Below are 461373 nucleotides of genomic sequence, written 5' to 3' on the forward strand. Positions count from 1 at the left end.
GTGCTGGTCGCCGTGCCGGTGCGGGCCGCGTCGGTGCCGTAGTAGGAGCGGATCCAGTCGCCGAACTCGCCGAGCCGGGTCACGACATCGGCGGGGAGCCTGCCGGTGTTGTCCGGCGCGGTGTTGAGCAACAGGACACAGTTGCGGCCGATCGAGGTGTGGTAGAGATCCTTGAGCTGGTTGAGGGTCTTCGGCCCGTTGCCGGCCTTCCAGAACCAACCCGGCTGGATCCGCGCGTCACACTCCGCCGGCGCCCACTTCAGGAAGTCCGCGGCACCGAGCTTGGAGTCAGAACCCAGATCATCGGGGTACTCGCCCCCGACAGGGGATGTGGGCCGGTCTGCGGCGCCTGCGGCGCTCCCCTGGAACGGCAACGCGCTGTACTCGGACTCCCGGGCGACGCCGTCCTCGTTGCCGACCCAGCGCAGGTCGGTCCCGCCGAACATGACGGCCCCCGGTTGCAGGGTGCGCACGATGCGCACCCAGTCGGCGTAGTCATAAGTCTGCGTAGCGTTGGTCGGATTGGCCCCGTCGAACCACACCTCGTCGACCTGCCCGTACTGGGTCAACAGCTCATAGAGGGTATTCATGAAGAACCGGTTGTAGTCATCTGCCACGACGTCGAAGGTGGCCGGACCGCTCGGCCGGGTGCCGTCGAGGCCCACCTCCGGGATGGTCACAGCCGTGGACGCACTGGCGTTGCCGTACCGGCCGCCGGCGAGCGCCTCGTGCAGGTCGGCCGGGGACAGGTAGAACCCGATCTTCAGCCCATACTTGCGGGCGGAGTCGGCGAACTCGCGGACGATGTCGCCGGTGCCGTTGCGCCAACTGCTCTCGCGGATCGTGTGGTTGCTGTACTTCGACGGGTACATCAGGAACCCGTCGTGGTGCTTGGCCGTGAACGTGACCTGCTGGAAGCCGGCGGTCTTCAGCGTGGACGCCCACTGGTCGGTGTCCAGAGCCGTCGGGTTGACCACGTTCGGGTCCTCGTCACCGTCGCCCCATTCCACACCGTTGAACGTGTTCGGGCCGAAGTGGATGAAGGCGGTCTGCTCGCGCTTCTGCCAGGCGAGCTGTGCGGGTGAGGGGACGACGTTGGCGGCCTTCTCGATCCGCTGCGCGAGAGTGTCAGAGGAAGGAGTCGCGATCACCGCGGCTGGCGCCACCGCGGCGTTCGCGGGAACAGCCACGGCGACCGCCAGGGCACAGGCGGCCACGGCGAGGAATCTGCGTTTCACAGGTCCTACTCTCGGGTGTGAAGGCACGGTCACTTCAAGGGATCGTCCGAGCCGTCGGGCACGGTGGGCATGGCCGCGACGGTGTCAGCGCAGCCGATATGGAGGAACATCCCGCTGTGCGCGTCCTGCCACCACCGGGTGCGCGTGGACGTGAGGGGATCTTCAGCGGTGTCGTTGTCGCCGGGATCCTCAGGTGCAGGACATCGACCCTGAGCGGGGGGCCGCGACCGGGTGAGCATCCGCAACACTGCGAACGCTCGACGGTGTCCCATGCTCATCTCCAGAGTGATCTGATGAATATTCAGCTTGAGCGGCACAGATCGACGTGTCAACGGGGGAATTTAGCAGGTCATCCGATGTCTAGGTCCTCCCGCCTGCCGTCGCATGGACTTCGTTCGGTCACCGTTGTTACTCGCCGCAGACGGTATGACCTGACGCGCCAGCGCACAAGAGGGCGCGGGCATCGAAGATTGACCAACCCGCTATGGCTGCCAACTCGAGCACCGTTGCATCCGCAATAGTCGCTATCGAACCCGCGCCACGCACCTGGATCGCGCGTTCACACTTCCCTGGCGCCGCCGACCACTAGGTGCCCGAGGGTGTCGGCGCTTCACTCGAACCCTGACGAAGTCGCACGTCGCCCCTGGATCCGACCCCTAACGTCGAATATCGAACTAAGTGCCTGGACGCCGCGTTACGCGCCATTTCGGCTCACAAAGAGAGGTGGCCAACTCATCGAGGGGCAAAGACATCCGATGACATTGACCGTGACTGCCTGACCTTGAGCACTATGCACCCTTTACTGATGATTGACACTGTCCTAGTTTCTTGCGACTCTGGCCTAGTCATCGGATCTCTTGCTGGAGGTAGTCGTGCACCGCAGGTCGGTCTCGGAGGCCGCCAGCCAGCGGCTCACGGCCGGACGGCTCCGATGGGAGGCCTGAGCGGACCAGGAGGCGCAGGCGAGACCGCCCCGGCCCCAACATCCCGGCCTACATCCGCTGCCGCCGGCCCGCATTGGGAAGCCCGGGTGAAGCAGGACCACCAGGGAATCAGCTGGTCGCTCACGGCCGCCTTGTCATCCGAGCACTGGGCGCCCGTTCCGCAACCTGACCCGTGCCAGAGCGACTTCCCCAGCGAGGGCCTCCACGTCATCAGCCACCTCTCGCCGCACCCCACGGGTGATCGAAGTGTGGATTCACCTGCTCGATTGTGCAAAGTTTGCTCGCCTACAAAGCATCTATTGACAGATGTCGGTGACGTCGGGTGTACTTTCCCTCACTCGACGACGGAGGCTTGGCGGCTGCGACCTCCGATGAGTCCAACGCAGCACTCCGCGAGTGCCCTCTCCCAGGCAGTGGCGATCCCCCTGGTCGGCAGACCCGCCCGGCCCGCGCCCACCCAGCCTGACCTCTGCGCCGCACCGCGGCGGACCCTCACGAAAGCGTGATGACGATGCAAATTCGTCCCCTGGCTGGTGTGGCGCTGTTGGCGCTGGCGGCGACAGCTGTGCTCGCCGAGCCCGCGATGGCCTCCGGCACGGCCTACTACCTCGACTGCGCGAACGGCAGTGACAGCAGAGCCGGTACCTCGACCAGCACCGCTTGGAAGACCCTCAGCAAGGTCAACGGCAAAACGCTGGTGGCTGGCGATCAGGTACTGATCCGGCGTGGGACCACGTGCACGGGCGCCTTGGCCCCGACGGGCTCCGGCGCACCGGGCAGCGCGATCCTGGTGGACGCCTACGGCACCGGCGCCAAGCCCATGATCAAGGGGAACGGCGCGCAGAACGCGGTGCGGCTGTACAACCAGCAGTGGTGGGAGATCCGCAACCTCGAGATCACCAACAAGGGTGCGACAGTCGGCAAGCGCCGGGGCGTGTCGGTAGAACTCGCCGACTACGGCACCGCCAGCCACATCGTGCTGGAGAACCTCGACATCCACGACGTCAACGGCGAGGACAAGAAGGACCTCGGCGGCAGCGGCGGCATCTACTTCACCGTCAGCGGCGTCGCCACCCAGACCCGCTTCGACGGGATCACGATCCAGAACAACACGATCCGCACCGTCGACCGTGCGGGCATCTTCATGGTGTCCACCTGGAACCGGTCAGGATTCGAGACGCATTCAGCCGGCGTGTTCGTGCCCTGGCCCAACGTCGTGATCAGCGGCAACCAGCTCAGCGACCTGGGCGGAGACGGGATCGTCGCCGGAAACACGACCGGGGCGCTGATCGAACGCAACTATCTCGACGGGTTCCAGAAGCGCTCGAGCGAGTACAACGCCGGCATGTGGGCCTACGACGCCGACTACGCGGTGTTCCAGTACAACGAGGCCACAGGCGGCGAGTCGACCCGCGACGGCATGGCCTACGACGTCGACCAGGGCACCATCGGCGCGGTGTTCCAATACAACTACAGCCACGACAACGCCGGCGGGTTCATGCTGATCTGCAACGCCAGCGGGATCGTCCGCGACGCCGTCGTGCGCTACAACATCAGCCAGAACGATTCACACCGCGGAGTCGAGACGTGTACGGCCGGCGGGATCGAGTCCGCCGACGTGTACAACAACACGATCTACCTCGGCCCCGGCATCGACCAGACCGTCATCATGGACAACGACCGCCAGCAGCTCAAGAACGTGAAGTTCCGCAACAACATCGTGGTCAAGACCGGCAGCGGCTCCGCGGACTTCCCCGCCCTGGGCACCGGCTTCGCCCTCGACCACAACGTGCTGGTCAACGTCACCGGGGCCCCTGCCGGTGCCGGCGGCACGGCCGACCCGAGACTCTCCGGCGTGGGGACCGCCACCGACCTCGCCCACGCCGACGGGTACCGGCTCTGCTCGGACTCACCCGCCCTCGGCACCGGCACGCTGATCAGCACGAACGGCGGCAAGGACTTCTACGGCAACGCCATCTCCGCCACGGCCACACCCAGCATCGGCGCGCACGGCGGCGCGGCACTCACCTGCTCGGGACCCATCCCCTCCGGCGGAACCTACGAGCTCGGCCTCACCGGCACCACCCAGGTACTGGACGTGCCCGGCGGCTCCACGGACCTGGCGACCCAACTCATCGTGTGGACCCGCCACGGCGGCGACAACCAGCGATGGACGTTCACCGCCAACGGCGACGGCACCTACGCGATCCGCAATGTGAACTCCGGGCTCTGCGTCGACGTCAATGGCGGCTCCACCACCCCCGGCGCGGAGATCATCCAGTGGACCTGCACCGGTACCGCCAACCAGCGCTGGCAGATTTCCGCAGCCGCCGGCGGCGGATACACCGTCGCCGCCGAACACAGCGGCCTGGCACTAACCGCCTCAGGCAACAGCGACGGCGCGCTCCTCACCCAACAGACCGGTACGGCCGCCGCGACCCAGCGCTGGACCTTCACCAGCAGCTGACCTTGCCGGACCGGCGGCCCCCAGGGGCCGCTTGGGACGAGACTCCCGCCGGCGACCGGATCCCGGTCCGCCAGGGCCGGGACCCGGTCCGCGAGGACCTGGTCGACGTCGAGCTGGACGGGTGGGGCCGCGTCTGGCAGCCACGGCACCGGACTGCGGGCTCCACGATTCCCGGGAATCGGCTCGGCTGGGCCGGACATGTGGACAACCAACCCGTGTGTGGACAACCGGCCCCAGGTCAGACCGGCAGCCGAGTCGGCGAACTAGCCGGCGGCGGCGCTAATTGTACTGACCCGTGAGGTTCAGAACGCGGCTGGCGGGTGGTTGGCCGGCTAGCGCGGTGTGTCTGCGGTGGTGATTGTAGGTGTGAAGCCAGGGGCCGAACGCTTCGCGGCGTTCGGTTTCTGACTTGTATGGCGTGGCGTAGGTCCATTCGTCGAGGAGGGTGCGGTTGAAGCGTTCGACTTTCCCGTTGGTCTGGGGCCGGTAGGGGCGGGTGCGTTTGTGGGTGATGCCGGCGGCTGGGAGCGTGTCTTTCCAGAGGTGGGATCGGTAGCAGGCGCCGTTGTCGGTCAGCACGCGTTTGACCAGGATGCCGGCGTTGGCGAAGAACGCGTGGGCCCGGGTCCAGTACGCGGCGGCGGTTTCCTGTTTCTCGTCGGCCAGGATTTCTGAGTAGGCCAGGCGGGAGTGGTCATCGACCGCGTTGTGGATGAAGCTGTAGCCGATTCCCGACCGGTTCTTCTCATGGCGCTACTGAAACCGGTCACCAAAGGGAATACCTTGGGTGTCGGGGTGTGGACCGTGACCTCGTCGGATACGGCGTGAGGGGATGTGCCCCGGCGCACGAAGGGGGAACCGCAGCCGGTGGAGACCCGCCAGTGTAGTGGCGGAGCACCCCACCGGCCCCACCGGCCCCGTTGGCGCCGGGTCCTAGAGACGCCTGTGTGGGTGCCGGCTGCCGCGCGGTAGATGGACGACTACGGGGGCGTCAGGCCCGGCCCGGCCCGGCCCGCCCCGCCCACGCGAAGCCCCTATGAAGTTGATCCCTCATCGGGACCTGTTTGTCAGGGGCTTCACGTGAGGGGCCCTACTGTCCAGGCGTCAACGTCGGGCTGTTGTGGTACGCGGCGATCAGCCACTGGCCGTCGCGCTTCTCCAGAACCCAGGTCGCGTTGACCTTGCCCGCGTCGGCTACCTCCGTCTGGCCGGCAAACAGGATGCCGGATTCGCTGACGACGATCGCGGCGTCCCTGCCGACGAAACGCAGGCTGAGCTGTTTGTTGTACGTCGAGGTGCCCTTGAGTGGTCCCTCGAAGGCCAGGGCCATGCTCTCGCGGATCACGTCTCGGCTGTCGCGCAGCGAGCCGGTCATGATGGCGGTCGCGTCGGCGGCGTAGTGGGCGACCATGCCGTCGGCGTCGCCGGCCTCCCACGCCTTGTAGGAGTCGACCAGTACGGCCTGGATGGCGGCCTCGTCTGCCGCACGATTGTCTGACATCGGATTCTCCCTTGTGACCAGTTTGCGCGGGGTGTTCCGGCGAACTCGCCAATACATACCGGTGGTGGGGTCGAAACTCATCGCGACAGCCGTAAGAGATCCTGGGACGGCCGATGAGTGATGCCCTGTCAGGCTTCGAGGGTGGCCGGGAGCTTGAAGGAGGCGAACACCTCGGCGTCCCGGAACACCGAGTTGCGGCTGATGCCGTTGTTCGTGACCGTGAAGACCTGGAGCGTGTGCAGCTCGAACACGCCGCTCTCGCCGAGGTTAAAGGCGGCGAACGCCGGCTGCGCGTTGGCGCCGACCGGCAGGAAACGCCACTGGCTGCCGTTCTTGGCGAAGACCCAGTCCATGAACACGCCGTAGTTCTCCCGCCCGACGAACCAGTTGACCATCGGGGGCATCTCCATGAGCACGTCGTCGGTGAGCAGCCGTTTGAGCCCTTCCACGTCAGCGGCTTCGAACGCCGACATGTACCTGTCCACCCAGGCCCGCTTCTCGGCTTCGGACGGTTCGGCGACGTGCTCCTGCGCGATCCCCGCCTCCGTGAGCCTGGTCCTGGCCCGTTGCAGGGAACTGTTGACCGAGGCGGTGGTGGTGCTCAGGATGTCGGCCGCCTCGGCTGCGGAGAAGTCGAGCACCTCACGCAGGATCAGCGCCGCGCGTTGTCGGGCGGAAAGGTGCTGCGCGGCGGCGACGAAGGCGAGCCGCAGGCTGGCGCGGTCGATCGTGGCGGCCTCCGGCTGGCCCAGGTTCAGCACGGAGTCGGGAAGCGGCTGGAGCCAGCTGATCTCACCGCCGTGGACGAGTGGCCGGCGCGGGTCGCTCTCGGCGACCAGGCCGGAAGGCATTGGACGGCGACCGCGGCCCTCCAGCGCGGTGAGGCACGCGTTGGTCGCGATGCGGTACAGCCAGGTCCGCAAGGAGCTGCGGCCCTCGTCATAGCGGTCCTTCGCGCGCCACGCTCTCAGGTACGTCTCCTGGACGAGGTCTTCGGCGTCGTGGACGGAGCCGAGCATCCGGTAGCAGTGGGCCAGCAGCTCTGACCGGTACGGGTCGATCCTGCGATCGAACTCTTCGGCCACCGCCACGTCTGCCCCCATGACGGTCAAGAGTAGACGTCCGACGCCTCCGACACCGCCCAGCCGATCCCTTCACCCGACCACCGTTCGCGGCGACGGCTGCGTCGAGCGCGCCATGCGGCCCGGGCCCGCTGACCTCGTCGGCAGGCTCCGGTTCTCACGGGCAGCGTTGTCGCGACGGCGACGGCGACGCGCAACCGGGCCGGCCGCGGGGTCACTTCGGTGGCAGGCTGCGCGCGTACGCCACGCCTCGGGCGACCCATCGGCGCAGGTCCTCGTCCGTCGCGCAGCCGTCGGCGGTGACCGTGATCCAGCCGCGGGTCTCACGCCCTTGCATGATCATGAGGTCGGCGCCGGGCTCAGAAAGCAGCGCGTCGGATGTCGCCGGGTCGACCCGCACCAACAGTCCGCCGCCCTCGCGGCCGCGCACCCCGACCGCCATGTTGCCGTCGAGCAGCATCGCGAGCCCACCGAACATTCGTTTCTCGCTCAGACCACGCTCTGTGCCGACCAGTTCCCGGACCCGGTTGGCAAGATCCTCGTCGTACGCCATGGCGGCATCCTCGCACGTGGTACCGACAGTTCACGCCAGCTTGGCGTTGTCGCGGACCAACTGTCGCTTGTTGTCGGCGAGCCAGGCGAGTTCGGCGGTCATCTTCTCCAGGTCGCCCCGGCGGGCGAACGAGTTCCAGGGCTCCAAGCCCTGGGCGCCGAGGGTGGCGATCCGGTCGGCCTCCCGGCGCTGGAGGGCCTCGACCGCGTTGAGGACGGCGACGGGTTCGCATCCGTAGGCATCGCACAGGCTCTCCAGCCGGCCACGCGGGTCTGTGGGCTCGGCCAGGCCCGCCGCGCGCGCATGCTCATCGCCGCGTAGGGGAGCAAGATACAGGGCGAGCTGCGCGAGGTCGTCCCACGTCGAGCCCGGTTCGGCGAAATCCCAGTCGATGAATCCGACCAGGTCGGCGCCGCGCCAGACCGAGTTCCACGGGCCAAGGTCACCGTGGCGCACTATCTGGCCCGCGGTCCAGGTTTGGCCCGGTACACGCCAGACCGCGTCAGCCGGCGGAGTGAACCCGGCGACGGCCGCGTGATAGTCCCGCAGCCAGGTCGCGATCGAACGGATGCCGTCCTCACCGCGCAGGACCGCCGGCCATGGCCTCAGGGCGACCTCGCCTCGGAGGAGGGAGAGTATCTCCCGACCCTCGGAGTCGATGCCGAGGAACCGGGGGGCGGCGGTGAAGCCGACGTCGGCCAGGTGCTCCAGCAGGGACCGGACCACGGGCGTCCACGGTCCGCTCGGCCGGCGGATGGTCTCACCGATCCGGCGCACCACGTTGACGCTGCCCTGGGCTGTTCCGCCGTCGGTGATCATGGTGGGCAGCTTACGCACCGACCAGCGGGCCAGCGCTCAACAGGTCTTCGCACATGACTGTGTTGCCTGCTTGGCGGATCATCATCAACGCCGCATAACGCCAGATCGGCGGGCCCGCTGGCGCGTGTGGCCGCCTCTCAAGCTCGTTAGATCTCGGGCCTTTGCCCCGACTTGTCCGGTTCGATTGGCGGGGTCAGGCGGACCCACAAGCACTGGCTATACTCTGTGTAGCCGCTTGGATACTTAGTGCAGTGTTCGGCGGAGGGCCGTGTAAGCCCGTTTCGGTTTGAGGGGGCCGGGCGGGCGGAACGGCCCACGTGGTTGGCCGGTGGCGTCTGTCGCATGACGCCACCGCCCGCGCCATCGGGCACCTCAACCAGGGCCCCACGCAAGGCCACGGCCCATTCCTGGGCGATCGCGTGAAGCCGTTGCTCGTCGCCGCCGTTGGGGTCGGCGTCGAAGAACAGGTCCAGCTCCGTGACCCACTCGCGCAGATGCGGCAATGTGAGTTGTTGGCGTGAAGTGATTCCGATTGTTGGTGGGTTTGAGTGCCAGCTCCGGGCGGACTTCATGATCAATGTTTGTGAGCGTTGAACGCGGGTTTGCTGACGGGTCGCTGTTCGGGGATGCTGGGCCTCGATGAGTGATCATGGGGTTCCGGGGCCGGTTGTCGCGCCTGGTGGGGGTCGGCGGCTGCCCGGCTGGTTCTGGGATGCGGGGCGTGGTCTGGTCGTCGGGACGGTGAGCCTGGTAGCCGGTTGGGGTGTGGCCGAGTTGTTCATGGCGGCCATGGACAAGGGTCCGCCGCCGCCGTGCGACAGTGACCTGGCGTGCTTGCCTGATCTCGGCCCGTTGATCCGGGCGGCCTTTGTCGGGCTGGTTGTCGTGGCGCTCGTCGGTCCGCTGGTGGCGCGGGTGTTGCGGCTGCGTACGCCGTGGATGTTCGCCGCCCCTGTCGGGGTGATGGTGTGCGTGATGTTTAGCAATTCCGTTCTGCCGTTGTTGCTCATTTGGTCGTCTTATGCGCCGTTGGCGGTCTGGGTGATGCGGAGGCGGCCGGTAGGCGTGTGGTGGGACGATCGGGACTCAACGAGTTCGGCGCCGCGGCGGTCGCGTTCCATGTAGCCGAGCTCGTCGATGCAGACAGGTCGACGCGGTCATATCGGGCCACCTGTACCGGGCTTGTCGTCTACTGGGCTGGGACTATGCGGTCTGGGATCGCCTCTATGTGGTTCGGGCGGCGACCCATCGCTGGTTGGCCGGGTATCGACATCCTCGGTGTTGGGATACGGCGGTCGGGGCGGCGTTGATGGTGGCGTTCGAGCAGCCGAGGGCGTTGATAGACGGCGCCTGAGCGCAGGGCGGCAGCGAGCGCGGCGCGTTTGTGCAACGGCGGCAAGCTACTACCAGCCAGGACGCGGCCCGGCCGCGTAGTGGCCGAACACCGTCGGGTGTTCGGCCACTCGCTGCGGCGATCGATGTGATCTGAGGGCGCGTCCTGAGAAGCGCCGGGTGGTGTCGTCTAGCTGTATACCTGTACTTCGGTGAGTGAGAGGTTGTTGGTGCCGGCTAGTTGGATCATGACGTAGCGGCCGGTGGTGTTGGCGGGAGTGGTGATGGTGGTGGGTGAGCCTGCCTGTGTGGTTTGGTGGTTGGACCAGACGCCGGGCTGGCTTGCCTGTTGGGTGGGTGTCAGGGCCGTGTTGAACGGTGACGCGGATACGAACACCCAGTAGTCGCTGAGTCTGTTGGCGCAGCAGTCGGTCCTGTTCCAGACGGACACTTGGGATACGGGGCTGATGGTGGCGAGGTCGACCTGCCACCAGGCGTTGGCGTCGATGCCGGTGTGGGTGACGCTGCCGTTGTAGAAGGCGCCGTCGGTGTTGCCGTCGACGGCGCGGCTGGCGGCTCCGGAGTAGTCGGTGGAGGATTGCGATGCCAGGCTTCCCTGGGCGACGTTTGTGCTGGTGGTGGGGGCGTAGACCTCGAATTCCTGCACTGTGGGGCCTGAGGCGCTCGAGGTGATGTTGAGGCGGATCTGGGTCGTGTTGACTGTCGGGAACTGCAGGGCCTGTGAGGTGCGTGGGTAGAGCCCGGTGGCGGCGGCCGTCCAGGCGGTGCCGTTCCAGTAGTCGATGGTGTAGGTCGCGATGCGCGGTTCGTAGTACTGGGCCTCGCGCAGGACGACGCGGTTGATGTTCTTGGCCTGCGGGAATGTCAGGGTCAGTGTCGCGCTGGTGGTGCCGCCGGAGGTGGCCCAGCGGGTCTTGGAGGATCCGTCGGTCGCGTTGGCGGCGGAGTAGCCGCCGCTGTAGATGTTGCTGGCCGAGGCGGTGGCCGTCGGTGCGAGGTTGACGGTGGGGGTGCCTTTGAGTTCGGTGGCCCAGTTGTGGGTGACGCCGAAGCTGTCGGTGGCGTTGGTCTCCAGGCCGGCCGCGGCGATGACCGCCGCAGCGCCGGAGGGCCACGCGCTTCCGGAGACGGTGTCGGTGTTGTTGGTGTAGGTGTTGATGGCCGAGCAGCAGGACTTGTTGGTGGTGTTGGCCCAGTTGCCGGTGATGGTGTTGCCCTGTGCGGCCGGGTTGTCCAGGCTGCTCGCGCCGCCGCCCTCGTTCACCAGTACCCAGGAGTCGACGCGGTCGACGACGTTGCCGCTGACGGTGTAGCCCTTGGTGCCGTTGTCGAGGTAGATGCCGCGTGCGCCGGCCTCGTTGCCCGAGCTGGCGTAGTAGTTGTTGGTCTCGGTGGAGTTGGGTTGTGCGCCCAGGGTGTAGACGGCGCCGCCGTCGTGCCCGCCGGCCATGTATTCGTGGACATAGTTTCCGTCGATCACGTTGTTCTGCGCGATCGTCGCCGTCGTCATGTGCGGCTGCCAGTCAGGGGGGCTGGAGACCGTGCCGTCGCCAGTTCCACCGTTGTCGAGGTAGCCCCAGCCCCAGCCGACGGAGATGCCGGTGTATGAGACGTTGGCGACCTCGTTGTGCAGCAGCTTGAGGGTGTCGACGAACCCGCCGAAGATTCCCACGCCACCTCGGAACTCGACGGCAACATCGTGGACATAATTGTCCCGCACGATGACGTCATGCATCCGGTCGGCGAAGTTGGTGGGGCGTTGGTCCTGGGGCGTGATGTCGCCGACCTGGATGCCGTTGCCCGACACGTCGAACACCGTGTTGCCCAGCAGGGTGACGTTGTACGAGCTCTTCTCCACGTCGACGCCCGCTCCACCGAGTCGGGTGAACGTTCCGCCCTGGATCAGGATGTCGCGTGCGTAGGTGATGGCGACGGCGCCGGGAGTCTTGGTCGCTCCGTCGAAGATCCAGTGGGAGCCGTTGGGGCCGACCTGGGTGAAGTTGGACTGCTCCTCGGCGAAGCCCTCGCTGGTGTTGGGGCGCAGCCAGGTGGCGTCGGCGAAGGTCAGGCCGACGAACTGCAGGTCGTGGACGCGGCTGGCGGTCCCGGTGCCGGCCACGCTGAGCAGCCGCTCCACGTTGGGGTAGGTGACGGTCACGGCGCTGGTGCCGGTCATCGACTCGCCCGGCTTGGGCTTGTAGTACAAGACGCCCGTGCCGTTGCCGACCGCGCCGGTCTTGTCCAGGTACCACTCGCCGGGCGCGTCGAGGAGTTCGTAGGCGTTCTCGATCCACAGCGGGGCGTCGTTTTGCAGGTACGGCGAGGAGTGCGCGTGCGTCCAGCAGGGCTGGGCCATCGTGATCGTGGTGCCCGACACCGACCCGACGGGGCAGCGCGAGTAGGTCCACGCGACGCGGTAGCTGAATTCGATCGCGCTGGGGTTCATCCACATCGCCAGCGACGCGCCGGCGGTCGTCGTGTAGCCGGTCGACGTCTTGGTGAATCCGGCCGGCTGAATGTTGCCGCGAGCACGGACCGCCCTGTCGTTGTTGACGTAGACCTGCCGGAAGTCAACGCCCGAGCCGACCGTGGACTTCCAGATCCCGGTGCTACCGACCTGGGTCCAGCTGGTGGCGGTCGCCGCGCCGCTGAGGACGGGGCGCGCGCCGGGCGCGGCCTGCCAGCGGACCTTGAACGAGTTCTGCCCGGAGTCGGCGGGGCCGAGAGTCAACGGCGCGGTCAGGGGGTAGGTGCCGTCGTTGAGGTTCACGACGATGTCACCGGTCATCGACGCTGTCAGGGCGGCGACGTTGTTCTTGGCCTGGGTGATCGTGCACGGGGCGGCCTGGGCGCAGGTGGTTCCGCTGCCGTTGGGGGCCGCGTAGAGCTGGACCTGGGTGGCCGCGTGCGCGGCGGTGGCGAAGACGACTCCGGCCCCCAGCGCGGTCAGTAGCGTCGCGGCCGCGGCGACGCTCCGGCGGCCTGTGGCAGGGGATAACCGATTGAAGGTCATGCGTCACTTCCTCGTTCTGCAGGGTCAGGGCCCCGTTTTCCAGGAGTGTGCATGCGGCGCTGACGTGGTGCCTACGAGTTCCGGGTATTTAGCACGATCGACGGCCGCCCGCCCCGAGATCGTGTGCCGACAGCCATTGTCGCCGCAGGTCCAGGTCAGTCGAAGGCCGTACTCATCCGCTCGCGGCTGTTGGTGAGGTGGGTGCGCATGGCCGTGGCGGCGGCGTCCGGGTCGCCGGCGCGGATAGCGACCACGATGGCGGCGTGTTCCTCCCATGCCTGTTCACCTGCTTTGTGCCGGTTGTAGAGGGAGTAGTTGCGCATCCGGGCCAGGGCCGTGGTGATGTACTCGCAGACCACGGAGTTGCCGGCGTGCAGGGCGATGCTGCAGTGGAAATCGGTGTCGCGTTGTCCGATGGCGTCGATGTCGTCGGCGAGGCGCGCGATGTCGTCGGGGTCGCAGAGCGCTTCCAGGTGTGCGATGTCGGCTTCCTGGTGGCGGCGGGCGGCGCGGGCCGCCGACGTTGGTTCGATCATGAGCCGGAAGTCGTAGAGCTCGGCGATGACGCGCGAGTCGAGCAACGGTGAGGCGACGAAGCCGCGGTAGGGCAGCTTGGTGACCAGGCCGTCGAATTCCAGCCGGGCGAGCGCCTGGCGGACCGGGGTGTTGGACACGTGCAGTTCGCGGGCGAGCTGATCGAGGTTGAGCCGGGATCCCGGCCCGATCCGGTGGGACAACAGCCCCTCCTTGAGGATCTGGTACACCTCGTCGGCCAGCACGCTGCGCTGGGCCACCGGCAGCCGTGCCATGCCGCCGGAAGCATCGGAATCAGTCGCTTGGTTCGGGTTTGTCATCTGCTGAGCTCTCGTCTGGGTGCACGATTTCCCTGTTCGGCCGCGAGATCGTGTTTCGGACCAGGAATCGCTTGACTCTCGCTGCCGCCGGACTAAAGCTACGGCAATCCTATAGGAAGTTTCTAGTCTTGAATGTGAAGGCAGATTCCTACCCGCTGTTCCCCGAGGAGACCCGTGAAACCACGAACCGCGTCCGCCCGCGCATGGCGCATCGCCCGGCCCGCCGCCGTCGGGGCACTCGCCCTCGTGCTCGCAGGACTGATCGGGGGATGCGGTGCCGCCGACGCACCCACCAAGGACGACCCCAACGCTGAGCTGCTGGTCTGGACGGACGCCACCCGCCAGGCCGGGTTCGAGCAGTTCAAGAAGTCGCACCCCGACGTCAAGATGAAGGTCGAGACGTATGACTCGGCCGCGCTGCTGACCAAGATCCAGCTGTTCAACCGCACCGGCAAGGGCTGGCCGGACGTCATCTTCGACGCCACCCCGAACGAGGTCGCGGCGCTGTCCAGCAAGCTGTTCGACTACGCCCAGCCGCTCAATGACCTGATCCCGCAGGATGTGCAGGCAAATTTCGGCTCGGCGAACGCCGGCTGTCACGTCGACGGCAAGCTGTACTGCCTGAAAAACGACCTGGCCCAGTCGGTGCTGTGGTACGACAAGACGCTGATGGACCAGTTCGGCTACAAGGTGCCGAGCACCTGGACCGAGTACGCGAAGCTCGGTCAGCAGGTGGCCAAGGATCACCCCGGCTACATCATCGGCACCGCCGGGTTCAAGTTCGTCTACTACGACTACTTCTGGTCCAGCGGCTGCCCGCTGCAGACGGTGACCGCGCCGCAGACGGTCAAGATCGACACCAAGGACGTCAAGTGCACCCGGGTGACCGACCTGCTCGATCCGCTGATCAGCGCCGGGGTCGTGTCGCGCGGCGGTCCGTTCGATCCTGAGGTGACCAAGCTCGGTAAGGACAAGAAGATCCTGATGATGCCGGGCGCGTCCTGGTACGGCGACTTCGTGTTCAAACCCGAGGCGTCCTACGCCCTGCCCAACGGTCGCCTCGCCGCGGCCGCGTACCCGAAGTGGGACGGCGAGGACAAGGCGTGGTCCGGTGCGACCGGCGGTGGCATCTACCTGGTGTCCAAGCACTCCGCCAACAAGAAGGGCGCCGCCGCGATCGCGCAGTGGATGGCCACCGACACCGATCTGCAGGCCTCCGCGCCGACCTACCCGGCCTACGGGCCCGCCGCCGACGCGTGGGGTGCCAAGCACGGCACCGACCCGTTCTACGCCACCAACCCGCTCCCGGCGCTCAAGGCCCAGGCCGCCCTCATCAACCCGGCGGAGGCGAACACTTCCTACGGGGTCGAGGACGCGATCACCGGCACCGTGGTGGCCAAGGTACGCGGCGGGGGCAAGCTCGCCGACGGTCTCCCCGACCTGCAAAGCCAGCTCCAGCAGCTCGCCCAGTCCGTCGGATACGCGGTCAACTGACGCGCCGGTCACCGGTGGGCGGGCGATAGCCCGCCCACCCAGCCAGGAAGGATAGGTACCGGGCATGCGCCGACGATTCGACCGGACGGGCACCCTGTTCGTACTGCCGTACGTGGTGTTGCTGTTCGTCTTCGGGCTGGGACCCGCCGCGTACTCGATCTACCAGTCGTTCGTCGACGACCGCACCGGCACCGGCGACGTCGGGCTGTCCAACTACCAGTTCGTCCTCGGCGACTTCCGGTTCTGGCCGGCGGTGTCGCACGTCGCGATCTACCTCGGCATCTGGCTACCCGTCATGGTGGTCGGCGTGCTCGTGTTCGCCCTGCTGCTGCACGAGCGGGCGTCGAGATTCAGCGGCGCGATGCGGCTGCTGTTCTTCCTGCCCGGCGCGGTGACCGGGTCGGCGAGCATCCTGCTGTGGTACTGCATGCTCGAACCCAGCCTGAGCCCGTTCGCACCGGCGTTGAAAGCGATGGGGCTGGAGTCGGGAAACGAGATCTTCCAGAACACCCACCTGACGGTCATCTTCGCCCTGATCGCCTTCACCACGGGTGTCGGCCAGTGGATCGTCATCATGTACGGCGCCCTGCAGAACATCTCCGCGGACGTCCTCGAAGCCGCCGCACTCGACGGCGCCGGGGCGATCCGCACCGCCCTGCAGATCAAGCTGCCGCAGATCTCCAAGTACGTGCTGTACATGGTCATCCTCTGCCTGGCCAACGGGCTGCAGCTGTTCGTCGAACCACAGCTGATCTACGGCATCACCCACACCGCCGGCAGCCCCTGGTGGTCGTTGAACCAGTTCGGCTACGCCCTGGCGTTCCAGAACGGCGACTTCGGCTCCGCCGCCGTCATCTCCCTGCTGCTGCTCGTCTTGTCCACCGGCGCCGCACTGGTCCTGATCCTGCGCACCGACTTCTTCCAGACGGAGGTCGACCGATGAGCGTGAACACCCGCCAACGCGACCGGTGGACGGTCCTGCGCGCCGTGCGCGGCACGGTCCTGCTCGGGTTCGGCGCGTTCTGCCTGATCCCGCTCGTCTGGCTCCTGCTCGCCCCGACGAAGACCGACGCCCAACTCGTCAACGGCCACCCGCTCAGCTTCGGGTCGCTGGCGCAGTTCGGCCGCGCCTGGCAGCACCTCGTCGACTACAACGACTCGGTCCTCTACCAGTGGATCGCGAACTCGATCCTGTACTCGGTCGGCTCCCTGCTCATCAGCGTCGCCACCTCGCTCCTGGCCGGGTACGCCCTCGCGGTCAGCCGGATACCCGGCCGCAAGGCGCTGCTCGTCCTCACCCTGATCGCGATGATGGTCCCGCCCACCGCCCTGGTGCTGCCGCTGTTCCTCGAACTCAACACCGTGCACCTGACCAACACCGCCCTGTCGGTCATCCTGCCCGCCTCGTTCTACCCGTTCGGGGTGTACCTCGCCTTCATCTACTTCTCCACCAGCCTGCCCAAGGAACTCCTCGAAGCGGGCCGCCTTGACGGCTGCTCGGAAGCGGGGCTGTTCTGGCACCTGGCCCGGCCGCTAGCCAAACCCCTGATCGGCCTGCTGTCGTTCTTCAGCTTCGTCGCGAACTGGAACAACTACTTCCTGCCGTACGTGATGCTCAGCGAGGAATCGAAGTACAACCTGCCGGTCGGGCTCGGCGCGGTCGTCTCCGGAACCCCGGCCCTCAACCCGGCCAACGGCGGCAGCTTCCTGCCCATCACCCGGCCCGAGGTGGCACTCGCCGGTCTGCTGGTGGTCGTGCCGATCGCCGTCATCTTCGTTTTCTGCCAACGGTTCCTGGTCCGCGGAATCCTCGCCGGCTCCGTCAAGAACTAGCCCCCAACACCCCTGGGAGACACCCCGTGAAGATCGTCAGTGTCGACGTGCGACTCGTCGACGAGCCGGCGGTGACCCCGCCCTTCCGGTGGCGCGATGGCCTGCCGGGCTCCGACGGCCCCCGCACCGGCGGCTGGCTCGTCCTGACCACCGATGAGGGACCGCGCGGCTACGCCTACTGCCGACGCGGGCCGCTGCTCGTCGACATGGTCGACCGCCGCATCCGCGACGAGCTCGTCGGCGCCGACCCGCTGCGCCGCGAGTGGCTGTGGCACCGGATGTGGGAACTCGACCGCATCGAGGAGTTCCCCGTCTACATCCAGGGCGTCATCGACGACGCGTTGTGGGACCTCGCAGGCAAGACCGCCGGCCTGCCGGTCCACGAGGTGATCGGGTCGTTCCGTGACGCGATCCCCGCCTACGCCTCCACCGTCACCTTCGGCAGCGTCGAGGAGTACCTCGACGTCGCCGACCAGTGCCTCGAACTCGGCTACCCCGCCATCAAACTGCACGCCTGGGGCGACGTCCGCAAGGACGCGAAGCTGTGCGCGGCGTTGCGCGAACACGTCGGCGACGACGTACCCCTGATGTATGACGGCTCCGCCGGCTTCGACCTGATCGACGCCGTCTACCTCGGCCGGGTCCTCAGCGAGGCTGACTACGCCTGGTACGAGGAACCCATGCGCGAGTTCAGCGTGACCGCCTACCGCCGCCTCGCCGAACGCGTCGACGTGCCCCTTCTCGTAGCCGAGACCAGCGACGGGGCGCACATGAACACCGCCGACTACATCGCCTCCGGCTGCGCCTCGGCCGTACGGACCGGCAACGCCTACAAGGGCGGGCTCACCGGCGCGCTGCGCATCGCCCACCTCGCCGACTCCTACCTGCTGCGCGCCGAGGTGCACGGCGGCGGGCTGCCCAACACGCATCTGTGCATGGCCATCCCCAACACCACCTACTACGAGAGCCTCGTCGACTCCAACCCGGTCCGACGCGCGCCCGAGGTCGACGCCGCGGGGCTCGTGCGCGCGCCGACCGGCCCGGGCATGGGCTACGAGCAGGTCTGGAACGCCGAGGAACCCCCGACCAGCATTGCCGCCGACGTTCCCCGCGACCGCTGAACACCCGAACCTTGCTGGAGTTGCCGTGTTGTCGTTCGAGATGTCCGCGCAGGAACTGGCCGTCTACCAGGGCACCAACCCGAGGCCGGCCGATTTCGACCAGTTCTGGGACCGGGCGCTGGCCGAGCTCGACGCGACCGATCCCGGGACCGAGTTCGTCGACGCGACGGACTTCCCGCTGACCACGGCGACCGCCCAGCACCTGTATTTCACCGGTACCGGCGGCTACCGCGTGCACGCGAAAGTCCTCCGCCCGGCCGAGCCGACCGGACCCGCCGTGCTGATGTTCCACGGGTACGGCGGCGAGCAGCCCAAGTGGGTCGACCTGCTGCCGCACGCCGCGCGCGGGTTCACCGTGGCCGCGCTGGACGTGCGCGAACAGGTCGGCTTTCGGACCGGGTCGCAGGCGCCCAACAGCTTCTCCCCGCACCACCACCTCGTGCACGGCCTGGACGACGGGCCCGACGGGCTGCTGTACCGGCACGTGTTCCTGGACATCCGCCGGCTCACGGACATCATCGGCGCCCTGCCCGAGGTGAACTCCGACCGGATCGCGACCACGGGCTGGAGCCAGGGCGGCGGACTCGCGCTGGTGGCGGCCGCGCTGACCCCGACGATCAGGTACACGGCCAGCGCCCTGCCGTTCCTGACCGATTACCAGCGGGCGTGGGAACTCAACCTGGGCACGGCACCCTACGACCAGATCGTCACCTGGTTCAAGAAGCGCGACCCGCGACACCTCCGCCAGGACGAGGCGTTCACCACCCTCGGCTACATCGACGTACAGCACCTGGCCGCGCGCATCCGGGCCGAGGTGACGCTGTTCGTGGGTCTCGAGGATCAGATCTGTCCGCCGTCGACCCAGTACGCCACCTACAACAAGATCATCTCGACGAAGTCCGTGCGGGTGTATCCGGACTTCGGTCACGAGGACCTGCCGGGTGCAGCCGACGACATCTTCCAACTGATCGGCGTGCGGCTGGACGGCACGATCAACTAACGGCCAGATGCTCGGGGCCTCCAGATCACCCAGCCATGCCGCACCCTCCTGCAAGGATCGGTGCGGTCGTTCGACCCGCCGATCGCCGGACCATGGCCACGCACGAGCCCTACGACGCCGTGATCGCGCCGTCCGGCTCGTGCGTGGCCATGGTCCGCGACAACTACTACTGGAAGGCGGGCAGGTTGCGGTCGACCCAGTCGCGGAAGGGCCTGGCCGGGCGGCGCAGGACGGTCTGCACGTCTGCGCTGATCGCCTGCTCGGTTGGGAGCGGGACCCCGAGGATGTCCAGGGTGCCCGCGATGACCTCCTCGGGCATGAACTGGGCCATGTGTGCGTGGGCCTGTTCGCGTGACAGCTCCACGAAGGTCACCTCCTCGCCCAGGGCCGTGGAGATCGCCGCGGCCTGCTGGCGCGGGCTGATCGCCGCCGGTCCGGTCAGCTCGTAGGTGCGGCCCGCGTGGCCGTACTCGCGCAGTGCGGCGGCGGCGACCGCGGCGATGTCCGCCGGGTCGATCACGGGCAGCGCGACGTCGCCGAACGGCGCGAAGATTGTGCGCTGGGCGCGGACCGACTCGGCCCAGGCGAAGGCGTTGGAGGCGAACCCGCCTGGGCGCAGGATGGTGAAGTCCGGTCCGGCGGCGCGGACGGCCAACTCGAACTCTCGCAGTCGGTCGTGCGAGGCGGCGGCCGGTCGGGTGGCGCTGACCTGGGAGGAGACCAGGACGACCCGTTTGACCCCGGCCGCCACCGCCGTGTCCATCAAAGCCGCGGGGCTCTCGCCGTGGCCGTTGAGTTCGCCGCCCAGCAGGATGAAGAAGGCGTCGGCTCCCTGGAGAACCGGCCGCATGCTCGCGGCAGCTCCGACATCGGCGCGGACGTGTCGCGCGCCGGCCGAAAGGCCCGCGAGCTGTGGCTGGCGCGAGACGGCTACGACCTCCTCCCCCGCCGTTGTCAGCAGCGGCACCAGCGTCCGCCCGATGTTGCCGGTAGCACCTGTCACTACGATCATCGCCATCCCCTAGGTTAGTTAGTTCGCTGACTCACTGAGACGCTAGCACGACCCTCCCCCGGCTTGTCTATAGTTGGTTGGGTGACTAACTCAGTGCGGCGGCCGGCAGCGCGGGCCGCGGACAAGCGCCGCAGGCTCACGGCAGCCGCGGCCCAGGTCCTCCACGAGCAGGGCGTCGAACGAACCACCCTCGCCGACATCGCACGGGTCGCGGACGTCCCCGTCGGCAACGTCTACTACTATTTCAAAACCAAAGACGAACTGGTCCAGGCCGCACTGTCCGAGCACACCGCGAACCTGAAGCAGCTCACCATCCACCTCGACGAGTTGCCCGACCCGCTCGACCGGCTCAAAGCCCTGATCGAGGCGTGGGTCGGTCAACGCGACGTCGCCGCGCGCTACGGCTGCCCCACCGGCACCTTGGCCGTCGAACTCGACAAGCGAGCTGACGGCACCCTCGACGCCGAGGCGGGCGCCGTGATCCGACAACTGCTCGACTGGGCTGAACACCAGTTCCGCGCCCTCAATCTGCCCGACCCCGACGGCCTCGCCGTCACCCTCGTCGCCGGCTACCAGGGCATGTCCCTGCTCGCCAACGCCCTCCGCGACCCGGACATCATGACCGGCCAGGGCGCCCGGCTCCTCCACTGGCTCGACACCCTGAAAACGCCCGACGTCCAGCATCCATGAGGCTGCGCGGCCCGCGAGCTGGTCGACCTTGCCCGTATCGCCTAGATCAACGGTGGGGCTCTGCGAGCTGGCGGGCCAACTCGCAGAGCCCCACCCCGTTGGACGCCTTCACCAGCACCACGTCCCCGGCCCGCAGCACCCCACCCAGCAGCTCCAAGGCCGCCGGCACGTCGACGGCCGCCAGCACCCCGGGCCCGGTCCCTTCGGCCAGCGCAGCGGCCTCGGGCCCGTCCCCGACCGTGACCACCACAGTGGCCTGGCGGGCGGCGAGCTCACCGATGTCGCGGTGCGCGGCCGGGGAGTCCTCGCCGAGCTCGCGCATCGCACCCAGGACCACGACCTGCCGCCGGCCGCCGGCCAGCACTTCCACCGCTCGCAGGGCGGCGCGCACCGACTCCGGGTTGGCGTTGTAGGCGTCGTTGACGACCGTCACCCCATCCGGTCGGGTCGTGACCTCCATTCGCCCGCCCGACAACTGCCGCGCGGCCGACAGGGACGTGGCGATCTGCCGCACCCCGACCCCGAGCGCGTGCGCCGCGCCAGCGGCGGCGAGCGCGTTGGACACGTGGTGCGCGCCGTGCAGTCGCAGGCGCACCGGGGCCTGGCCGCCTGGGGCCACGAGCGTGAACGACGGCCGCGCGAGCTCGTCGAGCGCGACGTCCTCGGCCCGTACCACCGCGTCGGGGGCGGTCCCGTAGGTGATGACCTGGCCCCGGGTCCGCGACGCCATGGCGGCTACGAGGGGGTCGTCGGCGTTGAGGACCGCGATCCCATCCGGCCCGAGGGCTTCGACGAGTTCGGCTTTGGCCTCGGCGATCTTCTCCGGGCCGCCGAACTCGCCGGCGTGCGCGTGCCCCACGTTCGTCACCACCGCCACCTTGGGCGGGGCGATCGTCGTCAGGTAGGTGATGTGGCCCTTGCCGCGCGCGCCCATCTCCAGGACCAGGAATCGGGTGTGTTCGTCGGCGCGCAGCACCGTCAGCGGCAGGCCGAGTTCGTTGTTGAACGACCCGACCGGCGCGATCGTCGTTGCGACGTCGGCGAGGACTTGGCCGAGCAGGTCCTTCGTCGATGTCTTGCCCGCCGACCCTGTCACCGCGACCACCACCGCCGGCAACTCCCGCAGCACTCCGGCGGCCAGGGCCCCGAGCGCGGTCTGCACGTCGTCGACGACCACGGCCGGTACGCCGACCGGTCGGGAGGCGAGCACGACCGCCGCGCCGGCCGCCACCGCGGCGGCGGCGAACGCGTGCCCGTCGACGTGCGCGCCGTCGAACGCGCAGAACACCCCGCCGGGGGTGATCAGCCGCGAGTCCATTACCACCGGCCCGGTCACCATCACCTGGTCGTCGTCCACGTCGACGAGGCATCCGCCGGTGAGGCGGGCGATGGTTTCCACAGTCACAGGCAGCACAGGTCTCCCCTGGTCAACGTGCTGAATGGCCGTCCATACGGTAGCCCACCATCCGGGCCCGGAATCTGCCTTGCGGCCCTGTACGCCTCGGCGTCGTCCGTCCTGGCGCCCAAACGTGGGCCTCGATCCGCACGTCTGCGGCTGATCGGCGGTGCCGGCCGCCCAGACGTCCGCGTCGACTGCCCGCTTCAGTAGACCGCGAACGGTTCAGCCGTCGTCCTCTTCGGTCTTGAAGGTGTCAAACCCGCGGCGGTGGTAGTTGGGTAACGCGTTCGGGTTGTCCGCCGACGACGTGTGCAGCCATACCCGGCGCACGCCCGGCACCAGTTCCCAGCCCCGCCGGATCGCCAGGGTCAACGCATGACCGCCCAGGCCCCTGCCGGTGAACTCCGGCAGCAGCCCGAACGTCCTGATCTCGACGTCACCGCCCGCACGCAGGTCGTAGCAGACCACGCCCACCGGCTCATCCGCCACGGTCAGCAGGCAACAGGTCCGGTCCGGATGCTCGGCGAACCACTCCTCCCACTCCTGCGGGCTGCGACGCGCGCTGCGCCATTGGTACGGCGCGCCGATCCGGGCCATCAACTCCGCGATCAACGCCAGGTCCCGATCTGCGGTGACGAGTGCCATTCCCGGCACCGCAGCGCCGGGAACGAGTTGGCTCCGGTCGGTCATCTCGACATACGTCACGATCCTCGTCACCCGAGGAAGGCTACGACGCCGAGCCGAGCGGTCAGCAGCTGGGTAAAGGAGATTCATCTCGGCGGCGCCGCGAGGGCGATCTGCTGTGGGCTGACGCCGTGCCCGGCGGCAACGGGGCCACCGTCGGCGTACGCCCCGACGGCGCTGAACGGGCCAGCTTTGCCCCACCACACCAGCATGCCTGGCGCCTGACCACGCACGAACTCGTCAGCCAGGCCCGCGTTAGGAGATCCCCACCGCCACGATCGCCACGAGCATGGCCCCGGTCATCGTGCCGGTCAACAGCCCCGCCCCGGCGAGCCGGGTGCCCCGGGGCAGGCAGAGCACAAGGCCGGTCAGCGTCATCACCGCCACCAGGAAGAAATCGAGATAGCCCATCACGAGCACACGGGAAAGGCCATCCTCCTGTGAGGTACCGGAGCCGCTGCCCGCCCAGGCTGCGAACAGCACCACCAGCAGTTGCGATCCGAAACCTGCCCAGAAGCCAACGAACGACGCGGTCCTGCGCTGCGGCTCCGCCATCTGCGACGTCATGTTCTCCGCCATATCTCCCACGTTCGGTCACACGACGCTACAGGTGAAACATATCCCCGCCCCAGGAGTCGGAGCCGCCGCAGGGTGTCGACTGGGCGATGCGGAGGGGGAACTCGGCATCGCTGCCGGTCCTTCGGAGCCGGTCGAGCGGATCCGCCTACTCCCGCCCGGCGAGGTCCTCGAGGTGTCCGGCCGCGGCGAGCGCGCCGCCCGCGCCGTGGAAGGAGTCTTTGATGCGGTGCGCGGCCGTGCGGTACGCCGGTTCGGTGAGCACCTGGTCCACGGCGCGCGTGATGTCGTCGCTGCTGGCTCGGCCGAATCGTAGCCGTATCCCGGCGCCGGCGGTGGTCACCTGTTCGGCGATGATCGGCTGGTCGTCGCGGATCGGTGCAACGACTAACGGCAGTCCGTGCCACAGGGTTTCGCAGACGGTGTTGTGTCCGGCGTGGCAGATGACCGTGTCGACGTGGGCGAGTGCGGCCAGCTGTGGGAGGTGTCGGGCGACGGCGATGGTGTCCGGTTGGGGGCCGAGGTCACCTGCTGGGTCGACGATGATCGCGCGGAGGTCGTCGCGGCGGGCGAGCGCTGTCGCGCAGGCGGTCAGGAAGCGGGTGCCGGCGTGGGTGTTGACGGTGCCGAGGGTGACCAGGACCGTGGGTCTGGGGTCGTCGTCTGGCCATGGTGGCCGCCACGCGGCCGGGGGGCATCCGCCGATGGCGGGGCCGACGAACCGGACGGAAGTCTCGTCGACGGTTGCATGGCCGAACAGTGCGCGGGTGGTGAAGGCCAGTGTGAGGCGGTCGGAGAAGCGCGGATCGTGTACCCGGCTCCCGGACCGGGCGGACAAGGCGCGGAGTTGGTCGCGTACCCATTGGTGGATGGCGGGTGTGAAGGGGGTGGCGAGTTCCGCCGAGGTCGAGGCTGACGTGGCGCAGGTGATGGCGAGCCGGTCGGCGGCGAGTACTCCGGCGAACGCCTGCTGGTCGGCGATGACCACGTCGGGGCGGAACTGCCCGATGGCGGCCAGGGTTCCGGGCAGCATCGCCTCGGCCAGGGGCACCAGGTAGTCCTGGACGAGGAACTTCAGGGCCGCGGCGCCTTGCAGGGTCGGCGGGCGGGAGTCGGTACGGGCGAACGTGTCCACGGCGCAGTCGTATACCAGCTGGTCGGGTTCGACGAATGACCGCAGCCAGGTCTCCGCGCCCGCCCACCCGATCTGGTGGCCCCGGTCGGACAGTGTGGCCGCCACGGCGAGCAGTGGGGCCAGGTGGCCGGTGAGTGGGGGCACCACGAGCAGGTACCGGCTCATGGGCTGGCGGTCCGGCGCTCGTGGAGCCAGGGCACGACCAGGTCGGCCACCTCGCGGGGTGCCGAGGTGAGCAGCAGGTGGCCGTGGCCCGGAACGACGATTCGGGTGCAGTCGGCCAGCAGCGGCGTGAAGTCGCTGGTGCGGGTGCTGAGGTCTGATTCGCCGCCGACGATCAGGAGCACCGGATGGCGGATGGCGCGCACCTGCTCGGCGTCGAGCAACCCTTCCGGAGCTGTGATCTCGCGCATCAGGTGGGTGTCGGCGTCGAGTTTGTGAACGGTGGCGGCCATCTTGGCGATCACGTCGGGTTGTCGGGCGGCGAAGGTCTTATCGGCGGTCAGGACGCGGGCCAGGTCCGGCTGCCCGTTGAGGAATGCGTCGTCGAGCATCAGGTCCTCCACCTCGCGCATGCCGGCGGCGGTCCGCTGCGCCCACGCCGTGGTCGGGGGTTCGGATTCGATGACGATGAGGGTGGCGACCCGCTCGGGGTGCCGGTGGGCGAAGGCGAACGCTACGGTGCCGCCGAACGAGCAGCCCAGCAGGTGCACCGGCCCGCCGATGCCGAGCGCGTCGAGGAGGCCGGCGAGGTCGGCGACCGCGTCGTCGACGGTGTACCCGTGTGGCGGGCATTCGCTGCGGCCGTGGCCGCGCAGGTCGTAGGTGACCACGTCGAGCCCGAGGTCGGCGATGGGGCCGGCGAGGGTGAAGTAGTAGCTGGCGAGGGAATCGACGAGCCCGTGCAGGCACACCACGGGCAGGCCGCCGGTGGCGCCGGCGGCGGGCACGCGCTGCACGTGCAGCCGGACGCCGTTGGCGGTGACGTGGGCCATCGCGTCACGCCCCGACCAGGCGGGATTCGACGTGGTCGACCAGGTCGCCGACCCGCAGGGCGATGATGTCGTCGAGGTGCAGAGTGGACAGGAACTTCGGGATGTTGACGGCCGGGCCGTAGTGCGCGCCCAGCCGGCTGCCGAGGACGACGATGTCGATGCTCTCGAAGGCGAGGTCCTCCTGGAAGGAGCTGTCCCGGGTGATCGGGACGCCGCCGAGGTCGTAGCCGTCGAGTACCTCCAGGATGAGGTCGACGACCTCGTCGAGCACGGCTTTGTCGGAGTTCACTGGGCGTCCTTTCCGGTGGGCGCCCAGGTTCGTGTCCAGGCGACGATGTGTGCGGGTTGTGCGGTCAGCCCCACGGACCAGACCCTTTCGGGGGTACGGACGTCCGCGTGTTCCGCCCGCACCGATGTGACCCGGCACCAGTCGGCGGGGCAGCCTTCCGCGCGGGCCACGGCGTGGCGGGCGGCGTCGAGGCGGGCGGGCCAGCCGGGGTCGTCGTGTCCGTCCAGGAGCGCGCGGTCGGCGGGGTCGAGGTCGGCGGACCCCACCGCGGTCACGGCGATTCCGGTCCCGCCGGCCGCGGGCCGCACGAGGGCGACGCCCAGGCCGGGGCTGTGCGCCGCCGACACGTCCAGCTCCGGCAGGGCGAGGCCGTGTCGTCCGGTGACCGTCAGCTGGCCTGCGTGCTCGGTGGTCTCCAGTTCGGCGGGGAACACGGTGTCGTGCCCGGCGGCGAGCAGGTGGGCGCGGACGGCGTCCTTGAGCGCCAGCCTGCCCAGCAGCCAGTTCCTCTTGGTTCTCGGCGGCTGGCGTTCGTAGTCGGCCCACTCGGCGCGGGTCAGGTAGCTGCGGGCCATCAGTTCGCGGCTGGCCAGGTCCGGCCAGGACTCCCGCACCGCGTACCAGCCGGCGTCGTGGCGGTCGGCGAGCAGCGCCGTGCCGGCGGAGCGCTCCACGGCGCGGATCCGGTCGTCGCTGGCGAAGCGGTGCATCCGCCAGCCGTCGACCCGCGCCCATACGGTGCCGTCGGCGCGCACGAGGTGGGCCGCGCCGATGACTTCGGCGCCGGTGACGTCGGTGATGCGGGCCAGGCAGGTCACCTGCTCCCCCGGCGTGGGCGGCGCGGAGTGCAACGTGATCGCGCCGAAGCCGACGGGGAACAGGCGGCTGTCGCGTTCGAAGGACTCCAGGGTCCAGTAGGAGATGAGGTGTCCGGCGCTGTCCAGCAGGCCGCCGGGCGCGTCGGGGGTGGTGAGTACGCCGCGGATGTGCCGGTCACCGATCGCGTGGATCTGCGACACGCCCTGGTAGCCGGGGCCGTGGAACATCCACCGCAGGTCATACATCTGCCGGCCGGTGAGCCGGGGCGTGCGCTCGGCCTCGGGCGGGGGCGCCGAGGGTGCGGGCGGGTCGTGGGGGTAACGGTCGGCGAGTTCGACGATCGCCTGGGCGTACCCGACGACGGTGACCCGCAGCCGCGACGCGCCTTCGGCTCGGACCTGGAACGTGACGTCGACCGGCGGTTCGACGGCGAGCCACCGGTCGAACCGCGCGTCGTGCACGGCGACGGCCACCTGCCCGGGAGCCGTGTGCTCGGCGGCAGCCATCATCTGCCGGACGAGTTCGGTGGCGGGCACGACCGGGAACCCGTCGTACGGATCGGGCCAGTCGTCGGGCACTCCGAAGAACGCGTGGTCGCGTAGGTACGGCATCGTCTGCAGCGACATCTCGCGCACCGTGTCGGTGGGGCGCGACGGGTGGGCGGCGGCGAGCACGTCGAGTGCGGCCCGTTCGGTGTCGGCCAGCAGGGCACGAAGATCCGCGCGGACGCCGGGTTCGGCGACCCGGCCAGCAGAGGACCATGCGGCGGTGGCGGGGCCTGGCGACTCGTCGGCCGTGGCGAGGCTCGCAGGCCGCGCCGTGGTGGCGGGGCCGGGCGGCTGGCCGGCGGTGCGGGGCTGGGTCGGCTCGATCAGGCGGGGTGCGTGCGGTCCGAGGGAGACGACCTTGCCGCCCAGGTCCAGGCGCGCCATCCGGCGTGTGCCCGGTGTGTCGCGGGGGGTCAGCAGGTCTCCGGTGATGTGGCGGCCCTCCGCCCACAGCGCCGCGGCGACCCTGGCCAGTTGCCCGAGTCCGGTCCGTCGGGTCGAGCTGGCGGCGATCGCCAGGTGGTCGCGGCCGCGCAGCACGTCCTCGACGAGGGTGCTCAGTTGGCCGGGGCCGACCTGTACGAACGCGCGGATCCCGGCGGCGTACATCGACTCGATCAGTGGCCTAAACCGCACGGTCTGCACCAGGTGCCGGGAGAACAGGGCGCGCACCTCGTCGAGGTCGGCCGGGTAGGGGGCGGCGGTGGTCGCCGACCAGATCGGCGTTCCCGGTGCGCGCAGCGTCATCCGGTCGCCGTCGCGGCGGATCCGGTCGAGGTATGGCCGCAGGTACGGTGTGTGGAATCCCGACCGGAACGGCAGTACCTGCCCGAACACTCCCTCGTCGAGTAGCTCTGCGAGTAGGGCGCGGACCTGGTCGGCGGGGCCGCAGACGACGCACTGGTTCGGGGAGTTGTCGTGCGACATCACGACGTCCCCCGACGTCAGTCTGGGCGCGATCTGCTCGGCGGCTCGGCCGATCGTGGCGAACACGACGTCGGGCACTTCGAACGTGTCCGGGTCGAGCGTGCCGAGGACGTCGTCGAGTTCGGTGTCGGAGTACATGCCGGCGGTGACCATCGCCGTCCACTCGCCGATGGAGTGCCCGGCCAGCGCGTCGGGGTGGATGCCCTGGGCGCGCAGTGCGGTGTCCAGCAGCCGGCTGACGGCGACGACTGAGGTGCCGTGCAGGGCGAGGTTGTCGGTGGACAGTCGGGGCGCGGGCAGGCCGAGGCGGTCGGCGACGTCGTCGACTCGCGCCGTGAGGTCTGATTCGAGGCCGGGGTAGACGAAGGCGAGCTGACCTGAGCCGGCCAGGAGGGGGCGCGGGCTGAACCAGATGTCGTGGCGGCCGCGCCAGGGGCGGCCGGCGGCCAGTACCCGAAGAGCGGTGGTCTTCTTGTCCTCTGTCGGTTCGACGATCGCCAGCCGGCAGCCCGGGCCGGAGCCGGTCGTCTCGACGCCGGCCTTAAGGAGTTCGGCGAGGCGGTGCGGGGAGTCGGCGACGAGGCGCAGGACGTGGATGTGTTCGCGGACGCGCGCCGGGCCGGTGCCGTGTTGCTCGAGGATGACGTGGGCGCTGATGCCGCCGAAGCCGAACGCGTTGACAGCCGCCCGCCGCGGCCCGGCCGCCTGCCATGGCCGGGCGGCGTCGATGGGGTGGAACCGGGTGCCGGCGAGGTCCGGGTGAGGGTCGTCGCAGTGCAGGGTGGGCGGCAGTACCCCGTGGTGTACGGCGAGTGCGGCCTTGATCAGGCCGGCGATTCCGGCGGCGGGCATCGTGTGCCCGATCATGGATTTGACCGATCCGATGACGGCCGGGTCTCCTGGCCCGAACACCGCGCGCAGGGTGGCCAGCTCGGCGGCGTCCCCGGCGGGGGTGGCGGTGCCGTGCGCTTCCAGGAGGCCGATGGCGTCGGGGGCCGTGGGGTCCAGTCCCGCCGCCTGCCAGGCCCGGCGGACCGCGAGGACCTGTCCGGAGGTGGCCGGCTGCATCAGTCCGGCGGCGCCGGCGTCGCTGGCCACGCCGGTGCCGCGGATGACCGCGTACACCCGGTCGCCGTCGCGGCGGGCGTCGGTGAGGCGTTTGAGGACGACCACGCCGGTGCCCTCGCCGATCAGCAGGCCGTCGGCGTCGCGGTGCAACGGTCGGATGCGGCCGGTGGCGCTGAGCGCGCCGAGCCGGGAGAACACGCTCCACAGGGTGGCGTCATGGCCGTGGTGCACGCCGCCGGCCAGCACGAGGTCGCACCGGCCTGTGGTCAGTTCGGTGACGGCGTGGTCGACGGCGAGGAGTGAGGACGCGCAGGCGGCGTCGATCGTGTACGCGGGGCCGCCGAGCCCGAGGCGGTGCGCGATGCGCGACGCGGCGAGGTTGGGCACCACGCCGATCTCCGAGCCGCGCGATTCGGGGCCCAGTTCGGCGAGGAACGCCGCCCGCACCCGATCCAGGGCCTCCGGGGCCAGGTCGGGGAGCAGTTCGCCGAGTGACACGACGAGCTGGTGGGCGACACGGGTCCGTACGTCGATGCGGGCGATGCCGGCGGTGACGTACCCGCCCCGGCCGAGGATCACCGCGACGCGTTCCGGGTCGCCGATGCGGCCGCCCGCGTCGGCCAGCGCCGCCGTGGCGACGTGCAGGGCGATCAGTTGGTCGGGTTCGGTGCCGGGCAGCGCGGCGGGCATCACGCCCATCCCGATCGCGTCCACGGTGGCCAGCGCGCCGACGAACCCGCCGCGTCCGCCGGGGAACTGCTCGGCGGGCAGGTCGTAGTCGGGGTGGATGTCGGTGACGCTGTCGACGCCGGTGGTGAGGTTGCGCCAGTACGCGTCGAGGTCGCCGGCCCCCGGGAACAGGCAGGCCATCCCCACGACCGCGACCGGTGCCGCGGTCAGCACCCCGAGGCCGTGTACACCACGGCCGACAGCGTCGGATCGCCCCAGGCCAGCTCGCGCAGCAGCGCGGATGCGCCTTCGTGGGGTTCGATGAGGCCGATGGACCGTCGGCGGTAGTCGGCCGCGAGTTGCGCGGTGACCATGCCGCCGTGTTCGGGGTCCGGCGCCCAGGGGCCCCAGTGCACGGTCAGGGCACGGTGTCCGGTCCGGGCCGCCCACCCCCGGCCCAGGGATTCCAGGGCGTCGTTGGCGGCGGCGTAGTCGGTCTGGCCGCGGTTGCCCAGCACGGCGGCGATGCTGCCGAACAGGACGACGAAGCCGGGTCCGGCGGGCAGGTCACCGAGGGCGTCAAGGAGGTGTCGCGCCCCGTCGACCTTGGTGGTGAACACCCGGTGGAAGGAGTCGACGGTCTTGTCCGCGAGCAGTCGGTCCTCGATCACCCCGGCGGCGAAGACGACGCCGTCGAGGCGGCCGAACTCGGTGTGCGTCCATTTCACCAGGCCGCGTACCGCCTCCGAGTCCCGTGCATCCACTGTCATGTAGTGCGCCTGGCTGCCGAGCGCGCGGAGTTCGGCCAGGGTCGCGGCCACCTCGCGGCGGGCCAGGACCAGCCGGGCGTCGCGGTCCAGCTCGGCGGGTTCGCGCCGCCTGAGCCGGCCCAGCGCCGCCCGCACGGCCGGCAGGTCCGCAGCCTGGGCCAGCTCGTCAGGTTCCGGCGTGTCAGCGGGCGCGGTCCGGCCGGCCAGCACGATCCGGCACCCGCTGGCCCCGGCGACCGTCGCCGCGAACCGGGCGGTGATGCCCCGGGCGCCGCCGATCAGAAGGAGTACCGCCTCCCGCCCGAGCCCGAGCGCCGCCGCCTCGGCGGCGCCCTGCCCGTCGGGGCCGCCTCCGGTGGTGGCGAGCGCGCCCAGCGGTGCCGGTCGCGGCACCAGAGTCGACCGTTGCGGGTCGTCAGCCGGGCCGCACCGCACGACCGGCGGTCCGCCGTTCGTGCACAGTTCGTCGAGGACCAGCCGGGCGTTGTCGGCGGCGGGCCGGGCCGGGTCGACCTCGAGCAGGCGGACCGTCGCGTCCGGGCGCTCGTGGGCGACGGAGCGCACGAAGCCGCTCATTCCCGCCGCACGGTCCTCGCCTTCCGGGCGCGCCGCACCGGCCGGGCACGGTGTGACGGCGAGGAATCGGCGCACGGCCAGCGCGGCTGACCGCAGCTGCGGGAACTGGTCCGGTAGCAGGGGGCCGTCGCCGTCGGTCGCGGGGGCCAGGGCGTCGAGGTGGATGAACGCGTCGGCCGCGCCGAGGTCGTCGGGGCCGACGACGGCCGCCCCCAGGCCGGTGAGCAGCGCCGCGAGGGCCACGCCGACCGGGGTGCGCGCGCCGCATATCGCGTACACCCGGCCGGTCACGACATGGTCGGGTCGACGGTCGGCGGGCGCGGGCTCGGGTACCCGCAGGAGTCTGGCGGGCGCGACCCCGACGGGCCGTGGCGCCCGGGGGCCCTCGCCGGGGGCCTGTGCCGGCGCGGCGTGCCTCGGCCGGGACGCGTCCGGGGGTTCTGGCACGCTTCGCCCCTCGGGTGCTTGCGACCCGGGAGTGGGCGCGGCCGCCGCTGCGGCCTGCGCCTGCGGCATTGCCGCCGCGCCCACATCGGTGGGTGCTTGCACCACCGGCCGGGCCGTCGACGGTTCGCCCGGGCGACCCAGCTTCTCGTCGAGCCATGCGGCGATCGCGCCGGCCGTGCGCAGTTGGGTCAGCGCGTCGACGGCGTGGTCCCCGAGGCCGCCGTGCGCGAACCGGGTCGCGAGTTCACCGACGAGTTCGGTGCGCTTGATGGAGTCGATCGACAGGTCGGCCTCGAGGTCGAGATCCGGTTCGATCATGTCCACCGGGTAGCCGGTGCGTTCGCCGATCAGGTCGACCACCACCCGCAGGGTGCTGACGGACTCCGTGACCGGCCGCGCCGGCGCGGGCACCGGCTCCGGCAACCGGGATTCGGCCGGCGGGCGGGGGCCGGCGGGTTCGGTGCCGAAGTAGGCGAGCAGCACGTCGCGTTGGGCGGCGACGAACTCCCGGGTCGTCCGGAAGTAGTCGCTGACCAGCGCGTCCGGGTCGACGCTGGGACCGGGCGCGGCGACGGTGACCTGCCGGGCCGCGGTGACGCACCCGGGCAGCGGCCGGCCGGAGGCGTCGCGGACCAGCTGGCCGTCGACCGTCCACTGCGGGATGACAGCCGGGGAGGTGGCGGACAGCTCCACCGCGTCGCGGCCGTGGAACAGCCGCTCCAGGCGCAGCCGCGCGCCGCCGACGGCCAGTTCCGCGAGCCCCGACAGCGCCCCCGGCAGTCCGCCGCCCGCCCCGTCGAAGTGCACCGTGCGGTGCGGGCGACCGTCGAGGGTGGCGGCGACGAGACCACTGAGGACGGTGCCCGGGCCGCACTCGACGAAGATCCTGGCCCCGGCCGCGTACATCGCCTCGATCTGGTCTGCGAAGCGCACCGGGGCGCCGATCTGCGCGCCGAGCTCGGCGGCGACGGCGAGCGGCTCCGTGCCGTACGGCGCGGCGGTGCGGTTGGCCCAGACCTGCACCTCGGGCGCGCGCGGCGGCACGGCGGCCACCAGCTCCGCGAACCCGGCACCCGCGCCGGCCACGACCGGGCTGTGGAACGCGCAGGCGACCGGGAGTTCTCGGACCGAAAGGCCCGCGGCCCGCAGCCGTTTAACGGCCGCGGCCATCGGCCCGGTCGGCCCGGACACGACGACCTGGGTGGGCGCGTTGTGGTTGGCGAGGACGACGCCGGCCAGGCCGTCGAGCAGGTCCCGGACCTCCTCGGCGGGCGCGGAGACCGCGGCCATCGTTCCCGGGTCCTCCCCCGCCGCGGCGAGGATCAGCTCCGCGCGGGCGGCGCTGAGGTCCAGCAGTTCGGTGGCGCTGAGCACCCCGGCGGCGGCGAGCGCGACCAGTTCGCCGTAGCTGTGCCCGGCGACCATGTCCACGGCCAGGTCGACGGCGCCGAGGAACTGGTACGCGGCCAGGTCCGCGATGCCGAGCGCCGGTTGCGCGACTGTGGTGTCGCGCAGCGCGTCGCGTTGCCCGGAGGCCGTCGCCTCGTCGAAGGCCGCTCCCGGGTACAGCGCGTCGGCCCAGTGGCGCCCGGCCCGCAGCAGTTCCTGCAGCTCGGGGAACGCGACGAGCAATTCGGCTGCCATGCCGACGCGTTGGCTGCCCTGGCCGGGGAACAGCACGGCGACCCGCGGATCCGAGCACGGTGTACCCGTGAACGGTCCCGGGGTCGGCTCGCCGGTGACCGCCGCGGCCAGGAGCCGGGAAAGTTCCGGCACGTCCCTGGCGACCACGGCGATCTCGGCCCGCGTGCCGGCCTGGTCGAAGCGGCGCGCGGCCGTCAACGCGAGGTCACGCAGCCGCGCTGCCGGGTGCGCGTCAAGGACGCCGCGCAGCCAGTCGACGCAGGCGGCCCCGCCGAACAGGAACAGCTCGGCCGGCCACCGGTCGTGGCCGTGCCGGGGCGCCGGAGCGGGATGCCCGGTCAGGACGGCGTGGAAGTTCGTGCCACCGAAACCGAAGCCGCTGACCGCCGCGACCCGCTCGACCGGGGCCGCAGCCCACGGTAGGGCCCGGGTGTTGAACACGAACGGACTCGTCCCCGCGACCCACTGCGCGGCGGGGCTGGTCAGCTGCGAGGTCGGCGGCCGGACGCCGGTGTGCACGGCCAGGGCGGTCTTGATCAGCCCGGCCAGGCCGGCCGCGCACTTGGTGTGCCCGATCTGCGACTTCACCGACCCCAGCACCGTGCCGCCCGGACGCGCGCCGGCCGCGCCGAAGACCTCGGTGAGGGTGGCCAGTTCCGTCCGGTCCCCGACCGCGGTGCCGGTGCCGTGCGCCTCCACGAGGCCGACGTCGGCCGGCGAGAGCCCGGCCTGGGAGTAGGCCCGGGTCATGGCCCGGCGTTGCCCGTCGGCGCGGGGCGCGGTGAGCCCCAGGGACCGGCCGTCGCTGGAGCTGCCGATGCCCCGCACGACCGCGTACACCCGGTCGCCGTCGCGTTCGGCGTCGGCGAGGCGTTTGAGCACGACGCAGCCGACGCCCTCACCCAGCGCGATGCCGTCGGCTGCGGTGTCGAACGGGCGGGACCGCCCCGTGGGCGACAGCGCGCCGACCGAGGCGAACAGGTGGTAGTCATAGACGCCGTTGTGGGTGTCGGCTCCCCCGCACAGCGCGAGGTCGGCGGTGCCGGTGGCCAGTTCGCGGCAGGCGACGTCCAGCGCGGCCAGCGAGGAGGCGCAGGCGGCGTCGACGGTGTAGTTCGCCCCGCCGAGGTCGAGCCGGTTGGCGATCCGCCCGGAGATCACATTGGCGAGTACCCCGGGAAAGGTGTCCTCCGTGAACCGCGGCAACTGGGCGTCCAGCGCGGCCGGCATGTCGGCGAGATAGCCGGGCAGGGTCGCGCGCAAGGTGGCCGCCGTGGACAACTCCCCGCCCGACTCCGCCCCGAACACCACCGCCGTACGGCTACGGTCAAACGGCCGGGCCGGTCGGGCGGAGTCGGCGTAGCCGGCGTCGGCCAGCGCACGTCGGGCCACCTCCAGCGCGATCAACTGGACCGGCTCGATCGCCGCCAGCGAGGTGGGCGGGATGCCGAAGCGCAACGCGTCGAACGCGATCGGAGGCAGGAACCCGCCCCACTTCGACGGCAGCCGGCCGTCGGCGGGATCGGCGGAGTAGTGCACCCGGGCGTCCCATCGTTGCGCGGGCACCTCGGTCACGGAGTCGACCCCGTCGAGGACGTTCGCCCAGAAGTCCGCCGTGTCCTTCGCCCCGCCGAAGACGCCGGCCAGTCCGATGATCGCGATGTCGAGGGGTTCGGGGGCCTCGACGGGCTCGGCGACCGGCCCCTCGGCCCGGCCCGCCACCCATGCGGCGGCACCGTCCGTGACCGCGGCGTGCAGGTCGGCCACGGTGGTGACGTCGGCGCGCAGCACCGCGACCTGCCCGGCCATGAACAGGCCCTCGGCGAGCCGGGCGGTCTCGTCCACCGCGACGAGCGCGTCCCCGTCGCGACGCAGGCCCTTGCTGGCGATGCGCAGCCGGCCGACGTTGAGTTGTTCGAGCTGGTGCCACACCTCGCGCTCGGGCCCGCCGGCCGCACGCAGTCGGGCGCGGATCGCGTCGAACTCCGTGGTGAAGGGACTCTCGACGCACCGGGTGAGATGACCGGGCGCGGTCTCCAGCACGGACGTGCCCCGCGCGGCGCGGACCTGCTCCTGGAAGCCCCGCCCGATGGCTCCGCTGCGCACGGCCTCCGCGGTGAACAGGTAGCCGGTGCCCATCAGCACTCCGACGCCCACGCCCGTGGCGGTCAGGGGCGCGGCCATCGCCGCGATCATGGCCGCCGACCGCGCGTCGTGCACGCCCCCGGCGAACAGCACGTCGAGGTCGACGCCGGGGTTCGCCTCGCGGAAGTCCAGCAGGATGTCGATCTGGGCCTGCCACAGGCAGAAGCTGCTCCGGGGTCCGATGTGTCCCCCGCACTCGGCTCCCTCGAACACGAACCGGCGCGCGCCGGCGGCCAGGAACTGGCCGAGCAGCCGGGGTGACGGCACGTGCAGGAACGTGGCGATGCCCTCGTCCTCCAGCGCCAGGGCCTGCGCCGGCCGCCCGCCGGCGATGATGACGGCGGCGGGTCGCACCTCCCGGATCACGTCGAGCTGGGCCGCCCGGGTCTCCTCCGGCGCGAAGCCGAGGATGCCGGCGCCCCAGGGCCGCCCGTCGAGTTCCCGGGCGGTGGACTCCAGCAGGGTTCTGGTGGCGGCGGCGTCGGCGAGCGCGAGGGCCATGAACGGCAGGCCGCCGGCGTCGGCCACCGCGACGGCGAGTTCCGGGCGGTCACTGACCCTGGTCATCGGCCCCTGCACGACCCCGAGCCGGGTCCGCATCCGGCCGGCGAGTACCGATCCCTGGCCGAAGGCCTCGACGGCGTCCGTGCGCGACCCGGCGGCCACCGCGTCGCGGACCGCGCGGACGACGGTGGCCACGTCCCCGTACCGGCGGGCGAACTCGCCGGCCAGGAACCCGTCCTGCCCGACCGGCAGCGGACAACCCGCACCCGAGCGCGACCTGAGTATCCGATGTCCGTCCAGCACCTCGGTCTCGGTGCCGTCCATCGCCCCCAACCCGATGGCGGCCGCGGGTACCGCCGCGGCCTCGCGGAGCAACGCGAGTTGACTGTCGAGCACCACCCCGGCCGCGCCGCCGAGCACCGCGGCGGCCGCAGTGTGCGGACCGATGCCGCCCCAGGACCACACGGGCAGTTCGAGGTCGGACAAGAGCTGTTGCAGGAGAACGAACGAGCTGAGCTCCCCCACCCGACCACCGGCCTCGAAGCCCCGGGCGAGGATCCCGTGCGCTCCGGCCGCGGCGGCGGCCGCCGCCTCCGCCAGGCTGGTCACCTCGACGAGCACCCGCCGCCCACCCGCGCCCGCCGTGGCCACGTCGATGCGGTCCGTGCCGAGCACCACCACCTCGACCCGCGCCGGCAGATCCCCCGGTGTGCCGGCGAACCGGGGTCCCAGCCGCACTCCGAACGGGCCGGTCGTCCACCGTTGCGCCAGGTCCAGCTCACGCCGCGCCCGCCGGTCGCCGGAGCCCAGGTCGAGAACGCCCAGGGCTCCGGCCGAGCACAGTGCCGCGACGAGCCGCGCGTCGGGTTCTCCGAACGGGCTCACCCCGATGATCGACTCGGCCGCGATCGCCACGAAACCTCCAACGTCCGGGGGCCCCATGGCGCGGCGGCGCAGTCCACCGATCCGGGGCGGGATCTGAAAATCCGATGTGGACTCTAAGAGAAAAATCGACTATCGCACCTCAACGATGACAAATGTCACAAACCACCATCGAGTACCGCGTAGTGCGGGCTGCGACCAGCCCTACCTGTAGACAACGACCAGACACCGGTCAGGTCACGACACCGAGGAGCAGACGTCGATGGAGGCACCGCTCCTGTGACCGCGCCGGGTCGCCGTGGGGCCACTCCCCGCCGCATCTGCGGGGAGCACCTCCTCGCCCCGCACTGCCAGGGCTCGGATCCGGGACTACCCCGCGTCTGCGGGGCGGTCCGTTCGCGAGTCAGTGCGCGGACCGGGCCCCGGGACGGGTGAGGGGGTGGCGGGCCGTGAAAGCGGCCAGTCCTGTGGTGATCGGCACGGCGGCGATGAGGCCCAGGGTGCCGATGAGGCTGCGGACGACTTCCTGGGCGATGATCTGGTCAGTGAGTACCTGGCCGAGGGGTTGGTTTCCGGCGGCGATGAGGACAAGTAGCGGCAGTGACGCGCCGGCGTACGCCAGGATGATCGTGTTGATGACGGAGGCGATGTGTGCGCGCCCGACGCGGGTCGCGGCCCGGTAGAGTTGCCGGCTGCTGTAGCTGGGGTTGGCGTGCGCGAGTTCTTCGACGGTGGCGGCCTGGGTGACGGTGACGTCGTCGAGGACTCCGAGCGAGCCGATGAGGATGCCGGCGAGGAGCAGGCCGGGCATGTTGACGTGGTACACGGTCGCCAGATAGCTGTCGGAGTCGTCGGTGACCCCGGTCAGGTGCATCGCCGTGACGGCGATGGAGGACAACACCCCGGTGAGGATGAGGCTCGCCAGGGTGCCGGCCACCGCGACGGACGTCGAGGCGTGCAGGCCGTGGGTGATGTACAGGACGGTGAGCATGATCGCGGCCGAGCCGACGATGGCTACCGCCAGTGGGGGCTTTCCGGCGAGGATCGCCGGCACGACGAACAGCAGCAGTACCGCGAACGTGACCGCGAGGCCAGCGAGGGCTCCGACTCCGCTCCATCGTCCGAAGGCGATCACGGCCAGGGCGAACGCAATGCCGAGGGCCCATAGTTGCCCGCCGCGGCGGGCGTCTTGGATCTGGTACGCCGGCCCCGCGGACACGGTCAGCACCACCTCGTCGCCTGCGGCGAGCACGGGTGCGGTGGGGCCGTTGGGTAGGCGCACGGTCACGTCGGTGCCGGTCGCGGTGCCTGCGGTCAGGCGGACGGTCGCGGTGCCGCAGCCGTTCGGGCCGGCCTGTGCGCCCAGCGGCGGCTGCTGGTCGGCCGGGGCCTGGTCGCACGGCACGCGGTGCAGTGCGGTGACTGTGCCGTCGACGCGTGGCGGTCCTTGGGGGACGTCGGCGGCGTGTCCGTGAAACGGCCACAGCCAGAGCATGGCGACGGCGATGACCGCGCCGAGGGGGATGATGATCGCGAGGGTCACCGCCCGGATGTCGCGCTGGCCGGGCCGGGGCGGCCCGTGCTGGTGGTGGGCATGCATGGGTGACGTCCTCCGAGCGGCGATCGGCGACCTCACTGAGCGTATCGACCCGTTGGCGGTGAGTCTGCCGGTTGCCGGTTCGCCTTGTACTCCAACTCGCTGTGCCGCTGGTGGAGGCGAGCGGGCGGTTCCATGCCTGGGGCCCCGGAGGAGAAGAAACGGGCACCCGGGAGATGTCCCGGGTGCCCGTCCGTCGAGCTGTGTTGACTAGCTCAGGGTGAGCGCGGTGTCGTCGATGACGAACGAGGTCTGCAGGGACGAGTCCTCAACACCGTTGAACTTGATGGTGGCGGTCGTGCCGGCCAGCGACGAGACGTCGAAGGTCCGCAGGACGTAACCGGCGGCGGCGTTGACGTTGGAGTACGTCGCCAGGGTGGTGGAGCCGGCGGTCACGGTCAGCTTGTCGTAGACCGTGGAGCCCGTCTCGGCGGTGTCGATGTGCAGGTAGAAGCTCAGGGTCGCGTGGCATCCGGCGGGGATGGCCACAGACTGCGAGAGCGTGTCGGTGTGGCTGGAGCCGTAGCCGTTCATCCACGCCTTCCAGCTACCGCCGTGCGCGGGCTGGGTGGTGCCGCTGTCGAGGACGCCGGAGGTGGCGGTCCACGGGGTGGCGGTGCCGGTCTCGAAGCCGGGGTTGCCGAGCTTCTGGCCGGAGCAGGTGCCGGGGGTCGAGGTCGGGCTGGCCGTGGGGCTGGCCGACGGGCTCGGGCTGGTGGTCTTGGTCGGGGTCGGCGTCGGGGTGCCGCCGCCGGTGCAGGTCGGGTCGCCGGCCTGGGCCGGAACGCTGACCGCGTCCCACGCGGCCTTGACCGTGTTGAACTCGGTGCAGCCGGTCGCGCCGTAGAGGTTCTTGGCGGCCTGCAGCGTCCAGGTGCGGTACTTGAGGTACGAGGCCGACGAGGTCTTCATCAGCATCGCGTTGTACAGGACGGTGATCCACTTCTGGACGCCGATACCCGTGATCGTGGTGCTGTTGCAGGTCGGGCTGACCGGGCCACCGGCCGGGTTGGAGCCCATGGCGACGAGGTAGTCCCAGTGGTTACCGGGGCCGGCGACCGCGTGCACCTCACCGCTCGGGATCGAGCTGGAGTAGCAGTTCGGGTTGCCGTTGACCAGCGAGGGGTTGTACATGTTGCGGATCGGGCCGGTGCCGACGAGGTTGATCGACTCGCCGACGGTCCAGTCCGGGGTGTCGTACGGCGCCGGCTCGTTGGCGAAGTACTCGGTCGCCGCGCCGAAGGAGTCGGCGATCCACTCCTGGGTACCGTTGCCGGAGATGCCGCCGGGGGTGTGGTCGTCGATGCCGTGGCCGTTCTCGTGGGCGACGACGTCGATCGAGGAGATCCACTGGTTGGCGTTGTTGTGCCCGATCTGGACCTGCGTGCCGTCGTAGTAGGCGTTGACGTCAGCCAGGCCGACCCGGATCGGCCACGCGCCGCCGGAGCCGTCCAGGCCGTTGCGGCCCAGCCACTGCGAGAGCATCTTGACCTCGGTCTGCGTCGCGAACAGCGCGTCGACGCAGCCGGTCTCCTTGTTGGCCGCCGAGCCGTTGCCCCAGCTGTCGGAGGACTTGGTGAACGTGGTGTTGTTCGCCGCGTCCTGGCAGCTGAGGTTCGTCTGCGTCGGGTCCGTCATCGAGAAGGAGCTGCCCGAGCCGGAGGTGGCGATGGTGACCGGGCCGTTGTAGGCCGAGTTGCCCGTGCCGTTGGTGACGTGCTCCTTGCTGGCGAGCACCTTGCCGGTGACCGCGTCGACGTCCACCGTCTGGCGGGTCGCGCCGCCCTGCGCGGTGTGGCCGTGCACGGTGGACTCCCAGGCCAGGGTCGGGGTGCCGCCCAGCGCGAACACCACGAGCTGGGTGCCCTCGAGCGTCGGCGCCACGATCTTGGCCTTCGCGGTGGCCTCAGCGGCCGCCTGGGCGACCTGCGGGGTGACCGACAGGTTGCCGATCGCGTGGTCCTGGGCGACGGAGGCGAACTTCAGCTGGCCGAACCCGTCGGTGGCGAGCACGAAGTCGCCGCCGGTGACCTTGAGGCCCTTGTAGGTGCGGTCGTAGGCCACGTACTGCGTCCCGTGCGAGGCGACGGCCTCGTGCTGGACGAAGGTGTCGTCGGCGCTGGCCTTCAGGTACGACGGCCGGCTGGCGACGAGCGACGCGGTGGCCTGCATGGCCGAGGCGTGCGCGGCGAGCGCCGTGGGCGCCGCGGCCAGGGTGTCAGCGGGTGCCGTGACGGCCGCAGCGGTTCCGGCCGCGGCCACGGTGAGCGCGAGTGCGCCACCCACGGTCAGTATCCGTTGAGGGAGTTTCACGAATGCTCCTTCGCGCCAGGTCGGCGTCCGTCGTTCGTGGACGCCGCGCACTGGTCAAGGTGAGGGGTGGTGTGTGACGCACCGAGGCGTTGCTTGCGTGAGCTTGTAACACCCAGGTGGCGCAAAAGGTATCCGCGACCATCGCCTTGAGTCAATACCACTTAAGGCAACGTTACGAATGAAATGCGCCGGCCGCCCCGGCGATGCGCACCGCTTTCACAGAATTGCTCTCCGCAGTCAGCGGGGCTCCGTGTTCCGTCCCGCGTCAGAGTGAATCGGTGCCACGCACGCGCGCGAGAATTGCGTGAACGCGACGCCGCAAAGGCTCCCCTGCCTGGTGTGGGCTGCTGCGGGAGCGGGGTTTGGTCATCGCCGTTGCCACGTTTTTGGTCCGTCGAGGCGGCCGGATGGTCCGTTCACGTCCGGTTCAGGCGACCCTGTGGCCCCGCTGGACGGTGCCTGGGCGGCTGCAGGCACGCGGGCCGCCTCGGTGGGCGGGGCACCACGAAAGGTCCGCGTTTTCCCCGGATCGAGGGTTCACGGGGCGGCAAAAGTTTTGGACGCCGGCCGGTCGGCGGAATTGATTTCTCCCCAATGAGAAATGTAACGGCGATGACATCTGCCTGGCGGCTGGACAGTCAGATAACCTGCGCACCGCGGGGAGGCGATCTGGGTGGGAACGAATTGCCGCGAGTTCGGCCGAAATTAATAACAGATTTGTAACGTCGGCGACCGTCCAGCCTCTACGTTAGCGCATTCAGTTACGAGTATCGATCCTTGTGCACATTGATGGAACAGCCGAAAGCGAACCGCGAAGCCGTGTTCCGGCGCCGCGCGCTCGGGCACCGTTGCGACGTGGCCAGGCACCCACCCGGGTGCCTGGCCACGTCCGGTGCCGCTACGGCGCGAGGGACCGCAGGTCAAGGAAATGCCAGGCGAGTCCCTCATTGTCGCCGGTCGACCACAGCAGCCAGTTGTCGCGGACTCCGAACGCGCCGGCCGCCGACGCGACCTGCACGACGCGGTGACCGGGGATGTCGTACAGGAACAGAGGCCTGATGAGACCTGAGGCCGTGGAGGCCACCCCGGCGGTGAAGACGTCCAGGGTGTTCACCGCGCCGATCGGGTAGCTCGTCGGGCGTGCGCCCTGCTCGCCGAACCTGCGCGGGTCGCTGCCGTCGACGCGGCGCAGTTCCAGGACCCCGTCGTCACTTGACCTGCACCACGCGGGGCCGCAACTGAGCCGGCGGCCCTTGGCCGCTGGCACCTTCAGGACGGCCTTGGTGTCGGCGTTGAGGAGCTCCACCGGTGCCCCGGTCGTGCTGATGGCCGGGGACAGCCACGGCCACGCGGACAGGGTGTAGCGGCCCTTGACTCGGGTGGTGCTGACCGGTCCGCCGGTGGCCGGCACGGCGCGCAGTTCCGTGCCGCCGTCGGGTCCGTCGCCGGCCCAGTGCACGACGCCGTCGACGACCTGCAGATCCAACGCGCCCGCGCGTGCGCGGGGAGCGCCGGTGTCGGTGGCCAGCACCCGGGCCGGGCCGGCGGCGATGTCAGCGGTCCACAGGGTGGACCGCTGCCCTCCGTTGAGGTCCTTGACGCTGACGATCCAGAACAGTTGCCCGCCGGCGACGGTGTAGGCGTCCAACGTTCGGGCGAGGCCGGTGACGTTGGGGGCGAGTTCCCGGGTCTCGGTCGGGGTGCGCAGCACGAACGTCTTACCGTTGCGCATGCCCGCCAGGATGTCCGGCGAGACGACCAGGAGGGGCAGGAACGTGCTGCCGTCCGGCTGGACGCTGGGCAGAGTGCTCACCTTCGCCGCCGGCCATGCGGTCTCCAACGGCACGGGCGGGCCGGCGGCGGCCGGTTGCGCTGGTGGGGCCGCAGGGTGTGGGGCCGGCAGCGCGAACAGTGCGCCGACGGCGGCCACGGCTGCCAGGGTGCTGGCTCGCAGTCGAAGATCCATCACTCGTAGGCTTTCTTGGGAGCGGCGATCGGGGTCGCCTTCGTGACGGTGATGTAGGGAATCTTCTCGGCGCTGACCTCGTCGACGTCGGTGCGGGGGTCATACGTGCCGACGACCTCGATCCAGCTGTCCGGGGCCAGGCCGTCTGGCAGCGCGCCGGTGAGGCCGACTTTGATCGGCCGGGCGTCGGCGGCGCAGCAGGTGATGCGCAGCCGGGCCAGGTATACCCGGTTGTCGGGGCCTGCGACGACGAACCCGGAGAGTTTCACGGTCCGGTCGGTGAGGGTGCGGCCTCCGTCGAACACGGAGCGGCTGGCGTAGTCCAGGACGGATAGGCGGACCGGGTCGCCGGCGGGTAGTGGCGGGTAGTCGGCGTTGGCGGGGGCGGTGCCCAGGGCGGAGCCGGTCCGGTTGGCGGAGAATCCGCCGAGGGCGGGCGGGGCGAGCAGCAGCACGGCGAGCATCGGGACCATGAGCAGCCACGCGGCGTCAAACCGCCCGCCGTGCTCGTGCCCGTGCCCGTCGTGGTCATGGCCCTCGTGGTCATGGCCCTGGCGGGCGGTCTTGCGGAACAGGCCGGCGATCCCGAGGACGGCGATGGCGACCATCGCCCCGCCGGCCAGGTACAGCAGCGGCCACATGCCCTCCTTGACGTAGCGGACGTAATTCCCGCTGACCGTGGTCTTGAGGATCGCGCCGCCGACCAGCAGCAAGATCACCGACCGGGTGGCCTGTCTCACCACAGCAGCGCTCCTGTTCCGACGGCGACGAGTACGGCGATGACGAAGGTGGTGGGTGCGAACCGCAGCGCGAACCGCCGGCCGAACGCCCCGACCTGCATGGCGAACAGTTTCAGATCGACCATCGGGCCCACGACCAGGAACACCAACCGCGCCGTGAGCGAGAACTGGGTCAACGACGCCGCCACGAACGCGTCAGCCTCCGAACAGATCGACAACACCACAGCCAGGACGGCCAGCGCGAGCACAGCCAGCACCGGATTGTCCGCGACAGCCCGCAGCCACGACGGCGGCACGGTCACGTTCAGCGTCGCCGCGGCGAACGCGCCGATCGCCAGGTACCCGCCAGCCTGGGTCATGTCGTGCCGCGCCGCCGCCACGAACGCCATCACCTTGCCCTCGCCGGCGTGGTCGTGGTGTTTCGGCTGGCGCAGCCAGTCATCGCGGCCGACCCGCAGCCACAACCAGCCCATCAACACCGCCGCCCCCAGGCTCGCGCCGAACCGGGCGAACACCATGGACGGTTGACCAGGGAAGGCGACATACGTCGACACCATCACCACCGGATTGATCGCCGGCGCGGACAACAGGAACGCCAACGCCGCCCCCGGGGTGACGCCGCGGCGGACGAGCGCGCCAGCGACCGGCACCGAGGCGCACTCGCAGCCGGGCAGGATGCCCCCGGCGATACCAGCGGCCGGCACGGCCAACATCTTGTTCTTCGGCAAAGCCCTCGTGAAAAACGCCGGCGGCACGAACACCGCAATCGCCGCCGACAGCAGGGTGCCGAGGGCGACGAACGGCATCGCCTGAATCACGATCGAGATGAACACCGTCGACCAACTCTGCAACCGCGGCGTACCCATCGCATCAGAGAGAAGGCCCCTGCCCAGCGCCGCTAGCACGAGGAGAACGGCGAGGACCTCCACGGAACGCACCGACCAGCGTCGGGTTGACGCGGGTGGGGCGCCGGTGGCCCGCCCGACGGTTTGTGTCTGCACAGAGTGCAGGCTACGGCTCCAACGCCTCCAGATAAAGGAGTGAAAACCATATAACGGGCACGTTAGGTTGGGCGCAACGGTGCATCGCTCATCATGTCGACCCCTGAAGTGGGCCGTGAGCACCGGCGCGCCACGATCGCCGACCCGGCTCCTCGACGGCAGCCCGGCCGTGACAGCGCCCGGCCCGCCAGGACACGCGTCCCGGCGGGTCGGGGCCGGGTCAGGCCGGGGACTCCCGGATCGGAATCTCAAAGTGCACGACCGGTGACGCGTCCCGGTCGGCGTGTACCTGCTTGGCCTGGGAGCGCCAGAAGGCCTCCGCTCCGGGTACCCGGGTGTCGGTGTGCAGGTAGATGGCGCTGTAGCCGCCGGCCCGGGCGACGAAGGCGCACGCCTCGCCGACGAGGGCCCGGGCGAGGCCGTGGCGGCGGTGTTCGGGGCGGACGTACACCCGGAAGAGTTGGGCGGTGGATCCGGACGGGTAGCGCTCGACCAGCCACGCCGGGTGCGGCGGGCACCGGGGGCCCTCGGCGCGCACCCCGGTCGTGGCGACCACCTCCCCGTCGAGGATCGCGACGAACAACGCGTGGCGGGCCGGTGCCAGGTAGGCGGTGCGGGGATCCACGACGTCGGCATGCCAGCGGGGCACGTAGCCGTGGCCGAGGTCGCGGTAGAACGTGTCGAGCATGACGTGGCGCGCGCCGTCGAGGTCGCCCTCGCCCGCCGCCCTGATCGTGTAGGTCATCGCACCTCCTGGTCGGCGAGCGCGTCGAGTTGCGCCCGGGTGAGCGGGTGTCGCGGGTCGGTGAGCAGGGCCGCGGTGGGGCCGTGCTCGACGAGCTGTCCGTCGGCGAGGACGGCCAGATGGTCAGACATCTCTGCGACGAGCGGCAGGTCGTGGCTGATCAGCACGAGCGTGGTGGCCAAGCCGGCGAGCAGGTCCATCAGGGCGCGTTGGGTGAGCGGGTCCAGCGCGGAGGTGACCTCGTCGCAGACCAGCACATCGGGCTCGGCGAGGAGGGCCCGGGCGATGGCGGCGCGTTGCAGTTCGCCGCCGGACAGGCCACCCGGTCGCCTGCCGGCGGTTGCGGGGGCGACTCCCAGCCGGGTCAGGAGCGCGTCGGCCTCCGCGTGCGCCGGGCCGGTCGCGAGGCCGCGCAGCCGGATCGCGGTCCGTGCGACCTGGTCCAGGACGGGGCGGCGCTGGTCGAAGGAGGCGTGCGGGTCCTGGAACACGTACTGCACCCGGCGGCGCTGGGCCAGGTCGCGCCGGTCGAGTCGGGCGGGCAGTACCTCGCCGCGCACGCTCACCGTGCCGGTGGCCGGTTCGTGCAGGCCAGCCAGGCACCGGCCGAGGGTCGTCTTGCCGCTGCCGGACGCGCCGACGACGCCGAGGCGTCCGCCGGCCGGCACCGACAGGTCCAATGGGGCGAGGGCCGGGCGGCGGCCGTACCTGGCCGACAGGCCCGCGACCCGCAGGAGCGCCGCGGCGGGCGGCACCGGCGCGGGGATGCGCCATTGGGGCTCTGCGGCGAGAAGTTCCCGGGTGTAGGCGTGTACCGGTGCCGCCAACGTCGCGACCGGCCCCTGTTCGACGACCCGGCCCCGGCGCAGGACCACGATCTGTTCGGCGAGTACGCGGACCGCGCCGAGGTCGTGGGTGAGGAGCACGAGCGTGAGCCCGGCGGCGGCGAGTCCGGCGAGTTCGTCGAGGACGGCGCGGCGGGTGACCGGGTCCAGGCCGGTGGTGGGTTCGTCGAGGACGAGAACCCGGGGCCCGCCGACGAGTGCCCCGGCGAGGGCGAGCCGTTGCTGCTGGCCGCCGGAGAACTGGTGCGGGAATCGGCGCATCGTGTCACGGTCGGAGGGCAGTTGGGCCGCGGTGAGGGCGGCGGCCACGGCCTCGCGGGCACCGGCACGCCGGCCCCGCACCGCGGTGGACGGGCGCGCCCTCGCGAGTTCGGCGAGGACCCCGCCGACGCGACGGGCCGGGTTGAGCGCTGAGGCCGGGTGTTGGGGCACGTAGCCGACCAGGCCACGGGCCTTCTCGGCGAGCATGTCGTGGCCGTCGACGACGACCCGGCCCGCCAGGGTCACGCCGGGGCGGGTCTCGCCGAGGAGGGCGAGGCCGGTGGTCGTTTTGCCGCTGCCGGACTCTCCGATGAGGGCGAGCACCCCGCCGGCCCGGACCCGCACGGTCATACGGTCCACGATGGTTGTTCCATCGACGCGGGCCACCAGGTCGGTGAGTTCGATCATCGTCGTCTCCGGGTGAGGTCGTCGGCGAGCAGGTTCACGCCGACGGTGAGGGCCACGATCAGCAGCGCCGGGGCGAGGACCGCCCACGGCTGAAGGAGCAGGCCGGCGCGGTTGCGGTCGACGAGTACGGCCCAATCGGCCGAGCCGGGTGGCAGTCCGACGCCGAGGAAGTTAGCGGCGCCGACGAGGTACACGGCGGTGGTCAGCCGGGTGCCGGCGTCGGCGGCGAGGGGGCGGGCGATCTCGCGGGCGACGAAGACGGTGTACACCCGCCAGCGGGGCTCGCCCTGCAGCACCATCGCCTCGGCGGCCGGCCGGCGGATCGCGTCGAGGGCCGCGGCCCGCACGAGGCGGGCGATGGCCGGGGTGTTGACGACGGCGACGACGGCGACGACCATGCCGACGCCGCGGTCGGTGAGCGAGGCGACGAGCAACAGCACGAGCAGCGCGGGCACCGCCAGCAGCACGTCCAGGGGCCGCATCGCCAGCTCGTCGAGCCAGCGACGCCGGGTGCCGGCGGCGGCGAGTCCGAGAAGTGCCCCGGCGGCGTAGGCGACGAGGGTGGCGGCCGCGGCGAGCAGCAGGACGGAGGTGCCGCCGCGCAGAACCAGGCCGAGGACGTCGCGGCCGAGGAAATCGGTCCCCAGCAGGTGACCGGGGCCCGACCAGTAGGCGATGTCGCGCCTGGTGGTGGTCAACGGCGCGAACGCGGGGCCGGCGACGGCGACGGCGACCGGCACCGCGACGAGCGCCCCCGCGACCACGGTCCGGCCCCTCATCGTGCGCCTCCCGCCGCGGCCGGGCGGGCGGCGGGCGGCCATGGGCATCGGCTCGGTGTCACCTGGTCACCTGCGCCCGGGGCGTCAGGCGGTAGGCGGTCAGGTCGGCTGCCAGGTTCACGCAGATCACCACGGCCCCGACCAGTACGGTCGCGGCCTGCACGACCGGGATGTCGCGCCCGGACACCGCTTCGACGATCGCGGCGGCCAGCCCGGGCACGGCGAACACGGCCTCCACGACCACGATGCCGCCGAACAGCCAGTCGACGGTGCGGGCGAGTTGCTGCACGGCGGGGACGAGGGCGTTGGGCAGCGCGTGTCGCAACACCACCCGCCACGGGGACAGCCCGTGCCGTCGGACGTGTGCGACGTACTCCGACGCCAGGGCGTCGACCATCCCGGCCCGGATCAGCCGGACCAGGGAGGCCGCCGACCGGGCGAACAGGACCGTCACCGGCAGAACCAGCAGAACGGGCGTCTGTGCCAGGGAACCGCCGACGGCGGTGGCGGGCAGCACCCCGAGCCACAGGGCGAACACGGCGACGAGGAGCACGGCGAGGGCGTATTCGGGGACGGCGTGCAGGGCAACGGTCGCGGCGCTGATCGCCCGGTCGACCCTGCCTCCCTCGCGCAGCGCGGCGAGCACGCCGAGCAGCAGCGACAGCGGGAGCAGCACCGCGAGGGTGACCCCTGCCAGCAGAGCCGTGGGCCCGACAGCCGCGCCGAGCACGTCGCCGACCGGGCGGCCGGTGACCAGGGACGTACCCAGGTCACCGGTCACCAGATCCGTCAGCCAGTCGACGTAACGGTCCCACGCCGGCCGGTCCAGGCCCAGGGAGTGCCGGATCACGGCGATCCTGGCCGGGTCGGGCAGATCGCCCGCAGCGACCACGGCCGCGTCGCCGGGTAGGGCCGCGGTGAGGACGAAGACGCCGGTGGCGACGACGAACAGCTGGGCGAGGCCGACGCCCAGCCGGCCGATGGTGTAGCGCAGCACGTCGGTCAGGCCAGCCAGACCTTGTCGAAGCGGGCCCAGTCCAGGGTGTTCGGCGGGGCGTCGGCGACGCCGTTGAGCCCCGCGGACGTGCCGACGATCCAGTCCGCGAAACCCCAGACGAGCAGGCCGCACCTCTCGTGCAACTGGACCTGCATGTCCTTGTAGGCGGCGGTCCGCGCGGCGGGGTCGACTGTCGACTGCATCGTGCGGTACAGGGCGTCGAACTCTGGCGAACCCCACTTGGTCACGTTCTGCGGGGAGGTGGTGAGCAGTCGGGACGCCAGGTGGGTGTCGATCGGCATGGAACCCGACCGGTAGGAGGAGATCGCACCGCCGCTGAGGGTGTCCTTGAAGAAGGTGTCCTTGTTGCCCACGGCCACATCCAGGGTCACCCCGGCGGCCTTGGCCTGCTCGGCGAACAGGGTCGCGGCCTCCACGAGCCCGGCCCCGGCCGGCGCCGTCTGCAACGGCACCTTGAGCCCGTCGGCCCCTGCCTGCTTGAGGAGAGCTTTCGCCTTGTCGAGATCACGGGTGCGCTGGGGCAGGTCGGCGTAGTACTGGTAGCCCTTGCCGAACAGGTCGTTGCCTATCGAGCCCATGCCGCCCAGCACGGTGCGGACCAGCTCCTCGCGGTCAACCATGAGGCGGAACGCCGCGCGCACCTCCGGCTTGTCGAACGGTGCCCGGTCGAGTTTCATGGCGAACGCGTGCATGGCCGAGCCCGGCGCGCGGTGCACGGCGATGCGCTTGTCGGTGGCGTAGGTGCGGGCGCTGGCGGCGCTGAGGTCGTGCGCGTACTCCACCTGGCCGCCGACGAGCGCGTTGATCCGCGCGGTCTCCTCGTTGGCGGGCACGAACTCGACCCGGTCGAGGTGGGCGGGTGAGTCCCAGTACCCGTCGAAGCGGTCGACGACCAGCGTGCCGCCCGCCGCGAACGAGGCGAACCGGAAGGGTCCGGAACCTACGGGTCTGGTGAAGTCGGTCAGGTCCTTCGGCACGATCCACGACCCAAACGCGGTCGTCGCGAGGGGGAACTCCGACTGGGGCCGCTTGAGGACGAACTCGATGACCTGCGCGCTGACCGCGCTGCTGGCTTTGAGGTCGATCGCGTCGAGCTGCACGGCGGCACGCCTCGTGGCGGGCGCCGCCAGGATCCGGGCGTAGCTGGCCAGCACGTCGTCGGCGGTGACGGGCCTCCCGTCGTGGAAAGTGGCCTTGCGCAGCGTGACCCGCCACTTCGTGGCATCGGCGTTCGGCTCGAACTTCTCCGCCAGGCGCGGCACCGGCGACATGTCCGGTCCCAGGTCGGCGAGCTTGTCGAACAGGGCCTTGCTGCGCGCGCCGTCCACGAACAGGCTCGCAGCGTGCGGATCGAGGGTCTCCTTGGCCCCGGCGGTCTGAAACGCGGCGCGCACCCGGCCGCCCTTCTTCGGCGACGGGGCCCCCTTGGGGGTCCCGGCGGGGGTGGAGCAGCCGCCGAGGAGGACGCCGCCGGTCAGGGCGGCGCCACCGAGCAGGAGGCCGCGGCGAGTGGGAACGAACATCAGGAGACCTTTCCGTGGGAACGTGCGATGACGTGCAGCCGGTCCCCCGCGAGGGTGGTGCCGGGCGGCGTTGCGGGGTGCCATGCGATGTCGGTGCGCGGGCCGGGGGTGTCGAAGCAGGCCAGTACCTCAAAGCCTGCGACGGTGAGGAAGTGGCGCAGTTCCTGGGGGAACAGCAGCCGCCAGGCGGACCGGTCGACGCGGCCCTCGGGCTGCCAGATCCGTTCGCGGCGCAGGAGTTGCGCGGCGTGGTCGATCCACAGCCGGGTCGTGGCGGTGTGCCCGCCGACGGTGCGCTGCCGCGGCGCGCCGAGCAGTTCGTCGTTGCCGAGGAAGAACGCGCCGTTGCGCATCTCGGCGACGAACAGCCCACCGGGGGCCAGGTGCGCGCGGCAGGCGGCGAGGGCGCCGGCGAGGTCGTCGTTGGTGTGGCAGTACAGCAGGGCACTGTCCAGGCAGGTGATCGCGTCGAACGTCTCGCCCAGGTCGAAGGACTCGATCCGGCCTGGCACGAAGGTTCCCTGGTAGGTGGCCCGCGCGTAGTCCAGCATGGCCTGCGACGCGTCGAGCCCGACGACCGTGTAGCCGAGGGTGGCCAGGTGCCCGGCGTCGCGGCCGGTGCCACAGCCGAGGTCCAGCAACCTTCGGCCAGGTGCGCCGTAGTGCCGGATGACTCCGTCGACGAACATCGCCGCCGTGTGCTCCGGGTCCGGGAAGGCTGCCTCGTAGAGGGCGGGATTGTCGGTCAACAGATTCATCGGCTACTCCCTGAGACGGTCGCCGTGACCAGCGCGCCGGCCCGGTCGAGCCCGGCGACGGCGACCGCGCAGCCGACCCCGAGCAGGGCGAGGGGCCCCCAGGCCCAGCCGGTCTGCCACAAGGCGCCCGCCCCGGCCGAGGCCCCGGCGGCGATGAGGCCGGACACGAGGTAGAACACGCCGAACTGGGTGCCGGGCAGGTCCCGGTCCCCGAGGCCAGCGACGAGGTCCATGACGAACGGGTTGGCGACGGCGTACCCGAGGGACAGCAGCAGCACGGAGACCGTCACCGCGCCGACCCCGACCGGACCGCGCTGGGCCGCGAGCGGCGGCAGGAAAGCCGCCCCCATCAGCGCCAGTCCCACGGCCACGGCATGGCCCGGGCTCCAGTGCTCCCGGCACCACGCGGTGATCGGCACCTGTAGCGCCAGGCTGAGCACGGTCGCCAGCAGGAACACCCCTCCGACGGCCCGGGGCGTACCGGTGGCGCGCTCGGCTGCGAGCGGAATGACGAGATACAGCTGCGTGTACAGGGCGAACACCCCGCTGGCCGCGACCGTGAATCCGAGGAACTCCCGGTGGCCGAGCACTCCCCGCCAGTCCCGCCACACCGACTCCGGCCGGCGCGCGACGGACCGGGCGGGCAACGCGAACACCTGCGCGACGGTGAGCGCCGCGAAGATGCCAGCCGCGCCGCCGGCCACGACGGGGAACCCGACCCCGATCAGGGCCGCGCCGAGCAGCGGTCCGGCAAGGGCCCCGGCGTTGGCGAACACGGCGAAGCGGGCGAACGCCTCCGCGCGCCCGTCGCCGGCCTCCACCGCCACGTACGCCCGGACCGCCGGGTTGAACAGCGCACCCGACAGGCCACTGAGGACGGCTGCCGCCAGGAGGCCCGGCAGGTTGTCGAGGACCGCGAACAGGCCGAATCCGACGGTGCGCAGCGCGCAGCCCACGATGATGACGGGGCGCGGTCCCCACCGGTCGGCGAGGGTCCCGCCGAGCAGGAACAGGCCCTGCTGGCTCAGGGTCCGCACACCGAGGACCAGGCCGACGGCCGTGGCGGCCAGCCCGAGCCCGTCGAGGTACCCGGCGAGGAAGGGAACGAGCAGGTAGAAGCCGACGTTGACCCCGAACTGGTTGACCAGCAGCACCCGCAACGGCCAGGACATGGCCCTCATCGCCGCCGCACCCCCAGCCCGGGGCTGGTGGGCTGGGTCAGGGTGCCGTCGGTGCCGCCGATACCCGTCCACGGGTCCTCGGCGAGTAGCAGGTGCCCGTCGAGATCGAGCCATCGGGCGAGCCCGGCCAGGTGCACGGCCGGGGCGACGGACAGGGTGCTCGATGCCAGGCAGCCGAGCATCACCTGCATGCCGAGCGCCTTGGCCGTCCGGGCCATCTCGACCGCGCCGCCGAGGCCGCCGCACTCGACGAGTTTGACGTTGACGCCGTGCACGAGGCCTGCGAGGCGACCCACGTCGTCCGCGGTGCGGGCGTCCTCGTCGGCGATGACCGGGATCGGGGACCGGGCCGCGACCCGGGTCAGGAGGGCCAGGTGGCCGTGCCGGACGGGCTGTTCGACGGCCGCGATCCCGTAGCCGGCCAGCGCGTCGAGGCGGCGACTGGCGGTGTCGGCGTCCCAGCCGCCGTTGGGGTCCAGCAACAAGGTCACGTCGGGGGCGGCGGAACGCACGGCGGCGACCACCGCCACATCGTCGTCGCGGCCGAGCTTGAGCTTCAGCACGCCGAAACCCCGCCCCACCAGCCGGGCCGCCTCGATCGCGGCGTCGCGCGGGCCGCGCAGTCCGATGGTGTACGCCGTGCGGGGACCGGCCACCGGCGGTGTCCCGAGCACCCGGTGGGCAGCGAGCCCGTTGGCCCGGCCGATCAGGTCGTGGGCCGCGGCGTCCACGGCGGCGATGACCGCAAGCGTGTCAGGATGGGTGAGTCGCAGTCCCGGCAGCGTGGCCCGCAGCTCCGCCTCCGATCGGCACGCCGCCACGACCGGGGACAGTCTGGCGAGGACGGTTGCGATGGCGGCCACGTCCAGCTGGTAGTACCGGCTCGTGACGACCTCGCCGTGCCCGATCACACCGTCGTGCTCGACCGCGACCTCCACGGCCTCGCGTTCGCCGGTGACACCCCGCGACGTGTGGAACGGTTCGCGCAGGCGCAGCGTCGTCACCGACCACGTGAGCCTCATGCCGGGACCGCCCTGATCAGCGGGTCGCGGACGACCTGACATCGGGTCCAGCGATCCACCTCGGCCCCGTCCGGGCTGTCGACGTCGGCGGGCGCGGTGGCCGGCAGGCTGTCGAGGAGACCGTGCCGCGTGCAGTAGTCGTCGTCGAAGATGGTCTGCCAGTACCGGAGCGGGCCGTCGGGGAACACGGCCACCACCTGCTGGCCGGGGCCGGTGGCCGCGACCCAGGCGGCGACCCGGGCGACCGCGCCGGTGCTCCAGCCACCCGAGACGAACGCGTGCCGGGCCAGCCGCCGGCAGGTGTCCACGGCCTCGGCGGGCGCGATCCAGTGCACCTCGTCGAACGCGTCGTAGGCGACGTTGCGCGGGTAGATGCTGCTGCCCAGGCCACGCATCAGCCGCGGCCGGGCCGGCTGGCCGAAGATGGTCGAACCGACGGTGTCCACCCCGACCAGGCGCAACGCCGGGAACCGGTGCCGCAGCGCGCGGGCGATCCCGGCGCTGTGCCCGCCGGTGCCGACACTGCACACCAGGACGTCCACCGGCGACAGCTGAGCGGCCAGCTCGTCGGCCAGCGTCGCGTAGCCGGCCGGGTTGTCCGGGTTGCGGTACTGGTCGGGCCAGTACGCGCCCGGCAGTTCCCGGCACAGCTCGAGCAGCCGCTGCCTGCGGGCCTCCTGCCAGCCGCCGGTCGGGTGCGGCTCGGTGACGATCTCCAACCGCGCGCCGTGCGCCTGGAGCATGGCGCGCATCACCGGTTCCAACTCATGGTCGACCACCAGCACGACCGGATGCCCGAGGGCCGCCCCGGCCAGGGACAATCCGACACCGAGGGTGCCGCTGGTGGACTCCACGACCGGCGCGCCGGGCAACAGGTCGCCGCGCCGCCGGGCCTCGCGGAGCATGCTCAGGGCGGGCCGGGCCTTCATGCCGCCCGCGCCGAGGTACTCCAACTTGGCCCAGAAACCCGGGTGCGGTCGGGGCAACGGCGTCGTCACCCGCAGCACGGGGGTGTTGCCGACCAGATCGGCGAGACAGTCGGCGCGGTTCACGGGCGTCCTTTCGCGGTGTAGTGGTGCAGGGTGCTCGGCCCGCCGTCGAGCCAGAAGAACGGGTACGGCTCCGCCGACAGCGCGGTCACGCCCGAGCCGAGGAACTCCCGGGCGACGGCGCTGCCGGTCTGTGCGAACACGACGAACGGGATGCCGGCGTCGCGGGCGTGGGCGAGCAGCGGCTCGAAGGTGCCGTTGCCGAGCGTCATGCCGGACACCAGCAGCGCGCCGGCCCCGTCGAGCGCGGCCCGGGTGTGCACGGGCTCGCCCCATTCGGTGAACCCGCCCTTGAAGTCGCAGGCCAGGTAGCCCATGCCCCGAGCGCGCAGCGCGTGCAGCAGGGAATTGACGACGCCGACCACCGCGACCGGCCCGGAGACGTCGCCCGGCAGCAGGTCCACGACCGCGCGGGCCCGGGCCGTGGATTTCGCCAGGGAGTCACCGGCGGCAAGCACCCGGGCGACCGCATGCTGGTCGGAACCAAAGGGCCTGCGATCCATCAGGTACGCGTCCAGCGCCGCCACCCGCACCGCCCGCACGGGATGAGTCAGCAGATCCCGCACCGGCCGGCCGAGATGGGAAAACACGTCCTCCTCGGGCAACTCCCCCGGCTCGACGGAACACGCGCCGACCGCCGCGCCGACCCGGACGCACACCACCTCGTTGCGGTACCCGGTGTGCCGGCCCTGGTGGTGCGCGCCCTGCCGGGTGCTGAACGCGACCGTCACCGGGGTGTCGAGTCCGTCCCCTTGCAGGGTGTGGGCGATCAGCTCGTCGACGCTACGCATAGTCGATCCCGATGCCCGCGACGAGTTCGGCGGCGAGAGCGGCGGCCTCCCGCGGGGTGCCGGCGACGGTCATCACCCGGCCGGCGTAGCCGTTGTTGTCCCCGGTGGCGACCAGATCGCCGCCGGCGGTCGCGTCGATCTGCCACTCGACGACGTCGGCGTCGGCCGGCCGGTCCGCGCCCCGCACGGCCAGGACCCGGCCGGTCCGCTCGGGCACCACGAACCGGATCGCGGCCCCGCCGATCCCGGTGTCGCGGACGGCCAGGTCGGGGGCCACGCCGCGAACCACATCCAGGTACGCGCCCGGCAGGTCGATCCCGGTCACCCGCCGGACCAGTTCGGTGATGGAATTGCCGGCCGGCCGCAGGTTGACCTCCACCACGTACGGGCCGCGCGGGGTCAGCTTGATCTCGGTGTGCGCCACGGCCAGGTCCACGCCGAGCGCGACCAGCGCGTGAAGCGCCGTTCGGATCGCGGCGTCGCGGTGCTCGGCGGGCACCGGGGCGGGGAAGGCGTGGCCGGCCTCGACGAACGAGTCCTCCCCTGTGATCGTCTTGTCGGTGACCCCGACGACGGTGGTCTCCCCGTCCACGGTCACGGTCTCGACGCTCACCTCAGGCCCGTCCAGGTACTCCTCGAGCAGCACCGTGGCGTCTCTGGCCTGGCCGCGGGCGTTGACCGGGAAGCCCGCGAGGGCGTCGAACGCCGCGCGGAGCTGGGCCTCGTCATCGGCGCGTCGGACGTACATGCCCGCGCACAGGTCAACGGGTTTGACGACGACCGGGTAGCCGATGTCCTCGGCCCCTCGGACGGCTTCCTGCCAGCGCAGCGCCGTGGCGAAGTTGGGCGTGGGCATGCCGGCGTCGGCCATCGCGCCTCGGGCGAGGTGCTTGCGGTGCGTGCGGTGCACCGCCGCAGGGTCGCAGCCGGGCAGCCCGAGGTGCCGGGCGAGGGTGGCGGCGGTCTCCAGGTAGTAGTCACACGAGCTCAGTACCCCGTCGAAGGGGGTGTGGCGGTGTGCCGTCTCGACGGCCGCGAGCACGGTCGCCGGGTCGTTGGTCTCGGCGGTGAGCACGGCCTTCGCCCCGAGGAGAGGGTGCTGGCCGGGGCCGTGCCAGGAGCGCAGGTAGTGGTCGAGGTCGCGGGTGAGGAACGTGAACTCGTGGCCGGCTTCGGCGATCGAGCGGGGCAGGAGCCGGCTCATCGCGCCGACCCAGCTCTCCACGACCAACAGGTGGGCCATTTCTCGCTCCGTCTCGGCAGGTGACTCGGGGTTGCGTCAGACCCTAGACTGAAATGATAATCATTTGCAACTAGACTGAACGGGTGACCCCGGCGCGTCGATCGGAGAGGTTGATGTCCATACAGGACGAAGAGTTGAAGCGAGGCTAGGCCTCACACGAGATCAGCACAAGAGGGCGTCACCATTACATATTCGTTATTTGATGACATTCGACTTCGTGCGTCACCCTCACCGTCCTGTCCGGCGGCGCGTGGTGGTGGGCCAGTCCGGTGGCCGCCGCCTGCCCGCTACAGGCCGGCGGTGGCCAGCGCGTCGGCCCGGTCGGGGTAACCGACGGCGGCATCCAGTCCCGGGGCAACCGGCCAGCGGCGGCTGTGCTGATTGTCAGCCGGGCACGTTTGTGCGTGCGACACTGCCTGTGACCAGGATTTTCGTCCGCAAGGAGGCCGTGTGGCTGTGGAGTTCAGGGGAACGGTCCGCCAGTGGCGCGACGACAAGCCTGGCGGCCTGGCGGTGGTGGACGTGCCCGCGGACCTCGTGGGCCAGTTGGGCGGACGCCGTCAGATGCGGGTGTCGGGCACCCTGGAAGGTGCCCCGTTCGCCGGAAGTACGATGCTGGTCGCCGGGGGCGGTCTGTGCGTGGGGGTGAGTCGCGCGGCATTGCGGGCGGCCGGCGCGTCGGTCGGCGACGACGTCGACCTGTCGATATCGCCGGCCGCTGGTGAGTCGGGCACACGTTCCCACGCGTGACCGTCGACCGCCTGGCCTGCGGTCATCACCGGTGTCCAGCGCCGCGTATGGTTCGAGTGGAGAGGTTGACACCATGGCTGTCGACGTCGTGACCGACATCCTGATCTCCCGATCGCCGGCTGAGGTCTCCGCTTACGCCGGGGACCCGGGCAACGCGCCAGAGTGGTATGCCAACATCACCTCAGTCGCATGGCTGACGCCGCCGCCGCTCGCCGTCAGCTCCCGGCTGGCCTTCGTCGCCCACTTCCTCGGCCGCCGCCTCGCGTACACCTACGAGATCGTCGAACTCGTCCCCGGTGAGCGTCTCGTCATGCGCACCGCCGAGGGGCCGTTCCCCATGGAGACGACATATGCCTGGGAAGCTGCCGGCGAGCACGGTACGCGCATGACGTTGCGCAACCGGGGCGAGCCCAGCGGCTTCGCCGCGATCAGTGCCCCGCTGATGGCCGCCGCGATGCGCCGCGCCAACCGCAAGGATCTCGCGATGCTCAAAAGGATCCTGGAACGGTCGGGGCACTAAAGGGACATACCTGACGACTCATTCAAGCGGAGCGCCCCGGGGGCGGATTCTCGCAACCCTTCGCGGCGGCGTGTTTCCGGCGTAATACAGGGACACGTTGTTCACCCGTACCTCCGCCATGGCCCTCCTCCCCTGCGCATCGAGAAATCAGCGTCCGCGTCATCAGCGCGCCCGGCAGCCACCGCCAGCCTAGGTGCAGTCGGTGACAAACAATGTTGAAGTCGACATAATGGCGCAAGAGGTTCGTGGTCGCCTGCGAACATTGGTGCGATTTACGGCCGTGAACGGGCCGCCGGACGGGCGTTGAGGGGTCTCCACGGGGGGGTGCGGTTCTAGGCTGGAGATGACCGATGTCCTGGAATGTGGTGCCTGCCTGAGGGGGAGCCATGGTCAGGTCTGCGGAGAGTGTCATCGTCGCCCGCCCGGCGGACGAGGTCTTTCGATATATCGCTGATCTCCGCAATGAGCCGAACTGGCATGTTGACATAGATTCGGTACCGTCGGATACGGACCCAGTCCCTGTAGTCGGGAAGGCCTACCCTCTGAAGTTCAAACCGTTCATGGGCAAAACTGACGGCACCTTCACCGCCCTCGAGGTCGAACCCGGTGCTCGGGTGGTGTACCGCGCTGACTTCGCTGGTCTTCAGCCGCAGATCACCTACACGGTCGAGCCCGTAGGAGAGAGTGCGCGGTTCACCCGCGCCGTCGAGATGCGACCCACGGGCGTCAGGGTCCTCATGACACCGATGATGGCGGTCATGGTTCCGCGCCGGAACAAGGTATTTGTGCAAAACCTCAAACAGGTACTCGAGTCCTGAACCTGCTCGCACAGGAGTGGATCGACGACTTGTTGCCGTACCGGCGCGTCACGCCAAGGCTGCCGGCGATCCGGGTGCTAACCGGGCGATCCCTACCTGACGTGGCCTGACCACATCAGCATGCCGTGAGAACCGGGCCCGGGAGCCAGTGGGGCCTGAGATACTGACGATGTGCTGTATTCCGTGGGAATCTGGACAGTGAAAGCCGGCCACGAGGAAGCATTCGTGGCCAGGTGGCAAGCCCTCGCGGACGGCGGCCGCCGAAATCCACCCCTGACACCGGTCACCGGCCGCGCGGCTCGGTGTCCTGCGAGGGTCCGATCCGATGCCACTGGGGGCCTACAATGGCGCGTTTCGCAGTAGCGTTTCCGGTACCGGCAAGCGTGCGCGACGATGCTGACCGGTTCGTCAACGAGGTCGCCGAGCGCCGCGAGGAGTGGCTGGCGTCGCGGCGACGGCTCGATGTGACCAGGGAGCGCGGTTGGCTGCAGGCCACACCGCAGGGTGACCTGTTCGTCCTCATGCTCGAAGGAACCGATCCGGTCGCCGGGAACGTCGCGTTCGCAGCCTCCCGGGAGCCGTTCGACGTTTGGTTCAAGGAACGCGCCGGGGCCATGATGGCCGTCGACTTCGATCAACCGATCCCGGTCCATCCGGAGCTGATCTACACCTCCGTGCCGGATGACAGCGCGGCTGAGCAGGCCGTCGCGGTCGCGATTCCCCTGTTGCCGGGCAAGACCGACGCGCACCGCCGGATCGCCGCCGAGGTCAACGGCCCACGCCGTGCGGGGTTCGACGCCTTCCACGAACACGCCGGAGTGACCGAGGACTGGTGGATCCAACCCACCCCGATGGGAGACCTTGTTCTCCTGTACCTCGAAAGTGATGATCTCGCCGCCGCGATGGCGCACCTGGCCCGGTCACGGGATGACACCGAGGTCTGGTTCAAGGAGGCAACCCTCGACACGGAGGGTATCGACTGGTCCGGACCTCCGCCGGCACTGCCCGAGCAACTGTTCGACTGGCGAGTCTGAGCCTTCGACGACACCGTGGCGCAGCCGCGGCCGAACGACACGGGTGAGTACAGCTAGCAAGCACTGTCGGTGGTTGGTGTTATCGTCCCGCGTCATGGTGGAGTTCGTTGGTGAAGATCTCACGGGTTCTTTGTTCCGGCTCACCCGGCTGAACGGCGTCGAGTTCCGCGGTTGCGAGTTCGCGGACACCCGGTTTCGGATCGTGGAGATGTCCGGCGTCACGATGCGGGGTGTGGAGCTGCACAATGTCGAGATCTCCGGTGACGTCGGAAACCTGAAGGTCAACGGGGTCGAAGTTAAAGCGCTCGTGGAGGCCGAGCTCGACCGGCGCTATCCCGAGCGGGCCAGGATGCGTCCGACTGACGCCGCTGGGTTCGGCGAGGCGTGGCAGGTCATCGAGCGGCTGTGGGACGGCTCTGTCGAACGGGCCCGCGGCCTGGATCCTGATCTGTTGCACGCCTCCGTTGACGGAGAGTGGTCGTTCATCGAGACGCTGCGGCACCTGGTGTTGGTCACCGACGGGTGGATCCGACGGACCGTCCTTCTCGATCCGTCGCCGTGGCACCCGCTGGGCCTGCCCTGGGACGACCCGGACGAGACGCGGGCCCTGCCCGCCGGCATCACCCGCGACCGCGACGCGCGGCCGACGCTCGACACCCTGCTCGACCTCCGTCGGGACCGGATGGCGACGGTCCGCGACATCGTCGCCGGCGTCTCCGACGAGTCCCTCGATGCCGAGACCACGCCGGTCGGGACTCCGGGGTGGCCGGAGTCTCGTAACCGTCGCCTGCGTGACGTACTGCTGCACGTGTTTCACGAGGAGTGGGAGCATCGGCTCTACGCGGAGCGCGACCTCAACGCCCTGGAAGCGCATTAGGGCAAGGAGTCTCGCTCGTGGTTACGCGACCGGCGTCGCGGGGGTGAGCATCCCGATCATCGGCTCACTCGGCGACATCGTCATCGCGCTCGCCCTGCGTACGCCGGCGGCCAGGTACCCCGCGAGGGCCTCATGGTCGCCTGGCCCGGCGAGCGACGACTGATCGAACGACTCCTGGGTTGGTCGTTGGGCGGAGGCGGTCGTGGTGGCCGTCGATGCGGTGCGGATGTCGGTGCGAGCCGAGGACGGTTCCGTGCTGGCAGTCGATGGGCTTCCGTGGCCAGCGACTTGGCGGTCCCGCGCTGGCGCGCCCCGTTGGACACCCTGGCCGGCCTGTTGGTCGGGGCCAGGGCCGCCGACTACCTGGACGAGCCCGTCACCCAAGCCGCCCACATGCTCCGGGCCGCAGCTCTCGCCGAGTCCGCCGATGCCCCCGACACCCAGATCGCCGCCGCGCTGCTGCACGACGTCAGCGACTTCACCGGCGCGGACCTGATGGCCGGCACCGACTACCGGCACTGCCAGGTCGGCGCGGACTGGCTCTCCCGATGGTTCCCGCCGGCCGTGACGGAGCCCGCCCGGCTGCACGTGGCGGCTAAGCGGTACCTGTGCACGGTGGATCCGGAGTATCTGAGCCGACTGAAGGAGGCGTCGGTGTACGCGCGGCGGTGTAGAGCGAGCCGATGTCACCTGAGGTGGCCGCGTTCGAGGCGGAGCCGAATGCGGAGGCGGCGGTGGCGGCGCGGCGGTGGGATGACGGGGCGAAGGACCCGGGCGTCGTGACCGGGGACTTCGCGCATTTCCGGGCCGTGCTGGAGCGCGTGCTGCGCTACTAGCGTGGCCTTGCCGCGGGTCAGCGGTCCACAGTGTGGGCTGGTCCGATCCACGGGGTCGGAGTCGGTCCCTCGGAGAGCCCGCCCCGTACGCTATAACTCGGGGCGCGACGTAGGGGACGGCCCGAATCCCCGGGGACTCCTCATCACGACGGCAATCAAACTGAAGATCCCGAAGGCTATGCCGAACATGAAGTACCTCTGAGGGTCGAGCCCCTTCCTCTGCGCAACCGCCTTCGCCAGGAATGCCGAAGTGAATCCCATGGCAACTATTGCGACCAAAACGAAGTCCGCCATACTGGTTCCTTGTCGTAGCGACTGCGGGTGGGTCCGAATTGTCGCGCCCACCCGCAGGTTAGCCTACATGGATTCGAAATCCTGCCACACCGAGGTCACGGTAAATGCATCCCACGGCATGAAGAACATCCTCCGACGGTACTCCGTGATGTCCCTTTCGGTTCGGAACTCCAATTGCCCGTCGTTGAGTCGCGCGTACGTCTGTTCCCGGTAACGGAATTGATACTTCACGTCGTGGATAGCCACCATGACGGTGCCGACTGGAGGACTCAACGCCCCTGCGGCCCATTTCACGCCCTCGCTGTACTTGTGGTCTTTGGTATCCATGAGATCAAATCCGTTACCCTCCCAGTCCGATACGCGAACATCTGACGATGTCGCCACGAGGACCCATGGTGTCTTTTTGGCCTTTTTCTGCGGGGCGCGGTTTCCAGCAAGCTTCGGAGGTGGTGTCGGTTGCGGGCTATGGAGACCGGGGCAAAAGAATTCACACAAAGAGACTCCGGTACCGAAGCAGGCCTTCTGTAATGCGCAAGTGAGGGTATTGTCCTGACCCGTGCAGGGGCCGACAAAGCCTGGAGATCCGCATCCGTCCGAGGGCGTGTCGCGACATGATCCTCCGTTGCCGCAGCGCCATCCGTCTTCAGGTTCCCAAGGGTCACCGGCGTCGTCGTAGCCGCCGCACGGGCCATCATTGCAATCCTCGTGATGCGAGCCGCCCGATGACGAGTTCCCGACTGGGCTGCATCCGTTTCCATCGTCTTCGCATAGCCCGGTTGGATCACTGCTCGTGGCCGGTGCATTGCTGGCGTAAGCAAATCCGTGCCAGCTTTGCGGGTCTGTGGCGTCGAAGACTGGGTCGACGGAGACGAAGCGGCCGGTTTTCGGGTTGTAGTCGCGGGCCCCGACGTGCACGAGGGCAGTGTCCGGGTCGTTCACGCCGTCCACGAACCCGTGTTCGGTCGGCCATACCGCTGTCGTGCCCCGGACACCGCCGAACGGGTCAGTTCGCCGCCGCGTCACGGTCAGGTCGGTGGCTTTGACGCTGGCCTGGCCTGTGCCGTGGTGGTCGGTCACCATCCAGGCCAGTCCGCCTGAGGTGGTACGGACCGCGCCTGGGTACGTCCGGGTCGCTGTCGCGGCGGACGTCGGGGTGTTGGCGTGCAGTTCGGTCGTGCCGAGGTAGACCGTGGTGCCGGTGGTGTCCTTGCGCAGGATCCGGTTGCCGTCGGCGTCGTACACGTAGCTGGTGGTGGCCCCGCCGGATATCGCAATGGAGGCGAGTTTGCCCAGTTCGTTGAAGGTGTAGTTGGCGGAGTTGTGTGACTGGGTGTTGCCGGCCGCGTCGTAGCTGAGCGAGTCGGTGGTGACGGCCGTGCCGGTGCCGATCTTGGTGTCGACCTTGGTGAGGCTGTGCGGGCGGAGCGCCTTGGCTGCCGGGTTGGTGTAGGTGCGGGTGGTGTCGGAGGCGCCGCTGAGGCCGTGCTTGAGCTCGGTCTTGCGGTTGCCGACGTTGTCGAAGGTGTAGGTGGTCCAGTACGGGTCCGCGCCGCCGATCACCCCGGCCGTCGGGCTGGCCTGGCAGGTGCTGGCGGTCGTGGTCCAGGATTCGGTCATCCGGCGCAGGCCGTCGTAGCCGAAGCACTGGTTGGCGATGACCGCGCCGGTCTTGTTCTCGTTGACTCCGGTCACGTTGCCGACGGCGTCGTAGGCATAGATCTCGTTGTACTGCTCCTCGAACCCGCCGACGGCGCCGACCTTCTCGGTGTCGAGCTGCGACTTGGTGAGCCGGCCGGTGTACTCCTCCCGGAAGGTGGTCGCCTTGATCTGCTTGCCGGCGGCACCCCTCACGCTCTGGTACAGCGCGCCGTCGTAGAAGTAGATGGCGTTGGCCAGGTAGGTATCCAGGCCGGTCGCGGAGATCTGCTGTCCGATCGAGTTGTAGCCGGAGCTCACCGTCTCTGCCGCCAGTCCACCGGCGGCCGGGTATCCGACCGTGGCCAGGGAACCGTCCGGCTTATACGTGGCCGTCGAGGTGTAGGTGCCGGCCAGGGTGCCCGCCGACGCCGGAATGGTCACTGAGTTGCCCAGCGGCCGATAGCCATCGTCGTAGCCGGTCACCGCGGTGGTGTACGCGTCGGTGCCCTCGTACTTCGTTGACGAGGTGAGCTGCCCCTTGGCCACGGTGTCGTAGGTCCAGGACGCGTATCGGGTGCCGGCCAGGCTGTCTTTGAACACCCCGGTCTTGCGGCCCAGGTTGTCGTATCCGAACGCCAGCTTCACGTTGCGGGCATCGGTCGTGGTCAGGACCTGACCGGCGTCGTCGTAGGTCAGGTTGGTGGTGCCGGCGTCCGGGTCAGACTTCGTCTTCGCCCGGCCACGGATGTCGTAGCCGGTGGTCCACACGTTGCCGTCGGTGTCGGTGACTGTGGTCTGCCGGCCGAGGATGTCGTAGCCGAACGTCGAGTCCAGGAACGAGCCGGACACGACCGAGCCCTTGTACTGCCGAATCTTCGCCTTCCGGCCCCGCGCGTCGGCGTACACCGTGGTGGCGGTGCCACCTGCCGGCGGGGTGACGGTGACCGAATCACCGGTGTAGGACGTGCTGGTGACCAGCCCGGCGCCGACCTGGTTGTTGTTGCGGTCCAGCCCGGTGATGGTGTCGGTGACGGTGCGGCCCAGGTTGTCGTACCCGATGGCGTGTCTGGTCTTGACATCGGTGGCGAGGAAGGTCAGCAGGCCCCCGGATGGCGCGGCGGTCGCCTTGAACGTCGAGGTGGACGCGACCAGACCACGGGGATCGTAAGCCGTGTCGTTGACCGCGTTCTTCCCGTCCTGGGTCGCGGTCTGGGTCTGTCTCGGCCGGAACAGCGAGTCATAGATCTCGTAGGACGAGACGGTGGACCCGTTCGGGATCAGCCGGCTGGTCTTCACCGATGGGACGGCGGAGTTCGACAAGGTGTACTCGTAGGCGATGTTCGCGGTCTGCGCGGTGGTGCGCCCCGGTTGCCAGACCTTCAGCAGCCGGCCGAGCGCGTCGTAGCTGGCCTGGGTCGTCTTGTTGTTGGGGTCGACGACGGAGGTTGGCTGCGACCACGCGGTGTCGAACGTCGACGTGGTGGCGTGCCCGGCCGCGTTGGTGGTGACGACCTGCGTGACCGGTCCTGCACCCGCCGGGGTGTAGCTGGTCGTGGTGGCGCGGTTGAGCGCGTCGTAGGTCTTGATTGTCCGGCCGAGTGCGTCGAATTCCGTCTTCCCGACGGTGGTATACGTGACCGGGGAGCCGTTGGACAGGGCGTCGGTCCTGGTGGGAAGGCCCTTGGTCGGCGCGGCGGCCAGGTCGATGGAGGTGTCGTAGTAGGTGCGGCTGCCGCCCAGTGGCGCGCCTGTCGGGGTGCCGGCGGGGCATGCCTTCGTTTCGACCTGCGAGACAGTGGCGAGGATAAACGCCGTGTAGTTGCGGTTGTAGGTGGTGGTGGAGCACACGGTGTCGGCCGTGTCGACGTCGGTGATCGTGGTGCCGTTGCTGGTGACGGTCACTTCGCCCTTGTCGACGACCGAGACGGGGTAGCCGTCAGTGTCGAAGGCGGTGGTGCTCTCGGTGACCCGGTCGCCCGCGCTGACCTTGGTGTGGGTGCGGCTCAGCTTCTCCCGGATCCGGAAGGCCCAGCCGATCTCGCCGACGTAGGGCAGGGGCTGGCCGGCCAGCTGGCGGGCGTCCCAGTCGTGGACGGTGCGGGTGGCGGCGACCCCGCCATCGAGGACCTGTTCCTCCCAGACCTGGCCGCGCAGGACGGACCAGTCGTCGATCGTGGTGCCTTCGGAGTTGGTCATCTTGACGTGGCGGATGGTGGACTGGTCGTTGGCGATGCGGTCGCCGTCGAGACCGCGCATATAGAGCTTCTTGGTGACGGACTTGCGGCCGGCGCCGTCGTCGCGAGTGGTGGTGACGGTGGGGTAGCCGCGCCAGTCCGACCAGGTCCGATCTGCAAACGGGGTTTGGAACGCGTTCTGGTTATAGCCCCACAGGGTGACGGGGTGTCCGTCGGTGGTGGAGGCGCCGTCGGTGGAGTAGGCGTAGCTGGTCTTGACGTCGGGTGAGCCGCCGGTGGGGTCGTGTTCGGTGACGCTCTTGACGACGTACTTGTACCACCAGGTCCAGTCGACGGGGTCGGTGGCGTTGGGCTTGGCCAGGAGCAGGAAGCAGCGGCCGTTGTTGTCGACGTTGTTCGGGTACGACGTGCAGGATGCCGGTTCATACTCGACCTCGGTGACCGCGCCGGTCTCGGAGAAGATCTGCCACATCCGCCAGTGCTTCATCGGCGGAGTGCCGCCGTAGCGGTTGTCCAGCGCGGTGCCCTTGAACACGATGTTCGGCATCGTCACCGGCGTGGCGCCTGCGAGGCCGGTGTGACCGATGTTGTTCAGCCACAGGGACGGTGAGATGCCGTCATCCGTCGGCCAGAAGCCGGTGGGCGTGTCGTAGCGTTCGATGTCGCGGTACCCGGTGCCGGCCGCGTCGCGGACTCGCATGGTGACGGAGGACAGGGCGTTGATGGTGAAGAAGACGGGTGAGTAGATCCCGGGGCACGAGGTCGCGGTGTACACGCACACCTGGTCGAGCGGGGAGTCGGGCCACTGGTCGAACTGGGACTCGTCACACGACGGCTGGCCCGGCTGGTAGCAGCGGAACGTCAGTCCGAAGTCGATGACGTACGGGGCGTTGCTGCCGTTCTCAGAGCCCGCCCGGGTGCCGTACTCGATCCGAATCAGGGTGTTGGCTCGGTCGTAGGCGGCGGCGGTGGTGTTGAGGTTCTGGCCGTAGCGCTCCCACTCGCGTTCGTAGTAGTACGTCATCGAGTTGTCGCGGGTGTCCTGCACGTAGTCCAGGCCCCACCGCCAGCCCATCTTGCACGCCGAGGCGGCGAACCCTGCGGCGTTGTAGCACGGCTCGCCGGGATTGTTGGAGTACACGGGCACAGCGAGGGTCGATTCGGTCTCCACGCCCTGGGATGCGAGGCGGTGGTTGCTGCCGAAGTAGTAGCGGGTGCCGTCGGGGGTGGTGATGATCCAGTACTCGCCGTTGAAAGTCCCGTTGTCCGGCTGCGTCCCGCACAGGGTGCCCCAGCACTGGGTGACCTTCCAGCCCGGGTCGTTCTCGACATGCCAGCCAGTCTCGCCCGCGCCGTCATTGAACGCCCGCACCGTCTTGCCCGCAAGGGAGATAGTGACGTTGTCGTTCTTCCAGCACAGGTCACCGGTGTTGTTGCCGTCCTGCGAACACGACGCGTAGGTGCGCTCTACGAACCCGCCGGCCGACAGGTCCCAGCCCTCACCCAGGATGCCGGCCTGCCCGTTGGCCGCCGTGGTGCGCCCGTCGACCGCCGCCGAGGAGTACGACGCGGCCACAGCCGGGTTCAGCCCGCCCGATGACTGCGGCACCCGCATCTGGTAATTCCACGAGAACCCGCCACCGGACTCGCCAGCCGTCCAGGTCGCCGACGGCGACAATGGCGAGCGCGTGAAGTCCCCCGACGCGCCCGCCGGGGCCGCCGACAACGCGAACACCGCACCCGAAGACGACCCCGCCGCCCGCAGCGGGGCCGCCTTGCCCAGGGTGGCGCCCGCCGAGTCCGCTGGGGCCACCGTCATGTCGGCAGTCACGGTCTTGCGCGTTGGGTCGTTGGTCGACCGCACCGGCGTCTGCACCTGGCATTCCGGCTTGTCCGGGGTGGTCGCCGCACACGCCGGCAGCTGCACGATCCGCAGCCGGGAACCGTAGCCGCCACCGTAGGCGTCGGCGAAGCCGGAGTAGTCGAACTCCACCGCCGCCCGCCCGGCCGCAGACTGCATGTCGGCCCGGGACAGCCGCATCGCCACCCCACCCTTGACGGCCCTGCCCGCCACAGCCCGGTCCAGGATCTCCACCCGGACCCGGCCGGGCGCCGACGCCACCGCCGAACGCAACTGCTTCTCGTTGTCCGCCGGCGCCGCGTCCGCCGCGCTCGCAGGCACACCGACACGCACCGGCAGGACACCGGCCTTCACCAGGCCCGGCGCACCCGCCGACGGAGCAGCCGACAGGCTCCTCGCCGCCGCGGCCGGCGCACCCAGATCGACCTCCGCCGCGCCTGCCGCAGGCCACAGCGTCGCCTTCGGCCCCTTCAACCGGCCCGGCATCCCCGCCGGTACACCGGGACCGCCAGGGGCCCTCCCTGTCGCGGTCACCGGCTCATTCAGATCCGGAGCGCCATCACCCGGAGCCGCCAACGCCGGCACCGACGGAAGGAGACCGGCTGCGAGCCCCAGCGTCAGGGCAGCAAGCATCGAGGACAAACGAACTGAAGACACGACCAGACCCCCGGGCCGAAAAACATAACGGCCGAAAGGTAGGTGCCGACAAAACCCAAGGTCAAGGCAGCGTTCAAGCCGTTACATGCCCCTGTCCGATGCCTCCCGCGGTGAGAAGATGCCTCGATTGCAGAGCGTCACTCGGGGAACGCCGAATGTTATTTCGAACGCCTCATGGTCACCAAAGCTGGCTGTGAGCAGCGGTTCAAAACCGTGGCATTCATTCCAAATACCTCCGCCACGTCAGGCGAAAAGAGACCTTGGCCACCCGACTGCACCGACCGGCACCTCCCCCGCGACCGAGTTGTCCATCTCGACTGACGGGAAAGCCGTTCCATGGGTGGCCGACTGCGGCCTTACCCAGCCACGGGCGATCGGCTCGGCGCGGCACTGGCCCACTGCGTTCCCTGTGGCCGTTGAAACGGTCACCGACGTGGGACAAACGCTGTGGTCCGAGCAGGGCCAGCTTAGGAATGCCCAGCTTGCGCCGCATCAGAGTGGTCATCGAGATCGGAAAACTACAACGCCATCCCGCGACCCTAACCCGGCCAGGTCCCCCACGCGGCCCACCGTAACCGGCCGGATCATCGCTTCCAGGGGCGCGCCTGGTTTCATCAAGTACGGGACCGACCACGCCGGTCGAGCGCATGTCGGGTGCGGCAGCCATCGGTCATCGGCAGTGCGCAGCACTTCACCAGCGTCGGTAGGTCGACTGCCACACCCGGGTCGAGCGGACCTCGACACGCACAGCATGAACCCACGACCAAATGCGCGGCTTCCCATGAGCGCGACGACGCCGATCCCGTTATGCGATCGACGAGAGCGGCGGGCGCCCTCGGAAGGCGCCCGCCGCAGGTCCGGCAGGGGTCAGTCGACCGGGCTGGCCCGCCGGACCCGGATGTCGAAGTACGAGACCACCCAGTCGGAGGCCAGCTCCTCCCTGAGGCGGCGGGACAGCAGGACGCCGCGTTCGGCGAACTGGTCAGCCACCTGGGGGGTGGGGAACCCGGAGGAGGCCGGGTCGTCGCGGTTCAGGGTGGCGTCGAACTCATCCCCCCACTGCTCGAGGTCGGTGGCCAGACCGGATGACAGGCCGAGTACGGGGTCATGCGGGGACACGTTGACCTCGCCGCCGTGCCCGTGGCACCACAACGGGTGGCACTCGTAGTCGGGCATGAGTCGGATGGTGCGTTGACTGCCGGTCATTGCGGTGATCCTGTCAGATTCGCTCCGACGATGAAGCCGTTGCTGCCCACCGATACGGCGACTGTCCACGTCTTGCCATTGTAAAGAACCTGGAAGATCGGGCGCCCCGTGCCCTTGCCCTGGTACCCGATGATAGTTCCCTCGGTCGCGGCCTTGAGCACGAAGTCCGGGATCTGTTCGGCCGAGAGCCCCTTGGCGACGAAGTCGGTGCCGTGCTCCTCCATGATGTGCACCAGTCCGCCGTTGGAACTGCCCGTCTCCAGGAACACGATCTTGCCTTCCGCGTTGCGGGCGACCCCGATGACATCGGCGGCGCTGAAATTCACCCCGTTGGCCGCGAGCTCGTCGATCAGGCCCTGGTTGGCTGCCGCGCGCTCCAGAATGGCCATGGTCTCCGGCGCCATCTCCACCATGCGAGCGGCGGCGATGGCCCGGTCGATTCCGATCCCGGACTTCAGCGCCGTCCCGACCCCGCGGACCACCTCGACGACCTTGGCGAGCCGCCCCGGCGGGGTGATCATGACGGCGGCCCAGCCGCAGTCGGCACTGGCCTGTCCGTTCACGACCGAGTTGGCGCAGTGGGTGAACGTCCGATACGTCATGTCCTTGAGGTTCTCCACCACCTCCTCGAACTTGTCCTTGGCGGTGAACAGGACCACGGTGTCGGGCCGGTCGATGGTCGTGACCTTGGTGTCCAGGTAGGTGCGGGTGCAGTCCACCGTCATCGTCGCCAGGTCCGGCGTGCCGCAGTTGAGCAGCCGGTAGACGAATGTGCTCTTGAGGTGGTGGACAACCGGAATCCGGCAGGCCGCGTTGGGATCACCGACGGTGCCGGTGAAGTTGCAGGTCCACGCGTCGGCGGTGATCGTGTCCTCGAGCCGGTAGTCGGTGAGCACCCCGCCGATCCCGGTCGGCCCCGGCCTGGTCTGCTGGTCGACCGTGATCTGATCTCTGGCCTTCGCCTCGGCCAGTGCCGCCGCGTCCTGAGCCTGTTGGGCGCTGACCTGCGCACTGGCGGCGGCAGCCTCGGCGGCGGTTGCGTCACGTTCGGCGGAGGTCGCCGCCGTGCGCGCCGTGGCGGCGTCGGCGGCTGCGACACTCGCCGCGGTCCGCGCCGCAGCGGCATCCCTCTCCGCCGCCGTCGCGGCGTCCCGGGCAGCCGAGGCGTCCCCGCTCGCCGCTACCGCCGAGGCGGCGGCGGTGGCCGCGTCCTGCTTGGCCTGCGCCTCCAGAGCGGCGGTGTTCGCATCGGACTGCGCGGCCGCTGCCGCGTCCACTGCTGCCGCGACGGCCGAGACCCGGGCCGCGGACACCGACTGCACGGCACCGGTGGCCTCGCCGGCGGCGTACGCCGCGGACTGGGCCGCCGCCTTGGCGTCGCCCGTGGCCTTGTCCGCCAGGGCCTTGGCATCGACTGCCGCCTTGCCGGCCTGCGCGGCCTGAGCCTGGGCTACAGCGTCTTGTTGCTCGGCGATCGTCTTGGAGGACTGTCCGACAAGGACAGCGAGCCCCGCGGAGACGTCGGCCTGCCGGAACGGGCTTCCGAGCGCGATGGCGTCGTTCGCTGGGGCGATGACCGCCGAGGCCGAGTCCCTGGCGGCCATGGCGGAGCGCCCAGCCGCGTACGCGTACCCGGCCGTGCGCGCCGCGTCCCACTGCGCCTGCTCGGCCTGGAACTTCGCCGCACCCGAGTCGGTTTTCGCCTTCGCCGCATCGGCCTTCGCTGAATCGGCCAGGGCCTGCGCGGCCGTGACGTTCGCCGAGGCGAGCCCGGATGCGACGATCGCGTCAGCGGCCGCCGCGTGCGCGGTGAGCGCCTGCGCATGTGTGTCCGCCGCGTCCGCGGCCGCGCTGTTCGACGCCGCGTGGGCCCGTTCGGCGGCGCCGGTCGCCTGGGTGGCGGCGGTGCGGGCCGCAACAGCGGCGTTGCCGGCGGCCGTGGCGTCGGTGCGAGCCGCGTTCGCGGCGGTGTTTGCCGTGGTCGCCGCCGATCGGGCGGCCGTGGCTGCCTGCCGGGCGGCGTCGGCGGAGGCGGTCCCGGCGGCGGCCGCAGAGGCCGCCTCCATGGCCTCGGCCCGGCCTTCCACGGCGTCCCCGTTGTCCGCCGCCGTCATCGCCGCGCTCCGGGCCGTGGCCGCCCGGCTCTCGGCGGCCTCGGCGTCGACGCGGTTGCTTGCGGCCGTCGCCGCAGCCGCTTGAGCGGCAGCGGCCGCGGTGGCCGCCTTGGCCTGCTGGGCCTGGGCCGCGGCTTCGGCCGTCGCCGCCAGTGCCCGCTGGGTGTCGGCCGTGGCCCGCGCGGCGGCGGCCCTGGCCTGTTCCGTCTGGGCGACCTGCCTCTGCGCGGCGGCCTTGGCGGCCGAGACCTTCGCGGCGGCTTCGGCGTTCGCCGCCGCCGTCCGGTCGGCCTTCGCCCGGGTCGCGGCCTGTGCGGCCTGGTCGGCCTGGGCCTTGGCCGCGACGGCGGCGGCGTGGGCCTGGTCGGCTGCTTCCTTCGCCGCGGCGCGCTGGAACTCGGCCTGCAGGGCGTGGCCCTGGGTCTGGGCGAGAGCGAACAGCGCGCCGGAGTCGGCGACGGAGGCCTGGGTGGCGTTGGTGGCGGTGGAGGTGGCGTTCGCCGCGGCCTGGGCGGCTGCGGCGGAGGCCTTGGTGACCTGCGCGGACTGCTGCGCGTACGCCAACCCGCGACCGTAGGGGGTGCCGTTGAGCTGGGCGATCTGCCCCGCCAGGTCCTGCGCCCCGGCGACCTTCGCGGCCTGGACCTGCGCGGAGGAGGCTGCCTGGGTGGCGATGCCCAACTGCACTGCGGTCTCGGACTTGGCGTGCGCGATCGCGGTGGCCGCCGTGTCGAACGAGGCCTTTCTCGGGTAGCCGATCTCGTTCGTCGGGCGGGCGAGCCAGTAGGCCTGCCAGTTCGTCAGCTGCGAGGCGATCCACGACTGCCCGACCGCCTCGACCATCGCCTCAGCCGCGGCTTTCAAGTCGGTTGAGGCCTGGGCCTCGGCGGCTAGGATCGTCGCCCGGGGGCCGGCCTGGGCGGCGAGTTCGGCGGCCCATTCGGCACCGGCGGTGGATGCCTCCAGGTCCAGGGCGCCGTTCAACGCGATCGGGTTGCCGCTCTCGCACGAGGCGAAACGCAGTTTCAGCGCCTCGACGTCCTGGCGGAACTCCACCGTGCCCGGGGCCGGGGCCCTGGTAGGGAAGCCGCCCTGTTGCAGGAACAGCCGGACGTCGTCGGCGTTGCGGACCCCGGTGGTCCCGCCGAACACGTACCACATGCTGCGGGCGTAGTCAGTGCGGTCGGAGGCTGCCCGGTACTCCGCGTCGGTCGCGTAGTCGGCACGTTTCACGTCCGGGTACTGCGCCACGTACATCTGCTTGACCGTGTCCTGGGCCGCCTGGGAGGCCTGCGGTGCCAGCGGTACGAAGAAGTGGTCCCACTGTTCCCACCACTGCTTGGCGTAGAACCCGGCGATCGCGTCGCCGATCGCAGGGGCGTGTTGGAAGGCCGCGTCGGTCACGAACGGCACGGTCAGCCCCGCCAGGGGCACCTCCCACGCCGACGCCCGATCGTTCATCGCCTGGAACTTCGCCCACAGCGCGTCCTTGTCCTGCTGGTAGCCCGGCATCGTGTCGGGGCTGGCCAACCGGTGCAGCTCCGCCGGCGAGGTCGACGCCAGGCCCGCCTGGGCCGTGGCTTTCATCGCCGGTCCGCCGACGTGGGCGACGAACCCGAGCCGGCAGGTGTCCTCCCGGATCTGTGGCTGCCCGGCCAGCAGGAACGGACCCGCCCCGCCCATCAATGCCGCGATGTCGGCGTCGGGCAGGGCGCTCTGCCAGGCCCGGACCTCATCGACCTTGCCGTCGAGGTAGTCGGCCGTGTGCCCTGACCACCAGCCCCGGCCGATCTGCAGACCACCGGAGCCCTTCAGCGGAGCGGCCCGGCCGCTGGTGGCGACCCGGGTGCCGTTGACGTAGAGGCGGATCTGCTTGGCCGACGCGTCGTACACGCCGGTGAGGTGCGTCCAGGTGTTGAGGGTGACGGCCGGTCCGTAGACGACGTCCCAGGCCGTGGTCTCCGAGTCGGTGCGCGGCAGGATGAACTGCTGCCGGCCGTCCGGCAGAACCTTGAGGTAGAAGCTCGACACCCGGGCGCCGTCCTGGGACAGGATGGTCCGCACGTGCCCGAGCTGGTTGACCTTCACCCACGTCGAGACGGTGAACGACTGGTCCGCGGCCAACGCCACCGGCGCGGTGACCGAGGACCCGTTGCCGTTCAACGCCACCGAACGCGCACCCAACGACTGGGGTGAGTCAGCGCTCTTTTCGGTGTCCCAGGCGGCCCCACCCACCAGCGTGGCGTCCGCACCACCGGGAAGCGCGTTGCGGGCCGTGGTACCCGTCGTCTCGTCGAACGCGTAGTGCGCCACCTCGCCGGAAGCCGGGGCGGTCGCCTTCGGGCCGCCGTAGCCGAGCGCCCACACCTGGTCGCCGTATGCGGGGTCGCAGTCGTACTGCAAGCCGGCGGTGCCGTGGGTGGAACCCCGGCTGAGAAGACACTTCGAGCTGTTGACGTTGCGCAGGTCGACCAGGCCGGTCCCGCGCGACGTCAGCCGCCACTGCTGATCGGTACCCGTATGGCAGTCGCCCTGGTTGGCCGTGGCCTCGTTGTCGGTGCGCCAGCCGCCGATCTCCAGACACAGGTGGCTGTTCGCGTTCTGGATCCGGTACGTGCCGTATGACAGCGGGACCAGAGTCCACTTCTGCGCGGCCGTGCCGCCGCACTCCCACTGCTGGGCCGGCGCACCACTGTCGGTCCGCGACGCCGCGATATCCAGACACAGGTGACTGTTGTTGTTGACGATCTGGACAGCCGTGGAATCGGGTGGGTCGGCGGCCGCTGGGCCGATGCCCAGAGATAACGAGGCGGCGAGTACTGACAGCACGAGCAATACGCGGGCAACCACGCGCGACATGAGAGGTTCCTGACTATCGGACCGGGTTTGGTGGTTCGCGCTAACGCGGCAGTGGCCGCCGTCCGTACGGAGGCGGCATCACGACGTAGCGTGCCGGGGTCCGCTCACAGTCGACCAACAACCCACCAACCACCCCGGCGTCGGGCGGTATCGGCGAGCCTGGCATCGCTCAGGTGTGGTGAGAGCCGGCGCGCGCATCGCGGGGCCGGTGCGCACGACGACGTAGCGGTTCAGGACGCGGGTGTCGGCTCGGAGGCTGCGAGTGTGGCCAGGCTCCGCAGGCTGTCGTCCACGACGTTGTCCAGCCGCAGTGCGCGGCCGATGGCGAGCGCCTCTTCCCAGTGTTCCCGGGCACGTGCGACGTCGCCGATCCGCAGGTGGGTGTTCGCGATGGATATCAGGGTGTCGGCGGCGCTGGCTTCATCGTCCAGGCTCCTGCGGATGGCCAGTGCCTCGGCGAGGGCGGAAAAGGCCTCCGAGGGGCGGTCGAGTATGGCCAGGGTGTCGCCGAGGTTGTTGAGCACGACGGCGACGTAGGCGAGCATGCCCCGCTCACGCCATTGCGCGAGTGCCTGACGGTGGAGGGCTTCGGCCGCCACCGCGTCGCCTGTGTCGTGCAGCATGGTGCCCAGGTTGGTCATTTCGGACGCGGTCATGTCGGTCCGGCCGGTCTGCCGCCAGAGGTGCAGTGACTCCTGGAAGCAGGCGAGTGCCGGGTGCGCCTGACCACCGTGTCGGTAGGCCAGGGCCAGGTTGCCGAGGGCTGAGGCCTGGCCTTGGAGGTCGCCGGCCGCCTCGAAGAGGCTCTGGGCGGCGCGGAGGTGGTGCAGGCTCTCGTCGATGCGGTGCGCCATGCCCCGGACTGCGCCGAGATGCTTGTGGAGCCGTGCCTGCCCCTGCAGGTCCCCGTTCTCGCGGGCGCTGTCGAGTGCCCCGGCCCACGACTCCTCCAGGTCCGCGGCCCACCAGTAGGTCTGCGCGTAGCCGAACAGCGCGGTGGTGATCCGCCACGCGAGCTGCGGTTCGGAGCTGTGACGCGCCTGGTGGATGACTTCCTTGAGTGCCGGTAGCTCCCGCACGTACCAGGACAGAGCCTGTGTCTCGTCGGTGAGTTCGGGCACCGGCGCCGACACTTCGGCTGACAACGGCGGCGGCTCCAGGAAGTGGGGCACGACGGTGCGGTTCACCGCGGTCGCGGCGCGGTAGTACCAGTGCAATAAGCGGAGCACCGCCTCTTCGCGCACCCCGACCGGCACCTCCTTGGCGGCCTGCTCGGCGGCAAACTCCCCGAGCAGGTCGTGGAAGCGGTACGCGCCCGAATCCGTCGCCTCCAGCACGTGGGCGTCGACGAGCACATCGAGGAGGTCGCAGGCGTGATCCGTGGACTCGCCGAGCAGCGCGGCAGCCGCCTCCGGGGTGAGGGCGTGGGCGGGCCACAGGCCCAGGATCAGGAAGGCACGTGCCGCTGCGCGGTCCAGCGGACGGGGACTGTCGGACAGGGCGTCGTAACTCGCGGAGAACGCGTCGTGGACGGCCAGGTGGTCGATCGCGAGCGTGGTGAGCCGACCGCCGGCCTCCGACAGGCGGGCCGCCAAGGTGCTCAGCGGCCGGGTCCGGCGACTGGCCAGTTGCGCGCCTGCGATCCGGACCGCGAGGGGCAACCCGCCGCAGGCTGTGAGGATCCGGGTCGCCGAGTCCGGGTCGGCCGTCACGCGTTCGGCTCCGCACATCGAGGTCAGCAGGTCGCGTTGCTCACTGTCGCTGAGCGGGCCCAGAGAAATGTGGGACGCGCCTTCGAGGCTGGCCAGTCGGCGGCGGCTGGTGACGATCACCGCCGTGGCACCTGAGCCCGGGATCAGCGGGATCACCTGGGCCGCGTCACGGGCGTTGTCGAGGACGACCAGTATTCGGCGGTCGGCGACAGTGGCCCGGTACAGGGCCGCGCGGTCGTCGACATGCTCGGGCACGGCCGGACCGGGAACGCCGAGGTCGGTGAGGAAGCGGGCCAGCAGATCGTGAGCTGATCGGGGACGACCGACCCCGAAACCGCGCAGGTCGGCGAACAGCTGACCATCGGGGAACTGGGCGCGTAGGTGCAGCGCGGCGCGCAGTGCCATGGTCGTCTTGCCCATGCCACCCATGCCGGAGACCACGACCACCCGTGGCGCGAGAGCCGCGCCCGCCGGGCTCAGCCACCGGGACATGGCGGCCAGTTCGCCCCGACGTCCGATGAAGTCGGAGATCGCCGGGGGTGACTGGAAGGGAGCCGTCGCGGTCGTGGCCGCGGGCGGAGACCCTGACGATGCCGCCGGTTCGACCGGACCGGAGTCGAACGCGAGGATGTCGCGGTGCACCGCCTGGATGGTGGGCCCGGGTTCGCTGCCGAGTTCGTCGACGAGGGTTCGGCGTAGGGCCTGGTAGACCGTGAGCGCCTCAGAGCCGCGGTCGGTGCGGTGCAGCGTCAGCATCAGTTGCCGGTGGAACGCCTCACGCAGCGGATACCTCGCGACGAGAGCGACGAGTTCCGCGCTCAGCCCGTGATGACGCCCGGCGGCGAGTTCGGCGTCGAAGCGCCACTCGAGAACCTGGAGGTGAAGTTCCTCAAGACGTGCGATCTCGGGCCTGCCAGACAACACGGGCAGGTCGGAGAGGGGCTGCCCACGCCACAGAGCCAGGGCCGCCGCGGTTTCGACACCGACTTCTGCCCAGTCGCCCGCGGCATGTGCCGTGCGGGCACGCCGAAAATGGGCGGAGAAGTCGGCCGCGTCCAGCTCGCCGTCCTGGACGTGGAGTCTGTACCCCGGCGCGATGAACTCCAGCCGGGCCTCGCCGAGCGGGCCGAGCGCGCGCCGCAGCCGCGCGACATGATTCTGCAGCGAGTCACCTGCGGTGCGTGGCGGATCCTCACCCCACAGGACGTCCACGAGCGCGTCGACGGAGACCGTGCGGTTGGCCTGCAGGAGCAGTTCGGCCAGCAGAAGTCGGCCCATCGGGCTCGTGATGACCCGAGCCTCCGGAGGGTCGCGGACCACCAGCGGGCCCAGCAACTCGAACCGCACGGATGCCCCCCGCCCCGCGCCACCGGAGGGCCACATCCGCCGGCAGCCTGATGATCAACCGCCGAATCCTAACCTTGCTCATGTCCACTTCCTGACCGGGATCAACTCAGGCACCTTCCGGGCGTGGTGCGCCGGCGACGACCGCGTCGACCGGGCAACCTCACGCCACCGGCACGCCGTGACCCGCCCAGCGCCGGCCACTGCGGCTGACGCCGGGCAGCCTGGCCGCCCCCCGCCGATAGCGGCCCGGTTGGGTGAGGTCCTGCCTGCCCGAGAAAAGTCGTTGGACGGCGTGAGTAGGTTCGCGTTATGAGTGTGCGAATCCGACCAGTGGTGTCAGACATGGACTTCGAGGCGTGGCGTCAGGTGAGGATCGCCGTGCTGCCCTATGAGCGGTGCCCCTCGGTGGAGGAGTTGCGGGCTGTCATGGTGCCGGAGCGGCTGATGCTGCTGGCCGAGGTCGACGGTGAGCTGGCCGGTTCGGGGCTCGCGGACAAGTCCCACCTGGCCGGGGTGGCCGGTGTCGCGCCCCGGGTGCTGCCCGCTTTCCGTCGCCGGGGCGTGGGCGGTGCGGTGCTGCGGGAACTCGCCGAGCACTGCCTGACCATCGGCGTGCCGCACGTGGGTGCCAGCGCGGACGACCCGGGATCGGTGGCCTTCGCCGAGGCGTTCGGGTTCGTGGAGGTGGACCGGGAGGTCGAGCAGGTCCGGAAGATCGGCGTCGAGCCGGAGCCGGAGCTGCCGGTCGGGCTGACGGTCGTCAGCCTGGCTGAGCGGCCGGAGTTGTGGGCCGCCGCCTTCGACACCCTGGGCCGCCAGGCGGTCTCGGACTTCGCAGTCGACCGGCCGATCGAGGTGACGGCGGAGGAGTGGGAGCGGGATTGGAAGGGCGAGCCGGCCGGCACGTTCATGGCGCTGGCCGGCGACGAGATCGTCGGCACCGCCGGGCTGACCCTGGACCCGGACCAGCCGAACCGGGCCGAGCACGCCCTGACGGCGGTCGGCCGGCACTGGCGGGGCCGGGGCGTGGCCTCCGCGCTGAAGCGGCTCACGCTGCACTGGGCCAGCCAGAACGGCCTGACCGAGGTGTACACGTGGACCCAGCGTGGCAACGAGAACATGCGCCAGCTCAACGAGCACCTGGGGTATGAGTACCGCACGGTGAGCGTCCGGGTCCGCCGGGAGCTCCCACTGTAGAAGGGCGTCGGTCGTCCCGCCTGGTTGATCATCTCGGATCGTGGGCGGGGCGGCGCGGCTGTGCAGATGGCCGTGAGGGCTCTCGACGGTGTGGCGTGGGGAGATTCGACCGATAGGCGACTGCCCGATCAGGTGGACCTCGTGTCGCCCCTGCGACACATCCGACAACCGATCGACGGAACCGTCCACAGTGGCCGATACCTCCGGTCGGAAGGATACGCCGCTGTGAAGTCCCGCCTCCTCCTTGTCCTGCTCGTCTTCAGCGCCCTACTGGGTGCACCTACCGTGGCCCATGCCGCCGATCCGGGTGACCGGGTGGCTCTGCGTCAGCTCGTGATCGCCGTGGACAGCGCCGATTTCGGCCTGGCCACGTGGAAGAGCGCACTCGACCGGGTGGGCAGTCCCTACGACGTCCTCCTGGCCGGTGCTACCCCGCTGGGTTCCCTGGTGCGCGATGACGGGGTCGGCCGCTACGACGCGGTCCTACTGACCAGCGCGGCCCTGCTCACCGCGGACGGCGCGGGCGGCTACACCTCCGCGCTGGATGCCGGCGAGTGGACGGCGTTGTGGAACTACGAGGCCACCTTTCACGTGCGCCAGGTCGCGCTTTACGCCGGTTTCGGCACGTTTCCGGAAGACTATTGCCTGCGCTCAGGCAACGAGGAGGGCATTGGCGCGGCGCCACAGCAGGCGAGCCTGACCGCTGCCGGCGCGTCGATCTTTGACTATCTGCGGTCCGGCAGCCAGATCCCGATCCAGTTGTCCTACGTCTACCGCAGCCAACTCGCCCCGGGTTGTGCGGCCATCCCGGTCCTGACCATCGGCCCGGACGTCGTCGCGGTGAGCAGCACCGCCCCGGACGGGCGCGAGCGGATGGCGTTGACGTTCACCTCGAACCAGTACCTGCCTCAGGCGGACCTGCTCACCTACGGGCTTGTGCGCTGGGCCACGCACGGAGTGTTCGTCGGCGAGCAGCGCCACTGGCTCAACGTCGACGTGGACGACCTGTTCAACACCACCGACCACCTGCTCGCCGACGGCACCCGCGATCCGGCCGAGTTCCGCATCACCGGGGAGGACCTGGCCGGTACGGCGGCCCAGCAGACGGCACTGCGCCAGTCGTTCCCGCAGGCGTCGGCGTTCACCCTCAACCTGGCCTACAACGGCGAGGGCATCAATGCCGCAGCCCCCGCCCAATGCTCAACGGACAGCACGCCCGACCCGCTGACCAGCTACGCGCGCTGCCTGTCCGGGCAGTTCCGGTGGATCAACCACACGTTCAGCCATCCGAAGATGAACACGACCACCTACGCTGACAGCTCCACCGAGATCACCACGAACCTCACCGCCGGCAACGGCATCGGACTGAGCGTGCCCACCACCGTCCTCAAGACCCCCGAATACTCCGGCCTCGGGGTGTATCACCCCGATCCGAACAACGACATCGACCCGCCGACCGACTACGGCCTGGCCGCGTCCAACCAGCAGATGCTCAACGCCGCCAAGGCCGCCGGCGTCAAATACCTGCACGGCAACATGTCCTTCCCCAGCCACCGACCGGCCTGCGTCAACTGCTCCACCGCGCACCCCATGACACCGGCCCTGCTCCTGGTCCCGGACTGGCCGACGAACATCGCCTACCACGTCACCACCCCCGAGGAGGAAACCACCTTCTACAACTCCTACTACGGCCCCGCCGGCAGGTTCCCCGCCTTCGACCACGACCTCACCTACACCGAGATCGTCGACCAGGAGTCCAAGGTCGCCCTCGGTCACCTGACCGCCGGCTCGATCTACTCCCACACCCTGCACCAGGGCAACCTGCGACAGTACGAACCCGGCCACAGCCTCACCTTCGACTGGCTGACCGCGCTCCTGGGCAAGTACAACCAGCTGTACTCCGTGCCCCTGCGCACCTACGACTGGCCCACGCTGGCCAGCTACACCAGCTACCGCAACACCCACTTCGCCGTCCTTGCCGGTGGAAACGACGTCGTGTGGGCCCGCTCCACCAACAGCCTCACCTACACCTCCACCCAGGCTGGATCCCTGTTCATCACCGGCGTCAAAACGTCCGGCTACGACCAGTACGGCACCGACCTCATCTCCCGCATCACCTTCACCACTGGCGTCACCAAATACCTCGCCCTCCCCAAATAGGGCAACCCGCGACACCCAGCACACCGGCTGGCCGGGGCCGCGGCCCCGGCCAGCCCGGGGCCGGCTCTCGCACGCCGCATCTGACGGAACCCGGCGTCCGGGCATGGGCCGAGCGGTCAGACACTGCCGGACCTGGCCTTGGACGTTCAGACGGCGGAATGCCGGTCACGCCCATGCCAGGCGCGTGTCATCCCTCCCCGCCGGTGTCGTGGTCTTCGTCTTCGAGGTCGAGTGCCTCGTCGGCGAGAACGTCGGCCTGTTCCTCGTCGCGGGCCCCGCCACCAGCGGCCCGGGCGTTGGATTCCTGCTCGTCGTGGATGCGCTGCTCGGCGTCAGCCAGCAGATCGCGCTTGTTCGTCTGATCCTCGTGCATGACTCCCCCGCTTCGGTGGGTAACGCCGACCCGCTGCGTCACGGGGCCAGGCCGGCGATGAGGTTGATGGATGCCGCGATGATCACCGTTCCCAGCGGGAACGACAGCCAGGCGTGATGTAACGCGGTCCTGCGGATCTCCTTGGTCTTCAGGTTGGTGTCGGAGACCTGAAACGTCATGCCGATCGTGAACGCCAGATACGCGAAGTCCGTGTACTGCGGCTCGTCCTCCTCGTTGAATTCGATCCCACCGGCCTCACCCGAGTAGTACAGGCGGGCGTACTTGAGGGCGAAGACCGTGTGCACCAAAATCCACGACACGACAACGGAGGCGACGGCGAAGCCCGCCCGGAGATACCTCGCCGCGCCGTGGGCGTGCCCGGCGCTGACCAGCACCACGCCGACCGCGACCAGACTCGCCAGAGCCGCGACCACCAGGACCAGATCGGCCACCTCCCGGCCGGGATCCTCCCGCCGCGCGTGACCGGCCGTCGAGGTCGGATCCAGTCCCCACACCGTCCACCAGATCCACACGCTGAACACCGCCGCCAGCACGTCCCAGGCGATCAACACGGCCGACACGCCCGCACCCACGACAAGGCCCAGTCCCCCGCCGATCAGGCCCACGACCAGCGACACCAACAGCTTCACCCGGGCCTGCTGGTCCCACCAGGATCCTCGATCCGCGCGCGTCCTAGTCGCCATACCGCACCCTCCCGGTACCCGCGTCCAGAACCCCTACCCGAGAACGGAGAGTTTCTAACCAATCGCCCATGCTCGGCCATCGGATGCGCGTCGGATTGGTTTCTGCTCGAGGCGATCAAGGTGCCCAGGATCGGTCCGGGTCGCGCCCGCACCACACGATCGGGTACTAGCCGACAAAACCTAGTCGTCGCGAGCCAACCGGGCCTACCTGCGCGAGCGCGGCATCAAGGCCACCCTCCCCGTCAAGGTCGACCAGGCCGCCCACCGCAGGGCCAGGGGCCCGGCCGGTGGCTGGCCTCCACCACGCGACCACGATCGATCAGAGGCTTCGAGGAGCAATCCGTGACCCTTTGATCCGCTCGCCCTCGGCGATGAGGCGATCCACGGCGTTGAGGACCTCCTGCCAGGCGCTATCGGCCGCCACGACACCCCGCCCGGCCGCGCGGCGCTGATACTCGGTGATCGTTGCCCGAACCTCGGCCAGTTGCGGATCAAGAACCGACGGCCGGCTCCATCGCACCTGACGAGGCACAATAAGTAACCGGACATACCCCGCATCTCGCCACCGCGGGTTCCGCAATGACCGTTGGCGCAGGTACTTGAGCCGGCCGACCCCAAGAAGATCAGCCAGCGGCAGCGACGCTTCCTCGACCATCGCAACATTCTGCCCGCGACACCCAGGCCGCGACCAGCCAATTCAGCCCATGACAGGACCTAGGGAGCCAGGTCGCGTCGCCACAAAAACGCACCCTGGTTCCACTGGTTCTGGTTCCGGAAGGTCGCAGGGCAGGTCGAGCACGGATCACAGGCTGACGGCGGCTTGCGCGGCGACGCACAGGCCGACGACCACCACGAGACCAGAGGTTGCCAGTGGGGCGACCCGCCGCACGAGGGTGCCGGTGCGGCCGGTGAGCCGGGGCTCCAGGCGATGCCGCCAACGGGCGAGTAGGAATCCGATCCCGACGAGCGTCGCGGCCATGCCCGCGCCGTAGCCGAGGACGAGGACGACGCCGAACCAGGTGCGGCCCAGGGCTATCGCGCCCAGGAGCACGACGACGGCCGACGGGCTGGGCACGAGTCCACCGGCGAAGCCCATCGCGGTGACGGTGAACAGGCTCAAAGCGGAACGGGCACCGCCCGAACCCGCCGGCCCGGCCCCGGTCACGTGGTCGTGGTGCTCGTTGTGCCCGAGCGGCGTGTGGACATGAGCATGATCGTGGCTGTGGCTGTGGTTGTGGCCGTCGTCGTGTGCGGCCCCGTGGGTGTGGCCGGCATGCGCGAGTTCGCCGTGGTGGGAGTGGTCGTGCGGGTGATCGTGACCCGCGGTGACCTGTGCTGACGTGCCCGCGTGCGCTGCGACCAGTTCGGCCTGGTGACCGTCGGCGTTGAGCGGCCCGTGGTGGTGGTGGTGGTGCCCGCCCGGCCCGTGCGTGTGCCCATCGGGGCCGTGATGATGCCCTGCGGGCCCGTGGATGTGCCCGCCCGGGCCGTGGTGGTGGCCGTGGGAGAGTCCCTGGCCGCGCCAGGCCCGGTACAGCAGTACCGCGCCGACGGCGGCGAGGAGCGCGCCGCTGGTGAGGCCGAGCCAGCCGTACACCCGCTGGGGCGCGAACGCGAGAGTGGTCGACAGCAGCAGGCCCAGGATCATGACCCCGCCGGTGTGGGTGAGGGTGACGGTGGCGGCGATGACGCCGGCATGGCGCAGTGAGCCGCGTTCGGCCACGAGGTAGGCGGCCATCACAGTCTTGCCGTGGCCGGGGGCGAGTGCGTGCGCGGCGCCGAGGACCAGGGCGATGAGGACGGCGAGTACCCCGATGGACAGGGTGAGTTTCGGCCGTCCGATGAAGTCGGTGAAGGCCCGGGTCAACCGGTCCACGCCACGGGCCTGGGTGCCGGCGGCGGTGCTGGCAGCCCGTGGGGCGGCGACGCCACCGGGTGTCGCCGTCAGGTGCGCGGAGTGGGTGGCCGCGGGTGAGGTCAGAGCCTGGTCGGGGTAGGCGGTCAGCCGCCTGCTGGGACTGGCGGCGGGCACGTCGCTGGCGGTGAGGGTGGTGCCGTCCCCGACGGCGGTCACCTCCCGCCAACCCAATCTCTCCGGGTACGCGTCCGCGGAGTAGGCGATCCGCGAGGACCGGTCGAGGTGGGCGTCGCCCCGCAGCACGCACTCCAGTCGCAGGGTGTCGAGCCCGGCGGCCCCGACCGGGAAGCTGATCGCCCGTTGCGTCACGGTCAACGGCACCGGGCGTCCGTCGGCGGTGACGGCGGCGGTGCCGGCGATCCTGGCGCATTCGCTCGCCGCGTAGCCGGCGGACTGCGCACCGGTGGGGGCCGTGTCGGGCCACAGTTGCTGGCGGAGCTGGTAGGTGGGCAGTTCGGCCATGTCGACGACGTAGTCGACGGTCACGCCCGTAGCGTCAACGGTCAGGCCGGCGTACTGGTTGGTGGTGAAGTTGCCGAGCGGGTGCGCGGCGGCGGGGCTCGCGGTGAGCAGTACGCATCCGGCGAGCAGCGCGCCGAACACCCCGATCCGCCTCACCGGTCGCTGCCGAGGGTCGCCAGAGCCGCGCGGGCCCGAGGGGCGTGCAGGGCGGAGAAGTGCTCGTTGAGCTTCAGGGCGGTCTCCAAGTGGGTACGGGCGCCCTCGCGGTCGCCGGTGGCGGCCTCGATCACGCCGAGGTGGTAGGCGAGCAGGGCGCTGCGGGTACCGAGCCGCTGCGCCTCCCGCGCCAGGGGCAGGGCCTCGGCGGAGCGGCCGTTGACGTGCAGCGCCCAGGCGAGGGCGTCGGCGGCGAAGACGCTCCTGCGCGCGGCGTACGCCGCCCGCGCGGACTCCAGCGCAGCGGCGGGCGCGCCGTGGTCGGAGTCGAACAGGGCGAGCTCCAGGTCGGTGTTGACGCCCTGGCCGGCCAGGAGCCGCTGGCTGGCCCGCACCAGGTCGTACTGGGCGCGGGCCTTGTCGGGTTGGCCGTTGGCGGCGAGCAGGTCGCCGTACTCGGTGAGCCAGGTCGGGTTCGGCAGCCGGGTGACGGCCGCGGAGTAGTCGGCGAGGGACTGTTCGGTCCTGCCTCGCGCCGCGAGCACCCGTGCCCGGCCGACGCGTAGCGTGACGTCGCCCGGCGCCCGCGCGAGGCCCTCGTCGAACCGTTTGCCGGCCCCGTCGAGGTCGCCGGTGCCGAAGGCGAGCTCGCCGAGCTGGTACAGCGCGAAGGATGTCGAGGCGGAGTCGGGGGCCGCCCGCAGCGCCATCTCCAGGGCGGACCGGGCCCGGCCGGGGTCGCCGCGCAGTTCCCAGGTGTAGGAGGCGCGGGCGTAGGAGGAGGCGTCCGGGCGCAGGTCGACCATGCGCTGCACGGCGGCGAACCCCTCGTCGTAGCGGCCGAGTTCGATCAGGGCGTCGGCGCGGACTCCGTACGCGGCGGCCAGGTACCCGTCCGCGGCGAGGGCCCGGTCGGCCCGGCGCAGCGCCCCGTCGAAGTCGTGCCGGGCGGCGGCGAGTGCGGCGAACCCCAGCTCGGCGGGCGCGTTGTCGTCGGCCCGGACGGCCACGGACCGTTCGAGGGCGGACTGGGCCCGGGGGTAGTAGCCGGGGTCTGCGGTCGCCCGGGCCCGCTCCACATAGGTCAGACCCAGGTCGGCGAGGGTTTTCCAGTCGCCGGGCACGTCGGCGACCCGGCGCTCGGCGCGGGCTACCGGATCGACGGCGGGACCGGCGGGCCGCCCGGCCGGTGCCGGCGGGTCGACGCTCATCAGGGCCCCGGCGGCGGAGCCGACCACGACCAGGCCGACGAGGGACAGTGCGGCCACGCGGGCGATACGCCGGGCCATGCGACCTCCTGGTTCTCCCCGGGGCGCACGGTGCGGCCCCGACGGTGCTTCGTACCAGAAATGTGGGTGTATGGGTTTAATCTCAAAATTTCTTCCATAGGCTACCCAACTGGGGCGTATTCGGCTCCGAATCGCTCTGCGAGGCGAACATCCGCTGTCGTCTCGCCACGGGGAGTAGAAGGAGAACACAGTTGAGACATCGTCATGTCAGACGTCGTGCCGCAGCGGCCGTCGCCGTCGCGTCGGTCCTCGCCGCCGGGCTCGCGGCACTACCCCAGGGCGCGAGCGCGTCCAGCCACCGCGAGGCCCCACTGATCGCGGGCGAACCGCGCCTGGACAACACCGACCTGTACGCGTTCGTCAGCCCCGACGCGCCCGACAAGGTCACGATGGTGGCGAACTGGATCCCGTTCGAGGAGCCCAACGGCGGTCCGAACTTCTACCAGTTCGCCTCGGACGCCGCCTACGACGTCAACATCGACAACGACGGCGACGCACGAGCGGACATCGTCTACCGGTGGACGTTCACCGACCACTACCGCAACCCGAACACGTTTCTCTACAACACCGGCGTGGTCACCTCGTTGACCGACCCGGACCTGAACTTCTACCAGACCTACAAGCTGGAGCGGATCGCCGGGCACGAGCACACGACGCTGATCAGCAACGGCAAGGTCGCCCCCTCCAACACGGGGCCCGCGTCCATGCCGAACTACGCGGCGCTGCGCCAGCAGGCGGTCACCCAGATCCCCGGCGGCGGCAAGTCGTTCACCGGGCAGGCCGACGATCCGTTCTTCGCCGACCTGCGCGTGTTCGACCTGCTCTACGGGGGCAACCTGTCCGAGGTCGGCCAGGACACCCTGAAGGGCTACAACGTCAACGCCGTCGCCCTGCAGGTCCCATCGAAGGACCTCGCGCTGGGAGGCAGCGTATCGCGCAACCCCGTGGTGGGGATCTGGAGCACGACCTCGCGCAAGCGGATGGAGGTCACCGAGACGGTGCCGGATGAGTCCGACGCCGAGCACGGGCGGGCCCAGGTCTCGCGTCTGGGCATGCCGTTGGTCAACGAGGTCGTCATCCCCGTGGGGCGCAAGAACGAGTTCAACGCCACCCGCCCGGTCGACGACGCCAAGTTCCTGCCGTACGTGACCTCCCCGGAGGTGCCGAAGCTGGTCAACGCCATCTACCACATCCCCGCGCCCGCCACGCCGAGAAACGACCTGGTCGAGGTGTTCTTGACCGGGGTGTGCAAGGCGTGCGGGCCGGTGCAGGCCGACCTCAACTCGCAGTTGTTGAATAAGGACGTGGTGGCCTCGCGGTTCCGGCCCAGCGAGCAGCTGCGGCTGAACATGGCCGTGCCGCCGTCGGCCAGCCCGAGCCGGATGGGCGTCCTGGGCGGTGACCTCGCCGGGTTCCCGAACGGTCGCAGGCTCGCCGACGACACGATCGACATCACCCTGCAGGCGGCCGAAGGCATCCTGCTGCCCAACCCGGCGCCCGGCGTGTCCGGCCTCGGTGACGGGGTCGACGCCAACGAGCACGCGTTCGGCAACGCGTTCCCGTACCTGGCGCTGCCGAACGCGGTGTCGGTGAACCAGAGCTGAACCGAGGTGGGGGTCGCATCCAGCGGCCCCCACACCCCTTTAGTCAGTGGGCTCCTCGGCCGGCTGCGGCATCCACCGTTGTTCGATCCGGCCGAACCGCCACACGGCGGCGGCGAGCAGCCAGACTCCGGCGAACACTCCCACCACGACGAATCCGATCGTGTCGAAGGACAGGCCGTCGACCCAGTCCCAGGTTCGGCCGCGCAGCCCGAGAGCGTCGCGGAGCAACGCCAGGATCTGCACTGTGCCCACCAGCAGCGCGACCAGAACGGACAGGCCGGTGACGGTCATGTTGAAGTACACGCGCCGCACCGGCTGCGCGAGCGCCCAGGAGTAGGCGGCGTGCATGAAGGAGCCGTCGAGTGTGTCCAGCAGGGACATGCCTGCGGCGAACAGGACCGGCAGGCACATGATCGCGTACCACGGCAGGCCGGCGGCGACGCTCGTGCCGGCGATGATGAGCAGCGACACCTCGGTGACGGTGTCAAAGCCCAGGCCGAACAGCACGCCGATCGGGTAGATGTGCCACGGCCGGCGCACCGATCGCATCAACCGGCCGAGCAGCCGGTTGAGGAAGCCCCGGTTGTCCAGGTGCGTGCTCAACGCCGCTTCGTCGAATTCCCCGCGCCGCATCCGGCGGAAGATCCTCACCACGCCCAGCAGGACCAGGAGATTCATCGCCGCGATCAGGTAGAGGAACAGTCCTGAGACAGTGGTGCCGATCATGCCGCCGTAGACGCGCAGGGCGGAGGTGTCATCAGACAGGCCTGAGCCCACGGCGCGTACGCCGAACGCGATGAGCGTGGTGAGCGCGACGACCACGGTGGAGTGCCCGAGGGAGAACCAGAAGCCCACCGACAGTGGGCGCTGCCCGTCGGCGACGAGTTTGCGGGTGGTGTTGTCGATCGCGGCGATGTGATCCACGTCGAACGCGTGCCGAAGCCCCAGGGAGTAGGCGGTCAGGCCGGTGCCGACGCCGAACAGACCCGCGCCAAGCTGGTAGTGCCCGGGCACCACCAACCAGAGGAGAACTCCCCATCCGAGCGCGTGCAGGACGACGACGAACCCGAACATGCCCGCGAGCCGGTAACGGTCGGGGCGGGTCAGGAAGCGGTGGGATGGGCGGAGGGCGTGCTGCGCTGAAGACATCGTCGACCTCTCGTCCAGGAAGGAACCGGCGCGCGGTCGTGCACGAAAGCGAGGTAATGGGGCAACCCGCCCTGCAATCATTTACCGAAAGTGACGAAGAGGCAACACTGCGGGAGGCTGGCGTGCCACAGGAACAACGGCGGCCAACACAGGCCAACAACCGGGTCATGGTCGAACTCGTATGGCTCGGCGTCCACCGTGGCGCCTTGACCTACCGCGCACGCCGCGACGCCCTGGGCGCGGAGTCCCCGGACGCCGCCGCCGGCCGCCTCGCCGGGCTGGAACCGGCCTCACCACCGCCGACGGTGCTGCACTCCACGTCCTGGCGATATGAGCACGGGCAGGTCGTGTTGACCTACGCGGCGGCGTGCGATCCGGACCCCGGACGGGGCCGGGCCCTACGACCGGTGACGACAGCGCATTCCGGTGACCTGCTGGCCCCGAGCCCACCGGTGGTGACCCTGACTCAGGTGGCCGCCCACGCGTGCCGCCACCTGGCACTGCTGCACGCCACGGACACCCGCGTTGTGGCCGTCGCGGTCGGCGCTCCGCAGTTCTGGGATCTGATCACGGCCTATGGCGTCGCCCCGGCGGGCGCGTTGATCACGCGGCCTTGACGCGCCCACTGTCCATACAGGTAGTGACTTGCGCTGTGCGGATGGTTACCGTCGGGGGGATGGTGTTTCGGCGCGCCCGACGGGAGGCACCGTGTCCGGACTCAGCGGCTCCGGCGTACTGGCGATCATGGGCTCGGGTGAAACCAGTCCCACCATGGTGACCGTGCACCGCGCGATCGTCGCACGCCTGCGGGACCGCCCCGGCCGCGCGGTCCTTCTCGACACGCCGTACGCGTTCCAGGAGAACGTCGCCGACATCTCCGCCAAGGCCATCGCGTACTTCCGGCGCAGCGTCGGGCTGACCGTGCAGGTATGCCCGACCCCCAGCGAAGAGGACCCGGCCGTATCCGGGCGAGACACGGCCGCGATCCGCACCGCCGACTGGGTCTTCGCCGGCCCCGGCAGCCCCACCTACGCCCTGAGCCGGTGGACGAACGGTCCGACCGCCGCCGCACTGCGCGACCGGATCCGCCACGGACGGGGCCTGACGGTGTTCGCCTCCGCCGCAGCGGCCACCATGGGCCGCACCGCGCTCCCCGTCTACGAGATCTACAAGGCCGGCCTCGCCCCGCACTGGGTCGGCGGCCTGAACATGCTCGAACCCCTGGGCCTCGACGTCACCGTCATCCCGCACTACGACAACACCGAAGGCGGCACCCACGACACCCGGTACTGCTACCTGGGCGAGCGCCGCCTCGCCCACCTCGAACACCAACTCCCGCCCGGCACCGCCGTCCTCGGCGTCGACGAGCACACCGCCGTGATCTTCGACCAGGACCGCAGCGACGTCGAGGTCACCGGGCGCGGCGCGCTGACCGTCCGACGGGCCGGGAACAGCACGGTCCTGCCTGCCGGTACGAGGCTGGGCCTCGCGGAGCTGCGCGCTCTGACCCGGAACGGACCGCACAGCGTCCACCTGGCTCGAACCGAACGTGCCGTCGCCACGAAGCCCGCTCACCCACCGCTCACCCTCGTCGAGATCACCCGGTCCGGTGAGGCCGCCTTCGCCGCCGCGCACGCGGGCCGCGACGCCGCGGCCATGGTGGACGCCATCCTCACCCTGGAGACAGCCATCACGGACTGGGCCGGCGACACCGAGGAGGACGAAGGGACCGAGCAGTCACGCGCGATCCTGCGTGACCTCATCCTCCGCCTCGGGGACGCCGTCGCCCCCGACGCCCTGCATCACCTGCGCCCGGCCGTCGAGCCGCTGCTCACTGTGCGGCGGCAGCTGCGGGACCAGGGCTCCTACGCGCAGGCCGATGCCATCCGCGACGCCCTCATCGCCGCGGGCCTCACCCTGCACGACACCCCGCAGGCCACCCACTGGAGCGTTGAGAGCCCTACCCACTCCCACGACCCCGACCACGCGGCCGACACCTGAGCGATCCCACATCTTCACCGGGTTCAGTCGTGGTCCGGCAGGCCCTTGACGTGATGGGCGGCGGCGCCCAGCGCCTCGGCGAGGAGACGTCGGACATGCCCGCCGCGCGCGGCGTACACCGCGCGCCGGCCGTCCCGCCTCTGGCTGACCAGGCCGGCCAGACGCAGCTTCGCCAGGTGCTGGGACACGGCCGGCCGGGGGGCGCCGAGCTGGTCGGCGAGGGTGGTGACGTCGTATTCGCCGCCGCACAGCAGCCACAGCAGCCGCAGTCGGGTCGCGTCGCCCAGCATCCTGAACGCCTCGGTGGCGGCGTCGACCTGTTCGGCGGGCGGCAGGCGTTCCCAGTCGACCACTAGCTTAGTATTGTCGCGTGCGTACATGAGCACATGTTCTCTCGGGTCGGCGGGTGGACGTCGTTGGAGGGTAGCGGAATGGCCGTGTGGGAAAACCGGACGTACCGTCACCTGTTCACCGCCCAGGTTCTCGCCCTCGTCGGCACCGGCCTCGCGACGGTGGCCCTCGGCCTGACCGCGTACCGGCTCGCCGGCCCCGACGCCGGACTCGTCCTGAGCACGGCCCTCGCCATCAAGATGGTCGCCTACGTCCTTCTCGCCCCCGTCGTCACCGCCGTCGCCGACCGGCTGCCCCGGCGAGGGTTCCTCGTCGCGGCGGACGTGCTGCGGATGGCGGTCGCGGCCGCGCTACCGTTCGTCGGCCACGTCTGGCAGGTGTACGTCCTGATCGCCGTGCTCCAGTCCGCGTCGGCGGCGTTCACGCCCGCGTTCCAGGCCACCATCCCCACTGTGCTGCTCGACGAGGCCGACTACACCCGTGCGCTGTCGCTGTCCCGGCTGGCCTATGACCTCGAGTCCCTCGCCAGCCCGGTCCTCGCCGCCGCCCTGCTCGCGGTCGCCGACGCCCGCTGGCTGTTCGCGGGCACCGCCTTCGGATTCGCCGCCTCCGCCACCCTCGTCCTCACCACCGCCCTCCCCGCAGGACCCCGACCGGGCGAGCACCCCCCGGCCCGACGCGGCACACTGCTCGACCGCGTCACCCGGGGCCTTCGAATATTTGCCGCCACCCCTCGGCTGCGGGCGGTCGTCGGCGTCAACCTCGCCGTGGCCGCGGCCGGCGCGATGGTCCTGGTCAACACCGTGGTCATCGTGCGCGGCCACCTGGGCGGATCGGACCCGACGGTCGCCGTAGCCCTCGGCGTGTCCGGCGCGGGCTCGATCGCCGCGGCACTGGTCCTGCCGCACGTACTCACCCGGGTGCCCGACCGGGACGTGATGCTCGGCGCGTGCGCCGCGCTCGTGACCGTCCTGACCACAGCCGCGGCACTGACGGCGGCCCTGCCGGGCGCCTGGTGGCCCGTGATCCTCGTCGCGTGGGCGCTGATCGGGGCCGCCGACTGCCTCGCGCAGACCCCGGTCGGCCGCCTGATCCGCCGCTCCGGGCACCCCGATGACCTACCGGCGCTCTTCGCGGCCCAGTTCACCGTGTCGCATCTGGGCTGGCTGGCCACGTACCTCCTCGCCGGGGTGCTCGGCGCGGTCAGCATCCCCCTCGCGCTCGCCGTCCTCGCCGCCGTGGCGCTGGCCGGCCTCGCCCAGGCGTGGCGGGCCTGGCCGGCCGCCGACCCGGACATCGTCGAACACGTGCACACCGAATCCGATCCGCACCACCTCGCCGACGCCACCGGCGGCCCGGGGGCCTGGCGTCACACCCACCGACTCGTGATCGACGACCTCCATCCCCGCTGGCCGACAACCCGACCGACTCGTTCGTGGAGTACGACGTCGACGAGGTAGCGGCCGCCGCGCCACCCGCCCCGACCTGACGTCCGTTCTGGCCCCGGTCCTCACCGGCGAGCCGATCGAGCGCAGTTGGGCGTCGGCGTCTCGCGCCCTGGGTTCCTCGGTTGTCTCGACCAGGACGCCCCTGTGCGGTGGGCCGGTCACACCTCGGGCCTACCGCGCAAAGCGGCGACGGAGTCTTGCCGTCGCGAGTGAAGTCACCGTGCTGGAGGCCCCCAGCCCGAACAGGATCATCACCGTGCCCACGGCGAACAGGCCCGTGTCGTCAGTGGATGCCGCCTGAGCTGTCCAGGCCGACGTGAATGCGAGCGTGAGCGCGGCGGACGCGGTCAGTGGTGCCAGCCCAACCAGCACGGCGCCTACCAGCAGTACCAGCAGTGACAGGACGCACCCGATCACCTGCCACGTTTCGTATGGTCCGGACGTTTCGTTCGTGACGGCATTCACCTGATATTCGGTGTCCCACCCCAGCCAGGCGTACCACACCAGCACAGACGCAACAGCGACAAGGAGAAAGCCCGACGCCTGACGGAAAGAAAGAGCACGCCCGGAGGGAATCGACATCACCACACGAGCGTATTGCTGACACCACCCGCGCGGATGAGTACCAGTACTCAGATTTCCGCCGGCGCGCCCCTTGCGACGCTCCTCGGCTAGGGCCCGTCTGGAGTTGTGTAAGCGGCCTTACGGTGCCCGTCGGCACACAGCTGTACACGACCTCCAACTGACTCCGGCCCCGGGTGGCCGGTGACGCCACCGCGTCGCCGACCACACCCTCACTGCTCGGCGACTCCCAGAAACCGCAGAACCGCCAGCACCCGGCGGTGGTCGGCGTCGGCCCTGGGCAGATCGAGCTTCGCGAAGATGTTGTTGATGTGCTTGGAGACGGCGCCGTCACTGACCACCAGCTCGGCGGCAATGCCCGTGTTGGATCGGCCGCTGGCCATCAGCTCCAGCACCACGCGTTCGCGCGGCGTGAGGCGGTCCAGCGGATCGCTGTGCCGCCGCACCAGCAGCTGCGCGACGACCTGCGGGTCCAGAGCGGTACCGCCGGCGGCCACCCGGCGCGCCGCCTCCGCGAACTCCTCGACGTCGGCAACCCGCTGTTTGAGCAAATAGCCAACGCCGGCGGTGTAGGCGGAGAGAAGGTCAGCCGCGTAGCGCTCCTCAACATACTGCGACAACAGAAGTACCGCGGTCTCCGGATGCTGACTGCGGATCAGCAGGGCGGCGCGCACCCCCTCGTCGCTGAAGCCCGGCGGCATCCGCACGTCCGTAACGGCGATGTCCGGCCGGTGCTCGTCGACCGCCGCCAGCAGCCCGGCCGCGTCGCCGACCTCGGCGCAGACGTCGAAGCCGGCCGCTTCGAGCACCTTGACCACCCCGACCCGCAGCAGAACGGAATCCTCGGCGATCACGGCACGCACGGCAGCTCCACGGTGATGACTGTCGGGCCCCCGACGGGGCTGTGGCAGGACAGCGTGCCGTCGACTGAGGCGACCCGCTTGGCCAGTCCGGCCATGCCGGTTCCCCGGGACGCGGCACCGGCTTCGGCACCGTGTCCGGCACCGTGTCCGGCACCGAGTTCAGTACTGAGTTCGGCGCCGCCCACACCGTCGTCCGTGACGACCGCCAACAGTGTCCCACCGACCTGCTCGACGGTCACCTCCGCCCTGGTCGCCCGGGCGTGTTTGACCACGTTCGTCAACGCTTCGGAAACCACGAAGTAGGCGACCGCCTCGATAGTCGGCGGCGGGCGATGCGGCAGGTCCACCGCCACCCGCACCGGGACCGGCAGGCGGGCGGCGATGCCGGACAGCGCAGCGTCCAGGCCTCGGTCCTCCAGGACCGCCGGATGCAGACCGCGAACCAGGTTGCCCAGCTCGGTAATGGCTTCCTTCGCCTCACGGTGCGCGTCGTCGATCACCGCGCGCGCCTCGTCCGACAGGTCCCCGAGCGTGGCCTTCGCCAGCCCGAGGTTGACCGCGAGCGCCACCAGACGCTGCTGCGCGCCGTCGTGCAGATCGCGCTCGATCCGGCGGCGCTCGGCATCCGCGGCGTCGATCACGCTCGCCCGGCTGTCCGCCAGATCGGTGACCCGGCGGGCCAGCTGCTCCTCACGGCTCGGTCCCAGCAGCGTCCGCGCGGCGGCAGTGTCGACCCGGGCCAGTGCCTTCGCGAACCAGCCGGTGCCGTAGAGCAGTGCCACGCCCGCGACGGTGACGTAAGCGGCTTTGGTGGCGTAGCCGGGGCTGTCGATCCGCCAGTGCGTCGGCGTCACCCAGATCCAGAGGTAGACGGTCGCCGCCGCGGCACCGACCACCCAGCAGGCCAGCGTCAACGTCCCGCCGAGCACGATCAGCGGACCGGCCAGGAAGTGATAGCGCAGCTGTCGACGGCCCGCGGCCGACAGCAGCCACGGCACCATGCCACGGAGCCCCGGCCGTTCCGCCAGCCCGTCGGGCACCGCGATGTGGACACCGAACAGGAGGCGGAAACGCTGCCGCTGCGTCCAGCTCAGCAACGGAGCGGCGGCTACCGCGACGACCACGGCCACGACCCAGGCCCCTACCCATCCAGACACAATTGACCACAGCGAGAACGCCGCGAGCAGGGCCCACAGCAACCCCACCGCCAGTAGGCTGCCGAGAAGGACAGCCAGGCCCGCAGCGAGAAGCGCCGTGGCCCGACCTGCTCCTTGAAAAGGCCGTCGCACGTACCGCGCCCACCCCGTCCTGATGATCATGACGAGACAATAGAGCCACAAGCCATGCGGGCTCCATCAACTTGCCTGGCGTGCTCGGGGTGAGGTTTTCTCCACCCCCGATTCGGATACGCGTGTGAGTGACAGTGCAGCGGCCGCACAGCAGGCTTGAGTCCGTGACCAGGAAGAAGGCAGGGGCGGACTCAAGGATGACGCAGATGATGCTTTTCACGCGGGACGCGCCGACCGGGCAGCCGCGCAGGAGCGACGAACCGCTGGGGCCCGGGCCGCACGGCACCGACCCGAACCAGCCGCCCCACCCGGCGGCCACGTCCCGCGGCACACGCCGGATCGGGCGCCTACTCGTCGCCTCCGGCCTCGGACTGCTTCCCTGGATGTACGTCCTGGCCGCCGGTCTTTCCGCAGTCGCAACCGCCCCGCGTTGGCCAGCCGCCTGGATCGGCATGGACATCCTGGAAGCGGCGGGCCTGATCGCCACCGGCCTGCTCGCAGCGCGCGGCGACCGCCGGCACGCCCTCGCCGCGGCAGCCACAGCGGCGCTGCTGGTCGTGGACGCCTGGTTCGACACGATGACGGCCACGTCCAACAGCGATCTCGGGGCGGCGATCGCCATGGCACTGTGCGCCGAACTGCCGCTCGCGGCCGTGTGCGGCTGGTTGGCGATGCGTGGTTCGCGGCAGCGCAACTAACGAGAGGTCCTTCGACCGGGATTCAATGAAGCCCGGCTCGTAGGCGGCATTCGCAGCCTGCGTACGATCCCGCACCCCGAGCTTGCCCAGAACAGCACCAACGTGCGTCTTCACCGTCTCAGCGCCGAGGCCGAGCTCGGAGGCGATCTCAGCGAGCAGCCGCGCGCGATCAGGCGCAAGACCTCCTCCTCGCGGGCGGTCAGAGGCGCGGCGAACGGCTCGGCGGGCTTGGCTTGTCTGGGCGCGTAGCAGTCGACCAGCTACGCGGATCGATCACCTGGATCTGCAGCCTTCGCCCCACCACACGAACACAACGCCAGACGGACCCTAGCGCTCAAACACCACGACCGTCCGGACATGGACCGGCACCGACCGTGCGATGGCGTCGGAGACCTCATCTGCGAGGGAGTGCTCTGCGAGCGTGACGCGGATGGTTACCTGTGGCGGTCCGTCGTTGAGCTGCTCGGTGATCTGGGCGTCGGCTCCGTACAGGCGCAGCAGGTCGCGCAGGCCCGACACTGTTCCGCGCCGGCGGTGCAGGTCTACGGCGGCTGCGAGGATGCGGCGTTGGTGGGCCTTCGGCGGCGTGTCGAGTTCGTCGCCCATTCCGAGGAGGATGGCGAGCCAGGCGAGCACGTCGGGTGGGGCCGTTGCCGGGTCAAGGTACCGGCCCGGGTCCAGCGCAACCCGGCGGACCGGGTCGAGGAGGCCGTCGGCGACGTGGGCGAGCAGGTTCACGACCGGATGGTCGCGCATGTCGTCGGGTACCTCGTCGGGCACGGTTGCCGTCATCGGGCCGTCACCTTCACGAGGTGCTGGTAGGAGTAGGCGAGTGTGTTCGGGCCGAGGACCAGGGTGTGTGCGGCTTCGCCGCGCTCGCCGGTGACCGGGTCCGCGGGGTGCAGCCGGAGGTCGTCGATGTCGCCGACTCCGGGCACGGCGTGGATGACGGCGTGCAGTTCGCCGATCCGGACGGGGCGGCCGAAGGGCCATCCGGTGCCGGTCGGGCCGCCGGTGATCGGGTGCAGGTATTCGTACAGGGCGTCGAGCACCGCTTCCCGGACCGCGGCCAGACGTCTGCGGGGTTCGGCGACGACTGAGGCGACGACGGTCACGCCCTGGTAGTAGGGCGGTTCGACGGTGAATCTGGTTCCGATGATGCGCCGTTCGTCGAGGTAGCGGGCCACGCGGTCCAGCATGTTCGACGGCGGCCGCAGGGCGGGGAAGGTGAGGCTGCGGGCGTCGGTCGCGTCGATGGTCGGTACGACGAGCACCTGGATGGTGCCGTCATCGGTGCTGACGCAGCGGATTCGGGTGATGGTGGGGTCCGCCCGGCGGGCGAGATGTTCGTAGTCCTCTGCGGTGACGGCCCGGTCGCGTGACTGGAGCGCCGCCGGTGCGCGGTGCCACAGGTCGTCGGCGGACTCGCCGTCGCGGCCCCCGGTCGTGGCCCGGTGGCTCACCGTCAGGCCCGGCAGGTCGTCGAGGATGGTGTCGAGGGTGTCGGCCGGCAGATTGCCCACCCGGCCGCCGCCGGTCCAGTAGTCCCTGATCCTCAGGAGTGCCCCGACCGGGGGGACGGCCCCGTACTGCCGTGAGGAACCGTCTCCGTCCGCGACCGCAGGGCCGCACAGCACCTCGCCGGTGGCCGCGTCCAGGAGCACGTGCCGGTCGCCGGGATCGCTGCCGGTGAACCTGTCCACCAGGGTCCATGCTTGCCAGCCGCCGTCGACCCGGACCTCCACGATGGGCGGGGTGCCTGCCGTGGCGATCGGCGCGTGTCGCAGGACGAACCGCTGCCCGGGTTCGCCGGTGGACTCCCCCAGCGGCTCATCGGTCACCAGGCGGCCGTGCCACGCCTCGGTCGTGCCGCCGACCGTGGCGACGCTGACCTGCGAGATCACCGGCGGGGAGGAGTAGGTGGGCTGTTCCGGGAGCGCCTCCATGAGCCGGCACCGCACCCACGCAGCCTCCGTGCCGGCCATGGACGCCCGTCCGTGCTCAGGGGGCAGTTGGAGGCCGACGGTGCCCGGCGCGCACAGTCCGCCGGTGGTGTCCGTCAGCACGGGGCACGGCGTCCAGCCGCCCTCCACGGCGTTCCAGCACTCCCAGACGATGGGCGGATCACGCGGGTCGACTCCGACACCCAGCACCGTGAGTTCGAGGGTGAGTTCGACCGTGCAGCCCGGTGCCGGCGCGTCCAGGCCCAGCAGGAACGCGTCACCGGGTTCGCAGTCGGGCCCGAACGCCGCCATGGGGGTCTCCCGGGCCCAGTCGTCGGTGAAGTCGACCATCGTCTGCCGTCCCTCGGAGAGCACCGCGACGACGGTGACCGGTACCAGGCGCAGGTCCTGCGCCGTCGAGAAGACCACCGAGCCGTCAGCATCCCCGACCGCGGTGCCCTTCGGCACCACCCGCAGCGTGGCCACCGGCGTCTCCGTCCAGAACGACAGCATCGTCCTCGCCGCCCACGGCGGGTCCGGTCGCAGCCCGAGCAGCTCCAACATGGGTCCGCGCAACTGGTCGGGAAGCCGTTCGAGCCGGTCAGTCAGGTGATCGGCGATGAGCGCCGCGCCGGCCAGCACCGCCCCCGCCGGTGTGCCCGGCGCCAGGTCGGTCGCGGCCTGAGGCAATTGGCGGAGGGCCTCGCGGCGGGCCTCGTCGAGCAGCTCGTCGAACCGGCGCCGTCCGGTTGATCCACGTGGATGGCTCATGGGAGATAGCATCGCACTGGCCGCGGGGTCCGGCCTCCCCGAGGCCCTGTCCGATGTGGAGGTGGCTGTGTCCCTGGAAGTCGTGGTGACGGCGGTCGGTGAGGACGCCGATCAGCAGCACGAGGCGGGCTGGCAGGCCCAGGTCGAGGTTCTGCACCGCGCGCTGCTGGACACCGACGTCGACGGCGTGTCCCGCCGGGTTCGTGCGGTCGCCGACGCCAAGGGTGCCGCTTCCGACATCGTCGTGGCGTTGGGAACCTCCGGGGCGGTGACAGCGGTCGTGACAGTGTTTCGCACGTGGGTGTCCCGCGCGCGGCACCGGCGTATCGATGTGGAGATCAACGGCGTGACGTACTCGGTGCGGGGCACCGACGCCACCGACGAGACGCTCCGCGAGGTCATGCTGGCGGCTCTGGGCCGCGACAGTGGCGATGCCTGACCGCAGGTACCGGGCGCTGCTGGTCGTCAACGGCGACTACCCCGCTGATCCGGCGGGTCTGCCCGCCTTGCGCGGCCCGCGTCTTGATGGCGAACTTCTCCGCGCGGCGCTGACGGATCCGGTCACCGGCCTGCACCAGCAGCCCGACGTGCGGGTGCTCGTCGACGCCGATCGGCACACCGTGATGTCCGCGCTGGAGGAGTTCTTCACCGGGGCGGGCCGCGACGATCAGCTCCTGTTCTACTACAGCGGTCACGGCCAACTCGACCTGTTCGGCCGTCTGCACCTCTGCGCCAGCGACACCCGGCTGGCCGGGTTGCGGTACACGGCGGTGCCGGCCCGAGACATCCACGACCTGCTCGGAGAGTCCCGGGCCCGGGCGAAGGTCGTCATCCTCGACTGCTGTCACGCCGGCGGGTTCAAAGGCCCGCCCGACCTGCCCCGGGCGCTGGCGGGCCGGGGTAGGTTCGTCCTCGCCAGCTCGCTGAGCACCCAGCAGACGCAGGACGCGGCCGAGGGCGAGACGGCCAGCCCCTTCACCCGGTTCCTGGCGGAATCGCTCCTGGCTGGAGCACCTGACCTCGACGGCGACGGGTACGTCTCCGTCGAGGACCTGTACCGCCACGTCAGCGACCGGATGCACGAGCACGGCCTGTCCACGCCGCAACGCCACTTCGACGACTCCATCGACAGCGTGGCCCTCGCCCTCGCCCCCTCCCCCGCGACCATTCCGACCGCCGTTAGGGCGCCTCGCGACCGTGCCCTCAGCCCGCAGGTCGCGCTGACGAAGTTCCTCCGTGCCCACGATCACGAACTCGCCGGCCGCCCCTGGTTGGCCCGCACCGGCTTCCGGGAGGTCGCCGACGCGGGCTCCGGCGACTGGAGCCTGCTGGCGGCACTCCGCTTCGCCCGGATCGCCGCGGCGGACGGCGCCGTCCAGGAGGCGGTTGCCGCGTACGGTCGCGTCGCGGCGGCCGGACACCGGGGTTGGTCGCCGACCGCAGCCCGCGAGCAGGCCAGGCTGCTGGCAGCCCAGGGCGATGTGACCGGAGCCCGCGACGCCTACCTCGAGGGCCTGGCCACGGAGGATTCGCGGCTGTCACCGGCCATGGCGGTCGAACTGGCCATCCTCATCGCGGGTGAGAAATCGGACGCGACCGAGACCCTTCCCCGGGTGCGGGCATACCTCGAGCACGCCAGCGGCTCAACGGACCGCTCCGTGGCCGCCGGAGCGGGCAACGTCCTGGGCTCGCTGCTTGCCGCCGCGGGACATCCGACCGAGGCACGTGCCGTCTACCGGCGGGCGATGCTGGCCGACGACCCGTACAAGTCCCCGGTCGCGGCGATTGCCCTGGCCGACATCCACGAGCGATCGGGGTGCCGCGCCGCCGCGATCGCCGACTGCAGAGCCGCTCTGGCGTACTCCCGCGCCGACACCGCCGCCGACGCGCGGTCGCGCCTGGCGCGACTGGAGTCTCCACGGCGCTGAAGGCTGGCGCCTGACCGGCTGGCTGGCCGGCGCAGGCGCCGAGTCGGTCACGGTGACCGCGACACCGTACGTGCCCGGGGTCGCCGGGGTGCCCGACAGCACGCCGAAGGAGCTGGGATGCCGGCTCCGGGCGCGCCCGCGCTGGCCTAGGTGCTGGTTGCTGCTGCGGGTACGCCGTGGCGGCAGCTCCGTGGTGTACGTGTGAACGAACCCCGAGCCTGAGGTCAGGCTCGGGGTTCGCGGTGGTCCGGGCTGGCGAGCCGGGCGGGCCGGGGTCTACAGGACGTCGACGACGTGGAGGGAGCCGGCGAGGTCGGCAGCGGTGACACCAGCCTGGCAGGACGGCGTGAACGGGCCGATGGTCAGATCCGCGGCCAGCGCGGCCGGGGTCCCGCTGTTGAAGCGACCCGCTGTGCTGGTGCCTACGAGCTGCAGGACGGAAACGCCCGCGATCGCAGCGGCCCCGGTGACGGTCCAGGTAAAGGTGGTGGTGGCCGGGCCCGCCCCACCCGTCCAGGTCACGGTGAGCGTGCCGGAGAGGCCGACGAAGGTGACGGTGTCCACCGGGAACGTCTGGCAGGTGGCCAGGGAGGCAACGCCCGACAGGGTGACCTGCGCGGCGGTGACCCCAGAACCGGAACAGTCCCCGAAGTCCACTTCACCGTCGGTGGACACGTTGCCGACGGTGGCGGACGAGATCGCGGGCGAGAACTGCGTGGCACCCGAGCCCTGCGTACAGGAGAGCAATCCTGTGGCGTGAGCCGCCGGGGCGGCCACGACGATGCCCGCACTACCGACGACGGCGACAAGGAGCACCGCGCGCAGCCGACGGCTGGCACGCGCGAGGAGAGAGGCGTGCGGCATAAGTAAATATTCCTTCCAGAACGTTCCGGTTGACGGATATACAACTATCAGCCACCGACCTCAAAGGACAGTAGAAGTTCATCACGTCACAAACCATCGTTTATGAGCTCGACCCGCTCGACCTACCCGACGACGCACCCGCCCAGCCGTAAGCCGGCAGCACCAACAGCGCCCCGGACGCAGCGCCTGGGGTGCTCAGTGCTCACGAGCAAGTACGCTTCACGGCGCGCCACGCGGACGTGCAGGTGAACTGGATGCTGGTCGGCTGGGATGACGTCCTGATGTCCGCTCCACGCCCGCGGAGTGCGCTGGTCTGATGTCCCAGTGCCAGCCTATGGCAGGCGATGCGCAGTAAGGCACAGTCACTGCCCGGCCACTGGCAGTGGTCATCTAGTGATGACCGTGCGAGGTTCTCCGGCGACGAGGACGCTGGCGAGTTCTGGCACCAGGCCAACGCGGCGGCACCCGACTCGGCGCCTGTCGGGCGCTCTCGCCGCTGCCATTCTCGCCCGTCAAACAGACCAGCGGCGTGTCGGGCGACGGCTCGATGCAGACATCCCGCAGATGCCTCCAGGAGTCGATCTTGAGCTGAAGCTGACCCCCGACAGGCAAGCGCGCACGTCCGCCCGAGGCCGTGAGCGTGTGGTCAGGGCGCTGTCCCCACCAGCTCTGGCCGGGTGGCCGGACTCCGTGGCAGCCGGGACAGCAGGGGGCCGGTCATCGCGGTGGTCACCAGCGCCATGGCGACCAGGACGGCGAACAGACGTGGCGAGATGACGCCGAGGGACAGGCCCACGTTGAGGACGACGATCTCGGTCAGGCCGCGACAGTTCATCATGGTGGCCAGGCCGACGGACGTCCGCAGGTCCAGGCCTGCGGCGCGGGCCGGCGCGAGGGTGCCCACGACCTTGCCTCCCACGGCGGCGGCGAGGACGAACAGCAGGACCAGCCAGCCCTGACCGCCGAGCTCCTCGAGATGCAGCCGCAGTCCGACCGTGGCGAAGAACAGCGGGAGCATCAGCCACACGGTCAGGCCCTCGACCCGCTGGGCGAACCCGGCGACGACCGCCGAGCCGCGCGGCATCACCACCCCGGCCAGGAAAGCTCCGAAGATCGCGTGTACCCCGATGCGGTCCGTGGCCAGCGCGGACAGCAGTACGACGAACAGCAGTGCGACCCTGGAGGTGGCGTATCTGGCGAGCAACGGCCGGACCACCCACCACATCAGGGCCCCGAACGCGATCGTGAGCGCCACGGTGCGCAGGACGGTGACGGGTGAGCCGCCCCGCACGACCGTGACGACGAGGGCGAGGACGCACCAGGCGGTGACGTCTCCGACGCCGGCCGTGGCCATGCCGAGCGCGCCGACCGGGGTGTCCGCCAAGCCTCGGTCGGTGAGGATGCGGGCCAGTACCGGGAATGCCGTGACGCTCAGCGCGACTCCGCAGAACAGGGCGAAGACCAGTGCGGGTACGCCGGGCGGGCGGTATCCCTCGGGCAGGATCCGCGCGACGAGCACGCCGACCAGGAACGGCGTGGCGATGGTGGCGTGCCCGACCACGATCGCGGTGCCCCCGCTGCCCCGCAGCTCCGCCAGGGGCAGATCGCGGCCGACGACGAACATGAACAGGATCAGCCCGAGTTGGGCGAGGACGTCGAGGAACGGCAGGATGCCGGCCGGGAACAGCGCGGCCTCGACGCCGGGTGCGAGCAGTCCGAGGACGGACGGGCCGAGGAGGAAGCCGGCTGCGATCTCGCCCACCACGGGCGGTTGGCCGAGTCGGCGCAGGAAGGCCCCTGCGGCGTGCGCGACGGCGACGACGACCAGGGCCGCGAGCAGGAGCCGGTAGAACACCTGGTCGGCCGGCAGTGCCGCGGGTGTCGCGGCGGCTGGCGGCCTGGAGGTGAGTGTGGCGGTACCCGCCGGCCACGCCAGGTACAGGGCGACCGCGACGGGGGCGACCACGAACGCCGCGTAGACGAGCGGGAGCCGGCGGGACATCACTCGACGCCCACGGAGGTGTCGTCGAAGGTGACCATGCGGGCACGCAGCAGCAGCTTGAGGAACTGGGCCTGGGGTTCGGCGATCTGCTCCCGCAGGTCGGAGTACCGGACCGGGCCGGCCGCGAGCAGTTCCCACAGCGCGTACCCGCCGTCGAGGTCGGCGAAGCTGCGGATCTCGATGTCGCCGAGCGTGAACCGGTGGCAGCCGATCGCCTCGGCCAGCGGCGAGACGATGGCGTCGCCGTTTTCGATCGGGTCGCGCCAGTAGCTGGCGATCGCGGCGCGCTCCTCGGTGGGCAGTTCCCACGGGGGCACGAAGCCCTTGAATCCCGGGATGCCCAGGGCCATGCCCTCGCGGACGTTCACCGCGGGCGCGGTCCGCAGAACGTCGTCGGGCTTCGGCTCTCCGGGGTCGGCCTGCGCGTAGGCGCGCATGTAGGGCCCGTCGATGTCGAGGTCCTCCTGGGTGCCGTTGACGTCCGTCATCACCCGCAGCAGGTCGGGTTCCAGCGTGGTGCTCAGCAGCGACTCGAAGGTCTTGTCGCGGATGTCGAGGTCGGTGGCGCCGCCCCGGGTCCGCCAGTAGACGCTGTCGGGGTTGTCCTTGCCGATCGCGTGGTACCACTGGTCGATGGCCAGCGAGAACGACTGGGCGATGGCGTGCCACTCGCCGTCGTAGTCGCGCCACACGTCGCGCTTGTGCTCCGCGGACACGGCCGGGTCCGCGGTGACCCGTAGGACGAGGGCCGCCGACAGCGCGTGGTGCATGGCGAAGGCCACCCCGGAGGAGAACAGCGGGTCGACGAAGTACGCCGCGTCGCCGATGAGCATCCACCGCTCGTCGTAGTCGGCGAAGCTGCCGTTGATCATCGAGTAGTTGGTGGCCGTGAGCAGCTTCTCGGTGATCGGCTCGGCGCCGGTCACCAGGTCGCGGATCAGCGGGATCTCCTGCAGCACGGCGTCGAAGATCGCCGGGTCGGTGAAGTCCTTGCCGGGTTCCTGAAGGATGCCGGGGATCGTGACGATGCCGACCGAGTGCGTCATCCGCCTCTCGCCGTCGATGACCTTCATGACAGGGATGTACCAGCACCAGCCGTCGTTGAACGCCGCACACGTGATCGGCGACTGGTTGCGCTCGCGGAAGATGTTCCAGTCGGCCTCGATCGTGTAGCCGTGCCGGGCGCCCACATAGTGCCGCCAGATCGCGATGTTCTTGTACTTCGACAGCCACGCCCGCTTCTGCTTCGCTGCGATGCTGTTGCGCCGTCCCGAGGCGTCCACGAAGAAGCCGGCCCGGATCACGGTGCCGTCGCGGAGCGTGACCGTGGCGTCCCCACCGTCGACGCCGGGTTCGAACGCCGACACGGACACGCCCTGGTGCACCTCAGCACCGCACTCCTCGGCGTGCAGGAGCAGCATGTGGTCGAACTCCTCGCGGTTGACGTGCCCGGTCCACCGCTGCTCGCCGTCCTCCAGGAAGGAACGGTGGTCGAAGAAGCCGACCGAGGGGTCGCCGGTGCCCCACTGGAAGATCCCGCCGTACTTCTTCACCCAGAAGTCGCTGTCCACGAACTTGCGCAGTACCCCGATCTCCTCCATGGCCGGAAGCGTGGGATGCGCCAGGGATTCGCCGATGTGCTCCCGGGGCATGATCTCCTTTTCGAAGATCACGACTGACAGGTTCGTGGACCGGGCCAGCTGGGCCCCGAGGGTGGCGCCGGCCGGGCCGCCGCCCATGATGACTACGTCGTAGCGGGGTTGGATCATGGCGTCTCCCTCATCGGTGTGTGAACCACGTGCCCGAGCGGGACCGACATTGACACGCAGGCGCGATTTGGTCAATGACCATGACAGCTCCAGTCATGCCCCTGACACGCCCGACGGGAAACCGAGGTCAAGACTTCATCCGATGGTCAGTTGCATTGCCACAGACCTGACAATCGGAGCTTCTCCCCCAGCTCCCTGAATCGGAGTCATGCCGGGTTTCCGCTGGCATGAGGGTCCCCCTGAGGGCCAACGGGGGCGACCGAGGCAGCTCATCAGCAGCCCAGGACATGCCGGAGAATTCCGACCCGCCGACGCTTTCCATGCTCTACTTCCTGCGGCCGACACCGGCCGACACCGGCCGACGCGGCGTCTTCGACGGCGCTGGACCACCTCCCTTCTGTCGGCTTGGTGATATCGGCCGGAGGATTTCATGACAACAGTGTCGTGATTTGTGACATCACGGCTAGGCTCCTGACCGAGCGCGTGTTACACAAGTGATCCCGCACGACGGTGCGGCACGCCTGCGGAGGTCACGATGATCTATGCGATGTTGGTCGCCTGCGAGGTCGGCTTCTGGGTCGTGTTGCTGTCGGGCCTGCTCAGCAGATATGTACTGCGCCGTCGCACGCTGGGTGCGGTGCTGCTGGCCTGCGTGCCCCTGGTCGATCTGGCACTGTTGGCATTCGCGGTCGTGGATATGCAACGCGGCGCCCGGGCCACAATCGGGCACGGGCTCGCGGCGATGTACCTGGGCTTCACCGTCGCGTTCGGACCCAAGCTGGTCCAGTGGGCCGACGTCCGCGTCGCACACCGGTTCGCCGACGGGCCCGCGCCGGCGCGGCCGGCGCGGTTCGGCCCGGAGCACGCGCGCCGGATACGCGGCAACGGGCTGCGGCACGTGCTGGCCTTCGCGATCGGCATGTCTTTGCTGGCCACAGCGATCCTCGTGGTCGACGATCCGGACCGCACCGGCAACCTGGGTCAGGTGGCGGTCGGCTGGTCCTTCCTGCTCCTGGTGGATCTGGTGATCCTGGCGCGCTATACGCTGTGGCCTCGCCCGGAGCCCGCGGGGGCGGAGTGAACTGATTGTCATCGATCTTGTTACATGGTGAAAGATCACCTTCCGTCGGGACAATCGGGATGTCAGATCCTGTAATGTTCTTGTCAAGGGGCTCTGCCGCCCCGGAGTGAGGAGGAGAGAGGTGCTGGAGCAACCGGCCTTTGGCAGGCGCCTTCGCCACCTTCGCCTGCTGCGGGGCATGTCGCAGGCACAGCTCGCCGGTGGAGAGGTGTCGCCGAGCTACATCTCCCTGGTCGAGAGCGGCCGTCGCACGCCGGGTGACCAGATCGCCCAGGTCATCGCCGAGCGACTGGGCATTCCGATCACCGAGTTCGACCCGGCGGCGCCGACGGACCAGGGCCAGCGCTCCCACCTGGTCGGACTGCTGCTCGCCGCGCGCGGCGCCCGCCGCGAGGGCGACTCCCGGTTCGCCGCCGAGCAGCTGCGGATCGTCGCCGACGGCGCCGACGCCCTAGGCGAGGAGGACGTCGCGTGGGAGGCCCGCTGGGAGCTGGCCGAGACGCACGGCGACCTGTCCGCCTACGCGGACAAGGCGAGCGTCCTCACCGAACTCCTCGACCGCCCGCTGACCGCCGGATCCGCCCGGCTGCGCTCACGGCTGATCACCGCCCTGGCCGACCTGGCGTTGTGCCGGGGGCACCTGTCCGAGGCGGTCCGGCTCGCCGAGGAGGCGATGGCCGCCGCCGACACCTTGGAGCGGGGCACTCCGGAGCGCGTCCGGGCCCGGTTGATCCTGGTCGCGACCTACACCGACCGGGGCGACCTGGACCGGGCGTCGACAGCGCTCACCGAACTTCTGGACGGGTACGAGGACCTCCCCAACCAGCAGCTGCGTGGCCTGGCGAGCTGGGTCGCCGCGGACCTGTACGCCGCGCAGGAACGGCACCCCGAGGCGCTGGTCATGTACGACAGGGCCGCCGAGGTGCTCTCGCCCCGGGTGGACCTACGGTTGTCGGCCCGGCTGTCACTGGCCACCGCCGCCGCGGTTCTCACGGCCGGCAGCGACCTGGGCCGCGTACACGACCTGCTCCGCCGCGTCCGGCAGGCGTTCGAGCTGATCGGCACGGAGGCGGACCTGGTCCGGCTCGTCGCGGTCGAGGCCGGCGCGTTCCTGGCCGGCGGCGACGTGCCCGGCGCTCTCGCGCGGGTCGCCGAGATCGCCGACGCGCCGGACCTGCCCCCGCACGAACTCGCGTCCTGCCTGATGGCCGCCGGCCTGGTGCAACAGGTGGTCGGCGGCCATCAGGGCGCGGAGAAGTCCTACCGCCGCGCGGCGGAGTTGTTCGACGACGTCGGCGCGTTCCGCAAGTCGGCCGCGGCGTGGCGGACCCTCGCGGACCTGCTGTCCGCACGCGCCACGGCCTGAGGGATCCGACTCACGCCGCCCGGGCGGCCTGCCGGGCCCGCAGTGCCTCCCTGCGCTCCGTGAACTGCGAGGCCTTGGCGTCGAGGACGCTGAGGTATCCGGCCAGTTCCTCCCGGGCCCGCTCGCCCTCGGCGCCGAGATCCGCGCGGTCGAAGACCCGCCAGAACCGCAGCACCGGCTGCACGACGTCGTCGTGGTGCAGGCGCAGGTCGTAGATGCCGGCGGTGGCGATCTGCGCGGCGGCCCGGGCGAACTCCGGCGCGCTGGTCCCCGGCATCTCGAAGCCGACCACCTCGTCGGCGACCGCGCGCATCGTCTCGTCGGGTGCGAGCTCGAACGCGGCGTTGAGGAGGTTGCGGTAGAAGACCATGTGCAGGTTCTCGTCCGTGGCGATGCGGGCGAGCAGCTGGTCGGCGAGCGGGCAACCGGTGGCCTTGCCGGTGTTGCGGTGCGACACGCGGGTGGCGAGTTCCTGGAAGGACACATACGCCAGGTCGTGCAGCATCGACGGGGCGCGTCCGATGTACCCGGTGGACATGTGCGCCATCCGGCGCCGTTCCAGGTCGACCGGGTCCACGCCCCGGGTGACGACCAGGTAGTCGCGGATCGCGATGCCGTGCCGGGCCTCCTCGGCGGTCCACCGGTTGACCCATTCGCCCCACGCGCCGTCGCGGCCGAAGACGGTGGCGATCGCCCGGTGGTAGGAGGGCAGGTTGTCCTCGGTCAGCAGGTTGAGGATCATCGACGCCTTGGCGACCGGGTCGAGCCGGGAGTCGCCGGGCTCCCAGTCCTCGCCGCCGAGGAAGGCGAAGTCGCGGCCCTCACTCCACGGTACGTAGTCGTGGGGCATCCACTCCCTGGCCACGGACACATGGCGGTCGAGATTGTCCGCGACCACCGGGGCCAGGGCCTCGAGCAACTGTGTGGTGCGGGTCGAGTCGATTACAGCGGTCACCTGATCATCTCTTTCCCGGGAGTCGTTCACTCGGGCCGCACGCTACCCCCGAATGGAAGTGAATTCGGTGAATCCCAGGCGACATTCTTCCCCGATCTGTTAACCGTGGCACGGCCTTGTCCGCAGTGGAGTGCCATGCTACTTTCGCGGACGTAGATCGGCAGGTGGTCGGTTGACCACGTGCGGACGGCCGTCGCAGCTGACGGGTCCGGCACCCCCGACATCGGGAGTCGATCATTCCGAAAAGGAAATTCACAGAACTCTTTCGAGGCATTCGCCGTGTCAGGCGCATGGCTCTGTTAGTGCTTTCCGAAATTCGACTTCCCACTATTCGAGAATGCGGTGTGTGATGGGCAGATCAGCTCTCGTCACGGGAGGAAACAGAGGCATCGGACGCGCGATAGCTGACGCTCTCGCGGAGTCCGGCGACTCCGTCGCGGTCACCTACCGTAGTGGCGAGCCGCCGGCCGGATTCCTGGCGGTTCCCTGCGACGTGACCGACCCGGAGACCGTGGAGAGCGCCTTCGCGACCGTCGAGGCCACGCACGGCCCGGTCGAGGTGCTGGTGGCCAACGCCGGTATCACCCGGGACGGTCTGGTGGCCACGATGTCGGAGGAGTCCTTCGCCGCCGTGCTCGACACCAACCTGACCGGGGTGTACAGGGTGGTCCGTCGAGCCGTGCGTCCGATGGTCCGGGCCCGCCGCGGGCGGATCGTGTTGATCTCCTCGGTGGTGGCGATGCAGGGCGCGGCAGGCCAGAGCAACTACGCGGCGGCCAAGGCCGGATTGATCGGGTTCGCCCGGTCGCTCACCCGGGAGCTCGGCGGCAGGGGGATCACCGTCAACGTCGTGACCCCCGGGTTCGTTCTGACCGACATGACGGCGGGCCTGCCGGACAAGGTCCGCGACGCCGCGCTGGCCGGGATTCCGTTGGGTCGCTACGCCGACCCGGCCGAGGTCGCCCACGTGGTGCGGTTCCTGGCCAGCGAGCAGGCCGGGTATGTGACCGGGGCGGTCGTCCCGGTCGACGGTGGACTAGGAATGGGGTACTGAGGTGGGAATCCTCGAGGGCAAGCGGATCCTGGTCACAGGCGTGCTGACGGACGCCTCCATCGCCTTCCATGTGGCGCGACTCGCCCAGCAGGAGGGTGCGACGGTGGTGCTCACCGGGTACGGCCGGCTGAGCCTCGTGCGCAGGATCGCCCAGCGGCTGCCGCAGCCCGCGCCGGTGGTGGAGTTGGACGTGACGGACGCCGAGCAGGTCGACGGCCTCGCCGACCGGCTCGCCGAGCACGTCGACGGACTGGACGGGGTGCTGCACGCCATCGCCTACGCGCCGCCGGCGGCCCTGGGCGACAACTTCCTGCACACCCCGTGGGCGGACGTGGCCACGGCGGTGCACACGTCGACGTACTCCCTGAAGGCTCTGGCCATGGGTGTTCAACCGCTGTTGGCCAACCCTGCTTCGATTGTCGGACTCGACTTCGACGCGGCTGTGGCATGGTCCGGATATGACTGGATGGGCGTCGCCAAGGCCGGCCTGGAGTCGTGCTCGCGGTACCTGGCTCGGCACCTGGGCCCCCGGGGGGTGCGGGTGAACCTGGTCGCGGCCGGGCCGCTGCGGACCGTCGCGGCGAAGAACATCCCGGGCTTCTCCGACACCGAGGCCGTGTGGGACGCCCGCAGCCCGCTGGGTTGGAAGGCGGATGACATCGACGCCGCGGCCCGGGCGTGCGTGGGTTTGTTGTCGGACTGGTTCCCCGCGACCACGGGCGAGATCGTGCACGCCGACGGCGGGTACCACGCGATGGGTGACTGATCTCGGACGAAGGGCGTGGCCGGTGCTCGGATCAGGTACGACAGAAGCGGCACTGACAATAGACCCCACCCCACGGTGGCGGGAAGCGTGGCCGGAACCGGCCGGGGCGATCTGGCTGCCCCAGCCGGTGCTGTCCCCCACCCCGTTGCCGCGCCCGGCCGCGGGCTCGCCCGCGCATCAGATGCCGGAGCCGATGGGGCTCGCGGAGCTGGCCACCGTCCTGCACCTGACGTCGGGTGAGGCGTGCGGTCCGGCGGGCCACGCCCTGTACCTGATGGCCAACCACGTGCCCGGCCTGTGCGGCGGGGTCTTCCGGTACCGACCGACGTGGCACGCGCTCGTCCCGCTCAGTCCGCCCGTGCCCGAGTACCGGCTCGCGAGCTGTGTCGCCGCGCCCGGACCGCTGGCCCGGGCCGGTGCTCTCGTCGTGGTCACCTCCCTGTCCGGCCCCGCGGCGGCACGGACCGGGGTTCGCCCCGCCGAGCCGCACGCCCTCGGTCAGCACGTGCCGTGGATCGCCACCCGGTTGGGCCTGACGGCCTGGGTGCTCCCCGGGTTCTCCGACGAGGTCGACGGCCTCCTGGGGCTGTCGACACCGGGGGAGCACGTGACAGCGCTGATCGCGCTCGTTCGGTCGTAATTCCTCTTTTGTGGGGCCGGTTCCGCGGAGCCGGCCCTTCTGCATGTCCGCACCTCCGTGGCCGCGTTACCAATTCATAGTTGACAACTGGGTAAAGCTCTGGCCACCGAATCTTGACGGACGAATCAAGAGCCTGACCAATGTTGTCATGGGAATTGACAGCCATTCGGACGCGTGTCAAGGTCTGTCGGGATCGACGGAGACGAACTGGGGTGTGGCTGGTGCGTGACATCGCGATCGTGGGAATGGGCTGCCGGTTTCCCGGCGCTGACAACCTGACCGAGTACTGGCGGATGCTGCGCGCCGCCGAGCGCCAGTTCCGCGCCGTGCCCGACGAGAAGACACGTTGGCGGCACGCCGACTTCTACGACCCCGACGACCGGCGGGCCAGCCGCGGCGCGTACACCGACCAGCTGGCGCTCATCGAGGGCGTCGACCAGTTCGACGCGATGCACTTTCGGATGTCCCCCCGCCGGGTACAGGCGATGGACCCCCAGCACCGGCTGCTGCTGCAGGCCTCGCGGGAGGCGTTGCAGGACGCCGGGTGGGAACGCCGCGAGTTCGACCGGCCCGGCACCGGCGTGTTCTTCGCGATGAGCTCCTCGGAATACATGGAACTCGTCACGGACGTGCGCACCATGCAGCCGTTCTCGGTGCCCGGCGGTCTGCTGAACATGGCCGCCGCCACCGTCAGCCAGTACTACGACCTCGGCGGCCCGAGCTTCACCGTCGACGCCGCCTGCTCCTCCGGGCTGGTCGCCCTGTACGAGGCGGTCACCCACCTGCGCGCCGGGCAGTGCACGACCGCCCTCGTCGGCGGCTCGTACCTGGCCCTGGCGCCTGCCGGACTCGTCGGCTTCTCCAAGGTCGGCGCGCTGTCAGCCGCCGGGGTGTGCCGACCGTTCGACCGCCGGGCCGACGGATTCGTCCTCGGCGAGGGCGTCGGTGTGCTGGTGCTCCGCCCGCTCGACGTTGCACTGGCCGCCGGCGACCGGGTGTACGCCGTCGTCAAGGGCGTCGGCTGCTCCAACGACGGCATCACCGACGGACCCATGACCCCGCGCAAGGAGGGCCAGGTGCTGGCACTGTCCCGCGCGTTCGCCGACGCCGGCGTCGCCCCACGCTCCGTCGGGCTGATCGAGGCGCACGGCACCGCCACCGTGGTAGGTGACCGGGTCGAGTTGGAGTCGCTGAAGGAGGTGCGCGGCGACGGCGAGGGCCAGGCGTACCTGTCCTCGGTGAAGAGCCTGATCGGCCACGGCCTCAGCGCCTCGGGCCTGGCCAGCCTGATCAAGGTGTCCCTCGCCCTGCACCACGGGATCGTCCCGCCGCACCCGGACACCGAGACCGACCCCGAGGTGGGTCTGGCCGACGCGGGGCTCACGATCCCGGGCGCCGAGTGCCCGTTCCCCGCTTCCGACAAGCCGCGCCGGGGCTCCGTCAGCGGCTTCGGCTTCGGCGGCACCAACCTGCACGTGATCCTGGAGCAGGCCCCGGACAGGGAGACGCCGGCGACCGAGAGTCGACCGGAGCTGTTCGTGTTCTCCGCCGGCTCCGTGGACCTGCTCATGGCGCACCTCGACGCCGTACTCGGCTCACTGACGGCCCAGCCCGACACCCCGCTCCGCGACCTCGCGCACGCCCTGTCCAGCCGCGAACTGCTCGCCGCCCGGCTCGCCGTCGTCGCCGCCGACCGCGCGGAGCTCGTCGGCAAGCTCACCGAGGCCGGCACCCGACTCGCGGCCGGAGCGCTCGGCACGCTCGGCGACATCGGACACGCGGGCAAGGCACCGCTCGCCGAGGACGCCCGGCGGATCGCGTTCGTCTTCCCCGGCCAGGGCAGCCAAAGCCCCGGAATGTCCGGCGACCTGTTCGAGCGGTTCGCCACCTTCCGCGAGCGCGCCCGCGACCTCGACCAGACCGACCTGCTCGGGGCGGTCTACGGGCCCGACGCGGACACCGACGCCGGCCGCGAGCGCCTCACCGGCACCGACGTGTGTCAGCCCGTGCTCGGCATCATGGGTCTCGCCGCCCGAGGCGTGCTCGGCGACCTGGGACTCGCCGCCGACGTGACACTCGGACACAGCGCCGGGGAGTTTCCCGCCGCCGCCGTCGCCGGGGCGCTCACCGACGCCGAGGCCGTGGCGCTGCTTGCCACCCGCGGGCAGCGGATGCGCGCCGCCGAGGCCGGGGTGAGCGGCGGCATGCTCGCCCTCCGCGCCGACGGCGACACCACCGACGACCTCCTGTCGGGCGTGGAAGGCGCCTGGCCGGGTTGCTACAACCACCCGCTGCAGACCGTGGTCAGCGGCACCGAGGCCGGGCTCGTCGAAGTCGAACGCAGGTGCGTCGAGCGGGGAATCACCGCACAGCGCCTCGACGTGTCCAACGCCTTCCACTCCCCCCTGCTCGACTCCGCCCGCGACGGCATCGCCCACGACCTGGCCGACCAACCGATCCAGCCGCCGACGACGACGTTCGTGTCCTCCGTGGACGGCACCGTCACCACCGACCCGGACCGGCTGCGCGCGCTGTGGATCGAGCACGCGGTCGCCCCGATCCGGTTCTCCGCCGCCGCGCGCGCGGCCTACGACTCCGGCGCCCGGGTCTTCGTGCAGCTGTCCGGGGGCAGGGCACTGCTGTCCACGATCCGGCAGAACCTGCGCGAGCACTCCGACGCGGTGTACGTGCCGCTCACCGGCGACCGGCCCGACGACGCCCGGACGTTCCTGGCCGCCGTCGGGCAGCTCGCGGTGATCGGCGTACCCGTCGACCTCGCTGCGCTCTTCCCCGCCGGAACCGGGCTGGCGACCCTACCGCCGTCCCCACTGCGCACCCGCGCCTACTGGTTGCCGGTGCCCGCCGACCGGTCCGGTGCGAAGAACCCGGTCGACCGGTCCTCCGCCGAGCCGACCGCCACCGCCACCACCGCCCTCCGGGAGGAAAACCCCGTGTCCGACGTCGTCGCCCTTCTCCGCGAGCAGCTCGCGGTACTCCGCGCCCTCGACCCGACCGCCGCCGGCCTCGCGGATGCCCTCAACGGCGCGGTCGGCTCGCCGTCCGCCCTGGCGACCGTCACCGGCCGCGCCGCGGTCGGGCAGGTCGCGGTCGGCGCCGCCGCGCCGGGGCACCCCTCGACCGGTGGCGACACGCCCGCGGGCGGTATCGGACGCGACGAGATCCGGTCCGTCGTCCTCGGGCACATCTCCCGGATCAGCGCGTTCCCCGTCGACCACCTCGCCGACAGCAATCTGATCGTGCAGGAACTCGGCTTCGACTCCCTGATGACCACGGAGCTCGTCGGCTCCGTGGCCCGCACCTGGCCGCAACTGGCCGACAAGCTCGCCCCCGGGACGATCGCGACCCGCCCCACCGTCGCCGAGATCGTCGCCACCCTCGCCGGTCTCCTCGGTGCCCCCCAGTCGCCGACGACCGGTGACCCCGCCGGGCCAGGCGGGGTCGAAGGCACGCCGGCCGCCGCTCCCCCCGATGCCGCAGCGGCGGCCGGCGTCGCCCAGCCCCACAGTGCGATCCCGCGCGAGTACCGGATCGAGGACTTCCCCGAGGCGCGCGCGCTCGCGGAGCAGATCGAGGACGGCCAGGGCCGCAACCCGTACTTCCTGGTGCACGAGGGCACCGCCGCCGGCACCACCCGCATCGACGGCCGCGACCTGCTCAGCTTCTCCAGCTATAACTACCTGGGCCTGTCCGGGCACCCGGGGGTGCACGCGGCGGTCACCGACGCGATCGGCCGGTACGGCACCTCCGTGTCGGCCAGCCGCTTCCTGTCCGGCGAGCGGCCCCTGCACCACGAGCTGGAGTCCGAACTGGCAGGGCTGCTCGGCGTCGAGGACGCGATCGCCATGGTCAGCGGGCACGCCACCAACGTGACGGTCATCGGCCACCTGGTCGGCCCGGAGGACCTGATCGTGCACGACGCGTTGGCGCACGACAGCATCCTGCAGGGCTGCGCGCTGTCGGGTGCCCGCCGGCTGCCGTTCCCGCACAACGACGTCGCGGCGCTCGACGCGCTGCTGTCGCGGGCGCGGGACTCCTTCCGCCGGGTCCTCATCGTGGTCGAGGGCGTGTACAGCATGGACGGCGACCTGGTCGACCTGCCGGCCCTGATCGAGGTGGCCCGGCGGCACGAGGCGCTGCTCATGGTCGACGAGGCGCACAGCCTGGGGACGGTCGGACCCAACGGCGGCGGGGTGGGCGACCACTTCGGGGTGGACCGCTCGGGCGTGGACCTGTGGTCGGGCACCCTGTCGAAGTCCCTGGCCAGCTGCGGCGGGTACGTGGCCGGCAACGCCCAGGTGATCCGCTACCTCAAGTACAGCGTGCCCGGGTTCGTCTACAGCGTCGGCCTGACCCCGTCGAACACGGCCGCGGCCCTGGCGGCCATCCGGGCCATGGCCGCCGAGCCGGAGCGGCTGGAGCGGCTGCGGAACAACTCCAAGCTCTTCCTCACCCTGGCCCGGCAGGCCGGGATCAACACCGGGGACAGCGCCGACTCCCCGGTCGTGCCGTGCATCGTCGGCGACTCGGTCAAGGCCATGGCACTGGCCGACCGGCTCTACGAGCGCGGGATCAGCGCCAACCCGATCATGTACCCGGCCGTGCCCGAGGAGCACGCCCGGCTCCGGTTCTTCATCACCTCCGAGCACACCGCCGAGCAGATCGAGTGGGGCGTAGGGGTCCTCGCCGACGAGCTCAAGAACGTACTGGGGAGCACGTCATGACCGCACTCATGGAACGACAAGACAAGAAGGCGTCGCTGCCGCTGCGCCGGCCGTGGACCGTCATCGTCATCAGCCTGCTGTTCCTGCTGCTGACCGGGGCGGTGTCCGGCGACACCCTGAAAGTGCTGAAGAACGGCGGGTTCGACGACACCCGCTCGGACTCGGTGCGCGCCACGAAGCTGTTGGAGGAGAAGTTCTCCAGCAGCCAGCCGAACCTGCTGATCCTGGTCCGCGACACGACCGTCGAGGTCGCTGACCCCAAGGTCGCCCAGGCCGGCAGGGACCTGGTCACCACGCTGGAGGCGGAAAAGGGCGTCAAGCTCGTCGCCAGCTACTTCCAGATCGACGGCGACCCGGAGCTCAAGAGCGCCGACGGGCACGCCGGGCTGACCCTGGTCCGCGTCGAGGGCGACGAGGACACGGTCCTGAAGACGACGCGGCGGCTGCACGACGCCCTGTCGCGGGTCGACGGCACGCTGTCGGTGAAGTTCGGCGGCATCGCCCAGGTCAACGCCGACATCGAGAAGCAGACCAACGATGACCTGGTACTCAGCGAGGCCGTCGCCCTCCCCCTGACACTGATCCTGCTGTTCTTCGTCTTCCGGGGTCTGATCGCGGCGCTGCTGCCCCTGTTCGTCGGCCTGCTGTCCATCACCGGCGGCATGTCCGTGCTCTACGCGCTGGGCAAGGTCACCGACGTGTCCGTGTTCGCCGTCAACCTGATCACGGCGCTGGGCCTGGGGCTCGCGGTCGACTACAGCCTGCTGATCGTCTCCCGGTACCGCGAAGAACGCTCCCGGGGCCTGGTCGGCGCGGCGGCGGTCACCGCGACCCTGCGCACGGCGGGCCGGACCGTGGTGTTCAGCGCCGCCATCGTCGCCGCCGTGATGGCCACCCTCCTCGTCTTCGACCAGTACTTCCTGCGCTCATTCGCCTACGCCGGCCTCGCCGTCGTCGCCATCACCGTCCTCGGGGCCCTGCTGCCCCTGCCCGCCGCGCTGATGCTCCTCGGGCACCGGGTCGACAAGTGGTCGATCGGCAAACCCCGCACCGAGCCGGCAGTACCGGAGAACGGGCTGTGGGGCCGCATCGCCGGGCTCACCATGCGCGCGCCGTGGGTGTTCGGCATCCTCGTCATCGGGCTGCTCGTGCTGTTCGCGGCGCCGATCCGGCACATCCAGCTCGGCGTACCCGATGAGCGGGTTCTACCCAAGGGCTCCGAGAGCCGGGTCGTGCTGGAGGCCTCCCGCACCCAGTTCAGCACCAACGACTCCAGCGCGATCAGCGTGGTGAGCGACCAGTGGAGCGGCGACCTCGGCGACTACGCCGCCCGACTGTCGAGGATCCCGCACGTCACGGCCGTCAACAGCGCCGCCGGCCGCTACGAGAACGGCACCCAGGTCGCCCCGCCCGTGCCCGAACTCGCGGCCGCGTTCACCCACGGCGACGCCACCCGGATCCAGATCCTCAACGACGTGGTCAGCTACTCCGACGACGGCAAGAGACTGGTGAAAGCGGTCCGCGCGGAACCGGCCGGCACCCGGGTCCACGTCGGCGGCCTGTCCGCCCAGCTGGTCGACATCGTCGACTCCCTCGACAGGAAGCTACCGCTGGCCATCGGCCTGGCGGCACTGCTCACCCTGCTCCTGCTGTTCCTGGCGACCGGAAGCATCCTGCTGCCGATCAAGGCCGTGGCGTTCAACGCGCTGGGACTCGGCTCCATCCTCGGCGCCATGGTCTGGGTGTTCCAGGACGGTCACCTGGCCCGTCAACTCGACTTCACCGCCTCACCGGTCGCGGTGACGATCCCGGTCCTGCTGTGCTGCGTGGCCTACGCCCTGTCCATGGACTACGAGGTCTTCGTGCTGTCGCGGATCAAGGAGAGCTACGCGGCCACGAACGACCCTCGGCTGTCGGTGCGCCGGGGCCTGGGCGGCAGCGGACCGATCATCAGCGCGGCGGCGGCGATCCTGGCGGTGTCGTTCTTCTCGACCGCGATATCGGGGGTGTCGCTGGCCAAGCTGTTCGGCATCGGCACCGGCCTCGCCGTCATCATCGACGCGATCCTCATCCGCGGCGTCCTGGTACCAGCCTTCCTGCGGATCTTCGGTCACTCCGCATGGTGGGCACCGGGCTGGCTCAGGCGGCTCAGCAGCCGCGTCGAGCTCAACCACTGAACACCTGACCAACGATCACTCATCGACGGAGGGAAGCTGTGGAGACACCAAGTCCGACGCTCGTCACCGCCACGGCGGTGCGCACCGCCGCGGAGGTGGAGCGCGAGGCGCTCCGCCTGGCCGCTCGCCTGCGGGGTACCGGGGTCGCCGCCGGCGACCGCGTCCTGCTCAAGGCGGACAACTCCGTCGAGGTGGTCACCGCGCTGCTGGCGCTGGTCCACCTGGGCGCGTCCATCGTGTTGCTCGACGACCGCCAGACCGAGGAGGAGTGCCACCGGGCGGCCCGGGTCGCCCGGGTCCGGTGGTCGCTCGGCGCGACCGCGGCGAACGTTCCGGCGGGGGCCACCCCGCTGACGTTCGCCGACCTGGCCGGCGGGGAACCCGTCGACTGCGCGCTGAACTTCCACACCTGGCAGGACCAGCCCGACGCGCTGGTCACCTGGTCCTCAGGATCCACGGGCCTGCCGAAGGGCGTCGTGCGCTCCGGTGCGGCCTTCCTCGCCGACCTGGAGCGCACCCGGGAGCGGATGGGCTACCGGCCCGACGACGTGCTGCTGCCGCTCGTGCCGTTCTCGCACTTCTACGGCCTCACCCTGGTGCTGATCTGGTGGCGGGTCGGCGCGACGCTGGTGGTCGCGGCCACCGACCGGCTCGACCAGGCGCTGCGGGTCGGCGTCGACACCGGCGTGACCGTGGTGGACGCGACGCCGTCGACCTACCACAGCCTGCTCAACCTCACCGAGCGCCGGCCGCAGTTGCGCGATGACCTGTCGACCGTGCGGATGTGGTGCGTCGGCGGGGCGCCGCTGGGCGCGGCGTTCGCCGACCGCTACGCCGTCGCGTTCGGCCTGCCGCTCCTCGACGGGTACGGCAGCAACGAGGCCGGGAACGTGGCCCTGGCCTGCGCCGACAACGCGGTGGGTTGCGGGCGGCCGATGCCCGGCGTCGAGGTCACCATCGTCGGCGAGGACGGCAAGCCGGTGCACGTCGGGCACACTGGCGAGATCGTGGTGCGCACCCCGGCGCTGATGGCCGGCTACCTGGCCGACGACGGCTCGCTGGTGCCGCCGCCGGACCCCGACGCGTGGCGCACCCAGGACCTGGGCTACTGGGACTCCGAGGGCAACCTCTACGTCGTCGGGCGCAAGCTCGCCGTGCACCGCCTGGGCCACACGCTCTACCCAGAGGCCATCGAGCGCCGGGCCGAGGCGTGCGGCCGGCCGGTGAAGATCGTGTCCGTGGACGACGAGCGGCGCGGCTGCCAACTCGTCTTCGTCGTCGCCGACCCCGACGGTGGCAGTTCGCACTACTGGCGCCGCGAGATCGACGCGCTGCTGCCGGCCTACGAGCGGCCCAACCGGGTGATGGTCGTCGAACAGTTCCCGCTCAACGGCAACGGCAAGCCGGACATGGCCGCACTGAAGATGCGGGCGCTGGCCTACCGCACCGGGGTCGGCTCGGCCGCGGTGCCGTACGGCGACCGGGTGGCAGCGCTCGGCGAGGTGGTCGACTTCCTGCGCTCCCAGCCGGAGAAGGTGTACGACATCCTCACCGAGATCTCCGTCCGCAAGGCGGTGGAGTTGGAGATCGAGGGCTCGGTGGAGACCCTGGCCGGCGCGGTCGAGGAGGTCGTGCGCTACGGCCCGGACAAGGTCCCGCAGTTGGCCGTGTTCATGTCGTCCAACGTCCTGCTGTACTCCTACGTCCTCTACGCCCTGGTGCCGTCGCTGTTCGTCGAGAAGGTGGTGCTGCGGCCCTCCAGCCAGGTCGGCTCGCAGACCCGGCGGCTGCACGAGCTGCTGGCCGGCGTGCACGGCCTGCCGATCGAGCTGTCCGAGGAGAGCCAGCGCGACTTCGTCGAGGGCACGGCGGCCGAGTCGCGGGTGGTGGTGTTCACCGGCGCGTACGCCAACGCCGAAAACGTCCGGACCAAGCTGCGCAAGGACCAGCTGTTCCTGTTCTTCGGCCAGGGCATCAACCCGTTCGTGGTCGGCCCCGACGCCGAGCACGAACGCGCCGTGGAGGACGCGGTGCGCATCCGGATGCTCAACTCTGGTCAGGACTGCTTCGGGCCGGACATCTTCCTGGTTCATAAGTCCACTATGGAGAGTTTTGTCGAGGGACTCACGAAGCGCCTCGCCGAGCAGCGCTACGGCGAGTACGGCGACCCCGACGTCGACTACGGGCCGTTGTGCTACGACGGGGCGCTGAAGCTGGCCACGGAGTACCTGCCGAAGAACGCTGAGTACATCGTGCGCGGCGGCAGCATCGACTTCCGCACCGGGCACGTCGAGCCGACGGTGCTGGTCCGTGACCTCGAGGACGGAGCGGCGGTCAGCGAGTTCTTCTCGCCGATCTTCAACGTGGTCGCCTACGACGACGAGACCAAGCTGCGGGAGATCCTGGCCTCGCCGTACTTCGCCGAGCGGGCCATGGGCGCCATGCTCTACGGCCTCAACGCCGAGCTCGTCGAGCACATCGCCCGCCGGCACACGGTGGCCGTGAACAGCACCCTGCTCGAGGTCGACAACGGCAACAGCCCGTTCGGCGGCAAGGGCATCATGGCCAACTACGTCATGCACCGGGGCAAGCGGATCGCCGAACCGCTCCTGATCTCCAAGACCGTCGCACAGTACGGGAAGAAGTCATGACCGACGAGACCTACCCCGGCCCGTGGCAGGCGGTGGTGGACTTCCTCCGCCACCGGGGCGTCACCACGATCTTCGGCCTGCCCGCCGACGACCTCGACCTGTTGCGCGCCGTAGAAGACAACCCGCGACTGGTCTTATGCCGCGACCAGCGCAGTGCGATGTTCCTGTCCATCGGGTACGCCATGACCAGTGGCGGCACGGCGGTGTGCGCCATCGGCAAGGGCCCGGCCGTCACCAACGCGGTCACCGGGTTGCTGGAGGCGCACTCCTCCGGCGTCCCCCTGGTGCTGCTCGCCGCGGGCACCGCCGTCGAGCGCCGCGGCTCGGGGGCGTTCCAGGAACTCGACCAGATCCCGCTCGTCGCACCGCTGACGAAGTGGGCGTACCGCATCGACACGCCCGACCGGATCGGTCCGGCGCTGGAGCGGGCGTTCCTGGTGGCCGGCTCGGGCGCGCCCGGCCCGGTGTACCTGGAGTTCCCCGATCACCTGCTGACGCAGCCGGTGCCGAAGCGGTCCTGGTCGGCGGGGACCGTCACGGCCGAGGAGGCCGGCGAGGCGATCCTGGCCGCGAAGCGTCCCCTGGTGCTGGTCGGCGGCGGCCTGCGCGGCGCGGGACACGTCGCGGAGTCCCTCGCCACCAAGATCGGCGCGGGGCTGTTCGTCACCGCGTCCGGCCGGGGCTCCGTGGCCGAGGAACACCCCGCGTTCCTCGGCCTGGCCGGCCTGTACTCCCCTGCCGAAGCCGCCCCCCTGTGGGAGGACGCGGACCTGCTGATCGCCCTGGGCACCCGCCTGGAGGAGACCGCCACGTTCCGGCCGGGCTTCGTGGCCGAGGGGGTGCCGGTGCTCCAGGTCAACGTGGACCCGCACGGGATGTCCACCGAGTACCCCGGCCCCCGGGTGCTCGCCGACGCCGGCGACACCGTGCGCACCTGGCTGGCCACGGTGGACGCCACCCCGAACCGGCCCTGGGCGTTGGAGATCGCCGAGTGCCGGGCCGCGTCGCGCTCGGCCGTCCAGGACCGGCTCAAGGTGATGGCCGAATCCGACGCGATCCACGTCGCGGAGGTGCTGGCCGCCGTCGACCGGGTCGCGCCCTCAGACCGGATCCTGGTCCAGGAGAACGGCCTGCAGGACATGTGGTCGTACTTCTACCCGCACTGGGTCTGCGCGCCGGGCGGCTCGGTCGTGCCGTCCGAGCAGACCACGTTGGGCTTCGGCACCGCCGCCGCCGGCGGGGTGCGGCTGGCCGCCGGCGACCGGCCCGTGATCGCGTTCGTCGGCGACGGCGCGTTCGGCATGGTCGGCAACGAGATCCGCACCCTGGTCGAGGAGAAGATCGGGGTGCTGTACGTGGTGCTGCGCAACGGCGGCTACGGCTGGCTGCAGCACCAGTACGGCGACGAGCCCCGGTTCGTCGACCCGCACCGCGCCCTGGCCGTGCCGCCCGGGGTGCGGCACACCGTTCTCACCGACAAGTCCCAGTTGGACGAGGTACTCGCGACGGGTGTCACGGACTCCGCCGCCGGACACGTCGTCGTGGTCGAGGTGCCGGTGTCGCTCACCGACGCGCCCCCCGGCATCACAGCTCTCGACGGGGACTTCCCCGGCGGACACCCTTCAGGAGGAACCGATGACAACGCGTAGCGACCGCCGCCGGGTGGTGATCACCGGCACCGGCGTGATCTCCCCGATCGGGCACGGCACGCCCGGATTCTGGGCCGCGCTGCTGGCCGGGACGAGCGGGGTGCGGACCATCGCCGGGTTCGACGCCTCGGACCTGCCCGCCCAGATCGCCGGGGAGGTGCGCGGCTTCGAGCCCGACGTGTACATGGAACGGAAGGTGTGGCGGCGCATCGACCCGTTCGCCCAGTACGCCATCGCCGCCGCCTCCGAGGCCGTCGAGGCCGCGAAGATCGAGTTCGACGAGGAGCTGGCGGCGCGCTCCGGGGTGCTGATCGGCTCCGGGTACGGCGCCAGCCGGGTCAACGAGGAGGTGTTCGCCACCCTGCGCGACAAGGGCCCCCGCAAGATCGGCCCGTTCACGGCGGCGTCCTCCGCGATCGACAACGCTGCCGGGGAGGTGGGCATCCGGTTCGGCATCACGGGTCCTTCCGGGGCGATCAGCACCGCGTGCGCCAGCGGCACGTCCAGCATCGGCGAGAGCCTGCGGATGATCCAGCACGGCTACGCCGACGTCATGCTCTCCGGCGGCTCCGACGACTCGGTCACCCGGCAGGACATCGCCTCGGCGTGCTCGGCGCGGGCGTTGTCCACCCGCAACGACGAGCCGGAGCGCGCGTCGCGGCCTTTCGACACCGGCCGCAACGGGTTCGTCATGGCCGCCGGGTCCGGCATGGTCGTCCTCGAGGAGGCCGGCCACGCCCTCGCCCGGGGCGCGGAGATCCTCGCCGAGGTGGTCGGGTACGGCGCGACCAGCGACGCCTACCACCCGACCGCCCCGCACCCGGAGGGCATCGGAGCGCGCTCGGCCATCCGCCAGGCGCTCGCCGACGCGGGACTCAACGCCGAGGACGTCGACTACGTCAACGCGCACGGCACGAGCACCACCCTCAACGACCGCACCGAGTCCGCCGCCATCCGGGCGGTGCTCGGCGCGCACGCGGAGCGCATCCCGATCAGCTCGACGAAGTCGATGACGGGCCACATGATCGGCGCCGCCGGCACCGTGGAGCTGATCGCCTGCGTGCAGGCCATCCGTTCCGGCCTCGTCCCGCCCACGATCAACCTCGACGACCCGGAGGACACCGGGCTCAACTACGTACCCCACACGGCGCAGGAACGCGACGTGCGGGTGGCGATCAGTAACTCGTTCGGATTCGCCGGCCACAACGCCGTGGTCGCTGTACGCCGCTGGCAGCCCTAGTCAGCAACAACCAACGGAGGAGAACGCGATGAACGAAGAGCAGATCCGCGCGGGGCTGGCCGAGATCCTCGAAGAGGTGGCCGGGATCGACGCGGCGGAGGTCAGCGAGGACAGGAGCTTCGTCGAGGACCTCGACGTCGACTCGCTCCTGATGGTCGAGGTGGTCGTCGCCGCCGAGGAGAAGTTCGGCGTGACCATCAACGACGAGATGGCGGCAGAGCTGCGCACCGTCGGTGACGCGGTCCGGCTGATCCACGGCGCGATGGCGCTGGTCTAGCGGCCGGTGGCGGGTCGGTCCGACCCGCCACATCCCGGAAGGATGCACATGCGGCAGAACCCGTTCCAACGTGAGGACGTCGAGGTCCGGCGCTCCTATCACGGCGTACATGACGGCCGGTTCACCCGGCTGTGGCCCGAGCCGTCGGAGCCCGACGCGGCGGCGGTGATGGTGCACGAGTCGTTCCGGGCGATGGTGATGAGCGACACCTACCCGTGCGTGGCGTCGCGGGGCGCGGTGCGCCGGGGCGACTACAGGTTCGGGTGCTATCCGCCGATCGGCACCGGTGAGGGGGCTGTGGCGGCCGCGGCGGACCTGTGGGAGTTCATCCAGGACTTCCCGATCGACGGGGCGCACTTCGCCTCGTTCGTCGCGACGTTCGACGGGCCGATCGTGGCCAGCGAGACCGAGTTCGAGCGGCTGCTGTTCCTGCAGTTGGAGCTGATGAACGCCCTCGACGTCAAGCACCACGCGTGGGACCCGGCCGTGGGCGATGACCCCAACACCAAGGGCTTCTCGTTCAGCTTCGCCGGCCGGGCGTTCTTCATCGTGGGCCTGCACCCGGCGTCGTCGCGCTGGGCGCGGCGCACGGCGTGGCCGACGTTGGTGTTCAACGCCCACGCCCAGTTCGACATCCTGCGCGACACCGGGCAGATGCCGCGGATGACCGACACCGTCCGCCGACGCGACATCAAGGTCCAGGGCTCGCACAACCCCAGCCTGGGGTACTTCGACGGCGACTACCCGGAGACCGTCATGTACTCCGGCCGGCTCGTCGAGGCCGACTGGCACTGCCCGATGCACATCCAGCGGCAGCCGTGAAGGGCCGCGTCTACCCGGCCACGCCGCCCTACGCGGTGAGCCGGGAACGCATCCGGGCCTTCGCCGACGCCATCGGCGACCCGTCGCCGGTGTACCGCGACCCGGTCGTGGCGGCGGCGTTCGGATACCCCGACGTGCTCGCCCCGCCGACGTTCCCCGTCGTCTTCACCACCGAGGCGGGCCGGCCGGTGCTCGCCGACCTGGGGGCCGTCGAGTCCGACGTGCTGCACACGGGCCAGCGGCTCGAGTACCACCGTCCCGTCCGGGCCGGGGACAACCTGACATGCACCGTCGTGGTCACCGAGCTGCGTTCCGTCGGTGAGGCCAACATGGTCACGATCCGCACGGACGTGGCCACCGTCGAAGGGGAAGCAGTGTTGTCGGAGTACACGACCCTGTTGGTGAAGTCGTGACGGGCCCGGGGTACCGGATCGGCGGCCTGGCCGCGGTCCTCGGCGTGGCCGTGACCGTGGTGGCGTTCGTCGCGGTGGAGTTCGTACAGGACCCCTTCGCCGACGTGTCGACCGAGACCTACATGACCGCGATCGTCGGCGCCCGGTACCTGTGGCTGGCCGCGCACCTCGGCGTCGCGTTCGGGGCGCTGCTCAAGCTCGCCGGGCTCCTCACCGTCGGCGACAGCCTGTCGCGGTCGGGGCCGGTGGGCCGGATGGCCAACGGGTTCGCGGTCGCCGGGGTCACCATGCTGGTGGTGACGATGGCCCGCGACGGCTACGTCCACGAGTACCTGGCGCGCAGCTGGGGCGGCGACCCCGCCTGGGTGCCGGTGTTCGCGGGCAGTCTGCGCACCAGCTACGGCGTGGAGTTGATGGCCGTCCTCGCCCTCTACGGCTTCGCCCCGGCCTGTTACGGACTGGCGATGCTCCTTGACGGGGAGCGGTACCCGCGCTGGCTCGGTTGGTTGGGCGTCGGCGGCGGCGCCGGCGCGGCGGTCACCGCCGGGTATCTCTGGCTCGCAGGCCCGACTACGCTCGGTTATGGCATTCTCTACCCGCTGTTCGCCGCCCTGTTGCCGCTGGTTTGGCTCACGGTCGCCGGCCTGCGGTTGGGGAAGTTGAGTGTGGACAGTGCCGAGACCGCCTAGAAAGGGTGTGACGTGCCGACCGATCTGCTCGCGGTGGACCTGCTGCTCGTGATCGCGCTGGCGATCGTGTGGCCCCTGACCGGCTGGGCGGTCGGCACGCTCGGCGCCCGGGGCCTCGCCTGGACCCTGATCGCCTTGGGCCTGCTGCTCATCGCCCTACGGATTGTCGTCGTGGCGGTCCTCTACACCAGCGGCTGGTGGTTCGTACAGGAGACCGTGGTGCTCGGCCTGCCGCTGATCCTGGTGCCGGCCGCCGCGACGGTGCTGCTCACCCTGCCCCGGCTGCGCTCCGGGGCCGACCTCGCGCACCCACTGGTCGCGGGGCCGGTGCGGGTCACCGGATACGCGGCCTTCGCCTGCCTCGTGGTGGCGTTCGTGGTGTCCTACCCCGTCACCCCGGGCCGCGGGCTGGTCGTGGTCGCCCTGACCGCGCTGGCCGCGGGCTGGTCGCTCGTCCGGACCATCATCCGGTACCGCAGTCCCACGCGCCGATCCTCCCCCGTGTCCCACGTCGCCACCCTCGTCGTCGGAGTGCTCGCCCTGACCGGTGGTCTCGTCGTCGCCTACGACGCCAGTGTCCTGCCCGACCGGCTGCCAATGGGCACGCACGGCCCCGTCGACCTCGGCGGCGGCCGGCCGGCCGACCACGCCCAGGGCCAGGCAGCCAACGTGGCCGACATCCGCGGCCCGCGCGGCGACGGCCCCGTCCGCCGGTTCACCCTCACCGCCCGGCACGCGACGGTACGCGGCGTCGCCGCCCTCACCTACGACGGCACGGTCCCCGGCCCCGAACTTCGGGTCACCCAGGGCGACGTCGTCGAGGTGACCCTGCGCAACGCCGACGTCGCCGAGGGCGTGACCATCCACTGGCACGGCTACGACGTCCCGAACGGTGAGGACGGCGTCGCCGGCGTCACCCAGCAGGCAGTGCGGCCCGGCGCTGAGTTCACGTACCGGTTCCTGGCCAGCCGGGCCGGCACCTACTGGTACCACTCCCACCAGGACTCCGACGCCCAGGTCCGGGCAGGCCTCTACGGCATTCTGATCGTCGACCCGGCACCCCCTACCGGCCTGGACCTGGCGCTGGCATACCACAACTTCGGCCAGGAGGACGTGCTCGGAGCCCCCCAACTCCTCGGCGACCGCTCCGGCCCCGAGAGCCGCCCAGTGCCGGCGGGCACCCCGGTCCGTCTCCGGCTGGTCAACACCGACGCCGCGACACACGACTTCACCCTCACCGGGACCGCCGCGAGAGTCGCGGCGTTCGACGGGACGGAGGTCCACGGCCCCACCGACGTGCCCGACCCGGTGGTCACCGTCCCGGGCGGGGGCCGCGCGGATCTCACGTTCACCATGCCCGACCACCCGGTGCTCCTCGACGTCGGCAACGCGGCCGAGGACCTCGGGCTACTGCTCGGCACGGGGCCCACCCCGGCCCACACGGCAGGCACCCGTGTCGACCCCCTGAACTACGGCACCCCGGCCGCCACCCCGTTCGGCCGCGACTCGCACTTCGACCGGCACTTCACCCTGGTGCTCGACGAGCGGCTCGGCTTCTACGACGGCCGGTTCGACACCGTTTACACCGTCAACGGCCAGACGTTCCCCGACATCCCCGCTCAACAGGTCCGCTACGGCGAGCTGGTGAAGTTCACGATCGTCAACCGCAGCGTGGAAAGTCACCCGATCCACCCGCACGGGCACCACGTTCTGGTCCTGTCCCGCGACGGCCGCCCGGCGACCGGCAGCCCGGTGTGGCTGGACACCCTCGACATCCGCGAGGGCCAGATCTGGGAGGTCGCCCTCAAGGCCGACAACCCCGGAATCTGGATGGACCACTGTCACAACCTGCGCCACGCCGCCACCGGCATGATGTTCCACCTCGCCTACACCGGGGTCACCACCTCCTACGAGGTCGGCCGGACCACCGGCGACCATCCTGAATAGAGGCACCAATGCGCTGGGTACAGATCATCCTCGGTCTCCTGCTCGTCCTCCTCGGCGGCACATGGACCCTGCAAGGCCTCGGCTACCTGGAGGGCAGCGTGATGACCGGAGTCGCCCTCTGGGCCGTCATCGGACCCGTTGTCGCCGCCGGCGGGCTGTGGCTCGTCACCCGCGGCGTCAGAGGCCTGCTCCGGCACTAGCCACCCCGTCCCTTCGACCAGTGAGGTAGCCCGCGATGGTGAATCTGGAGGAGCTGCTCACCGAGCGGCTCGCGCGCGCGTTCGAGGCCGTGGCCGGCGACGCAGCCGATCCGGTGGTGCGCCGGTCGACGCACGCGGACTTCCAGGTCGACGGCGTGTTGCCGCTGGCCCGGCGGCTCGGCCGGCCACCCCGCGACGTCGCGGCCGACGTACTGCTGCACGCCGACCTCGACGGCCTGGCCACCGCCGCCATCTCCGGGCCGGGCTACATCAACCTCAGGGTGGCCGACACGGCGCTCGGCGCGCTCCTGGCGACCATCGCCGCCGACGAGCGGCTCGGGGTGCCGCGGGTCGCCGACCCGGACATCGTGCCGATCGACTACTCCGCGCCGAACGTGGCGAAGGAGATGCACGTCGGCCACCTGCGGTCCACCGTGATCGGCGACGCGGCCGCCCGGCTGCTGTCCTGGCTCGGACACGACGTCATCCGGGCCAACCACCTGGGCGACTGGGGCACCCCGTTCGGCATGCTCATCGAGCACCTGCTCGACCTGGGAGACGCCGGAGCGGCGCACGAGTTGTCGGTCGGCGACCTCAGCGGCCTCTACCAGGCGGCGCGGCTGAAGTTCGACGACGACGAGGATTTCGCCGAGCGCGCCCGGGAGCGGGTCGTGGTGCTGCAGAGCGGCGATGAGGCGACCCTGGCCCTGTGGCGCAGACTCGTCACCGAATCGGAGCGGTACTTCCTGTCCGTCTACGACAAGCTGGGCGTCACCCTGACCTCCGAGGACTTCCGGGGCGAGAGCTTCTACAACGACCGCCTCGAACCGCTCGTCGAGGAACTCGACCACCTCGGCCTGCTGCGGGTCTCCGGGCGGACGCGGTGCGTGTTCCCCGCCGGGTTCGTCAACCGGGACGAGGAACCGATGCCCATCATCGTCCGCAAACGCGACGGCGGATTCGGCTACGGCGCGACGGACCTGGCCACGATCCGGTACCGGACCCAGGAACTCAAGGCCACCCGGCTGCTGTACGTGGTGGGCCTGCCACAACGCCAGCACTTCGAGATGGTGTACCAGACCGCCCGCGAGGCCGGCTGGCTCGCCGACCCCGTGACCGCCACCCACGTCGGATTCGGTTCGGTGCTCGGCCCCGACGGCAAGATGCTGCGCACCCGGGCCGGCGGCACCGTCAAGCTGGTCGAACTGCTCGACGAGGCCGTGTCCCGGGCCGAGAACATGATCGGCCCCGACGTCGAACCTGACGCGAGAGCCGAACTCGCCCGGGCGGTCGGGATCGGCGCGGTGAAGTACGCCGACCTGTCCACCGACCGGGTCAAGGACTACGTGTTCGACTGGGACCGGATGCTGGCGTTCGAGGGCAACACCGCGCCCTACCTGCAGTACGCGCACACCCGGATCCGGTCGATCTTCCGCAAGGGCGGGATGTCCGCGCCCCGAGAGCCGCAGACCGTCATCGTCACCGAGGACGCCGAGCGGGCCCTGGCCCTGCAACTGCTCGCGTTCGGCGGCGTCGTACACGAGGTGGCCGAGTCGCTGCGGTTCCACAAACTGACCACCTACCTGTACGGCGTGGCCACCGCGTTCACCCGGTTCTACGAACACTGTCCGGTGCTGCGCTCGGCGGGCGAGGTACGCGACAGCAGGCTGGTGCTGTGCGATCTGACGGCCCGGACCCTGGCCCGAGGGCTGGACCTGCTGGGCATCGCCACACCGGACCGCATGTGACCCGCCGGCCGGAGGGTCCTGCCCGGGTTCGGACCTATCACCCCATCATCCATTGATCCTCGTGGAGCGCGCTGCCTCTACAGTGGTTTTATGACAGTTGGCCCAGCGCCGCTCGACCGGCTCCTCGTCCGCAATGTGGTGCGCGATGTCATCGCCGAGGCCGCGCCTGAGGAATTGCCGCTCGTCAACAGCCTGACCCAACTCGACGACGCCACGGTGGTGCGCCAGCTACTCCGTGGCCGCAGGCGGCGGGAACCGTTGGGGTTCGGCGTGGAAGAGGCGCTGGCACTGGCCACGCCGGCCGTGTGGCTGGTCCTCAACGAGATCGCCAAGAAGGCGACCGACGCCGCCGTGGACGGCTCAGCCAGGGGCATGCGAGCGTTGCTGCACAAGGCGCTGCGTCGACGCAAGGCCCTGCCAGCCGCGTTGCCGCCGCTGTCGCGCGAGCAGCTCGCCGAGGTACAACGACAGGTGCTGCGGGCCGCCATCGACGCGGGCGTGCGGCAGAAACGGGCCGTGACGGTCGCCGACGTCGTCGTCGCCAGGCTCGCGATGTCAGTGCCGGACACGACCACGCCCGACGACGGGCCCGACGATGCGAGCAGCGGTGTCCGCAAGCGGCAGTGACGGCACGGCCGCCGGACACGCCCAGGCCCAGATTGACGAACGGGCACTCACCGCGGGAACGAACGCGCGGTTCGCGCTGCTGGTGGTCTTGATCCTGGTGTCCAGCGGCGCGATGATGCTCGATGTCAGCGCGAGCCTCTCCAACCCGGTCGGATTCGGCTGCGCCCCCGCCACCCCCGACATCAGCGACCTCGGTGAACCGGGGAACCTGATCGGGGTCCTGTCCGGCATTCTCCACGACCACCTGGCCGACGCGTGCCTGGCCCGGTTTCGGTACGCTCCCCCGGTCTGGCTGGTCCTGGCCGGTCCGGCCGCCGTCGTGGCCCTGGCTCGGGGGCTGTTCCTCACTCTGCCATGGTGGAAAGCGCGCCACGGCCGGGTCATCCCGCTGAGTGCGATCGACACCGACGGTGAGATCGGCTCCGCCCTGGGGCGGCTGGCCACGGAAGCGGGGCTGGACCAGCTGCCACGCGTCGTCGTGGATCCTTCGGCGATCACGGCCGGCGCGGTGGTGTTCGGCAACAACACCCAGCCGGTCATGCGCCTGGACGCCGGGCTGCTCACCCGGCGCACCAGCGACCCGGTGGCGTTCCGCGCGGTGGTCCTGCACGAACTGGGCCACGTCAGCAACAGGGACATCACCATCACCTACGCCACGGTGGCCGTGTGGCGGGCGTTCCTGGCGATCGTGCTGGTCCCCTACGTGGCGTGGGGAGCGGCCCAGCTGGTCACGGTGGCACGGACGCCGTACTGGCCCGGTCACGCGCCGGTCCTGGTCCGCCATCTGGCTCTACCGGTGTTCCTGACCGTGCTGGTCTACCTGGCGCGCTCCGAAGTCCTGCGGCTGCGGGAGGTCTACGCCGACCGGACCGCCATCCGCCACGGAGCCGACCCCCTCGGATGGGTCGACGCCGTGCCGAGCGGCCCAAGGGCACTGAGGCGGGCCGGGTCCGCGTTCGCCGAGCTGTGGCGGACCCATCCTCGGTGGGACCTGCGACTGCGGTCGCTGACCGACCCGGCGGCCCTGTTCGGCGCTCGGGCGGTGCCGATGTTCGTCACCGGGGTGTCCTCGACGCTGATCACCGCCAGCGTGACCGCGTACCTGGGGGCCTACAACCTCGGGTATGACCCGTTCGCGTCGTGGCCGGCGTTCGCCACGCACGCGGTACAGCTGCTCGCGGGCCCGGCGCTGATCACCGCGTTGGCGGGGGTCGCCCTGTGGCGGGCGGTCGCCTACGACGCTCTCACCTCGCGCGCCACCCGGTCCGGCGTGTGGGCCGGGCTGTGGCTGGGCGCCGGGCTAGCCACGGGCGAGCTGGTCATCGGTCAGGTCACGGGCAACCACTGGCTGCCGCCCCGGGCCGGGGCGCTCGTTCTTCCGGTGCTCGCCGGTGTGGCGTTCGCGTGGTGGATCACCCGCTGCGCCGAGCTGTGGGTGAACAGCTGGCGTGGTCGGACCCTGCGTCTGCCGATGTTGCTGAGTCTGACCACCGCGTTCCTGCTGCTGTCGGCCTGGGTGCTGTGGTGGCAGTACGAAGGAATGTTGTTCGCCGCAGGGGTGCGTTTCAATCCGGACCTGGGCCTCCAGCTGTACGAGCAGGCCGATCCGGTGATCGCCACGAGCCATCCACACATGACCACGGTCGTCAACGTGACGTCGATGGTGCTGGCGGGCCTCCCCCTGTGGCCGCTACTGATCCCCACGGCCGTCATCCTGGCCGCGACCTCGCTGTTGGCCTGGGCCACGCGCCCAGCCGACGGGACACCACCATGGGCGCAGGGCACCATCGACGTGCGATGGTCGGCGCCACCGCGACCCCTGTTGCGTCAGGCGCTGCTGCCGGGCGTGCTCGGCGGCCTGGCCTGCTGGGCCACCGTCACATGGGTGCAAGCACAACTACACACCTGGCCCGGACACCGGTTCGGCCTGTACCTGCTGATCTACGAGAAGTGGCAGATCATCGCCCTGGTCGTCCCGGCGGCGGGGGCCGCCATCCTCGCGAGCGCGCTGGCGACCAGACACCGGCTGATCCTCGCTCTGATCGCCACACAGACCGCGACCCTGGTCGGATTTCTCGGACTGTTCGCGCTCGCGTCGACGGACGGGTGCCTGGAATCGCTGAGCATCCTCCAGACCTCTTGTGCCTGGCGACCCGCCTTCACCTGGGGAAACGTCGGCAGCGCCCTGGGCATCGCACTGGTGCTCGCTTCAGTTGCCGCCTTCCCCGCCACGGCGATCACGGCACCGCTGCGCCGGCGGCGGCATCGGCCTGCCCCGGAAGCGGGCGCCGCGACCCGGCCCGTCCCCCGCCTCGGCGTGTTCGCGTCCTGCGTCCTGCTGGTCGCCACCGCCGCGTTGGTGGTGACCACGAGAACGACCCTGGTCGGGGCGACGGGAAGAACCGAACCCCTCGGTGCCACCACCCCAAGCAACAGCCAGCTGCCATCGTCGCGGAGGGTCCGCCAGGACCTGTTGCCGCGCACCGACATCCCCGTTCCACCACAGGTGGCCACGGCCGTCGCCGCGTGGCGCGATCAAGGCGGGGACCGCCTGCTGCGTCGCTTCGCCGACCAATGGAATCTGGTGTACCGCACTATGCGGGACTCCGAACACGCCCTGGGGCCAGGATGGGTCGACTTCGCGAAACTCCGGCCGATCTGCGGGAACCTCCGCGCGATCGCCCACGACGCAGCCGGCTACCCTGCCATCCCCGACGCTCAGGCCCAGCAGCACTGGCAACAGGTGATCGAACTCGCCGAAACGGGCGGCAGCCTGTGCGAACAGGTCGGCGAGGACCCCCACGACACCCGGGCGCCGCAGTCGGTACAGGCGCTCGGTGCCGCACTCGGTCACACCACGGCGGTACTCAACCGTCTCAACACTATGTCCTGATCGTCACGGCCGCCACCGTCCGCGGCGTGGACTGGGCCGTCGCCACGAATGGCAAGCCTCACGCTCGCACGACGGGGCCCAGCCGGACCCAGGGACCCGGTCAGTTGCTTCCACGGCAAACGGCGCTCGCGTTCGCTGCTCGCTCCTCCGCCCAGACCCCGCCCCAGATACTCAGCGGCAGTATGCATCGCCGCCAGATCCCCGCCACCGGGGAAATTCAAACAGTCCACCACAACCGCAGCCCGACCATGATCTCCTAGGCCTCGGCAAGGCTCCGGCCAACAATCCCGGCCTGCCCCTCGGAACTGACATACAGCACAGGCCGAGTCGCACCACTCTCGCCTCACAGGAAGAAGGTTCCACCGGTGATATCCCCGGCTACGCCCTTCAGGGAAAGCCCGGACGACAACTGGACTCGCTCACCATGGTCCCCGCGCGTCAGATCAAACTCGCAGACACGCCACAGCAGTTCGGCCAGCCGCTGGTCCTGCCGGATCAAGCCCAAGAGGTTTCATCGTTTCGCGCGACCCGGACCTAGCAGCAAGTTCAGACTCGCCCGCACATCGAGATCGCCGACAGAAAATTCACTCCACTCTCTACGACGATTGCCCCGGATCGCCCATGACTTCGCGCAGCACGGCCGCGATGCCCTCATCCATACGGTAGACACGATACTTGTAGTCGGTCTCCAACGGAGCCGCCTTCGCGCCGGGCACGGCTTTCCAGTTGAAGCCGACGCTCGACATGCGTCCGCCCATCTCTTGCCCCGAGAATTTTTCGATGTTGAGGTACTTGCCCATGTACTCGATGACTTCGTCAATCGACACAGCAGGCGCGTGAGCCGCGATATAGCGGACCGCTTCCGAGGCATCGGGTGCGAGGTACTCGGCGAACTTCGCCAGCCGCTTACGAGTCCAACTCCCCGGATAGTAGTCGTCAGTGACGGTGTCCCCCGGCCCGTCGGGGTCGATGTCCCCGCCGGAGCCGATACCCGGCACCGGGATGCCATAGGCAGCTCGAAGCGTCGCGATCGCGCTATCGAAGGTGTCCTTGTCGGTGTCGAAGGAGATCTTCATGGAGTCCTCGCTCTCGCTGAGATCGAGGTCGCCCCGATCGGTACTGTGTGGAGTGTGACAGTACTGTCAAAGAGCGTCAAGGGGCGGTATCACTCTGCACCAGACTGCCACCACGCCCGTCAGCACGCACCGCCGAAGTCGAACGCGAAGGCTGGCTCGGCAAGGTCGAAGGACTCCAAGTCAGCCTCGCCGGCGCCGAGAACAAGCTCGCACACCTCAACCGTCGGCTCCACGAGGGCACTACCGTCGACCTCGGCCTGCCCGCCATCCGAAACGAGGAACGTTGAGCCCAGACCCACACGAATCTCCGATCCATGCCTGGCCGATCGAACGCCTCGAAGCGTATGCGACCACCCTGCTGTACTCGGAGCTTGAAGCTGTCCGATCGATCGCTGCGGACCACGCCTACCGGTCCGACGAACCACGACATGCCCGCCTCCGCTGGGCAAAACTGTCGTTGAGCACCAATGAGCGAGTCCACCCCGACGGGCCCGGGAGTCGGGTCCGCAGGCTCTCCACCAACTTCATGCTCCGCACCTGGATCATCGAGCACCTCGGTCCCGACACTGACCCAGACTGGAACCCCGCAACGCTTGCCGCCGACACCCTCGCGGCGTTCACCTTCGATCTCGACCAGGCTGGCGCGCTATCCCAGGGCTGGCATGAGCGTCCCATCGAGCAGATACGCGAACTCCGAGACCACAAGAACCTGACGGCGCACCTCGAATGCCTCATCGGCCATCTGCAACCAGGACCGAACACGGACCTACTCGCCGCCTGGATCGAGGTCAGGATTCACCTACCCTGATCGATCCCGGAAGAGCCCATCACAGAAACGGGAGCCCAATCGCCACGTTCAGAGAAGCGTGCGCCAGATGCCCACTCCTTCGGGTCGACCCCACCCAATTGCCGCGCAAGGAGGAGATCCGCGCCAACTTGCCGACGGCCTCCAGAAGGCAAGCAGCAAGGCCCCAAACTGATCAGCGAAGCTCGGGGTTACCAAGTTCGGGGTGGTCACGCCGAAACGCGGCCAGACTGGGAAACCGCCGACGGACGGCAGTCCAGTCGTCGAGGTCCAGGCGCTCACCGATCAGGTCGTCTGGCCCGTCAGGATCGTAGCCGGGCGGCCAGATGCCACTGACGACGATATGCGCCTCCGTTATGAACTCGCCGAACCACTGCGCGCGGGCATTGCCCGCATCCGAGGCAAGATCCGTGAGGGCATCTGGATCCCGTGCGATCCGCTCGACGACTGTGCGGCCGTAGGAGATGATCCAGTCCTGGATATGACACAGGTCTTCCTCCTCTACCGGACCGAGCAGCAGGCAGGCCGCGTCGGTCACTGGCCACGAGTACAAAAGAGACCGTGCTTGTTCCCAAAATCGGACGAACTCGACGACGTCAGTCGCATCGAGCGCGCGGAGCCGGCGGAAGAGGACGCGTGAGACGAGCTCGGTGTTGCTTCCGCCGTCGTGTCGGGACTCCGCGACAAGTGCCCAGAATGTGTCTTCGTCCACGAACGGACCGTAGCAGCCAAGCTCATTAGCGTTTCCACCGCTGGATCTTTCGACTTCTCACGTCGACACGCCTGGAAGATGTCGGTCAGGAAGCCTCCGCCGTCACTCTTGGAGAGGAGTAGAGGCATGGGTCGCCACACGGCCACCCAAGATCATTTTGATTGACAGACGTGTTGATGCTGGCAGGGTGTGCAGTAGGGCGGGCACAGGAGCCGGGTTCGACCGTGTCTCGGTCGAAGTGCTCGGTGAACTCGGCCCATTCGGGTCAGCGAGCGCCCGGTACTCCTAGACCTGTTGGACCGGATCAGCGAGGCCGCAGTCGGTGTCGAATCTTTCGAGGCCACCTTCAGCCAGGCGAACCGCTTCCCGACGGTCGTTGTGGCTGCGGCCTGAACCAGAAGCGGAGATTCGCACCCTCGCCCGCAGCCTTGCCCGGGCTTTCCCCGGGTTTCCCCGCACGACGAGCTATATCCCGATCCCAGCCCCACCTGACCGTGGCGACAACCATGGCACGCATGGCCGCGGGGTCGTGGCCCTCCAGCGTGTAGGGCAGGGAGAACCCCGCGTTCGCGATCACCGGCGTCGTCAGTTCCGTGAAGGTTCCAGACTCCGCGCAGGCCGTCGAAGGACGCCCCGGTCTACGACCCGATGCGGAGAACCCAATGACCCCAGCCGCGCGAACCGACCGGGTAGCGGCTTGTTTTGGGTCTTCACTGGAAACACCTCACCCATCGCGATCATCGATGGGTGAGGTGTCACTGACCGCGACGAGCGATGGCCGCATGATCCATTGTGGATGTTTGTTCTGGTGAAGTTGACTGAAAGTGCGGGGTGGTCAAGAGGGGATGACGGCAGTGAACCGCCAAGGTCTGGTACTCGTTGCCGCCCCCGTCAAGCCGCCCGATTACGACGACAACACGTCTTCATTGGAATAGTCGCCCACTATGAGGTCATCGACAAACGTCTCCCAGAAGCCGTCCTCGGACATGGATGATGAATCCACCTGCATCAACTGTGCCCGGAGGGCCTCGCCGATGGCTTCTCGTGTTTCCAACTCAGAGTCAGCCTCATAATAGGGAAATCGCTCTACAACGAGCTGAACCGAGGCATTGAACTGACCGATGCTCGAATTGACCAGTCTGACAGGTCCGCCACCGCCCGAACCGACCTCGACAACGTGGCCGGATTCAATGTCGAGGCACATGAGCGCTGACCCGGTGTTTCCAAAGTGCACGAGCGGTCTGCCGGAGACAACCTTCACTGCCGCCCTGTCGGTGACTTGGTAGACGGTGTCGAACATGTCGTGTGCGACCCCGGTAGTGAAGAGCGGAAGTGTCGCCGGCACGGTCGTCGGCACAGTGTCGAACACTGTGAGTCGAAACGTTGGCCAGTTTTCGTGTTCGAGCGACACTTCCACTCCTTCTTAACGCGATCCTAGCTGAAAAGTTCGTCGATCTTATTTCTGAGATATGCGTTGGTTGATGGTCGCACAGATGGAGGGTTCCATGGGCCCGACCAGGTCACGTTCATGTCTTGTGTGAGTCCGGCGCACTTGTTCGCACAGGGTTCACGTTCAGTGTATAGGTCGATGATCTTGCGGCCGTTCGCCTTCTTGATCAGGTCTTGTTCCGCGTGGACGCCTTTGGAGGAGCGGCCGACAATGATCGTACCGTCTTCGAGTCTGGCCGCGCCGTAGTTGTTGCCCTTGTTCGCGTCCGCGACCCGTGCCTTTTGAACGGCCTGACTGAGGTCGGTACTGCCGTACTCGACCTGGCCGGTGAGCGGGCAGGACTCGTTGTGCACGAGTACCGGGTGACCGGCGGCAATGACGTAGTAGGTGTGGACAGAGTCCACGGTGAGGTCGCGCATGGCCCGACGGCCGGCGTGATTGTCCACCCCGATGACGACGACTTCAGCTCCGTCGTAGGTACGCAGGTGGGTTCCGGGGTCTAGATCCGCGGCGTCAACCCATACGCCGTTTGCCGGGTCCCAGAAGGGGTGGTGTTGTGTGGTGTGGAGAACCTGCTGGTCGCCGGTCGTGCTGGCAACGGTGATGTCTGTGAGGTCCTCGTCCTGGTTGAGGTGTAATGCGGTGACGGATTGATCGGTGTTCTCACCGGTTTCCGGGTCACTCGCCTTGACCTTGTCGCCGACCTCGATGTCCTTGATGTCCTGCGTGCTGCCGTCGGCCATGAGGACCTGGGTGTCGGGGGCGAAACTGTGCTGGCATGGTGTCAGCCTCTTGGCGGCGTTTTGCGCCGTGCTCTCAGTGACGCCTTCGTCGATACCGAGGAGGCCCGCTTTCAGCGGCTGGGTGGCGGCGGCGCTGAGTCCGGCGAGCGGCGCGAACACCGCACCCGTGACTGCGCCTGTGACCATGCCGTCGCCGACTTCTTGGCTGAAGCCGTCCCAGCTCGCCTCCTTGCGGCCGGCGTCGACGTCGGAGACGTACCCGACCGCCGCTGACGCTCCTCCAGCGAGTGCTCCGCCGATGACGGCGGCAGCGACGGCACAGCCGACCCCTGGGGGTACCGCGCACATGCCGGCGACGGCCACGACCACGATCACCGCGATCAGTACCTGGTTGACGAACTTGAGCGGGTCCTGGGCGATGGTGTGCCCGAGATCCTTGACACCGTTGCTGATGGATTTGGCGGCGTTGGCGATGAACTTGGGCCACAGGCCGTCGGCGTCGATGAAGTTGGTCGGCGCGTTGTTGCCGTAGGCGTAGCCGTTGATCTGCTGGGGGTCGTTGGGATCCATCACCGGGTCGACGGAGATGAACCGGCCTATGGCTGGATCGTAGTCGCGGGCCCCGAGATGGGTCAGGCCTGTGGGGTCCTGAGTTCCTCCAACGAAGCCCTTGTCGTTGGCCCAGGTGACGAACGCACCGCGGGTCGCGCCGAACGGATGCATGTACCGGCGGGACACGGCGAGAGTGGTGGAGTCCAGGGTGAGACTGCCGGTGCCGTGGTTATCCCCGGACAGCCAGTAGATCTTGCCGTTGCCACGTTGGGCGATGGTGCGGTCGGAGTGGGCGTAGTAGCGGGTGCCGGAGACGACGCCGGTGTTGGTGGCCCGCGCCTCGGTCGTGCCGAGGTAGAGGGTGGCGGTGCCGTCAGGGTCCTTGCGGATGATGCGGGCGCCGTCGGCGTCGTAGATATTGGCAGTTGCCTTGCCGGCTTCGGTGACCGCCGTGAGGTGGTTCTCGTTGTCCCAGGTCAGGTTCTGGCTTCGCCCGGCCGAGGTGCGGCTGGTGGTGTTTCCCGCGTTGTCGTACCCGTAACTGCTGGTCGTGCTCGCACCCGCGGTGACGGAGGTGAGGCCATGGGGTTGGTTGGCGCCACCGGCGGGGTAGTTGTAGGTGCGGTTGCCTGTCGCGTCGTGGGGGTTGTCACCGGTGCGGTTGCCGGTGACGTCGAAGGTGTACGTGTTCCAGTACGGGGCCGGGCCGTCCACACCGCCGGCGGGGGTGTTCGCCGTGGGCACGGTGGCACAGGTGGTGTTCATGTCGGCCGCGGTCCATGCCTGGGTGGTACGGCGCAGGTAGTCGTACTTGAAGCACTGGGTGTCCGGCGGCGCGGCGTAGGTGCCGGTGGACGCGTTGAAAGCCGCGTCCTTGACCTTGGTGATGTTGCCCGCGTCGTCGTAGGTGTAGAACACGTCAGCCTGGTAGGGCGCGGCGATGCCGCGCTTGGTGATGGCCTCGTTGACCCGGCCGGTGCCGACCTCGTAGCCGTAATACAGCCAGACGCTCTTATTGAACGCTGACCCGTTGAGGGTGAGCTGGTTGAGCTCTCCGAAGCCAAGGTAGTCGGTCCCGGCCACGTATGTGCGTTTGGTGATCACGCTGCCGGCGGTGACGGTGCTCTTGAGGGTGGTGGGATTGCCGTAGTAGTCGTAGCCGTAGTCCAGCGTCTCGCTGTCCAGGCCCTTGACCGTGGGCATGGTCGTGCTCGCCTGGGTGCCATCGATGTTGAACGTCGCGGTGGTGACGTAATTTCCGGCGAGTGCCGCTTCCGCGGGGGTCGCGCCCGCCGGTGCCGGGATCTTGATCGTGGTGCTGGCCGGCTTGTAGTTGGGGCCGTAGGAGTCGATCGTGCTGACGTAGACACTGTTCCCGATGTATCGGGTCGCAGAGGCGAGCTGGCCCTTCGCGACTGTGTCATACGTCCACTTGGCCCGCAGTGGCCCGGTGGAGGTGGTGTCGTGGAGTTCGGACTTGCGCCCGAGTGCGTCGTAGACGGTGGCCAGGGTGAGGTTACGGGCGTTGGTGGTAGAGGTGACCCGGCCGGCGTCGTCGTAGGTGGACGTGGTGGTGCCCTGGTCGGGGTCGGTGGTGCTGATCTCACGGCCGGCGATGTCGTAGACGTGCTTCCACTTGTTGCCCGCGGCGTCGGTGACCGTGTCAAGCTTGCCTGACGGCGTGTACGTGTAGGAGGTGGCGTCGTACGCGCCGCTGGTGGTGCCGTTCTTGAACTGGCGCAGCTGAGTGGCCTGCCCGATCGCGTTGGTGTACCTCGACGTCGGTGTGCCGCCCGCAGGTGGGGTGACGTCGGTGTGGTCGCCGAAGTAGGCGGTGGTCGTCTGCCACTTGAAGGTGGCTTGGACGTAAAACGCCTCGTTGATCGGCCGTCCGGCGCCGTCGTATGTGGTGCGGGTCTGCTGCGCCACGTCGGAGTCGTGCGGCAGCAGCACGTCGGTACCCGGGATGCCGGCGGTGACGTACTTGTTGGTCCGAGCGACCATCCCCCGGGTGTCGTAGACGGTGTCGAGCACGATCCGTCCGCCCTGCGCGCCGGGCGAGTAACCCTGGGCCTGGCGTTCGCGCAGCATGCCGTCGTAGAGCTTTGTGCTGGTGAGGTAGGTGCCGTCGTTGCGGAGCGATTGGCTCGTCACGACGTTCGGAGCGTTGGTGCGGATGGTGTAGGCGTATTGGATGTTCGGGCTGTCGGTGCCCTTGGCCCTGCCTGGCAGCCAGCCCTTGATCAGGCGACCCAGGGGGTCGTATTCCATGTCATAGCGGCGGCCGTTCGCGTCGATCGTCGCGGTCGGCTGCCCCCACGCCGGGTCGCTGATGATCGTGTCAACGTGCAGAGCCGGGTTGGTGGTCACCGTCTGGGTGAGCGGACCGCCAGCAGCCGGGGTGTAGACGGTGCTGGTCAGCTTGTTGTCGACGTTGATCGACGTGAGAGTGCGTCCGTAGTCGTCGTGGGTGTTCTGAGCGGTCACCGCGTACGTCGGGCCACCGGCGACCCAGCCGTTGACCGCTTCTGTCCGCGTGACATCGCCCTTGCTCGGAATCGCGGTCAGGCTGGTCGCGCCGTCGTAGTAGGTGAGGGTGTCGGAGACGACATCGGTTGGACGGTTCGGCGTCGCCGTACAGGCCGCGGCGACGGTCTCCGTGCGGCTGGCGAGGGTGAGTAGCCATGCGCCCGTGTTCTGGGTGTAGGTGGTGCGGGTGCAGTGCTGGTCGTTGTCGACGCCCAAGTCGCCGAGATCGCTGACCTGGGTGGGTAGACCATTGACGTCGTAACTGGTGATGGTCTGGGTCTTGCGGAAGCCGCCACTGAACGCTTGGCGGTTGGTGACCGTTCCCGGGTGGGTGATGAGTGCTCGCGTGGTGCCCCAAGACCGCACCCGGGTCGCGGTGGCCGACGGTGAGACCCACGGGTCGGTGATAGTGCTGGCGATGACGTCAGCGCCGTTGTAAGTGGTCTTCTCCCGGGCAGCACCGGCAAGGTAGTCGGCGTCGTCGACCGCGACACCGTCGGAACCAGTGACGGTGATGTTCTTGGTGCCGCCGGCGGCGACCTTGTCGCCGGACATTCCTCGGTGGAACAGGGTCTCGGTCCGCGACAGGGTCTCGGGTGCCAGTCCGACCGTCGTGCGAACCTTCGAGTACCCGCGCCACTGTGACCAGGTCTTCTTGTCGGCCGGGCTCAGGCCGTCGGATTCGTCGAAGTGCCAGGCCGCCGGGCCATCGTAGTCGTAGTGTGTGGTGACACCGACATTGGCGGTGGCGTTGCTGTCGCTTTCGGTGATGTCCGTGACGACATACTTGTGGAAGTAGTCCTGTCGCTCCACGCCGGTGTCCGGAGGCGTCCACCGCACGGGCATGCAGCGCAGCCCGTTGGAGTCCGGGCTCGCCGGCAGGTTCGCTGACGAGCATTCAGGGCCCGTGTAGGCGATGGTGACCGTGCCGCCGGCCTCGGAGGTGATGCCGGTGATGCGCCGCCAGTACAGCGGCGCGTAGGAGCCGCCGGTGTTGACCCGGTTGCCCATCGACTGGCCGGTGAACGTGACATCCGGCAGGGTGGCCACGCTGCCGACGAGCCCACTGTGACTGATGGAGTCCAGCCACAGGGCGCTGCGGGTGTCGGTGTCTCCGGCGTTCGGGTAGGAGTGGTTCAGGGTCCAGGAGTCCACGTCGCCGTAGGCGCTGCCCCGCCACACCTGGGTCGTGATCTTGGCGAGCCGCTTGGTGGTCCAAAACGTCGGCGCGATGTAGGTGCAGGTGCCGCCGGTGCAGTTCTGATCCAGCGGGGTGTCGGGGTAGCTGAGCGGGTGCGCGAAGTCGCACGTCGAGCCGGCCGAGCACCGCTCGGCGCTGGCGAAGGTGACCTTCTGGGGTGCGGTGGCGTACAGGTTGTCGGAGCGCAGGCCGTAGTCGATGTGGTCGAGGGTGCCGCCGCGTGTGTACGTCGTCGCGGTTCCCGGCGCGGCGCCGCGGCCGTACATGTTGGTCTCAGGGGCGTAGTAGTAGGCCATGGCGTTGCTGTGCGGATCGACCACGTAGTCGAGGTTCCAGCGCCACGCCTGCTGGCACCAGGAGGTGTCATATCCGCCGTTGTTGCACTTCTCACCGCTGTGGTTGCCGTACACCGGAACAGTCCAGGCCGACCGGGTCTCAGCCTTGCCGACGCTCCAGCCCGGCAGACGGTTGTAGCCGAAGTAGTACTGCACACCGTCAGGCGTGGTGATCCGCCAGTACTCGTCGTCGTTGTCACCGTTGGCACGGGCCGCGTCGTACAGCCGCTCCACGCGGGATCCATCGTCGCTCTTGGGGTGCCACGCGCCGGACGCGTCGTCGCGGACCAGTTCGGAGGAGTGCCCGTTGAGGGACATGGTCGCGTTGTCGGTGCCCCAGCACTCGTCACCCGAGGTGATGCTGGTGTTGTTCGGCAGCGGGCCAGACTCGGACGCCTTGTCGTCCTGGCAGGGCTTGTATTTGCGCTCGATGAACCCGGGCCACAGGGCAAAGCCCTGTCCGGCCCACGACTGCTGGTTGTTGGTGGCCGCGGTCAGACCGTCCATGCTCCCCGAGGAGTACGACAAGGCCAGTGGGGGCGTCGGGCCGCCGAGGCTCGGCGGGGTCCTCAGCGGGTACGACCAGTCGAAATCTCCGGACGAGGTGCCACTGCTCCAGGTCGAAGACGGCGTCAGAGGTGTGGCGGTGAAGTCCCCGGCACTGCTGGAAGCGCCTGCCACCGCGGCGAACATCCGCGGCTGCGAGGCCGGCGCGGCCTGCACGGTCGCGGTGAGCAGCTGGGTGCGGGGGTCGTTGGTGGTGGCAACCGGCCGCACGGCGCATTCGGCCCGGCTCGGGGTGCTGACCGCGCAGTCGGGCACCTCGACCAGGCGCAACCGGGCAGACCAGTCCCCGCCATAGGCGCGGGCGAACGTGCTGTAGTCCACCGAAAGACCGATCGGGCCCTCGGTGGTCACCCCGTCGGCGCGGGACACCTTCATCAGCAGGCCGTGCAGGCCGGTCTTGGCCGTGACCGCGCCATCGAGCACCTCGAGGCGCACCTTGGTGGGAGCGGACTTCGCCGCGGCCCTCGCGCTCTCGCCGATCGACACCGGCGTAACGGACACAGGTAACCCGCCGACCTTCGTCGGGACCTCCCTGGCTCCGGCGGCCTGGGAGGTCCGCGCCCCACCGGCGAGATCCACGTCGACGGCGCCGGGGCTGGGCCACACCACCGTCGGGTTCGCAGGAGCGGCTGTCGATGGTGCCACCCGCCTGGGAGGAGGGTTGGTGGCCTTGGTGACCCGGGCCATCGTGTACTTCTGCACCGGCATAGGGCCGCGGTCTTCCGTCGATGCCAGCGCGGGCAGTTGCCCGACCAAGGTCACCGCCAGGCTCATCGCCATGGTCACCGCGAGCGACCGGGCGAGGCTGGCTGGACGAGGGGCAATCGATAAAGGACGCGCACCATTACGGACAGTTAGCCTGATACTCAACGAACTCCCCCGAACGTCGTCGTGCCCAAGTGGGCAGCGCTCGAGGACTGTACCGATCGGCCGCGCTCGCCCGTCGCCCTCCACCACGAAACCGTGACCCTACCGTGATACTCATTGACCTTCATCACGCTAGACGCAACGGACATTCACGCAGCGCTATCGACGGCGGGCCTTGTAGAGATGACAGCGGGTGCCGTAGCGTGACCGCCTGTTTGGCGCGTTGCTTACCTACCGTGATCGGGGGACACAACCATGGAGTATTCGCCTCCACGTTCCATCCGCCGCCGCACTCTGGCCGCCATCGCTTTGATGGCCGCCAGTCTGCTGCCCGTTGTCATACTCTCGACGCCCGCCTCAGCCGCACCGCAGTCCGAGGAATCGGCGGCTCTGGCCAAGGCGCGTCAGTCCAAGGTGCGAGTGGAGGTGATCTCCCAAGGGGATGAGACCAACCAGATCTTCGCCAACCCTGACGGCACCTTGACCGCTGAGATGCGTGCCGTGCCCAACCGGGTCCGCAGGGGCACCGGGTGGACACCACTGGACACGAAGTTGCGGTTCGCGGCCGATGGCACCGTGGTCCCCGGCGCGACGGTCACGCCGCTGGTCCTGTCGGGGGGTGGTGGCGCGCCGCTGGTGAGAGCTTCCAAGGGTACGCACAGTCTCAGCCTTGGCTGGAACGGATCGCTGCCGAAGCCGACCCTGTCGGGCTCAACGGCGACCTACTCCAACGTATTGCCCGATGTGGACTTGACGGTCACCGCCACCCCCACCGGGTACACCCACGCCCTGGTCGTCAAGACCCCCGCCGCAGCCAAGAATCCCGCCCTGGCCACGGTCAAGTACCCGATCAGCGCCAGCAGCGGGCTGAGCGTCGCCACCAACAACGACGGCGGATACACCGTCTCTGACAGCACCGGAAAGCCCGTGTTCTCAGCGGGCACACCGGCCATGTGGGACAGTCCCACACCGGCAGTCGCTCCCGCGCCCGGACCGGCCATGAAGGGCCTCGCCGCGGCCGGTGCCGCCGGCGCACCCAACGGCGTCGCGGCCGTCGACGTGCCCGACGAGGGTGAACACCGCGCGGTGATGCCGCTGTCCGTCGACGCGGGCCAGATGCAGCTCACCCCGGTGCAGGAGATCCTCACCGACCCGACGGCCCGCTTCCCGATCACCATCGACCCGGGCGTGGCCACACACTGGGCCTACCAGTGGAACCGGACCCAGAAGGAGAGCCCGAACTACAACTACTTCGGCCGCCAGGGGTCCTACGCCACCGTCGGCTACGACGGCTGGGGCTTCTCGGGGACCTACCGGTCGGTGTTCCAGATGAACATCCCCTCCGCCGCCCGCGGCGGCACCATCATCCGGGACTCGGCCAACTGGTCATACTTCAAGATCACGCTGTATCACTCCGGGGCGTGCACGGACGCCATGACCAGCCTCTTCCCGACCAGCAACAACGTGGCCGGCGCCGTGTGGAGCAACACCGACTGGCCCTACACCCTCGCCACGGCCGTCGGGCACGCCAACAAGGCGGGCGGATGCGGGAACGGATCTGATCAGCCCAACCAGGATCTGTACTTCCAGGCACAAGGCCTGGACAACTATTTCCAGCAGGCCGTCAACAGCCCCGACGGCACCTTTGGCCTCGGCCTCGCCGCGCCCAGCGAGGGCGACAAGTACCAGTGGATGAAGTATCTGCCCGACACCGCCCTGGTGTCCTTCCGCTACAACCACGCCCCAACCGTGTCGGGTCAGCAGATCGTCGCGTTCCCCGGCTGCGGGACCGTCGGCAGTCCCACGTACCTGGATACCGGGAAGCCACAAATGACCGCCACGCTCAACGATGTTGACAGTGGCGACGTGCTGCGGGCCAACCTGATCATCCAGAAGGCCGGCCAGACCGTGTACTCCGTCGACTCTCCCAACCGCACAGGCACGGGGGCGGTGACCTGGCCAGCGGTGAGCCCCGAGCTGACCGAGGGCACATACACCTACCGGATGACCGCGTTCGACGGCACCAACTGGGGACCTGTCAGCGGTGACTGCGTTTTCACGGTCGCCACCGCCGCACCCGTCAAGGCGCCCACGATCACGTTCGACAACAACGAGTTCCTCGACTTCGGCCCACCGGTGACCGCCGTCATGACGCTCACCTTCAGCCCCAACGGTGAGACCGGCGTCGCCAGCTACCGCTACGGCCTCGACGACCCGAACAACCTGCCGAACACGGTGAAGGCGAACGCTGCCGGCAACGCGACCGTCGCGGTGACGATCACCAACAGCAACATGCACAAGATCTACGTGCAGAGCCTCAACGCCGCGGGCAAGCCCAACACAGACGGTCCCAGCAACAAGGACCTGCAGTTCGTCTACCCCGCCCCCACACCCAACCCGGGCAACATCCTCGCCAACCCCGGTGCGGAACTTCAGACCAACGCCGGCTGGATAGTCGCCAACGGCTCCTCGGTCACCGTCGTCAATGACGACACCGCCGCCCACGGCGGCTCCTTCTTCCGCCTCAACGCCGGCACCGCCACCAGCGGCAGCATCTACCAGGACATCGTCAGCACCTGGAACGCGCAGACCGGCACCGGCATCAACGCGTCGGCCGGCCAGTGCTACGAGGGATCGGCCTGGGTCCGCTCCGCCACCGGCGGCCCCTACACCGGCAAGCTCGCGATCTCCGCCCTCGGCGGCGCCACCGCCAACCAGCGCGAGATGTTCACCTTCACCGCCCAACCCGACCAGTGGACCCGCGTCATCGCACCGCTCTGCGTGTACGCGACCGACCGGAACGCGCTGCGGCTCCAGGTGTACGAATCCAGCGTCGGCGACCTCGACGTCGATCTGCTCAGCATGGTCAACGTCGGGCTGACCTCGGCCAGCTTCGAGTACGGCCACGCCGAAGGCTGGAACACCTTCGGCACGACCACCAAGACCGTCAAGGCCGACGCGACGGCCCAGCAGGGCGGCTCCTACCTGCAGGCCAACTCCACCAGCAACAACTCCGTCTACCAGGACCTCGCTGGCAAGTACCCGGCAGGCACTCTCCTGCTCGCCAGCACCTGGGTGCGCTCGGCCAACGGCAGCACCTATCCCGGTGACCTGACCCTGTGGATGAACCCCGGCACCGGCCAAACCACCGTCACCACCCACTTCATCGCCCAACCCGGCGCATGGACCCAGGTGTTCTTGCCCTACTACGTCAACGAGACCGGCCGCACCGTCGCCCGGTTCGAGATCTACCTGCGCACAGCAGGCAACCTCGACATCGACGGCACCGAACTCCGCCCGATCACCGCCTACCCCGGCACCAGCGGACCGGCGGTCGCCCGAACCACCAACTACCAACTCGTCAACAAGAACAGCAACAAGTGCGCCACCGTCGAGGCCACCAGCACCAACAATGGCGCCAAGATCCTCCAAAGCGACTGCAACGCCACCGCACAGAACCAGATATTCCGGCTCGAGCAGGTCAGCGACAACTCCTACTACCGGATCAAGGCCCTCTACGACAGCAAGTGCGTCACCGCCCAGGCCCCTGGCGACAACTACCAGGTCCTCGTCCAATGGGATTGCGTCAACGGCTACGCCACCCAGCACTTCATGCCCACGGGCGGGGACGGAGTCACCAACCCCGTCGAACTACACCCGTTCTCCAACCCCGGCAGCTGCGCCGACGTGTTCAACTGGAGCACCGCCAACGACGCTGAGATCAAACAATGGGACTGTCGCAACGGCGAACTCCAGCCCCATGCCAACCAACAGTTCTTCCTTCGCGCCCTCCCCTAACAACTCCCATCACGGGCCGCCCAGCCAAACACGGTTGGGCGGCCCGTCGGGCGCTCGCGGGTTTCCCCTTGCGGGACGTTAGATCACCGCTGCGGACGCAATCTCCGCACACATCACACACGTGTGACTCCTGCTCTCCGGCAGAACATGCTGGGGGCGCGGCCGTCGGACCGGGCTTGTCGGTCCGACAGCGGCCGACGTCAGGCCAGTGCGGCTCCGCCGTCGAGGGTGAGCACCGTGCCGGTCGCGTAGCCGTTGCCCAGGAGGTAGAGGTAGGCGGCCGCGGCCTCCTCGGGGGTGCCGACGCGCCGCACGGGAAGGCCGCCGCCTAGTGCTTGGAGGAAGGCCTCCGGCTCGGGCACGGCGTCCCACAGCTCGGTGCGGATCGCGCCGAGGCGGACCGCGTTGACCCGCAGCGGGGCGAGTTCCAGGGCCAGTGCCCGCGTCAGACCCTCGACGGCCGCCGTGACGCTAGCGCCGAGCGACGCTCCGGGCGCGGGCCGGGTAGCGAAGGCACCGGAGGTGAAGGTGATCGAGCCGCCGGGACGGAGCTTGGGCGTCGCATACTTCGCGGCGAGCACCGCACCCCAGAAGCGGCGCTCGAAGAACACCCGGGACTCCTCGGCGGCCAGATCGGCGAGCGGCTTGAGCAGCAGGGACTCGCCCGCCGTGTAGACGAGATGGTCGAACTCGCCGATCCGGTCGAAGAAGGCGGCGAGCTCGGCGTCGTCGGCGACGTCCAGCACGATGCCTTCGGCCGGGTCACCGAGCTTCTTCACCGCCAGGTCGACCCGGTCCTGGCTGCTGGAGGCGACTACCACGTTCGAGCCCTGGGTCGCCGCGGCCCGCGCGACCGCGAATCCGATGCCGGAGGTACCACCGATGACGACGACACGCTGGGTGTCCGCTGTGTTGTTCATGGCGAGGACGCTACGTGTCACGACCGAGACGATGAATGGTGTGACGTCTCGATTCTTTGTCTGATCGTCTCGATCTTGGCGCGCTATGGTGAGCGGATGGACATACTCAGCGACACGCTCGCGGCCCTGCGCACCGGGCGCCCGTCCGTTGTCCGTACCGACGCGCACGCCCCGTGGGGTGTGCGCTTCCAGCCCATCGCGGGAGCCGGATTCCACGTCGTCGTCGAAGGACACTGCTTTCTCCTGCCGGTCGGCGGCGATCCGATCGCCCTGGGCCCCGGCGACGTCGTGTTCCTGCGGCGCGGCACCGACCACGCCATCAGCGACGCCGTCACCAGCGAACTCGTCGCCTTCGAACCCGACCGCGTCGACAAGTCCTCGCCGATCGGGCGTTTCGCCGTCGAGGGCGACGGCACTCGCAGCGTGCTGGTGTGCGGGGCCTACCACCTCGACGTCGACCGGCCGCATCCGCTGCTCGGCGACCTCCCGGAGGTCATCCACCTCCCGGCCAACGCCGGTCGCCATCCGGCGCTGCGCTCGGCGGTCGACCAGCTCTGCGCCGAGATCCACCGGCCCCAGCCGGGTTCGGACTCCGTGGTCACCGCGCTCGTCGACCTGCTGCTCCTCTACATTCTGCGGTCCTGGTACGCCGAGTTGCCCAGGGAACAGACGCAGAGCTGGGCCTCGGCCTTGAACGACCCGTTGATCGCCCCGGCGCTGAAAGCGATCCACGACGACCCGGCGCATCCGTGGACCGTCGCATCGCTGGGGAGCCGGGCCGGGCTGTCGCGCGCCGCGTTCGCCCGACGGTTCACCACGGTCGTCGGCGAGCCGCCGCTGAGCTACCTGACGACGTGGCGGATGGCCATCGCGGCGCGGATGCTGCGCGAGACGGTCGACCCGCTGAGCGCCGTGGCCGACAACGCTGGCTACACCTCGGAGTTCGCGTTCGCCAAGGCCTTCAAGCGGCACTTCGGCGCCCCGCCTGGGGCATATCGGCGGGAGCGGCGGACGGCGTCGGCTTCGCTGTAGCCCCCCAGGTCACGATAGAGTCCCCGGCATGGACGCCCCGGCTGGATCCGACAGCGAGATGCTGCTCGCCGTCCTGGACGAGTTCATCATCCTGATCCGCAGTGAGGGCGACACCTTCTGGGCAGGATGGCTCGAGAAGGACCGCAACCTCATCGCCGCGGGCGACCAGGAAGGCCATCGCCACCTCAAGCAAGCCTTCGGCGGTATGGGCAGTCTCAACGACCGGTACTACCACGGTATCCACGCACACATGCTCAGCGAGATCTACAACCTATCCGGCAAGCTGAACCCATAGCGACCAGCCGAAACCCCTAACGGACCCGGCCGGCCCCGCCTGCAGCCGCGCCCGTCCGCGGCACGCCACGCCGTCGCGCTCACCCAGGCAGGGTGCCTCACCCGGCCCGCGCCTCGCACTCCCAGCTGGACACGTCACCGCCGCGGATAGTACGGGAAAATGCGCTTTGATTTTTGGGCTTTTATGTAATTTGTCTATAAGGACTGTCATTCTCGTAATATCAGCCATATGGCGATCATGGAGCCGTCCTCCGACGAGCGTTCCCCGTCACGGCGTGGCGTGCTCCGGGGAGCCGCCGGTCTCCTGATCGGCGCGGCCGCGGTCTCAGGGGTGGCGGCCACGGCGGGGTGTTCGGCCTTCCGCAGCAAGGCTCGCAGCGACGAGGACGAGCTGTTCGGCGAGCTCGACGGCAAGATCGAGAAAGTGATGAAGGACCACGCCATTCCCGGTGTGGCGGTCGGGGTGTGGGCCAAGGGCCGCGAGCACGTCCGCGGGTACGGGGTGACCAGCCTGGCGAACCCGCAGCCCGTGGACGGCGACACCCTGTTCCGGATCGGCTCGACCACCAAGACCTACACGGGCACGGCGGTGATGCGCCTGGTGGAGGCCGGCAAGCTCAACCTCGACGCCACGGTGCGCACGTATCTGCCGGACTTCGCCGCCGCAGGTCCGGGCGTCGCCGAGGCGGTGACGCTCCGCCAGTTGCTCAACCACACCCCGGGCTGGCTGGGGGATTTCTACCAGGACTTCGGGCGGGGCGAGGACGCCCTGACCCGGTACGTCACCGGTATGGCGGCGTTGCCGCAACTGACCGCGCTGGGCAGCACCTTCGCGTACAACAACGCCGCCATCGACCTGGCGGGCCGGGTCATCGAGAAGGTCACCGGATCGACATATGAGAAGGCCGTTCAGGATCTGCTGCTGGATCCGTTGAAGTGCGAACGGACCCGGTTCTTCGCCGACGAACTCGTCGGTTACCGGACGAGCGCCTCGCACACGGTGGCCGACGGCAAGGCGAAGTTCGACGCGTCCGGCTGGTACATCCCCCGGTCGCTGGGCCCCACCGGCGGGTTGATGTCCACGGCCAAGGAGCAGCTGGCCTGGGCCCGGTTCCACATGGGCGACGGCACCGGGCCCGGCGGCGTCCGGGTGCTCAGCCGGGACTCGCTGGTGGCCATGCGGTCCAATCCCGGCCCCGGGGGCACCCTGGCGGTCGAGCTCGACGGCATGGGGGTGGCCTGGCACCTGCGGCCGAGTGCCGAGGGGGTGCGCATCGTCCAGCACGGCGGCACCTGGCGGGGTCAGCACTCCGGGTTCATCATGGTGCCCGACCGCGACTTCGCCCTCACCGTACTCACCAATTCCGAGAGCGGGTCCAAGCTGGTCTCCGACCTGACGGTGGACGACTGGGCGTTGAAGAAGTACGCGGGGATCAGCAACCTGCCGGCCACGCCCCAGACCCTGAGCGCCAGTCAACTGGCGCCCTACGAGGGCCGCTACGAGGGTCAGGTGATCTTCGGGGACGGCAAGCCCGTCGACCTGCGGGTCCAGTTGACCGCCGACCAGGGCCGGCTGAAGTACCGCGCGTTGTCCCCGGAGGGCGATCCGATGGACCCTGAGCCCGGCGTGCCGGAGACGCTGGCGTTCTACCGCGAGGACTACGTGCTCCCCATGGACGGCGCGGGCAAGCCCTTCGGCTCGCGGGCCAACTTCCTGCGCGGCCCGGACGGGCGGGTGCAGTGGTTCCGCGAGAACGGCAGGCTCAGCAGAAAGGCGGCCTGAGACATGCGCGGCATCGCCAGGTGCGTGCTCGCCGTCGCCCTGTGCCTGGCGGCCGGATCGTGCACGTCCGGGGACAAGAAGCCCGGCCCGGTCTCCTGGGGGCCGTGTCCCCAGGGGTACAACGCGCTGGTGCGGTGCGCCACGATCGACGTTCCACTGGACTGGGCCAAGCCGGACGGGAAGAAGATCCACATGGGGGTGGCCCGGCTTGCGGCCACCGATCCCGCGCACCGGGTGGGCAACCTCGTCTTCGACCCGGGTGGCCCGGGGGCCGCGGGCACCCAGTACCTGTCGTTGCAGGCGGAGAAGGGCAGGATCTTCACCCCGGAGGTGCTGCGGCGCTTCGACATCATCGGCATCGACCCGCGCGGGGTGGGCACGAGCACCCCGGTGCGGTGCGACCCCGCGATCTGGAACCGGCCGATGGACCTGTTCCCGGCCACCGCGGCCGAGTACGACGCCCTGGCCACGTGGAGCCAGGACTTCGGGACCAGCTGCCGGCAGCGGACCGGTGAACTCCTCGACCACGTGGACACGGTCAGCGTCGCCCGCGACGTGGACGTTCTGCGCCAGCGGCTGGGCGACGCCAAGCTCACCTTCCTCGGCCAGTCCTACGGCACGGCCATCGGCTTCGAGTACGCCCGCCTCTTTCCCAAAAGCAGCCGCGCGCTCGCCCTGGACGGGGCCCTGATGCACTCCCTCGACGCCAGCGTCATGAACGTCACCGAGGCCTCGGCGTACGAGCGGGCGCTGGTGCGGTTCGCCGAGTGGTGCCAGACCGACGAGTCCTGCGTCCTCAAGGGACAGGACGTGCTGCGGCTGTTCGACGACCTGGTCACCCAGGCCGCCGCCAGCCCGTTGCCGGCTCCGGGCTGCGCCGCCGCCGGCTGCCGGGGCGCGGTGACGGACTCCGAGCTGCTCACCAACGCCGAGTACAAGTTGCTGGCCAAGAACGCCGTCGCCGGGCTCAGCCCGGGCTGGCCGGGGTTCGCCCGGGTCCTCGACCAGGCCCGCAAGGGCGACGCCACAGGCCTGTCCTCCCGGCTCGTCGCCACGGAGGAGGACGACCAGTTCGCCGGGCTGGCCGTGGGGTGCCTGGACTACCGGGCGAACTTCTCCGGGTACCCCGCGCTGAAGGACCAGATCACCCTGGGCCGGTCGGCCACCCCGCACGTCCGCGGCGGTAGCCAGACCTACACGTACATCACCGAGTGCCTGCGGTGGCCGACCCCGTTCACCAACCCGCCCCGCCTGGACGTGGCCCGGCCGTCCACGCCGACGCTGATCGTGAACTCGACGTATGACCCGTCCACCGCCTACGCCTGGGCCCAGCTCATGACCGCCCGCACCGAGGGCTCGGTCCTGCTGTCCCGCGACGGCGACGGGCACACGTCCTACGGCAGCCCGGGGAGCACCAGCGACGCCATCGACCGCTATCTGATCAGCGGCGAGGTGCCCGCCCCCGGCACCGTGCTGCCCGACTGATCACGCGATCAGCTTCCTGTTCAGTCTCCCGCCGAGGCGGAACCACACCACCTGCCCGGTCGAGCCCCGGATGAAGTCGGCACGGCTGCCCCGAGGGGTGCCGTCGACGTCTAGGGTCAGGACGTAGTCGTCGCGGTAGAAGGCCAGGGCGTCCGTGTCACCCGGCCCGGGGTCGATGGGTTGGTCCTGCGGCGACAGCACCCGGTACCGCAACCGGCCCTTGTCGGCGGTGAGCCTGGTGTGGAAGTCCCGCAGCGTGCCGTCGCCCTCGATGACCTGGGCGACGTAGCGGCCCTCGTAGGGGGCCAACTGGCTGGCGCTCAGGGTCCGCGGCGTGGCCGGCAGGTTACTGATCCCGGCAAACCGCTTGAGCACCCAGTCGTCCACGCACAGGGCGGAGGTGAGTCTGGTGCCGCTCTCGGAGTTGGTCAGCACGGTGAAGGCGACATCGCGGTCGGGGACGACGAAGAAGCCCGAATGCTGGCCGGGTACGTCGCCGCCGTGTTGCACGACGGGCACGCGCTGATCGGTGGGCCGCAGCGCCCACGTCACCCCCATGCCGTTCAGTTCCACTGCCAGGGTGCCGCCGGGCCCTGACACGACGCGCATCTCCCGCAACATGCCCGGGGACAGGATTCTGGTGCCGTTGGGCGCACTGCCGTCGCCGAGGTGGAAACGGGCGAACGTCAGCTGGTCGCGGGCGCTGGAGATCAGCCCGCCGTCGGGGTCACCCGAGCGCGGCAGGTACCACATGGACGGATCGAACGCCGCTTGGCCGTTGACCATCTTGTGGGGGGCGGCGAAGCGGTAGCCGACGAGTTCGTCGGTGAAGAACCGGGTCCGGTGCAGTTCCAGCGGGTCGAGCAGCAGGTTCTCAATCGCCTGCTCGTACGTCGAACCGGTGACCTTCTCCAGCACGCGGCCGGCGACGTCGATCGCGGAATTGTTGTAGGCGAAGAGTCCGCCCCGCGAGGACAGCTGCGGCAGCCGGGCCATGCCAGCCACGAACCTGGTCAGCGCGTCCTCGCCGCGGCCGAAATCTTGAAAGTAGTCTCCCAGCCACCCCGAGGCGTGGTTGAGCAGCTCGCGCAGGGTCACCCCCGCTGACACCGTGGGATCGGCGACGGCGAAGTCCGGCAGATACGTGCGCACCGTGGCGTCGAGGTCGAGCTTGCCGGCATCCACCAGGCGCATCACCGCGGTACCGGTGAAGGGCTTGGTGGTCGAGGCGATCCGGAACAGGGTGTCGCCGTCGACCGGTTCCGGATTGTCGACGTTGGTGACGCCGAACCCGCGCACGTGCTCGCGGCCCTTGTACCAGACCCCCACCGCCGCGCCGGGGATGGCGTGGGCCTGCATCTCCTTCTCGATCTTGTCGTCGAGTTCGCCGAACAGCCGGTCGACGTCATCGCGAGGAGGGGTGGAGCGAAAGAGCGAACACCCTGCCGCCGCACCGGTCGCCGCAACCGCCACGCCGGCCGCGGCGCCGAGCACCGCCCGTCGCGGGAGCCCGGACGACGCCTGCGGATGCTCCTCGTGTCCGGATTCCATCTCTTCCCCCGCCGGCACTGCCGAGATGATGATTCCGTCAGTATTGTCTCCTACCGGTGCGGGGTGGGCTGCGGTTTCGGGGCAGATGCGCAAAGCCGCCGACCGTCCACTGCGGCAGTGCCGATCCGCCCGCCCGGCCGTGCGCCCGGGTCCGGCTCGTCGACTGAGGATCTTGCGAATCGAACGTTGGTGCCGTTACTGTCAAGATCAAGAACGACCCGCTCGTTCTCACCCCGGTCGGATCATCAACGCAGGTCAAGGCGCGACAAACGCATCCCGTCAGACCGGTGAACACGTGCCGGTGTGACATCTCGGGCCCAGATCTCCGGTCGGCACGCAGGCCACCCCCATGTACAAGGAGCAAGGCATGAAAGCGCACGTCAGCTCAATTCTTCTCGGCGTCCGGGACATGGACCGGGCCAAGCAGTTCTACACCGAGGGGCTCGGCTGGAAGGTCCAGAAGGACTACGGCATCTCGGTGTTCTTCGCATCCGACGGCGCCTCGCCGGTCGGCTTCTACAGCCGCGAGGGGCTGGCCGGCCAGGTGGGCACGAGCCCCGAAGGCAGCGGCTTCAGCGGGCTGGTTCTGACCTACGTCGTGCGCACCGAGGCGCGGGTGGACGAGATCATGGCGGAGGCGCAGAAGGCCGGTGCCACGATCCTCACGCCCGCCGGCGCGCTGCCGTGGGGCGGATACGGCGGCACCTTCGCCGACCCGGACGGCTACATCTGGAGCCTCGGCTACAGCGACCAGGGAACCGACCAGCCCTACGCGGAGTAGTTCCACGCTGTGTCCGGGACGACGTGGCGCGTGCCGCGGTCGCCCCGGACACGGGCTATGGAGCCCATGTCTGCCACCAGGCCGGCTACCGCAGATCGCGCCAGAGCCGGACCTCGGTCAGCCCACGCCACGGCCGGGTCGCGCTTGCGGGGACGAGGCCGGACCGCCCGTAGAACCGTCGCGCTGGCGCGTGCGGCTCCACAGCCCAGACCACGCACCCTGTGGTACCCGGCCGACGACCCACCAGGGCCCGCAACGGAGAACGAGAGTGCGACGGCGAAGGCACTCCGATCGCGCGGGGTCGGCGGGCCGGTCTACGCAGCCACCCGGTACCGCAGTCGGCGGACGGTCAGAGGGCCGTACCGGCCGACAGCCGCCAACTCCACCACGTGTTCCCCCGATTCCGAGCGCGGCAGAGGCCACGCCTCACCGGGTGCCAGGTCGTGGTCGTTGACCCGGAAGCCGGTCACGAACGGATGGTCGGAGTGCGGGCACACCGCGGGCTCGCCGTCGATGACCGCCACGCTGACCGCCAGTTCCGACAGATCCGGGTACGCCTCCGGTCCGGCCCGCAACAGGCGCGGCGTGGCGATGAAGGCGCCCCCCAGGATCGGTACCACCTGCTCACCCCAGGCACCGCCGGTGATGCGGATGTCACCGAAGAAGCCCCACCAGGTCTGCAGGTCATGCTCCTGGACCACCGCGCCGAGACAGACCGCGTGCGGCCGCGACCCGCCGGCCTGGAACCGTGCCTGCAACGCGAGGGTGCCGAGCGGGGTGCCGTCCTCATCGGTCCAGTACAAGCCGTTCTGTCCGTCCAACAGCACCCACGCGCCCAGGTCGTCGATCCACGCCTCGGAGACCAGATGTCCGCCGCCGAAGCCCGCGTGCGCGGTGCGCGTGAACACGTTGACCTGCCGGGCCGGGATGCCTGCGGCGTTCAACGTCTGGGTGAGCAGCAACGTGTACTCCCGACAAGCGAACCGCTCACCGCCTCGCACCCGGTCGAGGATCTCGAGCCCGTCGGTGCCGTCGACGTGCAGGTCGCTGTGCACCCACATCGTGCTCACCCACCGCAGCAGCTCCCGGGCGGTCTGCCACGAACTCGCCGCGACCGCCGGCATCCGGGCCGCGAGCTCCGGCTCCCGCCCATTTGGCAGGCGACACAGCTCCAGCGGCGCGGTGGGGGTGATCGTCGGCCAGTCCAGCAGCGTGACGGCCGGGGCCGGAAGGTTCGCCGCCATCACGGCCTTCAACAGCGCCCAGTCCGGATCGGCACCGAACGCCGCCGTGAAGAACGGCTCCATCAACTCCGGCTGATGGAATCCGGCGGCGATCACCTCGTCCAGCACCGCCCGCCCCTCAGCCAACCCCAGGAACCGCCCGGCCAGGGCCGACAACGGTCCCCAGTACCCCGGCCACAGCTCGGTGTCCTCCCGCAGCTGAGGCACCAGCTGCCACAGTTCGGCCCAGCGCTCGGCGCGACCCAGATCCTGCGCCCGCTGACGCAGCTCGTCCAGAGCACCCTCGACCACGACCAGACTCCCCTCAATGGATAGACATCGCCCGGAGCCTAGCTCGACTGAGCCGTTCTCTCAGCCCGCTCTGTGACTGCTCCGAACGCCCCGGTGGCCACCATGATCATGGTGGCCACCGCCGAACGGACTCGTGGCGATGGCGATGGCCAGCACGGACACCAGCGCCAGGCCCAGGATGAGCGCTCCTCTATGGGCCTTGCGGTGGGCGGGATGGGCAGACGGGCCGCGCGGAGGGTTCCGAGCGCGAGCCCGAGCTGGAAGCGGTTGTCGACCTTGAGCTGGCTGCCTGTCCCGCGCGGGCGGCGACCGTCACGGTCGAGGTGCTGGGGCGAGTCAGGGCGTGGACGGCGCGGCTGGGGCGACCGCGGTCTCCGCCGGTTGGTCACACCGGCTCGCGTTGATGCCCGACGGCACGGTCCGGGCCTGGGGCGCCAACTTCATCGGCCAGCTCACCCCGATCATCGTCCCTGGTCTGTCCGGGGTGACGTCTATCGCCACTGGCAGCAACCACGGCCTGGCCCGCCGTCGTCCCGGACATGGGCTACGGAGCCCATAGCATCCGGGCGACGAACATGTCTGTCACCAGGCCGGCTACCGCAGATCGCGCCAGTGCCGGACCTCAGTCAGCCCACGCCAGAACCGGGTCGCGCTTGCGGGGACGAAGCCGGACCGTTCGTAGAACCGTCGCGCTGGCGCGTACCGCTCCAGGGCCCAGACCACGCACCCCGTGTAGCCCTGCGCGCTGAGCCATGTCATGGAGTCGGCGAGCAGCAGGCTCCCGACACCGCGTCCCTGCGCCTCGGGCAGCACGTACAGCGCCAAGAGCTCACCGGTGCCCTCCGGCTCGGATTCCTCGGGCGGACCGCTCCACGCGAAGCCCTGGATCCCATCTGGCCCCTCGGCGACGGCGACCCGCTGTCCGTGGCGCGTCGCCGCAGCCGACCAGTTGTGTGCCGTCCGGCTCAGGTCCAGCCCCGCCACGACGTCCGGTATCCACTCCCCGTAGGTTGCCTGCCAGGTGGTTTTCTGAAGAGCCGCGATGGTCATGCCGTCTTCTGGATCGGCCACGCGTACCGCGATCTGGTTCATCATGCCTCCTCCGCCATGGCATGCAGTCAAACACCAACCCGCGCTCCGGCACCCGGCCGGCGACCGACCCGGGCCCGTAGCGGAGCATGAGAGTGCGACCGGCGAAGGCACACAACGCGAGGTGGATCGCGGTGCGCGAGCGGATGCCGGGTCCGGCCTGGACACGCGGAACCCCATGGACGACTGCCACCGCCCCGCCGAGGTCGACGCCAAGCGGCAGGCGGCCGCCCGGCTCTACCGGGCCATCGGAGACCCGCAGGCGGCCACCATGCTCACCATGCCGCAAGGCTGAAGGGGGCGTCACGGGTCAACGTCGCGCGTGGTGAGTGCCCCGTCGGACATCTGGGCGACGCGGGCGCAGTGCCGGTCGACCAGCGCCCGGTCGTGGCTGATGACGACCAGGGCGAGGCCCGTGTCGGCACGGAGGTCGTTGAGGAGTGCCATCACGGCCTCCGCGGTGGCGGGGTCGAGCGCGGAGGTGACCTCGTCGCAGACCAGGACGTCGGGCTGTGCGGCCAGCGCGCGGGCGATGGCCACCCGTTGGCGTTGCCCGCCGGACAGTTCCGACGGGTACCGCACGGCGAAGTCCGCCGGCAGGCCGACGAGGTCGAGCAGCACGGATACCGGGGGGCTGGCGGTCAGTCGGTGCAGGACCGCTGGCCGTCGCAGCGTCTGCGCGACGGTATGTGCGGGGTTGAGCGCGCCGAGGGGGTCTTGTGGCACGTACTGGACCTGACGCCGCTGAGCCCGACCGCGCCGGCGAGACACAGGCTGGCCGTGCCGGATGAGGCTGCCGCCGCTGGCCGGGTGCAGTCCCGTGAGAACCCGCCCGAGCGTGGACTTGCCGGCGCCCGACGGTCCGACGACGGCCAGGCAGTCACCGGAATGCACGTCGAGGTCGATGTCACGCAGGATCGTGCGCCCGCCGGCCATCGCGCCCAGCCCGCGAGCCGACAGGACGATCGGCCCGGCCGGCGCGGGTGGTCGGCCCCCGGTCGGGGGCGCGGAGGCGGCCCGACCGAGGTCGACCACGGTGTCGGCGAGTTGCGACACCAGGTCGGGGTCGTGGCAGGCGAGGATGACCGCGAAGCCGTGCCGGGCACGCAGGTCGCGAAGGAGTGCTGCGATCTCGTCGCGCAGCGCGATGTCGAGTCCGGCGGTCGGCTCGTCCAGCAGCAGCAACAGCGGCGCGCGGGCCAACGCGCGGGCCAGCGCGACCCGCCGGGCCTGCCCGCCCGACAACGCGGCCGGCCGGCGGCGGAGCAGTTCGTCTTCGAGCCGGACGTCGGCGAGTGCCGCCCGCGGGTCGGTGCCCGGGGCGAGTTCGGTGAGCAGCGTGCGGACCCTCATCCGGGGGTTGAGCCGGGAGGCGGGGTCCTGGCCGACGTACCCGACGGTGGTGGCGCGCAGGTGACGCAGGCGCGCGGCGGACAGGTCGAATACGTCGCGCCCGAGCACCTCGGCGGTGCCGGACCGTCGGGTGAGGCCTGGCGGCAGTGCGCCGAGCAGCGCACGCAGCAGGGTGGTCTTGCCGCACCCGGACCGTCCGGTGAGGGCGAGGATCTGGCCGGGTTCGACGGTGAGGCTCGCCGCGTCGACCACGACGGTGTCGCCGTGCACGATGGTCAGGTCCCGCACGGCGGCGACGGTACTCATGTGGCCCTTCCCGGGCGGGGCGCGAGGGCGTCGGCGGCGAACTGCACGGCGACGGTGAGTGCGCCGATCGCCAGGCTCGGGGCGATGACGGCCCAGGGGTTGAGGAGGATGCCGGCCCCGTTCTCCCGGATCATCAGGGCCCAGTTGGCCTCGGGGGGCTGGGGACCGATCTCGAGGAAGCCGGCGGTGGCGACGATGTAGACGGCGGCGACGAACCGCAAGCCGAACAGGTTCAGGCAGGTCGCGCGCAGGTTCGGCAGGAGTTCGCGCCAGATGAGGTGCCAGAGGTGTTCCCCGCCGGCGGCGGCGGCTTCGACGTACCCGGAGGCGGCGATCGGGGCGGCGGCGCCGGAGACCACCCGGACCGCGTACGGCACGCCGGTGACGACGGCCGCGGCGATCAGCGCGTACCGGCCTCCGCCGGGCCAGCTCAGGGCGACCAGCAGGAGCGCGAGGACGGTGGGCAGGAGCATCGCGGTGTCGGCGGCGCGGTCGATGATCCGGCCGACGGTGGGACGCAGCGCGGCCAGAGCGCCGAGGAACGCGGCGACAACGGTGACGACGAGCGCGATCACGACCGACGTGAGCAGAAGTTCCTGGCCACCGGCGAGGAGCCGGCTCAGGACATCGCGGCCGAGCTGGTCTCCGCCAAGCGGGGCGGTGCCGGGCGCGTCGTAGGGCATGGTGACCGGCGCGTCGATGGAGTGCGGGGCCAGGTACGGGCCCGTGAGGGCGAGGCCGACCAGGATGAGGGCCGGGGCGAACCGGGCCGCCCGCCTCACGCGCGACGCCCAGTCGCCCAGGCGCGGACCAGGTCCGACAGCAGCAGCACCCCGGCGATGGCCGCCCCGGTGACGGCGGTGGCGCCGGCGATGACGGGGGTGTCGCGGTCGTGCACGGCTCCGGCGATCACCGTGCCGATGCCCGGATAGTTGAAGATCGTCTCGATGACGACGGTGCCGCCGAGGAGCATGCCGACGGACGTTGCGGCCCCGGCGGCGAAACTGGGCAGGGCACCGGGCAGGACATGGCGGGTGAGGACCCGCCACGGCGACAGTCCGTCGCAGATCGCGGCGTCGACGTGCGGGGCGGCGTACTCGTCGGCCAGCGCCGCGCGCAGGATCCGGGTGTTCCAGCCGACCTGCGCGACGGCGAGGGCGAGCACCGGGAGCACGAGCATCGTGGGCGAGGCGGGCCAACCGTCGTCGTCGGTGGTGGTCACGGCGGGGAGCAGGTCCGCCCACAGGGCGAGGACGAGCACCAGGACGCTGGCCACCACGAACTCGGGCAACGCGAGGGCGACCGTCGCCGTGGTGGAGATGGTCCGGTCGCGCAGCCCGCCGGGGCGCAGCGCGGCGGCGCAGCCCAGGGCGAGCGACGCGCACACCGTGAGCGCGAAGGCGAGCCCGCCCAGGAGCAGCGTGTTGGGCAGGTGCGCGCCGATGATGTCGGCGACCGGTTCGCCGCGCGCTGACCGGCCGAGGTCCCCGGTGGGCACCCCGGTCATCCAGTGCGCGAAGCGGACCGCGACCGGCCGGTCGAGGCCGAGTTCGGCCTGGCGCTGGGCGACGGCCTCGGCGGACGAGCCCCGGTCCACGGTGGAGCGGGCCGCGTCGCCGGGCAGGAACTCCACGGCCGCGAACACGACCGCGAGGAGGACGACGAGCAGGGCCGCCCGACGCGCGAGCAGCCCTGCCAGCAGCGTCAGTTGGCGAGCCACGTCTTCTCGAGCTGCACCCGGCCGTAGCCGCCGAGCTTCGGCAGTTCGCGGACCTTCTTCGCGGCCAGGTCGACCCCGTCGGCCATGCCCCACAGCAGGTACCCGGACTTGTCGTGCTCGATCTTCTGCAGCTCGCGCAGGGTGTCCTTGCGCGCGGACTCATCGACGGTGCTGACGACCTTGCGGTACGCCTCGTCGAACGCCGGCTCCTTCCACGCCGTCTCGTTCATCGCGGCCTCGGAGTTCATCGTCTTGCCGGCGAAGAACACGACGGAGTCGTTGGTGCCCCAGTAGGTGGTGCACAGCGGGGCCTTCTGCCAGCTGGCGTCCCAGAACGTGGTGGAGTCCTGCTTGACGACCTCCATCTTCACGCCGAGGTCCTTGAGCTGGGTGGCGAACAGGGTCGCCGACTCCGCCAGGCCCGGGATGTCCTCGGAGGTGAACAGCTGGTACGTCCCACCCAGGTCGAAGCCGGCGTCGGCGAGGAGCTGCTTGGCCTTCGCCAGGTCGCGGCGGCGCTGCGGGAGGTCCTTGGCGTAGGCCGGGTCGGCGGTGCCGAGCACGTCGTTGGCCACGGTGCCGTAGCCGGACAGTGCCTGCTTGACCATGGCCTCGCGGTCGCAGGCGAGCTTGAACGCCTCGCGGACCCGGACGTCGGCGTACGGGCCGTCGGACGTGCGCATCAAAAACGGCATCGCCATGTCGTTGAGGCGGCGCACGATCTGCACGTCCGGCTTGCCCTCGGCGACCCGGGCGGCGACCGCGCCGACGTTGGAGGCCACGTCGATCTGGTTGGTGAGCAGCGCGTTGGCCATCGCCTGGGGGCTGTCGAACATGGTGACCTCGATCGCGTCGAGGAGCACCTGGCCGCCGTGCCACGTGTCGTTGCGGACCAGCTTGGCGTTGCCGCCGGAGTAGGACACCAGCTTGAACGGGCCCGTGCCGGGCGCGCCGGCGATCTCGGCGGTGTCCTTCTTCACGGTGAACGTCGTCAGCCGGGCCAGCAGCGGCAGCTCGCTGTTCGGGTAGTCCGAGGTCAGCACCACCTTGTTGCGGCCCTCGGCCTTGATGTTGTCCGGCGCGACCCCGGGCAGCCGGGACTTGCCCGACGGGGTGTTGCGCAGCCGGACGAGCGACCACGCCACGTCCTCGGCGGTGACCGGGGAGCCGTCGTGGAAGGTGGCGTTGTCGGGGATCGTGAACGTCCACCGCTTCAGGTCCGCGCTGGACTCCCACTTGGTGGCCAGCCGGGGTGCGACGTTGCTGGTCGCGCCGGGCACGGTCAGCGCGTCGTAGACCAGGCTGATGATCAGGTAGTCGCTCTCGTTGTTCTGCACGCCGTGCGGGTCGCGGGTGATCGCTGACGCCTTGCCCAGCGCGCCGATCCGCAGGGTGCCGCCCTTGCGCGGCGAGGTCGCCGGCCCGGGCGCGGCGGTGTCCTTGCCGTTGTCGCAGGCCGACAGCAGGACGGTCGCGCCGGCGGCGGCACCGACCCCGAGGAGGTGGCGTCTGGTCAGGTTCACGGCAGGGAATTCCTTCACGATGGCGAGGCGGAGCTAGGTATGCCTACCCTAAGTTGATCGTGTCGCGCAAGCCCACTCTGCCGACACATCCACGAAGATCCGTGCCGTACCGACCTCCGCGCAGGTCGTGGCCATGTCGTCCTCACACACCGCCGGAAGGTGCCAACTGTCACAGCCGCGCGGCACTTGCCCGATCGCGGACAGGCGGTTAGCGTTCGACCGCCGCACGCTGGCGGTTTCCCGGGGCCCCTCGCCGAGCGCGAACCGCATCCCCGGACATCGTGTCCGACGACGACTGGACGGCCGCACGTGATCCTCGACCCCGCCGCCCCGATCCCGTTCGCCAGCACATGAGCTTCGCCACCGACAGCCGCCGGCTCCTCGCGCTGGCCGTCCCCATCGCCCTCACCCAACTCGCCCAGGTCGCCCTCACCACCACCGACACGGTCATGATGGGGCTCCTCGGCACCCGGTCCCTGGCCGCCGGCGGACTGGCCATCGTGCTGTTCAACCAGCTGCGGACCATGGGCGTCGGCATGGTCACCGCCGTCGGCAACCAGGTCGCGGCGGCGACCGCCCGGGCCTCTGAAATGGACGGTGCGGCCGGCCGGCCGGGCCGGGACTCCCCCGGCCCCGCCGTGCGGGAGAAGGTCCGCGACCTCGTCCGCGCCGCCCTCGTGCTCGCCACCACCGCCGGGATCATCGGCGCGCTGCTCATGGTCGGGTGCGGCCGAGCCCTCGTGTGGCTCGGCCAGGACCCCGACGTCGTGCGCGCCGCCCGGCCGATACTGCTCGCCCTGGCCCCCGGGCTCGTGCCGTGCCTGTGGTTCCAGGTCATCCGCCAGTACACCGTGGGGATGCGCCGCCCCAGCGCCCTCGTGTGGATCACCGTCGTGTCGATCGCCGTCAACGCCGCCCTGAACTGGGGATTCATCCACGGCACCGCAGGGCTGCCCCGCCTCGGCCTGGCCGGGATCGGGCTGGCCACCAGCTCGGTGTACGTGGCGACCTTCGCGGCCCTGTACACCGTGACCCGTCGCGACGCTGTCCTCGCCCCAATGCTGTCCCTGCGCCTGTGGCGGGCCCGGCCGGCCACGATCCGCCGACTCGCCGGCCTCGGCGCGCCGATCGCCGCCACCTACGGCTCAGAAGCCGGGTTCTTCTCCGTCGTCGCCCTGCTCATCGGCAGCCTCGGCGCCTCGGCCCTGGCCGCGCACACCGTCGTCAACCAGCTCGTCTACATCGTCTTCCAGGTCACCGTCGGACTGTCGCACGCCGCGTCGATCAGCGTCAGCCAGGAGATCGCCCGGGGCCGGGTCGCCGACGCCGGCCGGGCCGCCCGCACCGCCCTGACCCACGGCGCGATCCTGTTGGGCGTCCTCGCGGTCGTCTACCTCGCGGTGCCCGACCTCGTCCTGCGCCCCTTCCTCGACCCCGCCGACCACGCCGCGACGACCATCGCCGTGCAACTCCTGGCCGTGGCGGCGGTACTGCAGTTCGCCGACAGCGCCCAGAACATCGCAGTCGGCCTCCTGCGCGGACTCGACGACACGAAAGCCGGATTCCGCATGACCCTCGTCGGCTACTGGGCCGTCGGCCTGCCCGTCGCATGGCTGATCGGGCGGGTGCTGCTCCCCGGCGCGGTCGGAGTGTGGATCGGTCTCGCCACCGGACTGACCGTCACAGCGGTCCTCCTGCTGCGCCGGTTCCACAGGGCGCTGGCCGCACGGGTGGAGTCCGTGGCCATCGCCGGGTAGCCGCGACGGGTGGCCCGACCCCCTGCGGCTGCCCGCCCCTCGGCAGGCAGCCGCAGGTGGTCACACGCCGGCGGCGGTGACGATGAAATCGGTGGCGAATCCGGCGATGAGGCCCGTGGCCAGGCCCCAGTACAGCAGCTGGGCGCGGCCGAGTTTGTCGGCGACGCGCAGAAGCTGGACGACGACGTACAGGATCGAGCCGGCGGCCAGGGCCAGGAACACCAGGTACAGGGTCTCGTTGACGAACGACTGGCCGATCAGCGTGCCGATGAACGTCGGGCCGCCGCCGATGAGCCCCATCAGCGCGAGGAACCCCCAGCCGGGCCGGTCACCGTCGGCGGCGAGCGGCGCGGTGATACCGAAGCCCTCGGTGGCGTTGTGCAGCCCGAAGCCGACGATGAGCAGCACCGCCAGGCTCAGCTCGCCCTTGGCCGCCGACTGGCCGATCGCCAGGCCCTCGGAGAAGTTGTGCAGGCCGATCCCGACGGCGATGAGCAGCGCCAGGCGGCGGGCCGGGGACGCCAGCCCCAGTGAGCGGGTCACCGGTCCGCCGAGCTCTCCGGCGGTCATCGCGCCCGGACCGCCCTTGGGACGTCGCCCCATCCACTGGTCGTAGTAGACGAGGCTGAGCAGGCCGATGACCAGGCCGACCGCCAGGACGGTCGACAGGTACGCGAAGTGGCCCCACCCCTCGTGCTTGTCGCCGGTCGCGGCCTTCAAGGCCTCCTCCACCGGCTCGACGGCATGGGTCAGCACGTCCCAGAGCAGGAACAACAAGATCCCGATCGCGCTCGCGTTGAGGAACGCGCGCAGGCCCACCGACGGAGTGCGCAACCGCGCGACCGGCAGGCCCAGGAAGATCGTGAAACCGGCGATGGCACCGAGGATGAGTATCTGCGTCGAGCTCATAGGTGACCTCTCCTGTGCACGGATGCCACGTCCCCACCGTGACAATGAAGGCAAGCCTTACCGAGGTGAGGCTTGCCTTCATTAGTGGTGTGCGGTGACCTGCTGTCAAGTCGCACTCACAGAGAGGTTTCATCACTGTTATGTGGCTCCGCTGACACTGGTCAGTCGCCCCCATGACGACGGAGAGCCTTCGCGAACCGGCGGTTCTCAGCGTCTTCTTACCTTCGCGGCTGGAGGATCATCCATATCGGCCGCGACCGAACAGCTGCCGGCGAAGGGACACGAAACGCATCCATGGCTACTCCGCCGTCACCCGCCAGAACGCTCCGCGCTCCCGTGGTGTGGACATCGGCGGGGTGCGCGGTCGGATTCGGCGCGTTGGCGATCGTGGCCGGGAGCCGGCACGGGGCGACCGCGCTGGACTCCACCGTGTGGCGCTTCCTCCTCGAACACCGCACCCACACCCTGAACTCCGTCATGAAGGCGGTCACCGCCGCCGGCAGTGGTGTCGTGCTCACGCCCCTGGCCGTCATCGGCGCGGGTGTGGCCGGATGGCGGGCCAGATCCTGGCTGCCGGCGGTGTTCGTCGCCGTCACCACGGTCGGAGTGTCGCTGCTGACCACCGCGTTCAAGATCCTCTTCGCCCGGCCCCGGCCACCGGCCGCGCTGGCCGAGGTCACCGCCGGTGGCTGGGCGTTCCCGTCAGGGCACGCCGCCAACACCACGGCGGTGGTGGGCGTACTCGCCGTGGTCGCCTGGACCCAGCTGACCTCCCGCCGAGCACGCTGGTTGACCACCGGGGTGGCGGCGCTGGTGGTGCTGGCCGTCGGAACAAGCCGCCTGTACCTCGGCGTGCACTGGCTCACCGACGTCGCGGCCGGATACCTGATGGCCGGCTGCTGGCTGGCTGCCGCCCTGGCGACCCTCGGCCCGTACTGCCTCGGCCGCGACCGCCATCCGGCCCACGCGGTGACCACCGCGGAGCCGACGGCGGCCCACGACGAGGCCGGGCACCGCGACGGGACGGGAACCGAGGAGTCAGGGCGCGGCTGCTGACCGTCGAGCACAACGGCGCCACCCTGGGTAGGCGACTTTTCGTTCAGGGTCTTCTTATGTGCCGTGCGGACACTGACGCATCGTGACGACTAACACGCAGCGGGGCCAGGCCACCGCAATCGGCTCCCGGTTGATCAACAAGGTCCCCGAGGTCACCGTCTACTTCTGGATCATCAAGGTGCTGGCCACCACCGTCGGTGAGACGGCCGCCGATTTCCTGAACACCGGCCTGCATCTGGGTCTGGGCGGCACCTCCGCGGCGATGGGCGTGCTGTTGGCCGTGGTGCTGGTCGTGCAGGTACGGGTCCGGCGGTACGTGCCGGCGCTGTACTGGGCGGCGGTGGTGGTGATCAGCGTGGTCGGCACACTGGTGACCGACAATCTGACCGACAGCCTCGGCGTGCCGCTGGAGGTGAGCAGCGTCGTATTCGCCGTCGCCCTGGCCGCGACGTTCGGCGCCTGGTACTTCAGCGAACGCACCCTGTCCATCCGCGCCGTGTACCGCGGCCGCCGGGAGGCCTTCTACTGGCTGGCGGTGCTGTTCACCTTCGCGCTGGGCACCGCAGCCGGCGACCTGGTCGCCGAAGGGCTCAACCTCGGGTACTGGAAATCCGCACTCGGCTTCGGCGTCGCGATCGGGCTCGTCGTGGCGGCGCGCTACGCCGTGAAACTCAACATCATCGTGGCGTTCTGGATCGCGTACGTGCTCACCCGCCCGCTCGGCGCGTCGCTCGGCGACTACCTGTCCCAGGACCGCGACGAGGGCGGCCTGCAGCTCGGCACGGTCACCACCAGCATCCTGTTCCTGGTCACCATCCTGGGAGTCGTCATCTACCTCACGGTGACCGGCAAGGACGCGCGCACCGGCCGGTCGACGTGACGGTCCTGCACGCCGCCGTGGCGGCGAACCCTCTCGACCCGAAATCCCTGCTCGGCGCGTTCGGGCTGATCGGTGTCCTGGTGATCGTGTTCGCCGAGACGGGGCTGCTGATCGGATTCTTCCTGCCCGGAGACTCGCTGCTGTTCCTGGCCGGTGTCGCGGCCTCACCGTTCGCCGAGCGCCTCGTCGGGCTGCACCTGCCGCTGTCAACGCTGCTGGTCGGAGCGCCGGTGTGCGCGATCGCCGGCGCCCAGCTCGGGCATCTGTTAGGCGCGCGGTGGGGTCGGCGACTGTTCGACCGACCCGACTCGCGACTGTTCAAACGCGCCTACGTCGAGCGCGCCGAGCACTCCTTCGCCCGGTTCGGGCCGGCGAAGGCGGTGATCCTGGCACGGTTCATCCCGGTGGTGCGCACGTTCCTCAACCCGGTCGCCGGGATCGTGGGCATGCCGGCCCGGCGGTTCGCCATCTACAACGTGCTCGGCGCGGTGCTGTGGGCCGACGGGGTCGTTCTCGCCGGCTACAAGCTCGCCGACGTGATCCCGGCGGCCGTGCTCGACCGGTACCTGCTGCCCGCCGTGGCCCTGGTCGTCGCGGTGTCGTTGGCCCCGGTGGTGGTGGAGTTCCTCCGCGAGCGGCGGCGCGTCAGCGCCCCGTGAGCCGCGGTCAGGCTTCCCTGGACGCGGCGGACCTGCGCCGGTGAACCTTGTCGACCAGCCACACCGCACCGGTGGCCACGGCGGCGATCACGGCGGCGGCGAGGATGTCGCCCGGGTAGTGCACCCCGACCCACACCCGGGCCAGCCCGATCGCCGCCGCCGCGACGGCCAGCACCGCGCCCCAACGCCGGTTCAGGAACACCGCCACGCCGAACGCGATGGCGAACGCGGCGGTCGCGTGGTCACTGGGCAGCGACACCCCGTTGTCGTGCGCGATCAGCTGGTGCACATGGTGGGTCTGGAACGGCCGCAACTGCCCGTTGAGCTGGGCCAGGACCTGCGAGGCCACGAACGCCACCGCCAGCGCGACCCCCAGCAGTGCGACCTGCCGGTACCGCCGGCGGCGGACGGCGAGCGCGACGAGTGCCGCGCCGACGGCGAACACGGCGAAGATCAGCCACTGGGCGGTCGCCTCCATCGCGTCGTCGAGCGCGTCGACGCGGCCGGCGAGGCCGTTGATCAGCTGGAAGATCTGATAGTTCACCCGAAATTCCCCTCATGGCACTTGTGTCGCCCAAGCCTGCCAGGCGGGACCTGAGCGCAGGATGAAAGGGTGTTTTCAGCGTGGGCTCAGGTCGGGCCCGCCATGATGGCGGCGGAGGTGGTGACGGTGCGGGTACTGCTGGTCGAGGACGAGGCGGCGCTGGCCGAGACGGTCCGCCAGGGCCTGGTCGCCCAGGGCTTCGCCGTCGACGTGGCGGGCACCGGCACCGACGGGCTGTGGGCGGCCCGGGAGACCGCCTACGACGTGGTGATCTGCGACATCATGCTCCCGGGCCTCAACGGGTATGAGGTGTGCCGTCAGCTCCGGGCCGCCGGAGTGTGGACCCCGGTGCTGATGCTCACCGCCAAGGACGGAGAGCACGACGAGGCCGACGCGTTCGACCTCGGAGCCGATGACTACCTGACCAAACCGTTCAGCTTCGTGGTCCTCGTCGCCCGGCTGCACGCGCTCGCGCGCCGGGGCCGCCCGGAACGACCCGTCGTCCTCGTCGTCGGCGACCTGACCCTCGACCCCACGCGGCGGGTGGCCACGTGGCGCGGCGAACAGGTGGCCTTGACGTCGCGGGAGTTCAGCGTGCTGCACTTCCTGATGCGTCACCGCGGAGACGTGGTGACGCGGACCCAGATCCTCGCCGGGGTGTGGGACTCCGCGTTCGACGGCGACTCCAACATCGTCGAGGTGTACATCGGCTACCTGCGCCGCAAACTCGACCCCGGCTCAGGACCGCCGGTCATCGAGACCATACGCGGCGCCGGCTACCGGCTCACCGACAACCGGTAGTGACATCACCACCGCCGTCCCGCCACCCTCCGCCTCTCCCACGGACACCGTGCCGCCGTGCCCGGCCACGATCTCCGCAACGATCGCCAGACCCAGCCCCGTGCCGCCGCTAACGCGTTGACGGCTGTCCTCCAACCGCACGAAACGCCCGAACACCCGGTCGCGGTCCGCCACCGCGATGCCCGGCCCGTCATCGGTGACCTCGATCCGCGCATCAGCCCCCACACGCCACAACCGCAACCCGACCGCGTGCCGGGCGTGCCGCGCGGCGTTGTCGGTGATGTTCCGGATCGCCCGGGCGATCTGGTCGCGGTCGCCACGAACCCGGACCGGGTCGATGCGGGCGTTCACCGTCAGTCCCGGCAGCGCCCTCAGACGGGTGCGTTCGGAGTCCATCAGGTCGTCGAGGTCGACGTCGGCCCACCGGGGGCTCAGGCCCCGCTCGTCAGCCCTGGCCAACAGCAGAAGGTCAGCGACCAGGCTCTCCAGGCGCGCCGCCTCACCGCGCAGCAGCGCAACCGTGCCCGGATCCACTCCCCCGGGCGGCGGGGTGTCCAGCAGCTCCAGGCCCAGGGTGATGGTCGACAGCGGGCTGCGCAGTTCGTGGCTGGCGTCGGCGACGAACCGCCGCTGGGCTCGCGATGCCACCTCGAGCCGGTCGAGCATCGCGTTCATGGTCTCGGCGAGGTGACGGATCTCGTCGCGCGGCCCGGGCACCGGCACCCGGGCGTGCAGGTGCCGGTCGGTGATCAACGCCACCTGCCGGCGCACCGCCTCCACCGGGCGCAGGGACCGGCCGACGAACACCGCGGTCGCCGCCCCCACCAGCAACAGCAGGATCGGGTACCCGGCCGCCAGCAGCGTCACCTCCGACTCGACCGCCTCATGGATCGGATACAGCGACTGGGCGACCAGCACGGTCTCCGCGCCGCCGGGAGTGTTCACACAGACCGCCACGATCCGAAACGTCGCCCCGTTGGCGACGGCCAACGTGCGGTCCTCGCGCATGATCGTGCCCACCGCGGGCCGCAGCGGCGACAACGCCGGCTGCCCCGCCACCTCCGCCGACGCAGCACGCACAGCCCCGTCCGTCCCGACGACCTGCACAAGCGTCTGCTCGCCCGCACGGGACCGCAGCGATCGGCCCAGACCGTCGGAGTCACCGGAGGCGAGTATGCCCGCGACCGCCTCCGCGCGGGTGACGGCGGAGGCGTCGGCGACGGAGATCAACGCGCGCCGGTGCAGGAACACGAACGCCCCGGCGGCCACGGCCAACACGACGGCCACCACGATCACCGCGGCCACCGCCGAACGGGCCCGCACGCCCCACCGGCGCACCAGCCACCTCGACGGCGACCGCCAGGTCACGTGCTCGGCTGCGGGTGTCATGCCCCCACCGTATCCGCGCCCCGATCTCACCTCAGGGGTTCGGGTACCCCTCAGCGCTCGGCCCGCCCTTGACCATCGTCGAGTTCCACACCCAGCTCATCCATCCAAGCGGCACCCGACCCAACCGCGGCCACGACAGCTGGTCTCCACCGCGCCCCGATGATAGATTGTCGTCGATTGATTGAGTGCTCTTCGATGGAGGCATCATGACGTTGAGGAAAGCCGCCCGCCGGGCGTCTGTCGCCGCACTGCTGGGCCTCGCCGCCGGTCTCGTGACGGTGCTGCCCGCCGCACCCGCCCAGGCAGGCCTCCCGCCGTGGGGCGTCTACGGTATCTACAACAGTCTTGAGGAGTGCACTACGAACGGCGATAACACGGGGGATCTCTACTACTGCGACTACGACGCGTCCACCACCAAGTGGATCCTCTGGAGGTTCAACCTCCTCTGACCCGCCACGCCAGCTGGTCCACACCGCTCCGCCCCCTGAATGCCGCCCGCCGATCGGCAGGTCGATCCGCCGCCAGGCAGCCAGCTGGAGCAATGCCAGCCCCGCCGCGAACGGCAGCAAGGTCTAGAGCGTGACAAAGTATCTGATCATTCGTTGGTATGTGCGATTCATGGCGATCTGACGAATGTGCAATGGTTGCGGTTGGCGGCGGTGTTGCCCGTTTCGAACGGAACGGGCAGGCCGCCGTCCAACCGGCGTCGTGCGGGAAACCGTGTATGGCCTGCCCAGTGCCTGGCAGTAACACTCCCTAGGCCCAACACCGTCAGGCGGCCCCCGATGGCCGCGACAGCCTGCGCCGCGCCACGAGTTCGGCGGTGACCAGGACCGCGACCGTCTCCACGGCCAGCAGCGCGACAAGCACCAGCAACTGGGTGGCCCCGGCCCGCACCGGACTCGCACCGCCCAGGAGCACACCGACGAACGCACCGGGAAGCGTCACGAGACCGACCGTTCTCGTCTGATCAAGAGCCGGAATCAGCGCCTCCTTCGCGGCCGTTCGACACAGGTAGATCGCCGCCCGACGCGGGACCATCCCCAGGGCCAGCCCGGCCTCGTACTCACCGACCCGGGCCTCCAACTCGTCGAGAGCACGCCGGCCGGTCAGCGACGTGGCCGTCATCGCCCCGCCGATCAGGATCCCCGCGATCGGCACCACCGCGATCGGCCGGGCCGGCACCAACGTCGAACCCAGCAGCAAAGCCAGAACGGGAACAACCGCGACACCGATGGGCAGCGCCGTCCAACCGCCCGAACGATGCGACGTGATCCGCCGCGCCGACGTGAAGATCGCCACGACCGCCATGCCCGACACGAACAACGCCGTCCACCATCCCGACCGCAGGACCGCCGCGATCAGCAGCGACACCGCTGCCAGCTGCACCGCCGCGCGCGCGGAGGCGGTGAGGATGTCGCGCGCCGAACCCAGCCGGCCCAGTGCCGCGAGCCCCGCAGCCGTCACCGCGAGGAGAACCAGCACGGCGAACAGGACCGGCCCCACACGAATCGTCGCATCACCCATATGCGAGATCCTCCCACCGGACGTGCCAGCGCGCGCAGCACAGCCAATATCCGGCGGATGGGACGCATGGCCTGTTCACAACGGCACGGTGGTACGTGGCCGCCCCGGAAAGGTGTATCACTGCAAGTTTCGTGGCTCCCTCCGCCATGAGGGATCGAGCCAGAAAAGCCCGGTAGAAAGCCGCGCTGCGCGCTGGCAGAGTCGTGCCTGCCAGGAAATGGCGGAACATGCTTGTGGCCCTCGACGCGTGGGCGAGATTCAATTGACCCATTGCTTCGTGGCCAAGGACCTCACTCGGCGTGACGAAGCTGGTCCAGTTGGGTTCGTCTGGGTGGTCTCGGCGATCGAGTTCATGTTGAGCGCGAGAGATGGCCCCCTTGAGGGTTCGCGCCGGCCAACTCCTCGGCACCGAGAGCACCGCCGTCCCCGCCGTCCGACATGCCCCGGACTCCCGAGCCCTGACCACAGGCCGCGTATGACCAAGCACCTAATTCATCCAACGATCAGGATGTTCCACCGCAGTGTGGGGTGCGAGCTCGGTCGATCGACGTCGCCCACAAGCGCAGGCCGAGGGCGAGGAATCCGAGCACCATCCCGTCGGCCACCTCCATCGTGATGATGTAGCCCAGGGTTCGACCCGGAACACGACTCTCGCCGGTAAGCGCAACCGCAAGCACCGATATGAGCAGTAGCGCCATGACCGCCAGGTCCAGATAGAACACCGCCCGCGCACGCCGCCCGGCCTGCGACCTGTCGCGCACCACGATGCCGAGGGCACCGACCGCGGCGGTCACGACGGGGACCAGCACTGCGGCGAGTATCGACACGACATCGGAAACCTGCATCAGGAAAGCACGTCAGCGACGAGTTCCCATGGCCTGACGACTTCCTGACACCACCAGGCGATCGGCGAGACCCTCAACCTGATCAGCCTCGACACCCACTGGTCACGGCGTACACCCGACCGCGTCCGCACCTTCAACTTCCCGCGGCTACTTGAGCTTCGGCCAAGTCAAGCCAGCGCTGATACCAGCGAGCGAAGGTCAGTGGGGTCCCGTCCTCGTCGAGCAACGGCCGGAAACCGCCGTCGTCGGCGGTGTCATCGGCCCACATCGTGCCTCTCGCCGGCCCGCTGATCACAAGCGCCTCGCGCAGTGCGCACCCCAGGTGGCTCAGGTACAGCAACCCCACACTGTGCTCGGGGGCATAAGCGACCCGGTCGTGCTGCTCCCAATAGACGTCCTCAGCAGCGTTGAACGCATCCTCTGAGTCGTAGGCTTCTTCGTCTGGCGGCTCGGGCAGACCATCGGCCGGATTAAACGCCTCGACGTGCTCGAACGGCGTCGAAAGCTGATCGAGATCAGTGAGGTCAGCGCCGTCGCCCTCCCACTCCCACCGGCGGCCCATCCGGCGCGCCGGGAACAGCCCATACGCAGGCCCAGCCCCGCCCCTCCCGCAGTACAGCAGGAACGACCGGTACTCGCCGGGCAATTCCACGCCCAGTTGAGCCTCCAACTCGGCCAGGTCCTCCGAACTCAACGGCGACTCGACCTTCCACTCATGGCTCGAAGCGCCGAAGACCCTGCCGCTGCTGGCCTGGGCCGCGATGCGGGCAATCCGCGAACGAGTTGCCGACCAGTCGAAGATCACCATGAGCGCCACCGTACCGGCACGCTCCGATCCCTGCGATGCCGCCTTTCGGCACCAGGATCAGGAACGCCTGCACAGGCGCGGGGCCTGGACGCACGATGTTCCACCCGGTTGGTGGGCGGGATTGCCGCAGGCGACACGGCCCGGCAGGCCCCGCACCGCCCGGCGCCTACATCCGCTGGCGCAACCGCGAAGCCCTGCCCAAACAGGGCTTCGCGATCAACTCCACAATCCGCGGCCCGGATTGTCGGGCCAACCAATCGGGCTGAACCAATTTGCGCCGGCGTGCCCATTGCGACGTTCGAAGGCTTCGCGGCCAGAACCTGTCGCCAGCACCAACGGCTGTCTGATCGTTGACAGGGCGTCGACTCGATCGCGCATAGGGTTGGCACTCCGAGCGCGAATGAGGAGTCCGGTGTGCAGGAACTGGTAGAGCTGAAGCTTCCTGACGGCCAACTGATCTGGGCCCGCGTAGAGCCCGACATGAGCCCGCGGGATGTGGGGCTCGGATCCAGGCTGCTCACACTGGACGGCCTTGAGGAGACGCTGCGTGCCATAGCGACGAATGTGCGTAGCGGCCTGCGTGCTGCCCGGCCGGATGAGACGAGCGTCGAGTTCGGCCTCGAGCTGGCGCTCGGCGGCCAGGGCGGCGTGGTCGCGGCGCTGGTGGGGGTCGGCGGCAAGGCGACGATCAAGGTGAACCTCAAGTGGACGGCCGAGACTGAGGAACCGTGATCGAAATCCCCTACCTGGTGGAGATTCGCGGCCACGCACACGGCAGCGGATTCCTCGCCGCGCCCGGGATGGTGGTCACATGCGCTCATGTCGCAGGTCAGGCCGGCTCGACGGTGTCTGTGCACTGGCAGGGCGTTGTGTACACCGCTGTCGTCGCTGCGGCCTCCCAGCCCCCTGCCGGCGGCCGGGGCCTGTGGCCGTTTCCTGACCTGGCCGTGCTGCGGGTCACGGGCCTCCCCGAGGATCATCCGTGCGGCAGCATCAACGGTCGGCTCCCGCAGCACGGATCGAAGCTGCGCTTTGCGGGCTACACCAGCGTGTACGACCGGGTCCCCCGCCAGATGACCGGCACGTGCGCACTCGCCGGAAGCTGGAACGACGGGAACGGAAGCTTCCTGCGCATCGGCGGCGACGAACTGAGCGCGGGCAACTCCGGAGGGCCCGTTCTTGACGCCGACACCGGCGTGTGCGCGGTCGCGAAGAGCGCCCGAACACTGGACACGGACCGCGGCGGACTCGCCGTGCCCATCCAGGCATTGCGCCACCTGGATCCGCTCGTCTACACGGAACTTCGACGGGGCCACGACCTCCTGCACCCCACGCGCAGGGACCCGCCGGGAAATCTCGAGAGTTCGGTAGGCATTCCCCTCGACAAGCAGTACGAACTCCGCGAGATATGTGCGTCGTTGCCGGAGACGGACGCGCACCGTGCCCACTACAACGCCGCGGGCGGCCAGCTGACTCCCCCCATCTACCCGCTGACCGACTACGGGGATGTCATCTCCGACCTGGTCGAGCTGCTTCCACCAGTCAGCGGCATGCCTTATCTGCTCTCCTACGCCGCCGACCTCGCCCGGATGCATCCCGACGTGCGGAAGCTGCAGTACTGGGTCCTGACCATCGCCGCGAGGCTCGGCCTCGAAGACGAGGCCGTGCGACGGCTCGAGCACGACCAACGACCACGGCCGGATGTCTCGGTGATGGCCCGACTCGCGCCCGTCGGGAACTCGGGCCGGTACCACCTGCGTCTCTGGCGGTACCGCGACGCCGACACCGTCGAAGAGGTCGGCCCCGAGTACGGCCCCGCCTCGTTGGCCGACGTCTTTCAGAAACTGCAGGCTGTGCTTCCTGAGCAGTTGACCCGCGCCGAACAGCATCGCGCGCCCGTGATGGTCGAGTTGATCGTGCCACCGGAACTGCTCGACGAGGAGTTCGACGACTGGCGCATCTGGCCCGATGAGGACTGGGTGAGCATCGGCACCCGGTACGCGGTGGTCCTGAGGGATCTGCGCCGGCTGGAGAATGACAGATTCCGCGTCTCGTGGGAGCGTCGTTGGGACGCCGCTCTCGCCAAGGACCTGGGGGCGATCCTCCAGTTCGTGGGCTGCGCCCCCATCACGAGCCGCAAATCCATGGCCGGCTGGCTGGAGGAGGACCTGTCCCGCTCCGCGCTGGTGCTGCCGGCGGGCTTGCGAAGTTCCACGTCGCTGGTGGCTCTCGACATCGCCCTGCGGGGCGGGGTCCCGGTGGTGTTGTGGAGCCGTGGCGGGTGCACGGGCTGCGCCGACGAGACGTTGTGTGTGGGGGCACGATTCTACTCCGGCCTGCGCGCCGCGCTGTCGGCGGAGACAATGGCGGACCTGCCCGAGCGGATCAAGACGCTGCGCAACGCCGCCGACGCCTCCCAGGACCCCGAACACTGCGGGCACGGTGTCGCACTGCTCTGGGACGATCCCCGCCGACGACCCCCTGGACAGCTACTCACGCGCGCCGAGGAGACGGTGAAATGAACAAGGACTGGTGGATATACACCGGCACGCGTCAGCCGCATGACGGCATCGCACGACTTCCCGAGCCGCCTCCTTGGCGCGCCTTCGCCAGCGAGGAGGACACGCCCTTCGACCGGGACGGGCCGACGGGGCCGCACAACCGCCTGAAACCCGCGGCAGCCTATGAAGCGGACAACCACACCATCGATATGGTCAACACCGCCCTGTACCTGCGCCGGCCCCTGCTGGTCACCGGGGACCCCGGAGTGGGCAAGTCCATGCTCGCCTACGCCGTGGCCCGCGAACTCCGCCTGGGCTCGGTCCTGCGCTGGCCCGTCACGAGCCAGTCCACCCTGCAACAGGGGCTGTACCGATACGACGCGATCGGCAGGGTCGGGGACAGTAACCTCAGCGGTCAGGCGGGGGAAATCTCACGGTACCTCCGACTCGGGCCGCTGGGCACAGCCCTGGCCCCCTTTCGCCTACCCCGTGTGCTCCTCGTGGACGAGATCGACAAGAGCGACATCGACCTGCCGAACGACCTCCTCGACGTGTTCGAAGAAGGCGAGTACGAGATTCCGGAGCTGTCCCGGCTGGCGGAGGACGAGGTGCGCATCCGACCTGCTGACGAGGGACAGCCCGTCCTCGTGAGGCACGGCCGTCTGCGCTGTCGGGCATTTCCTCTGGTCGTCCTCACCAGCAACGGGGAACGGGCGTTTCCGCCGGCGTTTCTGCGCAGATGCGTACAGCTGGATCTCCCCGCACCCGGCGCCGAACGCCTGTCCGCCATCGTCGCAGCCCATCTGGGCACCGCCGAGGTCGGCCGGTCCGCGGAACTGATCGACACTTTCCTCGCACGCAGGGAACTGGGCGACCTGGCCACCGATCAGCTACTCAACGCCGTCTACCTCGCGGGCGCCACCGGCGTCAGCCGGGCTCACCTCGCCGAGCTGGTCATGAAGAACCTGAATCCGACCATCTGAATGAACATCGAGCGACTCCATACGGTGCTGGCGAAGGCCGGTGTCCAGCTCGGCCCGCTCGAACTGGCCGAGCGGCTCTGGCTGGCCGCTCGGCTGGGGGACGTCCACGAAGGGGCGCACCGCGGCCCCGCGGCTCCTCCGGCACAAGACCGGCCTGCGGAGAACCGCACGGTGGAGAGCGCGCACCCCTCGGTCCCCGCGACCCCTCCCCCGAGGTCGGAAGCGGAGTCACCGACACCCCGATCCCTGCACGCGATGCCGGGCGACGCTACGAGTGGCAGTCAGGGAATCCCTGCAAGGTCGGTCCGGATCCGCTCCACACCCGCACTGGGTGACCAGCTCGGACTCCTGCGGGCGCTTCGACCCATGCGACGCCGGGTTTCCTCCCGTCGTCGATTTCATCTGGACGAGGAAGCCACGGCGCGCATCATCGCCGAACTCGGCCTGAGGATGCCGGTCCTGAAGCCCGCCCCGGACCGCTGGTTGGACGTCTCCCTCATCGTGGACGCGACCGGCGAGGTGGACCTGTGGGCCGGACTGACCCGGGAGCTGCACGTCCTGCTCCAACGATTGGGCGCATTCCGCGACGTCCGCGCCTGGTACCTCCACCGGACAGATCACGAGTCCTTCGGGTTGACGTCCGGCCGGCTCCTCACCCGGCCCCGGTCGCCCGCCGAACTCCTCGATCCCCAGGGGCGCAGGATCTACCTCGTGGTCAGCGACTGCGTCGGCAGCCAGTGGCAGTCGGAGCCGTTCAGACGACTGATCCGCAAGTGGGCCAGCTCCGGCCCCTTGGCCGTCTTGCAGCCGCTACCGGAACGACTGTGGTCACGGACCTCCCTGCCTCCGACGCAGGGACGCTTGCACGCCCCGGCGCCGGGCGCCCCGAACGTCGCCCTACGCTTCAACGACTCGCGATCCTGGAACATCCCCGATCATGAGGATGTCCCGGTCCCCGTCGTGGCACTCACAGCAGAGTGGTTGGCCCCGTGGGCGTCCCTCGTCTCAGGCCTGCACCCGGGCGGTATCGAATCAGCGTTTCACATTCTCGGCGGACCGCCCGTACCGCCGTTGACCTCCCCGACCTTCGACCACATCGACCCGAGACGGAGGGTGGAGGAGTTCTTCGCGGGGGCGAGCCCGGAAGCCTACACACTGGCCCGCTACCTCGGGGCGGCACCACTGAGCCTGCCCGTCATGCGGATCGTCCAGCGGGCCATGCTTCCCCGCTCGGGCCCGGAACACCTGGCGGAGGTGCTCTTCAGCGGACTGCTCGTCCCGTTGCGGGTGACCGGAACGGGAGAGCCGTTCTACGACTTCCACGACGGAGTACGAGATGTACTCCTGGGCACTCTCCGTCAGACCGAGGCCGTCCAGGTCCTCGCCGAAACCTCGGAGTACGTGGACAGCAACCTCGATCTGCCCGGCGACCGCTTCGCCGTCGCCGTCCCCGATCCGGAAGGTCAACTGGTACTTCCGGTCGAAGCACAAGTGTTCGCCCAGCTCAGAGCGCATGTTCTGAATCGGTTCACCGCTCGGACGCGATGGCTGGAAGCGGTGGAACCTCCCACTGTCACGCCGAGGCCCAAGAGTCGAAGCTGCACAAAGTGCGGGCGCCGGTGCGCGGAGGACGATCGGTTCTGCGGCGGCTGCGGTACGTCTCTGTCCCTGAGCTGCGCCAAATGTGGACGTGTCCTTCCCGCGGAGGCAACGTTCTGCACCGGCTGCGGCACGCCCACTTCAGATGACGACGTTCCACAGGCCGCCCACGAAGACCGTCGCAGGGTCAGCGTCCTATTCATGGACCTGATCGACTCGACGCGTTACGCGGAACGGGTCGATTCTGGGCAGGTCAGAGCGATGCAACATGGCTTCTTCGGGACGGCGCGCCGCGTGATCCGTCAGCACGGTGGCGTCGTGGAGAAGTACATCGGAGACGCGGTGATGGCAGTGTTCGGCGCACCGGTGGCTACCGAGACAGACCCGTTGCGGTGTGTGCGCGCCGGCCTGGAACTGCAGCGGGCACTGATGAAGGAGGCCCCTGATTCTGGGTTGCGATTCCGGGTCGGGATCGTCACCGGCGATGCCCTGGTGGACGTGGCTGCGGCCCGGGATGGCGGTCAGGCCATCGTGGCCGGTGAGGTCGTGAACACCGCCGCCCGGTTGCAGACGTCCGCGCCTCCGGGCGGCGTGCTGGTCGACAGGATGACGTATTTGGCGACCCGGGACGCGGTGCGCTACTCAGAGCAGCCGCCGTTGCACCTGCGCGGCCGGCCCATCGCCACCGAGGTCTGGCTAGCAGAGGCTCCCGTGCGCCGCCGACCGCCGGATGAAGTCGACCACACTCCACTTATCGGACGAGAGCGTGAGTTGAACCTCCTGACTGACGCGTTACACCAGTCGTTCTCGGGCCGAGTGCCACAGTTGGTCACTGTGCTCGGCAGGGCCGGGATCGGTAAAACCCGGCTTGTACGCGAGCTGTACACCAAGGCGGAACACATAACGGGCGGCCCGGTGGCGTGGCGGACGGGGTACTGCCCGCCGTTCGGCGAGGATGTCACGTTCATTGCGCTCGCCGACATAGTGCGTGCGCACACCGGGATCCTCGACACGGACGGAGCGGAGACGGCTCGGAAACGGTTGGCGACGACTCTGCATGAGGCGGGCGCCGAGAGTGACGGCCGATTGGCCGATGCGCTGGCGCCGCTGGTGGGTCTGTCGGGGTCGAAGTTGTCGGCAGAGGATGCCAGTTCGCTGTGGCGGCGCTACCTGCGCTCCATGGCCGCCCAGCGGCCCACGGTCCTGCTGTTCGAGGACATTCACCTCGCGGACCCGGCATTGCTCAGCTTCATCGAACTGCTCGTCGGCGGGGCTCGGGACCTGCCCCTGCTAGTCCTGTGCACCGGCCGACAGGAACTTCTCGAGCGCGAGCCGTCCTGGGCCGGAGCCGTCGCCGGCTCCCTGACCATCACGCTGCCTCCGATGCGCGACACCGACATCGCCGCCGTATACGCGCAGATGTTCGGCCAGACTTCACTCCCTGCGGAGACCCTCGCGCCCTTGGTGGAGTTCGCCGGCGGCAATCCGTTGTACGCGCACGAGTACGCCCGGATGCTGATCGAGCGGGGCACCCTGCGCCGGGGCGAGCGCAGCTGGTCGCTGCGGGGCGACGACGACCTGCCGATGCCCGACAGCGTGCACGCGGTGATCGCCAACCGGATCGACCTGCTCGACGCAGCCGACCGCACGGTGCTGCAGGCCGCGGCGGTGGTGGGCGCGACGTTCTGGCCGGGGGCGGTGGCCGCAGCCGTGGGTCGCTCGGTGGAGGCCATCGAAAGGGCTCTGCGTCGGCTGGAACAGCGGGACCTGGTCAGCGAGCAGCATGAGTCCACGATGGCCGGACAGGTCGAGTACCGGTTCCGGCACGTCCTGGTCCGCGAGGTCTGCTACCAGCGCCTCCCCCGCACGGAGCGGATCGCCCGCCACGAACGCACCGCCACCTGGCTCTCCGGGGTGTCGGACAGCCGTGCGGACGACCTCGCCGAAGTCACCGCCCGGCACCGCTCCGCAGCCTACGAGATCGCGTTGTCGTTGGGCCTGGAAACCGAACGCTACGCCCGCACCGCCCGCCAGGCCCTACACGCCGCCGCCCGCCGCGCCTACCGCCTCTACGCCCTCGACCGGGCCACGACCTACGCCGAGCGAGCCCTGCAGCTGTGCCCGGCGGACGAACCCGACCTGGCCACCGGCCGCCTGCAGCTCGAACTCCTCGTCACCGAACTGGCCTACTACCGGGACCGGGACTCGTTCCTGCGCAGCGGCGGCGTCGATCAGCTCGTGACGCTGGGTGAGCGCCTGCACGCCATCGGCGACCTCGCTGGGGCGGCCCAGGCGGCCACCCTCTCCGGCACCGTAGCGATCATGATCGCCGACCGCATTGCCGCCCTCGGTTGGCTCGAACGCGCGCTCGATCTGTTCGCACAGCTCCCCGACTCTATTGAGAAGGCGACCGCGCATACCGAACTCTCCCGGCTGCACATGCTCAACTACGAACACGACCCCGCCGCCACGTCCGCCGCACAGGCCCTCGATATCGCCGACCGGCTGAACCTGGTGGAGATCCGCGCGTCCGCGATGATCACGATGGGTACGGCCCGGGTGCTCGCCGGCGACCCGACCGGCCGCCAGGACCTCGACGACGCCTTCGCGTACTGCCGGGGCCGCGAGCTTCCCGCGACCCGGCGGGTGGCGATCAACATTTCCTGGGCCATGCAGGAGGACGGCGACATGGCCGGCTCCCGGCTCCTGATCGACCAGTACCTCAACTCCGACGTCACGAGCCGGCACGGTACCGTCGCAGACTTCTCCGAGGAGGCGATGTGGAGCTTCTTCGCCGGGGACTGGCTCCGCCTACTCTCCGCTGCCGACGCGTTCCTGGACACCCCCAGCGGCGAATGGGACCTACAGAATCGGATGATCCGGGCCTGGATCCGCGAACTGTGCCACGTCCGCGGCGAGGACGACCTCACTCGCACCGTCACCATGGCACGGCAGACGGGATTCCACCGACCCTTGTGGGTGAGCCTGGGCCACGGCGCGTTCTGCCGGGCGCTACAGGGCAGGTTCGGCGAGAGCGAGGAACTCCTCCGGGAACTCGTGGAGGACTGGGTACCCACCCGGACCATCGCCAGCCGCGAATGGGTGGCCGCCGCCGCGTTCGCCGCCGCCCTCACAGGGTCTGCTTCCGCCAACCGGCTGCACGCCGTCCTGGAGGATTCGCCCCGCCTCACTCCCTGGGTCACGGCAGCGCTCCACGTCACGTCCACCGGGTCAACCGCCGCCCGCCCGCAGCGGGCCGGTGACGTTCGCTTCAGGACGGCCGAAGGCCACCGCCAGGTCGGGAGCCTGTACGCCAAGGCCGCCGAACTCTACCGCCAGATCGGCGACATCACCGACTGGGCGATCGCCACGGCACTGGCCGCCCGAGCCTACGAAGCAGCGGGCGACCCCGCAGCCAGGCCCCTGATCGCCGAGACCCGGACGTTCGCCGACCGCAACTCCGCACCCGGGCTCACCACCATAGGATCGACCGTCGCACGGTCATCGACGAGCGGTCTTCGCATGCCCAGGAACGACGTCGGTTGAGTGGCACCGCCCTCCCCGACGCCTCCGCGAAATATTCGTGGAGTGAGGCACGCAAGTCGAACGACTGTTCCTCTCACAAGACCGCAGCCGCGCAGACGGCGGCCGGAGTGCGGGAGAACTTGGCCATCGCTGAGGCGATCTCCGGGGCCGAGCCAAGGGCATGGACACTCACAGCCGTGGCCAGGGCATTGCTGCTCGCCGGCGATCGCGCCAGAAGCGCCGAGTTCATCTCGGCCGACGAGGCGGGTGGCCCGCGCGATCACCCACTCCCACGAGCGAGTCGACGCGGCTGTCGGCCTGGCCGGGCGGTCGCCGGTACCTCCGACTGCGAATTTGCACTGCACATCGCGCGATCGATCGAGGACCTGGACCGACAGATCGAAGCGGTCGTTGCTGTCGTCGAGGCGACAGCAGGGCACGATCCCGCCGCGGCCGCGCGCCTGGCAGCGGCCCGAACGTCGAGCCCGGGGGCTGGCGACCGTGGCCATCGGGTGGGCGACGGTGGACCTGGACCGGGCGGAGAAGCTCGCCGACAAGATCGCCGGCGCGGATTGGCGGCGTCGAGGCATTCATCAGAATTACCGAAGCTGCGGCCTCGACCGGCGACGCGGCCGGCACGGTGCGGCTCACCGCCGTCGCCCAGACAGTCGCCGGGATCGACCAAGCCGGTCCGAGCAGGATCTGACACTGTCCAGACTGGCGCGAGCCGTCGTTGCCCCATGCGACCCCGAGCAGGCCGAGAGGTCGGCCAGGCAGGTCGGCCACCCAGGCCAGCAGGTCGCGGTGCTCGCGGCCGTTTCGCCCAGTCGATGGTTGCTAGCCAACCCGTTGTGCATGGGATGCCCGATGTGCACCAGGTCGCAGGACGCTCTGGCCCCCGGTCGAAACAGCATCCGACTTCGCCCGAAGACCGGTAGCGTTTGGAGCCGAGGCGTCAGGCTAGCTTCGCCGTATGTCCGAACGAAGGAGCTACCAATGGCTCGTCCGGCACTGTTCGTTGGATCCTCGTCCGAAGGACTGCGTATAGCGGAAGCTGTCCAGATCGTTCTCGACCCAGTGTGCGAAGTGGAGCTCTGGACCCAGGGCCTCTTCGGCCTGACGCAAGGGACTCTGGAGTCCCTTGTCATGGCCCTATCCCGCTTCGATTTCGCTTTGCTCGTGCTTACGGCCGACGACTTGACGGTGTCACGAGGTGCGGAGAAGGCCACGGCTCGGGACAACGTGCTCTTCGAACTGGGGCTGTTCATCGGATCACTGGGTCGTGATCGCACCTTCATGGTCTATGACCGCACGAATCCGCCGACACTTCCTTCCGACTTGGCTGGAGTCACCGCCGGCACCTTTGCACCTCATTCGAGCGGAAACCTTGAGGCGGCGTTGGGCGCACCCTGCGCGAAGATCCGAAGCGCAGTAGAACGCCTTGGAGTCAGGAAGGACAAGGGACTTCAGGATCTCGAAAGAGCCACTCTCAACGTCGAGGGCGTCGGTGCGACCATGCAGTCACTTGTCCGTCTCTTGGCCAGGTCACGCAAGGTCGAGCTTGATGTCATCGCGACGCAGTTCGGGCCGATGATCGGATCCGAACAGCTTCAGCAGATGAAGCGTGACTTGACCGACCTCGAGAGGACGCTTGGCGAGGACTAGGTCGAGGCGGTCTCCCCGTTTAACAGCTGACGGTCGGCGCCACAGTTTGGCTGATGGATCGCTCGTCAGGAACGGACGCCCAGATCAGTTCGGTCAGGCATGAGGCGCATGCCTGGCGCCCAGACCACCACAATCATCGCGGCGCAGGTCGAACCCCTGGATCCGTCGACGGCCCAGGCGCCGCGTACCTGTACCTGTACCTGTACCTGTACCTGTACCTGTACCTGGCGAGCGTCCCCATCGGTTCGCGCGTGTCTTGCGATTCGGAACCGCGCGGGTGAGGCACGAGGGGCTGCTGGCTGGCTAGGAACCGGCACCGTTTCGACACGCGTGTGGCATTGGGTGGCTTCAGCCGTCGCGCCCGACGCCACGGTCGGGTGCGCTCATGTCGCCCGTCTCGGGCGTGCCTTCGGCGAGGCCGTAGCGCAGGTACACGGTGCCCCTCGGGCCGGCTACCGGCGGCTCGAGGAGTGTGACGTTCGTGGGCACCGCGCCATCGTCGAACACCTTTTTGCCGACGCCGAGCACGATCGGATGCACCCACAGGTCGAGACGGTCGAAGAGCCTCTCTCTCAAGAGGGTCTGCACCAGATTCAGGCTTCCGACAACCTTCACATGCTCGTGCCGGTCGCGGATCTCGCGCACCGAAGCCGCCAGGTCCGGGCCGAGCTGCGTGGACCCGGCCCAAGAAAGGTCGGGCCTGCCGCGGGACGCCACATATTTCGGGACACGGTTGAACAGCGTGGCGATCTCGTTGTCCGCGCCACCCTCCTGGTGCGGCCAGTAGGCAGCGAAAATGTCATACGTCCGCCGACCGAGTAGGAGGGCGTCGGTGTCCTCGTACGCGGCCAGGACCGTCGCCCCGGCGACCTCGTCCATCAGGGGCGCCTGCCAGCCGCCGAACGGAAAGCCCCCAGGGTCCTCATCCGGGCCGCCGGGAGCCTGCCCGACGAGGTCGAGGGTCGCGAACATCTCGATGTGGATGAGTCCCATGCGTACTCCCGATGAGTGGGTTGTCGCGGCTACACCACCAGGCGCGGACACCGCACCAAAACTCCTCGCTCACGATAGATCACAGGCCTGACCTGTGGTTGCCAGTCATCGGATACTCCCCGCAACAGCGTGTTCGCAGACCCGGCAACCGCCACCCAGTTCCCGTTTGGCTACCGTGCAACCATGATCACAACTCTGCTGCTGGACGTGGACGGAGTGTTGCAGTTCCCCCGCCGACCGGAGTTCGTGGACGCGCTGGAGCGGGATCATGCCTGGCGGGACGGGTACCTGGCGTTCCAGGCCGAGCTGTTCGCCGATCCGGAGTACCTGGCGACCCTGTCCGGTAGGGCGGACGTTCTGGCGGTGACGGACCGGCTACTGGCCCGGCACGCGCCGAGCCTGACCGGCCGGGCGTTCATGGACCGTTGGCTGGCCGAGGACATCGTCCTCAACGGCGAGCTGATCGCGCAGGTCGGCGAACTGACCGTCGAACGGGTGTACCTGGCCACCAATCAGGAGCCCATCCGGGGTGCGCACGTCGAGCGCCTACACGCGCATCCCTGGCTGACCGGGGTGTTCGCGTCCTGGCAGCTGGGGCGGGCCAAACCCGACCCTGCCTACTTCGAGCGGCTGCTCGACGCTACGGGCCTGCCAGCCGCGGAATGCCTGTTCGTCGACGACAAGGAGCCACTGGTCGCCGCCGCGCGAGGCGTAGGATTGCACGCCGCGCACTACACCTCCAATGACCTGCTTCTCGCGGAGTTCCGCCGGTACGGGCTGGCCAGCGCAGGTGAAGCGCCCGATCAAAGGTGATGTGGCCCGCACTCGGGTGCGCAACGGCGGGCTGAACGTCAGCCGGTGACCGGTGCGAGTAGCAGATCGCGGATCTCCCGCGCGGCGGCCCGACCCGCACGGTTCGCGCCGATGGTGCTCGCCGAGGGGCCATAGCCGACCAGGTGGACGCGGGGGTCGCGGACGGCACGGGTGCCGTCGAGCCGGATGCCGCCGGAGTGCTCCCGCAGGTGCAGCGGCGCGAGGTGCGCGACGTCCGGACGGAAGCCGGTCGCCCACAGGATCGCGTCGGCCCGCACGGTCCGCCCGTCGGCCCACCGAACACCGTCCGGGGTGAGGGCGGCGAACATGGGCTCACGCTCGTACACGCCCCGGGCCGCCGCGGCGCGCTCCTGTTCGCGCAGGTGCAGCCCGGTGACGCTGACTACGCTCTGCGGCGGGAGGCCGGCTTTGACCCGCTCGGCGACCAGCGCGACGGCGGCCCGGCCCTGTTCGGGTCCGAACTCCTCGCCGGTGCGCCACAGCGGCGGGCGGCGGGTGACCCAGGTGGTGGTGGCGTACGTGGAGAGTTCCGCGAGGAGTTGCACGGCGGAGTGCCCGCCGCCGACCACGACGACGTGCTGGCCGGCGAACCCGGCCGGGCCCCGGTAGTCGGCGGTGTGCAGCTGGCGGCCCTGGAAGAGGTCCGCGCCCGGGTACCAGGGAATGAAGGGTCTGTCCCAGGTCCCGGTCGCGTTGACAACGGCGCTGGTCGACCAGGTGCCGGCGTCGGTGTCCACGGCGAGGCGTGTGCCGTCGAGGTCGCGGACCGCCGTGACCCCGACCGGGCGCAGCACCGGCAATGCCATCCTGGTCTCGTAGTCGGTGAAATACTCGGGGATCGCCAGGTTGGCCCGGGCGGTGTCGTCCGCCCCGGGGACGGCGACACCGGGAAGGTTAGCGATGCCGTGCACGTCGTGCATGGTCAGGGTGTCCCAGCGGTGCTGCCACGCGCCGCCCGGGCGGGCGTTACGGTCGAGGACGACCAGGTCCTCGAAGGGCCTGAGGCCGAACCGACCCAGGTGGTACGCGGCCGACAGGCCCGCCTGCCCCGCCCCGATCACGACCACCCGCACCTCGCACCTGCTCACATCCTGGTCAACGCGGGCGGCGAACGGGCCGTTCCCGTCCGCCGGGTGGCCCCGGTCACGCCGGGTGTGGGTGCTCACAGTCCCTCCCGTAGCTGGTCGTGCGACGAACACCGGTGATCCGGAGGACCCGCTGCTGGTCCCGCTGTGCCGCGGCCCGGGCCGGTTCACCTCCGCTGGGGCAACGCCGTCGGCAGCGCGAGAAAGGAAAGCGGTCGGGGCGAGTTCTTGCTTTACTGCCAGGAAACAGGCGGGCGCAAGCCCTACCCGCTGGGCGAGTGCTGTTACTGCGGAACCGAGATGGAGCCATACAAACGCTGCGCCGGACATGGCATGAGCGGCGACGAACCGACGAGAACCGGGAAAGGAACGCGGCGTGAGCGAGTTCAGGAGGCCGGCCCCCGGCCAGGAGACCGCACGGTGGGTGCTGGAGCACATCAGGCAGCACCCGCAGACCCACGACCAGGGCTCGTGGGAGGTGGAGGGCGCCCCTGAGTGCGGCACGACCCGGTGTGTGGCTGGATGGGCGGCCCACGCACACGGACTCGTCCACCACCATTCCGACTCGAGCGTCCGCGGGGAGGTCACGGGCGGACAGTGGGAGCAGATCGAGTACGTGGCGGCGCGACTTCTCGGCCTGCGGATGCAGAGCCCGGACGAGGACCTGATGTCTGCCTCGGACGGCGACCTGCTGTTTTTCCACACCACCAACGCCCAGGCCGTTCACGCTCTGGAGTACCTGGCCAAGGGTGACCCCATCGACTGGGAAGTGGTGAAGGCGCCGTGAGCGCAGAACTGGAGCGGGCTCACGCCCAGGGGATGGCGGACGGGCTGCGGCACGCGGCGGCACCACCGCCGGGTGCCGCATGCGCCGGAGGCTCGCCCCGACGGGGGTTCGGGTCCGCTGTCGCATCGGGTGGGACCATCAGGGGAACCTTGCGCCCAGCCTCCTTGGGTCGCGCAGTCCCTGGATCTCGGGGCGAACAATCTCCACAAGATCCACGCGGAGCAGCTTTCCATAGGCGCGACGAGCGCTCATTCCTTCGTCGTCAACCGTTCCCACCATCCGCAGTTGTCGTGCATAGGTCCTCTTGACCTCGTACTCCACGGGCCCATAGATCTCGACCAGCCATCGATACAAAGGGGGCGAGGCCAGAAGGAGCAACCGGCGGTGAGCTTCGTTTCTCTGGCGGACACGACGACTGAGCTCGTCCATCTTGCCGTCGACGTCGCTCCAGCCGAGCTCCTCGATATATATCAGCCAGTCGAGCCATGCATGGGTCGCCAACATAAAGCTCTCGATGCTGCCGAGACTGCGTTCCTCAGCCTTCTCGCGCAATGCCGCCATCGCTCGAAACCGCTCGGTTGATCGCGTTGCGAAGGCTGCGAGGAGTCCGCCCATCAAGCCAGAGCATGCCGCGATGACAGCCGCAAACGTCGTACTCGACACGTTGAGCCCTCCGATGTTGTAGACATCGTTCAGGATAGATGGGGAAGGCTATCCCGACTGGAGCTCGACACGTTCGGTGACGACGCCGGTTGTCGGGCGCACTCGGGGATCCGCCGGTCGGCCCGAAACGGAGGCCTGGTAGCTGCAAACTGCAAATGCTCAGCGCGAGCCGGGAAGGTTGAAGCCTGTTCTCCAGGGCCGCGGGGAGTTGGGACGGCGTCGAGGCGGGCGCGGTTCGGGATTCGCGACAGGGGTCATGCCCTGTTCAACGAGCGACCATCAGCCGCGGCTTCGACGCGGCGGCGACCGGGGGACAACCGGCGGTTGTCCCCCAGCTCGTCGGGTGCGCGATGTCGCTCAGGACGGCTGCCATCGTCGCGGTGCGCCGACAAGGTGCGGGTCGTCGTGTCCGTCGAAGATCGCGGCGGAGGCTGCCAGGAGCTCGGGCGTGACGAGGACCAGGCCCTCGGGCAGCACGCGTCGCGCGGCCCGCCGATGAGCAACTGGAGCCCCCGCCCGGGGAGCAGCGGGTCATCGGGATGGCGACCGACGTGGAACCTGCTGCGGAGCACGTTCACCTGGTCCGGCGGGTTGTTCGTGACCATGATCGGGTCAACGAACCGGATCCGTTCGCCGGGTACAGGCGGCCCGGTGCGCGTCGAGCTCCTCGCCCTGGTCCTCGGTGGCGTCCGCTACCGGAGCTCCTGCCCAGGTTGCCCCGGAACCCTGCTGTTGGCCGACGGAGCCTCGTTCCGGTCCGGCGAGCGGGGTGCGGCGGCGCGACCCCCAAGCCAGTCTGGCTGTGGTGGTCCGGCGTCGAGGCCACCGGCGACGACATCGACCGGCTGTGGCAGGCCTTCCTACGCCGCTTCGACATCGAGCACACCTTCCGCCTGTTCAAACAGACCCTGGGCTGGACCTGTCCGAAGATCCGCACCCCCGATCAGGCCGACCGCCGGACCTGGCTGATCCTCGTCGCCTACACCCAACTGCGCCCCGCCCCGCCCCACGCAGCCGACCTGCGTCGCCCCTGGGAACGTCCCTCGAACCAGGTCGACTGACCCCGGCCCGCGTCCGACGAGGATTCCGGCACCTCCGCGCCAAGACCGCCTGCCCCGCCAGCGCACCGAAACCCTGCCGGCCCCGCCCCGGCCGGCCACCTGAACGCAAGAACACCGAACCGACCCCACGCCACGACGTTCACATAGCCCGCAAAACAGGCAGCCAGAATGCGGCGCCGACGAAGCCCAACACCCCACGACCACGCCGCACAAGTTAAAGATCAAGCTAGCCCCGAAAGGCAGAAAAAACGCCCCACCCCGCCGACCTATGTGCAGGTCAGCGAGGCGGGGCCTCGCGTGTGGATGGTCCAGTGAATGAAGCAGTTCGCACGCGTGCAGCAGTGACGCGAGCAACACTCTGTGCCACGATGGACTGAAGGGGGCGAGTGTCAGGCGACCTGCGAGGGGCATCCGATGAGTGATGATCAGTGGCGTGAGGATCGGCGTCTTGAGGAGCAGCGCCTTGAGCGGCAACGCGAAGAGGATCGCCGCGAACAGCTCCGACTTGATCAGGCAGCGGACGAGCGTTATCGGACTGCCTACAACACGTTCCTCGACGAGAACCCGTCAGCGTCTAAGGACTTTGATCGCTGGGCCACGGCGAAGGGAAGCGACGACGTTGCCACCTTCGAAACGTGGTTCAGGCGGCGCTACCCGGGTACGAGTCTGCCCAAGCTTGGGATGTCTACAGGGCGCAAGGTTGCGGTAGCCGTAACAGCAGTAGCGGTTGGTAGGCTCATCTGGAACATGCTGAGCCCAAAGGACCCGAACCAAGGACGCCATCCGGAAGCTTGATCCTGAGCCTCCGATCGTGTGCAAGGAGGCGATTAGCTCGTGTGTTGACAGTCGGTGCTACTCGGAGCGGACGAGTAGGGTGCCGTCGCGGTCGCGCGGGTTGTCGACCGGGGTGACGCGCGGCCGGACGATGCCGAGGTACACGCCGAGGTCTGCGACGGCGGTGACAGCGAGGACGAGCGCGGCGACCTGCGACTCGTCGAGCGGCACCGCGCCGAGGGCGACCAGGGCGAGTAGTACGGCCTTGACGGTCACGGAGATTGCCGCGCCGAGCGCGGTCGGGGTCAGGGTCGGATTCACGGTGTCGGGCGCTAGCTGTAGCGCCCGGAACGCGATCACCGGGCACACGCCCGCGCCGTAAGCAGGGCGGTCGACTGCACCCCGCCGCCGTACGCGACGGCCCGGATTGGACATTGATTGGCGAGCACTGCATCCCCTTGCGCAGTGTCTTCAGCGGAACGACCTGCGAGCCGTCACACCTAGGCCATGGGCGCAGTGGAAGTGGTAACCCTCGTCGGAGCAGCGCTCGGCGTGACTGGTTCGGTCGTAGCTGCGTATCAGGCAGTTGACTTGGCCAGGACGGCGCAGCGTCGAGCCAAGGACATCGATGAGACTTACCGTAGGGCTGTCGATGATGCCTTTACGGCCGTCCGGATTGCCGTCCAAGATTCATTGGGCGAGGTTGCACCACGTGCGCTGGAGGAGGAGCTGGCCGACGTGGGGGCAACCCTGAAGCGCTCGACGGCGCAGTTGCAAGGCATAGTCAAACGCGCCCAAGATCTTGAGTCCGAGGTTCGTGACCTCCAGCAACAGGCAGAGGACGCGCGTGCCGCTGCGTCAGTCAACCAGGATGACGCCGCGAAGATCGGCCGCCTCATCGCTGCACAGACTGAGCAGCGCTTCAATGAGCAGTTGAACCAGTTGGTGAGCCGCCACACGCAGGAGGTCGAAGATCTCCAAAAGGAATCGGCAAAGTCTGGAAAGCGCTGGGGCATCGTCGGCCTGCTCGCAGGCGTACCGATAGGGCTACTCGTGAACTGGGTATCGTCGCTGATCCAGGGGTGACCCGGCTTCGTCCACTACTCACTGTTGCAGTTGACGGGGCCGAGCAGCCGGAACAGCCGTTGGTCGCCCTCGGAGAGCAGCCGATAGGAGCGGTCGAAGAGCTCACGGAGCGCGCCGTGCGGGTCGCCGTCGACCGCGAGCCGGCTGACCCGGCCGCCGGGTGCGAAGTCGCGCAGGTACGCACCGATCCGCGTTTCCGGTTGATCCACCAGATGTGCCGCCACGATCCGCAGGGCCAGCGGCATGGCCGCACAGCGCCGCGAGCTGTCCGGCCTCGGCTGGTTCGGCATCGACGCGGTCCGCGCCGATGATGCCGCGAAGCAGGTCGGAGGCCTCCGCTGGGGTGAGCCCTTCGAGGGTGAGTCGGCGGGCGCCGTCGGCGGCGATCAGCCCGGCGAGTTTTTCGCGGCTGGTGATGAGGACGAGGATGCCGCGGCCGGCGGGCAGCAACGGCCGGATCTGGTCGACGGAGGAGGCATTGTCCAGGAGGACGCTGACGCGCATGGCGGCCACCGTCGCGCGGAACGGCGCCGCAGACTGCTCCACCGTGTGTGGCACGTTCTCCGCGGGCACCCCCACCTCGCGCAGCAGCTGGCCGAGCGCCTCGGCAGGGCTGACCGGCTCCCCGCGGCCGTAGCCGCGCAGGTCCACATACAGCTGGCCGTCCGGATAGCGGGCGGTGGTGCGATGGGCCCAGCGGACCGCGAGCGCCGTCTTGCCCACGCCACCGATGCCGGCCACTGCGGTGATCAGCACCGTTCCGGTCGACTGCGGGTACTCCGCCGCCAGCGCGTCAAGGCGGTCCAGGTGCGCCGTGCGGCCGGTGAAGTCCGGGATGTCGCGCGGCAGGTAACCGCGCGCAGGCCTGGCCCGCTCGTCGACCGTCCCGACCGGCTCGGGGCCGATCGGCTCGCCGCGCAGCAGCAGGCCGTGCAGCCGGCGCAGCCCCGCGCCGGGCTCCACGCCCAGTTCGGCGACGCTGTACCGACGCACGACCCGGTAGATCTCCTGCGCCTCCGCCTGCCTCCCCAGCCGGGCCAGGGCGACCATGAGGTACTCCCGCAGCCGTTCCCGGTAGGAATCCCTCTCGATCAGCGCGGGAAGCTCGGCCGCCACGTGACCGTAGCGCCCCAGGTGCAGCTCGACGTCGAAGCTCTCCTCCAGGGTCGTCAGGCGCAGCTCGTCCAGCCGGGTGGCACTCGCCCTGACGGCCGCCAGATCGACATCGACGTTCCGGACCACGCTACAGCTCCAGCGCGGTGCCGAACCGGGACCGGGCCGCCCGAAGGTCGCCCACCGACCGGGCGGCAGATCCGGCCCGCGCCTCGCGGACGAACGTCCGCGCGTCGAGCGAGTCCGGTGGGATGGCGATCGCGTAGCCGGCCGGCGTGTGCGTGATGAGCCCCGGGTCTCCGAGAGCTCGGCGCAGGCGCATCACGTACACCTGTAGCGTCTTGCGGGCGGTCGGCGGGGGCTGTCCGTCCCAGATCGCGTCGATCATGACGTCCGCCGCGATCGGCCGCCCGTCCTGACACAGCAGCAGGCCGAGGACCTTGCGCAGCATCGGGGTGCCCAGGTCGACGTGCTCCCCGTCGCGAATCACCGCCACCGGACCCAACACCCCGTATTCGATCACCAAAGACTCTAGATCGCCGGAGCGCCGGTCGGCGCTGTCAGCCCTTTTCCCACCGCCGCACAGAACATGACCGGCGGGGCGGCCCAGCCCCGGGCCGAACACCCAGCACTCGGTCGGCAGACTCACAGGCGGCGGACGCCCGCCGCCGTCAGCCCGCCACCGCGGCGCGGGCCAGCGCGATCGCGGTCCGCAGCGCCTCGTCGGATTCGACGAGCACGTCCGGCTGCACTCCGACGCCCTCCCAGTTCGTCCCGGTCCGCGGGTCGATCGGGGCTTCGGTCGGGATGAACGCTTTGAACTCGTCGCCGATCGGGAAGAAGTCGCCCGGGTTCGCCGCTCCGGCCGTGCGCTGGCCGATGATCGTGGCCCGGCCGAGGCTCTGCGCGTTGTAGGCGAAGGCCTCCCCCGCCGAGGCGGTGCGGGCGTCGACGGCGATGAACACCGGCACGTCCGGGCGGTGGCCCAGCGGGTTGTCGGCCGGGCTCCAGTCCAGCTGGTCGGGTGCGGTGCGGCTCGTCATCGTCAGCAGGTGGGTCGGCTCCGCCGCAAGGAAGTGTCCGAGCAGCATGTTCACGCCCGATGGCCAGCCGCCGGGCACGTCGCGCAGATCGAGGACCACCGCGTCGGCGCTGGCGACCATGACCGTGGCGGCCCGGGCGGCCTCCCGCATCGCAGCCACGTCCCCATCTCCGATCATGGAGAAGTCGATCAGCCCGATCCCGTCCTCGACCAGGCCGGCCTGCCGCAGGCCATGGTTGATCCGGATCTGGTACGCCGGGTCCATCAGGTTCGGCCGGGCGCGACGGTCCGCCGTGGCACTGTCCGGCAGCCACACCAGACCCAGGTGCCCGTCCTGCGCGCGCAGGTACGGCTGGAGTTCGGCGACCAGCGCCTCGGGCGTGCGGGCGGTCAGCGGACGGCTGCGCAGCTCGTCCGCGATCCGCTTGGCCTCCTCGGGGAAGACGTAGAGCTTCTCGATTTTGTCGGCGAGTTCGGTGACCACCTCTTGTGGTGTCATGCGCGTGCTCCTTTCGGTTTCGGTGCGAAAGTGCGGACGGTCGAACGACTACGCACGCTGTGAGCTCCACACCCGGGCCTTGTAGAACCGTCCATTCGGTACGACCCGGGTCGGGCCGTCGATGCCGCCGAACTCCACGGTGTCGGTGTTCCAGTTGTCCGGGTCACCCGCCCAGGCGGGCTGGGGCCGGGTCCGGACCTGTTCGCCGTTGGGTAGCGGCATGCTGCTGATGCTCTTGAGGCCGGCGTCGATGACCAGCGTGAAGTGCCCGGAGTTCTTGTCGTAGAGGTACGCCGCCGTGTCCGTGCTGACCCACAGGTGGTCGGGGTCGCCGAGCTTCGGGGCCAGGTCGTGCCCCGAGGGGGTCACTAGCCGGGTGCGGCCCACCTCGACCAGGGCCGAGTGGGTCATCCGATCCAACTTCAGCTCGACCAGGTCGTGGTCGGCGGTGGCCCACAGCACCTGGCGGTCGGGGTCCCAGTACACCCCGTGCGCCCCGGGCAGCACGAACTTCGGTCCGGCCGGCGACGGCGGGCTGCCGGTGCGGAACAGTTGGACGAACCCGCCGGTGCTGGCCGCCACGGCCACGATGTTCCCGGGGAGCAGTTCCACACTGTGCGGATTGGCGTCGACCGTCCCGCCCAGGGTCGCGTCCGTGGCCCACCGGCGGAAACCGGAGGGATAGTCGATCAGTGCGGCCAGCCCCAACGAGTCGGAGACGACCGCAACGTAACCGCCGGAGTCGTCCTTGCGCAGTTTCACGTCCGTGGGAACCCCCCACCGTTGGATCTCCCGGGGAAGGAAGCCGTTGCTGGTGGTGGGCTTCCAGTCCCACCTCTCAGCGCCCGGGGCCGACCAGTCGGTCACCTTCGGGTCGAAGAGCCGGATCTGGTGGGTGGCCTGGTCGGTGACGGCGACCAGGCGGGTGCCGTCGTCGGTCGTGGCGGCCGAGGCCGGGGCAGGGGCGACCAGCAGGCTGGTCAGCACAGCGGTCGCCACCAAGAACTTTTTCATGCGGTCACACCCTTTCTCTGGAACGGATGTCGACGGAACTAGGACAGCGGCCAGGGGCGGGCTGTCGCGCCGAGCCGGTTCCATGCGTTGATCACGGTGATGGTCCAGAGCAGTTCCGCCAGTTCCGTCTCGGTGAACTCGGCGGCGGCCTGGGCGAAGACCTCGTCGCTGACGGGCGCCTCGGTGAGGCGGGTGGCTGCCTCGGTGAAGGCGAGTGCCGCGCGCTCGCGGGCGGTGAACAGTGGCGTGTCGCGCCAGACCGGGAGGGCGAAGACCCGGCGGGCCGTGCCCTCGGCGTCGGTGACGTCCTTGCTGTGCACGTCGACGCAGTACGCGCAGCCGTTGAGCTGCGAGGCGCGGGTGCGGACCAGGTCCAGCAGTACCGGGTCCAGGTCGGTCTTGCGGGATGCGGCGTCCAGGGCGTTCATGGCCTTGGTGATGTGCGGGGCGAGGGTGTCCACGGCGTTGCGGACGGTGACGGTCACGTTCTCAGACATGGCGATTCTCCAGTGGTGACGTGCGAGGTCAGCTCGGCGAGGCTAGATCTGGCCGATGGAACAAAAATGGATTCGGGCTGTCGGCGCGGCCCATGACTGACCGGTATCGATTAGACGGCCGTGAGCTGGGCGGATACATTGCGGTCGTGCGGGTGGGGCTGCTGGGACCAGTGACCGTCTGGCAGGACGGAGCGACCCTGCCGTTGGGCCCCGCCATGCAGCGGGCGGTGCTCGCGCTGCTGGCCCTCGATGCTGGCCGACCTGTGTCGACCCAAAGGCTCGTGGACGCGCTGTGGGGCGATGAGCCACCCGATCGGGCTGTCACCCTGGTTCAGGGTTACGTGTCCCGACTCCGGGCGCTGCTGCGCCCCGCTGACCTGCGCATCACCAGGCACGCCAGCGGCTACGTCATCGACGTCGCACCTGAGGACGTGGACGTCACCGCGTTCCGCGCGCGCGTCGCCTCCGCCGAGACGGGTACGGATCCGGCGCCCCTGCGCGCCGCGCTCGCCCTGTGGCGGGGCGAAGCTCTCGCCGACCTGCGCCACACGCCTGTCCTCGACCGCCTCCGGGCAGGCCTGGAGGCGGAGCGTCTGGACGTCTGGGAGGAGTGTCTCGATCGGGTGCTGCGGGCGGGCCGGCATCTGGAGGTGCTCGGCGAGCTGACGGACCTGTGCGCCGAGCATCCGTTCCGGCCCCGGCCGTTGCCGCTGCTGATGGTGGCGCTGTACCGGGCTGGCCGGCAGGCGGAGGCGCTGACCTGGTACGCCACGGCCCGCCGCCGCTACGCCGACGAGTTGGGCCTGGACCCCACGCCCGAGGCGACCGCCGTGCACGGCCGGATCCTGCGCGGCGACCCGGACCTGGACCTCCCGCCGGCGGCCGAGGCTCCCCCCGTCCGGCCGGCTCGGCTGTTGCCGTACGCGGTGCGCGACTTCACCGGCCGGGAGGCCGAACTCCGCCAACTGCTGGGCCTGGCCGGTGGCACGGCGAGCGCGGTGGTGATCTCGGCGATCGACGGGATGCCCGGCGTCGGCAAGACCACGATCGCCGTGCACGCCGCCCATGCGCTCGCCGACAGGTTCCCCGACGGGCAGTACTTCGTTGACCTGCACGGTTTCACTCCCGGCCTCGCGCCGATGGACACTTCGATGGCGTTGGGTCTGCTGCTGCGCGCCGCGGGTGTGCCAGCCGAGCGCATCCCGGTGGACCTCCAGGAGCGTTCGGCGTTGTGGCGCAGCGAACTGGCCGACCGGCGGGTGCTGATCCTGCTGGACAACGCCGCCAGCGCCCAGCAGGTCAGGCCACTACTGCCGGGCAGCCCGGGCTCGCTGGTCCTGGTGACCAGCAGGCGTCGGCTTCGCACACTGGACGGTGCCGAGGCGTTGTCCCTGGACGTGCTGCCGCAGGAGGAGGCTCACGACCTGTTCGTGGCCGCCGCCGGTCCCCGCGCGCTCGCCGAGCCGGACGCCGTCGCCGACGTCGTCGAGTTGTGCGGGCGGCTCCCGCTGGCGCTTCGGATCGCCGCGGCCCGCGTCGGCACCGGACCGGCGGCGGTGGCCCGGCTCGCGACCCACCTGCGGGCCGCCCTGCGACGGCTCGACGCCTTGGCTGTGGACGATCGGGACGTGAGTGCCACGTTCACGCTGTCCTATCGGGCGTTGGAGCCGGCGCAGCAGCGGATGTTCCGGCTCCTGGGTCTGCACCCGGGCCACCACTTCGGCGCCGACTCCGCCTCGGCGCTCGCCGACATCGACCAGGGCGAGGCCACCGCGCTCCTCGACGCCCTCGTCAGCGCGCATCTGCTGCAACGGCACGCTGACGACCGGTACACCTTCCACGATCTGCTGCGGGTCTTCGCCGGCACCCATGCCACTCCCGCGGCGGAGCACCGGGCCGCGTTGGACCGGCTCCTCGACCACTACGGGCGGACCGCGCTCGCGGCGGCACACGCCCTGGGTCTCGGGCCGTTCGGCGAGCCGCCACCCCCGACGCCGCCCCCGGCCGCCGGCTGGCTGGATGCCGAACGCGCCGGTCTGATCGCCGCGGCGGGCCTGCCCGGGGCCGGACCGTTCGCCCTGGGCCTCGCCCGGGCCCTGTCCTGTTACCTGGAAGCCGAGTGCCATCACGCCGACGCGCTCAGCCTCTACGACCACGCGCTGCGCGCCCTGCCCACCCCGGCGGAGGAAGCCGAACTCCACCGGCACCGGGCGCTGATCTTGCTGCGGACCGGCGCGTACCAAACATCGGAGGACGCCGCCCGACACTCACTGCGGATCTGCCGCGACACCGGCGATGAGGCGGGCGAGGGACGCTCCCTCACCGCGCTGGCCAGGGTCTTCACCCAGCGCGGCGAACCCGAACGCAGCCTCGAACACTCCACCCGCGCCCTGGACCTGCACCGGCGTACCGCGGACAGGGTCGCCGAAGGCGCCACCCTCAACAACCTCGGCTCCAACCACGCCCGGCTCGGCAACCACGCCATCGCCGAGGACTACCTCCGCCAGGCCGTCAGCGTGAACCGGCAGACCGGCAACCGGCGCTCGGAGGCGACCGCGTGGTGCCTGCTGGGCATCATCGACCAGCAACGCGGCCACCACGACACGGCGTCCGCCCACCTCCGCGAGGCGCTCAGCCTCTACCGCGCCACCGGCGACCGGGCCGGCGAAGGCACCACCCTGGCCAACCTCGGCCTCATCCACGGCCTGCGAGGCCGCTACAGCCACGCCCTCGACACCTACCGGCAGGCGCACGGGATCCACCACGAGATCGGCAACCGGGCCCCCGAGGGCTACGCGCTGGCCGGGATCGGCAACGCCCTCAGCGCTCTCGGCCACCACGATCAGGCCATCGAGCACCACCGGCGCGCCCTCGACCTCGGCCGCGCGCTCCACGAGCCCAACCTGCAGGCCCAGGCGCTCCAATCCCTGGGAGCCGCCCACCTCGCCAGCGGCGACGCCGACCAGGCGTTGCACCGCCACGGCGAGGCGCTCGGGCTGGCCACCGCCAGTGGCGACGTCTTCGTCCAGGCCCAGGCCAACGAGGGCATCGGGCGGGCGCTGGAGGCCCTCGGCCGGTTCGCTGAGGCACGCTCGTCCTGGCAGCGGGCGCTCGACACCTACACCAGCCTCGGCGCCCCGCAGGCGCGGGACCTGCTGGACAAGTTGGCCACCTGACCGGCGTTTTCGCCATCGCGGTGGTGACGGCCGTGGCCGGATGTGACAGAAGCTGGTCATTGCGGCCATGCCGGGGTTCCTGAAGCATCTAGGCGTGCCTGAAACACACAGAGTCGTCATAGCGGTGTTCCCTGGCGTCGAACTCCTCGACGTCACGGGGCCGGCGGAGGTCTTCTCCGTCGCGTCCCACGTCATCGGGGCCGGCCGGCGCGGATACCACGTGGAGATCGCCGCCACCAACGCCGGTGCCGTGCGCACGTCCAGCGGGGTCCGGCTCGTCGCCGACCTGACCCTGGCGGACGTCGACGGGCACGTGGACACCCTGCTCGTGTCGGGCGCGATGCGCCATGACGGCCCCGCCGTGGAGGCCGTGGTCGACGCGACGGTCGTCGACTGGCTGCGCACGGCCGCGCCACGGGCCCGGCGGGTCGCGTCGGTGTGCGCGGGGGCGCACCTGCTGGCCGAGGCGGGACTGCTCGACGGGCTGCCCGCGACCACGCACTGGCTGACGGCCGGGCGGCTGGCCGCGGAGTACCCGAAAATCGTCGTTGATCCTGATCCGATCTTCATCAAGGCCGGGCGGATCTGGACGTGCGCCGGCGTCACCTCGGGCATGGACCTGGCGCTGGCGATGGTCGCCGAGGACCACGGGCAGGCCGTGGCATTGGCCACCGCCCGGATGATGGTGATGTACGTGAAACGTCCCGGCGGGCAGAGCCAGTTCAGCGTGCCGCTGTCGGTGCAGGCACCCTCCGGGGACAGGATCGACGCGCTGCGGCTGTGGATCGCCGACCACCTGACCGGCGACCTATCCGCCGAGGTCCTCGCCGGGCGGCTGCACCTGAGCGTGCGGCACTTCGCCCGGCTGTTCCGGCAGCGGACCGGCGACACACCGGCGTCCTACGTGGAGGCCTCCCGGGTCGAGGCCGCCCGCCGGCTCCTGGAGGACACCGACCACGGCCTGCCCGAGATCGCGACCGCCAGCGGGCTGGGATCGGTGGAGACGCTGCACCGGGCCTTCCGCAGCCGGCTCGGCACCACCCCGGCGGAGTACCGGCGACGCTTCCGCTCGCCGGCCGCCTTCGACCACGACCAGAGAGGTGAATCCCGTGCAATTTCCTGACTCGCCCCTCGCCCGGGCCGCCGACGAGCTGCTGCGCGCCGCGTGCGCGCCGACGCTGGTGGCGCACTGCCACAGGACGTACCACTTCGGCATGGCCCTTCTCGAAAACCAGCGGCGTGCCGTCGACGCCGAAGCGGTGTTCATCGCCGCCGCGCTGCACGACCTGGCCCTGACCAGCGCCTACGACGACCCCACGGTCCCGTTCCAGGCGCACGGAGCACGGCTGGCCCAGCAGGGGCTGCTCGCCCGCGGAGCCGGCCCGGACCTGGCCGAACTGGTGCACGACGCGATCGCCCTGCACCTGGAGCTGACCTCGGCCACCGACCCCAGGCCGGAGGTGGTGGCCGTCCACCTCGGCGCCGTGGCCGACGTCGTCGGGGCGCGCCTCGACCAACTGACGCCGCGATTCGTCGCCGACGTCCTCGACGACCATCCCCGCCACGGCTTCACCGCATTCGTGACCGCGGCGTTCGGCCACGAGGCGGCGGCACGGCCCGACTCGCGGATCGCGGTCCTCGTCCGCGACCACGGGCTCCTCGACCTGGTCGCCGCCGCACCGTTTGAGGACTGACGACACCCTTCACCCCGCACGACATCCATCGGGAGAAACCATGTCCAGCACTGCTGTCATTCCCATGCCCGTACTCGGCAAACGAGGCATCAACACCTACCTCGTCCTGGGCCGGCGGCCGATCGTCGTGGACGCCGGGCTTCCCGGGAACGGACGCAAGATCTACGACCAGGTCGCCCAGCACGGGGTGGACCCCAAGGACATCGCCCTGATCGTCCTCACCCACGCGCACATCGACCACTTCGGCGCCGCCACCGAGCTACGCCGGCTCACCGGGGCGCCCGTCGCCGGGCACGTCGGGGACCTCGCCCAGTACCGCACCGGCCAGGTTCGCAAGCCCTACCTGCCGACCGGGCCGATGGGGCGGGCCATGGCGGCGAACAAGCGGCTGCACATCCCCGTCGAGGAGGTCGAGCCGGACGTGCTCCTCACCGGCGAGCTGAACCTGAGCGACTACGGCGTCGACGGCCGGATCATGCCCACCCCCGGACACACCGCCGGCTCGGTCTCCGTCCTCCTGGACTCCGGCGACCTCGTCGCCGGGGACCTGGTCGCCAACGCCTTCATGGGACTCATCCCCGGCCGGCCCGCCAACCCGCCCTTCCACGACGACGCGCGCGGGAACCTGGCCAGCCTGCAGAGGATGCTCGCGCTCCAGCCGACCACCCTGCACGTCGGGCACGGGCCGGCACTTGACCCCGAACGGGTGCGCCGGTGGGCCCGGGAGGAGGACTCGCGGCTGCGGGAACTCGACGCGACCGGCCGCCTCGCCCGGCGCACCGAGGAGCCCGACACCGCGGCCCGGAACTGACCACCGTCGGACACCTCAGGGTCGGGCCGGAGCGGGTGGAGACTTCCGAGTCTTCGATCCGACGCGCGCCGGTGTCGGCCGCGATGCCGAGCCCCGATCGGCCGTCCGACGCGTGAGCGACGCGGACGGCCGATCGGCGCGGTCAGCGGGGATGGTTACCGGTCGACCCAGGCGGGGGTCTCCAGCCACCACGAGGCGTCATACGCGAACAGGCTGGTGCCCTGGTACGGGTCGATCCAGACCTCGCCGTCACGGTGGCGGAGGTAGTAGCCCGGGTAGTTCACGGGCTCGAACGAGTAGCAGGTTCCCGCCAGCCCGGGCCGAAGCTTGAACGACGCGTCGTTCTTGAGCAGGGTCCCGCTCCAGTAATCCACGTGCGCGATGTAGCCGGGGGTCGTCACCCGGATGGAGACGCCCGCGTCCACGTAGCTTGCCAGCGCGGCCGGCTGGGCCGGGCTGGCCGCCGACGCCGGCGTGCCAAACAGCGCGGTGGAGCGCAGCCGCCACCAGCCTGTTCTGGCGGCGGTGGCAGCGAACCAAACGGGGTCCGTTCCAGACGGACCATTGCTCTGAGTCTGGGCGCGGCCCAGGGCGTCGGCTACGCCGCCTCGCCTACATCTTCAACCCCGCCGCGGGCAGCTCCACGCTGACCGGCCCCGCCGTCGACGTCGTCACCTACACGATGTTCACACTCGCCCTGCTGTTCAGCATGGCGGGCTTGGCGATCCCGCCGGTGCACCGGTAGTGCGGCCCGGTCCATCTGTCCGCCGATGGAATTCATCGTGGTTCCAACACCGGGGGTCAAGAGCGGACCTACTGGCTCGCTACTGGAACCGCGATGGTTGCTCAATCCCCTACTTGACCTGCACAAACGCATCGCTTCAAATGACCAGTCCACCGCCCAAGGCATGCGGGGGACGGACACGTGGGGCGGCCCGACGATCCCGCCCAGTCCGCAGAGGCTCAGCGACCGTCTGCCGCCCGACGCCATTCCGACCATGATCTCGATGCGTTTAGGCGGCGCGACCATCCAGGTCTTCGCCGACAAGTTCGGAATCTCGCGGTCGAGCGTGAAGAACATGCTGCAACGCCACATGCAGGGGTTCGACTTTGCGCAGCCGGCAAACACGAGTGCCAGGTCTTCCTTTTGAGACAGGCGCCTCACGAGGTCGGCTACGCAAACCATATTCAAATCATACGACCCAGCCGACGCGTACAGGAAGTAAGCTTGCTATATCACCCCGCCGGACGAGCCCGACAAGCGCGGTAAAGAATGTGGGCGCTATGTTTCCGATGACTCCCCAGATCCCCAAACCGCCGCCCCGGCGTTTCAAGCTGGGATTTGGCCTTTGGACCAAGATCATTGGTTTTTTGATCTTCTTGGCTCTCGTTGCTGGCATCTGGGTTTTTCCCTCGCGGCAAAACCACGGCGGCAATGCCAAGACTGTGACCCCACGCAATCCGCCAGTCGCAACGGCATCGGCCCGACCGGGCACCACTTCGCCGACCCAACATGATCCCAACGCTCTGCCACCCGCCGACCTTCAGGTCTGGTGCGGCATCGAGCCGATGGGGCTGGGAATCTGCGACCCGAGGGCGGGTGCAACGGCCCTGCCACCGGATCTGGCGGCGAACGCTAGTCCAGAGCAATACGTCCAACGTGCCTGGACCATACGCACACGGGCGATCGAGCAGGGCAACTTGTGGCTGCTAGCTCAGGCCGATACTCGCTTCCATGAAGCTTTCGAGGCTGACGCCGCCGTGATTCACGCGAACGGGCCAATCCCCGGGTTCGAAACCACCAATGCTATCGTCGATCTTAGCGTGGTGACCAATCCGGACACCACGCTCAACGCAACGCTCTATACGCGCACCGCACTTGGCAAGACGGCCGAAGGCACCATGTGGATTCTGATCCAGAGCCTGGGCGATGACAACTACTACCTCAACAATGTTCAGTAGTTTCATCACGCAATTCCTCACCCACTCAACTCACCGGCTCTCGTGAATTTGCCCTGACGAATGACCGCCCGAATCATTGCGAGCATTCTGCGGAGAGAATCGGACTGATGCAGTTCGCGACTCTAGCCTGACGCGCCACGCGGCTTGATCGACCTGTGGACCAACAAGGAACTCGGATTCGCGACTATCGACTGGCGCGAACTGGAGCCAGACCCAGCGGATTAGAAACAGCACACCTCGGTCGAACTCCCCCAGAGCCGTGCTGATCCACGCTTGTTCGGTGTGCTCCCTTGCACTAAGCCGCGAGCCGCTTGACCCGGAGTCTATGAACTGTTCGGCAAGTAGCAGGGAGACGTAATCATGAACCCAATATTCTCATCGTTGGGCTCGTCAGCATTGATATTGAATCCGTCAGCCGGGTTGCGCACGGTGATCGACCACGTGCCGTCCTTCACCTGATGAAGATCTTCAGTGATCTCGTAGTGCTTGTTGCGCCAGTCCTCGCGCAACTTGTCCAGCGCCGCCTTGTGCTGCTCTGAGGACAGACGAAGGCTGTAGGTCCCGAGGACATAGAACCGGTCGTCCTTGGCCGCCTCACCGTTGCGGCCCTCGCAAGGCGCCGGTCCGAGGCCGAACTTCTTGCTGGGTGCCTCGGGGTTACCGGTGACGAGTACCGCCAGGTCGCGGAAATACGTCTCGACCTGCTTGGCGGCGTCGTCCTTGCTCCGGGTCTGCAAGGGCTTCTCCTTGTCGGATGTGCCGCATCCCGCGAGGAGCAGCAATGCCGTGAGCGCGGTAGCAACGCCTCGGGTCAACTTGGTCGATCTCTTCGAGATCACGGCGCAGCCTCCACAGTGAGATTGGCCTTTCTCGGCTGGCCGCCGATGATCGCGCCCTGGTTGTGCAGGCTATCGCTGTCCGGGTCCCAGTAGCCGCTGTGGCCGCTGGTGTCGACGTTGTACCGGTTGGCGCCGAACATCTCGTCGGACGGGGCTGTGTTGTGCGCGAGTGGGCCGGCCATTGTGACGACGTCTTCGCTGGCCGCCCCGGCGTAGACGTGCCGTGGGTCGATGTGCAGGTCGCGGGCGGAGTTGACGTCCATGCCGGGGCTGCCTGCGGTCACGATGTCGTCGACGGCGAGGTGCCCGACTTGGGTCGCCTGGCCGATCACGGTAGAACCGTAGCTGTGCCCCACGGCGGTGAAGTGGGTCGGCGGCCCTTCGTGGCTGGCGCGGAGCCCTCCGACGAACTGGTCTAGCGCCGCACCGCCCTGTTTCGCACGGTCGGATGCTGCGGCGGAGCCATCCCACTCGGGTGCGTCGTAGCCGATCCACGTCACGACCGAGACCTGCCCGGTGCCTTCTGCGAACTTCGATGCCGAGCCCTGCAGTTGGGCGGCCCGGTCCATCTGTCCGCCGATGCTGTTCATCGTGGTTCCGACGCCAGGGACCAGTGTGGCTGTGTGCGCTGCGGTGTCCGGGTCGCCGATGGCGACGATCGCTCGGCCATCGTGGGTGACGGTGTCCAGGCCGAGAAGAAACGCAGGCGGGTCACCGGCTCCGTTGATCCTGCTGTCGATCTTCCCGAGGGCTGAGTCGCGGGCGTCGAGGTTGGCGATGGTCGTCATCAGCCGCGCTTCCTCCTGCCCGAGCTTGTCGGCCGCGTACGGGTCGGTCGTGGAGGTGTGGGTGCGGGCTTCGGCCAGCGCGAGCCGTACGGCTGCGAGTTGGGCTTCGGCGTCGGCGCGCTGGACGGGTATCGCGGCCCGGGCGTCGGCCAGGACGATGCGGTTGGCCTGGTCCCGGTCGCGGGCAGGCACCCCGTTAAGCCATCCGATCAGTTCCGGGTAGGCGGTGATGGCGTACCCGCGTTCCTCCGGGCTGAGGCCCTGCCACCAGGCGTACACCCCCTTGGGGTCCCGTCCACGTTGTGCTTCTACCGCCGCCCGGTCGACCAGGCCGCGGCCGGTGCGCTGTGGGATGACTCCGTCGGGGCTGGGGGTGTTGGCGGTGATCCTGGCTGCGGTGGTGGCGTCGAGGCTGCGGGCCTGGGTGGTGATGTCGGCGAGGTGCTGCAGCAGGGTGCGGGCCGACATGGTCGGGCGGCCCATGTTGCCGGGGCCGGACTCGGGTGGGGTGATCGTCCCGGTCTTCGGGTCGATCCCGTAGCCGGCGTCTTCTGCTTCGCTGATCACCTGCAACGCCCGGCGGCGGAGCGTGATCATGCCGTGGGCGTAGGCGTCCAGCGCCAAGCCGATCTGACGGGTGGCGTTCTCCGCCGCTTCGAGGTCATCTCCCAGCGCGAACAGCGCACCGCTGGCGGAAGCCGCGGCCTGGCCTTTGCTCCACACCTGCGGGAGCCGCCGGTTGGCTCGATCCGCGTCACCGGCGGCACTGGTCAGCGCACCAGCGATGGTCGACCAACCGGTCGGCAGGAGATGCAGCTCGTCGGGATTCAACGCCAGGAGCTGCGGGATCGTCAGGTCGCTCACCGCTGCGGCCTGCCGGTGTCAGGGTCCAGAAGCTGGTGCAGCTGGCGGTGGTGGTCGGCGGCCCGGGTGTCCGCCTGGTCGTAGGCGTTGGCCGCCGCGGTCAGGTTCGTTCCTGCGGTCGCCAGCCGCGAAGCGGTCGTGGCGAGGGTCGTGTACCAGCGGGTCGCGGCTGTGCGGGCGGCATCCAGGGCTTGTGACCCGGTGGCCTGCTCGGTTGCGGCGAGGCGGTGCTGGGCTTTGGAGTGGGCGTTGCCCACCGCTGCGGCGGCACCGGAGACCTCACCGCCCAGTTGCCGTAGTGCGCCGGGGTCAACGACGGTCTGACCGCCCGCTGTCTCACGGTCTCGCACGAATGCCTACCCCCCGGTCTCGGCTGCTTCGCTGACTCGTCGGCAAGCCTGCCGGAACGGACGAAGGACCGCAACCCGCTCGGTGCGGCCTATCGGGCCACCGGACTGTGTGTTGCCCGACTTGCACCATCCCCCTACAGTGGTCGCTGCCGCCGCCTACCCATCGACGGGTGCCCGGTCGGCACAAGGGGAGGGACACCGGATGACGGGGACCAGCGGTGGCACCAGCCTCGACCCAGTGGCAGTCGCAGCACTGCTCGGCCGGTTGGACGGCTTGGATGCGGTGCTCACGGGCGCACGCGTCGTCGACGAGCAGACAGGCAAGAAGCAGCATGATTTCGACGCCGACGCCCGGCAGTTCGCTGCCGGTTCGGGGCTGGCCTCGGCGTTGGAGCTGGCACGACGCTGCGGGAGCGGCATCAAGGACGCCCACGTGGTCGTGCGGTCGATGGACACCGACTTCGCCAGCCTTATCAGCAAAGCCACGACAGCTGTGCGGTCCACCGGCGGCGCGGACATGGCCTCGGCCGATGGGGTCGAGCGTTCCGGTGAGGTGTGGTGATGGCAGAAGACAACGGGCCCAGCCTCGACAGCCGCGGGCTGTTCGCCCAGCTGGCCAAGATGATCCGCGCCGACGACCCGCAGCAGCTGCGCAACAACGCCGACGCCTGGCTGACCCTGTCGCGCGGCCTGCACGAGCGCGCCTCGACTGTGCGCCGCGAGGCCGACGAGCTGGCCCGGATCTGGCCGGACGCGACCGGTTCGACGATCGCGTCGGCCCTGCACAACCACGCTGCCAACCTCGAACGCGAAGCAGGCACGTACCAGCACAACCACGGAATGGTCACCAACGCCGCCGCCGCGCTCACCGAGGCCCAGACCAAACTCGACGCGATCGAGAACGACCCCAGCACCACAGAAGCCAAAGCCGCCGCGGCCCAGGACATCATCACAGCGCTCGACGGCGACTACCAGACCAGCCACTCCCGGATGCAGAGCCCACAACTGGGCACGGCGATTTACGGGAATGAGCGACCGGTCGCCGGCGGCGAACCCCATCCCGACTGGACCAGCACCGATGCGGGCGAAACGCCTGGTCACGCAGCACCGGGCACTCCCGGAACACCACCAAGTCCGGGCGCGCCAGCGCCCTCGCCAGGTGAGCACGGAACGACGCCCCGAGACGAACCGCCCATCGAGATACCACCAGGGATCCCGGAGCGACCCCCAGCCGGTGGCGGAGGTGGGCTGGCCGGCGGCGGTGGACCGGGCGGTTTCGGCGGAGCGGTCACCAGCGGCGGGCCTTCGGGCCTTGGCGGCATCAACCTCGGTCCGAATGGCGGACCTGTGATGGGCGGCAGCTCGCCTGCGGACCCGCTGGGGCCCTCCGGGTTCGGAGCTGGTAGAGGGCCAGGTCCCGGGGTTCCGTTCGGCACGAGCGCAGGTGCCGGGCGATCTGGTGGCAGCGGTCCGGGGATGCCAGGCGTCCCCGGTGCCGGACAGGGCGCTGGAAACTCGCGGAGCCGTCGCCGTTCCAGCCGTGCGGTCGGCGACTGGTTGGCCGTCGACAACCACGCCGCACCGGCCGTGCTCGGTGGACGCCGCCGAGCCAGCGACGACAACTCCCCCGAGGCCCACCGCTGGGAGGAGGCCGACCAGCCCTTCGGTCAAGACGAGGAACAGCCGTTCGACCTGCTCGGCATCACCACCGACGCCGGCCCGGGACCCGCCGACGACGTCTGGGAGTACATCGACGTCGACACCGCCGACGACGAACCAGACGAGGCCGGCCGGGACTGGCGCGACGGGCTCACCGACACCGAGCTGGCGGTGTGGTCGACAATGTCAGGTGTGCAACTCGCCCCCAGGTCCTCTCCGTGACAGGTCGCCACCAGCGGCGGCTCGGGCGGGCGGTCGCGGGCAGCCTGGCCGCCTTGGTCATCCTGACCGCGACCCCGGCCTGGGCCGACGGCGTTCGTGACAAACAGTGGCACCTGCCCGTTCTCCACGCCGCCGAAGCGCAGGCAATCAGCCAGGGCGATGGCATCATCGTCGCGGTCATCGACTCGGGAGTTGAGGCCACCCACCCGGATCTCGTCGGCAACGTGCTTCCAGGTGTGGACCTCACTGGCGGGACAGGTGACGGGAGCACCGACACCCACGGGCACGGCACCGCCATGGCTTCCGATATCGCCGGCCACGGGCACGGCGATGCCAGTGGTGTACTGGGGCTGGCTCCGAAGGCCAAGATCCTGCCCGTCCGGATCGCCACCGGTGCAAGCGGCGGCGACCTCGGCACCGGCATGCACTGGGCCGTGGATCATGGTGCGAAGATCCTCAACGTATCCAGGACATCCGCTGACCTGTCCAGCGTGCGCGAGGCCACCGACTACGCGCTCGCCAAGGGGGCGATCGTCGTCGCGGGCACCGGCAATGAAGGTGCCACCGTCGGGGCCCCCGCGATGTATCCGGGCGTGATCGCCGTCAGCGGTCTGGACAAGGCCGGCGCACTGTGGGCCTCGTCGAACCGCGGGCGCGAAACCGTTCTGGCAGCACCAGCTGTCGACATCACCTCGGCCCGAAACGGTAACCGATACGCAATGGCCGACGGCACCTCCGACGCCACCGCGCTCGTATCCGCCACCGCAGCCCTCATCTGGTCGCAGTACCGCCAGCTCGACGCCAACAACGTCATCAACCGCCTCATCAGCACCGCTGACGACAAGGGCGTGCCCGGCAGGGACGACCAGTACGGGTTCGGCGCCGTCAATCCCTACCGTGCCCTGACCGAGAACGTCCCCTCGGTGTCGACCAACCCGCTCGTCGCGCAGACATCGTCGAGCACTCCGAGTGCTGTGCCCGATCTGGGAACTCCGACGGGCAACCCAGCCGATGATTATGGTCCTTCGCGTGGAACCTACCTGGCGATCATCGGTGTGCCGATTGCCGTTGTGCTGGGGGTCTTGGGCGTGGTTGTAGCGGTGTTCGTGCGCCGTCGCCGACGAGCCGCGAGAGCCCAATCCTGAGCCGCCACCGGCGAGATGGATTCATAAGGGCGAGGCCGTTCGAGCAAGAATCCAGCTGGGCTCTGGTCCTGGAACTGGCATGAGCTGGTAGCAGATTGCCGGATCAAGGTCTTCGTCGCAGAACAGCGTCGGGACCGTGATGGCGTAGTTGCCCGTCCGGGCGAGCCGGTGCACCATTGCCTCGCTCAAGAGCCCGCCGGTGACCACCCAGCCGGTCCCGTCGTGGCGCAGCTCGAAGGAGCCCTGGGCGGTCATCCAGTTCTGGGGTACCAGTGTCCCGTCGGCGGCAAGGAGTTCGAGCCCAAAAGGCTGGCAGCCGCCGGTGGTTGGGTCCGGGCGCGTGGTGTCGAGGATGCCGATCACCGGTCCGACGCTCGTCGTCTCGGATGTGTCGCTCATGTTCCTCTCTTCGTCGGCGGTAGGTCGAGGCAGCTAATTGCATGGTGCTGCGCAAAATTGCAGGGTTGAGAAGCCCGGCATGGCGGACAGCCCTCCGGCCATGGCGCGAAGGGTTGGTTGATTAAGAGGTCAACTGGTTGCGATGCCTCGCCACTGGGCCCAGTCGCGGACGACGGCAACCATGCACTGCTTCCAGTCCGCCGGATCATTGGCGGCGATCTCGTCCCACTGGCGGACGCTTGCGGCGGCGAACGCGTCCAGCGCCCGGTCCGGAGCCGCTTTCCACGCGGGAATCTGTGCAGCGATAGCCTCAGCCTGTTCGGGTGTATGCCCAGCTTCCAGGAGTCGGAGCACGAAGCAGGCGGGGTCGATCCAGGCCGCGCCTCGGGTGGGCCAGGCCCAGTCGATGATCCAGGCAGCGTCGTCAGTGCCTATCAGGATGTTGACCGGGTTGAAGTCGGTGTGCAGGAGCGTGTCGCCCTCGAACAGCGCGAGATCGTCGGGGTCGGCGGCGTAGCTGGCCCAGCGCTGGGGCGCGTGCTTGAGCTCGGGCAGCTCCGGGCACGGCAGCCCGCCTAGGGTGTTCATGACCTCGATGACGCCGGGTAGGTCCGCCGAGCCGGGCGTGTAGTCGGCGTGGCGGCCCTGGACGTACTCGAAGCCGAGGAGGTCCCAGCCGTCGACGTCGACCTGCCACAGCATCCGGGGAGACACCTGCAGCACGTACGGGTTGATGGCTGCTTCTCGTCGCTGGGTGATGACGCCGCGGTGGTCCAGGCGCAGGCCCTTGACGAAGATCGTGTCCCCGGATTCCAGGGTCAGGAATGCCGCGATCTGGGAGTTGAGACCTTCGGCTGCGGTGGTGCCACTGGTCACGGGCCCGGTGCGGGCGGTGATCGCGTCGCGGACGCTGCCGGGTAGGTCGGTCCAGTCGGTGCGCTGCATGGTTCCCTCGTGGGTCGTGGGCGGAGGGCCTTTGGGAAGGTTACCGATCGCCCCGTGGGTGGTGGTCGGGGCTGGTTGTGACACGCCAGCCCCGACTCGAGGTTTGGTTAGTAGGGTGCGTCGTCGCCGGCGTTGCAGGAGCACATCGTCGACTCGACGAGCTCGTCGAGGTCTCCGATGAACTGGACGGTGTCGGCGTCGGTGCCCTCGGTCAGGCGGGTCGGTCCGAGTTCGAGCAGTGCGGTGGGTGACATGAGCGTTCCTCCTCTTCAGTGTTGGCAGAACATGTTGAGCGGGGCCTTGGCCTGCCGGTAGAGCTTCACCAGGGGCGGGCAGGTCCCGCAGGTCCCCTGCAAGGTGCACCCGGTGCAGGCGCCCTGCCGGAGCATGAGGCCGTCGGCGATCCCGCCGAGGCGACGTAGTCCCTCCAGGCCCTCGTCCATGAGGTGGATCTGGGGGTCGCGGCCGACCTTGCAGATCGAGGCGCGGCCGTGGGGGTCGACGTGGAAGAAGGTGTGTCCGGCGTTGCAGCCGGTGAAGGGCCTTCGGGCGCGCAGGTACTTCTGCGACTGGGCGGGGATGGATTCCGGGCCGCCGTAGATCGTCGGGGACATGTTCGCGTACACCTGATGCGGGCTGTCATACCGCCCAGCCAGCGCTTCCATCGCCTCGACCTCGTGGGCGTTGGCGTCGCACACGATGACGTTCAACCGCAGCGGCAGCCCGGCCGCGTGCGCCGCGTCGAGTCCGGCGATGAACTTCCGGAACGTGCCCTTGCGACGCGTCACAGCGTCGTAGGTGGCCTCGGTCGCCCCGTACACCGACACCGTGATCCGGTACGGGCGCATCGTGGTCAGCAGTTCCAAGATCTTCGGGCTCGACAGCCGTGACCCGTTGGTGCTGATGCTGATCATCATCCCCAGCTGGTAGGCCAGGGTGTACACCTCGGGGAAGAACTGGTCGATCGTCGGCTCACCGCCGGTGAGCTGCACCCACAGCACCCCCGCGTCACGCAGGATGTGCAGGAGCCGCTGGCGGCCCTCCAGGTCCAGGCCCTCGAAGCGCTTCTCCCCGAGGTAGCAGAAGTCGCAGCCGAAGTTGCAGCCCAGGTTCAACTCGTAGGACGCCCGGCTGTAGCCGAAATCGGACGGCTCACGCACCAGCACGGCCTCGGCCGCCGGCTGGGTCGCGATGTCCAGCCTCCAGCCGGTCTGGGCAGCCTCCCCGAGCCAGCGCGGGACCAACTCACCCTCAGCGGTGGCACGTTGGATCTCCGCGAACCGTTGGCGGCCGATCTTGATTCCGTTGGAGTGGCCGGGGCGGACCAGGAGGAAGTCGTCCAGAAACTTCGCGGCGATGATCTGGTGCATGGGGCTCCTCACGTCAGGCTCCACAGCTCCCACCGGGGCGTCTTCTTCCCGGCGGTCGCGTCGGCGCGGATCTCGTAGGTGCAGTCGGAGTTGAGCCAGCACTCGCCGCGCTCGGTCGGCAGCGAGGCGATGGACCGGTCCTTGCGGGTGATCTTGTGCCGTCGGTCCTGCGGGTCGACGGCGAACCAGTCGCCGTCCTCGGCAGCCAGGTTGTAGGAGGTTCCGGGTACCAGCCAGAACCGGCGTGCGCCGTCCGGGCCGGCGGCTTCGAGGCTGATGACGCAGGCTGAGCCCCATTCGGGGTCGTACCAGGTGTCGAGTGCGGCGATGCGGATCGCCGTGTCGGCGGTGGTCATGCTGCGGTCCTTGTCGTGTTGAGGTTCAGCCGATGAGCCAGGCATCCCAGCCGGCGGCGCCGTGCTGGAGGAAGTACACAGAGCCGTAGTCCAGCGGCAGCTGTTCGCCGGTCGAGGTCGGCAGTGCCAGGGGCGATGGGCTGCGGGCGGTGAGGTAGTAGATCCGCTCGGCCATGAGCCAGTCAGAGGAGCGGACCTCCCAGCCCAGCCCGTTGAACACCAACCGGTAGGTCTCCCACGGGGCCAGCCAGAACGCAACGATCTCGCTGCTCGTAGCGCTTTCCACGCGCAGTCCCGGCAGCTGGTGTCGACACCGACCGGTGCTGCTAGGCGCCTCGGTGGCCAGGGTCGCGAGCAGGATGCAGCCCGCCATCGGCGGCGCGGTCACTTTCGGTTCCCGGTGGCCGGGGGCTTGAGGCCCGCGAAGTTGACGAACACCCGGCGCCTGGCCGTGGCGTCACCCCGGTCGTCCAGCACGTAACCCTCCAGGTAGCCCCAGCCACCGACCGAGGACTTGGCAATGACGGCGACGACGCGCACCAGGAGAGGCCGCCCGAACTGGGGGCTGGCGGCCTTGGTCAGCCGGACCACATCTCCGGCCTGGAGTGGCTGGCTGAGGATCGTTGAGCTCATCGCGGATCACATCCATCGCGTCGTCGGGCTGAACGGGAGCCCTCCTGGCTCGCGTCGGGCGGTACGCTGAGTCACCGACCGACCACCACGAGAGGTGCGTCTATAGGTAACTCCCCCGGCTGCCGACGAGGCCAGCATGACGTTGTTGTCTTCGTGTTGTCTCTGCACGTCAGACGGCGTTCGACAGTCGTTGTCATGGGCGGATGGCGATACAGTCGCTCTAGGACAGAGAGGTCCCCAAACAGATGACACGACGTCTTCTCAGCTCGCCGGACGCGCTCAGGCATCCCCTGAGCTACGTTCGTCATGAGCGGGGCTGGACGCTTCAGGATCTCGTCGATGTCATCGCCTGGCGGGTCGGGAACATGGCCGCCCGCCGCGAGAAGGCTTGGAAGTGGGAGAACTGGGGAGTCGTACCCGATGTCGAGACGCAACTCGCCCTCGCCCGCGAACTGGGGGTACAGCCCGAGCTGGTTCAGGCACTCGGGTGGCCGAGCTGGCTGCCCGTCGGCGACCAGATCACCCAGGACACGCCGTGGTCAGCCGACGGAGCCTTCGCCCAGCTCGACGCCACCGCTGGGTCGGCGATGGTAGACCGCCGCGGCTTCCTGATCATGGGAACCGGCATCGCCACCCGCCTGGCCGACGACTGGCTCAACATCGACAGCCAGCAGCTCGTCTCCGTGCTCCGCGGCGGCCGAGTCGACGCCGGCCTGGTCGCCTGCTTCGAGCAGCGCCTCCCCCAGCTCCGCAAGATCGAGGCCGCCATCGGCGGGGGCAACATCCGCAGCGTCGTCGACACCGAGCTGCGCCTCGTCACCGATCTGATCGCCCATGGCTCCTACACCGCTGACATCGCCCAACGGCTGTTCACCGTCGCCGGCGAGCTCGGCTGTGTCGCCGGCTGGACCAGTTTTGACGCTGGCTGGCACGCGGCGGCCGAGCGGTACTGGGTCGCAGCCCTGCACGCAGCCCACACCGCCGGCGACCGAGGACTCGGGGCGAACGTGCTTAAGTGCATGAGCTTGCAGCGCGTCGACGCCGAACGGCCCACCGAGGCTCTCGGCATCGCCCGAGCCGGCCTTGAGGGCGCTCGCAACGCGCAGGGCCCGGTCGTGGCGATGCTGGCCGTCCGCCAGGCCCGAACCCACGCCATGCTCGGGGACGCCAGCGAGTGCGAGCAGCTACTCCTCCTCGCATCACAAGCGATGGAGCGTCCGGAGAACCGGCCGACGCCGCACTGGGCGGCGTACTTTGACCGCTCCGAGTACTGCGCCCAGGTCGCCGCCTGCTACCAGCAACTCGGCCGCCACCAGACCACGAACGAATGGCTCACCCAGGCGCTCGCCCAGCAGCCCGAGGACCGCAACCGGGACCGCGCGACCTACCTCATCTGGCACGCTGATGCGGTGCTCAACCTCGGCGACGTCGAACACGCCTGCGCCCTCGTCAGCCAAGCCGTGCCCGACATCGCCGTCGCTCGCTCGGCGCGCAACCAGAAGCGGCTCAACGACATCCACGCAAAGATTAAAATCCACCGCAACGTACCGGCCGTCGACCTGCTCACCCAGCAGGTCCGCGAACTGGCCGCAGCCTAGGGAGCACGCATGGTTCAGCGCGTCGCACTGGTCACCGGCGCCAACCGCGGCCTCGGCCTCGCCATCGCCCGCAGGCTGGCCAAGGAGGGCCTGCACGTCATCGCCGCAGCCCGAAGCGAGCGAGCTGCCTTCGAGACCGCCGCGCTCCTGACCGCTGAGGGCCTGTCCGTGTCCGGCCACCAGCTCGACGTCACCGACCCGGCCAGCGTCGCACGGGCCATGGCCGACGCCGGATACGAACACGGACGCCTCGACGTCCTGATCAACAACGCCGCCGTCGCCATCGACCGCGGGCAGGCCGCCGCATCGGCCGACATGGAGAAGGTCCAGGCAACCCTCGACGCCAACCTTACCGGTGCCTGGCGGTGCTGCACCGCCGCGATCCCTGAGATGCGCCGCAACGGCTACGGCCGCATCGTCAACGTCACCACCCACATGGCCACCTTCGCGCGCATGGGGACCGGCAGTGTCGCCTACCGCGTGTCCAAGACCGCGCTCAACGCCCTGACGTGCATACTCGCCGCCGAACTTGCATCCGACAACATCCTCGTCAACGCGGCCTCACCCGGCAAGGTCGCCACCCGAATGGCCTACGGCAAAGCCGACCGAGCCCCCGAAGAGGCAGCCGACACCTTCGTCTGGCTCGCGACGCTCTCCGATGATGGGCCAACCGGCCAGCTGTTCCATGACCGCCAGCCGTTGGCCTGGTAGCTGTCCGGGCAGAGCGGCTGTGCCGGCCGGAGCCTTGTCCAATCATGCGTAGCCCGAACCTCCGGCCTTTTGCCGGAGGTCGTGTCGGGACGAGTGAATCGTACAGGCCCGCTGGGTCAGCAGAGTGCCGATAGCCTGACGGAGCGCCGGTTCGGCGAACTGGCCACTAAGAGGTCCGCCACCCGCTGCCGCTGATTCCCCAACTCACGAAACTAGTCAGCGCACTCGGGTGCGCCCAATAGGCCCAACCCGTTGCTTGCCGACATGGACATGTCCATGACCGCGAATAGGTGCTCCCTGTCCCCCTGGTCAACGAAGCCACCACGGTCTCGCAGATCTTGGGCCGCCTGTCGCAAAGAGCTGGAGGCCTGTTGAAGATGATTAACATGGCCCTGCACTTGAGTGAGTATGTCTTGAGGTGCCGCAATCTTGGCAATTTCCGTCGCCAATTCCGAGTCCAGGGTAGCCATGGATGTCAACATTTCGGCGAATGCTTTGACTTCGGCGGCAGTCATCGTGCCGTCCGAGAGCTGTGGAACGGGAATTTTCTTGAACTTCTCCTGAGACTTACTGCAGACGACGTTCACCGCCTTTGCCCACCGCTCATGGTCCTGCGCCGATGATCCGGAGCCTGCTGATACGATTGAGCTACCCGCCTGCGACTGACCGCCAGAATTGACCGTAGTCACAATCCCAACTATTGTTCCAATGGCTCCAAGAATGCCAAAAACTATGCCCACTATGAGTTGTATGAGGTTCAGCCGAAAGCCGAGAACCGTGTAGCGATGCGAGATACGGTCGACATTAGTCGAGCTATTACTGGAGGGGATCCTTGGCGAAACATCCATTTCGATCTCCTGCCTGGGCGGGCTCTCGGTCCACAACTAGCCCATCCAGCAAGATCGATCAATAGTTTTTGGGTAGTTTGTTTTGCGAGTGCCCGTGCGGTCGTCATCCGCTAACCAGGTCAGATACAGATCGTCGCGATCCGTTGTCTTGAAGCCGACAAAGGATCGTCTGCTATGGGCTAGTTGTTGGACTTGTCCCAGAAAAGTGCTCCAAGGCCATTAGGCTGCGCGGTCTAGGGCCACATGCTGGTGATCTTTCTTTCGCCCAGCCTGGGTTCATCCAATATCGCATCCAAGCTTATTGCTCAGCGAGCAAGTCCTTGAACCTGCAATCGTCCAGCAACTCCACCACCTCGGAGTACCATTCGGTTCGAAATTCGTTCCACAGCTCGCCCCAGGAATCATTATTTGAACATGAGGCTATAGCCTCGAAGGCTTCATTAAGCCTAAAATTGAGAGTTTCGCCGTCTAACGATGACCGGCCGCAGCGACCTGGACGCGGGCGGCGATGCTCGAAACGCCGCCTCAGCGCGTCCATGGCTACAGCCGGGTGAGGTTCCTGTTTGTGGCGGAGAAGGACCAGGGCGGCTGCTGGTGTGATCGCGTCGATGCGCGGGCGAGGTGTCAGTAGTCCGGGGGTCGTTGGCCCACCCCTGGCCGGCCGAAAGTCTTCCGGTTTTCGTGCTAGTTGGCTGCGATGTGCTCGGAGAGGAACCGGGCCGTTGCGTCGATGACGTTGTCGAAGTGTCCGCCGTGGCCGGGGTAGTGGAACGCGTGCTTGGCGTGTTCGTACTCGAGCAGTGTGCACTCATTGCCGGCCTGCGCCATCACGTCCCGGAACCGGCGCACGTGGTCGATCGGTTCTACCTCGTCGCTGGTGCCGTGCTGGATCAGCATCGGCGGATTTCCCGTACGCACGAACTCGATCAGCGAGTACTCGATCGCCCTGCCCTCAGCGATGCCGACCGCCTGTTCGACGGAGCGCCGCAGCTTTGGTGAGAAGGCGAGCAGGTCCATGCCCGCCGGGTTGAGGGCCACGACGGCGGCGACGCCGGGCTCGGGTGCCGGTACGGGCCCGCCAGGGGGGATCATCGCGGCGACGAGCGCGAGATGCGCACCGGCCGAACTGCCTCCCGAGGCCAGACATGACGCCTCGAGCCCGCGTAACGCGGCCAGTTTCCCGTAGTGCTCCATCGCCCGCCGGACGTCGGTGACGCAGTCGTCGATGCTCACAGCGCCCTGACCGAGAAGCCGATATCCGGCAGACACCGCGAAGATCCCGCGCGAGGCCAATGCACGGCAGTGCGGGGCCAGCCCGTCGGCTGATCCCCTGCGCAGAGCCCCACCGTGGAACAAGACGATCCCAGCTGCGGGCCGTGTGCCCTCGGCTGGCTCGAAGACCAGCAGGGGTAGTTCACTGCCGTCGACGGCTTCGTAGGTCGCCGAAGATTCACGGAGGGCCGCCATGGACAGCATTCGACCACCAACCACAGATGGCAGCAACCACATTGAAGCCTCGCGGAAACGTCGCGGGACGGCGTGCGGTGTCGGCGTGGCCTGTCGGGACACGCCGGATGTGTTGTCCTGCAACGGGAAGACGCGGGCGCCTGGCGGATCGGCGCGATCACCGCCGCCGCCCTCGTCCTCCTCCACCACGAATACGACCGCACCAAATGATCACCCACAGCCACGAACCGCTACAGAGAAAGTTTCAATTGCCCCGTTCGCCGCCACAAAAGACGTCGGGCCCCGCGAACCTGGTTCGCGGGGCCCGACGTCGACATGACGCTAGAAGCTGTCCTGTAACTGATCTTGGCAGGGGTTGAGCCACCCCGATCGGTCGATCAGGGTGGCTCAGCTCGTCAAGGCAAGGTTGTGCATGCGGGCGACGGCGAGGGCGGCGAGGTGCACGCCGTCGCCTCGGCGTCGGCAGTCGCGGAGGATCTTCCAGCACTTCATGCGGGCGAAGACGTGTTCGACGCGGGCCCGGACGCGGCGGTGGGACGCGTTGTGTTCTTCCCGCCACGGGTCCAGGTCGACCTGTCCGGCGCGACGGCGGTGTGGGATGAGCAGGCCGGTGCCCTGGTAGCCGCCGTCAGCGATCACGATCGCCGTGCCGGCACGCTTGTCGACGCCGGACTCGGCGTATGCCACGCAGTCGTTGCGGTTGCCCGGCAGCGGCCGCCCGATCGCGACGACCAGACGCGTGTCGGCGTTGATCAGGACCTGCAGATTCACGCTCGTGCGGTAGTTCTTCGACGATGCGCCGACAGCCCGGTCCCGGGTCGGGACAAGTGTGCCGTCGACGACCAAGACCTCGCCTCTACGACGGGGCGTTGGCTGTAGCGCCAGGAACGGGCCGAGGCGTTCGATGATCCGCCCCGCGGCCGAGTGCGTGATTCCGAACAGCGGCCCGACCTGGCGCATCGTCAGATTGGTCCGGTAGTAGCAGGCCACCAGCAACACCCGGTCCGCCAACGGCAACGACCACTGTCGACACGCCCGCCCATCGGCCACCGCCGCCCCGCCGAGCCGGGCGACCTGGCGCACCAGGACCCGAAACTGCCGCACCGACAGCCCACTGAACAGCTCCACCCACTGCCGCTCCGACGCGGTGATCACAGCCACGCCAAGATCGTCGATCAAGCTCAGCGAAGCGTTACAGGACAGCCTCTAATCTACGGCGTTTTGAAAATCAGCCGAAGTACCCCGGCGGCGCCACCAAGACTGACCCGAAATACCGAGCGAGTCCATCGTCGTCGCAGTCGTCGCCGCCCTCGCGATCGAATCCGAGAGTGACCCCGCCACATGTCGGATGCCACGGATCATCGAGGTCAATCTCGATACCCCGGTTCCGAAGTTGATCCATAACCGTATCGGCAAGTTGACCAAATATGTCGATCCCATCGAACATCGCGCGGACCTCACCATCGGCGACCTCGGGACGCCACAACTGGACCGCGCTGACTCGACCGTCATCGAAGTGAACGAACACATCTCGAGTCAAATCCTCATCGCGAACCCGAAGTCGCGGTGAGTCGCTACCGGGTGTGTCGCATCCTCCAGCACGCCCCAGCTCTCCATCGCGGCGCGGGCTTCCTCGACGGTCATCCCGAAGAGGATGGGAGGCACGCCAGTCTGTGGCTGTAGTTCAAATATCAATGTGTGGATGCCTGCTCCCGCTCAACAACCGCCGCCGCAGCGCCCGGTGCCTCTCGATCTGATCAGCGTATTTGCCTGGGAACCGGCGCTCCATATCCTCACACTCCACCCGCATCGCAGCATCCAGTCCCCCATGTCGATCAGTTCCTTCTGCCGCTGTCGCCAGGCTTGCGATTCGTAGCCCCTGTCGGTGGAGTTTCGGAGCCCCGGTAGGTGGAGTACAGCGCCAGGCGGTCGGCCGTGGGAACTGCCGGTCGGCGGGCCGCCGACCCCACCGAACGTGGCAAGAGAAGGATCTCTTGACCCTTACCGCTACTTGAGTAGAGTTAAGGGCATGCAGCGGAATCGTGGTCTGTCCGCGCAGGCGGTCACCGTCCTGCGGGCGCTGGCGGTTGACCCGTCGCGGTGGCGTTACGGCTATGACCTGGCCACGGAGGTCCACCTGAAGTCCGGCTCGCTGTACCCGATCCTGGTCCGCCTGGCCGACCGCGGCTTGCTGGAGGCGACCTGGGAGCCGGGCCCCGACGGCCGGCCGCCCCGGCACCTGTACCGGCTCACCGGCACCGGCCGGGAGTACGTGGCCGCACTGCCGGCCGCCCAGTCCGTCCGGGTCGCCCCGCACCCCAAACTCCGTCTAGGTGAGGCGTCATGATGCCGCTGTTGTTCGTTTTCCTCGTGGGTATCGGGGTGGCCGTGATCCGTCGCCGTCTCCTGGCGGCTCCGGGAGACCCGGTGGTCAGCCAGGACGCTCCGGCCCGACTGCTGGGCTGGGCTGTCGGCCTACTGGCCCCAGACCGGCAGGAGTGGGGCCAGGCGATGGTCGGCGAGTTGGACCGGCTCGACGACCGGGGCCGGCGGTGGCGGTTCGCCCTCGGCTGTGTCGGCGCCGCGGTGGTCATGCCGCCGTGGGGGCGGGCCGCCGCCGCGCTCAGCGCGCTGATGGCCGTGGCCGCCAGCGCCGGCGGGCTGGCCGTCTACACACACGTGCACTACCGGCTGAGTACCGACGGCTGGACCTGGGCGGGTGCGGCGTTCCTGGTTGTGCTCCTCGTCGGCTATGTCCTGGGCGGCAGCGCGCTACTGCGCCGCCCCGGCGTGGCCGCTCCCGGGCTGATCGGCGGGCTGCTCGTCACGGCAGTCTGGCTGACGGTCGGCGGGTTCACCTTCGATCAGTGGCTCAACACCCACGGGCAAGGCCGGTCGATGTTGATCATCGCGGTACCCGTCGTGGTGGGGGTGTTCGCCACGTTGTGGGGCGGCAGCGCCGCTATCGGCCGCCGCGCCGCCCGGCTGGCATCGGTGACCGCGGCCCTGGCCACCTACCTGTACGGGATTCTGGCGGTCGCCGTCCTCGGCGCCACAGGACACGATCCCAGCGACGGCTGGACGACCGCCCAGATCGTCTCCGACAACCTCGGCAACCAGGCCGTGTTCTACCTGATGGCGCTGCCCCTGATGACCGCGACCGTCGGTTGGGCGGCAGCCGCCGGCACCGCCCGGCTTCGCTACGGCCGGCTAGCCACCACATCGCCGGTCGCGCTCCCGACCGCAGCGGGCACGGACCCGGCGGCGGCGAGGGCTTCAGCAACCGCTCGCCCGCACCTTCACGACGACGCACCCAGCACGCCGTCCTCAACGGCGGGCCGCCAGCGCCGGACCTGGTACCTCCTGCTACTGGGCGCCGCCCTGGCAGCGACGGCGTTCCTCGTCTTCCTCACCTTCCTCGCCCCTCATCAGAGATAGGCACAGACCCGAGGCCAGGGGCCGCCACCCGATCCTCTATCGACCCGTTGAGCACCTCAGCGCCGCACAGTCCCAGGCGTCATGCCCGGTGGCGCACGCCTCCCCCGGCTTGCCCGCCGCGCACTGCGTGCTCGCCAGGCTCGCCGGGGTCAGGCGGGCATCCCGGCGTCGAGATCATCACCGACGACGTCGCGGTGCTCATCACCAGCTGGGTGTGTCGATGCGCAGGGAACTGGTCGGCGGCCTCGGGCCGGGGCCGGCAGACCGTGCGCCAGAAGCGATCCGAGCGAAGCTGACGGGTACTACAGCCGGCACGCTGGCCGACTAACGTCGTCAGGATGGCCACCCCGACCCGGCTCGGACCGGACTTTCGCCGACTCTGGGCCGCGACCGTCGTCTCCGAGCTCGGCACCGCGATCAGCGCCGGGGCACTGCCGTTGATCGCGATCCTGGTCTTGGACGTCTCCGACTTCCGGGTCTCGGTGCTCGCGGCACTGTCCGGGCTGGTCAGTGCGGCCCTGGCCGTGCCGCTCGGCGCGTCGATCGAATTCCGGCGGAAGCGGCCCGTGATGATCAGCGCGGACCTGGCCCGCTGCCTGGCCCTGCTCAGCGTGCCCGTGGCCGCCGCGTTCGGCGGGCTGAGCTTCGGGCAACTCTGCCTGGTCGCGGTCGTGGAGACTCTGGGCGCGATCGTGTTCACCGCCGCCGGCAGCGCGCACCTGAAGGCCCTGGTACCGGCCAGTTCCCTGCCGGCTGCCAACGCCCGGCTCGAGTCGACCTTCTGGGTGTCGGCCAGCGTCGGCCCGCCGCTCGGCGGACTGCTGATCGGCTGGCTGGTGCCGACCGTGACCGTGGTCGTCAACGCACTGAGCTTTCTGGTGTCGGCGATCGGGATCCGACGACTGCGCAGCCCCGAGCCGGCCCCACCCGAACGCGCCGCCGGCACAGCGTGGTTCGTCACGCTGACCGGCGGCTGGCGGTACCTGCTCGCCCGGCCCGACCTGCGGGCCCTGTTCTGGAACGCGATGCTGTTCGGCGGTCTGGTGATGCTCGCCTCGCCACTGCGCGCCGTTCTGATGCTCCGCGAACTGCGCCTGCCCGCCTGGCAGTACGGCCTGGCACTCGGAGTCTCGTGCCTGGGCGGCGTCCTCGGTGCGGCGGTGACCGGCCAGCTGGTCACGCGGCTCGGGCAACGCCGGGTGCTGTTGACCTTCGGCGTTTTGCGGACCGTCTGGCTCGGGGCGCTTGCCCTGGCGCCCGTTGGCCCGGCCGGCCTGATCGTGATCCTCGCGGCCGACTTCTGCCTGCTGTTCTGCGCGGGGGTGTTCAACCCGACGTTCGTCAGCTACCGGATGGCCGCCACCGCCGACGACCACATGTCCCGGGTGCAGACCGCGTGGTCGGTGAGTGCCCGGACGGTGCAGCCGGTCTTCATTCTCGCCGGCGGGGCGCTGGCGGCCCTCACCGACGTCCGCACGACGCTCGTGATCGCGGCCGTGCTGCTGCTGGCCAGCGGGGTACTGCTCCCGTGGCGCCCGGGGGTCGTGACGGGACACGGATCCGGCCCGGACCGTGGTTCGCCGGCCGAGGGCCGGGCGGGGACCGACAGTTGTGACGTCGACGATCCACCTCGAACGCTCCTCGCGGGCCGAGGCGGATCGACGCCTGGCCGTAGAAACGACCGCTGCTGAGCGTTCTCGGGGCCACCACTGGCTGGGGCGCCACGCCCGCGGCCGTGACCTGGCACCTGAATCCCCGGCGGGTGCGTTACGCGCGGGGCCAGGCTGTGAAGCGTGCCCGCAGTGCGGCGATGTCCGCCGCGGCGAGACCGAACTCTTCGACGAAGTCCTCGTCGTCGGTGGCGTCGAGGCGGTCGCCGATGTCGGCGAAGTCCTCGTCTCCGAGCCCGGGGTCGAGGTCGCGGGCCAGGGCGATGAGCTCGTCGACGCTGAAGCGCCCCAGGGCCGCGGCGACATCGAAGTAGTCGCGCAGTTCGGCGCGCCCGGCGAGGGCACACACTTTCGAGCCGAGCGCGTCCTCGAGGGCGAGGACCGGGCCGACGTCCATGGTGACGGTGTCGCGGCGGCGACCGATGTGTGCAATCTGTAGCTGCATGACCTGGCCATCGGAAGGGTCGGTGACAGCCCAGTCGGCCAGCTCCAGTTCGAAACCTTCGAACCAGTCGGAGAGGTTCGTCTCCCGCTCGAGTCGCTCGACGGTGAGGCCGGCATCGCGCAGGGCGGTCTCGACGGCTTCGACGGCGGCGGCGACCGCGCCCTCCTCGTCGACCATAAGGTCAACATCGTGGGTGGGGCGGTCGATCAGGCCGTGGATCATGAGGGCGTTGCCTCCGCCGAGGGCGAAGCCCAGCGGGCCGATCGCGGTCAGGGCGATGCTGGCCACCTGCCGGTGGAAAGGGTGCACCGGCATCAGGCCGCGGCGGTCAGTGCCGGGCGCAGCTCCGGGTGCGCCTGCTCCCACGCGGCGCGCACGCCCTTGGGGAGGACGAGCCGGGGCCACAGCTCCACCAGCACATCCCGGTTCAGGAACATGTTGAGGTCGACCTGACGGCCGGCCTCGCGGAGCACGTTCTGGTACAGGGAACGACGCCAGTAGTCACGGGACAGGTCGAACGACCGGTTGGACTGCCAGCAGATGCCGATCGGCAGCTCCACGAAGCCCTCGGTCGGTCCGGTCAAGGTCGCCAGGTCCGGCGCGACGAGCGCGCTGCGGCCCGGGCGGGCCTCAAAGGCGCGCCGACGGGGTGTCCTGGTCGTGTCCACGCGCTCAGAGTACCGTCGACAGCCCGCCCGGCACACCCTGAGCCCACGTTCATGCCCGATTGTCCGGTTCAATGGCTGTCCGTGCGGGTCTGCGGGTACCTCCCTGCGGTGGCGTACCCGACAGCCGGGCATCACCCACCGCCGTGTCGTCTTGACTTCCCCTACGCGGAGTTTCGACGATTCGGAGGTGGAGATGACCGAGATCGCACGGTTCTGGAACGGCCGACTCGACGACGCGGCGAGGGCGGAGGTGTTCATCCGCCGCCACCCGAACGGCACGTTCGAGGTGCAGGCCACCGTCGCGGGGAAGAATCGGCTCGTCGAACACCTCACCCGGCAGCGGGCCGAGGCACTGGCTGCCGCGCTGACCGCCGGGTCCGGCTGGAGGCGGGTCGCGCCGGCCAGGTTGTCAAGGTGAGCTAGTTTCGGGTTTCACCCACACGGGTCCCCCGTCCCGTCGTATGGTGAAGGGATCGAGGACCGCAGAAATGCGGCCCTCGATCTTCATTAATGGACCTGTACACACGTGCCGCGCGATCCCCGAAGCAGTGGCACTGGCCGTGGATCCGCCGTGGCGCGACATGGGGGGCCGCGACGGCGAAGTTCAGCGGGGCCCGGCTCGCCGGGGTGGCGTTCGTGCGCCTGACGCCACCCCCGTCGGTGAGGTCCGCGCGTTCCCGACCGGCCCCTCAACCGTGCCGGGTGCACTGATGACCTCCGGCCGCCGACCCCTCAACGGCCAAAACCGATCATATCCATCAACAGCGGGGCCCGGTCGGGAATCCGCGGTCCGGGGACGAGCAGGTGCCGGAGCCGGAGCCAGTGGGACGCACGGGGCCCTGACACACCTCGGGCTCCGCTCGCCGCGGGAAGTCCCCACGGGTCGGCCCCGTCGGGCGCGCGGTCCGCGTTACGCCAGGAGGGTGTCGAGCAGGTCTCCGAGCTGGTCGACCTGCTCGGCCGTCAGCGGCGTGAACGACTCCCGCGCCACGGCGTCCACCAGAGACTGACCAGCCGCCCGCACCTCCTCGCCCTGCGTGGTGAGCCGGTGCCGGACCGCGCGCCCGGCTCCGGGGACCCGCTCGATCAGCCCCCGCTCGACCATCCGGCCGGCCAAGGAGCCGAACGACTGGTCGGTCTGGAACGTCAGCTGGGCCAGGTCGTGCAGCGAGGCGTCCGGATTGCGCTCGAGGTGGCGCAGAGTGTCCCACTGCGCGAGTGACACGTCGAGGGCGGCGAGCGCGGCGGTCAGGGCTCGGTGGTGGCGGTGCTGCAGCCTCTTGACCAGCAGGCCGACCTCTTGCGGACTTCGGGACATGGCACCGATCCTACCTGAGCTTGCTTATATAAGCATGCTTAGTTAAGGTTCCTGATATGCGAATCCACTCCCCCACCGGTCCCGTCGACCTGCACCTCACCGACACCGACAACGGCCGACCCACCCTTCTCCTGCACGGCGGCGCCGGACCCCGCTCTGTCGCCGGCCTCGGCGGACTCCTCGCCCCCGACCGAGTCCTTGTCCCCACCCACCCCGGCTTCGCCGGCACCGACCGCCCGAAGTGGCTCAGCAGTATCCAGGCTCTGGCCGGCATCTACCAGGACCTGCTCGACGAGCTCGACCTCGCCGACGTGTTGGTGATCGGATCCTCGATCGGTGGCTGGATCGCCGCCGAACTCGCCCTGCGCCACAGCGACCGGGTCACAGGCCTCGTCCTCATCAACGCCACCGGCATCGAGGTACCCGGGCAGCCCGTCGCCGACATCTTCGGCCTCTCCCTGGCCGAGCTGGCCGACCTCAGCTACCACGAGCCCGACCGGTACCGCATCGACGAGTCGACGTTCACCGCCGAACAGCGCGAAGAACTGGCCGGCAACCGGGCGACACTCACAACCTACGCAGGCGACATGACCGACCCGACACTCCTCGACCGGCTCGCCGGGATCACGGTCCCGACCCTGGTGGCATGGGGCGCCAGCGACCAGATCTGCACACCCACCTACGGCCGGGCCTACGCCGCCGCCATCCCCGACGCCCACTTCGCACTCATCGACCGGGCCGGACACCTACCCCAGATCGAACAACCGCAGGCGCTGCTGGACCTGATCCACTCCTTCACCGGCACTCACGCTGACCTGCTCGTCGCAGGGCCAGCGCAGCGGCCGGCCAGGCGCTAGAGAGTTCGGGAGGCTTGACCACTCACGACGCGTCGACAGCAGCCAGTCCCGCGTCGATCGCCACCAGGAAGTCCAGCAATTCGCGCCGCGCGGCCTCGTCGTGCGTGCGGTGGTTGAGGAACGTCGACGTGACGAGATACGAGCGGTTCTCCACCACCTCGATGAGCGCCGCCAGCTGAAGACGAGCCTCATGCACCACGACCGACCCCGCCTGATGGCACCACTCCTGGACACGGGTGCGGTCGGCGGAGAGGGCGTCGATCCCGCAGCAGTCGAGGAAACATTCGGTCTCACAAAAGTCAATGCACTCGCTCAAAGGCGAAAGCACCTCGACCGATACGTCCTCCATTGTCGCCCTCCCGCTGCTGCGCCCGCCTCAACGGCGGCAGGAACCCGATCGTAACGGGGTCACAGAAAACGTTCCTGCGGAATATGACTCTCGTTCCAGCCGGCGCGGGTCAGCGCCAGAACCACTTCTGGTTGTCCTGACCGTTGCACGGCCACAGTTTCACCGGACTGCCTGGGGCGGTCGCCCGGTTGTAGACGTCCGCGCACTTGTCGGCCTGCACATTGACGAGGTCGTTGGACGGGTTGAGCCGGAACTGCTGCGCCCGGTTTCCGGTGCAGCTGGCGGCCTGCACGGTCGTCAGGTCGGCCGTGGAGCCCCAGGCGGCGTCCATGCACATCCCGACGGATCGGATCGTGCCGTCAGCGAGCGCCTCCCAGTGTTGGGCCGGCGAATTGTCGCAGGTGGCGAGCACAAGTGCCGTGCCGTCGGTGCCGACGGTCGCGCTCAGGCACAGCCGGGACTGCACGCCGACGATCGCCCGTCCGGGCACCGCCGGCGCCGGGGCCGGGGGTTGTTGCGGGGCGCTCGTTCGGGGGGCCGTGGGCGCGTCGGGCGGCGCGGGCTGCTGTCCGCCCGGCGCCGGGGAGGCGGGCTGCGCGGCGGCCGGGGTCGGGGTGGCCGTTGGCGGTCTCGTACGCGGAGAGGACTTCGCGGGGGTTCGCGGTGAGCCGGATATCGGCACCGGCTGGGCCGCCGCCCGTGGTCGGGACGGGGTGTCCTCTCCGCGCGGCAGGGGCGGCGCGAGGGCCACGACGGCGGCGAGCCCGGCCGCCGCGGCCAGGGTCACCCACACCCGGGTGCCGGGCAGCAGTCCCCGGCGGGGCGCGGCGGGGCGCCGGGCGAAGGCCGCCGCGAAGGTGGGCTGGCTCGGGATCGCGGGCATCGTCACTCCACTCTCGACGGAACGGGTGCGGCGGACGGCGGTAGGTCGCCGGCCTCCAACAGGACGAGCTCGGCGGGGCTGGCCTCGGCCATCTCGGCGACCCGCTGGGCCTGGCGTTCCGTCATCTCCTGGAACACCTGGCGGGCGAGGCGGCCATTGCCGAAGCCCTCGGCGCGCGGCAGGGTGTCGAAGTACGCGCCGAGGCCGGAACGGGCGGCGGCGGTCAGCTCGTAGCGGTGGCTGTCGGCCTGGTGCTCGACGATCGACAACAGCTCCTCGGAGTCGTAGTCGACGAAGTGCAGCGTGCGGCTGAACCGGGAGGCCAGCCCCGGATTGGCTGCCACGAACCGGCCCATCTCGTCCGGGTAGCCGGCCGCGATCACCACCACGTCGTCGCGGTGGTCCTCCATCAACTTGACCAGGGTCGCGATGGCCTCCTGTCCGAAGTCGTTGCCCCCGCCATGCGGCACGAGGGAGTACGCCTCGTCGATGAACAGGACGCCGCCCAGCGCGCTGGTCACAGCCGCCGTCGTCTTCGGGCCGGTGTGGCCCACGTACTCGCCTACCAGTGCGCTGCGGTCCACCTCGACCAGGTGGCCCCGGCGGAGCAGGCCCAAGGCGCGCAGCAGCCGGCCGTAGAGCCGGGCGACCGTGGTCTTGCCGGTGCCCGGGTTGCCGGCGAATACCAGGTGCCGGCTCAGCGGGGGCGCGGGCAGGCCGGCTTCCTCGCGGCGGCGCACGGTCTGCATCAGCTTCACGAGCGCACCGACGTCGTGCTTGACCCGGTCCAGGCCGACCAGGCCGGCGAGTTCGCCCAGCAGGTCGTCGAGGGACTCGTCCGGCTCGGGGTGGATGTCGGGGACCGCGGGCGCGGGCGTACCCGAGGGGGCCGAAGTGAGTGCCAACGGCGCGGGAGCGGGTGTCCCCGCGTCGAGGAACGTGGGTTTGGCCCCGTCGTCGGTGCTCAGCTCCTGCGGGGAGTCCAGCACCCGGCAGCCGTCGAAGACGGGGTCGGCGCCCCGGCCGACGTGCAGAGCCGGGTAGCCGGCGGCGCGGACCTCACACCGGGTGAACAAGCCCGAGGCACCCTCGGCGACGAACACCCCGTTCTTCGTGGTGTCCGCGATCGTTAGGTCGCTGACCTGGGGCCGCGAACCGGTCCAGGCGACCAGCCCCGAGCCGCCGCTGCCCTGGATCGCGCCGCCGGTGATCCGGACCTCCTCCGCCGTATCGACCACGATGCCGGCGGCCCCGGCGGCGACGATGCGGGTGTCGGCCATCGTCAGACCACCGCCGGTGGTGACGTCCACGCCGACCCGGGCGGGGCGGTCGACGACACAGCCGGCGACGTCGGTGGCCGCCGTCGAACCGGCCCGGATCCCGGTGTCGGCGGATGTGATCCGGCAGTCGTGGACCTCGACGCCGGCCTGCTCGGCCGCGTGCACGCCGGACATGGCCACATCCAGCAGGTCGCAGCCGACGAGGCGGACCATCGCGTCGCCCACGGCGTGCACGCCGTGCTCGGCGCTGTCGCGCAACTGGCAGCGTTCCAGGAGCACCCGCGCGCCGCCGGCCGCGTGCACGGCGCTGAACCGGGCTGTGACCAGGCGGCAGTCCGTCAGCTCGACGGAGGAGTCCCCGCCGGCCAAAAGGAGGTTCGCGCCGGCGCCCCGGATCAGGCAGCCGTCGGCGACCAGCGCCGCGTCGTCGCGGACCACGAGCCCGCTGGCGGCCGGGCCCTCGATCCGGCAGTCCGTGAGCCGCACCCGGGTCCCGCCGATGGCCTGGACCCCGGCGGCCCCGGCGAGGGCGAGCAGGGTATCGGTGGCGGCCAGCTCGGCGGAGTCCTCCAGCAGCAGGCCACTGCGCCCAGTGGCCTCGATCCGGCAGTCGGCCAGCACGGCCCGCGCCGAACCCCAGGCCCGCAGCCCCGAGCCGCTGGTGCCATGCACCCACAGCCGGCGCGCCGCCAGCTCCACCGCCCCGGACAGCAGCACGCCCGTGCCGTCCACGGCCGTGATCCGCACGTCGGTGAGTTCCGCGCGGACGCGGCCCGACAGGTGCAGGCCCACCTGGCCGGCGCCCTCGATCCGGCAGTCGTTGAGCACCAGGGCCGTGGTGGAGGATTGCTCGCCCAGCTCGGGATCGGCGGTGGTGGATTCGGCCGGGCCACCGCGTGCCTCGATCCGGCCGCCTCTGATCACCGTGTCGCGCAACACGAGCCCGCCTCTGGCGAGGATCTCCACCGTGGGGGTGGAGTCGTCCCCGCCGTAGACGAGGAGGTCACGGACCTCGCAGTGCGCCGCGCCGACCGTCAGCGCCGGGGCACCGGGCGCCGGGCGCAGCTCGACCGTGCCCGGGCCCGCGGCCGCGCACAGGGTCAGCGGGTGGTCGAGGCGGACGCTCTCCCGGTACGTGCCCGGGTCGACGAGGATCGTGTCGCCGGGCGTGGCGGCGCGCACCGCGTCTGCGATCGAGCGGTGCGCGCCCCTGCCCTTGGCCGCCACGTGCAGTGCCGGGCGGTTCATCGGGCGTAGTACCAGGGGTTGTCGTGCATGCGGTACTCCTTGAGCAGGACGGCGGTGAAGGTCTTCTCCAACATCCGCCAGGGCAGTTGCAGGACGTACTCGGTGACGCCTTGGCGGTGAAACAGCCGGCCCCCGCCACCGGCGAACAGGGCGGTCTTGAGGATCGAGCTGGACGCGGCGGCCGTGACCCCGGCGGCCATGCTCAGCAGGCCGTCGTAGACGGCGGCCCCGCCGGTCAGGTACACCGTTTTGCCGTTCTTGTCGACGACGCCGAACACGGCCGCGTTCATGCTGCCGTTGACGAAGCTGGTCAGGCCCGCGACCGGCACGTTGAACGCGAAGTCGTACGTACCGCCCCGCCACCGGGTGGCGGTCTCGTTGCCGGCCCACTCGTTGCTGTAGTGCTTGTCGTGGTTGAGGGGCTTGCGGAACCACGGCTTGCCGCTGTCGAGGTTGGCCAGGCCGTTCTTCCAGTCGGCGGAGCGTTGCAGCGCGCCGAACCGGTTGTCGTGCACCAGCGCCCCGACCCCGGTCTTCAGGCCCGCGCCGACGGCGGCGTTGGCGAACGCCTTCAGCACGTCCTTGCCCGTGAACGGGGTGCCGGCGATGGCGTCGACGATCGCGTTGACGCCCAGGTTGGCCATGAACTCCAGCAGGAACTCCTGGGTGAACTCCAACGCGATCTTCTGCATCGCCAGCTTCGCGTACGGCTGGTAGAGGGCCTCGGTCGCGTTGGTGCCCGGGTGGTGCAGCTCGCCGCCCCACTGCATCCGGTTGGCCTCGCGGACCCGGCGGTTCCAGCCCCGGATCTCGGTGACCGGGCCCCGGTAGTCCAGCTCCCGGCCGACCGGGGCGCGCTGGCCGCCGAGCACATCGAACACGTAGCCGCTGTCGGAGCGGCGGGCGACGACGTTGCCGTGGACGTCGTAGCGGTTCCACTGGCCGCGCCACGCGTCGCGTTCGAGGAAACCGCCGGTGGTGAGGGCGGAGCGTTCCCGTACCACGGTGCCGAAGTCGAACTCGCGCCACACGTGCGGCGACGGCACGTGCAGGGGCCCGCCCGGGTGGTATTCGCGGACCCGGGACACGAGCGCGCCGGCAGGGATCTCCCGGACCAGGGTCGGCGGGCCAGCGGCCGGCACCACGGTGTCCTGGAAGCGCACCGCCCCGTCGTGCCAGCCGGCGACCCAGGCGTTGGCGTCGTCCCGCCACCAGGTGCGTTCCAGTCTGCCGGCCGGGTAGTCGCGGACGTTGCCGAACTTGTCGACCTTGTGCCACTCCCAGCGGAACCCGCCGGCCGCGCCCGGGTCGGGCACCCGCCAGCTGTCCACGTGCCCGCCGCCGTCGAGCATCCGCCGGTCCCGCACGAGGCTGCGCACCCCGGCGGCGTCGACCGTGAAGTCCCGGAACGAGTCGTCGAACGCGGTCTCCGAGCCGTTGAATCCCTTGTCGAACTCGCGGATCCCGGTCCGGGGCGCGCCGGCCGGCGCGTCGAGGTCCGTCCAGGTCCAGGTGCGCGAGTCGGTGCGGGCGTTGTAGCCCGACCAGTGCCACCGGCCCGGGGTCGCGGGCGCGTGCGCCTCGATCCGGTGCCCTTGGCCGCCGCCCGGCACGGGCCAGCGGTCCTGGCGGCCCAGCACCGTGCCGTGCGGGTCGCGGAGCACCCAGTGGTCGGTGCCCTCGTGCGCGCCGAGCCGACCGGCGACCGAACCGTCGGTCGTGCCCGGGGCGATGGGGAGGCGAAACTCCTTGACGGTGCCGTCGGCGTACCCCGCCCGGGCCACTCGCCAGCCCTGCCCGCCCGGGGTGTACCAGTCCCCGCCCTGGCGCTGGGGGTGAAACACGTCCTCCCAGATCCGACCGTCTGGGTTGGCACCGGGCGCGACGTCCCTGCGGTGCCCGGACAGCTTGCCAGTCCCCTCCGACCAGGGGGTCGCGCCGTTGACCTGGGGCGTGTGGGCGGGCAGGTCGACCCGGCCGTGGCCGACGGTGAGGGTGTTGCCGTGGTCGAGTTTGCCGGTGAACCGCACGATGCGGCCGGTGGCGGCGACGTCGTAGACGTTGTCGCCCATCCCGACGAACCGGAATCCGGTGCTGCTGTTGGGGCCTACCATGTGCGTCCAGGTGAACAGCTGGAAGTTGGTGTCGGACCGCAGGAACCCGTTGGCTTCGAACACCTGTCGGTCGACCCCGGCGAGGGCACGGCGCACCCAGTGCGGCGGGCGCTGCTCCGACCAGCGGTGCGTCTCCAGGGTCGAGCCGTCGGGGAGGCGTTCGCGGCGGCCGGCGTCCTTGCCGTGCGGGGAGTGCTGCTGCCAGGTGTCGAGGCGGTTGCCGCCGGTCAGGTCGTGCTGGCGGTACATGCTGGCGTTGGCCGGGGTGTGCGCGGGGCCCCACTGGCGCTGGACGTACTCGCCGGGGTTGCCGTGGGCCAGGCGGTCCGTCCAGCCGCCGTCGGCGTCGCGGACCCGGGGGCCGTGGGCGAGGCGCTGGCCGGCGGAGTCGTAGCGGTGCCAGGTCCAGTGCCCGAGCGGCGAGCGCAGGCCCACCACGTCGCCGCCGCCGAGCGCCTGGCGGACTTCGTGCCGGTCGCCGCCGGTGTGGCTGACGTCGCGCCAGGCCACGGCGGAGGTGTCGGCGTGGCGGACCCCGTGGTCGACGACCCTGCCGTCCGCGCCGAATTCCGTCCAGTGTGGCCGTTGTGAGCCTCGTCCGAACGAGTCGTCGAACCGGCGGACCACGTCGAGGGTCGTGCCGTGTGCGAGGGGCCTGCTGTCGAAGACCTCGCCGCCGGTGTCGGTGAGTAGCCGCAACCGGCCGCCGCCCGCCCCGGACACGTCGACCGTGCCGCGCTGGAACGGACCCGGGTTGGCCACCGGCCCGGCGGCGTCATGCAGCAGCCAGGACCGGGGCGTGCCGTCCTGCGGCAGGGTGAGCACGAACTGCCGCCCCGTCGGCGCGCCGTCCCGGACGATGTTGATGCCCTGGCGCGTCATGGTCCCGTCGGCCGTGAAGGTGCGGAACTCGCCGAGCCTGCCGACGGACTGGTCGGTGACGTGGAAACCGGCGCCGTGCGGCTGGACGGCAAGGTGCGGCACGGTCTGCCCGGTGCGCACCTCGACCCGGCCCGCACCGCCCGCCGTGGTCGTGACGCCGAGATGCCCGGTGGTGCGGCCGTCGATGGTGCGCAGCGGCACCCCGGTCTCGGCGACGGCCCCGGCGTTGTCGAAGCGGTGGAACGCCCCGGCCCCCTGCAGGTCCGTGAACTGGAACCCGGTGCCGTGCGGCGTCAGCGCGTACCTGGCGCCCGTGACCTCCCCGCGCACCGCCCCGCCGCCGACCGGCGTCACCACGAACCGGTCCGGCAACGCTCCCCCGCCGACGGCGCGGGCCGGCGCGCCGGTCTCGGTGAGCGCGCCGTGCCCGTCGAACCGGCCGAAGGCGTGCTCGGCGTTCTGGTCGGCGATCCGGAACCCGTTGGCCTCGACCGTGACCTGGTAGTGCCCGGCGGTGACCTCGACCGTGTTCGCGCCGCCGTGCGGAGGCGTCAACAGGAACCGGTCGGGCAGCGCCGCCCCTCCGGCGTCCCGCAGCGGGGTGCCGGTCCCGGTCAGCGCCCCGTTGTGGTCGAAGCGGTGAAACGCGTGCTCGGCCGCCGGGTCGGCGACCCGGAAGCCGGTGCCGTCCGCCACGACCTGGAACCGGCCCACGGTGAGCTCCACCGACGTCGCCCCGCCGCCCGCCGGCCGCAACAGAAACCGGTCCGGCAGCGCGATCCCTCCGGCGTCCCGCAGCGGGGTGCCGGTCCCGGTCAGCGCCCCGTTGTGGTCGAAGCGGTGGAACGCGTGCTCGGCGGCCGGGTCAGCGATCCGGAAGCCGGTGCCGTCCGCCACGACCTGGAACCGGCCCACGGTGAGCTCCACCGACGTCGCCCCGCCGCCCGCCGGCCGCAACAGAAACCGGTCCGGCAGCGCGATCCCTCCGGCGTCCCGCAACGGGGTGCCGGTCCCGGTCAGCGCCCCGTTGTGGTCGAAGCGGTGGAACGCGTGCTCGGCGGCCGGGTCAGCGATCCGGAAGCCGGTGCCGTCCGCCACGACCTGGAACCGGCCCACGGTGAGCTCCACCGACGTCGCCCCGCCGCCCGCCGGCCGCAACAGAAACCGGTCCGGCAGCGCGATCCCTCCGGCGTCGCGCAACGGGGTACCCGTGGCCACCAGGTTGCCCTGCCGGTCGAAGCGGTGGAAGGCGTGCTCCGCGCCGGGGTCGGCGATCCGGAACCCGTTGGCCTCGACCGTGACGCGCAGGTGCGCGGCGGCCTCCACGATGGCCTGACCGCCGCCGGCCGGGGTGACCAGGAACGTGCCCGGCACCGGCGTGCCCGGCGCGGTGAACAGCGGCGTACCGGCGGCCGTCGGGTTGCCCTCGGCGTCGAACCGGTGGAACGCCCCGTGCGCCGCCGGATCCGCGACCTGGAACCCGGCGCCGTGCGCCGTGACCGGATGCAGCGCCCCGTTGGTCTCGATCCGGGTCGGCCCGGTGGTGGGCGTGACCGCGAACCGCCCCGGCAGCGGCTGGCCGTCCACCCCGTGCAGCACCCGACCGGACTCGGCGATGACGCCATCCGGCTGGAACCGGTAGAACCCGTCCCCCAGGTCGATCTCGAACCCGCCCTGGTGTGGGCGGACCGGCACGGTCAGGGGCGCGCCGGTCTCGTCGAGCAACCTCGGCGCGCCACCGGTGGTGTCGACCCGAAGGCCGATCGGCTGGCCGATGTCGTCGCGCAACGTGACCAGGCCCCGGACGGGGGCACCGTTCGGGTCGCCGATCGGCTTGGAGTGTACTGGGCCGCCGCCGACGAGCCGGGGCCGATCGCGAACGGAATCGAGGAGCAGTTCGCCGAGCTTGCGGTCCATCGCGCCCGGGTGCACGCCGAGCCGGTCGAGGGCTCCCTCGAGGCGGTCGACGCGGGCGACGGCCGCCGTATAGGTGCGTTCGGCGGCGATCTCGAAAGCGCTGGGGCCGCGGGAGGACTCGCCCTGCCGGTGGGCCAGGTCCGTCCAGGTCTGTTCGGCGCGGGCCAGGTCGTTGCGGGCCCGGGTGTAGGCGGCCCAGGTCTCGATCCGTTGGGCGCGGACCGGGTCGTCGAGGGCGCCGAACGCGCCGCCGATGCGTTCGCTGTCGTAGTGCCAGGCCCGGTCGAGTTCGGCGGCGGTGAGCCGGCCCCGGCCGGTGCTGGCGGGGGCCTGAACGTGGATGCGGGAAGGTGCCGGGGCGTTCGGTGGCGTGTGGCCGTTGAGGGCGCGCCCGGGGCCGCCCTGCCCGGGACCCGTGGGCAGGTCCGTGCGTCGGATCGGGACCGGCGCGTGGACTGTTCCGTTGGCCGGGAGCGGGTCGACGGCCCGGTCCCCGGCGCGCATCGGCGCCGGCCCGTGCAACAGGTTCAGCGCGGAGTCGACGGTGGACGGCTCCGGCAGGTGGGTGCCGGCCCCGGGCGGCGGGCCGGACGCGACCTGCGCGGGATGCACCGGCGGCACGGTCGGCCCCTCCTTGACCAGGGCGTGCGGGTCGGGGAGAACACCCGACCGGCCGGCCGTGACCGGGATGCCCGGCCCGTCGAGGCCACGGGCGGGTTCGCGCACCGGGGGCGGGCCGCTGAGGGCGTCGATCCTGGGCGGGGCCGCCAGCGGCGTACCCGGAAGATCCGCTCTGCCGCCCGACAGCCCGGCGGTCGGCGGCGGCCCGGCGGCGTCGATCCGGCCGCCCGTGCCCGCCAGGCCGCGCACCTCGACCGTGGCCGGGGTGCCGAAGGCGTGCGCCGGATCCAGGCCGGGCCGTACGGCCGACGGGGAGGGCTCGACGAGGCGGTGGATGTCCATCGTCCCCGGCTGGACGTGCGCCGGCTCGCGGCCGACGACGGGCGGCAGGTCGAGGGACACGTGCCGGGCCCCGACCGCCTGCCCGGTGTGGTCGGCGATCCGCCCACCGGCCCCGTGCAGCCCGCCGGGGGCGCCGGTCAGGGTGTGGGTGGCCGTGGAACCACCGGCCAGAAGATCGAAAGAGGCCAGCACGGCCGGGCTGGGCCCCGCCCCGTGCAGGCCGGGCGCCCCGGACAGCGGGGTGTGCGTCACGGCCACCGACGTCGGCGTGGAGTCGACCAGGGCGTGCACCGGCGTACTGGTCCGGCCCGCGCCGAACCCGGCCGCGATGTCCGCCCCCGGCAGGGTGCGCACCCCGGCCGCGCCGCCCACGTCGCCGAGCACCGCGCTGGCCGGCACGTGCAGCCCGGACGGCGTGCTGAGCAACGTCGACGGGCTGATCGTGGTGTGCGGGGTCAGGCCGGTCAGGGACACGCCGGGCGAGGACGCCAGGTGCGCGGCCGGCGACTCCCCCGGGTGAAGGTGCAGGGCGGAGCTGATCCCGGCGGCGTGGTCGGTGCCGACCAGGGTGTGGCCGGCCCCGATCTCCCCCATGCCGCCGATCCGGGCCCGCGACAAGGTGTCGACCGGGGACATCATGACCGAGTCGAGGGTACGGACCGCGTCCCCGCCGAGCTTGATCGTCTCCCCGAATGACGTGCCCAGGTGCAGGTTCTGCGGCGTGGGCAGGGCAAGGTGACCGACGCCGATCGCGCCGAGGTGCGGGGTCTGCACCGCCGGCGGGACGGACAGCTGCCCCGACCGGAGGGTGGACAGGTCGAAGTGTCCGGCGTCCACGTGCTGCTCGGGCAGCGGCACGTGCGGACGGGGCAGGCCGAACAGGCTGCGGCCGAACACCCCGCGGTCGACGACGGCCAGCCGGGTGGCGTTCCACACCCCCAGGTGCAGCTCGTCGGCCTCGGCGGGCAGGAACAGCCGCAGCCACCGGTTGCCGCCGAACTCCCGGTTGAGGAAAGTCAAGGTGCTCGACCCGAACCGCGAGAACGCGCCGGGCACGGCCGCCACGACCCCGGGAATCGCCCGGACCCCGTTGACGACGACGAGTCCGCCCCGGGTCAGGGTGGTCAGCGCGAACTTCGGCAGCGCCGTCAACCCGCCCCGCAGCCACAGCGCACCGCCCTTGAGCCAACTGCCGTGCACCATGGCCAGGTCGTGCAGGCCCGGGAACAGCAGGAACGGGTGGCTGACCAGGTTACGGAACCCGTCGCCGACGAACCGGAACAGCGTGATCGCGCCGGCCTTGAGACCGTTCCAGACGAACTTCGACCCCGAGGCGATCAGTTGGAAGATCGGCACCGCCCGGGTCGTGGGGGCGATGATGCCGAGGGCGGACAGGAAGAACTCCAGGGCGCTGGCCTTGCCGTTCGCGAAGTCCACGGCCGTCTTGATGAACAGGGTCAGGTTGACCCCGATCGCGACCAGGGCGATCGGGCCACCGAAGACCAGGGCCGGCAGGATCAGCGCGATGGCGATCCACTTGAAGATCTCCCAGAACTCGTCGCACCCGCTCACCGGCGACTTGATGTTGCGGTACGCCTCGACGATCTTCGTGCGGGCCGTGCGGGCCGCCGTGTCCTGGCTGGTGCCGGCCGTGCGGGCCGTGGTGGCCAGGGTGGTGAGCTGCGGGTCGCCCTTCGGCAGGCCCCGGCCCTGGCTGAGCGCGTTGTCGGCCCGCCACTGTTCGTCGCGCAGCGCCGCCACGTAGGTGGTCAGCGCGCCGGTGGTCCACTCGAACGCCTCGGCGATGCTCACCACGAACCCGCGCAGCCGGCCGCTGATCTTCTCCCGCAGCGCGTCGGCGGTCTTGCCCGCGAACGCCTCCGGCCCGGCCTTGTTCAGCACCGCCGCCAGCCCGGTGTCCACGTCGCGGGCCGCCTGGCCCAGGTCCCGGACCGAGGTGATCACCTCGTCGATGCGGGCCGGGTCGCCCGGGGTCGGGTCGGCGTGCAGGCCAAGGACGGTCCAGTCGCTGGGCCTCAGTGCCATGGCGGGCCCCCTTTCTGCGCCGACGGGTCCACTGTGACCACGCGCGGGAACCGAGATCTGTTCACGGTTCGGGGATGAATTTCCGGCCGGAGTGAACAGTCCGGCCCCGCCGCGCGTGGTCAGGGTGGAAGCCACGGGGCCAACACCGGGACGGAGGCGTCAGATGCCGGACTTCGCGATCGACTACGGCGTGCTACACGCGGCGCGCAAGGACCTGCACGACCTGGCCGACCGGATCGGACCGCACCTCAAGGACAGCGCGTTCGCGCAGGTCGGCGGCGACTACGGCTCTGACACGGTGTTCGGGGACACCGGGCTCGCCACGGCGTTTCGGGCCCTGTACCGCACTGCGCGGCACCCGATGGACAAGGCCGACGAGGATTTGCGCCAACTCGGAGACATCTTCGGCTCGGTGGCCGACGGCTACTTCGACGTGGACGCGCAGATCGCCAACGGGATGGGCATGATGGGCGCCAGCCTGGGCCTGGACGAGTGGAAGGACAAGAAGGCCGCCTGGGACTACCTGCAGGCACACCGCTCCGAGTGCGTCGCCGGCCCCGACGGCGCGATGCCCGCGTTCTGTTCGGCCACCGACCCGGGCCGGCCGCCCACGGACTTCACGGTCAACACGGCCAGCGGCTCGGTCACCACGCACCTGACCCTCGACGACCACAACAACGTGATCAAGGAGGAGACGACGGTCGTGGCCGGCGACCAGCACTACACGTCCACGACGACGTACACGCCGGACGGCAAGTCGCAGACCACGGACACGACGTTCGCCGACGGCAGCACCACGCACTCGGTGACCACGAACGGCGAGCACGGGTCGTCCGTGACGGACACGACCGACAACTCCGGCTCGCACACCCACACCGAGATCACGCTGTCGGACAACGGCGGCGGTTCCATGGTCACCACCGAGAACGACGGCACGAAGACCGAGTACACCCGGCCCGACCGGTACGCGCCCTGGACCAAGGTCGAGCCCCCGCCCGATTCGTCGTCCTACGACTACATCGGCTACTGAAACACCCCCATCCCTAAGGAGCGTCATGCCCAACATCTCCCTGGACTACGAGAAGATCGACGCAACGTCCGGCCGGCTCGACGCCGCCGTGCGCGACATCCTGCCCATGCTGGAGACGCTGCGCACCGACGTGTCCAACCTGCTGGAGGACGGCCTGGTGTTCCAGCAGTCCAGCCCGGCGATGAAAGAGTCCTACGACAAGTTCAACACCAGCCTGCTGGGCGCCATCAAGGGCATCAACGACTTCGCCAAGCAGTTCCGCGACATCCGCACCTCGATGGAGGAGATGGACGGGGACATGGCCGGCAAGATCCGCTCGGCCTGAGGTCATGCCGGGGCCCGCGACCCTTTCCGGGGTACGGGCCCCACTCACCCCCGCAGCGTGGTGCGAGGCACCTGGACCGCCATCGCCGCCCCGGCAGTCCCGCCCGTGTAGGCGCGCCCGGTCGGCACGGTCGCCCGCACCTGGCTGGTGGACAGCCGTACCCCGATCACATCCCCGTCGGTCGTGGCCCGTGGGCTCAGCAGCAGCCCCCGGCGGGCCCGCCGGGCGGAACTCACCCAGCTGCCGAGCGCGACGGACACCGCGTCCAGGGGCATCGCGAAGACGAGGGCCTCGCCCCGGTCGCGGCCGGACGCGGCGACGTCGCGCAGCACCTTGTCGGCGGCCGGCTGCCCGAGCAGGTCCGCGTCGTCGATCAGCACCACCCGCGGGCCGGGCAGCGCGTCGAGGGCGGCCCGCACGTCGTCGGCGGACGGGTCGGGCTCGGCGAGCAGCCGCACCCGGTCGTGCTGGCCGAGGCCGCGCAGCGGGGAGTCGCGGGGGGTGAGCACGACCAGGCCGGTGCCCCCCGCCAGCAGGGACACGGCCAGGCAGGCCAGGGTGTTGCTGCGCCCGGTGCCCGACGCCCCGCCGATCAGGAACGCCGAGGTGGTGGCCAGGTCCACGCCGAGCGGCGCCCCGTCGTCGTCGCCGACGCCGAGCAGGCCCCACAGTGGGCGGCGCAGGTCGACCGGCACCTGCTCGTACACGTCGGTGAACTCGACCATGTTGGGCAGGCCCGCCACCGGGAACGGCCCGCGCCGGCCCGCGGTGGCCCGTTTCCCGATCCGGCGCAGCGCCTCGGACTGGGCCCTGCCACTGTCATCGGCGTCGAGGAGGGCGACCTGCGTCTCGGTCCGCGACAGCACGTGCCAGCCGCGCCCGTTGGCGATGTTCGCCGGCACCTTGCTCGGCATCAGCCCGACGAGCTGGTAGTCGTTGCGGTCGGTCTGGCGCAGCAGCAGTTTGTGGTCGTTGTGCGCGGACAGGCGCCCGCCGAGCAGGGCCCGCTCCGAGGTGGCGATCAGGTGCAGGCCCACGGCGGCGCCCTCCCGGGCGAGCCGGGTCACGTCGGTGAGCAGCCGGCCGTGGTCGTACTCGTCGAGGACCGGGGCGAGCGCGTCCCAGCCGTCCACGAACAGCAAAAGGTGCGGGGGGCGTTCGGCCGGTGGGAGGAGTTGGCGGAGTTCGACCAGGTCGGCGCAGTGCGCAGCCGTGCACGCCTCCTGGCGGCGGGTCAGTTCGAGGCTGAGGCGGCGCAGGAGACGGTCCATGCGCTCCATGTCGTGGCGGGACACCACGGCTCCGCAGTGCGGCAGGCTCTCCAGGGCGGCCAGGCCGCCGCCGGCCGCGTCGATGGCGTACATGTGCACGTCGTCGACCTTCGCGCGCGCCGCCGCCGAGCCGGCGATGGTCCGCAGCACCTGGGTGCGCCCGGAGCGGGGCGCGCCGATGACGTAAAGGTGCCCGAAGGAGGCCAGGTCCACGGTGGCCACCCGGCGCTGCTGGAGCTCGGGCACATCCTCCAGGGCGTACGGGATCAGGGCCGGCAGGCTCGGGTGCGCGCCGTCCGGCCGGGCGACGTCGGGCAGTCCGGCGAGCAGCACCCGTTCCTCCAGGGCCGGCAGCCAGGGGCTCGGCTGGGGCGCGAGGTCGTCGAGCCGGCCGGCGGCCTCGGCGATGGCGGCGACCAGGGCCTGCAGATCGGTGGGCGCGACCGGCCCCGCAGGGCCCGGGTCGATCTCGACGGCCGGCAGGTCCACGGGCCGTCCGAGCCGGTTCCAGGACAGCTCCACGGACCGGGCTGCCAAACGGCGGACCGGCGCGTCGGCGTCCTCGGCGGGCCGCTCGGCGCCGACCCAGGCGGACTGGAACGGCACGGCGTTGCGGTGCCCGTACCGCACGAGTGCCCGCCCCGGGGTACCCGGCGAGATGTGCACCGCCTCAGACGTGTCGATGATGTCCTGGCTCTCCACCGCGTCGGTGACCCGCAGCGCGATCCGCAGGTTGGTGTTGGCCTTGATGTCGGGGGTGACGGACCCGGCCGGCCGCTGGGTGGCCAGGACCAGGTGCAGGCCCAGGGACCGGCCGCGCTGGGCGATGCTGATCAGGCCGGGGACGAAGTCGGGCACCTCGCGGACGAGGGTGGCGAACTCGTCGATGACGAGCAGCAGACGCGGCAGCCGGGGCAGGTCCGGCTCGGCACCGCGCTTGGCCCGGTAGGCGGCGAGATCTTTGACAGCGGCGTCGGCGAGGATGCGTTCGCGGCGGCGGAGTTCCGCGCCGAGGGAGTCCATGGCCCGGCCGACGAGGTGCGCGTCGAGGTCGGTGACCATGCCCAGGGTGTGCGGGAGAGCCTCGCACTCCCGGAAGGCGCTGCCGCCCTTGTAGTCGACGAGCACGAACGTCAGCTCGTCGGGCCTGTTCGTGGCCGCCAGCGAGGCGATGAACGCCTGGAGCAGCTCGGATTTGCCCGAGCCGGTGGTGCCGGCGACCAGGCCGTGCGGGCCGTCGCGGACCAGGTCCAGGGCGAGGGGGCCGTCGTAGCCGGTGCCGAGCAGGAACGTGGTCGACGCCGGCTGCCGCTGCCAGCGGGCCAGGAGCCGGACCGCGTCGGGCGGCTCCTGGTCGAGCAGGTCGAGGAGTCGCACCTCCGAGGGCAGGCCCACGTCGTGTTCGGGGCTGACGTCGCGCAGCGGGGCCAGGGCGCGGGCGACCTCCTCGCACCAGCCGGCGCCGACCAGATCGGCGCGGATGCCGGGGAGTTCCGGGGTGCCGCCCCGGCGCAGGGTCAGGGTGGTCTCGGCCACCGCGACGACGGCAGCGCACTCCTCGGGCAGGAGCCGTTCCTGCTGGTCGAGGCACACGCTGAAGATCCGGACCCGGGGCCCGTCGGCGAACACCTGCACCATGCCGGGCACGTCGCGCAGGTGCCGGGCACCGTCGGCGATGACGAGGATGTCGGGGTCGGTGAACATCGCCCGACCCATGGAGGAGCCCAGCACCCGGTCGCGGGCCTGGAGCTGGGCGACGAGCTCGTTGACCCTCTGGGCGATGCTCTCCGGGTCGTTGCCGACGCTGACCACCGGGCCGGTGGACCCGGCGGCGCGCAGGTGCGGCAACCAGCGGGCCCAGTCCCACTCCGCCGCCCGGGACGGGTCGGTCAGCAGGACCACACGAAGGTCGCGGGGACTGTGCAGTACCGCGGCCTGGGCGAGCAGCCAGCGGGCCAGGGCCAGGACCGGCTCGTCGGGGCCGGCGAGGCCGATCACGCCGTACTCGGGCAGTTCCAAGCCGACCGGCACGTCCGGCACCGTCCAGCGCACGGTGCGGTGGTTGTCGTCGCGGGCCGGGTCGTCGACCTCGGTCACGGACGGCAGATCCACGGTGCCCAACCGGAGCAGCAGATGGTCGGGGTCGCGGCGGCGGCGCTGCCAGAGTTTGCCGCCGGGACCTGTGGCGACGAGGCCCACGGTGGCCGGGTCGGGGCCGGTGAGGGAGCGGACCTCGCGTTCGTGCTCGACGTCGTCGCGGACCTGCCGGTGCAGGGTCTCCAGTTTCTCCTGGTAGCGGCGGGCCGCCTCCTCGTGCTGGCGGCGGTTGGTGCGCCGGCCGACGACCCAGTTGCTGACCGCCATGACCGGGGTGAACAGGATGAACACCAGATAGAAGTACGACCGGAACACCCCGACCATGACCAGGCCGAGGATGACCGGGGCGAACAGCATCAGCAGCGGGAACGGCGCCCTCGAGGTGCGGGTCGGCGGGGTGGGCAGCCGGATGCGCTCGGCCTCCAGGTGCGGGGCGATCCGGGGCGGCCGGTTGTAGTCACGGCTGAGCCCGTCGGCGGACTCGGTGACAGCCGCGTCGGCCTCCACCGGCGCGACGACCCGCAACAGCGCGGCCCCGACGGCGACGTCCGTGCCCTCCGGCCACGCGGTGCCTGGCCCGTCCGCGCCCTTCTCCGCAGTGCCGGCGTCCGCGTCGGGTGGCAGCACGACGGCCGCCCGCACGAGACCTTCCACGCCCGGGTCCAGCTGCCACGACACCGCCCCCGACACGGCCACGGTCACCCACAGGCCGCGCGCCGGGGTGTCCTCCCCGGTCAGCAGGATCGCACAGCCCGGGTCGGTGCCGACCTCGTGGCTGCCGGCGGTCAGTTGCCACGTGCGGCCGGCGTCAGGCCCGGACACGAGGTGCAGCTCGGTGAGCACGGGCGCGGGCACCGGCGGCCCCGTGCGCGCCGCCGCGGCAGGTTCAGCCGGGCCGCCGAGGCCGAGGACGCTGCCGGCCCGGATCCCGCTGCCGGCGACCGGCCGGCCCGGTTCCAGGGCGGCGCCACCGAGATAGAGGGGCCTTGCCTGGCCGGGACCGAGGTAGGCCCGCAGTTGGGTGGCCGGTTCCCGTTCCCGGCCGAGGGCGGCGCTGAGTTCGGCGACGGTGCAGCCGAGGGGCACGTCGATGAGGTGGTCGCGGCGGGAACCGTCGGTGTGGTCGACGGAGGTGACGGTCAGGTTCATGGGGCTCCCGCCTCCGCCGCTCCACTGTGGGGCACGGGTTCACGCGCCGCGGAGACCCCCGTGTCGCCGCCCCCCGGTTCGTCGTCGCCGTCGGCGTCGTCGAATGGCTGCGGTTGTATGCCGCCGTGCCCGGCAGGGCGCGGTCCGATGTCGCTGCCGCCTCCCGGCGCGGGATCCGGCTCCGGCAGCGCGACAGCGCCTCGTGCGGGGATCCCCACCGGCCCGCGCGCGGGAAAAGGCTTCCGTTCCGTCCTGGGGCGCGCGGCACGGGGCGGGCGCGCCGGGGATGTCTCATCCGGCGGCGCGAGAGCGGATACCGCCAGCTCGCTGTCCGGCTCGTCGAGGATCACCGGTGGCGCGGCGGAAACCGGGCCGCCGGGCGGGGCCGCCGGGGGCAGCGTTCCGATGAGGCCTGCGACCACGCGCGGCAGTGCCGACAGGTCGGCCGTGAGGTTCGTGTCCAGCACCCGGACCCGCCCGACGCGGTCGGCCTCCAGGATCCGGGCGTAGCCGCGAGGCTCCCCCAGCACGAGCAGGAGCGCGCCGCCGGGCCCGGCCGGCGGTACGGTCTCCAGCGCGCCGGGCAGTCCCGCACAGACCGCGACCGCAGGCGCGCCGGCCGCGGCCCTGACCCGGGCAGCACGCCAGGTGGCATCGACGGCCTCGCCGGGGAAGAACCGGTGCACCCCGTCGGACACGAGCACCGAGCCGGCTGGGAGCCGTCCGTCGAGCTGGGCGGCCACGGCCTGGACGAGGGCGCGGGCGGTGCGGGGGTCACCGACGGCCGCCGTGAGCGGGGGCCCGTCGGCGAGGTCGAGCAGGACGAGCAGCCCTTCCCGGTAGCGGTCATCGAGGCCGACGACCGCGAGGAGGGCCGTGCCGTCGCCTTCAGGCTCGACGGCCAAGGCCGGCCGGTCGGCCCACCACAGCCGAGGGTCATCCGAGTCGGCGGTCCACGGGCCGTCAGGCTCGGGCGGGGTGCGGCCGGCGAGGGCGACGCCGACGGTGCCGGAGCCGAGCAGGACCGCGTACGGCCGGCAGTCGGCCCCGGCCGTGCGCGTCGCCACGGACAGCAGCGCCCGCTCGGCGTCGGGCCAGGCGGTGCCGTCGGCGAGGAGCCTGCCGAGTTGGCGACGTCGGCGCAGGTACTGGACCTGCCGGGTGACCGGGGCGGCGAAGGCGCGCAGGGTCGCCCGGGTCTCGTGCCGGGCCCGGCGGCGCACGACTGGCCAACCCCCGGCCCGGCGGGCCAGCCGGTGGGCGAGGACCGCGACGAGCACGAGGAGCCCTGCCAGGCCGAGGAGGGTGCTGATGAGCTGCCGGTGGGCGGCCAGTACCCCCGTCACCGCTGGTCGCTCCGGAGGCGTGGCCGGCAGTGGGCGGGGTCCGCGGGTCGGCGAAGCCGGTAGCCGGTATCGCCGAGGTCAATGGCATGGCGCAGAGCGGCGAGCGCGTTGTGGGTTCGGGACCGGACCGTGCCTCGGGGGATGCCGAGGGTGGCGGCGACGTCGTCGCCGGCCCGGTCGAGCAGGTGGATGTGCGCGAGGATCTCGCGGTGCGCCGGCCCGATCCGGCGCAGGCCGCCGACGAGCAGGTGTCGGTCCGCCACGGCCTCGGCCGGGTCACCGTCAGCCGCTCGAAACGCTTCGGGGGCGATGCCGACCGGTATGGACCGGTCGCGGCGGCGCAAGTCGACCACGAGGTTGCGAGCGACGCGAAACAGCCACTGCCGGATGGGCCGGGCCTGCCAGTCGAGCTGGTCCGCGTGCAGCCAGGCCCGCAGCAGGGCCTCCTGGACGATGTCCTCGGCGACGTGACTGTCCGCGGCCAGCAGCGAGGTGACGTAGCGCAGGAGCGGGCCCCGGGCCGCGACGAGGTCGCCGGTGAGGTTCGCCGGGGTGCGTCCGGGCACGTCGTCCCCCCTCCACGTCCAGAGGAGGTCGCCACCGCTGTGCCTGGCGTCCTCCTTCGATACTCCGCGTGCTGCGCGCGCGGTCTCCGAGAACGTTACCGGCGGGTGCGGTAAGCGCCGGGTGGCGCGAGATGAACACAGAATGTCCACTAGGTATCTATTTTCAACCACAAAGGACATCAAGCCTGCGGTCCGATAGGGGATGGGCGGGTGAGCCGGCCGGGGTGCCTGCCCGGCCGGCTCCTAACGCCTACCGTCGTGGGAGCTGGCTGGGGGCGGCGTGGTGTCGTGCCGTCCTCGGCCCCGACCACCCCAACACCCTCACCACCCGCGGCAACCTCGCCGGCAAGCGAGGAGAGGCCGGAGACCCGGCCGGCGCGGTCACCGCGTTCGAGAACCTCCTTCCCGACCGCGTCCGCGTCCTCGGCCCCGACCACCCGCGCACCATCGCCACCCGCTACAGCCTCGCCCGATGGAAGGCGCGTGAGGTTCGCCGTTGAGTGGCCACCCAAGTGGACACGTCGGTGAGGGCAGGAAAGCGAATACCCATGATCCGACGCCCCGGATGGCCTCACAGACCCCGATCGTGAACCGGCGATGCCGGATTCCCGGTGGTAGCGATCGCTTCGATGGAGATGAGGATCCCGTCGGGCAGCAGCACGTTGGCCGGCGCGGACCGGGCGGGAGCGGGATCCGACATGTGCCCGGCGTAGATCGCGTTGATGGTCGCGAAATCCGCCGGATCCGTGTAGAAGATGGTCGTCTTGACCACCGTGGACAACGACGCGCCCGCCGCGGTGAGGATGGCGCCCAGGTTGCGCAGCGCCTGCTCCGTCTGGGCCTCGATCCCGTCGGCGAGCAGCCCGGTGACCGGGTCGGTGCCGATCGTGCCGGAGCAGAACACCAACCCGTTGGCCACGATCGCCTGGCTGTACGGGCCGATCGCCGGCGGCGCGGCCCCGGTGGACACTGCGGTCCGGTTCACGGTCGGGCCTCGTACACGAGGTTGAACGGCGTGGCGGCGACCCTGCGGAACCGGGTGAACCCGGCGTCGGCGGCCAGTCGGCGGATCGGTTCCTCGCCGGCCTGGGCGCCGAGTGAGTATCCGCCCTCCTGGGACAGGGCGTTGGGCACGCACAGGAACGTGGAGAAGGAGTAGTACACCCGGCCGACCGGGTTGAGGTTGTCTGCCACGGAGGCGCCCGCGGCCGGTTCGACGATCATCCAGGTACCGTCGTCGGCCAGCTGGGAACGGATGTTGACGGCCGCGCCGAGCGGGTCGCCCATGTCGTGCAACGCGTCGAACGTGGTCACCAGGTCATAGGGGCCGCCGGCGAAACTCTGCGCCGGCGCGACGGTGAAGCGCACCGATGTCGCGAGGCCCAGGTGCTCGGCGCGTTCGCGGGCCTGGTCGACCGAGGCGTCGTGGTAGTCCGATCCGACGAACATCGACGCCGGGAAGGCACGGGCCATCAGGGTGGTCGACGCGCCGTGACCGCAACCGACGTCGGCGACCCGGGCCCCGGTGCGCAGCTTGTCCTCCACGCCGTCGAGCGCGGGCAGCCACGAGCTGACCAGGTTGGCGCCGTAGCCGGGGCGGAAGAACCGCTCGCAGCCGGCGAAGACGTCCCCGTCGTGGCGGTGCCAGCCCACCCCTTCGCCGGTCCGAAACGCCTCGGTGATCTCCGGCTCCGCCTTCAGCGCGCCGAGCGCGAGCTGGAACGCGCCGGGGACGAAGACCGGGCCGTCCGGGTCGGTGAGCGCGAACGCCTGCTCCTCGGTCAGCCGGTAGGTGCCCGTCGGGGCGTCGTGCTGCACGTAGCCGCCGGCGGCCTGTCCGCGCAGCCACTCCTCGACGTAGCGCGGCGAGGTGCCGGTTGTCGCCGCCAGCTCGTGGGGTGACTGCGCCCCCGCCGCCAGGGCCTTGTACAGCCCCAGTTTGTCGCCGATCACGATGCTCCCGGCGGCCATCGTGGCGCCGAGATCTCCGACGAACGTGTTCAGGAAAGCCATCAGGCGGCCCTCATCCAGTGCCATTGAAATCCTCCTCGGATTCGGTCTGCCCCAGTTCTACGGGCGCACCGGCACCTGCCGCCTCGGTAGTCGCTACCGAGCTGCGGGCTGACGCTACCGAAGTTTGAGGAGTCCAAGATCGGCGGCGCGCTCGGCGGCGGCCTGGCGGGTACGGGCGCCGAGCTTGGTCAGCACCGCTGCGACGTGGCTCTCCACAGTGCGCACGGAGACGACGAGCAGGCGCGCGATCTCGACGTTGCTCGTCCCCTGGGCCAGTAGCCGCACGACCTCGAGCTGGCGCTCGGTCAGGCCGGCCGGGTTCCCCCGGGTCGAGGCGGCCGGGCCCCGGGGCACCCGGGTCCCCAGGTCCCGCAGCCGGGCCCGGACCAGTCGGGCGAGCGGCCGCGCACCCAGCGCGTCGAGCACGGCCAGCGCCGTGAGCTGGTCGTCGGGCTCGGGGCTGGTGGCCAGCGCCATCGCGTACTCGTACCGGCAGCCGGCCGTCCGCCACGCCTCGGCCGCCTCGGCCCACCGGCCGTCGGCCAGCAGCGCGTACGGGTGCTCCAGGCCCCCTCGTCCGACGGTCCGGCCCGCGCGGCCCAGCCAGTACGCCAGCTCGGCCCGCTCGGCCACGGTGCCGAACCGGCCCGCCAGTTCGTACGCCTCGGTCAGCTCTTCGAGGGCCGGATCGGCGCCGGGGTCGAGGGTGCCCGCCTCGGCCAGGGCAGCTGCGGCCGGGGTGACCCACTGGCTCTCGCCCAGCCCGATGCCCATCCGCCAGGCCTCCCGCAACGTTCCCACCGCCGCAGGGTCGCCCCGGCGCAGTTGGGCGCGGCCGAACACGGTCAGCGCGGCGCAGCGCACCGGCGGAGAGGCGTCGAAGGCGTGCTCGGCGGCTGGTGACACCTCGTCCCAGTCCCCGGTCATGAAGTGCAGCGACGCCGCGGCCACCTGCAGGTACTGGAAGTACATCAGGAACTCCGACCGCTCGGCGAACTCGACGCCCTCGGGCAACAGGCGGCGGGCGACATCGAGGCGCAGACGGGCCAGGCTCACCAGGGCCAGGTTCACGTACGCCCGGCACGCGTGCTCGGGCTCGTCGGCGTCGAGCGCGACCCGCAGGCTCTCCTCGAAGGTGGTCAGCGTTGTCGGGTCACCGAGCACGTCCTGCGCCATGGCCAGGTTGTTCAACGCGTGCGACCGGATCGCCGGGTTGTCCCGGCCGAGCACGATGGCCCGTTGCGCCAGGTCGGCGGCCTCGGCGGCCCGCCCCGCCAGCGCGTGCAGCTGGGCCTTGCCGCTCAGCGCCATGGCGAGCAGTTGGTCGTCGCCGGCGGCCTCGAGGACGACGACCGCCTCGTCGGCCGCCGCGTTCGCCTGATCCGGGCTTCCGGCCCACCAGCAGATCCGCGACAGCCAACGCAGGGCGGCGCCCAGGGCCAGCGGGTCCGTGCCGCGCCACAGCTCGACCGCGCGCCGCTGGGCCGCGACCGTCTCCTCGGAGGGGGCCCCGATGGTGTAGCTCTCGACGGCCAGGCGTTCCCACAGCTCCGCCTCGTCCGGCGGGTCGAGTACCGGCTGCTGGTCGAGGACCAGTCGCAGGTGCGCCACCGCCTGCCGGTGCGCCCCGGCGTCGGCCGCTTCCCGGGCCGCGGCGGGACCGTACTCCAGGATGACGTCGCGGGCACCGGCCTGTGCCGCGTGGTGCACCACCCGCGACACCTCGATGCCGGGCCGGGCCAGCAGGGCGGCGAGCACGCCGCGGTTGGCCGCCTCCCGACGGGCGGCCGGCATCGAGTCCACCACCGCGCGCCGGGTCAGCTCGTGGCGGAAGCCCACCCGGCGCGGTGTGACCCGCAGCAGGCCGCGCTGCTCGGCGGGGGCGAGCAGCGCCAGGCTGTCGGGTTCGAGTGCGTCGACGAGCCACCGTTCCACCGCCGAGGGCACCACGGCGAGACGTTCGAGGACGGCGGCACTCGCCGGGTCGAGCTGCGCCACCCGGGCCGAGACCGCGTCGGCGATCGTCAACGGCACCGCCGCGGCGTCCCCGCCGGCCAGCAGCTCGGTGACGAAGTAGGGATTGCCGGCGGTCACGGCGAAGACCTCGTCGGCGTCGACGGCGCTGGCCTCGCTCAGCTGGCGCACCGCGGCCAGGCTGAGCCTGGACAGTCGCAGCCGGCGGACCCGCTCGGCCCGGGAGGCGACGCCCAACAGCTGCCGCAGCGGATGGTCGTCGACGAGTTCGTCGTCGCGGTAGGTGAGGACCAGGACCAGCGGCAGCCGCGCGGCCCTGCGGATCAGGTAGCGCAGCACGTCGAGGGTGGCCTCGTCGGCCCAGTGCACGTCCTCGACCGCCAGGACGGTCGGCTGGCGCTCCCGGTCGAGCTCGGCGCGCAGCGTCTCCAGCACCTCGGCCCGGTCGCCGCGCTCCAGCGCGCGGGTCAGCGCGGTTCCGACGCTGCCGATGAGGTCACGCAGCGGGCCGAGCACCCTCGGCGTCGCGAGGTCGTCGCAGTACCCCACCAGGAGCCGGCCGGCCGCCGGCAGAACGGACCGGATGCCGTGGATCAGGCTCGACTTGCCGATCCCGGCCTCGCCGGACACGAGGAGTACCGAGCCGGATCCGGTGCCCGCCTCGCGCGCGGCGGTGGCCAGCGTGGCCAGTTCGGCCTCGCGTTCCAGGATGGTGGTGTTCACTGGAGGATTCTGCCAGAGGCCACCGTCCCCAGTGCACCGTGCGTGGTCGCCGGGGGAACGCCCCCGGCCGCCATTCGGATCGTCGGACCCTGCCCCGGGAGCCGCCCGTAGCCTGCGCGGCTATCCGTGGACCCGGCGGGTGTTGACCGTGGAGATTCTGGCCTCCCGCCCCGCCAGCCGGGCTGCCACCATGGACGCATGACAGTCTGGAAGCTCGTGCTCGGTATCGTGCTGGTCCTGCTGGGCGGCCTGTTGACCCTGGAGTTGCTGGGCTACGTCGGCGGCGGCTTCATGACCGGCTCGAGGACCTGGGAGGAGATCGGCCCGTACGTGGCCATGACCGGCCCGGTCATGGCCATCTCCGGCCTCGTCCTCGCGTTCACCGCCCGCCCGCGCGCCTGAGCCGCACACCACGGAGGCATCACTCTCCAGGGAGGAAGCCGATCTCCGCGAAGAACGCCAGGTAGCGGTCGATCACCCCGTCATCGATGACCGGGCAGGCCACCCCCGTCCCGGCCAGCCCGCGCCGGGCGTTGGCGTCGTCGAAGCGGTTGCCTAGGCTGCTCTCCTTGTCCTCCACGTTGCTGGTCAGCATCGCGACCGGCGGCAGGGAACTACCCTCGACGGCGTGCGGCACGGCGGCCACCAGCTCCGCCTCCCACTCCCCCGGCGAGGCCCGGCGCACGGCGTGGCCGAGCCGCTCGACCCGGCGCAGCACGGCCTCCGACCGGGTCCGGACCGCGTTGATCAGGTTGTACGCTGTGCCGTCCGGCTCCAGCTCCCGGCTCAGCCGGACGATGGCTGCGGTGACGTAGTCGACGGGCACCAGGTCCACCTCATAGAGCTGGCCGTCCGTCCACACCGGGGCGACGCCCAGCTCCACGCAGGCGCGGATGTAGTGCCAGAACGCGTCGGCGTCGCCGGCCGCTCCGGTGCCGCTGTGTCCGGTGACCCGGCCCGGGCGGTAGATCGCGACGGGCAGGCCCCGGGCCGCCGCGGCCTTGACGAGCTGCTCGGCGACCCACTTGCTCTGCATGTACCCGTTGTCGGGCACCGCGTCGACGGTGACCTGGCGGTCCTCGCCGATCACCTCCGGGTTCTCCAGCCCCGACAGCAGGGTGCTGCACGAGGAGACGTAGTGCACGGGTACGCCGCGGCCGAGGAGTGACATCCGGAGGATCTCGGTCGTGCCGCCGATGTTGGCGGCCCGCATCCGGGGGTACGGGTCGACGAGGTGCACCCGGGCGCCGTTGTGGTAGATCACGTCGACCCGCTCGGCCAGCTCGGCGAATTCCTCCTCGCCCAGCCCGAGCCGGGGCAGTTCGAGGTCGCCGGGCAGGGCGGTGATCCGGTCGCGCAGGGCCGGGTCCCACAGCCGGTACCGGCGCAGGCTCGCCTCGATCCGCTCGGCCGCGCGGTCGGCGTCGGCGGCCCGGACCAGGCAGGTCACCTGGGCTCGGGGCGCGGTGCGCAGGAGTTCGGCGAGCAGGAACGCGCCGAGGAACCCGTTGGCCCCGGTGAGCAGGACGTGTCGCGGGTCCGGCTGGACCCGGGGCTTGGCGTCGGCGGCCCGGTAGGGCGCGATCGTGGCGGGCAGCGCCGTGTCGGCGAGCATATCTCGGTGCACAGTGGACGCCGCGCCGCCGTCGCCGTCGACCGCCTGGGCCAGCCCGGCGACAGTGCGGGTGTCGAACACGGCCCGCAGCGGCAGGGCCACACCGGTCCGGGCCGTCAGGAGGCCCACCAGCCGGGTGGCCAGCAGGGAGTGCCCGCCGATCGCGAAGAAGTCGTCGTCGGCGACGACGGACGCGACGTCGAGCACCTCGGCGACCAGTTCGGCGACGAGCCGCTCGGTCGGGGTGGCCGGCGGCCGGGACGGGCCGGTGTCGGCGCGGTCCGGCGCAGGCAGCGCCCGGGCGTCGAGCTTGCCGTTCGGGGTCAGCGGCAGCTCGGCGAGGGTGTGGAACGCCGACGGGATCATGTGCTCGGGCAGCCGGCGGGCCAGGTACGCCCGCAGGTCGGCGGCACCGTCGGCCGTGGGCACGACGTAGGCGACGAGCTGGCGGTCGCCGGGCCGGTCCTCGCGGGCCACGACGGCCACCTGGGCGACGGCCGGGTGCCCGGCCAGCGCGCTCTCGATCTCGCCGAGCTCGATCCGGAAGCCCCGGATCTTGACCTGGAGGTCGGCCCGGCCCGCGAAGACCAGCTGGCCGTCGGGGCGCCAGCGGGCCAGGTCGCCGGTGCGGTACATCCGCCCGCCCGCCTCACCGTAGGGGCAGGCCACGAACCGTTCGGCGGTCAGCCCCGGCCGGTGCAGGTAGCCGCGGGCCAGGCCGTCGCCGGCCAGGTACAGCTCGCCGGTGACGCCGGGCGGCACGGGCCGCAGGTCGGCGTCGAGGACGTACGCCCGGGTGTTGGGCACCGGCCGGCCGATCGGCGGGGCGCCGTCGGCCGTCAGGGGGCCGCTCAGCACGGCGCAGACGGTGGACTCGGTCGGCCCGTACCCGTTGAGCAGTTCCCTCCCCGGCGACCAGCGGGCCGCGAGCTCCGGCGTGCACACATCGCCGCCGGTGACCAGGGTGCGGACCGTGCCGAGGGAGCCGGTGGGGGTGACCGCGAGCAGGGCAGGGGACAGCACGGCGTGCGTGACCGCGTGCCGGTCGACGACCTCGGGCAGCGAACCGCCGGCCGCGAGCCGGTCGGCGGGCGCGACCACCAGGTTCGCCCCGGACAACAGGGCCATCCACGTCTCCCACACCGCGGCGTCGAAGCTGGGCGAGGCGTACTGCAGCACCCGGCTGTCCCCCGTGATCCCCAACCGGCCGGCCGACAACCAGGCCAGGCTGGTCAACCCGACGTGGGTGACCACGACACCCTTGGGCCGGCCGGTGGACCCGGACGTGTAGATGACGTAGGCGGGGTTGTCCGGGGACGGCTGCCGGATCGGGTCGGCGTCCGACCGCCCGCCGATCCGGGCCGCCGGGTCCGGGGAGTCCAGGAGCAGGATCGGCAGGTCCAGGCCGGCGGGCAGGGTGGCGGCGGTGGCGGTGTCGGTGATCAGGAGCCGGGCGGCGGAGTCGTCCAGCAGGTAGCTGATCCGCTCGGCCGGGTACGACGGATCCACGGGCAGGTAGGCCGCGCCGGCCTTGACCACGCCGAGCTGCGCGGTCACCATCGCCGCCGAGCGGGGCAGCGCGAGCGCGACGACGTCCTCGGGGCCGACGCCGCTCGCCGCGAGGTGCGCGGCGAGCTGGTGGGCGCGGGCGTCGAGTTCGGCGTAGCTGAGCACCGCGTCGTCGGCGGTGACCGCGACGGCCGCAGGGGTCTCGGCGGCCCGGGCGGCGAACAGCTCCGGCAGGGTGTGCCGGCCGACGGGTGCGGCGGTGGCGTTCCAGTCGGTGAGCACGTCGCGGCGCTCGGCGGCCGACAGCAGGTCGTGCTCGGCGAGCGGCAGGGCCGGATCGGCGGCGACCTTGGTGAGCAGGGCCCCAAGCCGGGCGGCGACGGCGGCGACGGTCGCGCGGTCGAAGAGGTCCGTGGCGTACTCCAGCGCGCACGCCAGCCCCGCCGGGCTCCCGTCGGGGTGCTGGCGCTCCTCGACGACGAGGCTCAGGTCGAACTTCGCCATCTCCCAGTCCAGCGGCTCCGGGCGGGCCGCGAGACCAGGCAGGTCGAAGCCGGCGGGCGCGGTGTTCTGCAACGTCAGCATCACCTGGAACAGCGGGTGCCGGGACATGGACCTGGTCGGGTTCACGGCCTCGACGAGCTGCTCGAAGGGAATGTCCTGGTGGGCGTACGCGGCCAGGTCGGCCTCGCGGACCCGGTCGAGCAGGCCCGCGAAGCTGGGCCGGCCCGACAGGTCGGTGCGCAGCACGAGGGTGTTGACGAAGAAACCGACCAGGTGGTCGAGCGCGTCGTCGAGCCGGCCGGCGACGGCCGTTCCGATCGGGACGTCGTCGCCGGCCCCCAGCCGGGACAGCAGGCCCGCGAGCCCGGCCTGCAACACCATGAACAGCGTCGCGTCGCCCTGCCGGGCGGTACGCAGCAGGGCTGCGTGCAGATCCGCGTCGAGGTGGAACTCCTCGATCGCGCCCCGGTGCGAGGCGATGGCCGGCCGCGGCCGGTCATACGGCAGCGCCAGCTCCTCCGGCGCCCCCGCCAGGGTCTTGCGCCAGTAGTCGAGCTGCTCGCTGGCGAGGCTGCCCGGGTCGCGCTCGTCGCCGAGCAGCTCGCCCTGCCAGCGGGTGTAGTCGGCGTACTGCGCCGGCAGCGGGGGCAGCTGTGCGGCGACGCCGTCGAGCCGGGCCGCGTACGCGGCGGACAGGTCCGCGGCCAGCGGCCCCACCGACCAGCCGTCGGCGACAATGTGGTGCACGAGCAGCAGCAGGACGTGCCGCCCCGGCGAGACGGCGAACAGGGTGGCCCGCACGGGCAGGTCGTGGGCCAGGTCGAAACCGACCCGGCTCGCCTCGGCCAGCGCGGCCGGCAGCGCGGCCTCGTCGACGTCGCGCAGGTACAGCTCGCAGACGACGTCGGCGGGGTCGAGCACGTGCTGGCGGGGCTGCCCCTCGTGTTCGGGGAACACGGTGCGCAGGCTCTCGTGCCGGGCGACGAGGTCGACGATCGCGGCCCGCAGCGCGTCGACGTCGAGGTCGCCTTCGAGCCGGACGGCGAACGGCAGGTGGTAGGTCGCCGTCGGCCCCTCCAGCTTGTGCAGGAACCACAGCCGGCGCTGGGCCGCCGACAGCGGCACCACCTCCGGCCGGGGCGCCGGCCGCAGCGCGGGCCGGACCTGGCCGGTGGCCTCCGCGAGGGCGGCGGCGAGCCGGGCCGGGCTGGGCGCCTGGAACAGGGTCCGGACCGCGACCTCGACGCCGAGGGTGGACCGGATCCGGCTGACCAGGCGGGTGGCGAGCAGCGAGTGTCCGCCGAGGGCGAAGAAGTCCTCGTCCACCCCGACCCGGGGCAGGCCGAGCACCTCGGCGAACAGGTCGGTGAGGATCGCCTCCGCCGGCGTGCGCGGCGCGCGGGTGCCGGCATGCGCCCGGTCCGGGGCCGGCAGGGCGGCGCGGTCGAGCTTCCCGTTCGGGGTCAGCGGGAACGCGTCGAGGACCACGACCGCCGACGGCACCATGTACTCGGGCAGCCGGCCGGCCACGAAGTCCCGCAGCTCGGCGGGGCGGGCGGTGCCGACGACGTAGCCGACGAGCTGGGGGTTGCCGGGCCGGTCCTCGCGGGCCAGGACGACGGCGCTCGTGACGGCCTCGTGCGCGGTGAGCGCGGACTCGATCTCGCCGAGCTCGATCCGGAAGCCCCGGACCTTCACCTGGTGGTCGGCGCGGCCGGCGAACTCGAGCAGGCCGTCTGCGGTCCAGCGGGCCAGGTCACCGGTGCGGTACATCCGCTCACCGGGCGCTCCGAACGGGTCGGCCACGAACCGCTCCGCCGTGAGAGCGGGGCGGTGCACGTAGCCGAGGGCGACGCCGGCCCCGGCCAGGTACAGCTCGCCGGTCACGCCGGGGGCCACGGGCCGTAGCCGGGCGTCGAGGACGTGGCAGCGGGTGTTGGCGATCGGGGTGCCGATCGGGACACGCTCGGGCCAGTCGGCGACCCGGGCCGGCAGGGTCCAGGCCGTCGCGACATGCGTCTCAGCCGGCCCGTAGTGGTTGTGCAGCCGGCGGTCACCGGTACCGAAGAAGTGTCGGACCGGATCGGTGAGCCGCAGCGCCTCGCCGGCCTGGGCCACGTCGACGAGCGCCGGCAGGTCCTCGCCGATATCTGCGGCGGCCTCAGCGATCGCCTCGATCACCAGGTTCGGCGCGAACAGCTCGTCGACCTCGTGCTCGGCGAGCCAGGCCACCAGGGCGGTCGCGTCCCGGCGGGTCTCCTCGGCGGGCACGCACAGGGTGCGCCCGGAGACCAGAGTGGACAGGATCTCCTGCACCGACACGTCGAAGCTGAGCGCCGTGAACTGGGCGGTGCGCCGGCCCGGCCCGCCCGGCAGCGCGCGGGCGTGCCAAGTCAGCAGGTTCACGAGCCCGGCCCCGGGCATGGCGATGCCCTTGGGCCGTCCGGTCGAGCCGGACGTGTAGATCACGTAGGCGGGATGCCGCGGGTCGGTGGGCCGCAACCGGTCGTCGTCGGTCAGATCACTTTCCGGGTACCGGGCGGCAGCGTCCTCCAGCGCCGGATCGTCCAGCACGAGCACGGGATCGGCGTCGGCGAGCATGAACGCGATCCGCTCGGCCGGGTAGTCGGGGTCCACCGGCAGGTAGCCGGCCCCGGCCTTGAGGACGCCGAGCAGGGCGACGAGCTGGGTGCTCGAGCGGGGCAGCGCCAGGGCCACGGTGTCCCCCGGTCCGGCACCCAGGGCGACGAGCCGGCGGGCGACCCGGTTGGACCGGGCGTTGAGCCGCCCGTACGTGAGGCTCTCCGCGCCGAACAGCACCGCGACCGCGTCGGGGTGCAACGCCGCCCGGGCCTCGAACAACTCGGCGACGCTCGCCTCCGGATACGACTCGCCGGTCGAGTTCCAGGCTTCCGCGACCTGACGCCGTTCGTCGGCGGACAGCACGTCCAGGCCGCTCACGGGCCGGTCGGGGTTGGCGACGACCTGTTCGAGCACCCGGACGTAGCGGTCCACGATGGTGCGCACGGACTCCCGGTCGAACAGGTCGGTCGAGTACTCGGCGACCCCGGCGACGCCGGTGGGCTCCTCGCTCATCGCGAACCACAGATCGAACTTGGCCGTGCCCGAACCGACGAGCTCGGGCTCGGTGGCCAGACCCGGCAGGGCGAACTCGGGCCGGACCCCGTTCTGCAGCGTGAACATGACCTGGAACAGCGGATGCCGGCTCATGGACCGGGTCGGCTCCAGCGCGTCGACGAGCCGCTCGAACGGGATGTCCTGGTGGGCGTAGGCGCCCAGGTCGGTCTCGCGGACCCGGTCGACCAGCTCCGCGACCGTCGGATCCCCGGACAGGTCGGTACGCAGGACCAGAGTGTTGACGAAGAACCCGACCAGGTCGTCGAGCGCCTCGTCCAGCCGGCCTGCGATCGGACTGCCGAGCGGGATGTCCTGGCCCGCGCCCAGGTGCGACAGCAGTGCCGCCAGTCCGGCCTGCAACACCATGAACAGGGTCGCGTCGCGGTCCCGGGCGAGCCGGAGCAGGCCGTCGCGCAGGGCCGGCGACAGCTCGAACGCGACGAAGTCGCCCCGGTAGGACGGGGTCGCGGGCCGGGGCCGGTCGTACGGCAGCGCCAGCTCCTCGGGCGCACCGGCGAGCGCCGCGCGCCAGTAGTCGAGCTGCGGGGCCGACACCCCGTCGAGGAGGTCGCGCTGCCAGAGGGTGTAGTCGGCGTACCGCACCGGCAGCGGCGTCCAGGTCGGGGCCGCTCCGGCGAGCCGGGCGGCGTACGCGGCCGACAGGTCCCGCGACAGCGGCCCCACCGACCAGCCGTCGGCGGCGATGTGATGCGTCAGGAGCAGCAGCACGCTGTGCTCGTCGGCGAGCCGGAACAGCCAGCCGCGCACCGGCAGGTCGGCGACGATGTCGAACGTGTGCCGGGCGGCGGCGGACAGCTCCCGGGACAGTTCGGCCTCGTCGGCCACGGCGCGCACGTCGAGGCGGGGGGCGGCGTGCGGGAGTACCCGTTGGGTGGGTTCCCCGCCGGACTCCGGGAAGACCGTGCGCAGCGTCTCGTGCCGGCCCACGACGTCGGCCAGCGCGGACCGCAGGGCCTCGACGTCGACCGGGCCGCGCAGCCGCAGCGCGAGCGGCACGTTGTAGGTGGCGCTGGGCCCCTCCAGGCGGTGCAGGAACCACAGTCGTCGCTGGGCCGCGGACAGCGGCAGCGGGTCGGGCAGGTCGCGGGCCGCGAGCGCCGGCCGGGTGCGGCCCTCGGCGTCGGCGAGAGCCACGGCCAGCCGGGCCGGGGTCGGGGACCGGAACAGGGCCCGCACGGTCAGCTCGACGCCCAGGGCGGTGCGGATCCGGCTGGTCAGCCGGGTCGCGAGCAGGGAGTGGCCGCCGAGGGCGAAGAAGTCGTCGTCGACGCCGACCGTGGGCACCTGCAGGACCTCGGCGAACAGTCCGACGAGGATCTCCTCGACCGGGGTCCGCGCGGCCCGGGCGGAGCCTGCGGCCGCGTAGTCCGGAGCGGGCAGCGCGGCGCGGTCCACCTTGCGGTTCGGGGTCAGCGGCAGCGCGTCGAGCACGACGACGGCGGCGGGCACCATGAACTCGGGCAACCGGGCGGCCACGAGCCCGCGCAGGGCGGCTGGATCCGGTGCGGTGTCGGCGGCGGGCACGACGTAGCCGACGAGGCGCTTGTCGCCCGGCCGGTCCTCGCGCACGATCACGACGGCCTGCCCGACCGCCGGGTCGATGGACAGCACGGCCTCGACCTCGCCGAGTTCGATCCGGAAGCCGCGCAGCTTCACCTGGTTGTCGGCCCGACCCACGAACATCAGCTCGCCGTCGGCCGACCAACGGGCGAGGTCGCCGGTGCGGTACATCCGGGTGCCCGCCTCGCCGAAGGGGCAGGCCACGAAGCGGTCGGCGGTCAGGGCCGGCCGGTTCAGGTAGCCGCGGGCCACCCCGGCGCCGGCGATGTACAGCTCGCCGGTCACGCCGGGCGGCACGGGCCGCAGCCGGGCGTCGAGGACGTACACCCGGGCGTCGGCGATCGGGCCGCCGATCGGCACGGACCCGGCCGGGGCCAACGGCGCGCTCATCGTGGCGCAGACCGTGGTCTCGGTCGGGCCGTACGCGTTGAGCATCGTGCGCCCCGCCGCCCACCGTTCGACCAGCGCCGCCGAGGACGCGTCCCCGGCCACCAGCAGGGTCGTCACGGTCGGCATCGAGCCGGCGGGCATCACGGCGAGCGCCGCGGGCGGCAGCGTGAGGTGGGTGACCCGGTGCTCGGCGAGGACCTCGGCGAGCGGGTCGCCGGGCATGATCCGGTCGCGGGGCGCGAGGACGAGGGTGGCTCCGGACACCAGCGCCGGGCACCACTCGGACACGGCGGTGTCGAAGCTGGGTGAGGCGAACTGGAGCAGCCGGCTGTCCCCGTCCAGGCCCAGCCGCTGGCGGTGCGCCTCGGCCATGCTCGCAAGGCCGGTGTGGGTCACGGCGACGCCCTTGGGCCGGCCGGTGGATCCGGAGGTGTAGATCACGTACGCCGGGTTGGCGAGGGCCAGCGGCCGAACACGGTCCACATCGGACAGGTTCTCGGAGGAGTGTGCGGCGAACCCGGACCCGTCGAGGAGCAGGGCGTCCCCGGGCAGCGCTCCTGCGGTCTCCGCCGTGGCGAGCACGACGGCGGGGCCCGCGTCGGCGAGCATGAACGCGATCCGCTCCGCCGGGTAGTCCGGGTCCACGGGCAGGTACGCCGCGCCGGCCTTGAGCACGGCGAGGATCGCGACGATCAGGTCCGCCGACCGCGGCAGGGCCAACGCGACGAGATCCTCGGCCCCGATCCCGCGACCGGCCAACTCCCGGGCGAGCCGGTTGGCTCGCCCGTTGAGCTCGGCGTAGCTCACCGCGGTGCCGGCGAAGGCGAGCGCCTCGGCGTCCGGGGTGCGCGCGACCGCGGCCTCGAACAATGCAGGCAGGGTCGCGGCGGGCACGTCGGTGCCGGTGCGGTTCCAGTCCGCGAGGATCCGGCCCCGCTCGGCGACCGACAGCGCCTCCACCCGGCCGGCCGGGTCGGCGGCGGCCTGGGCCAGCACCGACAACAGCCGCGCGGCGACCGTGACTACGGTCCTGCGGTCGAAGAGGTCCGCCGCGTACTCCAGCGAGCACGCCAGCCCCGCGCCATCGGCCCTCTCGGTGAACGTGAGAGTCAGATCGAACTTCGCCGCGTCCCAGCCGATCGGCTCGGGCCGGGCAGCGAGCCCCGGCAGCGCGAAACCGGAACCGGTGTCCTGCTGCGGGGCGAGCATCACCTGGAACAACGGGTTCACCGCGGGGGTACGCGCCGGGGCCAGCGTCTCGACCAGCCGGTCGAAGGGCAGATCCTGATGCGCGTACGCCGACAGGGCCGTCTCGCGGACCCGGCCGAGCAGCTCCGCGAACGTCGGGTCGCCCGACACGTCGGTGCGCAGCACGACGGTGTTGACGAAGAAGCCGACCAGGTCGTCGAGCCGCTCATCGAGCCGGCCGGCGACCGGGGTGCCGATCGGGACGTCCGTGCCCGCGCCGAGCCGGGACAGCAGCAGCGCCAGGCCGGCCTGCATCACCATGAACAGCGTCGCGCCGTGGCCGTGGGCGAGCCGGACCAGGTCGCCGTGCAGCGCGCCGTCCACCTCGAACTCGACCAGACCGCCGCGGTGCGAGGCCACCGGCGGGCGGGGCCGGTCGTAGGGCAGCGCCAGCGTCTCGGGCAGGTCCGCGAGAGCGTCCCGCCAGTGCGCGAGCTGCCCACCGGCGAGGCTCGCGGGATCGTTCTCGTCGCCGAGCAGGTCACGGTGCCAGAGGGTGTAGTCCGCGTACTGGACCGGCAGCGCGGTCCACTGTGGGACCTCGCCGCGCGACCGGGCCGCGTAGGCGACGGACAGGTCGGCGGCCAGGGGCGCCGCGGACCAACCGTCGCACGCGATGTGGTGCAGCAGGAGCAGCAGGACATGCTCGCCCTCGGCGACCCGGAACAGGGTCACCCGCAGCGGCGGCTCCGCCGCGAGGTCGAACGTGCCCCGCACCGCCGAGGCCAGCGCCCCGGCCAGATCCCCGCCCGGGTCGACGACCGTCAGCGCGGGCCGTGCCCGGTCCGGGTCCAGCACCCTCTGGTACGGCTCCCCGCCGGCCTCCCCGAACACGGTGCGCAGGCTCTCGTGCCGGCCGGTCACGTCGGCCAGCGCCGCCGTGAGCGCGTCGGTGTCCAGTCCGCCGGTCAGCCGTACCGCGATCGGCAGGTTGTAGGCCGAACCCGGACCGTCGAACGTGTGCAGGAACCACAGGCGGCGCTGGGCTGCCGACAACGGCAGCCGCTCCGGCCGGCCGGTCGGGCACAGCGCCGGGCGGGCCGGACCGCTGGCGGCCGCGACGGCGGCGGCGAGCCGGGCCGGGGTCGGGTACTGGAACACCAGCCGCACACCCAGCTCGACGCCGAGCGCGGTCCGCGCCCGGCTCGCCAGGCGGGTGGCGAGCAGCGAGTGCCCGCCGAGCGCGAAGAAGTCGTCGTCGATCCCGACCGCCGGCACGCCGAGCACCTCGGCGAACAGGCCGACGAGGATCTCCTCCGCGGCGGTGCGGGGCGCACGGGAACCGGTCGCGGCGCGCGCATGCGGGGCGGGCAGCGCCCGAGTGTCGAGCTTGCCCTGGCTGGTCAGCGCGAACGCGTCCACGACGACCACCGCGGCCGGAACCATGAACCCGGGCAGCCGCGCGGCGGCGTGCGCCCGGACCGCCTCCGGATCAGGTGCCCCGGCGGGGCCGGGCACGACGTAACCGACGAGACGCCGGTCGCCGGGGGTGTCCTCCCGGACCAGGACCGTCGCGTGCGCCACGGCCGGATGGTCGGCGAGGGCCGCGGTGACCTCGCCCAGCTCGATCCGGTACCCGCGCAGCTTCACCTGCCCGTCGACCCGGCCGGCGAACACCAGCTCCCCCGCGCCCGTCCACCGGGCGAGGTCACCGGTGCGGTACATCCGGTCACTCTCACCGAACGGGCAGGCCACGAACCGCTCGGCCGTCAGCGCCGGCCGGCCGAGGTAGCCCCGGGCCAGGCCCGCACCGGCCAGATACAGCTCGCCGACGACGCCCGCCGGCACCGGGCGCAGCGCCGCGTCCAGGACGTAGGCGCGCGTGTTGTCCAGCGGCCGGCCGATCGGCACCAGGTCACCGCCCACCTCGTCGACGGAACGGAAGGCGCGGCTGGTGGCGAAGGTGGTGCTCTCGGTGGGCCCGTACCCGTCGCACACGACCAGCCCCGGGCACGCCGCGAGCGCGCGGCGCACCGACTCCGGGCGCACCACGTCGCCGCCGGTCCACACCTCGCGCAGTCCGGCGAGGCTTCCCGGCCGGTCCTCGACGACCACATCGAACAGTGCGGCGGTCAGCCACGCGGCCGTGACACCGTGCCCGGCGACAGCCTCTGCCACCGCGTCGGCGTCCACCCGGCGGTCGGCGGGCAGCACGACCACGGTCCCGCCGCGCAGCAGCGGCACCCACAGCTCGTAGGTGGACGCGTCGAAGGAGTGCGGCGAGTGCAGCAGGACCCGGTCGTGCGCACCGGAGTCCCAGCGCCGGTCGGTGGCCAGCGCGACGACGTCGGCGTGGGTGACGGCGACGCCCTTGGGCACGCCGGTGCTGCCGGACGTGTGCATCACGTACGCGAGGTTGTCACCCGTCAGTACCGCGCCCGGAGCGGCGGCGGGACGATCGCCGGCCCCGACCGTGAGCACCGTGGCAGGGTAGTCGCCGGCCTCCACCGTGAGCACCGCGGCGGCATGCTCGAAGGACACGTCCGCCCCGGGGTCGGCGAGCAGCACCGGCGCACCGGTCTCCGCGAGGATCAGGCTGAGCCGGGCCGCCGGGAAGTCCGGGTGCAGCGGCACGTAGACCCCGCCGGCCCTGACGACGGCGAGCAGCGCCGTCACGAGTTCCGCGGAGCGCGACATCAGCACGGCGACCGGGGTCTCGGGGCCCACGCCGAGGTCGGCCAGCCGGCCGGCGAGCCGGTTCGCGCGCGCGTCGAGGGCCGCGTACGTCAGGGACTCGGCACCGGCCACGAGCGCGACCGCGTCGGGGGTGCGCGCGACCTGGGCCGCGAACAGCGCCGGCAGGGTGCCCTGCGGCACCGGGGCGGCGGTGTCGTTCCAGTCGAGGAGGATCCGGTCCCGCTCGCCCGGAGCGAGCACGTCGAGCGCGCCGAGCCGGGTACCGGGATCGGCGACGGCCTGCTCCAGTACGCGGACCAGCCGGTCGGCGAGGGAACGGGCGGTGCCGTGGTCGAAGCGGTCGGCGGCGTACTCCAGCACGCACGCGAGCCCGCCCTCCTCCTCCGTGAACCACACGGTGAGGTCGAACTTCGACGTCTCCCACTCCAGCGGCTCGCGGGCCACGTCGACGCCGGGCAGGACGAGCCCGGCCGGGCCGGACGGCTGCGGGGCCAGCATCACCTGGAACAGCGGGGTGCCGCCGGCCGAGCGATCCGGATCCAGCGCCTCGACGACCCGCTCGAACGGCAGGTCCTGATGCGCGTACGCGGCCAGGTCCGTCCGCCGGATCCGGTCGAGCAGCTGGACGAAGGTGGGGTCCCCGGCCAGGTCGGCGCGCAGCACGACGGTGTTGACGAAGAAGCCGACCAGGTCGTCGAGGGCCTCGTCGAGCCGACCGGCGACCGGGGTGCCGATCGGGATGTCGTGACCTGCGCCGAGCCGCGACAGCAGGGCCGCGAGCCCGGCCTGCACGACCATGAACAGGGTCGCGCCGTTGGCCCGGGCCAGAGCGAGCAGACCCCGATGCGCGGCGGCCGGAAGGGTGAACTCGATCGTGCCGCCCCGGTGGCTCGGCACGGCGGGCGCCGGCCGGTCGAAGGGCAGGGCGAGACGGGCGGGCACACCGTCGAGGGCCGAGCGCCAGTACGCGAGCTGCTCGTGCGCGAGGCTCTCCGGGTCCACCTCGTCGCCGAGCAGGTCACGCTGCCAGAGGGTGTAGTCGGCGTACTGGGCCGCCAACGGGGCCGAGGACGGGGCGGAGCCGGCGGCGCGGGCCGCGTACGCCGCGGACAGGTCGGCGGCCAGCGGCCCGACCGACCAGCCGTCGCCGGCGATGTGGTGCACGAGCACGAGCAGCACGAGCTCGTCCGGACCGACCCGGAACGCCGTGGCCCGCACCGGCGGCTGCGCGGCCAGGTCGAACGGGGTCCGCACGGCTGAGGCCAACGCCCCGGCCAGGTCGTCGGCGCCGACGTCGACAGTGGCCAGAGCGGGCCGGAACGCGTCGAGGACCAGCTGCCGGGGCTCGCCGTCCACATCCGGGAACACGGTGCGCAGGCTCTCGTGCCGGGCCACGACGTCCCCCAGCGCCGCCTCCAGCGCCGCGAGGTCCACCGGGCCGCGCAGCCGCAGGGCGACCGGCATGTGGTACGTCGAGCTCGGCCCGTCCAGGGTGTCCAGGAACCACAGCCGGCGCTGGGCCGCCGACAGCGGCAGCGGCTCCGGCCGCACGGCGGTGGTCAGCACGGGGCGGGGCCGGCCGGCGGCGTCGGCGGCCCGGGCCAGCCCGGCCGGGGTCGGCGACCCGAACACGGCCCGCACCGGCAGCTCCACGCCGAGGGTGGTCCGGATCCGGCTCACCAGGCGGGTCGCGAGTAGCGAGTGGCCCCCGATGGCGAAGAAGTCGTCGTGCGCGCCGACGGCCGCCACGCCGAGCAGCTCCGCGAACAGGCCGGCGAGGATCTCCTCGCGCGCCGTGCGCGGGGCCTGCGCGGCGGTGGTCAGGTCCGGGGCCGGCAGGGCCCGCTGGTCGACCTTCCCGTTGGGGGTCAACGGCAGCGCGTCGAGGGCCACAACGGCGCTCGGCACGAGGTACGCGGGCAGCCGGTCGGCGAGCCAGTCCCGCAACTCGGCCGGCACGGTGCCGGTGACCGCGTACGCCACGAGCCGCCGGTCGCCCGGCACATCCTCCCGGACCACCACCGCGGTCTGGGTCACGTCCGGATGTCCACTCAGGACGGCCTCGACCTCGCCGGGTTCGACCCGGAAGCCGCGGATCTTCACCTGCGTGTCGGCCCGGCCGCCGAACAGCAGCTCGCCGCCGGCGGACCAGCGGGCGAGGTCACCCGTCCGGTACATCCGGCTCCCCGGCCCGCCGAACGGGCAGGCCACGAACCGCTCCGAGGTCAGCGCCGGCCGGCCGAGGTAGCCGCGGGCGACACCGGGGCCGGCCACGTACAGCTCGCCGATCACGCCAGCCGGCACGGGCCGCAGGGCGGCGTCCAGGACGTACACCCGGAAGTTCGTCACGGGGGTGCCGATCGGCGGCACGGAGCCGTCGGCGGCCAACGGCGCGCTCATGGTCGCGCAGACCGTGCTCTCGGTCGGCCCGTAGGCGTTGACGAGCCGCCGGCCCGGAGCCCAGCGGGCGGCGAGCTCCGCCGGCAGCGCCTCGCCCGCCGTGACCAGGGTCGTGACCGTGGGCAGATCCTCCGGGGACAGCACGGCCAACACGGCCGGCGGGAGGGTCGCATGCGTGACGCCGTACTCGGCGACCAGCGCCACCAGCGGCGCACCGGCCCGCAGCCGCTCGGACTCGGCGAGCACGAGGGTGCCGCCGGAACCCAACGCCATGCACAGCTCCCACACGGCGGCGTCGAAACTCGGCGAGGCGAACTGGAGCACCCGGCTGCCGGCGTCGGCACCCAGCCGTTCCCGGTGCGCGGCGACGAGGCTCGCGACGCCGGCGTGGGTCACGGCGACGCCCTTGGGCCGGCCGGTGGAACCGGAGGTGTAGATGACGTAGGCCGCGCCCGACGGGACGGAGCGGTCCGGCGCGGGCTCCGCGGCGGCGTGCGCGGCGACCCAGTCTGAGTCCACGACGAGCCGGGCACCCGAGTCCGCCAGCATGAAATCGATCCGCTCCGGCGGATAGGACGGGTCCACGGGCAGGTAGGCCGCGCCGGCCCGCATCACGGCCAGCAGCGCCGCGACCTGGTCCGCCGACCGGGGCATGGCCACCGCGACGACGTCCTCCGGCCCGATCCCGGCGGCGGCGAGGGCCCCGGCCAGCCGGCCGGCCCGCGCGTCCAGCTCCGCGTAGGAGACCTCGCCGCCGGCCTCGACCAGAGCGACAGCGTTCGGGGTACCGGCGACCCACTCCCCGAACAGCCCCGGCAACGTCGTGACCGGCACGGCGGCCGGCGCGGCACCCCACACGTCGCAGATCTCGGCCCGCTCTGCGGCGGACAGCAACTCGACCCGGCCGACGGGCAGGTCCGGGTCGGCGGCGAGCTGGTCGAGCACCCGGCCGAGCCGCTCGGCGACCGCGACGGCGGCCGGCAGGTCGTACGCGTCGGCGCGGTAGTGCACCCGCAGCTCGATCCGGTCCCCCGGCGTGACCGCCAGCGCCAACGGGTAGTGCACCGCCTCCCGGACGCTCGTGCGCACCGTGAGCCCGGGAGCCGAGGGCGCGGCGCCGAACGCCGGCAGGTTCTCGAAGACGACGCTCGTGTCGAACAGGGTGCCGTCCACACCGGCCGCCCGCCCGATCGCGGCGAGCCCCAGGTGATCGTGGTCGAGGAGGCCGACGCGCTGGTCCTGCACCGCAGCCAGCACCGACCGCAGCGACGCGTCGGCGGCGAGCCGGACCCGGACCGGGACCGTGTTGACGAGCAGCCCCACCAGGGCGTCCGCGCCGGGCAGATCCGCCGGACGGGTACTGGACACCGCCCCGAACACCACGTCAGCACGCCCGGTGAGCTGGCCGAGCAGCACCGCCCAGGCCGTCTGGCACGCCGTGTTGAGGGTGACCCCGCAGGACCGGGCACGCTCGCGCAACGCCGCACTGCGCTCCGTGGACAACGTCAGCACATACGAGTCGGAACTGGCCGCCGGCGCGCCGCCCGGGGCCACCAGCGTCGGGCCGTCCAGCCCGTCGAGGGCCGCCCGCCACGCAGCCTCTGCCGCCGGGCGGTCCTGCCGGTCCAGCCACGCGAGGTGGTCGCGGTACCGGGCGGCGGGCGGCGGGACGGCCACCCCCGCGTACCGGTCGAACAGCTCCCGGACCAGCAACTCCCCCGACCAAGCGTCGATCAGCAGGTGGTGCACGGTCAACAGCAGCCGGTGCTCGCCCGGCCCCGCCCCGATCAGGGTGAAGCGCAGCAGCGAACCGGCCCCGACGTCCAGGCCCAACTCCCAGTCCCGCTCGGTGGCCTCGGCGACCGGGACACCGTCCACCTCGGTCCAGTCCAGCCGCACGTCGCGGCGGACCACCTGGATCGGCTCCCCCGACTTGCGAAGCCGGAAACTGGTCCGCAGGCTGCCGTGCCGGTCGACCACGCCCTGCGCGGCGGCCCGCAACGCCGCCCGGTCGAGGGGACCGGACACGTCGACGCGGAACTGCACCACGTAGAGGTTGGTCGAGGACTGCTCGTACACCGCGTGGAAGTACAGGCCCTCCTGGAGCGGGGCGAGCGGCAGGACGTCCTCGATGGTGGCCTTGGTGGTCATGTGCGGTCCCCGTCGGGTCTAGAGGTCTGCCAGCTCGGCTTCGAGTTCGTCGAGCTCGGCCTGGCTGATCGAGGTGAGGGTGAGGTCGGACGGGGTGAGGCCGCCGGCGTCGGGTCGGGCGGCGTGCGCCGCCACGGCGGTGAGCATCGTGAACCAGGCCCCGGCCAGGTCGCGGACCTCAGCGGCGGTGAGCACCCCGTCGGCCCACGTCCAGGTCGCGGTCAGCACCGGGCCGTCCGGGTGGTCGTGGGTGGCCGCGTTGACGAGCACCGCGTGCGACATCGGCATCCCGGGACCGGCGTCGTCGAGGGCCACGTCGCGTTCGGGGGCCAGGGCGAAGTCGGCCGTCTGCCCGGCGCGGAACCGGCCGAGGTAGTTGAACCCCAGCTCCGGGTCGCGCACCGCGAGCACCGGCGCGGTGTCCGGATTCAGGTACCGCAGCAGGCCGTGGCCGATGCCCTTGCCCGGCACCGCCCGCAGCCGCTCCTTGACCGTCTTGAGCGCCGCCCCGACAGCGGGACCTCCGGCGGCGACCTCGTCCCAGTTCACCGGGCCGAGGTCCAGGTGCACGGGGAACTTGGTGGTAAACCAGCCGACGGTGCGCGACAGGTCCAGGCCGGCCACGATGTCCTCGCGGCCGTGGCCCTCGACGTCGATGAGCACGTCCCGGCCCGGCCGGCCCCGGGTGCCCTGCCAGCGGGCGACGGCCAGAGCCAGGGCGGCGAGCAGCACATCGTTGACCTCGGCGTGGAACACGGCCGGGGCGGTGCTCAGGACGGGCTCGGTGACCGCCGCCGGCAGGGTCAGGGTCAGCACCCGGTCGCGGTCCTCGACGTCGCGCGCCGGGTCGAGCGGCCGGCGGCCGATCGAAGCCGGCCGGACCTGGGCCACCCGCCGCCAGTCGGGCAGCTCCGCGACCCGGGCGGCGGAGCGCGCGTCGTCGACCAGGAGCCGCGACCAGCGGCGGAAGGATGTGCCGACCGGCTCGAGTTCGGGGACCCGGCCCTCGGCGACGGCCGCCCAGCCACGCGCGAGGTCCTCGGCGAGGATCCGCCAGGAGACGCCGTCCACGGCGAAGTGGTTGACGACCAGGGCGAGGCGGCCCTGCCGGTCGGAGCCGGCGTCGAACCAGACGACCCGCAGCACCGCGCCCCCGGCGAGGGACAGCTCGTCGCGGGCGGCGTCCATACCGTCCTGGACGAGGGCTGCCAGCTCCGGACCCGTCACGCCGGCGGCGTCGACCCGCGACACGCAGTCGGCGGCCCCGGTCCCGGTCGGCGCGACCAGCAGGTCGTCGGACCCGCCGGTCCACAGCATCCGCAGGACGTCGTGGCGGTCGAGGACGGCCCGCACCATCTCGACGAGACCGCCCAGGGTCAGGCCGGCCGGGGCGCGCAGCACCATCGACTGGTTGAAGGTGTCCAGGGGGCCGCCGCGGTCGCGCTGCCAGTGCATGATCGGGGTCAACGCCACCGGGCCCGTCCCGTCGTCCGGGGCGGACTCCGTCGCGGACCCGACCGGCGCGGCGGCCGCGGCGAGCGCCGCGACACTCGGCTCGCGCAGCACGTCGCGGACGGTCAGGACGAACCCGGCCCGGCGGGCCCGGCCGACGAGGTCGATCGCCGTGATGCTGTCGCCGCCGAGGTGCACGAAACTCGCGTCGACCCCCACGGCGTGCAGGCCCAGGACCCCGGCCACCAGGTCACAAAGGACACTTTCCATCGGGGTACGCGGCGCGGTCCCCGCCCCGTCCACCTCCGGCGCGGGCAACGCGGCCCGGTCGACCTTCCCGTTCGGGGTCGTCGGCAGGGCGTCGAGCACGACGATCGCCGACGGCAGCAGGTGCTCGGGCAGCGAGCGGGCGAGCCGGGCGCGCAACTCCTCGGGTCGCAGCCCGGAGCCGGGGGCGGCGACCACGTACCCGACGAGCCGCTTGCCCGCCGGGCCGTCCCCGCGCACCACGGCGGCGGCCTGCCCGACCGAGGGGTCCGCCAGCAGCGCGGACGCCACCTCGCCCAGCTCGATCCGGAAGCCGCGCACCTTCACCTGGTCGTCGGCCCGGCCGACGAAGTGCAGCTGCCCGTCGGGGAGGCGGCGGACGACGTCACCGGTCCGGTACATCCGGGCCCCGGGACGTGCCGGGCACGCCACGAACCGCTCGGCGGTGAGCGCGGCGCGGCCGAGGTAGCCGCGGGCGAGGCCGGCCCCGGACACGTACAGCTCGCCGTCGACGCCGTCGGGCACGGGTCGCAGGGCGGCGTCCAGCACGTACACCTCGGTGTCGCGCACGGCCCGGCCGATCGGCGGGTCGCCGGCGCCCGCGAGCGGGCCGCTCATCGTCGCGACGACGGTGGTCTCGGTCGGCCCATAGGCGTTGACCATGGTCCGGCCGGGCGCCCACCGGGCGACCAACTCTCCGGGGGTGGCCTCGCCGCCGACGACGAGGGTCCGCAGCCCGGTCAGTTCCGCGGGGTCCATCACGGTCAACGCGATCGGCGGCAGCAGGGTGTGGGTGATCCGCTGCTCGGCGAGCAGCTGCGCGAGCGGCTCGCCCGGCGCCAGCCGCTCGGGTGGTGCCAGAACGAGGGTCGCGCCGGTGAGCAGGGCCAGGGCCAGCTCGAAGAACGCGGCGTCGAAGCTCGGCGACGCGAACTGGAGCACCCGGCTGGACCGGTCGACGTCGAGCACGGCGGTTTGGGTGCGCACGAGGCTCCCGACGCCGACGTGGGACACCAGCACGCCCTTGGGGCGGCCGGTGGACCCGGACGTGTAGATGACGTAGGCGGGGTGCCCGGGCCGGGCCGGGACCCGCCGGTCGGCGTCGGTCGGCGGGTGCGCGGGCCGGCCGTCGAGGACGCCGGGCGCGTCGAGGACAACCGTCGCCAGCCCCCGGGCGGGCAGGTCCACGGCGGCGGTCGTCAGGACCAGCGCCGGCCGGGCGTCGTCGAGCAGGTAGGCGATCCGCTCCGCCGGATAGGCGGGGTCGACCGGCAGGTAGGCGGCGCCGGCCTTGAGGACGGCGAGCATCGCGACGACCAGGTCCGGCGAGCGGGGCAACGCGAGGGCCACCAGATCCTCGGCACCGAGGCCGAGTGCGATCAGGTGGTGCGCGAGGCGATTGGCATCGGCGTCCAGTTCGGCGTACGTCAATGAGAATCGCTCGTACACCAGGGCCGTGGAATCCGGTGTCCGCGCCACCTCGGCCTCGAAAAGGCGGGCAATGGTGCTCGAAGAAAGTAACGCGTAACCGTTATTCACGTGAACGACTCCCCCGCGTTGTGCAGCATGAACTCCGAGCTACTCCGACATGGACTCGATCAGGCTGCGGGGACGCAGGTCCTTCCAGTTCTCCTCGACATAGTCCAGGCAGCTCTGGCGGCTGTCAGGGCCGCTGACCACGGTCCATCCTGCGGGCATGTCGATGAACTCCGGCCACAGTGAGTGCTGCCCCTCGTCGTTGACCAGCACGAGAAAGGAGCCGTCCGGGTTCTCGAACGGATTCGTCATGTGTTTTCTCCAACGGTGCGCGGAGGCATTCACGGCCGACCGAATCGCGGACCCGCCCCTGAATCAACGTTAGTGGCGAAAGACACGCAGCTTCAACCGAACAACCGCCGATGTGAAGATCATCACCCGATGGACCACGATACCCTGTCCTTTTTGGAAAGAGATTTCATCCGCGTTAGACTCTCGCAACTCCGGCGTTAGTCAGGTTCCCATTCCGCTGCTGACTAGGGACAACACACACCGGGCCGCAGACCGCCCGGTCCGGTGCGGCGATACGCGGCCCGGAGGACACCCTGGCGACACCGTCCACAAGCGGCGGTCGCCGGCCTGGGTTCCTCCTGGGACAGGATTCACCAGACCGGCGTCCGGGGTCAGGACAGGTGCACGATCCGGCAGTCGGGACAGACCGCACCCGGACACCGGCGACGCCCGGGTCAGACGCGGGCGTGGCGGCGGGTCTGGACGGCCGCGGCGATGAGGAGTGCGGTCGCGGCGATCCCGTAGCCGGGCGTGTAGGTGTGCACCATCCAGATGTACGTGCGACCGTCGGTCTCGATCTCGGTGAGCACCTTGAGGCACGCCAGTGCGGCGAGCGCGGTGAGGATACGGGGGTCGGCGGAGCCCAACCACAGCACCGCGGACAACAGGAGGGCGGCCGCGGCGAGGATCAGGGGCAGCGGCAGTTCCCATCGCGGGACGAGCGTGGTGCCGGCGGTGGCGGCGACGAGTAGCCAACCGGTGCCGCGCCCGACCGCGGGCACGTCGGCGGGTCGACGCAGACTGGCGACGATCAGGATCACGGCCAGGGCCGGTCCCCACCACACGAACCACAGCATCGGGGACCTTTCGATGGTGTCGTTCGACTGCAGCACGGTGGGGACGACCCCGGCCGCCGCGGCCAGCACCGCGGCCACCCTGCCGTAGCCCGCGACCAGGGCGACCAGGGTCGCCACGAGGAGGACGGCGGGGGCCAACCCCAGCGGCAGCCACGTCTCGCGGATGTACGGCCCGTACAGCTTCCCCGCAAGGAGATCCACCACTCCGGGCGGGCCGCCGATCCACATGAGGGCCAGCCGGACGCTGGAGGCGCCGGCGTAGGTGAGGACCGCCAGCGCGGCCAGGTGGACGCCCTGCCACCAGACGGTGGCGGTCGGGCGGGGCGTGGTGGACCCGGCGCGCACCCTGAGACCGCCCCGGAGCAGGGCATGGGCCTGCCTGGGGCTCGGCCACCGCCGGTCGGGCTCGCCGGCCAGCAGGACGTCGAGCACCTCATCGCCCCGCTCGCGGCGGTAGTCGGCGGGGTAGACGCGCAGCAGCTTCCGGTACCGGCGTTCCAGGCTCTCGTTCACGCGGGCAGCCCTCCGGGTGCCAGCCAACCGGCCGACCGGGACGTGCCGGAGGTCGGATCGGGAGCGTGGTCGGTGACGATCCGGGCTGCCTCGGCCATCCGGGCGGCCTCGGCGGCCAGTGCCTCACGGCCGGTGTCCGTGAGGGCGTAGTAGCGGCGCGCCCGGCCGTTGACGATGTCCTCACCGACAGCCGTGATGAGCTGCTCACCGAGGAGGCGGTCGAGAACCGAGTACAGGGTTCCCGCGGCCAGCTTCACCCGCCCGTTGGACAGTTCGGTCACCCGCTGGATGATCACATAGCCGTGGCCGGACTCGCGCAGCAGCGCGGCCAGCACGAAATAGGAAGGTTCGCGCATGGCTGCGCGACGAGGTTGACTCATGAACCGAATATACAGGTAGCTTGTATATGCGGCCAGTCGTCAGAGCCTCGGCGTGCGAACGAAGATCAGCCGCGCCACCAGGTGTCGAGCGGAGTGACCGGCACGACGCGCTTGTGTCGGGTCGCGACGTACACCGACTCGATCCGCGCCGCGACCTCCACCGCGACGTCGACGCCTTCCAGATAGTCGTCGATCTGGGAGTACGTCAGCCCGAGTGCCACCTCGTCGGGCAGCGCGGGCCGGTCGTCCTCGAGATCGGCGGTCGGCACCTTCCGCCAGACGCTCGGCGGCGCGCCCAGGTCCTGCAACAACGCGGCGCCCTGACGCTTCGTCAGCCCGGTCAGCGGGGTGATGTCGACCCCGCCGTCGCCGTACTTGGTGAAGAAGCCCGTCACCGCCTCCGCCGCGTGGTCGGTGCCCACGACCAGCAGGTTCAACTGCCCGGCGATCGCGTACTGCACCACCATGCGCTCACGGGCCTTGATGTTGCCGCGCACGAAGTCCCGCAGCGCCGGCTCGTCGCCCAGCAGCTCACGCAGTCCCCGCGCGGCCTCGGCGGCGACGGCGTCGACACTCGGCTTGACGTTCACCGCGACGGACCGGTCGGGCCGGATGAAGTCCAGCGCGATCTGAGCGTCGTGCTCGTCGGCCTGCACCCCGTACGGCAGACGCACCGCCACGAAGGTGGCCTCGATTCCTTCCACCCGCAGTTCCTCGCTGGCCAGCTGGCACAGCCTGCCCGCCAGCGCGCTGTCCTGACCGCCGCTGATGCCGAGCACGAAGCCCGTGGCGGGGGTCGACCGCAGGTAGTCCTTGAGGAAGTCGATCCGTCGCCGGATCTCGACCTTGGGCACGATGGTGGAGGTGACGCCGAGTTCGGCGACGATCTGCTCCCGGAGGCTCGCCATCCCGGTACTGTACTGGCCCGCTCCCCCACTCGATCATCGACCGGGGCCGGTGATGAGCGGATTTTGAGCGTGGTCGGCGACCATCTCCCCCACACACATATCCGGGGGTACCCATGACCACACGTATGCGAATCGCCACGCTCGTCGTCGTCGCGACGCTGCCGCTCACCTTGCTGGGTTGCGCGGCCACCGGTGCCACCACCGCTTCGCCCGCGGCCGGCGGCGACCGGGCGTTCTGCGAGAAGTGGACCGACGGCAAGGGCGGGATCAAGCAGTACACCGGGACCGATGTCGGCGCGGACAAGGCCACGCTCGAGGCGGACCTGAGGACGATGGCCGAGCACGCGCCGGCAGGGGTGAAGGGCGACATCCAGGTTCTGGTCGACGCGAACATCGCCGTGCTCGACGGCCAGCCGGGCGCGATGGAGAAGCTCCTCGGCCCCGAGGTGAGCACGGCGGGACAGCGGGTCCGGTCCTGGATCAACGCCCACTGTCCCCACTGAGGCGTCCCGCATTCGGGGCCGGACACGTCGCAGTACTCTGGCCGCCCCGGAAGCCCGGGGCGGCCAGAGTCCGCTCAGGACACGTTCAACGCCGTGTCGTCCACCACGAACGACGTCTGCAGTGAGATGTCCTCCGTACCGGTGAACTTCAGTACGACAGTCTGCCCGGCGAACGCCGCCAGGTTGAACGACTTCAGGCTGTAGCCGGCGGCCTTGTTCAGGTTCGAGTAGGTCGCCACGGTCGTCGCGCCCACGGTCACGGTCAGCTTGTCGAACTGGGTCGTGGTCGTGGTCTCCGCCGAGTCGATGTGCAGCCAGAACGACAGGGTGTAGTTGGCGCAGCCGGCCGGCAGGGTCACCGTCTGCTGCAGGGTGTCGGTGTGCGTGGTGCCGTACCCGTCAAGCCAGGCGAACCTGGTCCCCGAGTGCGCGGTCTGGCCCGCGAAGGCGCCGATCACGCCGGCGGTCGAGGTCCACGGTGCCGTGCCGGTCTCGAAGCCGGGGTTGCCGAGCTTCTGGCCGGGGCTGGAGCAGGAGCCGACCGGGCTGACCACCCAGCTGAACGTCTGACTGGCCGACGCCGGCGGGCTGGCGCTGTCCGTCACCGTCGCGGTCACCGAGTAGGTGGCGGCCGTGGTCGGGGTGCCGGAGATGACGCCGCTGGAGGCGTTGATGGACAGGCCGGCGGGCAGGCCGGTCGCCGAGAACGAGTACGGCGTGGTGCCACCGGTCGCGGCCAGCGACAGGCTCGCCGCCGTGCCCACGGTGCCGTTCTGGGTGCCGGGGTTGGCCAGCGCCAGCGGGGTGGGACCACCTGAGCACGTCGGGTCGGCGGTCTGCGCGGGCACGCTCACGGCATCCCACGCGGCCTTGGTCGTGTTGAACATGGCGCACGAGGCGTCCAGGTTCTTCGCGGCCTGCAGCGTCCACGTGCGGTACTTGAGGTAGGAGCTGCTCGTGGTCTTCATCAGCATCGCGTTGTACAGGATCTTGATGGCGTTCTGCGGGCCGACCGGGTTGCCGACGGTCTGGCTGTTGCACGTCGGGCTCGTCGGCTGGCCGTTGGTCGGGTTCGAGCCCTGCGACAGCAGGTAGAACCAGTGGTTGCCGGGGCCGGCCGAGGCGTGCACCTCGCCGCCGGGGATCGACGACGAGTAGCAGTTCGGGTCGCCGTTGACCAGGGACGGGTTGTACATGTTGCGGATCGGACCGGTACCGACCAGGTTGATCTCCTCGCCGACCAGGTAGTCCGGCGGGTCGAACGCGGCCGGCTGGTTGGAGAACCACTCGGTGGACGCGCCGAACGTGTCCGCGATGAACTCCTGGGTGCCGCTGCCGGAGATGCCGCCGGGGGTATGGTCGTCGATGCCGTGGCCAAGCTCGTGCGCCACGACGTCCACCGAGCTGATCCACTGGTTGCCCTGGTTGTGGCCGATCTGGACCTGGGTGCCGTCGTAGAAGGCGTTCAGGTCGGCGAGGCCGACCCGGATCGGCCACGCGCCGCCGGCGCCGTCAAAGCCGTTGCGGCCCAGCCACTGGGTCAGCATCGCCCGCTCCTGCTGCGCGGCGAAGAAGCCGTCGACACAGCCGGTCTCGCGGCTGGTGGCGTTCCCGTTGCCCCACAGGTCGTCCGGCCCGCTGAACGTGGTGTTGTTCGCGGCGTCCTGGCACTGCAGAGTGGTCATGGTCGGGTCCTGCATCCGGAAGGTGCCGCCGGAGGAGGTCGTGTTCAGGGTGACCGGGTTCGGTCCGCTGTAGGCGGCCGTGCCGGTGCCGTGCATGACGTGCTCGCGGGTGGTGAGCACCGTGCCGGTGAGAGCGTCCACCACAACGCTCAGCCGGCTGTAGCCTTCGGCTCCGGTGCCCTGCTGGGTCGACTCCCACGCGAGTCTGGGGGTGTCGCCGAGCGCGTACACCACCAGTCGGGTGCCTTCGACCTTGGTCACCGAGCGCAGCTGCCCGCCCGCGACCTTCGCCGCCTCGGCACTGGTCACCGAGGGGCTGGTGGCCAGGTCACCGATCGGGTGGTCCTGGGCCACGGAGTGGAACAGCACCTGACCGGCGCTGTTGGTGCCGATCACGAAGTCGCCGCCGACCACGGGCAGGCCCCGGTACGTGCGCTCGTAGGGCACGTACTGGATTCCGGCGGAGGAGATCACCTTCTGCTGGGTGAACGCCTCGTTGGAGCCGGCCAGCAGGTAGTCGGGGTGGCCGGCGACCAGCGCGTCCACCGTCTGGGCGGCGAGGGCCGCCGGCTCGGCGGCGATGCCCGGCGGGGTGCTGGGCGCCGCGGTCGCCGATCCTGAGACCGCGATGGCCATGGCTGCGACGGTGAGCGTGGCGCCCACCGCCAGGAGCCGCGGGAATACCTTCACGTCTGTCCTCCCTTGTTGGGGTGACGGAGGTCAATGCAAGCTCCCTGTATATCCAAACTGGAGATCGACAGGAACTAATCGATCTCCATCCATACGTTTGGCATACCTGAGACGGCGCCGACGATGCCCGGGACAGCCCTGGCAGGCCATGCGACTCCTCGGGCGTGCGGCCCACCCGCCCCGCACGCGCGATGTCGGCCGATCCCGGTGATGAGTTGTCGCGCCCGCGCCCGTCATACCTACGAAGGGACACCACGAGGCGGAAGGATGACGTGATGAGTACGGACATGCGGCTGGAGGAGCTGGTCATGGGCGGTTTGGGCGACAGTGGGCTGGTCATGGGCGAGGTCGACGAGCCGACGTTCGCAGGGCTGACGGAGCGGCACCGTCGGGAGCTGCACGTGCACTGCTATCGGATCCTCGGGTCGTTCGAGGACGCCGAGGACACCGTCCAGGAGACGTTCCTGCGCGCCTGGCGGCGGCGGGAGACCTTCGAGGGCCGCTCGACGTTCCGGGCCTGGCTGTACCGGATCGCCACCAACGCCTGCCTGGACCTGCTCGCCAAACGCCGCCCGGCGCCCGCGACCGGCGGCGAGGTGCCGTGGCTGCAGCCCTACCCGGACCGCCTCCTCGACGAGCTGCCCGCCGGCGACGCGGACGAACCGGAGGCCGTCGCCGTCGCACGGGAGACGATCGAACTGGCGTACGTCGTCGCGGTCCAGCACCTCGCGCCGCGCCCCCGGGCAGCGCTGATCCTGCGCGACGTACTCGGCTGGCCAGCCAAGGACGTCGCGGAGCTGCTCGGGGACTCCGTCAACTCCGTCAACAGCGCCCTACAGCGGGCCCGCGCCGGCATGCGCGAGCACCTGCCCGCCGAGCGGCAGGACTGGACCGGCGGCGAGGAGGACCCCGCGACCCGCGAGCTGGTGCGCCGCTACCTCGACGCCGGCGTCGCCACCGACATCGCCGGACTCGCCGCCATGCTCCGCGACGACGTCCGCTGCTCGATGCCACCCACCCCGGGCCTGCACATCGGCCGCGACGCGGTGGTCAACGACTGGACCGCCAACGGCTTCGAGAGCCTCGGCGACCTGCGCGCCGTCCCCACCCACGTGAACCGGCAGCCCGCCGTCGCCTTCTACCTCTGGCGGAAGCAGGAGCGCGCGTACCTGCCACTGACGATCGACGTCCTGCGCGTCACAGGCGGGGCGATCACCGAGATCACCACGTTCCACGACGACCAGTTCCCGCGACTCGGACTGCCCGAGCGCCTGCCCGCGGACGGCACGGAGTAGTCCCGGCCCCGACACCCGCGCCGCACGGTGGCGCGCGTGTCGCGGCGGATTGGTGCGACGCGTTCGGCGTCGTCACCCACGGGCGGGTGCAGGTGGAGCGGCACGACGGCGAGACCGGGCCCGGCCTCGGACGCGACGCCGGCTCTGGCTCCGCGGCACGGCGTCCTCGCCGCGCGGAACGCCAGTGGTCACACGCCAGTGACATTCCCGTACGGCAGGTGAGCCTGCTGGCCGCCGAGAACGTCGCCTTCGCCGACCGCGAGGTCGATGACTGGTGACGTGTCGTGTCGTGTAACGGACAGCTTCGACAGCCAGTCGGCCTCTCGCGGACGATCACCGCACGTGCTCTATTGAGGGCGTACCGAATCTCCCGTATGGAGGCACCTGATGGGGCAATCCGAGAAGTCCACGAGCTCCAGGTCCGCAACCGAATGGAACTCCGAGGGAAAGCTCGTCTGCTCCGAGTGTCGCCACCTGCAGGGCTGAGCCGTCGTGGAACCGGGGAATTCGTACCTACGCAGATTGAAAGATCACGAGCTCACCTTGGAGCGAATGCGGATCGGAGATGGCCGGGCGAGGAGCTGCCTCTCGGATTCCGATGATCCCAAGGAACAGCGCGACATCGAGGGCATGCGTGCGTACTACGACGCCCGCCAACGGGACCTCGAACAGGAGCTAAAGCGGCGAGCCGCCGTCGAACGCGGGTTCGCCCGGACACTCGCGATCGGAGTGCCGTCGGCGATCGCGGCCGTCGCGATCACCAGCTGGTTCGACAGTAGGTCGCCCGCCGCTTCTGTTGTGTTCCTGATCGGGCTCGGATTCAACCTCGTAGTCTGGCTCTTGCTGCTCTACTACCCACGTCACGACTAGTGTCCTGAGCCGGAGACTCGTGTTAGTTGGGCATGACTCGTCCAGGTCCGAGGATTTCGCCGTGTCAGTGACGGATGCGCAGCAGGTGGTGCTTGAGGGGTGGTGCGGCGTCGGTCGACCGCCCAGGCTTTTCGCGCCATCACCACCACTCCAAGTCGCGGCCTACTGCACCAGAGTCTCCAGCTCCGGACACTAGGGCGCGATGGCCAGGGCCTTGGAGCGGTCGGCGGCGATGCGCACGGCCAGACCCGCGAGAACGGTGCCCATCAGGTACCGCTGGATCCGCAGCCAGCTGGGCCGGCGCCCGAGGAAGCCGGCGATCGTGCCCGCGGCCAGCATGACCGTGCCGTTGACCGTGATCCCGATCGTGACCTGCACGAGGCCCAGCAGGAAACTCTGCGCGGCCACGTGACCGCGGGCCGGGTCAATGAACTGGGGAAGCAGCGAGACGTACAGGATGGCGATCTTGGGGTTGAGCAGGTTGGTGACCAGCCCCATCGTGAACAGCTTGCGTGGCCGGTCGGCGGGCAGTTCCCTGGGCGCGAACGCCGAGGTGCCGCCCGGGCGGATCGCCTTCCAGGCGAGGTAGAGCAGGTAGGCGGCCCCGCCCAGTTTGAGTGCCGTGTACAGGGCCGGCACGACGGCGAAGATCGTGGCCAGGCCGGCGGTGGCGGCCGCGAGGTAGACCAGGAAGCCGACCGCGACCCCGGCCAGGGAGATCAGCCCGGCCCGGCGGCCCTGGGTGATCGACCGGGACGCCAGGTAGATCATGTTCGGGCCGGGGGTGAGCGCCAGGCCCAGTTCCACTGCCGCGACTCCGACGACCGCGCCGAATGTGACCACACGCACCTGCTTTCAAGGGGTGCCGCGACCCTATCAACGCAAGATCGATCCGGCCGTGAGCCAGACCACCCCGCCCCGGGGTTCAGACGCCGGCCGAACCCACCGTAGGACTAGGGCGATGGCGTTCGGAGTGTGGTCAGCGCCGCGAGGTTGGCCGCCCCGTCTGCGTTGCCCGCGTCCGCCGCGCGCTGGTACCACTCCCTCGCCTGGTCCGGCTCGTCGAGGTGATCGAAGAGGTGTCCGATCTCCACCATCGCGTCGGTGTGGCCCGTCGCGGCGGCCCGGCGCAGCCACGGCTCGGCCTCCTCCTCGTCGCCGTCGCAGCGGAGCACGACGCCGTAGGCGTACATGGCTTCGGGGCGACCGGAGGCGGCGGCGCGTTCGTACCAGTCGCGTGCTTCCGGGTCTTCCGGGTCCTCCTCGCCGATCAGGTCGGCGAGCGCCAGCATGGCGTCGAGGTCGCCGGCCTCCGCGGCTCGTCTGAGTTCCAGCGCATCCATGCGGCGAGGCTAGCGTTCCGCTGGCCCCGTGGCCAAGGACAGGAGTACTATAAACGTAGTACTCCGCCGCGTGAAAGGGGTCGTCATGCCTACGCCCGAGCCCCGCACCACCCGTTCCGTCGACGCCTCGGCCTGGTCGCCACCGCTGCCGGAGGCCTCCGGCTTCGACCACCTCGTCGTCGAGACGCCCGGCCTGCATACCCACATCGCCGCCATCGGCGAGGGCCAACCGGTCGTGCTGCTGCACGGATTCCCGCAGCACTGGTGGCAGTGGCACGCCATCGCTCCGGTCATCGCCGCGGCCGGCTACCGCGTCCTCTGCCCCGACCTGCGCGGGGCCGGCTGGTCCGCGGCCGACGATCCGCGCATCGAACGCGAGACCCGGCTCCGCGACCTGCTCGCCCTCCTCGACGCCCTGCGCATCGAGCGCGCCCACGTCGTCTCCCACGACATGGGCGCCATCACCGCGATGCAGCTGAGCTACGACCACCCCGAGCGTGTGCGAACGGCGGTGCAGCTGTCCGTGCCGCCGGGCTTCTTCACGTTCAGCCCGAAGCTCGCCCCCGGCTTTCGGCACCTGCCCCCGTTCATCTGGCACCGCCCGGGCGCCTCACTGCGCGGAATCCTCTCCGAGCCGTACGTCGCCCGCCCGATGTCGCAGGCAGCCGTCGAAGCCCACCTCGCCCCGATGCTCCGACCCGACATCGACGGCGCGGTGCGTCCGCTGACGCGCGGCATGATCCTGCCCGAAGCCATGCGCATCATGCGCGGCGTCTACCGCAGGAGGCGGCTCACCGTGCCGACCCTGGTGGTGTTCGGCCGCCTCGACCGGCCCTGGACCGAAGAGAACATGGGGCGCGTCTGCCGCGAACCGGAGCGGTACGCCGATCGCGTCGAGTTCTCCTACGTCGACGACGCGGCGCACTTCCTCACCGACGACGCCCCGGCAGCGGTCGCCGACCTCGCGCTCGACTGGTTCGAACGAGTCGCGTGACGTGGGGCTGGCTCACGGCGTCGGGGCTGATCCGGCGCGCCTGGGTCGCAGATCGAAGAAGTAGAAGACCAGCAGCAGGATGTAGAGCACCAGGCTCGCCGCCGCACTCCACAGCCCGAGCAGCGTGGCGACCAGGTACAGCACCGGGCCCATGCCCCACCGGATCCGCAGCGTGCGCGCCTCGTCGGGGGTGATCGTGTCGCCGAGCAGCCGGTGCCCGATCGACGCGTAGCACCAGACCGCGTTGTAGAACACGCCGCCGATCACGAGCACCACGCCGTAGAACGCCGCCGCGGTCTGGCTGTCATGCCGGTCGTGCAGCGTCTCCGCGAGCACGTGGGTGGGGAACGGCAGGAACGACACCGACATCAGCAGGAGGACGTTGAGGCCTAGCAGGGTGCCGTCCACCCGGCGGATGTGGTGGAACATCCGGTGATGGTTCATCCAGATCATGCCGATCAGCAGGAAGCTGATCACGTAGGCCAGATAGGACGGCCACAGGTGCGCCAGCTTGTCGAGCAGGTCGCCCTCGCCGGCCGGCAGCCGGATCTCCAGCACCAGCAGGGTGATCGCGATCGCGAAGACGCCGTCGCTGAACGCCTCCAGACGGCCGACGCTCATGGGTTCCCGGGTGTCACTCACCCGCGAATCCTAGATCATCTCGGGGGCTCGGCCAGGGGCCGCTCAGGTCAGCTCGTACCGGCCGGATTCGATGAGCCACTCCAGATGGGCGCGCGGCGCGCTGAGCAGCGTCATCGCGATCCGGCTCACGTCGTGGGTGGCGGCCCGGGTAAGTCCCTGGCCTTCGAACTGGGCGGGCAGGTCCATCGCCGCCCGCCGCATCTCCGCCATCCGGCCCGCGACCCGCCCGCACACCCACTCGACGGCCTCGGGCCGGGTCAAGCCCAACTCGTGCGCGGCGACCAGGACGTAGCTGGTGGTGTCGCCCGAGCTGGTGTCGCGGTCCACGGAGGCCAGGTCGTTGGTCCAGGCGATGACGTCGGCGGCGGCCTCGGTCAAGGTCCTCCACTGCGACGTGTACCCGATGGCCGGCGGCAGCTCGACGCCGAGCAACGGCTCGGGCAACAGGAGCAGGAAGGTCCCGACGGTCGCGCGGCGGAAGCCCTCGAAGTCGGCGAGGGCCGGTGCGCGACGCGATCGCCGGCTCGCCAGCTCGGCGGACTCCGAACGACGGTAGCGTTCGTACTCGGCCAGGAAGCGTCGAGCCCAGTACGCGCCGGCCCGGGGCGCCGTCGCGGCCCACAGTTCCTCGAACGCCCGGTCGAGGACGCCCAGGCCCAGCTCGGCGCCGTCGTCGCGCTCGTCGTCACTCGCGCAGAACCACGCGAGCCACTGCCCACTCAGGGCGGCCACGTCCGGGCTCGACTCGGGGAACGCCCGCGAGGCCAGCACGCCGAAGCGAGCCTGACCGGCGGTGGCACGGGACACCAGGCCCCGGGCCACCGCCCAGTTCTCCACGGTGACGACCACGCCCGCCTCGCCGGGATGGACACGGCACGGGGCGTCCAGCCCGCGCAGTGTCGTCAAACCGGCGGCGAGCGCGGAGGTCACAGCTGGCCGAAGAGCAGGTTGCCTGGAGCAGCCGGGTCCTCGCTGGTGAAGTACTCGCGGGCTGCCGCGACCATCTCGTCGACGGTGAGCTGTCCGGAACCGTCGGTGTCGAGCGCGGCGAACGCCGCGTCGATATCGGCGCCGTCCGTCCCGAACGCGCGCAGCAGCGTCTCGAACTCCTCGCGGTCGATCGTCCCGTCGCCGTCCGTGTCGGCGATGCGCATGACGGCCTCGGCGGCGGGCTGGAACACCGAGTCAAGCTTGTCGCCGTGCACGAACGCACCAGTCATGCCGTCCCGGTACTCCTGGGGGGAGATCACGCCGTCGCCGTCCGCGTCGGCGTGCGCGGTGAGCTGCTCCCACAGCGCGTCGTAGCTGTCGAGCACCTGGATGCCCTTCGCGGAGGTCGGCGACTCCCCGAAGCCCAGCAGGATGCGGGAGCCCAGCCCGAGCACGTCGTCGCGGTCGATCTGGCCGTTGCCGTTCACGTCGAGCTGGGCGAAGCCCCGGTTCAGCTTCTCGATCAGAAGTTCACTAGTCATGAGCGCGAACTTTATCACCACTACACATGATATGTCCCTTTAGTCTCAGGGAATCACCGTCTCCAGGCGGCGGCCGGCCATCGAGATGAGATATGCCAGCGACGACTCCGTCGCGACCGGGTTCTCGCCGCTGGCGTGCAGGATGATCACGACCGGGCCCCGTTGCAGCCACGCCTGGCACGTGTGGCGGGTGGCCACCTGTACACAGATGATGTCCGTGTCCTTAAAGCCCCTCACCACGCGTTGGATGCCGGTCACCGTGTCCACCTTGGCCAGCGGCGGACGCTGCGGGCACAGCGGTGCGCGGCGAATCTGGTCGAACACGCGGGGCGCCTCCCCGCCGGGAAACCCCAGAACCAGCTGGTCCACGAGGACTTCGGCGTTGCCAGGCCCCTGCGTCCACGACCACACCGCGCCCTTGGTGACCGAGGACGCGGCGGCTCGCGGATCGCCGAGGATCTCCGTGACCTGCGGCGCGCACAGCACCGGCGCGGTCAGCACCGACCCGGCGTCGGTCAGGGCGACGGCGCGGCTGGTCCCTCCTCCGCCAGGCCAGCTCCGCCGGCCAGGACACCACCGGGCCACCGGTTGATACCGGTTGTCGACCGGGCCGGGTACTGACACAGGCGTATCCTGTGGGTGGGCGCTCGTCACCGTCGGGGAGGCCGATATGCGTATCGACGAGGAGCTGTTCGCCGTACCGCACGTATCCGGGTTGAGCGTGTTGGAGGCGCATGAGGCGTTGCAGGCCGAGCACCTCAACGCCATGGATGAGGGGACGGCGTCCGACTCGTTCGTCGGCACCGTGGTCGCCAGTTCGCCGCCTGAAGGGGACCAGTTGGTGGCGAACAGTTTCGTGACCCTGTTCGTCTCCACCGGACACGGACCGACCGGGATGGTGCCGATCGTCGCCGGACTCGACCTCGCCGGCGCCACCGCGGCGCTGGATTTCGAGGGGTACGTCGCGATCCCCAAGGATCAGGAGTCGTTCACCGTGCCGTCCGGAGAGGTGATCGGCACTGTGCCCCGGGCCGGGACCTCGCTGTTCCCCGGTGCGCTGGTCACCGTGATCGTGGCCGTCACCCCGCTGCCACCGGACCCGCCGAGGAAGCCGCCGGTGTTCATCGGCCCGGACGGCTGACTGTCGGGGCGTTCCTGGTGGTCGGCGCTGGTGCGGGGCGCCCCTCAACGCCCCGCACCACCGATCAGGTGATCCAGATGCTGTTGATGGCGGTCGTCGCCTTCGACTGCCCGGGGTTCACCAGGTTGTCGCCGGCAGAGCAGTTCGCGCCCGAGTAGGTCCGAACGGGTCGGCTGCTGGCGTTGTCGATGGACCGGACGGTGAGCGTCAGGCACCGGTTCCTGGTGGAGCTGTTGACGGTGGTGACGGTCCTGGTGCCCGTGAAGTTGTAGGCACTGTAGGTGCAGACCGTGCCGGAGGCGCAGGTCGGCTTGGCCTGGGCGGCGGTGGGTGCGGCGATGATGGCCGCGGCGACGACGAGCGCCACGGCGAGAACGCGTGTTTTCATATCCACATCAGACACCCCGCGGTGAGCCGGCGGGAGCTGGTCAGCCGTCCGAGACTGTCCCGGACACGCGGTGCGCGGTGCCGTGGGGGTGCGGGCACGGGCGGCCCGGGCGACGGGAGAAGGAAGCCCGCACTTTTACCATATAACGCACAAGGGGGCTTGCGGCAAGGCCCGGGTCGTGCCGCAGAATCGGCGGCCGGACACAGCGCGCAGGGCAACGGAACACGGCTACCTCGGAGGATTCGCAGTGATCGAGCGGTACGTGGTGGGACTTCACGAGGTGGACGAGACGCGGGTCGCGGTCGCGGGAGGCAAGGGAGCGCACCTGGGCGGGCTGTCGCGGATCGACGGCGTCCGCGTGCCGGCGGGGTTCTGCGTGACGACAGCAGCCTTCCTGCGGATCATGGCGGAGGTACCGTCGATCGACGACCGCCTCGATCAGCTGTCGCGGCTGAACCCGGATGACCGGGAGTCGATCCGCACACTCAGCGCGCGGATCCGCCAGACCATCGAAGGGGTCGCCGTCCCGGGAGACCTGGCGACGGCGGTCACCGACGCGCTCGCACGGCTCGGCGATCAGGCCGCGTACGCCGTGCGGTCCAGCGCGACGGCGGAGGACCTGCCGACGGCATCCTTCGCCGGCCAGCAGGACACGTACCTGAATGTCGTGGGGTCGGCTGCGATCCTCCGGCACGTCAGCCGGTGCTGGGCGTCGCTGTTCACGGAGCGGGCCGTGACCTACCGCCTGCGCAACGGCTTCGACCACCGGAAGGTCCACATGGCCGTGGTCGTGCAGCGGATGGTCTTCCCGGACGCGGCCGGCATCCTGTTCACGGCCGACCCGGTCACGGGAAACCGGAAGACCGCCACCGTGGACGCCAGCTTCGGCCTCGGCGAGGCCCTGGTCTCCGGCCTGGTCAACCCGGACGTGTTCACCGTGCGCGACGGCGAGGTCGTCGCCAGGGCTGTAGCCACCAAGCAGCTCGCCATCCATGCCCTGCCGGAGGGCGGCACCCGGGAAGCGGTTATCGACCCGCGGCGGCAGCGGCAGCCCGCGCTGACGGATCCGCAGGTCGTGCGGCTCGTGGAACTCGGGCGGCGGATCGAAGCCCACTTCGACCGCCCACAGGACATCGAATGGTGCATGGTCGACGACGACTTCCAGATCGTGCAGAGCCGGCCGATCACCACCCTGTTCCCCGTCCCCGAGACCGGCGACCGGGACAACCGCGTCTACCTGTCCGTCGGCCACCAGCAGATGATGACCGACGCCATGAAACCGCTGAGCATCTCCGTGTGGCGGCTGACGGCCATGGCCCCGATGCTGGAGGCCGGCGGGCGGCTGTTCGTCGACGCCACAGCGCGCCTGACCTCGCGGGCGGGCCGCGCCGCTTTCCTGGACCTCGCGGGCAGGGGCGATCCGCTGATCAGGGACGCGCTGGAGACCGTCGTCGAACGCGGCGGCTTCCTCCCGACGCTGCCCGACCCGGGAACCGGCGGGCCACCGGTCCGCGGCGCGGCAGCCCCGATCGAGACTGATCCGGCCATCGTCGCCGAGCTGACCGAACGCAGCCGGACGTCCATCGCCGCTCTTCGGCGTGACATCGCGACGGTGACCGGTCCAGCGCTGTTCGATTTCCTGCTGGAGGCCTTCGCCGAGCACAAGCGGGTCCTCACCGACCCGCTCAGCATTCAGGTGATCATGGCGGGCATGGAGGCCACCTGGTGGCTCAACGACCAGCTGGGGGAATGGCTGGGAGAGAAGAACGCCGCCGACGCCCTCACGCTGTCCGCGCCCGGCAACGTCACGTCGGAGATGGGACTGGCGCTGCTCGACGTCGCCGACGTGATCCGGCGGCATCCGGAGGTGGTGGCGTTCCTCCGGGGCGTCGACGGCGACGGCTTCCTCGACGAACTGCCGAAGATCGTCGGCGGGACCGAGGCGCGCGACGCCATCGAGGCATACCTCGACCTGTACGGCATGCGGTGCGCCGGCGAGATCGACATCACCCGGCCACGGTGGAGCGAGCGCCCGACAATGCTCGTGTCCGTGATCCTCGACAACGTGAGGCTCTTCGAGCCCGGCGCCGCCCGACGGCGCTTCGAACAGGGACGGCAGGAGGCGGAGAAGAAGGCGCGGGAGGTGCTCAAACACCTACGGACCCTGCCGGACGGTGAGCACAAGGCCGCCGAGACCCAGCGGATGATCGACCGGGTCCGGACCTTCATCGGGTACCGGGAGTTCCCGAAGTACGACATCGTCAGCCGCTACCTCGTCTACAAGCAGGCCCTGCTCGAGGAGGCCGGGCGGCTTGAGCGGGCCGGCGTGCTTGCAGACAGGGAGGACGTCTTCTACCTCACGTTCGGCGAGTTCCAGGACGTCGCGCGCTCGAACAAGGCGGACTACCAGCTCATCCAGCAGCGCAAGGACGCGTTCCGGTCGTACCAGGCGCTCACGCCGCCCCGGGTGCTGACCTCCGACGGCGAGGCCCTCTCCGGGTCGTACCGGCGCGACGACGTGCCGACCGGTGCCCTGATCGGCCTACCGGTCTCGGCTGGGACCGTCGAAGGGCGCGCCCGCGTCATCCTGGACATGGCCCATGCGGATCTCGAACCGGGTGACATCCTCGTCACGGCGTACACGGACCCGAGCTGGACGCCCCTCTTCGTCGCGATCGCGGGGCTGGTGACGGAGGTGGGAGGACTGATGACACACGGCGCGGTCATCGCGCGGGAGTACGGCCTGCCGGCTGTCGTCGGCGTGGCGGACGCAACCCGGTTTATCCCCGACGGGCAGCGGATCCGCGTGCACGGAGGCGACGGGTACGTCGAGATCCTGCCCTGAGCCTTCGGGCTATCCGACGCGGCCTCACCTCGGACCTTGGTGCCAGAGCCAGAGCCGGACTGGGATGGTCCATCCTCGGCGGCACGTGTGGCTGAGCCACACATCGCAGCCGTCGATGACCGACGGCGGATGCCTCCCGCCGTACGACCACGGCGGGAACAGCCGGGCGGCGCGCCCGTTTGCCTTGATCGCTCACATGTTCGAGGATCGTCGGATGGAACTGCTCGCCGCCTGGCACAACGTACGTGACCCCGACGACCCGGAGCACATGGCGGTGTTCGTCCGCCGCGACCCCAGCGGTGGGCTGTGCGAAGTGGAGGTCCGCACCCCGGCCGGGCCGAAGCCGCAGGAGCCGATGAGCGAGGCCAACGCGTTCGCGCTCGCCGCGCAGATCCGCCGCGCCGCCCGCGGCACCTGGCAGCGGATCCCCGCGCCGGCCACGGCGTGAACGGCCCCACCACCGACGCCGGCCGGGGCGACCTGTCACGGACCATCGCGGCCATCACCCCGTGCGACCCGGCCGAGCGGGCCCACATCGACGACGTCCTCGCCTGGATCGGCAGCGGCGCGGACCTGTTCCGCCTGGCCAAACCGGCCACTCCCCCGAAGCACCTGGTCGCCTACTTCCAGGTCATCGACCCCGACACCGGCCAGCTGCTGCTCGGGGAACACCGCAAGGCCGGGCTGCTGCTACCCAACGGCGGACACGTCGAGCCCGGCGAGACACTGTGGGACACGGTGGCGCGCGAGTGCCGGGAGGAACTACGGATACGCGCAGAGCCATCACCGGAGTTCGGGACCGCACCGGTGTTCGTGTCGGTGACCAGCACCCGCGGCCCGGGTGAGCATGTCGACGTGTCCGTCTGGCACGTCGTCCACGCCCACCGCACGGACGTCAGCTACTTCGACGCCGACGAGTTCACCGCGATGCGGTGGCTGACACCGCAGGAGATCCTGGCGATGCCGACCGACGGCCTGGATCCCTGCCAGCACCGCTTCGTCCGCAAACTCGCGACAGCGGCCGCCCCGGGAGCAGCGCGATGAACGATCAGCAAGGCGTGCGCGTCGAAGGCCCACGGGTCATGCTCCGCGAGCTACATCCCGGCGATCTGGAGGCGATTCACGCCTACGCCCGGCTGCCGGCCGTCTCCCGCCACACCCACTGGGACACCCACCCGGACCTCACCGTCACCACCGCCATCCTCAACAGTTGGCTGGCCGAGACGTGGGCCTCGCCCCGCACAGTCTTCAACCTGGCCGTCGACCTCAACGACTCCTTGGTCGGAGTCGTGCGACTGGCGGTGATCAGCGCCGCGCACCGCCGGGGCGAATTCGGCTACGCCCTGCACCCCGACACCTGGGGCCAGGGCCTGGGCACCGAAACCGCCCGACTCCTGGTCGGATTCGGCTTCGGCACGCTCGGCCTGCACCGGATGGAGGCATGCTGCCACCCCTACAACCACGGATCACGACGGGTACTGGAGAAGACCGGGCTGAGGTACGAAGGCCGCATCCGCGACCACATGCTCGTCGGCGGGACCTGGCGCGACTCGCTCAGCTACGCCATCCTGTCCACCGACCAGCCGGCCGGGAACGTCCCCGCGCTTGTGTAGCCGTCGCCCAGGGGCAAACCTACTTGTACGGCAGGGGTCCGAGAACCGGCGATCGACGCGCGATCCTCACCACCGGTGCCGAGCTGCCGGCCAGAGCCATGAACAGGCGGCTTCCTGCTTCGACGAGTGGGTCTCGCCGGAGCGGGAAGCCGCCGGATGACTACCTCGGGTAGGTCTCAGACCTGAGGGTTGTTGCTGCACTGCTGGTTGTCGGAGTTCGAAACCAGGACGTTCACTCCGCAGATCGGAAGGTGCGCCGCGCGGGTCAGGTCCAGGTTGATCAAGCCGAACGGCTTGTTGCTCGCACCGGACTGCTGCGCGGAGCTGGCGCGGTCCCAATTGTCACAGGCCTGGTTGGCCGAATGGGTCGCCGCGTTCACCCCGCAGACCGGCACGTGCGCGGCGTCGGTCGCGTCGATGTTGATCAGGCTGCCGATGCCGGGGACCGCCGAGGGGGCAACCTTCGTCGGGTCCTGGCGAGCCTGGTCCGCTGTCGACGCCGACTGGGCCGAGGAAATCTTGGCAGGCATCAAGTCCGCGCTTGAGCCGGCCGCCTGTGCCGGGCCGCCCAACAGGGCTCCGACACCGACGATGAAAGCGAGAAGAGCAATCTTGCGCACGAGGTACTCCAGATAGCGTTGGACATTACGTGCTATTCCGCGCTAGCGGACAGAGTATAACGCCCATCTAGGGACATCATCGTGCGCCACGGGACGGGGTCGGGACTCCGCGCCACCGCTTGACCAGACGCAGGTTCGCCTTCTGCAGGGTGTCCTCACACCTGTCACGCAACCATCGCCGCAACTGCTCAACAGCGGTCGGCCGGCCCAGAACGGGGAGTGGCATTCGGCCGGTGCGAGTCCTCCACCGCACTCAGCGATACCGCCCAGGGTCGCGGCAACTGCTCGGTGCCTACCCGCGTGGGCCCCAACGCGCGTCGACCGGTTCCTCCCCTCGCCGTAGCGCGTCGATGTACGCACGATCCGCCGCGAGGCGGGCCGCGACCTCGGAACCCTGGGCAACGGTGCCGTGGCCGGGCACCACGACATCGACCTGCCCGGCGATGTCACCCAGCCGATCGAGCGCGGCCTCGTAGACGCCCACCTGATCGGGTCGGCGAGGGTCCAGCATCGGGACCAGGACATCGGAGAGCATGTCTCCGGCGAGCAGAACGCCACGGTCGGCGAGCCAGACCGCGGCGTGGCCGATCGCGTGCGCCTCATGTTCCACGATCTCCCCCGGCATCCCTCCGCCGTCCGCGGGCAACGCGGTGACGAGCCCGAGCAACTCCAGCGGGATACCTGACGCGCTCTCCGCCGCCATCCGCCGTCCCCGCTCCCGACCTTCACCGGCGGCGTGGGCGCAGGCGGCGGTGGCGTAGCGCGGCACGTCACCGAACCGGGGATGCCACAGCAGGTGGTCCCAGTGGGGATGCGTGGAGAACCCGGCGACCACCGGAACGCCGAGCCGGTCGACCTCATCGGCGAGCTCGTCGAGTTCGGAACCATGGATGCCGGGGTCGACCAGGATCAACCCGTCCGCCGCGCGCACCACGATGGCGTTGCTCCAGACCCACGCGCTCTGGCGCACCCACACGCCGTCGGCCACCTGATTCAGCATCCGTTCAGGCTGCCAGTCGACTCCGCCTGACGCCAGCGACACGGCCTATACCCACCGACGGTGGGACCGGCGGCAGGGTGGTGGCCGCCGCCCGGGCCCACGCGTCGTGGTGATCGCCTCCTCGACGTCGTTCACAGGAACGGACGCACCTCGATCTTCCGGTCGCAGACCTTTGACGCCTCGGTGGCCAGCTTGAGCGCCACGTCCAGATCGGGGGCCTCCCACACCCAGACGCCGGCGAGGTACTCCTTGGACTCCACGAAGGGCCCGTCGGTGAACACCGCCTCCTCGCCCCGGTTGTCGACGACCGTGGCCGCGTCGGTGTCCGCGAGTCCGCCCGCGAAGACCCAGTAGCCGCCGGCGATCAGTCGTTCGTTGAACGCGCTGATGGCAGGTTGCCTGTCCGTGCTGCCGGGACTGCTCTTGTCGTCGATCACGGAAACCAGGTACCGCATGATCATCTCCTCTGGTGTCAGACGCGGAATTCGGTGGTGCCTCAGGCCGTCGCGTACCGCGGGCGCCCTGCCGGCCGGTAGACCTGGGTCATCACGCCCTTCGAGTCGACCCGCGACTCGACCAGGTCGAGCGCGATGTCCGGACCGGTCTCCGGGAACAGTCTCGCGCCCTGGCCGAGGATCACCGGGACCACGATCAGAGTCATCTCGTCGACCAGCTCATTCTCCAGCAGCCACCGGGTCAGGACGCCACTTCCGTGTACCTGCAGTTCACCCCCTGGCTTGGCCTTCAGTTCGCCGATGGCCGCCGCGAGGTCACCGCGCAGCAGGGTCGTGTCCTTCCACCGGGGCGCGGTGAGCGTGGTCGAGGCGACGTACTTGGGGGCCTCGTTCAAGGCAACCCCGATGGGATGTGTACTCATCGGGTCTGTCGATCCCCAGGAGTCGGCGAACAACTCGTAGGTGCGCCGGCCGAACAGGAACGCCTCGGCGCGCTGGTAGGTCCGCGTGATGAACGTCCTGGTGTCGTCGTCCCCCGCTCCCCTGGCCCATCCGCCGCGCTCGAACCCGGTCCTGCGGTCCTCCTCCAACGTGCCGCCGTTTCCCTGCATCACTCCATCGATGGTGACCTGGGTCATGGTCGTCAGCTTCATGGTCGCGGTTCCTTCGCCTGTGCACCGCCCCGTGCGGGCGGTCTCACCCCTGCTACGAACACCGCCGCCGCGATCCGACACCTCCGCCCGGACTTCGTGGAAGAATTTTCAGGACGCCGGTCGCCTTCGATCCGAAAGCACCTCAGATGTGGCCCCGCAGTGCGAAGGTTCGGTCTTCGCGCCACCGGCTCCCGTCGCTCACCAGCAGGTGGATCTCGTGGACGTGAGCGGCCATGGGCAACGTGTCGGCCAGCTCGGCCTCGACGCGGTCGAGGAGCTGGGATTCCTGCTGGTGGGCGACGGTGAGGTGCGGGGTGATCTCGGTGAACTGGCCCTCGTAGGGTGGGGCCTCGGGCCATCGTTCTGCGACCGCATCGGTCAGTGCCCGGAACGGCTGATCAGGGGATGGCGCGAGGTAGAGCACGCCGGGGAACCTGCCGCACCGCTGGAACCGGACGTGGAACGCGGGATGGGCGCCGATGAGTGTGCCGAGTTGGCCGATCACCGTGTCATCGAGGCGGTCGTGGTCGAGGAACGGGTAGAGGATCGTCACGTGTGCGGGAACTCCGTCGCTGGCGACGGAGTCCAGCTGGGAGCGCCAGTGGCCGACGAGCGGTTCGGCTTCGGGGATCTTCGCGATCAGCGCGGTCTGGCCCGGTGGATACTTGCTTGTCCCTGGGGTCGTCATGGCCCAGGCTCCCAGTTCATCAGCAGTCTCGGCCACCGAATTTGCCTCTTGACATGGTGGGTGCGGCGCGCCACCGACTCGCTCGAGCAGTGACAGGGTGCCGGCTGGCGCGCGTATGGTCGGCCTGACACGGCGACCTTCGCGAGACGAGGACGGGCAGGATATGGATCAGGGCACCCGCGCCGAGATGCTCGGCCGCCTGGCCGGGGCGGTCGGATCCGTCACGGTCGCGCACCCGACGCGGGTCGCCATCGACGGAGCGCCCGCCGCCGGCAAGACCACCCTCGCCGACGAACTGGCTGTCCTTGTGCGCGAACAGGGCCGCGATGTCATCCGCGCGACGATCGACGATTTCCTGTTCCCCCGGGCACAGCGCTATCCGCGCGGCGAGTACTCGGCCGAAGGCTGCTATTTCGACACCCACGACCATGAAGCGCTGAACCGGGTTCTGCTCGATCCGCTCGGTCCGGGCGGGAATCGCCGCGTCCAACACATGGTCTACGACCGAACCACGGATACCGCATCGTCCCCGCCGGTCACGACCGCCCCGGACAACGCCGTGCTGATCTTCGACGGCGTCTTCCTCATGCGCCCGGAACTGGTGGATCGGTGGGACCTGCGCATCTTCGTGTCGACGGCACTCGAGAAGACCGTGGATCGCGCCCTGGTCCGAGACAGCGCGGTGTCATCTCGGGCCGAGGTCGAGCGGCGCTGGCGCGAGCGCTACATCCCCTCCCAGCAGTTCTACTTCGCCACGGTCCACCCGACCCGGCACGCCGACATCATCGTGTACAACGACGAACCACAGCTGCCGACCTGGGAGACCCGATGACCGCGCCCAGGGCCCGCTGCCAGACGACGATGATCACCACCGTGAGGGCGAAGCCGACCGGGCAGCGGCCGAGCTTCGCCAACGCGCTCACGGTCCGGTCGAACTCCTGCACGAGTCTGCCCAGCGGGAGGCCGTAGAAGACATGCGCGCCATAGGCGATGGCGATGGCGGCCACCTGACCGGCGATGGCGTAGCAGACCGCGAACGGGCTGAATACCCGACACTCTCCAGCAGCAGAGGTGTTCCAGGCCCAGCCGACCCCGAAGGCGAGGGGTGCTCAGCACACGTGTCATGCGCCATTTCGCCAGCGTCCACTGTCTCCGCTGGGCGAAGACCTCGGATACCCACGCTGTGGCCTCGTTCACGATCACCTCCCTCGTTCGGCTTCCGGGAGAATTGACCGCGATGGTGGGCGATGGGTGCACGGAGGACGCTCCTCGCGCGACGGCGATCCGCCCAGGAGGAACTGCCTTGCCGGCGCTCACCTGGCGGCAGTGGTGCGTTCATTCATGTCAGCGCGTCAACACTGTCGGTAACATGTTCTCGTGACGGGTGACGGCACCGAGGAACTGGCCACGGCCGTGGTCGCCCGGACCGACGCGGCGGAGGAACTCATCGCCGCGATCGACGCCGCCTGGGCGACCGCCGATCGGGTTCGCGTCGACCGCCGAGCCCGCACCCTGCGTACTTCGCCACGCGATCGACAGTGACATGACGCTCGGCCACCGTCACCCACGCCTGGGTGCCAGAGCGGAGCCAAGGGGAGACCGGAGACGCTCGGTCAGCCCTTCACCCGGTGGGGCCGGCGGAAACTCGCCGCGTACCTGACCCATCGGCTCCCGATCGGGAGAGCATTCAGCAAAACACCTGAATGCCCAACAGAAGCCGGTCGTCACAACGCCACAGCACGCCCGCATAGGACAACCCCTTGCTATCTGGCGTTGCCGCGTGCTCACCGGGTACCTCGAAGTGCCGCTTGATGGTCTGCCAGAACAGCTTCGCCTCAGCTGCACTCAACCAGGACAAGGGCTGGTCGCCTCCGAAAACGACCACACGATCACCGCGACGGATCAACTGCCGGACTCGCGGCTCAGACGCCCACCTCGGACGCTCCCGCGACCACTCAACCCCCTGGTCATCCCACAGGCGATCATCCACCACCCGGTTCCCACTAACCCCCGACTCACCCACCCCACCATCATGCCCGACGCACACACCCAACCCGGCCAACGTTCGTGGTCAGAGCACCAGCAGGCATCCCAAACGCGCCGCACCGCGCTTGTGACAGGTGCCATACCGATGGTCATCGGAGCCCGTTCGTGTGGCGCCTTGACGGAGCGGCGAAGTCGAGGGTTCATCACTGTCGTGACATCCATCGAAGCGACCGCGCAACCGCCCATGGACCCGACCTTGCCCAGCCACGCAGGCGAGCGTCCCTCCCGGAGAACGACATGAGCGCCGTGCACCGCTGGTTCCTCGATCACTACCGCGACGCGGTCTGGGAATCAGAACATCTCACAGCCAGCCACAAAGCCGTCGCCGAGGCCTATGCCCGCCACGCCCGCGACCCCCACGGCAACAAGACGGCCACCGCCGACCTCGCCTGGATCACCTACGACCGATTGCAGACGGCCGCCGGCATCCGCCGACGCGCCACCGTCACGAAGATCCTCGCCGAACTCGAAACACTGGGGTGGCTGACCGCTGTGCGGCGCGTCCACCGCCGACCCACGATGTACCGCCTCACCATCCCCCACAACGGCTCAAACGACACTACCGATGCCCGCCAGGGAACCACCGTAGTTCCACCACCAGTTCCACACCGACACCACCGTAGTTCCCACCACCCCCACCACACCCCGCCCCGTAGTACCGACGCCGGAACTCCACCACTAGAAGATCCACCATCAAACACATCACCATCATCATCAGCCCGCCCCGCCGACCGCCGCCGCATCGCCGACGCCGCCGGTGCCACCGACGCTGAGGTCAACGCCATCATCGACAAGATCACCCGAGAGAACACCATCCGACGCCCCTTCAGCGTCTACCTCCGGGCCATCCCCGACACGGACCTCCGCGCGCACCTCGTCGCCCTGCGAACACCCACGCCCGACCAGCAGAACGCGGCATTCGAACACCTACGCCACGCCGCCCCCGACTGCATCCACGGCACGCCTGCCGGCGCTCTCACCCGCCCCACCACGAACACCAAACTGTGCCCACTCTGCCAACGCGGACTACCCGCGGTACCTCACAACACGGGACGACCAGACGCGGGCCGAGTGGGTTGAGGACACGGCTACGCGGCCGTCGCCGATCAACCGTGTCGGGTCGGCCGATAGGTCAGCACCTGCGTGTGGCCGTCGAACGTCCGGGCCTCGAGCAGTTCGAGGTCGAAGTCGTCGGCACCGTCGAAGATCCGGTCCACGCCGGTCTTCCCGGAGATCACGGGGAAGACCGTCACCTCGATGGTGTCGATCAGGCCGGCGTTCAGCAGCGCCCGGTTGAGTATCAGGCTTCCGTGGGAGCGCAGCTGCACGCCGGATTCGGCCTTCAGGCGCGCGACCACGTCGACAGGATCGCCGGACTCGATGGTCGTGCCCGGCCAGTCGAGCGGCTCGGTCGGCCCGTTGGACAGCACCGTGACCGGGGAGTCGAACATGCGCGTGATCCACTCGTCGAACTCGCCGCGGTCCGAGCCGGCGGCGAGGAACGGCGCGTTCGACGAGTAGGTCTTGGCCCCGAGCACCATGCGCAGCGGCTCGCGGTAGAGGGCGGCGCGATGCGCGAGGAATTCCGGGCCCTGCTTGCCCCAGTAGCCGCCCCAGTCGCCTTCGTGGTTGGCGAAGCCGTCGAGCGTGGAGAAGATGTCGAAAGTGTAGGTGGCAGTCATGGCCTCTCCTTGCGAGAAGTTGGTCGCGCCGCGCCTTGTGGCGGCCCCGCCCCTGCTACGAACCCCACCGCCCCGATTCGACACGCCACCCGGACTACTTTTCGGAACGGGCTCATCCGATCCTAGTGTGCGGTTGTGGCGGAACCGGCCCACCGCGAGTAGTGATCTTGCGATGTAGTCGCTCCGGTCGCATGAGCCCAGCGCGGAGCCGCGTAGGTGTCCGAGGCAGCCGAGACCTGGTCCGGGTTGCGGTATGCGGCGACGACGCGTTGGATCGAGCCGGCAGCGAACTCATCCGGGGCTGGACAACGTGCCCGTGGCGAATCGGTGAACAATCCAGCACCGCGCCATCAGCGTCGATCGGGTATTACACGAACTCGCCAAACCCTGCACGACATGTCATCGCCAATTGACACGCTCTCCAATATGCCCGAATACGAATGACGGCATGTTCCAAGCCATAGAGGCATCCGGAACAGGCTCGCACTACAGAGATCTCGCCGTGCACCCCGATCCAAGGACGGGGAACACGGCGAACCCACATCCGGGCACTATGCCCATTTTCTTCCAAGAGGCGTGGTCAGTGGCCGGCCTGCGCGTTGAAGAGCTCGACGATATCCTGGGAGATACGTCCACGGCTGGAGACCTTGTGGCCGTTGCGCACGGCCCAGTCGCGAATAGCCTTGTTCTGGTCACGGTCACTCGCGCCGCTGGGACGAGCGCTGGTGATGACCGTCCGAGAGGGAGTGCGACCAGTCGTGGAACGCTGTCGACGACCAGCCGTGATGTACCTCGCCAAGGACTCCCGGAGCGTCTTCGCGTTCTCGCTGGACAGGTCGATGATGTAGTTTGCCCCGTCGAGACCAAAGGTCACGGTCTCGTCGGCGGCACCCTGGTCGAGGTCATCGACCAGTACAACGTGCACTTTCTGCGCCACAGTTCTTCTTCCCTTCCACCCAACAAATTAGAGGGAAGATATCCCATTGAATGCCCGGTGGGAAGACAAGGCCTCAAAATGAGGGACACCGCAGCGCTCTGAGTCGGTGCCGACACGATGGATCGGGAACCAAGGCACGCGGATCATAGTCGGCTCCTTCAGGATGATCGGCTCCCCGGCCTTCCTTTTCGCCACTCGACACAACACTCCAGCTGAACATTGCGCGCATTCCGCGTCCCCGGCTCACCCGGAACGACTTCTGTCGCCGATACCACCGCCACCTGCGGATCCGCCACCATGCAGGTCACTCATGAATTCTTGAGGGACTTGGCGTAGACGGTGGTGCTGCGTGCGACGCTCATCCCGACGCGTTCGTACAACGTCAGAGCGCCGGTTCGGGAGTGAGTCCACAGCGCGCAGGAGCGCCGACCGTTTCGATGGAAGCCCCGAAAGGTGTCCTGGAGCAGCAGACGCGCAATGCCCCGACCGCGATAGTCGCGGCGGACGGCGAGTCGCTCGACGAAGCCTTCGGCCGAGCCCGGCACTTCCAGCGCAAGTACCGCGCCGACCATCTGGTCACCGGCGAACGCCACGGGCGAGGCATCCGGCGCGAAGGATGCCCTTTCGACCGTGAGCACCGCCCATTCCTCATACGACCTGCGCCGCTGGTTCCACTCGCCGAACGCGTCCTCCAGTAGACGGTGAGCGGCCGGCCCGTCACCGGATCGGAACGACCGGACCACGATCCCCACCGGAGGATCGGGCACCTCCGGCTCGGCCGTCCAGGCGATCTCGAGGCGCCAGTTCACGACGATGGGATCGAACCCGCGCGTCCGCAGCAGCGCCACTGCGGCCTCATCACCTTTCGCCACCGTCTGCGTGAGCTGCGCGGCGTCATCCGCACCAGCCTTTGCCTCGATCCAGCTCAGCAGCGCACTGCCGAGCCCACGGCCGCGGTGACCGGGATGCACCTCCACCCCGCAGCGCTGCTTCACCCAGGCCCAGGCGACCAGCGCGTCGGTCTCGTCGTACACCAACAGGGTGTGTGTGGCGGGATCGAACCCCGGCCGCGCGAAGACAGCGGCGACAGCGGCGGCGTCGGTTTCCGTCCACCCGAGCACGTCACGCTCGCAGGAGACGACCAACGCACTGATCGCGGGGACGTCGGTGAGGGCGGAGGGCCGGGTCCGGTAACCAGCCGGCATCGCGACGCGTTGAAGCACGCGCACATTCTGCCTGTGGGCGTGCTCGAACGCACTCCATTTCACAGACCTCCACTATTCCGCACCGAACCGCAAAGGGCATTCCTCCCATTCTTACCCTCTTGGTCTACCTTGATCAAGGCATTGAATTCCGTACCCAGGTACGGGCCTACTGTCGAGGCATGGACGGGAACCTTCCTCTGATCGAGGATTCGTGGGCGCCGGAGTCGTGCACGTTGCCGACGGCCGCGCGCCCGTTGCGGGTCGCGGAGTTCGACGCCTTGTTCGCCGCGTCGGTGCGCACGGTGGAGCGGACAGCTACGAACTCGCTGCGGCTGGCCCTGGTGGCTGATCCGCAGGTCGCGGCGACCGCCGCAGGGCTGGTGACGCGGGAGACGGCCTGCTGTTCGTTCTTCACGTTCACGCTGACGGCGACCGGCGGAGCCCTGGTCCTGGACGTGACGGTCGACGGCGTGCACGAAGCGGTGCTCGACGCCCTGGAGGCCAGCGCCCGGGCCGGGGCGGGTGCGCGGTGAACGGGCTACGGGCCGGGGAGTTGGCCGAGGCTGCCGGGGTGAACCGGGAGACGCTGCGCCACTACGCGCCCCGGGGCTTACGGCCCCGTCATCGCTGGCGTCCTGCCGGGCTCCAGCAGCCCCGACGGGCAGCCCCGCCCACACGTGAGGAGTCGCACCGTTCGGCCGGGACCCACAGCCTCAGGCCCCAGCGACGTGGGAGGCGATCGCCACGTCGGCCACACCCTGCCGACCAGGTCGATGTCTACCGGGTGGGCCTGGGTGCGCAGCCCCTGCCGGCCCACGGCTCGGCCAGGTGATGCCGAGCTCGGCGGCGATGGCCTCGGCGGCCTCCGCGTGCCTGCGGCCCTCCGCCGAGCCCGGCTCCCCGACCGCCAACGCCGCCGCGATCCCCCGGTGGGCCTGTGCCTCGATGTGCCGCGCCCCGTTCGCCCGGGCCAGCTCCAGGGCCCGGCGGTGCGACCGCTCGGCCTCGGCGACCAGGCCCGCCGCGAGGAGCGACTCGCCGTGCGGGTTGCGGGCGAGCAGCTCCCACGCGGGCTCGTCGACCTCGTCGAGGATGTCCATCGCCTCCCTGTGGTGGGCGAGGGCCAGGTCCATCTCGCCCGACTCGCGCTCGGCGACGGCCAGTTCGGTCAGGTAGCCGGCCTCCCGTAGTCGGTGGCCGGTCGCCCGGCTCAGAGCCAGACCGGCCCGGAAGTGTTCGACCGCCTGCCCGGTGTCGCCGAACATCAGCGCCGCCATGCCGAGCTGGCGGAGGCTGAGCGTCTCCAGGTGCGGATCGCCGGCGGCCCGGGCCACCGCGAGGGTCTCCCGGGCGATGCCGGCGACCTCCCCGGCCCTGCCCAGCCAGAGCAGCGCCTCACACATCTGGGCGCGGGCGAAAGCCTGAGACTGCGCGAACTGCGGCTCCGCCAGTCCGGCGACGGCCTCGCGGTAGACGTCGACCGCCCGGTGGAACTGTCCGCTGTCGGCCAGCACGTTGGCGAGCTGGCGCAGCGCCTGGTTCTCGCCCGCGACGTCGCCGGCCTCGGCCGTTAGCCTCCGCGACGTCTCGAAGTCGGCGACCGCCTCGGGCAGGTCCCCGGTCCACTGGGCGGCCACGCCGTGCAGGTGGCGTAGCGCGGCCTGGCTGTGCCGGTCGCCGAGCCGTTCGGCGGCCGGGATCGCCGCGGCGAGCATGTCCTTCCACCGGGCAATGCCGCCGCGCCGGCCGAAGTAGACCCGGAAGGTGATCGCCAGCCCGCAGACCGCCGCGTCCAGGCCGGCGGCGACCACGGCGTCGAACGTCGACAGGATGTTGTCGACCTCGGTGTCGAGCCAGGCCAGCGCCGCGTCGCTGTCGTCGAGCGCCGGCACCGCCGCCGGAGGGTGGGCGACCCGCACCGGATCCGACCGGCCGCCATGGGCCAGGGCGACCGCCGCGGTGTGCGTGCACACCAGGTAGTAGTCGACGAGGCGCGCCAGGGCCAGGTCACGGTCGGTGCCGCCGGTCAGGGCCATCCGGCGCAACAGATCATGCATCCGGTACCGGCCGGCCTTCGGCTCCTGGATCAGGTTCGTGTCGACCAGCTCGTCCAGCCGCGCCCACACCTCTGCCAGCGGCAGGTCGCCCAGCGCGGCGGCCACGTAGACGTCCAGGTCAGCGCCTGGTACCGCGCCGAGCAGGTGGAACATCCGCCGCTCGTCGGGGCTGAGCTGACGAAGCGACATCTCCAGCGCGCCCGGCACGCCCATGTCGCCGTCCCGCAGCCGCTCTGCGAGATTCGCGACCGTCCAGGTGGGGCGGTGCCGAAGTCGGGCCGCGGCGACCCGGACCGTCAACGGCAGGTTCCCGCACAGCCGCACGACGGCCGCCGTCGCCGCCGGTTCGCAACCGACCCGGTCGGCTCCGGCGACGGCGGCGAACAGGTCGGTCGCCTCGGCCGTGGACATCGCGTCCAGCGAGATCGGCGACACCTCGTCCAGGTCGACCAGCCGGCGACGGCTGGTGACAATCACCGCGCTCTCGCCGGCCCCGGGCAGCAGCGGCCGGACATGGTCGGCGTCGGCCGCGTTGTCCAGCAGCACGACCGCGCGCCGCGGGGCCAGTTCGGCCCGCCACAGCGCGGCTCGTTCCTCCCCCGAGTCGGGGATCCGCCCGGCCGGCACCTCCAGGGCGGTGAGCAGGATCCGCAGCGCCTCCTCCGACCGGACCGGCTCGCGTCCCGGAGTGAAGCCGTGCAGGTCGATGTAGAGCCGGGTGTCGCAGTCCACCTGGTGGGCCACGTGCACGGCGAGCGCCGTCTTGCCGACGCCGCCCATGCCGTCGACGGCCACCACCCGGGCCTGGGCGAGGGCGGCGAGCAGGGCAGCCTTCTCGGCGCCGCGGCCGGTGAAGCCGGTCGCGTCCGACGGCAGGAAGTTGCGCGGCTGAGCCTGCTGACCGGCCGGTTCGTGCGGGCCGCGCCGGCCGCGTTCCCACAGGTGACGCAGTGGCCGGGGGTCGTGCCCGGTCACCCGGCACAGTTCGACGACGACCGACCACGGCGGGATGGACTTGCCGGCGAAGTACCTCGACAGCGACGAGTTGCTCGTCCGGGTGGCCCTTTCGAGGTCGCGCAGGCTGCGCCCCGACAGGCGCCACAACTCCCGCAGCCGTTCGGCCAGATCCGCGCTCACCGGTGTCCTCACCCCCGCCGCCCCACGGTGGGACAACCTGGGGCACCCATGATCCTCACGCATCCGCGCTGGTCAGGCAATACGGGACGGTCCCACGGCCGCCCCAGTGCCGTCCTGGTCACTTCCGCACCGGGTGCCGGGGTGGTCACATTCACCCGTCCCACCCACCGGTTGAGAAACGGCACCGACATGCACCCGTTCCGCATCACCATCCCCACCGCCCAGCTCGACGACCTGTGGCGCCGGGTCGCCACCACGCGGTGGCCCGACGAACTCGCCGGCGCCGACTGGAGCCGGGGCGTACCCGTCAGCTACCTGCGCGAACTCGCCGAGTACTGGGTGAACGACTACGACTGGCGCGCCCAGGAGGAGCTGCTCAACTCCTACCCGCAGTTCACCACCGCGATCGACGGCGCGACCATCCACTTCCTGCACGTCCGCTCGGCCGACCCGGACGCGACCCCGCTGCTGCTCCTGCACGGCTGGCCCGGTTCGGTGGTGGAGTTCCTCGACGTGATCGACCGGCTCTCCGACCGGTTCCACCTGGTCATCCCCTCCCTGCCCGGATTCGGCTTCTCCAGCCCGCTGACCGAGGCCGGCTGGACCGACGGGCGGGCCGCGGCCGCGTTCGCCGAGCTGATGACCCGACTCGGCTACGCGCGCTTCGGCGTGCAGGGCGGCGACGTCGGGGCGTTCATCGCGCCGCTGATCGGGGCGGGGCAGCCCGACCGGGTGATCGGCGTACACCTGAATGCGATGTTCGCTTTTCCGACCGGTGACCCGGCCGACATGGCCGCGTTGTCCGACCGCGACCGGGAGCGGTTCGCGGCGATGAAGGAGTTCCAGGACGGCGGGTCGGCCTACATGCAGGTCCAGGGTTCCCGGCCGGACACCGTAGCGTTCGGGCTGACCGACTCGCCGGTGGGCCAGCTCGCCTGGATCGTGGAGAAGTTCCACGAGTGGACGGACCCGGCGGCGAAGCTGCCCGAGGACGCGGTGGACAAGGACCGGCTGCTCACGAACGTGATGCTGTACTGGCTGACCGGCACCGCCCGCTCCACCGCGAACTCCTACTACGAGCGGTTCCACGACCACGCGATGTGGGCGCCGAAGCCGCGCGGGACCGTGCCGACCGCGGTCGCGGTGTTCACCACCGACTACGCGATCCGGGTGTTCGCCGACAAGGCACACAACATCGTGCGCTGGACCGAGATGGAGCGCGGTGGGCACTTCGCCGCGATGGAGGCCCCCGACCTCCTCGCCGCCGACATCCGGGCATTCTTCGACGGGCCCGTCTGAGCGGTACGACCTGAGCGGCTACCTGGCAGTCAGCGGCTTTCGCTGCCCGGGTTCAGGCCGGCCGTCGCGATGGTGACGGCGGTGTCGGGATCGAAGTGGTGGCCGGCGAGGTGGGCGTAGGTCAGTTCCTGGTCGGGTCGCCAGAGCCTGCCCTGCTCGGGGTCGTGGGGGAACATGACGAACCGTTTGGCCGACAGCCTGGCCTTGATCCGCGAGTGGGGCAGGGTGAAGCCCAGCGTGTCGCCGCTGCTGTTGCCGGCCTGACCGGAGGGTACTCCGACGGTGTCGGCACCCATCCGGTGCAGGAAGAGCGCCAGCTGGAACCCTGAGCTGTAGGTCCAGGCGTCGATCAGCACGGTGACCTGCGGTGACCAGGCGGCGGACAGGTCACCTCGGGTCAGTTCGGCGGCGAAGGTCGGCGAGTAGTCCTGGAGCCTGAACGTCTCCACCAGCTCGCCGGCCCGCCACGCGTGCTCCTCCCGGAAGTCGTAGCCCCCGGCCGCCCACACCTCGGCCGGGACGTCCTTGACCATGGCGGGGTAGTGCTCGGCGAACAGTTCCGAGTAGCGGGTCAGACCGTGTCCGAGGTCGACGCGCAGCGTACGGTCCAGGCCGTAGAGGAAGTGGCCGAGGATGAAAGCGAAGGCCGCGCCCCCGCCGCCGTTGCCGCGCAGGTCCACGATCAGGCGGTCGGCCCGGGCCGTCCTGGCGGCCAGCACGAGTTCGCGGAGCAGCTCGGTGGCCGACGTGGCGTCACCGTGCTCGCCCACCGGCCGGTCGGCGAACGCTTCCATCATCTCCGCGTACTCCCGGTAGCCGACGAGGTTGGCCACCCGCAGGTAGACCGTGTCTGCGGACAGGAAGCCCCAACCCAGCCCGGACGCGTCCGCAGGCGGCAGCTCCTGGGTGCTCGGCGGGCCGATCCACTCCAGGTCCTCCTCCGTCGAGGGCACCTCGACGGTGACGTCGGCGCCGTCGGCGGTCCGCACCACCAGCTTCAGGCCGTCGGCCAGGCCCAACAGATCCTCGGCCAGGTGCGGGCCGCCCAGCGCCCGGGCGACGCCGGTCAGCTCGTGCGACAGGTTCTCACAACCCCTGATCCTGGTGTACGCCGCCCGCAGCTCGGCCACGGTGCGACCGTTGACGCTGACCAGGCGTGCGCCGAGCAGCTCCCGGTGTTCGGTCGAGCCGACCCTGGCCACGTACAACACGTCCTCGACGACGTCCCAGCCGACCGGATAGTGCCGCGACCCGGTGACCGACTCCTCCAGCTTCGTGTGACCATCACGCACGGCGGCGAGCACCGGGCGCAGCAGCTGGCGAAACCGCGCGTCCGACAGGCCGTTCGCCGGGATCGCGGACACGCACTCGGCGACCGCGGCGTAGAAGGCCTGCATCCCGTCGGGATACGGGTGCGGGTGGGCGTCCCGCAGATGCCGCACCAGCGTGTCCAGGTCTTCCAGCGCCGCAGACGCGTCCATGATCATGGTCCATACTGTATAGACGCCCGCGACTGCTCGCTGCCCGGACGCGACCACCGCCGGGCCAGAGTTCGCCGGTGAGCATCGGCTCCGAGGCAGGCCGCAGCCCTTTGCGCGCCTTGGGGTGCCTGCGTTCAGCGGTAGATCGGCTAGGCGAGGTGTACGGCTCAGTCGGCCGAGCCGGCCAGGTTCTCGGCGCGGCGCATCGTGTGGTCCTACTCGCAGTGCGGGGCCTCGGTCACCTCGCGTTCAACGGCTCGCTCCTGCGCGCCGCGTTCAGCCGCGCCGTCACCATGCGTGTCCTCCTACTCGACCCGGACAGCCCGTCCGCAGCCCAGCGTGCGGACGAGGTCGGGGAGTCCCACGAAGCGTTCACCAGCGGAATCCGGCACTCGCTGGAACGTCTCCGGGAGTTCGCCCGGCACCCTGGGTTGAGCCTGGCGGTGCACCTCTATGACGCGTTGCCCATCTGGCGCATGATCCGGCTGGACGACACGCTGTACTTGTCGAGTTTCGAAACCCGGTGGGAGGGGCACGAGTCCGTGTTGTACCGGGTCGGCGCCACGCCCAGTGGGGCGTCGCACGCCGCGTTCTCCCGCATGTTCACACCACCAGGAGGAACCAGTGTCATACCCGCATCTGCTCACCCCCGAGGAGAAACTCGCCGACGCGAAGAAGCTGTTGAGCCTCCCGCACATCGTCGTGATCTGCGGCTCCACCCGCTTCATGACCGAGATGAACGAGGCCGATCTGCGGGAGACCAAAGCCGGAAAGATTGTCGTCAAACCGGGCTGTGACTTGAAGTCGCCGCACGAACTCTGGTCCGATCCTGTGGAGGCCGAGGCGCTGAAGGCCCGACTCGACGATCTGCACCGGGCGAAGATCCGGCTCGCTGATGAGATGCTCGTAGTCGGCGACTACATCGGAGACAGCACCCGAGCCGAAATCGCCTACGCCCGGTCGCTGGGCAAGCCCGTACGGTTCACGCACCCCGAAGTCGACCCTGACGCCTGACCATCCGCTGCCACCTCGACATCCAGGGCCAGCAGCCCGCCACCTGACCGTCTCTCGGTGGCCAGTCGCAGGAGTGCGGTGGAGGCGGGCCGGTCGCGTTCCTCGACGTATTCGCGCCATTCGGTGCCGAGCACCTCCCCGTGGGTGACGGTGAGTCCGGCGACGGCGAAGGCTGTCGTGAGGACGCCCCCGGTCATGACGCGTCCTCGCGGTAGCGCCGGGACTGGTGCACGTCGTCGTCGAGCCCATAGACCCGGCGCAGATCGGCGATGGCCGCCAGCGCCCGGGTGCTGTGCGGACTGGCCGCCGCCTCGCCCTCCTGTCCGGCCACCGGCTCGAAGGAGTGCAGCACGATCTTCTCCAGGAGCTGGGCGAGGCTGGTGTCCTCAAACTCGGCCAGCCCCTTGAGCACCTTCACCATGCGCTTTTCCATCCGCACGCCCAACTGCACGCGCTCGATGCCCATGTCTTCCACACGAACCCCCAACGTCCAAAAGTTACCCTGGGACCAAGGTAACTGCATGGAAGTGGTTGGTCCACCGCATTTCGCGTCCGAGCAGGGAGGTCACGTCCCTGCCGGGATCATCGTCCGGAGCGCTCATCGGTCTCAAGGAAATCTGTGAGGCCTGGGGTGCCTGCTGGTCACATGCCGCGAGGGCCGGAAGGGAGACGTACTCCCTTCCGGCCCTCGGTGTTGTGGCTAGACGCCGCCGATGTTGAGTTCGGCGACGGAGGTCCACGGGTTGCCGTTGACCTCGGACAGGGCGCGGAGTCTGACGTAGCGTCCGGTCTTGGCCGCGAACGTCACCGTCTGTTCGGTGGTGTTATTGGCGAACGTGCCGGTGGCCACGGCGGTGCCCCAGGTGGTGCCGTCGGTGGAGACGTACACCTCGTAGTTGGCGATCCGACCGTTGGCCTGGTTCTGGCGGGGCAAGTAGTACAGGTTGGTGACCGAGTGGCTGGCGCCGAGGTCGATCTGGATCTCGTGCGGCATCTGTGCGACCGGGTTCGACCACTTCGTGTGCCAGAAGGTGGCCGAGTTGCCGTCGAGTACGTTGGTGCACGGCGCGTTCTCGTTGGTGGTTTCCTGGCTGTCGCACGATTTCACCGTCATCGACGACTGGGGGAACCGGCCACCGCCGGTCGGGTTGACCGTCCAGGTGAACGTGGTCTGGCCGCTGGCGGTGCCGGAGGACGCGGTGACGGTGACGGAAGAGGTGCCGGCCGTCGTCGGACTGCCGGTGATCAGCCCAGACGAGCTGATCGACAGCCCGGCCGGCAGACCGGTAGCCGTGAACGTCAGGGGCTTGCCCAGCGAGTCGGTGGCCGTGATCTGCTTCGAGACGGCCGTCCCAACGGTGCCGGTCTGCGTGCCGGGGTTGGTGACCCCGACGGTCTCGGTGCCGGTGGTGCCGGTCTGGGTCAGGGTCATCGTCTGCTCGGCCCCGGTGCGGCTACCGCCGACGGGGTTACCCGTGCTGTTGGTCCAGTCCCGGGCCGGCGTGGTCTCGGTGAGCCGGGTGGAGTCCGAGGACAGGGCGAGCACGAGTCCGCTGTGGCGGTTGACCAGGCGGTAGGTACCCCCCGAGGTGTTCTTGAGGATGAACCACTGCTGGCCGACGTTGGTTGCGTTGACGGCGGTGACCGTCGGTTTGGCGCCCCACGCCCGGGTCGTCGTGACAGCGCCGTCGACACCGAGGGCCTGGCCCGTGGAGGCGTTGGTGATGCGGTACGAACCATCGGACAGGCTGGTGAAGCTCCACGCCTCCAGGTTCGAGCCGGTGGCCGCCGGCACCGACGTGGTCGTGGTGTTGCCGGAGACCTGGGCGAGGACCCGGCCGGATCCGGTGCCGATCAGGTACGTCTTGGACGTGTCGACGGGCGCGGGGGCCGGCGAGTTCGAGTCGATGCTGATGTTGACGTACTGGCCGGAGGAACCGCTGGCGCAGCCGAACGAGCAGTAGGACCGGAACGACTTCCCGATGATCGTGGTGCTCGTCTTGTTCGCGCTGTCCAGGAGCCAGCGGTACCACGAAGCGGTGTGGTAGCTGCCCGAGTCACCGATGCGGGTCCACTTCTGGGTGGTCAGGTCATCGGTGGCGTAGTACTCCTGCGGCGCGTTGCCGGACTGGTCGACGGCCTGCGGGGTGCCGATGTACACCCCGAGGTAGGCGTTGTAGCTGACGTTCATGACGAACAGCGGCGATGTGTCGGGCATCTTGCCGGCGGCGATCTGCTGGCTGGCCGTGCCGGTGTTCATCGGGTTGTACTCGGCGCTCGCCGGGGTGTATCCGGTGCTGTTGGAGGCGTTGACCGGCACCATGTTGCTTTCCTTGCCGCCCACGCCGGGCTGCGACCAGGAGCCGTCGTACCACTTCTGCCACGAGCTGGGCGCCATCTTGCCCGACATGGGAGCACGCGCGACGTGGGAGTAGAACGCCCGCCAGCTGCCGCTCTTGTCGACGATCCGCGAGCCGTAGAACACGTAGAAGTAGCCGGAGGCCGCGTCGACGAGCAGCCGCTGGTCGCCGTCGCCGTAGTCGTACGTCTGGTTCGGGAAGGCCGTCGTGTCGTTTCGCGTGGTGCTGTACGGCGAGGTGATCACGTGGTTGTCGATGGCCCAGGTGCGGCCCTGGTCGGTCGAGACGGCGTGGTCGATGGCGTCGAAGTGCAGGCCGTCGCCGAACGGTTGCGGCGTGAACTCGTTGTGCACCAGGCCGTGCCAGTTGCCGGTGTCCGGATCGACCCACACCCCGGACAGGTCGCAGAAGTTGCGCTGCGAGTAGGAGGCGGTCGAGGGGGCGTAGGTGGACTGGAGGCCGGTGGGGCTGTTGTTGCACCGCCAGGTCGTGTCGTTGTTGCGGTCGCTGGAGTTGGCCGGGTTCACGTAGTTGCTGATCGTGCTCGACCTCGTCGCCGAGTCGAAGTTCGTCCCGGTGAAGAAGTCCCAGAACCGACCCTGCGACGCGCCGTACAGCGCGGCGGCCTGCTGGTAGTAGAACGTGCCGTCCTTGTCGACGTAGGTGCTCGCCGGCGTGTCGTTCGGATTCGCGTAGGAGGCGGTCGACCCGACCGAGATCGTGTACGTGGCGCCCGGCGGCAGCGCCGACGCCGTCGAGGACGCCACCGCACTGACGGTCACCAGGGCGACGGCGGCGACCGCGGCGGTCAGCACTCTTCGAGAACGTGACACAGCAAGTCCTTCCTTTCGGAACGGGAGATGCTGCAGCCCCCAAGCGCGTCGGCGCCCCGAGCACTCCGTGTTCACTCATGTTGTTTCATGCAAGAACACGGCCAGTTTCTCGCCAGTTTCATCAAATGTCAACGGGGTCACAGCGGATCACGCCCCGCGCCCGGGCGCTTCTACCCACATGGACACCGCGACACGAGGCAATGTTTGAAAATGTTGGCACACTGCGCGCATGTTGAATCCGCCCCGCCCGGCCCCACCGCCGAGGGCCGAGTGGACCTTGCGCAGGCCGGACGTGCCGTCGAATGCCCGCCCAGCTATCGGACCGTCGCCACCGGCCGTCCGACGGTCGCGCGGCGGAGTCGCCAGGCGCGGCGGACCCGGCGCAGGACATAGCTGGCGAGGTTGAGCGCCCACACCGTCGGCCAGTAGATGACGAGGAGGAGCATGCCGAAGACCGCCAGAGCGACGGCGTGGTAGGCCCCGGGCGCATCGGTGAGCTTGAACAGGGCGACCACGCCGGCGGCGATCCCCACGCACAGGGCGACCGGCAAGATCGCCGCAGTCACGGTCCACCCTCTGCCACCACGCAGGACGATCCGCTCCAGCCCCAGGGCGACGGGCATGACGGCCAGGGTCGCCAGGCACACCCAACCGGCCACCCACAGGGCGGCCCCGGCGTACTCGGAGACGGAGAAGGAGTCGTCGATGAGGAAGACCGCGACGAAGGGCGCGCTGACGACAGCCCACAAGGCCATCACGACCACGACCGTGACCGTGGCGGCGAGCAGATGGCGGACGAACAGCCAGAGCCCGCTCCGCGGCGCGAAGGCAGGGGGCTCCTCTGCGAGAACCTGGACGGACACGAAACCTCCCCTGTACGGCGACTGCGGGTCCCGGTCACCATAATGGGCACGCGCCAGCGGATCCGTGGCCGCGAGTGGCCCACCGTGACCCACGGCCGATGCGGGCACGACGATAAGCTGCAGCCACCGTTTGGACAGGAGAAACGCGGGTCTGACGGGCTCGTCGTCGCGGCGAGAAAATTTCTCCGGGGCCGTGTCGATCCGCGGGCCGCTCGTTCGACATGAGGGTGTGAGGGCCGAGAGGCGGCCCCGCCGGACGAGGAGAACGTGATGGCGCAGTACATGCTGATCATGCGGGGCACCGACGAGTCGAACGCGGCCATGATGGCCAACATCGACGAGATGATGGCCACGTCCCGCCAGTTCATCGACGACCTGTTCAAGGCTGGCGTCTTCGTCGCGGCCGAGGGCCTCGACGACGCGGCCCAGGGCGTCGTGGTCGACTTCAGCGGCGAGGCCCCGGTGGTCACCGACGGGCCGTACGGCGAGACCAAGGAACTGTTCGGGGGCTACTTCATGCTCGACGTCGCCTCGAAGGAGGAGGCGGTCGAGTGGGCCAGGCGGGTCCCGGCGGCTCCCGGGTCCAAGATCGAGGTCCGGCGGGTGCTCGGGGGCGACGAGACCCCGGAGAGCGACGCGTGACCGTCCTCTCCGTGCCCGAGAGCCAGATCTGATGGGTACGGCCGATGTCGAGGCCGTCTGGCGGATCGAGTCGGCGCGGATCGTCGCCGCGCTGACCCGGTTCACCGGCGACTTCGGGCTCGCCGAGGACGCGGCCCAGGAGGCGGTGGCCGAGGCGCTGGTGTCCTGGCCGCTGGACCCTCCGGCCAATCCGGCCGGCTGGCTGATGGCCACGGCCCGGCGGCGCGCGATCGACGCGATCCGCCGCCGGGCCGCCCTGCGGGACCGATACGCCCTGCTGGCGGCCGACCCGACCGTCGACTCCGCGGTGGACGGGGACGTCGACCCCGACCGGATCGACGACGACGTACTGGCCCTGATGTTCATCAGCTGCCACCCGGTGCTCTCCCCCGAGGCCCGGGTGGCGCTGACCCTGCGCGTGGTCGCCGGCCTGTCCAGCGAGGAGATCGCCCGGGCGTTCCTCGTACCCGTGCCGACCGTGCAGGCCCGCATCACCCGGGCCAAGAAGACGATCGCGGCGGCCGGGGTGCCGTTCGAACTGCCGCCGGCCGGCGAGCGCCGGGAGCGGCTCGGCGGCGTGCTCAGCGTCCTCTACGTGATCTTCACCGAGGGGTCGACGGCCACATCGGGTGACCGGCTCGTGCGCCCCGACGTGGCGTACGAGGCGATCCGGCTGACCCGCACGCTCGCCGCGCTGCAACCCGACGAACCAGAGGTGCACGGCCTGCTCGCGTTGTGCGAACTGACGGCCGCGCGCTTCCCCGCCCGGACCGGCCGGGACGGTTCACCGGTCATGCTCGAGGACCAGGACCGGCGCCGGTGGGACTTCTCGGCGATCCGCCGTGGGCTCGACGCGCTGGCCAGGGCATCGACCCGCGGCCTCGGCCCCTACGGCCTACAGGCCGCGATCGCCGCCACCCACGCGACGGCGCCGTCCGTCGAGGCGACCGACTGGGACCGGATCGTGGTGCTCTACGAGGCACTGGGCCGGGTCGCGCCCTCGCCGGTGGTCGAACTCAACCGGGCCGTCGCCGTCGCCATGACCTCGGGTCCGGCGCGGGCCCTGGCCATCGTGGACGAGCTGATCGCCTCCAACCGGCTCCCCGGTTCGCACCTGGTCCCGACCGTGCGCGGTGAGCTGCTGGCCCGTCTCGGGCGGCGATCGGAGGCACGCGCGGAGCTGGAGCTGGCCGCCAGGCTGTGCGCCAACGAGCGCGAACGCTCAGTGCTGCTGCGCAAGGCGGCCGCGCTGAGCTGAGCCAGCCGGATTCCGCAGGCTGCTTCCGCCGTTGCGCCTTCAACCTACGGTGTGGAATGTCCCTGGTCACTGGGCGAGATCCTGGACCGGGACCGGAACCGGCTGCTCACCGACGCGACGTCGCTGAGCGGCGTCTTTCACACCCTTGTCTGGTACGCCGTACTTCTCGATCGCGCCGAGCGTCCAGACGAAGCCCACCGGGCGCGGCGTGAGGCCCTCGGGCTGGCTCGCCGGCTGGCCGCCACGGGAGAGCCGAGGAACTGGTCGGGCGCCCAGTTCACCGAGGCGGCGATCCTCCTGGCCTCTCAGGCCCAGCACGAGGAACCGGTGGTCCCCGGCGAGCCCCGGGCCGTGGTCAGCGTCGACATGACGCACTGGTCGCGTGACCTGCGAACTCGCTACATCGAGGACTCCGGGATACAGCTGTGCGGCGAGGCTCCGCAGAACCGGGCCGGGACGTTACTGGACCGGGCTCGACGAGAAACTGACCTGGCAACACTCGCCACGCTCCGCCGCCGGCTGGCGCTCCGTTACCGCCGTGTACCGGCTCTGGCGCTGCAGCACCCATTTCGCCGATCCGACTCTGCCCGCGTTCGACGACAGCGTCACGGCTGCCCGCAGACTGCACGCCGACCTCGGAGCCGCCAGCCGGCTCGTGCTCGCCCGGGCACTGACGGATCGGGCAATGCTCCTGATCACCGCCCACCGGTATCCCGAGGCGCTCGTCGACTACGAGGAGGCGTTAGGGCATTTCGGTACCCCATGATTCTGAGATGCGGGGAGGCAGGCGAACATCGGCCGGTTCGACCGCCGCGTGTCCGTCGTCAGCAGCCAGAGCCAGCTGTCGGCCTTTGTACAGTCCACCGTGCTTGTTCGCCGACTTTCGCTGTGGAGATGATGACGCGTGAACTCTCGCGGCGTGTTCCACCTCCTCGTGTCCCTGGCACCCGACCCGGAGCTGGACCCCGAACTGGGCGAGCACCTGACCCGCCGGCTCCGCGCGGAACTCGCCGATCTCGACGTGGAATCCGTCACGCCAACGCGGGGCGAGGACGCGCCAGCCGGTGCGAAGGGCGCCGACCCGGTCACCCTCGGCGCCCTCGTGGTCGCGTTGAGCGCATCCGGCGGCGTGTTCCCAACGGTGCTGGACACGCTGCGCGACTGGCTCGGCCGCCAGGCCGGCCGGCACCGGATCTCCGTGACCATCGACGGCGACACCCTGGAACTGGATCGGGCCACGACGGCCCAACAGCAGGCGCTCGTCGAGGCCTACGTCCGCCGGCACGGCCAGTAGCCCCACGATGAACCAGCGCTCGGCGCTCCTGATCGCGACCTACCGGTACCAGGACCCGGAGCTGCGGGAACTGACCGCTCCCCCGAACGACGCCGAGGCGCTCGCCGCCGTCCTGCGCGACCCCGACATCGCCGGCTTCGACGTGACGATCCTGATCAACGAGCCGCTGCACGTGGTCGGCGAGGCGATCGGCGACTTCTACCGCGAGCGACGCCTCGACGACCTGGCGCTTCTGTATTTCACCGGGCACGGGCTCAAGGACGACGAGGGCCGGCTGTACCTCGCGATGGCCAACACCCGGCTCGACAGCCTGCTGTTCACCGGGTTGTCCGCCGACCTGATCGACCAGGCGATGGAACGCTGCCCGTCCCGGCGGAAGGTGCTGATCCTCGACTGCTGCTACAGCGGCGCGTTCCCCGCCGGCCGGCCGGCCAAGGCCGACCGGCAGGTGCACACGCTCGAACGGTTCCGGGGCCGGGGGCGCACCGTGCTGACCGCCTCCGACGAGACCCGGTACTCGTTCGAGGGCGACCGGCGGCACGGCACGGCTGTCCAGTCCGTGTTCACCCGGCACCTGGTCGCCGGCCTGCGAGACGGCACCGCCGATCTCGATGGCGACGGGGACATCACCCTGGACGAGTTGTACAACTACGTGCACGACCGGGTAGTCGAGGAGATGCCGCAGCAGCGGCCGAAGCGGCAGGACAATGTCGAGGGCCGCGTCGTGATCGCCCGCAACGTGCATTGGCGGCTACCGGACCATGTCGCGAACGCCGTCGGCAGTCCGATCGCCACCGACCGGCTAGCCGCGCTCGACAGTCTCGCCCGACTGCACCGGATCGGCAACGACGTGGTGCGCGGCCAAGTCGCGGCCGAGATCGGACGCCTCGTTGAGGACGACAGCCGGATGGTGGCCGCGGCGGCGGGTCACCTCTGGTCCCAGCTCGCGGAGCACGGCAGAGCGCCGGACCCTCGGCACACCGACACCGATGCGGCACCGCAGTCTCCGCGACCGGAGGCCGGGACGGCACCCGCCGGCAGCCCCAAGGACCCGCGACCTGACGGGCCGGAGTCCAGGCACCAACCCACGACCGGATCCGCCACCGCACCGATCACCCCGGACCGGGCCGCTGTGGAGCGGTCCGGCCCTGCCCGCTGGTTCCGGATCGAGGCGTCCCCGCACGCAGCCGGCCCCGGACGGCCCCTCTTGGCTGCGATCGGCGCGTCCGTGGCCGCCATCGGGTCCATCGGGTACACCGGTGCGGCGATCGCGGTCCACCGGTCGCCGGACGACATCGACACCGCCCGCTTTCTGATCGCGGCCTGGGCCCTGGTGATCGCCGGTCTCGCCGCAGCGCTGGACGGGTCCGTGCCGGGCCGTTCCGAGGCGTCGGCCAGGCAGCGCGCCTTGTTCCTCCCCGGCATTCTCGGCTGCGCGCTTCTCAGCTGCGAACTCTTCGTCGCGATTGGCGTGCTGCAGCTGCCGTGGTGGGCGGTCGCGGTGCCGGGGATCCTGGTCACAGTCGGACTGCCGCTGATCGCGGTCGTCGGTCGGCGCACCGGGCTCTGGCCGCCGGCCGTCGCGGTGTCCGTGGGCATTCTGCCCGTTCTGTGGCTGGTCGAGGGGCTGACGAACGCAGTTCTCGCCGGCCTGCCCGAGTGCGCCATCATGACAACGGTCGCCATCTCGGCCTGGCGGTCGAAGCGCGGCGACTGACCTTCGCCTGAGGCTACGACCTGTCGTCGGACAACCCGACTACCGCCGCGTTGTCCGGTGGTCGACTGACGCGGGCCGGCGCGCGCCCCGCGGACCGATACTCCTAAGTGGGTTGTGGCGACCACCGAGGGAGCTGTACATGCCGCGTGCCGGGAGGATGCTGGCGTGGGGTCTGGCGGCGCTGGGCGGGCCCGTCGTCGCCCTCACCGCCATCGGAGGGCTGCTCGCCCGCAACTGGTTGGCGACCGCGTTCCTCGCCGTGTGCTACGAGATCGTGGTGGGCGTTGCGGTCCTGGCCGGCGAGAGCGCGGCGAAACGGGTCAAGATCCGACTCGAGCAGCTGGCCGACTGGGTCGATCAGGCGGCGGGCCGGCGGATGTCGCCGTACGGGCGCAAGTATCGCACCTACATGCTCGCCGAGTCCCGGGTGATCGACCTCAAGGGCGTGGCGACCGCCGGTTCGTACACCCCTGAACTCGACGAGGTCTACGTGGACCCCGGCCTCGTCCCCCGGCCCGCGTACGAGGTGCCCGGGTCGCTCGTGGCCGCGCTGCCGGGCGATCTCACGCAGCGGTACCACGGGATCGACGAGCTGCTCAGCGACCGCAACCCGGTCGCGCTGGCCGTCCTCGGCGGGCCGGGCAGCGGCAAGACGACCCTGCTGCGGCACCTGGTGCGCGAGACGATCCGTCCCCGGCGCGGGCTGCGGGCCCGCAGGCTCGCCGAGGGTCACCGGCGGCGCGGCCAGATCCCGATCCTGCTGGTCCTGCGCGACCACGCCGGGCGGATCGCCGAGCGCCCGAGGGTGCCCCTGGCGGAGCTGGTCCGCGACACCGTCCCGGATCTCGGGGTCCGCGAACCGCCGGGCTGGTGGGACCAGCAGTTGCACGCCGGGGCCTGCCTGGTCCTCCTCGACGGGCTCGACGAGGTCGCCCGGCCGGAGGACCGCAAGGCCGTGACGGTGTGGATCGAGCAGCAGCTGTCGCAGTACCCCGGCAATGACTTCGTGATCACGTCGCGGCCGCACGCCTATCCCGCCCCGGCGATCGGCAGGGCCCAGGTCATGCAGGTGCGGCCTTTCGCCGACGAGCACGTGCGGCGGTTCCTGCACGCGTGGTACCTGGCCATCGAACGGCGCGACGCGCGCGGGGACTCCGGGCGCGACCGGGGTCGAGGGATCGAGATCCGGGCCCGGGAGCGGGCCGCCGACCTCATCGACCGGCTCGCCGCCGCGCCCGCGCTCCTCGATCTGACCGTCAACCCACTGCTGCTGACGATGATCGCCAGCGTGCACCGCAGCCAGGGCGGGCTGATCGCCGACCGGGCCACCCTGTATAAGGACATCTGCAACGGGATGCTGTGGAGCCGCCGCGCCGTCGACGGCCGCCCCGGCGAGGACGGCGGCGGCTGGCTCGACCGGCCCTCCGGCGAGTTCAAGGTGCCCGTCATGGCCGCGCTCGCGTTCCGGATGATGCGGGGCCGCGACAGCAGCCTGCCCAAGGTGGAGGTCCTCGACGCGGTCGGGTCGCAGCTGCGCTACATGTCGATCCGGGTCACCGCCGAGGAACTGCTCGCCGACGTCGTGGCCAGCGGATTCCTGCACCGCAGCGAACAGGACCGCTACAGCTTCGCCCACCAGACCTTCGGGGAGTACCTCGCGGCCGTGCACATCGTCAAGAACGGCCTGCATCAGGTACTCGCCGACGCCGTCGACGACATGTGGTGGCGCGAGACGACCCTGCTGTACGTCGTGCTCGCCGACGCCACCCCGATCGTGCGGGCCTGCCTCGCGTCGGGTTCGCTTCCCGCGCTCGCCCTCGCGTTCGACTGCGTGCCCACCGCCGGCGGGATCGGCCTCGCCCAGGAGCAGCGCGAGGCGCTCGCGGCCTACAAGGACAAGGCTTTCGATCCCACCGCCGACCCGGGGCTGCGCCGTCTTGTGGCCGCCGCGCTGGTCACGCGGCACCTGCACCGGTTCGTGCTGACCCCCGACGACTCGCGGGTGTGCCCGATCCCGATCAGCGGCGAGCTGCACCTGCTGTTCCGCCGCGACACCGGCACCCCGGCACCGGACGGCCCCCTTGTCGCGGAGCCGGGCGGGCCCGTCACCGGGGTGTGGGGCCACGACGCGGTGGCGCTGACGGCCTGGGTGAACTCCGTCATCGCCGGGGAGAACGGCAGCCAGCGGTACCGGCTGCCGACGCACCGGGAGGTGCAGTACCTCGCCAGCCAGCCCGGCATGCTCAGCCACCCCGGCACGATGAGCGTGTGGACCCAGCCCGAACAGGGCGCCGGACCCGGCCTGTGGATCGCCGCCGACCGGCCGGACCCCCGCCTCGTCACCGGCCTCGACCTCATCGTCGCCGCCACCCACGACGCCGCCACCTCGCCCGTGCTCCTCCAACTCGCCCTGGCCAGCGCCAGCGCCCTGGCACTCGACCTCGACGGGGCGCTCGTGCGGGCCGGCACGGCCGACGACGCGGTCGACCGGGCCGTGGGCCTCGCCGTCCCCCTCGCCCGCACCCTCGACCTGGCGCTGCGCCGCGACCCCGGACTGGCTCACGCCCTCGCCCTCGACCTGGACCTCAACGCCCGCGACGTCGTCCTCGGGGCCGCGCTCGCCCGCACCCTCGCCGCCGTCCAGGAGCAGCTCGTCGGCCGCCGACGCCTCCCTGACCTCTCCGGACCGGCCGGCACCTTCGCCAGAACCCTCACCGGGTACGCCGGCGTCACCGACGCCTACCGGGCCACGGTCACCCTGGACACCCTCGCGTACCTGGTCCGCGACGCGTGCACCACGTTCACGGGCAGCCAGGAGCCGCCCACGTCCCGGGCGGCGGTCATCGCGCGCCGGCTCGCCGAGACGGCCGAGCCACTGTTCGCCCGGCGTCGGCCGCTCGCCGCCGGTGATCCGATCGCCGTGCGGTTGCCCGCTCTGGTGCTCGCGGCGGAGGCGTCCGATCGGCGGTGGCACGCGGTCGGCGAGTCGTTCCGCAGCGTGGCGGCCGGGGTCACGCTGCTGCAGAGGCGGGCCACCCAGCAGCCACCCACGGAGAACATCCTGCTCACCCGGGCGTGAGGAGTCCCGCACCCGCCCAGGCCGCCGAGGCCCGACACAATCGGCCAGCGGCACCCTAGGCTCCGGCCGCGGCGACCAGGCCGCTACCTTGCGGCAGGCAACCCGATCACCCCCAGACGAGGATTCACGCGCGCATGGATCGACCGATCATCCCACCGCCAAACTCACCCGCCTCGAGCTAAACGCCTGGCCAGAATTCTTGTCCGTAACTGTCGGGTAGCCGGGAGCGGCGGATGTCAGGACGGTCATGAGTGTGGGGCGGAACTCGCACTGCGACGGCGCGATCTGGCCCAAACTGATGGTCCACCGGCGGGTGCGGGTGCGGGGACCTGGCGGTGGGTGGGGATGCCCGCTCCCACGAGAACAGCGGCGGCGGCCAGGGCCGCGCTGGCGACCAGCGCCGGGGCGAAGCCGTCGACGAACGCGCGCGGACTGCCGTAGTCGCCTCTGGCGGCGAAAACGGCGACCAGTGCGGCCACTCCGAAGGCCCCGCCGAGCTGGCGAAGCGCGCTGTACGCCCCGGAGGCCTTGCCGATGTCAGCGGGCGCGACCGAGGCAAGCACAGCGGCCTGGGTCGCGGGGATGGCCGCCGCGACCCCGATCCCGGACAGCACCAGCGGTGCGACGAGCTGCCAGTATGCGACGTTCGGGGTGGCGAGATCCGCGATCCACAGCATGGATGCGGCGTGAAGAGTCATGCCACCGGCCACGAGCGGGCGCGCGCCGTACCGCTGGACCAGACTGCCGGCGATCCTGGGCACGATGACCGTCATCGCGCCCCACGGCATCAGCCGCAGGCCGGCCTCCAGGGGCCTGGCGCCGAGGCTGGTCTGGAGGAACTGCGCCATGAAGTACACCGATCCGAATGTCGATGCCCAGACGAAGAAGATCGCGGCGTTGCCGGTCGCGAAGGCCCGGCCCCGAAACAACCGGAGCGGCAGCATCGGCTCGCCCGTGCGGGCCTCGAAGGCGACGAAACCGGCGGTCAGCGCCGCACCGGCCCCCAGCGCCGCCAGCACCTCGAGGCTGGCCCAGCCGGCGGCGTTGCCGCGCACCAGCCCCCAGACCAGGCCGAATGCGGCCCCGCCCGCCAGCAGCAGGCCGCCGATGTCCAGGCCCGACCCGGGGCCGCGGCTCGGTTCGATCCGGCGCAGCACGAACGCGACGAGTACCGCCACGACCGGCAGGTTCAGCCAGAAAATCCACCGCCAGGACGCGCCGTCGACGATCGCGCCGCCGACCAGCGGGCCGGCCGGCACTGACGCGCCGACTACGGCGGTGAAGGCACCCAGCACACGCGCCCGCCTCTCCGGCGGGATCGCCGCGCCCAGCAGCGTCAGCGCGAGCGGCATCACGGCTGCGGCGCCGGCGCCCTGCGCGGCGCGGGCGGCGATCAGCCAACCGGCGGTCGGGGCGAGCGCGCAGCCCGCCGACGCGACCGCGAACAGGGCCAGGCCGGAGACGAAAAGCCGCCGCCGGCCGAACCTGTCCCCGAGCGCCGCGGCGGTCAGCAGGAGCACGGCGAAGCTGAGGGTGTACGCGTTCACCGTCCACTCGAGCTGCTCGACGGACGCGTGCAAGTCGAGTCGGATCGTGGTCAGGGCCGTGGACACCACCGAGGCGTCCAGGCCGACGAGCAGGGCCGCCACGGCGGTCAGCCCCAGAATCCAACGTTGAGAAATGGTCACGTCGATCTGACACCGGCCTGCGGGGAAACGGACCGTTCCGATTCCGTACCCGCCGGTGTCACTCTGTTCGAGGAGGACGATCATGACCGAAGACACCCTGCGGCACGCCCGCACCGGAGACGCAGAGGCGTTCCGCGCGCTAACCGAGCCGTACCGGCGGGAACTGCGCCTGCACTGCTACCGGATCGTCGGTTCGGTGGCCGATGCAGAGGACCTGGTCCAGGACACGCTGCTGGCAGCCTGGCTCGGTCTCGAAGACTTCGAGGGTCGGTCATCGGTGCGCACCTGGCTGTACCGGATCGCGACGAACCGGAGCCTCAACGCGCTGCGCGCCTCCGGCCGCCGGCCGCGACGTGAGGTCCCGGAGCTGACCGAGCCGACCCGGCGCGGGGAGCCGGTGTGGCTCCAGCCGTACCCGGACTCGATGCTCGAACTGGCCGACCTCGCCCCCGGCCCCGAGGCCCGCTACGAAGCCAGGGAAGCGATCGGGCTGGCGCTCATCACCGCCGTGCAGCGGCTACCGCCTCGGCAGCGAGCCGTCGTCGTGCTGTGCGATGTGCTCGGCTTCCGGCTCGCCGACGCGGCCCATGTGCTCGAGACGTCCGCGACCGCCGTGAAGGGGGCGCTCCAGCGGGCCCGGGTGACGCTGTCCGCCGACAAGCCGGCCCTGGCCGAAGCCCTCGCCCCGGGATCTGCCCGGGAACGCGAACTCGTCGGACTGTTCGCTGACGCGCTCGAGTCCGGCGACACCGACGCCATGGTCGCCCTGCTCACGGACGACGCGTGGCTCACCATGCCGCCGGTGCCGAATGAGTACCAGGGCCGGGCCGCCATCAGGGCCTTCTTCGCCGACCGGGCGCGGACCTGGGGTGCGCCGCCGCGCGTGGTGCCCACCCGGGCCAACGGCCAGCCGGCCCTCGGCTACTACATGCCGGCTCTACCCGCCGCGATCGCCCGGCCGCGCGGGCTGATGGTATTGACGGTCGCGGAAAACGGGATCTCGGCGATCACCCGATTCGGGGACACGTCAGTGTTCCCGTTCTTCGGCCTACCCCGGTGGCTGTGAGGTGAGCCGTCCTCAGTTCGTAAGGCGCGGCGGGCGTCGGCACCAACGACAAGAGCCTGACAATCGCCGCGCCCTGGACCACCCCGTCTACCCGACAGTCGCGGACAAGCCTTCTGGCCAGGCGCTCAGTGCCGGGAATCGACGAGTCCCGCGGTGGGCTGGCCACGAAGGTCCGCCTTCTCGCCGAGACGCGGGGCCGGGAGATGGTTCAGGAGATCGGGGTGATGCGGTGGGCCTGGGTGCCCAGGCGGCCGCGGACGATGTCGAACTCGACGCGCTGATCGGCCAGGAGCACCACGTCGGGCACTGTCACCTCCATGGCGTGCGCCAGGACATGGCCGCCGCTGTCCGGGGTGATGAACCCGAACCGCCGGTCAGGATCGAACCATTTCACCGTGCCCTGCGCCATCAGGAACTCCCACACTCGCGGCTACATCCAACTGGTACGTCCATTGGTCCGGCCGGGGCTGGTGTCCGCGGCGGTGCCGATACCCACGGACGTCGCCCTGACAGCAGGTCGGGCCCGGGCCGGTTTCGCCAGCCTGACCACGCAGCCGGCTGACAAGGATCCTAGACGCAGTCGCGGGCCGAAACCGGCAAATCACGCCGATTGGAAGCGTCTTCCGCACGAGCCGTCCGCACCACTGGGGCGCCACCCAGGGTGTCCAGCCCGGGGTGCGTGGGCGCTGGGCGCCACCTGCTGGTGCCCGGCGCGGCGCGAACCAGGGCGCCGGATGCCACCCGTCCGGCGGATCATGGGCACCGTTGCCGACCGGCTGTCGGGCGCATAGCGTGGGACGGGCCACATCGGACCGACCTCCGACGGAGCGCCCATGACCCCGACAGAGCCGGACCCGCCCGCCGCCCGCCGCCGCGCGATGTGGCCGTTGACCGGCCTGGCCCTGTGCGCCGTGGCCGTTGTCGTCGGGGCCGTCCTGTGGAACCGGCCCTCGCTCGCGGTGGCGGGAGTGGCCGGCGCGGCGGCCCCGGTACTGGCGATCCTGATGCGTCGGCACTGGAAGGTGTGGCTGACCGCCCTCGGGGTCCTGGGGTTCGCCGGTTGTGCGCTCGGACTCCTGTACGCGCTCTTCTGGGGCCACGACGACAACGCGCCGGCCAAGGTCAGCGTCCCCTACCGCGCGCACGCGACCGTCGACGGCGACACGCTGCGGATCACCGAGGAGGTGACGGTCGACAACCAGGCCGTGACCTCGGTGACGCTGACCCCGGGCGGCACGGTGCGCCTCGACGGCTGGGTGCTGGACCACACCCTCGACACCACTCCGGTGTACGCCCGCAGCCGCACCCTGCCACTGCGCGGCACCTCGCCGGTCAGCTCCGCCGTGGAGGTCCCGATCGCCCTGGGCTGGCTCACGGTGAACGGCACGTCATCCGCCGGCATGGTGCCGCGGACGGGATCCACCTTCGAGGTCAGCGCGCCGAAAGGGGCCTTGTCGGCCGTCGTGCCGCATCCGCAGCAGGTCGCCGACGGACGGAACCGGACCGAGGTCGCGACCGTGGCACTTGACTCCGACAGCGACGCGGTCACGGCGACCGTCCTCGTGCCGGTGCTGCGCAACCCGGCCGGACACGCGCTCGACAGCCTGTTCGCATGGGGGCCACTGGCCTGGTGCGCCGGTGCCGCCTTCGCGCTGCTGTCGCTCGTGCTCGTCAAACGGCTGACGGATACGGGCGATGCCGCACTGGGCCGACTGTTCCGGCGCGGCCGACCGCAACAGCCGCCGTCCCCGGAGACGCCAGGCCCGACGGCACCGTCGGCGAGCCCCGACCCACATGGCTCGATCGCACGATCGCCGCTCGCCGACCCGCAGGGTCCGATCACACCGTCGCAGCGGTCAGCGCCGCCAGCCTCGACCCGATCGGCACGGTCAGAGCCGCCACCCGGCCCTGGTCGGCGGCGACGCAAGCCCAAGGGCGGACGGTGACTCCGAACCGCACGCGACCGCGCCAGCACGCACAGGGGCCGGGCCTCTGAACTCCCAGAGGCCCGGCCGCCGGCTGCGCCCCTCGCCCGGCGGCCACCTTTCTCAGGGGTCCGGCGTCCGTCTGGCGGGTGCCCGGCCCGCCGGTTGACCGGGAGACCGGAGCGACGGGCGAGCCTCGACAGGCAGGGTGCGGGGCGCGTCGGGGCTCAGGACGTACGCCTCGCCGTTGTGGCGGAACTCCATCGACTCCCCCGCACGCAGCGTGTACGTCGCCGCCTCGTGGCCCACCTCCACGTGCAGGCGGCGCTCGCCGAGGGAGAGGGTGAACGCCAGCCCGGTGAGGCCGGCCGGTAGCCGCGGCGTGAAGCAGGGCGTCGGGCCGTTCTGCCGCAGGCCGCCGAACCCGGCGACCAGGGCGATCCAGCTGCCGGCGAGGGAGGCCATGTGCAGGCCGTCGCGGGTGTTGTGTTCGAGGTCGTCGAGGTCCATCAGCGCCGCCTCGCCGAGGTAGTCGTAGGCGAGGTCGAGGTGGCCGGTCTCGGCGGCCATCACGGCCTGGGTGCAGGCGGACAGGGACGAGTCGCGCACCGTGAGGCGCTCGTAGTAGGCGAAGTTGCGGGCTTTCTGCTCGGGCGTGAAGTCGTCGGGGAACAGGTGCATGGCCAGGACCAGGTCGGCTTGTTTGACGACCTGTTTGCGGTACAGGTCGAAGTACGGCACGTGCAGCAGGAGCGGGTAGCGCTTGGCGGTGAACGCCGCGAAGTCGAAGATCTCGTGGTCGGTGAACCGTTCGGACTGGGGGTGGATCCCGAGCGCCTCGTCGTAGGGGATCGTCATCGCGTCGGCGGCGGCGCGCCAGTCGTCGGCCTCGGCCCCCTCGATGCCGAGTTCGGCGGCCCGGTCGGGATGGCCGGTCGCGCCGTCGGCGGCGGCGAGCAGGTTCTGGCGGGCCAGGAGATTGGTGTACACGTTGTTGTCGGCTACGGCGCTGTACTCGTCGGGACCGGTGACCCCGTCGATCCGGAACCGGCCCCGCTGGTCGAAACAGCCGAGCGAGCGCCACATCCGGGCGGTGGCCGCGAGCAGGTCCAACCCGGCGCCGCGGGCGAACTCCCGGTCGCCGGTGACGTCGCAGTACCGGATGACGGCTGCGGCGATGTCGCCGCCCAGGTGGAAGGCCGCCGTCCCGGCCGGCCAGTAGGCGGAGCACTCCCGGCCGCCGATAGTGCGCCACGGAAACACTGCCCCGTGCAGCCCCAGGACGGTGGCGCGTTCCTCGGCCAGGGGGAGGATCTCGCGTCGCCACTGCAGGGACTGCCGGGCGGCCTGGGGGACGGCGTAGTCGAGGACGGGCAGGACGAACATCTCGGTGTCCCAGAACGCGTGCCCGTCATAGCCGGGACCGGTCAGGCCCTTGGCGGCTATCGCCCGGCCCTCGCCGCGCGCGCCGGCCTGCAGCAGGTGGAACAGCGCGAATCGCACGGCCTGCTGGATCTCGTCGTCGCCGGTCACCTCGACGTCAGCGCGGTCCCAGAAGTCGTCCAGGTAGGCGCGCTGCTCGGCGAGCAGGCCCTCCCAGCCCGTCCCGACGGCGGCGACCAGGGCCGCCTCGACCTGGGCCAGCACGCCCGGCAGCGACCGGGCCCCGGACCAGCCGTAGGCGACGTACTTGGTGAGCACGAGGCGTTCACCCGGCCGCAGCAGCGTGGTGGCGGTGACCCGGCCCAGGTCGGGACGGCACTCGGTGGTCGTCGACAGGCCGGCCGGCTCCTCGATCCGGTGGTCCATCCCGGCGGCGACGAGCAGTCGGGAGTTGGCGGTCCGGTGGGCGAGCACGACGCGCGCGCCGTCCTGTTCGTGCTGCTCGGAGCGCAGCGGGGCCTTGAGTGCGGCGGCCGCGCGGGGATCGGCGTCGGCGGCGGGCATCTCCTCGTTGGTGACGAGTTCGGACTGCACGACAACGCGGGCCGGGCCGTCGAGCGCCTCGACCTCGTAGCGGATGGCGGCGACGGCGCGCTGGGTGAGGGACACGATCCGGGTGGAGCGGACCCGGACGGTCCGGCCCGCCGGCGAGGTCCATTCGGCGGTCCTGGACAGGGTGCCGGCCCGGAAGTCCAGAAGCCGCTCGTGGGCGCGCAGGTCGCCGTAGCGGATGTCGAAGGGTTCGTCGTCGACGAGCAGGCGGAGGAGTTTGCCGTTCGTGACGTTGATGACGGTGTCCCCGGCCTCCGGGTAGCCGTAGCCGGCCTCCGCGTACGGCAGCGGGCGCGACTCGTGGACCCCGTTGAGGTAGCAGCCCGGCAGGGCGTGCGGTTCGCCCTCATCCAGGTTCCCCCGCCAGCCGAGGTGCCCGTTGGCCAGGGCGAACACCGACTCCGACTGGGCCAGGACGCCGAGGTCCAGGCCGGTCTCCCGTAGGCACCACGGCTCGACCTGGAAACCCGGGTGCTCGATCATGACGGCAACAGGTCCGCGAGGTCGGTCACGACCACGTCGGCCCCGGCGGCGCGCAGGTCTGCGGCCTGGCCGACGCGGTCGACGCCGACCACGTATCCGAACGCGCCGGCCCGGCCGGCTCGGACCCCGGCGAGGGCGTCCTCGAACACCGCCGCCTCCCCCGCCGGCACCCCCAGTTCCCGGGCCGCCTCCAGGTACGTGTCCGGGGCCGGCTTGCCCGCCAGCCCCCGCCGGGTGGTCACGACGCCGTCGATCCGCGCATCGAACAGCTCGGCGATGCCGGCCGCCGCGAGCACTGCCCGGCAGTTGGTGGACGCCGACACGACGGCCGTGCGCAGGCCGGCCGCGCGGACGGCGTGCACGTAGCGGACGGAACCCTCGTAGGCGTCGACCCCGTCGTGGCGTAGCCGGCGCAGGACCAGGGCGTTCTTGCGGTCGCCCAGTTCGCGGACCTCGTTCTCGTCGAGGTGCACGCCCCGGGAGGCGAGGAATTCGCGGGTACCGTCGGCGCGGGGTCGCCCGTCCACGTAACGGTCGTAGTCCTCGACGGGGTCGAACGGCACGAACGGTTCGCCGGTCGCGCGGGCCCGCTCCGACAGGTACCCGTCGAACAGGTCCTTCCACGCCGCCGCGTGCACGGTCGCGGTGCGGGTCAGCACCCCGTCGAGGTCGAACAGGCACGCCCGGGTGCCCGCCGGCAGGCCCACCGGGGTCACGTGGGCTCCCCCGGCCGGCGACGGAGTCGGGGCATCGGCCGCCTCCCGTTCCGCTCAGGACCGTGTCATGTGCAGCCTATTTCCCGAAGGCATGCAATGTCCGACGTTCGCCGTGTCCGGGTCGCGGCCGGCCCGGTCGTGACGCGGGATAACTCGCGTCGTAACAATGGATACTCCGCCAGCAGGGGAGCAAATCCATGAATCAACTTCAATGGCAGCTTAAGGGCTGTTGACGCGACGGAAACGCGCTCCCTACGATCACGCCACTCCCTACGCCCTGTAGGGGACGGCGAAATCCGGAGGTACACGCTCCATCCGGCGGCGTCCGCCGACACTCCCATCACCACGCACCGGACCGGTGCGCGGGTGGCGTGCGCCCTGACGCCGGAATTCACACCCCTCGCATGGAAAGAGACACCGATGTCACTGTCCTATTCGGCCAGACGGCTGGGCTTCGCCGGAGTGGCGGCGCTCGCGGTCGCGGCCGGCTCGTTGACGCTGGCGCACGCCGCCAGCGCCGGGGAGACCAACCCCTACTGCGTCAAGCCGGCGCACGGCCACTCGATGCCGACGGTCCCCGCGGCCGTGTACCGCTCCACCGGCAAGTGCGCGACCGGCAGCGCCGCCCCGTCGCCGGGCAACATGACCTACCACGGCGGCACGAACGGCGTGGGCGTGTCCACCGGCGCGGAGAAGATCTACGTCGTGTTCTACGGCACTCAGTGGGGCACCACCGGCACCGACGCCAACGGGTACACCACCTTCACCGGTGACCCGAAGGGCATGGCCCCGCGCCTGCAGGCCTTGTACAAGGGCATCGGCACGAACGGCGAGCTGTGGTCGGGCGTCATGACCCAGTTCTGCGAGGGGGTCGCCACCGGCGCCACCACATGCCCGGCGACGTCCGCGCACGTTGCGTACCCGGCGTCCACCGGCACCCTCGCCGGCGTCTGGTACGACAACTCCGCCGCGTCGCCGACCACCGCCACCGGCCAGCAGCTGGCCACCGAGGCCAACAAGGCCGCCGGGCACTTCGGCAACACGACGAACGCCGCCAACCGCAACGCGCAGTACATCATCGTGTCGCCGACCGGGACGCACCCGGACGGCTTCAACTCGACCGGGCAGTTCTGTGCCTGGCACGACTGGTCCGGCGCCTACACCGGCACGACCAACGGGGACTTCGCGTTCACCAACGCCCCCTACGTCACCGACATGGGCGCCAGCTGCGGCGCGAACGTCGTCAACGCCGGCACCGCCGGCACGCTCGACGGCGTCACCGAGGTGATGGGGCACGAGTACGCCGAAACCATCACCGACCAGTTCCCGGTCGGCAGCGGTTCGACGCTGACCTCGGGCGGCTGGATCCGCGACAACGACTCCAGCGGCGGCGAGAACGGCGACAAGTGCTCGTGGGTCGGCGCGGGCGCCGGCGACGACAAGTACCACAACGTCGCGTTCAGCACCGGCTCGTTCGCCATGCAGCCCACCTGGGGCAACGACGGCAACAGCGGCTCCGGCTCCTGCCAGATGACGCACGCGATCGTCACCAACGGCACCGGCGGCAACACCGTCACCGTCACGAACCCCGGCAGCCAGTCCGGGACCGTGGGCACCGCGGTCAGCAAGCAGATCAGCGCGACCGACTCCGCGTCGGGCGCCACGCTGACCTACTCGGCCACCGGCCTGCCTACCGGGCTGTCGATCAGCGCCTCCGGCCTGATCTCCGGCACGCCGAGCGCCGCGGGCAGCTACAACGTCGTCGTCACGGTCACCGACCAGACCAACGCGTCGGGTACCGCGTCGTTCACCTGGACGATCAGCGGCACGGGCGGCGGCTGCACCGGCGCGGGCCAGAAGCTCGGCAACCCGGGCTTCGAATCGGGCAACACCGTGTGGACCGCGTCCTCGGGCGTGATCGACAACGGCACCACCCAGCCCGCGCACGGCGGCTCGTGGAAGGCGTGGCTCGACGGCTACGGCTCCGCGCACACCGACACGCTCTCCCAGTCGGTGACCGTGCCCAGCGGCTGCTCCAGCTACACCCTGTCGTTCTACCTGCACATCGACACCGCCGAGACGGGCAGCACCGTCTACGACAAGCTCACCGTGCAGATCGGCACGACCACCCTGGCGACCTACAGCAACGTCAACGCCGCCAACGGGTACGTGCTCCGCTCGTTCGACCTGTCGGCCTACGCCGGCCAGACCGTCACCCTCAAGTTCACCGGCACCGAGGACTCCTCGCTCAAGACGTCCTTCGTGATCGACGACGCGGCGGTGACCGTCTCCTAGTGAACCCGCCGGTGGGCCCGCTCGAAGGGCCCGCCGGCTCCTAGCTCGCGTCGACGACCACCGTCACCGTGAACGTCCGCTGCTCGGGCGCGCAGGCCATGGCCTCGCCGCAGGAGTCGCGGTCGGCGGTGACGGTGGCCGTTCCAGCCCGCAGGGCCTCGAACCCGGACTCGAAGGTGCCGCAGCCCGAGCCGATCACCCGGCAGGTGGGGGCGGGCAGCGGGGTGGTCGCGACCGTCTGGCGGAGCACGTCGGGGGCGGAGCTGGCCAGGTGCCGCCAGTACCCCGAATGCAGGTCGAGCACGACCGGCTGGCCGACCCGGGCACGCACCGTGGTGCCGGCGCTCGTCTCGTCGAGGCGCAGGGGCGTGGCGGTGCTCGGGGACGGCGGAGCTGCCGACCTCTCCGGACCGGACGCGCAGCCCGCGAGGGCGAACACGGCACAGATGGCGACAAGTCCGGCGGACGAAAGGGTTCTCATGGCGCTGCGCATCCTCTGCTCTCTGTCTTCATGGTCGGACGCGTCTCCGTCTTCATGGTCGGACGCGGCGGCACGTCGGATGGTTCCGCCGAGCGGTGGTGCGCGCGTAGTGTGCGCAGGCGGGAGGTGCCCAGCATGAGGTTCGTCGTCTACCTGCCGCTGCTGGCGACCGGGTTCGCTGCGGTCGGCGGGCCGTGGCTGGCCGCCCGGCTGCCGGCCCGCGCCGGGCTGTGGACGGTCACCGGGGGCGTGGTGGCGGCCGCCGCGGGTTCGACGTGGTCGCTGCTGCTGCTCGTCGCCACCCTCGTCGACGAGCTGCCCGGTTGGGAACGCGAGTCCGATCCCGAACCGGTCCCTGACGCCGTCGCCGTCGGGTGCGCCGCCGTGCTCGCCGTCCTGTGTTTGCGGGCCGCGACGGCCGTGCACCGGCGCCGACGCCTCTACCGGGAGGTGCGCGCCGCGTGCCCGGCCGGGCCCGGCGAACTGGTCGTCCTCGCCGACGACGAGCCCCGGGCGTTCGCGCTGCCGGGCGGGTCCGGCCGGATCGTGGTCAGTGCGGGGATGCTGCGCGCCCTCACGCCGCCGCAGCGCCGGGTCCTGCTGGCGCACGAACGCGCCCACCTGCACGGCCGGCACCACCTGCTCCTCGGCGCCGCCGACCTGTCCGTGGCGCTCAATCCCCTGCTGCTGGCGGCTCGGCACGCTGTGGCGTTCTGCTGTGAGCGGGCGGCGGACGAGTCCGCGGCCGCCGAGGTCGGCGATCGCGCACTGACCGCGCGGGCCCTGGCCGTCGCCGCGCTCGCCGGGGCCGGCCGGCCGCACGACCTCGGCTTCGGCGACCACGCGGTCCTGCGCCGGGTGACGGCCCTGCGGTCGGCCCCGCCGCCGGGGCGACCGGTCCTGGTGCTCGCCGCGGCGGCGGTGTGCCTGGCCGTCGCGGGGGTGGAGTTCGACGCGACAGTCGACTTCGCCCGCCTGCTGGCCACCCTGCTCTCCGGCTGACGACGTGGTGCGGCGCCCGGGTCGGGGGTCCCGGGCGCCGCGGTCTCGGTGACGGGTCAGGAGACGTTCAGCGCCGTGTCGTCGATGACGAACGACGTCTGCAGCGAGGAGTCCTCCACGCCGGTGAACTTCAACGTCACGGTCGTGCCGGCGTACGCGGCCAGGTTGAAGGACCTCAGGACGTAGCCGGTGCTCTTGTCGAGGTTGGAGTAGGTGGCCAGGGTGGTCGAGCCGACCTGCACGGTGAGCTTGTCGTACTGGACGGACGTCGTAGTCTCCGCCGTGGTGATGTGCACGTAGAAGGAGTAGGTGTAGCTGGCGCACCCGGCGGGCAGCGCCACCGACTGCGACAGGGTGTCGGTGTGGGCGCTGCCGTACCCGTTGAGCCAGGCGCTCTGGGTCCCGGTGCGCGGCGCGCCGTTACCGGTGTTGGCCCCGATGACGCCGGCCGTGGCGGTCCACGACGCGGAGCCGGACTCGAAGCCCGGGTTGAGGATCTTCTGACCGGGGCTGCCGCAACTGCCCGGGGTGGTGACGTTCCAGGTGAACGTGGCGCTGCCGCTGGCGTGCGGGGACGCGCTGTCCGTGGCCGTGGCCGTGACGGAGTAGCTGCCGACAGTACTCGGGGTGCCGCTGATCACGCCGCCCGAGGAGATGGACAGGCCGGCCGGCAGACCGGTGGCCGTCCACGTGTACGGCGCGGTGCCGCCCGACGCGCCCAGCGTCAGACTGGCCGCCGTGCCCTGCACCGTGGACTGGGTGCCCGGGTTGGTCACCGTGACCGGACTGGGTCCGCCCCCGCCGACGATCGGGTGGGTGAACTGGCAGCCGTTGGTGTCGTTGCCCCAGGAGCCCTGCTCGGCGTACGAGCCCGTCGCGGTCACCAGGTTGCCCGCGCCGCCGGTGGTGCCGGGCGCCTTCCACGCGCACTTGTCGGCGTTCTCCTGGCCGTCCGAGGAGGTCCAGCCGCCGGCCGGGAACTGGTCGGTGATGGTCTCGGAGTACTCGTGGCCCTCCACCATCGTGTAGCCGTCGAGGTTGCCGGCGGTGCCCGCGTTGACGAAGTTCTTGCCGCAGCTGGTACCGAGGTCCATCACGTACGGCATGTTCGTGAACGCCAGGTCGCCGTACGGCGAGGTCGCCGCGCCGCCGTTGAGGGTGGTGTCGCCGTTCCAGTCGTGCCACGCGCACCAGCCGGCCGAGGAGCTCCAGCCGCCCGGGTGGGTGCCGGTCGGCGACAGGATCACGTACTGGGAGTTGCGCTGCTGCGCGGCCGTCGTGTTGCCGAAGTGCCCGGCGGCGGCGATGGCCTCGACTGCGATCGCGTTGTCGTTGGTGGTGTTGGCGACGGTCTTGTTGTCATACCAGACCCCGGCGAACGCGCCGCCCGTCGGGTAGCCGACGTGCGGGACGCCGGTGGCCGGGCAGGTCTGCGCGCCGGTGGCCACGCCCTCGCAGTAGTAGGTCATGACGCCGGACCACAGCTCGTTGTTCGTGCCGAGGCCCTTGAACATCTCCTGGATCTTCGGCGCGCCGCCCTGCGCGTCGTTGCTGAACGTCAGGTCGCCGCTGGCGTTGGTGCTGGAGGTGCCCCAACCGGAGCCCCAGAAGACCAGGTAGACCTTCGGCGGGCCGGTGGTGACGCCGATGCCGCCGATGCCGCCGCCGTAGTTGAGGTCGTTGGCGGCGTTGATGCTCGGGTGCTGGGCCCGGTAGGCGTCCATCCGGGCCTTGGCCTCGATGGTCGGCATGACGCCGTGCCGGGGGGAGATCTGGAGGGGGTCGGCCGAGGCGACCGAGCCGGGGCCTGCGAGGCCGCCGATCACGAGAGCGAGGCCCGACAGCGCGGCCACGCCGACACGTCGCGTCCACCGCGACACTGGGGCAGAACGGTTCATGGTTGTACCTGCTCCGTCCAGAGAGGGGTTCCCGCCCCTACAGGCTGTAGGGGCGGTCTCCGGAAACGTAGTACAAGGCATTTGTTATCTTCTATGGGTTCCGTGTTTGGAAGGACCCGGTCGGCCGGCGACGTAGGCTGACGCGGTGGACGAGGAGTTGCGATGACCACGAGCGGACCCCACCGCCCCGAGCGCGGCCAGCCCCGGCGCGCGGCCGGCGAGCTGGAGAGCGAGGCCCTGGGTGCGCTGTGGGCCGCGGCCGGACCGCTCACCCCCGCCGAGGTGCAGGCGGCGCTCGGCGACGGGCTCGCCTACAACACCGTGCACACGATCCTGACCCGCCTCATGGACAAGGGCCTGGTCGAGCGGATCACCGGCGACGGCCGCAGCCGCTACTCCCCCGTGAAGGACGCGACCCAACTGGCCGCCGAACGGATGCGCGCCGCCCTGACCACCGGGGGCGACCGCGCCGGGGTGCTCCAGCACTTCGTCACGTCGCTCAGCCCGGAGGAGGAGACGGCGCTGCGCGCCGCCCTCGACCGGACCGACCCCACCAGCTAGAGCGTTCAGAGCCGCAGTCCGATGCGGACGAGATAATGGCGAGTATGGATCACAGTCAGGTGCCCGTCCGGCAACCCCTCATCCGAGCCTCGGTGAACGAGCCATCTGAGGGACCTATGACTGTGGACGTCACGGTCGCCAACACCACCGATGTCGTGGACGGATTCCTGATCACGATCACCGCGGCGTCCGGTGTCACGGTGACACCGGCCTCGCACCAGGTCAACCTGTACCCCGGGACGGAGGCCTCCGTGACGTTCTCCGTCCGCCCGGCCGTCAGGTCGGGGCCACTCCAACTGACGGTCGTCGTGGCGACGGACTTCGGCAAGGCGGTCGGCCGCCTGAGCGTCGCGACACTGGCCGACCGCCCGGAGCCGGGGGCAGGCTTCAACCTTCTCAGCGATCACCCGGTCGATGAGAATGCGGACGCTTTCGGCTATGCCGAGGTGGCGGCCCGGCTGGCCGGAATTCTGCTGAACAACCGCGCGGTCACGCCGTTCACGATCGGGATCCAAGGGGGCTGGGGCACCGGGAAGAGCAGCTTGATGCAGCTGCTCCGCGCGGAGGTGGAGCGTCGGATCGCCGGTGAGCGCAAACGGGTCCGGGTCGCGTGGTTCAACGCCTGGACCGCCGAGGGATCCAACGCGCTCACCGCACTGATCCGCTCCGTGCTCCACGAACTCGACCCGAACGTGTTGCGCAGAGTGCTCCGCCGGACCAGTTCCGCCTCCTGGCTCACCGCGCCGTTCGTCGTGCTGGCCAACTGGCTGGGCCTACGCCGGTTCGCCGACGACCTCTGGCAGAGATTCGCCGTAGACGCCACTCAGCGCAACGAGATCCGCAAGGAACTGCAGAAGGCCCTGCGGGAGTGGGCGAACCAGGATCGGATGCCGGCGAAGCGGCGCTCCATGGTGGTCTTCATCGATGACCTGGACCGGTGTTCGCCGGAGAACATTCTCCAGATTTTCGAGGCGGTCCGCCTGTACCTGGACGCACCGGGCCTGACCTTCGTGATCGGATACGACCCCGCGGTGGTCGCCGGCGTGCTTGCCCGCACTAAGGGCGCGACGTCCGGCCCGATCGGCAGGACATATCTGGAAAAGATCATCCAGGTCGACTTTCCGGTACCCATGCCCGACCAGGAACAGGCTCGGAGGCTGGCCGCCGACTGCGCCCGGCAGGCCGGGGTCAACAGCCTGCTCGACGACAACGAGCTGGCACTGATCATGGACCGCAGCGACTGGAATCCCCGCCGGTTCAAGCGATTCCTGAACACCTTCGTGCTCTCCCATCAACTCGACGGCAGCGCCGCGCTGCTCCAACCAGGCGAGCAGATGAAGATGCTGCTCCTGCGGATGTATTTCCCGGACTTCTTCCGGCTGATGATGACCGAACCCGAGCGTGACGTGCTCCGGCAGTTGATCACCTTGTACCGGTTCCGCAGCGCGGTGACCGCCGGCCGGGACGTCGACCCCCAGGAGGTGCCCTGGCTGTTCGAGGCCGCCGAGGTGGCACCCCGGGGCGAGGACGAGGCCTGGTTGACAGCGCTGGCCCGGCTGGAGGAGAACCTCCCCGAGGTCATCATCGAGCTGTCCCGCAACTCGGAGCTGTACGCGATGGCGTGGAGTCTGGGAACAGACGATCAGCGCGTCGACCTGCTCCGCCGGACCAGGGAACGACTGCCACTGCGCACGGCGTGGACCAGGGAGCCGCCGGCACCCGAGCCGACCTGGACGGCGCAGGCACCGGCGCTCGAACCGGTCCGGAGCGGTGTTCGGCCAGCGCTCGAGTCGGCCTGGACCGGAAAGCACCTGCCCTGTCCGCATTGCGGCAACAGCAACCCCGAGGACACCCTCTTCTGCGGAAGCTGCGGAGCATTTCTGGATCCGGGGCCCGAGAGCCACCGTTCGGCGGAGCGCTAGCAAGGCGTCAGAAAAGCCTCCGTGCCCGCACAACAGATCGCCTCCCGGTTGCGTGTGTAACGTGCAACGGCCAGAACGGGAGAAGGATCGGATGACGTTCGAGGAGTTCGCGGCGGCGCGGCTGTCGGTCCTATTGCGTTTCGCGACCGTGCTCGCGGGAGAGCGTGCGCTCGCGGAGGACGTGGTGCAGGAGGTCCTCGTGCGCGCGCACGCCCGCTGGCGGCGGATCGGGACGTTGGAGCAGCCCGAGATGTACGTCCGCCGCATGATCACGAACGAGTACCTGTCCTGGCGGAGACGCTGGGCCCGGATCATCCCGGTCGGCTCCGTCGGACTGCCGGTATCCGACGCGCCCGACCACGCGACCACGCACGCCGACCAGGACGCGCTGCGCACCGAGCTGGCCGGCCTGCCCAAGCGGCAACGGGCCGTGCTGGTGCTGCGCTACTACGAGGGCCTGTCCGACACCGAGATCGCCGGCGTTCTCGACTGCAGCCCCGGCACCGTGCGCGGCTACGCCTCCCGCGCCCTGGCAACCCTGCGTGTGGCGTCCTACAGCGACGCACTGAAGGAGACGCGATGACCCGCACCGAGAACGACCTCGTGTCGGCCCTCCGGTCGATCGATCCGGCGGAGCCGGAGACGGCCGCGCTGCTCGCGGGCGTGCGGCGTGGCATCGTCCGCCGCCGACACCGCAGGCGCCTGGCGGCGGCCGGCGGCCTCGCCCTGGTCGTCCTCGCCACGCTCACCGTTCCGGGGCTGCTCCAACGCTCGCCAGCCCCCGCGCCCGCGGATCCGCCCGCTCGCCCGACTCTGACCACGACGGTGCGGCTCGGGGTCGTCGACGATCTGTGGTTCGGTGTCGAGAGGCTGCTCGGGCCTCCGGAGCCAGGTCACGCCCGCGAACCAGCGCAGACCTACCGGGTCCTCGCCGCCGCGCAGCCCGGATTCGCGGGCTTCCTCGAGGTGTACGAGCCCGGAGCCGTCGACCCGGACACACTCGGCCCCACCGCCGGGGCGCCCCCCGTGACGGTGGCGGGCCGCCGAGCCTTCTACGGCTCCGTCGACAGGCGTGCGCCCATCGCGGGCTCCAGCCAGATCATCGGCGACGTCTACTCCACGGTGAACTGGGAGTACGCTCCCGGGGCCTGGGCGGTGCTCTACTCCGACCAGGGCACGCTCGGGCCCTCCCCCGGACGCGGCCCGATTCCCAGCCTCGACGAGCTGGGGCGCCTCGCCGCGAAGGTCACGTTCGGCCCGCCCGTCCCGGCCACGGCACCGATCCGCTTCACGGACCTGCCGCAGGGCATGGCTGTGCAGTCCGCGCGGTGGAGCTCACCGCCGCCAGGCTCCGACCCCACGACGTACCACCCGATCGTCGGGCTGACCGTCACCATGTCCGTGTTCCACAACCAGGGTGAGACCGCCGACATCGAGGTCCTCCCGCGCGGTGCGCACCAGTTCCATGCCGGGTGGGGCGAACTGAAGGTCGTCGCCGGCAAGCAGACGACCTGGTACACCCGCGAGGACACCCAGGACATGTGGTGGCAGGCCGGCGGCTGCGATGTCGTCTTCTACCGGGCCGACCGTTTTCGGTCCTACGAACTCGAACCGATACTCGCCCACACGACCGTGGCCGACTGCACGGACCGGAACACCTGGTCGCCGATCCCCCGCTGACCACCAACCGGCAGGGACCCGGCCACCGGGGCGCCCACCCGGGCCGGGCGTCACCTTGCGGCACGCCGGGCCGGGTGTCGGGGAGGAGGTTCTCGAATCCCCGGCACCCGGCTTGGTCGGCGCTGCCCTCGACTCAATCGGGCGTCAGTGCCGGCTCAGCTGTTGGTGACGCACTTGTTGGCGGTGTTGGACCAGATGCCCTGCATGTCGAACGTGCCGGTGCCGAGGTTCAGCCGGGCGTCGAGCTGCTGGCACTCGTCGCCGATCTCGCCGCCGCTGCCGTTCCAGCCGATGCTGGGCCAGAAGTCGGTGATGACCTCGGCGTACTCGTGGGTCTCCGTGGAGAAGTAGCCGTCGAGCAGGGTCGGGTTGGCGATCGTGGTGCAGCCGCCAGCGCCGAGGTCCGGCAGGTACGGCAGGTTGGTGTAGGCGAGGTTGCCCGAGGTGGAGGCGGTGAAGTCGTGCCACGCGCAGAAACCGGAGTTCGGGAAGCCGTCGGGGTGGGTGCCGGTCGCCGACGCGATCACGTACTGGGCGTCGAGGTTCGGGGTCTGGGTGGTGTTGCCGAAGTGGGTGGCGGCGCGGGCGGCCTCGGCGGCGATCTGCGCCTGGGTGGAGGTGGCGGGGGCGGGGGCGGTGTTGTCGAACCAGACTCCGGCGAGGATCGAGCTGGTCGGGTGGTTGATGTGGATGCCGGCGGTGCCGCAGTTGGCGGTACCCCTGGCGACGCCCTCGCAGTACTGGGTCATGACGGTGCCCCAGTTGTCCGCCGAGCCGTGCAGGCCGGTGAAGAAGTTCTGCAGGGCCGGGGCCGCGCCGGCCGGGTCGGCCGACCACTGGCTGCCCCAGAAGACGACGTACACCTTCGGGTTGGGCGACACCACGCCCTGGCTGGCGTTGGAACGCACCGTCAGCACGTTGCGGGCGACCTTCGACGCCGCCGCGTGCGGGGCAGGGTGGATGGGCTTGAGGCCGGCCCGCACGTGCGGCTGGACCTGGTAGGTGGCGCCGGCCAGGTCCACGGTCTGGTCGGCCGACGGCATGGCCTGGGCGGGGACGGACAGACCGATCAGTGCGACCGCGCAGGCCGCTGCGAACGAGAATCCACGTAGGACCATCGAATTTCCTCCTTGAGGGGTGTGTCCCAGCAAGATATCGAGGAATCGATGGTTATCTTCGTAATTTCTTCTTAAGGCGGGGGCCGACCCGCCGCGGAACCTAACACTCTTAGGAATCTTTATTAAGCACCATAAAGGACCCTTAACGGGCGGTCAGTGCGGCGTAAAACCTCACCCGACGCCATTGACCAATGATCATCGAGGTTCCTAGGGTTCGGCCACCACGTCCTACAGGATGTAGTGCCCCGGTTTCCGTCAACCCTGGGAGAAACCCCTCATGCGTCACCTACCCCTCGCACTGCGCGCGGCGTTCACCGCGCTGGCCGCCACCGCGCTGACCGCCGGAGTCCTCGCCTCCGGTGGCGCGGCCCAGGCCGAGAAGAACGAGCTCAACCACCACCCGGTCTCCTTCCCCGTCAAGGAGAAGGCCGCCAACCGGGCCAGGCCCACCCGGTCCAAGCCCCTCGTCTACGGCGGCGGCGTCAACGGCATCGGCGTCACCACCGGCCACGAGAAGGTGTACGTCATCTTCTGGGGCTCCCAGTGGGGCACGTCCGGCACCGACGCCGGCGGGTACACCACCCTCAGCGGCGACGCCAACGGCATGGGCCCGCGCCTGCAGGCCATGATCAAGGGGCTCGGCACCAACAACGAACTGTGGTCGGGCGTCATGACCCAGTACTGCGAGGGCGTCGCCAAGGGCGCCACGTCCTGCCCGGCCGGCTCCGCTCGGGTCGCCTACCCCACCGGCGGCGCGCTCGCCGGCGTCTGGGTCGACCCGTCGGCGGCGGCGCCGAGCAACGCCACCGCGCGCCAGATCGGCGACGAGGCCGTCAAGGCCGCCGCGCACTTCGGCAACACCACGGCTGCGGCCAACCGCAACGCGCAGTACTTCATCGTCTCGCCCAGCGGCACGCACCCGGACGGGTTCAACACCCCCAACGGCACGTTCTGCGCGTGGCACGACTACACCGGCGACCCGTATGTGGGCTCGCCGTCCGCCTACGGTGACATCGCGTTCACCAACGCCCCGTACGTGACCGACATGGGCAGCAGCTGTGGCCAGAACTACGTCAACCCCGGCACCGCCGGCACCCTCGACGGCGTGACCATGGTGATGGGCCACGAGTACTCCGAGGTCGTCACCGACCAGAACCCGGCCGGCGGCTGGACCGACTCCGCCGGTGCGGAGAACGCGGACAAGTGCTCCTGGATCGGGACCGGAGGGGCCGGCGGTTCGCAGAACGTCGCCTTCGCCACCGGCTCGTTCGCGATGCAGGGCACCTGGTCCAACGACACCAACGGCTGCCTGATCTCGCACGCAATCCAGCAGTAGCCACCCGCGCGGTGCGCCCCCTCTGGACGGGGCGCACCGCGCGGGCCCCGGTCACGTCGTGGCGAACACCGCCGCCCCGACGATCACGAACCCGGCCGACACCATGCCCAGCAGCCACATCACCGCGGCGGCCCGAACCGGCCGGTACGTCATCACCCGCCACACGGCCGTCGGCACGTACCACGGCTTGACCGGGACCTCCTCCCCCGCCGACAGGTCGTCGGACCAGTCCGGCAGCTCGAAGCCCCGCTCGACCAGCAGCCGGTAGCCCAGCACCGCGAGGAAGTCACGGGTACACCCGACCATCACGAGGTACTGCGTCAGGGCCGCCGCCGCCACCGGCCCCGTCTCCGACCGCAGCAGCAGTTCGCGCACCGTCCGCGCGACCCTCGGGTCCGCCAGGTCCGGGCCGAGCACGAAGCGGAACACGTCGCGCAGGGCCTGACCGGCGCCGCCGCGCGGGAGGCGACTCTCCAGGGTCCGCACGAAGAACTGTCTGCGGTACAGGGTGCGCAGCAGGCTGGGAACGTCCGCCGGAGACTCCTTCCGGCGGCGCATCTCGGCGAGGACCAGGCCCAGGTCGACACTCGATCCGACGCACAGCAGCAGATCGTCGTCGGACAGTTCGGTGAGTCTGCGTTCCGCCGCCGCCTCCACCACCTCCGGGGAGAGTCCCCGCTCGGCAGCCGGAAGCGAAGCCTGGTCGGCGACCGTCGGGACGGGAGGCTCGGCGGTCCGCGTGCCCGGCTCGTCCGGTCCGCCGCCGCCCGGCGGTCGGGGCGGCAGGTTGTTGGCCAGCACGGCCAGGCGGCCCAGGCGGTCGGGGGCCGTGATGCCGGCGAGCTTTTCGTTCAGCGCGGCCTGACCGCCGTCCAGGTAGACCTGGACGAGCCTGGCCGCCCCGTTGTCACGCGCCGGGGCCGTCCACGGCCTGACCGACGGCGGGGCCACGAAGCTGGAGCCCCGCGCCGACCGGGCCGCCACCACCACGAAACCCGGTCGGCCACCCCACCAGGGCTGGTACCTGTCCTCCGCCGTGGACAGCGACAGCTCGTCCCCGAGCCCCACGGTGGCCAGGATCTCCAACAAACCCCACAGGACGAGTACCGGATGCAGCCCGTCGGTGACGCCGGCCGAGTCCACCGGCACCGCACCCGCCGACCACGGTCTGCGCTGCAGGAGGTCATCGAGCAGGATGGCCAACGGTGCGCCGTGGGCGCGTACCTGAAGGGACAGGGCGTCGCCCGCGGCCCCGCAGGCGGCACGCAACGGGTTCCACCGCACCGGGGCCAGGCCCAGCTCCCGCCGGCCCGCCACCGTCCCCCACGCGTCGACCTGGTGCAGGGCCAGGGCGTGCCGCACCCCCAGCGTCTCCGGGGGCCCGACGAGCACCTCGCACACGTCGTCGCGGTTGTCGTCCTTGCCGCTGCGGGTCCGGCGCAGGCAGGCCACCCGGCCGTCGGTCAGCTGCAGGAAGCACAGGCTGCGGTCCGGGCGCTCGGGACTCTCCAGCCGGACGAAGGGCCGGACCTGCGCGTCGAGCACCTGCAGTTCGCCCCGGTCGGCGAGGGAGGTGGCGACGGGGCCGAAGCCCTTGTCCCGCAGCAGGTGCGGGTCGGCACTGGTGTACCTGATCCATTCGAGAACCGGCTCGCTCGGGTCCGTCATCTGCCGACCTCCTCCGCCAACGCCTCGCCGAACACGCCACGCATCGCCAACAGGGCGATCAGCGGCTCCAGCACCCGGCGCGGGGTCACCCCGCCGGGAAACCTCTCCTGCCGGTTCTCCGAGCCGGTCGCCGACGCGAAGTGCAGGGTGCACTGCCGGCACTCGCCGTACGGCCGGAGCCAGGCCCTCGCGCCCCGGCTGTGCAGGAACGCGTACGCGTCGCGGCTCTCCTCCAGGATCGCCGCCGGGTCGATCCACCCGTTCAGGCCGGGCCGCCGGATCCACCGGTCGACCGGCGGCTGGTAGCGCAGCCGGTCGGACTTCGTCACCACGATGGCCGCCGGGATGTCGAGGACCAGTTGCCCGGTGTTGAGCCGGTCCAGGATGTTGTTCAACGCCCGGTCGGAGGACTCGCGGCCGCCCTCCTCGTCCTCCTCGTCCGTCACGCCCAGCGCCGGGCCGGGGCTGACGCAGAACATCAGCGCGTTCGCCCCGAGCAGCAGCCGGGACGACTTGGAGCCCTCGGTGAGTTTCTCGCCGGCCAGGTCGAAGAAGGTCACCGGGAACACCACCCCGGCGGGCGAGCGGATCAGCAGGGAGTCGGTGAAGTCCGACGAGTCCGCCTCCGTGGTGCCGGGCAGTTTGTGGCCCTGTTTGAGCAGCGGGTCGGCCTTGTCGCGCAGGTAGTCGGCGTGCCGGGCGTAGTCCATCGGGACGACCGTGAGCCCGTACGGCTGGAGCTCGCCGTGTTCGATCGCGGAGATCAGCGCGGCGAGCAGGTGCGACTTGCCGGTGCGCCGCTCCCCGACCAGCCCGATGACGATCGAGTTGCGGTACAGGCCGAACCGGCTCGGCAGGCGGTGCACCGGAGTGTCCTGGGACGGGTTCGGGCACCGGCGGCGGGAGTCGTTGAGGATCCGGTTGCGCTTGTCGGGGTCCGCGATCGTCTCCGGGTCCAAGACCACGTACTCCGAGCCGTTCCACACCTCGTAGGCGTAGTCCTCGGTCCAGGTCACCTGGTCGCCGCAGATCGGGCACTTGAACGTGACCGAGTCCGACGTGTAGTCCTCGCCCGTCATCGCAGCACCGCCACGACCAGCAGCACGGCGACCAGTACCAGCAGCACGGCCGCGCCCGTCAGCCACACCACCATGCCGCCCGGCAGCGGGGACGCCTTCTGCGGCGGCTGCGGGACGGGCACGGCCAGCTTGCGGTGCCGGGCCTCGTCGAAGGCCCGCAACCCGATCTCGAACTCCGGTCCGGTGTCGGCGGTGCCCGCCGGCACGTCCGCGTCGGAACGCAACCGGACGAGGATCCGCTCCGGACCGGGGCGCAGGTCCGCGGCGTCGAACAGGCCGGCCAGGAGGTCGCGCAGGGCCGGTGCGCGCTGCGTCAGGTCCGGGCCCGCGGCCAGACCCGTGACGGACCTGCCGGTGACCACCTGGTATGTCAGCATCCCCGCCGCCCACATGTCATCCGTCGGCCCGGTGACGCCGGTCCCGGCCCGCTGCTCGGGGCTGCACCACGGCGCGACACCACCGGGCCGTCGGGGTTCGCCGTGGAACGCCGCCGCCGACAGGTCGCCGATCCACACGGCGCCGGCGTCCCAGCGCACCGTGGCCGCGGAGATCGAGCCGTGGGCGACCCCCGCCTCGGCGAGCAACAGCAGGCCCCGGAACAGGCCCACCTGGAACTGGCGCTGCTCGTCGAGCAGGAGCGCACGGCCGATCCTGGACACCGGCTCGCCCTGCTCCGGGGTGACGATCGCGAACGGCACCCGGGCGGCGAACTCGTAGCCGAGGAGGCGGACCAGATGCTCGGGATACTCGGCCGAGTACCGCCGGGCCAGGCGCACCCCGGCCCGCACCTCACGGTCCAGCGCGTCGTACAGCGCGGGGTGGGCGGCACCCACCCCGGACGGCACCGCGCGCATCACGCCCAGCTCGACCCCGGCACGGTTGTACACGACGCGGGTCGACAGGCCCGGGCCGGCCGGTTTGCGCCACGGCCCGAGGCGGACCATCAGCCGCCGCCGGGTGCCGTCGGGGGCCGTGAGCCGCAGCTCCTCCAGCGCGGCGTCGTCGACGGTCACGGCAGGTCCTCCTCGTCGTCTGCCAGCCGGGACGGCCAGCTGAACCGCACGATGTTCGAACGCAACGGCACCAGGCGCACGACGCCGGCGTGCTGGCCGCCGTCGGTCCAGACCACGTCGCCGACGCTGACGGACTCGCGGTGGATGTCGCGGGCGATCGCCTCGGCCCAGTCGGCCGTCGCGTTGTGCCGCGCCGCGAGCGGGCTGAACCGCACCGCCCGGACACCCTCCGAGCGCATGTCGAGAAGGGCGACGTCCCTGCGCGCGCAGCACTGGGCCAGCCAACCGGCCGGCGGGGTGGTGAGGACGTCGGCCAGCTCGCCGGGAGCACCCCAGGTGCCCTGCAGGCTCGGCCGGGGGCCGGTGGAGACGCGGGCGAAGGCGGGGCGCTCGTGGGGGCCGCGTCGGTACAGGTGCTCCCAGTACCCGTCGAAGAGTTGTCGGATCTGGTCGGGAAGCTCCTCGCCGGCGTGGTCCAGGGACCCGGTGCGGGCCCGCAGCCACAACGGTTGCAGCGTGTGCCGGAGGCCGTCGGCGAGGTCGCCGCGCACGACCCTGCCGAGCGCGTCGACCCGGTCCCAGGAGTCACGGGCCGGTCGCGGCCCGACGGGTTCGCTGCCTGCTTCCGCCGCCAACGTGTCCGCGATCCGGTCGAGGAGCGCGGCGAAGGCGATGGCGGACTCGGCGAAGAACTCGCGGCGGTCCGCCGCCGACCACTCGTTGGCCACGACCTCGCCGAGAGTGTCGCGCAGCCGGCGCAGTTCACCGTCGACGGCCGCCAGGGTCATCGCCCGGCAGGCGTGCACGGCCCCCGCCCACCGGGAACGCAGTGCCCCGGCGAACAACAGGACGACCGCCACGGCCAGGGGGGCCACGGCCGGCTCGGGCACCGCGACGACCGCCGACGCCGCGACGCCGGCGACCAGCCCCACGGCGGCGGCCGCGCTGTGCGCCACCGGGGCGGGCAGCACCGCCGCCGTGACCGGCAGGCCGGATTCCCTGGCCGCCCGCACCAGGGTCCATCCGATTGCCGCCGCCCAGCCGAGCCCGAGCGCCACGCCGACGACGAGACCCAGAGTGCCCGTGCCGGCCAGCAGGAACGTGCCCAGCAGGGGCACGACCAGCAACGGCCAGGTCAGGAGCTGCGGGCTTATCGGGTACCGGGCGAGCGGCGGGGAGTTGGTGACCCGCTCCGCGTACCGGGCGCTGCCCTGGGGGACGGCCCGGCTGGCGAGTTCGCGCAGCCACTCCGACAGGGCGCGCAACGAGTAGCCGTTGTCGAGGCCCGACTCGACGACCTGCTGCAGCTTGCGCAGCGAACCGGTCCGGTCCGGCGCCGGGGCCGGCAGATCGATGCCCTGTTGACTCAGCACGTCGCGGACCCGCTGGTCGATCCCCGCCGGCCGGTCGGCCTGCCAGAACACCGTGCCGAGGTCCTCGCGGTAGTCGACCATCAGCGCGGCGCACCGGTCGGCGACCTCGTGGAGCCGCTCGCCCCGCCGGTTGCCGGCCAGCACGCCGGACAGGCCGCTGAGCCTGTCGAACGCCGCCAGCAGCTCCGCCCGCCCCGCGACCGCCCGACCAGCGGACCTGGCCAGCGGCGAACCCTCCCGGGGGCTGACCGGGCCGGCGTCGTCCTGCGGCGCGCCGAACAGCACGCCCGGCTCGTCCACCTCCGGGCCGGCCACCGGCCCGTCCCCGGCCGACGGCTCCCCCGCGAGGCCCGCCAGCGACTCCTGGCGGACGTGACGGAGCGCGTCGGGATCCAGCCGGCCGGCGATCACCCGCAGCCCGGGGTTCGCGATCTTCTGCGGGAATTCCTCGATCGTGTCGTACACCCGGTGGAAGACCTCCGGCACCTGGAGGCAATCGATCAGCGCGCCGAGGGTCGACTGTTGGGGCGCTCCGACCTCCCCTTCGGCCTTGCGGACCGCCTCGATGCTGTCGAGGCGCAGGTCGACCCCGATCGGGTCGCTCACCCACAACGTGACAGCCGGCCCGTTCAGCAGGGTGGCGCTGCCCTCCAGGACCGGCGCGCCCGGCGTCAGCGCGTGCTGGCGGCCGACGGCGACGCAGATGAGCTTGTCGAGCCGGCGGGAGGCGAGCACGTAGGAGAAGTGCTCGTGGTAGGTCAGCAGCCGATCGGCGTTCACCACGACGATCACCTCCCGCTCGGCGGCCTGGCCCGCGCGCGAGGACTCCCAGGCCAGCTGGGTCTCGAACACCCCGCCGACGTCCCCGTCGGGCACGTCGAGCATCCACAGCACGAGGATCCTGCCGGTCATGCCCACCTCACCGCGCTCGGCAGGTCGCTCAGGTTCGCGCGCACCGGGTCGTTGACACTCTCGAAGGGCACGTCGAGGGCCTCGGGCAGGGTCAGCGCCCAGAAGTCGCGGAGGAGTTGGGCATGGCTGCTCTGCGGCATCCTGGCCACCAGCTGCGTCGTCCGCTCGGCCTGCGCCGCGGCCCCGTCCAGGAGCGCCTGGTACAACGGATGCGGCTCCACGGGCGTGGACTGCACCCCGTTGGGCAGCGTCTCCATGAGCCGCCGGCAGAAGTCCCGCCGGATCTGGGCCTCCACGCCCTCGGCGGCCCCGGCGATCGTCCACTCCTCATAGGCGCGCAGGATCCCGCCCCACGACGAGGCCCCGTCGAACGACTCCAGGAACAGGGTCATCGACACCGAGTCGCTGGTAGCCAGCCGGATCCTGATCCGTTCCGGGGACTGCGGGGTGCCCGACAGCAGCTCGATCTGCCCGTTCCACAGCACGCACAGCAGCCGGTGCAGGATCTTGACCCGGTGCGCCTCCGTGGTCATCAGGTAGCCGAAGTTGTGGCCGAGCCGCTGCCGCCACTTCAGGAAGTCCTCCGGGCGGGGTTCGCGGACGGCCCGCGACCAGTATCCGAGCACCTCGCGCAGCTCGCGGACGTCGGTGACGCTCATCGACGTCCGGAACAGCACCACGACGATCGACTCGGCGGTGATGGGCCGAAACTCCATCGTCATGTTGGGTTCGCGCGGCAGGTTCAGGTGCTGGCGCAGGTAGTTCTCGATCGCCGGGTCCCTGCCGGCGTCGTCGGTCGGCGAGGCGTAGGAGATCAGCACCTTCAGGTCGCCGTTGCCCTGCGGCGTGAAACCACCCGGCACCAGGCCGACGATGTTCTGCCGGAACATGGCGAGATCGTCGTCGCCGACGGGCCCGCTCTCCTTGCCCGCCGAGGCCGCCAGCAGGTCCGCCAACGCCGGCAGGAGCGGCTGTTCCCCCTGGTCCGTCCGGCGGAACTGCCGTTTCACCGCCTGTTTGAGGGCGTCACGGACGACGGTGACCGCGTGCTCGGGCCCGTGCTCGATGCCCAACTGGTACGCCCTGCGCCACGCCGCGCCCTCCAGGATCGCGTTGACGACCCGCGCGGCGGTGGCCGTGGGTTTGAGCTGACCGCGGGCGACGTAGTAGGCGACGAACCGGCGCAGGGTGGCCTGGTAGAACGGCTCCAGACCCTGGGGCGGCAGCAGGTAGGACACGCCGGTTCGGGGCCGGTAGAGCTCCTGCGCCCGCGCGTCGAAGTCGTTGACCTGGGCGTACTCGAGGAACTGGTCGGTGATCGCCGTGATCTGCCGGGACACGGTGCGCAGGACCCGTTCCCACCGCACGGTCTGCTCCGCCCAGGCCATGTGCCAGGCGCGCCGGGTCCGGTACCGGTACCAGGCGTCCTGAGCGGCGATGGAGTTCTGCACGGCCGGGTCGGTCCACCGGGCCTTGGCCAGCAACCGGTTGCGGATGTTCCCCGGCTGCGGCGGCTGCAGGTCGATGCCCTCCGGTGGGGTGGGTTCCTGCCGTCGGCCCTCCACCACCCCGACGAATCCGAGCTGGTCGGCCCGGTCGGCCAGCCCCGTGTGCCCCAGCACGACCCTGCGGAGCCGGAACAGGTCCACCTCGCCGAGCAGCAGTTCCGCGGCGCGGCGCGGGTCGAACCCGTCCACGAGGTTCGTGACCTGCTCGACGAGGGACCGGTCCAGGGCGTTGAGGCCCGCCTCCATCGACCGGACCCTGGCCCGCAGCGCCCGGGTGATGGCGTCGGCCCCCTGCGCGGCCGGCGGTTCGGTGAACTCCACCCGGGTCCGGGTCCGCAGCGGCTCCAGGTTCGCCCCGAGGAAGAACCGCTCGATCAGGGCACGGTTGCTCTCGGTGCGGCCGGGCGGCGGGGTCGACAACTCGGCCACCGCCTCGGCGAGCAACCGGGAGCTGATGATGTCGGCCAGGTCGTCGACCGGCACCGTCATCGACGCCACCAGACTCGTCGACACGCCCCGGTTGCCGACCCCGGTGACGGACACCGACTCCCGGTTCACCCCCCGGTTGATGAAGTCGTCGGCGAAGGACTGGAACAGCCGCTCGCCGGTCCGCACACCCGAACGCTCGTCGGCCTGCTGGGTGGCCACCAGTGACAGGACCAGGGAGACGATCGAACGGTGCAGGTCGTCGCGTTCCACGGCCTCCGGCCGGCTGAACAGGAACGCGGTCTGCACCGTCGACGGTTTGATCGTGATGACCCCGTCCTTCGGGTACGCCACGCTGAGCTCGCCGGACAGCCCGATGTCGTCGAGCTGCGTCCTGGCCCCCTGCCCGTTCTGGTCGTCCACCAGCCGGAACAGGTCCAGCAGCGCCCGGCCGGAGTTGAGCTGCGCGCTGCGGCCACCGCCGAGACCCTCGGAGAACGCCGACGGCATGATGACCAGCGGATAGATCTGGGCCTTGAGGTTGCTGCGCGCGATCGCGTTGGCGATCAGGTGCAGGTAGTCGTAGAAGATGCCGGCCCCGGTGCCGCCGGCCACCGAGAACGACACGAAGACGTCGATCCACTCGACCTTCCCGTTGCCGCCCAGCGCGGACAGGTGCCCGCCGGAGTTGGCGATGTTGCGCACCGCGTCGGCGATGGGGCGCTGGGCGGGTTCGATGCCGTGCCGGCACGTCTCGTACAGCGCGGCCCGCCCGATGGTCGGCAACTGGCCGGCGCCGCGCGACAGCGGGGCGACGTGCGGCTCACCGGCCCGGGGCGGCAGCCAGTCCCCGACGAGCTGCGGCTCGTTGGTGCGCAGGCTCCTGGCCACCTCCGGGTAGGTGTCCAGGCGCGGCACCAGCTCCCGCACCCGGTGCATGGTCAGCTCCGCGGCCTCGATGTGCTCGGGGCTGGGCACCGCGCGCCGCCGGACCTTGTCCAGTTCGGCGTCGTTGAGGTCGGCGTACACGAACTGCAGGCAACTGGGCAGCTGGTACGGCCGCATGCTGCTCGCCGACAACCGGTCGCGCAGCTCCGTGCCGTCCGGCCCGCACAGCTCCTCCCGGATCCGGCGTTCCAGCTGCGCCCCGATCAGGCACCCCGTGCCTCCGAGCCCCACGTAGAGCATCGGCTGGTAGATCCGCATCGTTTTCGCCTCTCGTACGCAACGGGGTCACAACAGGTCGTCGTCGGCCCGCGGGCCGAACTCGCCGGCCGGCCTCGGGGGCTGCGGTGCGGCGCCCCGCGCCCCGGACGGCACCGGGTCGGAGTGCCGCAGGTCGCGGAACGTGAGCCGGATACCGGGGAGAAGTTCCTCGGGCTGGCCGGCACGGAGCACCACCCTGCCGGTGGGGCCGTCGACGCCGATCGTGCCGTCGGGCAGACGGCGGGCGTCGAACGCGCGGTCGGTGCCCATCGGGATGTCCAGCCGGGCGCGGGGCCCCTCCGGGTCGCGCACCGTGAACCGGAAGACGGCGCCGCCGGTGGGCGAGACCAGCTCGTTGAGGGTCGCGCCGCCCCGGGACAACACGAGGACCAGGCCCTGCACGTCGCGGTCGGCCCGTGCCCGCCGCGCGCGTTGCACCGCCACGGCCGCCGCGGCCAGGGCCAGGGCGCTGAGCAGGTACCAGACCCACTGGTAGCGCTGCCACCACGGCGGCGGGTAGCCGATGGTGAACGCGAACGTCAGGTTGCCGTACACCTTCGTCGGATCGGCGTCGTCCACGACGGACAGCACCGCCTGTGCGGGGCCCTGCCGGCTGGAGGGGTCGACCTGGACCGTGAAGGGCACCGTCCGCGCGCCGGCATTGGCCAGATCCACGACCCCGGGCCGCACGGTCGCGACCGTCCCCGGGTCGAACTGCCCCAGGACCAGCCGCACCCGGGGCGTGCCGCCGGAGTTGTTCGTCAGCACCATCTGGCTCTTCAGGCCGCCGCCCGGCGGGACCAGCCCGGACGGCTGGCCGAACGCCACCTGCACCGGCGGGAGGCCCCGCTGCACGGCGCCCTTGGCCGGCAGCTGCACCGGGTCCAGGCCCGCGCCGGACACCAGGCCGACGAACTCCAGGTTGCCGGTGGCGGTGGACGGGATGGTGAACTGCGCGGCGTACTCCCCGTCGTGCGCCGTACGGTCCGGGGCCCGCCCGTCATCGTTGGCGTCGACATCGATCGGCGAGAACCCCGCACCGGTCAGCCGGGCGATGACCCGCACACCCTTGAGCGCCCCGGGATCGGTGAGTCGCTCGGTCCGGGTCACCAGATGGATGCGGACCACGTCCGGCGCGCCCGGCTCGGGGCTGGGCGTGTCGGCAATGATCGACGCCTGGATCCGGCCCTGCCAGAGCACGGTGGCCGACACGTTCTCCGACGGCACCCCGGAGGACGACTGGACGTGAACCCTCCAGTTCCCGGGCGCGGGGTTGCGGATCCGCAGCACCTCGACGGGGCCGCTCTCGCCGGTCACCGAGTACGTCGCCTCGCCCCGGTCCCCCGACTTGGGCACGGCGGCGCCGGACGGGTCGTAGTAGGTGACGACGAGCCTCGGATCGCGTTTGGTGACGGCGATCGCGCCGTCCGTGGCCAGGGACGGCACCGTGACGTGCAGGTCGAGGCCAGCCCCGGAGGCCACGCTCCCGGACTCCCCCGCTCCGAAGCTGGCGCAGCGCGCCGACGCGAAGGCCTCCAACAGGGACGCGGTCACGTCGGAGGCGTTGCCGACGGTGCGGGCCTTGGGCCTGTGCGCGCCGTTGTCGCAGGACCCCTGGTAGCCGCCGGCGGCCATCTCGTCGAGGTCGCCGGTGCTGATGTCGCGGCCGAAGCCCAGCGGCCACACCTGGACGCGCCCGGCGTTGGCCTCCTTGAGCTTCTCCCCCAGCAGACGATGCCCCTCGCGGGCGCGCTGGTCCTCACTGAGGGACTCGTATCCGCTGCTCTCGGACAGGTCGAGCTTCCCGTCCGTCAACATGAAAATGATCTTGGTTTCCTCGGTGCCCGGCTGGGCCATCAGCGACAGCGCCTGCCCGTAGGCGGAGACGAAGTCCGTGCCGTACCCCTGCTCCCTGGTCCGGATCCTCAGGGTCGACACGCACGTCGACAGGTTCGCGCGGGCCGTCTTCAACGGAGCCAACTCGCACGCCGGGTCCGTGGGCCGCTGGCCGTCGCCCTTCGCGCTCGCGAACCCGAGCACCGCCACCGTGGAGTCCTCGGAGAACTCGCTCTGCGCGAGAATCGACGCGGCCTCCCGCTCGGCGGCTACCCCCTCCTCCTCCAGCGACCCGGACTCGTCGACCAGGATCACCATCCGCACCGGGCGGGGATCCAGACTCGGCGTCCCCGGATCGGCGCGCCCGGCGCGGGGCGGCGGGGCGAGAGCCACCAGCGCCGCCAACACCGCGACGCCGGTCCCGGCGGCCAGCCGTCGGACAGTGATCATGATTGCCGCTCCGTTCCTGACGAGGCGGGCAGGTCCTGCACCGCCAACGGGACCAGCCGGTCGCCCCCACTGCGGGCCAGCCAGCGGCGCCCGACGTCCTCGGCGAACTCGCGCGCCCGACCCAGCCGGGTGCCGGGGCCCCAGTCCTCGGCCGGGGTGCCCCGGACGACCACCCACAGGGCGTCCTCGAAGTCCGGCGTGCTCCGCAGCCCCCACCCCCGCAACACCCCCAGCACGGCCTGGTACGCATGGTCGAACGGCCTGACGTTCCGCCACAGCCGCAACCGCAACTCGGTCGCGATCTGCCGGTCCAACCCAGGCCGGCCGTGGTAGACCGCCGACATCGCGTGCCGGTTCTCCGTGGTCAGCACCACCTGCGGCGACTCCCTGGACTCCAGGTGCCGGACGAGCACCCGGGCCACCCCGTCCAGCTCCGTGGACTGCAACAGCTCAGCCCCGGCGATCCGCAACACCCCGGCCCGGGCCGCCCGCAGCTCGGCGACGAACGACTCGGTCGTGGAGACCACGTCGCGCTCCAACAACCGGCCGAGGTGCACCGAGCGCACCGGCGCCTCCCCGAACCGGAGCCGGATCTCCAACCGGGCCTGCGGCTCCACCGTGGACTCGATGGAACACGCCGACTGCGGCAACCACGTGACCGGACCCCGGTCGCGGGCGATGGCGTACAGGCCCGGCGTGCCGCCGACCCTCGGCACGAGGGCGGCGAGACGCTCGGGGCTGCGACCGATCCGGCGGTCGAGCATCAGGCCCACCCGGCGGCGGATCCGGTCGCGCTCCCGGGGATGCACCTGCGCGGTCAGCTCGTCACGGACATCGTCGCGCAACAGACCCGACGCGTTGACCAGGTCGCTGTCGAGCACCTCGGCGAGCTCCAGGGGACCGGAGTTCGGCAGGGCGACCTGTTGCACGATCGCCATGAAACGGGCCGTCAGCGGGAAGTCGGCCAGATAGACGAGAAGGGAGTACGCCAGCGGGGAGTACGTCGCCCGGAACCGGCGCACCGCCTCGGCGGCGCTCAGGGCCGGTCGCTCGACCACGGGGTCGGGCCCGTCCGGCAACGCCGAAGGGTCCAGGAGCAGCTGCGGAGACCAGTCCGCCCCGCCCGCGAGCAGCTCGGCGAGCCAGCGCACCCGGCGGGGATGCAACTCGACGACGGGCACCGGATCCGGGTGCCGCACGCCGTCGGCGGTGCGACCACGCCACCGACCGTTCGGCGACAGTGGCCGATCCAGCTTGACCTTTCCGGGTACCACCCTCAACCCCCGCCTGGGCCACAGCCGCGGCGGGGTCAGGCTGAGCACCGCCACCGGGCTGTGCGCGCCCCAGCGGCGCAGCAAAGCGGGGTAGGTGACGTTCCAGTGCGGGTCCGCGCCATCGGTGACGACCAGGAACAGGGTCCGCCCGGTGGGGTCGGCCAACCCGGACGCGGCGATCGGCGGACGCGACCCGCTCCGCACGGTCGGCGGACCGTCCGCCGGCCGCTGCAGCTCCCACCGGCGCAGCAGCCGAAACGCGCCCAGCGTCTCCGTTAGCTCGTGCAACTGCCGGACGAAACCCGACCACTTCGCCATCGACGGGGCGTCATCGACCACCAGTGCGAGGTCCGGCCAGCGTTCGAGCCGGGGCCGCACCACCGGCTCCCACAGGCCCTCCTCGGCGATCCGGCGCGCGGTGGCCGCCTCGTCGAGTTCCCTGCGGTCCACCGACGGCCGACGGATCCGCAGCGGGCGCAGGGCACGGCTCAACGCGAGGGACCCGGGGGCGGCCGGGCCGGCGGGCAACCAGTAGGCGTCGCCCTCCATCTCCTGCTGGTCGAGGCCGTCGAACGGGGGCTCCGGCTGCACGTACACCGGGGCCTTCCCCAACGGGGACACCGACCCGGACCGCTCGGCATACTCCGGGTACAGCGGGCGCGGTGTCAGGCCGGCCCCGCCGCCGAGGGGCGCGGACGTGGTGTACCCGGCGAGGACCAGGGCGTCGGCGATCCGGCCGGCGGTGGGCTCGACGTCCAGGTCCCGCAACGTGGACGCCACCTGGTCGATCACCGCCGAACCGTCCCGGTGCCCGGTCACGTCGGGTCCAACCCCTGCATGATCTGCAACTCCACGCTCGCCGGGGCCGGACGGTCCTCAGGGCAGGACGCCGCCAGGTAGATCGCGTCGATCAGCTGATCGGTGGCCAGCGTCCGGGTCTCCCTGGCCTCGACGAACTCGCGGATCCGCGCGCCGTGCTCCCCGGGAACCCCGTCCAACAACCGGTGCACGATCGTCTCCAGCTGCTGCTCCGACGGTGGTTCGAGCTTCAGCCGCAGGCACCTGCGCAGGAACGGCGCGGGGAACGGACGTTCCCCGTTGCTGGTCATCACCACGAACGGGAACTGGTTGCAGCGCACCCAGCCCCTCGGCACCACCGTCGGCGTGTCGGAGTCCTCGGTCAGGACGCTGACCGGCGCGGACTCCCCGCCCGGTTCGCTCTCGGCGAGTCTGGCCAGCTCCCTGATCCGGAAGCCGCCCTCCTCGAACACGTGCAGCAGGTCGTTGGGCAGGTCGATGTCGCTCTTGTCGAGTTCGTCGATGAGGACGACCCGCGGCCGGTTCCACGGCAGCAGGGCGGTCCCGAGCGGCCCGAGGCGAATATAGCGGCCGATGTCACCGGGGCCGAACGGACCGTCCGCCGCCGGCGACCGGCCCTGCTGGAGGGACTGGGCCCGGACGTGGCCGATGGCGTCGTATTCATACAGGCCGTCCGACAGCCGGCTGGCGCTGGTGACGGGCCACCGCAGCACCGGGCCCAGCCGCAGCTCGGTGGCGACCAGTTGGGCCAGGGTCGACTTGCCCACCCCGGCGTCCCCGGTCACCAGCAGGGGTCTGCGCAGGGTGAGGGCGGCGTTGACCATGTCGACGGCATCGGTGTTGAGGAGTTCGGCCAGCCGGTACTCCCGCCGCTCGACGATCGTGTCGACGTCGCGGACCGGGCCGGATGGGGTGAACGACCGCCAGGTCGGCGGGGCGACCAGCTGATCCCACCGTTCCGGCTCCGCGGGCCGGCCCTCACCCTTGAAGATCTGCCAGTCGCTCATGGTTCTCTCGGCTCCTTCCAGGTCAACGTCGTGCCGTCGGGGAACCAGTGCGGGTTGTCCCAGATCAGAGCTACGTCGCGGCCTTTTCTGCGGCGGTGCTCGCGGAGCATGTCCGGCATCTTGATGGGCGACATCGAGGTGAGGATCCGAACGGCCTCGCCGCCGCGGTGCCACAGGATCAGCGGCGTGCCCCGGCCGATCATCCGGTGGATGAACCGTTCCCGGTCCGGCCCCATGTTGCCCACCACGACCCCGACGCAGTCGGGTTCGATCGTCGCCGCGGGGCTCGCCACGCGGGCGATGCGGTGCGTGTCGGCCTTGAGCCCGAGGAGGTCTCCCCAGCGGACCGTGTGATCGACCCGGACCGACTCCGGCGGCCGTTGCCGGTCCAGCCGCAGCACCACCGGCAGCAGCTCACCGAGCGGCAGGTCCGCGGTCGGCCAGCGTTCGACCGGCTCGCCGAACAGCAGCTCCTCCGGCAGCAGGAACTCCAGGATGGGCTGCTTGTCCCCCAGGTCGCCGCCCTCGGCCAGCTCCCGCTCCAGCGCCGTCCACAGCACGCCGGGCAGCTCCCGCAGCCCGATAGCGTCCCGGTCGGGGACCACGATGGTCTGCGCCTCGCGGACGACCGGCGCGGTGTCGGGCTCGCGGGTGTCGAGATACCACCACATCGTCAGCTCGTAGTCGTCAGGCGAGTGCCGGGCGATCCGGGTGGCGATGTGTTTGCGGCTGCCCCAGTTCTCCGAGGGCAGCTTGCTCTCCAGGTTCGGAACCCGGTCGCCCAACCCGCTTTCGATGTAACGCCGGCAGATGTCCCTGATCGACTCCGCAGTGTCGGTGAACCCGCTGCTGAGGTGTTCGCACCGGTAGGCGACCCGGCGCAGGAACGTCCACAGCACGAGGGGCGCGTGCGCCAGCAGAACGTCGATGCAGTCGTGGAAGTCCCGGATCGACGACAGCGGGTCGAGCTTGCCGAACTCCGACCGGGTGATCTGGTAGGCCGTCCGCCAGTCCTGCGGGATGGGCGAGAGCACCTTGAGTTCGTCGCGGAGCCGGTTGAGATGCCCCTTCTCCTCGGGGTGGGCGAGCTCGTCGAGGTAGTCGACCAGGGCCTTGACGGACTTCTTCTGCGGCGGGAACAGCCACGGCAGGCTGGTGCAGATGTCGTACAGCTTCAGTGCCGGCGACACCTCGTCGTACTCCTCGAACAGCTCCCGCACGACCTCCAGACAGTCCCGCGCCTCACTGCCCGGGACCCAGTCGGGCAGGAAGCCGTGGATCTCCGTCTGCAACTCCCGGACCAGCTCCCGCAACATTCCGCCCCGGTGGGCGGGCGACGGGTGCACATCCGCCAGCAGCGTGGCGACCTTGCGGTGCTCGGCGTGCGTGCCGGTCATGACACCCCCTCACCGTCGAGGTGGGCCAGCAGCGCCCGGACCGACCGGGCGTCGGGCGGGAAGAGGTGGGGCAGCGCACGGCAGATGCCGGCGAGGATCTGCTCCCCGTCCTCGATCTCCCACAGCGCGCGCGTGACGTCCAGACAGTCCCGGAAGGAGTGCTCGGGCGTCCAGCCGTCCAGAAAGCCGCCGAACTCCGACCGCAGCTCGTCGACCAGGGCGGTCAGGCCGTCGCGCCCCTGCCGGAACGCCGGCACGGCGCGCAGGAGGGTCGCCGCTTCCCGGTGTCCGGGCCGGTGGACCCGCGCGGGTCCGCCGGCCGCCGGTTCGGGTGTGGTCGGCGCGGGCGGCCGCGGGACGGTCAGGGTCTGGCCGTCGACGTCCCGGTAGGACAGGACTCCCAGCCCCGGATCGCCGCTCTCCGCGATCCGCGAGGACAGGGTCTGAAACAGCCACGGCGTCGGTAGCGGCCAGGCGGTGGCGGACTCCAGCAGCTCCAGCAGGCTCCGCGTGAGCTGTCCCCTGGCGTGCAGCACCGACTGCCGTCGACCGGGAGCGGGGCTGCCGGCCCCGAGTTCCACTCTGGTGGGTGCCGGACCGGGTTCCGCTGTCACGTCGCTGGTGTCGAGCAGGACCACCTGTTCCGGGTATCGGACGGTCGAGGTGCGCAGCCACGCCAGCAGACCGTCGCGGTCGAGCGCCTCCGGCCGCCCCGCGGCGGGGAGGCACAGTTGGGTGCCGTCCTGGAGGCTGGGGCCGGCCCAGTACACGAACAACGCGTCGCCTCCGGTCGCCGGCAGTTCCGCGGTGAGGAACTCGACCAGCCCGGTCGCCGGCCGGGACACGGCGGAGGCCACCTCCGGTGCGGTGAAACAGGCGATCCGGTCGGCCGGCACCCGCATCCGGGCCAGCCAGTCCAGGACCCGCGCCGCCTCCCGCACTGCACCGGGCACGCGCCGTCCGGCCCCGGTCTCCTCGACGGCCACGACCACGGCCCGGCTGAACTCCGGTCGGGCCGTCACGATCCCACCGGTACGACTACACCGGCCGCATCCCGTCGGGACCGGGCCCCTGTGCCGTATTCGTCGTCGCGAACACCGATGCCTGGGACAGTGCTAGAAGTCGACACCGCGCATGTCTCCTCGGGAATGGCCGTCAGCGGTGGGCCGCGTCCTGCTGGCGTGGAGCGTCTTCGCAGCTCGACGGCAGGAGAAAGTGGCGTGAATGGTCCTTACGGGAGGATCACGCTACCGACGGGCACAAGAGATTCGCAACGACCGAATGGCCAAGGTCGACCATCGGGAAACCACGGATTGAATTGTGCCTACAATTCTGGAACTCCTCGGGGGCATTTCCGGATCCGAGTGCGCCTGGCAGCGACGAGAAAGATCCAACGCCACGCGACCGGAACCATTCCCCGATCTCCCGTTGCGCAACTCTTACAATGGGCGACTACGCACAGTAAGTATGTCGGAAGATTGACAGGTTTTTCCGGTAACCAAAGGGCATCCGGCGAGGCCGCAGCTCGGGCCGTCCCATGTCGACTACCCGATTGCGGTCACCGGACCGTTCGCATAAGACGATCAGCTATGACCACTCCCCCGGTACCCGCCCCCGCCACCAGCGCCCTGCGGCGACGGCAGCTGATGGAGATCCGCCGGGCGGTCGCCGTCGCCGTCCTCGCCGGCGTCGCCCTGATCCTGGCGATGAGCGCCGTGGCGTGGTGGCTGGGCGGCACGCCCACCCTGCGGCGCGAACCACAGATCTCCGCCACCGGCGTCTACAACCTGCTCAAACTCATCTTCGCCGTGGTCGCCGGCATCGGCGGCATCGTGGCACTCGTGGTCTCATACCGCCGCCAGCAGTACGTGGAGGCCGCCGACGAACGGGCCGAGGCCGCGCACATCCTCGCCGAGGCGGCCGAACAGCGCTCCGCCGCCCGCCAACTCCTCGACCAGGTCGCCGACGAGCGGGCATCACTGGCGTCACGCCGCGACGACACCCGGCTGTTCAACGAACGCTACGCGCGGGCGTCAGAACAACTCGGCTCGCTCCGCCCGGCCGTCCGGATGGCCGGCGTGCACGCGATGGCCGGCCTCGCCGACGACTGGGAACACGGCCGCCAATCCTGCGTCGACGTGCTGTGCGCCTATCTGCGGATCCCTTATTCCCCACCGAGCGACCCGACCCTTTCCCCGACACCACCCACCCCGGAATGGCTGGCCCGACAGGACGAGATCCGGGCCGAACAACAGGTCCGCTACACCGCCATTCGCATCATCGCCCACCGGCTGCGTCCCGACGCCGAAACCTCGTGGCAGGGTCATTCCCTCGACTTCACGGGAGCGACATTCGACGGTGGCGATTTCCACGACGCCGTATTCTCCGCCGGCCGGGTCGATTTCACCGAGGCGACCTTTCCGGCGGGCCTCACGAGTTTCGAGGGAGCGCAATTCACCGGCGCGACGGTCTCCTTCTCCCGGGCACAATTCACCGGCGCCACCCTCCTATTCACCGGCGCGGCGTTCCTGGCCGCAGACACCACTTTCGACGGCGCCAGATTCTCCCGTGGCCGGGTCATGTTCGACCACGCCCGCGTCGAGGCCGGGCTGGTCTTCGACCGCGCCGACCTCGACGACTGCCTCCTGTCGTTCACGGCGCTGACGGTCGCGGCGGGCTCGGTGTCGTTCGCCGCCACCCGGGTCAACGGCGGCACGGTCCACTTCCAGGACGCCGAGATCGCCGGGCAGGGCAGAATGGCGTTTCACTCCACCGACTTCTCCGGCGGCACGGTGACGTTCGCCAACACCGGCTTCCTCGGCGGCGACACGTCCTTTCAGGGCTCCTCGTTCACCGGCTGCGTCGTCACCCTCGCGGGCGCCCGGTTCGCCGGCGGCAGGGTGACCTTCGACGGCATCCGGATCCACCCGGGGCCCGCCCCGCGACTCGACGCCTCGATCGTGGCCGCACCGCCGCCAGGCCTGGAACTCGGCCCGATGCTGACCGTGACACCGTCGACACCCGGGACCTCACCGGAGTAAGGCGTTGAGCCGGGCGGCCTGGCGGGTCAGGTGGTCGCGCTCGGCGAGGTTGGACGCCCGGTGGGCCGCCTCGGCGTACAGCCGTGCGGCCATGGCCAGGTCGCCGTCGCGCTCGTGCAGGTACGCGGCCACCGCCGTGTGCCGGGGCAGCGCGTCATCCAACGCCGCCAACGCCGCCAGTCCAGCGCGCGGCCCATCGGCCTCGCCGACGGCCACCGCGCGGTTGAGCCGGACGACCGGGCTGTCGGTGAGGCGCGCGAGTTCGTCGTACCACTCGACGATCTGAACCCAGTCGGTCTCCGCGGCGGCGGGCGCGTCGGCGTGCAGCGCGGCGATGGCCGCCTGGGCCTGGTACTCGCCCAGCCGGTCGCGCGCGAGGGCCGCCTGCAGGATCTCCACGCCCTCGGCGATCGACCGGGTGTCCCACCGGGCACGGTCCTGTTCGGCGAGCGGCACCAGACTGCCGTCGGGCGCGGTGCGGGCGGCGCGCCGGGCGTGGTGCAGCAGCATGAGGGCGAGCAGCCCCGCCACCTCGGGGTGGTCGATCGTGGCCGAGAGCTGCCGGGTGATCCGGATGGCCTCGGCCGCGAGGTCGACGTCGCCGGAGTAGCCCTCGTTGAAGATCAGGTAGCAGACGCGCAGCACCGTGGCGACATCGCCGGGCTGGTCGAACCGCACACCGGCCACGGTGCGCTTGGCCCGGCTGATCCGCTGCGCCATGGTCGCCTCGGGCACCAGATAGGCGCTCGCGATCTGGCGGGTGGTCAGCCCGCCGACGGCGCGCAGCGTGAGCGCGACCGCCGACGACGGCGTCAACGACGGGTGCGCGCACAGGAAGTAGAGCTGCAGCGTGTCGTCCACCGCCGGCGCGGGACCGGGCACCGGCTCCTCGTCGAGGAGGTCCTCGCGACGGCGGCGGGCGGCGTCCGCGCGGGTCGCGTCGAGGAACTTGCGCCAGGCCACGGTGACCAGCCAGCCCTTCGGGTCCCGCGGCGGGTCGGCCGGCCAGACCCGGACCGCCTCGACCAGCGCGTCCTGCACGGCGTCCTCGGCCGCCGCGAAGTCAGCTCCGCGGCGGACGAGGATCCCGAGCACACCCGGCGTGAGGCTGCGGAGCATGACCTCGTTCACCGGATCGTTCACTCCGTGATGGTGGGCGACACGCCGTAGAACGGGCGCACCTCGAGCCACTCGTGGATCGGCTTCCCACCCGCCCCGGGGGCCGCCGACAGCTCCCCGGCCAGCTCGACGGCACGCTCCTGGGTGTCGACGTCGATCACCATCCAGCCGGCGATGAGGTCCTTGGTCTCGGCGAACGGGCCGTCGGTGACCGGCGGGCGCCCCTCCCCGTCGTAGCGGACCCACAACCCCTCGGCGGCCAGCGCCTGACCGTCGACGAACTCGCCGGTCCCCTCGAGCCGGGCGGCGAAGTCACGCATGTACCCCACATGTGCCGTGATCTCCTCCGGCGTCCACTGGTCCATGGGGACGTCGTTGACCGCGGTCGGGGCGCCACGGTAGTGCTTGAGCAGCAGATACTTGGCCATTGTGTGTCTCCTCGATGCTGGTGCGACCCCCATTCTGGTCGCGTTCACCGCAGGGACGGAGCCGGCCACCCGATCTCGACATCGTCGGTCGAAAAACTTTTGGACCTCGCGGAGAACCTGGGCCGGGCGAGGTCAGCGTCCCGCACCCCACACCGTTGTACCGGAAACCAGTCTAAAATATGATCAAATGGGGCACCCTCTCAGTGATCTCAGCGCGTGCCCACGGCCGAGGGAGGCGACGGACATGTCGAAGATCTCCAAGGACACGGCGACCCAGGGTGGCGACTACGGCGAAGTGGTCGACCACGCCGACCAGCTCGACGAGTACACGGTCAACTTCGTGGAGTTCCACGCGGACGTCGACGGCACCCCGCTACTGAAGGGACTGCCGGACGACCGGTGCCAATGCCCGCACTGGGGCTACGTGCTCCACGGCAAGGCCACCTTCAAGTTCGCCGACCGCGAGGAGGTCTACGAGGCCGGCGACGCGTTCTACACGCCGCCGGGGCACATTCCGGTCAAGCACGAACCGGGCACGGAGTTCGTGATGTTCAGCCCCACCGAGGAGATGCAGAAGACCGAGGCCGCCATGGCGCGCAACATGGAGGCGATGCAGGCCCGCTGACGCACCCGCGTGATGTCCTTCGCCGCGTGCGACCACACCGCCCCCAAGGAGGACGTCCGATGCGCAGCGTCACGTACTCGATGGGCGTCTCACTGGACGGCTACATCGTCGGCCCGGACGGCGGCTTCGACTGGACGGCGCCCGACAAGGAGGTCTTCCGCTTCTGGATCGACGAGATACGAACGGTCGGCGTCCACCTGTTGGGCCGGCGCCTGTACGAGACGATGCTGTACTGGGAGACCGCCGAGCAGGATCACTCCCTCGACGACTCCGAACACGAGTGGGCCGCGCTCTGGAACCCGCTGCCCAAGGTGGTGTTCTCCACCACGCTCTCGACCGTGCTGGGCAATGCCCGGCTGCTCACCGGCGGCCTGGCCGAGGAGATCGAACGGTTGCGGGTCGAGCCCGCGCGGGGCGACATCGCGATCGGCGGTGCGACGCTGGCTGCCGAGGCGGCCGAGGCGGGCCTGATCGACGAGTACCGCACCATGGTCTATCCGGTACTGGTGGGCGGCGGCGTTCCGTTCTTCCCCCGGCGCGGACGCCGGGTGGATCTCGAACTCGTCGAGACCCGCACCTTCAGCTCAGGAGTCGTCCACCTCCGCCACCGGGTGACGCGCCCGTCGGCCTGAGGCGGTCACCGCGCGCTCCTCGGAGAACCGGCCCCGGGAGCCAGCACCGGCTGGGATACTCACGATGTGTTGTTCACCGTGGGAATCTGGACAGTGAAGCCCGGCCACGAGGACGCGTTCGTTGCCGAGTGGGAGGCCTTGGCCGACTGGACGGCGATGCGGTTCGAGGGACTCGGCGACGTCGCCCACCTGCTCCGGGACCGGGCGGATCCGCACCGCTACATCAGCTTCAGCGGGTGGCCCGACGCCGAGACCGTCGCCCTGTGTCGGGCCAGCCACGAATTCGGAAAACACTTCGACCGGCTCAACGAGCACCTGGACGGCTACGTGCCCGGCACTTTCGACATAGCCGCCGAGATCCACCCCTAGGTCCTCAGACCTGAGGAACTGCAGTGGGGTTCACGCTGGCCACCAGTGGCCGGCGAGGGTGTTGGGGACGGCTTCGATGACGCCTTCGGCGTGCGGGTCGCCGCCCTCGAGCCTGCGCGTGCGCATCACCTGGAAGCCGGCGGCGTCGAGCAGCGCCCGGTACTGCTCCTCGGTGCGGTCGTGCCCTTCGTGCTGCACGAGCATGACCAGGTCGACGAGGCTGACGTCGTCGGTGGTGAGATCCTCCAGGACCAGGAGGCGGGCGCATGGGCCCATGGCGTCGCGTACCCGGCGCAGGATCGTCAGGGCGTGCTCGTCGTTCCAGTTGTGCAGGCACCGGGCCAGGATGTAGGTGTCGCCACCTTCGGGCACGGTGTCGAAGAAGCTGCCGGCGACGAGGTCGACGCGGTCGGCCAGTCCGGCGTCGACGAACAGTTCGCGGGCCTGCTCGACGGCGGTGGGCAGCTCCTGCAGGACACCGCGCAGGTGCGGATGCGTCGCGAGGAGCTGGGCGAGGAGCCGGCCGGTACCGCCGCCGACATCGACGACGACCTTGGCCTCGGTGAGGTCGCAGCTGGCGAGGATCTCGGGGATCCGGTTGCGGCTCATCGACTCGTTCCAGGTGCGGGCGGCCTCGGCGTTGTCGTTGAGGTAGTCGTAGATCGGCTTGCCGGCCACCTTCTCGAAGCCGGGACGGCCGTGCAGCAGAGGATGCATGACCTCGGCGAAACAGCGGAACACGTCCTCGCCGTAGATGAGGGCCGTGCCGTGCATCGAGCCGGGTATGTCGCGCCGCATCAGGGCGGTCACCTCGGTGAGGGCGAACGTGTCGGGGGCGGGCTGCGCGAGAAGGCCCAGGTACACCAGGACCCGCAGCAGCCGGTGCAGCGCCTGCGGATCGGCCCCGCACTCCTCCGCGAGGTCCGCAGCCGGTCGCGGGCCGTCGGCGAGGAGGTCAGGGATCTCCAACTTCGCCAGGGCGTAACAGGCCTGGGCGATCCAGGTGCCCTGCAGGATGGTGAGAAGCTGTCCACGGGGGGCCGTCACGAGATTCTCCTTGACTCGTCAGGTACTTCCAGCCCTTGGACATCACCCCCAGCAGCGCCACCGTTACACACGAAAGTGAATTGAGCGGCGATAGACCGCATTCTCCGAAATAACAAACGCTTCGCCCGCCACGGTCTCCCGCTCGGGGCCACTAGCCCTGGGGCCGGAGTCCGTTGAGGCAGTAGTCGAGGAGGTCACCGACGTCCTGGGGGCGGAGGATGTCGGTGCCGAACAGGAGCCGGTAGTACAGCGGGGAGTAGAACATCTCGACCATGACCCGGGTCGGCACGTCGGCGCGGAGCTGGCCGTCGGCGACTGCTCTGGCCAGGCGCACCTCGCAGGCACGGGTGCGGGGTTCGATGATGGTGTCCAGGATCGCGGTGCCGATCGCCGGGGTGCTCTGCGCCTCGGCGATCGCACCCCGGAACACGACGCCGATGTCGCTGTTGAGCAGCCCGACGACCTCGGTGATCTGGGTACGCAGGTCGACGGTGATGTCGCCGGTGTCGGGGAAGTCGAGCACGTCGCCGATGTGGTCGTTGATCGCCTCGAGGGCCAGGGTGCCCTTGGACGGCCACCAGCGGTAGATGGTGGTCTTACCGACGCCGGCGGCTGAGGCGATGGCCTCGATGGTGACGTTGGCGTAGCCGTCGCGGGCGATCAGCTCGATGGTCGCGTCGAGGATGGCCCGGCGGGCCTGGGTATTGCGGCGTTCCGGGTTCGGGGCGGGAGTCACCGGGCGATCCTACCCCATTCGCGACACGCAACGTTTCGTGTTGACAAGATCAGCCGGCGGGGCCTAGGTTTCATCCACGCAACGACACGTAGCGTTTCGTCTAATCGGAGGTCGGAATTGTGGACGCCTATCTCAGCGCCCTGCCCGCGGGCCAGAGCGAGATCACCGACCAGCTCATCCCCCTGATCGAGACCGTGCTGCCCGGGCTTGGCGGGCTCTGGCACGGGCACCCGGTGTGGAGCCTCGGCCCGCGACCCGGCAAGACACCGGTCGCCTACCTGAAGGCCTACGGCACCTACGTGGCCTTCGGCCTCTGGCGCGGCCAGGAGATCACCGACGCCTCCGGCCGACTGGAGCCCGGCTCCCCGACCCGGGCCGCGGTGAAACTGCGCACCCCGGCCGACATCGACCCCACCCTGTTCATCAGCTGGCTGCGCGCGGCCCGCGACCTCGAGAAAGCCTGAAAGGCACCCTTCCCCAACCACCGCGCACGCGAACCCCTCCACCGGGTCGGCACGACCTTCACCTTCGTCACCGAAGGACTGAAAGCCGCACTCACCCTCGCGCGCGAAGCGGCCGGCGACAAGGACGTCTTCGTCTCCGGTGGCGCGAGTGTCGTCCAGCAGTGCATCAAGGCCGGACTCCTCGACGAACTACACCTGCACGAGACCCCGGTGCTCCTCGGCGACGGCATCCGACTGTGGGACGGCATCGGCGCCGACTGGAAAGACCTTCAGACGACCCGGGTCACCGCCGCCGATGGCGTCACCCACCTGTACTACCACTTCAACAGATAGGTACCTGCCATGAAACTGACCGTGACCACGTTCGTGTCCCTCGACGGCGTCCTGCAGGGCCCCGGCGGCCCCGAAGAGGACCGCACCGACGACTTCGACCTCGGCGGCTGGCTGATCCCCTACGCCGATGCGGGCTTCGGCGGCATCGTCGTTGACTGGATCTCAGACGCCGACGCCTTCCTCCTAGGCCGCCGCTCCTACCAGCTGCTGTCCTCGCACTGGCCGAACGTCACCGACCCGAACGATCCGATCGCCGCCAAACTCAACACCCTGCCCAAGTACGTGCCGTCGAGCACGCTGACCACACTGGACTGGGCCAACTCGCACCTGCTCACCGGCGACCTTGTCGAAGAGGTCACCAAACTCAAGGCCCAGCCCGGCCAGACACTCCAGGTACACGGCAGCGGACAGCTCATCCAGACCCTCCTCGCCGCCGGACTCGTCGACGAACTGCGGCTGCTCACCTTCCCGGTCGTCCTCGGCAAGGGCCAGCGGCTCTTCGAGGCCGGGGCCACCCCGGCCGCGTGGCGACTGACCGGGGTCAAGTCCACCGATGCCGGCATCATCGCCCACACCTATACCTACGCCGGCACACCCGCCCTCGGCAACATCGTCATCACCGACGGCCAGGAAGAACTGGTATCGACACAGGACGCCTGAACAGCCCATCTCATCGACCACGCAAGGAAACAACCATGAGCATGCAGACCGTCGTCTCCAGGGACGGCACCGAGATCGCCTACGACCGCTCCGGAAGCGGACCCGCGGTCATCATGATGGCCGCCGGACCGACCGACCACTGGGCACTGGCAGGCATCGCCGAACTTCTCGCCCAGAACTTCACCGTCTTCAACTACGACCGGCGCGGGCGCGGAGCCAGCGGCGACACCGCACCCTACGCGCCCGAGCGCGAGTACGAGGACCTCCAGGCCCTCATCACGGCCGCTGGCGGAAACGCCAGCGTGTTCGGCTCGTCAGGAGGGGGGATCCTCGCCCTTCAGGCCGCCGGGTGGGGCGTCGACATCGGCCGGCTCGCCATCTGGGAAGCCCCGTTCATCCTTGAGGGCAGCCGGCCCCCGGTCCGCGCGGACTACCGGCAGAACCTGGAGAAGCTCCTCGCCGCCGACCGCCGCGGCGACATGATCGAATCCTTCATGACCGACGCCGTCGGCATGCCCGCCGAGTTCGTCACCCCCATGCGCGACCTGCCCTTCTGGCCCAACATGGAGCGCATCGCGCACACCCTGGTCTATGACGCGATCATCATCGGCGACTGGTCACTGCCAGGCGGGCTGCCCGAAATCACGGTGCCCACACTCGTCATCGAGGGCGGCACGACCCCATGGCTGACCCAGTCCGCCGAAGCCCTCACCCGCGCACTTCCCCAAGCCCGCAAGACGGTCCTCCCCGGACAGACGCACGACGTCGAAGCAGCGGTCATCGCCCCGGTACTGGCCGAGTTCTTCGGCTAACAACGACTGACAGGGACGCCCTGAGAGGAGAAGGTCATGTCGTTCCAGGCGTATCTGGACGCGATAGAGAACACAACCGGCAAGACTCCGCGCGTGCTGGTCAAGGAGGCCAAGGAGCGTGGGTTCGACGCGGCCGAGGTGAAGGTCAGTGTGATCGTGGACTGGCTCAAGGACGAGTACGGCCTCGGCCGCGGGCATGCGATGGCCCTCGTCCACGTGATCAGGAAGGGGCCGACGATCGACGCGAAGCACGTCGGCTCCACCGGCTCACACCGTGACGCCTCCGACACCCTGTGGCTGGACGGCAAAGCCACCCGGCCCAGCTAGGAACTTCCACGTCACGACGACGATGCCCATGGTCTCCACCCGGGCATCGTCGTCGTGGGGTGTTGGGAGCCTGGGCGCCGGGGTCAGCTCCTGCCAGACGCCGCGCTGAAGTGTGGACTCGCGCTGACGGAGGTAGGCGATGACCCCGGCCCACCGCCGCGCGGGATCGGCACCCGACCGGTGCCCGAAAGGAGCGTCAGATCAGTGCGTCGACCGCGCGGATGAGGAGCACTGTGCCGAAGACCGCGAACAGGGCCGCCGCACCGAGGCGGATCGTGCGCTGCGGAAGGCGTCTGCCGAGGTGGTACCCGACGAGGATGGCCAACCCGTCGGCGGCGATCATGCCAGCCGTGGCACCTCCCCAGACCGCGACCGGGTTCCCGTTCGCCGCGAGGGTGAGGGACGCGAGCATCGTCTTGTCACCCAACTCGGACAGGAAGAACGTGGTGGCCACGCCCACGAGCACACTGCGTCCGACCCGCGCGCCCGGCACCGCCCCGTCGGCGTCGTCGCTCTCCGGGCGCACGGTCCAGGCGGCGAAGCCCAGGAACGCGCACCCTCCGGCGAGGGAGATCCAGGCGGTCGGCAGGGCCAGGCCCAGGCCGTAGCCAACCCCCACGGACACGGCGTGCACGCCGGCCGTCGCGACCGCGATGGCGGCGAGGACGGGCCAGGCCCGGTAGCGGGCGGCGAACGCCATCGCGGTCAGTTGGCTCTTGTCGCCCATCTCGGCGAGGAAGATCGCGCCGAACGACACGGCGAGGGTGGTGAACACGGGAGGTCCTTCCGGTCGGCCGGACCGGAGACACGCGAGACTCCGACCCGGCAGGTGACTGCCTGGGTCGAAGGTCTCGCCCACCCGACCGTGGCCGGGCCGTGCGACCGGGCGAGGATCCGCCAGTATGTCGACCGCACGTGTGGGGGCTACTCCCCTTCGCGCGGCCGACTGTACCGGCCGCGGCCACGGCCGGCCACCAGGTCGGCGAAGATCACAGCGCACTCACATGTCGACCGGGGTGGTCGTCGCCCCGCCACCGGTCAGCTGCACGCCGCAGTCGCTTTCGCGGTCGCTCAGTGGCCTGCCCCACGGTCAGCTCTCCGCCGCCGTGGCGAGTTCCGGCCTGGCGGCGCGTTTCGCGTTTCTGGTGCCCAGGTGGCGCGAGACGCGGGTTGCGGCCAGGAGCGTGAGGAGCACCAGGAGGAGTTCCGCGGCACCGAAACCCCAGGTGCTCCAGGTCGGGGTGACCGGCGGAGCCTTGGTCGCCTTCGCCGGCTTCGCGGCGACGCGTTCGGTGAACACCGCCGGCTCGTCCTGGCCGTTGACCGCGACCGCGACCCGCCAGTCGCCGACCATCGGGGTGTACAGGCCCGATACCCGGTAGTGCCCGTCGCCGAGCGCGACAGCCAGCACATCGGTTCTGGGCACCTTCAGCGTGTCCGAGCTGAAGGACACGGTGACCCGGTTGGCCGTGCTGTGCGCGACGGTGACGTCGTAGTCGGTGAGGCCGGGTTGCAGGCCCGAGGGCGTGAGGGAGACGGCCGCGGAACCGGCCGCCGCGGTTCGGGTGAGGTTGGCGGCGTTCTCCTGGTAGACCTGGTTGCGGGCCGAGCCGGACAGGAACGGCACGACGAACAGGACCGCCAGGCCCAGGACCACCTCGGCGAGGATGATCGCCCGGAAACGGCTGGTGACCAGGGTGAGTAACCGGTCGTCCCGGCCGAGTTCGCGGGCGGCGGCCATGCGGGGCAGAAGCCAGAACTGGTGGACGGCGCCCAGGAGCAGCAGCCCGCCGAACAGGATCAGCTTCACGGTCAGGGCCTGGCCGTAGACCGTGGTGAGGAGCTGGGACAGGTCACCGACGTGCTTCCAGTACAGCCACAGGCCGGACATGGTCAGCACGACCACGCTGATCATGGCCACGGTCGAGAACCGGCGGATCGCGGCGAACCAGAACGGTCGGCGGCTCCCGGCGGGCACCACGTTCGGGGCGGCGAGGACGACCAGGGCGACCATGCCGCCGATCCAGACGGCGGCACCCAACAGGTGCCCGAACGTGAACGTGTCGCCGATGGCCGTCAGGGTCAGGTCCGCCGGCTTCGAGGTCGGCAGCACCCGGGCGAGCAGCTCCACGAGACCCAGGGCCAGACCCGCCGCCAGCACCCACACCGGGGGCCTGCGACGCACCGCCATCGGCACCACGAGCAGGAACGCCAGCGCCGTCGCCGCCAGGCGCACGAACCACATCTGGCCCCCGTCGGCCGTGATCATGGTCCAGACCTTGCCGTAGGCGATGGTGCCCTTGCCCGCGCTGAAGGCCGCCTGGGTGACGGTCGCCGGAACGAACACCACGATCGACACGGCCGCCAGCCGCAGGAGCCGCCGGTCCACGGCCCCGCGCACGACCGCGGCGATCTCCGGGTCGGCGATCCGCCGCCCCGCCGACGAGGTGACCACGAAGCGGACCAGCAGGGCGCCGACGAAGACCATCACCGCCACCATGGGTACCCATGTGGTGAAGACCTTCTCCAACGGCGACGCCGCGAACACCGGTGCCGCGTGGGTCACCGCGACCGGGGAGGCGCCGCTGGGCTCGACCTGGAAGGCGAAGCTGCCCGTGCGCCGGTCCGCGAGGGACCACACGACGGTGTGGACGCCCTTGCCGAGCTTCGGGACCGCGAGCACGAGCGCGCCCGGGTCGGTGGCCGAGGCGGTCAGCGCCCCGCTGACGACCGGGACATGCTCGGCCGTGTACACCGTCGCGGTGCCGCCCTCGGGGTCGGCCGGCTCCGCGAACCGCACGACGACCTGCCCCGCCACGCCCGGCACGACGGCGTTGGCAGCCGGCTGGGTCGACACCGGCCCGGTACCGGGGTCGGCCACAGCGGTGCCGCCGAAGCCCGCTCCGAGGAACGCCACGACCATGGCGACGGTGACCGGCGCGAGTCGCCACGCTTGTCGCACCAGGGCACGCATGACTAAGGATAGGCTCATCATAGTTACGGGAGGCTAACCTAAGTCTTTGGCCGATGCACAGCGCCCAGCCCCATAACTCACCGTTGCCTTACGGCTACCCGGCCACCCGCGCCCCAGGTGGGGTGGCGCTCGATTGCACCTGGGGCCGGTTGCCGCACCAGCGGGCGCTCCAGGTCGTGGTTCCCGCCGGGACACGGCACCCGGTGGGAACCACGATGGTCAGCAGAACTTGATGATCGGGCTCTGCGCGGAGCCGTACGTCCCGCCGATGTGGTAGGTCATCTGCACGTTCCACTCACAGATCACCTTGGCGGTGTACGGGTCGAGCCACGTGTGGTACGTGGCCCAGCCGGCCCCGACCTGGTCGGGAGCAACGGTCGTGTACACGGAGCTGCCGGTGTGCTGCATCATGATCTGAATGGTCGGCACGCCGCCGTCGACGTTTCCAGCCCACCAGATCGTGCCGCTGATGTAGCCGTCACCGGAGGGGTAGGCGCAGGGGTTCATGCGAACACCGGTCCGAGAGTCGACGTAGTCCTTGGGCCTGCACCCGCCACCCGAACTGGCACTCGCGGGCTCGGCCGCCACGACAACGCCCATGGTGGCGACCGCGGCGGCGACGCCGAGCGCGGCGAAGCGACTGAATTTAGACATGATGCTCCTAAGGGGTGAGGGACGGTGCTGGTCACCGGGGGATTCGTTCGTGATTCCACCGTCTGGCCCATGTGCCCGTCGACTCGGTGAAACCGTCCCGGTCGGAATCTCCGTTGACGCTAACGCCCGCCCCTTACACCGCCCTTTCACTCGATCATGGAAGCCGGAACCATCCACTGACGACTCTTCATGGCCCAGGGGCGGGGACGGCCGTCCACCGGCGCACCCAAGGCAGCCGGGGCGGGGCGAGCAGGCACAGGACGCGACGGGGCTCCAGCCATCTCCGGAACCGGGGGTCGCGGACGTGGTTCTCGTCGCAGGAAGCTCACCTCTCGGAGTACGAGGCGGAGTCCCTGACGGTGGCAGTTTCGCGCGGGTTCCACTATGGGCAAGGCGCATGATTCCTCAGGAATCACCCCGGCCGTTTTACCACTTCTGTTAGCTTTGGGCCATGATTGCTGGCCTGGCTGTCCTGCCGCTGATCGCCGCTCTCCTCGTCGGACCGACAGCCCAGCCGCGCGCCGACCCCGGCATCCCGGCGACCTGGGGCGACAACCGGCACGGCCAGCTCGGCGACGGCACCACCGCCGGCCGCAACGTGCCCGGGCAGGTGTGCGCGGGCACGACCTGCCCCGGTCCGCTGGCCGGGGTGACTGCCGTGGAGGCCGGGCACACGCACACACTCGCCCTGCTCGATGACGGCACCGTACTCGCCTGGGGCGACAACGGCGGCGGCCGCCTCGGCGACGGCACCGCAACCGACCGACCGCACCCGACCCGGGTCTGCGCGGTCAGCGCGACCACGCCCTGCACCACCGCCCTGGCAAGGGTCCGCGCGATCTCCGCCGGCGGGAGCCACAGCCTCGCCGTGCTGGCCGACGGCACGGTCGCCGCCTGGGGCGACAACACCTACGGCCAGCTCGGCGACGGCACCACGACCAGCCGGAACACGCCCGTGCGGGTGTGCGCGGTGGTGACCAGCGGCCCGTGCGCCACGTTCCTGTCCGGGGTCGCGGCCGTCGCGGCCAGCGACACCCACAGCCTCGCCCTCCTCACCGACGGCACGGTCGTCAGCTGGGGCGACAACACCTACGGCCGGCTCGGCGACGGCACCGACACCATCCGGACCACCCCGGTGCCGGTGTGCGCGCTCAGCACCGGCACGCCGTGCGCGGCGTACCTGACCGGTGTGACCCGGGTCGACTCCGACGGCAACGACAGTCTCGCGCTGCTCGCCGACGGGACGATCGCCGCCTGGGGGGACAACTTCCAGGGCCAGCTCGGCGACGGTACCGTCACCGAACGGCGCACGCCCGTCCGGGTCTGCGCCGTCGGCACGGTCGCTCCCTGCGACCGGTACCTCACCGGGGTCACCGCGATCGCGGCCGGGGTGATCCACAATCTCGCCGTCGCCGACGGCGGGGTTGTCGGCTGGGGCGCGAACCCGGGCGGCCAACTCGGCGACGGCACGACCCACTACCCGGCCACCCCGGTGCGGACCTGCGCCGTCGGAGCCACCGCGCCCTGCGACCGGTTCCTCACCGGCGCCACGGCAGTGTCCGCGAGCGGCGGCAGCCTCGCGATCGCCGACGGAATGGCCCTGTCCTGGGGACAGAACAGCCTGGGCGAACTCGGCGACGGCACCAACACGGCGCACCTGAGCCCGACGCGGGTATGCGCGGTCGGCGAGTCAGCGCCCTGCGCCCGGTTCCTGACCGGGGTGCTGGCCATCTCCGCAGGGGACGGGCACGCCGTCGCCCTGACCGGCCGGCCCGCCGCCGACCTGTCGGTGTCCCTGACGGCCGATGTCGCGGCGGAACCGTCCACCGTCACCTACACGGTCGTCGTGACCAACGCTGGCCCCTCCCCCGCGACGAACGGCGAGGTCACGCTCCGGCTCTCGCACACGGCCCGCGCCACGACGGCTCCGGACTGCGCGCAGGAGGCCCGGTTGGTGCGTTGCCCGTTGCCGCCGCTGGATGTCGGGGCGTCGGTGACGCGCGCGGTGACGGTCACGCTGGATCCGTTGGCCGTGGCCGTGCCGTTGACGGCCACCGCGACGCTGGCAGGGGGTGAGCCTGCCGATCCGGAGCCGGCCAACGACAGTGCCACCGTGGACTGCCTCGCCGCGACATACCTCATCCTCGACTGCCCGGCCCCCGCGCCCGCACGGATGCCGTGAGCACCCGGTCGCGGCCGCATCGGTGACTGCCAGCGGCCGGTGTGCCGCTACCGGTTCGACCCACCGGTCATGATGATGGCGTGAGCGGCGGACACCGGTCGAGTCTGATCGCCCGGGGTGCCACAGGCGTGGCTGCCGGCCGGTCGGCCTCGAGCCGGAAACAGTCATGCTCCATCACCGAGCCGCCCAGCCCCGAACCCTTGGCCGAGAACTCGGCGACGACCACCAGCACAGTCGGCCGCAATTCGTAGGACCGAACGTCGCCGCCATGGTCGCCCACCAGCCGCACCGCGGCCGGCTCGGTCGCGTCGGGCTGACCGGCCAGGGCTGTGGCCGCCTCCTGCGCGTTGGCCCGGACGTGTTCGGACAGCTCCCGGTCGCGGTCCTCGAACCGGCCGGGCAGGATGAACTGGACAAAGACGAAGACGCCCACGATGGCGAACAGGGCCAGCCACAGCAGGCCGAGGACCACTCGACCGAGTCTGTTCACGCGCGCTCCCTGGGTCGGGCTCCGGGTGGGGCGAGGTGCGCCCCACCCGAAGCTACCTGGTCATGGTTGTGGGTAGGGGATGGTGAGGAGTCTGCCTCGGACCACGTTCGCGTACGCGGTGGTGCCGGCGGCGTTCGGGTGGAACGATTCACGGCTCGCGCAGATGTCGGTGTCGAACAGACACACCCGCGACGGCCTGTCACCACCGTGGAAGTCGCCCTCACCGTTCGGCCCGGGCGTGATGGCGTTGATCCACGGAGTCGGGTCGCACGCCGCGTGGTCGGCGAACGCGTTCTTGGGTGAGGCGTGGGCGATTCGGACCCCGGCCTGGTTGAGCCGGGACACGAGGGCGAGTTGCTGGGTCTCCATGTAGTCGGCGAGTTCCCCCATCGCGCTCGCCTCGCTCAGGTCGATATATCCGCCTCCGGCGCACTTCACCCACGGGCTGATCGGCGCTGGATACCCGACGAAGACGATCTGGGCGTGCGGCGCCTTCTCGGAGATCTTCCGCAGCTGCGCGGAGACATAGCTGTTATCCGCCAGGGTGGCGTCGATGTCAGCCTTGTGTCGGGACATGAAGGTGCTGTCCTTGGTGCAGTTCGAGGGGTAGGAGCACTCCTCGAACGCCTTGGTGAAGCCCGCGTCGTTCCCTCCGATGCTGATCGTCACCAGGGTGGTGTTCCCGTCGAGCACGCCGGAGTCGATCTGAGGCATCTCCCGGTACTGCCCGTCACCCAACTCGTAGTGCTCCGGACTCTGCGTCCAGTACGCCGGCAGGGGATTGTGGGTCGTCAGGTCGTAGGCCCACGCCCCGGAGCAGGCCACGAAGGCGAACTCCAGGCTCGGGTCGAAGGCGTCGGCCCGGGTCCCGACCGGTGTGGTGTTCGCGCCCGGCAGGACCATCTTCCGGCTCCACGCGTCCCGGCTGCGCCGGCAGGCGTTCCACTCCGGCGTGCCGTGGTTGGCGTCGGTCTCCCGGTAGTAGTTGCCGGCCCCCTCACCCGAGGAGTAGGAGTCGCCCATCGCCACCACGAAGTGCTCGGGCTTGCCGGCCAGCGGCTGCACCGCCACCGCGTCCCAGGCGATGTCCTCCACGCCCCGACCGTCCTGGGTCACGGTCGAGAGGCGGATCTTGGGGGTACCGGCGAACTGGTACACCCCGAGCGACATCCACCGGTTCTCCTGCGTGTTCTGCGACAGGTACCGGAACTTGCTGAACGTGTTGTCGCCCAGGTCGATCTCGTAGCGGGCCTGCTGGGTGTGCGCGCCGGTGTCGGGCAGGTGCACCAGCACCCTCGCCCACTGGGTCAGCGGCCGGTCCAGCGTCCAGGTGCCGGTCGTCTCCAGCTTGCCGGCCTCGTCGTTGATCGTGCGGGTGTGGCCGAACCAGAAGTGCCCGCCGTACCCGCCGCCGAGCTGGTGGAAGTCCACCTTCGAGGGGTACAGACCGGCCGAGTCGGAGCTGAACCGGAGTCCGAAGGTCCCATTGCTGCCCATCGGCCCGCAGTCCGGCCGCGTGGAGGGCGTCCCGGCCGGCACGTCGTCGATCACCAGCGCGCCCGCGGGCAGGCCGGAGTTGTCGCACCTCGGCGGGTAGCTGGTCGCGTCGGGCTGGTACTCCCAGCCCGGGTCGAACCGGAGGATCTCGTTGCCGACAGCGCTGTCGGCCTTCCACCGGGTCGACGCGTGGTACCAGCACTTCAGGTCGAAGTACCCGCTGGCGTCGCGGTGCGCGCAGGCGCCGGCGGGTTCGCCGTACACCTCCGAGTCGCCGTTACAGGTGCCGCTGCCGTCGCAGCCGGGCAGGTTGTGCGCCCCGGGCACACACTGGTCGGTGGCGTCACAGAACTGGGTGATCGCCGGCTTCACGGCCGTCCGGTCGTCCGAGGAACTCCACCACGCGGGGCGGAAACCGGAGACCGTGTGGTCCGGGCCGTCGAGCAACTCCGGCGGGTGGCCTGCGAAACCGAGGACCTTCTCCTGGTACGGCCAGTCCTGCGGATGCGCCGCGTCGGCGTAGGTCTGGTCGAGGAACGCCGTCCGGTCGGGCTTGAACCGCGGGTTGACCGGGTTGTTGCCCCAGCCGACGCCCCACGGCGAACCGTCGCCGTTGTCCATGTGGAAGCCCGAGTTGTAGGCCCACAGCGCGTAGTACCAGTTCTCGATGCCGCCCGGGTTCCCGTCGTTGACGGTCATGCCGTTGTTGCGGGTCTGGTTCCACTTGCCCTGCAGCACCCGGGCCCCGGCCGCGATGTTGGCGGCGAAGTCGAGCGCGACGGCCCGCTGCGTCTGGTACGGCAGCGCGGTCTCGTGCTCCTTCTCGTGCCCGGCGAGCCGCATGCCGTCGGTCATCTGGGTGACGCCGTAGCCGCAGTCGGCGTCGGCCCACTTGATGTCCCAGTCGTCGGCGGCCGTGCCGTTGTAGATGTCGCGGCCGTAGAAGTTGCCGATCAGCGGGGTGGCGGTCTGGCCGGGGATCGCGACCCGCGACGCCTGCCACATGTTCGACTCCTGGGCGATGACGCCCAGCATCACCTGCGACGGGACCCGCCCGCCACCGATCAGGTCGATCGGCGGGAACAGGGTCAGCGGCGAGTACGCCGGCATGCCGAGGTTCTTCCAGTTGGCCGGCCGGTCCGCGTACGGCGTACCCGTGATCGCCTGGTCCACGGCCCACTCCACCTGCCGGGGCTTGGGCTGCATCGCCATGTTACGCGGATCGTTGCGGGGCACGGCGCAGTACCGCTCCGCCTCCACCGGGTCGGTCGGCGATCCGAGGGCGGCCAGCCCGCGCGGCGCGGCGGCCGTGCCGAGCTTCGGGTGCGGCGCACCACCGCTGGCCCCCGGCGCGTCGGGGGTGACCTGGAAGGTGGTGGCCTTGCCCGTGCCGAGCGCCTTCGCGTCCAGCTCGACCCGCTGCGGCGCCGCCGGGTCACCGGTCGTCGTCCGTGGCGTGTTGCGCAGGCTCACGGCCAGCTGCCCGTGCGAGGAGACCACCGACCCGGTCGGCGCCGACACGGCGGTCACGCTCTTGGGCAGCGCGTACACCTTGTCGGCCTTGCCGGTCAGGAACAGCCTGCCGCCGGCCCCCTGCTGGGTGCCGAACGCTGCCAGCTTGCCCTCGGCGACTGTCCGGGCTCCCGCTCCCGGTTTCGCCTCGCTGCGCAGGACTCGGGCCCGATCGCCCTCGCGGTCCATGAACACCACACCGCCGTCGGCGTCGGCGTGCACGTTGAACGGGGTACTGTGCGCGGCGGCCAGCCCCGTGAGCTTCCCGTCCCGACCCACCTTGACCAGCCGGTTCGCGCCGGCGGCGACGATGCCGTCCCTGGTCGGCACCGCCGAGGTCACCTCGCCGGTCACCACGATCGGCGTGCCGAGCTGTCCGGTGACCGCGTCGATCTCGATCAGCCGGACCTGGGGCCGGTCCTCGGCGCCGCGGCCCGAGCCGAGCTGGGTGACGACGGCGGACTCACCGGCGCCGCACCCCGGGCTGAAGTAGGCCAGCGAGGACTGGACCGGCAGTTTGCGGACCTGACCGGTCGTCAGGTCGACGACGGCGGTGAAGCCACCCCGGTCGAACAGGTCCCGCCTGTTGGTGAACGTCCTGGGCGCGTACGTGACGACCAGCCGCTGGGCTGACCCGGTCAGGCAGGCGTTGCCGACCCAATGGTCGGCGTCGAAGCCGGGCTCGGCGAGGCTCGCGACGGTCCGCCACGCGTAGCCCTCCCTGGCCGGGGCCGTGAGGATGTGCAGCCCGCTCGCGTCCGAGGTCGTGGTCCAGGCCAGGTCCGCGGACTTCTTCCAGTCCTTCGGCAGCCAGTCCTTGTTCTGCGGCTTCGCCGAAGGGGTCGGGGTCGGCGCGGCCTGAGCCACCCCCGGCACCAGCACCCCCAGTGCAACGCTGACGGCCACCCAGCCGGGTAACCGCCGTCTTGCTCTTGACATATCTCTCCTTTCAGGACATGACGGGTCACCGGTCGGCCCCTGCGGGGCCGACCGGTGACGTCCGTTCTGGATCTAGTAGAGGGGGGTGCAGACGGTCCCGCCGCTGGCGGGCACACCGATGCAGGCCTTGGCCAGCTTCCTGTGGTCGTCGAACATGAGGCTGTAGTTCGCGCTGCCGACCTGGTATGTCGCGCCGTCCGACCGCTCGATCCGACCGTAGTAGGGGACCGAGCTGCGCGCCCACACCGTCTCGCAGTTCTTGCTGTAGCGCAGCTCCACGATGTACCCCTGGCCGGCGTTCGCCGTGTAGACGGTGCGCGCGTCAGCCGCGCACGCCGCGGCGTTCTGGCCCTCGAGCCAGATCGGGGTGGTCGGGTCCACTCCGTCACAGGAGGGACCGCAGTAGTCGCCGGCCGGGTTGGCCTGCGGCGTCACGACACCCGACGCCGAGGCCGGCGCGGCGAGGCCGGTCAGTGCGGTGGCGACCACGATGGACACGCTGAACCAGCGCCCGAAATTACGCACAGTCATCTTGTTGCTCCAATATTTACGCACCTGCCCCGTTAGCCAGTGCATTCATGGAGTATGTTGAGTGTTCATGATCAACTTTGCCCCGGACGCGGAGAGGAGTATCACCCCAAACGGGGCAGACTGGATTCGCTTGATGGGGTATTGAGATGCCGAGCATGCCGCGCGAAGAGGACTGGACCGCGCCACCGTTGAACGTCGACGAATTCGTCACCGTCGCGGGGCGCGTCGCCGACACCCTCACGGAGATGTCCGCACGAACGGTCATCGTCACCGGCGTATCCGCGGACCACTGGCCAGAACCGTCCGAGCAGACGATCGCCATCATGGGCGCACCCGTCGACACCGGTCCCGCGCCGATCGGCGTCACGTTCGAATGCGACAGTGCGGTGATCGCGATCCAGGTGGACCCCCGGACGTCACCATGGGAACTGGCGGCACGGCTGGCCGGGGAGATCGTCGACCACGCGGCAACCGAGTGGTGGGGAGAACCGTATCCCCCGTGCCCGCGTCACAACAGACATCCCCTCAGGCTCGTACCCGGCAGCGACGCGCTCTACTGGGCCTGTCCCCACCAGCTCGACCGCAACCTCGCCACAGTCCTCAACGGGCCCGCGTAGCAGGCCCGGCCCCGGGCTGCCGACCACCGCCCGGGACCGGGAGCCGCCGGTTACGCCTGGTGCCAGAGCTGGGCCGACTCGGCGCGGCAGTCATCCACCTTGATCGTGGCCCCGTTGCGGTAGGAGAACGGGACGAGGGCCAGGCAGGCGTTGGTCAGGCCGCCGTTGACGAGGTTGTAGTGACCGTTCCAGTCGGCCAGGTCCCACCGCCACCACCGGCGGGGATTGCCGCCGTCACAGGGCTGCTGGTCGATGACGTCGTCCCACCGCACGTTCATGCACAACCCGCTTCTCTGGTTCACGAGGATCATGAAGCCGTTGTTCAACTGGACCGAGGCCCACAGCTGGTTGTCGTCGTTCTCACAGCCCCACTGGTGCACGATCGCACCACTGGACCTGGATTTGTCGGCCACGTCGGCGCACTTGTTGGTCGCGTCGTTGACGATCTCGAAGTACTCGCCCGACGAGGCCTGGGCCGGCGCGGCCTGCGCCACCCCGCCGACGAGCATGCCGGTGACGGCGGTGAGCAGGGCAAGGGTCGCTCGTAAACGCATGTGTACCTCCTGTAGGGGGGTGCGACGCTGGGTCGCGGTCCCACCCTGACAGCGGGGACTCGAACGGGGCTGCAACGGCCCTGCAAAACCGGCTGCGGTGATCGGGCCGGGTGGTCGGCGAGGTCAGCTCCTGCCCGGATGGGCGGCGGACGGCCCGGCCCCGAACCGGCCGGGCCCGACATCACCCGGTCGGCCGGCGCGGCCAAGTGGTCCTCGCAGCTGGGCAGGTCTGACCGCGTCGGCGCGGCGCACCCGTCGCACGGCTCACCCGGCGACGATCCTGTCCAGGAACGCGGTCACCTTGGCCGTGGTCCTCGCGGCCTTCTCCTCCACCGTGAGCGACTCGTGGATGCGCCCGCCGCCGGGCCGGGTCTCCTTCTTCCCGCGCACGTAGAGCGAGCAAGCCAGGTCGGTGCAGATGTAGGTGCCCACGGAGTTGCCCAGTCGCCCTTCCGCCCCCGCCTTGCGCGCGGTCATCAGCGAGACGCCGTCGCCGGGGTGGGTGGTCAGGCACAGCGAGCACAGGCTGGCCTGCCCGGTCCGCGGCGCGGCCCGCCGCAGGGCCACGCCGACGAGGCCGTCGCCGACCTCGGCGACCAGGTAGGCCCGCTCCAGCGACGCCGGGTCCCGCCAGCCGAGGAAGTCCAGGTCGTCCCACGGCCGGGCGTCCAGATCCCTGGGCACGGCCAGTCGCTTCGCCTCGCCCTTGGTGCAGTTGACGAATGACGCGCGAATGTCGCGCTCGGTTACCGGTCTCATAGTCGGGTAAGCTAATCTTCCTAGGAGTATTAGGCAAATGATTAATGGCTCTAGGTGATGACGGTGACCATGGCACGTGCGGGGCTGACCACGGAACGCCTGACCCTCGCGGCGGCGGACCTGGCCGACGAGGTCGGTTTCGACAACGTGACCGTCTCGGCGCTCGCGCGCGGATTCGGCGTCAAGGACGCGAGCCTGTACTCCCACATCAGAAACGCCCACGACCTGCGGTCCAGAGTGGCGGTGCTGGCCCTGGCCGAACTCGCCGACCGGGTCGCCGCCGCGCTCGCCGGGCGCGCCGGCAAGGACGCGCTCGTCGCCTTCGCGAACGCCTACCGGGACTACGCGAGAGAACATCCCGGGAAGTACGCCGCGACGCAATTCCCGCTCGACCCGGAGACGGCGGCGGCGAGTGCGGCGGGGCGGCACGCGGAGATGACGCGGGCGATCCTGCGCGGCTACGCGTTGTCGGAACCGGACCAGACCGACGCGGTGCGGCTGCTGCACAGCACATTCCACGGGTACGTGAGCCTGGAGGCGGCGGGGGCGTTCCGCCCACCGAGGGAGGCGGCTGTCTCGTGGTCGCGGGCCCTCGACGCGCTGGACACGGTCCTCAGAAACTGGCCGCCCGCCTGAACAGGCCACGCCCACCGGTTCACCGGCCGCCGGTCACCAGTCTGACGTGCGCGGCGATCGGCACATGGTCGCTCGTGGTCGCCGGCAACGCCCACAGCTCCGTCACGGTCGCCGACCGGGCCATGACCTGGTCGATCCGCGCCACGGGAAATGCCGCCGGCCAACTGAACGCGAACCTCGTCCCCGGCACGCTCATCCCGGCCCGGACCGGAGCCAGGCCCCGGTCGTCCACCGTGCTGTTGAGGTCCCCCAGCAGGATCACCCGGTCGATCGGCTCTGCCGCGAGCGCCGCGGCCAGCAGAGCGGCGCTCTCGTCCCTGCGCGTCGTGCGCAGCCCGTCCGGGCCGAGGCGGACCGAGGGCAGGTGGGCCACGTACACGGCGATGTCGCCCTCCGGGGTCGTGGCCGTCGCCCGCAGTCCACGGCTCCAGCCCTCGCCGATGTCGTGGGGCCGGATGTCGACGGGGCGCACGTCGGTGAGGGGGAATCTCGACCAGAGCCCGACGGTGCCGATCACGGCGTGGTGGGGGTAGGCCGGCGCCAGGGCCGCGTCGTAGGCCGGCAGCGTCACCTCCTCGAGCGCGACGAGGTCGGCATGGGCGGCGAGGAGGGCTCTGGCGGTACCCGTCGGATCGGGGTTCTCGTCGTTGACGTTGTGCTGCACCACGGTGAGGTCGGGGGCCGGCGGGTGGTCGGGAAGCAGGGAACCGCCGAAGAGGGCGAGCCAGGCGGCGACGGGCAGCGCGAGGGCGACGAGCGCGGCCGTCGCGCGGCGCGGCAGCGCGAAGGCCAGGAGGATCGGGACGGCCAAGCCCAGCCACGGGAGGTAGGTCTCCAGCAGGCTGCCCAGGTGGCCGGGCGTGTTGGGGACGGCGGCGTGGAACACCAACAGGCAGCCGACCAGCACGGCCAGCGCGGGGATGGTCCACTTCATCCGTCGTCCCCTCACGTCGTCGTCACGGAGCCGCAACGGTACTCGATCTTGAAGCCGCTCTGTAACCTCCGGAACCATGACCCCGCGCCTCCTTGCCCGACTTCGGGCCGACCTCGTGCACGTCCACGACCTCACCGCCCCTCCCTTGCCCGGGACCCACCTCTCCGAGCCGGCAGCCACCTTCCCGGTCCCGTCGGGTGACCACCCGGAGGGCTGCGCGGCCTCCCCCGACCTCACCCGCGCGGTGTACTCGACCGCGGACGCCGTCGTGTGCCTCGCGAGCGACGGCCGGACCGTCTGGCGACACCCGGTGGAGCCCACCCCGGACAACAGCTACAGCATCCGGACGAGCTGCGCGTTCACCGCCGACGGCACCGTGGTGTGGGTCTGCCGCCCGCACCCGGCCGAGGACGTGTGGCTGGCCCTCGACGCCGCCTCCGGGACACCCCGTGGCCGGTTCGTCCTCGGGACGGCCGGGCACGGCGGCGAGCACCATGCGCACCCCGGCGGGACGGACATGCTGCTCGACGTCGGCGAAGGCCAGGACGGCACCGTCATCTTCCGCGGTCGCCTGACCGGATCCGCCGTCGAACTGCTCCCCTACCCCTGGGCGGACCGGGTGCTGATCGACCTGGCACCCGACGGTCGCTCCTTCCTGACCGTCGACCACGCCCAGGAGGACGTCGCACTGCACTCCTACCCGGACGGCGAGGTCCAATGGCGATGCGACGCGGCCGCCTTCGGGCCTGACCTGGAGGACGCCTACGTCGAATGGAACGGCGGCTACCTGGACACCGACACCGTCGTGGTCACGATCAGCCACGCGGACGGGTACCGCCACCACCGGGTGGCCGCCGGCACCGGGCTGGTGCTCGGCCCACTGGAGACGCCCTCACTCGACGAGTACGACCTCCGGCCGCTCGGGGACGGGTCCTGGCTGACCACCGACGGGGGCGGGCACCTGTGGCGACACTCCTGACGCCAGGTGCCGGGCGTGGCGGACCGCTGCCGCGCCCGGCGTAAGCCTCGTGCCGGGCGCCGCAGCCTCACGTCGCCCGCGTCAGGCGACCACGGACGGACTTCCCTGACGGACGGCGTCGAGCAGCAGTCTCGCCGCCACCATCGCCCCGTCGGTGCGGAACTCCGCGGCCACCGCGGTCGCCCGCGCGCGCGTCTCCGACGTCAGTGCCACGTCGAGCGCGGCCGACAGGGACTCGACCGTCGGGGTCGGACCGTCGTGTGCCGCGCCGACGCCCAGGTCGGCCACCCGGCCGGCGAAGTACGGCTGGTCGGCCCCCTGGGGCACAACCACCTGGGGCGCACCGGCCCACGTCGCCGTCGTCGTGGTGCCCGCGCCACCGTGGTGCACGACGGCGGCCACGTGCCGGAACAGCGCCTGGTGGTTGACCTCGCCGACGACGAAGCAGTCGTCCCCTCCGTCGGTCAGGGCCAGGTCGGCCCAACCGCGCGAGAGGAGCACGCGCCTGCCGTGCGCCCGGATCGCCTCGACGACCACGCGGGCGACCTCCTGGGGGTTCGGCATGGGAATGCTGCCGAAGCCGACGTACACCGGTGCTGTTCCGGCGTCCAGGAACGCGACCAACTCCGCCGGCAGGGGGCGCTCGTCCGGCAGCACCCACGCGCCGGTCTGCACCACGTCGAGGTCCGCCGGCCGCAGCCACGGGGCCAGGACCGGGTCCGCGGCCAGCCACGGCCGGTCGGTGAAGACGTGGTCGCGGACGTTGTCCACCGGCGGCAGGCCGACCTGTGCCCGGTGGGTGTTGATCGCCTCGCCGAACACCTCCTGCGCGTCCCGGGCGTCGCGGTCCCACAGCACCTGGTTGTCGGTCACGTCCGGCGGCAGCGGGCGGCCCGGTCGCGGCATCGGCGGGTGGTGCGGCGACGGCAGGCTGACCGGCTGGTAGCTGGCGTACACGTACGGGATGCCCAGCTTCTCGGCCGCCGCCCGCACGCCGGCCACGGCCGGCACGAGGCCCGTCGCCACCAGCACGTCGCAGTCGCCGGCCGCCGCGGTGACGTTGTCGTAGAACGCGGCCACCAGGTCGGCCGCGCGTCGGGGCAGGCCGCCCGGAGCCGGCGGCGTCTTCCCCGTCACCAGGTCGCGCACCGACTGGCCGGTCGGTACCATCGTCACGCCGACCCCGGCCAGCCGCTGGGCGAACTCCTCGTCCGGCGGGGCGCACACCCGCACCCGCGCGCCGAGTTCCCCCAGCCGCACCGCGAGTCCCACCAGCGGTTCGACGCCGCCGCGCGAATCGTAGGCCGCCAACAACACACGCATGTCGTACTTCCGTTTCCCTTGATGGTGAGATCCCAGGTCGCAGGCGCTGTGCCTGCCCGCGACCCGCGTGCGCCAGCCTGTGTTCAGGCGACCCACGGCGCCCATTCGACGAGCTGGACGACGATGCCGTTGGGGTCCGTGAGCTGGAACAGCACATCGCCCCACGGTTCCTGGCGCAGCGGCATCGTGATGGTGGCGCCCTCGGCGCGCAGCCGCTCGTGTTCGGCGGCGACGCCGGTGACGGTGAAGGCGAGGAGGAAGCCCGCCTGCTGGTGACGCGGCTCGGCGTCGCCACACCGCTGCAGCACGACATCGGCGGCCGCGTCATCCCGCTGCAGGGCGATGAACTCCTCGGTGACCAGCACCTCCCGGAAACCCAGGTGGGTGGTGAAGAACAGGCTCGAGGCGGCCGGGTCGTCCACCGTGACGGAGACCGCGGAGGCGGTGATGTTCACGCCTGGTCCTGGCCGGAGGTCGTCGTCCTCGGCGTTCCGGCAAGGTCGATCGCCGCCACCGCGGCCACCAGCACGTACCAGGCGAGGACCAGGTCCCCGAAGGGGGCGCCGGTCATGCCTGCTTCCTGCTGTAGGTCGCCACGGTGCCGGTGCTGAACGACCGGTTGTCGGTCAGTTCGAAGTGGTTCAGGTCGAACGGGCCGCTGAACATCGGGACGCCGGAGCCGATGACGATCGGGTACCGCTTGATGACCAGCTCGTCGATCTCCCCGGCCAGCTGGGCGGCCAGGTTCCCGCCGCCGCACAGGTAGATGCCCAGGCCGTCGCGGGCCTTGAGGTCGCGGACGAAGGCCACCGGGTCGCCGGAGACGATCTCCACCTCGGGGTCGGGCGAGGTCAGGGTGCGGGAGAACACGTACTGCCGCAGATGCGAGTACGGGCTGGTGACGCCCATCGACAGGGCCGGCTCGTAGCTGGCGCGACCCATCAGGATCGTGTCGAACCTCGCGTTGGGGGCGTCGGCCAGGCCCACGAGGCCACGGAACTGGGTCGGGACCGTCTCCGGGTACTCCGCCATCATCGCCGCGATGAGGTCACCCTCGAAGGGCAGGAAGTCGAATCCCCCGTCGGGTCCGGCGATGTACCCGTCGATGGTCGAGCCGACGTAGTAGGTGAGGGTGCGCATACGGGTCATCTCCTGTTCGTGATCTTGCCCGTCCAGCATCGGCGAGGCCGGGCGGAAGATCAACACCGGATCGGGTCGCGACCGATAACCCGGGAGTTATGAGAACTGGGGAGAGTCCCGGAATCGCGCGACATCGAGACCTTCGTCACCGTCGGCGGATGACCGGCTCCGGACGTGCCTGGCGACTTCAGCGGTTCACATTCAGGTACCCGATGAAGACCGCGCCCCACCAGGAGATCTGCGAAATCGCCGCGGTCAACCCGCCCCAGAGGAGCAGCCGCGTCGGTGGAGTCCCTTCGAGGGTCCTCATGTGCCCGTCCAGCGCCATCGCCTGCGCCCCGTTGAGGGTGAGCACGGCGACGAACGCGAGCTTCAGGATCGTGAGCCCCGACGTGAGGTCCGGCCCGAGCAGCGTGCCGCTGACGACCAGGCCGACCAGGCCGGACCAGACGAGCACGTGCAGCCGTGAGGTGTTGGCGAAGGCCTCGGCGAGGGTCGTGCGGCCCAGGGCCCACAGGGCGAAGAAGTAGTCCGCGACCAGGACCGCCCCGAAGCCCAGGACGAGGAAGCCAAGGTGGGCGAACAGGGCGATGTCGCGCAGTGCGGGGCTGGGGCGCACCAGGGTCGACAGCCAGATCCCGGTGCCGAGCAAGCCGGTCGCCGCAACGGCCGCGGCGATGTGGCGACGCGACACTCCTTGCCGTCCGATATTCGAATGGGCCGATCCGAGCCCGTCGCGCGGCGGGCCGCTGTCACCTGACATGATCTTGTCCTTCCCTGCACCGCTCGGCGCCGCGCTCTGGACAGCGACTATCCGGCGGATGACTCCCGCCGACAGCGCACTGGTGTTCCACTCAGTAGATTTCACGCCAGGTTTGATCGACACATTTCAATGCCAAGTCCCATCAAACTCGCCGTCACGCTCCGCAGGCCGGCACTGGCGGGCCTGCCGAAGCGATCGCCGAGGACGGTCGCCGAGCCGTCAACGCCCAGACGGAGTGCCTGCGCCACCCGGCAACCTGACGTTGTCACCGCACCGGTCTGCCGCGTAGGACAGGCACCGCACACGCACATCCACGGCACGTGTCGCCTCAGATCCCGCGAAGCCTAGGGCCGACAGTCGGCGGGCCGCGCACCGGCGGCGGCTGGCAGGTCACCCGTCACGAAACCAGCGATGTCGAGGGCGAACGCCCGCACGAGCCGCGAGAGGCCGAGTCCAGCCGGGCCATGATGCGCGTGGGTGAGCATGCCGGCGTCGATGAGTTCGTCGACCAACTCGTCCTCCTCGGACGGCAGCGGGCTCACATCGTCGGCGGCGGTCCGCGCCAACCAGTGCAGCAGTATCTGCGCCGGCCGGCTCAGCGTCAGGTAGGCCGACCGGAGAGACTCCCGCAACGACAGGTCGCCGATGCACAGCCAGCTCAGGACGCTCTTGTTGTTCTGGTGCCAGCCGTCGAGGATCTGCCTGAGGACCGCGTGCGGGCGCAGGGCGATCCTGCGCAGCGCGATGTCCAGGGCGAGGGGCAGGTCACCGCAGAACTCGGCGAGCCAGTCGAGGTCATCGGGCGCGGCCATGACTCCGGGCGGCAACGCCGTGATGATCATGGCGATTGAGTCGGCGCGCGACAGCTTCGTGAGTTGCAGCCGGCGGACGTCGCGCAGGCCCAGCAACCGCTTGCGGCTCACCAGGATTGTGGTACTGGTGTCTGAGTCCACCAGCAACGGTCGCGCCTGCCCTTCATCCCAGACGTTGTCCAGCAGCACCAACAGACGGCGTTCGGCCAACAGTGTGCGGTACAGGCCCACGCGGTGGTCGAGGGTGACCGACAGCTGGTCGGCCGGGATACCGAGTGCGCGCAGGAACCCGTCGAGGATGTCGTAGGGGCTGGGCGCGCCCCCGGCGTGGTGCGTGCCGAGGTCGGCATAGAGTTGCCCATCGGTCATCTCCGCCGCCCGGGTATAGGCGTGGTGCAGGGCCAGGCCAGTCTTGCCGACACCCGCCGCACCGCTGATGACGATCGGGGTGTCGCCTGAGTCCCGCAACCACGCCAGCTCCGCCGCCCGCCCGATGAACCCACGCGGCCGTTGCGGTAGTTGCATCGGATACGGCAGCCCATCGGCCCGTCGACCGGAAGGCCGCCCCCGCGCGGTGAACCGCACGTCTCCGCCGGTGGCGGCGAGCCAGCGTTGCCGCCAGACCTCCTCGTCGCCACCGCAGGCGGCGACGAAGGCGAGCGTCACCGACAGTGACGGCATCCGGTTGCCGCTCGCGGCGCTGGAGAGCACGGACGGCGAGAAATACGTGGATTGGGCCATCTCGCGGTATGTCGGATTGCCCCCCAGCGCGCGCAGCTGCCGCAGCTCGCCGGCGAACTGAGCGACTCGCCCCGCAGCCTTGTTGACAGGCTTTTCTGGTCTGCCCATGATGAATCCTTCCGCACAGTTATTCCACGTGGGCCGGAATCTCATGCCCCGTGTGGAAACGTCCGCCTTGATTACCATCGGCAGGGGCCCGCCAACATCACCGTCCTTTGTGGTCTGCAATCGAAGGATTGCGCCTGGGCGTACCGGGCTTCGCCTTCACGCGCGCCGTAGCACTCGACCCGAGGTCAAAGGGCCTCGCCCCAGTGTCCGGCCCCGGACACGTCGACGATCGCGGCATAGGGGTCCGCGATCGTGTGATAGCGGCCGTGCACGAACACCAGAGCCGGCGACCGGCCGTCGTGCCCGGCGGCCAGGACGTGCCCGATCACCAGCGTGTGGTCACCGAGGTCGAACCGGTCCCGCAGGCCGCACTCCAGCCAACTCGCCCCGGCGAGGACGAGCGCGCCGGACCGGTCGCCGGGGCGCGCCGGGAGTTCGGCGACATGCGCGGCGCGCGCGGCGCGTGGTCCGGCCAGCCGGCGGGCGGTCTCCCGCGCGCCGGCCGGCAGGATCGATACCGCCCAGTGTCCGCTCACCAGCAGATCGTCGAGGAACACCGAGTCCCGCCGGAAGGACAGGCACACCAACGGCGGGTCGAGGGAGATCGACCCCAACGAGTTGACGGTGACCGCGTCATGGCGGCGGCCGTCGGGGGTGTCGCGGTAGGTGCTGGCGACGCACACCCCGGTAGCGAAGGTACGCATGACGCCGCGCAGGTCAGGGGGCACTCCGGAAACTCCTCTGAACGGACCGCCGCAACGGTCACACGGCTTGCGGAAAGGTGAAGAACCGGTCGGGGTCATACCGGCGTTTGACCTCGGCGAGCCGGTCGGCGTTGGACCCGTAGTAGGCCCGCCGCCAGTCCTCGAGGTCGGGATCGGCGAAGTTGACGTAGGACGCGTCGGGCGCGAACTCGCCCGACGCCGCGTACAGGGCGTGGAGCCAGTCCAGGTTGGAGCGGACGACCTCTCTCGAGTCGGCCCGCGTCCAGGAGGTGTCCATGCTGAGCAGGAACCGGGTGTCGCGATGCGGAAACGCCGTGTCCGCGGCAGGAACCCGGCTGATCGCCCCGCCCCACGCGAACAGCGCGGCCCCTGCCCCGCCGGAGACCCCACCGCCGGGCCATCGGTCGACGCCCCGGACGAGCGCGGCCAGCCCGGCGTGGTCGATCTCGTACGGCGTGCACCGGGTCCGCGCCGCGAAGGCGCCATCGGCGTCGCGGTGGCGCAGCAATGTCGCGGCGTCCCAGAAGTTCCGGTCCTCGATGTCGACCCGGTAGGGCCGGGCGACGGCCTGGGCCGGCGCCATCAGCTCGCGCAGCTCCGCCGCCGGGCCGAGGTGGTAGCCGACCACGGACACGACGCCCTCGTCACCGGCCGACCGGGCGATGCCGATGCGGGCGGAGAACGCGTCCGGGGCCGTCCGCATGACCTCCTGCATCACGGCGAGTACCTCGACCGCGTGCGGCCACGACCACATCACCAGGCACGTCGACCCGGCCTGGGCGGGTCGGGTCTGGAACGTGAAGCTCACGTTCACGCCGAAGTTGCCCCCGCCTCCGCCCCTGCAAGCCCAGAAGAGGTCCGGATGTTCCCGCGCCGAGGCCGTGACCCTGGTCCCGTTGGCCAGGACGACGTCGGTCGAGACCAGCGCGTCGCAGGTGAGGCCGTGCGCGCGGGAGATCGTGGTGACGCCGCCGCCAAGGGTCAGGCCGCCGATGCCGACGGTGTCGGAGTTGCCCAGCGGGAGGGTGACGCCGTGGGGCCGCAGCGCCGCGTAGATGGCCTTCATCGGAGTACCGCCGCCCACGGTCACCTGCCCGGTGTCCGGATCGAACCGGATGCCCGCGAGGTCGCGCACGTCCAGTACCAGCCCGGTGGACACGGAGTAGCCGGCGTAGCTGTGGCCCCCGCCGCGGACAGCCAGCGGCACCGACTCCGCGCGGGCCCATTCGACGGCCCTGGCGACGTCCCCCGCGTAGGCGGCCGAGAGGACAGCCGACGGGCGGATGGTGGCGAACCTCCGGTTCACCGGCGAGCCGGCTTCGTCGAAACCGCAGTCACCGGGGAGCCGGAGTTCGCCGTCCACGAGGTCGCGGAGCATCTGCCAACGGGTCACCGTGCCCCTCCCGCAGGTTCCGTGGCGGGGATCTCCTCCAGGTAGGACACGCCCGTGGCCGCGTGCTCGCCATAGCGTTCCCACACCTCACGCAGCACCAGGGTGTCGCCGACCCGCCGCGGCGTGTTGACGCTGTGCCCGGCGATCACCTCGCCGGTCTCCAGCACCATCGTGTACGCCAGCCGCAGCACCCCGCCCTCGTCGCAGGTACCGGTGATCGTGCCGCGCCGGACGTGCCCGCCCTCGAACACCGCCCAGACCAGGTCCCCGCGCTGGCTGTACCGCGCGCAGGTGCCGTCGCCGCCGCCCAGGGCCCGGAACCGCCGGCCGTCGTAGTCGATGCTCATGCGTCCACGTCCAGCAGTCCGGCGGGCATGGTGAGGCGGGTGCCGGCCGCTGGCGGGTCGACCGGTTCGGCGTCCAGCGCGACCAGTGCCGCCGTGTCGTCCAGCCGCCGCGCACAGGTGTGCGGATCCGGCGCCGAGCAGACCACGAACGAGTGCCGGGCGATGTAGCCGCCGGGCGGCAGGCGCAGTGTGGTGCCCGGGTCGACCATGCGGGAGGCGATCACCAGCCCCGCCGCTTCCTCGGGCACCGTGACCGAGTGCACGAGGCAGTCGTGGTCGGGGTAGCCGAACCGGATGCCGACGACACCGGCGCGGGAGTGCGTGAGATCGGGCCGACGACCGGTGGCGACGTCGAAGAGCACCCGGCCCGGTTCGACGCCGGTGGCCAGCTGGCCGAGGAACGGGATCAGGTCGCCGCCGAGGCGGCCGTTGACCTCGATGATCACCGGGCCGCGCGTGGTCAGTCGGACCTCGGTGTGGGTGATGCCGTTCTCGATGCCGAGGACGCGGTGCGCCGTGCCCAGCGCGTCCAGCAGCGCGTCGTCGCGCAGCAGCGGATCGGCGGAGTCGACCACGTGCCCCAACTCCTCGAAGTACGGTGGCAGGCCGGTGGTCTTCCGGGCGAGGAACATCGGCAGGTACTCGCCCTGGTGGACGGCGCCGTCGACGCTGATCTCCGGGCCGTCGGCGAAGCCTTCGACGATCGCGCCACCACGGTAGGGCTCGTCGCCGACCAGGCTGGCCTCGTGCGCGACCCGGAACGCGGACACCAGTTCCCGCTCGTCCGACGCGAGCGAGACACCCATGCTCGCGCCGAGCGCCCGCGGTTTGACGATCACGGGGTAGCCGATCCGAGCCGCGGCCGTGCGGGCCTGATCGAGATCGGCGGCCAGCTCGAACCCGGGCTGCGCCATGCCCGCCCCGGTCAGCCGGGTGCGGCAGCTGTACTTGTCCCGGCAGCCGTGCACCCCCGGCACGCTCAAGCCGGGTACGCCGAACTCGGCGGCGAGCTCGGCCGCGGGCATGACCAGCGGCTCGTCCCAGCACAGCAGCCCGGTGAAGGTGTAGCGGCCGGCCAGCTCGCGGGCGGTCTCGGCGAGCAGGCGGTGGTCGAACACGTTGACCACGGTGATGTCGTCGAAATACTCGTGCTGCCAGGTCGGCCGGAGATTGTTGACCAGCACCAGCCGCAGATCGGCCGCGCGGGCCCGTTCGGCGACGGCACGGACCAGGTACTCGCGATAGAGCTTGAGGCCGCTGCCGATGACGAGCAGCGCGCCCGGGGCGTTGTCAGTCATGAGGGAAGTCCTCCGTGGTGTCGAATGGGAGCTCATGGGTGGCGGCCTGGTCGGCAAGTGCGCGGACGACCTCGTTGACGGCCTGGGGCGCGGTGCGGAACCCGTCGCCGCCGCTGGCCGGACGGGCCCAGGCGGCGGACCCGACCCGGACGAAGCCGGTGCCGCCGCCGACGGCCGTGGCATAGTGGCAGTGCCGCACCTTGACGATCTGATATCTATCTATTTCAGACACTATGCCGGCCGAGAGCACTCCAGCGCCCCAGCCTGCGGCGTCGGCGGGATCGGACAACGTGGTCACCTCGCGCCGCGCCGCGTCAGTGCTGATCTTGAGCAGGGTTCCGGCCACCGAGGGCAGCAACCACGCCCGCCCGTCGGCGCCGATTCCGCCAGCGATCGGCTGCGCCGCCCACCAGTGGACCAACTCGGCCGGCGGTCGCAGATACACCATGGTCTGGCAGTGCAGGATCACCGGCAGATCCGTCAGGGCCGCCGACCAGGGCCCGGCCGCGACGAGCACGACGTCACCGGACTCGGCCGTGCCGTCGGCGAGCAGTACCCGGCCACTGTCCGTCCGCACGCCGACGACCTCCTGGCCGGGCCGCAGGTCCGCCAGCGGGTGGCGCCGCAGCCAGCGGGCCGCCGCATGCAGGATGCGGTCGGCCAGCAGGACCCCGGCATGGGGTTCGAGCACGACCGCGGCGTCGGCCGGCAACCCGATGTGCGGATAGTCGGCCGGGTCAGCGATCCGGATCGGCAGGGCGGCGGCCTCGGCGGTGGCTCTGGCCGAAGCCACCTCGTCAGAGGGCAGCGCCGTCAACACCCCGATGCGACGGTACAGACGGGTGCCCGACAGGTGCCCGCCGAGCAGTTGGTCCAGCTCACACCAGCGCCGGTGCAGCGGGACCGCCCGCCTCGTGACGACCGGATCACCGGCGGCGAGGACCCGCAGGGCACGGTGCTGGTCGAACGACGTCGAACCGGGATGGGGAATGGGACCCCGCTCCAGCAGCACGACGCGGTGCCCGGCCAGCACGCACCGGACCGCGGCGAGCAGCCCGGTGATGCCGGCGCCCACCACCACGACCCGCAGCGGGTCCCGACCTGTCTCCCCCGGTCGGTCGCCGTCGATCATCGCCCGGCCTCCGCCGCCACCAGACGCGGCAGCCGCACCGGGGTGACGGAGGCGGCGTCGGCGTTCACGTCGGGGACCTCCGCCGCCAGATCGATGAGGACCGGCGCGGCGGCCCGCAGGAGCGAGCGGACCTCGAAGCAGAAGTCCCCGGCGTCGGCGTCGGTCACCGGCCAGCGGTCGAGCCTGGCCAGCTGGTCGGTGATCGTCTCCGCCGCGCGGTTCAGGCTGAAACCGGTCACCTCGTAGCACGCCGCGAACCGCTCGGACATGCGCGCCGCGGCGCGGTGCGACCGCGCCGACACCGGCAACGGGCCGCGCCCGACCCAGCGGTTGGCCTGGTCGGCGACCCGGTTCCACGGCCCCACCAGACGCGACCGCGTGACCCGGGCCAGCGCGGCCCGGGTGAAGCTGGTCCGCTGGTGCTCCGGACTCGTCGCGGCAAGGTAGAACCGGATCAGGTCGCGCGGCACCTCGGCGGCGAGCTCCCGGCCCCCCACCACGTGCCCCCGGCTGGTCGAGAACTTCTCGTCGTCGAGCTCGTAGAACTCGTTGGTGAGGTAGCGGGTCGGCAGCTCGTAACGGCCGTCGAGGGCCAACAGCATCGCCGGGCCGGCGATCGCGAACGGGTAGATGTTGTCGAACCCGAGGAAGTACACGATCTCCGAGCCGCCGCCGGCCAGCCACAGCTCGTCCTCGCCGGCCGCCGTGACGCCCCGGCTCTCCGCCGCCAGCGCCGAGCAGTGCATGCTCCACGCCATCGACTCGGCATTGGGGTTGACGACCTGGCCGGCGACCTCGGCGAACGGCACCTGGATGCCCCACGGGATCGGATAGGTCACCGGGAAGTCCGACAGCGGTCGAGACAGCATCCGCGCCAGCGCCTGGACCATGTGTGGTCGCATGCCGTCCGCGTGAGCGTCGAAGTGCGCGCGCAGCCGGTCGCGGTAGGGCTCGACCGGAAACACGAGCACGTCGGCCTCCCGCAGCGTCACCGGGTCGCCCGGATCCAGCGTCGACCGGACTCCGAGCAGCTCGCCCGCCGCCACCAGGTGCCCGCAGCTCTCGCACAACCCCGCGCACCCCTCGGCCAGGCACTCCGGGCAGCCGCCGGAGGCGAAGCCGTCGACGAGAAACCGGCCCGACCGCTCGGAGTACGGGAACTTCATGGTTGCCAACCGCAGCCGTCCCGCCGCGTACAGCCGACCGATGAAGTCGACGACCCACCGGGTGAACCGGTCGTCGTCGCGGGTGAAGCCGTCGATGGCGATCCCCATGGCCCGCAACGTCGACTCGATCTGCGCCGCCGAGCTGGCCACCAGTTCGGCCGGCTGGACGCCGCGCCTGTGCGCGGTGGTCGACACGAACGTCGAGGTGTCCTGGAACCCGGTACCCAGCAACACCTCCCGGCCCTGCGTCCGCGCGTAACGGGCGTGCACGTCGGCTGCCAGGAAGGGGCCGGCGATATGCCCGAGGTGCAGATCCCCGTTCGCCGTCGGCGCCGGTGACAGGATCACCGTCCGGGCGCTCATCGGGTACCCGCCCCGCGTCGGGCGACGGACCTCGCCGACAACTGGCCGGCCCACCGGACCCGGTCGCCCGCACCGTGACCGTGGCCTGCGCCCGGGTCGGCGGCGCGGCGATCGAGGATGTCGCCGGCGATATCAGCCGAGCGCTGCGCGAGCACGCTGATCAGCGAGTCGGAGATGCCGTGGGTGGCCTCGTTGACGCCCTGCAGGTACAGCGAGCCCTTCGCGTCCGCCCCCAGATCGACGCGGTAGTGCCGATTGACCGTGATGTTCTGCAGCTCGATGCTGTCGGCCAACTGGCGCACCATCGTCGGCATCCGCGGGTCGTAGCCGGTACCCAGGAACACCACGTCGCACCGCACCTGGTCGACGCTGTCGCTCCTGTGGTCGCGGACCTCGAGCACGACCTCCTCGCCACCGGGCACGGGCTCGACCCGGGCACCGACGACCTCGGTGAGTCCACGGATGGTCGAGACCGGCTGGCCGAGCAGCTTCTGCCGGTAGATCATCGTGTACAGCTCGTCGAGGAACGGCTCGGCGAGGCCGGCGTAGTTCGTCAGGTGCATCTCGTCGAGCACCTTCGCCCGAACCTTCTCCGGCATCGCGAAGAAGTCATCCACGAAGGAGGGGTAGAACACCTCGTTGACGAACTTGCTCGTCTGGTAGTTCTTCAGGGCGATCGAGCGCAGCAGCATCGTCGGGGACGAGCCGGGCGCGTCCTCGTGCAGCGCCATGAACATCTCGGCAGCGCTCTGGGCGCCGCCGATGACCACGGGCCGCAGGGGCCGCCCCGGGCGAGCCAGGCCCACGGTGCCGGCGACCCGGCCGCCGTACTCGGTGCTGTGCACGACACGGTCCGCCGGCAGGCCACGGAACACCTCGGGCACGAACGCGTCCCGGCCGGCGCCGAAGACCAGGTCGCGGCAGAGCACCGTGTCGCCGCCGGACAACGACACCACGAAGCCGAGTATCGTGCCGTCCTCGGCACGGACGGACAGGACGCGCTCGGCGCGGACGCCGTAGCGCACCTTGACGTTGTCCAGCGTGTCGGCCACCCACTGCTGGTACGTCGACAGCTGCCAGCGGAACGGGTGGAACGTGCCGAGGTTGACGAACTCGTCGAGTTCACCGCGCTCGTGCAGGAAGTTCAGGAACGAGAACCGGCTGCGCGGGTTGCGCAGGGTCACCAGGTCCTTCAGGTAGGACACCTGACTGCGGGTCCAGGACAGCAGGAGGTTCCGCTGCCACTTCACGTCCTCGTACTGCTCAATGATCATCGAATTGGCGGCGACTTCGGGCGAGCCGCACTCCTCCAGGGCCACGGCCAGCGCAAGGTTCGACGGACCTGCGCCGATCATCAGGACATCAACATCGTGAACGGACACGTGCGTACCTCTCTCTCGAAAGGTGTGGCGCGCCAGCGGTGACGCGCCACACGACGGCCGGGCTACGGGTCACTTGCTGACGGTCACGCTGTAGAAATCGAGCTCGCGGAACAGGGTCGGGTGGACGTCGTGCAGGCGCGAGGACCAGGCGGCGGTGGCGGACTGGTACCAGATCGGGATGGTCTGCATGTCCTGCAGCACCACCCGCTCCGCCTCCTGATAGAGCGAGTTGGCCTGCTCCCGCGACGGCGCCGCGTCCGCCCTGGTCAGCAGGTCGTCGACCCGCTGATTGGAGTACTGGCCGACATTGGACGCGCCGTTCGTGCGGAACAGGGGGTTGAGGAAGTTCTCGACGGACGGGAAGCCCGCGACCCAGGCGGTGCGGTAGGCCGCGGTGATGGACCTGTTGTTCAGGGCCGTGCGGAACTCGCCCAGGGTGGTCTGCGGCTGGAACACGCACGGGTGCGCCAGCGTCCGCTCGATGGACTGGCAGACCACCTCCACCCACTCCCGGTTGCCGGAGTCCACATTCGACGTCAGGGTGATCGGACCCGCGAAGCCCACGGCGTCGAACAGCTGCTTGGCCTTCTGCGGTTGGTAGGTGCACAGTTCGCCGCACTGGTTGGGGACGTAGCCCTGCACGTTGGGCGGCACCAGGCCGTCGGCGGGCACGCGCCCACCGTTGAAGATCTGCTGGATCAGGGCCGGCCGGTCGATGGCCATCGAGATCGCCTGGCGCAGCTGCCTGCTCGCGTACCGGCTGTCGAACATCGGAAACGCGATCGACTGGTACCCGAGGTACTTGTAGCTGGTGCGCCGCGACGGGGGCAGGTCCTTGTCGATCTGGTTGCCCTGGGTCGCGCGCCACGGGGTGAACGACAGGAAGTCGAGCTTGTCGGCCAGGACGTCGGCGTACGCCTGGTCCAGGTCGGCGTAGAAGCGGTAGTCGATGCCGCCGATCTGCGGCTTCCGCTCGCCGCTGAACCCGTCGAACCGTTTCACGAGGAGGTTCTTGCCCTTGGCGTAGGACACGAACTCGAACGGCCCGTTGCCCACCGGATGCGCCTCGAAAGCTTTGCGGTCGGCGAAGAAGCTCGGCGGCATCGGGTAGAACGCCGCGTAGCCGAGTCGGAGGTAGAACTGCGAGAACGGCGCGTCCAGCGTCACGGTGAACGTATGATCATCGACGATCTTCAGTCCAGACAGTTCCTTCGCCGGGGGCAGGGTACCCGGCTGCTTGCCGTCCGGGGTCGCGTTGTTGACCTGGTCGAAGCCTTGGATGTGCGCCATGTAACTGGCGCTCTTCATCAGGTTGGGCGAGTACGCGGTGTAGTTCCACGCGTCGACGAAACTCTTCGCGGTCACCGAGTCACCGCCCTGGAACTTCCAGTTCGGCTTGATCTTGATGGTCCAGACCTTGGAGTCCGAGGTCGTGATCGATTCGGCGACCGCGTTGCGCGGGGCGGCGGTCGTGGCGTCGAACTCGAGCAGCCCGCGGAACAGCGCGCCCAGAATGCTGATGCCGCCGACCTCGGTGGTGTTGCCCGGCACGAGAGCGTTGGCCGGTTCGGTCTCGCTGTAGGTGATGATCGCGCCGCTGTTGGCGACGGGCTTGGGTGGTGCGGTGGAAACGTCGCCACCGGTGCATGCGCCGAGCAGCAGACTCAGCACGGTGGCCGCGCACACGGCGACCGGGAACTTTCGCATGGCTCCTTCTTTCATTACGGGAGGCGGATCCTCGGTGGTGGATCAGCGTTGGAGCGGCGTGATGCCAAGCGCCAACGGGAACGAGGGCCGGGCGCCGAGCAGATAGGCGCCGGCGGTCTGCAGGATGCGGTCCTGCGCCACGACGTGCTGGCACATGGTCGTGGTGTCGCGCAGCCAGCGGTCGAGCGGCGACGGCCGGTAGATCGCGGAGGTCTGCGACAGGTCGTACAGGCGGCTCACGACCGAACGGGCGGTGCGGAACGCGTGCCGCCGCGATAGTGGCAGCCCGGCCCGCTCCAGCGGGGTCAGATCGTCGAGCGATCCGCCGGCCGCCAGGACCTCATGCTGCCGGCGCAGCGCGCCGTAGACCCCGTGCCGGGTGGCGGCGAAGTCGGACTCGCAGTCGGCCAGGGTGACCTGTGTGCGGTAGTCGTCCGATCGGCCGACCGCGACGGACGCCTCCCTCGCGTGGTCGAGTGCGGCGCGGGCGACCCCGAGCGCGACGCCCGGCATGTTCCGCATGTGCACCTCGGGGTGGGCCAGCACGCCCGTGCCGCGGAAGACGTCGGCGAAGGTGAACGTGTGCTCCGTCGGCACGAACACGTCGGTGATCGCGTAGTCGCAGCTGCCACTGCCGGCCAGACCGGTGGTGTGCCACGTGTCGAGCACCTCGACGTCCGACCTCGGCACCATGAGCAGGACCGAGCCGGGCGACACCCCGTCGGGGCCGGGCTCCGGCGTCGCGTCGCGGTAGCGGAACGCCCCGGAGACCACCCAGTCGGCATGCGTGACGCCGCTGCCGAACTGCCAACGGCCGGTGAGTCGGAAGCCGCCGGAAACCCGCTCCGCCCGGCCGCTGGGGAACAGCAGCCCGGCGGTCACCATGTCAAGGATCGGGAACATCCGCTCGGCGACGTCCTGGTCCAGGAAGGCCGCGTACAGGCCGGTGTCAGACCCGATCATCGCGCACCATCCCGCGGCAGGGTCGCCGTAGGAGAGGGCTTCGATCACCTCGGTCTGCTCGATCGAATTGAGTTCGGGGCCACCGCGATCGCGACTGAACCCCATCCGGAAGACGCCGGTGGAGCGCAGTGACTCCACCACGTCGGACGGCAGCCGCCGGGCCTGTTCGATCTCGACTGCGCGGTCCCGCAGCACTGGGGCGAGCTCCCGGGCACGGGCCAGGATCTCGGCAGCGTCCGCGGGCCCGGCCACCTTCTCACCACCATCCGCGCCGTCCAGGTCAACCGCTGTCATCAACCATCACTTCCTCACTGGCTTCGAACTGCCGGCAGCGGATCGGTTCCGGCCGCTGGGAAGTCACTCAAGCGGAGTGAGACATTGACAGACAGCATTGGATGCCGGAGACAATCAATGGGCCCAGAACACGGCCGAGGCGGGCGGCGGGCGCCGGCGGACAGGTGATTCCACGGACCGTCGACGTTGCGCGGCCTGATGCGGTCGCGCGCCCGATCACCCCACGACCTGCGCGCCGATCGAGGCCCGGAGCCCATACACATCGATGGTTATTGATTTGTGTGAGTGGTCAAACCTCCCGGTCAACTCCCCCAGCCGCTGCAATGGGACTTCTTCCGATGACGAACCCCATGGAGGCGCCGCCGTGACCGCGACCACCGACCAGCCCACGCACGTACTGGCCGTCCTGCGCCAGACCCCGACGCCGGTGCGCTATCTGCTCGGCGGGGTGCTGGTCAACCAGCTCGGAGCGTTCGTCCAGACGTTCATGGTGCTGTACCTGGTCTTCCGCGGCTTCTCCGCCGGACAGGCCGGTGTCGCGATCGCCGCCTACAGCACCGGATCCGTCCTGGGCATGCTCGCCGGCGGAGAGCTGGTCCACCGCATCGGGCCGCGCGCCACCATCATCGCCGCGATGCTCGGCTCCGCCGCGGTCCTCGCCGTCGTGCCACTGTTCAGCCGGCCCGACAGGTCCGGCCCGCTGATCGCCACGCTCTGGCTGGCCGGGCTCGCGACCCAGAGCCACCGGCCCGCGGCGGCAGTGCTGCTGAGCGACCTGATGCCGGACACCATCCGCGTCATGGGCTTCTCGATGATGCGTACCGCGCTGAACCTCGGCGCCGTGCTGAGCCCGCTGATCGCCGCCGGCCTGGTCCTCCTGGACTGGAACCTGCTGCTGTGGTTCGACGCCGCCACCGCGCTGAGCTACGCGGTCCTCGCGCGCTGGCTGCTGCCGGACGTGCGGGTCGAGCGCGCGACCCCCGACGCGACCGACCAGGCCAGGATCGGCACCCGCGCCGCGTACGCCGTCCTGTTGCGCGACGGGCGCTTCTGGCTCTTCCTCGCCTCGGTGCTGGCCGGCACGGTCATCTATGTCCAGTACACCATCACACTGCCGCTGAAGATCAGCTCCGAAGGCCAGTCGACCGGCCTCTACAGCGCGGTACTGGTCACCGCGTCAGCCCTCCTGATCCTGTGCGAACTCAAGATCACCACCTATGTCACCCGCTGGCCCGGCCACGTCGCGGCGACGGCGGGCACCGTGCTGATGGGGCTCGGCGTGGCGGGCTTCGGGGTCAGCGGCGGCTCGGCCGCGGCGCTCATCGCATACACGGTCGTGTTCGTGTTCGGCATCATGATCAACGGGCCGACCATGTTCGCGTACCCCACGACGTTCCCCGCACCCGTGCGGGCCCGCTACATCAGCGCGCATCAGGCCACGTTCGGCCTGGGCATGGCGGCGGGCCCGCTGTTCGGCGTCACCGCGTGGCTGGGCCTGGGCGACGGGGTCTGGTGGCTGTGCGGCGGACTCGGCCTGACGGCGGCGCTCTGCGCCCTGCTCGGCATGAGGCCCCCGCGCCAACCCGGCAGGCCCGGCACCCGGCGGGCGAGCGGACCTGACCGCCAGCTGGAGATGTGACCAGGCACGACGTCACCGTCCTGGCGATCCGACCGGGGTCGGCGAGGCCCGATCCGCTGATCAACGTTCCGGCCCACCGCTTCCAGAACCTGCGGAAGGCCACCGTAACCACCGTGGAGGTGTGAACGACATGTTCGAGATCCGCAACCTCGACCGAGACAACCTCACCAAGGCGCACGGCCTGGACTCCCAGCGCCTGCTGCCCTGGCCAGCGCTCAACGCCCCGTTCGAAGGTGCGTGGTGCGTCCTGCGCGCGGGCGACGAGTCCACGCCGCACTCCCACCACGACTACGAGATCTTCATCGCGATGACCGGCAGCGCGGCACTGGACGTCGACGGCGAGCGACGCGCGTTCGCCGCCGGCGACATCGTGCACCTGCCTCCGGGCTGCACGCACAAGGTCGTCAACGACACCCCGGGGGACTTCGAGTACTACGGAATCTGGTGGGACGCCGACATGTCCGCGACCTTCCTCGCCAGGCACGCGGAGCTGTCGACGTGAGCGGCATCCGCCAGGTCTTCGGCGACGAGCGGTTGCACACCGCCTTCACCCTCTATCCGTACGCCTTCAACGAGACACCGTCCGCCGGCTCGGCCCAAGAACTCCGCGACAGCCTGCCGTTCCATGAGGGCAACCACACCCTGATCGTCGAGGAAGGCGGCCGGACGGTCGCCACGGCGGCCGCGATCCCGGCGCACCAGAACCTGCGCGGGACCGTCATGCCCATGGCTGCCGTCGCCTGGGTCGCAACCCATCCCGCCGCCCGCAGGCAGGGCCACAGCCGCCGACTGATGCGTCAACTGCACAGCGACATGCTCGACAAGGGCCACTGGCTGGCGGCGCTCTACCCATTTCACCCGTCGTTCTACGAGAGGTTCGGCTACATCGGTCTGCCGCTCAACCGCACGGCGTCGTTCCCACCCGAGGGGTTGGCATCCCTGCTGGGAGTCACACTTCCCGGTGAGGTGGTCTGGCAGAACATCCACGACGGCTTCGACGTCTACCGGGCGTTTCACCGACGCCTGCTGTCGGAGCGGCACGGCTTCACCCTCACCCCCGACTACCGGGCCGTCCGGGCACGAGACTCCGCCGACCGCTGGATCGCCACCGCCACAGTCGACGGGGAGGTGATCGGCCTGCTCACATACCGCGTCGACGGGTACGGCGGGTGCCTGCGCGCCGACGAACTGCTGTACACCAACGCGCTCGGGCGGGCGCTGCTGCTCCAGTTCCTCGCCCAGCACGCGTACCAGGTCTCCCAGGTCGTGATCACCGTCGCGCCGGACGAGTTCCCCGAGACCTGGGCGACCTCCCTCACCGTCCGGACAGCCACCGAATCGGCCTTCCCCACGTCGCCGCCCCTGATGGGGCGACTCCTGTCGATCGACGCGCTCCGGGGCGCGCGCTGCGGCCCGGGACGGGTGGAGATCGAACTGGTCGAGGACGAACTGCTCGCCGGACGGTACCTGCTGGACGGCACCGGCGGGACGATAGCCGTCTCAACCACCCGAGGAGGCGCGGAGACAGCCACACTCACCGCCGCCGGGCTCTCCGGGCTGGCCTACGGCGTGCTGGACCCGATCGACGTGGTCGCCCGCGGCCTGGGGGAGATCTCCGCGGGTGCGGCGAGGGAGCTACGCGCACTCCTGCCTCCGCGCACGCCGCACGCGTTCGGCAAAGGCTAGCGGCGTCGAGCGGGCACGGGGGCGGTGCCGGTCAAGGGTGCCCGCCGACGAGCCGGAAGGTGGTGAGCATCCCGGCGGGTCCCCTCGATTGCGGCACCGGGACGGCAGGGCCCGGCGCCGGCATCAATAGGCGGCGTACGCGGGGCACCATCCGCACTGCGTTCCCGGGTGTGACCCCCGGTGTGGCGACCGGGGCGTGCCAGGCCCTGGTCGCCCGAGCTGTCCGGCTGGGCCCAGCCCATCGCGTCCCAGCTGGTCGGCCGACTCGCGCCGATCATCACCCCCGCGCCAACACCGGCCGCTAATGATCAAGGACCTTGTGCGCAGTTATGACCCGCCGATACTCGGGATGGGGCCTACTAAGTTCTTCGACGAATCCATATCGCCGCAGAAGTGCCAGGCTGCGGAGGTTGTCTTCGTGGACGATCGCGAAGACTCGCGCGTCCCGCGGTGGAACCCGCGCGGAGATGTCGGTCATGACTGCCGACATGAGCACGTCACTCGCCCGCTCTCCAGACTCAAACCGACGGCCCTGCCACGCTGCGGCAAGGGCGACCACCTCCAGCTTGGTGGCAGCGAAAGTCTCCCCACTGACGGCCTGCAAAATTGTGCGCTCGTGGGCGGCGACGCCGGCCAGCTCCCCGGACGGCGCATGCAGAGCGAGGAGCAGGCGAGGATCACCCTCAACCGCGTGGGGGTCGAAGGCCCAGTCGGCCAGGCCTAAGCGAATGAATTCCTGTACTTCGAGCTGCCATCCCACGGACGGCTCAGCACAGGTGAATTTGGAGAGAAGGACGTCGTCATCAGATTTGGCGGCTCGCAGGAGCCAGGACCGGTCAGTCATGCTTCGATGACCACCGGCACAACGACAGTCAAAGGCACCGGGCTGCCAGACAGCACCGCAGCATCGGCTTCAGTGATCACGCGCGCCCGCTGAGAGGCTCGACCAAACGGCGTGAACGGCTCAGGTGATGGGTCGGCCCCCAGCGAGATCCCCGGCACCGCGTTGACGAAAGCGCTAGCGTCGGCAAGGCGATCAGTGATCAGGATCAGCCAGGCACCCGGCTGATCACGATGAGCTGCCACAGCCATCCATCGAGGCACCGCCGTCGAAGGTCCGCCGAGCTGGCTGAGCACGACGTAGCCCTCGTGAACCTCAGTGACTTGGCCCGCGACAACGTCAGCTACCTTCACCAGCCCCGTCTCAGCCGCGCGCACATGCTCGGTGCGGCGGGCAACCGCCCTCAGAGCCAGGCCCAGCTCCTGCCCAGCTTCCCCTGACGGCAGCCGGCCTTCAAGCACGGCGTCAGCTGACTCAACCGGCACCGCCGCCAGTAACTCCTTGAGCCGGGCGAACTCCGGCCCAGCTTCCAGGGTCTCAGCGGCCTGGGCAACACGTCGAGCCGCATCCTCGCGACCATGCCGGGCGAGCAGTGCGGACTCGACGTTCAGCGAGCTGAAAAGACTCCGCTGCCCATCCAACCGCCCCCCAGCGCGAATCGACACCCGAACCCCAGCGCTCGCCCATCGATGCGATCGAAGGGTGCGGAACGGGGCCTCCGCCCCAGGCAACCCTCCAGGCTTGAACGCGCGCACGACCCGATCCCTACTCACCACGGGCCACGTCACGATCGTCATGCCTCAAGCCTAGCTCAGCAAAGACGTCGAATCAACGCCTCAGGCCATTAATGGTCGCCGCCACGCTTACTGAGCGTGACGATCCATCCGCCCAACAGTGGCGACAGGTGCCGGACAGGCAGCTTCGCCGGGCTGGCGAAGCCTCCCCGTCCAGCACCTCTCTCCGTCGCCCTATAGATCGATGCCGGGCAATTGAATTCAACGCAAACGCCGTTCCGTGTTTTCCTGCCACGGCCTGGAGACGGCCTAAAGGGGGTGAATCCTCAGTCGCTGACACCTGACAATTCGAGCGCCTTCACTGCCGAGCGGAGAGTCTGGACGCCATCTTCGATGTCGGAGTCGAAGACGATGATCGATAGAGTTGTGACTCCGGCCTGGGCATATGCCTTCATCCGCTCGGCGATCCGCTCCACAGGGCCCAGGAGCGAGGTGCGGTCGACGAACTCGTACGGGACGGCGGCCATCGCCTCGCAGTACCGCTTGATGGCGTTGCGGGCGAGAAACTGATCCCTCTTGATCGGCATGCCCGGCGGATACGTCGACAGGACCATCCCCGTCGCAACGATCTTGTCGCGCAACGCATGGTTCTCAGGTGGGTAGACGATGTCATGGCCACTGGCGATCACTGCCACCGTGCGATAACCGGCTTCAAGAGCCGCAGTGTGCGCGGCAGCGTCAATCTCGCGCCAGACCCGACACCACTGTCACGCCATTGTTGACCAAAGTCCGTGCGATGACTCCTGCCACATGAAGTCGGTCCGACTCAGCGTCGCGTGACCCGACAACAGCGATCGCCATAGCGTCCGGCTCTACCGCGCCCTGCGTAAACACGATCGGGGGCATCTGCTTGATGGACCGCAGGCGCGTGGGGTACTCCTCGTCGACCGGAAACGCGCCGACGTGTGCACGAACCTCCGACATCCTTACCGGGCAAAACGGTATGATTAGGTGTTGATCTTCGCGAGGAGGCTTCACTGGTGAACGCATCCGCAGAGGTCGCGATCCGGGTGTCGGGGCTGGCCAAGCGGTTCGGCCAGGTGGTGGCCCTCGACGGCGTCGACTTCGAAGTCGACGCCGGGACGATCTTCGCACTGCTCGGCCCGAACGGCGCCGGCAAGACCACCGCGATCCGGATCCTGGCGACGATCCTGCGCCCCGACGCCGGGCGCGCCGAGGTGCTCGGCCACGACGTGGTCGGCGATCCGCGGTCCGTGCGGTTCCAGATCGGCCTCGCCGGGCAGAACGCCGCCGTCGACCCCAACCTCACCGGCAGGGAGAATCTGCGGTTGATCGGCCGACTCGCCCAGCTCCCGGGCAGGGTGGCCTCGGCGCGCGCCGACGAGCTGCTCGACGTGTTCGACCTCGTGGGCGCCGCCGACCGCACCGTCAAAACGTACTCCGGCGGCATGCGGCGTCGGCTGGACGTCGCGGCGGCCCTCGTGCAACGGCCGCCCGTGCTGTTCCTCGACGAACCCACCACCGGGCTCGACATCCAGAGCCGCACCGACCTGTGGCAGGTGATCCGGGAACTCGTGGCCGACGGGGCGACGATCCTGCTCACCACCCAGTACCTCGAGGAGGCCGACCGGCTCGCCGACCGGATCGCGGTCGTGGACCTCGGTCGGGTGATCGCGAACGACACCCCGGCCGCCCTCAAGGCGCGGATGGGCGCCACCGTCGTGGAGTTCACCCTCTCCTCCGCCGAGGCCGCCACCCAGGCCAGGGCCCGGATCGCGGCGGCGGGCATCGACCACGTGGAACTCGAGGGTACGAGCCTGCGGGTCACCTCCGACGGCGCCCCCACCGTCATCATGGAGCTGCTCCGGGTCCTCGACGGCGACGGGATAAGGCCCACCGGTCTGACCGTCCGCGAACCCAGCCTCGATGACGTGTTCCTGTCCCTGACCGGCCGGCACGCCGTACCCGACGGAGGTGAGCCATGAACGCGCGGCGGCCCCACGGCGGGATCGTGCTCGGCGCGGTCCGCGACACACTCGCCATCACCGGGCGGAATCTGATCGCGTTCCGTCGGGTACCCCAGCTGATGGTGTTCACCTTCATCCAACCGGTGATCTTCGTACTGCTGTTCCGGTACGTGTTCGGCGGCGCGATCCGGGGCGCCGGCACGTCCTACGTGAACTACCTGATGCCCGGCATCTTCGTGCAGGTCGTCGTGTTCGGCTCGATGGCCACCGCCGTCGGCCTCGCCTCGGACATGCGCAGCGGACTCCTGGAACGGTTCCGCGCCCTGCCCATGGCGCGCTCCGCGGTGCTCGCCGGCCGGACCCTCGCCGACCTGACCCGCAACATGTTCGTCGTGGTACTCATCGCCGTCGTCGGGTTCCTGGTCGGCTTCCGGGTACACGGGACCGTCGGGCGATTCCTCGCCGGGATGGGGCTGGTGCTGCTGTTCGCGTACACCCTGTCGTGGGTCCTGGCCACGCTCGGCATGGCCGTGGGCGACCCCGAGAGCGCCCAGGCCGCGGCCTTCCCCATCATCGCGCCCCTCGTGTTCGCCTCCTCGATCTTCATCCCGGTGCACACCATGCCCGGCTGGCTGCAGCCGTTCGCCGAGCACCAGCCCGTGTCCGTGACCGCCTCGGCGGTGCGCGCGCTGATGGAGGGCGGCGCCGCGACCAGCTATGTCGTGCAGTCCGTCGCCTGGTGCCTGGGCATCCTGGCGATCTGCGCCCCGCTGGCCGTCTGGCGCTACCGCCGCACCGTGTGAGCCCGTCGCGGCGGTCGACACCCCGCTCGCCCTCAGTCCGACCAGTCACCACGCGCATCGGAACCGTCCAGCGAGGCAAGCCGAACGCCGGCCGCTCGGCATGGGACGGCACCGAACGGCTGCGGTCATCGGCGGTCCGACCCAAGGCGATGTGCCGGCCCGATCGCCGGTCACGGCGTAAATTGTGAGCGTGACCGCCCCCGAAACCCGACCTGCCTATCAGGCAATGTCCGTGTCCAGATTGAGCAAGTTCCTGAGTGATACGGATGAACCGACGCGGTGGCGACTCGTGGCGGAGTTCCTCAAGGAGTATCGCTGGGAGCCCCGGGAGACACGGCACGAACTTCTGGCCGACGAGCCGCCCGGTACAGGCGACGACCGCTGGGACGTGCTGCTCGCAGCCCTGGCCGAGCACCTGACGTCACGTGACGGTCGAAAGGCCCCGGCCTGGGCAGACCAAAGACACCTTCGGCGGTTCTGGTTTCCCTACAACACCCCTGCGGCCAGGGTAGACGCGTTCGTCCACGCCCCAGCGGCTTTCCGTAGCCGCGGAGTATTTCTCGCCGACCACGAGTTGGACGTCGCTTGAGCGGCGACACGCCATTGCTCGACCGCGCCGGAATCGAAGATGCTCCGCAGACTCGGCGATCGCCTCGCGCGCAGGGCCGCCGTCGCGGATCTTTGCGTGTTCGGTAGCGCTGATAACCAGACAGAGCCCCGAACGAGTTCGACCAAGTCGAAGGACCGGCCGGCGGGTGGCCGACCGCGACTCGCGCTACCACCCACCGCACCGTGTGAGCGGACCGGCGGCATGAGAGCCGCTGCGGGTGGCTCACCGGTGCGCCGAGGACAGCCACGGGTCGCGGACGCCGGGAACTACAGCGCCACGAACTCACCGGTGCGCTCGTACCCCTCCACCAGGCGCAACGACTTGTCCACCGAGGGCGAACGCGGCGTGGGCAGCCGCTCGGGGTCGAACCAGCCGGCGTCGGTGCTCTCGTCGGTTTGCGTCACCAGCTCGCCCGTCCACGCCGTGGCGAGGAAGACCGTGATGTGGAACTGGTACGTGTGGCCCCACTGGTTGGTCCCCGTGAAGTCGGCACCACTCAGGATCGCGATCGGCGTCAGCGCCGTCGGCGTCAGGCCGGTCTCCTCCCACACCTCGCGGACCGCGCACTCCCGCACCGAGTCGCCCAGCTCCATGCCCCCTGCCGGGACCGCCCACAGGCCGTTGTCGCTGCGCTTGATCAGCAGGATCCGCCCTCGGTCGTCGCGCAGCACACACCGCGCGCCGACCATGATCAGCACCTCCGCGTCGCCCGCCATCGCCCGCAGCCTGCCGTGATAGGACTCCGCCCAACTCATGTCGTCGAGCTTAGCCACGGTCGCGCCCGATCCGACCACAGTCGCGACGGGCGGTGACGCCACAATGGATCTTGACACCCTATGTAGAGTTCCGAGTATGACTCAAGGAGTGCGGATCACAACCGCCGTGGTGAAGGTGCTCGCCGCCTTCCTGGCGGACCCGACCGCCGACCGCTACGGCCTGGACCTGATCCACGTCACCGGACTGCCCAGCGGCACGCTGTACCCGATCCTGGTCCGCCTGCAGCGGGCCGGCTGGGTCGACGCCGCATGGGAGCAGGTCGACCCGTCGGAGGCCGGCAGGCCGCCGCGCCGCTACTACCAGCTCACCGCCCAGGGGGTCGCCGACGCCAGGCACGAGCTGGCCGCCCTGCACAGCCAGCTGTACCGGGCCACGGGCGCGCTCGGAAAGCCGAGGACGACATGATCGGGGCGCTGCTGCGGTTCGCGGCCGGCCGGTGGCCGGAGGAACTCAGGGAGATCCAGCTCGCCGAGTGGGAGGGCGAGCTGTACGTGCTGCGGTCCCGGTCGCGCGCGCGGGCGTTGTGGTTCGCGATGAGCCTGGCCCTCTCGCCGCCCGTCGAGGACGAGCACGGGGTGCCGCGCGGCTGGCGGGAGCTGCTGCCCGGCCTCGGCCGCGGGCTGCAGCCGGTGCTGGCGCTGCTGGCGGTGTCGCTGCTGTGCATGCTGGCCACCGGGGCGGTCCGGATCGGCGACCTGCTGCTGGGCCACGTCCAGGAACAGCAGTCGCTCTCTCCGATCCGGACGGACTTCAACTGGGTCGCCAACGGTGTGACCTTCTGCAGCCTGCTAGCGGTCGCGGTGCTCAGCGGCTGGCTGGGGGGCCTCCTCGGCGGCCGACTCGGCGTGTCCTGGGCGCACCGCACCCGGCTGGGGACGGCGGGCTCGGCGGTCGTCGCGCCACTGGTGCTGGCGACCGGGGTCGGCCTCGCGACCTCCGCCATCTACGCCCCGGACTACGAGAACGACTCCACCACGGTGTGGCAGGTCCAGCCGCTGTGGGTGGTCCTCGCCTGGGGCGTGCTGGCCAGCGGGCTCGGCTGGACCGTGGTCCGGGTCGCGCGCTCAGGTCGACCGGCGTGGGCCGCGGCCCTGGCGGTAATGGGCGGGCTGCTGGCCCTGGAGGTCACGGCCGCGGTCGCCGGCTGGCCACTCGCCGCCCAAGCCGGCCTGGGTCGCGACACCGCTGTGTCGTGGTTCCCCCTCACGCTCACCTCCGATCGGGGCAGCGGCGTCGTGTTCGGCCGCGTCGAGCAGGGCTTCGCCGGGTCGCAGTTCATGGCCGCCCTGATCGGGACCACGGTGCGCGCGCTTCTCGTGTGCACGCCGTTCGCGCTGCGCTACGGTCTGGCCGCCAGCCGGGTCGTGCCCCGCGAGACCCCGGTCAGGCTGCCCGCAGCGCGGACCGTCGACACCGGGCGCCCCATGGTCCGGGCGTTCGGGCTGGCCGCCACCGTGCTCGGCGTCGTGGGCTGGGCCGCCGGTGCCGCTTTCGCGACGGCGGACACCGTGCGGGCCACCCGGCTGAGGGACAGCCCGTACGCGAGCGGGGAGGTGATGGTCTGGGTGCACGAGCTGCGGCTCGGCTTCGTCGTGCTGATCGCCGCCGGACTGTTGGTCGCGATGGCCGGGAGGGGCGCGGTGCTGTTGCCGGTCATCGTCACGGCCCCCGCGCTGACCGTCGCCGACGCGCTGGTGTCCGCGGCCAACCTGCACGATCTGGCGCCCGCGAGCGGGCCGGTCGCGTTCGCCGTGCTCGCCGGGGCCGGGCTGCTGGGAGCCGGGCTGTGCCGGTGGGCTGGGCACGCGTTGGGCCGGGGCGGGGCTGATCCGGTCAGTACCCGTCGGGTGCTGGCCGGCGCGGCGACGCTGGCCGCCATGTGCGCGCCGGTGCTCATCGCGCAGGCGGCTTCGGTCACCCCGGCCCCGGTGCTCCCCGCCGCGCTGCCGACGGGCACGGCGGTGGTGTGCGGGGCGCTGGCCGCCCTCGCCATGGTCACCGCCTGCGCCGCCTCCTCCCGCCGGCTGCGGCCGTGGTTCGTGGTGGCATCGGCGTCGCTGATCGGGCTCGGGATGGCCGGGGCGGGGGCCTCGACCGGCGCGGCATCGCACTGGCGGATGCTCGGCGCGGCGCTCGGGCTGCCGCTGGTGCTGCTCGTCGTGCTCGTGATGCGGCCGGTGCGCGGCTGGATCGCCGCACTGCTCGCGGTGGGCGCGGTGCTGCTCGCCGGGCCGGTGACCTTCGTACAGATGTTGCCGTCGATCCTGTTCGAAACGCCGCTGATGCTGCTCGCCGGGTACAGCTTCCCCGCGGACGGCATGCCGTTCCTGCTGGGCGCCGTCCTGATCGGGACCGGGCTGGCCGTCGTGGTGGCCGTGATCGTCGCACCCCGGCCCGTGGTCAGACAGGTGGTGGATCCGTGGGTGCCCAGGGCCTGAGCCCGGGTCCGGACGGGACGCGCCGGGAGTCACCGGTCACCCGGGTCGCCACATCTGGCCTATCGTGGGCTTCGCGCGTGATTTAAGCGACTTTTATATAAGCCTTACGTTCCCCTTGAGTCATTGATCTCGATACTCCGGCTACCGCATTACCCCTCAACGACGTGGAGTACCCATGTACAGACGACTTGCCACGGGAATCGGGGCGGTGCTCCTCGGGGCGGCCCTGGTCAGCGTCGGCGCCGCTCCGGCGCAGGCCGCCACGATCCAGGCCACCGGGCTCAACGCCACGATCGCGCTGAACAACTGTTCGGCCTCGCTCGTGCGCTACCCGTCTTCGGTGGACACCGACCGGGCCCTGATGCTGACCAACGGGCACTGCTACGAGGGCGGCATGCCCGGTGCCGGGGTGGTCCTGCAGAACAAGCCCAGCACCCGCTCGGGCACGCTGCTCAACGACGCGGGCACCGCGCTGGGCACCCTCAAGGCCGACACGCTGCTGTACTCCACGATGACCGGCACCGACGTCTCCCTGTACCGGCTGACCACGACGTACGCGTCGATCAAGTCGAGCTACGGCGTGACGGCGATGACGATCACGGCCAGCCACCCGGCCGACGGGATCGCGACCACGATCCCGTCGTCGTACTGGAAGCAGACCTGGAACTGCTCGATCAACGGCTTCGTCGCGACCCTCCGCGAGGACGCGTGGACGATGCACGACTCGATCCGGTACAACACGGGCTGCAACACCACGCACGGCACGTCCGGCTCCCCGATCCTGGACAGCGCCCGCAACGTCGTCGGCATCAACAACACCGGCAACGACAACGGCGAGATGTGCACGCTGGACAACCCGTGCGAGGTGGACGCCGACGGCACCACCCACGCCTACAAGGGCCAGAGCTACGGCCAGCAGGTGTACTGGTTCACCACGTGCCTGAACTCCTCCCGCCAGATCGACCTGACCGTGAGCGGCTGCCTGCTGACGGGGGCCACCCCGCCCACCGGCAACACGGTCACGGTGACGAACCCGGGCAACCAGTCCGGCACCGTCGGCACCGCGGCCAGCCTGCAGATCCAGGCCTCGGACTCGGCCTCGGGCCAGACGCTGACCTACTCGGCCACCGGCCTGCCTGCCGGCCTGTCGATCAACGCCAGCACCGGTCTGATCTCGGGCACGCCGACCACGTCCGGCTCCTCGTCGGTCACGGTCACCGCCAAGGACACCACCAACGCCTCCGGGTCGACCACGTTCAGCTGGGCTGTGGCCACCTCCGGCGGCACCTGCACCGGCCAGAAGCTGCTCAACCCGGGCTTCGAGTCCGGCGCCGCCTCGTGGACCGCGTCCTCCGGCGTGATCGACAACGGCACCACCCAGCCGGCGCACGCCGGCTCCTACAAGGCATGGCTCAACGGGTACGGCAGCACGCACACCGACACCCTGTCCCAGTCGGTCGCCATCGCGGCCGGGTGCCACGCCACCCTGAGCTTCTACCTGCACATCGACACCGCCGAGACGGGCACCACCGTCTACGACAAGCTCACCGTGCAGGCGGGCTCGACCACCCTGGCGACGTACAGCAACGCCGACGCCGCCGCCGGGTACGTCCTGCGGACCGTCGACGTGTCGTCGTTCGCCGGGCAGACGGTGACCATCAAGTTCACCGGGGTGGAGGACGCCTCCCTCCAGACGTCCTTCGTCATCGACGACGCCGCGCTCACGCTCAGCTAGTCGAACCCCGGGCGGGGCGGACACCTTCGGGTGCCCGCCCCGCTCGCGTTTCCGCGGCCTGTTCACCGCGGCTCGCGGCCGCCCACCGCGCGCAGGGCGGCCGCGAAGGCCTCCGGGTCCTCGGCGAACCCGGTGTGACCGCCCGGGAACACCACCGGCTCGACGCCGAGCGCCCCGGCCAACGCCCGCGCCGTCCGGTCGCACAACTGCCCGGCCGAGTGCGCCCCGACGCCGACGACGATCCGGGTCCCCGACGACCGCAGCGCGGCGGGATCGGGCCGCCACCGGGTCGTCGCACGCAGTTCGTGGCGGAACCAGCGACGCTCGTCCGCGGCCTGCCGTGGCGGGCGCTCGCCCCCGAACAGCTGGTCGAACACCGCCCCGGGCAGGACGATGTCCGCCTGGGCGAGGAACTTCCGCCAGGCTCCGACGACGTCGCCGGACAGGTGGGTGGCGATGATGTCGTCCGTGGTGGCGTGCTGCCGCTCGCGGTCGTCGAGCAGCCCGATCAGCGGCGGCTCGTGGGCGACGACGGTGTGCGCGCGGCCAGGGTGGGCCTCGGCGAGGGCCAGCGCCGTGACCGCCCCGCCGCTGGAGCCGACGACGACGGCCGGACCCGCGTCGAGGTGGGCCAGCAGCCGGGCGAGGTCGTCGGCCCGCAGCCGCGGCGTCGAGTCCTGTCCGGGATCGTCGAGCTGGCTGCGGTGGATGCCCCGCGGGTCGGTGGTGAGCACGGTGTGGTCCGCGGCAAGGAGGTCGGCCAGCGGCGCGAAGGACGTGGCGTCCATCGGGGCTCCGACGAGGACGATGAGGGGGCCGGTGCCGCGTACCTCGTAGTACAGGCGCGCGCCGGGGACCTCGAGGGTCGCCGCGGTGACGGGACGGGTCATGGGGAGTGCTCCTGTCGTCGTTCGGTGCTGAGGTGCAGTACGCGACGACGACGAACGGGACCGGGCCGGATCGACCGTCCCGCCGAAAATCCAGCGCTCCGGTGATCTTGGCCGGTTAGGGTGCCTGGATGCCCGAACTGCAGCGCCTGCGCGCCGACCACGTCCCCGCCCTGCTCGGGTTCGAGCGGGAGAACAGGGCGTACTTCGCCGCCGCCGTGCCCGACCGCGGCGACGAGTATTTCGCCGAGTTCGACGCCCGGATCGCCGCGCTGCTGGCCGAACAGGCCACCGGCGGATGCCACTTCCACGTGCTGGTCGCCGCCGAGGGCACGATCGTCGGGCGGGTCAATCTGGTCGACGTGGCCGACGGCGCCGCGGAACTCGGCTACCGGATCGCCGAGCACGCCACGGGCCGGGGCCTGGCCCGCGCGGCCGTCGCCCAGATCTGCGCCCTGGCAGCCACCGGGTACGGCCTGGACACCCTGCGGGCCAAGACGACCGTGGACAATCACGCTTCGCGCGCCGTGCTGGCCCGAACCGGCTTCGTGCCCGCCGGGGAGACGGTCCTCAGCGGCCGGCCAGGATTGCTGTTCGTCCGCGACCTGCTCGGATATCCACCGCCCGAAGTGGTGCGCGGCGGGCATCTCGTACAGTGCAATGAATGATCAACAGTGCGAACGACCGATTCGAACGCGGCCTGGCCCTGCTGCGCACGATCAGCGGCACCCAGCACCCGGCGGTCCTCGACAGCCTCGCCGACATCGCCCCTGACCTGGCCCGCTACACCGTCGAGTTCGGCTACGGCGACATCCTCTCGCGCCCCGGCCTGAGCCTGCCGCTGCGGCAGCTCGCGACCGTCGCGGCCCTGGCGGCGCTCGGCAACGCCGCGCCCCAGCTGCGGTTCCACATCGACGGCGCGCTCAACGTGGGCTGGACCCGCGAGGAGATCGTCGAGACCCTCATCCACGTCTGCGTGTACGCCGGATTTCCCGCGAGCCTCAACGCCCTGACCGTCGCCCGGCAGGCTTTCGAGGCCCGCCCCGACGCCGCCGCCGCGCCGGCCACCACCCCGCGACCCGACGGCGACCGGTACGCCCGCGGCGAGGCCACCCTCGCCGCCGTCGACGGGCACGCCGGCGAACAGGTCCTCGCCTCGCTGCGCGACATCGCCCCGGACCTGGGCCGGTACATCATCGAGTTCTCGTTCGGCGACATCTACTCCCGCCCGGGCCTGGACCTCAAGTCCCGCGAGATCGCCACCGTGGCCATGTGCACCGCGCTGGGCACAGTGACGCCGCAGCTCAAGGTGCACATCCACGGCCTGCTCAACGTCGGCGGCACCGAGACGGAGGTCGTCGAGGTGATCACCCAGATGGCCGGGTACGCCGGCTTCCCCGCGGCCCTCAACGCCATCGCCGCGGCCCGCGAGGTGTTCGCCGACCGCCGGGCCGACCAGGAGGACGTATCGTGATCAGCCCCTACGCCCAGAGCGGCTTCCGCGCCCGGTTCGACTGGGGCCTGACCGGTGCCGGGGAGGTGGGCGCCGGGGCGGCGATCGTGGCCGTGGTCGATGTACTGTCGTTCACCACGTCACTCACCGTCGCCGCCGACCAGGGCATCGAGGTGTTCCCCTACCGGTGGCGGGACGACACCGCCGAGGCGCACGCCCGCCGGCACGACGCGGTCCTCGCCGTCGGCCGCGCGCAGGCCACCGAACCCGGGCAGGTGAGCCTGTCCCCCGCGACGATCCGCCGCGCGAAGGGCATCACCCGACTGGTACTGCCCTCCCCGAACGGCTCCACCATCGCCCAGTCCCTGGCGGCCTCGGGCTCGCGGGTGATCGGGGTGTCACTGCGCAACGCCGACGCCGCTGCGGACTGGACGGCCGCACGGCTGGGAGCCCGGCCCGAGGACGTGGTCGCGGTCGTCGCCGCTGGCGAACGCTGGGCCGACGGCTCGCTGCGGCCGGCGGTGGAGGACCTGTGGGGAGCCGGGGCGTTCCTCTCCGGCCTCGCAGGGCGCGGGGTCGGGCCGCTGTCCCCGGAGGCGGAGGCCGCGGCGGCCGCGTACCGGCAGGTCGTCGGGCGGATTCCGGAGCTGCTGGCCGAGTGCGCGGGCGGCAGGGAGCTGTTCGACTACGGGTATCCGCAGGATGTGGCGATCGCGGCCGAGGTGGACGCGAGCACGTCGGTGCCGGTGCTCACCGGGTACAGCTTCCGGGCCGAGCGCTGACCCCGCCCGCCGGCGACCATGATCCGTCCCTAGTAGACCGTAGGGTTGACACCATACTCAGATCATCTTTATGTTGAGGGCATGGCTGTGCTGCGCGAACCCACGTTCCTGATCCTCGCTGCCCTCGCCGTGCGCCCCCTGCACGGCTACGGGGTCATCCAGGAGGTCGCCACCCTCTCCGACGACCGGGTGGCGCTACAGGCCGGCACCCTCTACGCCGCCCTGGAACGCCTCGTGGCCGAGGGCCTGGTCGAGCCGGACCACGAGGAACTCGTCGACGGCCGCCAACGGCGCTACTACCGACTCACGGAGGACGGCGTGACCGCCCTGAACACCGACCTGGTCCGACAGCGGCGCAACGCCACCGCCGCCGCCGGACGACTGCGCCGCCGGGCGGCGACCGGCATGACCCTCGGAGCCACGGCATGACGAGCCTCATTCGGCGGTACCGGCTCCTGCTGCGCGCCTACCCCAGCGACTTCCGCCGCCAGCACGGCGAAGAACTCCTCGACACCCTGCTGGCCGCCGCTCCCCCGGATCGCCGCCGGCCCACCCCGCGCGAGACGGCCAACCTCCTCCGGCACGGACTGCGCCGGCACCTGGGCCGGCCGCGCAGCCGGGTCATCGTCCTCGTGGCGGTGCTGTTCGCACTGGTGACGGGCTTCCTCGGTACCGTCGGCGGAGTGTGGGCGAGCTGGTCCGCCGTCCGCGACCTGCCCGACGCCGCCGCCTCCGCGGCTCTGGCCGAAACCGTCTTCCCCGGCGGAACGCCCGTGCGCCAGATGCGCAACGACGCCCCGTTCTTCTACGACGACCCCACGAGCGCGCGGACCCTGCTCTACGGTGCCGACGACTACACCCCCGGCCGGGTCGAGTTCGACTACAAGGGCTCCGACCAGACCGCCGACGCGGACGCCTTCACCCGGGCGGCGGGTGACCGCCTGCGCGCCGCCGGCTGGCGGATCGCCGGCACGCGGGTCGGCGACGGCGAACACCACAGCCGGGGCGTGACCCTGTGGGCGGAGAAGGACGACCTGCTCATCGAGCTGTCCGACAGCACCGACAGCGGCGGGTACGTGGACCTCACCGTCGTGCGGAGCCCACAGTGGTGGATGTGGCCGGCCGGGATCGCCGGCGGGGTCGCCGGCGCGCTCGGCGGGTGGCTGCTGCTCGGCTGGGTCAGCCGGCGGATCCAGGGCCGGCTGATCCGGCAGCCCCTGGTCATCGTGCTCGGCCTCGTGGCGGGCAACGGGATCCTGCCGGCACTGAGTCTGTGCTGGTTCGCGGTCCGGCAGGTACTGACCCGCACCGATCCCGGGCAGCCGATTCCGTTGTGGTTCGGACTGGTCTATCTGGGACGCTTCCCCGCCCTCGTGGCTGCCGCCGCGGTGTTGTGCGCGGTCGGACTGGCGGCCCTCCCCCACCGCCGGGTCACGGACCGCGCCCCGGTCGCCTGACGTCAGGCGATCGCCGGCACCCCGACCCGCTCGACGGCGCGTTCCGACACCGCCAGGTAGGTGACCGCGAAGGCCGACGCGGCGAGGAGCAGTTGGGGCAGCAGTCCGCTGACCTGGATCACCAGGCCGGCCCCGATGCCGTCCCCGGCGAACGGGGTGGATGTCAGGATGGCCAGGGGGAACCGGGCCGCCGAGTACTCGGGACCGAGATTCAGGTCGGGGTGCAACGCCATGTTCGACGCCACGCCGAGGTAGTAGGCCGACAGCCCACCGACCAGGACCAGCGCCCCCGCCAGCCGCTCGGACAACCGCGCGGCCCCGAACGCGGCGGAAGCCAAAACGACCACCCACACGGCAGCCCCGACCAGGACCGGCCACGAGGGCTCGCCCCGGTAGGATCCGTCGGACACGAGCGGGACCAGCACTCCGGCGACCCCGACGCCCAGGAGCGGCACCGCCACCCACGGTGGCAGCGACGCGCGGCGCCACCGGCCGATCATGAGGCCGACCAGGGCCATCACCACGGCGAGGACCACGTTGCAGGTGACCTCCATGACGTCCCAGTTCCCGTCGTCGGCCACCACGTACGAGGCCCCATCCATCATCGTGAACACTGCCTCGTACATGGCGCCGTACACGGCCACGCCGAGGGCCGGTGTCAGGAGGAGAAAGGGAACCTTCCACAGTGCGCGCATGGTGGGCCACCCTACCTCCGGCCGCCGCCGACCAGGGACGCCGTCCGGGCTGGGTTCGCGGGCTAGCGGAGGCGCAGCCAGCCGTCGAGGACGGCGAAGTCCTCGTCGGTCAGGCCCCTGCGGGGATCGACGCGGTGCAGGAGAGCCGCTCCGGGATGGTGTGTGGACACCCACGCCCGATCCTTGTCCGTGATCTCGTCGTCGACCCAGACGAACAGCCGCCCGGCCGCGCGGGCGACGAGGGCGCGGGTCTTCCAGTGCAGCCCGGCCCGCTCGTCGCGCTCGTCGGCGTCGGACGGCTCCGGCCAGTCCACGACGGCCAGGTCCGGCAGGCCGAGCAACGGGGCGACGTGCTCGTTCGCGTCAGCCATCCAGGTGGTGGCCCAGACCAGCTCGCACCGGAGGGCCTCCAGCCGGGGCCCGTGCCCCGGATCGACCCTGGCCAGGAGCGGATTCCCGTGACTTCCCGCCACGTCCATCGGGTACCGCTCGGGCGCGCCCCCGAAGGGAATGAGCGGCCCGTCCACGTCGAGGAAGAGCAGCGGACGCTGCATGGAGCCGGTCACCGCCGCACGATAGCCGTTCTCCGACCTGTCAGACCGCTCACCCCGTCGGGACGTGCGGCCTCCCACACTGCTCCACTCTGGACTATCGGCGCGGTGGGCGGGACATGTACCTATGATCTTCCGCATGTCGACGTCCGCCACCCCTGAACACCTGTCCCACGACGACGCCGACGCCCGCCTCGCCGGCGCGCTGTCCGCCGCGTTCGAGGCCGACTGCGACGACGTGCTGCTCTTCGACGGCGACCTCACCCTGGACGGGGACTTCCTGGACGCCGTCGACGAGTTCCTCGCCGGGGACGCCGTCGACCTGATCGTGGTCACCGGCGACCTGACCGTCAGCGGTCGCATCGCGCTCTACGAGGACCGGCCCGGCCTCTACGTCGGCGGTCGCACCCGGGCAGAGACCCTGGAGGGCGGTGCGGCGGAGATCCACCTGCACGACGGCGCCTTCACCCACCTGGTCTACGGCGAGTACCGCGACGGCGCCCTGCGGACCGGGACCGTCGACACCCCCTGGGTGATCGACTTCGACCACGAGATGGTCGTCGACGCCCCCGGCGCGTGCTGGGTGGACGCCTACGGCGACGCCGAGCACGCGGACTTCGACCGGCAGGGCATCGTCGACGCGTTCGTGCCCGAGGTCGTCGACCCGGAGGACGGCGAGCTGCGGTTGGAGGAGCTCCTGGACCGGCTGCGCGACGGGCTGCCCGTGCTGCGGCCCGGGGCCCGGACGGCCACCGAGGCGGTGGGCGAGCACGTGTCACGCGCCCTGGCCGACCGGTCCGAGCACCTCGATCTGACCGGGCACAAGCTGCGGGAGTTCCCTGTCGAGGTGCTGCGGATGCCGTGGCTGCGGACCCTGATCCTGGACGGCAACCCGATCGGCGAGCTGCCGGCGGAACTCGGGACGCTCGCCCGGCTGGAGTACCTGTCGGTGTGTCATTGCGGGCTGACCGCCCTGCCCGAGTCGATAAGCGACCTGGCCGGGCTGCGGGTGCTGCGGCTCGCGGGCAACAAGATCGGGGACGGGGCCGTGCTCACGCTGCCGGAGGCCGTCGGCAGGCTCGCCGAGCTGCGGGAGCTGGACATCTCCGGGATGTCCGGCGGGCCCGTCCGGGCGACCCCGTGGCGGGGCGTGCCCGGGGTGGCGCCGTTGATCCTGCCGGACACCTTCGGTGGTCTGGTCGGGCTGCGGCGGCTGACCGCCGACCAGACCAACGTCGTGTTCCCGGAGTCCGCGCACGGCCTGACCGGGCTCGAGGAGGTTTCCATGGCCAGCACCATGGGCGGGTACCTCACGGTGCTCCCCGAGGCCGTCACCACCTTCCCGAACCTGCGCCGGCTGGACCTGAGCGGCAACTTCTTCACCGCCGTCCCCGACAGCCTGCTCCGCCTGACCCGACTCGAGGAACTCGACCTCAGCGGCAGCCTCAGCCTGGTGACCGTCCCGCTGCCGGACCTCGGGCGCCTGCCGGCCCTGCGCGTCCTCGGCTTCAGCGGGCACACCCACGACCGGGGCGTGCCCGAGCTGGCGTACACGTTCCTGCGGCAGCTGTTCGACATGGCGCTGGCCACGCTGGAGGAACTGCGCGTCGACCGGTGGGGCACGGACGACAGGCGTGGCCAGCTCACGCCCGGGCACCTCGCCGGGATCGGGACGTTCCGCCGGCTGCGGACCGTCGACCTGTCCTTCAACCGGCTCGAGGACCTGCCGGCGGAGTTCGACACGCTACCGGAGCTGGCGGATGTCGACCTCCGGTACAACCGGCTTCCCCCGGCGGTGCGCGAACGCGTCGCCGCCGCGCACCCGGCCGCCCGGATCGACGTCCAATCCTAGGAACAGCTGCTCAGTCCGGGTGGTGGACGCTGAGGTCGCCGTAGGCCCGTAAAACGCCGGCCAGGTCGCCGGGTTCGTCCCGCAGAACGGCGTCCAGGAAGGCCAGGGTGGCCGCGGCGACGACGCGCGGACTCCCGGTGCGGCCCAGGGAGCCGACGATCGACGGCACGGGCGGCAGGTACAGGGGGCCGTCCATGAAGGTCAGATGTGCGGCGCCGGGGATGGTGAGCCGGTAGCTCGTCGCGGTGCTGGACGTGAGCGCCTCGGTGAGGCGGGGCATGTAGCGCGGGTCGGTTCCCGGGGTGACGGCCTGGGTGAACGCGAGCGTCGGCTGGTCCAGGGCGGGCGATGTCGGGCCGTGCGGGAAGCCGTCCAGATCGACGACGGCGTCGAACCGGCGATCCTGCCGGGCCGCCTGCACGGCCGCGGCACCTCCCATGGAGTGGCCGGACACCGCGACCCGGCCGGTGTCCAGGCGTCCGCGCAGCGGGCCGGCGAGACTGTCCAGCTGGGTGAGGACGAAGCTGAGGTCGGCGGCCCGCACCGCTGTCCAACCGGCCGCCAACTGGTCGTCCCTGTCCCGGTCCCCGCTGGAGCGGGTCTCGGTGGTGATGGCTCGGCCATCGGCGAGGACGACGACCGCGGAGTCGTACGGGTGGTCGAGGGCCGCGACCACATAGCCGTGGCTGGCCAGTTCCTCCGCCCAGGCGGTGTTCTGGGTGCGCACTCCGCTCGACCCGGGCGAGAACAACACGACGGGGAACCGACCGCCCGCGCTGTCCACCGGGGCGTCGGAGACCGCGTGGGTGTGGGCGCGCGCAACACCGTCGACCAGGAAACCCGGCAGGCCGGCCTCGCGGGCGAGGGCCGCGGAGACGGTGCGCGCCTCGTGCTCCGTGCGTCCGAGGTACCGGGCCCGCGGCACCCCCGCGGGGCTCTTCCGCGCGGGGTACCAGAGCTGGACCACGACGGTGCGCCGGTCGTCCGGATCGGCGGTGAACGTCTCGGGGCGGCCGGGGTCGGTCCACTGCTCCACACGGGTGCCGACCGCGAAGTCGCCCGACGGTGCGGGGAACACGGGCACGGGAAAGGCCCAGGCGGCCACCGGGCCCGTGGCGATCAGGCCGACGCAGGCCACCGAACCCGGCACCGCCAGCCACCAGCGGGCCCGCCACGGCGGCCGGCCGGTGCGGCGTCGCACCACAGGAGCGAAGGCGAACGGCGACGCGAGGGCCGCGCCCGCCAGTACCGGCAGAGTCTGCCAGCGGATCCCCGCCACACTCAGCAGGATCGCGGACAGCGCGGCGACCGCGCCCGCCGCGATCGTGACGCGGGGGCGGGCCGCGGGGGGAAGCCAGCGCGCCACCACCAGTGCGACGGCGCCCAGCAGGGCGAGGATTTCCAGGGGGGACATGAAGATCTCGGTCACCCGTCCATACTCGGCGCCGGGTACGCGCCGCCACATCCGTCCGCGGTCGCCAACGGGTACGACCGGGGTGGCGATCCCCGGCGGGCCCCGGTGCGACCGGGGCGGCAATCGGGTACGCCGGATCAGTGTCCGCCCTGCGACCACGGGAGGTGACGGGGCTCATCCCCCGGTCGTATCCCGGCGCGGCGTCATCAGACCGTGGACCCATGGGCTTCGCGGGGCCCGCGGCCTACCGTGAACGTGCCGTCGGCTCAGATCCGGGTGTACGCGGCGGACAGGGACGGGGCATGACCGAGGCGGCCGGCAGGGTGCGGTGGACGGAGACAGTCCCACGGCTGACGACGCACGCGGACGTGGCCTCCGCACGAACGGCGCGACGGGCGACAGCCGTCGGGCGCTGGTGCTCCCGGGTGCCGCCCATGGTGTGGGACGCGCTGCTGCCGACGCTTCTCCTCGTCAACGTCGTGACCACCCGCGCGCCGCGGGACATGCCGGTGGCCATGGCCCTCACCGCCGCCCTCGCGCTGCCCCTGGTGTGGCGGCACCGGGCCCCGCTCACGGTGTTCTGCGCCGTGGCGGCAGCGGCTTTCGTCCAGTGGCTGCTGGACGTCCCACTGCCGGCGGACATCGCCCTGCTGGTGGCTCTCTACACGGCGGCGGCGCACTCGGGCCGGCGCGGCACGCTCCTCGCCGGCGCCGTCGTGGAGGCCGGGGTCCTGATGGCCTGTCTGCGCTGGGCGCCGGCGGGCGCGTTCCCGACCCCCTTCGTCGCGGTCACCGCGATGGTCGTCGCCGCCGCCGTCCTCGGGGTGAACGTGCGGACCACGCGCGCCTACCTCGCGGCCGTGCAGGAGCGGGCCGCACGCCGGGAACGGGAACAGGAACAGCGGGCGCGGCTGGCCGTCGCCGAGGAGAGGACCCGCATCACCCGGGAGATGCACGACATCGTCACCCACAACCTGTCCGTCATGGTCGCGCTCACCGACGCCGCCGTCTACACCCAGCACCGCTCGCCCGACCGGACCACCGCCGCGATGCTCCAGGTCTCCGAGACGGGCCGACAGGCCCTGACCGACATGCGGCGCGCGTTGGGCGTCCTGCGGACCGACGAACCGGACGCGGAGCGCCACCCGTTGCCCGGCATCGCACACCTGGAGGCCCTCGCCGACCAGATGTGCGCCGCCGGGCTGGCGACCCGCCTCGACGTCGAAGGCGGCCACGGACACATACCCGCCACCGCGCAACTCACCGTCTACCGCCTGGTGCAGGAAGCCTTGACCAACGCCCTCAAGCACACGCCCACCGGTACCCGCGCGCAGGTCCGGATCCTGTGCTCCGCCGGGACTGTCACCGTGGACGTCACCGACAACGGCCCCTGCCCGCCGACTCCCGCAGCCACCCGCTCCGGCCACGGCATCGCCGGCATGCGCGAGCGCGCGGCCACGTACGGGGGGACGTTGCGGGCGGGACTGCTTCCGGGCGGCGGGTGGGGAGTTCGTACCCGTCTCGTCCTCGGCGGCGGTGGGGCGGAGTCCGCATGACGATCCGCGTCCTGATCGTCGACGACGAGGCGCTGCTCCGGATGGCGTTCAGCATGCTCCTGGAGGCCCAGCCCGACATGGCACCGGTCGGCGAGGCCGCCGACGGCGTCGGGGCCGTCCGCCTCGCCCGGGAGGTGCGCCCCGATGTCGTCCTCATGGACGTCCGGATGCCCGGGACCGACGGGATCGAGGCGACCCGACAGATCATCGAGGCCTGCCCGCGCAGCAGGGTACTGATCCTGACCACCTTCGACCTGGACGAGTACGCCTTCGCCGGACTCCACGCCGGAGCCTCGGGCTTCCTGCTGAAGAACACCAGGCCCGAGGAGTTCCTCACCGCGATCCGCAGCGTCGCGGCGGGCGACGCGGTGGTCTCCCCGCGGATCACCCGGCGCCTGCTGGAGAACCTCCGCCCGCACCTCACCGGCGGCGAGGCCGACCACGACGAGCGGCTGGGTCGGCTCAGCGCCCGTGAACGCGAGGTGCTCGTCCAGGTGGGCCGCGGGCTGTCCAACACCGAGATCGCGGCCGCGCTGTACCTCGCGGAGGCGACCGTGAAGTCGCACCTGGGGCGGGTCCTGCACAAGCTCGAACTCCGCGACCGGATTCAGGCCGTGATCTTCGCCTACGAGAGCCGACTCATCCACCTGGCATGACGCGCACCCCGTCGGCCCCCGTTCTCAGCGCGGTGCGGGCCCTGACTGGTCCCAGCCGGGCGCGTTGACGTGCAGCGTCGTCTCGCCCCGGCCGACCTCCTGACCGCACGCGCGGCAGATCGTGACCGGGTCGAGCGGCTGCCCGCAGATGTGCTCAAGCGTCACCGGCGGGGTGTCGGCCAGCCACTTGTCGCCCCAGGACAGCAGCGCGAGCATCACGGGCCGCAGTTCGGTGCCGGCTTCGGTGAGGTGGTACTCGTGGCGTTCGGGCCGCTCGGAGTACTGGCGGCGTTCCAGGACGCCGGCCTCGACCAGGCCGCGGAGCCGGGCGGCCATCCGGTCGCGCGGGGCTCCGGTGTTGCGGACGATGTCGACGAACCGGTGGTTGCCGTAGGTGATCTCGCGGACCGCCAGCAGGGCCCACCGTTCGCCGAGGAGTTGGAGGGCCGCGGCGACGGAGCACGGCCGGCCGGGCAGTGCGGTCCAATCCACGTGTGGCGTCGTCATACGACTAGGTTGCCATATCAAACCGACTCGGCTAGCGTCGCCCCCATGTCAGTTCGAGAATCAAACCGTCCAGTCCAAGCGGTACCTCCGCGCACCGGCCGGGTCTTCGCGATCGTCGCCCTCGCCGTCGGCATGGCCAACCTGGACCTGTTCGTGGTCAACGTCGCCCTCCCGGTGATCGGCCGCGACTTCCACGGCGCCCCACTGTCGTCCCTGTCCTGGGTCCTCAACGGCTACGCCATCGTGTTCGCCGCCCTGCTCGTCCCGCTCGGCCGGATCGCCGACCGGATCGGCCACCGGACAGGGTTCCTGCTCGGCCTGGGCACCTTCACCCTCGCCTCCGCACTGTGCGCGCTGTGCCCGTCGGTCGGCTGGCTGATCGCCGCCCGGGTACTCCAGGCCGCCGGCGCCGCACTGTGCGTGCCGACCTCGCTGGCACTCCTGCTGGCCGCCGCCGCACCCGAGCGACGCGCACCGCTGGTCCGCGCCTGGGTCGCGGTGGGCGGCGTGGCCGCGGCGCTCGGCCCGGTGCTGGGCGGACTGCTCACCCAGATCGACTGGCGCTGGGTCTTCCTGATCAACGTGCCGATCGGCGTCGCCGGCCTGGTGCTCGGCCCCCGCGTGCTACCGCGCAACGACGCGCGGGCCGACAAGCCCTGGCCGGACATGCTCGGCAGCGCACTCATGATCTTCGCGGTCGGAGCACTGGCGCTGGCCCTGGTCAAGGCCGACGACTGGGGCTGGGGGTCCGTCCGGTTCGGCGGCACCGTCGCGGTCGCGGTCCTCGCCGCCGCGCTGTTCGTGTGGCGATCCGCCGTGCACCCAGCGCCGGTGCTGGACATGTCACTGCTGCGGGTGCGCGGCTTCGGCGTCGCGACCGTCGCCGCCACGCTGTTCACCGTCGCGTTCGCGATGATGCTGCTGTCCGTCGTGCTGTGGTGCCAGCAGGTCCTCGGCTACTCTGCGGTGCAGACCGGGCTTGCGGTCGCGCCCGGACCATTGATGGTGCCGCTGCTGTCCCTGATGGTCAGCGGACTGGCGCGCCGGATGGGCGGCGCGAACCGGGTCGCGGCGCTCGGCACCGCGCTGTTCGCCGGCGGCATCGCCTGGTGGGCGGCGAGCGTGGACCCGAGCGTGCCCGCCAGCTACCCGAGCCAGATCCTGCCCGGGATGGTGCTGACCGGGATCGGCGTCGGGCTCACCCTGCCGGCGTTGATCGGCTCGGCGGCCGCGGCCCTGCCCGCCACCCAGTTCGCCACCGGCTCCGCCGTGATCCAGATGGGCCGACAGGTCGGCTCGGTGCTCGGCATCTCGCTGCTGGTCACCGTCCTGGGCGGCCGGAGCGGCCAGGACCCGGTGGAGATGTTCCGCTCGGGCTGGCTGGTGCTGCTGGGCGTCTGCGCGGTCGCGCTGGTGGCCGCGGCCTGGCCGGCGAAGCGACCGACCGCCTGACCCGGCGACCCTTGGGCCGCCTCGCCCCGGACGTGGGGCGAGGCGGCGTCCAAGTACCCGATCCGTACAGGCAGGCACTGTACCTTTGTGCCCCACGCCCATTTGGTTCGCGTCACGAAGTACCGGGCGCCGGTGTTCACCGACACCCACCTGGCCTACCTGGAACAGATCATGCGCGACGTGCGCGCGGAGTTCGAACGCGAACCGGTCGAACAACAGCGAGGACAACCACGTGAGCACTGTGGTGGGAGCTGGCCGCAGAACTCCGCTAACCGGTCGGACCCGTGGCGGCGAGCGGCTAGGTGAGGGGAATCCACACGGCGGTGGCGACGACCGCTCCGAGTCCGATGCCGGCCAGTACCTGTGCGGTGGTGTGATCCCGGAGCCGCACCCGGGACCAGGCGACAGCCGCCACGACCGGCACGGCGACGAGCAGTGCGGCGCCGAAGAGGAGCACCAGCACCGCGACGGAGCCGGCCGCGACGGCGGTGTGGGCCGACAGCTTCCACCACAGCGCGTTGACGACTCCGGTGACGAGGAGGACGGCGAGCATCACGGCCCCGATCGCCACATCCTCCCGCGGCGCGCCGAGGAAGTGGAGCGCGAGCACGCCCAGCAGCACGGACAGCATGGCGAACAGCAGCGGGACCGTGCGCTGCCGGCGGTCGCCGATGTGGTGGTCGCCCTCGATCCGGCCGAGGCGCATGAATATCCGGATGACGGCGTACGGCACGACGGCGCTGAACACGACGGTGAGCAGGCCCCATCCGAGGCCCGCCAGCCACGTCGGGCCGGCGTGCAGGCCGACGACGACCGGCATCGCGGCGGCCAGGACGGCGGGCGCGAAGACCTCGGTGATGACGCGGGCCGGGCGGGCGAGCATGTTCTTCGACTCCTACTGCGGTGGGACGGATCCGCGGGGCGGGCCCGCACGAAACGGTGCGGGGCCGTAGGGAGGACCAGCCGTGCCGCGACCGGTTCGCGGATACTGGCGCGCTCGGCTGAACCGGCGGTCGTCCCGGTGGCCAACCGCCGGGACGACAGCGGTCACACCACCGGGCGGTGCAGCCGGAACACCACCGTGTGCCGCAGCGGGCCCTCGGGCTCGCCCGGGTCCTCGAAGTCCTCCGCCGGGTCGTGCGTCATGCCCAGCCGGCGCATCACCGCCTGCGAGCGGACGTTCGTCGCCGTGGTCAACGCGAGGATCTCCGGCAACGCCAGCGGCCCGAACCCGTGGTCGAGGACGGCCCGGGCGGCCTCGGTGGCGTACCCGTGGCCCCACGCCGAGCGGGCCAGCCGCCAGCCGATCTCGACCCCGGAGACCGGTAGTCCCTCGTCCACCGGGTCGAGGCCGGCGAAGCCGACGAACTCGCCGGTGGCCGCGACCTCGACCGCCCACCAGCCGTAGCCGCGCTCGACGAGGTCGTCCTGGAAGCGCGCCATCGAGGCGGCGCTCTGGGCCGTGGTCAACGGCTCCCCCAGGTGTTCGCGGACCTCGGGGTCGGCGTTCATCGCGGCCCAGGGTTCGAGGTCGGACTCGCGCCAGTGACGCAGCAGCAGACGGTCGGTGCGCAGTTCGGCCATCCCCGAACACTATCGTGATCTTGGTACGCGACCCCCGGCGGCCTGGGCGTGAACCCGTTCGGGCCGGATGACGGATAACCGGGTGACCATCCCCCACCCGAGAGGCCACCCATGACACGGACAGAGGACGACGACGTCGACGACGCCGCCGTCATCTCCGGTTCTCTGCGCGAACCCGAACGGTTCGCCGTCCTGTTCCACCGGCACGGGCCGCACATCCACCGGTACCTGGCCCGGCGGCTCGGCCGCGAGGTCGCCGAGGACCTGCTGGGCGAGACGTTCCTCGCGGCGTTCCACAGGCGCGACCGGTACGACACCAGCCGGCCCGACGCCCGCCCCTGGCTGTACGGCATCGCCACCCACGTCGTCGGCCAGCACCGCCGCGACGAGGTGCGCCGGTACCGGCTTCGCGACGCCGTCCCGGCCGAACTCGACGAGGCCTGCCACGCCGACCGGGTCGCCGCGGACGTCACCAGTCAGGCGTTGCGGCGGCACCTGCTCGCCGCGCTGGGCGACCTGTCGACGGGCGACCGCGACGTGCTGCTCCTGGTCGCCTGGGAGGAGCTCAGCTACGAGGAGGTGGCGGCGGCGCTGGCGATCCCCGTCGGCACCGTGCGGTCCCGGCTGAACCGGGCCCGACGCAAGGTCCGCGAGACGCTCGGCGCGACCGAGCCCATGACGACGATCGGAGAGGTGCTGAGCAGTGGTCGATGACATCCGACTGGTCCGCGAATTGGGCCAGGACACCCCGTTGGCCCGACTGGACGAGCTGGACGGGGCGTACGCCCGGCTGATGGCGGCGGCGACCGCCCGGCCGGAATCCGCGCCCGCCCCCCGCCGCCGTCGCCGTTTCGTACTGGCCTTCGGGCTGCCCGGGCTCGTGGCCGCCGCCGTGGCCGCGGTGCTCGTGTTCGGCCCGCTCGACGGGGGCCGGCCGGACGCGGCGCACGCGGAGGCGGCCGTGGTCCTGCACAGGGCGGCCGCCGCGGCGCTCACCGTCCCGGACGTGGAGCCCCGGCCCGACCAGTTCTACTATGTGCGGTCCCAGTTCGGGACAGTCGAGAACGAGGTGTGGCTGTCGATGGACGGTCGCCACGACGGGTACTCCAGCGAGGCCGGCCATCCGGGGGAACCCTGGCCGGCCTGTGTCGATGGCCGCCAGCAGGCCTACGACAAGTACGGCAAGCTCCTGGTCGGCGTCACCCAGGAGTGCCAGCCGCGTCCCGCCTACCGGCCGGAGCTGCCGGACACGGCCGACGGGATGTTCACCTACCTCAACGGGCTCGCCGAAACCTCCCCGCAGGACACCCGGGCCAACTACATCGCGAAGACGGCGATGGAGATGATGGAGTGGACGTACCTGCGGCCGAAGGTCCGGGCGGCGCTGTTCGAGGCGCTCGGCAGGGTGCCCGGCCTGACCGTCGTGCGGGACGTCACCGACGGTTCGGGGCGGGCAGGGGTGGGAATCGGCTGGGATCCCGGGTCGGGCGCGCAGTACGTGCTGGTCTTCCACCCGACGACGTTCGCGTACCTGGGGATGCGGACCTTCGGGGCGATCCTGCAGGTGGCCGTCGTGGACCGGGCGGGCCAGCAGCCCTAGACGCCGTGTCCCCGGGTGGCGTTCACTCGGGGACATGAAGGATCGCGAGGAAGCCGAACGGCTGCTGATCTCCCTGGGTGCCGGGGACGTCGACCACCCTGGCGGTGACCTGCTCGGCCACCTGCGCAGGGTGGCCGAGCGGCTCGACGAGTGGGGTGCCGGGCCGGCGGTGCGCGCCGCCGGCCTGTGCCACGCCGCGTACGGCACGGACGGTTTCGACCATCCGCTGCTGGACCTGGCCGAGCGCCCCCGACTGGCCGGGGTGATCGGCCCGGAGGCCGAGGCGCTGGTGTACCTGTACGGCGGCTGCGACCGGCGGGCCACGTACCCGCTGTTGTCGGGTTCCGGGCCGGTGCCGTTCCGGGACCGGTTCACCGGCGCCGTCCGGGAGCCGGCCGAGGGCGAAGTCCGGGCATTTCTGGAGATCACGGCGGCCAACGAGCTCGACGTCCTGGCCCACAACCCGGAGCTGGCCGCCCTGCACGGCCCGGCGTTGGCGGCGCTGTTCGGTGCCGTCCGGGACCGGCTGTCTGTGGCCTCGTGGCGCGCCTGCCGCGCGCAGCTCGGCGACATTAATAGTTGACTCTGACTAGTCAATGCCGGATAGTTGGAGTTGGCCATAGAGGCCGCCCCGCTCTCTGGAAGGACGCCGTCATGGACACCGTCACCACCCCGGTCCGGATCCCCGCGCACCACACCCTGACCCGCCGACTCGGCCACTGGACCACAGAACGCGAGTTCCAGGTCCGCGCGCACCGGGGCGCGGCGGTGCTCGACCTGCGCTCCCCGCAGATCCCGGCCGGCGACATCCACATCGACGTCGACCTCGACCGCGCCATGCTCAAGCTGCTCGTCGCCGAGGACGCCGTCATCGACGACTGGAACCTGCACCGGGTCGGCCGCGGCCGGATCAAGGACTGGGAGCGCCCCACCGCCACCGGTGGCCGCCGTATCGTGATCACCGGTCGGCTCGCCGGCGCCGAGATCCGGGTGCACCGGGGCGGCATCGCGATCCTGTCCGCGATGTTCACCAGGGAATACTGGGCGGACCTGCGTCGGGCACACCGGCAGGGCGGGTACCCGACCGTGGACGACCCGACCCGTACTTCCTGAAGGAGCTGCGCCTGATGGCGAAGAAGCGCAAGGTCGGCAACCTGCTGGCACTGGCCGTGCTGTCCTACCTGATCCAGCGGCCGATGCACCCCTACGAGCTGAGCCGCACGCTGCGCGACAACGGGGACGCCCGCAGCATCAAGTTCAACCACGGCTCGCTCTACATGGTGGTCCAGCAGCTCGCCAAGGCCGGCTTCATCGCCGAACAGGAGACCAACCGCGACGGCCAGCGCCCCGAGCGCACGGTGTACGCGCTCACGGACGCCGGCCGGGTCGAGCTGCGCGACTGGCTCCGCGAGCTGATCGGCGAACCGCAGCACGAGTACCCGCACTTCGTCGCCGGGCTGTCCCTGGTCGGGGCCCTGCCCCCGAGCGAGGTGGTCCCACTGCTGCGCCTCCGGGCCGAGCGGCTGGCCGCCCAGCGCACCGAGATCCGGACGCTCGTCGACGACGCGCTCGCCCAGGGCCTGCCGGGGCTGTTCCTCGTCGAGGAGGAGTACCGGCTGGCGTTGCTGGAGGCCGAGGCGGCGTTCGTCGAGCGGTTCCTCGGGCAGATCCTGGATCCGGAGACCGGCTGGGGCCCGATGTGGGCCCAGTTCCACGGCGAGCCGGCCCCGGAGGCCTGACCCGCCGCCGGCGCGGGGCGGCGCGAACGAACAGCGCGCCCCTGAAACCAACCGCCGGCTGGTCGGGCCCCGCGGGTGGCACGCCCGGCGGCCGGGGACTCGTCACTCCCAGCCGGCCGACCGGATCAGCCCGGGAAGAATCCCGGCACGGTGACCGCGCGCCCGGCCGCCAGCGCCTCGGCGAGAACGACGCTGCCCACCGCGATGTCGAGCACCCCGAGACCGAACGGCGAGAAGATCGTCGGCAGGCCCGGGTCGAGCGTGACGTCGCCGCGCAGGACCTGGCCGAGGGTGCCGTTGACGAACTCACGGGTACCCGTCAACTGCTCCGCGAGGTGCGGTGACGTCTGGGCCTTGAGGCAGTGGTCGACGTCGTCGACGACGTTGTTCGCCCGCAGCAGCAGCTCGGGGGCGAGGTCGCGCAGCGACACGTTGAGCACCAGTTGTCCCGGGCGCAGCGGGGTGTCGGCGGGCACGTAGGGCGTGCCGGCCGTGGTGGCGAAGACGACGAGGTCGCGGTCGAGCGCGTCGGCGAGGCTTCCGGTGCCGGCGCCGTCGAACTCGGCGGCGAGCCTCGCGGCCCGGGCCGGTTCCAGGTCGTGGCAGACCACGTCGTCGAGGGGCACGCCGACCTGGCGCAGGTACCGGCCGATGGTGCTGGCGATCACCCCGGTGCCGACGAAGCCGACGCTCCGCGGGGCCGGGGCCGTCCCGTCGGGGGGCCAGGTGCCGCCGAGGACCGCGGCGGCGATCGCCGCGGACGCCGCGGTACGGGCAGCGCTGATCCCCGCGGACTCCAGGCACGCGTAGGGCCGGCCGGTCGCGTAGTCGTTGAGGATCAGCACGGCCGAGGCGCGCGGGATCCCCCGGTCGTGGTTGCCGGGGAAGCTGCTGATCCACTTGATGCCGGCGGTGTCCACCGAGCCGCCCAGGTAGGCGGGCAGGGCGATGATCCGGCTGTCGGGCTTGTCGGGGAACCGGAGGAAATAGCTGTCCGGGTTGATGCTGTGGCCGGCGTCGTGCAGGAGGTAGGTCTCCGCCACGATGTCGACGACCCGGCCCTGCGCCGCGGCGAGGATGTCGTCGGCCACGACCCCCGGCACGACATGGAACTCAGACAATGGCCCACCTTTCACGAGGTTCGACGTGCGCGCCCGGGTAGCGTTCGGCCACCCAGGAGTCGGAGTAGACGGAGTCGAGGTAGCGTTCGCCCAGGTCGGGTGACACCGCGACGACGGTGGTCCCCTCCGCGAGGGTGGCGGCGATCCGCAGCACCCCGGCCAGCACCGTCCCGGTCGAGCCGCCGACCAGCAGGCCGTACCGCCGCGCGACGAGCCGGCACATCCCGATCGACTCAGGCTCGGGCACCACGACCTTCTCGAACTCTCCGGTGTCGACGAACAGTTCCGGGATCCGGCTCGCGCCGAGGCCGGGGATGTGCCGCTTGCCGCTCGGCCCGCCGAACAGCATGGAGCCCTCGGCGTCCACGGCGACGAGCCGGGTGGCCGGGCTGTGTTCGCGGTAGTAGGACAGGCAGCCCATCAGGGTGCCGGTGGTGCCGACGCCGATCACGAGGACGTCAGCGTCGGGGACCTCGTGGTGGATGGCCCGGGCGGTGCGCTCGTGGTGGGCGATCGGGTTGGCCGGGTTGGCGTACTGGTTGGGCCACAGCAGGTCCGGGTCCCGGGCGATCGACTCGACGATGAAGTTGATCCGGCTGGCCAGGTACCCGCCGTGGGTGTCGCGTTCGGAGATCACGACCACCCGGGCACCGAGGGCCCGCATGGTGCGCACGGCCGCCGTCGTCGCGTTCGGGTCGGTGACCACGGTCAGGTCGTAGCCCTTGGCGGCGCACACGGCGCTGAGCGCGATGCCCAGGTTGCCCGACGACGACTCGATGATGCGTTGCCCCGGACGCAGCCCCTGGGCCTCCAGGCTCTCCACCAGGGCGACCGCCGGCTTGAGTTTGATCGAGCCGGCGGGGTTGAGCCCCTCGAGCTTCAGCAGCAGTCGCACGTCCGGGACCAGTCCACCCATGTCGAGGAAGACGTCCTCGAAGACGATGTCATGCGCGCTCCGGTAGATCATCGCGAACTCAACCTCTCCGCGGCGAGGACATCGCCGCATCCCACGACCGACGGGGCGAACGCCCGACCGGCGGTTCGGTCAACCTTCCCGCGCGACCAGGAGAGAGGGTGTCCACTGTGATCATAGGACCGGTGACGGTGTTCGACGGAAGGGCCCGGGCCGGGCTGATTCCGCAGCTCGTGGCCGCGTCACCCCGAACGGGGCATTGAGGACGGTGCCGGCGATCGGTGGGCGCAGGGGTCGGAATCGACCGCACGCCGCCGCCGTTTTCACCGGGATCGATGCGGACCGTCCCGCCGCCGTGCGGGTCATTCGGTCACCGGGTGCGAAAAGCCGCCCGACTCGACGGGTACCCGAGATTGGCGCACCGGGACCCGCAGGTCAGACGGTCGTGTTTGACTCAGAGTATGCGTACAGGCGTGGTGCGTGACTGGGCGTGGCCGGCGGTGGTGGCGGTGCTCGCGGGGCTGGCTCTGTCGGCGGCCGGCTGCGAGGCCGACAAGCCGGCCCCCGCAGTGAATACCGTCCAGCCGTCCGGCTCGTGGACCCTCGTCCGGTGGCTGAAGAGCCGGTCGGACACAGAGGCCGGGCGCGGCCAGGCCGTGGAACGCCGGCTGGCCCTGACCCCCTCGTGCGCGGCGGGAAAGTGCGCGGTCGCGGTCCACCCGGACGGGGTGGGCGGCGGCTACCTGCCGGAGGGGTACACGGCGCCGGACGCGGACGCCGCCGACAAGGCCCCCTACACGCTGAGCTGGAAGGGGTCGACCGCCACCTACGAGTACGCGGCGGCCGCGGAGGTCGTGTCGTGCACGGCGGCCGGCGGCACCGTGGTCCCCGCGGCGTACGAGGTCACCTCCAGCACCACGCTGACGTTCACCCCGGCGAAGGACGGGCGGCCTGCGGCGTTGCGGGGCACGTACACCGACCGGGCCCGGGGGGTCGGGGCCGGCGTGGCGGCCGGGTGCACGGACTTCGACACGGTGTGGACCGTCGCGGCCGCCCCGAGCCTGACCAAACCGGACACCGGGGTCGACATCGCGGGAAAGTACCTGGTCACCGAGGTGGTGCAGCTGGTCGAGCCGGGTGGCCAGCGCCCGCCCGGGTACGCCGGGATCCTCATCGACACCGCGACCGTCGCCCGCAGCGGCACGGGCTACACCCTCTCCGGCACCGGACCGCCGCCGGCGACCCTGGCCGCCACGGCCACCGGATGGGGTGGGGAGACCTCCACCCCCGCCGTGTGCAACCTGGGGGCCGGAGACATCGCCGGCGGGTTCGCCCGGGTGGAGCACTGGGACCAGGTGCGGCCGGTCGCGACGACCGGGCAGGGCACGCCGGTCCTCACCGGTCGATGGAGCCTTCGGTTCGCCCCGACCCCGGTCGGCGCGGCGGCCGGGTGCGGCGGATCGAGCAACACCGGCTACGTCCTGTTCGTTCCGAAGGCCTCGATTTAGTGGGCGTTGATGTTCGGCGATGCCACTTCCCGCGCACTCATCAACAGCACAACGAAGGACGTGGTTGTTTCCAGGGAAAGGGTTCGGCGAAGCCATTCCGCGCACTCCGACATGAATCCGAAATGGACACCGCAAGGCGCGAGGTCAACACCGATCCGAAGCGATGCCGAAGATGACCAGCCGTCCACGCCGGACAGTCGCTGGACCGCTGACGTTTGCCGTGGCTCATATGTTGCCATGTTTGACTGTCATCTATGCGACAGTGTCCGTCACGGTCTGTAGCCATCGATCTTCATAACTAGCCCGGCTTCCGCCGCATAGGTCGAATACGTCACCCTACGGAAGCGTCGACTTTGACCGGAGCTATCCGTTATCCAGCCGTTATCACGCTGAGCCATTCAGCCGCCGACCCCCGCGAACGGCCCGTCCGCCCCCGTTCCACATTCGACCCAACTCAAATAGCCTTCCAGCCACCCGCCCATTCGACCGCCGCCGCGACCCGGCGATCGGATTCACCCCCGAGTGACTATTTGGACTGCATACCCATGCGCCCTAAAGCCTCCACCGGCAGATGTCGAGTTCTGTCGCCACCGTCCTGTCACACTCAGGTGAGCGAGCGATGACGGGGGCCCGGATGTTCGTCGCGGCCGTGCGGCCGGACGCCGACGTGCTGCTGTTCTGCCTGCCGTACGCCGGCGGCGGAGCCGGCGCGTTCCACCCGTGGCGCACCGCCTTCCCCGCCGGGGTCGACGTGCAGCCCGTCCAGTTGCCGGGCCGGGAGAACCGGATCGCCGAACCGGCGCACTTCACGCCGGAGGACGTCGCCGTGGCGATCGCCGACCGGGCCGACCGGCCGTACGCGATCTACGGGCACAGCATGGGCGCCCGGCTCGGCTTCGAGGTGATCCGGTGCCTGCGCCGCACCGGGGCCCGGCTGCCCAGCCGGTTCTACGTCGGCGGCTCCCGCCCGCCGGACCTCGAGGAGTCCCTCGTCCGCATCGTCGACCTGCCCGACGACGGGTTCGTCCGCGGCCTGGAGGCGCTCGGCGGCACCCCGCCCGGCGCCCTCGACGTGCCGGAGCTGCGCGAGCTGCTCCTCCCCCTGCTGCGGGCCGACTTCGGCTGGATCGACGGGTACCGCTACCACGACGAGGACCCGCTGCCGGTACCGATCGTCGGGTTCGCCGGCCAGGCCGACCCCTCGGTCACCCCGGACCTGATGGCCGGATGGGAGCGGCACACCGGGGCCGGCTTCCGACTGCACACCGTGCCCGGCGACCACTTCTTCCTGGTGGGCGACCTGGCACGGGTGACGGCGGCGATCAGCGAGGACCTGCTCGGCGCGGTGGCCCCGGCCGGGCCCCCGGTCACCAGTGACCCGGCCACGCCGGCACCGCCCGCCACGCACCGGATCCCCCTGCCCGGCACCGACTGGACCGTGTGGCGGCAGGCCCTGCTGCGCACCACGGGCTTCCCCGCCGACGGGCTCGACCGGCTCGGCTCGCCCGCACTCGCCGCCGCCGCCGACGCGCACCTCGACGGCGGGCTCGACGCCGACGGGTACGCGCACGCCTACGAGGCCGCCGCCGCCCAGGTCAGCGAACAGATCTGGGCGATCGCCACCGACCCGCTGTTCCGTGAGGCCGTGACCTGGCAGAACCGCAACGCGCTGTACGCACTCGACGGCATCGCCCACCAGGGCCCGGTCGCCCCGCGCAACTCCAAACGCCGCCAGCGCGAGGAGATGGTCGCCCAGTACTGGCAGCGCTACTGCGCCAAGAACGAGACGGTCGGCTTCTTCGGCCCCACCACCTGGATCGACCTCGACCCGCAGGGACCCGCCGCGTCCGCCGAGCCCGGGCCGGGGCTGGTCCGGGAGCGCCGGGTGTTCTTCGAGCACTGGGCGCTGTCCGCCTTCGCCGCGGCGGTCACCGCCGACCCGAGGGCCCGGCGGTGGCTGGTGCCGTCCGTGTCGCCGCAGCTCGTGCTCGACGGACGCCACCTGGTCCGGGTCGCCCAGGCCCCACTGCACCTGACCCCCGCCGAGGCGGCGCTGCTGGCCGAGTGCGACGGGCGGCGGCCGGCGATCGAGGTCGCTCGGGCGGCCTGCGGGGTCGCGGGCTCGCCGCTGCGTACCCCCGAAGACGCTCTGATCTTGTTGGGGCAGCTCGCCGAGCGTGCCCTGGTGCGGTGGGACGTCGACCTGCCGATGCGGATGAACGCCGAGGACGTGCTCGCCGAACGCCTCGCGCTGATCGGCGAGCCGGACCTGCGCGACCAGGCTCTGGCCGGCCTGGCCCGGCTGCGGGCGGCCCGCGACGCCGTCGAGGCGGCCGGCGGCGATCCCGCAGCGGTGCAGGCGGCCCTGACCGCGCTGAACGCGACCTTCGTCGAACTCACCGGCCAGGAGGCCGAACGCCGCGCCGGACAGATGTACGCCGGCCGCACCCTCGTCGTCGAGGAGTGCGTGCGCGACCTGGAAGCCGGCATCGGCGGCGCCGTGCTGGAGGCGATGGCCGGGCCGTTCGGGATCCTGCTACAGGCCGCGCGCTGGCTGACCGTCGCGACCGCCGAGGCGTACCTGGCCGTGCTGGGCGACTTCTACCAGGAGCTGGCCCGCGACCTGGGCACACGCGACGTCCCCTTCGGCCAGCTGTGGTACCTGGCCCAGGGCATCTTCTTCGGCCGGGGCGACCGGCCCGTCGACGAGGTGGCCGAGGAGTTCACCCGGCGCTGGTCGGACCTCTTCCGGCTCGACCGGTTCGGCGACGACACGAAGGCCGTGGCGCTGACCAGCGCGGAGCTGGCCGATCTGGTCCGAGAGGTGTTTCCCGCCGACCGGCCCGCCTGGGCCGCCGCCCGGGTGCACAGCCCCGACCTGCACGTCTGCGCCACCAGCGTCGAGGCCCTGGCCCGGGGCGAGTTCACGCTCGTGCTCGGCGAGATCCACGCCGCCTGGGCGACCCTGGACGCCGGATTGTTCCTGGTCGGTTGCACCCAGGTTGAGGAGCTGCGCGCGGCGACCCTCGCCGACGTCGGCCCCGGCCGGGTGCTGCCGCTGTACCCGCTGGACTGGCCGCGCTACACGTCCCGGCTGTCCGGCGCACTGGACAACGACACCGACTTCCAGCTGGGCATCCTGCCCGGACCGGGCGCGGACCCCGACCGGCTCATCCCGGTGACGGCGCTGACCGTGTCCGAACGCGACGGCGACCTCGTCGTGCACGGCCGGGGCCAGCGCTGGCCGCTGATCGAGATGTTCGCCGAGCTGATCGGCATCCACACCCAGGGCGCGTTCAAGCTGGTCGCGGCCACCGGGCACACGCCGCGGATCACCGTCGACCGGATGGTGCTGGCTCGCGAGACCTGGCGGACCACCATCGCCGGCACCGGACTGGCCGACGTGCGCGGCGAGCAGGCGCAGTACCTGGCCGCCCGGCGCTGGCGGGCCGCGACCGGACTGCCGGAGACCGTGTTCGTCTCGATCGCCACCGAGACCAAGCCCTGCTACGTGGACCTGGGCAGCCCGGTGTACGTCACCATCTTCTGCTCGATGCTGCGCGCCGCCCGGCTCAGCCACGGCGACGACGTGCGGGTGACCATCACCGAGATGCTGCCCACCCCCGACGAGGCGTGGGTGCCCGACGCCGCCGGTCAGCGGTACTTCTCCGAGATCCGGGTCCAGGTGTGCGACCCGGAGCCCGCCGACACCGGGCGGCGGCCGTGACCGGGCTGCTGTGCGACCTGGTCACCGAGCAGGCGGCCAGGACCCCCGACGCCGTGGCGGTACGGCAGTGGGACACCACCGTGACGTACCGGGAACTCGTCGGTCGGGCCGCCGGACTCGCCGTCGCGCTCCAGGCACACGGCGTCGGCCCGGAGGTGCGGGTCGGCGTGTGCGGCCGGCGGGTACCGGCCATGCTCAGCGCCGTCCTCGGCGTGCAGCTCGCCGGGGGCGCGTACGTGCCCCTCGATCCGTCGCACCCGGCCGGACGCCGCGCCCTGATGCTCGCCGATGCCGGGATCACCGTCGCCGTGGTCGACGACGCGGGGGCCGAGGCCCTGGCCGGCACCGGGCTGACTCTGCTGCGCGTGCCCGTAGACGCCGCCGACGAGCCGCCGGTCAACGCCGCGACCCCGGACAACGTCGCGTACGTCATGTACACGTCGGGATCCAGCGGGCAGCCGAAAGGCGTCGTCGTCGCGCACCGCACCGCCGCGCACTTCGCCCGGTCCACGGCGGAGATCTTCGCCCTGGGCGGCGACTGCCGCAGCATCGGGTTCGCGGCCCTGGGCTTCGACGTGTCGGTCCTCGACTTCTACCCGCCGCTGTCGCGCGGCGGGTCGATCGCGTTCATCCCCGACGCCGACCGGATCGACGCCACCCGGCTGCAACGGTTCCTCGAAGAGCACCGGGTGACGTGGGGCGTGCTGCCCCCGGCACTGCTGCCGCTGCTGCACCCCGACCGGCTGCCCGACCTGCGGCACGCCCTGACGGCCGGCGAGTCCCCCGGACCCGACCAGGTCGCCCGGTGGTCCGCGCCCCCGGACCGGCGCTTCTTCAACTGGTACGGGCCGACCGAGTGCTCCTGCATCGTCGTCGGCACCGAGGTCACCGGCACCTGGTCGACCACCCCGCCGATCGGGTTCCCGCTGCCGGACTGCGCGGCGTACGTCCTCGACGAGAACCTGCTGCCCTGCCCCGACGGCGTCCCCGGCGAACTCGTCATCGGCGGCCCGCACGTGGTGCGCGGCTACCTCGACCGCCCCGGGCTGACCGCCGACCGGTTCGTGCCGGACCCGTTCGGGGACGTGCCCGGGGCCCGGCTGTACCGGACCGGCGACCGGGTCGTCCGGGGACCCGAACACGGGATCGTCCACCTCGGACGGCTCGACCGGCAGGTCAAGGTGTCCGGGCAGCGGGTGGAACTCGGCGAGATCGAGGCCGTGCTGCGCGGGCTGCCGGGCGTGGCCCAGGCCGTCGCCGACGTGACCGACTCCGTACTCGTCGCCTACCTCACCCCCGACGACGCCCCGGACCTGACCGCGCTGCGCGCACTGTGCGGCGACCGGCTACCCGGGTACATGATCCCCACCCGGGTGGTCCGGCTGGCCGCCCTGCCCCTGAACACCTCGGGCAAGGTTGACCTCGCCGCGCTGCGCTCGCACGCGTCCGCGCCGGTCACCGGCGACCGCGCGCCCGGCACGCCCCTGGAACACGCGGTCGCCCGGGCCTGGTCGCGGGTCCTCGGCGTCGCCGCACCCGGCCTCGACGACGACTTCTTCGCCTCCGGCGGGCACTCGCTGCTGGCCATGCGACTCGTCGAGGCGGTCCGCGCCGACCCCGGCCGCGCCGTCACCGTCGAGGACGTCTTCGTCGGCCGCACCCTCGGCGGCCTGGCCGACCGGGCGGAGAAGGCCGCCGCGCACGTCGACCTGCCTGTCCGGCCCGGGCAGCCGCCGGCCATGTCGGGCGCGCAGCGCCGGGTGTGGTTCGTCGACCGCCTCGCCGGGGACACCCCCGCATACAACATCGCCTTCGCCGAACGGCTGCACGGCCCGGTCGACCCAGCCGCACTCGGCCGGGCGCTGCGCGCCGTGACCGCGCGGCACGAGGTGCTGCGCTGGCGGTTCCCCGACACGGCCGGCGCGCCGTACGTGGCCGTCGACCCCGTCGGGCCCGCCGTCCCCGTGCCCGTCGACGACGCGCCCGACCCCGAGCGGTGGCTGCGCGACCAGGCGTTGCGGCACTTCGACCTCGCGAACGACGCGCTGTGGCGGGTCCGGCTGCTCCGGATCGGCGACGACGGGTACCTGCTCGCCCTCACCGTGCACCACACCGTGTTCGACGGGTGGTCCCAGCAGCTGTTCTACCGGGATCTGGCTGCGGCGTACGCCGCCGAACTCGCCGGCGACGCACCGCAACTCGGCGCCCTGCCGGCCACGTTCGCCGACTACGTCGCCTGGCAGGCCGAACGCGAACGGTCCGACGCCGAACTGGACTGGTGGACGGCCCGGCTGGCCGGCGCGCCGACAGTGCTCGACCTGCCCCGAGACCTGCCCCGACCGGCCGTGCAGACATTCCGCGGCGCCGGAACGCGCGCCCCGCTGGACGCCACCGGCACCGTCCGGGCCCTCGCGGCGCGGCTCGGCACGACGCCGTACGTGGTGCTGCTGGCGGCGTTCGCCCAGCTGCTGCGCCGGCTCACCGGGGAGAAGGACCTGATCATCGGGGTACCGGTCGCCGACCGCGGCCACCCGGCCTTCGAGCCCATGATCGGCTTCTGTGTGGACACCGTGCCGCTCCGGCTCACGGTGGACGACACGGCAGACTTCGCCGGGCACGTGCGCGCCTGCGCCGAGACCCTGACCGCGGCCCTCGCCCGGGCCGCCACCCCGCTGGAACGGATCGTCACCGCCCTCGGGGTCGAGCGCGACCTGACCCGCAACCCGCTCGTGCAGGTTCTGTTCAACATGTACAACTTCGCCCAGCCGCGCCTGGAACTGCCCGGCGTCACGGCCGAACCGGTGCCGGCCGGGTTGCCCGGGTCGCTGTTCGACCTCACCTTGTACCTGTCCGAGAACGCCGACGGGTGGGACCTGCAGGCGGTGTACAACCCCGATCTGTACCACGCCGGGCGGATCGGGGCCCTGCTCGACAGCTACACCCGACTGGTCGGCGACCTGGTCGGGACGCCGGGGGCACCGGTGGGGACCGCCTCGACACGGGGCTCCGGAGCGCTCGTGCGGGACGCCTCGACCCAGGGCACCGGCGCGGTCGCGCTGCCCGATCCGGCCGATCCGTTGCCGCGCTGGGACGGGCCCGGAATCGTCGAGCGGATCGCCGCCGTGGCCGAGGCGCACCCCGACGCGGTCGCCGTCACGGGTGCAGGCGGCGGTCTCGACTACCGGCGGCTGGTGGACCTGCAACGGGCCACCACCGCGGCGGTCACGGCCGCCGGGATCGCGCCGGGGCAGGCCGTCGGCGTCCTCGCGACCCGCGACGTCCAGCTGCCGGGGCTGCTGCTCGGGGTACTGGCCAGCGGCGCGCGGTGGGCGGTGCTCGACGCGACCCTGCCGGCGGCCCGGCTGGCCGCGCAGGTCCGGGCCGCCGGATGCGTGGCACTGCTGGCCTGCCCCGGCGTCACGCCCCCGGCGGAACTCGCCGCGCTGCCGCTGCTGGCTGTCGACGCCGCAGCGGTCGGGTCCGGCGTGGAGGCCGACGGGCGCGGCTACCTGTCCTTCACCTCCGGCACGACCGGCGAGCCCAAGGCGGTGCTCACCGGGGAACGGCCCCTGGCGCACTTCCTGGACTGGTACCCGTCGCATTTCGGTCTGGGTCGTGACGACCGGTTCGCGCTGCTCGCCGGCCTCGGGCACGACCCGCTGCTGCGCGACGTGTTCACGCCCCTGGTCCTGGGCGCGACCCTGCACGTGCCGCCCGGCGACCTGCCCCGCGACCCCGTCCGCCTGGCCGCGTGGCTCGCCGCCGAGGGCGTCACCGTCGCACACCTCACCCCGCAGCTGGCCCGGGTCCTCGCGGCGGTGCCCGGCGCGTCCGCCCCGGCGCTGCGACTCATCGCGTGCGGCGGCGACCAGCTGACCTACGGCGACGTCGCCCGGCTGCGCGGGTACGCCCCCGCCGCCCGGGTCGTCAACCTGTATGGCACGACGGAGACCCCGCAGGCCCAGGCCCACCACCAGCCGACCGCCGGACACCCCGCCACCGGCCCGGTGCCGGTCGGCCGGGGCATCGACGGCGTCGCGCTGCTGGTCCTCGGGCCGGCCGGGCAGCCGGCCGGCATCGGGGAACTCGGCGAGGTCGTCATCCGCAGCCGCCACCTCGCGACCGGATACGTCACCGCCGGGGAACTCGACGACGACCGGAGCCGGTCGCGCTTCACCCCGACCCGGCCCAGCGACGCGGAGGACCGCATGTACCAGACGGGTGACCTGGGCCGCTACGGACCCGACGGCGAGGTGGTCCTCGCCGGCCGCGACGACGACCAGGTCAAGATCCGCGGCTACCGCCTCGAACTCGGCGAGGTCGAGGCGGCCCTGCTGGCGCACCCCAACGTCCGCACCGCCGCGGTGGTCGCGGAGACCGAGCAGGGCGAACTCGTGCTGCGCGGCTACGCCGTCCCCACCGCCGCCGGCCTGACCGTCGAGGCGCTCCGCGCGCACCTCGGCACCCTGCTGCCCGGGCACGCGGTCCCGGCGACGGTGACCCTGCTGCCGGCCCTGCCGCTCACCCCGAACGGCAAGGTCGACCGGTCGGCGCTGCCCCGGCCCACGTCCCGGCCGGCGGCCAGCGTGGCCGACGCGCCGGCCACGGCCACCGAACGCCTCATCGCCGGCACCTGGTGCGAGGTGCTGGGCCTGCCCCGGGTCGGCACGGCCGACAACTTCTTCGAGATCGGCGGCCACTCCCTCGCCATCGCCGCCGTCCAGGCCCGGCTCACCACGCTGCTAGAACGCGACGTCGACATCCTCGACCTGTTCCGGCACCCGAACATCCGGGCGCTCGGCGCCCACCTCGACGGCACCACCCGTACACCGGGCCTGGACCGCGCGGCGCAACGTGTCGCCGCGCGCCGGGACCGTACCCGTCGCACAACCACGGTCCGAGCGGCCGGGGACGAGAAAGGCCGTGACGCATGATCGACGAAGCCGCAGTGGAACCCATCGCCGTCATCGGCATGGCCTGCCGCCTGCCCGGTGCCGGCTCGCTGGCGCAGTTCTGGCGCAATCTCGTGGAGGGCGTCGACGCGGTCCGCGACTTCACCGTCGAGGAGCAGCGGGCCCTCGGCGTGTCCGAGGAGGACCTCGACGATCCCGGGTACGTGCGCACGTCGCTCGTCCTCGACGACATGGAGAACTTCGACGCGCAGCTGTTCGGGATCTCCCGGCGCGAGGCCGAGCTGCGCGACCCGCAGCACCGGCTGTTCCTGGAGCTGGCGCACACCACCCTGGAGGACGCCGGCTACGACCCGGCCCGCTACGACGGCGAGATCGGCGTGTACGGCGGGGTCGGCGCCGACGAGTACCAGTGGCGCAACATCCGCCGCAACCCGGCAGTCATGGACGCCGCCGGCAACCTGTCGATCCTGACCGGCACGCACCCGGACTACCTCGCCACCCACGCATCGCACAACCTCGGCCTGCGCGGCCCGAGCCTGACCATGCACTCGGCGTGCTCGACCACACTGGTCGCGTTCCACATCGCGTGCGAGGCGCTGCGCAACGGCGAGTGCGACATGGCACTGACCGGTGGCGCGTCGATCGAACTCCCGCACGGGCTGGGCTTCCACTACCACGAGGGCGGCATCCTCGCCGCCGACGGCCGGACCCGCACGTTCGACGCCTCGGCCACCGGCACCCTGTGGGGCAGCGGCGGCGGCGCGGTGCTCCTCAAGCGGCTGTCGGACGCCCTCGCCGACGGCGACCACATCCGGGCGGTCGTGCGGGGCAGCGCCGTCAACAACGACGGCGCGCACAAGGTGAGCTTCTCCGCCCCCAGCATGGAGGGCCAGGCGATCGTCGTCGCGCAGGCCCTGGGCGTCGCCGGGGTGGACCCGCGCACGATCACCTACGTCGAGGCGCACGGCACGGCCACGGCCCTGGGCGACCCGATCGAGGTCAGCGCCCTGTCGAGCGTGTTCGGCCAGGACACCGACGACCTCGGCTGGTGCGGCCTGGGCTCGGTGAAGACCAACATCGGGCACCTCGGCCCCGTCGCCGGGATCGCCGGCGTGATCAAGACCGTGCTGGCCATCGAACACGGGCTGATCCCCGCGAACCTGCACTTCGAGCGGCCCAACCCGAAGCTCGCCCTGGAGAACAGCCCGTTCTACGTGAACGCCGCGCTCGCCCGCTGGCAGCCCGAAGGCTTCCCGCGCCGCGCCGGGGTCAGCTCGTTCGGCATCGGCGGCACCAACGCGCACGCCGTGCTGGAGCAGGCCCCGGCCGCCGGGCCCCGCGCCGGCGACGCGCGCCCGACGCAACTGGTGCGGATCTCCGCCCGGACCCCGACGGCGTTGACGGCGCTGACCGAGCGGCTCGCCGAGCACCTCGGCGCCCACCCGGACCTGGACCTGGCCGATGTGGCGTACACGCTGCGGGTGGGCCGGCGCGATCTGCCGCACCGGCTGGCCGTGACCGCCGGTTCGACCGCCGAGGCCGCCGCGGCGCTCGGGGACCGCAAGCGCCGGCTGACCGCGACCGGGCCAGCCCAGGCGCACCGGGTGGCGTTCCTCTTCTCCGGCCAGGGCTCGCAGCACGTGGGGATGGGCGCGCAGCTCTACAGCACCGAGCCCGTGTTCCGCGCCTCCGTGGACGAATGCCTGCACATCCTCGGCGGGGACCTGGGCCGCGAGCTGCGCGACCTGCTGCTGTCCGGTGACGGGGACGCCGCGCGGCTCAACGAGACCGAGGTGACCCAGCCCGCGCTGTTCGTCGTCGAGTACTCGCTGGCGAAGCTGTGGGCGTCGTGGGGCGTCACCCCGGCCGGCATGATCGGCCACTCGATCGGCGAGTACGTGGCCGCGACCCTCGCCGGCGTGTTCCACCTCGCCGACGCGCTGCGCCTGGTCGCCGCGCGGGGCCGACTGATGCAGTCCATGCCGGCCGGTGCGATGCTGGCGGTCCGCCTGGACGAGGCCGAGCTGGCCGCGCGCCTGCCCGAGGGGCTGTCGATCGCCACGGTCAACGGGCCGGGGGCCTGCGTCGTGGCCGGCCCGACCCCGCTGGTCGAGGAATTCGCAGCGGCACTCGGCGCCGACGGGGTGGGCAGCAAGGCTCTGCGCACCTCGCACGCCTTCCACTCGCCCATGATGGCGCCGATCCTCGGCGAGTTCCACGAGCTGGTGGCCGGGGTGGAACGGCGCGTGCCGCAGGCGGCGTTCCTGTCCAACCTCACCGGGGACTGGATCAGCCCGGCGGACGCGACGGACCCGTCCTACTGGGCCCGGCACCTGCGCGAGGCCGTGCGGTTCGGCGACTGCGTGACCCGGCTGCTCGCCGACGGGGACTGGCTACTCGTGGAGTGCGGGCCGGGCCGGCAGCTGGCCGGACTCGCCCGGATGCACACGCCGAAGGGCGGGGTCGCACCGCTGGCGAGCCTGCCGGCCCCGGGCGAACCGAAGAGCGACCTGGACACGCTGTACGCGACGGCCGGTCAGCTGTGGGCGTGCGGGGTGGCCCTCGACGCGTTCGGGGACACCGGTTGCCGGGTGCCGCTGGTGCCGTACCCGTACGAGCGCAAGCGGTACTGGATCGAGCCGACCGTCGCCGACTTCACCGCCGCGGCCGCCGCGCCGTCGGGTCCGCGCCCGGTCGAGCAGTGGTTCACGGTCCCGGTGTGGCGGCAGCAGCCGCCCACGGCGCCGGGTGCCGCCCCCGACCGGGCCCTGGTGTTCGGCGACGACTCCGACCTCGCCGACGGACTGCGCGCCGCGGGGACCGAGGTCGTGCTGGTGCGCCCCGGGCCCGCGTTCGCCAGCACCACCGACGGGTACACCGTCCGGCCCGCCGAGGCCGGCGACTACGACCTCCTCGTCGCCGACCTCGCCGCCACCGGCGGGTGGCCGTCGCGGGTGGTGCACGCCTGGGCGCTGTCCGGTCAGACGGCCGCCGGGGACCCGCAGCTCGCCTGGCAGGCCCAGGACCTGGGCTTCTTCAGCCTGCTCCGCCTCGTGCAGGCCGTGGCCGGCGCGCAGCTGGCCGTGCACGTGGACGTGGTCACCCGCGGCACCCAGGACGTGACCGGCGGGGACGCCACCCGCCCGGAGCACGCGACCGTGGCCGGGATCGCCAAGGTGGTGCCGCTGGAGTACCCGGCAGTGACGGTTCGCCATCTCGACGTCGCCGACGCCGGCCGCACCGGCGACCTGGTGGCCGAGCTGTGCCGCGTACCCGCCGGCCCGGTCGCCCTGCGCGCCGGCCGCCGCTGGACGCAGGAGTACGAGCAGGTCACGGTGCCGGCCGCCGAGGGCGGACTGCGCGAGGCCGGCGTCTACCTGATCACCGGCGGCCTCGGCGGACTCGGCATCACCCTGGCCGAGGACCTGGCCCAGCGGGTCCGGGCCCGGCTCGTCCTGCTGGCCCGCTCGCCGCTGCCCGCGGAGGAGGAGTGGGACCGGCACCTGGCCATCCACGGCACCGCCGACCGGTCCGGCCGCGCGATCGCCGCGATCCGCCGGATGCGGCAGGCCGGCGCGGAGGTACTGGTCCTCGACGCGGACGTGACCGACCCGGCCGACCTGCGGCGGGTGCGCGATCAGACCCTGGCGGCGTACGGGCGGCTCGACGGGATCGTGCACGCGGCCGGCGTGCCCGGCGGCGGCATGGCAGAGGTGAAGGAACGGGCGGCGGCCGAGGCGGTCCTCGACCCCAAGGTGCGGGGCACGCTCGCCCTGCACCGGGCGTTCGGCGATCTGGCCCTGGACTTCGTGGCGCTGTTCTCCTCCGTGACCTCGGTGACCGGCGGCTTCGGCCAGGTCGACTACTGCGCGGCCAACAGCTTCCTGGACTCCTACGCCCGGGGCGCGCACGGCTGGAACGCCCCGGTCACCGCGCTGAACTGGGGCGGCTGGCTCGAGGTCGGCATGGCCGCTGAGGTGGCCGCGCCGGCCGGGTTCCGCGCGATGCAGCGCGGCGACCGGGTCACCCCGGTGGACCACCCGGTGATCACCACCCGGCACGCCCCCGAGGACGGGGAGGTGGCGTGGTGCAGCGGCGTGGTCGCGCCCGACACGCACTGGGTGCTCGACGAGCACCGGATCTCCGGCGTACCCGTCATGCCCGGCACGGGGCACCTGGAGAACGTCCGGGCGGCCTTCGCCGCCGTCAGCCCGGGTGGGCCCGGTCAGTCCGTGGAGTTGCGCGACGTCGTGTTCGTCCGGCCGATGGCGGTCGCCGACGGCAGCGGTGCCGAGGTGCACGTCGGCTTCGCCGACAGCGACGACGGCCTGGACTTCCAGGTCAGCAGCGTGAGCGCCGGCGCGACCGAGGCCCACGTGCGCGGCACCGCCGGCTGGGCCGACGCGGGTCCCGCCCCCACTGTGGACCTGGCGGCGATCCGGTCGCGGTGCCAGCTCGCCGCGCACGACATCGCACCCGGCGGCGACGCCTCCGGCTCCGGGCTGCTCACGTTCGGCGCGCACTGGCGCAGCCTGCGCCGGGTCGAGGTCGGCCAGGACGAGCAGTTCGCCGTGCTGGAGCTGTCCGGCGACGCCGCCGCCGACCTGGGCCGGTGGGTCCTGCAGCCGGCCCTGCTCGACGAGGCGACGGCGTTCGGTGTCACCGGCGAGGGCCAGTACCTGCCGATGGGCTACGGCCGGCTGCTGGTCCGCGCCGCGCTGCCGGCCCGGATCTACAGCCACCTGCGGCAACGGCCCGGCACCAGTGCCGAGATCATCTCCGCGGACCTGTCGCTGTACGACGAGACCGGCCGCGAACTCGTCGCGATCAGCGACTTCGTGCTCCGCCGGATCGACACGGCGGCGATGACCGACACCGTGCGGCAGGGCGCGCACACCGGCGGGGCCCGCCCCGAGGCCGCGGCGTCCACGGAGACCGGGATCAGCCGGGCCGACGGCGCGGAGGCGTTCCGCAGGCTGCTCGCGTGCGACCTCGGCCGCCAGGTCGTCGTCACCGCCCAGCCGTTGGCCCAGGTCTTCGCGGGCGTCGCCAGCGTCACCCAGCAGACCGTCGCCGGCGACCTGGACCCCGTCGTCGGCGAGGCCACCCACCGCGAGGGGTACGTCGCCCCGCGCACCGAACTGGAGACCACCCTGGCCGGGGTGTGGCGCGAGGTGCTCGGAACCGACGCGGTCGGCGCCGACGACGACTTCTTCGAGCTCGGGGGCAACTCCCTGGTCGCGGTGCAGCTGATCTCCCAGATCCGCAAGACGGTCGGGGTCAAGCTGCCGATGCGCAGCCTGTTCGAGACGGCGACCGTCGCCGGCATGGCCGTCCTCGTCCAGGGCCTGCGCGACGTGCCCCAGGCTGCGGCCCCCGAGGCGGAGACCACCATCCCCCGCCTGCCCAGGCCGCGCGCCGGCCAGAACACCACCACCACCACAACAACCGCGAGGGGGCAGTGATGCAGGTCGTCATGAACGACGAGGAGCAGTACTCCGTCTGGGCCGAAGGCCGCGAACTCCCGCCCGGCTGGCGCGCCACCGGATTCGCCGGCACCCGCGAGGAGTGCCTGGCCGAGATCGAGTCGGTGTGGACCGACATGCGGCCGCGCAGCGTGCGGCTGGCGATGGACGGTGCGCGATGACGCACACCCAGGACCTCGACGTGTTCGTCGTGCCGGCCTCCTACGCCCAGGAGCGGGTCTGGTTCGCCAGCCAGATGGCCCAGGACGTGCCGCTGTACCACGTGACGGACAAGATCCCACTGCCCTACGCCCTGTCGTTCGAGCAGATCCGCGACGCGATCGCCCTGGTCTGCGAGCGACACGAGACGATGCGCACCTCGTTCCGGGTGGACGAGGGGGTGCTGATGCAGGTCGTGCACCCGCACGTCGACCTGCCCGTCGCCGAGCTGGACCTGCGGTCGCACCCCAACCCGGCCGGCCGGATCGAGGAGCTGTACGCCGATCTGACCAACGTCGAACTGTCCCTCGTCGACCCGCCACTGTGGCGGGCGACGCTCATCCGGCGCGGCGAGACCGACTGGATGATGCTGTTCGTCGCGCACCACACGCTCATCGACTTCGTCGCCGAGGTGAACCTGCGCACCGAACTGTTCGAGGTGTGCGCCGCCATGGTGGCCGGTCGGGAGGCGGTGCTGCCGGACCTGCCGATCCAGTACGCCGACCACGCCGTGTGGCAGCGCGACCGGATGGAGGGCGGCCGGCTCGCCGAACTGACGGCCTTCTGGCGCGCGGAACTCGCGGACCTGCCGATGGTGCACGGGCTGCCCGCCAGCCGGGCCCGCCCGGCCGACCGGACCTTCGCCGGCGACGACATCGTGTTCCCGCTCGGAGAGAAGATCATCACGGGGGTACCGGCGCTGGCCCGCACGGCCGGGGCCACCCCGTTCATGGTGATGCTCGCCGGCTACGCGGCCCTCGTGCACCAGCTGTCCGGCGCGACGGACGTCGTCGTCGGGGTGCCGGTCGCCGGCCGCGACGCGCCCGAGGTGCGGCCCCTGATCGGGATGTTCGTCAACATGGTGGTGTCCCGGGTCGACGTGTCCGGCGACCCGACGTTCACCGAGCTGCTCGGCCGGGTCCGCGACCGGCTGCTGACCGCCTGGGACTACCAGGACATGCCGTTCCAGAAGCTGGTCGAGGTCCTCGGCGCCCACCGCGCTCCGGGCGTGCCGCCCGTGTACCAGCTCGGGTTCAACTACCTGGACCTGGGCTTCAGCGGCCGGGCCGCCGCGGCGGAGGACGACCTGCTGCTGGAGATCTCCGAGGGCCTGGGCCGGGTGGAGTACAGCACGGACGTGTTCACCGCCGCCGACGCCCAGGCGATCGCCGACGGGTACGTGACCCTGATGTCGGCCGTGATCGCCGACCCCACGGCCCGACTGTCCACACTGGCCACCGTCGCCCGGCCGGCCGACCCGGTCGCCGAGACGCCGGCCGACGAGCAGGCACATGAGTTCGTGGCCCCCCGCACCGCCGCCGAGGAGCTCGTCGCCGAAGTGTGGACCGAGGTCCTCGGCGTGGCCCGGATCGGCGCGCTGGACAACTTCTTCACCCTCGGCGGGCACTCGCTGCTGGCGCTGCGGGTGATCGCGCGGATCAGCGCCGCCATCGAGATCGACCTGCCGATCCAGGCATTCTTCGTCGACACCACGGTGGCCGGGGTCGCCGCGCAGGTGGAGGCCATCTTGTTGCAGGACATGGACGACAACGAAGCCGAAGGGACGCCATGACCGCCGTGGAGAGCGTCGCGGACCCGAAGCGGGCCGCGATGGAGGCCCGGCTGAGGCGCCGGGCAGCACCGACCGAGTCCGCGATCCCGCGCCGGCCGGAGGGCACCGCCCCGCCGCTGTCCTACGCGCAGGAGCGGGTCTGGTTCATGGAGCAGTTCGCGCCCGGCACGGCGGCGTACGGGTCGCCGCTGCTGGTGCGCTACGGCGCGGACCTGGACCTTGAGGCCCTGGCCGCGGCCCTCACCGAGGTGCGCGGCCGGCACGAGAGCCTGCGGATGCGGTTCCCGGCGACCGACGACGGCCGGCCGACGGTCGTCGTGGACCCGCCCGCCGACATGCCGCTGCCGGTGCACGACGCCGCCGACGTCGCCACCGCCGAGAGCGAGATGGCTGCCTCGGCGCTGCGCCCGTTCGACCTGGCCACCGGCCCGCTGATCCGGGCGGCGGTGTGGCGGATCGCCGGGGGCGAACGGTACCTGCTGCTGGTCGACCTGCACCACATCGTCACCGACGGCTGGTCCAACGACACCCTCCTCGCGGACCTGTCGGGCACCTACGAGGGCATCCGCTCTGGCGTCCCGACCACCCGTCCCACCCCGGTGGGCTACGGCGACTTCGCGGCCTGGCAACGCGACCTGATGTCCGGGCCGGGTGTCCGCCGGCACCTCGACTACTGGCTGAAGCACCTGGCTGCCGTGCCGGCGCTGGAACTGCCCACCGACGCGCCCCGCCCGCCGACCCAGTCCTACGACGGGGCCTCGCACCACTTCCGCCTCGACGCCGCCCTGGTCGCGGCGCTGACCGAGCTGGGCCAGGCGCACCGGGCGACCCTGTTCATGAGCCTGCTCGCCGGCTACCAGACCCTCCTCGGCCGCTACAGCGGACAGCACGACTTCGCCGTCGGCTCCCCGGTGGCCGGCCGCTCCCGCCCGGACCTCGACGACGTGGTCGGCATGTTCGTCAACATGCTGCCGCTGCGCGCGGACCTCAGCGGCGACCCGACGGTCGGCGAACTGCTCGACCGGACCCGCGACAGCGTGCTCGACGCGCTCGCCCACCAGGACCTGCCGTTCGAGCAGGTCATCAACGAGCTGCACCTGGTGCGCGACGTCAGCCGGTCGGCGCTGTTCCAGGCCATGCTGGTGCTGCAGAACTACTCCGCGCCCACCGAGCCTGACTCCCCCGACCTGTCCTGGCGGCCGGTCGAGCTGCCGGCGACCCGGTTCGACCTGGAACTGCACGCCTACCCCCTCGACGGCGGCGACCTGCAGTGCCGGTTCGTGTACAACACCGCACTGTTCGGGCCGGACACCGTCGCCCGGCTGGCCGGCGCGTTCGTCACCCTGCTCGCCGATCTCGTCGCCCGGCCCGAAGCGCCCGTCGCGGACCTGGAACTCCTCGACCCGGCCGAACGCGACCTGCTGCGCGGCTGGAACGCCACGGACGTCGCGGCCCGGCCGGACACCTCCCTGCCGGCGCTGTTCGCCGAGCAGGCCCGGCGCACCCCCGACGCGGTGGCCGTGTCCGACGCGGCCGGCTCCCTGACCTACGGCGAACTCGACCGGGCCGCCGACCGGCTCGCGCACCGGCTCGCCGCGCTCGGCGCCGGCCCCGAGACCCTCGTCGGCATCGGCGCGGACCGCGGCGCACGGCTCGTCGTCGGACTGCTGGGCATCCTGAAGACCGGGGCGGCGTACCTGCCGCTGGACCCGGAGTACCCGGACGACCGGCTGCGCTACATGCTCGCCGACTCCGGCTGCTCGCTGCTGCTGGCCGGTGACGCGCTCGCCGCCCGGCTGGCCGGCGGGGACGTCACGCACCTGCGCCTCGACGAGGATCCCGCGGCGCCCGACGGCCCCCTCGACGTGACGGTGCCGACCGACACGGCCGCGTACCTGATCTACACCTCCGGCTCGACCGGCCGGCCCAAGGGCGTCGTCAACGCCCACCGGGGCGTCATCAACCGGCTCGACTGGATGCAGTCCGCGTTCGGCCTCGGGGCCGACGACACCGTGCTGCAGAAGACCCCGGCCGGCTTCGACGTGTCGGTGTGGGAGTTCTTCTGGCCCCTGATCACCGGCGCGCGGCTCGTCATGGCCGCGCCCGGCGGGCACCGCGACCCGGCGTACCTGCGCGAGGCCATCGGGGAGCACGGGGTGTCCACCGTGCACTTCGTGCCGTCGATGCTCACCGCGTTCCTCGCCGACATCGACACCGCCGAGGACCCGGCCGCGGCCGCCGCCCGGTGCTCGACCCTGCGCCGGATCGTGTGCAGCGGCGAGGAACTGCCCGTCGAGATCGCCCGGCGGTGCACCGAGGTGCTGCCGTGGGTGAGCCTGCACAACCTGTACGGCCCCACCGAGGCCGCCATCGACGTCACCGCCTGGCACTGCGCCCCCGAGGCGCTCGCAGGCCGGTCCCGGGTACCGATCGGCGCCCCGATCGCCAACACCCGGGTGCACATCCTCGACGAGCACCTCGCCGAGGTCCCGGTCGGCGCGATCGGCCAGCTGCACATCGGCGGGGTCCAGGTCGCGCGCGGCTACCACCGCAGGCCGGCCCTGACCGCCGAGCGGTTCGTGCCCGACCCGTTCGGCGCGCCCGGCGCCCGGCTGTACGCGACCGGCGACCTCGCCCGGTGGCGTCCCGACGGCCAGGTCGAGTTCCTCGGCCGGGCCGACGGCCAGGTGAAGCTGCGCGGCCTGCGGATCGAACTCGGCGAGATCGAGATGGTGCTCCGCGAGCGCCCCGACACGCGGGACGTGACCGTCGCCGTCGTCGAGGTGAACCCCGGCGACAAGCGGATCGTCGCCTACCTGGTCACCGACGCCGAACCCGACACGGCGGCCCTGCGCGCCGACCTGCTGCTGCGGCTGCCGGACTACATGGTGCCGTCGGCGTTCGTGCGCCTCGAGGAGCTGCCGCTGTCCCCCAACGGCAAGCTCGACCGGGCCCGGCTGCCGCTGCCGGAGGTGTCGACCAGCTCCGACAAGGAGTTCGTCGCCCCGCGCACCGAGGTCGAGATCACCGTGGCCGGCATCTGGTGCGACGTGCTCAACCGCGAACAGGTCGGCATCGACGACGACTTCTTCGCCCTCGGCGGGCACTCGCTGCTGCTCACACAGGTGGCGGCCCGGCTGCGGCCGCTCACCCAGGACACCGGTGTGCGAGTCGGCGTGATGGACCTGTTCCAGAACCCGACGATCCGCGCCCTGGCCGCCCTGCTCAGCGGCGAGGTCGACTCCGGCCCGCGCCGGCTGCTCTACGAGCTGACCAAGCCCAACCCGAAGCCGGAACGCACCTACGTCTGCGTGCCCTACGGCGGCGGGTCGGCGGTGGTCTACCAGACCGTCGCCACCGCCCTGCCCGCCGGCCACGCCCTGCTGTCCGTCGCGATCCCCGGCCACGACGTGGGCCTCGACGAGGACTCGCTGCCCTTCGACGAACTGGCTCGCCGGTGCGCCGACGAGGTCCTCGAACGCGTGCACGGCCCGCTGGTGCTCTACGGCCACTGCGGCGTCGGCGGCGCGCTGATCGTGGAGATGGCCCGCCTGATCGAGGCCGCCGGCCGCGAGGTGGAGGCCGTCTACGTCGGCGGCGTGTTCCCGTTCGCCAAGCCCACCGGCCTGCTCACCCGGTTCAACACCTGGCTGGAGGACCTGGCGGGCAACCGCAACTACACCAACTGGCTCAAGTCCATGGGCGTCGACATGGACGAGCTGGACCCGGTGCAGGCAGACCGGATCATCAGCAACATGCGCAGCGACGGCAAGAACGCGGAGGCGCACTTCACGGCGCTCATGGCCACCGACCCGGTCAAGCTCAAGGCCCCGATCATCTCCGTCGTCGGCGAGCGCGACCCGATCACCGACTACTACCAGGAGCGCTACCGCGAGTGGCGGTTCCTCACCGACACCGTCGCCGTGGTGGTGCTGGACGAGGCCGGGCACTTCTTCCTCCGGTACCGGGCCGAGGACGTCGTGGAGATCATCACCAGGACGCACCTGGACCTGCCGGCGGAGTCCGCGCAGCTCGAGCCGCCGACAGCCGAGCCTGGGGCGCCGCAGCGGCGGTGGTGGCTGTCCGGGGTGGCCCGCGCCGGTCAGAGCGCCGACCTGGGCGCGCCGGCCGAGCCCACGATGCGCAAGTTCTCCCTGGTGTCCCTCGGCCAGCTGGTGTCGGTCACCGGTTCCCTGCTGACGGCGTGGGCGATCCCGGTGTGGCTGTACGCCACCACCGGTTCCCTGCTGACCATCGGCATCTCCGGCGTCACCGTGGTGCTGCCGATCCTGTTGGCCACCCCGATCGCCGGAGCACTCGCCGACCGGTACGACCGCCGCAAGCTGATGATGGCCGCCGGCTGCACGGCCGGCCTCGTCGAACTCCTCTTCGCGATCCTGCTGCTGCGCGGCGACCCACCGGTCGTCGCCGTGTACGCCGTCGTGCTCGTCGTGTCCTTCGCCGGCACGTTCCAGCGGATCGCGTTCTCCGCGTCGATCCCGCAGCTGGTGCCCAAGCGGTTCCTCGGGCACGCCAACGGGGTCGCCCAACTGATCAACGGCACGGCGATGCTGTTCGTGCCACTGATGGCCGCCGGACTGCTCGCAGCGATCGGCCTGCGCGGCATCCTCTACATCGACGTCGTCAGCTACGCGTTCGCACTCAGCGTGCTGGCCCTGGTGAAGTTCCCGAACCTGATGGGCCGGATCCGCAAGGAGACCTTCGGCGAACAGGTCCTCGGCGGCCTGCGCATCTACTGGGGCGCACCGGGCTTCCGGGCCTCCATCCTGGTGCACGGCTTCAGCAACCTGCTCTACGCCGCCCCGGTCCTGCTCGTGCCCCCGCTGGTACTGGCCGCGGGCAGCACCGCCGATGTCGGCAAGGCGGCGTTCGCCGAGGGCCTCGGTGCCGTCGTCGGCAGCCTCGCCATGACGATCTGGGGCGGCCCGAAGGCCCGGCGGATGGTCGGCAACCTGCTCGTCATCGCCGCGTCCGGCCTGTTCGTGGCCCTGACCGGCCTGAGCGGCAACCTGTTCGTGATCATGGCCGGCGCGTTCGGCACCGGACTGTTCCTCGCGATCGCCAACGGCATCTACGTGACGGTGATCCAGGTCAAGATGCCGCAGCGCTTCCACGGCAGGGTCCTGGCCCTCAACCAGACCCTGACCTGGTCGACGCTGCCCATCGGATTCCTGGTCCTGGTCCCGGCCGTGGGCCTCCTGGAGCCGATGATGGCTCCGGGCGGCTCGCTGGCGACCGTGTTCGGCGGCGTGCTGGGCACCGGCCCCGGACGCGGCATCGGGCTGTCGTTCGTGCTGTTCGGGATCCTGATGACCGTCAACGCGCTGCTGGGCCTCACGGTCCGACGGCTGGCCAGGCTCGACATCGAGATGCCCGACTCGCTGCCCGACGACCTGATCGGCGCGCAGGTGCTCGCCGCCCGCGCCGCCGCGCCGGCCGCCGTCCGAGAGAAGGAACTGGTATGACCGTGCTCCCGTCCTGGAGCGGCACCCCTGACGCGCCGCCCGGGACCGTGGCGGTGCCGCCGCCGGCCGGCCTGGCGGCGGCGACCGAGGGGTTCGGCGTGCCCGTCGCGGTGCTGGGGCTGGCCGCCCTGGCCCGGGTCACCGGGCTCATGGCCTCCGAAAACCAGATCGTCATCGGGTACCGGGACACCACCGTCACCGCCACCACCCGCGAGGTCACGTGGCGCGAGCTGGTCACCCAACTGCACGCCCAGACCGGCACCGCGCGGCCCGGTGCGACGGCCGTCGAGCCCGGCGCCGCCGACCCCAGTGCCGCGACCGGCACCGTGGCCTCCGGTGCCGGGACCCCCGTACCCGTCGATGTCGGTTTCGGGGTCGTGCCCGGCGCTGCGCTCACCGTCGACCTCGAAGGCGACCGGCTCCTCGTCCGACACGACAGGCGCGTCGCCGACGACGAGCACGCGGCCCGGATCGCCGGCTACCTGACGACGGCGCTCGCGGCCCTGATCGCGGCCCCGGACGCCCCGGTCGAGGACACCGATCTGCTGTCGGCGGCCGAGCGGCACCACCAGCTGCACGAACGCGGCGGCGAGGTCCGGAACCTGCCGGCCGACCGGTTCCACGAGATCTTCGCCCGCCGCGCCGCCGAACACCCCGACCGGGTCGCGGTCGTGCACTCCGGCGTCACCTACAGCTACGCCTGGCTGAACGCCGCCGCCAACCAGATCGCGCACGCGCTGCTCGCCCACGGCCTCCGGCCCGAGGAGGTGGTGATGACCGCGACCGAGCGCACCCCGCACTGGCTGGCGGCGATCATCGGCATCCTCAAGGCCGGCGGCGCGTACCTGCCGACCGAGCCCGGCTACCCGGCCCCCCGGGTGACCACGGTCCGCGAGCAGAGCGGCTGCCGGATCGTGCTCACCGAATCCGACGTCGACGGCACCCCGGACTACGCGGGGCTCGCCGAGGCACTGCGCGAGCCGGGCGTCGTGGCCCTGCCGATCGCGGACCTCCTCGCGGCCGGGCACCCGGTCACCGACCCGACGGTGGCCGTGGGCCTCGACCAGCTGGCGTACATCTACTTCACGTCCGGGTCGACCGGTCGGCCCAAGGGCGCCATGTGCACCCACCACGGCATGATCAACCACCTGGTCGCCAAGACCGTCGACTTCGAGATCGACGAACACAGCCGGGTGGTACAGAAGGCGCAGCAGACGTTCGACATCTCGCTGTGGCAGCTGATCGCGCCCCTGATGGCCGGCGGCAGCACCCTGATCGCCACCCGCGACGAGATCCTCGACGTGCGCCGGTTCCTCGCCACGGTGTCCGGCGGCGGCGCGACCGTCGTGCAGGTCGTGCCGTCCTACCTGGACGTCATGCTCCGGATCGCCGAGGACTCCGGCGATCCGGTCGACCTCGGCGACGTGCGTTACATCAGCGCGACCGGCGAGGCCCTCAACAAGACCCTCGTCACCCGCTGGTTCGCCCAGTTCCCCGACATCCGGCTCGTCAACGCCTACGGGGCCACCGAGGCGTCCGACGACACCAACCACGAGATCATGTCCGGGGTACCGTCCGAGGACCTCACCCCGGTCGGCCGCCCCGTCACCAACGTCGTCGTCTACATCCTCGACCCCGACGACCGCCTCGTGCCCCTGGGCACCCCGGGCGAGATCGTCGTCTCCGGGGTGTGCGTCGGGCGCGGGTACGTCAACGACCCGGCCCGCACCGCTGACGCGTTCGGCGACGACCCGTTCCGCCCCGGCCAGCGGATCTACCGCACCGGCGACTTCGGCCGCTGGCTGCCCACCGGCTCCGTCGAGTTCCACGGCCGGCGCGACGAGCAGGTCAAGGTCAACGGGATCCGGATCGAACTGGGCGAGGTCGAGGCCCGGATCCTCGAACACCCCCGGGTCCTCGCCGCGGCGGTGGTCATCACGCCCATGCCCGGTACCGGAAAGAGCCTGGTCGCGTTCTACGAGACCGGCGACGGCCTCACCGACGACGAGCTGCGCGTCCACCTGCGCGCGGCCCTGCCGGCGGCCTCGGTGCCCGCCCAACTCGTCGCGGTCGACCGGCTGCCGCTGAACTCCAACGGCAAGGTCGACAAGAAGACCCTGATCGCCCGCGCCCAGGCCCTGCCGACCGGGGCCGCCGTGCGCACCGCGCCGCGCACCCCCACCGAGCACCGGCTCGCGGCGGCCTGGGCTGCGGCACTGGGCATGCCGGCGGAGCGGATCGGCGGCGACGACCACTTCTTCGAACTCGGCGGCGCCTCGCTGTCGGCGCTGCGGATGGTGGCCGAACTCGACGGACTGATCACCCTCCCCCAACTCCTGAGCCACCCCGTGCTGCGCGAACTCGCCGCCGTCGTCGACAAGGAGGCCTCGGCATGACCGCACCCGGCACCATCCGGACGTACGACGCGGCCGACCTCTCCTGGATCCGGGAGAACGCGACCACCCTCACCGACGCCCTGACCAGCACCGGAGCGGTGCTCGTCCGCGGCCTGGCGGTGCGCACCGCGGGACAGTTGGCCGAGGTCCGCGACGCGCTCGGCCTCACCGAGGCCACCGGCCAGGAACGGTTCGCCCCGACCACCGACCTGGGCGGCGGCGTGACGTCCGCGCCCGAGTGGGGCGGCGACCGGGAGATGTGCCTGCACCACGAACAGTCCTTCGCCGTACTGACCCCCCGCGTCCTGCTGATGTCCTGCACCACCGCACCCGCCGACGGCGGCGAACAACTCCTCGGCGACACCCATGCGGTACTGCGCGAACTCCCGGCGGACCTGCTCGCCCGGTTCCGCGCCCACGGCTGGACACTGGAACGCAACTTCCGCCCGTACTTCGGCCTGCCCTGGGGCGTCGCCTTCGGCCTCACCGACCCGACCGGCCTCCCCGCGTACGGCGAAGCGCGGCGGATGGACACCGAATGGCGCGCCGACGGTTCGCTGCACACCACCCAGCACCGGCCGGCCGTGGTCCGCCACCCCGTGACGGGCGCGGAGTGCTGGTTCAACGACGCGGCGTTCTTCAGCCAGTGGAGCGTCGACGAGGCCGAACGCAAGGTACTGCTGTCGTCATTCGGGCCGGGCGGGATCCCGTTCACCACGACCCTCGGCGACGGCACGGAACTCACCGCCGACGAATGGCAGAGCATCCTCGACGCGTACGACGCCGTGACCGTGCGGCTTCGGTGGCAGGTCGGCGACGTGCTGCTCGTCGACAACGTCCGCACCGCGCACGGACGGGCACCGTTCACCGGTCCGCGCGAGATCCTGGTCGCGGCCGCCGACCCGGCACCCGTCGAAGGGGTTTAGCCGGATTCTGAGGAAGCGGCGTCGAGGGCTAACAGACCCGCCCGAGTCGGCTGGAAACCGCACCTGTCCAGGTAGAACTCCCCCAGGTCAGGCTCGAAGTCGACGTGCAGCCAACGACAGCCGGCCGCTGCGGCGTCGGCTGCCGCGGCCACGACGAGCCGCCGGCCGATTCCGTGGTGCTGCCACATCGGATCCACGGCGGTGTCCAGCAGAAACGCGTGGACACCGCCATCCCAACACACCTGGACGAAACCCACCAGCCGCCCAGCGTCGAAGGCGCCCACCCAACTCAGAGCGTGCCTGGTCAGGCGCTCCCGCCACGGGGTCGGCTGAGCGTCGCCGCCGAAAGCCCGCGCGTGCAGCGCGCTGAGGGCCTCATCGTCAACAGGAAAGCGTGACACCAGCTCGACCGACATGCCGCCACGATAGCTCCCATGATCCACAGGATGTGACCGTCTACGAGACTCGGGGGTGGGCGCGGCCGTTGTGGAGGAAACGGCCACCGTCGACGAACGTGATCGTCGGGTGGTCGCCGCCCATGGGCTCGGCCGTCAGGAACATGTCGCCGTCGTAGTGCACATAGCGGACCGTGCTCTCGACTTCGCCCTCCCGGATGCCTTCGCCCGACGGCACCTCCGTGACGGAGACGCCGTCGTCGGTGGCCTCCACCTGGTAGGTCTCCCTCTGGCCCTGGTAGGAGCCGACCAAGGGCGCGACATCCACATGCGACGGCGTCCGTGGCGGGACCGGCAGGGACGGCGGGCGCGCGCCCGTCAGCTCCGTGACCAGACCGTCCACGAGGTCGTCGGACAGCAGCAGGGCACCGCCGACGTTGCCGCTGGCCGCGATGACGAGATCGTGCTCCGGCACGATCCGCAGATAGCAGGACTGGCCGCGATGGTTGCCGCTGTGACCCCACACCGCCGGCCCGCCGAAGTCGTAGATCATGACTCCGAGGCCCCACTGGCGCACCAGAGTGCCGTTGACTGCGGGCACCGCCTGCGCGGTCATGGCCGAGATGATGGAGGTGCCGTCGAGGAACAGTTGACCGAACCTGGCCACATCGCGCGGCGCGGCGCTGACGACCGAGAAAGCCGGCCCGAGGGCGCGGTGCATGGCCCACCGCTCGCCCACCTTCAGCTCCTGGGTCTGTGGATCCTCGAAGTGCCCCGCCGCGACGCGGAACACGATCGCTTCCTCCGGGTACAGCGTGGTGTGGTCGAGGGACATCGGGTCGAGCAGCCGCTCGCGGACGACAGACTCCCACGTGCCGGTGCGCAGCCGCGCGACGAGCGCGCCCAGAACCACGAATCCGCTGTTGCAGTAGGAGAACAGCTCGCCAGGGGCGGCCCACTGGCGCGCGCCCGCGACAACGTCGAGGTACCGGTCGATGCTGTCGTCGCCGCGGCCGGTGTCCTCGAACAGGTCCCCGTCGAAGCCGCCGGTGTGCGTGAGCAGATGCCGCGTGGTGAGCGCGGCGGCCGCCCGCTCGTCGGCGAGACGGAAGTCCGGCAGGTAGCGCCGGACCGGCGCGTCGAGGTCGACCAGGCCTTCCTCGACGAGCTGCATCACCAGCAGCGCCGTGTACATCTTGGTCACGGAGCCGACGTGGAACAGACTGTCGGTGGTCGCTTCCACGCCGGTGGACACGTTGAGGATGCCGGTGGCGGCCTCGGCGAGCATGTCGCCCTGGCGCACGGCGATCGCCGCGCCGGGGATACGTCCCCGTCGCGCCACATCGGCCAGCCGCTCCGCAAGATCGGGTAGGAATGTCATTGCCCGCACGCTAGCCGGCCGCGGCTACCCGCCCCGACGCCTAGTCCGCAACCCGACGGGCACGTTGTGTGAGCTTCCACCGTGGTGGAACTGTGGCAGGATCCCCCGACGAAGGAGACCGCTGTGCAGCCGAAGAAGAAGGCCACGATCGCCGCCAGTCAGGCCGAAGCCGAGTACCTGCTGACCGACTATTGCGAGTCGATCGACTTCAACCCCCAGTGGACCACGCCCGAGAAGTGGGCGGCGTCCCTGCGGATCGCGTGCAACCCGAAGGAGGGCGTGGAGATCGCGCAGGGCACCCTGCTCACCGACATGATGGAGGTGCAGCAGGCCGCGGCCCGCACCGCGCGCCAGGTGGCCTCCCTCCCGGCGTTCACGAACCTGTGCACCTCACTCAACGCCGCAGCGGCGTTCAACGGGCAGCACGTGCAGCACATCCTCACCCACTGCCGCGACCGGTACATCTCGGGCGGTTCGGTCAACCTCGGTTACGGCGTGGTGTTCACCCGCGCCAACTACACCGCCCTCCAGGCCCTGTGGACTCAGGCGGCCACCCCGGCCCGGCAGGGGGTCCCCGTCGCGTTCTTCACGGCGTTCGACTCCGGCGTCCCGCAGAACAAGGCGGCCCTGGGCAAGGGCAGCGTCGGGGCCACGCTCGCCAAGCGCGAATGGCAGGGCAACCTCTTCGTCCGGATCGGCAACGTCCGGTTCAACATGCACATCGACATCGACAAGTAGCACAGCGCACGATCGCGGAGGCCGCGGTCGCGGTCGGTGGGATAGATTCCGGGGAGCGGCCGCAGTCGGGCGGCGCGCGCGACGAAGGGTGTCAGACGTGTCGGGAGCGACCTTCTCCGGGATCCACCACGTAGGGCTGAACGTGAACGACCTCGAAGGCTCCGCGAAGTGGTACGCCGAGGTGCTGGACTTCGCGCCCCTGTTCCCGTGGGACACCGACAGCTTCGACCGGCGGCTCGTCCGGCACCCGAGCGGCGTGATCCTCGGGCTGACCAAGCACAAGCACCCGGACGCCGACGAGGAGTTCAACGAGCGCCGCCCCGGCCTGGACCACCTGTCGTTCGCGGTCGCGACACTGGCGGAGCTGGAGGACTGGCTCGTGCGGTTGACCGACGCCGGGGTGGAGCACTCCGGGATCCAGGTCAGTCCGAAGACGGGGTTCACGGTGATCGCGTTCCGGGATCCGAACAATATTCAGCTGGAGCTCTTCGTGGTGCAGGCGGCTGGCGGACGCTGAGCGGCGGCACCACACACCGACTGTCAGCGCGGGCCGCCGTTCAAGGTTCGATTTCCCGGGCGGGTCGGACGGGATTCGCGGCTTCACTGTCCAGGCGCGCCCTCAGTTCGGGCAGGTGGGCGTATAGGGTCGCCCGACTGACGCCGAGCAGGCTTGCGATGGACGCGATCGAGTGCTCCGGCTCGGCGAGGAGGCGCAGGGCGTAGGCCACCTTCTCCGGGGTGAACGACGGCGGCCGGCCGCGGCCCACCGCTGGGCCGTCAGTGGCGATGATCGTGCGGATGAACTCCGCGAGGGCCGCGAACACGTGGAAGACGAACATCCCGCCGGGCGTGTTGGTGTCCAGGCGCTCGTGCAGGGAGCGGAATCCGACCTGCCGCGCCTGGAGTTGGCCGATGATCCGGATCAGATCCTCCAGGTTGAGACCGAGCCTGTCGAGGCTGACGACGACCAGGACATCGCCTGGCCGGACGTGCTCGAACGTCCGGGCCAGTTCCGGCCGGTCGGTGTCCGGGCTGGGGAACTCGTCGAAGAAGCACCTCGCGCACCCGGCCTCCGTGAGCCGGGCCCGCTGGCGGGCGAGGTTTCGCTCTCGGATGGAGACCCGCCCGTACCCGACCAGCACGCCGGACGGTGGGCGTTCGGCGGCGACTGGCGGGATGGGCGTGTTTCCTTCGGCCTCCAGACGGCCGGCGCCGCCCGACCCTGACGGTTCGACTCCCTGCGGGACGGGGCGGCGACCCACTGGCGGGTTCGCGTGGCGGGTTCGCCCGGTGGCGATCTGCTCGCCGTCGCTATACAGCGCGACCCGGGCATAGAGGGCTGTGCCGTTGGCGAGCAGGATAGGGCTCCAGTGGTAGTCGAAGAAGTACCCGTCCCTGCACCCTTGGGGGGCGACCTCGGACTCCCGCACGATCTGGATGTCGACCTCGACGGCGTGCTGGCGGGCGAGGTTCTCGAGAAACTGAAAACCCTCGAACCGAGCCCAGGCCGCAGCGAGAGTCGGGGAGTAGCGCAGTTCGAGCTGCCCGACGATGAGGCGACGGTCCGGGATTCCGATCCGTCGGGCGTGCAGGGTGACCGCGTCAGGGCCGCCGCCCGCCGCGTCGGGATCAGCGCCGTCGGCGGCGGGTTCGGGTTGCCAGGGCGTGTCGCCGAGGACGACGGCCGGAACGACGGTGGATGGCCGTCCGGCGGCCAACAGTTGGTTGCGTTGGCGGCGGTCGAGGACCAGGGCCGCCGCGATCGCCTCGAGGGAGCGTTGTTGCGGCCGGGCGACGCGTCCTGATTCCAGGTATCCGACGGTGCGCACACTCAACCCGGCCCGAGTCGCCAGTTCACCCCGGGTCAGACCGGCGTGCCCGCGCAACGCCCGCACGAGCTCCGCGAGAGTCGCGGACGGCGTGTCCTCGCCTCCGGTCGACAGTTCCGTGCCCATCGAAGTCACCCCCAGCTGAATCGCACCCGTGGCCAGGTCGGTCTTGCCCCTCCATTGCACGGCAAGAGGTCTGGCCCAGCGCGTGAACATGCTGTGTACTCATCATCAGGTATCTATTTCACGGCAACGAAGGCAAGCCTGACAACTAGAGCCTTGGGTGACCTTTCTGGACACCCGTCCACCAGCCGCTGAGTACCGCCCACCCGTGACACCTCCGACGAGGTGCGATGGCGTCGGGCCGCCAATGAGCTGGATCCTCTCGCCCGGTCGGGCGCCGGACCGACAGTGTCCGCCGCAGTGACGAGCGCGCCCGCCCTGATCTCCGCCACCCCACGTTCCGATCCAACAACAAGGAGTTTCGATGAACTACCGTCTGTCCCGCCGCTCTGCGCCCCACGGCCGGATCCCACGGATCCTCCTCGCACTGGTCCTCGCGGTCTTGACCGCGACCGTCGTCCACCCGGGCCCCGCCGCTGCGGGCGAGCCGCCTCCGGCGTTCGCCGCGTGCGTCGAGGAAGGCTGGAGCAACCACGCCACCAGTGGCGGATTCGCCTTCAACGGCATCAACATCCGCTCCGGCCCCTACCTGAGCTGCCCGATCCGGGGTGTCGGCGACACCTCGCACTCTGTCACGTTCTACTGCTTCCGCGAGGGTGAGGGCGACACCTGGACGTTCCTGCACGACGACACCACCGGGATCTACGGCTGGTCCCGTGACGACAAGCTGACCGGCCGCGGAAGCTGGTCACCCTGCTGAACCGGGCACTGGCTCCCGGCGCCGCCGGGAGCCACCCGGCATCCATCGCCCCATCCGTTCGCGCGTGTGCACATCGAAGGGGATGACATGAGCACCCGACGACCCCGCAAGTCAGCCGCGCCACGTTCGACCAGCGTTTCCGACCCCCCGGTCCCGAATGGCGACGGGTCCCCGCAGTGGTCGGTAGCCAGCGTGCGCACGTACGTCAAGCGCCATGGCTGGCGCCGGCTCATGGCGATCGTCCTGGTCCCGTTTCTCGGCAGCGCCCTGATCGCTGGCATCAAGACCGTCCTCACGGACCAGGTCTCGGGAGCCGGCAAGGCTGCGGTGGCCACACTGGTCGGAGGCGACGAGGCACGAAGCGTGCCACTGCGACTGGGGGACGCCCCACTCGTCGCCACCGTGACCACAGGGGGTATGTGCGAGCCTGGGACGGGCCGGCTCGTGAGAGATGAGGGCGCGGCGAGCCGGATTCCCGGCGAGAAGCTGAACTCCCCCTCGACTGGTCCATTCTTGAGCGCATCGGCAGAAGTGCTCCTTCAGGGAACTTCCGCCCAGGCCGTTCTGCTCAAGAATATGCGCGTCGTGGTTGACCTTCGCAGTCCTCCCACCGGGGTGATCGTGGCGCAGCGGAGCGAGTGCGGCGGAGGGGTGGACTCCCGCCCGTTCGAAGTCGACATAGAACCAGGCGGCGCGAAACTCACTCCAAAGGCGGGCAGGAAGCTCCTTCGCCCGGGTGTGGCGCCCCCGCCCAATGTCGTTGTCGAGGATGGCCTGTCGGGTAGGTCCTACGCGGTGGAACCTGTCGAGTTCCCCTTTGCCGTGACTATGTCCGACCCGGAGCTCTTCGACATCACCGCCAGTGTGACCACCTGCGACTGCCTGTGGCACCTGGAACTGGACTGGCAGTCGGCCGGCAGGACAGGTACCGCTGTGATCAACAACAGTGGCAAGCCATTCCGGACATCCAGTGCGCCATTCCTCAGGTGCGATATCCGCAGCAAGCCCATCAAGTGTGGGACCTGAGGAGCCGCGCAGATCCCCTCTCGGCGGTGAGCACACCGTCGTTGCCCACCCCATCAGCCCACCGTCCATGCGGCGCGACCGTCTGTCGATGCGCCGTTGGTGGGTGACACCGAGGAAGGACGTACCACCGTGATCACCAGACGCGCCATGCTGGCCGCCGCGACCGGAGCCGCCGCCAGCCTCGCCCTCCCCCTGACCGGGCGCGCCAACGCCAGCCCCGGTCAGCCCTATCTCGACCGTGCCAGCTGGGGTGCCGACGAGGCCCTGCGGTTCGGGTCGGACGGTGTCGAGACCTGGCCGCCGGCCCTCTTCGCGACACAGACGTTGACCGTGCACCACACTGTCACGGCCAACGACGATCCCGACCCCGCCGCCACCGTCCGGGCCATCTACCGCGACCACGCCGTCGTCCGCGGCTGGGGAGACATCGGGTACCACCTGGTTATCGACGGATCCGGCCAGGTATTCGAGGGCCGCTGGTCCGGCGGCGACCACCTGCCGGTATTCGGCGACGGGGCCGGTCCCGGCGGCCGTCCGCTGATGGTGAACGGCGGACATGTCGCCGGGTTCAACGCCGGCAACATCGGCGTGGCGCTCCTCGGTGACCTCAGCGACCGGATGCCTTCGCCCGCCGCCCGCCGTTCCCTCGTCGCGGTCCTCGCCGGGCTCGCCGTCGCCACCGGGCTCGACCCGCTCGGCACGACGCGGTACGTCAACCCGATCAGTGGCGCCACCGCGACCGTGGACACCATCAGCGGGCACCGAAACTGGCAGCCGACCGGATGCCCTGGCGACCGGTTCTACCCGGAACTGGCTGCGCTCCGCCGGGACGTCGCGCGACTGGTGCCCCGACCGGGGCCGTGATCGGCCGCTTGAGGCGCGGGCCGCGTGCCGTTGGG

Annotated in this window: 370 protein-coding genes and 2 pseudogenes (1 of these 372 cut by a window edge); 171 read left to right on the forward strand and 201 right to left on the reverse strand. The window is 70.8% G+C overall.

The features are described 5' to 3' along the window. A protein-coding gene (locus IW245_RS12490; protein ID WP_197003344.1) for an alpha-L-fucosidase crosses the window boundary here: on the reverse strand, window positions 1–1238 show its 5' portion. The gene continues 1204 nt to the left of window position 1, outside the view; the window shows 1238 of its 2442 coding nt (coding positions 1–1238); its start codon is at window positions 1236–1238; its stop codon lies beyond the left edge, outside the window. A gap of 29 nt (window positions 1239–1267) precedes the next feature. After that, a complete protein-coding gene (locus tag IW245_RS12495) occupies window positions 1268–1555 on the reverse strand; it encodes a hypothetical protein (RefSeq protein ID WP_197003345.1) in 288 nt (95 codons plus the stop codon). Between the two features lie 1138 nt (window positions 1556–2693). Between IW245_RS12495 and IW245_RS12500 the strand changes: the two genes are divergently transcribed. Next, window positions 2694–4649, forward strand: coding sequence for an RICIN domain-containing protein (locus IW245_RS12500; protein ID WP_197003346.1), 1956 nt, complete (start codon window positions 2694–2696; stop codon window positions 4647–4649). Between the two features lie 279 nt (window positions 4650–4928). Here IW245_RS12500 and IW245_RS12505 read toward each other — a convergent pair. The 5 genes and pseudogenes from IW245_RS12505 to IW245_RS12525 all read right to left on the reverse strand — a co-directional run. Next, window positions 4929–5393, reverse strand: a pseudogene (locus tag IW245_RS12505) (integrase core domain-containing protein); the annotation flags it as partial. 346 nt (window positions 5394–5739) lie between these two features. Further along, a complete protein-coding gene (locus IW245_RS12510) occupies window positions 5740–6150 on the reverse strand; it encodes an SgcJ/EcaC family oxidoreductase (protein WP_197003347.1) in 411 nt (136 codons plus the stop codon). 128 nt (window positions 6151–6278) lie between these two features. Next, window positions 6279–7262 (reverse strand): sigma-70 family RNA polymerase sigma factor, encoded by a 984-nt coding sequence (locus IW245_RS12515; protein ID WP_372445129.1) that lies wholly within the window; start codon window positions 7260–7262, stop codon window positions 6279–6281. A 184-nt stretch (window positions 7263–7446) separates the two neighbouring features. After that, window positions 7447–7785: a TfoX/Sxy family protein gene (locus tag IW245_RS12520; protein ID WP_197003349.1), complete on the reverse strand. Its 339-nt coding sequence runs from the start codon at window positions 7783–7785 to the stop codon at window positions 7447–7449. Window positions 7786–7815: 30 nt separating this feature from the next. Then, window positions 7816–8604 (reverse strand): phosphotransferase, encoded by a 789-nt coding sequence (locus IW245_RS12525; protein WP_197003350.1) that lies wholly within the window; start codon window positions 8602–8604, stop codon window positions 7816–7818. Window positions 8605–9369: 765 nt separating this feature from the next. Between IW245_RS12525 and IW245_RS12530 the strand changes: the two genes are divergently transcribed. Then, window positions 9370–9729 (forward strand): hypothetical protein, encoded by a 360-nt coding sequence (locus IW245_RS12530; RefSeq protein ID WP_197003351.1) that lies wholly within the window; start codon window positions 9370–9372, stop codon window positions 9727–9729. Between the two features lie 397 nt (window positions 9730–10126). On the opposite strand, the gene IW245_RS12535 is transcribed toward IW245_RS12530, so the two are convergent. Continuing rightward, window positions 10127–12970, reverse strand: a complete 2844-nt coding sequence (locus IW245_RS12535) for a galactose-binding domain-containing protein (protein WP_197003352.1) — start codon at window positions 12968–12970, stop codon at window positions 10127–10129. A gap of 155 nt (window positions 12971–13125) precedes the next feature. Next, window positions 13126–13779, reverse strand: coding sequence for a GntR family transcriptional regulator (locus IW245_RS12540; RefSeq protein ID WP_197003353.1), 654 nt, complete (start codon window positions 13777–13779; stop codon window positions 13126–13128). Between the two features lie 219 nt (window positions 13780–13998). On the opposite strand from IW245_RS12540, the gene IW245_RS12545 reads away from it, so the two are divergent. From IW245_RS12545 to IW245_RS12565, 5 genes are all read left to right on the forward strand, one after another. Further along, window positions 13999–15318 (forward strand): ABC transporter substrate-binding protein, encoded by a 1320-nt coding sequence (locus IW245_RS12545; protein WP_197003354.1) that lies wholly within the window; start codon window positions 13999–14001, stop codon window positions 15316–15318. 64 nt (window positions 15319–15382) lie between these two features. Continuing rightward, complete coding sequence (locus IW245_RS12550) at window positions 15383–16261, forward strand: carbohydrate ABC transporter permease (protein ID WP_197003355.1); 879 nt, start codon at window positions 15383–15385, stop codon at window positions 16259–16261. Then, a complete protein-coding gene (locus IW245_RS12555) occupies window positions 16258–17151 on the forward strand; it encodes a carbohydrate ABC transporter permease (RefSeq protein WP_197003356.1) in 894 nt (297 codons plus the stop codon). The genes IW245_RS12550 and IW245_RS12555 overlap by 4 nt, the downstream gene beginning before the upstream one ends. Before the next feature lie 26 nt (window positions 17152–17177). Next, window positions 17178–18272 (forward strand): enolase C-terminal domain-like protein, encoded by a 1095-nt coding sequence (locus IW245_RS12560; protein WP_197003357.1) that lies wholly within the window; start codon window positions 17178–17180, stop codon window positions 18270–18272. A gap of 25 nt (window positions 18273–18297) precedes the next feature. Next, window positions 18298–19272 carry an acetylxylan esterase gene (locus IW245_RS12565; RefSeq protein WP_197003358.1) on the forward strand — a complete coding sequence of 325 codons (975 nt, stop codon included), beginning with the start codon at window positions 18298–18300 and terminating at the stop codon, window positions 19270–19272. A gap of 166 nt (window positions 19273–19438) precedes the next feature. On the opposite strand, the gene IW245_RS12570 is transcribed toward IW245_RS12565, so the two are convergent. Next, on the reverse strand, window positions 19439–20284 hold the full coding sequence (locus IW245_RS12570; RefSeq protein WP_197003359.1) for an NAD(P)H-binding protein: 846 nt from the start codon (window positions 20282–20284) through the stop codon (window positions 19439–19441). A gap of 81 nt (window positions 20285–20365) precedes the next feature. Between IW245_RS12570 and IW245_RS12575 the strand changes: the two genes are divergently transcribed. Then, window positions 20366–20974 carry a TetR/AcrR family transcriptional regulator gene (locus tag IW245_RS12575; RefSeq protein WP_197003360.1) on the forward strand — a complete coding sequence of 203 codons (609 nt, stop codon included), beginning with the start codon at window positions 20366–20368 and terminating at the stop codon, window positions 20972–20974. Window positions 20975–21020: 46 nt separating this feature from the next. Here IW245_RS12575 and IW245_RS12580 read toward each other — a convergent pair whose 3' ends face one another. The 25 genes from IW245_RS12580 to IW245_RS12695 all read right to left on the reverse strand — a co-directional run bounded on the left by IW245_RS12580 (window position 21021) and on the right by IW245_RS12695 (window position 56291). Beyond that, window positions 21021–22373 carry a UDP-N-acetylmuramoyl-tripeptide--D-alanyl-D-alanine ligase gene (locus IW245_RS12580; RefSeq protein WP_233473212.1) on the reverse strand — a complete coding sequence of 451 codons (1353 nt, stop codon included), beginning with the start codon at window positions 22371–22373 and terminating at the stop codon, window positions 21021–21023. A 222-nt stretch (window positions 22374–22595) separates the two neighbouring features. Continuing rightward, the gene (locus tag IW245_RS12585) at window positions 22596–23090 is read right to left on the reverse strand and encodes a GNAT family N-acetyltransferase (protein WP_197003362.1); all 495 of its coding nucleotides are present in this window, start codon (window positions 23088–23090) and stop codon (window positions 22596–22598) included. A gap of 53 nt (window positions 23091–23143) precedes the next feature. After that, window positions 23144–23269, reverse strand: a complete 126-nt coding sequence (locus IW245_RS41580) for a hypothetical protein (RefSeq protein ID WP_269215938.1) — start codon at window positions 23267–23269, stop codon at window positions 23144–23146. A gap of 43 nt (window positions 23270–23312) precedes the next feature. Next, window positions 23313–23636 carry a hypothetical protein gene (locus IW245_RS12590; RefSeq protein ID WP_197003363.1) on the reverse strand — a complete coding sequence of 108 codons (324 nt, stop codon included), beginning with the start codon at window positions 23634–23636 and terminating at the stop codon, window positions 23313–23315. Between the two features lie 145 nt (window positions 23637–23781). Continuing rightward, entirely contained in the window at window positions 23782–24933 is a 1152-nt protein-coding gene (locus tag IW245_RS12595) for a glycosyltransferase (RefSeq protein WP_197003364.1), read from the reverse strand. Next, the gene (locus IW245_RS12600) at window positions 24930–25763 is read right to left on the reverse strand and encodes an alpha/beta fold hydrolase (protein ID WP_197003365.1); all 834 of its coding nucleotides are present in this window, start codon (window positions 25761–25763) and stop codon (window positions 24930–24932) included. The genes IW245_RS12595 and IW245_RS12600 overlap by 4 nt, the downstream gene beginning before the upstream one ends. Window positions 25764–25767: 4 nt before the next feature. Continuing rightward, window positions 25768–26052: an acyl carrier protein gene (locus IW245_RS12605; protein WP_197003366.1), complete on the reverse strand. Its 285-nt coding sequence runs from the start codon at window positions 26050–26052 to the stop codon at window positions 25768–25770. Continuing rightward, window positions 26049–30317 (reverse strand): beta-ketoacyl synthase N-terminal-like domain-containing protein, encoded by a 4269-nt coding sequence (locus IW245_RS12610; RefSeq protein WP_197003367.1) that lies wholly within the window; start codon window positions 30315–30317, stop codon window positions 26049–26051. Before IW245_RS12610 ends, IW245_RS12605 begins: the two co-directional genes overlap by 4 nt. After that, window positions 30311–37084, reverse strand: coding sequence for a type I polyketide synthase (locus IW245_RS12615; RefSeq protein WP_197003368.1), 6774 nt, complete (start codon window positions 37082–37084; stop codon window positions 30311–30313). Before IW245_RS12615 ends, IW245_RS12610 begins: the two co-directional genes overlap by 7 nt. 370 nt (window positions 37085–37454) lie before the next feature. Further along, the gene (locus tag IW245_RS12620; protein WP_231398780.1) at window positions 37455–38651 is read right to left on the reverse strand and encodes a YibE/F family protein; all 1197 of its coding nucleotides are present in this window, start codon (window positions 38649–38651) and stop codon (window positions 37455–37457) included. A gap of 207 nt (window positions 38652–38858) precedes the next feature. Continuing rightward, window positions 38859–40961: a M4 family metallopeptidase gene (locus IW245_RS12625; RefSeq protein ID WP_233473211.1), complete on the reverse strand. Its 2103-nt coding sequence runs from the start codon at window positions 40959–40961 to the stop codon at window positions 38859–38861. 898 nt (window positions 40962–41859) lie between these two features. After that, a complete protein-coding gene (locus IW245_RS12630; protein WP_197003369.1) occupies window positions 41860–42927 on the reverse strand; it encodes a hypothetical protein in 1068 nt (355 codons plus the stop codon). Next, the gene (locus IW245_RS12635; RefSeq protein WP_197003370.1) at window positions 42927–43670 is read right to left on the reverse strand and encodes a TIGR03943 family putative permease subunit; all 744 of its coding nucleotides are present in this window, start codon (window positions 43668–43670) and stop codon (window positions 42927–42929) included. The genes IW245_RS12630 and IW245_RS12635 overlap by 1 nt, the downstream gene beginning before the upstream one ends. Then, window positions 43664–44668, reverse strand: coding sequence for a permease (locus IW245_RS12640; RefSeq protein ID WP_372445130.1), 1005 nt, complete (start codon window positions 44666–44668; stop codon window positions 43664–43666). Before IW245_RS12640 ends, IW245_RS12635 begins: the two co-directional genes overlap by 7 nt. Before the next feature lie 220 nt (window positions 44669–44888). Then, window positions 44889–45413 carry a GNAT family N-acetyltransferase gene (locus IW245_RS12645; protein WP_197003371.1) on the reverse strand — a complete coding sequence of 175 codons (525 nt, stop codon included), beginning with the start codon at window positions 45411–45413 and terminating at the stop codon, window positions 44889–44891. Beyond that, window positions 45410–46927 (reverse strand): ABC transporter ATP-binding protein, encoded by a 1518-nt coding sequence (locus IW245_RS12650; protein ID WP_197003372.1) that lies wholly within the window; start codon window positions 46925–46927, stop codon window positions 45410–45412. The genes IW245_RS12645 and IW245_RS12650 overlap by 4 nt, the downstream gene beginning before the upstream one ends. Next, window positions 46924–47706, reverse strand: coding sequence for an ABC transporter permease subunit (locus tag IW245_RS12655; RefSeq protein ID WP_197003373.1), 783 nt, complete (start codon window positions 47704–47706; stop codon window positions 46924–46926). Before IW245_RS12655 ends, IW245_RS12650 begins: the two co-directional genes overlap by 4 nt. 58 nt (window positions 47707–47764) lie before the next feature. Beyond that, a complete protein-coding gene (locus tag IW245_RS12660; RefSeq protein ID WP_197003374.1) occupies window positions 47765–48703 on the reverse strand; it encodes an ABC transporter permease in 939 nt (312 codons plus the stop codon). Window positions 48704–48708: 5 nt separating this feature from the next. Beyond that, complete coding sequence (locus IW245_RS12665) at window positions 48709–50247, reverse strand: ABC transporter substrate-binding protein (RefSeq protein WP_197003375.1); 1539 nt, start codon at window positions 50245–50247, stop codon at window positions 48709–48711. After that, window positions 50247–51005, reverse strand: a complete 759-nt coding sequence (locus tag IW245_RS12670; protein ID WP_197003376.1) for a class I SAM-dependent methyltransferase — start codon at window positions 51003–51005, stop codon at window positions 50247–50249. The genes IW245_RS12665 and IW245_RS12670 overlap by 1 nt, the downstream gene beginning before the upstream one ends. Then, the gene (locus IW245_RS12675) at window positions 51002–52186 is read right to left on the reverse strand and encodes an MFS transporter (protein WP_231398781.1); all 1185 of its coding nucleotides are present in this window, start codon (window positions 52184–52186) and stop codon (window positions 51002–51004) included. Before IW245_RS12675 ends, IW245_RS12670 begins: the two co-directional genes overlap by 4 nt. Then, window positions 52183–53208 carry an enolase C-terminal domain-like protein gene (locus IW245_RS12680; RefSeq protein WP_197003377.1) on the reverse strand — a complete coding sequence of 342 codons (1026 nt, stop codon included), beginning with the start codon at window positions 53206–53208 and terminating at the stop codon, window positions 52183–52185. The genes IW245_RS12675 and IW245_RS12680 overlap by 4 nt, the downstream gene beginning before the upstream one ends. Continuing rightward, on the reverse strand, window positions 53205–54260 hold the full coding sequence (locus tag IW245_RS12685) for a PLP-dependent cysteine synthase family protein (protein WP_233472992.1): 1056 nt from the start codon (window positions 54258–54260) through the stop codon (window positions 53205–53207). The genes IW245_RS12680 and IW245_RS12685 overlap by 4 nt, the downstream gene beginning before the upstream one ends. Continuing rightward, window positions 54257–55048, reverse strand: coding sequence for a Rossmann-like domain-containing protein (locus IW245_RS12690; protein WP_197003378.1), 792 nt, complete (start codon window positions 55046–55048; stop codon window positions 54257–54259). The genes IW245_RS12685 and IW245_RS12690 overlap by 4 nt, the downstream gene beginning before the upstream one ends. After that, window positions 55041–56291 (reverse strand): ATP-grasp domain-containing protein, encoded by a 1251-nt coding sequence (locus IW245_RS12695; RefSeq protein WP_197003379.1) that lies wholly within the window; start codon window positions 56289–56291, stop codon window positions 55041–55043. Before IW245_RS12695 ends, IW245_RS12690 begins: the two co-directional genes overlap by 8 nt. 450 nt (window positions 56292–56741) lie before the next feature. On the opposite strand from IW245_RS12695, the gene IW245_RS12700 reads away from it, so the two are divergent. The 6 genes from IW245_RS12700 (at window position 56742) to IW245_RS12725 (ending at window position 61073) form a co-directional block, all read left to right on the forward strand. Then, the gene (locus tag IW245_RS12700; RefSeq protein ID WP_197003380.1) at window positions 56742–57041 is read left to right on the forward strand and encodes a DUF1905 domain-containing protein; all 300 of its coding nucleotides are present in this window, start codon (window positions 56742–56744) and stop codon (window positions 57039–57041) included. A gap of 73 nt (window positions 57042–57114) precedes the next feature. Continuing rightward, window positions 57115–57561: an SRPBCC family protein gene (locus IW245_RS12705; protein ID WP_197003381.1), complete on the forward strand. Its 447-nt coding sequence runs from the start codon at window positions 57115–57117 to the stop codon at window positions 57559–57561. Window positions 57562–57947: 386 nt separating this feature from the next. Further along, window positions 57948–58379, forward strand: coding sequence for an SRPBCC family protein (locus IW245_RS12710; RefSeq protein WP_197003382.1), 432 nt, complete (start codon window positions 57948–57950; stop codon window positions 58377–58379). A gap of 383 nt (window positions 58380–58762) precedes the next feature. Continuing rightward, on the forward strand, window positions 58763–59413 hold the full coding sequence (locus IW245_RS12715) for a hypothetical protein (protein ID WP_197003383.1): 651 nt from the start codon (window positions 58763–58765) through the stop codon (window positions 59411–59413). Between the two features lie 94 nt (window positions 59414–59507). Further along, window positions 59508–60290 (forward strand): DinB family protein, encoded by a 783-nt coding sequence (locus tag IW245_RS12720; protein WP_197003384.1) that lies wholly within the window; start codon window positions 59508–59510, stop codon window positions 60288–60290. A gap of 276 nt (window positions 60291–60566) precedes the next feature. Next, window positions 60567–61073, forward strand: a complete 507-nt coding sequence (locus IW245_RS12725) for an HD domain-containing protein (RefSeq protein ID WP_197003385.1) — start codon at window positions 60567–60569, stop codon at window positions 61071–61073. A gap of 410 nt (window positions 61074–61483) precedes the next feature. Here IW245_RS12725 and IW245_RS42165 read toward each other — a convergent pair whose 3' ends face one another. From IW245_RS42165 to IW245_RS12745, 4 genes are all read right to left on the reverse strand, one after another. After that, complete coding sequence (locus IW245_RS42165; protein WP_197003386.1) at window positions 61484–67435, reverse strand: RHS repeat domain-containing protein; 5952 nt, start codon at window positions 67433–67435, stop codon at window positions 61484–61486. Window positions 67436–68638: 1203 nt separating this feature from the next. Next, window positions 68639–68947, reverse strand: coding sequence for an immunity protein CdiI family protein (locus IW245_RS12735; RefSeq protein ID WP_197003387.1), 309 nt, complete (start codon window positions 68945–68947; stop codon window positions 68639–68641). 26 nt (window positions 68948–68973) lie between these two features. Further along, a complete protein-coding gene (locus IW245_RS12740) occupies window positions 68974–73950 on the reverse strand; it encodes an RICIN domain-containing protein (RefSeq protein WP_197003388.1) in 4977 nt (1658 codons plus the stop codon). A gap of 230 nt (window positions 73951–74180) precedes the next feature. Then, complete coding sequence (locus IW245_RS12745) at window positions 74181–77009, reverse strand: AfsR/SARP family transcriptional regulator (protein WP_197003389.1); 2829 nt, start codon at window positions 77007–77009, stop codon at window positions 74181–74183. A 342-nt stretch (window positions 77010–77351) separates the two neighbouring features. On the opposite strand from IW245_RS12745, the gene IW245_RS12750 reads away from it, so the two are divergent. After that, window positions 77352–78206, forward strand: coding sequence for a GNAT family N-acetyltransferase (locus IW245_RS12750; protein WP_231398783.1), 855 nt, complete (start codon window positions 77352–77354; stop codon window positions 78204–78206). Window positions 78207–78431: 225 nt separating this feature from the next. Continuing rightward, entirely contained in the window at window positions 78432–80366 is a 1935-nt protein-coding gene (locus IW245_RS12755) for an Agd3-related carbohydrate deacetylase (RefSeq protein ID WP_197003391.1), read from the forward strand. Between the two features lie 187 nt (window positions 80367–80553). Here IW245_RS12755 and IW245_RS12760 read toward each other — a convergent pair whose 3' ends face one another. The 5 genes from IW245_RS12760 to IW245_RS12780 form a co-directional block, all read right to left on the reverse strand. Beyond that, window positions 80554–80739: a hypothetical protein gene (locus tag IW245_RS12760; protein WP_197003392.1), complete on the reverse strand. Its 186-nt coding sequence runs from the start codon at window positions 80737–80739 to the stop codon at window positions 80554–80556. A gap of 38 nt (window positions 80740–80777) precedes the next feature. Further along, complete coding sequence (locus IW245_RS12765) at window positions 80778–81443, reverse strand: DUF1345 domain-containing protein (RefSeq protein WP_197003393.1); 666 nt, start codon at window positions 81441–81443, stop codon at window positions 80778–80780. 319 nt (window positions 81444–81762) lie between these two features. Beyond that, window positions 81763–82098, reverse strand: coding sequence for a hypothetical protein (locus IW245_RS12770; protein WP_197003394.1), 336 nt, complete (start codon window positions 82096–82098; stop codon window positions 81763–81765). A 147-nt stretch (window positions 82099–82245) separates the two neighbouring features. Continuing rightward, window positions 82246–83979, reverse strand: coding sequence for a sulfite exporter TauE/SafE family protein (locus IW245_RS12775; protein ID WP_197003395.1), 1734 nt, complete (start codon window positions 83977–83979; stop codon window positions 82246–82248). After that, a complete protein-coding gene (locus tag IW245_RS12780) occupies window positions 83976–85268 on the reverse strand; it encodes a tetratricopeptide repeat protein (RefSeq protein WP_197003396.1) in 1293 nt (430 codons plus the stop codon). The genes IW245_RS12775 and IW245_RS12780 overlap by 4 nt, the downstream gene beginning before the upstream one ends. A gap of 191 nt (window positions 85269–85459) precedes the next feature. Between IW245_RS12780 and IW245_RS12785 the strand changes: the two genes are divergently transcribed. After that, the gene (locus tag IW245_RS12785) at window positions 85460–86872 is read left to right on the forward strand and encodes a DUF4331 domain-containing protein (RefSeq protein WP_197003397.1); all 1413 of its coding nucleotides are present in this window, start codon (window positions 85460–85462) and stop codon (window positions 86870–86872) included. Window positions 86873–86911: 39 nt separating this feature from the next. Here the strand turns inward: IW245_RS12785 and nicT are convergent, their stop codons facing one another. Continuing rightward, window positions 86912–88021 carry a Nickel transporter NicT gene (gene nicT, locus IW245_RS12790; protein ID WP_197003398.1) on the reverse strand — a complete coding sequence of 370 codons (1110 nt, stop codon included), beginning with the start codon at window positions 88019–88021 and terminating at the stop codon, window positions 86912–86914. A gap of 206 nt (window positions 88022–88227) precedes the next feature. Here nicT and IW245_RS12795 point away from each other — a divergent pair, with 206 nt between their 5' ends. Beyond that, a complete protein-coding gene (locus tag IW245_RS12795; RefSeq protein WP_197003399.1) occupies window positions 88228–88638 on the forward strand; it encodes a hypothetical protein in 411 nt (136 codons plus the stop codon). A 91-nt stretch (window positions 88639–88729) separates the two neighbouring features. After that, a complete protein-coding gene (locus IW245_RS12800; RefSeq protein WP_197003400.1) occupies window positions 88730–90022 on the forward strand; it encodes a CysS/YqeB C-terminal domain-containing protein in 1293 nt (430 codons plus the stop codon). Between the two features lie 23 nt (window positions 90023–90045). Here IW245_RS12800 and IW245_RS12805 read toward each other — a convergent pair whose 3' ends face one another. Further along, entirely contained in the window at window positions 90046–90402 is a 357-nt protein-coding gene (locus tag IW245_RS12805) for an ArsR/SmtB family transcription factor (RefSeq protein WP_197003401.1), read from the reverse strand. A 51-nt stretch (window positions 90403–90453) separates the two neighbouring features. Between IW245_RS12805 and IW245_RS12810 the strand changes: the two genes are divergently transcribed. Then, entirely contained in the window at window positions 90454–91833 is a 1380-nt protein-coding gene (locus tag IW245_RS12810) for an MFS transporter (RefSeq protein ID WP_197003402.1), read from the forward strand. 159 nt (window positions 91834–91992) lie between these two features. On the opposite strand, the gene IW245_RS12815 is transcribed toward IW245_RS12810, so the two are convergent. The 3 genes from IW245_RS12815 to IW245_RS12825 form a co-directional block, all read right to left on the reverse strand. After that, a complete protein-coding gene (locus IW245_RS12815; protein WP_197008468.1) occupies window positions 91993–92403 on the reverse strand; it encodes a hypothetical protein in 411 nt (136 codons plus the stop codon). A 212-nt stretch (window positions 92404–92615) separates the two neighbouring features. After that, window positions 92616–93266, reverse strand: coding sequence for a response regulator transcription factor (locus IW245_RS12820; protein ID WP_197003403.1), 651 nt, complete (start codon window positions 93264–93266; stop codon window positions 92616–92618). After that, window positions 93254–94396: a sensor histidine kinase gene (locus tag IW245_RS12825; RefSeq protein ID WP_233472993.1), complete on the reverse strand. Its 1143-nt coding sequence runs from the start codon at window positions 94394–94396 to the stop codon at window positions 93254–93256. Before IW245_RS12825 ends, IW245_RS12820 begins: the two co-directional genes overlap by 13 nt. A 365-nt stretch (window positions 94397–94761) precedes the next feature. Here IW245_RS12825 and IW245_RS40610 point away from each other — a divergent pair, with 365 nt between their 5' ends. Continuing rightward, window positions 94762–95253 (forward strand): hypothetical protein, encoded by a 492-nt coding sequence (locus IW245_RS40610; RefSeq protein WP_231398784.1) that lies wholly within the window; start codon window positions 94762–94764, stop codon window positions 95251–95253. 327 nt (window positions 95254–95580) lie between these two features. On the opposite strand, the gene IW245_RS12835 is transcribed toward IW245_RS40610, so the two are convergent. Beyond that, the gene (locus IW245_RS12835) at window positions 95581–96045 is read right to left on the reverse strand and encodes a phage tail protein I (RefSeq protein ID WP_197003405.1); all 465 of its coding nucleotides are present in this window, start codon (window positions 96043–96045) and stop codon (window positions 95581–95583) included. Further along, window positions 96042–97967: a putative baseplate assembly protein gene (locus IW245_RS12840; protein ID WP_197003406.1), complete on the reverse strand. Its 1926-nt coding sequence runs from the start codon at window positions 97965–97967 to the stop codon at window positions 96042–96044. The genes IW245_RS12835 and IW245_RS12840 overlap by 4 nt, the downstream gene beginning before the upstream one ends. On the opposite strand from IW245_RS12840, the gene IW245_RS12845 reads away from it, so the two are divergent. Genes IW245_RS12845 through IW245_RS12855 form a run of 3 tightly spaced genes read left to right on the forward strand, consistent with a single transcriptional unit; the run spans window position 97966 to window position 100100 of the window. After that, a complete protein-coding gene (locus tag IW245_RS12845; protein WP_197003407.1) occupies window positions 97966–98406 on the forward strand; it encodes an effector-associated constant component EACC1 in 441 nt (146 codons plus the stop codon). The genes IW245_RS12840 and IW245_RS12845 overlap by 2 nt on opposite strands. Further along, complete coding sequence (locus tag IW245_RS12850; RefSeq protein ID WP_197003408.1) at window positions 98399–99895, forward strand: caspase, EACC1-associated type; 1497 nt, start codon at window positions 98399–98401, stop codon at window positions 99893–99895. The genes IW245_RS12845 and IW245_RS12850 overlap by 8 nt, the downstream gene beginning before the upstream one ends. Window positions 99896–99947: 52 nt before the next feature. Continuing rightward, window positions 99948–100100, forward strand: a complete 153-nt coding sequence (locus IW245_RS12855; RefSeq protein ID WP_197003409.1) for a hypothetical protein — start codon at window positions 99948–99950, stop codon at window positions 100098–100100. Between the two features lie 71 nt (window positions 100101–100171). Here IW245_RS12855 and IW245_RS12860 read toward each other — a convergent pair whose 3' ends face one another. From IW245_RS12860 to IW245_RS12870, 3 genes are all read right to left on the reverse strand, one after another. After that, entirely contained in the window at window positions 100172–100759 is a 588-nt protein-coding gene (locus IW245_RS12860; protein WP_197003410.1) for a hypothetical protein, read from the reverse strand. 646 nt (window positions 100760–101405) lie between these two features. Continuing rightward, complete coding sequence (locus tag IW245_RS12865) at window positions 101406–102761, reverse strand: cation:proton antiporter (RefSeq protein WP_197003411.1); 1356 nt, start codon at window positions 102759–102761, stop codon at window positions 101406–101408. Continuing rightward, complete coding sequence (locus IW245_RS12870) at window positions 102761–104530, reverse strand: NAD(P)/FAD-dependent oxidoreductase (RefSeq protein WP_231398785.1); 1770 nt, start codon at window positions 104528–104530, stop codon at window positions 102761–102763. The genes IW245_RS12865 and IW245_RS12870 overlap by 1 nt, the downstream gene beginning before the upstream one ends. A gap of 535 nt (window positions 104531–105065) precedes the next feature. Here IW245_RS12870 and IW245_RS12875 point away from each other — a divergent pair. After that, on the forward strand, window positions 105066–105611 hold the full coding sequence (locus tag IW245_RS12875) for a hypothetical protein (RefSeq protein ID WP_197003412.1): 546 nt from the start codon (window positions 105066–105068) through the stop codon (window positions 105609–105611). Window positions 105612–105732: 121 nt separating this feature from the next. Next, window positions 105733–106977, forward strand: a complete 1245-nt coding sequence (locus IW245_RS12880; protein ID WP_267920049.1) for a helix-turn-helix domain-containing protein — start codon at window positions 105733–105735, stop codon at window positions 106975–106977. A 10-nt stretch (window positions 106978–106987) separates the two neighbouring features. Here the strand turns inward: IW245_RS12880 and IW245_RS12885 are convergent, their stop codons facing one another. Beyond that, window positions 106988–107932 (reverse strand): acyl-ACP desaturase, encoded by a 945-nt coding sequence (locus IW245_RS12885; protein ID WP_372445131.1) that lies wholly within the window; start codon window positions 107930–107932, stop codon window positions 106988–106990. A gap of 349 nt (window positions 107933–108281) precedes the next feature. On the opposite strand from IW245_RS12885, the gene fabG reads away from it, so the two are divergent. The 17 genes from fabG to IW245_RS12970 all read left to right on the forward strand — a co-directional run bounded on the left by fabG (window position 108282) and on the right by IW245_RS12970 (window position 132467). Next, entirely contained in the window at window positions 108282–108986 is a 705-nt protein-coding gene (gene fabG, locus IW245_RS12890) for a 3-oxoacyl-ACP reductase FabG (protein WP_197008471.1), read from the forward strand. Between the two features lies 1 nt (window position 108987). Further along, entirely contained in the window at window positions 108988–109752 is a 765-nt protein-coding gene (gene fabI, locus IW245_RS12895; protein ID WP_197003414.1) for an enoyl-ACP reductase FabI, read from the forward strand. Beyond that, complete coding sequence (locus IW245_RS12900; RefSeq protein ID WP_197003415.1) at window positions 109745–110392, forward strand: nitroreductase family protein; 648 nt, start codon at window positions 109745–109747, stop codon at window positions 110390–110392. Before fabI ends, IW245_RS12900 begins: the two co-directional genes overlap by 8 nt. 221 nt (window positions 110393–110613) lie before the next feature. After that, a complete protein-coding gene (locus tag IW245_RS12905) occupies window positions 110614–115134 on the forward strand; it encodes a type I polyketide synthase (RefSeq protein WP_197003416.1) in 4521 nt (1506 codons plus the stop codon). Then, window positions 115131–117311 carry an MMPL family transporter gene (locus IW245_RS12910; protein ID WP_197003417.1) on the forward strand — a complete coding sequence of 727 codons (2181 nt, stop codon included), beginning with the start codon at window positions 115131–115133 and terminating at the stop codon, window positions 117309–117311. Before IW245_RS12905 ends, IW245_RS12910 begins: the two co-directional genes overlap by 4 nt. A 38-nt stretch (window positions 117312–117349) precedes the next feature. After that, window positions 117350–119962, forward strand: a complete 2613-nt coding sequence (locus tag IW245_RS42170; protein ID WP_197003418.1) for an aldehyde dehydrogenase family protein — start codon at window positions 117350–117352, stop codon at window positions 119960–119962. Next, complete coding sequence (locus IW245_RS12920; RefSeq protein ID WP_197003419.1) at window positions 119959–121611, forward strand: thiamine pyrophosphate-binding protein; 1653 nt, start codon at window positions 119959–119961, stop codon at window positions 121609–121611. The genes IW245_RS42170 and IW245_RS12920 overlap by 4 nt, the downstream gene beginning before the upstream one ends. Further along, complete coding sequence (gene fabF / locus IW245_RS12925) at window positions 121598–122851, forward strand: beta-ketoacyl-ACP synthase II (RefSeq protein ID WP_231398786.1); 1254 nt, start codon at window positions 121598–121600, stop codon at window positions 122849–122851. Before IW245_RS12920 ends, fabF begins: the two co-directional genes overlap by 14 nt. Window positions 122852–122879: 28 nt before the next feature. Next, a complete protein-coding gene (locus tag IW245_RS12930) occupies window positions 122880–123128 on the forward strand; it encodes an acyl carrier protein (RefSeq protein ID WP_197003420.1) in 249 nt (82 codons plus the stop codon). 48 nt (window positions 123129–123176) lie between these two features. Then, window positions 123177–123950 (forward strand): guanitoxin biosynthesis heme-dependent pre-guanitoxin N-hydroxylase GntA, encoded by a 774-nt coding sequence (gntA, locus tag IW245_RS12935; RefSeq protein WP_197003421.1) that lies wholly within the window; start codon window positions 123177–123179, stop codon window positions 123948–123950. Further along, window positions 123947–124363, forward strand: a complete 417-nt coding sequence (locus tag IW245_RS12940) for an FAS1-like dehydratase domain-containing protein (RefSeq protein ID WP_233472994.1) — start codon at window positions 123947–123949, stop codon at window positions 124361–124363. Before gntA ends, IW245_RS12940 begins: the two co-directional genes overlap by 4 nt. Beyond that, complete coding sequence (locus IW245_RS12945) at window positions 124360–125052, forward strand: hypothetical protein (protein ID WP_197003422.1); 693 nt, start codon at window positions 124360–124362, stop codon at window positions 125050–125052. The genes IW245_RS12940 and IW245_RS12945 overlap by 4 nt, the downstream gene beginning before the upstream one ends. Window positions 125053–125064: 12 nt before the next feature. After that, window positions 125065–126999, forward strand: coding sequence for a multicopper oxidase family protein (locus IW245_RS12950; RefSeq protein WP_197003423.1), 1935 nt, complete (start codon window positions 125065–125067; stop codon window positions 126997–126999). Window positions 127000–127007: 8 nt separating this feature from the next. Then, a complete protein-coding gene (locus IW245_RS12955) occupies window positions 127008–127199 on the forward strand; it encodes a hypothetical protein (protein ID WP_197003424.1) in 192 nt (63 codons plus the stop codon). Between the two features lie 38 nt (window positions 127200–127237). Beyond that, the gene (argS, locus tag IW245_RS12960; protein WP_197008474.1) at window positions 127238–128947 is read left to right on the forward strand and encodes an arginine--tRNA ligase; all 1710 of its coding nucleotides are present in this window, start codon (window positions 127238–127240) and stop codon (window positions 128945–128947) included. Between the two features lie 90 nt (window positions 128948–129037). After that, window positions 129038–129574, forward strand: coding sequence for a hypothetical protein (locus IW245_RS12965; protein ID WP_197003425.1), 537 nt, complete (start codon window positions 129038–129040; stop codon window positions 129572–129574). Then, the gene (locus tag IW245_RS12970; RefSeq protein ID WP_197003426.1) at window positions 129555–132467 is read left to right on the forward strand and encodes a M56 family metallopeptidase; all 2913 of its coding nucleotides are present in this window, start codon (window positions 129555–129557) and stop codon (window positions 132465–132467) included. Before IW245_RS12965 ends, IW245_RS12970 begins: the two co-directional genes overlap by 20 nt. A gap of 343 nt (window positions 132468–132810) precedes the next feature. Here IW245_RS12970 and IW245_RS12975 read toward each other — a convergent pair whose 3' ends face one another. Both IW245_RS12975 and IW245_RS12980 read right to left on the reverse strand, forming a co-directional pair. Further along, a complete protein-coding gene (locus IW245_RS12975; RefSeq protein WP_197003427.1) occupies window positions 132811–132966 on the reverse strand; it encodes a hypothetical protein in 156 nt (51 codons plus the stop codon). A 97-nt stretch (window positions 132967–133063) separates the two neighbouring features. After that, a complete protein-coding gene (locus tag IW245_RS12980) occupies window positions 133064–133543 on the reverse strand; it encodes a hypothetical protein (RefSeq protein ID WP_197003428.1) in 480 nt (159 codons plus the stop codon). Between the two features lie 526 nt (window positions 133544–134069). Between IW245_RS12980 and IW245_RS12985 the strand changes: the two genes are divergently transcribed. After that, window positions 134070–134351 carry a hypothetical protein gene (locus tag IW245_RS12985; protein ID WP_197003429.1) on the forward strand — a complete coding sequence of 94 codons (282 nt, stop codon included), beginning with the start codon at window positions 134070–134072 and terminating at the stop codon, window positions 134349–134351. Between the two features lie 172 nt (window positions 134352–134523). On the opposite strand, the gene IW245_RS12990 is transcribed toward IW245_RS12985, so the two are convergent. The 3 genes from IW245_RS12990 to IW245_RS13000 all read right to left on the reverse strand — a co-directional run bounded on the left by IW245_RS12990 (window position 134524) and on the right by IW245_RS13000 (window position 143139). Beyond that, window positions 134524–135060 (reverse strand): DUF4240 domain-containing protein, encoded by a 537-nt coding sequence (locus tag IW245_RS12990; protein WP_197003430.1) that lies wholly within the window; start codon window positions 135058–135060, stop codon window positions 134524–134526. Between the two features lie 904 nt (window positions 135061–135964). Continuing rightward, window positions 135965–136471 (reverse strand): SUKH-4 family immunity protein, encoded by a 507-nt coding sequence (locus IW245_RS40620; protein ID WP_197003431.1) that lies wholly within the window; start codon window positions 136469–136471, stop codon window positions 135965–135967. 23 nt (window positions 136472–136494) lie between these two features. Beyond that, window positions 136495–143139 (reverse strand): polymorphic toxin-type HINT domain-containing protein, encoded by a 6645-nt coding sequence (locus IW245_RS13000; RefSeq protein ID WP_197003432.1) that lies wholly within the window; start codon window positions 143137–143139, stop codon window positions 136495–136497. 591 nt (window positions 143140–143730) lie between these two features. On the opposite strand from IW245_RS13000, the gene IW245_RS42175 reads away from it, so the two are divergent. Beyond that, window positions 143731–147102, forward strand: coding sequence for an RICIN domain-containing protein (locus IW245_RS42175; protein ID WP_197003433.1), 3372 nt, complete (start codon window positions 143731–143733; stop codon window positions 147100–147102). 200 nt (window positions 147103–147302) lie between these two features. Here IW245_RS42175 and IW245_RS13010 read toward each other — a convergent pair whose 3' ends face one another. Next, complete coding sequence (locus tag IW245_RS13010) at window positions 147303–148022, reverse strand: SDR family oxidoreductase (protein WP_197003434.1); 720 nt, start codon at window positions 148020–148022, stop codon at window positions 147303–147305. A 96-nt stretch (window positions 148023–148118) separates the two neighbouring features. Between IW245_RS13010 and IW245_RS13015 the strand changes: the two genes are divergently transcribed. The 4 genes from IW245_RS13015 to IW245_RS13030 all read left to right on the forward strand — a co-directional run bounded on the left by IW245_RS13015 (window position 148119) and on the right by IW245_RS13030 (window position 152616). Next, entirely contained in the window at window positions 148119–149054 is a 936-nt protein-coding gene (locus tag IW245_RS13015) for an AraC family transcriptional regulator (protein ID WP_197003435.1), read from the forward strand. Window positions 149055–149082: 28 nt separating this feature from the next. After that, window positions 149083–149349: a DUF6966 domain-containing protein gene (locus tag IW245_RS13020; RefSeq protein WP_197003436.1), complete on the forward strand. Its 267-nt coding sequence runs from the start codon at window positions 149083–149085 to the stop codon at window positions 149347–149349. Between the two features lie 228 nt (window positions 149350–149577). Next, window positions 149578–151131 carry a serine hydrolase domain-containing protein gene (locus IW245_RS13025; RefSeq protein ID WP_197003437.1) on the forward strand — a complete coding sequence of 518 codons (1554 nt, stop codon included), beginning with the start codon at window positions 149578–149580 and terminating at the stop codon, window positions 151129–151131. 3 nt (window positions 151132–151134) lie between these two features. Next, window positions 151135–152616: an alpha/beta hydrolase gene (locus IW245_RS13030; protein WP_197003438.1), complete on the forward strand. Its 1482-nt coding sequence runs from the start codon at window positions 151135–151137 to the stop codon at window positions 152614–152616. On the opposite strand, the gene IW245_RS13035 is transcribed toward IW245_RS13030, so the two are convergent. Next, a complete protein-coding gene (locus IW245_RS13035) occupies window positions 152617–154167 on the reverse strand; it encodes a serine hydrolase domain-containing protein (RefSeq protein WP_197003439.1) in 1551 nt (516 codons plus the stop codon). Window positions 154168–154534: 367 nt separating this feature from the next. Between IW245_RS13035 and IW245_RS13040 the strand changes: the two genes are divergently transcribed. Continuing rightward, entirely contained in the window at window positions 154535–154948 is a 414-nt protein-coding gene (locus tag IW245_RS13040; RefSeq protein ID WP_197003440.1) for a VOC family protein, read from the forward strand. Between the two features lie 314 nt (window positions 154949–155262). Here IW245_RS13040 and IW245_RS13045 read toward each other — a convergent pair whose 3' ends face one another. Then, entirely contained in the window at window positions 155263–156483 is a 1221-nt protein-coding gene (locus tag IW245_RS13045; RefSeq protein ID WP_197003441.1) for a transglutaminase domain-containing protein, read from the reverse strand. Window positions 156484–156826: 343 nt separating this feature from the next. On the opposite strand from IW245_RS13045, the gene IW245_RS42680 reads away from it, so the two are divergent. Then, on the forward strand, window positions 156827–157042 hold the full coding sequence (locus IW245_RS42680) for a hypothetical protein (RefSeq protein ID WP_197003442.1): 216 nt from the start codon (window positions 156827–156829) through the stop codon (window positions 157040–157042). 35 nt (window positions 157043–157077) lie between these two features. Here the strand turns inward: IW245_RS42680 and IW245_RS13055 are convergent, their stop codons facing one another. From IW245_RS13055 to IW245_RS13075, 5 genes are all read right to left on the reverse strand, one after another. Continuing rightward, a complete protein-coding gene (locus IW245_RS13055; protein WP_197003443.1) occupies window positions 157078–157578 on the reverse strand; it encodes a GNAT family N-acetyltransferase in 501 nt (166 codons plus the stop codon). Window positions 157579–157875: 297 nt separating this feature from the next. Further along, on the reverse strand, window positions 157876–159231 hold the full coding sequence (locus tag IW245_RS13060; RefSeq protein WP_197003444.1) for an ABC transporter ATP-binding protein: 1356 nt from the start codon (window positions 159229–159231) through the stop codon (window positions 157876–157878). After that, window positions 159228–160013: an ABC transporter permease gene (locus tag IW245_RS13065; RefSeq protein WP_197003445.1), complete on the reverse strand. Its 786-nt coding sequence runs from the start codon at window positions 160011–160013 to the stop codon at window positions 159228–159230. Before IW245_RS13065 ends, IW245_RS13060 begins: the two co-directional genes overlap by 4 nt. Next, complete coding sequence (locus tag IW245_RS13070) at window positions 160010–160951, reverse strand: ABC transporter permease (RefSeq protein WP_197003446.1); 942 nt, start codon at window positions 160949–160951, stop codon at window positions 160010–160012. Before IW245_RS13070 ends, IW245_RS13065 begins: the two co-directional genes overlap by 4 nt. Further along, entirely contained in the window at window positions 160936–162474 is a 1539-nt protein-coding gene (locus IW245_RS13075) for an ABC transporter substrate-binding protein (RefSeq protein WP_197003447.1), read from the reverse strand. The genes IW245_RS13070 and IW245_RS13075 overlap by 16 nt, the downstream gene beginning before the upstream one ends. A gap of 350 nt (window positions 162475–162824) precedes the next feature. Here IW245_RS13075 and IW245_RS13080 point away from each other — a divergent pair, with 350 nt between their 5' ends. After that, complete coding sequence (locus IW245_RS13080) at window positions 162825–164231, forward strand: MATE family efflux transporter (RefSeq protein ID WP_197003448.1); 1407 nt, start codon at window positions 162825–162827, stop codon at window positions 164229–164231. A gap of 60 nt (window positions 164232–164291) precedes the next feature. On the opposite strand, the gene IW245_RS13085 is transcribed toward IW245_RS13080, so the two are convergent. Further along, window positions 164292–165140 (reverse strand): ZIP family metal transporter, encoded by an 849-nt coding sequence (locus IW245_RS13085; protein WP_197003449.1) that lies wholly within the window; start codon window positions 165138–165140, stop codon window positions 164292–164294. Window positions 165141–165476: 336 nt separating this feature from the next. Here IW245_RS13085 and IW245_RS13090 point away from each other — a divergent pair, with 336 nt between their 5' ends. The 3 genes from IW245_RS13090 to IW245_RS13100 all read left to right on the forward strand — a co-directional run bounded on the left by IW245_RS13090 (window position 165477) and on the right by IW245_RS13100 (window position 167735). After that, entirely contained in the window at window positions 165477–166196 is a 720-nt protein-coding gene (locus tag IW245_RS13090; RefSeq protein ID WP_197003450.1) for a phosphatase PAP2 family protein, read from the forward strand. An 82-nt stretch (window positions 166197–166278) separates the two neighbouring features. Continuing rightward, complete coding sequence (locus IW245_RS13095; RefSeq protein ID WP_197003451.1) at window positions 166279–167076, forward strand: COG4705 family protein; 798 nt, start codon at window positions 166279–166281, stop codon at window positions 167074–167076. After that, entirely contained in the window at window positions 167073–167735 is a 663-nt protein-coding gene (locus tag IW245_RS13100) for a DedA family protein (protein WP_233472995.1), read from the forward strand. The genes IW245_RS13095 and IW245_RS13100 overlap by 4 nt, the downstream gene beginning before the upstream one ends. Window positions 167736–167742: 7 nt before the next feature. Here the strand turns inward: IW245_RS13100 and IW245_RS13105 are convergent, their stop codons facing one another. Then, window positions 167743–168279, reverse strand: coding sequence for a phosphatase PAP2 family protein (locus IW245_RS13105; RefSeq protein ID WP_197003452.1), 537 nt, complete (start codon window positions 168277–168279; stop codon window positions 167743–167745). Window positions 168280–168405: 126 nt separating this feature from the next. Between IW245_RS13105 and IW245_RS13110 the strand changes: the two genes are divergently transcribed. After that, the gene (locus tag IW245_RS13110; RefSeq protein ID WP_197008476.1) at window positions 168406–169080 is read left to right on the forward strand and encodes a response regulator transcription factor; all 675 of its coding nucleotides are present in this window, start codon (window positions 168406–168408) and stop codon (window positions 169078–169080) included. Here IW245_RS13110 and IW245_RS13115 read toward each other — a convergent pair. After that, entirely contained in the window at window positions 169018–170469 is a 1452-nt protein-coding gene (locus IW245_RS13115) for a sensor histidine kinase (RefSeq protein WP_197003453.1), read from the reverse strand. The two genes, IW245_RS13110 and IW245_RS13115, sit on opposite strands and share 63 nt — an antisense overlap. Window positions 170470–170675: 206 nt before the next feature. On the opposite strand from IW245_RS13115, the gene IW245_RS13120 reads away from it, so the two are divergent. Continuing rightward, a complete protein-coding gene (locus tag IW245_RS13120; protein WP_197003454.1) occupies window positions 170676–170918 on the forward strand; it encodes a hypothetical protein in 243 nt (80 codons plus the stop codon). A gap of 322 nt (window positions 170919–171240) precedes the next feature. On the opposite strand, the gene IW245_RS13125 is transcribed toward IW245_RS13120, so the two are convergent. The 3 genes from IW245_RS13125 to IW245_RS13135 all read right to left on the reverse strand — a co-directional run bounded on the left by IW245_RS13125 (window position 171241) and on the right by IW245_RS13135 (window position 173649). Beyond that, window positions 171241–171996 (reverse strand): ABC transporter permease, encoded by a 756-nt coding sequence (locus IW245_RS13125; RefSeq protein ID WP_231398788.1) that lies wholly within the window; start codon window positions 171994–171996, stop codon window positions 171241–171243. Between the two features lie 503 nt (window positions 171997–172499). Next, window positions 172500–172841, reverse strand: a complete 342-nt coding sequence (locus tag IW245_RS13130; protein ID WP_197003455.1) for a hypothetical protein — start codon at window positions 172839–172841, stop codon at window positions 172500–172502. Between the two features lie 133 nt (window positions 172842–172974). Next, window positions 172975–173649: an SMI1/KNR4 family protein gene (locus IW245_RS13135; RefSeq protein ID WP_197003456.1), complete on the reverse strand. Its 675-nt coding sequence runs from the start codon at window positions 173647–173649 to the stop codon at window positions 172975–172977. Between the two features lie 414 nt (window positions 173650–174063). Between IW245_RS13135 and IW245_RS13140 the strand changes: the two genes are divergently transcribed. The 5 genes from IW245_RS13140 (at window position 174064) to IW245_RS13160 (ending at window position 183922) form a co-directional block, all read left to right on the forward strand. Continuing rightward, entirely contained in the window at window positions 174064–174381 is a 318-nt protein-coding gene (locus IW245_RS13140; RefSeq protein WP_197003457.1) for a CU044_2847 family protein, read from the forward strand. Next, window positions 174378–176171 carry a VMAP-C domain-containing protein gene (locus IW245_RS13145; protein ID WP_197003458.1) on the forward strand — a complete coding sequence of 598 codons (1794 nt, stop codon included), beginning with the start codon at window positions 174378–174380 and terminating at the stop codon, window positions 176169–176171. The genes IW245_RS13140 and IW245_RS13145 overlap by 4 nt, the downstream gene beginning before the upstream one ends. Further along, complete coding sequence (locus IW245_RS13150) at window positions 176168–177133, forward strand: AAA family ATPase (protein WP_197003459.1); 966 nt, start codon at window positions 176168–176170, stop codon at window positions 177131–177133. The genes IW245_RS13145 and IW245_RS13150 overlap by 4 nt, the downstream gene beginning before the upstream one ends. Next, the gene (locus IW245_RS41600) at window positions 177134–182278 is read left to right on the forward strand and encodes an adenylate/guanylate cyclase domain-containing protein (RefSeq protein ID WP_267920050.1); all 5145 of its coding nucleotides are present in this window, start codon (window positions 177134–177136) and stop codon (window positions 182276–182278) included. A 975-nt stretch (window positions 182279–183253) separates the two neighbouring features. Next, window positions 183254–183922, forward strand: coding sequence for a TIR domain-containing protein (locus IW245_RS13160; protein WP_197003460.1), 669 nt, complete (start codon window positions 183254–183256; stop codon window positions 183920–183922). A gap of 348 nt (window positions 183923–184270) precedes the next feature. On the opposite strand, the gene IW245_RS13165 is transcribed toward IW245_RS13160, so the two are convergent. Next, complete coding sequence (locus IW245_RS13165; protein WP_231398790.1) at window positions 184271–184894, reverse strand: dihydrofolate reductase family protein; 624 nt, start codon at window positions 184892–184894, stop codon at window positions 184271–184273. Window positions 184895–185098: 204 nt separating this feature from the next. Here IW245_RS13165 and IW245_RS13170 point away from each other — a divergent pair, with 204 nt between their 5' ends. Beyond that, window positions 185099–185728, forward strand: a complete 630-nt coding sequence (locus IW245_RS13170) for an HAD family hydrolase (protein WP_197003462.1) — start codon at window positions 185099–185101, stop codon at window positions 185726–185728. A 38-nt stretch (window positions 185729–185766) separates the two neighbouring features. Here the strand turns inward: IW245_RS13170 and IW245_RS13175 are convergent, their stop codons facing one another. Beyond that, window positions 185767–186915, reverse strand: coding sequence for an NAD(P)-binding domain-containing protein (locus IW245_RS13175; protein WP_233472996.1), 1149 nt, complete (start codon window positions 186913–186915; stop codon window positions 185767–185769). A 295-nt stretch (window positions 186916–187210) separates the two neighbouring features. Between IW245_RS13175 and IW245_RS13180 the strand changes: the two genes are divergently transcribed. Next, on the forward strand, window positions 187211–187621 hold the full coding sequence (locus IW245_RS13180) for a hypothetical protein (RefSeq protein WP_197003464.1): 411 nt from the start codon (window positions 187211–187213) through the stop codon (window positions 187619–187621). A 138-nt stretch (window positions 187622–187759) separates the two neighbouring features. On the opposite strand, the gene IW245_RS13185 is transcribed toward IW245_RS13180, so the two are convergent. Further along, complete coding sequence (locus tag IW245_RS13185) at window positions 187760–188236, reverse strand: hypothetical protein (protein ID WP_197003465.1); 477 nt, start codon at window positions 188234–188236, stop codon at window positions 187760–187762. 824 nt (window positions 188237–189060) lie between these two features. On the opposite strand from IW245_RS13185, the pseudogene IW245_RS42180 reads away from it, so the two are divergent. Next, window positions 189061–189563, forward strand: a pseudogene (locus IW245_RS42180) (NF041680 family putative transposase); the annotation flags it as partial. 196 nt (window positions 189564–189759) lie between these two features. Next, the gene (locus tag IW245_RS13195; RefSeq protein WP_197003466.1) at window positions 189760–190140 is read left to right on the forward strand and encodes a hypothetical protein; all 381 of its coding nucleotides are present in this window, start codon (window positions 189760–189762) and stop codon (window positions 190138–190140) included. 57 nt (window positions 190141–190197) lie between these two features. On the opposite strand, the gene IW245_RS13200 is transcribed toward IW245_RS13195, so the two are convergent. Beyond that, window positions 190198–190479: a hypothetical protein gene (locus IW245_RS13200; RefSeq protein WP_233472997.1), complete on the reverse strand. Its 282-nt coding sequence runs from the start codon at window positions 190477–190479 to the stop codon at window positions 190198–190200. A 147-nt stretch (window positions 190480–190626) separates the two neighbouring features. Between IW245_RS13200 and IW245_RS13205 the strand changes: the two genes are divergently transcribed. After that, window positions 190627–191205 (forward strand): hypothetical protein, encoded by a 579-nt coding sequence (locus IW245_RS13205; protein ID WP_197003467.1) that lies wholly within the window; start codon window positions 190627–190629, stop codon window positions 191203–191205. A 102-nt stretch (window positions 191206–191307) separates the two neighbouring features. Here IW245_RS13205 and IW245_RS13210 read toward each other — a convergent pair whose 3' ends face one another. The 5 genes from IW245_RS13210 to IW245_RS13230 all read right to left on the reverse strand — a co-directional run bounded on the left by IW245_RS13210 (window position 191308) and on the right by IW245_RS13230 (window position 195370). Then, a complete protein-coding gene (locus tag IW245_RS13210; protein ID WP_197003468.1) occupies window positions 191308–192447 on the reverse strand; it encodes a BTAD domain-containing putative transcriptional regulator in 1140 nt (379 codons plus the stop codon). Between the two features lies 1 nt (window position 192448). After that, a complete protein-coding gene (locus IW245_RS13215) occupies window positions 192449–192814 on the reverse strand; it encodes an AfsR/SARP family transcriptional regulator (protein ID WP_197003469.1) in 366 nt (121 codons plus the stop codon). A 175-nt stretch (window positions 192815–192989) separates the two neighbouring features. Further along, window positions 192990–193859, reverse strand: a complete 870-nt coding sequence (locus IW245_RS13220; protein ID WP_197003470.1) for a S41 family peptidase — start codon at window positions 193857–193859, stop codon at window positions 192990–192992. Window positions 193860–193907: 48 nt separating this feature from the next. Continuing rightward, the gene (locus IW245_RS13225) at window positions 193908–194873 is read right to left on the reverse strand and encodes a DUF6528 family protein (RefSeq protein ID WP_197003471.1); all 966 of its coding nucleotides are present in this window, start codon (window positions 194871–194873) and stop codon (window positions 193908–193910) included. 38 nt (window positions 194874–194911) lie between these two features. Next, window positions 194912–195370: a carboxymuconolactone decarboxylase family protein gene (locus tag IW245_RS13230; RefSeq protein ID WP_197003472.1), complete on the reverse strand. Its 459-nt coding sequence runs from the start codon at window positions 195368–195370 to the stop codon at window positions 194912–194914. A gap of 146 nt (window positions 195371–195516) precedes the next feature. Here IW245_RS13230 and IW245_RS13235 point away from each other — a divergent pair, with 146 nt between their 5' ends. From IW245_RS13235 to IW245_RS13250, 4 genes are all read left to right on the forward strand, one after another. After that, a complete protein-coding gene (locus IW245_RS13235) occupies window positions 195517–198546 on the forward strand; it encodes an AfsR/SARP family transcriptional regulator (protein ID WP_197003473.1) in 3030 nt (1009 codons plus the stop codon). A 94-nt stretch (window positions 198547–198640) separates the two neighbouring features. Next, complete coding sequence (locus tag IW245_RS13240) at window positions 198641–199669, forward strand: GlxA family transcriptional regulator (RefSeq protein WP_233472998.1); 1029 nt, start codon at window positions 198641–198643, stop codon at window positions 199667–199669. Continuing rightward, complete coding sequence (locus IW245_RS13245) at window positions 199656–200240, forward strand: HD domain-containing protein (protein ID WP_197003475.1); 585 nt, start codon at window positions 199656–199658, stop codon at window positions 200238–200240. Before IW245_RS13240 ends, IW245_RS13245 begins: the two co-directional genes overlap by 14 nt. Window positions 200241–200280: 40 nt before the next feature. Further along, a complete protein-coding gene (locus IW245_RS13250) occupies window positions 200281–201051 on the forward strand; it encodes an MBL fold metallo-hydrolase (protein WP_197003476.1) in 771 nt (256 codons plus the stop codon). Between the two features lie 155 nt (window positions 201052–201206). Here the strand turns inward: IW245_RS13250 and IW245_RS13255 are convergent, their stop codons facing one another. After that, entirely contained in the window at window positions 201207–201476 is a 270-nt protein-coding gene (locus tag IW245_RS13255) for an AbfB domain-containing protein (protein WP_197003477.1), read from the reverse strand. Window positions 201477–201821: 345 nt separating this feature from the next. On the opposite strand from IW245_RS13255, the gene IW245_RS13260 reads away from it, so the two are divergent. Together IW245_RS13260 and IW245_RS13265 are read left to right on the forward strand one after the other, a co-directional pair. Continuing rightward, a complete protein-coding gene (locus tag IW245_RS13260; RefSeq protein WP_197003478.1) occupies window positions 201822–202202 on the forward strand; it encodes a hypothetical protein in 381 nt (126 codons plus the stop codon). A 142-nt stretch (window positions 202203–202344) separates the two neighbouring features. Next, complete coding sequence (locus IW245_RS13265) at window positions 202345–203013, forward strand: hypothetical protein (protein ID WP_197003479.1); 669 nt, start codon at window positions 202345–202347, stop codon at window positions 203011–203013. 323 nt (window positions 203014–203336) lie between these two features. Here the strand turns inward: IW245_RS13265 and IW245_RS13270 are convergent, their stop codons facing one another. Genes IW245_RS13270 through IW245_RS13280 form a run of 3 tightly spaced genes read right to left on the reverse strand, consistent with a single transcriptional unit; the run spans window position 203337 to window position 205854 of the window. Then, window positions 203337–203852: a hypothetical protein gene (locus tag IW245_RS13270; protein WP_197003480.1), complete on the reverse strand. Its 516-nt coding sequence runs from the start codon at window positions 203850–203852 to the stop codon at window positions 203337–203339. Continuing rightward, window positions 203849–205504, reverse strand: a complete 1656-nt coding sequence (locus tag IW245_RS13275; RefSeq protein ID WP_197003481.1) for an alpha/beta hydrolase — start codon at window positions 205502–205504, stop codon at window positions 203849–203851. Before IW245_RS13275 ends, IW245_RS13270 begins: the two co-directional genes overlap by 4 nt. After that, window positions 205501–205854, reverse strand: coding sequence for a WXG100 family type VII secretion target (locus IW245_RS13280; protein ID WP_197003482.1), 354 nt, complete (start codon window positions 205852–205854; stop codon window positions 205501–205503). The genes IW245_RS13275 and IW245_RS13280 overlap by 4 nt, the downstream gene beginning before the upstream one ends. A gap of 202 nt (window positions 205855–206056) precedes the next feature. On the opposite strand from IW245_RS13280, the gene IW245_RS13285 reads away from it, so the two are divergent. Genes IW245_RS13285 through IW245_RS13295 form a run of 3 tightly spaced genes read left to right on the forward strand, consistent with a single transcriptional unit; the run spans window position 206057 to window position 208880 of the window. After that, window positions 206057–206416 carry a hypothetical protein gene (locus IW245_RS13285; protein ID WP_197003483.1) on the forward strand — a complete coding sequence of 120 codons (360 nt, stop codon included), beginning with the start codon at window positions 206057–206059 and terminating at the stop codon, window positions 206414–206416. After that, entirely contained in the window at window positions 206416–207735 is a 1320-nt protein-coding gene (locus tag IW245_RS13290; RefSeq protein WP_197003484.1) for a hypothetical protein, read from the forward strand. Before IW245_RS13285 ends, IW245_RS13290 begins: the two co-directional genes overlap by 1 nt. A 53-nt stretch (window positions 207736–207788) precedes the next feature. Continuing rightward, a complete protein-coding gene (locus IW245_RS13295) occupies window positions 207789–208880 on the forward strand; it encodes a S8 family serine peptidase (RefSeq protein WP_197003485.1) in 1092 nt (363 codons plus the stop codon). Window positions 208881–208901: 21 nt separating this feature from the next. Here the strand turns inward: IW245_RS13295 and IW245_RS13300 are convergent, their stop codons facing one another. The 7 genes from IW245_RS13300 to IW245_RS13330 all read right to left on the reverse strand — a co-directional run bounded on the left by IW245_RS13300 (window position 208902) and on the right by IW245_RS13330 (window position 212583). Beyond that, entirely contained in the window at window positions 208902–209279 is a 378-nt protein-coding gene (locus IW245_RS13300) for a hypothetical protein (protein ID WP_197003486.1), read from the reverse strand. A gap of 129 nt (window positions 209280–209408) precedes the next feature. Continuing rightward, the gene (locus IW245_RS13305) at window positions 209409–210224 is read right to left on the reverse strand and encodes a phosphotransferase family protein (protein WP_197003487.1); all 816 of its coding nucleotides are present in this window, start codon (window positions 210222–210224) and stop codon (window positions 209409–209411) included. Window positions 210225–210331: 107 nt separating this feature from the next. Further along, window positions 210332–210478, reverse strand: coding sequence for a hypothetical protein (locus IW245_RS13310; protein WP_197003488.1), 147 nt, complete (start codon window positions 210476–210478; stop codon window positions 210332–210334). A 15-nt stretch (window positions 210479–210493) separates the two neighbouring features. After that, window positions 210494–211606, reverse strand: a complete 1113-nt coding sequence (locus tag IW245_RS13315) for a radical SAM protein (RefSeq protein WP_197003489.1) — start codon at window positions 211604–211606, stop codon at window positions 210494–210496. Continuing rightward, window positions 211603–211950: a hypothetical protein gene (locus IW245_RS13320; RefSeq protein ID WP_197003490.1), complete on the reverse strand. Its 348-nt coding sequence runs from the start codon at window positions 211948–211950 to the stop codon at window positions 211603–211605. Before IW245_RS13320 ends, IW245_RS13315 begins: the two co-directional genes overlap by 4 nt. Window positions 211951–211975: 25 nt before the next feature. Beyond that, entirely contained in the window at window positions 211976–212236 is a 261-nt protein-coding gene (locus IW245_RS13325; protein ID WP_197003491.1) for a hypothetical protein, read from the reverse strand. A gap of 98 nt (window positions 212237–212334) precedes the next feature. Beyond that, on the reverse strand, window positions 212335–212583 hold the full coding sequence (locus IW245_RS13330; protein ID WP_197003492.1) for a hypothetical protein: 249 nt from the start codon (window positions 212581–212583) through the stop codon (window positions 212335–212337). 245 nt (window positions 212584–212828) lie between these two features. Between IW245_RS13330 and IW245_RS13335 the strand changes: the two genes are divergently transcribed. Further along, entirely contained in the window at window positions 212829–214181 is a 1353-nt protein-coding gene (locus IW245_RS13335) for an NsdA family TPR-like regulatory protein (RefSeq protein WP_197003493.1), read from the forward strand. Between the two features lie 9 nt (window positions 214182–214190). After that, a complete protein-coding gene (locus IW245_RS13340; protein ID WP_197003494.1) occupies window positions 214191–214892 on the forward strand; it encodes an SDR family NAD(P)-dependent oxidoreductase in 702 nt (233 codons plus the stop codon). 212 nt (window positions 214893–215104) lie between these two features. Here the strand turns inward: IW245_RS13340 and IW245_RS13345 are convergent, their stop codons facing one another. From IW245_RS13345 to IW245_RS13355, 3 genes are all read right to left on the reverse strand, one after another. After that, complete coding sequence (locus tag IW245_RS13345) at window positions 215105–215776, reverse strand: hypothetical protein (RefSeq protein WP_197003495.1); 672 nt, start codon at window positions 215774–215776, stop codon at window positions 215105–215107. Between the two features lie 648 nt (window positions 215777–216424). Further along, window positions 216425–217396 carry an alpha/beta hydrolase gene (locus tag IW245_RS13350; RefSeq protein ID WP_197003496.1) on the reverse strand — a complete coding sequence of 324 codons (972 nt, stop codon included), beginning with the start codon at window positions 217394–217396 and terminating at the stop codon, window positions 216425–216427. Window positions 217397–217594: 198 nt separating this feature from the next. After that, window positions 217595–218368: a transposase gene (locus IW245_RS13355; RefSeq protein WP_197003497.1), complete on the reverse strand. Its 774-nt coding sequence runs from the start codon at window positions 218366–218368 to the stop codon at window positions 217595–217597. 187 nt (window positions 218369–218555) lie between these two features. Here IW245_RS13355 and IW245_RS13360 point away from each other — a divergent pair, with 187 nt between their 5' ends. From IW245_RS13360 to IW245_RS13375, 4 genes are all read left to right on the forward strand, one after another. Next, on the forward strand, window positions 218556–218777 hold the full coding sequence (locus tag IW245_RS13360; protein WP_197003498.1) for a hypothetical protein: 222 nt from the start codon (window positions 218556–218558) through the stop codon (window positions 218775–218777). A gap of 459 nt (window positions 218778–219236) precedes the next feature. Continuing rightward, window positions 219237–219554, forward strand: coding sequence for a PadR family transcriptional regulator (locus tag IW245_RS13365; RefSeq protein WP_197003499.1), 318 nt, complete (start codon window positions 219237–219239; stop codon window positions 219552–219554). Beyond that, window positions 219551–220645, forward strand: a complete 1095-nt coding sequence (locus IW245_RS13370; protein WP_197003500.1) for a hypothetical protein — start codon at window positions 219551–219553, stop codon at window positions 220643–220645. The genes IW245_RS13365 and IW245_RS13370 overlap by 4 nt, the downstream gene beginning before the upstream one ends. Before the next feature lie 338 nt (window positions 220646–220983). Then, window positions 220984–222336: an MFS transporter gene (locus IW245_RS13375; RefSeq protein WP_197003501.1), complete on the forward strand. Its 1353-nt coding sequence runs from the start codon at window positions 220984–220986 to the stop codon at window positions 222334–222336. Window positions 222337–222412: 76 nt separating this feature from the next. Here IW245_RS13375 and IW245_RS13380 read toward each other — a convergent pair whose 3' ends face one another. Then, the gene (locus IW245_RS13380) at window positions 222413–223048 is read right to left on the reverse strand and encodes a nucleotidyl transferase AbiEii/AbiGii toxin family protein (RefSeq protein WP_197003502.1); all 636 of its coding nucleotides are present in this window, start codon (window positions 223046–223048) and stop codon (window positions 222413–222415) included. A gap of 26 nt (window positions 223049–223074) precedes the next feature. Further along, on the reverse strand, window positions 223075–223428 hold the full coding sequence (locus IW245_RS13385; protein WP_197003503.1) for a hypothetical protein: 354 nt from the start codon (window positions 223426–223428) through the stop codon (window positions 223075–223077). Between the two features lie 193 nt (window positions 223429–223621). Between IW245_RS13385 and IW245_RS13390 the strand changes: the two genes are divergently transcribed. Further along, window positions 223622–223846 (forward strand): hypothetical protein, encoded by a 225-nt coding sequence (locus tag IW245_RS13390; RefSeq protein ID WP_197003504.1) that lies wholly within the window; start codon window positions 223622–223624, stop codon window positions 223844–223846. A 492-nt stretch (window positions 223847–224338) separates the two neighbouring features. Here IW245_RS13390 and IW245_RS13395 read toward each other — a convergent pair whose 3' ends face one another. Then, window positions 224339–224746, reverse strand: a complete 408-nt coding sequence (locus IW245_RS13395) for a MarR family winged helix-turn-helix transcriptional regulator (RefSeq protein WP_197003505.1) — start codon at window positions 224744–224746, stop codon at window positions 224339–224341. 56 nt (window positions 224747–224802) lie between these two features. Between IW245_RS13395 and IW245_RS13400 the strand changes: the two genes are divergently transcribed. Beyond that, entirely contained in the window at window positions 224803–225603 is an 801-nt protein-coding gene (locus tag IW245_RS13400) for an alpha/beta fold hydrolase (RefSeq protein ID WP_197003506.1), read from the forward strand. Window positions 225604–225625: 22 nt separating this feature from the next. On the opposite strand, the gene IW245_RS13405 is transcribed toward IW245_RS13400, so the two are convergent. The 4 genes from IW245_RS13405 to IW245_RS13420 form a co-directional block, all read right to left on the reverse strand. After that, window positions 225626–225952, reverse strand: a complete 327-nt coding sequence (locus tag IW245_RS13405) for a DUF6331 family protein (protein WP_197003507.1) — start codon at window positions 225950–225952, stop codon at window positions 225626–225628. Between the two features lie 109 nt (window positions 225953–226061). Continuing rightward, the gene (locus IW245_RS13410; RefSeq protein ID WP_197003508.1) at window positions 226062–226835 is read right to left on the reverse strand and encodes a ricin-type beta-trefoil lectin domain protein; all 774 of its coding nucleotides are present in this window, start codon (window positions 226833–226835) and stop codon (window positions 226062–226064) included. Window positions 226836–226837: 2 nt separating this feature from the next. Beyond that, entirely contained in the window at window positions 226838–229363 is a 2526-nt protein-coding gene (locus IW245_RS13415) for a right-handed parallel beta-helix repeat-containing protein (RefSeq protein WP_197003509.1), read from the reverse strand. Then, window positions 229360–237285 carry a hypothetical protein gene (locus tag IW245_RS13420; RefSeq protein ID WP_197003510.1) on the reverse strand — a complete coding sequence of 2642 codons (7926 nt, stop codon included), beginning with the start codon at window positions 237283–237285 and terminating at the stop codon, window positions 229360–229362. The genes IW245_RS13415 and IW245_RS13420 overlap by 4 nt, the downstream gene beginning before the upstream one ends. A gap of 163 nt (window positions 237286–237448) precedes the next feature. On the opposite strand from IW245_RS13420, the gene IW245_RS13425 reads away from it, so the two are divergent. Continuing rightward, window positions 237449–238315 (forward strand): WXG100 family type VII secretion target, encoded by an 867-nt coding sequence (locus IW245_RS13425; RefSeq protein ID WP_197003511.1) that lies wholly within the window; start codon window positions 237449–237451, stop codon window positions 238313–238315. 25 nt (window positions 238316–238340) lie between these two features. Beyond that, window positions 238341–238640 (forward strand): hypothetical protein, encoded by a 300-nt coding sequence (locus tag IW245_RS13430; protein ID WP_197003512.1) that lies wholly within the window; start codon window positions 238341–238343, stop codon window positions 238638–238640. A gap of 44 nt (window positions 238641–238684) precedes the next feature. Here the strand turns inward: IW245_RS13430 and IW245_RS13435 are convergent, their stop codons facing one another. From IW245_RS13435 to IW245_RS13445, 3 genes are read right to left on the reverse strand one after another with little or no spacing between them, the layout of a single operon-like run. Next, window positions 238685–243157 carry an FtsK/SpoIIIE domain-containing protein gene (locus tag IW245_RS13435; RefSeq protein WP_197003513.1) on the reverse strand — a complete coding sequence of 1491 codons (4473 nt, stop codon included), beginning with the start codon at window positions 243155–243157 and terminating at the stop codon, window positions 238685–238687. Then, entirely contained in the window at window positions 243154–244503 is a 1350-nt protein-coding gene (locus IW245_RS13440) for a hypothetical protein (RefSeq protein WP_197003514.1), read from the reverse strand. Before IW245_RS13440 ends, IW245_RS13435 begins: the two co-directional genes overlap by 4 nt. Beyond that, window positions 244500–245069 (reverse strand): sigma-70 family RNA polymerase sigma factor, encoded by a 570-nt coding sequence (locus IW245_RS13445; protein ID WP_197003515.1) that lies wholly within the window; start codon window positions 245067–245069, stop codon window positions 244500–244502. Before IW245_RS13445 ends, IW245_RS13440 begins: the two co-directional genes overlap by 4 nt. A 224-nt stretch (window positions 245070–245293) precedes the next feature. On the opposite strand from IW245_RS13445, the gene IW245_RS13450 reads away from it, so the two are divergent. After that, window positions 245294–245569 (forward strand): tetratricopeptide repeat protein, encoded by a 276-nt coding sequence (locus IW245_RS13450; RefSeq protein ID WP_197003516.1) that lies wholly within the window; start codon window positions 245294–245296, stop codon window positions 245567–245569. Between the two features lie 71 nt (window positions 245570–245640). Here IW245_RS13450 and IW245_RS13455 read toward each other — a convergent pair whose 3' ends face one another. From IW245_RS13455 to IW245_RS13465, 3 genes are all read right to left on the reverse strand, one after another. Beyond that, window positions 245641–246054 carry a Rid family detoxifying hydrolase gene (locus IW245_RS13455; RefSeq protein WP_197003517.1) on the reverse strand — a complete coding sequence of 138 codons (414 nt, stop codon included), beginning with the start codon at window positions 246052–246054 and terminating at the stop codon, window positions 245641–245643. Then, window positions 246051–247106: a class I SAM-dependent methyltransferase gene (locus IW245_RS13460; RefSeq protein ID WP_197003518.1), complete on the reverse strand. Its 1056-nt coding sequence runs from the start codon at window positions 247104–247106 to the stop codon at window positions 246051–246053. Before IW245_RS13460 ends, IW245_RS13455 begins: the two co-directional genes overlap by 4 nt. Window positions 247107–247196: 90 nt before the next feature. Then, window positions 247197–249779 carry an ATP-binding protein gene (locus tag IW245_RS13465; RefSeq protein WP_233472999.1) on the reverse strand — a complete coding sequence of 861 codons (2583 nt, stop codon included), beginning with the start codon at window positions 249777–249779 and terminating at the stop codon, window positions 247197–247199. A 198-nt stretch (window positions 249780–249977) separates the two neighbouring features. On the opposite strand from IW245_RS13465, the gene IW245_RS13470 reads away from it, so the two are divergent. Continuing rightward, on the forward strand, window positions 249978–250181 hold the full coding sequence (locus IW245_RS13470; protein WP_197003519.1) for a hypothetical protein: 204 nt from the start codon (window positions 249978–249980) through the stop codon (window positions 250179–250181). Between the two features lie 19 nt (window positions 250182–250200). Here IW245_RS13470 and IW245_RS13475 read toward each other — a convergent pair whose 3' ends face one another. The 6 genes from IW245_RS13475 to nadE all read right to left on the reverse strand — a co-directional run bounded on the left by IW245_RS13475 (window position 250201) and on the right by nadE (window position 273096). Further along, window positions 250201–266952, reverse strand: a complete 16752-nt coding sequence (locus IW245_RS13475; protein WP_197003520.1) for a non-ribosomal peptide synthase/polyketide synthase — start codon at window positions 266950–266952, stop codon at window positions 250201–250203. An 18-nt stretch (window positions 266953–266970) separates the two neighbouring features. Continuing rightward, on the reverse strand, window positions 266971–270210 hold the full coding sequence (locus IW245_RS42185; RefSeq protein WP_307788884.1) for a non-ribosomal peptide synthetase: 3240 nt from the start codon (window positions 270208–270210) through the stop codon (window positions 266971–266973). 39 nt (window positions 270211–270249) lie between these two features. Further along, the gene (locus tag IW245_RS13485) at window positions 270250–270459 is read right to left on the reverse strand and encodes an MbtH family protein (protein WP_197003522.1); all 210 of its coding nucleotides are present in this window, start codon (window positions 270457–270459) and stop codon (window positions 270250–270252) included. A gap of 434 nt (window positions 270460–270893) precedes the next feature. Further along, the gene (locus tag IW245_RS13490; protein ID WP_197003523.1) at window positions 270894–271808 is read right to left on the reverse strand and encodes a serine/threonine-protein kinase; all 915 of its coding nucleotides are present in this window, start codon (window positions 271806–271808) and stop codon (window positions 270894–270896) included. Continuing rightward, window positions 271805–272188, reverse strand: a complete 384-nt coding sequence (locus IW245_RS13495; protein WP_231398795.1) for a PadR family transcriptional regulator — start codon at window positions 272186–272188, stop codon at window positions 271805–271807. Before IW245_RS13495 ends, IW245_RS13490 begins: the two co-directional genes overlap by 4 nt. Before the next feature lie 65 nt (window positions 272189–272253). Then, window positions 272254–273096, reverse strand: a complete 843-nt coding sequence (gene nadE, locus IW245_RS13500) for an NAD(+) synthase (protein WP_197003524.1) — start codon at window positions 273094–273096, stop codon at window positions 272254–272256. 113 nt (window positions 273097–273209) lie between these two features. Here nadE and IW245_RS13505 point away from each other — a divergent pair, with 113 nt between their 5' ends. Next, entirely contained in the window at window positions 273210–273599 is a 390-nt protein-coding gene (locus tag IW245_RS13505; RefSeq protein WP_197003525.1) for a hypothetical protein, read from the forward strand. Window positions 273600–273673: 74 nt separating this feature from the next. On the opposite strand, the gene IW245_RS13510 is transcribed toward IW245_RS13505, so the two are convergent. Beyond that, the gene (locus IW245_RS13510; RefSeq protein ID WP_443673910.1) at window positions 273674–275974 is read right to left on the reverse strand and encodes a M4 family metallopeptidase; all 2301 of its coding nucleotides are present in this window, start codon (window positions 275972–275974) and stop codon (window positions 273674–273676) included. Between the two features lie 275 nt (window positions 275975–276249). On the opposite strand from IW245_RS13510, the gene IW245_RS13515 reads away from it, so the two are divergent. The 3 genes from IW245_RS13515 to IW245_RS13525 all read left to right on the forward strand — a co-directional run bounded on the left by IW245_RS13515 (window position 276250) and on the right by IW245_RS13525 (window position 278139). Continuing rightward, a complete protein-coding gene (locus IW245_RS13515; protein ID WP_197003526.1) occupies window positions 276250–277269 on the forward strand; it encodes an RNA polymerase subunit sigma-70 in 1020 nt (339 codons plus the stop codon). Window positions 277270–277355: 86 nt separating this feature from the next. Further along, window positions 277356–277547, forward strand: coding sequence for a hypothetical protein (locus IW245_RS13520; RefSeq protein ID WP_197003527.1), 192 nt, complete (start codon window positions 277356–277358; stop codon window positions 277545–277547). Window positions 277548–277821: 274 nt separating this feature from the next. Continuing rightward, entirely contained in the window at window positions 277822–278139 is a 318-nt protein-coding gene (locus tag IW245_RS13525; RefSeq protein WP_197003528.1) for a hypothetical protein, read from the forward strand. Window positions 278140–278331: 192 nt separating this feature from the next. On the opposite strand, the gene IW245_RS13530 is transcribed toward IW245_RS13525, so the two are convergent. Next, window positions 278332–278982 (reverse strand): LysE family translocator, encoded by a 651-nt coding sequence (locus tag IW245_RS13530; RefSeq protein WP_197003529.1) that lies wholly within the window; start codon window positions 278980–278982, stop codon window positions 278332–278334. Between the two features lie 110 nt (window positions 278983–279092). Next, window positions 279093–279482, reverse strand: coding sequence for a tetratricopeptide repeat protein (locus IW245_RS13535; protein ID WP_197003530.1), 390 nt, complete (start codon window positions 279480–279482; stop codon window positions 279093–279095). Between the two features lie 85 nt (window positions 279483–279567). Here IW245_RS13535 and IW245_RS13540 point away from each other — a divergent pair, with 85 nt between their 5' ends. Further along, window positions 279568–280476 carry an alpha/beta fold hydrolase gene (locus IW245_RS13540; RefSeq protein WP_197003531.1) on the forward strand — a complete coding sequence of 303 codons (909 nt, stop codon included), beginning with the start codon at window positions 279568–279570 and terminating at the stop codon, window positions 280474–280476. 12 nt (window positions 280477–280488) lie between these two features. Here the strand turns inward: IW245_RS13540 and IW245_RS13545 are convergent, their stop codons facing one another. Genes IW245_RS13545 through IW245_RS13560 form a run of 4 tightly spaced genes read right to left on the reverse strand, consistent with a single transcriptional unit; the run spans window position 280489 to window position 283091 of the window. Further along, window positions 280489–281118: a TMEM175 family protein gene (locus tag IW245_RS13545; RefSeq protein ID WP_233473000.1), complete on the reverse strand. Its 630-nt coding sequence runs from the start codon at window positions 281116–281118 to the stop codon at window positions 280489–280491. Window positions 281119–281160: 42 nt separating this feature from the next. Then, a complete protein-coding gene (locus tag IW245_RS13550) occupies window positions 281161–282048 on the reverse strand; it encodes a terpene synthase family protein (RefSeq protein ID WP_197003532.1) in 888 nt (295 codons plus the stop codon). Further along, on the reverse strand, window positions 282045–282590 hold the full coding sequence (locus IW245_RS13555) for an EF-hand domain-containing protein (RefSeq protein ID WP_197003533.1): 546 nt from the start codon (window positions 282588–282590) through the stop codon (window positions 282045–282047). Before IW245_RS13555 ends, IW245_RS13550 begins: the two co-directional genes overlap by 4 nt. Before the next feature lie 45 nt (window positions 282591–282635). Further along, window positions 282636–283091 carry a hypothetical protein gene (locus tag IW245_RS13560; protein WP_197003534.1) on the reverse strand — a complete coding sequence of 152 codons (456 nt, stop codon included), beginning with the start codon at window positions 283089–283091 and terminating at the stop codon, window positions 282636–282638. Window positions 283092–283260: 169 nt separating this feature from the next. Here IW245_RS13560 and IW245_RS13565 point away from each other — a divergent pair, with 169 nt between their 5' ends. Beyond that, on the forward strand, window positions 283261–283731 hold the full coding sequence (locus IW245_RS13565) for a PASTA domain-containing protein (protein WP_197003535.1): 471 nt from the start codon (window positions 283261–283263) through the stop codon (window positions 283729–283731). A gap of 64 nt (window positions 283732–283795) precedes the next feature. Here IW245_RS13565 and IW245_RS13570 read toward each other — a convergent pair whose 3' ends face one another. Then, window positions 283796–284119 (reverse strand): peptidase inhibitor family I36 protein, encoded by a 324-nt coding sequence (locus IW245_RS13570; RefSeq protein ID WP_197003536.1) that lies wholly within the window; start codon window positions 284117–284119, stop codon window positions 283796–283798. A 247-nt stretch (window positions 284120–284366) separates the two neighbouring features. Between IW245_RS13570 and rph the strand changes: the two genes are divergently transcribed. The 4 genes from rph to IW245_RS13590 all read left to right on the forward strand — a co-directional run bounded on the left by rph (window position 284367) and on the right by IW245_RS13590 (window position 288577). Further along, window positions 284367–286964, forward strand: a complete 2598-nt coding sequence (rph, locus tag IW245_RS13575) for a rifamycin-inactivating phosphotransferase (protein ID WP_197003537.1) — start codon at window positions 284367–284369, stop codon at window positions 286962–286964. Between the two features lie 196 nt (window positions 286965–287160). After that, window positions 287161–287412, forward strand: coding sequence for a hypothetical protein (locus IW245_RS13580; protein WP_197003538.1), 252 nt, complete (start codon window positions 287161–287163; stop codon window positions 287410–287412). Further along, a complete protein-coding gene (locus tag IW245_RS13585) occupies window positions 287409–288008 on the forward strand; it encodes an NUDIX domain-containing protein (protein ID WP_197003539.1) in 600 nt (199 codons plus the stop codon). Before IW245_RS13580 ends, IW245_RS13585 begins: the two co-directional genes overlap by 4 nt. Then, the gene (locus IW245_RS13590) at window positions 288005–288577 is read left to right on the forward strand and encodes a GNAT family N-acetyltransferase (protein WP_197003540.1); all 573 of its coding nucleotides are present in this window, start codon (window positions 288005–288007) and stop codon (window positions 288575–288577) included. Before IW245_RS13585 ends, IW245_RS13590 begins: the two co-directional genes overlap by 4 nt. A 176-nt stretch (window positions 288578–288753) precedes the next feature. On the opposite strand, the gene IW245_RS13595 is transcribed toward IW245_RS13590, so the two are convergent. The 5 genes from IW245_RS13595 to IW245_RS13615 all read right to left on the reverse strand — a co-directional run bounded on the left by IW245_RS13595 (window position 288754) and on the right by IW245_RS13615 (window position 291993). After that, a complete protein-coding gene (locus tag IW245_RS13595) occupies window positions 288754–289197 on the reverse strand; it encodes a hypothetical protein (RefSeq protein ID WP_197003541.1) in 444 nt (147 codons plus the stop codon). Between the two features lie 292 nt (window positions 289198–289489). Further along, window positions 289490–290197 (reverse strand): MBL fold metallo-hydrolase, encoded by a 708-nt coding sequence (locus tag IW245_RS13600; RefSeq protein WP_197003542.1) that lies wholly within the window; start codon window positions 290195–290197, stop codon window positions 289490–289492. 131 nt (window positions 290198–290328) lie between these two features. After that, window positions 290329–290652, reverse strand: a complete 324-nt coding sequence (locus tag IW245_RS13605) for a YciI family protein (RefSeq protein ID WP_197003543.1) — start codon at window positions 290650–290652, stop codon at window positions 290329–290331. A gap of 41 nt (window positions 290653–290693) precedes the next feature. After that, complete coding sequence (locus IW245_RS13610; protein ID WP_197003544.1) at window positions 290694–291305, reverse strand: dihydrofolate reductase family protein; 612 nt, start codon at window positions 291303–291305, stop codon at window positions 290694–290696. A gap of 142 nt (window positions 291306–291447) precedes the next feature. Next, window positions 291448–291993 carry a 2'-5' RNA ligase family protein gene (locus tag IW245_RS13615; protein ID WP_197003545.1) on the reverse strand — a complete coding sequence of 182 codons (546 nt, stop codon included), beginning with the start codon at window positions 291991–291993 and terminating at the stop codon, window positions 291448–291450. 163 nt (window positions 291994–292156) lie between these two features. Here IW245_RS13615 and IW245_RS13620 point away from each other — a divergent pair, with 163 nt between their 5' ends. The 3 genes from IW245_RS13620 (at window position 292157) to IW245_RS13630 (ending at window position 293535) form a co-directional block, all read left to right on the forward strand. After that, a complete protein-coding gene (locus IW245_RS13620) occupies window positions 292157–292825 on the forward strand; it encodes a cytidylate kinase family protein (protein ID WP_197003546.1) in 669 nt (222 codons plus the stop codon). After that, window positions 292822–292962 (forward strand): hypothetical protein, encoded by a 141-nt coding sequence (locus tag IW245_RS13625; RefSeq protein WP_197003547.1) that lies wholly within the window; start codon window positions 292822–292824, stop codon window positions 292960–292962. The genes IW245_RS13620 and IW245_RS13625 overlap by 4 nt, the downstream gene beginning before the upstream one ends. A gap of 408 nt (window positions 292963–293370) precedes the next feature. After that, on the forward strand, window positions 293371–293535 hold the full coding sequence (locus IW245_RS13630; RefSeq protein ID WP_197003548.1) for a hypothetical protein: 165 nt from the start codon (window positions 293371–293373) through the stop codon (window positions 293533–293535). Between the two features lie 145 nt (window positions 293536–293680). Here IW245_RS13630 and IW245_RS13635 read toward each other — a convergent pair whose 3' ends face one another. After that, the gene (locus tag IW245_RS13635; protein WP_197003549.1) at window positions 293681–293878 is read right to left on the reverse strand and encodes a hypothetical protein; all 198 of its coding nucleotides are present in this window, start codon (window positions 293876–293878) and stop codon (window positions 293681–293683) included. A gap of 398 nt (window positions 293879–294276) precedes the next feature. Between IW245_RS13635 and IW245_RS13640 the strand changes: the two genes are divergently transcribed. Further along, window positions 294277–295119, forward strand: a complete 843-nt coding sequence (locus IW245_RS13640) for a hypothetical protein (protein WP_197003550.1) — start codon at window positions 294277–294279, stop codon at window positions 295117–295119. 26 nt (window positions 295120–295145) lie between these two features. Here the strand turns inward: IW245_RS13640 and IW245_RS13645 are convergent, their stop codons facing one another. The 3 genes from IW245_RS13645 to IW245_RS13655 form a co-directional block, all read right to left on the reverse strand. Beyond that, complete coding sequence (locus IW245_RS13645) at window positions 295146–295721, reverse strand: dihydrofolate reductase family protein (protein ID WP_197003551.1); 576 nt, start codon at window positions 295719–295721, stop codon at window positions 295146–295148. A gap of 580 nt (window positions 295722–296301) precedes the next feature. Next, window positions 296302–296658, reverse strand: coding sequence for a histone-like nucleoid-structuring protein Lsr2 (locus IW245_RS13650; RefSeq protein WP_197003552.1), 357 nt, complete (start codon window positions 296656–296658; stop codon window positions 296302–296304). 308 nt (window positions 296659–296966) lie between these two features. Beyond that, complete coding sequence (locus IW245_RS13655; protein WP_233473001.1) at window positions 296967–297881, reverse strand: GNAT family N-acetyltransferase; 915 nt, start codon at window positions 297879–297881, stop codon at window positions 296967–296969. Between the two features lie 161 nt (window positions 297882–298042). Between IW245_RS13655 and IW245_RS13660 the strand changes: the two genes are divergently transcribed. Further along, window positions 298043–298396 (forward strand): hypothetical protein, encoded by a 354-nt coding sequence (locus tag IW245_RS13660; RefSeq protein WP_197003553.1) that lies wholly within the window; start codon window positions 298043–298045, stop codon window positions 298394–298396. A gap of 180 nt (window positions 298397–298576) precedes the next feature. Here the strand turns inward: IW245_RS13660 and IW245_RS13665 are convergent, their stop codons facing one another. Further along, window positions 298577–301057, reverse strand: coding sequence for an ATP-binding protein (locus IW245_RS13665; RefSeq protein ID WP_197003554.1), 2481 nt, complete (start codon window positions 301055–301057; stop codon window positions 298577–298579). A 141-nt stretch (window positions 301058–301198) separates the two neighbouring features. On the opposite strand from IW245_RS13665, the gene IW245_RS13670 reads away from it, so the two are divergent. Continuing rightward, on the forward strand, window positions 301199–302356 hold the full coding sequence (locus tag IW245_RS13670; RefSeq protein ID WP_307788885.1) for an epoxide hydrolase family protein: 1158 nt from the start codon (window positions 301199–301201) through the stop codon (window positions 302354–302356). Window positions 302357–302385: 29 nt separating this feature from the next. Here the strand turns inward: IW245_RS13670 and IW245_RS13675 are convergent, their stop codons facing one another. Beyond that, window positions 302386–303843: a S41 family peptidase gene (locus IW245_RS13675; protein ID WP_197003555.1), complete on the reverse strand. Its 1458-nt coding sequence runs from the start codon at window positions 303841–303843 to the stop codon at window positions 302386–302388. 445 nt (window positions 303844–304288) lie between these two features. Next, window positions 304289–304438 (reverse strand): hypothetical protein, encoded by a 150-nt coding sequence (locus tag IW245_RS13680; protein ID WP_197003556.1) that lies wholly within the window; start codon window positions 304436–304438, stop codon window positions 304289–304291. Between the two features lie 23 nt (window positions 304439–304461). On the opposite strand from IW245_RS13680, the gene IW245_RS13685 reads away from it, so the two are divergent. After that, window positions 304462–304851, forward strand: coding sequence for a hypothetical protein (locus IW245_RS13685; RefSeq protein WP_233473002.1), 390 nt, complete (start codon window positions 304462–304464; stop codon window positions 304849–304851). A 193-nt stretch (window positions 304852–305044) separates the two neighbouring features. Here IW245_RS13685 and IW245_RS13690 read toward each other — a convergent pair whose 3' ends face one another. From IW245_RS13690 to IW245_RS13700, 3 genes are all read right to left on the reverse strand, one after another. Further along, window positions 305045–305317: a hypothetical protein gene (locus IW245_RS13690; RefSeq protein WP_197003557.1), complete on the reverse strand. Its 273-nt coding sequence runs from the start codon at window positions 305315–305317 to the stop codon at window positions 305045–305047. A gap of 234 nt (window positions 305318–305551) precedes the next feature. Beyond that, window positions 305552–308044 (reverse strand): discoidin domain-containing protein, encoded by a 2493-nt coding sequence (locus IW245_RS13695; protein ID WP_233473003.1) that lies wholly within the window; start codon window positions 308042–308044, stop codon window positions 305552–305554. Window positions 308045–308358: 314 nt separating this feature from the next. Beyond that, a complete protein-coding gene (locus IW245_RS13700; RefSeq protein ID WP_197003558.1) occupies window positions 308359–308907 on the reverse strand; it encodes a hypothetical protein in 549 nt (182 codons plus the stop codon). A gap of 270 nt (window positions 308908–309177) precedes the next feature. Here IW245_RS13700 and IW245_RS13705 point away from each other — a divergent pair, with 270 nt between their 5' ends. Both IW245_RS13705 and IW245_RS13710 read left to right on the forward strand, forming a co-directional pair. After that, on the forward strand, window positions 309178–309549 hold the full coding sequence (locus IW245_RS13705) for a YciI family protein (protein WP_197003559.1): 372 nt from the start codon (window positions 309178–309180) through the stop codon (window positions 309547–309549). 31 nt (window positions 309550–309580) lie between these two features. Next, window positions 309581–310807 (forward strand): RNA polymerase sigma factor, encoded by a 1227-nt coding sequence (locus tag IW245_RS13710; RefSeq protein WP_197003560.1) that lies wholly within the window; start codon window positions 309581–309583, stop codon window positions 310805–310807. A 66-nt stretch (window positions 310808–310873) separates the two neighbouring features. Here the strand turns inward: IW245_RS13710 and IW245_RS13715 are convergent, their stop codons facing one another. After that, window positions 310874–311182 carry a hypothetical protein gene (locus tag IW245_RS13715; protein ID WP_197003561.1) on the reverse strand — a complete coding sequence of 103 codons (309 nt, stop codon included), beginning with the start codon at window positions 311180–311182 and terminating at the stop codon, window positions 310874–310876. 163 nt (window positions 311183–311345) lie between these two features. Between IW245_RS13715 and IW245_RS13720 the strand changes: the two genes are divergently transcribed. From IW245_RS13720 to IW245_RS13735, 4 genes are all read left to right on the forward strand, one after another. Continuing rightward, window positions 311346–311573 carry a tetratricopeptide repeat protein gene (locus IW245_RS13720; RefSeq protein ID WP_197003562.1) on the forward strand — a complete coding sequence of 76 codons (228 nt, stop codon included), beginning with the start codon at window positions 311346–311348 and terminating at the stop codon, window positions 311571–311573. A 138-nt stretch (window positions 311574–311711) separates the two neighbouring features. Further along, a complete protein-coding gene (locus IW245_RS13725) occupies window positions 311712–312101 on the forward strand; it encodes an effector-associated constant component EACC1 (RefSeq protein WP_197003563.1) in 390 nt (129 codons plus the stop codon). Between the two features lie 7 nt (window positions 312102–312108). Continuing rightward, window positions 312109–313818, forward strand: a complete 1710-nt coding sequence (locus IW245_RS13730) for a caspase family protein (protein WP_197003564.1) — start codon at window positions 312109–312111, stop codon at window positions 313816–313818. Between the two features lie 139 nt (window positions 313819–313957). Next, window positions 313958–316897 carry an NACHT domain-containing protein gene (locus IW245_RS13735; RefSeq protein ID WP_197003565.1) on the forward strand — a complete coding sequence of 980 codons (2940 nt, stop codon included), beginning with the start codon at window positions 313958–313960 and terminating at the stop codon, window positions 316895–316897. Between the two features lie 245 nt (window positions 316898–317142). Here the strand turns inward: IW245_RS13735 and IW245_RS13740 are convergent, their stop codons facing one another. Then, on the reverse strand, window positions 317143–318669 hold the full coding sequence (locus IW245_RS13740; protein WP_197003566.1) for an MFS transporter: 1527 nt from the start codon (window positions 318667–318669) through the stop codon (window positions 317143–317145). Between IW245_RS13740 and IW245_RS13745 the strand changes: the two genes are divergently transcribed. Continuing rightward, window positions 318668–319651 (forward strand): RNA polymerase subunit sigma-70, encoded by a 984-nt coding sequence (locus IW245_RS13745; protein WP_197003567.1) that lies wholly within the window; start codon window positions 318668–318670, stop codon window positions 319649–319651. The two genes, IW245_RS13740 and IW245_RS13745, sit on opposite strands and share 2 nt — an antisense overlap. Before the next feature lie 208 nt (window positions 319652–319859). On the opposite strand, the gene IW245_RS13750 is transcribed toward IW245_RS13745, so the two are convergent. Further along, window positions 319860–320075: a cold-shock protein gene (locus IW245_RS13750; RefSeq protein ID WP_307788886.1), complete on the reverse strand. Its 216-nt coding sequence runs from the start codon at window positions 320073–320075 to the stop codon at window positions 319860–319862. Window positions 320076–320484: 409 nt separating this feature from the next. Here IW245_RS13750 and IW245_RS13755 point away from each other — a divergent pair, with 409 nt between their 5' ends. Beyond that, the gene (locus IW245_RS13755) at window positions 320485–321597 is read left to right on the forward strand and encodes a hypothetical protein (RefSeq protein ID WP_197003568.1); all 1113 of its coding nucleotides are present in this window, start codon (window positions 320485–320487) and stop codon (window positions 321595–321597) included. Window positions 321598–321699: 102 nt separating this feature from the next. On the opposite strand, the gene IW245_RS13760 is transcribed toward IW245_RS13755, so the two are convergent. Next, window positions 321700–324054, reverse strand: a complete 2355-nt coding sequence (locus tag IW245_RS13760; protein ID WP_197003569.1) for a glycoside hydrolase family 65 protein — start codon at window positions 324052–324054, stop codon at window positions 321700–321702. Then, the gene (locus IW245_RS13765) at window positions 324051–324770 is read right to left on the reverse strand and encodes an HAD family hydrolase (RefSeq protein ID WP_233473004.1); all 720 of its coding nucleotides are present in this window, start codon (window positions 324768–324770) and stop codon (window positions 324051–324053) included. Before IW245_RS13765 ends, IW245_RS13760 begins: the two co-directional genes overlap by 4 nt. A gap of 420 nt (window positions 324771–325190) precedes the next feature. On the opposite strand from IW245_RS13765, the gene IW245_RS13770 reads away from it, so the two are divergent. Further along, window positions 325191–327065, forward strand: coding sequence for an Ig domain-containing protein (locus IW245_RS13770; protein ID WP_197003570.1), 1875 nt, complete (start codon window positions 325191–325193; stop codon window positions 327063–327065). Between the two features lie 40 nt (window positions 327066–327105). Here the strand turns inward: IW245_RS13770 and IW245_RS13775 are convergent, their stop codons facing one another. Next, on the reverse strand, window positions 327106–327546 hold the full coding sequence (locus IW245_RS13775; RefSeq protein WP_197003571.1) for a protease inhibitor I42 family protein: 441 nt from the start codon (window positions 327544–327546) through the stop codon (window positions 327106–327108). A gap of 135 nt (window positions 327547–327681) precedes the next feature. Between IW245_RS13775 and IW245_RS13780 the strand changes: the two genes are divergently transcribed. Then, window positions 327682–328548 (forward strand): M48 family metalloprotease, encoded by an 867-nt coding sequence (locus IW245_RS13780; protein ID WP_197003572.1) that lies wholly within the window; start codon window positions 327682–327684, stop codon window positions 328546–328548. A 56-nt stretch (window positions 328549–328604) separates the two neighbouring features. Here IW245_RS13780 and IW245_RS13785 read toward each other — a convergent pair whose 3' ends face one another. Beyond that, window positions 328605–330446: an Ig domain-containing protein gene (locus IW245_RS13785; RefSeq protein ID WP_197003573.1), complete on the reverse strand. Its 1842-nt coding sequence runs from the start codon at window positions 330444–330446 to the stop codon at window positions 328605–328607. 162 nt (window positions 330447–330608) lie between these two features. Here IW245_RS13785 and IW245_RS13790 point away from each other — a divergent pair, with 162 nt between their 5' ends. From IW245_RS13790 to IW245_RS13805, 4 genes are all read left to right on the forward strand, one after another. Further along, complete coding sequence (locus tag IW245_RS13790) at window positions 330609–331007, forward strand: BlaI/MecI/CopY family transcriptional regulator (protein WP_197003574.1); 399 nt, start codon at window positions 330609–330611, stop codon at window positions 331005–331007. Between the two features lie 116 nt (window positions 331008–331123). After that, on the forward strand, window positions 331124–332929 hold the full coding sequence (locus IW245_RS13795; protein WP_197003575.1) for a P-loop NTPase fold protein: 1806 nt from the start codon (window positions 331124–331126) through the stop codon (window positions 332927–332929). Window positions 332930–333020: 91 nt separating this feature from the next. Beyond that, the gene (locus IW245_RS13800) at window positions 333021–333512 is read left to right on the forward strand and encodes a SigE family RNA polymerase sigma factor (RefSeq protein WP_197003576.1); all 492 of its coding nucleotides are present in this window, start codon (window positions 333021–333023) and stop codon (window positions 333510–333512) included. Beyond that, window positions 333509–334609: a hypothetical protein gene (locus IW245_RS13805; RefSeq protein WP_197003577.1), complete on the forward strand. Its 1101-nt coding sequence runs from the start codon at window positions 333509–333511 to the stop codon at window positions 334607–334609. Before IW245_RS13800 ends, IW245_RS13805 begins: the two co-directional genes overlap by 4 nt. Before the next feature lie 155 nt (window positions 334610–334764). Here the strand turns inward: IW245_RS13805 and IW245_RS13810 are convergent, their stop codons facing one another. Beyond that, window positions 334765–335727: a hypothetical protein gene (locus tag IW245_RS13810; RefSeq protein ID WP_197003578.1), complete on the reverse strand. Its 963-nt coding sequence runs from the start codon at window positions 335725–335727 to the stop codon at window positions 334765–334767. A gap of 277 nt (window positions 335728–336004) precedes the next feature. Between IW245_RS13810 and IW245_RS13815 the strand changes: the two genes are divergently transcribed. After that, the gene (locus IW245_RS13815; protein WP_197003579.1) at window positions 336005–337063 is read left to right on the forward strand and encodes a hypothetical protein; all 1059 of its coding nucleotides are present in this window, start codon (window positions 336005–336007) and stop codon (window positions 337061–337063) included. A gap of 51 nt (window positions 337064–337114) precedes the next feature. On the opposite strand, the gene IW245_RS13820 is transcribed toward IW245_RS13815, so the two are convergent. The 10 genes from IW245_RS13820 to IW245_RS13865 are packed head-to-tail and all read right to left on the reverse strand — an operon-like array spanning window position 337115 to window position 354053. Further along, the gene (locus IW245_RS13820; protein ID WP_197003580.1) at window positions 337115–338731 is read right to left on the reverse strand and encodes a hypothetical protein; all 1617 of its coding nucleotides are present in this window, start codon (window positions 338729–338731) and stop codon (window positions 337115–337117) included. Next, window positions 338728–339810 carry a hypothetical protein gene (locus tag IW245_RS13825; protein ID WP_197003581.1) on the reverse strand — a complete coding sequence of 361 codons (1083 nt, stop codon included), beginning with the start codon at window positions 339808–339810 and terminating at the stop codon, window positions 338728–338730. The genes IW245_RS13820 and IW245_RS13825 overlap by 4 nt, the downstream gene beginning before the upstream one ends. Further along, window positions 339807–340823: a protein kinase family protein gene (locus tag IW245_RS13830; RefSeq protein ID WP_197003582.1), complete on the reverse strand. Its 1017-nt coding sequence runs from the start codon at window positions 340821–340823 to the stop codon at window positions 339807–339809. The genes IW245_RS13825 and IW245_RS13830 overlap by 4 nt, the downstream gene beginning before the upstream one ends. Then, the gene (locus IW245_RS41615; RefSeq protein ID WP_197003583.1) at window positions 340820–343108 is read right to left on the reverse strand and encodes a hypothetical protein; all 2289 of its coding nucleotides are present in this window, start codon (window positions 343106–343108) and stop codon (window positions 340820–340822) included. Before IW245_RS41615 ends, IW245_RS13830 begins: the two co-directional genes overlap by 4 nt. Beyond that, window positions 343105–346248: a tubulin-like doman-containing protein gene (locus IW245_RS13840; RefSeq protein WP_197003584.1), complete on the reverse strand. Its 3144-nt coding sequence runs from the start codon at window positions 346246–346248 to the stop codon at window positions 343105–343107. The genes IW245_RS41615 and IW245_RS13840 overlap by 4 nt, the downstream gene beginning before the upstream one ends. A 27-nt stretch (window positions 346249–346275) precedes the next feature. Beyond that, complete coding sequence (locus IW245_RS13845) at window positions 346276–348534, reverse strand: vWA domain-containing protein (protein WP_197003585.1); 2259 nt, start codon at window positions 348532–348534, stop codon at window positions 346276–346278. After that, a complete protein-coding gene (locus tag IW245_RS13850; RefSeq protein WP_197003586.1) occupies window positions 348531–350600 on the reverse strand; it encodes an SAV_2336 N-terminal domain-related protein in 2070 nt (689 codons plus the stop codon). The genes IW245_RS13845 and IW245_RS13850 overlap by 4 nt, the downstream gene beginning before the upstream one ends. 23 nt (window positions 350601–350623) lie before the next feature. Next, the gene (locus IW245_RS13855) at window positions 350624–351634 is read right to left on the reverse strand and encodes an AAA family ATPase (RefSeq protein WP_197003587.1); all 1011 of its coding nucleotides are present in this window, start codon (window positions 351632–351634) and stop codon (window positions 350624–350626) included. Next, window positions 351631–353031, reverse strand: a complete 1401-nt coding sequence (locus IW245_RS13860; RefSeq protein ID WP_197003588.1) for a VMAP-C domain-containing protein — start codon at window positions 353029–353031, stop codon at window positions 351631–351633. Before IW245_RS13860 ends, IW245_RS13855 begins: the two co-directional genes overlap by 4 nt. Beyond that, window positions 353028–354053, reverse strand: coding sequence for a hypothetical protein (locus IW245_RS13865; RefSeq protein WP_197003589.1), 1026 nt, complete (start codon window positions 354051–354053; stop codon window positions 353028–353030). The genes IW245_RS13860 and IW245_RS13865 overlap by 4 nt, the downstream gene beginning before the upstream one ends. 567 nt (window positions 354054–354620) lie before the next feature. On the opposite strand from IW245_RS13865, the gene IW245_RS13870 reads away from it, so the two are divergent. Continuing rightward, the gene (locus tag IW245_RS13870) at window positions 354621–356072 is read left to right on the forward strand and encodes a pentapeptide repeat-containing protein (RefSeq protein WP_197003590.1); all 1452 of its coding nucleotides are present in this window, start codon (window positions 354621–354623) and stop codon (window positions 356070–356072) included. Here the strand turns inward: IW245_RS13870 and IW245_RS13875 are convergent. Together IW245_RS13875 and IW245_RS13880 are read right to left on the reverse strand one after the other, a co-directional pair. Further along, complete coding sequence (locus IW245_RS13875; protein WP_197008490.1) at window positions 356061–357203, reverse strand: RNA polymerase sigma factor; 1143 nt, start codon at window positions 357201–357203, stop codon at window positions 356061–356063. The two genes, IW245_RS13870 and IW245_RS13875, sit on opposite strands and share 12 nt — an antisense overlap. A gap of 8 nt (window positions 357204–357211) precedes the next feature. Further along, on the reverse strand, window positions 357212–357619 hold the full coding sequence (locus tag IW245_RS13880) for a YciI family protein (RefSeq protein WP_197003591.1): 408 nt from the start codon (window positions 357617–357619) through the stop codon (window positions 357212–357214). Between the two features lie 244 nt (window positions 357620–357863). On the opposite strand from IW245_RS13880, the gene IW245_RS13885 reads away from it, so the two are divergent. The 3 genes from IW245_RS13885 (at window position 357864) to IW245_RS13895 (ending at window position 359245) form a co-directional block, all read left to right on the forward strand. Then, window positions 357864–358244: a cupin domain-containing protein gene (locus tag IW245_RS13885; protein WP_197003592.1), complete on the forward strand. Its 381-nt coding sequence runs from the start codon at window positions 357864–357866 to the stop codon at window positions 358242–358244. Between the two features lie 59 nt (window positions 358245–358303). Next, complete coding sequence (locus tag IW245_RS13890; RefSeq protein ID WP_197003593.1) at window positions 358304–358876, forward strand: dihydrofolate reductase family protein; 573 nt, start codon at window positions 358304–358306, stop codon at window positions 358874–358876. Between the two features lie 66 nt (window positions 358877–358942). Then, window positions 358943–359245 (forward strand): putative quinol monooxygenase, encoded by a 303-nt coding sequence (locus IW245_RS13895; protein ID WP_197003594.1) that lies wholly within the window; start codon window positions 358943–358945, stop codon window positions 359243–359245. A gap of 30 nt (window positions 359246–359275) precedes the next feature. Here IW245_RS13895 and IW245_RS13900 read toward each other — a convergent pair whose 3' ends face one another. Then, window positions 359276–360292, reverse strand: coding sequence for a methyltransferase (locus tag IW245_RS13900; protein ID WP_197003595.1), 1017 nt, complete (start codon window positions 360290–360292; stop codon window positions 359276–359278). Between the two features lie 151 nt (window positions 360293–360443). Further along, entirely contained in the window at window positions 360444–361028 is a 585-nt protein-coding gene (locus IW245_RS13905) for a TetR/AcrR family transcriptional regulator (RefSeq protein WP_197003596.1), read from the reverse strand. A 119-nt stretch (window positions 361029–361147) separates the two neighbouring features. Here IW245_RS13905 and IW245_RS13910 point away from each other — a divergent pair, with 119 nt between their 5' ends. The 5 genes from IW245_RS13910 (at window position 361148) to IW245_RS13930 (ending at window position 363624) form a co-directional block, all read left to right on the forward strand. After that, entirely contained in the window at window positions 361148–361492 is a 345-nt protein-coding gene (locus IW245_RS13910) for a DUF1801 domain-containing protein (RefSeq protein ID WP_233473005.1), read from the forward strand. Window positions 361493–361570: 78 nt separating this feature from the next. After that, on the forward strand, window positions 361571–361825 hold the full coding sequence (locus IW245_RS13915; RefSeq protein ID WP_197008492.1) for a dihydrofolate reductase family protein: 255 nt from the start codon (window positions 361571–361573) through the stop codon (window positions 361823–361825). 9 nt (window positions 361826–361834) lie between these two features. Further along, on the forward strand, window positions 361835–362485 hold the full coding sequence (locus tag IW245_RS13920; RefSeq protein WP_197003597.1) for a dihydrofolate reductase family protein: 651 nt from the start codon (window positions 361835–361837) through the stop codon (window positions 362483–362485). Window positions 362486–362520: 35 nt separating this feature from the next. Beyond that, complete coding sequence (locus tag IW245_RS13925) at window positions 362521–363297, forward strand: alpha/beta fold hydrolase (RefSeq protein ID WP_197003598.1); 777 nt, start codon at window positions 362521–362523, stop codon at window positions 363295–363297. Between the two features lie 36 nt (window positions 363298–363333). Continuing rightward, the gene (locus IW245_RS13930; RefSeq protein WP_197003599.1) at window positions 363334–363624 is read left to right on the forward strand and encodes a DUF4287 domain-containing protein; all 291 of its coding nucleotides are present in this window, start codon (window positions 363334–363336) and stop codon (window positions 363622–363624) included. Window positions 363625–363820: 196 nt separating this feature from the next. Here the strand turns inward: IW245_RS13930 and IW245_RS13935 are convergent, their stop codons facing one another. The 3 genes from IW245_RS13935 to IW245_RS13945 all read right to left on the reverse strand — a co-directional run bounded on the left by IW245_RS13935 (window position 363821) and on the right by IW245_RS13945 (window position 367252). Then, a complete protein-coding gene (locus IW245_RS13935; RefSeq protein ID WP_267920058.1) occupies window positions 363821–364399 on the reverse strand; it encodes a TMEM165/GDT1 family protein in 579 nt (192 codons plus the stop codon). 315 nt (window positions 364400–364714) lie between these two features. After that, a complete protein-coding gene (locus IW245_RS13940) occupies window positions 364715–366598 on the reverse strand; it encodes a CopD family protein (protein ID WP_197003600.1) in 1884 nt (627 codons plus the stop codon). A 219-nt stretch (window positions 366599–366817) separates the two neighbouring features. Beyond that, complete coding sequence (locus IW245_RS13945) at window positions 366818–367252, reverse strand: hypothetical protein (RefSeq protein WP_197003601.1); 435 nt, start codon at window positions 367250–367252, stop codon at window positions 366818–366820. Between the two features lie 451 nt (window positions 367253–367703). Between IW245_RS13945 and IW245_RS13950 the strand changes: the two genes are divergently transcribed. Next, window positions 367704–369434, forward strand: a complete 1731-nt coding sequence (locus IW245_RS13950; RefSeq protein WP_197003602.1) for an RCC1-like domain-containing protein — start codon at window positions 367704–367706, stop codon at window positions 369432–369434. Window positions 369435–369501: 67 nt separating this feature from the next. On the opposite strand, the gene IW245_RS13955 is transcribed toward IW245_RS13950, so the two are convergent. The 3 genes from IW245_RS13955 to IW245_RS13965 form a co-directional block, all read right to left on the reverse strand. Further along, on the reverse strand, window positions 369502–369924 hold the full coding sequence (locus IW245_RS13955) for a hypothetical protein (protein ID WP_197003603.1): 423 nt from the start codon (window positions 369922–369924) through the stop codon (window positions 369502–369504). 60 nt (window positions 369925–369984) lie between these two features. Continuing rightward, window positions 369985–373872, reverse strand: a complete 3888-nt coding sequence (locus IW245_RS13960) for an SGNH/GDSL hydrolase family protein (RefSeq protein ID WP_197003604.1) — start codon at window positions 373870–373872, stop codon at window positions 369985–369987. A gap of 72 nt (window positions 373873–373944) precedes the next feature. Further along, on the reverse strand, window positions 373945–374403 hold the full coding sequence (locus tag IW245_RS13965) for a DUF2690 domain-containing protein (RefSeq protein WP_197003605.1): 459 nt from the start codon (window positions 374401–374403) through the stop codon (window positions 373945–373947). Between the two features lie 155 nt (window positions 374404–374558). On the opposite strand from IW245_RS13965, the gene IW245_RS13970 reads away from it, so the two are divergent. Beyond that, window positions 374559–375020 carry a hypothetical protein gene (locus IW245_RS13970; protein WP_197003606.1) on the forward strand — a complete coding sequence of 154 codons (462 nt, stop codon included), beginning with the start codon at window positions 374559–374561 and terminating at the stop codon, window positions 375018–375020. Window positions 375021–375070: 50 nt separating this feature from the next. Here the strand turns inward: IW245_RS13970 and IW245_RS13975 are convergent, their stop codons facing one another. Next, complete coding sequence (locus tag IW245_RS13975) at window positions 375071–375574, reverse strand: RICIN domain-containing protein (RefSeq protein WP_197003607.1); 504 nt, start codon at window positions 375572–375574, stop codon at window positions 375071–375073. Window positions 375575–375838: 264 nt separating this feature from the next. Further along, a complete protein-coding gene (locus tag IW245_RS13980; RefSeq protein ID WP_197003608.1) occupies window positions 375839–376333 on the reverse strand; it encodes an FBP domain-containing protein in 495 nt (164 codons plus the stop codon). Between the two features lie 69 nt (window positions 376334–376402). Here IW245_RS13980 and IW245_RS13985 point away from each other — a divergent pair, with 69 nt between their 5' ends. Beyond that, a complete protein-coding gene (locus tag IW245_RS13985; protein WP_197008494.1) occupies window positions 376403–376969 on the forward strand; it encodes a TetR/AcrR family transcriptional regulator in 567 nt (188 codons plus the stop codon). Window positions 376970–376988: 19 nt separating this feature from the next. Here the strand turns inward: IW245_RS13985 and IW245_RS13990 are convergent, their stop codons facing one another. Next, a complete protein-coding gene (locus tag IW245_RS13990; protein WP_197003609.1) occupies window positions 376989–377903 on the reverse strand; it encodes an endonuclease/exonuclease/phosphatase family protein in 915 nt (304 codons plus the stop codon). A 76-nt stretch (window positions 377904–377979) separates the two neighbouring features. On the opposite strand from IW245_RS13990, the gene IW245_RS13995 reads away from it, so the two are divergent. Continuing rightward, window positions 377980–378882: a hypothetical protein gene (locus IW245_RS13995; protein ID WP_197003610.1), complete on the forward strand. Its 903-nt coding sequence runs from the start codon at window positions 377980–377982 to the stop codon at window positions 378880–378882. A gap of 81 nt (window positions 378883–378963) precedes the next feature. Here IW245_RS13995 and IW245_RS14000 read toward each other — a convergent pair whose 3' ends face one another. The 14 genes from IW245_RS14000 to IW245_RS14065 all read right to left on the reverse strand — a co-directional run bounded on the left by IW245_RS14000 (window position 378964) and on the right by IW245_RS14065 (window position 394539). Further along, window positions 378964–380205, reverse strand: coding sequence for a glycosyltransferase (locus IW245_RS14000; protein WP_197003611.1), 1242 nt, complete (start codon window positions 380203–380205; stop codon window positions 378964–378966). 83 nt (window positions 380206–380288) lie between these two features. Further along, window positions 380289–380660 (reverse strand): VOC family protein, encoded by a 372-nt coding sequence (locus IW245_RS14005; protein WP_197003612.1) that lies wholly within the window; start codon window positions 380658–380660, stop codon window positions 380289–380291. A gap of 112 nt (window positions 380661–380772) precedes the next feature. Further along, entirely contained in the window at window positions 380773–381345 is a 573-nt protein-coding gene (locus IW245_RS14010; RefSeq protein ID WP_197003613.1) for a dihydrofolate reductase family protein, read from the reverse strand. Between the two features lie 187 nt (window positions 381346–381532). Further along, window positions 381533–382039 (reverse strand): hypothetical protein, encoded by a 507-nt coding sequence (locus tag IW245_RS14015; protein WP_197003614.1) that lies wholly within the window; start codon window positions 382037–382039, stop codon window positions 381533–381535. 413 nt (window positions 382040–382452) lie between these two features. Next, the gene (locus tag IW245_RS14020) at window positions 382453–383889 is read right to left on the reverse strand and encodes an NB-ARC domain-containing protein (protein WP_197003615.1); all 1437 of its coding nucleotides are present in this window, start codon (window positions 383887–383889) and stop codon (window positions 382453–382455) included. Window positions 383890–383954: 65 nt separating this feature from the next. After that, entirely contained in the window at window positions 383955–384473 is a 519-nt protein-coding gene (locus IW245_RS14025) for a flavin reductase family protein (RefSeq protein WP_197003616.1), read from the reverse strand. A gap of 58 nt (window positions 384474–384531) precedes the next feature. Further along, a complete protein-coding gene (locus tag IW245_RS14030; RefSeq protein ID WP_197003617.1) occupies window positions 384532–385887 on the reverse strand; it encodes an FAD-binding oxidoreductase in 1356 nt (451 codons plus the stop codon). Then, entirely contained in the window at window positions 385884–386234 is a 351-nt protein-coding gene (locus IW245_RS14035) for an avidin-fold protein (protein ID WP_197003618.1), read from the reverse strand. Before IW245_RS14035 ends, IW245_RS14030 begins: the two co-directional genes overlap by 4 nt. Further along, on the reverse strand, window positions 386231–387532 hold the full coding sequence (locus IW245_RS14040) for an ATP-grasp domain-containing protein (protein WP_197003619.1): 1302 nt from the start codon (window positions 387530–387532) through the stop codon (window positions 386231–386233). The genes IW245_RS14035 and IW245_RS14040 overlap by 4 nt, the downstream gene beginning before the upstream one ends. Beyond that, window positions 387525–388664: an NAD(P)/FAD-dependent oxidoreductase gene (locus tag IW245_RS14045; RefSeq protein WP_197003620.1), complete on the reverse strand. Its 1140-nt coding sequence runs from the start codon at window positions 388662–388664 to the stop codon at window positions 387525–387527. Before IW245_RS14045 ends, IW245_RS14040 begins: the two co-directional genes overlap by 8 nt. Next, window positions 388661–390193, reverse strand: coding sequence for a class I tRNA ligase family protein (locus tag IW245_RS14050; RefSeq protein ID WP_197003621.1), 1533 nt, complete (start codon window positions 390191–390193; stop codon window positions 388661–388663). Before IW245_RS14050 ends, IW245_RS14045 begins: the two co-directional genes overlap by 4 nt. Continuing rightward, window positions 390190–391548, reverse strand: a complete 1359-nt coding sequence (locus tag IW245_RS14055) for a SidA/IucD/PvdA family monooxygenase (RefSeq protein WP_231398798.1) — start codon at window positions 391546–391548, stop codon at window positions 390190–390192. The genes IW245_RS14050 and IW245_RS14055 overlap by 4 nt, the downstream gene beginning before the upstream one ends. A 96-nt stretch (window positions 391549–391644) precedes the next feature. Further along, complete coding sequence (locus IW245_RS14060; RefSeq protein ID WP_197003623.1) at window positions 391645–393282, reverse strand: peptide ABC transporter substrate-binding protein; 1638 nt, start codon at window positions 393280–393282, stop codon at window positions 391645–391647. A 42-nt stretch (window positions 393283–393324) separates the two neighbouring features. After that, a complete protein-coding gene (locus IW245_RS14065) occupies window positions 393325–394539 on the reverse strand; it encodes an acyl-CoA dehydrogenase family protein (RefSeq protein ID WP_197003624.1) in 1215 nt (404 codons plus the stop codon). 364 nt (window positions 394540–394903) lie between these two features. On the opposite strand from IW245_RS14065, the gene IW245_RS14070 reads away from it, so the two are divergent. From IW245_RS14070 to IW245_RS14080, 4 genes are read left to right on the forward strand one after another with little or no spacing between them, the layout of a single operon-like run. Further along, window positions 394904–396178, forward strand: a complete 1275-nt coding sequence (locus IW245_RS14070; RefSeq protein ID WP_197003625.1) for an MFS transporter — start codon at window positions 394904–394906, stop codon at window positions 396176–396178. Then, entirely contained in the window at window positions 396175–396303 is a 129-nt protein-coding gene (locus IW245_RS41625; protein WP_267920059.1) for a hypothetical protein, read from the forward strand. The genes IW245_RS14070 and IW245_RS41625 overlap by 4 nt, the downstream gene beginning before the upstream one ends. A gap of 5 nt (window positions 396304–396308) precedes the next feature. Continuing rightward, on the forward strand, window positions 396309–396680 hold the full coding sequence (locus tag IW245_RS14075) for a cupin domain-containing protein (RefSeq protein WP_197008495.1): 372 nt from the start codon (window positions 396309–396311) through the stop codon (window positions 396678–396680). Further along, entirely contained in the window at window positions 396677–397864 is a 1188-nt protein-coding gene (locus IW245_RS14080) for a GNAT family N-acetyltransferase (RefSeq protein WP_233473006.1), read from the forward strand. Before IW245_RS14075 ends, IW245_RS14080 begins: the two co-directional genes overlap by 4 nt. Window positions 397865–398165: 301 nt before the next feature. Here the strand turns inward: IW245_RS14080 and IW245_RS14085 are convergent, their stop codons facing one another. The 4 genes from IW245_RS14085 to IW245_RS42685 form a co-directional block, all read right to left on the reverse strand. Further along, complete coding sequence (locus IW245_RS14085; RefSeq protein ID WP_197003626.1) at window positions 398166–398708, reverse strand: GNAT family N-acetyltransferase; 543 nt, start codon at window positions 398706–398708, stop codon at window positions 398166–398168. After that, entirely contained in the window at window positions 398705–399502 is a 798-nt protein-coding gene (locus IW245_RS14090; protein ID WP_197003627.1) for a hypothetical protein, read from the reverse strand. The genes IW245_RS14085 and IW245_RS14090 overlap by 4 nt, the downstream gene beginning before the upstream one ends. A 263-nt stretch (window positions 399503–399765) precedes the next feature. Further along, complete coding sequence (locus IW245_RS14095) at window positions 399766–400182, reverse strand: DNA-processing protein DprA (RefSeq protein ID WP_197008497.1); 417 nt, start codon at window positions 400180–400182, stop codon at window positions 399766–399768. Continuing rightward, window positions 400178–400489: a DNA-processing protein DprA gene (locus tag IW245_RS42685; protein ID WP_372445146.1), complete on the reverse strand. Its 312-nt coding sequence runs from the start codon at window positions 400487–400489 to the stop codon at window positions 400178–400180. Before IW245_RS42685 ends, IW245_RS14095 begins: the two co-directional genes overlap by 5 nt. On the opposite strand from IW245_RS42685, the gene IW245_RS14105 reads away from it, so the two are divergent. From IW245_RS14105 to IW245_RS14115, 3 genes are all read left to right on the forward strand, one after another. Next, the gene (locus IW245_RS14105) at window positions 400480–401445 is read left to right on the forward strand and encodes an ATP-binding cassette domain-containing protein (protein WP_233473007.1); all 966 of its coding nucleotides are present in this window, start codon (window positions 400480–400482) and stop codon (window positions 401443–401445) included. The two genes, IW245_RS42685 and IW245_RS14105, sit on opposite strands and share 10 nt — an antisense overlap. Continuing rightward, window positions 401442–402230 carry an ABC transporter permease gene (locus IW245_RS14110; protein ID WP_197003629.1) on the forward strand — a complete coding sequence of 263 codons (789 nt, stop codon included), beginning with the start codon at window positions 401442–401444 and terminating at the stop codon, window positions 402228–402230. Before IW245_RS14105 ends, IW245_RS14110 begins: the two co-directional genes overlap by 4 nt. A 190-nt stretch (window positions 402231–402420) precedes the next feature. Then, complete coding sequence (locus IW245_RS14115) at window positions 402421–402819, forward strand: P-loop NTPase family protein (protein WP_197003630.1); 399 nt, start codon at window positions 402421–402423, stop codon at window positions 402817–402819. Between the two features lie 287 nt (window positions 402820–403106). Here the strand turns inward: IW245_RS14115 and IW245_RS14120 are convergent, their stop codons facing one another. Further along, complete coding sequence (locus IW245_RS14120; protein ID WP_197003631.1) at window positions 403107–403595, reverse strand: NUDIX domain-containing protein; 489 nt, start codon at window positions 403593–403595, stop codon at window positions 403107–403109. Between the two features lie 97 nt (window positions 403596–403692). On the opposite strand from IW245_RS14120, the gene IW245_RS14125 reads away from it, so the two are divergent. From IW245_RS14125 to IW245_RS14135, 3 genes are all read left to right on the forward strand, one after another. After that, on the forward strand, window positions 403693–404022 hold the full coding sequence (locus tag IW245_RS14125) for a PadR family transcriptional regulator (protein WP_197003632.1): 330 nt from the start codon (window positions 403693–403695) through the stop codon (window positions 404020–404022). Further along, on the forward strand, window positions 404019–406055 hold the full coding sequence (locus tag IW245_RS14130) for a hypothetical protein (protein WP_197003633.1): 2037 nt from the start codon (window positions 404019–404021) through the stop codon (window positions 406053–406055). The genes IW245_RS14125 and IW245_RS14130 overlap by 4 nt, the downstream gene beginning before the upstream one ends. Before the next feature lie 175 nt (window positions 406056–406230). Beyond that, window positions 406231–407790 carry a putative Ig domain-containing protein gene (locus IW245_RS14135; RefSeq protein ID WP_197003634.1) on the forward strand — a complete coding sequence of 520 codons (1560 nt, stop codon included), beginning with the start codon at window positions 406231–406233 and terminating at the stop codon, window positions 407788–407790. A gap of 62 nt (window positions 407791–407852) precedes the next feature. Here the strand turns inward: IW245_RS14135 and IW245_RS14140 are convergent, their stop codons facing one another. Then, the gene (locus IW245_RS14140) at window positions 407853–408680 is read right to left on the reverse strand and encodes an alpha/beta fold hydrolase (protein WP_197003635.1); all 828 of its coding nucleotides are present in this window, start codon (window positions 408678–408680) and stop codon (window positions 407853–407855) included. 128 nt (window positions 408681–408808) lie between these two features. On the opposite strand from IW245_RS14140, the gene IW245_RS14145 reads away from it, so the two are divergent. The 5 genes from IW245_RS14145 (at window position 408809) to IW245_RS14165 (ending at window position 412369) form a co-directional block, all read left to right on the forward strand. Then, on the forward strand, window positions 408809–409345 hold the full coding sequence (locus IW245_RS14145) for a GNAT family N-acetyltransferase (RefSeq protein ID WP_197003636.1): 537 nt from the start codon (window positions 408809–408811) through the stop codon (window positions 409343–409345). Next, window positions 409342–410151: a carboxymuconolactone decarboxylase family protein gene (locus IW245_RS14150; protein ID WP_197003637.1), complete on the forward strand. Its 810-nt coding sequence runs from the start codon at window positions 409342–409344 to the stop codon at window positions 410149–410151. The genes IW245_RS14145 and IW245_RS14150 overlap by 4 nt, the downstream gene beginning before the upstream one ends. After that, window positions 410148–410912, forward strand: coding sequence for a 2-phosphosulfolactate phosphatase (locus IW245_RS14155; RefSeq protein ID WP_233473008.1), 765 nt, complete (start codon window positions 410148–410150; stop codon window positions 410910–410912). Before IW245_RS14150 ends, IW245_RS14155 begins: the two co-directional genes overlap by 4 nt. An 81-nt stretch (window positions 410913–410993) precedes the next feature. After that, on the forward strand, window positions 410994–411341 hold the full coding sequence (locus IW245_RS14160; RefSeq protein ID WP_197003638.1) for a PadR family transcriptional regulator: 348 nt from the start codon (window positions 410994–410996) through the stop codon (window positions 411339–411341). After that, a complete protein-coding gene (locus IW245_RS14165; RefSeq protein ID WP_197003639.1) occupies window positions 411338–412369 on the forward strand; it encodes a hypothetical protein in 1032 nt (343 codons plus the stop codon). The genes IW245_RS14160 and IW245_RS14165 overlap by 4 nt, the downstream gene beginning before the upstream one ends. A gap of 2 nt (window positions 412370–412371) precedes the next feature. Here the strand turns inward: IW245_RS14165 and IW245_RS14170 are convergent, their stop codons facing one another. Both IW245_RS14170 and IW245_RS14175 read right to left on the reverse strand, forming a co-directional pair. Further along, window positions 412372–413064 carry a hypothetical protein gene (locus IW245_RS14170; RefSeq protein ID WP_197003640.1) on the reverse strand — a complete coding sequence of 231 codons (693 nt, stop codon included), beginning with the start codon at window positions 413062–413064 and terminating at the stop codon, window positions 412372–412374. Between the two features lie 62 nt (window positions 413065–413126). Next, window positions 413127–413618, reverse strand: coding sequence for an HAD domain-containing protein (locus tag IW245_RS14175; protein ID WP_197008500.1), 492 nt, complete (start codon window positions 413616–413618; stop codon window positions 413127–413129). A gap of 136 nt (window positions 413619–413754) precedes the next feature. Here IW245_RS14175 and IW245_RS14180 point away from each other — a divergent pair, with 136 nt between their 5' ends. Continuing rightward, window positions 413755–415467: a leucine-rich repeat domain-containing protein gene (locus tag IW245_RS14180; protein ID WP_197003641.1), complete on the forward strand. Its 1713-nt coding sequence runs from the start codon at window positions 413755–413757 to the stop codon at window positions 415465–415467. Window positions 415468–415477: 10 nt separating this feature from the next. On the opposite strand, the gene IW245_RS14185 is transcribed toward IW245_RS14180, so the two are convergent. Continuing rightward, window positions 415478–416896 (reverse strand): alpha/beta hydrolase family protein, encoded by a 1419-nt coding sequence (locus IW245_RS14185; RefSeq protein WP_233473009.1) that lies wholly within the window; start codon window positions 416894–416896, stop codon window positions 415478–415480. A gap of 287 nt (window positions 416897–417183) precedes the next feature. Here IW245_RS14185 and IW245_RS14190 point away from each other — a divergent pair, with 287 nt between their 5' ends. Next, complete coding sequence (locus tag IW245_RS14190) at window positions 417184–418437, forward strand: sensor histidine kinase (RefSeq protein WP_197003642.1); 1254 nt, start codon at window positions 417184–417186, stop codon at window positions 418435–418437. Beyond that, entirely contained in the window at window positions 418434–419093 is a 660-nt protein-coding gene (locus IW245_RS14195) for a response regulator (protein ID WP_197003643.1), read from the forward strand. The genes IW245_RS14190 and IW245_RS14195 overlap by 4 nt, the downstream gene beginning before the upstream one ends. Before the next feature lie 24 nt (window positions 419094–419117). Here IW245_RS14195 and IW245_RS14200 read toward each other — a convergent pair whose 3' ends face one another. Beyond that, a complete protein-coding gene (locus IW245_RS14200) occupies window positions 419118–419600 on the reverse strand; it encodes a winged helix-turn-helix transcriptional regulator (RefSeq protein WP_197003644.1) in 483 nt (160 codons plus the stop codon). A gap of 45 nt (window positions 419601–419645) precedes the next feature. Here IW245_RS14200 and IW245_RS14205 point away from each other — a divergent pair, with 45 nt between their 5' ends. Beyond that, entirely contained in the window at window positions 419646–421052 is a 1407-nt protein-coding gene (locus IW245_RS14205) for an MFS transporter (protein ID WP_197003645.1), read from the forward strand. 298 nt (window positions 421053–421350) lie between these two features. On the opposite strand, the gene IW245_RS14210 is transcribed toward IW245_RS14205, so the two are convergent. Both IW245_RS14210 and IW245_RS14215 read right to left on the reverse strand, forming a co-directional pair. After that, window positions 421351–421935 (reverse strand): phosphoesterase PA-phosphatase, encoded by a 585-nt coding sequence (locus IW245_RS14210; protein WP_197003646.1) that lies wholly within the window; start codon window positions 421933–421935, stop codon window positions 421351–421353. 164 nt (window positions 421936–422099) lie between these two features. Beyond that, window positions 422100–422636 carry a GNAT family N-acetyltransferase gene (locus IW245_RS14215; protein ID WP_197003647.1) on the reverse strand — a complete coding sequence of 179 codons (537 nt, stop codon included), beginning with the start codon at window positions 422634–422636 and terminating at the stop codon, window positions 422100–422102. A 111-nt stretch (window positions 422637–422747) separates the two neighbouring features. Here IW245_RS14215 and IW245_RS14220 point away from each other — a divergent pair, with 111 nt between their 5' ends. From IW245_RS14220 to IW245_RS14240, 5 genes are all read left to right on the forward strand, one after another. Continuing rightward, window positions 422748–423350 carry an RNA polymerase sigma factor gene (locus IW245_RS14220; RefSeq protein WP_197003648.1) on the forward strand — a complete coding sequence of 201 codons (603 nt, stop codon included), beginning with the start codon at window positions 422748–422750 and terminating at the stop codon, window positions 423348–423350. Then, window positions 423340–424236, forward strand: a complete 897-nt coding sequence (locus tag IW245_RS14225; RefSeq protein ID WP_197003649.1) for a CU044_5270 family protein — start codon at window positions 423340–423342, stop codon at window positions 424234–424236. The genes IW245_RS14220 and IW245_RS14225 overlap by 11 nt, the downstream gene beginning before the upstream one ends. A gap of 34 nt (window positions 424237–424270) precedes the next feature. Continuing rightward, window positions 424271–424819, forward strand: a complete 549-nt coding sequence (locus IW245_RS14230) for a DUF6817 domain-containing protein (RefSeq protein ID WP_197003650.1) — start codon at window positions 424271–424273, stop codon at window positions 424817–424819. Between the two features lie 71 nt (window positions 424820–424890). After that, a complete protein-coding gene (locus tag IW245_RS14235) occupies window positions 424891–425349 on the forward strand; it encodes a hypothetical protein (protein ID WP_197003651.1) in 459 nt (152 codons plus the stop codon). Between the two features lie 14 nt (window positions 425350–425363). Further along, window positions 425364–425975: a PadR family transcriptional regulator gene (locus IW245_RS14240; protein WP_197003652.1), complete on the forward strand. Its 612-nt coding sequence runs from the start codon at window positions 425364–425366 to the stop codon at window positions 425973–425975. A gap of 125 nt (window positions 425976–426100) precedes the next feature. On the opposite strand, the gene sbnB is transcribed toward IW245_RS14240, so the two are convergent. Further along, window positions 426101–427096, reverse strand: coding sequence for a 2,3-diaminopropionate biosynthesis protein SbnB (gene sbnB, locus IW245_RS14245; RefSeq protein WP_197003653.1), 996 nt, complete (start codon window positions 427094–427096; stop codon window positions 426101–426103). After that, complete coding sequence (gene sbnA / locus IW245_RS14250; protein WP_197003654.1) at window positions 427089–428063, reverse strand: 2,3-diaminopropionate biosynthesis protein SbnA; 975 nt, start codon at window positions 428061–428063, stop codon at window positions 427089–427091. Before sbnA ends, sbnB begins: the two co-directional genes overlap by 8 nt. A 407-nt stretch (window positions 428064–428470) precedes the next feature. Between sbnA and IW245_RS14255 the strand changes: the two genes are divergently transcribed. The 9 genes from IW245_RS14255 (at window position 428471) to IW245_RS14295 (ending at window position 454222) form a co-directional block, all read left to right on the forward strand. After that, window positions 428471–429517, forward strand: a complete 1047-nt coding sequence (locus IW245_RS14255) for a hypothetical protein (protein WP_197003655.1) — start codon at window positions 428471–428473, stop codon at window positions 429515–429517. A 619-nt stretch (window positions 429518–430136) separates the two neighbouring features. Next, window positions 430137–433244, forward strand: a complete 3108-nt coding sequence (locus IW245_RS14260; RefSeq protein ID WP_231398799.1) for a thioesterase domain-containing protein — start codon at window positions 430137–430139, stop codon at window positions 433242–433244. Continuing rightward, entirely contained in the window at window positions 433205–438178 is a 4974-nt protein-coding gene (locus tag IW245_RS14265) for a non-ribosomal peptide synthetase (protein ID WP_233473010.1), read from the forward strand. Before IW245_RS14260 ends, IW245_RS14265 begins: the two co-directional genes overlap by 40 nt. A 14-nt stretch (window positions 438179–438192) precedes the next feature. Next, window positions 438193–443622, forward strand: a complete 5430-nt coding sequence (locus IW245_RS14270) for a type I polyketide synthase (RefSeq protein ID WP_233473011.1) — start codon at window positions 438193–438195, stop codon at window positions 443620–443622. Then, the gene (locus IW245_RS14275; RefSeq protein ID WP_197003657.1) at window positions 443622–443804 is read left to right on the forward strand and encodes an MbtH family protein; all 183 of its coding nucleotides are present in this window, start codon (window positions 443622–443624) and stop codon (window positions 443802–443804) included. Before IW245_RS14270 ends, IW245_RS14275 begins: the two co-directional genes overlap by 1 nt. After that, window positions 443801–445414, forward strand: a complete 1614-nt coding sequence (locus IW245_RS14280) for a condensation domain-containing protein (protein ID WP_197003658.1) — start codon at window positions 443801–443803, stop codon at window positions 445412–445414. Before IW245_RS14275 ends, IW245_RS14280 begins: the two co-directional genes overlap by 4 nt. Further along, a complete protein-coding gene (locus IW245_RS14285; RefSeq protein ID WP_197003659.1) occupies window positions 445411–450900 on the forward strand; it encodes a non-ribosomal peptide synthetase/MFS transporter in 5490 nt (1829 codons plus the stop codon). Before IW245_RS14280 ends, IW245_RS14285 begins: the two co-directional genes overlap by 4 nt. Further along, entirely contained in the window at window positions 450897–453296 is a 2400-nt protein-coding gene (locus tag IW245_RS14290; protein ID WP_197003660.1) for a non-ribosomal peptide synthetase, read from the forward strand. Before IW245_RS14285 ends, IW245_RS14290 begins: the two co-directional genes overlap by 4 nt. Then, entirely contained in the window at window positions 453293–454222 is a 930-nt protein-coding gene (locus tag IW245_RS14295) for a TauD/TfdA family dioxygenase (RefSeq protein ID WP_197003661.1), read from the forward strand. The genes IW245_RS14290 and IW245_RS14295 overlap by 4 nt, the downstream gene beginning before the upstream one ends. On the opposite strand, the gene IW245_RS14300 is transcribed toward IW245_RS14295, so the two are convergent. Both IW245_RS14300 and IW245_RS14305 read right to left on the reverse strand, forming a co-directional pair. After that, window positions 454219–454638 carry a GNAT family N-acetyltransferase gene (locus IW245_RS14300; protein ID WP_197003662.1) on the reverse strand — a complete coding sequence of 140 codons (420 nt, stop codon included), beginning with the start codon at window positions 454636–454638 and terminating at the stop codon, window positions 454219–454221. The two genes, IW245_RS14295 and IW245_RS14300, sit on opposite strands and share 4 nt — an antisense overlap. Before the next feature lie 40 nt (window positions 454639–454678). Beyond that, window positions 454679–455998 (reverse strand): serine hydrolase domain-containing protein, encoded by a 1320-nt coding sequence (locus tag IW245_RS14305; RefSeq protein ID WP_197003663.1) that lies wholly within the window; start codon window positions 455996–455998, stop codon window positions 454679–454681. A 123-nt stretch (window positions 455999–456121) separates the two neighbouring features. Between IW245_RS14305 and IW245_RS14310 the strand changes: the two genes are divergently transcribed. Both IW245_RS14310 and IW245_RS14315 read left to right on the forward strand, forming a co-directional pair. Continuing rightward, the gene (locus tag IW245_RS14310; protein WP_197003664.1) at window positions 456122–456736 is read left to right on the forward strand and encodes a hypothetical protein; all 615 of its coding nucleotides are present in this window, start codon (window positions 456122–456124) and stop codon (window positions 456734–456736) included. A gap of 97 nt (window positions 456737–456833) precedes the next feature. Next, on the forward strand, window positions 456834–457253 hold the full coding sequence (locus IW245_RS14315) for a VOC family protein (protein ID WP_197003665.1): 420 nt from the start codon (window positions 456834–456836) through the stop codon (window positions 457251–457253). A gap of 40 nt (window positions 457254–457293) precedes the next feature. On the opposite strand, the gene IW245_RS14320 is transcribed toward IW245_RS14315, so the two are convergent. Further along, window positions 457294–458691 (reverse strand): recombinase family protein, encoded by a 1398-nt coding sequence (locus tag IW245_RS14320; RefSeq protein ID WP_197003666.1) that lies wholly within the window; start codon window positions 458689–458691, stop codon window positions 457294–457296. Between the two features lie 361 nt (window positions 458692–459052). Here IW245_RS14320 and IW245_RS14325 point away from each other — a divergent pair, with 361 nt between their 5' ends. The 3 genes from IW245_RS14325 to IW245_RS14335 all read left to right on the forward strand — a co-directional run bounded on the left by IW245_RS14325 (window position 459053) and on the right by IW245_RS14335 (window position 461338). Further along, window positions 459053–459448 (forward strand): hypothetical protein, encoded by a 396-nt coding sequence (locus tag IW245_RS14325; RefSeq protein ID WP_197003667.1) that lies wholly within the window; start codon window positions 459053–459055, stop codon window positions 459446–459448. A gap of 192 nt (window positions 459449–459640) precedes the next feature. Continuing rightward, on the forward strand, window positions 459641–460474 hold the full coding sequence (locus IW245_RS14330) for a hypothetical protein (RefSeq protein ID WP_197003668.1): 834 nt from the start codon (window positions 459641–459643) through the stop codon (window positions 460472–460474). Window positions 460475–460603: 129 nt separating this feature from the next. Then, the gene (locus tag IW245_RS14335) at window positions 460604–461338 is read left to right on the forward strand and encodes a peptidoglycan recognition protein family protein (RefSeq protein WP_197003669.1); all 735 of its coding nucleotides are present in this window, start codon (window positions 460604–460606) and stop codon (window positions 461336–461338) included. Window positions 461339–461373 lie beyond the last annotated feature (35 nt).

The organism is Longispora fulva (assembly GCF_015751905.1).
GTDB classification, from domain to species: Bacteria; Actinomycetota; Actinomycetes; order Mycobacteriales; family Micromonosporaceae; genus Longispora; species Longispora fulva.

Coding starts and splice junctions, on each gene's coding strand:
- IW245_RS12850 (WP_197003408.1), top strand. CDS start 98,399: ATGCCTGACCGCAGGTACCGGGCGCTGCTGGTCGTCAACGGCGACTAC.
- IW245_RS13055 (WP_197003443.1), bottom strand. CDS start 157,578: ATGATGAACCAGATCGCGGTACGCGTGGCCGATCCAGAAGACGGCATG.
- IW245_RS42685 (WP_372445146.1), bottom strand. CDS start 400,489: ATGCGTTCACCAGTGAAGCCTCCTCGCGAAGATCAACACCTAATCATA.
- IW245_RS13430 (WP_197003512.1), top strand. CDS start 238,341: ATGCCCAACATCTCCCTGGACTACGAGAAGATCGACGCAACGTCCGGC.
- IW245_RS41600 (WP_267920050.1), top strand. CDS start 177,134: ATGAACATCGAGCGACTCCATACGGTGCTGGCGAAGGCCGGTGTCCAG.
- IW245_RS13925 (WP_197003598.1), top strand. CDS start 362,521: ATGAGCATGCAGACCGTCGTCTCCAGGGACGGCACCGAGATCGCCTAC.
- IW245_RS13420 (WP_197003510.1), bottom strand. CDS start 237,285: ATGGCACTGAGGCCCAGCGACTGGACCGTCCTTGGCCTGCACGCCGAC.
- IW245_RS13590 (WP_197003540.1), top strand. CDS start 288,005: ATGAACGATCAGCAAGGCGTGCGCGTCGAAGGCCCACGGGTCATGCTC.
- IW245_RS14190 (WP_197003642.1), top strand. CDS start 417,184: ATGACCGAGGCGGCCGGCAGGGTGCGGTGGACGGAGACAGTCCCACGG.
- IW245_RS14110 (WP_197003629.1), top strand. CDS start 401,442: ATGAACGCGCGGCGGCCCCACGGCGGGATCGTGCTCGGCGCGGTCCGC.
- nadE (WP_197003524.1), bottom strand. CDS start 273,096: ATGGCGAGCCTCCGGGAGCAGATCGTCGCCGAACTCGGCGTCACCTCC.
- IW245_RS14120 (WP_197003631.1), bottom strand. CDS start 403,595: ATGAGTTGGGCGGAGTCCTATCACGGCAGGCTGCGGGCGATGGCGGGC.
- IW245_RS12550 (WP_197003355.1), top strand. CDS start 15,383: ATGCGCCGACGATTCGACCGGACGGGCACCCTGTTCGTACTGCCGTAC.
- IW245_RS13405 (WP_197003507.1), bottom strand. CDS start 225,952: ATGGAGGACGTATCGGTCGAGGTGCTTTCGCCTTTGAGCGAGTGCATT.
- IW245_RS14025 (WP_197003616.1), bottom strand. CDS start 384,473: ATGCGTACCTTCGCTACCGGGGTGTGCGTCGCCAGCACCTACCGCGAC.
- sbnA (WP_197003654.1), bottom strand. CDS start 428,063: ATGATCTACCGGAGCGCGCATGACATCGTCTTCGAGGACGTCTTCCTC.
- IW245_RS41615 (WP_197003583.1), bottom strand. CDS start 343,108: ATGACCGGCAGGATCCTCGTGCTGTGGATGCTCGACGTGCCCGACGGG.
- IW245_RS14300 (WP_197003662.1), bottom strand. CDS start 454,638: ATGTCGGTCGAGCTGGTGTCACGCTTTCCTGTTGACGATGAGGCCCTC.
- IW245_RS14175 (WP_197008500.1), bottom strand. CDS start 413,618: ATGCAGCGTCCGCTGCTCTTCCTCGACGTGGACGGGCCGCTCATTCCC.
- IW245_RS12680 (WP_197003377.1), bottom strand. CDS start 53,208: ATGAGGCTCACGTGGTCGGTGACGACGCTGCGCCTGCGCGAACCGTTC.
- IW245_RS14230 (WP_197003650.1), top strand. CDS start 424,271: ATGAAGGATCGCGAGGAAGCCGAACGGCTGCTGATCTCCCTGGGTGCC.
- IW245_RS13340 (WP_197003494.1), top strand. CDS start 214,191: ATGGTTCAGCGCGTCGCACTGGTCACCGGCGCCAACCGCGGCCTCGGC.
- IW245_RS12720 (WP_197003384.1), top strand. CDS start 59,508: ATGGTGGAGTTCGTTGGTGAAGATCTCACGGGTTCTTTGTTCCGGCTC.
- IW245_RS13810 (WP_197003578.1), bottom strand. CDS start 335,727: ATGGTCCTACGTGGATTCTCGTTCGCAGCGGCCTGCGCGGTCGCACTG.
- IW245_RS13620 (WP_197003546.1), top strand. CDS start 292,157: ATGGATCAGGGCACCCGCGCCGAGATGCTCGGCCGCCTGGCCGGGGCG.
- IW245_RS14260 (WP_231398799.1), top strand. CDS start 430,137: ATGACGGGGGCCCGGATGTTCGTCGCGGCCGTGCGGCCGGACGCCGAC.
- IW245_RS13370 (WP_197003500.1), top strand. CDS start 219,551: ATGATGCCGCTGTTGTTCGTTTTCCTCGTGGGTATCGGGGTGGCCGTG.
- fabF (WP_231398786.1), top strand. CDS start 121,598: ATGACAACGCGTAGCGACCGCCGCCGGGTGGTGATCACCGGCACCGGC.
- IW245_RS41580 (WP_269215938.1), bottom strand. CDS start 23,269: ATGCTGGTGTGGTGGGGCAAAGCTGGCCCGTTCAGCGCCGTCGGGGCG.
- IW245_RS12570 (WP_197003359.1), bottom strand. CDS start 20,284: ATGATCGTAGTGACAGGTGCTACCGGCAACATCGGGCGGACGCTGGTG.
- IW245_RS13555 (WP_197003533.1), bottom strand. CDS start 282,590: ATGACTAGTGAACTTCTGATCGAGAAGCTGAACCGGGGCTTCGCCCAG.
- IW245_RS13170 (WP_197003462.1), top strand. CDS start 185,099: ATGATCACAACTCTGCTGCTGGACGTGGACGGAGTGTTGCAGTTCCCC.
- IW245_RS14140 (WP_197003635.1), bottom strand. CDS start 408,680: ATGACCCGTCCCGTCACCGCGGCGACCCTCGAGGTCCCCGGCGCGCGC.
- IW245_RS13015 (WP_197003435.1), top strand. CDS start 148,119: ATGGACATACTCAGCGACACGCTCGCGGCCCTGCGCACCGGGCGCCCG.
- IW245_RS13250 (WP_197003476.1), top strand. CDS start 200,281: ATGTCCAGCACTGCTGTCATTCCCATGCCCGTACTCGGCAAACGAGGC.
- IW245_RS12695 (WP_197003379.1), bottom strand. CDS start 56,291: ATGGCCCACCTGTTGGTCGTGGAGAGCTGGGTCGGCGCGATGAGCCGG.
- IW245_RS12500 (WP_197003346.1), top strand. CDS start 2,694: ATGCAAATTCGTCCCCTGGCTGGTGTGGCGCTGTTGGCGCTGGCGGCG.
- IW245_RS13290 (WP_197003484.1), top strand. CDS start 206,416: ATGGCAGAAGACAACGGGCCCAGCCTCGACAGCCGCGGGCTGTTCGCC.
- IW245_RS13610 (WP_197003544.1), bottom strand. CDS start 291,305: ATGAAGCTGACGACCATGACCCAGGTCACCATCGATGGAGTGATGCAG.
- IW245_RS13165 (WP_231398790.1), bottom strand. CDS start 184,894: ATGTTCGCGACCCTCGACCTCGTCGGGCAGGCTCCCGGCGGCCCGGAT.
- IW245_RS13195 (WP_197003466.1), top strand. CDS start 189,760: ATGAGTGATGATCAGTGGCGTGAGGATCGGCGTCTTGAGGAGCAGCGC.
- IW245_RS13990 (WP_197003609.1), bottom strand. CDS start 377,903: ATGAAGTGGACCATCCCCGCGCTGGCCGTGCTGGTCGGCTGCCTGTTG.
- IW245_RS13010 (WP_197003434.1), bottom strand. CDS start 148,022: ATGAACAACACAGCGGACACCCAGCGTGTCGTCGTCATCGGTGGTACC.
- IW245_RS13305 (WP_197003487.1), bottom strand. CDS start 210,224: ATGCAGCGCACCGACTGGACCGACCTACCCGGCAGCGTCCGCGACGCG.
- IW245_RS14165 (WP_197003639.1), top strand. CDS start 411,338: ATGACGAGCCTCATTCGGCGGTACCGGCTCCTGCTGCGCGCCTACCCC.
- IW245_RS13770 (WP_197003570.1), top strand. CDS start 325,191: ATGTCACTGTCCTATTCGGCCAGACGGCTGGGCTTCGCCGGAGTGGCG.
- IW245_RS12835 (WP_197003405.1), bottom strand. CDS start 96,045: ATGACGGCAACCGTGCCCGACGAGGTACCCGACGACATGCGCGACCAT.
- IW245_RS13150 (WP_197003459.1), top strand. CDS start 176,168: ATGAACAAGGACTGGTGGATATACACCGGCACGCGTCAGCCGCATGAC.
- IW245_RS13780 (WP_197003572.1), top strand. CDS start 327,682: ATGAGGTTCGTCGTCTACCTGCCGCTGCTGGCGACCGGGTTCGCTGCG.
- IW245_RS13310 (WP_197003488.1), bottom strand. CDS start 210,478: ATGTCACCCACCGCACTGCTCGAACTCGGACCGACCCGCCTGACCGAG.
- IW245_RS12600 (WP_197003365.1), bottom strand. CDS start 25,763: ATGGCCCACGTCACCGCCAACGGCGTCCGGCTGCACGTGCAGCGCGTG.
- IW245_RS12555 (WP_197003356.1), top strand. CDS start 16,258: ATGAGCGTGAACACCCGCCAACGCGACCGGTGGACGGTCCTGCGCGCC.
- IW245_RS12765 (WP_197003393.1), bottom strand. CDS start 81,443: ATGGCGACTAGGACGCGCGCGGATCGAGGATCCTGGTGGGACCAGCAG.
- IW245_RS13580 (WP_197003538.1), top strand. CDS start 287,161: ATGTTCGAGGATCGTCGGATGGAACTGCTCGCCGCCTGGCACAACGTA.
- IW245_RS12780 (WP_197003396.1), bottom strand. CDS start 85,268: ATGGCCCGGCGTATCGCCCGCGTGGCCGCACTGTCCCTCGTCGGCCTG.
- IW245_RS13775 (WP_197003571.1), bottom strand. CDS start 327,546: ATGAGAACCCTTTCGTCCGCCGGACTTGTCGCCATCTGTGCCGTGTTC.
- IW245_RS13710 (WP_197003560.1), top strand. CDS start 309,581: ATGGGTACGGCCGATGTCGAGGCCGTCTGGCGGATCGAGTCGGCGCGG.
- IW245_RS14170 (WP_197003640.1), bottom strand. CDS start 413,064: ATGCGCGCACTGTGGAAGGTTCCCTTTCTCCTCCTGACACCGGCCCTC.
- IW245_RS14280 (WP_197003658.1), top strand. CDS start 443,801: ATGACGCACACCCAGGACCTCGACGTGTTCGTCGTGCCGGCCTCCTAC.
- IW245_RS12630 (WP_197003369.1), bottom strand. CDS start 42,927: ATGGATCTTCGACTGCGAGCCAGCACCCTGGCAGCCGTGGCCGCCGTC.
- IW245_RS14320 (WP_197003666.1), bottom strand. CDS start 458,691: ATGGGCACGGAACTGTCGACCGGAGGCGAGGACACGCCGTCCGCGACT.
- IW245_RS13785 (WP_197003573.1), bottom strand. CDS start 330,446: ATGAACCGTTCTGCCCCAGTGTCGCGGTGGACGCGACGTGTCGGCGTG.
- IW245_RS14285 (WP_197003659.1), top strand. CDS start 445,411: ATGACCGCCGTGGAGAGCGTCGCGGACCCGAAGCGGGCCGCGATGGAG.
- IW245_RS14045 (WP_197003620.1), bottom strand. CDS start 388,664: ATGATCGACGGCGACCGACCGGGGGAGACAGGTCGGGACCCGCTGCGG.
- IW245_RS13790 (WP_197003574.1), top strand. CDS start 330,609: ATGACCACGAGCGGACCCCACCGCCCCGAGCGCGGCCAGCCCCGGCGC.
- IW245_RS12650 (WP_197003372.1), bottom strand. CDS start 46,927: ATGATCGAACTCACCGACCTGGTGGCCCGCGTCGATGGAACAACCATC.
- IW245_RS13080 (WP_197003448.1), top strand. CDS start 162,825: ATGAGCTTCGCCACCGACAGCCGCCGGCTCCTCGCGCTGGCCGTCCCC.
- IW245_RS14200 (WP_197003644.1), bottom strand. CDS start 419,600: ATGACGACGCCACACGTGGATTGGACCGCACTGCCCGGCCGGCCGTGC.
- IW245_RS13705 (WP_197003559.1), top strand. CDS start 309,178: ATGGCGCAGTACATGCTGATCATGCGGGGCACCGACGAGTCGAACGCG.
- IW245_RS14150 (WP_197003637.1), top strand. CDS start 409,342: ATGATCAACAGTGCGAACGACCGATTCGAACGCGGCCTGGCCCTGCTG.
- IW245_RS13680 (WP_197003556.1), bottom strand. CDS start 304,438: ATGCGGGAGAACGCGGCGTGCGACGCCCCACTGGGCGTGGCGCCGACC.
- IW245_RS13960 (WP_197003604.1), bottom strand. CDS start 373,872: ATGTCAAGAGCAAGACGGCGGTTACCCGGCTGGGTGGCCGTCAGCGTT.
- IW245_RS14290 (WP_197003660.1), top strand. CDS start 450,897: ATGACCGTGCTCCCGTCCTGGAGCGGCACCCCTGACGCGCCGCCCGGG.
- IW245_RS13125 (WP_231398788.1), bottom strand. CDS start 171,996: ATGGGTGATGCGACGATTCGTGTGGGGCCGGTCCTGTTCGCCGTGCTG.
- IW245_RS13625 (WP_197003547.1), top strand. CDS start 292,822: ATGACCGCGCCCAGGGCCCGCTGCCAGACGACGATGATCACCACCGTG.
- IW245_RS13820 (WP_197003580.1), bottom strand. CDS start 338,731: ATGACGGACCCGAGCGAGCCGGTTCTCGAATGGATCAGGTACACCAGT.
- IW245_RS12965 (WP_197003425.1), top strand. CDS start 129,038: ATGACAGTTGGCCCAGCGCCGCTCGACCGGCTCCTCGTCCGCAATGTG.
- IW245_RS13160 (WP_197003460.1), top strand. CDS start 183,254: ATGGCTCGTCCGGCACTGTTCGTTGGATCCTCGTCCGAAGGACTGCGT.
- IW245_RS14010 (WP_197003613.1), bottom strand. CDS start 381,345: ATGCGCACCCTCACCTACTACGTCGGCTCGACCATCGACGGGTACATC.
- IW245_RS13950 (WP_197003602.1), top strand. CDS start 367,704: ATGATTGCTGGCCTGGCTGTCCTGCCGCTGATCGCCGCTCTCCTCGTC.
- IW245_RS14065 (WP_197003624.1), bottom strand. CDS start 394,539: ATGACAGCGGTTGACCTGGACGGCGCGGATGGTGGTGAGAAGGTGGCC.
- IW245_RS13675 (WP_197003555.1), bottom strand. CDS start 303,843: ATGATCATGGACGCGTCTGCGGCGCTGGAAGACCTGGACACGCTGGTG.
- IW245_RS13085 (WP_197003449.1), bottom strand. CDS start 165,140: ATGAGCTCGACGCAGATACTCATCCTCGGTGCCATCGCCGGTTTCACG.
- IW245_RS13855 (WP_197003587.1), bottom strand. CDS start 351,634: ATGAGCGACTGGCAGATCTTCAAGGGTGAGGGCCGGCCCGCGGAGCCG.
- IW245_RS13890 (WP_197003593.1), top strand. CDS start 358,304: ATGCGCAGCGTCACGTACTCGATGGGCGTCTCACTGGACGGCTACATC.
- IW245_RS13845 (WP_197003585.1), bottom strand. CDS start 348,534: ATGATCACTGTCCGACGGCTGGCCGCCGGGACCGGCGTCGCGGTGTTG.
- IW245_RS12620 (WP_231398780.1), bottom strand. CDS start 38,651: ATGCATGCCCACCACCAGCACGGGCCGCCCCGGCCCGGCCAGCGCGAC.
- IW245_RS14035 (WP_197003618.1), bottom strand. CDS start 386,234: ATGAGCATCGACTACGACGGCCGGCGGTTCCGGGCCCTGGGCGGCGGC.
- IW245_RS13995 (WP_197003610.1), top strand. CDS start 377,980: ATGACCCCGCGCCTCCTTGCCCGACTTCGGGCCGACCTCGTGCACGTC.
- IW245_RS14215 (WP_197003647.1), bottom strand. CDS start 422,636: ATGGCCGAACTGCGCACCGACCGTCTGCTGCTGCGTCACTGGCGCGAG.
- IW245_RS13640 (WP_197003550.1), top strand. CDS start 294,277: ATGAGCGCCGTGCACCGCTGGTTCCTCGATCACTACCGCGACGCGGTC.
- IW245_RS14210 (WP_197003646.1), bottom strand. CDS start 421,935: ATGCTCGCCCGCCCGGCCCGCGTCATCACCGAGGTCTTCGCGCCCGCC.
- IW245_RS14050 (WP_197003621.1), bottom strand. CDS start 390,193: ATGAGCGCCCGGACGGTGATCCTGTCACCGGCGCCGACGGCGAACGGG.
- IW245_RS13965 (WP_197003605.1), bottom strand. CDS start 374,403: ATGACTGTGCGTAATTTCGGGCGCTGGTTCAGCGTGTCCATCGTGGTC.
- IW245_RS12535 (WP_197003352.1), bottom strand. CDS start 12,970: ATGACCTTCAATCGGTTATCCCCTGCCACAGGCCGCCGGAGCGTCGCC.
- IW245_RS14075 (WP_197008495.1), top strand. CDS start 396,309: ATGTTCGAGATCCGCAACCTCGACCGAGACAACCTCACCAAGGCGCAC.
- IW245_RS14145 (WP_197003636.1), top strand. CDS start 408,809: ATGCCCGAACTGCAGCGCCTGCGCGCCGACCACGTCCCCGCCCTGCTC.
- IW245_RS13415 (WP_197003509.1), bottom strand. CDS start 229,363: ATGAACCGCCCGGCACTGCACGTGGCGGCCAAGGGCAGGGGCGCGCAC.
- IW245_RS12860 (WP_197003410.1), bottom strand. CDS start 100,759: ATGCCGCACGCCTCTCTCCTCGCGCGTGCCAGCCGTCGGCTGCGCGCG.
- IW245_RS13505 (WP_197003525.1), top strand. CDS start 273,210: ATGACCACACGTATGCGAATCGCCACGCTCGTCGTCGTCGCGACGCTG.
- IW245_RS13540 (WP_197003531.1), top strand. CDS start 279,568: ATGCCTACGCCCGAGCCCCGCACCACCCGTTCCGTCGACGCCTCGGCC.
- IW245_RS12690 (WP_197003378.1), bottom strand. CDS start 55,048: ATGCGTAGCGTCGACGAGCTGATCGCCCACACCCTGCAAGGGGACGGA.
- IW245_RS13220 (WP_197003470.1), bottom strand. CDS start 193,859: ATGACACCACAAGAGGTGGTCACCGAACTCGCCGACAAAATCGAGAAG.
- IW245_RS12645 (WP_197003371.1), bottom strand. CDS start 45,413: ATGACCTACACGATCAGGGCGGCGGGCGAGGGCGACCTCGACGGCGCG.
- IW245_RS13375 (WP_197003501.1), top strand. CDS start 220,984: ATGGCCACCCCGACCCGGCTCGGACCGGACTTTCGCCGACTCTGGGCC.
- IW245_RS13515 (WP_197003526.1), top strand. CDS start 276,250: ATGAGTACGGACATGCGGCTGGAGGAGCTGGTCATGGGCGGTTTGGGC.
- IW245_RS13615 (WP_197003545.1), bottom strand. CDS start 291,993: ATGACGACCCCAGGGACAAGCAAGTATCCACCGGGCCAGACCGCGCTG.
- IW245_RS13745 (WP_197003567.1), top strand. CDS start 318,668: ATGACCGAAGACACCCTGCGGCACGCCCGCACCGGAGACGCAGAGGCG.
- IW245_RS12815 (WP_197008468.1), bottom strand. CDS start 92,403: ATGTCGATTCCCTCCGGGCGTGCTCTTTCTTTCCGTCAGGCGTCGGGC.
- IW245_RS13605 (WP_197003543.1), bottom strand. CDS start 290,652: ATGCGGTACCTGGTTTCCGTGATCGACGACAAGAGCAGTCCCGGCAGC.
- IW245_RS14000 (WP_197003611.1), bottom strand. CDS start 380,205: ATGCGTGTGTTGTTGGCGGCCTACGATTCGCGCGGCGGCGTCGAACCG.
- IW245_RS13390 (WP_197003504.1), top strand. CDS start 223,622: ATGACCGAGATCGCACGGTTCTGGAACGGCCGACTCGACGACGCGGCG.
- IW245_RS13330 (WP_197003492.1), bottom strand. CDS start 212,583: ATGAGCTCAACGATCCTCAGCCAGCCACTCCAGGCCGGAGATGTGGTC.
- IW245_RS13135 (WP_197003456.1), bottom strand. CDS start 173,649: ATGGTGATCTTCGACTGGTCGGCAACTCGTTCGCGGATTGCCCGCATC.
- fabG (WP_197008471.1), top strand. CDS start 108,282: ATGGGCAGATCAGCTCTCGTCACGGGAGGAAACAGAGGCATCGGACGC.
- IW245_RS12655 (WP_197003373.1), bottom strand. CDS start 47,706: ATGAGGGGCCGGACCGTGGTCGCGGGGGCGCTCGTCGCGGTGCCGGTC.
- IW245_RS12750 (WP_231398783.1), top strand. CDS start 77,352: ATGGACTTCGAGGCGTGGCGTCAGGTGAGGATCGCCGTGCTGCCCTAT.
- IW245_RS14180 (WP_197003641.1), top strand. CDS start 413,755: ATGTCGACGTCCGCCACCCCTGAACACCTGTCCCACGACGACGCCGAC.
- IW245_RS12670 (WP_197003376.1), bottom strand. CDS start 51,005: ATGAATCTGTTGACCGACAATCCCGCCCTCTACGAGGCAGCCTTCCCG.
- IW245_RS14090 (WP_197003627.1), bottom strand. CDS start 399,502: ATGACGATCGTGACGTGGCCCGTGGTGAGTAGGGATCGGGTCGTGCGC.
- IW245_RS12760 (WP_197003392.1), bottom strand. CDS start 80,739: ATGCACGAGGATCAGACGAACAAGCGCGATCTGCTGGCTGACGCCGAG.
- IW245_RS13985 (WP_197008494.1), top strand. CDS start 376,403: ATGGCACGTGCGGGGCTGACCACGGAACGCCTGACCCTCGCGGCGGCG.
- IW245_RS13645 (WP_197003551.1), bottom strand. CDS start 295,721: ATGACTGCCACCTACACTTTCGACATCTTCTCCACGCTCGACGGCTTC.
- IW245_RS13300 (WP_197003486.1), bottom strand. CDS start 209,279: ATGAGCGACACATCCGAGACGACGAGCGTCGGACCGGTGATCGGCATC.
- IW245_RS14305 (WP_197003663.1), bottom strand. CDS start 455,998: ATGACATTCCTACCCGATCTTGCGGAGCGGCTGGCCGATGTGGCGCGA.
- IW245_RS12770 (WP_197003394.1), bottom strand. CDS start 82,098: ATGGTCGAGGAAGCGTCGCTGCCGCTGGCTGATCTTCTTGGGGTCGGC.
- IW245_RS13755 (WP_197003568.1), top strand. CDS start 320,485: ATGACCCCGACAGAGCCGGACCCGCCCGCCGCCCGCCGCCGCGCGATG.
- IW245_RS13740 (WP_197003566.1), bottom strand. CDS start 318,669: ATGATCGTCCTCCTCGAACAGAGTGACACCGGCGGGTACGGAATCGGA.
- IW245_RS14295 (WP_197003661.1), top strand. CDS start 453,293: ATGACCGCACCCGGCACCATCCGGACGTACGACGCGGCCGACCTCTCC.
- IW245_RS13940 (WP_197003600.1), bottom strand. CDS start 366,598: ATGCGTGCCCTGGTGCGACAAGCGTGGCGACTCGCGCCGGTCACCGTC.
- IW245_RS12525 (WP_197003350.1), bottom strand. CDS start 8,604: ATGATCACCGACGGCGGAACAGCCCAGGGCAGCGTCAACGTGGTGCGC.
- IW245_RS12845 (WP_197003407.1), top strand. CDS start 97,966: ATGGGAGATAGCATCGCACTGGCCGCGGGGTCCGGCCTCCCCGAGGCC.
- IW245_RS12980 (WP_197003428.1), bottom strand. CDS start 133,543: ATGAAGATCTCCTTCGACACCGACAAGGACACCTTCGATAGCGCGATC.
- IW245_RS13920 (WP_197003597.1), top strand. CDS start 361,835: ATGAAACTGACCGTGACCACGTTCGTGTCCCTCGACGGCGTCCTGCAG.
- IW245_RS14240 (WP_197003652.1), top strand. CDS start 425,364: ATGGCGAAGAAGCGCAAGGTCGGCAACCTGCTGGCACTGGCCGTGCTG.
- IW245_RS13870 (WP_197003590.1), top strand. CDS start 354,621: ATGACCACTCCCCCGGTACCCGCCCCCGCCACCAGCGCCCTGCGGCGA.
- IW245_RS13880 (WP_197003591.1), bottom strand. CDS start 357,619: ATGGCCAAGTATCTGCTGCTCAAGCACTACCGTGGCGCCCCGACCGCG.
- IW245_RS13395 (WP_197003505.1), bottom strand. CDS start 224,746: ATGTCCCGAAGTCCGCAAGAGGTCGGCCTGCTGGTCAAGAGGCTGCAG.
- IW245_RS13470 (WP_197003519.1), top strand. CDS start 249,978: ATGACAGTCTGGAAGCTCGTGCTCGGTATCGTGCTGGTCCTGCTGGGC.
- IW245_RS14085 (WP_197003626.1), bottom strand. CDS start 398,708: ATGACTGACCGGTCCTGGCTCCTGCGAGCCGCCAAATCTGATGACGAC.
- IW245_RS14125 (WP_197003632.1), top strand. CDS start 403,693: ATGACTCAAGGAGTGCGGATCACAACCGCCGTGGTGAAGGTGCTCGCC.
- IW245_RS12985 (WP_197003429.1), top strand. CDS start 134,070: ATGCTCCGCACCTGGATCATCGAGCACCTCGGTCCCGACACTGACCCA.
- IW245_RS13860 (WP_197003588.1), bottom strand. CDS start 353,031: ATGACCGGCACGCACGCCGAGCACCGCAAGGTCGCCACGCTGCTGGCG.
- gntA (WP_197003421.1), top strand. CDS start 123,177: ATGCGGCAGAACCCGTTCCAACGTGAGGACGTCGAGGTCCGGCGCTCC.
- IW245_RS13365 (WP_197003499.1), top strand. CDS start 219,237: ATGCAGCGGAATCGTGGTCTGTCCGCGCAGGCGGTCACCGTCCTGCGG.
- IW245_RS14060 (WP_197003623.1), bottom strand. CDS start 393,282: ATGCGAAAGTTCCCGGTCGCCGTGTGCGCGGCCACCGTGCTGAGTCTG.
- IW245_RS12810 (WP_197003402.1), top strand. CDS start 90,454: ATGGCCGTGTGGGAAAACCGGACGTACCGTCACCTGTTCACCGCCCAG.
- IW245_RS14160 (WP_197003638.1), top strand. CDS start 410,994: ATGGCTGTGCTGCGCGAACCCACGTTCCTGATCCTCGCTGCCCTCGCC.
- IW245_RS12510 (WP_197003347.1), bottom strand. CDS start 6,150: ATGTCAGACAATCGTGCGGCAGACGAGGCCGCCATCCAGGCCGTACTG.
- IW245_RS12875 (WP_197003412.1), top strand. CDS start 105,066: ATGATCTATGCGATGTTGGTCGCCTGCGAGGTCGGCTTCTGGGTCGTG.
- IW245_RS13760 (WP_197003569.1), bottom strand. CDS start 324,054: ATGATCGAGCACCCGGGTTTCCAGGTCGAGCCGTGGTGCCTACGGGAG.
- IW245_RS13600 (WP_197003542.1), bottom strand. CDS start 290,197: ATGCTGAATCAGGTGGCCGACGGCGTGTGGGTGCGCCAGAGCGCGTGG.
- IW245_RS12920 (WP_197003419.1), top strand. CDS start 119,959: ATGACCGACGAGACCTACCCCGGCCCGTGGCAGGCGGTGGTGGACTTC.
- IW245_RS13805 (WP_197003577.1), top strand. CDS start 333,509: ATGACCCGCACCGAGAACGACCTCGTGTCGGCCCTCCGGTCGATCGAT.
- IW245_RS13335 (WP_197003493.1), top strand. CDS start 212,829: ATGACACGACGTCTTCTCAGCTCGCCGGACGCGCTCAGGCATCCCCTG.
- IW245_RS13460 (WP_197003518.1), bottom strand. CDS start 247,106: ATGGCACTGGATGAGGGCCGCCTGATGGCTTTCCTGAACACGTTCGTC.
- IW245_RS13730 (WP_197003564.1), top strand. CDS start 312,109: ATGAACCAGCGCTCGGCGCTCCTGATCGCGACCTACCGGTACCAGGAC.
- IW245_RS12955 (WP_197003424.1), top strand. CDS start 127,008: ATGCGCTGGGTACAGATCATCCTCGGTCTCCTGCTCGTCCTCCTCGGC.
- IW245_RS13495 (WP_231398795.1), bottom strand. CDS start 272,188: ATGAGTCAACCTCGTCGCGCAGCCATGCGCGAACCTTCCTATTTCGTG.
- IW245_RS12710 (WP_197003382.1), top strand. CDS start 57,948: ATGGTCAGGTCTGCGGAGAGTGTCATCGTCGCCCGCCCGGCGGACGAG.
- IW245_RS13260 (WP_197003478.1), top strand. CDS start 201,822: ATGGAATTCATCGTGGTTCCAACACCGGGGGTCAAGAGCGGACCTACT.
- IW245_RS12520 (WP_197003349.1), bottom strand. CDS start 7,785: ATGGCGTACGACGAGGATCTTGCCAACCGGGTCCGGGAACTGGTCGGC.
- IW245_RS13185 (WP_197003465.1), bottom strand. CDS start 188,236: ATGGGCGGACTCCTCGCAGCCTTCGCAACGCGATCAACCGAGCGGTTT.
- IW245_RS13795 (WP_197003575.1), top strand. CDS start 331,124: ATGACTGTGGACGTCACGGTCGCCAACACCACCGATGTCGTGGACGGA.
- IW245_RS13265 (WP_197003479.1), top strand. CDS start 202,345: ATGACTCCCCAGATCCCCAAACCGCCGCCCCGGCGTTTCAAGCTGGGA.
- IW245_RS13885 (WP_197003592.1), top strand. CDS start 357,864: ATGTCGAAGATCTCCAAGGACACGGCGACCCAGGGTGGCGACTACGGC.
- IW245_RS12930 (WP_197003420.1), top strand. CDS start 122,880: ATGAACGAAGAGCAGATCCGCGCGGGGCTGGCCGAGATCCTCGAAGAG.
- IW245_RS13815 (WP_197003579.1), top strand. CDS start 336,005: ATGCGTCACCTACCCCTCGCACTGCGCGCGGCGTTCACCGCGCTGGCC.
- IW245_RS13035 (WP_197003439.1), bottom strand. CDS start 154,167: ATGGAATCCGGACACGAGGAGCATCCGCAGGCGTCGTCCGGGCTCCCG.
- IW245_RS13945 (WP_197003601.1), bottom strand. CDS start 367,252: ATGTCTAAATTCAGTCGCTTCGCCGCGCTCGGCGTCGCCGCCGCGGTC.
- IW245_RS12665 (WP_197003375.1), bottom strand. CDS start 50,247: ATGTTCGTTCCCACTCGCCGCGGCCTCCTGCTCGGTGGCGCCGCCCTG.
- IW245_RS13025 (WP_197003437.1), top strand. CDS start 149,578: ATGGCGATCATGGAGCCGTCCTCCGACGAGCGTTCCCCGTCACGGCGT.
- IW245_RS13115 (WP_197003453.1), bottom strand. CDS start 170,469: ATGACACCCGCAGCCGAGCACGTGACCTGGCGGTCGCCGTCGAGGTGG.
- IW245_RS12595 (WP_197003364.1), bottom strand. CDS start 24,933: ATGAGCCGGTACCTGCTCGTGGTGCCCCCACTCACCGGCCACCTGGCC.
- IW245_RS13020 (WP_197003436.1), top strand. CDS start 149,083: ATGGACGCCCCGGCTGGATCCGACAGCGAGATGCTGCTCGCCGTCCTG.
- IW245_RS13660 (WP_197003553.1), top strand. CDS start 298,043: ATGGACGGGAACCTTCCTCTGATCGAGGATTCGTGGGCGCCGGAGTCG.
- IW245_RS13060 (WP_197003444.1), bottom strand. CDS start 159,231: ATGAGTACCGTCGCCGCCGTGCGGGACCTGACCATCGTGCACGGCGAC.
- IW245_RS14205 (WP_197003645.1), top strand. CDS start 419,646: ATGTCAGTTCGAGAATCAAACCGTCCAGTCCAAGCGGTACCTCCGCGC.
- IW245_RS13120 (WP_197003454.1), top strand. CDS start 170,676: ATGACGTTGAGGAAAGCCGCCCGCCGGGCGTCTGTCGCCGCACTGCTG.
- IW245_RS14130 (WP_197003633.1), top strand. CDS start 404,019: ATGATCGGGGCGCTGCTGCGGTTCGCGGCCGGCCGGTGGCCGGAGGAA.
- IW245_RS12705 (WP_197003381.1), top strand. CDS start 57,115: ATGGCTGTCGACGTCGTGACCGACATCCTGATCTCCCGATCGCCGGCT.
- IW245_RS14195 (WP_197003643.1), top strand. CDS start 418,434: ATGACGATCCGCGTCCTGATCGTCGACGACGAGGCGCTGCTCCGGATG.
- nicT (WP_197003398.1), bottom strand. CDS start 88,021: ATGTCTTCAGCGCAGCACGCCCTCCGCCCATCCCACCGCTTCCTGACC.
- IW245_RS12740 (WP_197003388.1), bottom strand. CDS start 73,950: ATGTCGCGCGTGGTTGCCCGCGTATTGCTCGTGCTGTCAGTACTCGCC.
- IW245_RS14135 (WP_197003634.1), top strand. CDS start 406,231: ATGTACAGACGACTTGCCACGGGAATCGGGGCGGTGCTCCTCGGGGCG.
- IW245_RS13410 (WP_197003508.1), bottom strand. CDS start 226,835: ATGCCCGCGATCCCGAGCCAGCCCACCTTCGCGGCGGCCTTCGCCCGG.
- IW245_RS13040 (WP_197003440.1), top strand. CDS start 154,535: ATGAAAGCGCACGTCAGCTCAATTCTTCTCGGCGTCCGGGACATGGAC.
- IW245_RS13475 (WP_197003520.1), bottom strand. CDS start 266,952: ATGACCACCAAGGCCACCATCGAGGACGTCCTGCCGCTCGCCCCGCTC.
- IW245_RS12910 (WP_197003417.1), top strand. CDS start 115,131: ATGACCGCACTCATGGAACGACAAGACAAGAAGGCGTCGCTGCCGCTG.
- IW245_RS13980 (WP_197003608.1), bottom strand. CDS start 376,333: ATGAGACCGGTAACCGAGCGCGACATTCGCGCGTCATTCGTCAACTGC.
- IW245_RS14325 (WP_197003667.1), top strand. CDS start 459,053: ATGAACTACCGTCTGTCCCGCCGCTCTGCGCCCCACGGCCGGATCCCA.
- IW245_RS13485 (WP_197003522.1), bottom strand. CDS start 270,459: ATGACGAATCCGTTCGAGAACCCGGACGGCTCCTTTCTCGTGCTGGTC.
- IW245_RS13525 (WP_197003528.1), top strand. CDS start 277,822: ATGCGGATCGGAGATGGCCGGGCGAGGAGCTGCCTCTCGGATTCCGAT.
- IW245_RS13435 (WP_197003513.1), bottom strand. CDS start 243,157: ATGAACCTGACCGTCACCTCCGTCGACCACACCGACGGTTCCCGCCGC.
- IW245_RS12675 (WP_231398781.1), bottom strand. CDS start 52,186: ATGAGGGCCATGTCCTGGCCGTTGCGGGTGCTGCTGGTCAACCAGTTC.
- IW245_RS13975 (WP_197003607.1), bottom strand. CDS start 375,574: ATGCGTTTACGAGCGACCCTTGCCCTGCTCACCGCCGTCACCGGCATG.
- IW245_RS14235 (WP_197003651.1), top strand. CDS start 424,891: ATGGACACCGTCACCACCCCGGTCCGGATCCCCGCGCACCACACCCTG.
- IW245_RS13735 (WP_197003565.1), top strand. CDS start 313,958: ATGCCGCGTGCCGGGAGGATGCTGGCGTGGGGTCTGGCGGCGCTGGGC.
- IW245_RS12870 (WP_231398785.1), bottom strand. CDS start 104,530: ATGATCCAACCCCGCTACGACGTAGTCATCATGGGCGGCGGCCCGGCC.
- IW245_RS14255 (WP_197003655.1), top strand. CDS start 428,471: ATGCGTACAGGCGTGGTGCGTGACTGGGCGTGGCCGGCGGTGGTGGCG.
- IW245_RS12865 (WP_197003411.1), bottom strand. CDS start 102,761: ATGTCCCGCCGGCTCCCGCTCGTCTACGCGGCGTTCGTGGTCGCCCCC.
- IW245_RS13360 (WP_197003498.1), top strand. CDS start 218,556: ATGCCACGGATCATCGAGGTCAATCTCGATACCCCGGTTCCGAAGTTG.
- IW245_RS13425 (WP_197003511.1), top strand. CDS start 237,449: ATGCCGGACTTCGCGATCGACTACGGCGTGCTACACGCGGCGCGCAAG.
- IW245_RS13230 (WP_197003472.1), bottom strand. CDS start 195,370: ATGTCTGAGAACGTGACCGTCACCGTCCGCAACGCCGTGGACACCCTC.
- IW245_RS13970 (WP_197003606.1), top strand. CDS start 374,559: ATGCCGCGCGAAGAGGACTGGACCGCGCCACCGTTGAACGTCGACGAA.
- IW245_RS13400 (WP_197003506.1), top strand. CDS start 224,803: ATGCGAATCCACTCCCCCACCGGTCCCGTCGACCTGCACCTCACCGAC.
- IW245_RS13800 (WP_197003576.1), top strand. CDS start 333,021: ATGACGTTCGAGGAGTTCGCGGCGGCGCGGCTGTCGGTCCTATTGCGT.
- IW245_RS13320 (WP_197003490.1), bottom strand. CDS start 211,950: ATGACCACCGCCGACACGGCGATCCGCATCGCCGCACTCGACACCTGG.
- IW245_RS13930 (WP_197003599.1), top strand. CDS start 363,334: ATGTCGTTCCAGGCGTATCTGGACGCGATAGAGAACACAACCGGCAAG.
- IW245_RS12735 (WP_197003387.1), bottom strand. CDS start 68,947: ATGCCCGACTACGAGTGCCACCCGTTGTGGTGCCACGGGCACGGCGGC.
- IW245_RS40610 (WP_231398784.1), top strand. CDS start 94,762: ATGATGCTTTTCACGCGGGACGCGCCGACCGGGCAGCCGCGCAGGAGC.
- IW245_RS12540 (WP_197003353.1), bottom strand. CDS start 13,779: ATGGCACGGCTGCCGGTGGCCCAGCGCAGCGTGCTGGCCGACGAGGTG.
- IW245_RS13130 (WP_197003455.1), bottom strand. CDS start 172,841: ATGCAGGTTTCCGATGTCGTGTCGATACTCGCCGCAGTGCTGGTCCCC.
- IW245_RS13030 (WP_197003438.1), top strand. CDS start 151,135: ATGCGCGGCATCGCCAGGTGCGTGCTCGCCGTCGCCCTGTGCCTGGCG.
- IW245_RS13570 (WP_197003536.1), bottom strand. CDS start 284,119: ATGAAAACACGCGTTCTCGCCGTGGCGCTCGTCGTCGCCGCGGCCATC.
- IW245_RS13205 (WP_197003467.1), top strand. CDS start 190,627: ATGGGCGCAGTGGAAGTGGTAACCCTCGTCGGAGCAGCGCTCGGCGTG.
- IW245_RS13565 (WP_197003535.1), top strand. CDS start 283,261: ATGCGTATCGACGAGGAGCTGTTCGCCGTACCGCACGTATCCGGGTTG.
- IW245_RS13535 (WP_197003530.1), bottom strand. CDS start 279,482: ATGGATGCGCTGGAACTCAGACGAGCCGCGGAGGCCGGCGACCTCGAC.
- IW245_RS13690 (WP_197003557.1), bottom strand. CDS start 305,317: ATGGGCATCGAGCGCGTGCAGTTGGGCGTGCGGATGGAAAAGCGCATG.
- IW245_RS13840 (WP_197003584.1), bottom strand. CDS start 346,248: ATGCGGATCTACCAGCCGATGCTCTACGTGGGGCTCGGAGGCACGGGG.
- IW245_RS14220 (WP_197003648.1), top strand. CDS start 422,748: ATGACACGGACAGAGGACGACGACGTCGACGACGCCGCCGTCATCTCC.
- IW245_RS12805 (WP_197003401.1), bottom strand. CDS start 90,402: ATGTACGCACGCGACAATACTAAGCTAGTGGTCGACTGGGAACGCCTG.
- IW245_RS14040 (WP_197003619.1), bottom strand. CDS start 387,532: ATGACTGACAACGCCCCGGGCGCGCTGCTCGTCATCGGCAGCGGCCTC.
- IW245_RS13285 (WP_197003483.1), top strand. CDS start 206,057: ATGACGGGGACCAGCGGTGGCACCAGCCTCGACCCAGTGGCAGTCGCA.
- IW245_RS14055 (WP_231398798.1), bottom strand. CDS start 391,548: ATGATCGGCGCAGGTCCGTCGAACCTTGCGCTGGCCGTGGCCCTGGAG.
- IW245_RS12840 (WP_197003406.1), bottom strand. CDS start 97,967: ATGAGCCATCCACGTGGATCAACCGGACGGCGCCGGTTCGACGAGCTG.
- IW245_RS13825 (WP_197003581.1), bottom strand. CDS start 339,810: ATGACGGGCGAGGACTACACGTCGGACTCGGTCACGTTCAAGTGCCCG.
- IW245_RS12590 (WP_197003363.1), bottom strand. CDS start 23,636: ATGGCGGAGAACATGACGTCGCAGATGGCGGAGCCGCAGCGCAGGACC.
- IW245_RS14275 (WP_197003657.1), top strand. CDS start 443,622: ATGCAGGTCGTCATGAACGACGAGGAGCAGTACTCCGTCTGGGCCGAA.
- IW245_RS13225 (WP_197003471.1), bottom strand. CDS start 194,873: ATGAAAAAGTTCTTGGTGGCGACCGCTGTGCTGACCAGCCTGCTGGTC.